This window comes from Blautia sp. SC05B48, assembly GCF_005848555.1.
Classification (GTDB): Bacteria; Bacillota; Clostridia; order Lachnospirales; family Lachnospiraceae; genus Blautia_A.
The window spans coordinates 2,189,117-2,555,000 of record NZ_CP040518.1 but is presented as its reverse complement, the minus strand read 5'-3'; the positions used below and the strand labels follow the sequence as shown (position 1 = coordinate 2,555,000).

Below are 365,884 nucleotides of genomic sequence, written 5' to 3'. Positions count from 1 at the left end.
ATACGCTATGCCAATCTCGTCCCTGTATTCTTCGATACTTATAGTGGTACGTTGGGCCGATCTCGTTTCTGGATTCTTCGGTACTTACAATGGTACGCTGCGCCAATCTGGTTCTGGAGATTCTTCGATATTTGCAGGAATATTCTGTACCAATCTGGCATTTCAGGACAGGACGCCCAGTCCGCTTCCGTCACCTGTTCTGTTTTTTTCCTGTCGGCTGGAAGCGTCAGCCAGAGGAAGGTGGCATCGGGCCGGGCTGCTGCGGAGGAGGGGTGATTACTACTTGGGCTGCGGGAGACGGCGTTATTGCGGCAGGGTCTGCTGTCTGAGCCGAAGGCGAGTTCTGGCCCTGCCGCAATGCTTTTAGCCGTCTCACGGAGCCCTAGTAGTATCCCCCGACGGAGTCCCTGCCCGGACCGATGCCACCTTCTTCTGGCGTCCCTCTATACATCCGCCTCTCAAACTCCCGACAGCATCCACCCACGGACCGGTGCCACTTTCCTCTGGCGTCCCTCTATACATCCGCCTCTCAAACTCCCGACAGCATCCACCCACGGACCGATGCCACCTTCCTCTGGCGTCCCTCTATACATCCGCCTCTCAAACTCCCGACAGCATCCACCCACGGACCGATGCCACCTTCCTCTGGCGTCCCTCTATACATCCGCCCCACAAACTCCCGACAGCATCCACCCTCAGACCGATGCTTCCTTTGTCCCTCTATACATCCACCTCACGAATCCACAAGCCCTTCCCGGACTCGCTCCGTAAGACTGTCTCCACCCTTACGATACCAATCTTCCACAAAAGAGTCAAAAGAGCTCACAGGCATCCTCCCCATAATAATCTGGATAAATGCATTCTTCTCCAGCAAACGCAAAGTCTGAGGAATCTCCCCGTCACCATCCCCCAGAAACTTTTTCTCCGGAGCACGGTAATTCGCATCCACCAGAAGTCCCACCGCCGAGATTCTGGACTTATACGCCGCCCATGCCTCCACCGAAGGCACCTCTGCCTCAAGATATTCCTTACACGCATCAAAATAAGATGCCTCAATGGCACTGAGATCCTCCCTGGTCTTCTCATCGCCCGGACTGTAAAGAACCTCACGGATATGCTTTGTCACTATATAAGTAGCCTCATTATAATCCACATTGATCATTAGCGGACGCGCCGTAGGATCCACATTCAAGGCAAAATAAGTGTTCATCTCATCCGCATCCTCCGCTTCATATCTGGAATAGTCGAACAACACACTCAAAATCTTCATTGCAATCTCCGGATGCTCATACCCTTTACGCACAACTACATATTTATTATCTCGAAACGTAGAGTATACCTCCACAGTCCGCTTTACATCCGCAGTCAGATAATACGGTTCCCAGTCCGCCTCTTTGTTCTTCCTATACTCATCCATAAGAGGATTATTCGGAGTCCACCAGAGTCCGAAAAACGCTCCGCATTTTCCATTCACCACAAGATCACGGATATTATTCTGTGCACGTAAAGCAAAATCCGGATCCAGTATCCCCTGCCTGTAAAGCTCTCTGAGATACCCCAGAGCCTCCTTTGTCTCCTCCGTCAGCAATCCATAGACAATTTCTCCATCTGCATTTTCAATCCATTGCTGCGGATACGCCCCGAACTTTTCAAACACAGGGTCCACCGAATAGCTGGTGCTGACCGTGCCCACAAGTCCCGGATCACAGACAAGTCCCACAGGATCTTCACCATCCTCTGCACCCATTCGGTTTTCCTGAAATGCACGGATCACTGAAAAAGCCTCTTCCAGTGTCTTCGGTTCTTTCAATCCCAGCTGTTCCATCCAGTCACGTCTCAGCCATAAAAGCTGCGACCCATCATCAATGGCAGTCTCCGGAAGTGCATACAGTTTTCCGCCAAAAGTCCCTGAGTCCAAAAGTTCCTCTCCATAACTCTCATACATTTCCTTTATTTTATCGGAAGCGCAGCTTTTGTATACTTCCGTCAGGTCCTCGATAAGATCATTTTCAACCAGCTCTTCCAGAGTTTCCCTGTCCGACACCAGAAAAATGTCCGGAAGATTCCGATCTTTGACCAGGATGTTCAGGGCTTCGTCATACCGCTCCTCACTCTCCATAAAAACATTCTTATTCTGAATATTCAGTGTCTTTTTCAGATACCGGGTATATGCATTGTCCTCATAGGTCTGCCCGTCCGGAAGATTAGAATTATTAGCCCCTTTCATCTGTCCCAGAGTATAAGTTACAAGCTCCGGATATTTTCCCAGAGGCGAGGTTTCTGCCTGTTCCCAGCTCTTGCTGCTCTTTTCGGACAGAACATCTATATCTGTTTTTTCCATTTCTGCAGTTTCTAAAGAACACCCCGTAAAAAGTGTCAGGCTCAGCATCATACTCAGAAATACCACTGTTTTTCCCAGACTAAGTCTCATCTTTTTTTACCTCTTTCGGGATTCTCATATCAACGCTTGTCCCCTCACCTACCTTGCTCAGAATCCGGATGGCATATTTCTCTCCATATAAAATACACATACGGTCATTGACATTTTTAAGGCCATAGCCTTTTGCCTGATATGTGAGCAGCTTTTCTGCCTGCTCCTGCTCCATCCCTATCCCGTTATCTTCAACCCGGATCACTACATCCCCATTCTCTTCAAAGAAATAAAGTTTCAGAAGCTTTTCCCCTTCCTCCTTCACATCCAGGCCATGCTCCAGAGCATTCTCAACGATGGGCTGCAGGGCAAGCTTTGGAACCAACTCCTGCTGCACAGACGGATCGATATTCCACTCCACCTTAAAATCATTGTCATGCATGATAAGCTGGATTTCCAGATAAGCTTCGATATTCCGAATACAGTTTTCCACAGTCACCATATCTGCTCCCTTACTGAGCGCTGTCCGGTAAAATGTAGATAATGCCAACGTCACACGGCTGATCTCCTTCTGACGGCTCTTAATCGCCATCCAGTTTATAATAGAAAGAGAATTATAAAGAAAATGGGGATTGATCTGGGCAGTCAGCGCTTTCAGTTCAAATTCCTTCAGAGCGATCTTATTTTCATACACTTCTTCGATCAGTCGATTAATTTCATCCATCATATGGTGAAAGCTTCTCACCAGCTGTCCTACCTCATCTCCGGAATCACTGTAAACCGTAACTTCACGGCTTCCCTGGTTCACCTGTTCCATATTTCTGGTAAGCTGCTCAATCTTTCTGGTAAACAGCTTGGAAAACGTCATTCCCAGCACAATGATGATCACAACACAGAAGCCGATCAGCGGGATCTCACTGATCAATACTTTTGAAACCGAGCTCTCGATCACAGCCGGAGGTTTATAAAAATAATAGGTCCACCTTGTTTCATGTCCGCTGCTGCTGACATAGGTATATTCTTCCCTCAGACGATCCAGCTTTTTCGCGGTTTCTTTCTGTACGGAAATATCACTGGCCGCCAGATTTTCTCCATGATAGACGATATTTTGCTGATCATCCACCACAAAGCCTCCGGAATTCCGTTCGATAATATTGGCCAGAGGCTGGAATACTTTTCCGTAATCCAACGAAATACAGAGCACAGCCTCCTTGATCTTACCATCATATATTTCCCTGACTGCCGCGATCTGACGATTATCCCGGTCCACGATCCACTGAACCGTCACGGTATTATTTAATTTGTCACTCCACCATTCCCCATCCACCTCTGAAAGCGGAGCCAAGGTATATTCATGGCGCACGGGAATGCTTTCTGCAAAAAGCTGTATCCCCTGAATTGCTTCGTGGTAGGATTGCGGCACTGTCAACAGCGGATCCACAACTTCCGTATACTGTTCATATGCAGTATAACGATCCATATCTTTGTTGAAGATCACCTCCTGGATTTCGGGAGAATAGGTAAGATAATTCAAAAGACTGGCATAAATTTCGATCTGCCCGTCAATGCTTTCCCTGGTCTGCTCCAGAATGGAGTACATATCCTCCATCTCATTTTTCCGGACAAGACTACTCATGCGACTGTGACTGTACAGTGCCAACACGGTCATCGGCACCAGGGATACCAACACAAGAAGATTTGTCAGCTTGTACCGGTATTTCATATCATTATACTTCTTCAGAAGCCTCTTCATCCTCATTGTTTCCTTTCCGATAGGATTCCGGGCTGCTTCCATAATATTCCCGGAAGCTCCGGCAGAAATACGAAGAATTGGCAAATCCTACCTGCTCACTGACCATGGCTACTTTCATGTTGGTGGTGCGTAGAAGTTCCTTGGCCTTTTCCATGCGGAACACACGGATAAAACGATTCAGGTTCATCCCCGTCTCCTTCTTGAAAATAAAACTGAGATAACCAGAAGAAAGATATACTTTTTCTGCCAGTGTTTCCAGATTCAGATCTTCCGCATAGTGATTGTAAATATAATTTTTTACTGCTGCCACCTCATCTCTGGATTCGCTCATGGAACGGTCCAGGAACTCTTCGTACTGACGGATATTTTTTTCTGTAACCTCAATGATCTCCTGAATGGTAGAACAGCCATACAGATGATCCACTTCCAGATCCAGCCTGTGCTCTCCGGCAAAACGATTCTCCTGAAACAGCTCCCTGATCACATTGGAAAAAACAAATTTCACATACATGGCCGAAAACTGGGTATTGGACTGATATTTTGATGCCAGGCTGCGGAAATGGCTCCACAGCTGCTTCACATCCTTTCTGGAAATATCTTCTGAGATTTTTTCCATAAGTCTGGAATCCTGTTCCTCTTCGCCGGTATTTTTCTCCTCCTCTTCCTCACTGGTATAAACATGGATGTCCGGATGATAAAATTTCTCTTCCATCTGCTGCTCCAGCTGTTCCATGATCCCGGGCAGTTCCCGGTATCCGTCAAAACGTCGGCTTACAGCCAGATGAAAACGGACAGGATGCAGTCGTTTCAGAATACTGTAGACATTTTTTGCCACAAGAGTATAGTCGCAGTACACATCTTTAAAAAGAAGCAGGGACTGGCGGCCATTGAGATTCAGATAGAAAAAAGACCGGCGAAGTTCTTCCTGGATCTCAAGCGGGACTTCATCACTGGCAGAATCAAAAAAAGATTCATCGGATTCAATGAGTATCGCACAGTGCCACTGCTCCCAGGCAGCAAAGTCCACGATTCCTTCCGCTTCTTTCAGACGTTCCTGATCACCGGAATAAATGTAACTCAGCAGAAAATACTGCTGAAGAAAGCTTTTTTCTTTTATGGACTGCTGCTCTTTGTTTTTCCGGGACGCAATCTCCTTCTGGATCTTCTGTATGGTGTCATGAAAGCGGTCCGGATCCACCGGTTTCAGCACGTAATCGGTCACTCCATAACGGATCGCCTCCTGGGCAAAAGCAAAATCGCCATAACCGCTGAAAATGATAATTTCCAGATCCGGATATTCCTCTCTTGCTTTTTTTGAAAGCTCCAGACCATCCATATGAGGCATTTTGATATCTGTCAGCATCAGATCCACAGGATGCTTTCTCAGCTCATTTAATGCCAGCTTGCCATTAGCCGCCTCATAAATTTCCCACTCTCCCTCTTCCATAGACAGAAGAAAGCGGATTCCGTCACGTTCCAGTTTTTCATCATCTACCACCAATACTCTGTACATTCCTCACCTCGCCAAATATGGCCTGATCCACGTAAAAACACGCAGATCAGGCCTTTTTTCTTTCATTTTAACATTATTCAACTGATTTGTCAGCCCTTAACAGCTCCTGCAACCACACCTTCAATGATATATTTCTGGCATGCAAGATAGAAGGCAATGATTGGAATGATGGAAAGGACAAGAACGCCCATCATAGCTCCCATATCAATGGTTCCGTAACCCCCCTTCAGATACTGGATGGCAATGGAAATGGTTTTATATTTCTTGATATCAAGTACCAGATATGGAAGAAGATAATCATTCCAGATCCACATGGTTTCCAGGATCGCTACAGTTACACAGGTCGGTTTCATAACCGGAAGAACTACTTTAAAAAATGTCTGGATCGGGGTACAGCCATCGATCATGGCAGCTTCCTCGATCTCGATCGGAATGGATTTTACAAAACCGCTGAACATAAATACCGCAAGTCCTGCTCCATATCCAAGATAAATGATGATCAGTCCCCACGGAGTATTCAACTTCAAAATGTTTGCAATCTTGGAAAGAGTAAACATTACCATCTGGAATGGTACGACCATGGAAAACAGACACAGCATGTACATGGTTTTTGTCAGCGTGTTGGTAACACGGTTGATGTACCAGGCACACATGGAGGTACAGAGCAGAATTACCGCAACAGAAAATACTGTGATAAATAATGTCCATCCAAATGCCTGGAAAAATCCGGTTTTTGTAAGACCATTTACATAGTTTTCCAGACCTACGAACATTTTATCCGTTGGGATTGCAAAAGGATAACGGCTGATGTATGCTTTTTTCTTAAAAGAATTGATCAAAACCAGAAGAATCGGGAAAATATAAGCAACAGATACCACACTCAGGATCGCAGTCCACAGACCGCTGAATTTTACTTTTTTATTCATTACTGCTGTACCTCCTTACTTCTTGTGAGACGATTCTGGATCATGGCAATTGCTCCAACCAGTATAAAGAAGATCACGGCCTTCGCCTGTCCTACACCTTCCCATCCGGTACGTCCATAGAAGGTATTGAAAATATTCAGCGCAAGCATTTCTGACATATTGGAAGGCTCACCATTTGTAAGAGCAAGGTTCTGGTCAAAAAGCTTGAAGGAGTTGGTAAGTGTCAGGAAAGTACAGATGGTGATGGACGGCATGACCATAGGAATGATCACATGCTTCAGAAGCTGTCCTTTGTTCGCACCATCGATCTGTGCAGCCTCGATCAGTTCACCCGGAATATTCTGGATACCTGCGATGTAAATAATCATCATATATCCGATCTGCTGCCAGCACATCAGGATCACAAGGCCCCAGAATCCGTAAACAGATGAATATGTAAGTGTTTTATTGATCTGAAGAAGCAGACCGTTTAACAGAAGCTGCCATACATAACCAAGGATGATACCACCGATCAGGTTTGGCATAAAAAATACGGTACGGAATATATTGGTTCCTTTGATCTTCTTGGTCAGAAGCAACGCAACTGCAAAACCGATCACATTGATCAAAACTACTGATACAACCGTAAATGCGGTGGTGTACCATAATGCATGTCCAAAGGTTCCATCCTCAGTAAAAATCTTCACATAGTTCTGTAATCCCACGAATTTTGCATCCGTTACTGTGGTAAACTTACAGAAGGAAAGATATACACCCATGATAAAGGGAACGATAAATCCAATGGTAAATGCCAGCAGGGTAGGCAGGACAAAAACCGGAAAATACTTTTTCATCATCTTATTTTGCATGTTTTCTCTTCCTTTCTCCTGAGGATGCATCCTTCCCCACTTTACGCATCCTCTCTCCATTAAAAGAGGCAGGCGGAAACCGCCCACCTCTTCGTGATCACGTTTCAGTTATACCTTATCAGCCTTCATTTGCTGCTTTGTACTCTTTTGCCCATCCGTCAACAAATGCAGTTTTCACAGCATCCCACTCACCGGTACCCTGTGCATACTCAAGCATTGCACTGCCGACCTGGTTTTTCCACTCTTCAGAAGGCATGGTTGTGAAGTTCCATGAAACCGGAGTTTTACCAGCTTTTACATATTCGTTAGCTGCTTTTACAAGCGGATTTGTAGACTCATAATTCTCATCAAAGGTCTTGAATGGTGTTGTAAATCCCATTTCCTGGCTTATAGATTCTCTTCCTTCATCACTTGTGATAACCCAACTGAGGAAATCAAGAGTTGCCTGGATATCCTTCTCATCTGCTTTTTTATTTACGCACCAGTAGTTCTCACTGCCTGTGCAAAGTCCCTGGTCCTCTTCACCATCTACACCAATATAGATCGGAAGCATTCCCATATCCTCGTCTGCTACTTCGTTATCTTTGATGCTATCATAAGCCCAGGTTCCATTCTGATAGAACACAGCCTCTCCAAGACCAAATTCAGCATTTGCATCATCGATAGTCTTGCTGGAAAGAAGGCTTGGCTCACAGGTAGAATCTGTGATATAAAGGTCAAACAGGTTCTTGAAGTTATCAAGATAGGTTCCTTTGATCGCATCTGTGGATGTGATTCCGTCTTCTTTGTACTCATAATAGATCGGAAGGTTTGCAAGGTGTGTCTTGAAGCGCCAGTCACTGGAAGAATCAAAGCCTGCGGAAGTAAATGCACCGTCAACTCCAAGGTCATCTTTCTTAGCCTGGATATCATCTGCAACCTTCTTTAATGTCTCAAAATTGTTGATCTCATCTGCAGACTTGACCACAGCGCCATCCATCTCACAGTATTTCTTAAGAAGCGCTTTGTTGTAAATAAGTCCATATGTTTCAATTACATAAGCAATACCGTCAACTGCACCGCTGTCATCCTTCAGTACGAAATCGTCACTCTCCACATTTTTGTAAACATCGCTGTCTTTCAGGTCATAGCAATAATCCTTCCAGGATGCAAGTCCAACCGGTCCGTTAACCTGGAACAGTGTCGGAACCTCATCCTTGGCCATCTCTGATTTCAGAGTAGACTCATAAGTTCCGGAAGCAGCTGTAACAACCGTAACAGGTACACCAGTCTCATCGGTATATTTCTTTGCCAGATCTGTCCACTGATCTGCCTGCTCCGGTTTAAAGTTCAGATAATAAACAGAGCCTTCACTGTCATCCCCTTTTGCCATAGCCGGAACTGCCGGGATCATGGTAGCTGCCATTAAAGCTGCAAGACCAAATGCTGTTGCTTTTTTCATTCTCATAATCGTACCTCTCCTTTACCTTATATGATATTCAATTTGTTTCGCGAATATGCTTAAAACGTCCATTTCGCATATTCCTGACCGATAAGCTTCAAATCAGCTTCTCGATTGACTTGATATTATTGTAAATCGAAGAGGTCATTTTCACTATATAAAAAAATCAAGAAACATGTTGATTTTTTTATATAGTGAAAATATTGATATTTTATCATGAAAAAAGAAGCCAGAACAGGCTTGCTCCCATTCCGGCTTCTTTCATATATTATTTTCGATTCATCATGCTTTATTGACAGATCCGAAAAGCTCCATTTTCTCTTTAACAGTAGCTTTAATCGCTTCTGCTCCAGGTGCAAGAAGCTTACGTGGGTCATATCCTTTACCCTGCTGATCTTTACCCTCTTCAATGTATTTACGTGTAGCTTCAGCAAATGCAAGCTGGCACTCTGTATTTACATTGATCTTGGAAACACCAAGGCTGATCGCTTTCTTGATCATGTCTGCCGGAATACCTGTACCACCGTGAAGAACAAGCGGCATATCTCCTGTCAGTTTCTGAATAGCATCCAGAGTCTCAAAGCTTAAGCCCTGCCAGTTAGCCGGATATTTTCCGTGAATGTTACCGATACCAGCTGCAAGGAAGTTAATTCCGAGATCTGCAACTCTCTTGCACTCCTCAGGATCAGCGCACTCGCCCATACCAACAACACCGTCTTCCTCGCCGCCGATGGAACCAACCTCTGCCTCAAGAGACATGTTGTGCTCAGCAACGATCTTAACCAGCTCTTTAGTCTTAGCTACGTTCTCATCGATCGGATAATGAGATCCGTCGAACATAATGGAAGAGAAACCAGCCTCAACACATTTCAGGCATCCATCATAGCTGCCGTGGTCAAGATGAAGAGCAACCGGAACAGTGATGTTCAGCTCTTCCATCATACCGTTAACCATACCTACAACTGTCTTATAACCTGTCATGTATTTACCGGCACCCTCGGAAACACCAAGGATTACAGGAGAGTTGAGCTCCTGAGCTGTCTGAAGGATAGCTTTTGTCCACTCAAGGTTGTTGATGTTGAACTGACCAACTGCATAATGGCCTGCTTTTGCTTTTTTCAGCATTTCTGTTGCGTTTACTAACATGATAAAATCCTCCTAACCTGTATTAGGATACGGAAAAACCGTGTCCTTTATATCCAACCGTACTCATAATAGCAGATTTCCTTTGGTAAGTCCAGTATTTTACCAAAAATGCTGATGCTGTGGGAATTATTATTTTTTTTGAGAAAAAGCTTGCAATTTTATCAAATGTTATATATAATACATTTGTTGTTCACGGATGGATTCCCGAGTGGCCAAAGGGGGCAGACTGTAAATCTGTTGGCACCGCCTTCGAAGGTTCGAATCCTTCTCCATCCAGCGAATTTAGCTCTTACATCTTTGAGATGTAGGGGCTATTTTTTTGTGAAAAAGGAAACCGCAAAGGGGCACAAGGCCGCGCCCCTCTGCACACCCCTGGGCCTTTTTTAAGGAGTTCTTGGTTGTGGAGGACGGGAGGGTGTTGACTTTTGTCTGTATGCTTCGGTGTTGGACGTGGGACGCTGTGCCGAACTGGTTGCTGTATTCTTCGGTGTTGCATGTGAGGCGTTATGCCGATACAGCCACGTTTTCACAATTCAGGACAGGACGCAAACGTCCGCTTCCGTCCCTTGCGGTTGGAGTTTCAGCCGGGGATGTGGCATCGGTTCGGGCTGCTGTGGAGGAGGTGTGATACTGCTTGGGCTGCGGGAATCGGCGTTATTGTGCCAGGGGCTGCTGTTTGAGCCGAAGGCGAGTTCAGCCCCTGGCACAATGATTTTAGCCGATTCACGGAGCCTTAGCAGTATCCGCCGACGGAGCCCTGCCCGAACCGATGTCACATCCCCGGCGTACGTTCGTTCCACCATCCCAGCGTACGCTCCTTCCACCCTGCGCACACTCCTTCCATGCACAGAAAAAGACGGCCACCCCAAACCGAGACAGCCGCCTTTCCCTCACACATCATACATAGGAAATCGAAACATCGAAAAATACTTATTTATTAACTCTGTTAACTGTATTACCAGCCAGAAAAGCCTTGATATTATCAACCGTAATATCCATAATTCTCTGTCTGGAAGCCTGCGCAGCCCAGGAAATATGCGGAGTGATGATGCAGTTCTTAGCCTTAAGAAGCGGGTTATCCCCTTTGATCGGCTCAGTAGAAACAACATCAAGACCAGCAGCATAAACCTTGCCACTGTTCAGAGCATCCGCAAGATCCTGCTCAACAACCAGCTGACCACGGCTGTTGTTGATAAGGATAACACCATCCTTCATCTTCGCGATATTCTCTTTATTGATCATACCCTCTGTCTCCGGGAAAAGCGGGCAGTGAAGGAAGATCACATCAGACTGTGCAAACAGCTCGTCAAGAGAAACATACTCAGCAAGCTTTGCGCCAGCCTCACTCTGATAAGCATCATAAGCAAGAACCTTCATATCCAGCGCATTCAGAAGCTTGGCAGTAGCCTGTCCAATTCTACCAAGGCCAATGATACCGGCAGTTTTTCCATAAAGCTCGATCATCGGATAATCCCAGTAGCACCAGTCAGCATTATTCTCCCATTTGCCTGCCTTAACCGTCTCATCATGATGACCATAGTGAGAGCAGATCTCAAGAAGAAGACCCAGAGCATACTGACCAACGATCTGTGTACCATAAGTAGGAACATTTACAACCGGAATATTTTTCTCTTTTGCATAGTTGTAATCAACAACATTATAACCGGTAGCCAGAACAGCGATCAGTTTCATGTTCGGGCACTTGTCGATGGTCTCCTTGGAAATCGGAGTTTTATTGATAATAACGATCTCAGCATCGCCGATACGCTCAGCGATCAGCGGAGACTCTTCGTAGGAAGTTCTGTCATAAACAGTAACCTCTCCAAGCTCTTTTAATGCGTCCCAGCTTAAATCTCCAGGGTTCTCTGTGTAGCCATCCAATACAACAATCTTCATATTCGTACTCACCTTTCTTTTAAAATATTTTTGTGATATATATTGATTAAAGTTTTCCATTCAGTCGTTCATCCAGAGCATCCATTTCATTCAACTCACGGATATACAAATCCTGGGCAAGGTCCAGACTGACCTCAACAAAACGTATCTTCTGACCAGGACGTGCCTGGGCGATCTTGGCAAAATCCACAGTGATCACAGTACCGATCTTTGGATAACCGCCTGTACTCTGACGGTCTGCCAGCATAATGATCGGCTGTCCGTTTAAAGGAACCTGAATCGATCCCATGGAAATACCATCTGTATTGATATTACCGTCACCGGCATGCTCTACCGGCTCTCTCTCGATACGACAGCCCATACGATCAAACTCATTGGTGATCGTACCGCTGTACCAGAAAAATTTACGAACACCTTCTTCCGTAAATTCATTCTCCTGTGGTCCCAGAACCACACGGAGAACTACCTCATCAGAAGGATAGATCTCTGCTGGAACATGACGGAGTTCCATATTCGGAAGCTCTGTCTTCGGAGCAGTAAACTCAATGCTGTCGCCCTTTTCCAGTTTTCTTCCGTCCACACCGCCGATGTGGTTACGAAGCAGAGTAGACTTACTTCCCATCACAAGCGGGATATCCAGTCCGCCGGCAAAAGCGATATATCCGCGGCTTCCGTTTCTGGCACCTGCAAACATCAGCTTCTGGCCTTTTTTTACAAGAACAGCTTTATACATCGGGAAAGGCTGTCCATCCAGCATCGGTGTCAGATCTCCACCTGTCACCGCAATAATATTATCACTGGTAAAAGTAAGGGTTGGTCCGATAAAAGTCATCTCCAGAGCACCCTCTGTTTTTTTATTGCCTACCAGAAGATTGGCAATATGGAAAGCACGCGGATCCATGGCACCGGATGTAGAAACACCAAATGCCTGGTTCCCGAATCTTCCCTCATCCTGAACAGTGGTCAGGATCCCGCCGTTTTCAACTGTAATTCCCATATCATGACCTCCGTTCTTAACCGTTATCCTGTGGCGTATAGGTTTTCACTTTATAGGTACCGTTTTCCACGTCTCTTCGGATCTGATCATACTCCGTTTTTGTGACAGGTACATGCTTTACCCAGTCACCGGCACGTACAAGGAACGGATCCTCCTTTGTAAAATTACAGATATCAAGAGGTGTACTTCCGATGATATTCCATCCACACGGCTGCTCAAAAGGAATAAAATCAGACAGAGCCAGCTGGACAACAATGGATCTTGCAGGAATCTTTACCCTCGGAGAGGTTCTTCTCTTAAAGCTGAAGGGCTCCTCAAATCGGGCCATATACGGATGTCCCGGTGCAAACCCAAGCATGTATACATAATATTCGTGCTGAGAATGCTTACGGATAATTTCCTCTGTTGTAGTATTCTCAAGCTCTGCACAGTACTCCAGATCCGGTCCGGTCTCACCGCCATAATAAACCGGAATCTCTTTTACAACCTTCTTCGTTGTTGTGGAAACCTCATGCATGTCTGCAATTCTCTTCTCCAGTTCTTCCACCAGTCTGGAATAACGGATCACCTCCGGGCGGTAATGTACGATCAGTGCACAATAGGTCGGAACTGTTTCCACCATGCCTTCAATTGGAGATTCTTTTAATTTTTCATCCAGTGCACGCACCCTGGCATTGACCTCAAGGCTGATCACACTGCCGAATTCAACGGAAACTGCTCTGTCTCCTGCGATCAGGAACTTCACATCCATTTAAGCTTACCTCCGTTCTTAATTTGACAAAAAGGCCCGTCATACGTGGTGACAGACCTTCCTGTATGTATCTTTTATTCGGTTAGTCTACAAATTCAAATCCGACTTTTTTGAGAGTTTCGTCAACCCATGGACGTGGCCACTCACCGCGTGTCAGGATTCCCTCAAGCTGTTTTTCCTCACCAGCATGGTATTTTCTTGCGATCTCTGCAAGCTCTGCTGTGTGCTCATCCGGTCTGATAGCAAGAAGTCCGTCAGAGTCTCCTACAATGATATCACCAGGATTGATAACGATTCCTGCGAAAGATACCGGGAAGTTCATCTCTCCCGGGCCGTTTTTGTATGGTCCGTTTGGTGTGATACCTTTTGCATATACAGGGAAATCCATCTGACTTAATGTATAGCTGTCACGAACACATCCGTCAATGATGATTCCTGCGATTCCTCTGGATTTCGCATAGTTGCTCATGATCTCGCCGCAAAGTGCTCTGCTCAGGCTTCCTTTGTTTGCAAGAACGATAACATCTCCCGGCTGAGCCATATCCAGTGCTTTATGGAACAAAAGGTTATCTCCTGCCGGTGCATTTACTGTAAATGCAGTTCCCAGAAGTCTTGCCTTCGGGTTCAGAGGGAAAATGCTGGAATCTACAGCAGCGATCCTTCCACAGTTATCATCAATATTTGCAACCGGAATCCCACGGAAGGCTTCTACTAATTCTTTTGACGGTCTTTCAAAGTTTCGTCTGATTCTACATCCTAATGCCATATGAAAACCTCTCTTCTTTTGATTTTCTTTTTGAGTTGTATTTATCATATCATACAAGCTTACTATTGAATAACGAATAATTTCTCTGTATAATATAAATAATTTTTATATTATCAAAGCTTAAACTACCCTATAGATAAAACAAAAGAAAAGGAGCTGTTCATATGAACCTTGCTGAAATCGAAACCTTTCTCACCATTGTAAATACCAAGAGCATCACCCGTACAGCGGATCTTCTTTTTCTTTCCCAGCCTACTGTCAGCCACCGGCTCACATCTCTGGAGAACGAACTGGGTTTCCCCCTTGTGATCCGTCAGAAAGGCCATAAGCAGGTGGAACTGACTGCCAAGGGAACAGATTTTATCATCCTTGCAGAACGCTGGATGTCTCTCTGGAAGGAAACTATGGAGCTGCAGCGCAATCAGGATTCTCTGCTGCTTACCATAGGCTGTACAGACAGCCTGAACGTAGCTGTTTTCGCACCACTGTATGACAGGATCTTAAATGAGCAGACTAAGCTGGACCTGAACATCGAGTCCCATCACTCTTCAGAGCTCTACGGTCTTCTTGGAGAACACAGCATTGATATCGGATTTGTCTACCACAAATTGCATTACAAGAATATCATAACAGAGAAAATCTTCGAAGAAAAGCTTTATCTGGTACAATCGGATCAGCCAGTGATTCCGGCTCCGGCAATACATACCGATGAGCTGGATCCATCCCTGGAGCTGTTTTTAAGCTGGGATGACAATTATCAGATCTGGCATGACCGCTGGCTTTCCTCCGCTTCCAGGCCTCACATTGCGGCAGATACCATCACACTTTTGGACCGTCTCTGGAAAAAGCCGGGAAACTGGATGGTCGCACCACAGTCTGTGATCCTGGAGCTTTCCCATTACCGGCCTCTTTTTATCAGTGAACTGAAAAACACGCCGCCAAATCGTGTTTGCTATAAGATCAAACATAAATATCCAAAATCCACCAGCAAACGTGCCGTGGAATTCTTTGAAAATGCACTGGAAGACTTTCTTGCAGAATCCACTCCGTCCTTCCCGATCGGCCAGGTATGGGAACGGCAGAAATAAAAAAAACGGTAAGCACAAGTCCGTCAGGAACATTTTCTGCTTTACCGTTTCTTCTTATATTAGTTATACCAGGATTTTGATCCACCGCTTTTTACCACAAAAGCGGTGGATATTTTTTATCTGATCATTTGTTTTTCAGCTCTTCCACTGCTTTTTTAATCCTTGCACATGCTTCCTGAAGATCCTCATAGCTGCATGCATAGGAAATTCTTAAGTATCCCTCACCTTCGGAGCCGAATGCGGAGCCAGGTACTAGGGCGATCTTTGCATTGTCAAGAAGATACTCGGCCACCTCCATAGAAGTCATTCCAAGGCTCTTGATATTTACGAAGATATAAAAAGCGCCATGTGGGTTATTGCAGCTGATCCCATCGATCTCGTTCAGAGCCTTTACCACATAATCTTTTCTTCTCTGATATTCCTTTCTCATTGCCTCAACATCTTCTGCACAGTCACTTAATGCGGTAAGTGCTGCTTCCTGTACGAAGGAAGAAGCGCAGGTAACGGTATACTGATGAACACGTACGCATGCCTGGATGATTCCAACCGGTGCACACATATATCCAAGTCTCCAGCCTGTCATTGAGTAAGCTTTTGAAAAGCCTCCTAATGTAATGGTACGCTCTTTCATTCCCGGAAGGGATGCGATGCTTACATGCTCTGTTCCATCGTATACAAGCTGGCTGTAGATCTCATCCGCGATCACAAGAAGGTCATGTCTGATGGCGATCTCACTTAATTTCTCAAGTGTCTCTCTGGAAAACACACCGCCGGTCGGGTTGCTTGGGTTAACAACTACGATCATCTTTGTCTTGTCTGTGATCTTTGACTCCATCTCCTCAAAGTCGATCTGATAATCGTTCTCTTCTCTCAGGCTGTATGTTACAGGTACTGCTCCAAGTGCTGACGGAACATGGATGTAGTTCAGCCATACCGGGTTCGGGACAAGGATCTCATCGCCGGGATCCAGGAAAGCGTCCATGGATGCGAAAGTTGCCTCACCAACACCTACTGTTACAAGAACTTCAGATGCTTCATAATCTGTACCATGGTTCTCGTTCTCCCATTTTGCAATGGCCTCTCTCAGTTTCGGGATACCGTAGTTGGATGTGTAAAACACATGTCCTGCTGCAAGGCTCTCGTTTGCTGCCTTTTTGATCTTCTCAGGTGTATCAAAATCCGGACGTCCGATCTCCAGGTGAATGATCTTTTCTCCTGCCTGCTGCATTTTGTTTGCTTTTTCCATTACTGCACGGATACCGGAAAACGGAAGGCATTCCATTCTTTTCGCTGTCTTGTACTCCATATTCATTTCCTCCTGAACCCTTTTATTTTTCTGCGGCTGTCCCGCTGTTTTACTCTGTAAATTCCGGACTGTGCCTGTGCAGATGAGCAAATCGTCTGCACAGCTGTTCATTCATGTCCATTTAGTATTTAAGCGTATAGCTGATGTCTCAACTATACGCTTAAATGGTATCATCGTAGTAATATTAAGTCAATTTAATAATTTGTATGTATAATATTAAGACTTTTTATATTTACTTACGCGTTATATTTGTTTACGTCAAGCTCATTCTCTTTCTTGTTAACGATAACGTTGACTGTTGCATCACCGATTACGTTAAGCGGAAGAAGTGCCATCTCAACCGGACGGTTGATTGCTACAACAAGTGCATATGCGATCATGCAAAGATCAGATGTCCAGCCCATACCGGAAAGGATGGTTACGATCAGAGTTGTACCTGCGATCGGGATAGCCGGGCAGCCCATTGCTGCACAGATGGAAAGGAATGCAACTGTGATCAGGTTTGCCGGTGTGATGTCGATTCCGGATGCTGTTGCAATAAAGGTTACTGCAAACATATGCATAACTGTTGTTCCGTTCATGTTGATGGTCATACCTGTTGGAAGTACGAAGCTTGTGATCTCCTGAGAGCATCCAAGCTCATCAAGGCATGTTCTGGTGTTCAGCGGAAGGCATGCTGCAGAAGAGTTTGTGGAGAATCCGAATACACCGACCTTAGCGATCTTCTTGAGGAATTTCATCGGGCTTAAGCCTGTTGTAAGACCGATACCGATCGGGTAAATCGTAACTACAAGTACAAACAGTGTCAGCATTGCACCTACAATATAAGCAGCTGCAGGTGCCAGATACTCTGCTCCGTAAATTGCGAATGTACGGGAGATCAGGCAGAAGATTGCAACAGGACCAACCTTGTTGATCAGGAATGTAAGGTACAGGTTGATGATATCGCTGAAATTTTCAAGAACTTTTTTCAGAGGATCCACCTTGTCACCAAGTGCGTTCATGCAAAGTCCGAGAACGATAGCTACTACTACAACTGCAAGGATACTGTTGTTGCTGCTGAATGCGGTTCCGATGTTGGACGGAACTGCTGTTACGATTGTTGCAAGCGGGTTAAACTGATCCAGTGTTGCAGCCTCTGTAACTGCCTCTGCCGGAAGCTTAACATTGAAGAAGCCTGCAGATTTCATTGCAAATGCAACGATACCTGCGATGCATGCGCCTACTACATAGAAACAGAAGAATCCAATCAGTGTACGCCCTGCGATTCTTCCCAGCTTGGAAGAGCTGGAAATACTGCACATTGCAAGGCTTAAGGATACAAGTACCAGCGGTACGATCGCCATCTGTAATCCCCTCATGAACAGCTGTCCGATAATATAGAAGAGACCGATGGAATGAAATCCCTGATCTGCTGTGATATCCTGGAACAGAAGTGCATTGATCACGTTCCATGTTCCCTCAGACATCTGCTGTTTCAGAAGCATGAATCCAAGTCCTACGACCAGACCGCCGACCAGAGCGATCATCATGTTTCTTACTATGTTGTTCTGTTTTTTCTCTTTTGCCATAGTTTCCACCCTTTCCTTTCTTATCCTAAAAAAGTACACATTTTCATATAAAAAGAGCCGGACAAATCATCGCAGTAATCCCTTGTTTTAAATCTCCTTTGATTTATCCGGCATTCTATCTCTCATATGAATGTACTTTATTTAGTTTCTATAAGTGTTTGATCTCAATACCTTCTTCTGTGAATTTCTCACGGATCCTCTGTACAAAAGCAAGTGCCTTCGGTCCGTCTCCGTGTACACAGAGTGTGTCACCCTTGATGTCAAGCTCTTTTCCGTTGATGGATGTGACTTTACCTTCTTTGATCATTTTCACGCATCTTTCGATGGCAACGTTCTCATCTGTGATCATGGATCCCTCCATCTTTCTCGGTACAAGAGAAAGATCATCCATGTATGCACGATCTGCAAAAATCTCAGATGCTGTACGAAGTCCCTTGCTCTCGGCGATATCTCCAAGAACTGCACCTGCACAGTAGTAAACGATCAGATCTTTGTCATACTCACAGATTGCCTCGCAGATTGCTGTGGAAATGTCCTCGTCATACTGGCAGGCATTACCCATTGCTCCATGAGGAGCGACATGCTGAAGCTTCATTCCGTAGCTCTTAGTGAAAGCAGCCAGGGCTCCGATCTGATATCTGACGTAATTCTTAACTTCATCATGAGAGAGAACCATCTTTCTTCGTCCAAAGCCAAGAAGATCCGGATATCCAGGATGGGCTCCAACCATAACGCCACGTTCCTTTGCCATGCGGACTACCTTATCCATTACCATCGGATCGCCTGCATGCCAGCCACATGCTACATTTGCTGTTGTGACATATTTGATGATTTCTTCATCGCCGCCAAGCTTATATGCACCAAAGCTCTCACCCATGTCACTGTTTAAGTCGATACTGTACATGTTGCTACCTTCCTTTCTTTCTTTCTTTACTTGCTGAAAGTATAACATGTTAAATATAAATAATAAAATAGATTATTTTTTCAGAATATATTAATATTTTCTATATTTCTTTTGCAATAAATTTCACTTTTCTTTGATCCGTTTTTTGAAAAGCTGTTGACAAAGATTTTTATATATGATTAAATAGTCATATGAACATTGATTCATATATTCATATAAAAAGACAAACAAATCAGCAAGGAGAGTTCATATGGAAGAAAAATTAAAGAAAGATTCCATGGAGTCCGCAAATTCCTGCGGTTGCGGCTGTGGTCACGATCATGCGCATCACAGCCATGATGAGCATGAAGCACATCATGATCATGAGCACCATCACCACCATGACGAGCACTGCGGCTGTGGCTGCGAAGATCACGACCATGAACACCACGAACACGAGCATGTGCACCTCGATGAACACTGTAGCTGTGGTTGCGAGGAGCACGAGCACAAACACCATGAACATGAGCATGTGCACCACGATGAACACTGTAACTGTGGTTGCGAGGAGCACGAGCACGAACACCATGAGCATGAGCATGTGCACCACGATGAACACTGTAACTGTGGTTGCGAGGAGCACGAGCACAAACACCATGAACATGAGCATGTGCACCACGGTGAACACTGTAGCTGTGGTTGCGAGGAGCATAAGCACGAACACCATGAACATGAGCATGAGCATGTGCACCACGATGAACACTGTAACTGTGGTTGCGAGGAGCACGAGCACGAACATCATGAACATGAGCACCACGATGAACACTGTAGCTGTGGTTGCAAGGAGCACGGACACGAACACCATGAACACGAGCATGTGCACCACGATGAACACTGTAGCTGTGGTTGCGAGGAGCACGAGCACGAACATCACGAGCATGAGCACCATCACCACCATGACGAACACTACGGCTGTGGCTGCGGAGATCATGACCATGAGCACCACGTTCACTCCCACAATGCTCTCACCGCAAAGCGTATCTACATTCTGGAGAACCTCGGCTGCGCTCACTGTGCTTCCAAAATGGAGGAACGGATCCAGGCTCTTGAAGGCGTAGAAAGCGCTACCATTACTTTTGCAACAAAACAGCTTCGCTTAAGGGCTGCAGATCCAGACGCTCTGCTTCCGCATATCCGCAAGATCTGCACATCCATTGAATCTGAAGTTAAAGTTGTTCCGAGAAATCCAGCTCCGGCAGCTTCCACTGACACAACAACTAAGACATATCTTCTGGAAAATCTGGGCTGCGCTCACTGCGCTTCCAAAATGGAGGAACAAATCGCAAACCTTGAAGGCATTTCCGAAGCAACCATCACTTTTGCAACAAAACAGCTTCGCTTAACTGCAAAGAATCCGGATCGATACCTGGATCAGATCCGCAAGATCTGTACATCCATTGAATCCGAAGTTCTTGTAAAAGAAAAGGATCCGAAGCCAAAGGCTCAGTCCACAAAAGCAGTGACTCACCCAACCGCTTCCAAGAAGAAATTTTTCTCCAGGGAAAACGTAGATATCATCTGCATTATCATCGGTGCAGTACTCTTCGTTGCCGGAGAGATCATGGAACACAAAGGCTTAGGCACCAGTGCCACTCTTCCTGTATTTGTGATCGCATACCTGGCACTTGGTGGTGTTATCGTTGTAAAAGCTGCCAAAAACATCTCTCACGGACAGATTTTTGACGAAAACTTTCTCATGAGCATTGCAACTCTTGCCGCTTTTGCCATCAATGATTCCGCTGAGGCCGTAGGCGTTATGCTCTTCTACCGCATTGGCGAGCTTTTTGAGGAAAAAGCCGTTGAACGAAGCCGCGGACAGATCATGGATGCCGTAGACCTTCGTCCGGAAGTAGTAAATCTGGTCACAGGCGATGATATCCAGGTAATTCCCTCTGAAGAGGCTCAGATCGGAGACATTCTTCTGGTCCGTCCCGGAGACCGCATCCCTCTTGATGGTATCGTAATTGAGGGAAACAGCCGCATCGACACTTCTCCGATCACAGGAGAGCCTGTACCGGTTGCTGTAAATGAAGGTGATGAGATCACTTCCGGCTGCGTCAACACCTCCGGACAGCTTAAGATCCGCGTAGAAAAACCTCTGGAAGAATCCATGGTCACTCGTATTCTGGATTCCGTAGAAAACGCAGCAGCAAGCAAACCGAAGATTGACCGCTTTATCACACGCTTTGCCAGGGTTTATACTCCTTGTGTTGTAGGAATCGCAGTGGCAACTGCCATACTCCCATCCCTTGTTACCGGAAACTGGCATTACTGGATCTACACAGCCATTACTTTCCTGGTAATGAGCTGCCCTTGTGCTCTTGTACTTAGTATCCCGCTGGCCTTTTTCTCCGGGATCGGTGCCGGTTCCAAAAAGGGTATCCTTTTCAAGGGTGGCCTTTCCATCGAAGGATTAAGTAAGCTCGGCGCTGTGATCATGGATAAGACCGGCACTATCACAGAAGGCAACTTCCAGCTTCAGAAGGTTGTTGTCACCGGTAAATACACGGAAAACGACCTCCTTTCCATGTGTGCAGGCTGTGAACAAAACTCCACACATCCCATTGCGAACAGCATCGTTGCTGCCGCAATAGAACGTGGAATCCAATTTGAAAAACCGATCTCCCTGGAAGAAATTTCCGGTCATGGGATCGTTGCGGAAATGCCGGAGGGAAAAGTTCTCTGCGGAAATCGCAAGCTGATGGATAAATTCGGAATTACAATCGGAGAATTAAAGGAAGCCGCTTACGGCTCTGAAGTATTTATGGCAGTAAACGGAACCTTCGCAGGATATATGCTGATCTCCGATACCATCAAACCTGACGCAAAGGAAGCCATTGCTTCTCTGAAAAAGCTTGGTCTCCACACTGTTATGCTTACCGGAGACTCCGAAGACAGTGCACAGGCTGTAGGAAAAGATGCCGGAATCGATGAGATCTATGCAAAGCTTCTTCCGGAGGATAAGCTCAATGCCCTGAAAAAGGTCCGCCAGGCACATGGAACTGTTATGTTTGTTGGTGACGGTATCAACGACGCTCCTGTTCTTGCAGGTGCTGATGTAGGTGCTGCCATGGGAAGCGGTGCAGATGCTGCCATTGAAGCCGCAGATGCCGTATTTATGAATTCCAATGTAGATGCGATCCCTCAGTCCATCACCATTGCACGAAGCACAAACCGTATTGCATGGCAGAACGTAATATTTGCCCTGGTGATCAAGATCGCAGTTATGATCCTTGGTCTTGCCGGACATGCCAACATGTGGATGGCCGTATTTGCAGACACTGGCGTTGCCATGATCTGCGTGCTGAATTCCATTCGTATCCTGTATAAAAAATAAGATCCGTTCTGCAGGGCAGATATCCTGCAGTGGATCCATACAACTCCCCAGTGATGCAGAAAAGAATTTGACCGGTGCGTTTTTTTCAGCTACAATAGAAGTTAACAGTTTGGAGGATGCGCAAATGAAGAAAACACATATAGATTACCCGATCAATGATGATACACTGTACCGGCTTGCCGACCTGTTCAAGGTTTTCGGTGATCCTACCAGGATTCGTATCCTGTACGTACTTTCTGTGGAAGAGCTCTGTGTTCAGGATATTGCCGATCGTCTTTCCATGACCCAGAGTGCTATTTCACATCAACTCCGGGTACTGAAGCAGATGTCACTGGTCAAATTTCGAAGAGATGGAAAAACCATTTACTACTCCCTGGCAGACAGCCATGTGGCAACCATCATGAATCAGGGACTTGAACACGTTACAGAAGAATAACCCATAAAACACAATGAAAAAAGCCAATCCGCTTCCTAATGGAAGAACAGATTGGCTTTTTTCTCTGCCTTACTCGTACATCATTTGTATTTATCCCTTGCCCTGTGGTGAAGCACCATCGCTCCGTATGCAGGCATCTTCACCTGAAGAATCCCTGCATCTGCAATATATTCTTCCGGCATTTCCGTATAACCCTCTCCGGAAGAAAGCATCAGGCGCTGAAAAGCCGTTGCTTCTTTCCGGCTTACACCGGTTTTCCAGGCTGTTACCCTTATGTCTCTCTCCTGATCCTGATTATTGAGGATCACTATGATCTGTTCAGAATCAGAAAAACGACCATAGCTCAGGCCCTGATGATCGTTCCACAGAAATTCCAGGGAACCCTTTGCAAGAATCGGATATGCCTTGTGTATGCAGATCATACGTTTATGAAAGTCCAGCATCTCCTGGTCTTCTTTTCCCCAGGGATAAGTTCTGCGGTTATCCGGATCTGTAAAGCCGCAGACGCCGGCCTCATCCCCGTAATATACCGTAGGCGCACCAGGCCACGTCATCTGGATCACAACAGCCTCTCTCATGATAGCAGGATTGATACCTGCAGATGCTGCCTCTGCGCCTGCGTAGGAAAGCCTTCCTACTCTGTGATTGGTCCTTGTCAGAAATCTGGAATGGTCATGGTTTGAAAGCTCATTCATGGCTCCATAAAGCGCTCCCATATGCAAAGACTGCATATGATGCTTCATCGCCCCGATAAAGGCCTCACTGTTGCCATAAAGGTCCTCCCGGTACTCATCACTGTGCTTCTCCATTCCGGTCAGGAACCACGTTACAGGCTCCATAAAAGCATCATAGTTCATAACTGTATCCCACTCATCACCGCGAAGCCAGCTTTCCGGATTTCCGTAGTGTTCTGCAAGGATCACTGCATCAGGATTGGCTTCTTTTACTGTCCTCCGGAACGCTTTCCAGAAGTGATGGTTAAAATCATTGCTGTGGCCCAGATCTGCAGCTACATCCAGTCTCCATCCGTCTACGTTATACGGCGGCGAAACCCATTTTCTGCCCACATCAAGGATCGTCCGGCAAAGCTCCTCAGATTCTTCGTAGTTCAGCTTTGGCAGGGTATCATGGGTCCACCAGCCGTCATAGGTTGGATTATAGGGCCAGCGGTTCTGATCCTGAAAGCAGAAGAAAGAACGATAAGGGCTGTCCGCCGAAACATAGGCCCCCTTTTCGTAGCCTTCCTGATTTTCGTAGATCCGTTCCCTGTCCATCCATTTATTAAAGGATCCGCAATGGTTAAATACCCCATCCAGGATCACTTTCATTCCTCTTCTGTGAATTTCCTCCACAAGCTCCTGAAAAAGCTTATTACTGGCCTCCAAATTCCGTTTATTGGTCACACGGCGGATATACTTAAGGGCATGACTGTTGTCACTGTCTCCGGGACTTAACAGACCATCACAGTCCTCTACGATCCTTCCGATATGCGGATCGATATGATCGTAATCCTGACAGTCATACTTATGGTTGCTGGGAGAGACAAAGATCGGATTCAGATAGATCACATCCACTCCAAGCTCCTGAATATAATCCAGCTTATCCATAACTCCCTGAAGATCGCCGCCATAAAATTCCCGGACACCCATCACAGCCGGAACCTTTTCCCAGTTATCCACTTTTACGGAAGTGTCCCCGATATAGAAATATTCCCCTGTTTCCACATCATTGGAAGGATCTCCGTTACAGAAACGATCTACATAAATCTGATACATCACAGCACCCTTCAGCCACTCAGGCACATGATATCCGGGATAGATCTCAAATTCTGTCCTTTCCTCATGTCTGGTGCTTACACCATTTGTATCATAATAACAGGTAACAAGTCCTGAATGGATCTCAAAGTAATATCGTACAGGATTTTTTTCCATTACGATCTGTGCAGTATAATAATCAAAGCTTCCGGAAGTTTTTTCCCACTTCATTTCCAGATATTCTCCGTCATGCACAAGACAGACGTTGTCCACATTATTTCTCTGGGTACGAAAACGGATCGTAACTGTATCACCTTCCCGTGGCTCCACAGGTGTACGGTAATATTCCGTCCCGTCACTGAACATTGCGTCTTTATTTAATACCGGACTCATATTGAGTATATACCGCATCTTCTTTGCAGTCTCCATGCTTTCATATAACATTCTATTTTCCTCATTCCGTCTTTAGTACCATGTTTTTAAATATATTATCTTAATTTTTTCCATCCCGCAAGCATATATATGTTTTCTCCATAATTCATCTTTTATTTTTGGACAGTAAAAAAGACAGCTGGTTAGGCTGCCTTTTTTGGAGAAGGTATTTCTTCTTATGGGGTGTAGCAAAAACTATATAATGTATTGGGGGGTTTTTACGGTATTTATAGTACCATGTGTCCACCAAAAAGTGTGCACAAAGTTCACAAAATTCAATATGTTTTTTTGTGCATTTTATTCGTTTGTTTTTGCAACCTCTTCTTTTTCTGTTGTAAAAAGTGCTTCGAACTCTTCACGATGTATCTTTTCCTTCTCGAGAAGAAGGGCCGCACAGCTGTGAAGAACGCCGATATTCTCACGGATGATGCTCTCTGCATTCTCATGGCACTCACGGATGATACGGGAAATCTCCCCATCAATCTCTCTTGCCACTTCCTCACTGTAGCCTCTGGTATGTGCCAGATCACGGCCGATAAATACCTCATCGTCATCGTTGCCATAAGCGATCAGACCGATTTTTTCAGACATGCCGTATTTCATTACCATAGAGCGTGCAGTCTCTGTGGCACGTTTGATATCATTGGAAGCACCGGTGGTGATATCTCCGAAGATAATCTCCTCAGCCACACGTCCGCCAAGAAGCGTGGTGATATCCTCCAGCATTTTGTTCTTTGTATTAAACATCTCATCATTATCCGGCAGCGGCATGGTGTAGCCGGCAGCTCCCATTCCCGTAGGAATAATGGAAATGGTGTATACCGGATCCATATGAGGAAGTACATGGAACAGGATCGCATGGCCTGCTTCATGATAAGCTGTGATCTTTTTCTCTTTATCAGAGATGACCTTGCTCTTCTTTTCTGCACCGATCCCAACCTTGATGAATGCTTTTTTGATATCCTTCTGCATGATATAAGGACGACCCTCTTTTGCAGCATCAATGGCAGCTTCGTTAAGAAGGTTCTCCAGATCTGCGCCTGTAAATCCTGCGGTTGTCTGGGCGATCTGGCGAAGATCCACATCATCTCCCAGCGGTTTGTCCTTGGCATGAACCATAAGGATCTCTTCTCTGCCCTTGACATCCGGGCGTCCCACACCGACTTTACGGTCAAATCGTCCCGGACGGAGGATCGCAGGATCCAGAATATCCACACGGTTGGTCGCTGCCATTACGATGATTCCTTCATTTACTCCAAAACCATCCATCTCTACAAGAAGCTGGTTCAGCGTCTGTTCTCTCTCATCGTGGCCGCCGCCCATACCGGTTCCCCTCTGACGGGCTACCGCATCGATCTCATCAATAAAGATGATGCACGGTGCATGACGCTTGCCCTCTTCAAAAAGATCTCGTACACGGGAAGCACCGACACCAACAAACATCTCCACGAAATCGGATCCTGAAATGGAGAAAAACGGAACTCCGGCCTCTCCTGCAACTGCCTTCGCGAGAAGGGTTTTACCTGTTCCAGGAGGGCCCACAAGGATCACTCCCTTCGGGATCCTGGCACCTACCTTCGTATACTTCTGAGGGGATTTCAGGAAGTCAACTACCTCCTCCAGATCCTCCTTCTCCTCCTGAAGACCTGCAACATCTTTGAATGTTACTTTCTTATCATCAGGGGATGACATCCTTGCTCTGCTTTTTCCGAAGTTCATCATCTTCGCATTGCTTCCGCCGCCTCCGGACATCTGCCGGTTCATCATCATAAAGAAAAAGATAAGGATCGCGCCGGTAAGCACTACCGGAAGTACCGTTCCGATCATGGAGCTGTCCTTGGGTACATTGCGGATCGTCGGATCGATACCATGTTCTTCAAGAAGCTCCTCCGCTTCCTTTACATCGGTTACATAGACTGTCTTCTGACCGTCTGAAACAATGTTTGCTGTTACATAACCGGTGGGCACTTCTCTGTTCTGATGGATCACCGCATCCGTCACTTTGTCTTCTTCCAGAGCCTTTTCCAGCTGGCCCATTGTGTAGCTGCCCTGGGTAGATACCTGGTCATTGAGATACAGATATCCTGCGATCAGTGCCACAATAAGCAGAAGGTACAGGCCTATCTTACCTGAATGCTTGCTCACTTGGTTAAATCTCCTTTCAGTCCTGAAGCTCCACTACTCCGATGTAAGGAAGGTTTCTGTATTTCTGGGCATAATCAAGTCCGTATCCTACTACAAACTCGTCCGGAATATTGAAGCAGCAGTAATCTACCTCTACATCTGTCACACGTCTCTCCGGTTTGTCAAGAAGTGTACAGAGTTTGATGCTTGCCGGATGTCTGCCCTTCAGGATACGCAGCAGATAGCTTAAGGTTCTGCCTGAATCAATGATATCCTCTACGATCAGAACATCTTTCCCATCCAGTGGCTGATCCAGATCCTTGACGATCTTTACAACACCGCTGGATTTCGTATCATCACCGTAACTGGACACAGACATGAAATCCAGTGTTACCGGACGTGTGATCCTCTTGGCAAGCTCACACATAAAGAAAACGCCGCCTTTCAGAACGCAGATCATGTGTACATCTTTTCCTTCATAATCCTTGTTGATCATGTCTGCAACTTCCTGGATACGGGCATCTACCTCTTCTTCACTGAGTAAAACCCTGATTTTTTCGCTCATGCTAAAGCTCCTCCTTGGTAATGTAATTCTAACACTCTCCCTGTAGTGGAAGTGATCTTATACTTCTCGTTCATCCGTCCTCCCGGGATCCAGAGTATCTCAGATCCTGCCGCAACAACCGGAAGCCTGTCTCTCATCTCCGCCGGAATCTTCTCATCAATAAAGATCCGGTTCAGCTTCTTTTTTCCGCCTTCACTGTTTACAGTAAGATAATCTCCCTGTCTTCTGGTCCGAACGCATGGACTATTTTTTATTTTATCATAATCAAACCATTTCGTATACTTTTTTTCTTCAATCTTCTGTTTCTTATAAGAAAAAATTTTCGACTCAAAAACTCCGAAAGGACTTTCCAGAATCCCAGGTACCGGAAGCTCCATAGACATTTCTCTGAGACCTGCCAATACTTTTTTTTCAGTGGAAGCAGCGTTCTCTCTGTCTGATGCAGAGTTGTTTTTCAGACATACCCCTCCATACTGTCGTATTACCCGCAGCGATTCCGGAAGGTTGATATAACGACCGTTTTCTTTTTTTTGAAGCGAAAGGACCTGGTCCACATGAAGAGATGTAAAGTCCTTACGTTTTCCTGCCAGTATCTCAAATGCCTCCATCACCGCATATTCCTGAAGGATAGGATCCTGTGCAAAAAATTTTTCATCCAGAAGATAGCCATTTTCTTTCCGGCAGCTTGCCAGAAGCTCCCTTCCCTTTTTCTGAAGATACGAATCTGCTTCTGCCAGAACCCGTGCGGTTTCTGCCATATGCTCCACCGCTTTTGCATTGATCTTCTGTTCCATAGCCGGAAGAATATGGTTACGGATCCGGTTTCTTGTATAGTCATCTGAAAGATTGCTGCTGTCTGTGATATAGGAAATACCTCTCTCCTTCAGATAATTGACGATCTCCTTCCGTTCTAAACACAAAACCGGCCGGATAATCTCACCGTTTACCGCCTGTATCCCGGAAAGTCCCCGGATACCGGTTCCCCTGGCCAGATGATGCAGCATAGTCTCTGCCAGATCGTTGCGGTTGTGTGCCAGTGCAATCCGGAACTGTCCGTTCTTTTCTGACTGTTCCCCGGAAAAACCAAGTCTCTTTTTTTCCTCCTGAAACGCCTGTTTTCGCACGATCCTTCCGGTTTCTTCTTCTCCCAGCTTCCACTTTCCGGAAAGCTCCGGAACCGGATAATGCCTGGACCGGAAAGGGATTCCCCAATCCCGGCAGATTTTTTCCACAAACTGCTCATCCCGGTCCGCCTCCTGGCCCCGGATCCCATGATGGACATGAACCACTTCCATGGAAAAACCGATCTCTTTCTGAAGATTTTTCAGAATATAAAGCATTGCTATGGAATCTGCCCCTCCGGAAATCCCTGCCACAACCATATCCTCTGCTTTCAGCATCTGATGGTCTCTGATATATTTTCTTACACGTGTGATCATTTTTTCTCCTGTAACCAAAAATACTCTATTTTTTCCACAATCCTGCCACAACTACTGTCATATCATCCCTGGCATGATAATCGCTGTATCCCAGGACCCTTTCCAGTATTCCCCGTCCCATCTCCCTGGGCTCTTTTTCCCGGACATCCATAATGATCTCCTTCATAGTTTCTTCTTCCCGTTCTGCAGGAAGTGCATCCAGAACTCCATCTGTCATCATGATCAGGTAATCTCCATGATAAAGCTTTCTTGATGCAGTATCAAAATCCAACTGCTGGACCAAGCCTGCGGCAAGATTTTCCGAAGCAATGGATTCCACCCAGTGATCTCTTTTAATAAATGTGGAAGACGCCCCTGCTTTCAGGAAATCACAGATCCCGGTATAAAGATCCACCGCACAGATATCGACAGTAGAAAACATCCCTTCCCGTCCTTTCAACAGCAGTGCGGAATTCACCATTCTGGCAGCTGTCTCCTGAGAAAAGCCGGATTCCAGAAACTGTTCCAGAAGTTCTACCACGATCTCACTTTCTTTAAACGCTTCTATTCCGGAACCCATCCCATCAGACAGACAGAGAAAAAACCTGCCATCCTCTTCCTGACGACAGATATAATTATCTCCGGAAACTTTTTCCGCTTCTCTTGTAAGCCGCGCTACTCCGTAAAGCATCTGATAACTGACATCCTCCACAAAATGAACCATACGAAAATCTCCATTTACAATACTGCGGCTGCCGGTGTCCGGCGTCATGGAGCTTCCGCAGATTCTGGACAGGATCTGTGCGATTTCCGCCGTGGAGACACACTGTCCGCTCCTGGCTCTCAGATTCAGAAATATCTGCCGTCTTCCTTCGATCTTATCCATGACCCAGACATTTTTTACAAGTACATGCTTTTTACGAAGAGCCTTTTTCAGATCTTCCTGAAACTGCGGATCTGCCGGCATGATATCATACAGCTCTTCTGCCATATGATCCATAATCCTCGAGATCTCCGTCAGCTGCTGTGCAACTGCAAGCCGGCTTTCGATCATCCGGTTGTCCCACACGAGATTCTGCCTTTCTTCACGAAATCCCTCATTCAGGACCTGAAAATACTGGGCGGAACGGCCACATGCTCTCATCCATTCACTGCGGGCTCTCTGGATATTCTCCTCATTGCCTTCCTCCATGGTACGGATCATATTCTCACTGCCCCGCATGGTTTCCCCGGCATGCTCTCCCCAGCAGATCTCTCTCTGATAACATCTGGAACATACAGCCGCACTGGTGTCCGATATGATACGGTTCAACTGTCCTCCGCTCAAAAATTCCTTACGGTAAGGCATTCCGTAGAATGTATCCGCAAGCTTCCGGAAGGATGCTGCATACCGTTCCACTTTTTCCTTCTGGGGATGGCTTTCACAAAGCGGCAGCATTTCTTCTTTTTCCTTCGTTTTTCCCGAAAAGACAGTTTTTGCCATGTCCCGGAGTATCAGCAATATGCTGACTACGAGCATGGCAATGATCCATTCCTGCATATTTTCCCCTCCCCTTATAACCTTCACTGACTGAACATTATAAAGGAAGATCCCTAAAATATCTGTCAAAGCCGCACGAAAATGTCAAAAAAAATTTCGTCGAAACCTTTGATTTTCAGCTATTTTTCTTCCTGAAACACGATCTCGTTGTCTTTCACAAGTCCCAGCTTCTCACGAGCCGCCTCTTCCACATATTCATCGGTCTTCATATATTCTTTCTCTGCTTCGATCTCCTTGGTACGTTCCTTCTCACTTTCAATCGACTTCTCCAGTGCTGTAGCTTTGGAATCATAATAATCCCTGCGCCGTTCCAGAGTCTTACTCTGCAGCATAAGGCTTCCCAGCAACACCAGTGCGATCACCATGATCCCCGCCATGCCAAGATAATTATATCCGATCCGTTTTTTTTCTTTTCCCTTTTTTGGATTTTTCAATCTGCTGCTCCTTTTTTACACGATCTGATCTCTTTACCTTTTACGAGCTTATACATCCAGATTTTACAACTTCTTCAAAAAAATATCAACCGGTTTGCTGTCTTTTTAGCTTTAATGGAACAGTCTTTTTAAAAGGGATCCTTCTTTTTTGTCTTTTTTCCTGCCAAGATAGGTAAGACTGTCGATTTTTCCCTCCAGGCTAAACTGCCCGCTTTTCAGATCAAGATGTTTTACATGAAGTCCTTCGCCTTTTATGGATAACTTTCCTTCCTCTGTATGCAGCAGTATTTCTTTTTCATCGAAAGAGATCACCTCCCGGATTCCCGTTATGGTGCCACCTTTCTGCCGCTCCAGCATCAGACTGTGAAATGCTGCCGTTCTCTTCTCGTCCAATCCATACCTCCCTGGGGATGATTTCTCTTTTATTTTATGAAAAATCCATCCGGAATAGACCATCACGCCCAAACGGCAGCTGTCCCTGCATCAGATATAGCGGAACATGCTTTCCACTTCATCTTTTTTTACCGTTTCCTTAACTTCCAGGACTTCAACCTTTACATTACGGCTTCCAAACTGAATCTCCACAGTGTCACCGGTCTTTACCTGTACAGAAGCCTTAGCCGGCTTGTCATTGACCAGAACTCTTCCTGCATCGCAGGCTTCATTTGCCACCGTACGGCGTTTGATCAGTCTGGATACCTTCAGATATTTATCAAGACGCATAATTTTTCCTCCTAAAAAAGCAGGGGAAACCAAAAACCGGTTTCCCCTGCCGTTATCACTCTGAACCAACAGATTATTTGCCGTTGACAACGTCCTTTAAAGCTTTTCCTGCTTTGAACTTCGGAGACTTGGAAGCCTCGATCGTCATGGTCTCACCAGTCTGAGGATTTCTTCCCTCTCTTGCAGCTCTTGTGCTTACTTCGAAAGTTCCAAATCCAACCAGCTGAATCTTCTCGCCTTTTTTCAGTTCGTCTGTTACAACATCGATAAAAGATTTCAGAACAGCTTCTACATCTTTTCTGGAAAGATTGGTGTCTTTCGCCATTGCTGCCACTAACTCTGTTTTATTCATGGTGTTTCCTCCTATAATTGATGTTCTCTTATTTTTGACTTTGCTTTATATATATACCGCTTTTGGCTTATAATGTCAAGGTTTTTCGCATATTACAGGCGGAATGTGACCCATTTTATTATTTCATGGAATCAACCATTTCAAGAACAGCCTTGCCCATTGCATCGGATTTCTCGTCTGCATCTGCAAGAGATGTTCCCTTAACGCCATAATAAAATTTAACCTTAGGCTCTGTTCCGGACGGTCTTACGCAAACCCATGCATCATCGGTAAGCTCATAGTAGAGAACATTGGAATTCGGAAGTCCTGTCGGCTTCTTCTCACCTGTTGCAAGATCTGTGATCTCGTCCAGCTTGTAGTCACGTACAGCAGTCACCTTATGTCCGGCAAACTCGGCAGGCGGATTCTGACGAAGTGTTGTCATGATCTCCTGGATCTTCTGAAGTCCCTCGATACCTTTCATGGTAACTGCCTGGATGGCATCCTTATAGTAGCCGAACTCCTCATACATATCGATCATTGCATCCCAGAGAGTCTTGCCCTGTGTCTTATAGTAAGCAGCAGCTTCGCAAAGTGCCATGGTAGCAACAATGGCATCCTTGTCTCTTGCATAGGTTCCGATCAGGCAGCCGTAGCTCTCCTCAAATCCGAAAAGATATGTACCCTTGCCACTGTTCTCAAATCCGAGGATCTGCTGTCCGATGTATTTGAATCCGGTAAGCACTTCGATAAGCTTCACGTTGTATCCCTTGGCAATAGCATCTGCCAGGTTTGTTGTAACGATAGTCTTTACAAGAGCTCCGTCCTCCGGAAGGCTTCCGTTTACAGCCTTTCTCTGGCTCAGCTCATAGTTTGCAAGAAGGCATCCGGACATGTTGCCCGTAAGATCATGATACTCTCCGTTTTTGTCCTTTACGCGAACGCCAAGACGGTCTGCATCCGGATCTGTAGCAAGTACGATGTCTGCATCCACTTCCTTCGCAAGCTTCAGGCCAAGCTCAAATGCCTCTGCTGCCTCCGGGTTCGGATAGCTGACTGTCGGGAAATCCCCATTCGGAAGCTCCTGCTCCGGTACTACATATACATTCTCAAATCCAAGCTCCTTAAGGATCCTTCTGGCCGGAATATTGCCGGTTCCGTGAAGAGGTGTGTAAACGATCTTCAGGTTCTTGCCCTCTGCCTGGATCGCATCCATATGGATGATCTGTTTCTTAAGCTCTTCCATGTAAGCGTCATCGACAGCCTGTCCGATCACTTCGAAAAGTCCTGCCTTTACTGCTTCTTCCTTATCCATGGTCTTTACGGTATTCCAGTCGGAGATTGCCTTTACCTCGCCCATGATACCGGAATCATGAGGTGGTGTGATCTGCGCGCCGTCCTCCCAGTAAACCTTGTATCCATTGTATTCCGGAGGATTGTGGCTGGCTGTTACGTTGATACCTGCCACACAGCCCAGATGACGTACTGCAAAGGAAAGCTCCGGTGTCGGACGAAGTGTCTCAAAGATATAAGCCTTGATTCCGTTTGCTGCCAGGCAAAGTGCTGCTTCCTGGGCAAACTCCGGTGACATATGACGGGAATCATATGCGATGGCAACTCCCTGAGATTTCTTGTCAACCTTGGCAATATAGTTGGCAAGCCCCTGGGTCGCTCTTCTTACCACATAAATATTCATACGGTTGGTACCTGCGCCGATGATACCACGCAGGCCTGCCGTACCAAACTCAAGATCCATATAAAAACGCTCTTTGATCTCATTTTCGTCGTCTTTGATCGCTTTCAGTTCTTCCTTTGTCGCCTCATCAAAGTATGGGTTTTCAAGCCACTGATTATAGATTTCTTTATAATCCATGTTCCAAAATACCTCCCTGTTTCTTTATATAAGATACTTAGTATTATATAACAATTTTCAGAAAAAGGGAAGTTTTGTTTTCGTTACATTCAGAATCATTACTGTCTGAAGCACTGTTTTGAAAATTCCTCCCACTGTTTTTTCTGATAAATCAGGGTTCTCAGCTTTTCCACATTTTTTCCGGAGATCACAGCCTTGTTATGTGTATAATAATGGTTTGCCAGTTTCCAGTATTTTTCCGGATAACAGAACCGGACTCTCAGGTTCTGCCACTCAGACTCTGAGAGCGGCCGCACGGAATCATATTCAGAAAGCATCTTCTGCGCGAGGTGCAGATCCCAGCTGTATTTCTCCAGGATTTTCCGCATAAAGCGGTACAGATCTGCCATCTGCACATCAAAGCTCCAGTGGCTGAAATTCGTCACCGCTGTGTTTTTCCCAAGCATCAGCACATTATGCTGATTATATTCGCCATGACAGATACTGCCGCTTTGAAGAGACTGCTGCCGCAGATTTTTATAATCCGTGGTTTCCAGCATAGCTGCCGCTTCTTCTCCTTTTTGCAGAAACCATTCCACGCTTTTCAGATAATCTTTCTCAAAAGAATTGACCGCTCCTTTTTTTCGGATAAAACGGCGTATTTTTTTCATTTCCTGATTATGCCGGATATATTCTTCCTGCAGATTTCTTCCCGCGTAATCCATTTCCACAGGAAGCTGCATGATCTTGTGGATCTGTGCCAGAGTCCGGATGCTTTTTAAAATATCGTTTTCGGATCTCGTGTCACATTCTCGTCCCTCAAACCAGACCTGTGCAGTATATGGAACAGAATCTTTGTCCCTGCTTACCAGTACACCTTCCCTGTTTCTGAGATAGGCGTCCACAAGACAGTTCTGTTCCTTCATTTTTTCAAGAAGCTGCTGCTGCATGGAAAGCTTTTTTTCCGAGCCATGAAATTCCCGGAGTATCACCGGACCTTTTTCTGTCCGGCACAGAAGTGCCCCCCGCACCCTGACGGAGAATGAAGCCGTAAGCTCATACTGCTCCAGCACGCTCAAACCATAATCATACAAAAAAGTTCCCCCCTGCCTTATTTTACGTTCTATCTTATGCAGGGGGGATTTTTGTTATTCTATTCGGTTTTTATGCTGTCTTTTTCTGCTGTTTCAAGAAGTTTTTCTTTTGTATTAAGGGTTGGATCTTTCAGCACACAGTCAAGAAGTCTTTCGAGCAGCGCTCCCAGTGCCGGTCCGGCCGGATGTCCTGCCTTTATAAGATCCTTTCCGGAAACTGCCAGGGTTTTCAGGGATGTACATTCTCCTCTTTCAAGGATCCCCTGATAAGCTTCCGTCACACCGCCTAACCGTGCCAGCTTCTCCTCCCTCTTGTAAGTACTCTGGGATAAAAGATCTGCCTTCTGCACTTTCAGATACAGCGGAAAAAGCTCTTCTCCGATAAGATTCACAGCTCTCCGCACATCCTCGGCGTCCGGAGTGGGACGAAGATCATGATACCGGATCAGACGACAGGTATTTCGGATCGTTACATTATCAAATTTCAGACGGCGCAGGATCTTTCCTGCCAGCTTTTCGCCTGCCGGTCCGTGAGTCTTAAAGTGGTCTCTTCCATTCTCATCTGTCTTTTTTACAACCGGCTTGGCAATGTCATGAAGAAGCATGGTGATACGAAGAAGCCTGTCATTCTCGATCTCCGTAAGGCTTTTCAGGATGTGCTCGCCTACGCTGCAGCAGTGATGGGGGGTATTCTGCGCTGTTTCCATACAGGCATCAAATTCCGGAAGAAATTCCCGGGTAAGGCCTGTCTCCCAGGCTGTCCGGAGGTAATCCGGATGATCGGATACCAGAAGCTTTACAAGCTCTGTCTGGATACGCTCTGCACTGACATGCTCCAGGTTCCCCGACATCCGCGCCAGTGCCGCTTTCGTATTCTCCTCCACAGTAAAACCAAGCTGTGCGGAAAAACGCACTGCACGGAGCATCCGAAGAGCATCCTCTGTAAAACGTTCCACCGGATCCCCGACACAACGGATGATCTTCCTATTGATATCCTCCATTCCGCCAAACAGATCCACCAGTCCATGCCCCGGATGATAAGCCATGGCGTTAATGGTAAAATCTCTTCGTTTCAGATCTTCCTCAAGACTTCTGGTAAAGGTCACAGCATCCGGGTGGCGGCCGTCATGATATTCTCCGTCTACACGGTAGGTTGTCACCTCAAAGCCCTCTTTGCCCATCATTACAGTTACTGTTCCATGCTGAATCCCCGTATCTACAGTTCTGTGAAAAAGCGCCTTCACCTGCTCCGGAAGTGCGGAGGTAGTGATATCCCAGTCCCCAGGCACCCGGTTCAGGATGGAATCCCGGACACAGCCGCCAACAACATATGCCTCATAGCCGGCTTCATTGAGAGTACGCAGGATCTGTTCTGCTTTTTGTGGTATGTTAATCGTCATAATAACTCCTCTTGATGATCGCTGCTGTCCGGTAAAGCGGACATTCGCAATCCGCTTCGCTACTTGCTCATGAACGCAGTCGCTTCGCGATCTGCGTTCAAAACACGTTTACATTTCGCTGTGTTAGCTCCATGTCAGCAGCCGAATAATATTCTGATATGTTTTCCTTAACGCTATTATAACATAGATTCATAAAAACAGCGGAGCATATTTTGCCCCGCCATTGTTTCTACAATATGATCGTCCCACTTTTTTTGAAGTGGCCTGCTATATTTTTTAGTATGCGCGTCCCCAGTAAACCATCTTCTTAGCCGGTTTTCCACAGCATACGCAAACGTCGCTTAACTGCTCCTGCTCAAACGGCATACATCTGGATGTTGCCTGGAAATCTTCCTTGATCTTGTCCTCACATGCACGATCTCCACACCACATAGCTTTGATAAAGCCAGGCTTGCTGTTGATGATCTCGCCAAACTCCTCATAATTCTTTGCTACATAAGTATGCGCCTCTCTGTGTGCACGTGCGCGCTCCAGCATATCATGCTGAATGGTATCCAGAAGCTCTTTTACCTTATCTGCAAGCTCCTCGAAGGATACTGTGTATTTCTCACGGGTATCTCTTCTGCAGAGAACTGCCTGGCCGTTCTCGATATCCTTCGGTCCACATTCCACACGAAGCGGGATACCACGCATCTCCTGCTCAGCAAACTTGAATCCCGGGCTCTTGTCTGTCGCATCAACCTTTGCACGGATACCTGCTGCCTTCAGTGCTGCAAGAAGCTCGTCAGCCTTCTCCATAACGCCCTCTTTACGCTGCTGGATCGGGATGATCACAGTCTGTACCGGAGCGATCCTCGGAGGAAGAACAAGTCCGCTGTTATCACCGTGAACCATGATGATAGCACCGATCATACGGGTTGTCATTCCCCAGGATGTCTGGTGAACATATTTCAGTGTGTTATCTTTATCTGTGTACTGGATTCCGAATGCTTTGGCAAAGCCATCTCCGAAGTTATGGCTTGTACCGGACTGGAGAGCCTTACCGTCGTGCATCAGAGATTCGATGGTGTAAGTAGCCTCAGCACCTGCAAATTTCTCTTTATCTGTCTTCTGGCCTTTGATGACCGGAATCGCAAGAACTTCCTCGCAGAAGTCTGCATAGATGTTCAGCATCTGGATGGTACGCTGCTCCGCTTCCTCAGCTGTTGCGTGAGCAGTATGTCCCTCCTGCCACAGAAACTCTCTGGAACGAAGGAAGGGACGTGTTGTCTTCTCCCAGCGTACAACGGAACACCACTGATTATATACCTTTGGAAGATCTCTGTGGGACTGGATCTCTTTCTGGTAGAAATCGCAGAACAGAGTCTCAGAAGTCGGACGCACGCAAAGTCTCTCCTGCAGCGGATCAAGGCCGCCATGAGTCACCCATGCAACCTCCGGAGCAAAACCTTCTACATGATCTTTCTCTTTATCAAGAAGAGACTCTGGAATAAAGATCGGCATGTAAACATTCTCTACACCGGTCTCTTTGAATCTGCGGTCAAGCTCATGCTGGATATTCTCCCAGATCGCATAACCTGCAGGTTTGATCGCCATACAGCCCTTAACACTTGTATAGCCACAAAGCTCAGCCTTCTTAACAACGTCTGTATACCACTGAGCAAAATCCTCATCCATAGATGTGATGGCCTGTACTAATTTCTTTTCTTTTGCCATGATAAATCTCCTTTTTCTTGTGATCTGTTACATATTGCCGGCTGTCAGGCAGCCACAGCAATCCGGAATCCTTCCGGCTCGCTCTTCTGTCCCATAAACCGTACACTGCATTTACAGTCCCGTTTTACGGACAAAAAAATAAGCCCTCCGGATCCCTCACAAGGGACCGAATGACTTCGGCGGTACCACCCCAGTTAACAGCCAGAAAAGCTGTTCTCTCAACACCCGTTAACGCCGGAAACACACGCCACGCTTCAATCACGCAGAGCTCCGAGGCCGGTTCCACAGTTCACGCACAGGATCCTTCCACCAAAGTAGATCCCTCTCTGAGATAATTCCCTGTGTACTATTCTCATCATCGCCGTATCTCTGATATATTTTAGGTGAAAACCGCCTCAAAGTCAACCCCAAACAAAAAAATATAACAAGTCTTTCTGCTATGAGTTACTGCTCACTCCGTTCTCAGTAACACGCTTCGCGATGCACAGAATTTATGCTAATCGCATAAATTCGCGCGGTATGTCTCGGGTTTTCTGTGATCTTCGCTCACAAAAAACACCTCGCGGGACATTACCTGTGAACAGTAACTGCTATGATCCTATTCCTTCACAGACACAGCCGGCATCTCCAGATATCTGTTCAGATCTTCTGTGAGAATATGAATCTTAGTTCTGGTATCCTGCTCCCGGTAAGTCAGCCGGCCTGCGATCCTGGTGATATAATCCTCTTCTTCGATGATCTCACAGGTCTCAGGAAAATTAATATCATAATACTGAGCAAGATAAGATACCCAGTAATCCACCGGCACATGTCTGTCTGAGGATAACACGGATTCTCTTCTGAGACAGGATTCCCACACTGCCGGTGAGATCAGCCCTTCCCCAGCAGTCTCTTCTGATACACCAAGCATGGCTTCTATTGACGCCTCCAGCTTCACCCGGCAATTATCCAGCTTATCGGCATCACGGATCAATTTTGCATGGAAAAGTGTTCTGGCATCGTGGATTCCTTCCAGTTTGAAATCACTGTGTTTCCGAATTGCTGCATCGATCAGTTCATCAAATTTATCATCCTTCACGAAGCGCCGGATCAGCTTCTCCTCCCCGAAAAGAAGTTCTGCACCGAACACTGCATGATCCATGGTCCCCGGCTCAAAGCTGTGAAATCTACGGATCTGCTCAAAACGGCCAATATCATGAAGCAGACCGATCAGCTCCGCAAGTTCCACATCTTCATCGGAACATTCCATTTTTCTGGCGATCTCTCCTGCGTATTTCACCACTCCATAGGTATGTACGATCTTCAGATAGATCTGTTCATCCTCCCGGTCGTACTCATCCAGATATTTTTCGAATTCCTGTTTTGCATGTGCAATGTCGATCATTCTGCCACATCCCTTCTTTTGTTCATTCTGTAGTTCTGTAAACACTCTGTATTTATTATACCGAAGGTCTCTGACGAATTCTACTGTATTTCCCGGAATTTTAAATCTTCTCTCTGCCTCCTGCTCTGGTCAAAAAAGGCAGCTGCCCACAGCCTATCTTCCGGATAGGCCTGGCAGCCGCCTTTTCTAAAAAATACCTCTCTTTTTTCTTATCTCACAAAATGGATCTCATAATCTCCGGATCCGGTCTCTGCCTGCATAAATCCGTCTGCGGCTGTGAAGTTAAGTCCATCTGCGGCTTTCACTACCTTTGCACCGTCCAGGCAGATAGTTGCAGTTGTATTTGCAGGTATGGAAACATGCAGAACCGTCTCTCCCGGTTTTTCTTCCCAGAAGCTTCTTACCGGTCCGTATACAGAACGATACTCAGCCTTTACATAGTCCAGGTTTCCACCCATTCTCGGATAGATTACTGCATGTTTGTATCCAGGTTCCTTCTCATCCACCTCAAGGCCTGCCATCACACGAACCAGCCACTCTCCGATAGAACCGTAAGCATAGTGATTGAAGGAGTTCATATCTGCACTCCACATGGTTCCGTCCGGCTTCAGGCCATCCCAGTGCTCCCAGACTGTAGTTGCGCCCATTTTTACCTGATACAGCCATGATGGGAAATCATCTTTCAGAAGCAAGTCGTAAGCTTCTTTTACATGTCCGTTCTGGCTTAATGCGTGGCAGAAATACGGAGTTCCCACAAATCCGGTTACAAGATGATCGTTCTCTTTTTTCAGAAGTCTCAAAAGCCCCTGAACGGTTTTCTCTTTATATTTTTCCGGTACCAGTTCGAAGTACAGTGCCACGATATGTGCGGTCTGCGTCTGTGCTGTCATCTCACCGTTTTCATCAAAGAAGGTTCTCTGGAATTTATCTACAACTTTATTGTAAAGATCTGTGTACTCTTTCACGTCCTCAGTGCATCCCAGGGCTTCTGCTGCTTTTACAAACAGACCTGTGGAATATGCAAAGTATGCAGTACAGGTCAGATCATTCGGTGTTGCACCGAAATAGCTGCCTTCCTCAGCATCCAAAGCTACCCAGTCACCGAACTGCAGCTTGTAGTTCCAGATATAATCCACAGAATATTCTCTCATAAAGTTGATCCAGTTCTTCATGCTGTTGTACTGGATCTTCAGAATCTCTTTGTCACCAAACGTCAGATACATGGTCCAGGGATTGATCACAGCCACATCTGCCCAAGCTGCTGCAGAATGACTTCCCTGCTCAAGGAGCCAGTTATCCCCTTCGTTTCCGGAAATGATATCCGGAACAACATGGGCAACACCGCCTTCCTCTGTCTGGTCTGCCTCCACATCACGGAGCCATTTTCGGTAGAAGGAGTAGGTATTTTCAAGGAAGCATGCCGTACGGCAGAAGATCTCTGCATCACCGGTCCATCCAAGACGCTCATCTCTCTGCGGGCAGTCTGTGGGAACATCCACAAAATTGCTCTTCAGTCCCCAGAGAATATTATGTGCAAGCTGATTCAGATCCGGATTCGATGTCTCAAGGAATCCTGTACGCTCCATCTTGGTATGGATGGCATTTGCCGTGAAATTGTCAAGGGATGGCTCGCCTGGAAAGGAAACGATCTTCGCATAGCGGAATCCCATAAATGTGAATGACGGACGGTATGTGATGGTTCCGTCTTCCCCGAATGTATACTGAAGAGATTCCTTTGCCCCTCTCAGGTTATCCAGATATACATTTCCTTTGGAATCCAGCACCTCAAAGCAGTCCAGACGGATTACATCACCTTTTTTACCTGCTGCGGTAACCTGAATAAGAGCACTCATATTCTGGCCGAAATCAATCACCAGATCTCCCTGTGGTGTCTCAAAAATTTTTTTTGGTTTTACTTCATCCATAAGGGAAACCTTTCCGCTTCCCTGTCCGGTAAGAACAGAAAAATCGTAATCCAGTTTACGGACCGGCTTCCACTGTCCGGCTGTACATCCGGCCTCTGCCCATCCTTTGATCTCTTTTGCTCCGTCGTAGATCTCACCATCGTAGATCTCCGCAAACACAACCGGTGCATCTGCACCGCTCCAGCTCTCATCTGTCACAAAAAGCTCTTCGGTCCCATCCGCATAACGGATCACCATCTGCGCCAGAAGTGCCGTATTCTCTCCATAGTGATTTCTGTTCTTTTCAAGGCCTTCAAATCCCATTTTACCTTTATACCAGCCTGCTGCCAGCACGGCACCTGCCGCATTTTTGCCTTCTTTCAGGTAATCCGTTACTTCGTAAGTCTGGAAGCAAAGATGTTTACGGTAGGATGTCCATCCTGGTGTCAGTTCATCATTTCCTACTTTTCTGCCATTGAGATAGAAATGATACAGTCCCAGTGCAGTTGCGGATACATAGGCTTCTTTTACAGGTTTTTTCACTGTAAATTCATTTCTTACATAGGTACCCTTGGAATTATCTTTATCTGCCTCTTCCTCTGCAGATACAAACACCGCTTTCCACTGACTGTTATCCAGAATTCCTGTGACAAACGATGTCTCTGCCCATTCTGTTTCTTCTCCGTTGGCAGTTACTTTTACACGAGCAAAATATTTCTTCTGGGATTCAAGTTTCACATCCTCAGGAATGATCTGCGCAGATGCATCACTGTTCATTCTTCCGCTTTTATAGATTTTTTTCTCAAAATCCTTATCCTCGGCAATTTCCAGTTCCCAGGTATCCTGGCGCACATTTCTCTTATCACTTTCTAATGTCCAGCTGAACTCCGGAATATGTGTGATTCCAATCTGTTCTTTCTCATAATCCATGCGGATCTCATTGATTTTTAACATAGGTTCTACCCCCGATTTTCCATGATATTATCAGTTCTTACAGAGATGGTAACAAAAAAAGCGTCATCCTTCAATAACGCTTTTTCATCAAAATATTAACCATTTATAAGGTGTTTCGATATTCTTTCCGATACTGCGCCGGTGTACACCCCTCTGCCTCACGGAATTTCCGGTAAAAGAAATTCATATTGTTGTAACCACACAGTGGAATCAGCTCTGAAAGCGGCAGTTCCGTTGTTTCCAGAAGCATCCTTGCTTTTTTCAGGCGCTGTTCCTGAACATGTTCCACAAAGCTTCTTCCTGTTTTTTCTTTCAGAAGAGCTGTGAGATAATTTCCATGCATTCCAAATGCCCTTCCCATTTCCGGAAGTGTGCATGTTTCGTAATTTTTTTCGATATAGGAAAGAAGCTCCAGGATCTGTACCTCCTTTGCAACAGATGCCTGTTTCTTTGTCTCGTCACGCCAGGTCCTGAGAAGCTCTGTAAACAGAATGATCACATAGCTTTCCATCACCTCTTCCATACCGATATCCCGGGCATAATACTCAGATATGATCTGCTCCATGATCTCACCCACCCGGTTGTTCCCATGAGTTTTAAAATACAGATAATGCTTTTTCTTCCTGCTTCTGGTCACCGATTCCGCAAGGAACTCCGAAACTATTCCCTGGCGCGGCATCCGGCTCAGAAAGGCAGTGTCAAAGAATTCCCGGCTCATAAGGATATTTACCAGAATATCGTTTTCACCGCCCGCCTCGATCGCGTGCACTGCCTGGGTATCAAAAATACAGACATCTCCCTCGCTGGTAACGATCTTCTTCCCTTCTATGGTCTGACTGCAGCTTCCTGACCAGAGGTAACAAAGCTCTATATAATCATGCTGGTGGGGCAGGACTCTCACATAGCGGTCCTGCCTGCTTACCACGATTTTTTCTCCCGGTGCCATAAACAGGCTTCCCTCAAAAAGATAAGTTCCCTGGCCGGCCTTTGCAAAACGGCAGGTATCCTGCCTTTGCAGTTCCTCCAGGGAAATCCCTTCCAAAATCTCTTTTTCTCTTGGTGTTATCTTTCTCAGATAACGGTCAAGCTCTTCTCTGTCCATCGTATTTCTTTAAACTCCTCGTTTACCGGAAAATGACTGTTTCCGCTCTTTTTTTCCAATATAACACGTTGTCCCTGTCCGGTAAACCGTTTTTTCCGGTTTCTTCTATTCATACTTTACGATTTCTTTCCGCAGCCGCTTCATGATCCGCTTTTCCAGGCGGGAAATGTAGGATTGCGAAATTCCTAAAAGATCCGCTACCTCCTTCTGTGTTTTCTCTCTTCCTTCCCGGTTTCCGATCCCGAATCGCAGACGGATGATCATCTGTTCCCGCTTTGTCAGTTTGCTGATGGCTTTTCCAAGAAGTGCGATCTCCACCTCATCTTCCAGACGTCTGGAGATCACATCGTCATCCGTTCCCAGGATATCCGAAAGCAGCAGCTCATTTCCATCCCAGTCCACATTCAGCGGCTCATCAATGGAAACCTCCATCTTTGTTTTACTGTTTCTCCTCAGATACATCAGAATCTCATTTTCGATACATCGTGATGCATAGGTAGCAAGCTTGATATTTTTTACCGGATCAAAGGTATTGATAGCCTTTATGAGCCCTATGGTTCCGATGGAGATCAGATCCTCCACACCTACCCCTGTATTGTCAAATTTCTTTGCAATATAAACCACCAGCCGTAGATTGTGCTCGATCAGAACCGACTTTCCTTCTTTTTCCTTTTCTGTTCCCAGCATTTCGATCACTTCAGCCTCCCGTTCTGCTGACAACGGCGCCGGAAGGATATCATTTCCACCAATATAAAAAACCTCTCCCGGACGATTGAACATAAATTTCCGGATCACCTGAAACGGATAGGATCTTGCAGCTGCTCTGTTCATAACAAAAGCCCCCTTCTCAATTTAATAGTCTGGAATTCAAAAGTATCTCGTACTCTTCTCCCAAAGCTGAGGGCTCGGATGTTATGGCAAGCACCGGTTTTCCTACATGTATCACCCTTCCGGGAGTCTGGATCAGAAGTTCATCAAGGATCACTGCCAGCAGCAGTCCCTTTTTTCCATCTGCGGTATGACAGCTCAGAAAATGCGGCTGCAGGCTGACAAATCCTGTATTTTCCAGTTCCTCTGGTTTATCTTTTATATCCATCAGTTTTTTCACCTGCTCTTTCGATATCAGGCTTCCCAAAAGTTCCTGTTTGATGATCGATACCGGCTGTTTTTTCACAGGATCCATAAGGAGATTTCCGGTATCATAAAAGCCGTATGTCTGCTTCAGCTTCCCCTGATATTTCAAAGTGACCGGGAAAATATTTCTTCTTCCAAACCGGAAGGTCTCAGTCACACATCCCAGGGTATAAAGTGTGCCATAAATCCCTGACAGAAAAAGCAGAAATATTTTCACTGTCATGGCTCTTTCCGTTTCCAGTGCATGATAGATCCCTCCAAACACAAAAGCTGTGAAATACAGAGCCAGAATGGTTTTTGCAAGAAGGCCGCCTTTTTTCAGTCGAAAAGCAAACGACGCCATAAAAAAAGCGCAGCCGCCATGGATCAGTACAGCGGCAGGAAAAATGATCTTAAAAGGTGCACATACAAGCAGGCAGGATACAAAAGATCCAAAGGCAGCGGATATCACACATCTTCTGCGTTTCCCGTCAAGATGCAGAAATTTTCCCACAAGTCTTAAAAGCATGTAATCCATAAGGAAATTCGTCATAAAAACGATATCTATGTATATCCTCTGATACATAAGCTTCCCCCACTGCTGTTTCGTCTGCCATCGATTCTCAACTTTGGTAAGTGCATTTATTATAGGGCAGGCTCTTTGCATATTTTGTCAAATCCGGATGTCGATTCTCCAAACTTATCGGGTCATTTCTGTCTGTCTCGACATTTATAGTTTTTTTCTATGAATCAACGACAAAAATGTATAAATTTCCGTACAATATTTGTATTTGTTGATTTTCGCACTTTATAGTGCTAAAATATTTTTTATTATATTTCGTAAAGAAATTCTATTTTATGAGATACAGGAGGGAATCGAACAATGATCAATATTACCGGACATACCGGGCTTACCGGCCTTCTGGGAAGCCCCGTCGCACACAGCGTATCACCTTTAATGCACAATGAGGCATTCCGTTATCTTGGACTTGATTATGTGTATCTCTGTTTTGATGTAACAGAGGAGACCCTTCCCCAGGCTGTGGAAGGACTGAAAGCCTGTGGGATCAAGGGCTTTAACCTGACCATGCCAAACAAGAATAAGATCGTGGAGTTTTTGGACGAGCTTTCTCCCACTGCCCAGCTGATCGGAGCGGTAAATACCGTACGCAACGACAATGGAAAATTAAAGGGGTTTAATACCGATGGTTATGGATTTACCCAGTCTGCCAGAGATGCCGGCTGTGATGTAAAAGGACGAACCATCACCGTTATGGGCGTCGGTGGTGCCGGAATGGCGATCTGCGGCCAGTCCGCCCTGGAGGGGGCAAAAAAGATCCATGTTTTTGCACGTCCTACCAGCCGTTACTGGGAGCGCGCCGCTGCCATGGCAGAAAAAATGTCTCATATGACAGAATGTGAGATGATACTTCATGAGATGGATGATCACACTGCGCTGAAGGATGCACTGGAGGAAAGCAATCTCCTCATCAATGCAACTTCTGTGGGAATGGTTCCGGATGTGACAGGCACCGTGATTCCGGATAAGACTCTGTTCCATCCGGAACTTACCGTAGCCGATGTTGTGTATGAACCAAGAGAAACCAGACTCCTTCGGGAAGCCCGGGAAGCCGGATGTCCAACCTTTAACGGAATGTACATGCTGCTCCACCAGGGTGTAAAGGCTTTCCACATCTGGACCGGACTGGACATGCCGGTTGAACTCGTCCGGGAGAAATATTTTAAATAAAAAATATCCGGCAACATTGACCGCCTCCGCATCACAGCGTGGCCTCAATATTGTCGGATCAAGAATAAAGGCGGCCCGCTTATCACACGGGTCGCCTTTTATTTATCTATTGATCATCTATTTTTCTTATTTCTTCTCTTCCTGAACCTCAATCTTACGGATTGTTTTGTTCTTAATCTCTTCCTTGATGAAACTGATGAACTCACCAAGATCTTTCATTCCCTCATCGCCAAGATAACGGCTTCTTACGGAAACCTTACCCTCTTCTTCCTCTTTTGCTCCAACGATAAGCATGTAAGGTACTCTCTCAAGACGTGCCTCACGGATCTTGTATCCCATCTTCTCGGAACGTCCGTCTACAGAGCAGCGGATTCCTGCTTCTCTCATCTGAGCTTCAACCTTCTGTGCATAATCGTTGTACTTCTCGGAGATTGGGATCACACGAACCTGCTCAGGGCAAAGCCATGTCGGGAACATTCCTGCGTATTTCTCAATGAGCCATGCCAGTGTTCTCTCATAGCATCCCATGGATGTACGGTGGATGATGTACGGACGCTGTTTGTCGCCATTCTCATCGATATAGTACATATCAAACTGCTCTGCAAGAAGTGCATCCCACTGGATCGTGATCATGGTGTCTTCTTTTCCGTATACGTTCTTTGCGTTGATATCAACCTTCGGTCCGTAGAAAGCAGCCTCTCCTACATCCTCTGTAAACGGAATATTCAGCTCGTTCAGCATCTGGCGGATATGACCTTCTGTCTCCTCCCATACTTCCGGCTCACCGATGTATTTCTCTTTATTTTTCGGATCCCATTTGGAAAGATGATAGGTTACATCCTCCTCAACACCAAGTACCTGGAGACAGTACTGGGCAAGTGCGATACAATCTTTGAACTCTTTTACCATCTGATCCGGTCTTACGATCAGATGACCCTCAGAGATCGTAAACTGACGAACTCGTGTCAGGCCGTGCATCTCACCGGAATCCTCATTACGGAACAGTGTGGAAGTTTCGCCGAGACGGATCGGCAGATCACGATAGCTGTGCTGCTCTGCTTTGTATACATAGTACTGGAACGGGCATGTCATCGGACGAAGTGCGTAAACCTCTTTGTCCTTCTCCTCATCACCAAGTACGAACATACCGTCCTTGTAATGATCCCAGTGTCCGGAGATCTTGTAAAGATCGCTCTTTGCCATAAGAGGAGTCTTTGTTCTTACATAGCCACGTTTTGTCTCCTCATCCTCGATCCATCTCTGCAGCTCCTGCATCATGATCACACCGTTTGGCATGATAAGCGGAAGTCCCTGTCCGATCACATCTACAGTTGTGAAGATCTTCATCTCACGACCAAGCTTGTTATGGTCACGTCTCTTTGCCTCTTCCATCTGCTCCAGATGCTCTTTCAGCTCATCCTTTGTAGCATAGGCAGTTCCGTAGATACGTGTGAGCATTGCATTCTTCTCGCTGCCTCTCCAGTATGCGCTGGAAGAAGAAAGAAGCTTGAATGCCTTGATACCTTTTACACTCATCAGGTGCGGGCCTGCACAAAGGTCTGTCCAGTCTCCCTGTGAATAAAAGGAAATCTCTTCTCCCTCAGGAAGATCCTCGATCAGTTCAATCTTGTATGGCTCATTTTTCTCTTTGAAGTATGCGATGGCATCTTCACGGGATTTTGTGAAACGCTCGATCTTTGCGCCTTTTTTGATGATCTTTTTCATCTCTTTCTCAATGGCGTCAAGATCCTCACGGGAAAATGGCTCGTGGTCGAAATCATAGTAGAAGCCTGTATCAATGGATGGTCCGATGGCAACCTTTGCCTCCGGGTATAAGTTCTGTACAGCCTGTGCCATTACGTGAGATGCTGTATGGCGGAGAACTGCAAGGCCCTTCTCGTCTTTTGCTGTGAGGATGTTCAGTTCACAGTCACTGTCAAGAACGGTACGAAGATCTACAACCTCTCCGTTTACCTCTCCTGCACATGCTGCACGTGCGAGACCTTCGCTGATGTCATAGGCGATATCGATCACAGATTTTGCTTCTGCGTATTCTTTTTTTGAGCCGTCTTTTAATGTAATGATCATTGTTTTTTTCTCCTTTCATTTTAAATGAAGTTTCTATGATACACAGCATGTGTCTGCTTTTGCAAGAGATTCTGCAATAAAAAAATCCCTCACAGTACATCACATACTGTAAGGGACGAGTTCATTCATTCTCGCGGTTCCACCCTGCTTGCTCTGCTGCCCGGTCATGCCAGGATACAAAGCCTCTCAATTATGATGATAACGGAATCACCGGACCGGATTGGGGCCACTCAGAGGTAGTCTTCGGCTGTTTCCCGATAAGATGTTTCCAGCACTTCACATCTCTCTCTGTAACGTTTCACAGCTTACTCGTCTCGTCAGCGTGTTTTTTATTTCTTTTTCTGTGGTTCATTATAAGCGCAGCATTTTTATTTGTCAACTCATGTTGACAAAATTTTTGAGATTTCTCTTCTCGCACAGATCTACAGATTTCCCATGAGTTTATCTTTGATAATGGCCAGAATCTCACGGGGAATGTAGATAAAAAGACGCCAGCTTCGATACCGGGAAGGTACCATTATCACTTCCCGAAAGCCACATTTTCTCGCAATGGCCGCGCCCCTCCATACATGAAAATTGTTCGTCACCACGCCTACGGAACAGTCTGTGTTTCCAATCTTTCTGCAGCTGAATTCCAAATTCTCTTTCGTACTGGTGGATTCCTCTTCCCGTATCAGTCTGTCCCCGTCTATTCCGTGACCGGTAAGATAGCGATACATAGCCTCTGCCTCGGAAATATTTTCTCCATCACCTTTTCCTCCGGAGAGCACTGCTTTCGTCCCCGGATTTTCTTCAAGATAAAGAAGAGCCCTTCTGGCTCGTTCCAGAAGGGCAAGTGTCATCCGTGTTCCGTCCACATGGGCACCTAACACGATAATGTAATCCAGATTCTTCTTTACGCTCATTATCTTCCGCAGCAGTGTTTGTATTTCTTGCCGCTTCCGCATGGGCACGGATCGTTTCTTCCGACCTTGTGCGGTTTCACAACTGTGCCGGATTTCTTCTGCTCCATGTAGAGAGTTTTCTTTTTCTCTTCTGTGAAGATCTTGTCCCACTGAGGAAGGTTGTAAAGCCAGTCAGCCTTGGCATCTACCATGTTCTTATAGAGTGCCTCTTTATCAAATGCAAGGTTTACCTTGGTATTCTCATCCATGGTCTCGATCGGGTTCGGAACCTTCAGACTGTCATTGATTCCGTCAAGGAAACCAACCATAGTCATAACATCCTGACCGTATTTCTCAGCAAGCTCTTTTACAGTTCCGGAAACAACCTCATCCGGGTTCTCAAGAAGCTGCTCATAAATATTCTTTTCAATGTTAAAATAATTTGCCCAGAAGCGCTGAAGCTTATTCTTATCTGCATTCTGATTATAAGCAATGGAACGCCACTGCTCAAGAATTGTCATATCGCTCATTGTCTGATCCTCTTTTCCAAAATTTTAGATAAATAAGACGGAGATTTATATTCCGCTTCGCAATTTCTACTTATTATATCATCTTTTGGCGAAGAAATCAAATATATCTGTTTCATATCCGAGTTATTTTATCACACTGAGTTACTGTTCACTCCGTTCTCAATAACACGCTTCGCGATGCACAGAATTTATGCTGATCGCATAAATTCGCGCCCCCCCGCAGGGGACTTACCTGCTTCAGTTAAAATATTTTCTGAGAAGATAAGTCGGAGTGCAGCTCCATGCGTGGCAGTAACTGTTGACAATGCTGCTTCCATATGGAGATTCTGCAGGATTTTCAGGATTATAAAGCTCCCAGAATGTATCCGCACCGTGGTTTATCATTCCGCCCCAGTAATATTTCATATATTTCATTGCCTGGTCTTTTTTACCACACAGCAGAAGTGCTTCCACAAAATGATGGTTCATATACGGAGAAACCATTCCCTTTTCCGGCTTCAGTTCCACCAGACGATCCAGTATTTCTGCTCCTTCTTCGCCGCTGACTGCTTCCGCCAGGATCATCCATACCTGACTTGCATAGTTGATCTGTTTTTCGTCGCCACTGACGAACAGCCCGCTCTCTTCATCAAAAAGATATTTTTTTGCAGACGCTGTTTTTGCCTCAGCCTCTTTTTTCAGTTCTTCTGCTTTTTCCATATCTCCGAGAAGTTCTGCGATCTTCTGTACTTTCTTCGCACAGTAGATATAAACACCCTGCATTGCACTCTGTTTGTTCAGACCCTCTGTCCAGTCGATAAAGCCCCAGAAACCATCTCCGTTTTTCATAAGTCCGTTTTCATCGAACTGCTCTTTTGCGATCTCCATCTGACGGTATGCACAGGCACTTAAATCCTTTAAGGCCTCCTTGTCACCGGATGCTTCGTAGTAGTCACAGAGGGCTGCTCCGAAGAACATAGAGTAATCCAGAAGGAAGGTATCATCCACAATAAATTTCGGTTCTGTGAAAAGGCAGGCACTTACCTGTCCATTGTCCTTTGTCTGGCCTGCAAACAGATACAGGCATCTTTTTACCAGCTCCATGTTGTGGAATGTCTCATAATTTGCAAGCGCCTGAAGTCTTAAATCTCCAAGCCACAGACGGCGGTCTCTCTTGGGGCCGTCCTCAAATACGGTCTGCATGCAGTTTTGCAGGGTACGAAGACTGACACGATCCAGTCTGCGGATCACTTCATCCTCACTTTCCACCGGCTTCACATCTTCCATTCTGACAGAAGAAACACTGGTACAGAATACATCTTCCACTACCATCTGCCATTTCATGGAAGTGTCTATAGCTTCGATCTCCATATAACGGAAGGCATATCTTCTCGGAAGCTTCAGTTCTGCCGGAAGAACATCGATATGGATAAATTCTTCCTGTATCCAGCTTCTGCTGATCCATCCGTCATAGTCTGCAGAATCCTCGGTCATCTCCTTGGCGATCTCTCCGAACTTCAATCTAAAAAATGCCGGTGCGTCCTGAGGACTTCCTACAGAGTTCAGCTTCAGGGTCACGTATCCTACCTGATGATCTCCAAAATCCAGACAGATCTTGTCTCCCTTTGCAAGATGATAGCCTGAAAGATTTTTGATCTCATCCTTTTTGTGAACCTCCGGATAGACCTCCTCTGTTTTTACGATGTCTACAATAGAAACCGGATGAACTACCGTTTTCAGTAACTCCGGTGTACATGCTTCTGCTTTTTTTACAAAATCCTCATTGGTCACACGGACCATATTAAGATCAATACTTACCTCTGCCATTATATGGATATTCTCCTTTCATCCAGTTCTTCGATGATTCTTTCTGCATTACTATACACTTTTTCACTTTTTCTTCCAATTGTGATTTTTTTTATAAAACACTGATGTTTTTTTGGGTGATTATGATATACTTTACTCACCTGTTATGAAAAAGTTACATGGAAAGAGGACAGTCATGAAGCTTACCAGAGAAGAATTTCAGAAATATATTTATTCCTACAACGACGATGAGACTTTTTATAAGACACTTTATCTGCAGGAGAAGGAACATCCGGAGACTTTTCATGAATATTGCCTGACACTGGACCGTAAAAAGATTTATGAACACCGGCTTTATGTACCGGAGCTTCAGACCGAAGCCTGGTATCCCTATATGAAAGAAACCGATCTTTTTCATGATATAAATGGCAATATCGTGCTTTCCAAGCATTACCGCTATACCCCTGTTTTTCCCCATGAACATGAATTTTTTGAGATTCTCTGTCTGTATGACGGAACTGCCCACACTACGATACAGGGGATTGAACACACTTTGCATACCGGAGATATCTGTATCATCCCACCGCATACCACTCACAGTGTGGGGATCTTTGATGACAGTGTTGCTTTTAATATTCTGGTACGTAGCTCCACCTTTCAGTCCACATTCTTCCAGTCACTGACGGCAGACAGTGCCCTGACGCAGTTTTTTGCCCATGTGCTGTACCGCAAGACCGTGGGAAATTATCTGATCTTTCACAGTGGAAATGATGCACAGATCCATGACATGCTGGAAAATCTCTATATCGAATATCTCGGCCACGCCAAATACAGCTGCACCTTTCTCAACTCCATGCTGGTCATGTTCTGGGCCATGCTGCTGCGTTTTCACGAAAATGATATTGAATCCATCCTTACAAAGAACAGCACCGGGAAGTCTGTGACGGAAATCCTAAACTACCTGAACTGCAACTATCAAAGCGTCACTTTACGTGACGCTGCGAGGCATTTTGGCTACAGTATTTCTCACTTCAGTACTCTGATCAGAGAGAGTACCGGGCGCACGTTTTTGCAGATCATCCGGGATATCAAGCTGGACCAGGCATGCCGCGCCCTGCGCGAAACATCTCTCAGCAATCTTGCGATCTGCGAACTTGTAGGATATGAAAGTCCGGAACATTTTATGCGTACTTTTAAAAAAGCATATGGAATGACTCCTGGTGAATACCGGAAGAAGAACAGGGAATAAATCTTATATATTTTCTGTATAACAGATGCCGTTCCGGGATATACTTATCATATCCTCCCCTTTAAAATGCAGAGGGCTTCGCGATGGTGCAGGTCCTCTGCGTTTCTCTTTTCACACTGAAGGTCATTTCACACCAAGCTTCTCAAGCGCCTTCGCCGCCTGCTTCAGATTCTCAAACTGAATGGTATGGATACCGGCTTTTCCGGCTCCCTCACAGTTCACGGCACGATCATCCAGAAATACCGATTTCTCCGGTTTCAGGCTGTAACGCTTCAGAAGTGTTTTGTAAATATCCACCTCAGGCTTGATCTGCTGCACATCACAGGAAAATACCACTCCGTCCATATATTTCAGAAAAGACATATCCTGCTTTGTACGATCCAGCATATAAGTTCCGTAGTTGGAAAGGACATAGAGATGATATCCCTGATTTTTGAGATATTTCACCCAGGTTTCCGCATAATCATACAGATGCATACACTCCGGATCACGTCGTACCACCTCACGGATATCTGCTTCATATTCCGGTGCACTTTCCACAAATTTATCTACATACCAGGACTCCTCATGCTGTCCACGGTCCTGTTCCTCCCAGATCGGGTTTCGAAATACTGCATCTGCGATTTTCTGATACTTTTCTTCCGGGAAGTCATAGCTCCGAAGATACTCTTCCCAGTCATAGCCCATCAGCACATTTCCCACATCAAAAATAATATTCTCGATCATACGGTTTTCATCCTCTCTCGGCTTCTTATTTCCCCAGATCCGGTACGCCATCCAGAAAACATACGCTACGATCGGTACCAGAACTGCTGCCGCAAAAGCCCCCCGGAACAAAGCCTGGGCGTTTTCACTGCTTCCCCAGGCAAATGCCATTGGAAGGCAGAATATAAGAAGTAATATGACAACACCTGCAAGTGCTGCGATTCTTTTAAAATTTTTCATTGAGCTTCCTTTCACATGATACATCCGCTATTCTATCTGTTATTTTAACTGAATATCTCTTTGAAACAAAAGGGCGCCGGAGAAATTCTTCCCCGGCGCTTCCTGTTGTCATAATCCTGATTCTGTAAAAATAATTATCTGTAAATGATGTCGTTTCTTCCTGGTCCGTTAGAGATCATTGTGATCGGGAATCCAATATGTTTTTCTACGAACTCTACATATTTTCTGCAGTTCTCCGGAAGATCCTCATATTTTTTGATTCCACGGATATCGCATTTCCATCCCGGAAGCTTCTCAATAACCGGTTTTGCTTTCTCAAGCTGCACAGTTGTCGGGAATTCTGTTGTCACCTCTCCGTCGATCTCATAGCCTGTGCAAACCGGGATCTCATCCAGATATCCCAGAACATCCAGTACTGTAAAAGCAACGTCTGTAGCTCCCTGGAGACGGCATCCGTATTTGGATGCAACACAGTCGAACCATCCCATACGTCTCGGACGGCCTGTAGTAGCACCGAACTCACCACCGTCACCGCCACGTTTTCTCAGCTCATCTGCTTCCTCGCCGAAGATTTCAGAAACGAATGCACCTGCTCCAACTGCACTGGAGTAAGCTTTGCATACGGTTACGACCTTCTTGATCTCATATGGAGGCAGGCCTGCACCGATGGCACCATAAGCAGCCAGTGTGGAAGAGGATGTAACCATCGGATAGATTCCGTGATCCGGGTCTTTCAGAGTTCCGAGCTGTCCCTCAAGAAGAACCTGTTTTCCCTCTTTCAGTGCATTCCAGAGATAGAGAGATACGTCGCATACGTATGGCTCAACCATCTTCTTGTATTCCATCAGCTCATTCATGATATCTTCCGGTTTCAGAAGAGGCTTATGATAGAGATGCTCAAGTGTTACGTTCTTGGTCTCGCAGATACGTACAACCTTCTCTTTCAGTGCTTCCTCATCAAAAAGCTCACTTACCTGGAAGCCGATCTTTGCATATTTGTCAGAATAGAACGGAGCGATTCCGGATTTTGTGGAACCGAAAGCCTTGCCGCCAAGACGCTCCTCTTCATACTGATCGAACAGAATGTGGTAAGACATTACCATCTGTGCTCTGTTGGAGATCAGGATCTTCGGTGCCGGTACTCCACGGCCTACTACTTCGTTGTACTCCTTGAAGAATACCGGAATGTTCAGTGCAACACCGTTTCCGATGACACTTGTTGTATGTCCGTAAAACACACCTGACGGAAGTGTATGAAGTGCGAATTTACCGTAATCATTTACGATGGTGTGGCCCGCATTGGCTCCACCCTGAAATCTTACGATGATATCGGCTTTCTCAGCAAGCATGTCAGTGATCTTGCCTTTACCTTCATCTCCCCAGTTTGCTCCTACTACTGCAGTTACCATAACACAGTTTCCTCCTTGTGTCTTTCTCTATTATTCGGAACGACATGTTCTCTGCCTGTAATACACAGAGACACGTCATTCCTGTCTGTGTTCATTTCTTAATGTTTATAACATCTTGGAATTATACGTTGATCTCAACCTTAACGCCAAGCAGATCCTTATGTGCATCCAGAACCGGCTGTACCACATTGGCGATAAATGCCTCTGTCTGCTCTTTGGCACGTCCTGTATATCTGGACGGATCCATGGATTTCTGAAGATCCTCAAGAGTCAGGTTAAATGCCGGATCCGCAGCGATCAGCTCAAGAAGATTGTTATCTTTACCCTCTACCTTCACGTTCTTGCCTGCTTCCATGGAAAGCTCACGGATACGTTCATGAAGCTCCTGACGGTCTCCGCCTGCCTTAACTGCATCCATCATGATATTCTCAGTTGCCATAAATGGAAGCTCAGACATCAGTCTCTTCTCGATAACCTTCGGATAAACAACCAGTCCGTCTACAACATTGAGGCAGAGATCCAAGATTCCGTCGATCGCAAGGAATCCTTCCGGAACGCTGAGACGTTTGTTTGCAGAGTCGTCCAGAGTTCTCTCAAACCACTGTGTTGCAGATGTGATCGCCGGGTTCAGTGCATCGATCATCACATATCTGGACAGGGAAGCGATTCTCTCACTTCTCATCGGATTTCTCTTATATGCCATAGCGGAAGATCCAATCTGGGATTTCTCAAATGGCTCCTCTACTTCCTTCAGATGCTGAAGAAGACGGATATCGTTGGACATCTTATGTGCACTTGCAGCGATTCCCGCAAGGATATTCAGCACACGGGTATCAACCTTTCTGGAATAGGTCTGTCCGGAAACCGGATAACAGGATCTGAATCCCATCTTCTCTGCGATCATCGGATCGATCTTGTCGATGGTCTCCTGATCCCCGTCAAAAAGTTCCAAGAAGCTAGCCTGTGTACCGGTTGTTCCCTTGGAGCCAAGAAGCTTCATAGTGCTTAATACATACTCAAGGTCCTCAAGATCCATCAGGAATTCCTGAGTCCAGAGAGTTGCTCTCTTACCTACGGTTGTCGGCTGTGCCGGCTGGAAATGAGTAAACGCCAGAGTTGGCTGGTCCTTATACTTCGCTGCAAACTTGGAAAGCTCTGCGACCACGTTCACAAGTTTCTTGCGGACAAGCTTCAGCGCCTCTGTCATAACGATGATATCCGTATTATCTCCTACATAACAAGAGGTTGCTCCCAGATGGATGATGCCTTTTGCCTTCGGGCACTGTACGCCAAACGCATACACGTGAGACATTACATCATGGCGAACCTGACGCTCACGCTCCTTAGCCACATCATAATTGATATCATCCGCATGAGCCTTCATTTCGTCGATCTGCTCCTGGGTAATGTTAAGGCCAAGCTCACGTTCCGTCTCAGCAAGTGCGATCCACAGCTTTCTCCATGTGCGGAACTTCATGTCCGGAGAAAAAATATACTGCATCTCTTTACTTGCATACCGCTCTGACAGCGGGCTAACATATCTGTCTGTATTCATTACTACCTCCTGATCACATACCTCCGGGCCGGAATGGCGAAAGATCCGTTATCTGCCCGGTTCTGGTTAATTCACGCCTCTTGAAATTATATAACATTGCCTCTTTAAAAGCAACCGTTTGTTACTCCATACCCTGATGGAATTTTCCCAAAAATTCCTTCATTCTGCCATTTTCGGAAGAAAATACCTCCTGCGGCGTTCCCTCCACTGCGATCACACCCTTATCCATAAAGATGATACGGTCGGAAATATCTCTTGCAAAATTCATTTCATGAGTAACGATCACCATGGTAATATGCTCCTGAGCAAGATCCTTGATAACCTTCAGGATCTCACCGGTCAGCTCCGGGTCAAGTGCAGATGTAGGTTCATCAAAAAACAGGATCTTCGGATTCATACAGAGCGCACGGGCAATGGAAACTCGCTGCTGCTGTCCTCCGGAAAGCTGAAAAGGATATGCCTTCTCCTTGTCTGCAAGGCCCATTTTCTTAAGAAGGCTTCTTGCCTGGGCGTAAACCTCATCTTTCTTTCTCTTCTGCACCTTCAAAGGTGCATCCACTATATTTTTCAGTACGGAAAAATGCGGAAACAGATTGAACTGCTGGAACACCAGTCCCACATCACCGTTTTTGATGATCTCGCCGCTGTCCGGCGTCTCAAGTCCTGTGGCACAACGCAGGATGGTTGACTTGCCGGAACCGGAAGGACCGATGATACTTAAAACTTCTCCCTCTTCCACGTCAAGAGAGATATCTTTGAGAACTTCCAGTCCGTCAAAGCTTTTTTTGATATGTTTCATTTCAAATAATTTCATATTTTATACTCTCCATTCCGGTTAGCGGTAGTAATTCATACTTTTCTCAACCTTCTGCATCACAACAGCCACGATCAGGTTGAACACATAATAAAATATCGCAGCGATCACAAATGGCATCATTGTTGTCTGTGCACTTGCGATCTGCTTGGCAATGGTAAACATCTCCGCAACTGCCACAACAAACGCAAGGGAAGTATCCTTGACCAGCGTAATGACCTCATTCGTAATAGACGGCAAAATCCTCTTGATCACCTGTGGAAGGATGATGCGGAAAAATGTCTGTACCTTATTGTATCCAAGGATCTTTGCAGCTTCATACTGTCCCACCGGCATGGATTCAATGCCGCCGCGGTAGATTTCTGCAAAGTAGGCTGCATAGTTGATGGCAAATGCGATAAATACAGCGATCAGACTATATCCCATGGAAATACGGATCCCGAAGATAAAATAAGGGCCGAAATATACAACCATCAGCTGCAGCATCAGCGGCGTTCCTCTCATGATGGATATGTACCCGGATACAATGGTACGGATCACTTTGTTTCTGGACATTCTGCCAAAACAGATCAGAAGTCCCAGCGGCAGAGAAAACAGCAAGGTTACAAAAAAGATCTCAATAGAGACCAGCATTCCTCCTGCCAGCTGCTGGAGCATTACACTAAAACTCATTTTTTTCCTCCTGGTTCGGAGTATCAGTCCCATTTATCGGACTGATACCTGTAATTCCTGTAAACAACAGGAAATGAGCGTGTACGGCAGCTCTTTCTGCGCCGAAGCACCCTCATTTCCTTTTTATGCGGAAGCTTCAAAAGCTTCTGCTATGTTTCTTATTTCTACTGCTGTTGGATAGCTTAAAAAAATATCTTCACAGCTTTTACTGTGCCGGATCTGTACCGGATCATTTGGATTCAGAATCGGTTTCTTTCTCTGTGCTGTCTGCACTTTCTTCTGTGTCAGCTTCTGCTGAATCAGAATTCTCTGTCTTATCCTTGTCCGCGCTGATGCAGAGCATGCTCTTATCCAGTTCATACTTATCTGCAAGCTTGTCAACCTCACCGGACTCGTCAAGCTTCTTGACCTCATCCCATACGAGATCCTTCAGCTCATCATTTCCCTTCTTGAATCCGATGCCATACTGCTCGTTCTGGATCGGCTCGTCAAGGATCACATATTTATCCTTGCCTCTCTGGGAAAGCTGATAGTTAGCAACACCGATATCAACAGCAACAGCGTCTGCAGCTCCGGAATCAATATTCATAAATGCAGTGTTGTAGTCCGGATTCTCTGTAAGAGATGCAAAGCTGTCCTTCAGTTCCTTATTGTCATCGTTGTTCAATGCGTCCAGTGCAGCGGATGCAGCCTGTACCACTACGTTCTTGCCCTTAAGATCCGCAAGCTTCTCAATTCCGGAATCCTTGGCAACTACGATCACCTGCTCATTGTTGATGTATGGATCACTCCATGTATAGTCATCCTCACGTCCGTTGATAGTAAATCCATTCCATATACAGTCGATCGTTCCGGAGTTCAGCTCCATATCCTTGGAATCCCAGTTGATAGGCTTCTTAACAAGTTCCCAGCCAAGATTATCACATACTTCCTGGGCAAGGTCAAGGTCAAATCCTACATATTCTCCGCTATCATCCTTATATCCGAACGGAGGATATTCAGCATCAAATCCTACGATCAGGGTCTTATCCTCAACACCTGCCTGTACACTCACTCCTGTTACCATCATTCCTATTGTCATCGCTGCCGCCATTACTACTGCAACTGTTCTTTTCTTCATGGTCATTCTCCTTTTTTCGGTTATCTCTTTATCACATGGTCACTCTACCACGTGAAAGCGTATGGTTATAGTAACATACCCAAAAGGAGCTGTCAAGAGCAAACCTTCTGCTCTGCCAGATAATCTTTGTATTTCTTTCTGGCCGTTTTCAGATATGTTCTGGAAATTGGGATTTCCGTCTGTCCGACCACAAAACTGTTCTTCTTAAGTGAAGTTACCTTCTCCATGTTAATACAAAAGCTCTGATGACATCTCAAAAAGCTGCTGTCTGACAGCTGTCCCGAAAAATCCCCCAGCCTGGCTCTGCAGCTGATCTTTTTTCCATCGGTAAGATGAAATGTCACACTGTGAAGACTACTGGATATATATGCCAGATGATCGTGCTGCAGTGTATAAACCTGTTTCCTGTAGTGAAAATACAGCGCTCTTCCGCCTTCACGCCTGCATACCTCCAGGATATGTACCAGAACATGTTCCAGTTCTCCACTTTCAACCGGTTTGACCAGATAGTTATAGGCAAACACTTCAAATGCTTCTTTATAGAATTTTTCATTCTCTGCCACCAGCACAACCGGGATATAATGTCCTTTCAGGCGCATTGTCCGTACAGTTTCCAGACTCCTGCCCTGATCACCATCCAGCCCCAGAAATATCAGATTGCAGATCTTGTGTCCCTCTGCCAGTCCTTTCAGAAGACTCTCTCTGGTCCGATACAGAAGGAGCTCTGCATCAGGGACCAGTGTGGAAAGCTGCCTGTACAGCTTCTGTGCATCCTTTCGTATTTCATCACATATCGCGATCGTCATCACTGCCATTGCCGTGTTTTCCTCCCTCATGCTCTTTCTGATATTAACATTTTATTTTCAAAGAAAGACCTACGCAATATGTGCTTCTAATTGTGCCTTGTTTTTTTACAAATTATTGCAATTCATGATCTGTTTTCGTATAATAATGTCATATAAGCACCAAAAGGAGTACTACTATGTCTGATTTCAGCAACAAATGCCGGGAATACCTAAAGGATACAGGAGAAAACGTTTATCAGTTATCTGCTTCTTCGGGACTTGACCGTACCTCGCTACAACGTATGATCACAGGGAAACGTCTTCCCGGTATTGATTTTGTGCGCCAGTTCTGCGATTCCCTCCGGATCAATCCTTCCCAGCGCAGGGAACTGATGGAATTATATAAAATAGAAAAAATCGGAAAAGAAATATATTACAACCGCAAATATATACAAGAGCTTCTGGGTGTTATCAGCTCCCAGCAGGTCATTTCCCGGGAGGGTTTTCTCAGGCTTCCATCCTTTCCCTTTTACCGTGGAACTTTTTCTCTTGATGTGGAAAAGAAGGTCCTGAGCCTTTTTGAGGACATCCTGTCTTCCGGTTCTTCTGAAACGATCCGTACCAACCTTCCGGCCAACTGCCGGCTTCTTGTACAGATCTTTTCCCATCTTTATCCCAAATATGAGAAACTGCCACCGGTGATCCAGATCCTGCCGCTTCACCAGAACCCGTCCGCCTCACCGGATTACAACATGAATCTGGAAACCTTTCTCTGCACACTCCTTCCGATCCTGTCAGGTTTTGTGGGCTACCAGCCATATTATTACTATACTCAGACAGGCCGAGAGTTTTCCAGCTATGAACTGTTTCCTTTTTTCTTACTCACAGAAAAAAAGCTGCTACTGTTATCCTCGGATATGATGACCTGTATTTTTACTGAAAATCCGGAAGCGATCCACGCATATCAACAGGAATTCCGACGGGCTCTTGAGAATTCCAGCCAATTCTTCCTGCAGTCGGATTCTCCGGACAGGATCCTTAATATCTTTGGTTCTATCATGCAGACAAAGATCTCAACAAATTTTGCACTGGAATCTCATCCCTGCCTTGCACTGATGTCCTATGGTCCGGGCTTTATTCAGTCATTGTTTGATAACAGGGATATCGATCTTTCCGATCCGGTCTATACCCAGCTGGCAGCGGTTCTGAACCAGACTTCCTTTTCTTTTACAGAAGCTGCCTTTTCCTGCAATTATTTTACACTGAGCGGGATCCGGAAATTTGCCCGTACCGGACTCCTTGACGGACCTTATTCCTACCATCAGACCCCTCTTCCGAAAGAAGAACGAAAAAAAGCCCTCAAGCATCTTCTTGATACAGATATGGGACATGAAAAATGCAGGATCCTGAAGCCTTCCGTACTTTCTGAAACCGGGATCCATCTGGAAGTTCTGTCTGACTATTCCGTTTTTCTCTGCTTTCTTTCCGAAAAAGATACTTTTCTCTGTATCTATCTGAAAGAGACCAGTATCGGACAGGCCCTGAATGATTACCTCTGTTCCCTGTCCGAGGAAGAATCCGTATATACAAAAAAAGAAGCCCGGCAGATCCTGCTGGGACTTCTTGAACAGCTTTAAGAGCCTGTACTTCTGTGATATTCTCTTGTGAGATTCTCCAGGATCCTGTCGGTTTCTCCGGATGCGATATGCTGCTCCGGGAGACCGGCAAAGCTTTTCAAAGCCTGGTCTATTTCCTGCCTTACCATTTCATCTGTCTTCAGATCTTCCTGTCGTTTCCTATATTCTTCTTCACTGTGAACACTGCGGTAGGCCAGAAGATAAACCTTCATCGCTTTCTCTGAATGATTCTCCTTCCATGCTTTCCAAAAGCAATCCAGCGCCTTATCCATCTGGAACAGGTAACTGTATGCGCATCCCTGATTATGCAGGATCCTTTCACGCATCTCTCCGGTGATTTCTTTCCCGCCATGCTCCAGAAGCTTCTGATAAACACGGAGTGCATTCACATACATCCGATTCTCCATCAGCGCATCACCTTTGCGTTTCTCCCGTATTTCTTCAGGTTCACGTTTTCTGGCTTCAATGCGCCCGTTTAAGGTCTTAAGCTCTTCATAAGCCAGATAATTGATCTCTTTAAATATCGGATACAGTACTTCTTCAAGTCCGACCTCTCTTCCAATATAAGGTTTCAGCTTGGCCGCAAGCTTCGGAAGCTCCAGTTCTTCCTCCAGCCAGGTACAGAGCTTACTGCTGATCAATGAGCTGTCCACAAGATAAAGATTGTTATAAAGATAATAGCAGAGTTCTTCTATAGAATAGATATTGGTACTGATATTTTCGATATAAAACGGCTTCTCTGCTTTTTTTACCTGACATAAAATATATCCGCTCATGCCTGCTTCCTTTCTTCCTGCTCATCCCATCGTACCAGTTCCCTCCAGATCTTCCCACTGGAAGGATACATTTCGCCAAAGCCCAGATCCTCTACTGTGATCTCACAGTCTCTCGGCGATACGTATTTCAGCGTGAGGGAAAGCCTTGAAGTCCGATTAGGCCGCTTTGGCAGACCCTCAAGTGCCATGGCCACACGTTTCTTCTCGGTTTCTTCCGGAATACTTACCACAAATACCAGTTCACTGGTATCATCCAGGATCAGCTCGCAGGATGCACTGCATTCATACCAGTTGCTGCCGCTTTCGATCAGCGGATAGTAAGCCGGAGAGCCCATCACCCGCATATCCATTCCTACATCCGCAGCCACCAGCGAATCGCTTAAATAGCGGTAACCTTTGAGTTTTTTATCCTCCAGCTTGTCCTTACCGGCTATGCAGGCTCCCTTTGCAAAAAGATTGTTTCCGTAAAAAACCTTCCGTCCCTGATGACACAGGAGCTTTACAGACTGCTGTGCCCACTGCTGGTCAAATCCTTCTCCCGTGATCTGCACACTGGAGAAGAGCTCTTTGCCGAGAGTCTTACTGATAAAACGGTAAAATTCCACATCACGGATCTCTTCTTCCGGTTCAAGCTTTGTACTGACCGGATCCTCCAGTTTTACAAGCACCGGTCTGGAAGAGCCGTTGATGGTCAGCTTCCGGAAAGTTACCGTATCGCCTGCAAAGGCATACCAGCCTACACTTCGATTCCAGGTTTCCCGTTTCTGTCCCAGCGCATAATAATAAAAGCTCTCGCCATAGTCCATAAGCATATATTTCTCACGGGAAAAACCTGCAAGGCTGCAGGCCTTCTGATAATTCCGTACCTGAAGTGTACTAAGCTCCGGCGATGTGATACAAAGGCACCGGGTATTCTTTACGATATCCTGGATTCCCAGAAATTTCAGGATTCCCCTTAGAAAATGTGCCAGAAGCTCTGCCGGCTCTTTTTCCTCTCCTGCCACCTGGATCTTTTCTTCCTTCTGACAGATATCATAAATATTTCCGATCATGATTCCGCCCTTTTCCCTGGCAAAATACTCTGCTTCCAGGCCTACGCAGTAATCACCGTGATCGGTACGATAGCAGATACAGCCCGGAGCTTCGTACTGACTGGCTCCTACCTTCATGGAAAGAGAACGGGCTTCTTCTGCTTTTCTGTCATAATAACAGATCTGTGTGTATTCTTTTCCAATATCAATTCCTATGATCAAGTCACGAATTTCATTCATCTTTCCGGTTCCTTCTCTATGACAAACATTTCATTAACGTACTGTTCCTGCCGGAGATACTGTGCCAGCTTCTCCTTCACTTCCGTGTCTTTCTCCAGTTTCCTTGCACAGAGTATCTGATTGATCAGCTGATATTTGCTGGATGCCTGGTCATTACTCTGGTTCATGGTCAGTATTTTTTCTTCCGTTTTGTGTACACCAGTTTCATCTTCTGTCTGGAAATAATATCGCAGGGTCTCTCCATAAAACAATGTAAATGCTCTGGCAAAAATTCCCTCATAGATATTTTTGAGCGGTTCACTTTTATAGTCCGGTACAGTTCCAAGACCTGTATCCAGGGAATAATACAGTGTGACCGAAGCCTCCGGTGAAGTATGATACTCTACAAAAGTCTTATCATCCAGCTGATACGGTCGCAGGATACTCTGATCCAGATTCCGGAAAAACTCAAATATCATTCCGTCCTTTACACAGGAAGAGAGGATTTTTTCCTCCATTTCCAGATTTTCTTCATCAGAAGTTTTTTCTTCGGAAAGCAGCTTCAGAAGGGCCAGGTCACAGATCCGGTCTCCGGGCCACTCCTTTTCTCTGCGATTTTTCAGATACTCCTTAAGTCCAGGCATCTCCGGCATTTCTTTTACAAACATTCCGTAAGACATCAGAGTCAGATACGCACCGATCACACTCTCTTTTCCGGAATGACGGATATATTCTTTCAGGATATCCGCACCCTCTGACCGGTAATCCCAGTTAAACATCAGAAGAGAAAGGATCCTCTCCTCCAGATTATAGGTATCCATCTCAAACCCACAGGCACTTTTCCAGATATCCAGAAGTTCCTCCACAGGTCCAAACCGGAATTTCATCAGATACATGAGGATCACTTCATCATAGATTCCCTGCCGGTATACATGAGAGGAAAGTGCAATCAGCTCTTCGTCCTCCGCACAGTCACAGCGGATGATCATACGGCTTACCAGCTTCAGAAGAGCACGCTCCTCTACTCCTTCAAATCCAAATGCTTCCACCACGCTCATAGCCTGCGGAAACAGTCCCCTCTGGATCAGGATCTCCAGAAGGGTTTTCCGGTCGACCATGGCATATTCCCGATAATCCATCATCTCCAGACAGGCATCCAGATCTTCTCCCTGCACGTGATCCCGATAATAATCCAGGATCTTTTTGCGGATCAGCCTCTTATATTCATCGGTAAACGCCGGTGAAAGGACCAGTTTCTGAAAAATTCCCAGATTCTTACGACTGATCTCCTGACCCTGACAGTAATACAAAAGCACAGCCGGTTCATCCGCCCCTTTTTCCAACACTGCCGGAACCATCTCACGATCATCAAAAAGTGGTGTCAGATTATAATCTACCGTAGCAGCATAACGTCTCTGTTTTTCATCCTGAAATACAACGGCCGCATCTTCGCTGCAGATCCTTGGGTAAGCGATCCCATGGATACACGGATAGATTTCTTCCTGTTTCATCTGTCTGTGACGGACGATCACACTGCGGACCTTCGGATCATCCGTATACAGCCGGCAGGTAAACATTCTGGAGGCGATCACCTGCGCTTTTTCGCTGTCCGATGGTTCCCGCATGAATTCCTGATAAACAGCGGCATAATTTTCATTCATCCGGCCTTCCCGTAACTTACGGAAAGCAAATTCCTCCATGCTTTCACGATAACTTTCGTATGTCTGTGGATCACGTTCCTTCCCTGCAATGATGCATGCATACAGATAGGCACGCTTGGAATCACCGAGAGTATTGTTGTTATAGGTAAAATACATCAAAAGCGGTTTCGGCAGGACTCTCCGATAAGAAGTATCCAGTGTTTCCACATAATATTCATACAGCCGTGTGATCCGGATCCCGCGGTCCACGGCAGCGGAAAACCACTGAAAATATTCCGGTTTTCTTGGATTTCCCTTCATAATATATTTACAGATAGCTTCCACGGTATCATCCGACGGAAAGGCTTCACATCCCATGGCCATAGCACGGTACAGACTTTCGTTAAAAGCTTTCTCATAACCGGAAAGATATGCCAGGCGCATGACCAGCTCTTCCGTCAGCATCTGTTCTTTTCCTGCAAAAAGGAATACCTGGGCCCAGAACCCATTGATTCGATGCAGCAGAGACATATCTGCACAAATACTGTTCCATGCTTCCAGATACAGAAAAGGACTTGTACATCCCCGCTCAAAAAGTTCCTCCATCAGAAAGATCTTTTTTGACGGAGAAAGCGTATGATCCATTTCAAATACCAGTTTCAGAAGGATAAAGCTGTCTTCCTTCTGCATCTGGAAATTCTGTACCTTGCGGAGGGCCTGTTCCTTATCCCGGTACAGCCCGGTCTGTGTACACAGATACAGATAAATCCCTGCCAGTTCCAGTTCATTGTGATGAAAGGATTTATTCTGATAACGCTCAAGGATTTCTGAAGCCTGGTCATCTTCTCCTTCCAGATGAAGAAGATAGGCTTCCAGAAGCTGATATTCCGGATATTTCAGTCCGTTTTCGCCCATACGGTCAAGCTTCTCATGAGTAGAGGCTGTCCAGGCCTGAAAATCTGTTCTTTTACAGAGATATCCCAGGTATTCCTTCATCAGAGATATCCGGTACTGTTTTTCCAGAAGATCCAGGTTCACGGCACTCTCAGTTCCTCTGGATACAAGAACGTGATATACCAGTTTCTGGTATGGGGTTTTTACAATGATCTCGCCGTACTGATTTCCTTTTCCCAGTTTTTCCTGGCGGATCACATAGTTTATTTCACAGGTACTTCCGATAAAATCCTCTTCTGTGACCACATGCTTGCCTGCCTCCAGAAAATCCCCGTTTACCTCAATATCTGCCCGCAAGTGTCCCCATCCGCTCCTGTGGATATAAAGGGATTCCTGAACAGATTCACTGACATCATAAAAACTCGCCTCTTCTCTGTTCAGACTCAATGTCACCTTTTCCTTGGCACCGGCTGCGATCAGAAATTCCTCCAGATGCTGATAGGTCACCGGCTGCTGTGACATTCCTGCATAAAGAGAACGGATCTTCTCACTCTGATCACTCAGGATCAGGGAAAAATGTCGTTCTGTAAAGATCCGGTAAGCCTCATGGAAATCTTCCTTTGCAATATGCAGAAATTCTTCCAGAGAAGATACCTTTCTGCCTGCACTCTTCACCTCTTCCGTCTGTACCTGTACAGTGAACGGCAGCTTATATTCTCCGATACTGGTAGTAAAACACAGCCAGCCTTCAAAGCTCTCTCCCGGCTTCATTCCCTCTGCATCTACCCCATAAGGCATGCGCACTGTGGTTCCGGAAAAGCGGTCAAATCCGGGCACCAGTCTCCGGTCAGATGAAGTCACAAAGCCACTGATCCTGCGGTTGTCATCGGTACCGAAATAAATCTCATCCTTTGTAGTCTCTCCTGCCTTCAGCGTAGCGAAAATACGGTCCTGTGAAAACAGAAGCTCAGGCTGTTCATAAATAAATTTTCCGTTAAGAAGCTGTTCTATCCTCTTTTTCAAAATATATACTCCTCATCAATATACACTGATTGTTGTCACTCGTATTTTATGATTATACACCAGATCAGAATGTGGCGCAACAGGTGTTCGCCTCTGTCCTTTTTATAAAGTTTCTGTTGGAAAAGCACGAAAAGCACGTCCGGCTCATAAGCTATAAGGAAATCCCCTTTGAGGTGAACCCTTGAAAACCTTTCTGAAACCGCTTTCTTTTGCGGAAGAGCAGTTCTATCTTCTACAGCTCCAAAGGGGCGATCCGGAAGCAAAAAATATCCTTATCGAACACAATCTCCGCCTCGTAGCACATGTTGCAAAAAAATATCAGGGATGTGACGAGGATCAGGATGATCTGATCTCCATAGGCACCATAGGTCTGATCAAAGCCATTTCCACCTTTGATCCCAGCCGGACTTCCAAGCTTTCTACTTATGCTGCACGGTGCATTGACAATGAACTTCTCATGATGTTCCGTGCCCGCAGGAAACGTTCCAGAGAAGTTTCTCTCTATGAACCCATCGGCACAGACCGGGAAGGCAACGAGATCAGCCTTCTCGATATCATTGAAAGTCCACCCGTTGATGTTGTGGATGATTGTTTCAAAAAGGACAGCATTTCCTATCTTCTCCGTTATATCCGGACAGTACTCTCCCCAAAGGAATACCAGGTGATCTGCTGCCGCTACGGTTTGAATGGCCAGGAGCCACTGACCCAGCGAGAGATTGCTGAAAATCTCTCCATCAGCCGCTCCTATGTATCCCGTATCGAAAAGAACGCTCTTCGAAAACTCCGTACTCTTTTTCCTGAAAATCAGTAAAGGGGAGAACGTTCTTTTCGTTCTCCCCTTTACTCTCTTATCCACCCTTTCGGATCATTCACCTCTTCGGAGAATATCAAATACCTCCGGCATCTCAGTCAGTTTCACATAGATCCTCTGCTGAGCATGTGGTGCACTCTCCATAGCTTCGCCCTCTTCATTATAAATGGCTTCCACTGTGACCGGAATATTCCTTCCGTCCGGTTTCATGATCTCGATGGTCTCTCCTACAGAAAACTTGTTTCTCTGTGTCAGTCTTGCCAGACCTCTCTCATCGATCTCTTCTGCAAATCCAAGATATGTGTATTCTCTTACATATGTGTTGCTGTCATAGATCTGGGTATTCTCATCCGGCTTTCCGTAAAAAAATCCGGTGGTAAACTGACGGTAGGTACAGTTTGAGATCTGCTCCTGATACCACGGCATATTTGCATGATATTTTTCCGGACTTTCCATACAGTCGTCAATGGCTTTGCGGTAGGTTCTTGCCACTGTTGCCACATAAAGAGCTGTTTTCATACGTCCTTCGATCTTCAGGCTGTCAATACCGCTTGTAAGGATATCTTCCATATGTTCTACCATACAGAGATCCTTGGAATTAAAAATAAAAGTTCCTCTCTCATTTTCAAATACCGGCATGTATTCTCCCGGACGCTTCTCCTCCACAACAGAATATTTCCATCTGCAGGGATGGGTACAGGCTCCCTGATTGGCATCTCTTCCTGCCATAAAGTTACTGAGAAGACATCTTCCGGAATAGGAAATGCACATGGCGCCGTGAATAAACGTTTCAATCTCCATATCCTCCGGAATATGTGCCCGGATCTCCCGGATCTCTTCCAGAGAAAGCTCTCTTGCACTTACCACACGTTTGGCACCAAGGTTATACCAGAAACGGTAAGTCTCATAATTGGTATTATTTGCCTGTGTACTGATGTGACGCTCGATCTCCGGGCAGATTTCCTTTGCATACATAAAGATTCCCGGATCTGCGATGATCAGTGCGTCCGGTCCGATCTCCTTCAGTTCCTGAAGATATTCCCTTACACCCTCAAGATCACGGTTATGCGCCAGGATGTTTACTGTCACATAAACCTTTACACCATGGGAATGGGCAAATGCGATTCCCTCACACATATCTTCTTTTGAAAAATTCTTAGCCTTTGCACGAAGTCCAAAAGCTTCTCCGCCGATGTAAACAGCATCTGCACCATATATGACGGCAACCTTTAAAACCTCAAGGCTGCTCGCCGGAACCAATAGTTCTGGTCGTTTCATAAACCTGTTCTCCTGTTTTTACACTTACAGCCGCTCCGTCTCCAAGAGGAAGCACCGATGTACGAAGCACCGGACTGTGAGTCAGCTGCCAGAGATATTCTCTCATTCTTTTATAGATTGTACGGTTACGCCGTTCCACAAGATAATGAGATTCAATAATATCCCCTTCCTGCAGCACGTTGTCAGATACCAGCACGCTTCCCTCTTTCATCAGTCTCAGCACGTCAGGAAGCCAGTGGATATATTGGCCCTTGGCTGCGTCCATGAAGATCATATCAAAGGTTCCGGTAAGATTCTTCAGGATCTCTCCGGCATCTCCCTCCAGAAGCGTGATCTGTGACTCTCTTCCTGCGCGCCTGAAATTATCCTTTGCGACAGGAATTCTTTTTTCATAATTCTCTATGGTAACAATTTCCATATCTTCCGGCCCATACTCACACATAAGAAGTGTGGAGAAGCCTACGGCAGTCCCCACCTCCAAAATGCGCTTCGGTTGTTTCAGTGCCAGAAGCATCCTCATAAAGCTCTGCATATCTCTCCGGATGATCGGCACCCGGTCTGCAAGTGCCTTTGTCTCCAACTCCTGCAGAAATGGAGTATTCCCCATATCCAGTGAATTGATATAGGTCTGCATGCGTTCTTCTACGATCACTGGCTGTTCGATCCTTCCTTGCTCTCTTCTCCTGACAGCACTGCAATGATCCTGGTCGGTGTATAAGCTGTACTGAGAAGGTATGTACCTGCTTTGATCTGTCCGTGATATGCGGACATTCTTTCCTGTATGGTAAATGCAAGCGCATCCTTGATAAGACCCTTCTGCTCCAGTGTCTTGCCTACTTTATATGCAGAGGCACCTTCTTTTATGACTACCGTGACCTGCTGTCCCTCTCCCGGGCTCATAGCCTGCTGGTTAAACACATCGTAGCCAAACTGATATGCTGATTTTCCAACCCAGATCAGAAATACGATAATAAAGATATATACAGCGGTTTTAAATACCCCTCCAGCCAGAAAAACGCCGGCCCTGCCAACCTTGTCTCTTGTGTCTGCCATAGTCTTTCCTCCTATAAGTCAGGAATCTGTATGTCGATCCCGTCCACCAGCGTCCTGCATATCCGCTGCATCAGTCTGCACAGCGCAAGCTCTGCGTCGAGATAGGCATTTACTTTCAGGTTCTGTCTCAGACTTGCAGACTCCTGATTGAGCTGTTCCGCAATATGGAACAGCTCATCCTTGTCTGAATGATTCTGCAGTCTGAAATTATCTCCACGGAATCTCATCACTCTGGCTTTCAGCTCAGGATCCGCTTCAAGCTGGGCTGCCTGTTTCTGATATTCCTGATATTCATCGCTTCTGTGCACAGCATCGAGAAGCTTCTCGATCTCCATGCTGATCTCATCCATGAACCTACGCCTCCATAATGATAGGCAGGATCATAGGATTTCTCTTGGTCCGTTTCCACAGATACTCTCCAAGGGCATCCTTGACCTCGGTTTTGATCTTGCCCCAGTCCGTGATATTGTTCTCCAGGCAGGAATCCAGTGCAGTTTCCACAACCTGTCTGGCATGCTCCATAAGATCCTCAGATTCTCTTACATACACAAAACCTCTGGAAACGATATCCGGACCTGCGAGAACTACATTACTGTGGCGCTCCAGTGTCATAACTACGATCATGATTCCATCTTCAGACAGGTGCTGACGGTCACGGAGTACGATATTTCCCACATCGCCAACGCCAAGTCCGTCTACGAAGATCGCACCTGTATGAACGCTTCCTGTCACCTTGGCATCCTGTCCGTCCAACTCCAGAACATTTCCGGAAGAAAGGATAAAAATATTCTCCTTCGGGATTCCCAGATCTTCCACAATGTGTTTCTGTGCAGTCAGATGACGGTACTCACCATGGATTGGAATGGCATATTTCGGTTTTACGAGGGAGTAGATCAGCTTGATCTCCTCCTGGCAGGCATGTCCGGAAACATGGACATCCTGGAAAATAACCTTGGCTCCCTTCATAGACAGTTCGTTGATGACCTTGGAAACTGCCTTTTCATTTCCGGGGATCGGATTGGAGCTGAAAATGATGGTATCGTTAGGCTTGATCGTGATCTTCTTATGGATATTGGCTGCCATACGGGAAAGTGCCGCCATGGACTCACCCTGGCTTCCGGTTGTGATCAGAACCACCTTGTCGTCCGGATAATTCTTCACCTGATCGATCTCGATCAGTGTGTTCTCCGGGATCTGCAGATAGCCAAGCTCTGACGCTACGGAAATAACATTGACCATACTGCGGCCTTCCACAGCAACCTTTCTTCCGAACCGGTATGCAGTATTAATGATCTGCTGCACACGATCCACGTTGGATGCAAAGGTTGCAATGATGATCCTGGATGTCCGGTACTCATTAAAAAGATTATCAAATACATGTCCCACTGTACGCTCGGACATTGTAAATCCCGGTCTCTCTGCATTGGTACTCTCACACATCAGTGCAAGCACACCCTTCTTGCCGATCTCTGCAAAACGCTGCAGATCTATGGCATCTCCAAATACCGGTGTATAATCAACTTTAAAGTCTCCTGTGTGTATCACGATTCCCACCGGTGAATAAATAGCAAGTGCGGATGCATCCTGGATACTGTGATTCGTTTTGATAAATTCCACAGCGAAATCCCCAAGATTGATCACCTGCCCGTGTTTTACCTCTTTCAATTTGGTAGAACGCATAAGGTTATGCTCTTTCAGTTTGTTGCGGATCAGTCCCAGTGTCAGCTTGGTAGCATAGATCGGAACATTGATCTCTTTCAACACATACGGAAGAGCTCCGATATGATCCTCATGTCCATGAGTGATCACAAATCCCTTCACCTTGGAAATATTTTCCTTAAGGTATGTTACATCCGGAATGACCAGATCGATTCCCAACATATCGTCCTCAGGGAAAGAAAGACCACAGTCTACAACTACAATACTGTCGCCATACTCAAAAGCGGTAATGTTCATTCCGATCTGCTCCAGACCGCCAAGTGGTATGATCTTAAGCTTGGATGTTGTTCTGCGGCCGTTTTTCCGACCGGATGGCCTGCCGCCGGTCTTTGCCGGTTTCTGTGTGTTTCTGCTGTTTTTTACAACGCCACCGGCTACTGTTTTCTTTGCTGTTGGCCGGAAAGGCTTATCCTGACGGTTTTTGCTGCCACCACGATACTGTCTTGTTCTTGATCCGGCATTCTTTTGTCTTGCTGCGGTTCTTCTGGCACCGCCTGCGGAAACTTGTACTCTGCTCTCCGCATTTTTGTTGTCATCGTTGTTCTCGCTTTTCAAAAATCGCTCCTCCATTCAAAATTCACGTCATCCAGCATCTGCTGAAAAACTGCATATACAGCCTGAAGTTCGTCATCATCCTCGACCATCTCATAACAGGCTTCTGTGCTTCCCGGAGCTGAAATATCCTTCAGAATATATGCGTCTGCTTCCTCATCCTGTGAATCGGACACCAAAAGATAAGTCACACCCGCAATATTGGTCTGCTCCTCTACGTAAAACTCAGCAGCTGTGCCGTCGTCTGACTGAAATATTATTTTTTCCATATTTAATTCTTCCTTATCCGTTCTTGTCAAGCGGATATTCACAATCCGCATTTGCTACCTGATCCGCTCAAAATATCTATTTGCGTTTCCGATCATTCTTCCACGCCTTACTGCTGCTCTCTTCTGTATGCGGCAGCATCCAGATATCCCTGCAGGATAAAGACTGCTGCTACCTGATCCAGATACTGTTTACGGTCTTCCTTATGCACACCGGTCTCCTCCAGAGTACGGTCTGCCGCCATGGTAGTCAGTCTCTCATCCCACATAACAACAGGCAGACCCGTACGTTTCTCCAGCATTTCCTTAAACTCCAGAGATTTCTCGGCCCGCTCTCCTACTGTATTGTTCATGTTTTTCGGGTATCCCAGAACGATCTCCGTAACCTGATACTCCGAAATGATCTCTTCAATACGTGCCAGAGTACGACGAAGCTTGTTTTCCTGCTTGCGCCATACGGTTTCCACACCTTGGGCTGTCAGGCCAAGGGGATCGCTCACTGCAACCCCAACGGTCTTCGAGCCATAGTCCAGTCCCAGTACTCTCATATTACCGTTCCCAGGACTTATTCTTGATATACTCGGTGAGAAGCTCCTCTACCAGCTCATCACGCTCCACCTTCATGATCATGCTTCTCGCACCCTTGTGGCTTGTGATGTAGGTCGGGTCTCCGGACATAATATATCCTACGATCTGATTCACCGGATTGTAGCCCTTCTCATCCATTGCATTGTACACCAGATCCAGGACTTCTTTTACCTGAAGCTCCTGATCCGGTTTTGTTCTGAAATACTGTGTATTTCCCAGATTATTCTCTGCCATTGTCTCTCACGTCCTTAAAATATATTCTTTTTTATTTTAATATAAATTTACATAAATTACAATCTTAAATTTAACGAGGATTGCGAATACAAACTGTCAACGTTACTGTTCACTCCGTTCTCAGTAACACGCTTCGCAAAATATCACCAGTGAACAAACAACCTTTCAACATACGATCCCGTTCTTCACTCCACGGCTTCACCGGTCATGATATGCTCTTCAAGAAAGCCTTCTGCCTTTACGATTACGATATCATTTACGCCATAAGCTTCCGATTTCGGTACAGCAGTTTTTATATACTCCCGGCTGTGTCCCAGATACCAGGTCCGTCCATCCTTTGTATACTCTTCCTCGATCAGTACCTCCAGGTTTTTGCCAAGCATGGATTTCTCATAATCCCCTGCATGACGATGATGCAACTCGATCATCTTCTCACTGCGGAAGGATTTCTCCGCCTCTGTCAGCTGTCCGTCCATGGCAGCCGCCTTTGTTCCCTGTCTTCTGGAATATTTGAAGATATGAGTCTCGTAAAAACGGATGCTGTCCACAAAATCATAGGATTTCCGGAATTCTTCCTCCGATTCCTGCGGAAAGCCTACGATCACATCCGTTGTCAGTGCCGGATTTCCATACACTTCTCTTAAAAGCTCACAGCGCTCTCTGTATTCCCCGCTTCTGTATCTGCGGTTCATCCTCTCCAGGGTCTCATCACAGCCACTCTGCAGGGAAAGATGGAAATGCGGGCATACCTTCGGCAGCGCCGCGATCCCTTCCGCAAATTCTCTTGTAACGATTCCCGGTTCCAGCGATCCCAGACGGATACGCCTGATCCCTTCGATCTCATGCACAGCACGGATCAGAGAAAGCAGTGTCTCTTTTTTCTCCTCCGGGAAATCCACTCCATAGGAGCTTAAATGGATTCCTGTAAGGACCACTTCCTTATACCCTTTTTCCGCAAGTGCACGGACCTCCTTCAGCACACTTTCAATATTCCGGCTTCTGACACGACCTCTTGCATAGGGAATGATACAGTACGTACAGAACTGATTGCATCCGTCCTGAACCTTGATATATGCCCTTACATGTTCTGCAGTACGATCAATGGAAAGTTCCTCATACTCTTTTGTCTGATTGATCTTGATCACATGGGAACCATGGCCCGGTTTATTTTCCGCATATTCGGCCAGTGCCTCCACAATATTGATCTTCTGGTTATTTCCTAGAACAAGATCAATGGCTTCGTCTTTTTCCAGTTTCTCGCCACCGGTCTGTACATAACAGCCCGTTGCCACCACGATCGCTTCCGGATTCATTTTTTTTGCTTTGTGGAGCATCTGTCTTGATTTTCTGTCTGCAATATTGGTTACTGTGCAGGTATTGATCACATAAATATCCGCTCCCGGCTCAAAAGGCACGATCTCATATCCCGCCTCCTCCAGAAGCTGCTGCATGGCCTCGATCTCATAGGCATTTACTTTGCAGCCCAGGTTGTGTAATGCAACTTTATTTCCCATTTTTCCTCACTTTTTTTACACTTTAACTAATTATTAAAACAATTTTTATCTCTTTTCACCTTGACTTTTTGGGTACTGACAGGTAAGATGAAAGCTGTAAAACAACAAAAATTTATCAAGGGAGGTTATTATAATGAAAACAGCTAAAATCTCACTGAATTCCATCGATAAGGTGAAAGCATTCGTAAACGAGATCAGCAAATTCGACTGCGATTTTGATTTAGTATCCGGAAGATATGTGATCGATGCAAAATCCATCATGGGTATCTTCAGCCTGGATCTTTCCAAGCCGATCGACCTCAACATCCATGCAGATGGCGCTGCTCTGGATAACGTAATGCAGATTATTTCCAAATATACAATCGACTAATCTATACTGTATATTTGAGAGGAACTGTATCGGATACAGTTCCTCTTTTTTCATGCTTTCAGAATCCTTCTGTTCTCAATGAACTCCCTTTTCCTGATATATCGGTAATTCCAGGGAACCTCTGCAGCGAGGTTCCCTGTTTGTTTTTTCTTATCTAAAAACGGATCACTGAATTTCAATGATCTCTGTGGTATTCAGAGCCGTTTCCATAAGCTCATCGATCTTCTCAGAAAGCTTCTGCTCAGAACGGCGGATCACCTTAAGATTCGGCTTTGTTACAGGATGTTTCGCTACAAAGATGGTACAGCAATCCTCAAACGGCTGAATAGAAGTCTCAAAGGTATCGATCTTTCTGGAAATACGGACGATCTCCTCTTTATCAAAGCCGATCACCGGACGATATACCGGAAGTGTGCAGACCTCATTTGTAGAAGCAAGGCTCTGTAAGGTCTGGCTTGCAACCTGTCCGATGCTCTCACCTGTGATAAGTCCGAGACAACGGTCTTTTTTAGCGAAATGCTCGGCAATACGCATCATATATCTTCTCATGATAATAGTAAGCTCATCATGAGGACACTGATCATAAATATAAAGCTGTATATCTGTAAAGTTAACTACATGGAGACGGATCGGTCCGCTGTATTTGGCTACCAGGCGGGCAAGATCCACTACCTTCTGTTTTGCGCGCTCACTGGTGTAGGGCGGTGCATGGAAATATACCGCATCGATCTTGACACCACGTTTTGCGATCATATAGCCGGCAACCGGACTGTCGATCCCACCGGAAAGAAGAAGCATGGCTTTTCCGTTTGTTCCGATGGGCATTCCGCCTGCGCCCGGAATGGTCTGGGAATATACGTAAATCTTGTCACGGATCTCAACAGAAAGATCCAGCTCCGGATGATGAACATCTACACTTGCCTCCGGGAACGCATCCAGGATACGTCCGCCAAGCTCAGCGCTGACTTCCATGGAGCTGATCGGATAGGATTTCTTTGCGCGGCGCGTCCAGACCTTGAAGCTTCCGTTAAAGTCCGGATGCCACTGCTTCATATAACCCACAACATCTTCGGCAAGCTTCTCAAAGCCCTGTTCTTCATAGATCATAACCGGGCAGATGCCTACAATACCGAATACATGCTGCAGCGCATCTACAGCCTCATCGTAATCATAATTCTCCGGGCAGAATACATAAACTCTTCCCTGCTCTTTTTTTACTTCAAAATCTCCCTCGATCTTGGAGAGTGCGATCTCCATCTGATGTACGAGAGCATCTTCAAAACGATAGCGGTTTTTTCCCTTAAGGGCAATTTCCGCATATTTGATCAGAAATGCATGTACTAACATAAAAATCCCTTTCTTCTGTATTCTCTATCGACGTGCATACCTGCGCAGCATCGGAATTGTTTTTCCCAGTGCTTCCAGGCAGTAATCTACCTCTTCAAAGGTATTTTCCTCACAGAAACTGATGCGGACGGTACTCTCCACATCCGCTCTTGAAAGTCCCATAGCTGTCAGTGTTGCACTCGGTTTTCTCTTATGACTGGAGCATGCACTTCCTGCGGAAATATATACTCCGAATTCTTCCAGTGTATGGAGCAGGACTTCGCTTCGGACTCCATGAAAAGTCACGCTCATGATGTGCGGTGCCCCTTCTCTTAAAGGCATTCCGTTGATGGTGATGTCTCCAAGCTTTGAAAGTCCCTCTGCCATCCGTTCTTTCAGGTCATAAAGGTGCTGTATTTTTTTATCAAAATCCGTATATACCATCTCTGCGGCAACGCCAAGGCCTGCGATTCCCGGTACATTGTCCGTTCCGGAACGCATGCCGTTCTGCTGTCCGCCTCCAAGGATCTGCGGCTGTACTCTTACTTTTTCGTTAATATAGAGAAAGCCTACGCCCTTTGGTCCATGGATCTTGTGGCTGCTCACGGAAAGAAGATCGATCCCCAGCTTTTTCGGATAGATACGATACTTTCCGAATGCCTGAATGGCATCTACATGAAAAAGTGCTTTCGGACTTTTTTCATGGACAAGCTTTCCGATCTCTTCTACCGGCATCACGGCTCCCACCTCATTGTTCACGTACATCACAGACACCAGAATGGTATCCAGACGAAGAGCCGCTTCCAGTGCATCCAGCTTTACAACGCCCTGATGATCCACAGGAAGAATAGTCACCTCATAGCCCTGTTCTTTCAGATAGGCAAAAGGCTGGGCCACTGCCGCGTGCTCCACTGCCGTTGTAATGATATGTTTTCCCATACGCTTGTTGGCTTCCACGCCGCCGATGATAGCAAGGTTATCCGATTCTGTTCCACCGGAGGTAAAAAGAATCTCTTTTTCATTCACTTTCAGTAATTTTGCAATGGTCTGGGCACTTCTGCGGACATAATTCTCCGCTTCCATTCCCTTTTTATGCATGGCAGAAGGATTTCCGAAATCTTCTGTCATGGTTTTGCAGACAATATCCTTTACTTCATCGAAGCATCTCGTTGTCGCGGAATTGTCAAAATATGCTTCCATAGTTTATTCATCCTCCAGTTGAAACATCAGAACAGAAAGTACTGCGAGTCCCGCAGTTTCTGTCCGTAAGATCCGGTGTCCCAGGGTGATGGGTTTCGCACCGGCTTCCATGGCATCTGCCACTTCCTGCTCTTCAAAACCACCCTCAGGGCCGATAAAGACACCGATGCTTTTTCCCGGTTCGATCGACCGGATCAGTTCTTTCGTCTCTTTCATTCCCTTTGCAAGCTCATAAGGGATCAATAGAACGTCCAGTTCTTTTGCATAGACAAGGGCTTCTTTAAAGGTCATCACAGAATGTACCTCCGGCACCAGCATACGCTTGGACTGTTTTGCCGCACTTTCTGCGATCTGCTGCCAGCGGGATACTTTTTTTTCTGCTTTTTTGTTATCCAGTTTTACCACGCAGCGTCTGGTTGAAACCGGAACTACGGAATATGCTCCAAGCTCTACTGCCTTCTGGATGATCAGCTCCATCTTATCAGCCTTCGGCAGTCCCTGAAAAAGATAAATACGGTTCTGCAGCTCATAATCCGGCTCCTGTACATAGAGGATATGAAGCAGGACTTCATCCTCCCCCGCGTTTTCGATCACACAGTGATATTCTTTTTCCTTATCGCTGATCCAGAGCTCCTCGTCTTTTTTCATGCGGAGCACATTGACAATATGATTGACATCATTTCCTGTGATACGGATCTCATGTCTGTCCCTGTCGATCTGATGAGGTTCCACAAAAAATCGCTGCATGAGATCAGTCCTTTCTTGCTGTCACAGATACCCACTCGCCCTGATGAGTCACCTCAACAAGCGTTAGTCCGGCATCTTTTACAGCCTTCACTACGACATCCTCCTTTACATCCAGGATGCCTGATGTAATGTAGTAAGCGCCTTTTTTCATCTGTGCAACGATCACCGGAGTCAGCGGTACCAGAACATCTGCCAGGATATTTGCAGTTACGATATCATATTTCTCATATCCGACCTGATTCTGAACTTCTTTGTCATCGATGATGTTTCCGATCATCATGTCAAAGGATTTCTCCTCGATCTGGTTGGCCTCCTTGTTCTCAGACACTGCCGGAACTGCACAGGGATCAAGATCTGTACCAACCACATGACCTGCACCAAGCTTCAGTGCAACGATTCCCAGGATTCCACTTCCGGTTCCCACATCAAGGATCTCCATTCCCGGCTTCACAAATTTCTTCAGCTGACGGATCACAAGCTGTGTGGTCTCATGCATTCCTGTACCAAAGGCAGTTCCCGGATCAATGTGGAGGATCATCTTGTCCTTATCTTCTGCCTTCACTTCTTCCCAGGACGGTACGATCAGAATGTCGTCTACATAGAACTGATGGAAGTACTGTTTCCAGTTATTGATCCAGTCCTTGTCCTCTGTCTGGGATTCTGTGATGGTTGCCTCTCCGATATCCACAAAGCTTCTCAGATCCTCCAGTGCAGCCTTCACATCTTTCAGGATTGCCTCGGTATCCGCATCCTCTTCCAGATAGAAGTTCAGATATGCGATCCCGTCATCTGCTGGTCCTTCCGGCATAATATCCACAAACATCTGTGCCTTATCCTCATCGGTCAGCGGCTGCTTGTCCTGGATCTCCACACCTTCAATCCCCACCTCGGCAAGTGTACAGATCACAATATCCTCTGCCTCTGTTTTTGTCTTAAGTGTAAAACGGTTCCATTTCATCTTTTATATCTCCTTATGCTGTATACACATTTACGGATTTTCATTCCAGTCTGTCGCCTGTTTTCTATTGTCCCGAAAACGGGCACTTCTTTTAATATACACGAATACAGAAAAAAAAGAAAGAGGCATTTTGTGCCTCTTTCCTGTTTTCACTTTATTTATTCCTCAAACATTTCCTTTACTTTCTCACGGAAACCTTTTTTCTTCTTTTCGGTTTTTTCGGAAGTCTCGGATGTGCTGTCCTCTGACGGACGGTTTCCACATGCCGCATCAAAAGCTTCCAGAGCTTTCTTTGCTTCCTCATTGAGATTTGTCGGAGTCTGGACTACCAGTGTTACATAGTGGTCACCACGAACGTTCTTGTTACGTAATGACGGAACACCTTTGCCCTTCAGGCGGATTCTTGTATCCGTCTGTGTTCCCGGTTTCACCTCATAGGAAACCTCACCGTCAACGGTATTAATACGCATCTCACCGCCAAGTGCAGCCTGTGCAAATGTGATCGGAGCTGTTGAAAAGATATTCATATCCTGTCTCTGGAAGATCGGATGACGGGCTACATTTACCTCAACCAGCAGATCTCCTCTCGGTCCGCCGTTGGTTCCCGGCTCACCTTTTTCACGGATACGGATACACTGACCATTATCAATACCGGCCGGTACAGATACCTGGATCTTCTTTCTGGAAGAGGTATATCCGGTTCCACGGCAGGCACTGCATTTGTCCTTGATCACCTTACCGGTTCCGTTACAATCCGGACAGGTCTGAACATTACGTACCATACCAAACATGGACTGCTGGGTGTAAACGATCTGGCCCTGGCCTTTACATTTCGGACAGGTGATCGGTGATGTTCCCGGTTTCGCTCCGGTTCCGTGACATGTGGTACACTCATCTTTGAGAACGATTTCCAGCTCTTTCTCGCATCCGAAAACCGCTTCCTCAAAAGTAATGTTCACACGTGCACGAAGGTTGGCACCCTTCATCGGTCCATTGTTGGCCCGTCTGGTTCTGCCTCCGCCGCCGAACAGGTCTCCGAAGATATCTCCGAAGATGTCTCCCATATCCGCACCGTTGAAGTCAAATCCACCAAAGCCGCCGGCACCGCCTCCGCCGCCGTTTTCAAATGCCGCATGACCAAACTGATCATACTGTCTTCTCTTGTCGGCATCACTTAAAACGGAGTAAGCCTCTGTCGCCTCTTTGAATTTCGCTTCAGCCTCTTTATCACCCGGATTTACATCCGGGTGATATTTCTTGGCCAGCTTACGATATGCTTTTTTTAATGTTGCGTCGTCGGCGTTTTTATCCACACCTAAGACTTCATAATAATCTCTTTTATCAGCCATTGTAATTATTTCCTACTTGTCTTAGACTTCCTTGTAATCAGCATCTACAACATCATCGCCGTATCCTGCTTCATTTCCGCCCTGAGCACCAGCGTTTCCGCCCATGTTGCCCATATCCGGTCCAGGACCAGCCTGACCCTGAGCTCCCTGAGTCTGCTCATACATCTTGGAGAACAGTTTCTGAGCGCTCTCCATCATCTTCTCCTGTGCAGCTTTGATATCTGCAACCTGAGAATCAGTAAGCTCCTGAGCATTTGCTGTCTGTGCAAGAAGATCTTTCAGTGCATTGAGGTCAGCCTCAACACTTGCTTTATCGTTTGCGTCAAGCTTGTCGCCAGCTTCTTTCAGTGCATTCTCAACCTGGAATACCATGGAGTCTGCATTGTTTCTTGTGTCGATCGCCTCTTTACGTTTCTTATCCTGAGCCTCGAACTCAGCTGCTTCTTTGACAGCTTTGTCGATATCGGAATCGGACATGTTAGAACCAGCTGTGATCGTGATGTGCTGCTCCTTACCTGTTCCAAGATCCTTAGCAGATACATTAACGATACCGTTGGCATCGATGTCAAATGTTACCTCGATCTGCGGAACACCACGACGTGCTGGCGGGATTCCATCCAGACGGAACTGGCCGAGGGATTTATTGTCTTTTGCGAACTGACGCTCACCCTGTACAACGTTGATATCTACAGCTGTCTGGTTGTCTGCTGCTGTGGAGAAGATCTGGCTCTTCTTTGTAGGAATTGTAGTATTTCTCTCGATCAGACGAGTTGCGATACCACCCATTGTCTCAATGGACAGAGACAGCGGAGTAACATCCAGAAGAAGGATATCACCGGCACCTGCATCACCTGCAAGTTTACCACCCTGTACAGAAGCACCAAGTGCAACACACTCATCCGGATTCAGGTTCTTGCTCGGCTCTTTGCCTGTTAACTGTCTTACCTTATCCTGTACTGCCGGGATACGGGAAGAACCACCAACCAGAAGTACCTGGCCAAGCTCGGAAGCTGTGATACCTGCATCAGACAGTGCACGACGAACCGGCTCAGCAGTCATCTCTACAAGGTCATGTGTCAGCTCATCAAATTTAGCTCTTGTAAGGTTCATATCGAAATGCTTCGGTCCCTCAGCAGTTGCTGTGATGAACGGAAGGTTGATGTTTGTTGTTGTTGCGGAAGAAAGCTCTTTCTTAGCTTTCTCAGCTGCCTCTTTCAGTCTCTGAAGAGCCATCTTGTCGTTGCTTAAGTCTACGCCCTCTGTTCTCTTGAACTCAGCAAGCATGTAATCTGTAACTTTCTTATCAAAGTCATCTCCACCAAGACGGTTATTACCAGCTGTGGAAAGAACCTCGATAACACCATCACCGATCTCAATCACGGATACATCGAATGTACCACCACCAAGGTCGTATACCATGATCTTCTGCTCTTTCTCATTGTCAAGGCCATATGCAAGAGCTGCTGCTGTAGGCTCGTTGATGATACGTTTTACATCAAGACCTGCGATCTTACCTGCATCTTTGGTAGCCTGACGCTGAGCATCGTTGAAGTAAGCCGGAACTGTGATAACTGCCTCTGTTACTTTCTCACCAAGATATGCCTCTGCATCCTTTTTCAGTTTCTGAAGGATCATTGCGGAGATCTCCTGTGGAGAATATTTCTTGTCATCGATGGTTACACGGTAATCGGTACCCATCTCTCTTTTGATAGAGGAGATCGTTCTGTCTGCATTTGTAACTGCCTGACGTTTTGCAGGCTCACCTACCAGACGCTCTCCTGTTTTTGTGAATGCTACAACGGATGGTGTTGTTCTTGCGCCTTCTGTATTTGCGATAACTGTCGGCTGTCCACCTTCCATTACGGCTACACAGCTGTTTGTTGTACCTAAGTCAATACCAATAATCTTTCCCATGATTTTTTCCTCCTGTTTTAGTCTGTATCTGTTAAAATAAAGTTTGTTGTCAGTTAGTTCGCAACCTTCACCATACTGTGGCGTACTACGAAATCCTTGTAGGTGTAACCCTTCTGGAATTCTTCCACCACGATGTTCTCTCCAACCTCTTCATCCTCCACATGCATCACTGCATTATGGAAATCCGGGTTGAATTCCTTTCCCACTGCTTCGATCGGCTTCACACCAAGCTCATCCAGTGTTGTGGTAAGCTGCTTGTAGATCATTTTCATTCCATCTGCAAAAGCATCGCCTTCCTGTGCCTGTGCAAGACCTCTTTCGAAGTTATCCACAACCGGCAGGATCTTTTCAACGATTTCTTTTGCTCCGATGATGTACATGCTGGATTTTTCTTTTTCCGTTCTTTTACGGAAATTATCAAATTCAGCCATGGTACGCTTCAGGCGATCGGTAAGTTCCTCCACCTTCTGCTCAGATTTATCTTTTTTCTTCTTTCCGAAGAAGGAAGTTTTTGATTTTTCTTCTTTTTTATCCTCTGAGGCAGCTTCTTCGCCTGGAGTATTATTTTCTTCCTCCGGCAGATCTTCTCCCTCCGGTGTCAGGTTTTCTTCTTCCTGATTTCCGTCAGTTACGGGGATTTCCTTCTCCGCTTCCTGCTCTTCGGATGTTTTCTTTGTTTCCTCCGACACTTTTTTTCTACCGCCTTTCTAAGTTTTCTTCTTTTTCAAAACGTCATCCAGATGATTCTTCAGTTCCTTCAGACTGTCCACTACATTCTCATAATCCATTCGTTTGGGACCGATGATCCCGATGGTTCCGTACATTCCGTCTCCCAGTTCATATCTGGCAGTTACAATGCTGCAGTCCTTCATGGTCTGGATTGGCATCTCATCACCGATGTAAACCTGAATTCCTGTATTCTCTCCATCTGACATCTGTTCTTTTACAAGATCGGCAAGTTCATGCTTCTCCTCAAATGCGGAGATCAGCTCCGTTGCCTTCTCTTTATCGGCAAGCTCCGGATACTTGAAAATGTTAGTTGCACCTGAAGTATAGATCTCCATATCTTCCTCTTCCACATGAATGGTGGCTGCCACTGCATCCAGAACCGTTGCCACCACACCGCTGTGGCTGCCTGCCTGTTCCTTCAGTCTGGCGATCATCCCAAGGTTGATATCCTGGATCGGGATCCCATTGAGATTGGTGTTAAGAAGAAGATTCAGTTTCAGGATCGTCTGGTCGTCCATTTCCTCATCCAGATTGATGATCTGGTTCCGGACTGTGTTGTTGTCACTGACAACCACTGCCACAAGCTGAAGCTCGCTCATCCTCGACAGCTGGATGAACTTGACCTTGTTGCCGCTGTACTGCGGAACGGAAACCATGGTAGCATAGTTGGTATTGGAAGCAAGAACCTTCGCAACCTTCTTAAGCACCTTATCCATCTTATCTGTCTTCTCAATGATCAGATCTCGCAGCTCTGCGACCTCCGCTTCCTTCTCCTTCATCAACTCATTGACGTAAAGTCTGTAGCCCTTATCTGAAGGAATCCTTCCTGCTGAGGTATGAGGCTGGACGATATAGCCCATATCTGTCAGGTCTGACATTTCATTTCGGATCGTTGCGGAACTGACATTGAGATCCGCATACTTGGAAATGGTCCTGGAACCAACCGGTTCTCCGGTTTCCATATAGGTCTTGATGATTGCTTTTAAGATTTTTTGCTTGCGCTCATTCAACACCTCTTCCATGAATCCATCTCCTTTCCTTTTTATTCTTTCCTGACGGATGTTGATTCTTTTTTTACATCTGTTAGCACTCATTTTAGTGGAGTGCTAACATCTACAGTCTTTAAGATATCACCATGTAAAATATTTGTCAATATGTTTTGAAAAAAAGTTCTTATTTTTTCAAAACAAAAAAAGCATCAGTACGATGCTTTTTTGTAATACTGGTCTATGCAGTTCTGTGCCCCGGCAAAAAATTCCGCTTCTGTTTTCTGTCCCAGCATATATTTCTGAAATTCCGTTCCCATGGACGAAACGGCTTCTATGGAATCGGCACACAGTGGTCTTGCTTTCAGCTTATAATCTTTCAGATATTGCCGGATCATTTCAATGCCATCCAGATCAAAATTCTTATCCTCGATCACATCCAGTCTTGCCGGACACATTTTTGTCAGCTGTCCGTAATTTTTACTGGCCTCATATCCGGACACATACTGAAGGAACTTCAGAGCTGCTTCTTTATGATCAGAATTTTTATTCAGTACATACTGCCAGGTTGCGATATTGGTCACCTTCTCGTCAAATTCCGGAAATGGTGCCATATGGATCTTATCTTTTCCATACACGCCTGCATTCTGAAAAGTACTCAACACACCGGTATACATAAACATACATCCATACTGGCCGTTTATAAATTTTTCATTCAGCTGGTCATGCTGGTCGATCAGATTCTCCTCTGATATCATCCCTGTATCCAGCATTCGCTTCATATATTCTGCCGCTTCTCTTGTTTTCGGATCCGTCCAGTCTGTATAATCTCCTCCGAAAAAATCGACATACTCGCTGATACTATTATATATGTAAGAAATCTCCCATGCATCCCCATATGCATATTTTCCCGTATTCTGAAGCTTTTTCTGAAGGATCTCAAGATCACTGAGACAGGAGAGTCTGTCCAGACCAGCCTGATCCAGCAATTCCTGGTTCACCCAGAATGCCATGATATCCATCCTGAACGGTACCGAAAAAATATGTCCGTCTGACATGCATATTTCTTTCAGGTATTCCTGCAGAAAATTCGCCGCTGTCTCCTCTGTCATAACCGTATCTTCCAACGGAAGAAGAAATCCCTTATGTTTAAATTCGGATATCATCTCATCATTTACTGTGATCAGATCAACAGAATCATCTCCTGATGTCAGAAGAGTTGCTATTTTGGCCTGGCGATTGTCCGCATTGGCCGGACATTTTTCAATATGGATCTTTATTCCAAGATCTTTTTCCGCCTGGCTGATAAAAGAATCAAAGCCTTCTGTGCCTGCATCCACATGAAGGATCGTCAGTTCCTGTCTGTTCTCCGGCACAATATCAGATGCAGCCTCCTTCTTCTGGACTCCACATCCTGTCACTGCCAGAGCCAGGGCAAATACCCCGCAAAATACCTGTTTTTTCAATCTCTACCACCCTTTTTATCTGGGCCATCTATCCTCTTTTGACATCAACGGCTGGAACGGTGCATGAGGAAGTGTCTGATACCAGTACGCTACACTTGCCACATCATCCTGTCGTTCAAACAGGCCACGGTATCCGACGCCTATCTGCTGAATCGTAACGCGAAGATCCTCTTCAAAGCAGATCGGATCCTGTAAATGCCATCTGTAAAAGCCTCTCATTGGCGGGCAGTCATCATTATGATAAAAATTGTGGATCAGCTCGTCATGGGCAGAATAATACGGATATCCCAGATACGGCGTGTTATAATTCTGTTCCACGGTTTTTCCATCCACCTGTTTGGCAAAGCTCCAGGAACCACCAAAGTAATCTTCCGTTCCTGTTCCACAGATGGTCGGATACTCCTCATCTCCGTCAATATAAAACTTCATTTCTCCCTCGCCCCACCAGTAACGTTCCAGTGTGGTAAGTGCCATGTAGGTTCCTATATAATGGCCTTTTCCTTTTACTCCATCCAAAATTGTATAATCTTTTGTTTTTTCTGTCAACCGTTCCCTTCTCCACTGCGCATGGAAATAAGCAATATCGTCCGGAAGCTCATCATAGAGACAGTAATCTACCTGATAAAAGAAAGCCGGGATTTTATTTGCATGCTGGTTTTCCAGTGTGATCTTTGCTTTCTTCTTAAACGGCATCGGGAAATAGCAGTTAAAGCCCCTGTTTGGAACAACAGCCACCGGAACAGAATTTACAAAACATTCCCTTCCGAATCCGCAGCAGAAGAAATCACCCAGAGGACTTTCCACGGAAGGAGTTTCCTCGTCATCCCAGTACATACGGATCACAAGATCTCTCAGTACAAAGCAATCTGCCTCTGTAGTCTTGTTATCAACGGTGATCCAGATATGATTGATCTGTCCCGGTCCTTCCATTTCTGCCAGAGTTACCACAGTTCCCGGCTCAATATCCCTGAGACACGGGCTTCCTTTTCTGGACGGTCCCAGATGACTTGCAGCCATACCGCCTCTGCCTTTTTCTCCATGAGGATTTTCTGCGTTGATCGCACGGCTTTTTCCATGCTTTGCAAGTGCGATCCCTCCCAGTCCGCCTGTAAATGCCTGATACATATCTGTTTTCTCCTCTCTTTTGGAAATTAAAAATATTATATTTACGCTTTTACTCCACCTGCCATGATACCATCCATGATCTGTTTCTCAAAAACAGCTACAAAGATAATGATCGGAAGAAGGATGATCCATCCCATGGCGCTGACCAGATCCCACGGAACTCCATACATGTTGTCACGTAACGGAAGCTGTACGATGGAAACAGAAAGTACCTGAATACCATTTGAATAAAACAACGGTGTGAAAAAGTTATTCAGACAGGTAATAAAGTTGATAATGCAAACCGTAGCGATTGCCGGCTTCATCAGCGGCAGAACGATCGTAAACAGTCTCTGTGAAAAAGATGCGCCGTCAATAGCAGCTGCCTCCTCCAGTGAGATCGGGATCTCACCGACAAAGTTTCTGAGGATCAGAACCGTAAACGGTATAACGGTACTGATATAAAGAAGGATAAGTCCCGGATATGTATCATACAGCTTTACCTTCTGCATAAACTCATACAGCGGGCGGGCTGTGACAACCTCAGGGATCAGCATGGTAGCCAGAACAAACGCAAATGCAACAGAAACTCCCTTTGAGTTAAATCTTGAGAAGCCATAGGCAGCCATTGCACACAGCACGGTACTGATCACAAGTGTAATGCCTACGATCAGAACTGTATTTCCGATCTTTGAAAGCAGTCCTACATTCTGTATCAGAAATTTATAGCTTTCCAGTGTGGGATGATCCGGAAGATAATCGATCGGTGTTTTAAACAGTTCTCCTGACGGTGTGATCGAAGAAATAAAGATCCAGTAAACCGGGAACAGGATCAGAAAAGCCACAACTGCAAACAGAACCCATCTTCCAACGGCTACCACTCCATGATAAACATTATATTTTCCTGTATTCTTCACGATAATTCCCCCTAACTGTCAAACTTATTCATAACACGTATATTCAGCCAGCTGAAGATCGCCATTACAACAAACAGCAGCATAGCCAGCGCCGAAGCATATCCTACGTTTAGATTTGTAAATGCTTCTGTTGTGATTCTGTATGCGATCAGCGCAGTATCCTCTCCAGGGCCTCCAGATGTCATGGAATAAACCAGATCGAAGGTTGTCAGTCTCCAGAGTGTGAACGGAATACATAAAGTCAGGACATTTTTTGCGATCAGCGGAAGTGTGATCCGGAAAAAGCTCTGGATCCCGTTTGCACCGTCTACCTTTGCTGCCTCATAGATATCGCCGGAAATAAACTGAAGTCCGGAAAGTACAAGAATTGCAAAGAACGGAAGGTCCTTCCACAGGTCCATTGCAATTACCGCTGCTCTTGCAGTACCTGTATTGATCAGCCAGCTGTTCTGGTAACCCGGTACAAACCAGCGGATAAAATCATTGATCAGACCATAATCATTGTTAAATGCCCATTTTGCAGCCATACCGGCTACTACTGCAGGCATAGCCCACGGGATCAGCACGATGGTCCTCAGAAAACGGCGGCCTTTGAATTTCATATTCAGGATCAGTGCCAGGATAACTCCGAGGATCACATGAAAGATCATGGAAGCAACCACAAATATTGCCGTAAAGCTGATCGATGTGAGCACTTTAGGATCAGAAAATACCTTCAGGTAATTCTTGAAGCCTATAAATTCATTGATACCTGCAAGGATACTGATATTAAAGAAGCTGTTTTTCACAGTCATCAGAATGGGATATACTGTTGTAAAACCTCGAATCAGTACAACCGGCAGGATCAAAAGCCATGGTATCCACTTCATATTTTTTTTGCTTATTGTCATGGAACTTTCCTCCCTGTTCATCAAGCAATGTAAAGCAGACTTTTACCTCTGCTTTACATTGCTGTTTTTTTATATCTTTTACTTATACATATCTACCACATCCTGAGCCTTCTTGCAGAACTCATCAACTGTAATCTCGTCTTTCATACAGGACTGGAAGATTGTTCCCATATCGCTGATAAATTCCATTGTCTGTGCCACCATCGGACGTCCCTGTACATTGCATTCATTTGCATATCTGCTGTACATTTCTTTTGCCGGGTCAGAATCCGGAACTACCTTCTCTGCAACATCCTTTCTTGCAGGATATCTGTCAAATGCTTTATAGGAAGCTTCCATTCCGCCTTCATCAGCCATATACTGGAGGAATTTCACAGCTGCATCTTTATTCTTGGATGCTTTGTTGAGAACATAGCTCCAGGAATCTGTAAAGATCGCACGCTCTCCCTTGCCGCTGAAATCCGGTACCATTTCCATGTGGATCTTATCTGCGCCAAGCATATCTGCCTTTGCATAATCTGTTCCAAGGCCCCACATGAACCAGCATCCGTATTTTCCGTCATTGATCTTCGGATTCATCTGCTCATATTTATCAGCGATCTGCTCGATGGATGTTTCTTTATCAGCAACCAGATCGTGGAGGAACTGAACTGCTTCCTTGTTTTCCTCTTTGGTCCAGTCAAAATAATCGCCGCCGAACATGTTTACAAACTGTGCAAGCTCGTTAAATGCATAAGTTTTCTCCCAGGAACCGCCGTAGCCGAATCTTCCGTCCTTGGAAACAGCCTTCATATACTTCATGAAATCCTCTTTTGTATCAATGGATTTGATTCCGACCTCATCCATGATCTCCTGATTTACCCAGAATGCAAAATATCCTGTATAGCCTGGAACACCGATAATGTTTCCGTCCTTATCTGTGATCATATTCTTTACATATCCCTGGGCAAACTGATCAGCGATATCATCTGTCATTACTGTATCATTCAGTCCTTCCAGCCATCCGGAATTTTTAAATGCCGCACTCATCTCATCGTTGATCTGAATGACATCCACGGAAGCATCTCCTGTGGAAAGCATTGTGGTGATCTTCTGCTGACGGGTATCTGTATCTGTAGGTGCCGCAATTACATTAATGTTCAGGCCCGTGGCATCTTCCACATTTGCAAGCCAGTCCTCAAAATCCGGGTCTGTGGTGTCGATGCTGTATAAGGTAAGATCATATTTCTCCTCTGCGGAAACAGTAACCACGTTACCTGCCATACCCACAACCATCGCTGCTGCCAAAACTGCACTCATTACTTTTTTCTTCATATCTTTCTTCCTTTCTGGACATTTTCGTGTTTGTCCACACCTGTTTTTGATGGTTTAAGGATACCAGAGAGCCCCCTCATTCTAAATACAATATTTTATGATTTCTTTATATTATTTTTCGTTCTCTTGTATTTTTGTTGTTAATTTTTTATAATCCTTTTATATAATCTATATTTGTAACGGCTTTTTTTCACAGCTGGATTCGGTTTCATTAATTTGTTTTCGACATAAAGGAGAGTATGTACTATGAAATTCCACAAATGTATCCCACCCATTTTTTCCTCATTTCGCTATAAGCTCCTGCTCGCATTTCTGATCGCAACTATGGTACCTCTGATTTCCCTGACCTTCATCAGCTATCACATTTCCTATAACATTGCCAGAGATCGTATCATCGATTCTGCCGTAATGACTGACAAGCAGCTGGTCTCTCAGCTGAACGACCGCCTCGGTCAGGTTGAAAATGTAGCAGATACCATACAGTTTCAAATGTACTCCCTAAATCAGCCTTCCTCTAATAAGGTAGATGCACTGAAAAAATTCACCACTGTAAAAAACAATATTTCGCTGTATAAATCCACATTCGATTTCTTCCATGTATATGTTTTTCTGCAGCCCGATCAGCTCGGTTCAAAAGAAAGCCTGTACTTCTTTTCCACAGATGAGCTTTCTGCATATGGTCTGGATAAAAATATTGTTTCCGGTTCAGGCTTTTCCTCTGTCTGGATACCGGTTTCCAATATGCCTCTGCCTAAAATACTGTCCACAAAAAAATCATCTGCCGATGTGATCCTCTGCGTCCGGGCACTGAAAAATCAGGCCACCGGTATTCTGGAATACGCCTACGGCATTGCTCTGGACACCTCAGAGCTTACCACTTATCTGCAGCCTGCTGCTTTGGATTCCCGCATATACAGCTACATTCTCACAGATCACGGAGAGATTGCAGCAAAAAATACATCCTCACTGAATTTATCCGGAATTTCCAAAGCACAGTTTCAGAAACTCAAAGGAAATGCAGATTCTTCTTTTCACAGCGGCGACAAATATTATAACTGCTGCACCTTAAGCAATGGCTGGCTTCATGTTACCGAAATCCCGGAAAGCTATATTCAGGGCAACACGCACATCCTGATCCGTGCCTTACTGATCACTGTCCTTATTTTCTTGCTCCTTACTGTTATCATCGTTATCCTGTTTTCCGAAAATCTTACCCGGAAGATCACTGCACTTTCCTATGCAATGGAAGCCTTTCAGCTGGGATATGACCCGGAACATCTATCTATCGTTACTGTTCCCCACCCGGATGATCCTTCCAGGTATGATGAGATTGACAGACTGGGCATCACCTTTGAAGATATGCAGCACACAATAGCCGGAAACCTGAAGTCCATTGTAAATCTTTCCGTAAACGAAGAACGTCTGAAATACCAGCTGCTCCAGTCACAGATCAATCCGCATTTTCTTTACAATATCCTGGGATCGATCCGTACCTGCCAGTCCCTTGGAAAGCTTGACATTGCTGATCAGATGATTGCAAATCTGACTGCCTTTTACCGTCTTACCCTGCGTAAATCAAAGGAACTTATTCCTATTAAAGATGAATTGGAAATTGCCCGGCTTTATCTGGAAATGGAAAAGCTCTGTCATAAAGATAATCTGGACTGGGAGATCGAAGCAGAAGATGGAATCGAAAATTTCCTGATCTGCAAGTTTACACTTCAGCCATTTCTCGAAAATTCCATTCTGCACGGGATTTCTTCGGGCACACCAGCTGTTTTCATTTCGATCCATGTTCTTTATGGCGATGATACGGTTGTGATCTCCATTGAGGACAACGGTGCCGGCATGGACTCCGAAACCCTTGCACAGCTGCGCCATGCTATTGAGCATAATGTTATTGATTATGAGAAGCATTTTGGAATTTCCAACGTAAGTTCCCGTATTTCCAACCCATTATACGGAAACGGTTCCGTAAGGATCCGCAGCAACCCCGGAAACGGCACATACGTCACCATTGAATTCGAACAGATGGAGGAAGATATCGATGAAAAAAATAATGATCGTAGATGATAATTACTTATCTGCAGAAGGTATCGAAAAAAACATAGACTGGGAAACACTGAATGCAGAGATCATCCATGTCTGCTACAATGGAACCTCTGCTATCGAAGCCATGAAAAAAGAACCGGCAGATCTGATCATTTCTGACATTGAAATGCCTGATCTTGACGGCATTTCCATGAGCCGTCAAGCTCTTGAGATCAATCCTATGGTGAAGATCATCCTGATCAGTGCCTATGATAAATTTGAATATGCAAGACGCGCTCTGCTCCTCGGTGCTCTGGATTATATCGAAAAGCCTCTGGATTATGCCTATCTTATCCAGAAGGTAAAAAACGCTTTTGCACTGATGGAAAAGGAACAGAAAAATCTCCAGCTTCTGAAACAAAGCAGGCCTCTTCTTACGGAAAAATTTTTCCGCGAGATCACACACCTTCCGTCTTCTGAAGCAGCCTACCGACTGAAGCCTTATCTTAAGTATCTGAACCTGGAGCTGAATTATGATTTTTATACAGTTGTTATTCTGGAGCTTGAAAATGCTCCGGATCTAAAAGCTGTTTACGGGATTGAAAAGTTTCAGATGGAGCTTTTCAACCTTCAGGATCTGATAACTGAGGAAACCGCTTCTCTTGATTTTGTGTATCTTCTCCCGGATATGGATGGCTATCTGTGCATTCTGGGACACAGCGGCTGTCAGTCCAACAGCTTCCGCCAGCTTACCAGCGGACTTATTTCCTCAATCGCAGATGCCTGCCAGCCACTGGGACTTTCTCTCAACGCAGGTATTGGAACAATTGTCCAGGATTTTTGGAACCTGAACCATTCTTATAAAAGCGCCGTACATGCACTGGAATACAGATTCTTTTTCCCGCATCAGAATATCTTTGACGGAAGAGAGGCTCTGGGTTCCGATCTGTCTGTTGCAGATTTTTCAGATACAAAGGAGGATGAACTGATCCGGCTTCTCTGCAAAAAGGATACCGCTGCCATAGATCTCTGGTTTCAGAATTTTTCCGACTGGCTCACTCAGAAATTTCGCACAAAGAATTTCGCTTTCATACAGATTTATTCTCTTCTTGGCCGGATCCTGAAATTTTTCTATGAATTAAATCTGGATACGCATGACCTTGAAGCTAAAATTTTGTATGTTTACAACCACATAAATGAGTTTCATAATACGGAAGAGCTATGTCAATGGCTGAAGGATCTGTGCCATCTTTTATGCCGGAAGCTTGATTCCTCCATGAATGATTATCACCAGAAGCTCTGTGAACTGGTGATTTCCTATATCAATGAACACTACACTGACAATACGCTCTGCCTCAATGATATTGCTGCCTCTGCCAATGTAAGCCCTGCTTATTTAAGTGCTCTTTTCAAAAAAAATCAGGGAATCAGTCTCAGTGACTTTATCACATCTCAGCGAATTTCCGCAGCCGCCCGTTACCTGACTACGACTACTATGAGTCTGAAGGAGATCAGTCTGAAATGTGGTTATGCCAATCAATATTATTTCAGCACCAGCTTCAAAAAGAAAATGGGGATCACACCTTCCGCCTATCGGGAACAGCATACATAACTTCTTCTCTTCTTTATAACAAAGTTACTGGCACAAATGCCAGTGCCCTTCTCCGGAATTTTACTTACAATCAATTAATAAAGAGAATCATCATATTTTTTCGAAGGAGGGATCGCTATGAAAAAATGGAAAAAAATCCTGATATCTCTGATGACAGTCTTTGTACTGGCCATACTCCCGGCAGAATCGGCAATTCTGCCTGGCACAGTCTGTGTTACAGAGGCCGCTCCCAGGATCAGTTCTTCCAAGCTTACAGATCCTTATGAGATCCTGACACAAAAAGATGCTTCCGAAATTGCAAATGACACTCTGGATATGGCTGTTCCATATTGGGCTGATCTTCTCAAGGGCTCCGGCATCACCCTGCGCTCCCTGGGCTTTTCAACTACAAAATAAGCTTTTCCTAAAAACAGATCGAGCATACCCGGCAACACCCCTGGCTATTACAGCCAGGGGTGTTGTACTGTCAGCTGCTTTGCAGCCTATTCCGTTAATTCTTCCAGATTCTTTTTTAATTCGAGCATCTTGTCTCTCAGCTCAGCAGCCTGCTCGAAATTCAGGTCTGCTGCCGCAGCACGCATCTGCTTCTCTACCTGAGCGATCACCTTCGTCAGTTCTTTTCGGTTCATGGATTCCGGATCCTTTTTAAGCTTCACTTCTGTCTCTGCCACCTTCTTCGAAACAGCGATCAGATCACGGACCGCCTTCTTGATCGTGGTCGGAGTGATGCCATGCTCCCTGTTGTAAGCCTCCTGTATCGCTCTCCTTCTTTCTGTCTCCGAGATTGCTTTTTCCATGGATTCTGTCATGTTATCCGCATACATGATCACATGGCCTTCGCTGTTCCGGGCAGCACGGCCGATAGTCTGTACCAGGGATGTTTCCGAACGAAGGAAGCCTTCTTTATCTGCGTCCAGGATCGCAACCAGGGTGATCTCGGGAATATCCAGACCTTCTCGCAGAAGGTTGATTCCCACCAGCACATCAAATACATCCAGACGCATGTCACGGATGATCTCCGCACGTTCCAGGGTGTCAATGTCAGAATGAAGATACCGGACACGGATTCCCAGATCTTTCATATAATCGGTAAGGTCTTCTGCCATACGTTTGGTCAGAGTAGTGATCAGAACTTTGTTTTTCTTCTCGATCTCTTTATTTACTTCTGCCACAAGATCATCGATCTGTCCTTCGATCGGACGCACCTCTACCTTCGGATCAAGAAGTCCGGTAGGGCGGATGATCTGCTCTGCGCGGAGAAGCTCATGGTCATATTCATATTCTCCCGGTGTCGCAGATACAAACATTACCTGGTCAAGCTTGTTCTCGAATTCATCAAAGCTCAATGGACGGTTATCCTTAGCAGACGGAAGTCGGAAGCCGTAATCCACCAGTGTCTGTTTACGGCTCTGATCACCGGCATACATACCGCCAACCTGGGGAACTGTCTTATGGGACTCATCTATAATAAGTAAAAAATCATCTCCGAAGTAATCCATCAGTGTATACGGTGGCTGCCCCGGTGCAAGCCCTGTCAGGTGCCTGGAGTAGTTCTCGATCCCGGAGCAGAATCCCGTTTCCTTCATCATTTCCACATCAAAGTTGGTACGCTCCGCAATTCTCTGAGCCTCGATCAGCTTATCCTCACTTTTAAAGTATTCCACCTGCTGCTTCATCTCTTCCAAAATGGCATCTGCTGCACGACGGATCTGCTCCTGAGGCACAACGTAATGAGATGCAGGGAAAATCGCTGCATGGCTTTCCACACTTTTGATCTCTCCGGTAAGCACATCGATATCTGTGATACGCTCGATCTCATCTCCGAAAAACTCCACCCGTACTGCCCGGTCTGTAGAATTCGCCGGAAAAATCTCCAGCACATCACCCCGGACACGAAAGGTTCCACGGTGAAAATCCATCTCATTTCTTGTGTACTGGATATCGATCAGCTGTTTGATAACCTCATCACGGTCCTTCTCCATTCCAGGGCGAAGAGAGATCATCATATCAAAAAACTCCTGAGGTGCACCTAAGCCATAGATACAGGATACCGACGAAACCACGATCACATCCTTGCGCTCACATAAGGCTGCTGTGGCGGAGAGACGGAGCTTATCGATCTCATCGTTAGTGGATGCGTCCTTAGCGATGTAGGTGTCTGTGGACGGAACGTAAGCCTCCGGCTGGTAGTAGTCGTAGTAGGAGACAAAATATTCCACTGCGTTCTCAGGAAAAAATTCTTTCATCTCGCCGTAAAGCTGGGCCGCCAGTGTTTTATTGTGGGCAAGTACCAGAGTTGGTTTATTTAACTGGGCAATGACATTCGCCATTGTGAAAGTCTTACCGGAGCCAGTAACACCAAGCAAAGTCTCGAACTGGTTGCCTTCTTTAAATCCCTCGACCAATTTCTCGATGGCCTGGGGCTGATCGCCGGTTGGCTTGTATGGGGCTTTTAATTTGAACTCATTCATGGTAAATCCCTCCATTTGTGACTTTTACTATGATCATTATCAGCTAAAAATTCGTATCCAGATTCGTAACGAAAAGCTCATTTTTATAGTGAATAGATGTGTTTCTCACCTCGTTACGAATAAAAGTCACAAAACTAATATTTGCGGATAAAACAGCACTCGGAAATACCTGAAAATACTGGCCTCCGGTCCTGTCATATTTTTACTGTTTGTTCTTGTAACAGTCCCTATTATATCAAATAAATTTTTGAAAGTATATAGATTAACGCAAGAAAAAAGTACAAATGTTCGATTCTTATTTGTACTTTTTTTCTATCACTACTATTCTATTTTTTATCATGCTGCGTTGAAATATTCCTCCAGGATTAAGTCTATTTCAATCACTTTCGATACTTCACTCAATATGATAAGTTTGCGTAAACGCAAAGAAACAGCGACTTTGAAAAGTCAAAGCCGCCGTTTTATACGGGCGTGTCAAATGACTGCTGTACGACGGCTTTTTTCTTTTGCCGTCGTACGGCAGATAATTATTTCTTATTTTTAATTGAAAAAGAATTTTTATAATATCGCTTATTTTTATATTTGAAAAGTTATCCCGCTTTTGCTTACCATATTATTTTCTTAAATTAACATTCATGTAACGCCCAATATTACGCAAATTCATCGAGTCCTCTACAAACTGAAGTTCATCCCAATATGCAGACCTTTGATTATACACGCTTATAAATTATTGGTTCATCATATCCAAAAGTTCTCTTTCCATTAACTTCCATGCTTTCCGATACTTCCAGAAAATTGTTGGAAAACTTTTCCCAAAGTTTGAATGTCATTACCGGAGAGAACTGGCTTGTGCTGCCTCCCTCCCAGATTCCGTCCTTTTCATGATAAAGTGCCGGATTAAATTTTTCAGATTTTTCTAGTTTAAAGTAATCAACATTCTTCATAGAATCATATGAAAATGTATTTTTATCTTCTCCTTTTGGAATTTTATAAGAAGAAAGTAAAATTCCCTGTTCTATTTCCGTGATAAGGAAAAGATGTGGAGATGCATGACGTTTTCCATTAATTTCATAATAACTCTCTTCAACAACAAATTTTCCTTTGAAATCTTCAGGAAGGTTATTTATTTTGTCATTACAGATTGTATTTACATGTTCCGCATATGGATATGTTTTCCCTTCTGCCTGCATCTTATTAAATTGATCCTTATTATCAAAATGTCCTGTCATCATTCCTACAAAATTATCAAGTTTCATCATATACTTTACCTCCTGGTATTTGCCTAATCACACTATTCCTCTTTTGCTTTTGCCATACTGGCGATATCTCCCACTCCATTCAATACCATTGTCGGAAGATAAGCATAAGTTTTGAGTGTATCCTTCGTTGAACATCCAGAGAGAACCAATACAGTAGACATACCACTTTCCATTCCTGAAATCACATCTGTATCCATACGATCCCCAACCATTACAGCTTCTGCTGAATGACATCCAAGCATATTCAATCCTGTTCTCATCATCAGTGGATTCGGTTTCCCACAGAAATATGCCTGTGTACCTGTTGCCATTTCTATAGGTGCAATCAATGCACGACAAGCAGGAGCAATGCCGTTCTCAATCGGTCCGGAAACATCTGAGTTTGCTCCGATCAGCTTTGCACCTTTCAGTACTAAATTCGTTGCTTTTGTTAATGTATCCAATGAATAGGAGCGTCCCTCTCCCACAACAACATAATCCGGATTTACATCATTCATTGTGATACCTACATCATAAAGTGCATTTAACAGGCCGGCTTCTCCTATCACAAATGCCGAACAGCCTGCCGCCTGTTCTTTTAAAAATGCGGCTGTTGCCAATGCACTGGTATAAAAATGTTCTTCTGGCACATCAAGTCCCATCCTAGCCAGTTTCTGATTTAATTCTCGTGGTGTATATCCACTATTATTTGTCAAAAACAAATATTCTTTCTTTTCATCATGCAACCACTGGATAAATTCTGGAACACCTGGCAATATCTGATTGCCATGATAGATCACACCATCCATATCACAGATGAATCCTTTTTTTTCATTAAAATCGATTATGGATTTTATCATGTTCATATGCACCCTGCCTTTCTTGTTTCTTTAGAATACACCTTACTCTTTTCATAATAAAATAAAGCGCTATTTTCTACAAATATTTTTATATTATATCATCCACACATGAAATCAAATACATAGCACTGTAAAATCAAAGTAAATATTTCGATCAACAGAACCTTTTATGACAACATCTCTTTCACACAAGTACTTCGATAATCACTTGGTGATATTTTATATCTTTCTTTAAATACTCGGTTAAACGTTCTCTGACTTTCAAATCCACTATCCAGACAAATATTTGTAATAGAATCACTCGTATTTTCCAAACGATGGCATGCATAGTTCAGCCTTGCATCATTAAGATATTGATTAAAGTTTCTATGGAATGTCTTGGAAAAGAGTCTGGATAAAACATATTTGCTCACGCCCAGGTCTTTTGCCATCTCTTCCAACGAAAACTTCTTCTTGAAATTTGCTGATATATAGGAAACTGTCTGGTAAATAAGATCGTTGCTCCCCACACTGCTCTTTTCTACCAAATTTAATTTTCCTATGCAGCGTGCCAACACAATTTGAAGATATGCCTGTGCAACAGTAATATCCGACTGTTCTGTCTCTAAAATTGCATTTATAACCCTATATACCTCCGGTTCAACCTTTTCCGCTTTGATGATTGGGTATTCAGGAGCCATGGATTGCATGATATCTGCAAATTTGACTATCGTAAATGGCGATGCAATCAGATAAGTCGCTTTATTTACACCGGGTGTCAGTACCTGATAGTGATGAATAACATCTGGAAATACAAAGCCTATATCTCCTTTTTCCATATGGTATAGTTCCTGTCCGACACCAAGTTCTAATGCTCCACTTGTTACACAAACGATCTCCAGTGCATTATGAAGATGTGGTTCAATATGTTTTGACTTCCTATTTATTGCTATGATCTCCTCTTTTGTGTCAACATATTTTAACTGCATGAAATACTCCCCTTTGCAACATTTGTCTATATCTTCTTTCGATTTGGCAAGCAATTCTTTTACACCTATCTTATAATCAGCTTGTAAATAAGGAAAGGAGGAATTGCAAATGAGCAACCTAAAAAAATATCTGAATGACCTTTTAGTATTCTACACTGAATATTTTGAGCATCCTTACCATGTATAAATACTAAAAGGACTATTTTGTGAAAACTGAATATTTTCTTAAGGCCATTTCACAAAAATGAAGTGGTCCTTTTTTATTTTCAAAATACAGTTCAATCACTTTATATATAGAAAAAAGCACTGTCTCATCGAGCAATGACCAGACAACGCTTTCTCCTGTCAATTCTAATTTATGTCTGATGCATCTGTTACTTCATCTGCAGCAATTTCTTTTTCTGCTTTCAGTTTTTTATTTGCATCTTCTACATTCATTCTTGAAAGTACAAACATAATCAATACATCAAAGATTAACGGAAGCCAAAGATACATAAACTGCATCATATCAAGTGCAGACTGCGGCTGAGTTGCATTTGTTCCGATATATCCACTCAACTCAAGCAACCATCCAACAACAGCGGTTCCAATACCTCCACCGATTTTTACGCCAAGAGAAGTACAAGAGTACATCGTTCCGTCAATTCTCTTTCCCTGTGTAAGATAAGTGTATTCAGAGCAGGATGCGATAACTGCATTCATATCTCCCTGCCATGGTCCCTGACCTAAAGCTGCAAGAGCTGTAAATGCCATCATCAACGGAACACTGCCCATATATCCTGCAACAACAACAAGTGCTCTACCGATGACTGCTAAGACATAACCTCTTAAGTTCAGTTTATACATACCTTTCCACTTACCAACTAATGTCGGTGTGAAAATCAGAGCAATGATCAGTGGAATATTTACTGCCCATGCAAATTGTCCAAACAAATTCTTATTTTTCAGTACCCATGTCATGTAATAAATGCCAGCTCCAATCATGGCACTATATAACTGCTGTAAAATATATGTTCCACAAATCATCATGTAATATTTGTTTTTAACAAGAAGCTTGAATGCCTGTACCATTCCGTACTTTTCATTATCATCCTTTACTTCTCCTTCGTTAAGTTCTTCCTCAGGAAGTTCCTTAACTGAAAGTGCTGAAATCGTATTTATGACAAGACCAATGATTGCATAGATAATAGCAACCGTTCTCCATGCCGCAGCATCTCCACCACATTTATCTACAAATCCAACTGTAATCGCCTGAATCAGAAGACTTGTTGAAAACGCAAAAATAAAACGGTAAGATCCCATCTGCACACGCTCTTTGCTGTTCTTTGTAATCAGTGACGTAAGTGCTGAGTAAGCAATATTGTTTGCTGTATAAAACACACCATTTAACAGTGTATAAGAGATAAAGAACCATGCGTATTTAGCCGTTGTTCCAAAGCTGACTGGTACTGCAAAGCAGCAGACCAGCGTAATGGCACAACCAATGTATCCGTATAGCATCCAGGGTTTCGCTTTTCCCATTTTACTGTGTGTTTTGTCAATCATTGATCCAAAAAATATATCCGTAAAACCATCAAATAGTTTTGATACGGCAATCAGGGTACCTACGACACCTGCAGCAAGTCCTACTGAGTCCGTCAGATAGACCATCATAAAAGATGTCAGGAACGCATAGACTACATTACCTGCAATATCGCCTGATCCATATCCAATTTTGTTATACCATTTCAAATACTTTTTTTCTTCCATCGAATTTCTTTGCTCCTCATCTTCATCGCACTTAGAATTTCAAGATGTCTAACAGAGTATGATGTCTAATTCTAGTTTTTTCTCTGTTTTTGTCTGATTGCTCTGTATATCCGGACTTTACATAACAATCAGACTCTCTTTCCTTGTTTACGGGTTACATGAAACTTTATTATCCCTTTACATACGGTATCAGTGTAAACTGAAACCGGAATAATACATCATCAAATCGGTACTGATCCAATACAACTGGACCACAACTATTAGAACCAATGCCATTTAATGCGTAGTCAACGCAAAATACTACACTATCTGATTCTGTCAGTTCATAATTATGCGTTTTCTTCTCAAGTTCTTCCTGCGTATAATAAGAAGCATTGAATGAAAATGCCTTTTCTGCGGATGCCACAATTCCATATCGGCTGTTGTTAAGCTCTACATATTCACAATCATAATGGCTTCCATTTTCCTGTGGACGGATATAGTCCTCATGTAAATCCCCTACATCTGCCCGGTACAAACCGTGGCTCGCAGCCTGATGTTTATCACAATAACTTTCCTGTGGTCCCATTCCAAAGTATCTTACAGCTGAAAGTTTTTTATCCAGGAACATCCTCACACCAAATCTCGGAAGATCCGGGAATTCATCGTCTTTTGTTACTGCAATATCTGCATCAATCTTTCCAGCAGCTTCTATTTTCCATGTAATCGTCACATCAAGAATCTTCTGTACTGTCTCTGCCACAACGGAAGCATGGCTTGTAATCTTCACACCATGTTTTCCCTGCACAACCTCTGTCGTATAGGCTCTTGTGTAAGCCTTATCATAGTGGGCTTTCTTCCATTCAGACTTGATGTACATATCGTTATCTGTTGGAGCTCTCCAAATATTTAATTCCATCGGATGGTTCAAGTATTCCCGCCCTGCGAATTTCATCTCTGTAAAGAGTGCAGTACGTTTGTCTATGGTATAAGCAAATTCACGCCCCTTGATATGAATCTGTGTATCATTTTCATTTACCTGTAATTCAGAGTCCACTACTGTTTTTGGTATCCATTTCTCTGCAAGTTTACATTTTGTATCCTCTTTACTTACCTCAATTTCATCAAATCCAAGAATATGGTCTTTATCCAACAGTGGCAATTCTTTTTTCAGATGGTAAATAAGTTTTAAATAACATTTCCCATTCTCTGGAACATTGATCTTCAGGTTTGTTTTTCCTTCCCCATGTGGTGCCACAGAAAACTCCGGAAGTATGCCTTTGCTGATCACAAGACCATCCTGTGTCAGCTCATAACTAATCTTCACATAATCTTTCAAGTCATCAAAATCCATGTAGTTATGAAGCACCAGTTCTCCGCTTTCTTTGTCATAGGAAATAACCCTTGCCGGGCGATAAACATTCTTGTATTCCAAAAGTCCTGTATGTACCGTTCTGTCCGGATATACTAATCCATCCATACAGAAGTTGCCATCATGAATTTCTTCGCCATGGTCGCCCCCATAAGCATATATAGTCTTTCCATTCTCAGCAATTCCATGAGCAATCGCATGGTCACACCATTCCCAGACAAAGCCGCCGCACATTTTATCATTATCCTGAATCATCTGGAAGTAATCTTCAAAATCTCCAGGTCCGTTTCCCATGCTGTGACAGTACTCTACCAAAAGGAAGGGTTTACTTCCATCTTTATCCAGATATTCCTGAATTTCGGAAAGCGCTGGGTACATCCGGCTGTACACATCCAGATTGCTGTAATCATATGTTTCATCATAATTACGGTATCTTGCACTCTCATATTGTGTGATACGGTCTGGATCAAAATTCTTTGTCCATTCCAGTGCTTTTTCAAAGTTGCAGCCATAAGCACTCTCATTTCCCATTGACCACATAACAATACAGAAACGGTTTTTGTCACGTTCCACCATGAGTTTTACGCGATCAACGATTGCCTCTTCCCATACCGGATCATCTGCAATCTTCTCATTCCATCGTTTGAACCGATTGTAATCAGTGTCTTCTTTTCTGTAGATCATAAATGGACCATGAGCTTCAATATCTGCTTCATCTATTACCATGAATCCATACTTGTCACACATTTCATAGAAAAATGGTGCGTTCGGATAGTGGCTGGAACGGATCGCATTAAAATTATGCTGCTTCATTAACGTAAGATCGGTTGTGAGCTGTTCCAGACTGATTGTAAATCCAGTAACCGGATCGGAATCATGTCGATTGACACCACGGAATTTAATCTTCTGTCCATTTAGGTAAATGACCTGGTCTTTAATCTCTATCTTTCTTAATGCAATGTAATCTACAATTACTTCATTCTCTGTTTCAAGAATCAGTTTATATAGATATGGATTTTCTGTATTCCAAAGTTCCGGACTTGCAATTTCTAATACAGCTGTTCCTTCTTCAGCAATACTTCCTAGTGCTACAACTGCTCCGTTTCTATCTTCAATCGAAATTTTTACATTTAACGGAGAGTAGAATTTCATTTCAATTTCTACTTTCGCAAGCATATCCTCAATTCTTGTTTTAATATGATAATCACTGATTGCCTCTTTTGGGCGTTTCAAAATGTACACATCCCGGAAAATACCACTCATACGGAATTTGTCCTGATCTTCCAAATAGGAACCATCACACCACTTCATTACCAACACTGCCACCGTATTCGTTCCATCCTGAAGTACATCGGTAACATCAAACTCACTGGTCATATGCGAAACCTGGCTGTATCCTATGTAAGAGCCATTGATCCATACGTAAAAGCAACTGTCTACTCCTTCAAAGTTCAAAAAAGATTTTGACGCTTTCTCATCTCTACTGTACTCAAAAGTATGTACATAGACTCCACACGGAATGTCCTGTGGCACATATGGTGGATCAAACGGAAATGGATACCGGATGTTTGTATACTGATGTGTATCATATCCAGCCATCTGCCATACACTTGGAACCTGAATCTCATCAAAATTTTCTGTATCATAATTCTTCTCAAAGAAAGAATCCTGAATGTCATAGATGCTGTTAAAATACTGGAATTTCCAAGTTCCATTCAATAACTGCATACGATCTGACTCTTCTCTGTGTTCCACCAAGTTATCCATTCTTTTGGATGACGGAATATAATAGGCTCTGGCTGGCATTGTGTTTTCGTGCAGTACGCTTAGATTTTCATAATAACGTGGTACGATCATAAACAACTCTCCTCCAATACATATACTTTTTTGTTCTTTGTTTTCCTAAAGCAAACCTTATACTTTACTTTTTTGTTTACGTTCCTTAGTTATGCTATATATAGCTTATCCTAATTCGCAAAATATGTCTATGAATTGGATTAGACAAAATATGCACTAAATGATACAATGATAAAAAGTTCGAAAAGAGGTGCTGTCCTATGTATTTGAACACCGGTTATTTGAACCACTCACATATGGATTTCAAAGACAAAAGTCGTCCGCTGATTGTCGGTAGCTGTGGTACTTACCGTCTTTCCAGACATCCCAAACTTCCGACCTACCGTCCAAAGGGTCGTCTGGATTATCAGATTATATATATCACTGCTGGTTGTGGGCATTTTCATTTTGATAATGTAAATAATGAAACGATTGTTCCAGCCGGCAACATTGTACTGTACAGACCGAAAGAACTCCAAAAATATGAATATTACGGAGAAGATAAGACAGAAGTATACTGGATTCACTTCACAGGAAGCAATGTGAAAAATATCTTACGTCAATATGGGTTTCCGGATAAAGAACGTGTCTTTCAAGTGGGTACATCTAATGAATATGAACAAATTTTCAAACGTATCATTATCGAGCTGCAACGCTGTCAAGACAATTATGAGGAAATGCTTGTCCTTTTGCTACGTCATCTTCTGATCAGTTTCCACCGGGAACTGACAAGAGAGCACATATTAAAAAATGAATACCTTGATCATGAGATGGATAATGCTGTTACCTTTTTCAGTGAAAACTACAATCAAAATATCAATATTGATGATTATGCTGCCTCACGAGGCATGAGTGTCAGCTGGTTTATCCGAAATTTCAAAAAATATACCGGTTCTACACCAATGCAATTCATTGTGGGAATCCGCATCAACAATGCTCAGATGTTACTTGAAACAACAACTTATTCCATCCATGAGATTTCTAAGATTGTCGGATATGATAACCAGCTTTATTTCAGTCGGCTTTTTCACAAGTTGAAAGGATATTCGCCTAGAGAATACCGAAAAATAAGAAATAGGTTATGAAATCTATAATGTCATAAAAACTAAATGTCAAAAAAGGATGCCAACGAATCAAAGCAGATTACGTGACATCCTCTTCTTTTTATTAGTGCTATTTTATAAATTCAACCGAATAGTAATACATGTACTCATTATCTGTATCTATATGCTCCCCTGCAATATCCTGTATTGGCAACGAGCTTAACCCTTTTTCTCCATAAATCAGTGCTGCTAATCCTTGCTCTGTTCCATACTCTATCTTGCATTTGTTTTCAATAGTCGTTGCTGATCTTCCATAATATTCCCTGTTTTTAACTCCCTCCAAAATTGGTATTTCTGTCATATATTTTGAATATTTATCTGCTGCGATGAGCTTTGCAGTAAAATTATCAAAATCCGGTGTAATGACAATCAATCCATTTGTGGAAGATTTCACATATTCATAGGAAAGTTCCAAAACTTTTTTATGTGAAACTCGTTGTCCAAGCTGATATTCCGACAAGTAAATAGATAACGTTTTAAATGTATCCCTTGAATTGTATCGAAACATCATTGTCCCATCAATTCCTGATAACAATTCAGCAGTTTTCATTTCTATACTATCTGAGTCTACTGCTTCAATATAGTTTTGTGGTTGTCGCAATTTATTACATACGATGGATCCAAAAGTAACCATAGATATTCCCACTACAATTTGAAATGATCCATACGGTTCTCCTTGTTGTTCTGAAATTTGTGGATATATAAATACTGCCTGTTACTATATGTAAAGAGAGTGCTTTTATCTTTATTATTGTTGCTTTTACAGTATATCATTCAGCGTAAAAAAGTATAGGACAACCGAATATTTGTTCTATACTTTTTACTGTACCACACAAAAAAGGCAGAGCCTGCTCCACTCAGACTCTGCCTCTCACTTTTTTCTTTTTATACTGCCGTCATTCTTCTACTTTTCTCTCATAAACGATCTCACCGCCAAGAACTGTCATATCCACTTTCGTGGTCTTGATCTCATCCGGATCAATCTTATAAATATCTTTCTCCAGAACTACGAAGTCTGCATTTTTTTCCACTTCGATGGTTCCGTTCTCGTCTTCTGTATAGGAAGCGTAAGCTGCGTTTTTTGTAAAAAGCTTCACCGCCTCATCTACAGACATTTTTTCGGATGGGATCCAGCCTTCCTGTGGCTGACCACTGATATTTTTGCGGGTGACTGCAAAATAAATATTCTCCATGGCATCAAAGCTTACCACAGGAGCATCCGAACCGCCGGACGTATGGATTCCCATATCCAGCATGCTCTTCCATGCATACACCTTATCCATACGGTGTGCGCCGATGGCAGGTTCCACTGTGTTCATATCCAGATCGATAAATACCGGCTGGATATATGCCAGAAGATCCTGGTCTTTCATCCCCTGCAAAATACGCGGATTGGTGATCTGGCAATGTACGATACCATGTCTGCCCTTTTTATTATTCTTCCGGTAAGGAGATTTCGCAGTTGCCTCAATGACCATATCCATGGCACGATCGCCGATACAGTGTACCGCTGCCTGCATCTGATGCTGGTCAAAAAAAGCAAACAGATCGTCAAGCTCCTCCTGACTGAATGTGATGATCCCGGTATTTCCCGGCGAATCCTCGTAAGGCTCATTCATGGCCGCTGTTCTTGCCCCAAGGGAACCATCCTGGATCAGCTTCATCGGTCCGACAGTAAAGTGATCTCCCCTCTGCCCGGTACGATATCCTTCCTCAATAAAAGCCTTCGCATCCTCCGCCCGCTCAAAAAGGCACTGCTCATAATGGCGGATACTCAGCTCTCCTCTAGCATCCAGTGCCTTGTAGGAGGCCATGATCCGACGCCAGTTTTTCCCCGGAAGTGAGGCAAGATCATCGGACTGTACACCTGTAAATCCACATTCATTCAGCTTCTTCGCACTGTATTTGATGTAGCCTTCCACTTCTTCCTGGGATGGTGCTTCCAATACGGAAGAATAAAACTGTACTGCATTTTCCTTCAGAAGTCCGGTATCCAGGTCAACCTCCTTCTCAATCTCCGGGAACTCCGGGATTTTTTTCAGAAGCTCCAGACCGCAGCTGTTGCACACAGCCACATGCCCGCAGACACGCACCATAATGATGGGGATTTCCGTTGAGAGCGCATCCAGCTCATCCTTGTGCGGATAGCGTGGCTTATCAAAATGCTCCTCATTCCAGCCTCTGCAGTAGAGCCAGGTCAGCTTCTGACCTTTGCTCTCCTCCAGTCTTTTTTTTGCTGCGGCAAGCATTTCCTCAACACTTGTACAGTCAAACAGTTTTACAGATCTTTCCACAAATGCATAATGCAGCATATGCATATGTGTATCCACAAAACCGGGTAGCATCAGCCTTCCCTTAAGGTCGATCCGCTTTTTGCAGGAAAAAGCTTCCGCTTCTTTATCAGTTCCCACAAAAACGATCCGACCATTTTCGATTCCCACAGCCTCTGCCACTTTTTCACTGTCATCCAGTGTTCTTATACATCCGTTAAAAAAAATTGTATCCACTGTTTATTTTTCCTCTTTTTCTTTTTTATCCTCGTAGAAAAGTGCCATATCCTTGTCTACCTTTCCGATTCCCATGTAACGCGCCTTGTAATCCTTCAGCAGTTTAAAGAAAGTACCACTTAAGATAAATAATGTGGCAACATTTACAAATGTAGGGAATACGGTTGTAAAGTCTGCAATTACCCACAGCTGCGCCGGTGTTCCGTTTCCGTAAAGAGTAAGCACTGTGACCAGAAGACCCCATAATGGTGTTCCAAGGATAAAAACCTTCTCTGCGATCTTCAGAACCTTCTGATTATTTTTCAGCCAGTGCTTCAGGATCACGCTGTAGTAGGTGAACCATCCAGTTGATGTTGTTAATCCAAAAAGAAAAATACTGATCGCGATCAGTGCTCTCGCAATGGAGCCCATTCCAGACTCAAATGCTGTCAGTGTCAGCTCTGATCCCTGAAGTCCTGAATTCCAGTAGCCGGTGATGATAACAACAAGACCTGTCATGGAGCAGACTACGATGGTGTCTGCAAATACCTCAAATGCTCCCATCAGTCCCTGTTTTACAGGATGGTCTGTCTTTGCGGAAGCATGGATCATAGGAGATGTTCCCCAGCCTGCCTCGTTGCTGTATACGGAACGGGCAAAGCCAAGACGCATTGCTGTTGCAACACCGGCTCCCATAAATCCGCCGACTGCCGCCTGTGTTGTAAATGCACCCTTGAAGATCAGTCCAAAGGTTTCCGGCAGCTTGTCAAAATTCACTACCAGTATTGCGAGAGAGCCTACAATGTAAAGCATGCACATGATCGGTGTCATATAGGAAGAGATCACGCCGACTTTCTTTACACCGCCGATGATGATCAGATAAATCGCTGCCACATACAAAAGTGACGGTACGATGTACGGCAGGTGGAAGGTACTTCCGACAGCCTCTGATACTGTATAATTCTGCAAAGTAATGAACCATGTCATGAAAATACAGCCGCCGAACAGTACTGCAAAAAGTTTCCAGAAAGGAAGCTTTTTCTCTCCGCCAAGACCCTTCTGCATGTAGTAGGTCGGGCCTCCCTGGTACTCACCGTTTGGCTGTTTCTCTCTGTAGTATACAGCAAGTGTTACCTCTGCCATCTTGATGACCATGGCAAGAAGCGCTGCGATCCAGAGCCAGAATAATGCCCCAGGTCCTCCTGTTGCAATAGCCGTTGCAACACCGGACATATTGGATACACCAACAGTACCTCCGATCGCAATGGAAATAGCCTGGAACGGTGTCAGGCTCTTTCCGTCATCTCCGCCTTCCTGGCGACGTTCTTTACTGAACATGTTTTTCACAATGTAACCAAAATGGCGGAACTGGAAGAAACCGGAACGTACTGTCAGATATACGCCTGTAGCGAGGATCGTGATCAGCAACGGCAGTCCCCAGAGCCAGTTGGTCAGATTTTCAAATAATTCAAACATCTTTTCCTCTCCTGTCCTTCTTATTGTTTATCTTTTGCATCCATTCGGAAAATCTGTGTATAGAATATAAAAAATCCCCGGAACACGAAGTCAGATACGGATACCCGGTGTTCCCGACATACAGCTCTTCTGCCATATATCTGCGAGCCCCGTTTCTATCCTCTTTATCCTTCATGCTCTGGGGATCTTACATTTCAGCCCACGAATCTTCCAAACAATGACAGTATATCACAGTTCCGGAGGAATTTCTACTTTTTCTGTTTGAATTTTGTATTTTTATTCATTTTTCGTGAATATTACTATTTTACCGTATGGATTCCGGATACTCCACCCCTTCCGGCATGGAATCCCATTCGTTAAGTCCAAGACTCTGCTTGAATTTCGCCTGTTCAAGCGTAAGCTTCGGGAGATCATCCTGCAGATAATCCATCAGCTCACTGATGCCTTCCCTGGTCTTGTTATTTACCATAAAGATCCGTTCACAGCCCATGTTCTCCATCCACTGTCTGACCATGGGAATGTTGGCATGGGGAGAATCCACCTTGGTGATGATCCCGATCAGCGGCCGTAGTAGAAAATTCCTGCTGCCGTCACTAAACAGGTTAAAGGGCTCATTGGCTGCCTGTACAATGGCGATCACATCCGCCTCAAAGGAAAAGCAGGCCAGTCCTACGCTGAAATGCTTGGATTCCGCATATTCTCCCGGTGAATCAATAGTATCTTCATTTGTATTGGTATACTGAGTCTTATGATAATGAAGCTCTTCCCCTTTAAGCGCCTGTGTCAGGGATGTTTTGCCGGCTTCACTTCGACCCATCAGAAAAATTTTTTTCATTTTTTATCCCGTCCTGCCTCAGCTTCTGTGGATCTTACAAACATCGAATTTCAATGTCTCATGGAAAAATCGTACCACTTCCTCCACAGCTGTCATCACTTCCGTAAAACCGCCTGTCAGGATCAGCGTCCCGCAGAAACGATCCATAAATCCTACTTCCACATGAGCTGCCTTCACTGCAACATCTGCCGCAACCACGATCGCCTCCCAGGGTGTGACACGGACCATGCCGATGGCATCTCCACTGTGATCTTCACCTTCATGAACACCGATATGTAACGCAAGATTCTCATATATCGATCTGTCATTTGGTGTAAAAACATGTGCAAAGGAAAGCTCCTTTCCAGGTACTCTCACCCGGGTCAGCCGAAGTCTTCTTCCCTTAAGGTTCTCATAATCATCATGAAACAGCCTCTCCAGCAGTTCTTCCTTTGTTATCCGTTCTTCCATGGTACACTTCCTTATCTCTTGGTGATATTGCATACTACATATCCCAGAGTATCACGGAAATAATCCACGATCTCCTCCATTGCAGTCTGCACATCGGAAATCTCTCCTGTTATGATCAGTGTTCCTGTAAAACGGTCTGCAAATCCAAGATACACATTACCGCTCTTCACAGCAATATCGGATGCGATCACAGCAGACTCGGAAGGTGTCATATTCATGATACCAATTGCAGATGATCCATAGTCCACCTGCGGATTCAGTCCAAGCTTCTGATATATGATAGGTGCTGGACCACCCATGATATGGGCAAATGTGATCTCCTTACCGGCTACGGTTTCCTGTACGATTCTGATCTGATCTCTATGTTCATCCGCCATTAATGATTCCTCGCTTTCAAAATTTTATATTATTCTCGATCTGATAATATTGGATAATTTTATAAGCCGGATTTCATTCATCCGGCTTACAGCTTCCTAAAGTCAAGCAGATCTTTGAAATCCGCTCTGCTACCTGCTCATGGTCAAAAAACCGTCTGGCAGTTCATCTGATTTAATTTTACTATTTACCAATTTTAATGTCAAGACAATTCTTCGAAAACAAGTCAAAAAACAACGTTTTTAAAAATAGAAATCCACAAAAAACAACATTTATTTTCAAATCCTCGCGGAAAACCAGTCAGAAATCTGCTCAGAACTCAAACGCCTTCTTAATACTATCATAATGCAGGAATTTTCCCTTTGCGGCAAACGCCCGGATCTGCTCCAGGGTTGCAAACATATATCCGTCTGTCTCTTCTGTCTGAAGCTTCAGATCCTTATCCTCCACATCCATGACAAAACGGTACACATCCACAAAGTAATTATCTCCTTCCCCCGGGTTCTCTCTTTTATATGTAAAAAGGTATCCGCCCTCTGCCTCACTGGCGTCCAGTCCGGTCTCCTCTTTTACCTCACGGAGTACTGCATCACGGGAAGCCTCTCCTGCCTGGGCTGCACCGCCGGAAACCTCCCACCAGCCCGGAGCCCAGGCCTTTGTCATCACACGTTTGGTAATAAGAAAGGTCTTGTCCGGTCTTGCTACCACGCCCAAAACTGTCAGATGATACTCTCCATCTTTTAAACACCAGTCATTGCGCTTCATAGTCCGTCCTGTCGGTTTCTTATCTGCATCGTAAATATCCCAGAATTCCATTTTATCTATCTCCTGTCTTTTTACAGAACGCGGAAATACAGTCTTACATTTGATCCGTTTCAGCCTGCCCGTTTCTCCGTTTTCTGTATCTTTTTTATTTGTTATGATAACACGTTAAAATCATATATGTAAACCCCTGGATCCGATACCATTTTCCAGTTAGCGTTACCGTTCTACATCTGTTTTTTTCACATTATAAACATGCAAGTACCTGCTGCCTGAAAGATGATATACAAAAATCTATAGATTATTTTTATTATATCGCTCGTATTATGAATTAGTTTTATAGATTATTCTGTTATATAATTAACACAAACAAACGATTCTATTTAAAATAACCAGGGAGGTTTTTTCAGATGAAGAATGATTATCCGCATATTTTTTCCCCATTAACCGTTAAAAATATGACTATCAAGAACCGTATTGTTATGATGCCGATGGGCACCAACTACGGTGAACAGAACGGCGAAATGAGTTTTCTTCATATCAATTATTATGAGCAGCGTGCAAAGGGTGGCACAGGTCTCATCATCGTAGAGAACGCAAGCATCGATTCCCCGCAGGGCTCCAACGGAACCACACAGCTGCGCATCGACCATGACAACTATCTGCCACGTCTTTTCAAATTCTGTGAAAATATTCATAGATACGGAACAAAGATCGCGATCCAAATCAACCATGCCGGAGCTTCCGCTGTTTCTTCCAGGATCAACATGCAACCGGTTTCCGCATCTGACGTTCCATCCAAAGAAGGCGGCGAGATCCCGCGTCCTCTTTCCAAAGACGAGATCCTTCACATCGTAAAAAAATACGGTGAGGCCGCAAAACGTGCACAGACAGCTGGCTTTGACGCGGTAGAGATCCATGCAGGACACTCCTATCTGATCAGTCAGTTCCTCTCCCCGATCACAAACAAGCGTACCGATGAGTTCGGCGGATCTGTTGAGAACCGTACCCGTTTCTGCCGTATGGTCATCGATGAGGTAAGGAAACAGGTAGGACCTTTCTTCCCGATCATGCTCCGTCTCAGTGCGGATGAGCTGATGGAAGGCGGAAATACACTGGAGGATACTCTGGAATACCTGGATTATCTTCAGGAAGAGGTTGATATCTTCGATGTTTCCTGCGGACTTAACGGTTCCATCCAGTACCAGATCGATGCAAATTATCTCCCGGACGGATGGCGTTCCTACATGGCAAAGGCCGTAAGCGAAAAATTCAACAAGCCATGTATCTCCATGGGTAATGTCCGTGACCCGAAGGTTGCTGAGCGTATCCTGGCTGACGGTGATGCAGACCTGATCGGTATGGGCCGTGGTCTGATCGCAGACCCTGCATGGGTAAACAAGGTTGCCACAGGTCATGAGTGTGACCTCCGCAAATGTATCTCCTGTAACGTTGGCTGTGCCGGAAACCGTATCGGTGTAAACCGTCCGATCCGCTGTACTGTAAACCCATCGGTTCTTGAGGGCGATGTATATAAGAAAAAACATGTAAATAAAAACTGCAACGTGGTCGTTATCGGCGGTGGCACTGCCGGACTGGAAGCTGCCTGTACAGCCGCAGAGGTTGGATGCAATACCTTCCTTCTGGAAAAAAGCAATGAGCTTGGCGGACTTGCATCTCTGATCTCAAAGATCCCTGCAAAGAACCGTCTTGCTGATTTCCCGCACTATCTCATGCATCGTGCAGAACAGCTTGATAATCTTTACATCTTCAAAAACACAGAAGGAACACCGGAAAACATCCGCAAGTTCCATCCGAATATCATCGTAAGCTCCACCGGCTCCGCTCCGCTTCTGCCTCCGATCGCAGGACTGAAGGATCGTATTGACAACGAGAACCATAATATTTATTCTATTCTTGGTATGATCAGCCACATTAATGATTTTCCGAAGGATCTGGAAGGCAAAAAGGTTGTAGTTGTAGGCGGCGGTGCTGTAGGTCTTGATGTTGTGGAATTCTTTGCTGACAGAAACGCAGACATCTCTATCGTTGAGATGATGGATCAGATCGGACGTGATCTTGACCCGGTAAGCAAAAATGACACAAAGACCATGATGAAAAAACACAATGTACATCAGCTTACAAAAACTGCTCTCCTTGAGGTTAAGGATTCTTCCTTCCTTGTCAGGGGCGACGGTGAGCCTTATGAGCTTCCATTTGAGTACGGCTTCGTATGTCTCGGAATGAGAGCTCAGGGACAGCTTTACCAGAACCTCACAGAGGAATTTTCTTCTGAGGATGTTGAGATCATGAACATCGGCGACAGCCAGAGAGCAAGACGAATCATTGACGGTACCCAGGAAGGACGCAATATCCTTACCGTTCTTGAGCAGAAGGGATACCTTTAATATTTTTCCGCTATACCCTTTCCGGGAACATTTCAATCCTTCTCCCGGAAAGTGTATATAGATCTGTTACAGTTCACTCGGTGATCCGTAACATAGATTTTCCACGTCTTCCTCCCCCGCAGCCGTCCGGAGAATGTCCGCAACTTCTTCAGATCTATGTGGTGGGAGGTTTAAAAAAGACAAATCTTCATCCAGATTTTACCAATGAGAGGAGTTATTACCATGTCAGAAAGAATCACAGGACATACCGAACTGATTGGTCTTATGGCATATCCGATCCGCCACTCCAGCTCTCCTGCCATGCAGAATGAAGCTTTTGCAAAGCTTGGCTATGATTATGCATATCTTGCATTTGAGGTTGGTGCAGACGAGATCGAGGATGCTGTAAAAGCAATCCGTAATCTGAAAATGAGAGGTTCCAACGTTTCCATGCCGAACAAAACTCTGGTAGGCCAGTACCTTGACGAGCTTTCACCGGCAGCAGAAATGTGCGGCGCTGTAAACACCATCGTTAATGATCATGGTCATCTTACAGGCCATATCACAGACGGTATCGGATTTATGGCAGCACTGAAAGACAATAACATCAACGCCATCGGAAAGAAAATGACCATCGTAGGTGCAGGTGGTGCCGCAACTGCTATCGAGATCCAGGCAGCACTTGACGGTGTAGGCGAGATCGTGATCTTCAACCGCAAAGATGAATTCTGGGACCGTGCAGTATCTACGGTAGAAAAGATCAACACCAGAACTTCAAGCCATGCTGTTCTCTATGATCTGGCTGATCTCGACCAGCTGAAAAAAGAAATGGCTGACAGTTATATTTTCGTAAATGCGACAGGTGTTGGAATGAAACCACTGGAAGGTCAGTCCATTGTTCCGGACAAGTCTTACTTCCGCCCGGAGCTTATCGTTGTTGACGTGCCTTACTCCCCTCTTGAAACTGCTATGCGTTCTATGGCAAAGGAAGTTGGCTGCAAGACAATGAACGGCCTTGGCATGATGCTTTTCCAGGGCTCCGCTGCATTTGAACTGTGGACCGGCGAACCGATGCCGATTGAACATATGAAAGAGATTCTTAACATTAGATACGACGACTAAACTGCTATCTGTTCCTGTCGTATCAGAAAGGACCATTATGAAAACAGTTCAGGTAAGAAATATCACACTCGGAGAGGGAAGGCCGAAGATCTGTGTCCCGATCGTGGGACAGACAAAGGATGATATCCTCCTTGAGGCAGGGACCTTCGCAAGGATCCCCGTAGACGTTGTGGAATGGCGTGTTGACTGGTTTGAGGACGTTTTTGACACAGACAAGGTTCTGGATGTGGCAAAAGATCTCCAGACCGTTTTAAAGGACACTCCGATCCTCTTCACCTTCCGTACTGCAAAGGAAGGCGGAGAAAAAGCGATCTCCAACGAAGCTTACAAAGCACTCAACATGGCTGTCGCAAAAAGCGGCTATGTAGATCTCATTGATGTAGAAGCCTTCACAGGTGAGGAAATCGTAAAAAGCATGATCCAGGAAGCACACAGCTATGGCGTAAAGGTCATCGCTTCCAACCATGATTTTGACGCAACTCCTGAGAAGGATGAGATCGTGCGCCGTCTTCGCATGATGCAGGACTATGGCGCAGATATCCCGAAAATGGCTGTTATGCCAAGAAACAAACAGGACGTGCTTACACTCTTAAGTGCCACGCTGGAAATGTCCGAGCAGTTCGCCGACCGCCCGATCATTACCATGTCCATGGCAGGTACCGGTATTGTCAGCCGTCTCGCTGGCGAAACCTTCGGTTCCGCCCTTACCTTCGGTGCAGCTACCAAAGCTTCCGCACCGGGACAGATCAATGTCAACGAGCTTGCACAGGTTCTTGACATTATCCACAAAAGCCTGTGATCCTGTAACCTCCCATAAAAAGGATCTACGGTAGATTTTTGTAACAGAACGCGAATTGTAAACCAATTTTTAAACCCAATTGATGTAACAATTTTTTGCAATTTTAATCCCATAATAGCAAATCTATTAAAATAATAATTAAAAACAACAAATCTCATGACCAAAAAAAGAAGTGTGCTGACCCATCCAGCACACTTCTTCTTTTTCTGTTTTTTATATCTTTGTTATTCCTCTGATCAATTTTTATCCTCGATGGCATTCTCCTCTTTCTTTCTGGGGTCCCAGTTTGAAAGGAAGATATTCAGACCGAAGCCTACAGCCAGGGCCCATGCGGATGCCCATGCAGTTCCCTGGGTTGCAAGCACAGCTGCCATAACACCTGCGATCATCTTGTCACGGTCTGTTCTGCAGTAATCCATACCGATCCTTGCACAGACAAATGCCTGGAACATCAGAGTAATGGAGGAACCGACTCCGAAGATCGGACGGAAGAAGCTTACAACCGGAATGATCAGCACACTTAAAAACGTTGCAATACGGAAGGATGCCATACCGCCGATCAGAGACTTCATAGCTTTCTTTCCCTCCTTGTAACGGATGGAAACAGATACTGTCATTCCAACCCATAACGGACCGGAAAGCGGCGGGAATGGGGCAATGACGGAAAGGATCAGGTTCCTGATGCCGCTGACCAGGTTGGAACGGCTGGAATTGAAATCAATGTACTCATCATCTCTGGACTGGCGTGCCTCTGTAACCAGTGTCTCTGTGGTAACAAAATCACCAAATGCGATAACATAGCATACAAGTGCCAGAGGAAGCGCTTTGACAAACATGGAGACCGGCGGGATTCCCACACCAAAGATACTTACCTGTGAGATGATCTCTTTGAACTGCGGGATCTTGATAAAGGTTCCCAGCTCCAAACCAGGCGCATCCAGCTCGCCTACAAGAAGACCTACCACCATGGCGATCAGATACGGGAAAAGGTTTCCATACCTGGCAACAAGATCCAGGAATTTGTTGTTCTTTCTCTTCTCCTGATATTTATCTGAAAAGCTGATCAGAATCAGAAGGCCTACACCGGCAACGATCGCCAGCGGATACTTATGCATGTTGCCGCCCTCTCCCAGCTGTCCTGCCATAACCGTCACCGGCGCAGCAAGAAGGATACCACCCTTAACAGAATTTGGTACTGCATGGACAAATTTATCCGCAAGCTTGGTGATGCCCATAAATATGAACACGAGACCAACCAGCATCTGCAGGGCGATCATTGCCTGGATACGTTCTTTTCCCATAGGGAAGCCTTCCAGGAATACGATCGTCAGCGGAAGAGTCGGTGTGATCCATCCCGGTACAACCGGATCACCAAGTAAGCTGTGTAGCATATACAGCATGGTCTCTATGATCACACAGCTCCATGCCAGCTCATAAGGCAATCCCAGATATTGTTCCAGATAAGGAACCGCCGCCAGTGCCGTAACCCCGAGGATCAGGCCCTGGATAAACTCTACGGACTCAATTTTATAGTGAATAAACGGAAAACGAATCTGAAATGGCCCAAACGGAATGTAGGGCAGTTCGTTTTCTCTTCGCTGTCTTGCTGCACGTGCCATAACGATTCTCCTTTATCGTTTTTTTTGATAATACATATATAGTATCTTTTATTTTGTAAGTTTGTTAATTAACAAACATTTTCAGAAACGGTAAAGTCCAATCCGGGAATTGTTCCCGAATTGGAACTTTGTTTTGCACAGATTCAGTCATCTTTATCTGTATCCATACAATGATTCACTTTTTTTACTGTAGTCAAACGGATATTCACCCCAAGGGATTTCCTTGATTCAGTCAAGCCTCTTTTCCACGGTTCATCTTAACGAACAGTGCAAGAAGGATTCCTATGAATGTCACTGCCATATTGAGAAGCAGGATCATTCTCGGAGCACTGGTTCCGGCAGTCTTTGTAATGTAGCCGGCCAGTGTCAGAATGGTGTAGTTCGCAACGCTGGATGCGATCATGACCATGGATGTTGCAGTTCCCTTGTTTTCCGGGAAGAACTCCGCAGTTGTGGAAACAGCCAGCTGAAGCACACCGCCTGCACCTGCAAAACCGATCACAAATCCACCGATAAGACAGATTGTCGGATTCTGGATAAAGTAGCAAAGTCCCAGCATGATGAAAGAGATCAGCGGATAAATGATCAGGATATTGATCTCCTTCAGTCCTTTTTTGATAAATACAGAGGAACACAGGATCGCTGCAAAGGTTCCTACTGCATAGAAGGACTGGATCTTGGAAGGATCACTTAAGTTATAAAGCTTTCCGAGCTCCTGGTTACAGTTCAGCCACAGCATGAATGTAGAAGAGCTTGTAAATCCGATGAGGATTGCTGCAAGAGCTGCAGGAGTGATCTTTAATTTTGCTTTTTCTTTCTTTACTGTACCTGCTGTATTTCTCTCCGGGAATGGCAGGAACAGGATCAGGATTCCATCGATAAAGATCGCAGCACCTGCAACAATAAAGATGGTTCTGTAGGACATATTCGCCGCTGCTACAAATCCGATGAGGAAAGGAAGCAGAAACTGGCTGATACACATGGAGAATTTTGTAAACAGGTTCGCTACAGAAGGATTATTTACGTAAATCTCCATACATGTCGGGCTTACGCAGGTGTCCAGGAAGGAGTTTGCAATACCACCTACAATGGCAAAGGCGTAGGCAACTCCCATAGATGGAGCAAATGCGATTCCCATAAAATATGCTGCATAACAGATCACGCCGATGATTCCGCTTAATCTGCGTCCGAATTTGTCGGACAGGGGACCGGAAAACGGAAGAGAGATCAGTCTTCCAAGTCCAAGTGCGGCAATTACAGATACTACCATGCTGACATCCATAGTTCCATCACTTAAAGCCTTTGCTCCCCAGTGAGCAGCAAGCTCCGGCTTGTACTGACCCATGATGGAAGCTCCGATTCCATGGATGAAATATGTAAAATACAGCGCGATAGAAGTAATCACTAAATTTTTCTTACCTGTCTGGCTCATTTTTCTTATTTCCCTTCGTTCTCAGCCTGAAATTTCTGGTACTCATCTGTCGGCATCTCAAGACCTGTGTAAAGCTTGTAAGATGCTGCACCCTGCCACAGAAGCATTCCTTTTCCGCCTACCGCAAGCTTCACGCCTGCTTCTTTTGCTTCTTTTACCATCTTTGTCTCGGCCGGATTGTATACGCAGTCTGCAACAACAAGATCCTTATGGAACATGGATTTGTCAACCAGTGTGATGTCATCATGTGGTTTCATTCCTGCAAGTGTTCCGTTCGCGAGGATATCTGCGTTTGCGATCTCTTCTCTCAGTTTGTCCTGATCGTCAAGGCAATATACGCTTACTTTGCAGTCCGGTACTTCTTTTGCAAGCTTCTCAGCAGTTCCTTTTGCTCTGTCAAGGAATGGATCGTCAGGGTTGAAGATCGCGATGGATGCTGCTCCGTCAAGGGCACACTGTACAGTTAGAGCTGTAGCTGCTCCGCCTGCTCCGAGGACTACCATCTTTTTGCCCTTTACATCAACACCATGCTCTTTCAGGTTGCGGACAAATCCGATACCGTCTGTGATATGTCCAACAAGTTTTCCATCCTCATTTACGATAGTATTTACAGCGCCGATGATCTTTGCTGCCGGTGAAAGCTCGTCTACACACTGAGCTACTTTGTTCTTGCAAGGCATGGTTACATTACAGCCTCTCATTTTGAACAGACGCATTGCATCAAGAGCTGCCGGAACCTGATCCTCTTTGATATCAAATGCCATGTAAGCATAGTCCAAGTTATGGTACTGGAAGCTGAAGTTGTACATAGCCGGGGATCCGGAATGTCCTACAGGGCTTCCGATCAGTGCAAGTAAACCAGTTGTTCCTTTAATTCTCTGTTCCATTTCTTTTTACCTCCTGCATTTTCCCCTGTCAGACACCGGATATATTTTCTCCGGTGTCTGACAGGTCATCTTTTTAATTTTTGTACTGTCCGGTTTATTGGATAGATTGGCAGATCAGATCCTGGAAGCTACCTCATAAGCCTCTTTTGTTGCATCCAGTGCACGTCTTGCACGGATAGCATCTCCGATCACATGTGTCTCAGGTACAAGGTCTTTGATCTTCTCTTCCAGAGGATTGTAGTTGCGGAATCCCATGGAAAGGATCACAGAATCATATCCTCTTGACTCGTGACGTACTCCGTCAGCGGTCTCATATTCTACACCGTCTTCATAGAATTTGCATACCTTTGCTCCGGTGATCTCCTTGATTCCGTAGTCCTCGAAATCCTTCATCAGATATACTCTGTGCTCGTGGATCACGTCTGCACCTACGGTATCACGGAACTCGATAACTGTTACATCATGCTCCTGCTCGCCGAGGAATGCTGCTGTCTCACATCCTACCATTCCGCCGCCAACAACGAGAACTTTTTTGCCTGCCGGTCTCTTGCCATCCAGAAGGTCGGAACCGTGGATGATGGCCGGGTTGTCGATTCCCTCGATCGGAAGGATCAGTGTCCTGGAACCGGTTGCGATGATCACGCTGTCCGGTTTCTCCTCTTTGATAAGCTCCGGAGTTACCTCACAGTTCATCACGATCTTCACGCCGTCTTTCTGGCAGCGGTGGATGTAGCTGCGGATCATGTTTGTGATATCACCTTTTCCTGGCGGGTAAGCAGCCAATCTCATGTTTCCGCCGAGAACATCTCCTGCCTCATAAAGCGTTACCTCATGTCCTCTCTCTTTTGCGATAAATGCAGCGGAAAGTCCTGCAACACCGCCACCGATAACCATAACCTTCTTCGGCTCTTCCACTTTCTCAAGCGGCTCTGCCTCATGACCCAGGAATGGGTTTGTCAGACAGCATACCGGATTTCCTGCATACATGTTTGCAACACAGCCCTGAAGACAGGCGATACAAGGAGTCATATCCTCAAGACGCTCTTCCTGTGCTTTCTTCGGCATAGCCGGATCTGCAAGGCTCTGACGTCCGAATGCTACAAGGTCTGCTCTTCCTTCTTTTACCATCAGTTCTGCAAACTGTGGCTCTGTATAACGTCCAACTGTGATCACCGGGATATTTACCGCACGTTTGATCTCCTCAACCTCTGCTGCAGAGAATCCACCGTGGATAACAGTCGGTGCCCACATAAACTCATCCTTGATATGAACGGCACGGGATACATGGAGTCCGTCCAGTCCGCAGCTTTCCAGATATGCTGCGATCGCTGCACTGTCGTGGACATCAAGTCCTCCCGGAACCTCATCTGCACAGTTGATTCTTGCAAGAACTGCAATCTTTCCCTGTGTTGCTTTTTTAACTTCCTCGATGATCAGACGGGAGAAACGCATACGGTTCTCAAAGCATCCGCCAAACTCATCCACTCTCTTGTTTGTTCTCGGAGAAAGGAAGGTACTTACCAGATAACCGTGTGCCATATGGATCTCAACAGCATCTGCTCCTGCTTCCATAGCTCTTCTTGCTGCCTCACCGTAGCCTTTGATCAGCTCGTAAACTTCCTCAGTTGTAAGCTGCTTCGGAATATCACGACCGCACACTGACGGGATACTGGTTGCTGCTGTGATCGGTGCTCCTGCGTTCTTTGCATTACCTTCCGGACCTGCGTTCTGAAGCTGGATGGACACCTTTGCTCCTTCTGCATGACATCCGTCGATAACCTTGCGGAAGCTCTCGATCGTAGAGTCGTCATAAAGACATGGTTTACGCGGGCCGCCCTTTGCGCCCTTGTGAACTACAGTAGCCTCGATGGTGATCAGACCAAATCCGCCTTTTGCTCTTTCTCTGTAATATGCAGCGGACTGCTCACTCATTGTTCCGTCTGTGTTTGCAAAGTTATTTCCCATTGGCGGAACAACAAAACGATTCTTTACTGTCATAGGACCGATCTCGATCGGCTGAAACATCGCATTGAATTTCATATGCGTTCTCCTTTCCTTTGAAACAATCTTTTTGTTTCTTTCACGGTAACGCCCTGTCACCGGTATGACGTCGGAAACAGGGGCCCGTCTGAAATATTAGTTTCTTATATTAATTACAGTACTTCCGGCCAAGCCTCTTCCAGTACCTTCTTTGTGTTCTCATATGTATGTTTTGCAGCATACTCGATACCTTTTTCAAGGTTTGCATCGCTGATAACCTCTACGCCGATGGCATTTGGTCTGATGCCTTTTTCTTTGATCATTTTTACGAACGGTACTGTTGTTCCGATTCCTGTTCCAGGAGCAAGACGGTCATGCATGGACTCATCTCTTAAGATCGTTGTTGCATATGGTCTTTCCCATACATCGTTGATCTGGATGGATACGATCTTGTCTGCCGGGATTCCCTCAAGTACGGAAAGCTCGATCGGCTGGTTTGCTCTTACCCAGTGCCATGTATCAAGGATCAGTTTCGCATTCTCGCAGTCAGCAGCTTTTACAACAGCCCAGCCCTTTTTCACATCCGGGATTCCGCTGTATGGCATTGGCTCAACACCGATGATGTATTTGCCTGCTCTGTGGCAAAGCTCACGAAGCTTCTGCGCTGTGTACTCTACGGAATAGTTCTCCATCAGTCCGCAGTTGATCTGTTTTACGTTAAATAATTCACACATATGGAAGCAAAGCTGTTCTTTGTATTTCTGCTCATAGGAACGATGCTCCTCTGCCCACTGCACGATGTACTCAACCTCTGTTACCTTCATGTCATATTTATCCAGGATTGCCAGGATATCCTCGTCGAAAAGTCCCTCATTCAGGGCATCTACGTAGGTTTCTGCTCTCAGACCGATTCCCTCATAGCCAGCCTCTTTGGCAGCTTTTACACGGTCCTCAAATTTACACTGATCTCCAAGTGTCCAGGAACTGATTGTGATTGGAAATTCTTTTGACATGATAATTCCTCCTGAAAATATAAATAATTTTATTTGTTTTTTTTTAATTATTTTGTATCTTTTTTCTATAAGCATTATATAACTTTGTTAAATACAAAACAAATTGATTGTACCAGGAGAATTCATAGATTTTATCAATATATCATGTTATACTATATAAAACATATTCAGCCGTATTGCCGCCGTCACAGCATACGGCCCGGCAAATCTCTTATGTCTGTCCGACTTACCGGGGATCTGTCCGAAGCAAAACATTCAGATAAACTTACGAAAGGAGTATTGAAAAATGAATCTGTATCATCTTCGCTATTTCGTGACACTGGCTCATCTGGAACATTATACAAAAGCTGCGGATGTTCTGGCCATCACACAGCCCAGCCTAAGTCACGCGATCTCTTCTCTGGAGGAAGAGCTTGGAGTGAAATTATTTGAAAAAAACGGACGGAATGTTTCTCTCACCAAATATGGCAAGTCTTTTCTGGAGGATGTGGAACAAACCCTGAACCGGCTGGATTCCTCTGTAAACGGTCTCCAGCTTGCAGGAAAGGGAGAAGGACAGATCGATGTGGCTTTTCTCAGAACTCTGGGTGTTGACTTTATGCCAAAGATCATCCGCAGCTTTCTTAATGCCAATAAGGGAAAACAGATTCATTTCAATCTGTTCTGTGATAAGGTGCTTACCGGCGATATCCTCACCGGACTGAAAGAGAAGAAATACGATATCGGCTTCTGTTCCAAATTTGACGACGAACCACTGATCGAATTTATTCCGGTTGCCAAGCAGGATCTGGTCGTCATCGTTCCGCCGGAACATCCTCTTGCTGAGAAATCCGAGATCCATCTGGAGGAAACGCTTCCATACAAGCAGATCATCTTCAAGAAGAGAAGCGGTCTCCGCCAGATCATTGACCAGTTGTTTAAGAGCATCGGCCAATACCCGGATGTGGCTTTTGAGATCGATGAGGATCAGGTTGCTGCAGGGTTTGTTGCCAATGATTTCGGCATCTGCATTGCACCGGATATCCCTATCCTTCACTCTCTGAACCTTAAGATCCTGCCTCTTGTCTCTCCAAGCTGGCAGCGGAATTTCTACATGGCCATGCTGAAGGATGTGTACCATCCGCCGGTTGTGGAGGCCTTTAAGAAATTTGTGATCGAGGAAACCTCGAGGGAGATTTTCTATAAGACCAATTAAACGATCTGTTCATCTGCAAATATATGGTCCGGATCTTTTATAACCTAAAGGACAGCTGCCCGATCTCCGTTCTGTTTCTGTACGGTTTATCGGACAGCTGTCCTTTTTATATGTAAAACTATTCTGTTTTATGATCAGCAGTTATTTATTTGACTCTGCCTCACGAAGTCTGTGGATCATCTCCTCGCAGATCTCAAGCTCACTCTTTCCGTCTGTCTCAACAACTATATCTGCTGCTGCCTCATATTTCGCGCGACGTTTTTCCAACAGGTCAGCGATAAATGAAACATTTTTGTTGTTCTCAAGTAACGGACGGTCATGATTATCCTTTACACGTTCCAGGATAGTTTCCGGCTTTGCAGTCAGAAGTACAACACGGCCATTTTTTTTCATCTCGACAACATTGCGGTCCCGCATCGGAACACCACCGCCACAGGATACCACAACATTAGATCTGGACTGCATCTCGATCAGAAGATTTGTCTCGAGCTCACGGAAGTACTCTTCACCGTAGGTCTCAAAGATATCGGAAATACTCATTTCCTGTCTCTCCACGATACACTGATCCATCTCCACAACATCCATAGCAAGAACATTCTTGAGATAATCAGAGATCGTAGATTTACCGGCTCCCATAAATCCGATCAGGAAGATATTATAATTGAAAAGATTTCTGGACTGTATTCTCTTACTGTTCTGGATGATACTTGCAAAAACATCATTGACCTCTTTCTTATGACGTCTGCCTTCCATTCTGGCTTCCAGCCATCCCTTCTGCTTCGCCTCCTGTTCCGGCTGAAGTACCGGAAGATCATTTGCTTCCTTGTATACCATGATGTCCTCTACGATCCTGTTTCTCATAAGGAGTGCGTCCAGTATGATCTCATCGCACTGTCCAAGGCTTTCTCTTAATACTTCTAACTGATTCATAATGTCTCCTTTACTTCGTTCATTTTATCACGGATTTCCGTCATCACTTTATCACTTTAAATCAAGCATCTGTTCTTATTATACCAACTGGTCATTTTTATCTCAACCCAAACTTTCATTGAATTTACGCATGTGATCTATAGATTATTTTTATGATTTGACGCACGGCAAAGATATCTGACGCAGGTATTCACGCCAGGATCTGTATCAAAAAAATCTCCGCCCTATTACAGAAGCAGAGATTTTTTACAGAAATTTTATCACCTGGATTCTACTGTATCACTTCATAAATCCGGTAATGCTTGCATATATAATCCCGGAACTGCTCCACAAGCGCACTTGGATACCGGTTTTTCATCATTCCCATATATATATATCGACGGCAGTGAAGATTCTCGATATTTAAGATTTTCACAGGAAGTGTATGGATCACCGGTACATCCGGCACAATGCCAACACCAAATTCCTCCGCCACCATACCTGCCAGTGCACCATCCTCTTCTACCTCAAAGGCCGTCTCCGGTGAAAGTCCTTCTTTTTCGAAAAGCTCCCGGATCACGAAATACAATCCGCTTGCAGGGGTAAAGGTCACCTGCGGATACTGCCCCAGTTCTTTTATGGTCACTGAATTTCTGTCTGCAAGAGCATGGTTCTCAGGCACTACAGCCACCAGCTTTTCTTCTGACACCGGCACAAAGCTGATCTCCTTCTCTCCCTCTGCCCTGGAACAGAAGATCACATCGAATTTCTCTTCCTTCAGACCACGGATCAGACTTCCTGTAGCTGCATTCTGAAAACGGAAATCAATCTTCTTCCCTTCCTGTTCATTAAGGAATCCTCGAACAAGCTCCGGGATAAATCTTCGTCCCTGGGTATGGATATACCCGATGGAAATACTTCCTCCCGGAATCCTTGCCGCTTCCTGTATCCTCTCCACACCAAGATTCAGTATATGTAAGGAGTCCTGCACATACTTCAGAAACATTTCCCCGTATTTGGTCATGGTCACATTTCTTCCATGGCGCTCAAAAAGGGGAACCTGCAGTTCCTTCTCAAGGTTGGAGATCGCATGACTCAGACTCGGCTGCGTAATGTCCAGCCTCTTGGCTGCTCTGGTATAATTTTCGATCTGGGCAAGAGTCACAAAATATGTGAGCTGATTTAAGTTCATATGTAAAAAATCCTTTCTTCCCTCCGCATGAGAGACTTTCAGGCAGGTAAGCTCAGCTAACTCGCTGCCTGGTCTGTTTCACACCCCAAGACTCAGGAGCTCTTTTCCATCCGCAAGTCTCTCATAAAACTGCTCATAAAAATCCCGCTTCTCATCATAAGGCTTCCTGTAAAACTGGTTCACCACATACATGTTCAGATTTCGAATCAGATCACTGTCCTCGCTCTCATAGAGAACCGCCTGGACATCCAGAAGAAAATAATGCCAGTCACAGACAAATTTTTCGTAATTTCGAAAATCCGGAGTATCTACCCATTTCCGGACCTTGATCTTACTGCGGCTGGTCTTTTTGCACTCGTGGATCTGAAGGATGTATTTAAAACCACCGTCCTCATAGTATCTTCCCAGTGGGAACAAACGGCAGAAGCCCGGACGGAAGCTGTGGATGGAGCATCTTCCGCTGCCATTCAGAAATACGCATCGTTCCTCTGCCCCTGTCATCCTAAGATGCGGCAGGATATTTCCGTCTGTGACGCCAAGCTCTATTTTTCCGGCAAGAAGCTGGTCCACACTTAAATGAAGTCCCTGGCTTAACCGCCATACATCCAGCGGATCCAGTACAACAGAATCTCCCATTCCCGTACAGCAGTCAAAACAGCCCTTACAGTCCTGACAGTCTGCCTTTACCATGTCATTTGCCTCATATAAACGGCCGTCGGAAATTTCCTCCAGGGTAACCTCCCGCCGCATCAGACAAGTGCCTCCAGTCCTGTGACTCCCCAGTCCTCAGCCAGGCTTTTCAACCCGTCCAGGATCTCCTCCCTGGAATAATCGTGATCATCCAGGTAATCTACGTCCATATCATTGAGATACAGATAAAAGGTAAGGGCAAGCTCCAGATAATCCGGATCATCGTCCTCCATATTCATAAGCAGCTCATTTTCCGCTCCGTTGATGTCACCCTCATCAGCAAGTCCGATAACCTTCTTAAAAAGCCGGTCTGCCTCTGTATAATCTGCCTCTGCTGCGGGAAGTGTATACTGCGGCATATCTCCCTTAAGAAGAAGTCTTGTGATCAGTCTTGCGATATCCTGAATATTTCCTGACATTCTATCATCCTGTAATCCCATATCGTTTTCCTCTCTTTCTGCTGTCCTGTTCTGCCAGACACATTTCTCCGGCCGACGTATCTGCATCCGGTCTTCCTCTCATCCGAACCCCGGATATTTGGACAGACAATTTATTTAATCCAGTTTAATTCCTGACAAAGCCTGTGCAAATGCATTGTTCACCGGCTCATTGGCCTCTTTCTGCTGTTTTTTAAGGTAACGCTGCACATCACGCTTATTTACTCCTGCACCTTCTTTGGCTCGTCTTGCCTGGAAGGATGAAAGCTTTTCCTTATAGCCACACTGACATACAAAGGTCTCTTCTTTTCCCTTCAGAAGCATCTCCATACGCTTATGGCATTTCGGACAGCGCGCATTGGTGGCTCTGGATACTGTCTCTCTGTATCCGCATTCCCGGTCCTCACACACCAGCATTTTTGCATTCTTTCCATTGACTGCCAGGAGATGTTTGCCGCAGTTAGGGCATTTCTTGTTTGTCATATTGTCGTGGCGGAAGGTTCCCTGTCCGCTTTTGATCTCATCTACGATCTCGCAGGCATATTCACGGATTCCTGTGAGGAACTTATCCTGACGGAGTTTTCCGTTTGCAATATCACTGAGCTTCATCTCCCAGTCTGCGGTAAGCTCCGGCTTTTTCAGTTCTTCCGGAACCAGCTCCAGAAGCTGTTTAGCCTTGGAGGTAATGTAGATCTCATTGCCTCTTTTTTCCATCATAAAGCTGTTGAAAAGCTTTTCAATAATATCGGCTCTTGTGGCCACCGTTCCAAGACCTCCGGTTTCGCCCAGTGTTTTCACTGCTTTTTTGTCATGGCTTTCCATAAAGTGGATCGGATTCTCCATGGCTCCCAGCAGCGTGGCCTCTGTAAATCTTGCAGGAGGTTTTGTTTTGCCTGCTGTAAGAGCAGCGCCTTCCACAGTAAGTATCTGACCTTCCGTAAGCTCCGGAAGCTTCTGGTCTTTCAGCTTATCACCGGATTCCTCTTCTTCATCATCCTGCCAGCCGCCTTCATAAACTTCTCTCCACCCTGCACTTTTTACAATACGTCCGCTTGCAGCGAAAGTTTCTCCTGCTGCAGTTCCTTCCATGTTTACCTGCTCATATACAGCCGGCGGATACAACACACTCAGAAAACGGCGTACTACCATATCGTAAATCTTCCGTTCCTCATTGGTCATATGATCCAGCTGTACAAACTGTTCTGTAGGAATGATGGCATGATGGTCACTGACTTTTTTGTCATCCACAAAGCCTGCACTGGTCTGGATCGGTTTATTGGCCAGCGCACCGGCAAGTTTCCGATAAGGACCTGTCCCGCATGCCTGAAGACGTTCCTTAATGGTAGGAACTACATCTTTTCCTATATATCTGGAATCCGTTCTTGGGTAGGTAAGGACTTTGTGATTCTCATAGAGCCTCTGCATGATATTCAGAGTTTCCTTTGCAGAAAAGCCGTATTTCTGATTGGCTTCTCTCTGAAGAGTAGTCAGGTCATAAAGCCCCGGTGCATAGGTCTTCTTCGGCTTTCTGGAAACCTTTGTTATGGTAAGGCTGCTTTTTCCTGCCTTTGTCTGGATCTCCTGGGCACGCTCCTTCTTAAAGGTACGGAGGCTTCCGCTTTTTCCGTCACGCCAGGTCCAGCGTACATTTCCTGCCTGCAGAGTGATCCCGTAATAATCCTCCGGCTTAAATTCCCTGATCTCCTGCTCTCTTCTTGCGATCATGGCAAGGGTGGGGGTCTGCACACGTCCGCAGGAAAGCTGGGCATTATATTTACAGGTCAGTGCTCTGGTCCCGTTCATTCCCACCAGCCAGTCCGCCTCCGCCCTGGCCTGTGCCGCACGGTAAAGATCATCATAATCATGGCCGTTTTTAAGGTGGGCAAAGCCGTCGCGGATCGCTTTGTCCGTTACTGATGAGATCCACAGACGCTTAATAGGTTTATGGCAGTCTGCCTTTGCAAGGATCCACCTTGCTACCAGTTCTCCCTCACGTCCGGCATCTGTGGCAATGATGATCTCTCCGATATCCTTCCTGTAAAGCTGGGTTTTCACCGCATTGTACTGCTTGGAGGTCTGGCGTATCACCACCAGTTTCATTTTCTCCGGCATCATGGGGAGCGTGGAAAGCTCCCATTTGGTATATTTTTTATCGTATTCTTCCGGATCTGCCAGTGTTACCAGATGTCCCAGGGCCCAGGTCACTACATAGTCTTTTCCTTCCAGGGTCCCGTTCCCCTTCTGACTGCAGTGGAGGACTCTGGCAATGTCTCTGGCAACTGATGGCTTCTCCGCAATTACTAATGATTTCATATTTTTTTCTTTCACCTCTTACTCTTTGGAGCCTGTTTTTCAGAGCTCCGGGGTTCAACTATTATAGCATGAAAAAAGCACTTCGTCCAGAAAAGGGCCGAAGCCTTTTTCCGTCGAAATGCTCTTTAATTTCATATTACTCTCAGCAGCTGTTCATGCACATTTTCCGCTGATCTTATAGCCCACTCCACGAACTGTTTCCACCAGATCTCCTGCCGGGCCAAGCTTCTGACGAAGGGTACGGATATGTACATCTACGGTTCTGCTTTCTCCGTCGAATTCATATCCCCAGATCTGATTTAAAAGCTGTGTCCTGGAAAGAACCGTACCACTGTTTTTCAGAAGGAGACAAAGCATCTCGTATTCTTTCAGTGTCAGATTCACAGGCTCCTGATCAACAGTTACCTCATGTCTTCCCGGACATACATAAAGATTTTCCATACGATACTCCTCTGCGCCATTGTCCTCTGATCTCCGAAGAAGGGCACGTACCCTGGAGATCAGCTCCATCATACGAAATGGCTTCGGAATATAATCATCTGCACCGCTGTCCAGACCTACCACGGTATCAAACTCGCTTCCTTTTGCAGTAAGCATGATCACCGGAAGTTTCCGCACATCCGGACGGATACGGATTTTTTTTAAAATAGACAGTCCGTCTTCCTCCGGAAGCATAATATCCAGAAGCACCAGTGAAGGCAGTTCTTTTTCCAGCGCTTTCCAGAAAAGTGACGGCCTTTCAAAACCCTGTGCCTCCAGTCCCTGACTGTTTAATGTATATACAACAAGTTCACGGATACTTTCATCATCTTCCACAAGATATATCATAATTTTCCTCCAGCTTCATTTTTCATCTGATACGTGCAAGTATAAGGTGCATTCGTAAAATCCAGCATAGAAAAAAGGTTAAGTTTATGTAAAATATAGAAATCCTTAAGAAATTTTAATTTGTAAAAGCCAAACGTCAATGTTATGATAAAGCAGAGAGTTGTTTGGAGGTTTTTTATTATGTATTCTTTTATTGTGAATCCCAATTCAAGATCCGGTGAGGGGCGTAATGTCTGGAACCGGCTTCGCAGCATCATGGAAAGTCAGGGGATCTCATATCAGTATTTTCTCACAGAATATGTGGGACACGCCACAGTACTGGCACAGAGGATCAGTGCCGCCGGAACACCGGAGGATCCGGTAACTCTGGTAACTGTAGGTGGTGACGGCACTATTTACGAAGTACTTACCGGGATCATTGATCTGTCTTCGGTTGTTTTTGGATTTATTCCGGTCGGGTCCGGCAACGATTTCTGCCGCAGTATGGGCCTGCCTTTTGATCCTTTTGAAGCGCTTCGCTCTATCCTTGAAAACAGACGGACCATTTCCATGGATGTTCCTGTGCTACATCTTGGCAGCCATTCCTACCGTTTCGGCATCAGTGCAGGAATAGGCTACGATGCAGCAATCTGTCAGGAAGTTCTGATCACACCTGGCAAAAAATTTCTCAACCGTCTCCATATGGGTAAACTCATTTACCTTATGGTGGCACTGAAACAATTTCTTTTCCTCACCCCGTCCCCGATCACGTTAACGCTTGACGGGAACAAGCCACAAACCTTCAGCAGGACCTGGTTTGCGGCTGTAATGAACCAGAAATATGAAGGCGGAGGCTTTAAATTCTGTCCGAACGCCAGTCCGGAGGATGGTTTACTGGATGTGATCGTTATTGAAGGAATCTCCAAGCTGAAAATGCTGTTCTGCCTGCCGAGCGCTCTCTGGGGAAAACATACCCACATTCGCGGTGTACATATTTTACAGTGCAGGAACGTACATATTACAAGTGCCCATTCCCTTCCTGTGCATAAAGACGGAGAATCCGGCGGAATCCAGCGTGAATTTTCTGTGACCATTGAAAAGAAACCTTTAAAAATCATAATGCCTGTGTTATAGTAGCAGGTAGATACTTAACAAAAAAGAAGCTTAAGGCTGACATCAGCCATACCTCAAGAAAAGGAGCGGCAAAATGTTGAGTAAGATAAAAAAATACAGGCACGGTTTTATCATAGCGATCTATTTCGTTGCCTATCTTATCCTGTTTGGATATCTGGAGCACCGGCCTGTACGAGCCTACCATGTTGTACATACTGTTTTTGATGATATGATCCCGTTCTGCGAGATTTTTATTATTCCGTACCTTTTGTGGTTTCCATATGTGATAATGACGGTTGTGTATTTCCTGTTTCGCAATAAGAATAAAAAGGAATATTTCCAGCTGATCTTCAACCTGATGATGGGAATGACGGTTTTCCTTGTTGTTTCCTACATCTATCCGAACGTTCAGCATCTCCGTCCTGCAGTATTCCCCAGAAGCAACATCTTTACACGACTGGTGGCTGAGATCTATCGGACAGATACTCCCACCAATATCCTGCCAAGTATCCATGTATTTAATTCCTTGGCTGTTTATTTTGCCATTCATCACTGCCAGGCACTAAAAGACAGGAAATGGCTCCGGCGAGGAGCTCTGATCCTTTCAGTTCTGATCATCCTGTCCACCATGTTTATCAAGCAGCATTCTGTGATCGATGTATGCCTTGGTACCACACTGGCACTGTTCGGCCATCTCCTGTTCTATCCACAGAGAGTGGATGACTACGAGGAACAGCGCTCCCTATCCCGTATGCGTAAGAAGAAGCCGGAACAGAATTTATAAAAAAAGCCCCGTTGGGGGCTTTTTTTAATTAAATCCATAAAACTTCTGACAGATCTTATACGCTGCCACAAACATCTTTCTTCCACCTCTTCCGGGAAGATTGGACACTCTTCCGAAGAGACTTCTCCGAAGCTTCCGATACAGTCCCATATTCTGGTCCTTGATGTAATCCTGCAGCTCCTGTTTTTTATCCAGGCATTCCTGCGTTGCAGCTCTTACCAGCATGATCGAAGAAACGGTTGTGATGATATCCAGATAGCTGAACATATAAGCACGAAGTCTGCGGTTGCTCACATTAGCCTTCAGATAAGCGTCCACCATCAGTTTGTTTACACGGATCTGCTGATCGATACGCTTGATCATCACTTTCTCATTGACAGACTGATCATCTCTTCCAATAAAATACCGATAGAAATTCACATCCAGATAATAGAGATTTTTCACATAGGGAAGCGGCTCAAACGCAAACAGGTTATCTACGTAGAACGTATGCTTCGGAAGCTCCATTCCACAGTCATGGAGAAGTTTTGTACGGTATATCATGGAATGCATAAGGAGATACTGGCCTTTTTTCATGTGGCGTACCTCATCCCATCCGAAAATCTGGTTTGTCGGAAAACAGTGTCTGTACTGCATGACCTTTTTGCGGGTAGCTCCCTGCTTCTCATAAACGAAATTACTGATGAGAAGATCCACAGTCTCAGCCCCACGTGTCAGTTCATAAAGTGTTTTCAGGACCTCATAATAGGCGTCCTGATTTACCCAGTCATCACTGTCCACAACCTTGAAATAAAGTCCTGTTGCGTTTTTGATTCCTGTGTTGACTGCCTGTCCATGGCCGCCATTTTCCTGATGTATGACTTTTACAATAGTTGGATATTTCTCGGCATAATCGTCTGCGATCTCGGCAGTACGGTCGCTCGAGCCATCATCTACAATGATGATCTCCACTTCCTCTCCTGCGATCAGCAGGGAATTGATGCATTTTGACATATAAGCCTCTGAATTATAGCATGGTATTGCTACGCTCAAAAGTTTCATGTGTTTTCCTCCTTCATATATCTGGTGTATGCGCGAAACGCAGATGGTATTGCATATTTTTTATCGGATTCACTCTTATCCACAAACAGAAACTCCCCTTGCGGTGCTTCTTCCAGAGAGGATACAGCGATGCGATAAGCACACATCCTCCATTCAATATGGGAAAAAATGTGCTTCGCATCTGGCAGTGCTTCGATCCGCAGTGGTTCCAGCCCCATGGCTTTTACCCGGGCAAGTGCTGCCTTCTCCGTCAGATGGCCTTCCACATTTGGAAGCTCATAAAGGCCTGCCAGAAGTCCTGTATCCGGACGTTTACGGATTGCTGTGCCTGCTCCGTCCTGGATCACAAGGACTGTTCTCTGTTCTGTCGTTCGGGATTTTTTTGGTGCTTTTACGGGAAGTTCTTCTACAGTGCCATGCTTTCTGGCAAGGCAGAAATGCCCCAGCGGACATTCTTCGCACTTTGCTTTTCCGTTTGGAACACAGACTACAGCTCCCAGCTCCATCATAGCCTGGTTGAAATCCCCGGGTCTGTCCTCTGACATCTGCTCTGTAAGGTCATTTTCCACCGATTTCCGTACAGACTGTTTCATGATATCTCCACGGTTTTCGGTAAGTCTTGCGTATACCCGCAGCACATTTCCATCTACTGCAGGGACTTTCTTTCCGTAGGCAATGGACGCAATGGCACCTGCCGTATATCTTCCTATTCCTTTTAACGAGAGAAGTGTCTCAAAATCCTCAGGGATCCTGCCTCCATATTCTTCCATGACATGAACAGCCGCTTTCTGCATGTTGCGGACACGGCTGTAATAGCCAAGGCCTTCCCACAGCTTGATGATCTTCTCTTCCGGCGCCGCCGCAAGGGCTGCTACATCCGGAAGTTCCCGGATAAAGCGCTGAAAATAAGGTTTCACAGCTTCCACCCGGGTCTGCTGGAGCATGATCTCAGATACCCAGGTATAATAGGCATTGTCTTTATCTCTCCAGGGCAGGATCCTTTTGTTTTTATCGTACCATTTCAGAAGGGGTTCTGCAATGTTTTCAGGCATATCGTTTCCTTTCTATAATCTTACCGGTATCGGATCACAGATCTTTATGGAATCTTCCGTTACGGCACAGTCATAGGCCAGGATGTGGACACCGGCATCTGCTGCCGCCTTAAGTGTTTCTCCGAATTCCGGATGTGTCTCCCGGTTTGGTTCAAAATACCTTACATCCTTCATCTGGATCACCAGAAGAAGATACGCCTCATAGCCGTCAGCTGCTGCATGCATAAGCTCCCAGAGATGCTTGATCCCCCGTTCTGTAGGTGCGTCCGGAAAGCGCACGATATTATTTTCTTCCAGGGTGACGCCTTTTACCTCGATAAAAGCCTTTCGCTTCCCGGATTCCACATACAGGTCAAAACGGGAGTTTCCATATGTCTTTTCTCTCCTGACAGTCACTTTCTCCGGAAAAAGATTTCCGGCTGCCACCCACTCTTCTGCTGCTTTATTTGGGGCCTGGGAATCCATATTGATCCAGCGGCCCTCCTTGTTCACACTGATCAAATCGTATTTCGTTTTCCTGGCAGGATTATCACTCTTTTCCAGGATCACTTCTGCTTCCGGAACAAGAAGCTCCCGGCATCTGCCTGTATTCTTCACATGGACCGTTTCCAGCTGATCCCCGATCTGCACATGAGCGATAAAACGGTTAGGTCTGTCTTTGAATATACCTCTGATCGTATTCTTATAATTCATAGTTTTTCCCTCGTAACCTTTACTATAACATAAAATCTTCAAAAGCGCAGTTGCTTTTTTTTCTTTTCTCATATAGAATTGTTTTGATGTTACTGAGAATGGAATGAACAGTAACTTGTTTTTGTACTATGTCCGGTACAAAGGGTTGCATTTTTTACATATCATAGTTTTTGGGGAGGTTTTTCTGATGGACAGTATTATTTTTGATGTTGACGGTACGCTCTGGGATTCCACTGGGATCGTAGCTGAGGCCTGGAGCGATTACCTTATCCATACGGAGCACATGGATACCGATGTAAGCGCCAAACGACTGATGGGGCTTTTTGGCCAGCTGCTGCCGGATATCGCAAGGGCTCTTTTCCCTGAGCTTCCGGAAGCAGAACAGCTTCGTATCATCGACGGCTGCTGCCAGGCAGAGCACGAGGCACTGCTTCGCAAATGTGCTCCGCTGTATCCGGATCTTGAGGAAACACTGAAGATTCTTTCCAGCCGTTTTCCTCTTTTTATCGTCAGTAACTGCCAGGCCGGATATATTGAAGTGTTCCTGAAATCCACAGGCTTCGGACACTATTTCAAGGGCCATCTCTGTCCCGGTGACACCGGCATGGCCAAAGCGGAAAATATCATGAAGATCCGCGAGGACAATAATCTATCCGATCCGGTTTATATCGGTGATACCTTAGGAGACTTTAATGCCTGCCGGAAAGCAGGAGTTCCTTTTATCTTTGCCGAATACGGTTTCGGGCAGGTGGATAAACCGGATTACCGGATCACCAGGCCTTTTGACCTTACGGAGATATGCAGATGAGTATGAAAAGATCAAAATCCATAGACCTTACTTCCGGTCCGATCTTGAAAACGCTTTCAGAGCTTGCTCTGCCAATCATGGCATCTTCCCTTCTTGGAACTGCCTATAATATCACAGATATGGCCTGGATCGGACTTCTGGGCTCCAAGGCAGTTGCCGGTGTCGGTGTGGGCGGCATGTATGTGTGGCTTTCCCAGGGACTGGTAGCCCTTCCGCGAATGGGCGGACAGGTAAACACAGCACAGTCCTGCGGCCGGAAGGATTATAAAGAGGCACGTTCCTACGCGGCCAGTGCCCTGCAGATGACCATTCTGTTCGGTCTTTTATTTGCTGCAGCAAGTATTATATTTCTTGATCCTCTGATCGGATTTTTTAATCTGACAGACCCGGAAGCATATTCTTCTGCCAGATCTTATATGCTGATCACCTGCGGACTGATCATTTTTTCCTTCCTGAACCTGACTCTCACCGGACTTTTTACAGCCCAGGGAGACTCCAGGTCTCCGCTGATGGCCAATTTTCTTGGACTTGTGGGAAATATGTTCCTGGATCCGCTCCTGATCCTTGGCATTGGACCTTTTCCACGGCTTGAAACGGTAGGTGCTGCCATTGCCACAGTAACTGCACAGTTCCTGGTTTTTGCAGTGCTGTTTTTCCGGATCTTTACTTCCGGGCTGGAACCAAATGTACTTCGTGAACTTCATCTTTTTTCACGTTTTCCGGGAAAATTTTATAAAAATATCTTCCGCATTGGTTTTCCAACCGCTATCCAGAGCATGATCTACTGTATGATCTCCATGGTACTGACCAGAATGGTTTCCGCCTTCGGTGCTGCTGCCATTGCTGTCCAGCGTGTGGGCGGACAGATCGAATCCGTTTCCTGGAACACCGCGGACGGCTTTGCCTCTGCCTTAAATGCTTTTACCGCACAGAATTTCGGTGCAAAAAAATACGACCGCATCCGCCATGGCTACCGTATTTCCTTTGGTATCCTGACAATCTGGGGCCTTATCATAACTGCAGCCTTTGTGCTGCTCCCACGCCCGATCTCCGGTTTATTTTTCCATGATCCGGAATCCCTTGGGATTTCTGTAAATTACCTGATCATCATCGGCTTCTGTGAGGCTTTCATGGCCATTGAGCTGATGACCATCGGTGCACTGTCCGGCCTTGGTATGACCAAGCTCTGCAGTATCATCAGTATTATCCTGACAGGGGCCAGAATCCCGCTTGCCATGCTGCTGACTCATGCAGGAATGGGACTTAATGGTATCTGGTGGGCACTTTCCCTTACTTCCATCGTAAAGGGAATCATCTTTACTCTGACATTCCGACAGACCAGCCGAACGAAATTAAAATAAATACAGACAGAAAAACTCCCCGCAAATACCGGAGCCTGATCAGACAGGTTACCGTTTCACGGGGAGTTCTGATATTTTTGATCATTTTTTGATACATTTTGTTCTGAGTACAAACAGAAATACCACAAGTATCACAAACAGAATTACTACATAGGCGATCTTTGCTGCTACACTTGTGGTGAATGCGTCAACTCCTGTAGCCACTCCGATAAGTATCAGACAGATTCCTGAAGCCTTTTCCATTTTTTTCTCATCATACTTCTGGTTTCTGGCCTGTGTGTTTCCGCCTTTCATAAAAATGGAACCGTGTCCGGTAAAAAGCATAAAGCCTACTACCAGTGCTGCGATTGTAAGTATAAAGCTGAATGACTGATCAAACATAATATTTTCCTCCTGCTAAAGAACAGGAGCCACACACCGGATCACCGGCTGGCTCCTGTTTGTTTTTTGATTACAGATCCGATCAATAGAAACAGACGATCGGTACATTATACTGGATAATGTTGTAAAGCTCTCCCGCTTTATCCGGTGGCATATTGATACAGCCGTGGGAACCTCCGGTCAGATACCGGTCGCCTCCAAAATACGGCTGCCAGTCTGCATCATGGAATCCAATGCCTCCGTTAAACGGCATCCAGTAGGTTACCGGCTGTTCATAGGAATAGGTTCCGTCTGCTTTCTTGGTGCCACGGAGCACATCCGGGCTCTTCTTATAGTACAAGGTGAAGATTCCAGGAGGTGTTTTTCTCTCCGGATCACTTGCAAGTCCGGATACGATATCTGATTCAAAGATCACATTTCCATCCTGATAATACCACATATACTGTTCTGTAAGGTCCACTTCAATGTAGGTATTTCCCAGATCATTCACACCATAAGAATTGGCTCTCATGGAATAAACCGGCTCTCTGGTCGTCTGAGCCCCGGACTGGATCTCCTGGGTAAGCTGTGCCACCTCTCCGTCCTGATCGATTTTCCAGCCATATGCAGAACCGGAAACCGAAACAGTTCTTCCGCTTGTTGTCTGGAACTGACGCTCTGTACCTACTGTATCATGATCCGCAGCAAGCTGTGCCACATAATCCACGATATGCTGTTTGAAGGATGCATCATCCTGGATCAGCTGCCCCTTTTCGCCAAACTGCAGCCAGTTTTTGATGGTGCTTCCATCAAGTGTTACTGTCTCATCTCCAAATGTGTAGGTGATGCTTGCCCTCGCAAAGTTATTATATGCATCCACCGTTGCCTGCAGATCTGCATTGTCACTGGTCACATCTGCCTTCACATAAGCATCCGGGTTACTGCCAAGATCTACTTCACCTTCATCGCTGCTGATAGCATCACTGATCATCTGATAGGCTTCTTTTACCTTCAGCTGACTTCCCTCTGTATCCGGCACGATCGTAAATTCGGAATCATTAAAGCTTACGTACGCGTTCTCCGGTGCTACCTGATTCTCTTTCCGGGCACAATTCAGTCCTTTCACTTCTGTCTCCAGCTTTAACTTGTCAAAAGCAGTCTGCTCACTGGCCGTGTAAGTCGTCTTTTCAAAAAATCCTTTCACCCATTCGTAGGGCTTCTGCTCTTTCAGAAGCTTCAGAACTTCACCACTGGATATATAACGATAATCAATATCCGCTCCCTCTATGGTCTGCGTATCCTGATTTCTGGCCTTTACCTGGATGGAATAGCCTTCCATTTTTTTTGCGATTTCCTGCTCCACCTCATATGCAGTCCTGTTGGAGCTGTCAATCCCGTTGATCGTTGTGCCCTCAAAGAAATGACTGGTGTAATAATAGGATAATCCTGCATATGCACAGCCCACCACTACAAAAACCATGGCAGCGATCATTCCGGTCACCTTCAGTGCCTTATGCTTTTTCTTTTCGGGTATAACGATAGGTTCAAATTCAGATTCATCGATAGGTACGTAGGTGATTTTCCTTGGCCTTGCTGATTTCGAAGGTCTTGCCGACTTGTGAGCAGCTGATCTGTCTTTTTTATTTTCAGGATGAGGCTCTCCTACAGTATCACTGACGATCTTTGCCATGGCATCATTGATCCTGTCCTCGATATCCCTCTTTTCATCGTTGCTCATATTTATCCACCTCTATGTTCATGTGCCTTCAAAAAGGCACCTTTCCATTGATACTTTCTGGTCTTACTCACCAGCCTTTTCATTATATCATACTTTCCAGAAATTGCATCTCATTTCATGTTTTTTTTATAACTTATTTGTACCGTACAGCTTCCGCGCCATATCTTTCATAACATAGAAGTACATTACCCAAAGGAGCACCGTCGCAAAGATCCAGGCCACCGGACTTGCAAGACAGGTACCGATATAGCTGCTTTTTCCGGCCGCAATGGTAGCGGTGATCCCTCTTCCTGCAAGCTCAGCCACACCGGCCATCATAGGAAGAAGGCCATAGCCCATTCCCTGGATCCCGTTTCGCAGCACATTGACAAAATACAGAGGAATAAAAAACAATGCCACACATTTTACATAGATTGCTACCATAGGAAGTACTTCTCCAATGTTGTCTGAGATAAACAGATATGCGAAATATTTTCCCGCAAAGAGCAGAAAACCACCAACAACAACAGAATATACAATTCCTATAAAATGCGAAGCTCGAAAACCTTCCCGCACTCTCTCAAGCTTTCCGGCTCCGATATTCTGTGCATTGTAGGTAGCGCTGGCAGTTCCCTGTGCCACAAATGCCTGGGTGAAGATCTGCTCGATCTTACTTCCTGCTGTAAACGCCGCCACCGCATAGGAGCCAAGCATATTTAAGGCGGACTGTACCATCATGGTTCCGATCGCCGTGATAGAATACTGCAGTCCCATTGGGATTCCCACACCGATCTGTTTGGCTGCGAGGTTACGTCTGAAATACCAGTCTTCTTTTTTCATACGGAGCTCCGGCACAAACTTCCAGATATATACCAGACATAAGACTCCAGAAACTCCCTGGGAAATAATGGTAGCCCAGGCTGCTCCAGGTGCTCCCAGTTTAAACACGATGATAAATACAAGGTCAAGCACAATATTCAGCATTGCAGACAAGATCAGAAAATACAGTGGTACCTTACTGTTTCCCAGTGCACGAAGAATACTGGCCAGGATATTATATAATGCCTGGGCAAAAATCCCTCCGCAGATGATCATAACGTAAGCATATGCATCCTTGAAAATATCATCCGGCGTGTGCATAAATTTCAGAAGTGCATGCATACCTGTCATGCTGACTGCTGTCATCACTGCCGAGATCAGCGCTGTCAGGATCAGTGCATTTCCCACGGTCTGACGCATCTCATCCATTTTTCCCGCACCGTACTTCTGTGCAGTCAGTACGGTAAAACCGGCAGTAAGTCCCAGAAGAAAGCCTATGATCAAAAAGATGATAGTTCCTGTTGAGCCAACTGCCGCCAGTGCCTTTGTTCCTACAAATTTTCCTACAACCACCGCATCTACCATATTGTAGAACTGCTGAAATACATTACCGATAAATACCGGGATCGTAAATCCCAGGAGCACTTTTACCGGTTTTCCCTGCGTCATGTCTGTTTTCATGAAATCTTCCTTCCCCCCATTTAATTTGATCGTTCATAAACTTTGTGCTGCTTTTTGTTATTCTTTTTATTATTCTTTCTGTAACTTTACAGTTACTCAAAAGTTACCTGTTTTTATGTATCAGAGGGATTATAGTTGAAATGGAATGATTTTACAAGATGATTTTGAAATTTTTTTTCATGTGTGGAAACAGAAACAATCGGATAAAAAAAAACCGGCAGATCCGTAAAAATCTGCCGGGATTCCGTGATGTTTTTGAAAAAGTTGACTATCCTCGAAAGGACAATTCAAATTATCCTTATTCATTTTTCTCAAATCTGCTCCCTTTGCTGATTTCAGCAATCGGGAAACTAAATAAAATCAATATTTTATTTGAAAATCACCGTGTTTTCGGGGTTTTTACTATGTGGGAAAATTAAAAAACCTTGGGATATGAGTAAAATTCCCATATCTCAAGGTTTAATTTTTTCAGCTGGACGCTAATCATTTTTACCTTTTTCAGGATAATGAAGTTTGCCCTTTACATAGTATAAACCTTGCTATGATATTATAGCTAATTTTTATACAAATTTCAATGTTTTATCGCTTTTAATCATACAGCAAAAATTCCACACAATTAAGCATTATATTAAATGTTCTTATGCATATGTTCTTATTTTTCATTTCTCCAAATACCTTAATTAGTTCACTAAAGCCATCATGACCACCTCCCTGCTCCAGAAGATATCTCATCATACTTCCTTTTGCTTTCGGATTTTGTAATGCTGCCACAACCGTCATCCAAAAATTCATGCCATTTGCTGAACCATTTATAGAACTAGGATAATATTGCTTTTTCATCAGGTTCAAAATATCATTTATATTTCCGTTTAAATCAATGCATTTTTGTACAAGCATCTGATTGCTTTCTAAATTGTCAACTCTGATTTCTTGATTCATTTTTTCTATAAACGCTTTTAATTCATCAATGGATTTTACCTTTTTGATCTCATTCAAGCTGTTCAGTTCATTTCTTTTTTCTACAGAATCAAAACTATATTCTTTAGCCTTGTGTACATCATTTTCCATATCATATTTATTACACAAATCTACATAAATTTCATATTCCGCAGAACCTAGTTCTTTCTCCCATCCTTTCTCCTCTAAATGTTCTAATTCTTCACACACCTTTTTAAAACATTCATTTTTTTCATTTTCCGAATAAAAATCACACGTTGCAAGATAAAGATATATTCTTATTTTGTAGTCATTTCCTTCTTTTCCTAATTTACCAAAATAATTGTCATAAGAATCTACCATATTATAGAGAACATTCTCAATATCTTCTATTTTTCTACCTCTATATGCCAATCCTTCAGCAAATCGAAAATGGATTTCATTATAAATCCCTATCTTTCCTTCTATTTCTCTATAATAATATTCAGCCATTTCAAAATCATATTTTAAGAGCATTTCTATAAGTTGTCCATGAACATCATTATCTATATGATATATATCCATTTTATTTGCAATTAAAACAATTCGATCTAAATACTCTTTCAATTGTTGTTCCGAAAGCCAGTTATTTTTAAGAAGTTCCTCCAATCCTTCTAATAGTTTGTAATCTCCAATAGTATCTTTTCTTTCATTCATACGTAGCATTCCATTGCAAATTCCTTGCAATAATATTTCACAGGAAACTTTCTCATCAATTTCAGAAATAATAAATGCTAACATAAACATTACATCACTTGTGCTTTCGTAGCCTATATCCCGATAGTTTTCAGGATCATTCAACACCTTTAGTACAGAATTAGTTGCTAATTTTTTAAATCTGTTCAGATTATGTAACTTCATCATATGATAAACTATATATAATCCACCGTTTTTCATATTATAATTTAAATAATCCATTGTTCCTTTGATCAGAAGATCATCGTCTGAGCATACAGCTAACGCTTTGCCTAATAAAATCCGTATACAATAAATCGCATTCGATTTTCTATTCAAATAATCTCTTACCGCACTAACAAATCCTGAAATTGTAATCTTATTTTCCAACAGACTCATGTATTTCTTATACGCCTCAATATATTGTCTCATACTCGAATCGATCGGAACAATATCTATTAGATCATCAAATATTGATAAAATAAATCCAGTCGCATCAGAACATTCCTTCCAAAAGACGGAAGTTTCCCTAAAAGGATTTTCTTTTAAATAAGAAGACACTTCCGTTTTTTCAATCTCTGATAATGTACCTCCTAGCATTTTTTTCATGCTTAAACATAATGTTGTTCCTAACCCTGATCCTTCTATAACGCAATTCAATTTTTTAGTAAGAGCTTCTTCAATTTCAGAATTTTCATAAATTATAGGTAAGCACTCTGCTTTCACTGCTGCAAATATGAATAAACTTATTTGATTCATACTCATTCGTGAAATAATCTCCGTACATTTCTTTGGATGAAAAAGCAATAAATTATAATAGAATCCTCTTGCAGCATGTATTTCTGTACCTACATATTCTTTCATGATTGAATCTATTTCCCCATTGACATTCTCAATAAAGAAATCTGCATATTTATCTATACTCTCGCTATAGATAACGGTTTCTATATAAAAAATACTTTCCCACACTAAATTATTTTCTTTATTTGATGTAGTGTTGAAGAGAATTCCTTTTTCCATACAAATTTCTTTAAACTCATCATATTTCGCCAGCATTTTATTCAACCATTCATTCTTTTGGAACTTATGTAGTAATGAAATAAGAAGCACAAAATTCAAATAATATTGGTTGAAATCTGAATTGTATTTTGGTTTATCATTTTCTCTGGCGATAGAGATTAACTTTTCTGGCATCAAAGTAAAGAAATTAGAAATCGGAAGACTACTATCTTCTACTAAATTTTGAAAAATGTGATCTGGTAATGCAGCAATCGCATAAACAATCCAAATCGACCAATAGTAAAAATTCTTTTCTACTCCCCATGCCTTATCATTTCCCATATACACATTAAATAAGCCTGCTTCAAAAGATAAGGGTAAATCTTGATTTTTTATCGCCTTACTGTGCAAATATGGGATCAACATATTATCAAATAAATCCTGATTTATTATAATCTTTTTTTCTCGCAAGTAATTCATATTCTTCTGTATTTTATTTTCAATAGACAAAAGAGTGAAATACTCCAAAAATCGTCTATGACGATATGCATATGTCTGCATGTTATCTGTAATTGACGAATCAAAAAAATTATCTGCCAAATATCCAGCAATTTCATTTACTGATTTATAATCACACCTTGGAAATGTTTCACCTATTACTTTATTCAATTGCTGTTGATTAAAGCTAAATTGATCGTTCTCAAACAAATAAAATGCCAACTTTTTATTTAATTCTATAATTTCTGCTTCTTTTGGATTTGGTAAATTTAATGTATCTAAATTTTTTCTATGATGAATATCATCTAATGTAGCATTCACACTTAATTCCATCAGTTCGGGAAAAACATTCGCATCTGTTATTTGAAAAATATATTTCCAAAGCATCGCAAGCGTCAATATATCGGTTACATTGTCGTACAAATGAGGAATTTTTTTATGTAACTCCTTCAATCTCTCTGTCTTTTTTTCATCGTTCTTATTTTTAAAATATTCCTCAATTTCTTTCTGTTCCAGATTTTCAATTGTATATTCTGACACATCCGAAAATGTCGTTTTTAACACAATCTTATTATTACTCGACAATCTGCTAGATATAATAACCTTTTTGGTTGATTCTTTTTCCAGAAGTTCCTCGATAAATAATATTGTTCCCGTTATGGAACTGTTTGGAACTTCATCTAATCCATCAAGCAAATATATAAATTTATTATATTGATTATTAAGTGAATAGAAATTTTTATATGCATAAATAATATTCTCTAGTGAGTCCAACGACGTTTTGTTAAGGCTAACAAATATACATAATGCACCCGTTTCATTTATTACTTTTTGCTGTTCCTCTTCTTTTTCACATTCAAATCCACCATAAATATTAAATAATTTTCGCATACAAACACTTTTTCCCGATCCTGCTGCCCCAGAAAAAAGGTGCAATTTATATGCTGACTTCATTATTTCATTGCTGTAATCGCTTATTTTTATACTTTTAGTTTGCTTTTGCAATTTTAATTCAACATACTCTTTAGACTGCAACAATGTATTAAGTCTTATATCTTTACTATCAGATAATACTCGTATTGCATCTGTCTCACCAAAATAAAATTCTGCTAAATCTCGATTTTTCACATTATTTAAACTGATTTTAAAATTCTCTGGCAAAAACCATTCCACAGATACACCAGCTTTCAAACATCTTTTTTCTATAGCTTGTGCATTTTTACAGGATGTTTGCGCCTCTTGATTTAAATAAATAATTATATGCTTCAAATCCGAATAGTGTTCCAATGCCTTCCCTATAGATGAAGCAATATTATTATAATTTATTTTTTTATCAAAAAATTTTGATTGAAAGCCCCAGTATTCTCCATTTGAATCTTTCACCGGCTCTGTTTCCAAACCAACTTGATTAAAGTCTGTCCGAATTCCTTCTGTAATATTAAATTTACGGCAAAACAAAAAATAACACAATGTTTCAAATGCTTCTGTTGCTTTTGGATTCTTTATTTCAAACTTTTTCCAGTTAATTTCCCACATATTAGTCACTTCCTTTTAAATACAAAACTCTCGTTTTTAGCATATATTTTATAGTAACATAAATAACTATACCTTTCTACTAAATCCTTGCTATAGCATTCAATATACCTATCCTTTCGCTCCTAACATTAAAAGGGCATACCAACACTGGCACGCCCTCCCTTGTATTATGCTATTTATTTATAATTAGTTCATCTCTCGAATACGAATATGGAATTCACAAGTTCCTTCATAATGTCCTGCTGATCCCTGCGCATCTGGACGTTTTCCCCAGAATATCATGCTGCTTTCCATAGCTCCTTGCATAAACTGTGCAACTATAGGACTTCCGTTATAAGTAAGATCTGTATTAGACGTTACAATTTCCATATCCATCGGTGCTGCTTCCATATTATTTTTATTCGTCATTTGAACTGTTGGATCTGTATACACTTCTACAAGCTCATTTGATTTTATATCCATCATATTTGATGTGAGCTTATTTTCTTGATTCATGTTGATAGTAGCTGGAATAGATACTATATATGTGCTGTCGATATCGTAAGTCATTGTAGAGGTTGCTGTATCGCCAAATCCTCCATCTCCAAAAGAACCTATGTCCTGTGCATATGCTGTAGTCGATCCTACCACTAGCATACCCATACAAAGTATTGCCGTAAAAACTTTTTTCATGCTATTGTTCCTTCACTGTTAATTTAAAACTTACTACTGCGCTATTAAGCTGCGTTCCATCCTCTTTGTAACATTGGTACAGGAGTTTTCCGGCATATTCTCCAATATTCAACGGCTCATTTAGTTCAATATCATAATAACCATCATTTGGTTTAATGTAACCGGACTCCCATATTTGGCTATCATCTGCATAAAGTTTCAGCTTGAATAAGCAATCATTATTCTCTGGATTGTACAAGTTAACTTTTTGAGTTGTTTGATTTGCATAAAATACAAGGGTTTTAAATCCAGGAATTTCAATTTCTTTATTTTCCCCGTTACTCGGTAAGTCTTGATTTCCCTTCCAATTTTCTGCCAATTCATCAATTGGCAATAAAGGATTATCTATTTTTCCTTGCCGACCAAAGAAAAAAATGAATGCAAAAAGCAGTAGTAACAAAAAACAAACTATAATAAGGATAGATTTTTTTCTTTTCACAATGACACCTCCCAGGTTCATATCATATCAATCTGCTATCTCCTTGTCATTGCAGAACGGGTGTGTCCAACGATAGATTGTGCTTTGATCCATAATATAATAATCGCATTTTTCATTTACAACTATGTTTATAGCATTTCTTGAATATCTTTTGCGTGGAATTATGCAATCTGGTAATTCTAAGTGAATACTTTTGCATGTACTACATTAAAATCTCCTCAAACTAAAAATATATTTTTCTCCGCATTCATCTAAAATTATTCTTTTCCTGCTATCTCGCACTTTCATTTTTTCATTACAATCGGGGCAAGCATTACTTTCCTTCGTTTCTATATAATAGTAATTTTTTTTAATATAATTTCGTAATCCTGTCTTACAATCATATCTTCTCCCATAAAAAAAGAGCCTGAACAAACAGACTCTAATCATTTACTTATTCTTTTTCCGCAATGTATCAATCATATTTTCAATTATAGAAATTTCCTGCTTTGTTAATCCGCTTACATCAACCATATTGTCTGGTGACTTTTCCCTACCAAATAAAAAATCTATTGTCACATTAAATTCATCCGCATATTTTATAAACGTATCTGGCGAAGGTGCTCTTGTCGATTTTTCATAGTAATTTATATTCGATTTGGAAAGATGGAATATATCAGCCAACTGCTGCTGTGTGTAGCCTTTTTGCTTTCTTAATAATCTGATGCGCTCCTGAAAGCCACATTGATTAAAAGTCATCCTCTTACCTCCTTTCCGATAAATACTAATATTTATTATTTAGTTCAAAGATCTTGGACTAACATGTTGACTTAAGTTTATCACCAGATTAGAATTAAATAGTACAGACATAAGCACCATTGTTCTAACATACGCACTTTTTAGGCAAGATAGATTACTAAGCTATCAGCACAAATATGTAGGGGAAAACAGGGAAATGTATAATCAATTTCAAAAAGAACTATATTTATCAGAAATATCAAATTTTAATTCTCAAAGGTCAACGCAAAGAATTTTCAATGCTTCTGAATCCTTAGAGAATTATTATCAAAAGGATATCTGTGACTTTAATAAAGAAGAACTCATTGATTTTTTTGCCCAGAAAACAGGTACAAACGATATTGCTTCTGATAAAAGTTTATTAAAGACATATATAAATTGGTGTATTTCCAATGGAAAAACCATTTTTAGCATCAATTATATAGATCGGATTCATTCTTATGACATAGATAAAAGAACTATATTCCGTGAAAAATATTTATTAAATGGAAATGAATTAGATGACATGCTCAATATTGTTTACGAGGGAATTGATAGCTCCGAAAAAACAGTTGCGGCATCCAAAGAGTTAATCATACGTCTGTGTTATTTAGGATTAGAAAATGAAGAAATTGTACAATTAAAAAAAGAAATGGTTGATTATGAAAACCACATTATATTTAGTGCAATATATCCAGGTTTAAAATATTCTGCTAACGACAAAGTATTAGAATTATGTAAATATTGTTCTGAGCAAACAGAATATATTCTTTCCAAAAGTAATGGTCAAGTCTGCCATGAACCACTTTGTGATAATGATTATGTTATTCGTCGAAGAATTGGTACAGTAAAAAATAATATTTATAATGAACCCTTACGTTTTGGACATGTAATACATAAGATAAAAGAATTTTGCAACGAATATGAAAAAAAGAGCGGAAAAAAGAAGACCTTAACTGCTGATAAACTCCGTGATAGTGGTTTATTCCATTTAATTCACTCTGTAAACGATAAAGAATCTTTTTTATATAATGATTTAACTACAAAGCTGTTGCTAAAAGATCCCGATTTATCCCCTCGTAACCTGAGAGACAAAATAAATCGAATCAAAAAATCTTACGAAATATGGGTAAGAGCTTTTGAATATCCTGAATTTCAGTTCCAGCAAAATCGTCATACACTTAAAAAGCCAGACATATTTGAAGAAATATCGCAGATCTACGAGAAAGAACGTGATAAGGCAACAGTTACACAAGAACACTACACAAGAAATCAGCAAATCATTTCACGCCTAAAAAAAGAATATGGTTTTCGCTGCCAGCTCTGTCAAAAAAATAATTACTTTAACATAGAAACCTTAGACGGATATTATGTAGAAGTTCATCACATAATCCCTAATTCCGAAGGTGTGGACGAAGAAGGCTCTTTAGACCGTCCAGGAAACATGATTGTTGTGTGTCCGAATCATCATAGATATTTACATTGGAATAAAGGTGGAAATTATAAGCTGCAAAAAGAAAATGATTGCTTATATCTTGCTAATGATTCAGATAAACTTGCGATTATAACCGATCTGCATTTATCTAAATACAATAATTTATAAAATGTACGCTTTTTTCTTATAACTTAGAAAGTAATCCGTACAAACACGAGTATATACTAATGAGGTAAATAATAACATGCACAAAAAATCTTTTCTTTATTTTTTTATATTTTGTATAATCATTTCTTTGTCTGGATGTGGCACTTCTGATGCAGATTCAACACCAACAGATGTTGCTACTTCTGTAAGCGAAACTTTTTCAGAATCTACAGCCGACACAACTGCCACCGAAAGTAAAAATGAAATGATTGCATCTTCTGAACCTACTGCCGATCCCGAAGTAGAACTCACCATTCCTGATTTACCAGATGATTTTATTGAATGTACGAAATACATTGGTCAAAATATTTCTGAAATCGGACTAGATTTAACCCAATGGGATTCTAAATCATTTATTCAAGGTGTTGGAAAAAGTTCTTTATATAACAATACTGGAACTGTTTCCATTTTCCTCGGATGGGATAATTCAACAATCACTAATATTACTCTTTCTCTTGATGATAACGAATATATTCAGGGCGATGAGTATTCTAATATAAGTAATAAATTAGAAGAGCTATTCGGTGAAGCTATTCCCGTGTCAGACGGTATAACCAATTATCAAGGAAAAAGCGATTATGCCTTCAGATTACTTAGAAACGGAGCCGGTATAGCTTGGAATACAGAGAAACAAGAACAGTTTGACAAATCTAAGCCTAAAAATAATGAATCCAATGAAAAAGCGACTACCACAGAAGAGCCAAAGCGTGATCCCGAAATCGGAATGACCGCTGCCGAAGTAAAAAATTCCACTTGGGGTGATCCTTCCGATATAAATAAAACCACAACCAAATACGGTGTCAGAGAGCAATGGGTATATCGCTCATCCTCTAAAACTAAATACATATATCTGGAAGATGGACTTGTAACTGCAATTCAAGAATAAAAATTGTTCGAGATCAAAATTTTATATAGTAGACTAAGATAGACCTCGTAGCAGATTGTTCACGCCTAGATGCACTGCAAAAATGTAATTATATCCCCCGATATAAGAGATAGAAAAGGCAAGGTTGTTTTATCCTTGCCCTTTCAATTCCCTTTTGTATTTGTAATAGGTATTTCTTGACAACCCCGTCATTACCATGCACTCATTGTCATTAAGTGATCCACCAAAATCCCTACAATGTTTTCTTATGATTTCTTTCTTTTCAATACTTTTCTTGGTTACGAGCTTTCGTCCTTTTTCAATTCCAACTCTCTTTCCTTCTGCAATTGCACGTTGCACACCTTCTGACGTTCGCTTGTGTAAAAAATCCACTTCGTGCTGTGCAGTCTCAAACGCCGATTTGATTTGATTTTCAGCAAGTTTCATCAAATATTTATTAACGCCTTCTAATATCAAATCTACATCGGTATCAGTCATTGCAATCTGCGTTGTTTTTCGGAAATTTTCTGTATTTAATGTTGATTCTTTCAAAAATATTAGGTTTACTCCACGTTCATACAATTCTTTATATACTTTGAATCCTTCTTCTGCGTCTCTTGACATTCGACTTACTTCATCAAATATAATAGTATCATTGCACTTTACTTTTCTATAAAGATTACTCCATTTTGGACGATCCATCTTAGTTCCCGTAAATGCTTCTGCTATAATTACAGCATCAGGATTATATGCTTTAATATTATCTATCTGTCTTTGAACCTTCTGTTTAGCTCGGCTTACCCTGCAATATCCATACACTATACACATCTCTTTCCCTCCCGCTTTTTCAAATCTTTCCTTGCCATGAATGGATATACTTTAAAAGAGGTTGTGGAAAAGATGAATACAAACCACCCAGATACTCCTACTACAGCCCAAAACATAACAAATAAACTTGCCAGAGAAACAATAAAATTTTCAGAGGTAGTCGAAATTGCAGAACTTTTAGGATATTCCGTAGAATTCATTCCTCACAATCGGAAGGTGTACTTTCCTGCCAGTGAAGAACGAAACAATAAATTAGAGCAAATTGCAATAAAAGCTGAAGAGGATGTTATAAAAATCCCCAGTCCGAATTTCGGTGAAACGATTATCTATGGTACTAACGCACAAGCTGCTGCCGACCAGCTAATGAAACAACCCACTTTATCAAAAAGTGCCGAAATTTTACTGCAACACAGATTACAAAAAGAGTTGAATGTTCTTATCTCCGTTACAAACTCACATGTAAGTCAATGATTATACTTCACTTTAATAAGGCTGTAGAACAAAATCTGCAGCCTTATTTTTACCTTTATTAACTTAGTCAAATTCAGCCCTTATCACTTAGACGCTTAAACCACCTAAAAATGTTCTCGCTTTAGATTCTATCAGATATATTTTCTGATTCACTTATGACAATATTTTTTGATTCAGAAATAATTTTTCGATTTATACATTTAACCTCATCCGATGTAGCTTCAAAAAATTTTCCACTTCTATTATTCACACTGGACTTTCCGATAAATCGAATACAATATTTTGGCGATACTGGAAAAACCATTTCAACTTTAAACTTTCCAATCATTTTCATAACTACACACGGTGATGTAGATGTTATAAAAGAAACGCCGTCTTCTGCTTTAAGCAAATCCATAACATAATTTTGTTCTATCGAATCTATATACTTCTGAAGTCGTTGTTTCTCTCCCCTTGCAACATCCAATAATGTTCCATAAAAAAAGGATTCCGACGCTAACAACCCATCTTCTTTCATTTCCTCTAATTCAGGATTCTCAAACCCCATAGAAGAAAATACCTCTTTAAACATGTTTACTACAGGTTCAATATCATCCGTCATAAAATCATTCACTCTAAGATATTGAATAACAAAAAATTCTAGGAAATCCGCTTTATTACTTAAGCAAAAATCATCACCTAATTTTCTTTGTTTTTCTATTTCTTTCTTGATGTTATTCCATTTGGGTTCTAAATTATTTGCAAAATACGTTTCTTCAACAATTATCCCAATTTTTTCAAATAGATAATCATGTAAGTCCCTTGAAAACATATCATTTTCAATAGCTTTACCATCCGTATCTTTAATCATCCATTTATCTATATCTCTCCAACAACGCATAAGGTCATCATAATTTTTTATTTCAATAATTGGGTACTCTGCCTCTGCTTCCTTATCTTCTGCCAGAAAATCCGGGCATTCGATCTTATAATCTCGCTCTTGCAAAAAATCATTGATTTCATCTGATAGTTTATACAATAATCCAGGAACTTTTTTTATATCTAAATAATAGAAATCTTCTTCCATAAAGTAGGCGTGCTCCTGAGTTATGTTATCAACATCTTTGTAACTTTTACTATTTCCTTTTTTATTTACATCAGATTTATAAAAAACATAAAAACTGTGTTTTGTTCCCGGCGTTTTCCATGAAGAAAAATATGTTGCTGGAACTTTATGTGCTTTCATCCAATCCCTCCTATGCCATTTGGCAAAATTCTTTGTCGTGCTGGTAACTATTGTTTTATTATAGCACAGGATAACAGAAGCTATACTATGATTCTCTTCTGTTTTGATACTTTTTAAAATATTTCTCTACCTCGGACTGATTGCGTCAATAACTTCATCACCTAATTTTTCTCTGAAATATTTATCATGAGCTTGAAAATTTGATGCACTTATATGTGTTTTTTTATGTATATGATTCCAAGTCAACGCCTTTCCCTCTTTTTCAATAATAGAAATTGCCCAGAATATTTTTCTCGCCCAAAATCCTTCTTGAGTTTCTTCATACTTTTCAACTATTTTTCTGCATTTTTTCATGTTATATAAATCCCGATTATTCAACCCTGCTGCCCTATTTATTGCTCCTAACGTGATCCGCTTTGGCATCTCTCCATCCTTTTCCCTATATTCAGAAATGATAGTTTCCATTTTGGGATAATACTCATTATCCAATTTTTTAATCCGTTCGATTTTTACCCGACTCTCTTTTGCTTTCGGATAAAATCTCTCCGTCCATTCATAATCATTCCTTCTCAACCAGTGTAACTCTGATTTGTATTCTGACATATTACATATTTGTGTATATGTATATCCTGGATATTGTGCCATTGTCTTGATCCATATTTTTCTTAATTCAGTTACTTTCTGTTCTTTGTTGTTCCGTTTGTTTGTGACATATCTATCATCTTTATAATTCGGAACTCCGTGTTTGCTCCTAATTAAATTGATAAGTGCATTAGACACCCCTAAATCTCTTGATATTTGATATGCGCTTATATCACTACGAAGCATTTCAATAACTCTATCGTCAAAATCCTCTTCCGGCTTTTTAAATGGCAATCTGCATTCCATTAGCTCTTTTACCGGAATGCCCAGAAATACTCCTATTTGAATTATCTCATACGGATTTATTCTCTCTCCATGTAACACCTTTGAAATCTGCCACTTCATAGAAATCCCGTTATCCAGACTTTCATAAAATTCCATCATCTTTTCATATAGAATCGTTATATTTATAACTTGCCCTCTATTCGATAAATACGGCGTATTATTCATTTGCGACACAAGAAATTCGCCCGGCTGCAAATTAGCATATATTTTTACAGGTGTGCGAACCATTGCCTCAATATACTCTGCAAGTTTTGATTCTAATTCTGTTCCTTTCTCTGATTCTAAATTTGTGATTTCAGATTCAGCCGTTACAAAACCAGACACTTTATGCCTATCATATATAACCGTACTATTAAGTAATCTGCATTTATGTTTTGGACATACTTTGATTTCCGGCACTTGATGAATCCGATTCCAGTATGTCTCTCCATATTTTTCTCTATGCTCCTTGACACACATCGGACAATACTTCAAATATTCCGTTCTGTCCCGAATAGGGGTAATCGAAAATAAATTAACATAATTCCCCTTTAGAAGCGTAAGTGCTTGCATTGCTTCCCTTCTTTTTGCAATTTTTAAGTATCGCCCATAATAATTACACAACGTATGATTCCGTAAAAAGGTTTCCCACTTACAATTTTTTGTCAGATAATCAATAATCTCTGTAGACAGATTATTGCAAAATACAAATTCCAGTCTTCTCTCATTCGGATTTTTAGAAATTCTCCCAACGCCTGAATCTGTGATATATAACCGCCTTTTTCATATGCCCTTGAAAGATAACTGAACATTGTTTCGTCTTCATATATTTCCGGCAAATATAAGATCATACGGACACCTCCACAACTGTCAAATTTTTCTTTAGCAGTTCAACTATATCTGCTCCACTCTCTTTTGCTTCTTTAACAAGATCTGCGATTTTGATGTTATTGTTTACGGAGAAATCGCCGTTTGATTGTTGCTTATTCTTTTTCTTTCTGGTTGTTTTCTGAGGCTTCTGTATCGTTGCGAATTCTACATAATCATGCAGTAGCTCCATACGATTGTTATATGCCTTTTCCAATAAATCCAATGTCAACTCTTTCTCACTTGCAAGAATGCCGATTTCCTGTGCATCATGCAAAATCGCTACCACCATAGATACATTGCCGTTTGAATGTTCATACAGCCATTCAATAATCTTATCTGTGATTTCTACATGTCTTTCCATGTACTGATACTGAAAGATTATCTTACAGAATGCAATAAACTCTATTCCATATTCCATAGAGCCATATTGCAGCCCCATTGTTCTTCTAGCAAGATGCATCGCCTTAGAAAAGAACTCTTTACATTCCGGCGTGCCGACAAAACAAATACTAATGCCGGAATTATTGACTAACTGTGTAATACTTCCAACCAAATTTCTTCCATTTTTTGAATTGCATACATTCTGTATTTCATCAAGTATCAATAAACCGATATTATTCAACGCAATCTGGCTCACACAACCAATCAAAGTATCTGTTGTTGATTTCTTTCTATGTGCGTTTTCATAGTATTTCGATCCCAGAATCTCATCAACTCTTCTCAAAATTTCCAGCATTAACCCTTTTGTGGATGCATCAAACGGAGTTTGCACGACCAAAACAGGAATAATCTTTGCATATGGATTTTCCGTTTCTATTACTTCGCTATCTGTCGTTACCTGAATCGCCCGGAAAACAGATGCACTTTTCCCTATCCCGGAACTTCCAATAATCGAAAATGAATCTGAACCGCCGATAATCCCACCGTTATAGGATTTATGCTGCATTGCCTTGAAATTTTCTCTTTGCTGTTGCATAACGGCACTTGTGCATTTTTTCTGCAGTGATCGTATTAAAGCAAGGTACAATTTACTGTATATTTCCTGCGACATCTTTGACGGAACATAGATTCTATATATATCAGATAGTGCCATTAACCGCTCTGCTGCACTTGCATTTACAATCTCTGGATTATACTCTGGCAGAACACTTAAAGCGGATATTAGCTCTTTTCCCGATAACATCGGCGGTAAATTGTCTGTGATATCTTCAATTTTTCTCATCTTATTCACCGTCCTTTACAAAGTTTATATGCGCTCTCTGTGTCTCATATTTTCGTGTTTGGCGAACATCCTTCACTTTTACGTCTGACTTATAGCACACATTATTTGCAATGGTTTCTATATAGCGTGCAAGGTCAATCTGGGCTTGCGTACTCTTTCTATTTTCGCCCGATATAAGCGTTTTCTGACTGCCCCTGAGTATTTGTGCTTCTTCTATATTTTTGCCGTTATATCGCCTTTCTACAAGGTCAAACGTCACATACTGACCGCCAATCAATGCCCACACTGTTGTTACATCATCAGGATTATATGCTACATTGATTTCGCCACCGCTCAAATATTCTTCTGTATATCCTTCACAATGATATCTCATTTTATTGACCTTCAGACCGTACCTGGTAAACTTACCGATTGTTCTAGGCAGCAGAGAATAAATAACCTCGTTCTTTTTAACGGAAATCATATTTGCACCAGGTTGATTTTTCCCCCATTCAAATATACGATTCGCATACGGCAATATATTTTCTTCAATCATCTGATCTGTATATGGGAAATTCTCTATAATACGTTTGGAATTGTAAAAGATGATGCAACGCAATATTACACGCTCAAAATCTTTTATAGTCAAACATGCATCTTTTCTATAATCGTGCGATCCTCTTTCCCTGAAATCCGGGTTTATAACGCCTTTTCCTTTGAGATGCTTTTTATAATATCCTTGCACCAAATCAAAGAATTTCTCCACTGATCCTTTTAATTCTGGTCGGTATGGTGGAAGATTCGTTATTGTAACTCCCAACTCTGCCAATTGTTCAAAGTTCTCTGATTTATATTCCGATCCCATATCCGTAACCAATACACCCGGAAGTTGGCTATTATTCCACTCGTTTTTATCTATGATGATTCCATGTTTTTTGCACCATTCCACCTTGTCTGTGACAACATTTATCATCAGATTTCTTAAACTGTACATGCCACCTTCCCATGTCAATGAATAACCGCAACACAAGCTGCTATAAGCATCTATGCAAGTTGTAAACACTGGTCTTCCTACAAGATTTCCGGCATCATCCACAAGATAAATGTCACAAATGGTTGCATCCAACATACCCACTCCGACATTCGGCGCAAACTGCTGTACACCATCGCCGGTTAATGGGCGGTTGTTCCTTTGATAGCTTTTCAGCCCATCCCTTGAAATATAATAGGTCTGCATACTTTTTGTTTTTCTGTAAAAATATCTGAATTGATTGAAGGTCGGATATTCTGGCAGCAGTTCTCCATTCGCCTCACAATACTTCTGCTTCAGCATTAGGGTATATGCTGTCTGTAAGCTATTTTTATTTCTAGTATAGAAGAATTTGTTAAGTGCCCACCTCATGTTTTTCTCATCTTTGGAAAGCTCTTTTTCTTTTTTCTGTTTGGGTGCTAATACAGATATGTCCTGGTATATTAAATACAGACATAAATAATGACGTATCGTTTGTTTGCTTACATGCATTTCTTCAGAAATATTCTCAATCATCTGATTTCTCTTTGCGTTATCTGCAATGAATGGCAGAATTCCGGCAATCAAAGAAAAATGCGCATGAATGAATTTTCGACTATCCGCATCAAACGATTCCATAGATTTGATATTTTTATTTGTGATACTGAGTAATTCTTGTTCTGTACAAAGCAAAAATGAGCTGATGTTTTCGGTTTTTACCCATTTTGGCATTGTCTGTTTTATGCAGTCAATTATCAGTTTTTTATCTGGCTGCTGATCCAGTATTCTTATGATGTTGTTGTCGTTTCTTAAAAGGCAATTATTCTTCATTGATTACTAACCCCCAATCCTCAATACCCTGTTCTAACCAATAGTCTCTTGATATATCCAGTAATTTCACTGTTAATGGCTTCATTAAGTGTTTTCTTTGCACACACTCTCTTACCATTTTTTCGTTATTGGTTTTTGTACATAGGAAGTCAGACATGTACACTCCGTCTTCTAAATCTTCCAAAATGACATTACATTGAATTTCTACTATGTCGGGATCGTTTTCAAGGATTTCCGCATAGCTAGTTTGGATTGGATCATAAGTACGACATATGCTGCTGCACTTGGAAAGCATACGTTTTTCGCAACGTCCTTTGAATGATTTTTTCCGCATTTTCTCCCACCTTTCCCGATTTTACTTAGTTCCCAAAAATTTTCCCAAAAGTAAGATTTGGAGTCCCAAAAATGAATTTGGGAGTTGTTTTCGGGAAATGGATTTGTAGAAAAGTGCCATTTTTCAAGGATTTTGAGCTTCCCAAAAATGAACTTGGGAAATTTCTCTATGTTTTTGAAAAAGTTGACTATCCTCGAAAGGACAATTCAAATTATCCTTATTCATTTTTCTCAAATCTGCTCCCTTTGCTGATTTCAGCAATCGGGAAACTAAATAAAATCAATATTTTATTTGAAAATCACCGTGTTTTCGGGGTTTTTACTATGTGGGAAAATTAAAAAACCTTGGGATATGAGTAAAATTCCCATATCTCAAGGTTTAATTTTTTCAGCTGGACGCTAATCATTTTTACCTTTTTCAGGATAATGAAGTTTGCCCTTTACACGTGAAACTTATTTATTTCTCAACAAGAAGAGACTCTCCTGTCATTTCCTTCGGCTGCTCCATACCCATAAGCTGGATCAGAGTCGGAACGATATCTGCAAGACATCCGTTCTCACGAAGTGTGTATTTCGAATCTGCGTTTACAAGGATAAACGGTACCGGGTTAGTTGTATGAGCTGTCCATGGCTCACCTGTTTCATAGTTTACAAGCTGCTCTGCGTTACCATGGTCAGCGCAGATAAAGAGCTGTCCGTCAACCTCTTTGATCGCCTCTACAGCCTTACCGACACACGCATCAACAGTCTCAACAGCCTTGATCGCAGCTGCCTCAACACCTGTATGGCCAACCATATCCGGGTTAGCAAAGTTGATGATGATCACATCATACTTGTCAGACTTAATCGCCTCTACAAGCTTTTCACAAACCTCCGGTGCGCTCATCTCCGGCTGCATATCGTAGGTCGGAACCTTCGGGGATTTTACAAGGATTCTGTCCTCTCCTTTGTTTGGCTCCTCAACACCACCGTTGAAGAAGAATGTAACATGTGCATATTTCTCTGTCTCGGCGATACGTGCCTGTGTCATATCGTGAGCTGCAAGGTACTCACCGAAGGTATTGTGAAGAAGAACCTTGTGGAATGCTACCAGCTTATTCTGGATGGTATCATCATACTCTGTGAAGCATACGAATGTGGTATCCAGTCTCTTTGCTCTCTCAAAGCCCTTAAAATCGTCATCACAGAAAGCTCTTGTGATCTCTCTTGCACGGTCCGGACGGAAGTTGAAGAATACAACGGAATCCTTATCGGAAATAGTTGCAACCGGTTTGCCGTCTTTCTCGATAACAGTCGGAAGCACAAATTCATCTGTCTTGTCAGCATCATAGGAAGCCTGAACTGCTGCTGCAGCATCTGTTCCCTTTACGCCTTCGCCCTGTGTAAGAGCTTTATATGCAAGCTCAACACGATTCCAGCGGTTATCACGATCCATTGCATAATAACGTCCGGAGATCACACCGATCTCACCAACGCCGATCTCTTTCATTTTGGCTTCCAGCTGCTCTACAAACTCTTTACCGGATGCAGGCGGTGTGTCACGTCCATCCAGGAAGCAGTGTACGTAAACTTTCTTGAGTCCCTCTCTCTTTGCCATCTCAAGAAGTCCATAGAGATGTGTATTGTGGCTGTGTACGCCACCGTCAGAAAGAAGTCCCATAAAATGGATCGCGGAATCATTGTCTTTTGCGTTCTTCATAGCAGTAAGAAGTGCCTCATTCTTGAAGAAATCGCCGTCCTGGATCTCTTTTGTGATTCTTGTAAGCTCCTGGTATACGATACGGCCTGCGCCCATGTTCATATGACCAACCTCGGAGTTACCCATCTGTCCGTCCGGAAGACCTACCGCAAGACCGCTGGCATTGCCTTTTACAAACGGATAATCTTTCATAAGTCCGTCCATAACCGGTGTTTTTGCCTCATATACAGCATTTCCGTCATGTCTGTCATTGAGTCCGTATCCATCAAGGATCATTAAAACTGTTGGTTTTTTGCTCATAATTTTCCCCTTCTTATCTTTGATCGAAAATCTGTCCGGCACAGCTCTTCAATGATTCTGAAACTCTCTGTACCATTCAGGATTCTTTTGTTTTCCATTTTATATAGTACCAAAATCCAGAAATTTTGCAACGTTTTCTTTGACAAAAATTTGTCTGTTTCCAATTTCCTGACAACTGATGCGGCTGATCTGTAAATTTACGCGAAAGATATTATTTCTGGTATACACGGATCATAGAAGAAATCTTTCTTACAGATGCGCTATTTTCCAGCTCTTCCTTAACCTTAAAGAAAGCGCCCTCACTTACAAGTTTAGTGATCACAACAACCTCTGCAGTATCCGGTCTCTTGCTTTCTTTCTGCATGATCTGTGCCACGCTTGCCTGATATTTTGCAAAATGCTCCAGGATCTCAGCCAGCACACCGCAGCGGTCCTCTACCTGCAGGCGGAGAAAATAGCGGTTATGGGTATCTGCCATATCTTTTACCGGAAGTGTCTTATAGCAGGTGCAGCCTACTCTTCCGCAGCAATCTGCCTTCATATTACGAACTACCTCAAATACATCACCGGCAACCGCACTTGCTGTAGGAAGCTCACCTGCTCCACGTCCATAGAACATGGTATCTCCTACTGCATCTCCGTGTACAAAAACCGCATTATAAGAATCATTGACGGATGCAAGGGGATGCTCTGCCGGAATCAGCATCGGGCAGACATAGGCCTCAACGCCGTCCTCCTGACAGCGTGCAACACCCAGAAGCTTGATCTCACAGCCCATTTCTTTTGCGTAACGGATATCCTTTGCTGTGATCTTTGTGATTCCTTCTATATGAACATTATCAAGGGTAACTCTGGAATTAAAGGCAACTGATGCAAGGATGGCAACCTTTCTTCCTGCATCAATTCCTTCGATATCTGCGGTAGGATCTGCCTCTGCATATCCAAGCTCTGTAGCAAGCGCAAGTGCATCTGAAAATTCCATTCCTTCCTGGGACATCTTGGTAAGGATAAAGTTCGTAGTTCCGTTTACGATCCCCATAACTTCCGTTACATGGTTGGCCTCAAGACTGTTCTTCAACGGGCTGATGATCGGGATTCCTCCGGCAACTGCTGCCTCAAACAGAAAATCCTTCTGTGCTGCCCTGGCAGTTTCCAGGATCTCTTTTCCGTGGACTGCGATCAGATCCTTATTTGCAGTTACAACGTTCTTGCCGGCTTTCAGTGCTGCAAGGATATAAGTACGTGCCGGCTCGATCCCACCGATCAGCTCGATCACAATATCAATGGAAGGATCTCCCTCAATATCTGCCCAGTCCGTTGTAAGAACAGAAGGATCATCTACCTTCCCGGATGCTTTCCCAAGGTTACGCACCAGGATCTTTGTGATCTTTACCTGGCATCCAAGCTTAGCTGTCATTTCCTGCTCCTGGCTTTTGATCACTTTATATACACCGGTCCCTACTGTTCCGAGACCAAGAAGGGCCGCATTTACGACTTTTTCGTTCATTTTCTGATGTCCCCTTTCCGTTTTTTCCAATTTTATCAGAGTAACTCCTATGTTATGGCAGAAAACGCTTTTTGTCAAGTTCCGGCAGAGGAAGCAATTCCAGCCAGCTGCCAAAAAGTCCGGTGATCAGCTCCTGCACCATAGCTTTTGACTGTGGTTCCAGTTTATCCAGCTGGCGCACCATGGCAGCCAGACTTTTCAGACCGCCTTCCTGGATTTGGGAAATGGTATCTGCTCCGGTTGCTTCCAGCACAGAAAAAAGTTCCCCGATGAGATGCTCTCTCTGCTTTTCATCCATATGGTCGATCCATTTGTGAAGACTTCGATCTGACGCCGCAGCTCTTCTTGTCAAACTTTCTTTCTCTATAAAGGATGGCCCCATTACCTCCCAGGTAAAAGCGTCATGCTGCAGGATTCCCTTCTGTGTACTGGCTACGATCAGCGGATCTTTCTGGTGGCTGAGCAGCATCCCGATCACAGATGCCTCGGGAATGATACGAGTGACTTTTGGCAAAACCCTTTCCACTCTTCCGTGACTGAAAAATCCTTCCGGAAAACCCGGACCATCATTATCATAGACAGAAAGAATCTTTTCCTGCAGGATGTCACTGCACTGCATCGCTGTATACATAGCCAGATTTCCTCCTTTGGAATGACCGCCGATCCGAAGCATGGACTGTATATAAGTTCCATGCGTTTCCAGATATTCCAACGCTTTTCTGTGCGAAGGAACAACTCCGTTGCTTAAATTAAAATCCTCCTTCCACCCCACAATGGTATCATCGGTTCCACGAAATGAAATATATGTGGTTCCATCATCCAGTCCTATAGTCACTGCCGCAAACTGCTGAGCCTGACGGGAAAGGATTTCATTGACAAAGCCTCCTACTGTACATTTCCGGAACCTCTCCGCACAGGCCATTTTTTCAAGGAGCACCGGTGTATTCTGCAGAAATGCACTTTCTGCTTTCATATCCTTCTTTATTTCCCGTCTGGAAAAAGCCGCAAAGAGTTCTTCTACAGAAAGAGTATTTCCGTTTTTTACTTCTGCCATCTCATCCAGATCAAGATAGGAAAAACACGCCAGTATCAGATTGTCAACTTCATTAAAGGGTGACTGCTCAAAGGTAATATCTCCTCTCCAGTCAAGATAATCCAGAATATTCCCCATAAAATCCTCCACAAATGATCATATAAGCGTCTTACGCACAGCTGCAGGCTTTCTTTCTATTATAATACGTAACGGCTGCATCACAGCACAGCCATCTGATGCGTTTCTGCCGTTATCAGATAACCGTTTTCTGAAACGACATACCCTGCCAGATATTTATTGTTATCATACCATAAATCCTGATCATTTGCGCCTTTCATCCATTTTTTTTCTGAGATAAAGGATGTAATGAATGCAGCCGCAGGTAAAAGCCGGAAACAGTATCGACAGGCCTGCTGCTGACATCATATAGATCACTGCCCCTTTTCCACCATCCGGTGTTCCTGCCACAAAGCAGTAGAACATGGTAGCTGAAAAATACAGTGTGATCACCACTGAAATTAAGATTTTAAAAAACTTCCTCATTGCTTCTCCTTTCTGTAGTGTCGATATAAGGACACTGTTGTGATTCCAATTTTACCTTCATAATAAGATTAATTCAAGGATGAATCGGACAGGATATATATATGATAAAATATGACAGATTTTGGGTCACGATGAAGGAGCGTGGGATCACTCAGTATGATCTTTATGAACATTACCAGATCACCCGTTCACTTCTGGACAGACTTCGAAAAAATAAAAATGTTGAAATTTATACCATAGACAGGTTGTGTTCCATTCTCCACTGCGAGATCGAGGACATTGTGGAACATGTTCCCGAGCCTGACGAAAGGAACGAACATACAGAAAAAGCTTCAGTGAAAAACAATCCTTACTCTGAAGATAAGAAAAACTCTCTCTGACTGTGATCAGATGCAGCTTTTTGTTGGCTGTGCTATCCGTGTCAGGGAGAGTTTTTCTGGTTTTTTCTATAAGAAGATATAAAAAAAGGGGCCGAAGCCCCTTTTTAAGTGGATCTTATTTGTAGTTTACGATCTTTCCGAAATCTGGTTTCAGGGAAGCACCGCCTACAAGACCGCCGTCGATGTCAGCCTGAGCGAATAAGTCAGGAGCTGTTGCAGCGTTTACAGATCCGCCGTACTGGATACGGATCTCTGCTGCTGTAGCATCATCATAGATCTCAGCGATGCATTTACGGATATCAGCGCAAACCTCCTGAGCCTGCTCTGTTGTAGCTGTCTTACCTGTTCCGATAGCCCAGATCGGCTCGTAAGCGATAACTGCTGTCTTAGCCTGATCAGCTGTAACACCCTGGAATCCAACCTTAACCTGCTGACGGATGAAGTCCATAGTCACGCCCTGCTCTCTCTGAGTAAGTGTCTCACCGCAGCACATGATCGGTGTGATGCCATGCTCGAAAGCTTTGAGCATTTTTTTGTTAACGTCTTCGTTTGTCTCACCGAAATACTCTCTTCTCTCGGAATGTCCAAGTACTACATACTTAACGCCTGCATCTACGAGCATAGCCGGAGCGATCTCACCTGTGTAAGCACCTTTCTCCTCAAAGTACATGTTCTCAGCACCAACCTGGATGTTTGTTCCTTTAGCTGCCTCAACAACAGGGATGATGTCGATAGCCGGTACGCAGAATACTACGTCAACTTCGTCGTTAACAACAAGCGGTTTTAAAGTCTCAACGAGCTTTACAGCCTCGCTTGGTGTCATGTTCATTTTCCAGTTTCCAGCAATGATTTTCTTTCTTGCCATGGTTTTATCTCCTTTTTTGTGTTCTTGGAACACTTTATTTTTTATCAGTCTTTATCGTTAGCTGCTGCTACACCCGGAAGCTCTTTTCCCTCAAGGAACTCAAGAGACGCACCGCCACCTGTGGAGATGTGTGTCATCTTGTCGCCATATCCAAGGATATTTACAGCTGCTGCGGAATCACCGCCACCGATGATCGTTGTTGCGTCTGTCTCTGCAAGAGCTTTGGCAACTGCCTCTGTACCATGTGCGAAGTTCGGCATCTCGAAGCATCCCATCGGTCCGTTCCATACAACTGTCTTAGCATCTTTAACAGCATCTGCAAAAATCTTCTCTGTCTCTGTTCCGATGTCCATTCCTTCCCATCCGTCCGGAATTTCACCACGTTTAACGATCTGGATGTTGCAGTCGTTGGAGAAGTCATCACCGATTCTGTTATCTACAGGAAGAAGAAGCTTAACGCCTTTCTCCTCTGCTTTCTTCATCATGTCAAGTGCATACTGAAGATAGTCATCCTCGCAGAGAGATTTTCCGATATGTCCGCCCATAGCTTTGGAGAATGTATAGGACATACCACCACCGATGATCAGTGTATCTACCTTATCAAGAAGGTTGTTGATTACAGAGATCTTGCTGGAAACCTTAGCACCGCCAAGAATTGCAACGAATGGTCTCTCTGGATTATTTACAGCGTTTCCGAGGAAATCGATCTCTTTCTGCATCAGATATCCTACAACTGCTGTCTTAACATATTTGGTAACACCTACGTTGGAGCAGTGAGCTCTGTGAGCGGTTCCGAATGCATCGTTTACGAATACATCGCAAAGAGAAGCAAGGTCTTCGCTGAACTTATCTTCGTTCTTTGTCTCTTCTGCACGGTAACGTGTATTCTCAAGAAGAATTACATCGCCATCTTTCATCTCAGCAACAGCAGCTTTTGCGTTTGGTCCTACTACCTCAGGATCTGCTGCAAATTTCACTTCCTGTCCAAGAAGCTCAGAAAGACGAACAGCTACAGGTGCAAGAGAAAGCTCCGGTTTCGGCTCTCCCTTCGGTTTTCCGAGGTGGGAGCAGAGGATAACCTTTCCGCCGTCTGCGATCAGTTTCTTGATTGTAGGAAGAGCAGCCACAAGACGATTCTCGTCTGTGATCTTTCCATCCTGAAGCGGAACGTTAAAGTCACATCTTACAAGTACTCTCTGTCCTTTTACATTGATATCATCAACACTTTTTTTGTTCAGCATTTCTATATCTCCTTAACTTTTATTTCTGCCGGAAGCAGATCAATAAGGGCGAGCGGTATTGTTGTCCGCTCTGTCAACAGTCATTTCCTCAGATATTCTTTTGTTTGATCTTTTGGAAAAAAAGGGCCCGGTCCTCTTCAGACCGGACCCTTTCTGAGTCTATTCTTCTACACTCGTTCGCTGAAAATTAAGCGTTCAGAAGGCTTCCGAAGTGCTTGATTGTACGAACCATCTGGCTTGTGTAGGAGTTCTCGTTGTCATACCAGGAAACTACCTGAACCTCTGTTGTGCCATTCTCAAGTGGAAGTACCATTGTCTGAGTAGCATCGAAGAGGGAACCAAATCTCATACCAACGATATCGCTGGATACGATCTCATCCTCGTTGTATCCGAAGGACTCGTTAGAAGCTGCTTTCATAGCTGCGTTGATCTGCTCTTTTGTAACATTTCCTTCAACTACTGCTGTAAGGATTGTTGTAGAACCTGTTGGGGTAGGAACACGCTGTGCAGAACCGATAAGTTTGCCGTTAAGCTCTGGGATAACAAGTCCGATAGCTTTAGCAGCACCTGTGCTGTTCGGAACGATATTAACTGCAGCTGCACGGGATCTTCTCAGATCGCCTTTTCTCTGCGGTCCGTCAAGTGTCATCTGATCGCCTGTGTAAGCGTGGATTGTGCACATGATACCGGATTTGATCGGTGCAAGATCGTTAAGAGCCTTAGCCATTGGTGCAAGGCAGTTTGTTGTACAGGAAGCTGCGGAGATGATCTTGTCCTCGTTTGTAAGACCCTGATGGTTTACGTTGTAAACGATTGTCTTAAGGTCGTTTCCAGCCGGAGCGGAAATAACTACGTGCTTAGCACCTGCATCGATATGAGCCTGAGCTTTATCTTTAGATGTGTAGAAACCTGTGCACTCAAGAACTACGTCTACACCGATCTCTCCCCATGGAAGCTCTGCAGCGTTAGCCTTAGCATAGATTTTGATCTCTTTTCCGTCTACTGTGATGGAATCCTCTCCTGCTTTAACTGTATCAGCAAGAGCATATCTTCCCTGTGTAGAATCATATTTTAATAAGTGAGCAAGCATTTTAGGAGATGTAAGGTCATTGATTGCTACAACCTCGAATCCCTCTGCTCCAAACATCTGACGGAATGCAAGACGACCGATACGTCCAAAACCATTAATTGCAACTTTTACTGCCATGATAAATTCCTCCTATGAATTGAATGGTGATTAAATCGTTCCTTTGTTAAAGAAACATCAACCTGTTTCATATTGTACCTAATTCCAAACAAAAATTCAAGAGCTATTTATAAAAAAGAACATTAAAATAAATATTAAGAAAATTTCTGAAAAATGTGCTATAATTCTTTGATAGAAAGTTCTGTCCTGCTGATTCCCAAAACGGATATCTATATTCCCGCTGGGAGTTTGACTTTCCCGGATTCATAACAGGCAGATACGATCATTGTCACAGAATATAAAGGCTTGAATATGGAGGTACAAAATGGACCAGAAAATTTTATGGGACTGCCATATGCACTCCTCTTTTTCCGCAGATTCCGATACACCGATGGAAGAAATGATCCAGACTGCCGCAGACCAGTGTCTCACGGGAATCTGTTTTACTGAACATTTTGATCCGGATTATCCCGATACTCCGGAAAATCTTGATTTTTCCCTGAACATCCCTGTATACCGCCAGAAACTTGAGAGTCTTGCGGATGCTTTTAAAGACCAGATCCAGGTTAACTTCGGGATCGAGCTTGGACTTCAGCCTCAGCTTGCAGAATCTTTTTCCGATCTTCTGAAAGAAGTTCCCTTTGATTTCGTTATTGGTTCCTCCCATGTGGTGCACGGATACGATCCTTATTATCCTTCTTATTTTGAGGGCCGTAAGGAATCCGCATGCTACATGGAATATTTTGAATCCATCCTAGAAAATATCGCTGCTTTTGACGAGATGGATGTGTACGGACATATCGACTATGTAGTACGTTATGGTCCAAATCAGAACCGTCAGTATTCTTATGGAAGATATAAGGAGATCCTGGACGAGATCCTGCGGACATTGATCCGCAAAAATGTGGGAATCGAGCTGAACACAGGCGGTTATCACTACGGGCTTGGTGAACCGAATCCATGTGTCAATATTATCCGACGTTACCGTGAGCTTGGCGGTGAGATCATCACCATCGGTGCAGATGCCCATACTCCGGATAAGATCGGCTATGCTTTTGACAAGGCGGCTGATGTTCTCCGTGAATGTGGTTTTTCCTATTATACTGTATTTAAAAACCGCCGTCCTGTTTTTCATAAGCTGTAGCTCTGTTTCTCTCTCCGGTGAGAGAGTTTACATTTTTATACCGAAAATATCATTTTATCTAAGGAGGAACTCTATATGTCAACAAAAAGACTCCAGAAAAAGAAAGTTGCCATGCAGGCAAAAAAAGAAAAGCAGCTGAAAAAAAATACCTCTGCTGCCGGCACCAGTTCCAGTGTTGCCAAATCTGTTGAAAATGCTAAAGCCGAAGTGAAAAAACTTGAAACCGTAAAGAAGGAAACGCTTAAAGTCGAAACCTCCAAAACCGAACCGATCAAGGTCGAGACTTCCAAGACCGAGCCGATCAAGGTTGAGACTTCCAAGACCGAACCGATCAAGGTTGAGACTTCCAAAACCGAACCGATCAAGGTCGAGACTTCCAAGACCGAACCGATCAAGGTTGAGACTTCCAAAACCGAACCGATCAAGGTCGAGACTTCCAAGACCGAACCGATCAAGGTCGAGACTTCCAAGACTGAGCCGGCGAAAGTTACTACTTCCAAGACCGAGCCTCTGAAAGTCGAAACTTCCAAGGAGGACACAGCTTACGATGCCCTCTACGAGAAACGTCTGAAACACTACTACAATGATCTGAAATGGCTCTACTGTGAACTGTTCCGCGATCATCCGGAAGTTGCCGGCACATTCTCAAGCCTCACAAAAAAGATGAAAGAGATTTACCGTGAGCGCTCTCTTTCCATGAAGGAAGCTGACCAGACCTGCGTTGCTGATCCTGACTGGTTCCGTAAGACTACTTTCACCGGAATGGCTGTAAATCCTGCTGACTTCGCAGATACTCTTTCCGGTCTATCTGATAAACTGGACTATATCAGCGAATGCAAAGCAGACACTCTGTACCTGACAGATCTTTTCCAGGCAACCTCCAATTGCTCCCTTTACATTATCCCGGAGATCGGAACCTCCGAAAATCTGTACACACTTGCAGCTAACTGTAGGAAAGCAGGTATCCGCCTGGCTCTTGAGATCCCGTTAAGTCTTTCTGTGGATGACCCACAGTCCGGTGCGCCGTGTGTGCTCCAGACTCCGGCTTATTTCAATGCAATGCTTCTTCAGATCCTGGAACTTGCAAATGAGGGTGCTTCTGTATTCAGCCTTGGTGTCCTTCCGATGATGCCGGAAGAAAATCTCTGGAAGCTTCACTCTCTGCTACGTATGACCAGAATGGTGTGTGAGATCGTATGCCCCGGAATTCTTCTCCTTGGCGAAACAGACCGCCCACCTGCAGAGGCTGCTGCATTCGGAGGAACTTCCGATATGCCGGAACTTCACATTGTAAACAGCACCCGGCTGATGTCCGATCTCTGGCATACCGTTGCCACAAAGGACACTGCCCTTCTCCGCCGGGGAATTGACAGAGCTGCAGACCTTCCGCAGGCACCGGTATTCCAGAATTACCTCCGTAACCGCAACACTGTACGTTGGAACCTAGACTATGATTTCCTGAAAGGAAGCTTTATCACAGAAGGACCTCACAGAGATTATCTGAATGAATTCCTGGCAGGTATTTTCCCTGATTCCTTTGCCCGGGGTGAAATTTATGTAAATCCGGAAAACGAGGAATCTGAGCTCTGCGGAACAACCGCATCTCTTGCAGGAATTGAGCGTTTTGATTATGAAGGAAATATGGAGGGTGTCAGCCGGGGAATCCGCTATGACGTAACACTTCATGCATTGCTTCTTTCCCTCCCCGGAATTCCGGTACTTCGAAGCGGTGACGAGGTCGGACAGCTGAATGACTACACCTATAAAGCAGACATTTCCAAAGCATCTGATCCCCGCTGGCTCCACAACGGACGTTTCAACTGGGCACTTGCCAGGAACAGAGCCGATGCCGAAACGATTCAGGGACGCATTTTCAACAGCCTTGAGCAGCTGGAATCCATCCGCGCCAGCCATCCGGTATTTGCACCTGAAGTTCCTGCACATACGGTGGAAACATGGGAAAGGGCTCTCCTTGCCCTGGTAAGAGAAACTTCTGAAGAAAAGCTGATCTGCATCTACAATTTCAGCGATCAGGATAAGGTAGCCTGGATCAACGAACAGGACGGTACTTACACAGATCTTCTCACAGGAGTTCAGAGAGACGCACAGGCTGTAGAGATCCCGGCCTTCGGATTTATCTGGCTTATGCACACGAAATAATAACTTCGTCAGGCGGATATCCACAATCTGCATTCTCTACACAGATCTGCACCGGATAACTTCTCCACAGTTTATTCTCTCCAAAAAAGGACACTGCCATTTTCAACGGGCAGTGTCCTTTTTTATTTCTCATATTATTATTTTCTCAGCTTATCAATAAATGCGGCAAATTTCCCCTGTTCCCCACTATCCAGCGAACGACTGTAAATATTTCTGAGCCAGGCCGTGATCACATCGATCAGGATCGGAGAAAATGTCATCAAAAGGAACACCAGAATGATCATTCCGAATTCCAGAGATCCCAGTGTCAGAAGATTCTGCAGAACCACCGCCGCACCGAAAAAGATCACCTGCATACTGTAAATGATCACCTTTCGATAGGTATTCAAAGGCGCATAAACCGTCTTAAGTGCCGCCATATAATTCCATCCTGTTACAAGCACACAGGCTGTATTCAGCATGGCATTGGAATGGTATACATTCTGGCATACCAGCATCACACTGAACACACAGCCCGTGATGGTCACAGCAGCCGGAAATGCATTCATAAACACATGACGCAAAAATGTATGGTCGATCTTCTCATAATTATTCTCCTGTGCCAGAAGGAACGTAGGAATACCAACAGCACAGGCACTGATCAAAGACATTTGGATCGGCTCAAAGGGATAAGAATCCCCGAAGAAGATCGTGATCAGTGACAACAGCACGGAAAAAATCGTTTTGATCAGAAACATAGATGCCGCAGTACGGATATTATTTACAACCCGGCGTCCCTGATTCACTATTTCCGGCATTGCTGCAAAATTAGAATCCAGCAATACCACATTGGCAATATTCTTGGCAGCATCACTGCCCTCAGCCATGGCAATACTGCAGTCCGCCTCTTTAAGCGCCAGAACATCATTGACACCATCACCGGTCATGGCAACCGTATGCTTCTGAGCCTGTAAAGACTTCACCATTGCCTGCTTCTGCTGAGGTGTTACACGTCCGAACACACTATATTCTGCAACTGCCTCGTCCATCTGTTCCTGGGTTGTGATCGTTGTCGCATCTATATAATGCTCTGCATTTTTAAGGCCTGCACGTCTGGCAATTGCAGAAACCGTCACCGGATCATCACCGGAGATCACTTTCAGATCAACACCCTGACTTTCGAAATATGCCAGTGTATCCGGTGCCTCTGCACGGATCACATCGGTAATAAGCAAAAGTCCGACAGGTTCCAGTCCCTCCGGAAGCTCCGCTCCCTCACTCACATTTACACTATGGGCAAGAACCAGCACACGAAGACCTTCCTCTGCAAATCTGCCACAATACTCCATCAACTCCGGGTTCCCTTCCGGAAAAAGAAACTGCGCTGCCCCCATCAGATAAGTACCTGTATCTGTAAATGCAGCTCCGCTGTACTTCCTGTCAGAAGAAAACGGGATCACATGATCCAGCTCCATATCCTGAGATACTTTAAATCTTGCCCTGAGTGCATCGGCAGTGGCATTCTGATCCTTCAGCACAGAAAGCAGATTTCCCATGATATGCTCGATCTCCCGGATCTTCTTCGGATCTTCCTGACTATGTTTCTCCGGGTCAGCTTCTGACTTTTCCTGTAATACGAGATTCGCGCTTCCATCCTCCTTTGCGATCGCATCTGTTGCTGAAACTGCAGAAGTCGCAGAACTCTCAGTTCCATTGCCGTCACCTTCGCCGGATTCAGGATCTTTCCCGGATATTTTCTCTGAAATCTCATCATACACCGGCGGATAGCTCTCCACCGCCTCCACACACATGGTACCCTCTGTGATAGTTCCTGTCTTATCCAGGCAGAGCGTATCCACGCGTGCAAGAGTTTCTATACAGTACAGCTCCTGCACCAGCGTCTTCTTCTGGGCCAGCTTCAGCGCACCCAGAGTCAGTGCCACACTGGTAAGAAGGACCAGCCCCTCCGGGATCATTCCCAGGACCGCTGCAACCATATTGACAACAGAATCCCGGATATTGTCTCCCACAAAATAATACTGTTTATAAAAAAGCAGCGCACCCATTGGTACGATAATGATACTGATCACCTTCAGAATGGCATTCAGGGAATTTCTAAGCTCTGAACTATGGCGTTTGAATTCCTTGGCCTCGCTGGTGATCCTTGACGCATAGTTGTCACTTCCCACATGGATGATCTGGCAGCAGGCCTGTCCCGCCGTCACAAAACTTCCAGAAAAAAGCTCATCTCCCGGATTCTTCGGAAGATTGTCTGCCTCACCGGTAAGCAGGGATTCATTGACCTCAAGGCTTCCCTCCAGGATCTTCGCATCTGCCGGAACCTGTTCTCCGGCCTTCAGAAATATCAGATCATCGACAACCAGCTTCTCTGTAGAAATTTTCCATTTTTTTCCTTCACGCAGAACAACCGTCTTGGATTCTGTCAGGATGGCCAGCTTGTCAATCGTCTTCTTAGCACGGACCTCCTGAATGATCCCGATCACGGTATTAATAAAAATGATTCCTACAAACATGGAGTTTTTGTAGGAACCAACCAGCAGTACGAGAACCAGCAGCACCAGGTTCAGAAAATTGAAGAATGTCAACGTATTCTCCAGAATGATCTGCTTATATGTCCTGGTGTTGGGGTTTTCGTTATTATTTACCTGGCCCTGCGCAATTCTTTCCTGAACTTCTTCGTTCGTAAGTCCTGTCATGCTTCTTACTTACCTGTCCTTTCAATGGCTTACGGTTCTGTTCAACTGAAGCTTGCTCATGCCCCGGTTATGATCGTAAATAAAAGGGATCAATACTCCTCTTCTGTATCCTCTTCACCCTCGTGGATATCAGACTTCGGTTTGGAAAGCCCCTCGATCTTAATGTGATGTTTCTCTGCATAATCCCAGAGAGCTGCATGAATTGCTTCCTCAGCAAGCAGGGAACAGTGGATCTTTACCGGCGGAAGTCCGTCCAGAGCCTCCATAACGGCCTTGTTGGTTACTTCCATAGCTTCCTCAATGGTCTTGCCCATTACAAGTTCTGTTGCCATGCTGCTTGTTGCAACTGCTGCACCGCATCCAAATGTTTTAAATTTGCAGTCTTTGATAATATGAGTTTCGTCATCGATATCAAGGAATATTCTCATAATATCACCGCATTTTGCATTTCCTACAGTACCCACGCCACTTGCGTTTTCGATCTCACCGACATTACGTGGATGCTGAAAATGATCCATTACTTTTTCACTATACATTATTTTTTCCTCCTGGCAAGTATTTTTATTATTTTTTCTGCTTTTTAATAAAATCTTCATATAATGGAGACATGCTTCTTAAGTTTGCAGTAATATCTTTCAGCTTATCTACTACAAAATCAACATCCTCCATTGTCGTCTCCTCGCTTAAGGTCATACGGAGAGATCCGTGTGCGATCTCATGAGGAAGACCGATAGCTAACAGAACGTGTGACGGATCCAGAGAACCGGATGTACATGCGGAACCGCTGGATGCACAGATTCCGAAATTATCAAGCATCAGAAGAAGTGACTCTCCCTCGATGAACTGGATGCTTACATTTACGTTGTTCGGAAGACGTTTTACTTTATCTCCATTGAGACGTACGTACGGGATCTCTGTGAGGATCCTGCTGATCATATGATCTCTGATCTCGATTTCTTTTGCAGTACGCTCTTTCATGGACTTGTTTGCACGCTCTGCTGCAAGACCGTATCCTACGATACCAGGAACGTTCTCTGTACCTGCACGACGTTTTCTCTCCTGTGCTCCGCCATGTACGAATGAGCGGATCTTAACGCCCTTACGGATATAAAGGAAGCCGATTCCCTTCGGTCCGTTGATCTTATGTCCGCTGGAGCTGAGCATATCAATATTGAACTCATCTACATTGATCGGGATCTGGCCGAATGCCTGAACAGCATCTGTATGGAACAGGATTCCATGCTCATGTGCGATCTGGCCGATCTCTTTCAGCGGCTCAAGAGTACCGATCTCATTGTTTGCAGCCATAACAGAGATCAGGATGGTCTCCGGTGTGATGGCTTTCTGAAGCTCATCCAGGTCAATGAAACCATTCTCATCTACATCCAGGTATGTGACCTTGGCACCACGTTCTTTTTCAAGGTACTCGCAGGTATGAAGGATGGCATGATGCTCGATCTTTGTTGTGATGATATGGTTTCCTTTATTTTTATATGCCTCAAAGGTCGCTTTCAGAGCCCAGTTATCAGACTCGGAACCACCTGCTGTAAAATAGATCTCCTCTTTTTTGGCTCCGATCACATCTGCGATCTGCTGTCTTGCCTTTGCGATGGCAGCCTTGCTGTTTGCCGCAAAATCATAAACGGTTGAAGCATTTCCATAAAACTCTGTAAAATACGGCAGCATAGCCTCCACAACTTCCGGTGCGGTCTTTGTGGTAGCCGCATTGTCCAGATATATCATTTTTCCCATTTTCTTTTCCTCCTGTTCAGGATAATTATTTTTCGTGTATTCTCCGACTTTCTTCGATCAGCTCACTGAGCATCAGGGTATCCACTGCATCTGTGATGCTGTCGTTGATCCTCTTCCACACTAATTTAGCCACGCAGAGATCAGAACCCTGGCAGCCACCGTCACCTTCTGTTCCCGGACATGTTGCAGCCTCCAGGCCACCCTCCAGGACACGAAGGATATCTCCCACTGAAATCTCTTCTGCCGGTCTTCCAAGGAAGTATCCTCCGGCTGCACCGCGGACACTCTTCACAAGGCCCGCTTTCTTCAAAAGTGCCATCAGCTGCTCCAGATAGCTGACTGATATATTCTGACGGCCCGCAATACTCTGAAGCGAGACCGCTTCTTTTTCACTGTAAAGACCAAGGTCTATCAAAGCCTTAAGTCCGTATTTTGCTCTTGTTGACAGTTTCATCCGCTCACCTCTTTTTCAATTCCCAGTGTTTTCCTCGGATTTCATGTTTACTCTATCAGAAACATATGGTTCTGTCAAGACTAACTTCTTCATATACTGACAAAAAAGACTCAAGGTTATCCATGTCAAAAAAAATATTTCTCAAAGGAACCCTGATTCTTGCCTGCACAGGCCTTATCAGCCGTATCGCAGGTTTCTTTTATAGAATATTCCTCTCCCATGCCATTGGTGCGGAAGGTCTTGGTTTGTATCAGCTGGTTCTTCCTCTCCAGGGACTTATGGCCGCTTTATCCTATACAGGGATCCAGTCTGCCCTTTCACGCCTGATCGCATCCAGACTTGCCCTTCAGGAGAAAAAGGAGGCACGTTTTTCGCTGGTCACAGGAACACTTATGGCTGTCTTTTTTTCTGCTGCAGCCGGTTTTCTGCTTTTTCAGCACGCATATTTTTTTGCTTCCACAATTCTGAAAACACCGCAGACTGCCGGTCTTCTTCGCCTAACAGCTGTCAGTATTCCTCTCTGTGCCATTCATTCCTGCATTGACAGCTATTATTATGCCCGGAAAAAAGCCTCTGTTCCGGCAGTCGTGCAGCTTTCGGAGCAGTCTGCACGGATCGGCACTACCTATATCCTGTATCTGATCTTTCTTTCCGAAGGACGTCCGATCACTGCATTGATCGCAGCGGGAGGTTCCCTTGCCGGAGAGACTGCCGCTTCGCTGGTGTCGCTGCTGGTAGTTTCCTTTCATTTCGGAAATCACCCTGTACACGAAAAGACTCCCGTCAGGATCTTTCCGCTGATAAAGGACCTTTTCACACTGTCTTTTCCCATTTCCCTGAACAGGATTCTTCTGACACTTCTCGGCAGCATAGAAGCGGTCCTGATCCCACAGATGCTTCTGCGTTCCGGCATGACAGCCTCAGACTCACTGAAGATCTATGGGATCTTTACAGGAATGGCACTGCCCCTGCTCCTGTTTCCTTCCACACTTACGTCTTCCGCCGCTGTAATGCTGATGCCTTCCATCGCACAGCTTGATGCACTGGGAAAGCAGAAGCAGATCCGCCGTGTCACAGATCAGACCTTTTTTCTGTGCATGTTCCTGGGATTTCTATGCGGAAGCGGATTCTTTCTTTTTGGCCCATTCCTCGGAACATTGCTTTTTCACAGCCAGACTGCCGGAACCTACATACGGTATCTGTCTTTTATCTGTCCTTTTCTTTATACAAACACCATGCTCACCAGCATCCTGCAGGGACTTGGAAAACCGGGGCTCTGTCTGATCCACAGTATTGCCGGCATTCTCATCCGTATTTTCTCCGTTGTTTTTATAATTCCGGCAACGGGGATCCGAGGCTATTTTTACGGAATTTTTCTGGGTGAGCTGCTGCTTACTCTTCTACACGTGAAAGCGCTAAAATTTCCCTATCGACAATCGACCAATAATCGTTTATAATAAATAATCGAAATGTCTATAGTTATGGAGGAATAAAGTACTATGAGTTTTGAATTCATAAAAAAACTGCCAACTCCTGAGGAAATCCGCAATCAGTATCCGCTCGATGCTGAACTTCAGGCGCTCAAGGAGAAACGCGATGCTGAGATTCGCGACGTTTTCACCGGAAAATCCGATAAATTCCTCGCTATCATCGGACCATGTTCTGCAGATAACGAAGATGCCGTATGCGATTATCTTTTAAGACTTCGCAAAGTTCAGGAAAAGATCGAGGATAAAGTCCTTATCATCCCGCGTGTTTACACAAACAAGCCACGTACAACCGGTGAAGGATACAAGGGAATGGTCCATCAGCCGGATCCTGAGAAAAAACCGAACCTTCTTGCCGGACTGATCGCGATCCGCAAGATGCACATGCGTGCTATCCGCGAAAGTGGCTTCACCTGTGCAGATGAGATGCTTTACCCGGAGAACTACCGTTATCTCTCGGATGTGCTTTCCTACGTTGCTGTAGGCGCACGTTCTGTTGAAGATCAGCAGCACAGACTCACTGTCAGCGGCATGGATGTTCCGGCTGGTATGAAGAACCCTACCAGTGGTGACTACAGCGTTATGCTGAACTCCATTGTTGCAGCACAGGGCGCTCATCGTTTTATTTACAGAAGCTGGGAGGTTGAGACCACCGGCAACCCACTCTCTCACGCAATCCTTCGCGGTGCAGTAAACAAGCATGGGGAAGCGATCCCGAACTACCATTACGAGGATCTTCGTCTTCTCTATGACAAATACCATGCAAAGAACCTTGCCAACCCGGCAGTGATCGTGGATACCAACCACTCCAACTCCAACAAGCATTACGAGCAGCAGGTTCGTATCGCAAGTGAGGTTCTTCACAGCCGTCAGGTAGATCCTGAGCTTCACTCCATGGTAAAGGGTCTCATGATCGAGAGCTATATCGAACCAGGCAACCAGAAGATCGGTGGAGATCACATCTACGGAAAATCCATCACAGATGCCTGCCTTGGTTGGGATGAGTCTGAGAAGCTGCTTTACACGATCGCTGAAAATTGCTAAGTTCTGTCTGATCTGCACTTCAGGGAACAGACATTTGTGATCATTCTACAATTTATGTTCAAAAAAAGAACCGACATTCTCCCATTTTGGAAGCTGCCGGTTCTTTTTTGAACGCGTTTTTTATATTATTTCTTACAGATCAATGCCTCGGATGTGCTTTCATATATACGTCTCGCATTTTCGCAGCGCCAAAATTCAGATAGACCTGTGTGGTGGAAATATCCGAATGTCCAAGCATTTCCTGCACACTCTTCACGTCCGCTCCATTCTGCAGCATATGTGCGGCAAAAGAATGTCTCAGTGTATGCGGCGTGATATCATGCTGGATCCCGGCTTCCTCTGCATATCCCTTCAGAACCTTCCAGAATCCCTGTCTGCTCATGGATTTTCCTGAACAGTTGGTAAAAAGACTCTCCGTCTCATTTTCTTTCACAAATTTTCCACGGGCTTCCTTCAGATATTTCTCCATGGCTGTTTTGCATACATTTCCTATCGGGATCACCCGTTCCTTATCCTCATCGTGACAGACTACATAACCAAGCCGCAGATTGAGATCCTCCAGATTCAGCCGCAAAAGTTCACTGACACGCATTCCTGTAGCATACAAAAGCTCCAGCATGGCACTGTCCCGGATTCCCTTCGGTGTATTCAGATCCGGCTGTTTCAAAAGGCGGTCTACCTCATCCACAGTAAGGATCTCCGGCATCCGCTTCTCAACCTTGGGCGGCTTCAGTTCCAGAGACGGATCCCTCTCGATCCTGTTCTCCTGATAAAGATACTGAAACAAGGCACGGATAGATGCTACATTTCTGGAGATCGTTGAGGAAGCGAACTGTCCTCTCTCCATATAGCTGAGATAGCCTTCTAGCTCCAGTTCTCCTACATCTCGGATATCATAGATCCCACGATCTGCAAAATACACTGCCATCTTCTTCAGGTCTCTCTGGTAAGATACTTCTGTATTATGTGACGTCCTTTTTCTATTATGTAAATATGTAATAAATTCCCGTATCTCTATGTCCATTTCTCTGCATCCCGTTTCTCTAAAATCATACTCGTTTATGACTGAATTATACTGTGAATTTTACATAAAATCAAACAGTTTTTCATCGTAAAACCGCACAATTTCAACACTTTCCGGCACAAACTACCAAATATCGCAGATTTTATGGAAACCATCACTAGATATTGTGGAAATTTTCCTCAAAAAAATTTCAGGCCCTTTATAACTTTTTCTACGATCCAGGGATTCAGAAAACTTTCTGCAAGGATTCCTCCTGTATACAGCAGAAAAACTGTGATCCCCTGCCGAAAATAAGCCCCTGTTTTCTGCGGCACAAGTCCATAATTTTTCCAGATCCCATACGATTGTCTGTATACGATACCTGCAAGATAAAAATACGCCGGAATATAGACCAGATACTGCGGCATCAGAAGTCCGGCGCCGGCCACACCGCCATAAATACCAAATTCCAGAACCGATAATGCCAGGATCATTCCTGTCTCCATTCCCAAAAACAGCATATATGCGACCGTCAAAGGCACTCCGAATATTGTAAATCCGCATAAAAACAACAGAAGAAAAAAAACGCCTCTTCGTCGCAGCACTTCCAGGAAATAAGCTCCGCCGGAAATATCTTTTCCTGCAAAGCTGCGGATCAGATAAAAAGAAGCCAGGGTTTTCTGCTTCCACTCCATTTTCCAGATCAGATTCGGCAACACATTTCCCGCAAAAACTCCGGTCATAAAAAGAAGCTCCGCCGGAAAACGTCCGGCATTTTTCCACTTCCGGTTCTCTGTCTTACTCTCCATTTACTCACCCTGTACCAGTTTACGCCTGTTTTTCCGGTAATATGACCGTTTTTCCACATGACAAAAAGGCCGGCCAGCTAAAAAGCTGTCCGGCCTTTGATATTTCCAGAACTTTCTTCCATTGAAAGCTTATTTTGCGTAGTCAACCGCTCTGCTTTCACGGATCACATTAACTTTGATCTGTCCAGGATACTCAAGCTCTGCTTCGATCTGCTTTGCAATATCTCTTGCAAGGAGAACCATATCTGCATCACTTACATGATCCGGCACGACCATAACACGAATTTCTCTTCCTGCCTGAATAGCAAAAGATTTCTCTACACCCTTGAATTCATTGGTGATATCCTCAAGCTGTTTCAGACGATTAGTATAGGTTTCCAGGGTCTCACGTCTTGCTCCAGGTCTTGCTGCGGAAATTGCATCAGCAGCCTGTACAATACACGCGATCAGAGATTCCGGCTCCACATCACCATGATGAGACGCAACCGTGTTGATAACGATCGGGGACTCCTTGTATTTCTTGCAGAGATCCACACCGATCTGAATATGAGAACCTTCTACCTCATGGTCAATGGATTTACCAATGTCATGAAGAAGTCCGGCACGCTTGGCCATACGCACATCCACACCAACTTCTCCTGCAAGAAGTCCGGAAAGCTGTGCAACCTCAATTGAATGTCTCAGAGCATTCTGTCCATAGCTTGAACGGAATTTCATACGTCCAAGAAGCTTCAGAAGTTCCGGATGGATTCCATGTACCCCTACATCCATGGCAGCATTCTCACCGTCTTCCCGGATCTGTGCTTCCACTTCTTTCTGGGCTTTCTCTACCATCTCTTCAATTCTTGCCGGATGGATACGTCCATCCACGATCAGTTTCTCAAGAGCCACTCTGGCAATCTCTCTCCTGATCGGATCAAATGCGGAAAGTACCACTGCCTCCGGTGTATCATCAATGATCAGATCCACACCGGTAAGTGTCTCAAGTGTACGGATGTTACGGCCTTCACGACCGATAATCCTTCCCTTCATTTCATCACTTGGAAGCTGTACCACAGAAATCGTTGTCTCGGAAACATGATCCACTGCACATTTCTGAATAGCATTGACTACATATTCCCTGGCTTTCTTATTGGCATCTTCCTTGGCTCTGTTCTCAAGCTCTTTATAGAGTCTTGCAACATCCACCTTTACGTCATCTTCTACAGATTTCAGTAATTCTTCTTTTGCCTGTTCGGAGGTAAGACCTGAAACTCGTTCCAGTTCCTGTACTCCTTTTTCCTCAAGTTCATTTACTCGTTTTTCTTTTTCTTGTAACTCGTTAAATTTCGCTGTACATTCCAGCTCACGCTTCTCCACCGCATTCGCTTTTTTGTCAACAGATTCCTCTTTTGACAAAACTCGCTTCTCATATCTCTGCAGCTCGTTTCTCCGTTCCTTGGTTTCCCTTTCCAGTTCATTTTTAGTTCGCAGAGATTCTTCCTTTACTTCAAGTAAAGTTTCTCGTTTCTTGGTCTCTGCTGCTTTCAATGCTTCATCAAGAATATTCCTTGCCTTATCCTCTGCTGTACCTATGATTTCCGCATCCTTGCGTACTTTCTTGTCAACAGCAACCTTGCAAGTAACAGGAACTGCAATAAGTAGCGTGACTACCACAGCGACAATAACACCGATAATTGTGCCTGCCACAGGAGCACCTCCTTATTTAGTTTTCATTGTACAAATACAACAATACAAGTTTAGCTGTTTTTCACATTTATGTCAAGTTTTTCTCATGAAAAAGCAGATTTTGGTTAGCATATGTGAACTGGCTCTTTTCTCGTTACTATTCACTGGGAATATTCCGCGAGGTGTTTTCAGAGTTATTCTATATCATGTTTCACCCGGATGTTCATTTCTTCCAGGGTATGGGAAATATCTTCATACCGGAACGCCCTTCTGGCCAGGTATCCATACAGCCTTCTCATCTGTCCTTCATCAAGCTCTGTGTCCGGTGCATATTTCTTCTCGATCGTCCTGCGTAATATCTCCCGCTCGTCCGGTTCCATAAGCTCTTCCATCTCATTCCAGGCATCCAGGGCAATCTGACGGTCCACGCCCTTTAACTGAAGTTCCGAGAGTATCTTCTGACGGCTCCTGGTTTCCATGCGGAAGGAGATATAGGTTCTGGCATAACGGGCATCGTTGATATACCCATAGGACTTCACATAAGCAATGGCATCTTCTACTGCCTCCGGTGAAAATTCAGCCTGACGGAGTTTATCCGTCAGGCCTTTCTCTGTGCGGTCCATATGTTCCAGAAGCCGCATGGCTTTCTTTCTTGCACGGTTTCGTTCTTCCAGATCCAGCATGGACTACTCTTCCTTCTCTGTATCATCTGCCTGTACTGCTGCTTCTGCTGTCTCATCTGCCGGATCCAGATGATAATGTACACGAACCTTCTTCTCAATCTCATCGCGGATCTCCGGATGCTCTCTCAGGAATAATTTGGCATTCTCACGTCCCTGTCCGATCTTATCCCCTTCATATGCATACCAGGCTCCGCTCTTGTTTACGATGGAGCATTCTGCAGCCAGATCCAGGATATCTCCCTCTCTGGAAATACCGGTTCCGAACATGATATCAAACTCTGCCTGCTTAAATGGCGGAGCGACCTTGTTCTTAACTACTTTCACACGGGTGTGGTTTCCGACCATCTCACCACCCTGCTTCAAGGTTTCCACACGACGTACATCCATACGGACAGATGCATAGAATTTCAGCGCACGTCCACCGGTTGTAGTTTCCGGATTGCCAAACATCACTCCAACCTTCTCACGAAGCTGGTTGATAAAGATCACCACGCAATTGGACTTGCTGATAACAGCCGTCAGTTTACGGAGTGCCTGTGACATCAGACGGGCCTGCAGACCTACATGGCTGTCTCCCATATCTCCTTCGATCTCTGCCTTGGGAACCAGAGCTGCAACAGAATCCACAATCACGATATCCACAGCACCGGAACGTACCATAGTCTCTGTGATCTCCAGCGCCTGCTCTCCGTTATCCGGCTGTGAAATATAAAGGTTGTCGATATCAACACCTATACTCTTGGCATAAACAGGATCAAGAGCATGCTCCGCATCGATAAATCCTGCGATTCCGCCTCTCTTCTGCACCTCAGCGACCATATGTAAGGCTACCGTTGTCTTACCACTGGACTCCGGTCCGTAGATCTCCACGATACGTCCCTTGGGAACACCACCTACACCAAGGGCGATATCCAGGCTTAAGCATCCTGTGGGAACTGCCTCCACCTGCATATGGGAGCTGGAATCTCCAAGCTTCATGACAGAGCCTTTACCGAACTGTTTCTCAATATTTCCAAGGGCCGCTTCCAACGCCTTCTGCTTCTCTTCACTGATCATTATGTAATCTCCTATTCTTTATTCTCTTTCTAATCAGGTTTCCTGCAATCCGAACCTTTGTTCGTGTTTTCTGTATTACATAGTATTATAAAACGGAATGATTGTCAATAAGATACTTGAAAATCCCTCTGTTTTTTTGTTGACAGGATCTCTAAAAATCCGACAAAAGGCTTCCCATACATGATTTCTTTTTCCTCTCTGAATACAAAAAAGCAGATAAAAAGATTTCCCTCTTCATCTGCTTTTTATGCAATACATTTCCTGTTACTGATCGTTGGTCAGCTTCAGTTTGTCCAGAATATAGAATACAAGGCTTAACGCCATGGCAACCACACATGCCAGCACCATACCGGTAAGCTCAACATTTCCAAGCTTCAGGGCAATTCCGGAAAGACCTACAACAAAGACAACGCTTGTCAGCGTCAGATTTCTGGACTTGCTGTAATCCACGTGATTGTCAACCAGCATGCGAAGTCCGGATGTTCCGATCATTCCGTAAAGAAGGAAGGAAATCCCACCGATCACCGGACCGGGAATGGTACTGATCAGGGCTGCCAGTTTACCAAGGAAGGAACAGCAGATAGAAAGCACTGCCGCACCACCGATCACCTGTACACTGTAAACCTTTGTCACCGCCATGACACCGATGTTCTCACCGTAAGTAGTTGTCGGCACAGAACCAAGGCATCCGGAAACTGTGGTAGAGAAGAAATCTGCAAACAGGGATCTGTGAAGCCCCGGATCTTTCAGAAGATTTCTTCCAACAATCTTTCCGGTTACGATCTGATGGCCGATATGCTCGGAGGTTACCAGAAGCAGTGCCGGAAAGATCGTCATAATGGCCTCAAAATTAAATTTCGGAGATGTAAAGTTGGGAAGAGCAAAAAATGCCGCTTCCCTTACCTGTGTAAAATCCAGAAGCCCGCATGCACCTGCTGCCACATATCCCGCAATGATCGCAATCAGGATCGGAATAACAGAAAGGAAGCCTCGGAACAGGATCTGCCCGAATACCGCAACTCCAAGTGTGACCAGAAATACGATCACATTCTTCGGATCTACCTTATCGTCCAGAAGTCCTGCCGTACTTGCCGCATTTCCCGCAAGCTCCAGACCGATCAGTGCCACTACCGGTCCCATTGCCGCTGTAGGAAGCACGATATCGATCCAGTCTGTTCCGCACTGGCGGACAATCAATGCCACACACATACCAGCAATACCCAGAACAACGAAACCACCAAGGGCATACTCATATCCATACTTGCTGATCACCAGAAGAGCCGGTGAAAGGAAGGCAAAACTGGAACCTAAATAAGCCGGTGCCTTTCCTTTTGTGATGAAAATAAAAAGGAGTGTTCCCACACCATTCATCAGAAGCACAATAGCCGGACTGATACCAAAAAGGAATGGCACCAGCACGGATGCTCCGAACATGGCGAACATGTGCTGGATACTTAACGGTATCAGCATCTTTGCAGGTACTTTTTCTTCGACCTGTATGATTCTTTTTTCCACTCTCAAATCCTCCTGTTTTTTATTATCTCACAGATTATAGCACAGGTTTTCACATCGTGGGAGATTTTTTACACAAATATGCAGATACTGTGTGTTATACTGTTATTATCTCCGGAAAAACAGACATATTCCATAAATACAGCTGCCGTCTGTTCCGGAAGGAATTTTTCAGAAAGGACTATTTTTCTATGAAAGCATACCAGCGACTTCTATCCTATGTAAAAATATCCACCCCCAGCAATGAAGAAAGTGCTTCTTCCCCCTCTTCCCAGTGCCAGTTTGACCTGGCCCGGCTTCTTGTGGAGGAACTGAAAGATCTTGGGATCTCCGATGTGTCTCTGGATGAACACTGTTACGTTTATGCACATCTTCCTGCTACAAAAGGCCTGGAGCACTGCAAAGCACTGGGCTTTATCGCTCATATGGATACGGTTTCCGATTTCTGTGACCATGTAGTCACACCGGTGGTCACAGAAGATTACGATGGAAAAGAGCTCCCTCTCGGCACAAGCGGCAGAACCCTTTCCCCGGAAATGTTCCCGCATCTTGCTTCACTTGCCGGGCGTACCCTGATCACCTCAGACGGAACCACGATCCTGGGCGCAGACGACAAGGCCGGCATTGCAGAGATCATCACTGCGCTGGAGCATATCCTTACGGAAAAAATACCTCACGGACCTCTCTGCGTCGCTTTTACTCCGGATGAAGAAATCGGCATGGGACCGGCCCACTTTGATGTAAAAAAATTCGGTGCGGATTATGCATATACCCTGGACGGTGATACGGAAGGCGAGATCCAGTACGAAAACTTTAACGCCTGCAGTGCAAAAGTAACCTTCCAAGGAGTTAATGTACATCCCGGTTCTTCCAAAAATACCATGATCAACGCTGCTCTCGTTGCCATGGAGTTTAATTCCATGCTTCCATCTGCGGATACTCCAAGGAACACAGCGGACTATGAAGGATTTTTCCATCTTTGCTCCATGAAAGGAGATGTTTCCCAGGCTGAACTTCAGTATATTGTCCGTGATCACGATGCCGCTTCTTTTGAAGTACGCCAGAAAACGCTCTCACATATCGCAGAAATCCTCAATGAAAAATGGGGCAAAGGCACCGTAACTCTTACCATCACCCAGCAGTACCGCAATATGAAAGAGGTCATCGATACCTGCCCGTGGCTGATCATCCTGGCAGAGGAAGCCTGCCGTAACTGTGATGTCGCACCTCTCATCCTGCCTATCCGCGGCGGCACAGATGGTGCACAGCTAAGCTTCATGGGACTGCCCTGCCCGAATCTCGGAACCGGCGGACATGCCTATCACGGGCCTTATGAGCACATCACAGTGGAAGGAATGGATGCCGCTGTAGAAGTTACCCTGGAGATCATAAAGCTGTTTTCCCAGAGGGAATACTGAAAAGAAACTTTTTTCAAAACCTGCATTACCAGTAATCTGAGATAATGTAAAAAACACCCGCAGATCATCCGGTCCATCATTCGCCGGAATAAATCTGCGGGTATTTTTTTATTATCCTGTAAAACTCTCAAAATCAGATGATCTTCATCATTCTCGCCAGCTTCTTCATATATCTTCCACCAGGCATCATACCCAGCTCTTCTTCACCAGGCTTGCTTACAAACAGATATACAATAAAGTATACAACTGCTGCCAGCATCACGGAAATACCCAGGCAGATCACATTGGAATGGATCAGCGCATACAGACCGTAATACACCACTCCCGCAACAACCCCCATCGGGATAGATGCCAGGAACGGGCTTAAATAAGCACTTCTCCACGGATTCTTATAGCCCATATATTTCTTGATGGAACGGTCATTGAGAAGACACATCACAACCGCATAAACGATCTGGGCGATGACAATGGTATAAACACCAAGATTGGTAAATACCAGAAGCAGTGCCATGGCTATCACATCTGCCACCAGAGCAATGGCTGCATGGATCATCGGGAGCTTCGGCCTGCCGATCCCCTGAAGTACACCGTTGGTGATATTGGAGTTGCCATTCAGGATAATGGTGATTCCTCCCAGGATCAGAAGCTGTCCGCCTACACCGTTGGTTCCCGGGAAGATCAGTCTCGTGATCGGTCCGGAAAGAACTGCAAGACCTACTGCCGCAGGAATAGAGATCAGCATACTGATCCATGTGGCACGGTCCGTCTTCATATTTGCACCTTCAATATCGTGCATTGCATAATGAGCGGAAACCTCAGGGATCATAGATGTTGGTGCTGTACTCGCCAGGGTAAGCGGGATATTGATCAGCGTCATATAATATCCGTACTCGGAATACAAGGTCTGGATCACGTCCTTGGCAGCACCCTTGATATCCATGATACCGGAATACATATAGCTGTTGATATATCCGTTTACATTATAAATAAAAGCACTGAGAATGATCGGCATGATGATGAGCACGATATTGCTCATTACATGACCCATACTCTCATTTACAGAATGGCGGTCATTGACGATCCTTTTCCGGATGATCTTACGATTTATCCCATAAACGATCAGCATAAAGATCAGCGCGGAAGCCACACCTGCTCCGGTACCCATAGTAGCTCCTGCTGCACCCCAGCGATGAACCAGATCCATATCTCCTGTTGCAGAAAAATGCTGGATAAATACATGTGACATCAGAAGCGCAAAGGTTGCCACAAAGATCTGCTCAATGATCTGCGAGATCGATGTAGGCATCATATTGCGGTATGCCTGGAAATATCCACGGAATACACCGCAAAGACCGGACATGAAAATTGTGGGCGCAAGCATCTGCAGTGCCAGACGGGCGTTCGCCATACTGTCAGGAACCAGGATCCCTGCACCAAATACACAGATCAGCGCCACGATACCGCCGGCAACTGCCGCATAGATCAGTGCGCCGTAAAATACCTTCTGTGCATCCTTATATCTGTGAAAAGCAATCTTCTCCGCCATGATCTTGGATACAGCCTGAGGAATACTGAAGGACGCAATCATCAGCAGAATAAAATATACATTCTGTGCAAACTGAAAAAGTGCAAAGCTCTGACTTCCCAGTGTGGTTGAAAGCGGACTCTTATACAGCATTCCGATGATCTTGGAGATCAGCGCCGCAACCATAAGAAAAGATGCGTTTTTCACAAGTGTGTTATCATTTTTTTTACCCATTTTACTTTCCCTAACTTAAATATTCTCAATCTGCCAGTCAATGGGTTCTACCCCATTGGCTTTCAAAAATTCATTAGCCTTGCTGAAATGCCTGCATCCGAAAAATCCCCGGTAGGCAGAAAGGGGACTTGGATGTGGTGCTTCCAGGACCAGATGCTTCGGATTATGAAGCATGGATGCCTTCATCTGAGCAGGCCGCCCCCAGAGAAGAAACACGATCGGGCGATCCTCCTGGTCCAGGATCCGGATGGCCGCATCGGTAAACTGCTCCCAGCCGATCCCTCTGTGGGAATTGGCCTGATGTGCACGTACAGTCAGCACTGTGTTCAAAAGAAGCACGCCCTGCTTTGCCCATTTTTCCAGATTACCGTTATTTGGGATATAACATCCCATATCATCCTCAAGTTCCTTATAAATATTCACCAGAGATGGCGGTGTTTCCACACCTTTTTTTACAGAAAAGCAAAGCCCATGGGCCTGTCCGTCATTGTGATAAGGGTCCTGTCCCAGGATCACAACCTTTACCTGATGCAGAGGCGTAAAATGAAACGCATTAAACATATCTTCCGGCGGCGGAAAAATCTTTCTTGTTCTGTATTCTGTCATCACGGTTTTATAAAGTTTGGCATAGTAGGGCTGATGAAATTCACCTTTCAGTGCCTCCTGCCAGTCTCCTGCTATAGGAGCCATATCTATCACCTCTCATCCAACTTATCTTCTCACGGAAATTCCTTTTTCCGCAAGGTAATCCTTCACTTCCCAGATCTCCAGCTCTTTGTAGTGGAACAGAGATGCTGCCAGTGCCGCATCTGCTCCGCCTTCTGTCAGTGCATCATAAAAATGCTCCAGGGTTCCGGCACCACCGGAGGCGATCACCGGGATGGAAACCGCATCTGCAACGGCTCTTGTAAGTTCAATATCATACCCTGCCTTGGTTCCGTCACAATCCATGCTGGTAAGAAGGATCTCACCTGCGCCAAGTTCTTCCACCTTCTTTGCCCATTCAAGAGCGTCAATACCGGTATCCAGTCTTCCGCCATGTTTGTAGATATTCCAGCCGCCATCCGGTCTTCTCTTGGCATCAATGGCAACTACTACACACTGGCTTCCGAATTTCTGTGCAGCCTCATGGATCAGCTCCGGACGGTCGATAGCTGCGGAATTTACAGAAATCTTATCCGCACCTTCACGGAGAAGTTTCCGGAAATCATCTACGGTACGGATTCCTCCGCCTACGGTAAACGGGATAAATACGTTGGCTGCAACAGCTCTTACCATATCCACCACGGTATCACGCTCCTCACAGGAGGCAGTGATATCAAGAAAAACAAGCTCGTCCGCACCGGCGGCATCATAAGCTTTGGCAATTTCCACCGGATCTCCGGCATCCTTAAGATCAACAAAATTCACGCCTTTTACCACACGTCCCTTATTTACATCAAGACATGGAATGATTCTTTTTGTAAACATGATCATGCCTCCTCCTTTCCGGTACCTGCCTCAAGTGCCGCAAAATTCTCAAGGATCTTCAAGCCCCACCGGCTGCTTTTTTCCGGATGGAACTGACATGCAAATACATTTCCCTTCTCCACCGACGCATGGATGCATGTGCTGTACTGAGTAGTCGCTTTCACGATCTCTTTCTCCTCCGCCTGAAGATAATAGGAATGTACAAAGTAAACGTATGTGTTTTCCGGAATATCCTTAAATAATCTTCCGCTGTTCTGAATATGCAGGGAATTCCATCCCATATGCGGGATCTTCAGTCCCGGACTTGGCGGAATGCGCAGGATTTTTCCCTTCAGGATCCCAAGACCTTTCACTCCCGGTGTCTCATCACTGCTCTCAAAAAGCAGCTGCAGTCCAAGGCAGATTCCAAGAAAGGGCGTTCCCTTTTCCACGATCTCATGTATTACCGGAACAAGTCCGTATTTTTTGAGATTTTCCATAGCATCACCAAAGCTTCCAACTCCCGGAAGGATTACTTTATCTGCTTTCAGAAGCACCTGGGGATCTCTTGAGACGACAGTCTCCTGTCCCAGATACTGAAGTGCTTTTTCCACACTTTTGATGTTTCCCGCATCGTAGTCAATGATTCCTATCATAATAATGCTTCCTCCTGCTCTTTTGTATCTCGATATTCCTCTCTCACCTTCGATTTACATTGCTTTAGTATAACGCAAAAACAGGCGGTTGCAAAGACTTTTCTCTGCTGCCGCCCATTTTTTCACATTATCACGGTAAAGTTTTATTATTTCCGGTCCAGTGTAAACCAGAATTCCACGCCATTATCAAAGTTCTGCACACCATATTCCTGGTTCATACTTTCCATGATGGCCTTTACAATAGATAAACCGATACCGCTTCCGCCGTATTCCCTGGTTCTCGCTTTATCAACTTTATAAAATTTATTCCAAAGATTAGGTACATCTGCCTCAGGGATCGGGGTCCCTGTGTTAAACACACTGATCTTCACATGGTTATCCTCATCCTGCAGCTTGATCTCGATTTCTTTCTCTCCCTCCAGATGGTTCAGGGCATTGCTTACATAGTTTGTCACAACCTCTTCGATCTTAAACTCATCGGCCCATACATAAACCGGCTTCTCCGCCTCAAAGATCACTTTTGCATCCTTCTGTCCGATCATGATATTCATAGTCTGAAGCACGCCGCGAATCAGGGATACGATATCAAAACGCTCCATTACAACTGCATCTTTGCCGGATTCCAGCTGATTCAGTGTGAGAAGATTTTTTACCAGTTTATTCATCCTGGAGGCTTCATCCATGATGACATCGCAATAGAACTCTCTGCTCTCAGAATCATCGGAAATATTTTCTTTCAGGCCTTCTGCATAGCCCTGGATCAGGGCGATCGGAGTTTTCAGCTCATGAGATACGTTATCCAGAAATTCCTTCCGCATCTTGTCGATCTTGATCTTGTCCTCAATGTCGCGCTGCAGTTCATTATTTGCGGATTTCAGTTCACTGATGGTAGTCTCAAGCTGTGAAGACATCCGGTTGAAATTATCTCCCAGAACATCGATCTCATTGCCGACTTTGCTCTCGTATTTTGCTTCAAAATCCAAATCTGACATTTTTCTGGAAAGTTCCGTAAGCTCACTGATGGGACGGGTGATCCTCCTGGTCACGACCATAATGATCAGACCACTTAGGATTATGATCATCAGACCTACCGCAAAGTAAAACTTATTGGAAATATCAGCGCTCTCCCTGATGCTCTCAAGGGGTGTCCTTATGATAAAATAATGTTCATCATCCAGCTGTCCCCAGCATTCCACATAATCCATTCCCGCAAAACGGTCATGCGACTGCTGGATGGTATAATTGTCACCCTGCTTCAAGGTCCGGCTCTTATCCCCGTCCTCATCCAGACCGTAGACATATCCGAACAGCTTGCTCTGAAGCATTTTTTCATTTTCACCCCAGGAAAGCCAGCTGGTATTGCTGCTGTCAATGATAACCCAGGAAAGATTGTTTCTGGAGCAGGCTCTCTGGATCTCATCGGGAATACTCTCAGAACCTTTCGAGCTGTTGCTGTTCATCATCTTGTCAATATCTGTATTTTCCAGAGTTGTTCGGAGATCCAGAAGTACATCGATCTTTTTTGTCACATAGTATTTTTCAAGAAAGGCTCCGTTGATCACGGTAATAGTCAGAATGGATAAAAACAGCAGACCGATAAAGTATGCTGTGATCTGATGGCGGAGACTATGGATCTTTTTTATTTTTTCCTTCGGTTTTTTCATTCTCCTACCTCAAACTTGTAGCCCATCCCCCAGACTGTCTTGATATACTCTCCCTTATCGCCCATTTTACTTCTCAGCTTTTTGACATGAGTATCAATGGTTCTGGCATCTCCGAAATAATCATAATTCCACACAGAATTCAGGATCTTTTCTCTGGAAAGAGCGATTCCCTCATTCTCCAGAAAATAAGTCAGAAGCTCAAATTCCTTGAAGCTCAGATCCATCGGTTTATCATCTACCGTTGCCTGATGCGCTGCCTTGTCAATGACAATCCCACCTGCTGAAAGTATCTCATCCGGGTTGCTCTGTCCCGTTCTTCGAAGAATGGCTTCTACACGTGCTACCAGGATCTTGGGGCTGAAGGGTTTGGAGATATATTCGTCCACCCCGAGTTCAAATCCCAGAAGCTCATCACGCTCATCTCCTCTTGCTGTCAGCATAATGATGGGAACCTTGGAATTTTTGCGGATCTCACGACATACTTCCCAGCCATCCATCTTCGGCATCATCACATCCAGGATCAAAAGCGCAATGTCCTTTTCTTTATAAAAAATATCCATGGCCTCCTCACCGTCACCTGCTTCCAGTACCTGGAAATTCTTTTTGGTGAGAAAATCCTTTACCAGTTTTCTCATCCTGCTCTCATCATCTACTACAAGAATTTTTAATGCATCCATTCTATCTTCCTCCGTTTCTCAGTCGCTGTTCCGGCCAGCTGCTGACAGCCCGAAATGCTCTGTATTATCCCTCTTTACAAAAAGCTGAGCTTTTACTTCCGGTTCATTCTAAAGCGGATATTTCCATTCCACTTTGCTACTGCTCATAATATATCACAGGTTTGTGTTGTGTGTGTGAACGTAATTTCATTTTTTTTATTTTATCCGCCAAAAAAGGAGAACCCTCTAAAAGGATTCTCCGATCTTTTCTCCCATGAGTACTCTTGTTTCAATTCCTTCACGGGAATTGTTCAAAATATCTTCATCCGGCTTTACCGCATTTTTTTCAGTGATCAGCACAATGGTGGAGCCGCCGAAAGCAAAATTTCCTTTTTCGTCTCCCCGTTTCACAGATGCTTTCCTTGGTCGGTTTTCGATCCTTCCAACAAAAAGAGCACCTACCTCCATCATCAGCACGGTACGGAAATTCTCTGTTTTCAAAAGAGAATACTCTCTGCTGTTTTCCTTGTAGATCGGATAGGCATCGTTGGCCACGGGGTTGACTGTATGCAGGATCCCTGGGATCCTGATGCGTCCGGACTCCGCCGCATTGTCCGGATAAATATATCTGTGATAATCCTGAACGCAGAGACGAAGCACCCACACATAGCCACCCTGATATCTTTTTCCAAGAGAAGGATTCCTGAGAAGCTCCTCTATGGTATATTCGGTCTGTTTGATATGAAGACGGGCTTTTTCATCTGCCGGATACACACTCACCCTGCAGTCACAGGGACTGATAAAATGTCCCGGTTCCATATCAATATGGCGGGCACCCTCCCGGATCTTCCGCTTGAAAAAATCATTGTAGGAAGTATATTTACGCTTTTCATAATCACTCATATCCAGATGATTGAACCGTATAAAGGGTTTCACCGCTGCTGCCGAAAGCCTGGAATCCAGAAGCCATCCCATGGCAATGGAAACAACGGGAGTAACCAGCGGCCGGATCATCATACGTCCGGCCACAGAACCGTAAATTTTTTCCAGGAGATTGTTCTGAAAGGAATCCTCCTCTGTAATATGCCCCATTCTGTCCGCTGTCCGGATCATAGATTACCGCCTCTCTCCATAGAAAACTTGTAGAGATAATTGAACTTCCACCATCCTTCGTTGTAGAAAAGTACAAGAAGAACTGCCACCGCAACTACCGCAACAATGATCACCAGTTCCCGGTTGGTCGGCTTACGGAATTTAAAATCCAGGATAAACAGAAGTCCTACCGTCAGCATTGCAATGTGAAGGAGCACCACAAACCATTTATACTCCGGAAAAAGCAGAGATACCACAAACAGAAGCGGCAGGACCACAGACATGGATGTGATGGGAAGGCCCTGATAATATTTTCGGTTTTCGGAGGTTTCATTCTGGCGTTTTTCCTCCATGACGTTGAAATATGCCAGACGGATCAGGCCTGCCAGACCATAAAATAAAAGAATAGCTATTCCGTAAACATGACACATTCCAAGCTTAAATCCCAGCACAATGGGAAGGATTCCAAAACAGACGATATCTGCAAGGGAATCGATCTGGATCCCGAAGCATTTCTCTTCATCCGTTCTGTTTTTCTTGGTCCTTGCGATCTTTCCGTCAAACATATCGCACAGTCCGGAAAATGCAAGACAGCACACCGCTGCTGAAATATGGTCCGTCACAGCACAGAAGATTCCGATCATGGAAGAAACTACGCTTATGTAAGTCATTATTACCGTGTAATCATAAAATCCTATCATTTGCACACCTCTTTTTTCTTTTTCATGTCAGGCTATATTCACAGTCCCGCAGGAGACTTACCTGATCTGGGTCAAGCAGATCTCCGCGATCTGCATTCGATTAAATCTTTTCAGGATTCCTTTTTTCCGATAGTGAGCTGAGCCACCGCAGTAAACACCGCACTGATCAGCAGCTCTCCGTAATATCCCAGTCCTCTGCTAAGTACCATTCCCGGAAGCAGCAGGCCACCGAATACCGAACTGAAAATGGTAAGGAATAAAGTCTCACTGATTCCCATTCCTCCCGGAAGCGGCAGCATATCCACAGATACCGATATCACTGCCTGGAGAAAAAGGATATCCCAGAAACCGGTTCCATGGAGTCCAAAAGCCTGATATACAAACCAGGTTACTGCAAACAGTGCCATACGCTGGATAAAAGTGATCCCTATTACTTTAGCGATCACCAACGGATTATTCTTCAGATACGCCGCAGTATTTCGGTAAGTATCCATGGAAGCTTCCAGTTTTTTCAGCCGTCCCTCTTTTTTCCTCATCAGATGAAACCGTTCCAGAAGCTTCATTCCCTTCACCAGGATCGCTTTTGCAAAAAGCGGATGAAATACCAGAATGGTCATAAAAGTGACACAGAAGATATTCAGCATCAGTCCCAGATAAAACACCGGCAGGATTCCTTCCAGATATCTGTGAAGAAATCCTCTTCCGAAAATCGCGATTCCAATACCGATCACCACAAGCACTAGCTTATAGGTGATCGTCACGATCATCAGTATCACCGTTGACACCGGAATGGAAATCTTCTCTTTTTTCATATAGTAGATCTGCATGGGCTGTCCGCCGCTGGCGGATGGTGTGATACAGCTGAAAAAGAATCCTACAGACGAAAACAGAAAACAGGTCCTTTTTTTCAGATGGATCCCACTGGAACGCATCATATACCAGATAATGATGGATTCTCCCCAGATAAAAAATGCTACCAGTGCAATTCCCGGAAGCAGCCACCGTTTATCTGCCCTGTGTATGGCATCCATCATGAAAGACAGGTCTTCTCCGTGAAAAACACCGTAGATGGTCAGGGCAAAAACTGCTGCCAGGAACACCCCGTTAAATATGATCTTTTTTCTGTTCTTCATCACTTGCCACCTTCTGTATATCTGTTGATCTTCTTTTCAATTTTAGTTCCAAACCGTTCATAAATATGCCAGAGTTCTGTTTTCTGTCCCAGAATAAAGCATACCTGAGCCAGGATCACACCACCTGCTACATCCACAAGTACATGCTGCTTGGTAAAAATGGTAGACAGAAAAACCAGCACAGCCAGTGTAAACGATACCCCCTTATACCATGTCGGAATTCTTTTCTGATCTTTGATCCCCAGAAAACAGAACCAGCTTACCAGACAATGGATAGATGGAAACAGGTTATCTGCCGCATCAATGGAATACAGCCAGCCGGCCAGCAGATCCCAGATTCCGTTTCCTTCGATCATCGGTCTTGTATTGGTAGTGGGATATGCCAGAAATATGATCAGACACACACAACGGGATATAATATCCGCAGTAAAAAAACGGTAAACCTGTTCCCGCTCCTGCCTTGCCGCTAGAATATAATTCACTGCCCAGAATACATAACAGCCAAAATAGATAATCAAAAACTGCGGCACAAATGGGAGCCGCAGATCAAGATTACTTTCTATATTGTGATGGTACCAACCGCCTGCGATCGCCCTTGAACCGGAATATACAAGACAGTTAAATACAAATGAAAAAACAAGGGGAAAAAGCCCGTACGCAGGTACGATCCCTATTACATATTTCCAAAAACGTTTCATAAATTCACGCCTCATTATTTTATTGATATCAGGAATAAAACATATTCTTCTCCTGCTAACATCTGCTAGTCACAGTATAACAGTCGGGGCGTATGGTTTCAACTAAATATGGAAAGTTTAAGAATTGTTAAGATTTGAGTTCAGTTATTTTTTCTTTTTTGTTCATACTTTTTTCAGAATGACGTCACAGAATGACCACAAAATATGAGTATATTATTAGATGTGCAAAGGGTACTACCTTTGATAACACTTTTTTCTTTTTCATACTGCCGGGGCTGCCTCCAAACAAAGCCCCGGCCTCCTTCCTTTTTAATTTCCCATTTTTTTAATTATGCCATGCAAGACGTACACTTGACGGATGTACTTCTTTTGTCATCCAGTCCACATCGTTGGTGATCCAGTCCATGATTCCGAGCTGGCGTGTCTCCCATGCGATGGTTGCCGCTCTTGCTTCCGGTGTTTCTTCCACTTCCATGGTTATGTCGATCTCATCATATCCAAAAATATATCCTCCTGCGCTCCAGATGCTGAAGTTGCTGTCCGGGCCCGGATCTATTGTTTCGCCTCTTTGTGCCACAAGTCCGTCATGACGGGCTTTATATTCTTCCTCACAGCCGTCTTTTAATTTTGTCATGAACATTCTGTGGCGGATCAGTTCTTTGTTTTCTCGCACAACACCAAAATTATGATACATCAGGCGCATGTCTTTTCCGGGAGTAGAGATCCAGGTAAAGGTATTTCCTATCTTTTCAGTCAATGCTGCCTTTACTTTCTCCTCTTCCGGAGAGATCACCGCTCCGTCTGCATTTTCGTAATATCCGAATACAAGGTCTGCCGCATTCCAGATGCTGAAATTATGGATGCCGTTACGGTCAAGATATGCAGTAAGCTCCGGCCAGATCTCGCCTAAGATCTTACGGTAATCATTCATTTTTCCTTCTTTTACTTTCATTGCAAAAGCATGTCGTTCCATTTATGCTATCCTCCTGTTTTGATGTTCCTGTGCTATGTTTTCCACTATGAGCAGATGTAGTTCTTCTGCCCTCATATGATTTGATTCTATCACTTTCATTCTGTTTTTACAATTATGAGGACAGGATTTCCGATCACTGCCACCAGACTGATAAGCAGAATGGGTTTTCCATCCTTTCTCCCCTCCGGACGCGTCAGCTCTGTCCAATCTCTTTCAGGGCTGTCTGAAGCTGCGTGTCTTCTTTATGTGTAAGTTCTGTCCAGTCTGTGATGTCTCCGGAAAGCCCTGCTTCCACATCCGGATTGATTCCTTTTTTGTTGATATCATTGCCCTTTGGCGTAAAATATTTTGCGATAGTGATCTTTACCGCACTGCCATCGGTAAGAGAATGGATGGTCTGCACCACTCCCTTTCCATAGGTAGTTGTTCCTACAATCGTTCCAATCCCGTAGTCCTTCACCGCCCCCGCAAAGATCTCAGATGCACTGGCACTGTTTCCGTTTACCAGAACAGCCAGCGGCATGTCCAGTTCATTTTTTCCGTCGCAGGTTTCCTCTTCCTTCTTTCCATTTTTGTCCTCTGTATAGACGATCAGTCCTTCCGGAAGTATCTGGCGGAGTACGCCGCAGACTGCAGTAAGAAGACCGCCCGGATTATCACGGAGATCCACAACCAGCTTCTTCATTCCCTGATCCTTCAGATCTGCAAATGCTTTTTTATACTGCTCGCTGGTCACCTCAGAAAATTCGGAGATCCGGATATAGCCGGTGTCTTCGGAAAGCATCTCATGGGAAACGGTCTGGATCTCCACATCCCGGATCTCCACTTTGACATCCCGGGTTTTCTCTTCGTTTTCCCGCTGTATGGTCAGCATTACGGAAGCTTTCTCACTGTCACGGACCATGGCAGCAATATCGGAAGTTTCTTTGTCTGTAACATCAGCTCCATCTACTGCCTTGATCGCATCTCCCTTTTTCAGTCCTGCCTGTTCTCCAGGACCACCCTCATAAAGCTGTATGATCTTTGCCCCTCCGGTGTCATCCTTCTGAAGAACGGCACCGATCCCTACGTAGGAGCCTTCATTGGAAGTATTCAGCTCTTTATACTGTTCTGCTGTGTAATAGGTGGAGTACGGATCCTTCAGGCCGGCAAGCAGGCCAGCATAAAGCCCCTCACGCAGGCTGCTTTCGTCTTTTTCATCCAGATATTCTTCATCGATCAGTTCTTCCAGGTAATTCAGCTTCTGAACCGTTTTCACATCGGAAAGCGCATTGCCTTTCGGAAACAGTACTTTCTGATAGCTGGTAAAAACAGCGCCTGTCACAACCAGCGTTGCTGCCACTCCAATGGCTATACCTTTTTTGAATTCTTTATTTTTCATATTTTTCCTTTCTTCTGTCCCCCGCTGTGCGCCGTCCGGTTTTTGTATACCGAAAACGGCTGCCGATTTTCCGACAGCCGCTGTATATCTTATGATCACACATCATGCGGATACATAAGATTCTCTGCTATTTGGTTATACTCTGAGATGTTTTCTTGTTGTGAAAAAGCTTCCCAGAAGACCGATTCCCACACCAAGTCCAAGTCCCATGGGAACCAGACCCTCATAAATCTGCCAGATTGGAATGAAATCCACGATTCCTGTCAATACATTGAATTTTGTCAGAATAAACTCTACAGCGGAATTATACAGGAAAAACAGGCAGATCAGCGGTATCGCCGCACCGATCACACCGAGGATCATACCTTCCAGAAGGAATGGCAGTCGTACAAAAGCATCTGTAGCTCCTATGTATTTCATAATTCCGATTTCTTCCTTGCGGACAGAAATACCCATAGATACTGTATTGCTGATCAGGAATATGGAAATGATCAAAAGGATTGCGATCACGGCAATCGACACATAAGAAACCAGCTTGTTAATGGAACCAAGTGTCCTGGATGCCTGTTCAGACTGATTTACCTTCCGGACATGTTCCAGTCCCTGGATATAATTCACCAGTTCTGTCTGCTTAGTAATATCATTAAGATATACCTGATAATTGGATGAATTGGCAAGAGGGTTATCATCTTTAAATCCATCTGCCGCATCTTCATCTCCAAAATATTTCTGTTTGTATTCTTCCCATGCCTGATCTGCGGACTGATAGTCCATCCTGGCCACTTCCGGCCTGGACTGAATGGCATCGCCGATCGCCTGGATCTCTTCCTCTGAAGTGCCCTCATCAAAGAATACTGTGATCGGTACTTCTTCTTCCACCTTATGGGCAATATTACCGACGTTGTTCACGATGGAATAGAAAATGCCTACCAGAAAAATGCAGGCTGCCATCGTGATGATACATGCCAGGGAAAACATCCAGTTTCTTTTTATATTCTTAAAGCCCTGCTTCAGGGTATACCAGATCGTACTAGGCCTCATGATATCCTCCCTCTTTCTCATCGCTGATGATCTTGCCGTTGTGCATGGTGACTACTCGCTTACGCATGGCATTGACGATGTCCTTATTGTGGGTAACTACCAGAACTGTGGTTCCTCTGTCATTGATCTGCTCCATCAGAGCCATGATCTCTTCAGAGGTTTTCGGATCCAGGTTTCCGGTCGGCTCATCTGCCAGAAGGATGTCAGGGCGGTTTACCAGTGCTCTGGCAAGAGCAACTCTCTGCTGCTCACCACCGGAAAGCTCATCCGGGTATGCCTTATACTTTCCTGCAAGTCCTACCTCCTGGAGAACCTCCGGCACACGTTTGCGTATCACACGGGTAGGTCTTCCTATGACACGCTGCGCAAATGCTACATTCTCATATACATTACGGTCTTTTAAAAGACGGAAATCCTGAAATACTACCCCAAGCTTTCTGCGATACTTGGCAACGCGTCTGTGTTTCATCTTCTCCAGACGTTCCCCGCTGACTGTGATCGTTCCGCTGGTAGAATCCAGTTCTTTCATCAGAAGCTTGATCAGTGTGGATTTACCGGAGCCACTGCTTCCTACTACAAATACGAATTCCCCTTTATCAACATGTAAGTTCGCATGATTCACAGCCGGAAGACCCGGGCCGTAAGATTTGCTCACATCTACAAGATCGATCATATATATCCTCCTCTATATTATAAAAGCATAATTTTCTTAATTTTTTTGTAACATTATTGTAATATATTTTCTGTTTAAATGCAAGAATAAATTTCCCGGGCCCTACAACTGTTACTGTTCACGTTACTGTTCACTCCGTTCTCAGTAATGCGCTTCACGGAATATTACCAGTGAACAGTAATCAACAGCCCTCTCCAAATTATTTATTTTAACGTAAAAATACCAAAATTACAATAGCGTCATGGATGTTATTCTGTGAAGTTCATGTGAATTCGTTACTGTTCACTCCGTTCTCAGTAACACACTTCGTGAATGCTTCCAAACAGGAGGGACATTTACACAATATTCCATGATGAAAAACGCTCATACAAAAACTGCCGCCTATTCCGGGAATGAATAAGCGGCAGTTTAAAAGTTCTATAGCAGTCCTCGTAAATAATGCATTTAAGACAGTTCAGCAGAGTGTGAAATCCTGCATTCTGCATGCTATTAATACTCTAATGTCTCCATATATTTCATATATCGAACAGCCATCAGCGCGATCTTAAATGTAATGGCATCCTCAAACACTCTCAGATCAAGGCCTGTACTCTTCTGGAGTTTATCCAGACGATATACCAGCGTATTTCTGTGGATATACAGCTGACGTGAAGTTTCAGATACGTTCAGACTGTTCTCAAAGAATTTATCGATGGTGACAAGTGTCTCCTCATCGAAATCATCCGGAGATTTGTTATCAAAGATCTCGCGGATAAACATCTTACACATAGGAATAGGCAGCTGATAGATCAGTCGTCCGATTCCAAGTGAGCTGTATGCGATAACTTCCCTGTCTCCGAAGAAGATCTTACCTACATCAAGGGCCATACGCGCTTCCTTGTAGGAACGTGAAACTTCTTTCAACTCATTGACAATGGTACCGTATGCCATGTGGACATCCTCACCATCTTTATTCAGATCCAGAGTATCCATAATAGTATGAGCCAGCTTATCCATCTCCGGATAGCCCTCTCCCTCTTCCAGTTCCTTGACAATAATGATGCTCTTCTCATCAACAGCAGTGATAAAATCTCTGCTCTTTCCGCCAAAAAGGCTCTTCACGCTCTCTACAGAGCTGTGATCTTTCTCCTGGTTCAGTTCCAGGATCATAACTACACGACGGACATCTGCTTCAATATGAAGCTTCTTCGCTCTGTTGTAAATATCCACCAGAAGAAGATTATCAAGAAGAAGATTCTTGATAAAGCTGTCTTTGTCAAAACGCTCCTTGTACGCAACGATCAGATTCTGGATCTGGAAGGCTGCAAGCTTGCCTACCATATAAGTATCCTCATCATCTCCGTGGGCTACCAGGACATATTCCAACTGATAATCATCACAGACCTTAAAGTACTGAAATCCCTTGACAAGCTGGCTGTCTGCCTGGGATTCTACAAAAGCCTGGATATCTGCCGGCTGGATTTCAAAATCAGAAAAGGTAGACGCAAGTACCTTGCCGTCTGTGTCAATGACACAAAATTCCGTCCTTGATATTTCTTTAAGTCCCTCGAGCGTATTCTGTAACACCTGATTCGATATCATTCCGTTCAATCCCTTCTCACTTATGTGTATGCTTATCTTCTGTCTTTCCCTCTCTATCTACGGCTATTTTAATACAAAATCACCAAAAATGAAAGAGGAAAACTGAAAAAATTTACAAATTTTTGTTGAAATCCGCCTAATTTTTCTCTATAAAACCTTCTCCATGAACTTCTCTTGCATCGGAAACGATCACAAAAGCGTTGGGATCGATATCATCTACCATCTCTTTCAGCTTCACAATTTCCTTTTTGTTTACCACACAGAAGATGATCGTCTTCTCCTGACCCGAATACATCCCCTTGCCACAGATCCCTGTCGCTCCGCGATCCAGGTCTTCCATAATGACTCTGGCAACCTCATCCGGCTTCTCCGTGATGATAAATGTTTGTTTGGAAAACTTCAGACCTTCGATCAGACTGTCGGATACTTTTGTTACCAGATAAACCGCAATGATGGCATACAGGGCCCGCTGGATACCGAACACATACATTCCCACGATCACAATAAGCCCATCAATAAACTGCATGATCTGTGCGATGGAATAATGACTTATATACTTCTGGATCAGTGCTGCCATCATATCCGTTCCGCCTGTGGTTCCCTGTCCGAGGAAAACCATTCCGATGCCGATTCCCAGGATTACGCCACCGTATACAGCAGCCAGAAGAAGATCATCTCCCGCAATATTCCACACCGGCTGAATGGCAAGCCAGGTTGAGAGGGAGATCTCACCGACCAGAGCTTTTTTTACAAAGGAAAAGCCTTTGATCCGCCATCCCAGAAAAAACAGCGGGATGTTCAGCGTGATGTTGGTAAGCCACAGCGGAACTCCGCCATCTATGATTCCACCGGTCCAGTGCTTCACCAGGATCGCAATACCGGAAAAGCCGCCTGTTACCAGCCCGGTTGCATCAAAAACGGAATTGATGGCAAGTGCCATCAGCCCGGTTCCTACTATGATCAGAAGATAATCCAGATACCAGTTCTTTTTTTCCACAAGACTCATAAAGTGCTCCTTTCATTTTTTACAGCGATTCTCAAAATTTCTGTCATGAAATGTCCGCAATATTTCCATTCCACTGTAAAAATCCCGGAAATGCTATAGTATCATACGACAACTGCATCAGTTTCCCGTACTGACGTGTCATAAAAAGAACGGGACCGTACACTATTCTGCGTCCGTTCCCGTTCTCCATGCTATTTCTCTGTCTTTTTATTTATAAAATGAACAAATTCATAGCTTTCCATTATCTGAAAGTATTTTACGATTCTCGGATAAAGCGGTTCTGCCTTATCTCCGAAATGTTCTTTCACCAGCAGGGCAAGCTCCTGCACGGTTTTGGCTCCATCGATCTCAGGCCAGATAAAAGTTCCCATTTCATCAAGATGAACCTTGGAAAACCTTGGCTTGCCAAAAACCTTCTGCGCGATGGTATTGAACATACCCTTATTCTCTATCTCAAGAATGATCCGCTGCTTCAGGTCCCGGTGCCACCGGATCGACTGGTTTGTTTCCGGGATCAGATCAAGATAGTTGATATCCTGTTTCTTATCCTTTTTGTTTTTTCTCATCAGGCTTTCTTCTTTCTCCAGATAGAGAATTTAAGCAGTGACAGGATCATGATGATCATCAGCACAACACCGCCGATATTTCCAAGGCTTACAACGCCGGACATATCAAGACTGATACCGACAACTGCAAAGATCGCAAGAAGAATTCCAACAAGACCCTCGCCGGCGATCATACCAGCACAGTACAGGGTACCATCTGTAGCCTGAGCTGTCTTGGTTTTTTCGTCAACGCCTTTTCTGCGGTCAAGTAATCCACGAACGATACCACCGATCATGATAGTTGCGTTCAGGTAGATCGGAAGGTAAAGACCGATTGCGAAAGGCATTACCGGGATACGGAGGATCTCAAGGCAGATTGCAAGGAATACACCTACAAATACAAGTCCCCATGGAAGGTTTCCACCCATGATTCCCTCAACGATCATCTTCATAAGCTGAGCCTGCGGAGCAGGGATCTCTGCTGTACCGTAGCCCCATGCTGCATTCAGAAGATACAGAACACCGCCAATAGCAAGACCTGAAACAACAACACCGAGCATCTCGCCCATCTGCTGCTTCTTAGGTGTAGCACCAAGAAGGTATCCTGTCTTAAGGTCCTGAGAGGTATCACCGGCAATTGCTGCGATGATACAGATAACAGAACCAACAGCGATTGCTGCTGTCATTCCGTCGATACCTGTTTTACCGGAGCTCTTGATCGCAAATGTGGCGATCAGAAGAGTAGCGATAGCCATACCGGAAACCGGGTTGTTGGAGCTTCCTACAAGACCTACCATACGGGAAGATACTGTTGCAAAGAAGAATCCAAAAACTACGATGATAAATGCACCAAGAAGAGTCACCGGGATTGCCGGAACGATCCAGATGATAAATACCATTGCAACAATACCGAGAAGGATGAACTGCATCGGAAGATCCTGTGCTGTTCTCTCTGTGCTTGTGTTCTTGCTTCCCTTCATGCTCTTCATGGAGTCACGGAAGGTTGTAACGATCAGCGGCAGGGATTTGATCAGAGAAATGATACCACCTGTTGCGATGGCACCTGCGCCGATATACTTAACATAAGTAGACCAGATTGCTGCTGCTCCGCCGTTTGCGTAAAGCTGGGCAATTGTTGTTCCCTCTGCTGCCGGGTACATCCATGTGTCAGGTCCGAACAGGCAGATCAGCGGGATGATGACCATCCAGCCAATAAGAGAACCTGTAAACATGTATGATGCGATCTTCGGTCCTACGATATAACCAACACCGAGAAGTGCCGGATAAACCTCCATACCGATCTCACCCTTGAAGGATTTAAATGCTGCTGAAACATCTGCCGGAAGAAGCTTCAGTCCATCAACAACAAATTTGAAGATAGCAGCAAGTCCCATACCGGAGAATACTGTGGAAGCATTGGCTCCTCCTTCCTCACCGGCAAGAAGAACGTCTGCACAGGCAGTTCCTTCCGGATAGAGAAGAGTTGCATGCTCCTTAACGATGAGGGCATTACGAAGGGGCACCATAAAAAGTACACCAAGGATACCACCGCAAAGTGCGATCAGAGTGATCTCAACGATGCCTGGCTTGTCTGAAAGTCCTTCCTCTGCCCAGAGGAACAGTGCAGGCATGGTGAAGATAGCACCTGCTGCAAGAGACTCACCGGCTGAGCCGATGGTCTGGACCATATTGCTCTCCAGAATGGAGTTTCTACGAAGAATCACGCGGATAACACCCATGGAGATAACTGCCGCCGGAATGGAGGCAGATACTGTCATACCAACACGAAGGCCAAGGTAAGCATTGGCTGCACCGAAGATGACAGCAAGGATACATCCCATGATCACAGATGTAACTGTGAGCTCCGGAGTGACTTTCTCCGCAGGAATGTAAGGTTTGAACTCTGTGTTTTTGTTCATATTTCCTCTCCCTTTATCTATTAAATTAGTAACGTAATATAGTATAGCAAATTCCGCATTATTTTGCAAGGAATTATATCTGAGATATTATATATAATTTACAATTTTCTGTATAATTATAAGCAAATAATTGGTCACTATGCAGCTTGTATGCTAACATAGTGACCTTATTCCTTTCAATTGAATATTATATATTTTTAAAAAAATGCTTTTTTTTTTCAGTTGTCCGCCTCCAGCTGTTTTGTCAGATATCGTCCTACGATCTTCGAGAAATTTCCGATATCACGGATATAGGCAAAATCCTTTCCAAAAATCTTCTTTTCCGCCGGAAGATCCTTCTCTTCGCCTGCAAATACCCCCAGAACACTGACGCCCTGGCTCCGAAGACGCCGCACCTCTGATGCAGTATCTGAAATGGCATATTTTCCCTGGTAAGGGGCCGGATTCTTTGCATTGGGACGGTTTATGATCACATCGTAGGGGCGTCCGTCACTTAAGATGATCAGGATCTTTTTTTCCTCTTCTCTCTGCAAAAGACTGTATCCCGCTGCTTTTATGGCAAGCCCGTCCCGATTGTTGGAGGAAGTCACATAATTGAAAATATCCTCATCTGCCGAAACCGGATCATCATATTCCCGGAACCTGTGCAGGATCGTATGATCCCAGAATGTGCAGTAGCTCATAACCCGATGAGGGATGTCCACATTGCTCAGGGCAGAACTGATCATATAAGCCTGCAGTGCCACATCTCCCTGTCGGCTCATCTGTGAACCACTGGCATCGATCAGTATATCCACCACAAAATCCGTATTGTCTCCACGAAGAATCCTCTTGAAAAGATTTGCCTCACAGCTTCTGCCTATACGCCACAGCCTGGAAGGAACGATAGTTCCACGGTCTGATAGGACTTCCTGGTTTTCACTTCGGATCACCAGTGCTTTTTTCAGGAGTTCAGTCAATATGGCAATATTTCGTTTTGCAATTCTGTGCTTGTCATGATAGGTCCATATGTTCTTATTACGCAGACGCTTTGCATACTGGTACTGATAATTATCACGAACCGGATTTTTCAGGATTCCTTCTGTAAAATACAGGCTGCAGTCTCCGTGTATTCCCCGGCACATAAGATGGTTCATTCTTTTTTCTTCTGCAGGTGTGAGATAGGTTTTTCCAAAATTCAGTTCCACATAGGTATGAGCTTTCTGAAGAGCTTCCTCTGAAATCACCGTGATCTTGTTTTTCACCTTACGTTTTTCTTCCATATCCTGTGTCAGCGAGGAATCTTCAATATCTGTCATCCGGTCTGTGAGCTTTTCCACATAATTTTCCAGGGCTTCCTCATACATCTCTTCATTAAGGTAGTCTTCCCAGCCAAATTCCGTCAGTTCTTCCAGGGTCACCGCCATTACCCGTTCAAGGGAACCGTTTTTCTTCTCAAAGTCCGGATCGATGACCGTATTATAGAGGCTGTCGATGATCCGAATCAGTTCCATGGTGTCTCCGCTTTCTGCGCAGGCATAGATCTGATCCCGGAATGCAGACAGTTTTTTCTCCAGAGGCTGTACGCTTCCTGTAAGTACATCACGGAATACTGCAATTTTCAGCCTGTCTAACAGCTTATCGTAGGAAGGCAGGGTTTCATATTCCTGATCCAGAATATCTTCCAGAGCTTTTTTTCTCATGCGGCGAACCCCCGGGCGCTCTTCGCAGATCCGCTCTCCCACTGCCGCTTCAATACAGAGCTGTGTCAGCCCGGTCAGCTCCGTCTCAGATGCATCCAGATAGATTTTTTTTACAAGATAAAGACCAAGAAGATTTTTGTCAAAATATCTGGCAAAAGCACCCTGTTTGATTCCATCGTAAAGAGCAATCTCTTTTGAGCGGAGAAACAGCGATACATCCGGCTTCACATCCAGGGTATAATCGCCGCTTACCGTCCAGAGGAGATTACGGATCCGATTTTCCAGCTCCATCTTGTAATCTTCTATAGAAAGTTCTTCTGTCAGATCTTTATGCATAGACATCGTCCTTTGTCCATTCTTCCGGGATCCTTGTACGGACTACATCGTCCACGATCTCCTTTTCAAAAATATCGAAGGTTTTGTTCACCACACCCATCTGCACTGCTGCCAGGGGAGAAAGTCCTGCACGAACAATCTTCATGGCAGCCAGAAGTCCTCGAAGATCCAGCGCTTTTGTAGAGATCTCGCTGTTTACGGATTTCTTCTGAAGATCCATAAATACACCGATAAACTGTTCCACTGCCTTTTCCTTTGCTTCCGGGAACATTTTGCGGAAAATAAATCCCAGGGTTTCTTCTGTCTGCGCTGGCATATCGATCACCAGGAAACGAGAAACAAGAGCTTCGTTCAGCTCCTTTGTTCCTGCATATCCGTAGTTCATGGTTCCGATAAAACGTGCCGCAGGATGAAGGTCGATCCGGTCATAGCCCGGAACATCAATGGAGCGGCGATAGTCCAGAGTTGCATGAAGGACAGAGACCGCATCGTTCTTTGCCATATTGATCTCATCCAGAATACCGAAGCCACCATACTCGGCACACTGATAGATGCTCCCTTTTCGGAGGCAGACTTCATTGTTTACAAAGGTATCCGTTCCGATCAGGTCTCCGCTGTTTGTATTGACATGGAAAGATACATTGTAAACCGGGCGGCCAAAAGCATATGCCAGATTTTCTGCCAGGATATTTTTTCCCGTGGCCTTTGGGCCTGCAAGAAGAAGATTTTCTCCTTCCAGAAGTCCTGCAATGGACATTTCCAGGATTTCTTTTCCGTAGAACGGTATGGATGGTCTGGAAACTCTGGCTGCAGCCCCCTCATCAACGTTATAATTTTTTCGAAATTCCTCAATGCCGTGGATCAGGTTTTCGGAAACGTTCTGTTCTTTTAAAAATTCTAATTCTATCATATATACTTACTCCTGAATCTGATTGAATGCCGCAGATATCCTCATCCGCAGTTATTATATGATCCTATGACGGACAACAGCTTACAGATTCTTTCTCCGCCAGGTAAAAACGGGACAGATCTTACATCTGTCCCGTCATTTGATATCAAAGATGCCGCTTCACCCAGGGAACATCTCTTATTTCCTGTATTTTATTTAACCGATCATACCTCAAAGATCAGATCACCGTAGGATGGCATCGGCCACATATCTTTATCTACGATCATCTCAAGCTCATCTACAGGTTTTCTTAAAGCCTGCATTGCCGGTACCACGCTCTCTCTGAAGAATACAGCACGGTCACGTCCCTCTTCATGGGATTCCGACTCAGCGATCAGTCCGGAAAGCTTATCCATAGCTGTCTTGGTCTCAGCAAGAAGTGCGGAGGATTTTTCCAGAAGACTTGTCTGTACACTGACATCAAGTGCTGCGCTCACTGCCTTCACAGAATTGATGGACTCTGCAAGAACTGTTGTGTAACGGATCACTGCAGGGATGATCTGCTTGGTAGCAATATCCACCATGGTCTTGGCCTCAATATTGATAGCCTTTGCATAGCCTTCATACTGGATTTCTGCTCTGGACTCAAGCTCTGCTCTTGTAAATACATTAAAGGATTCAAAAAGCTTCACAGCCTTGTCTGTAGTCAGTGCAGGAATGGCATCTACCATGGACGGAAGAATCGGAAGTCCACGTCTCTTTGCCTCTGCCTCCCACTCCGGTGCATATCCGTTTCCGTTGAATACAATACGCTGATGCTGGATCGCATACTCCTTGATCAGGTCATGTACTGCAGTATCAAAATCGTCTGCTGCTTCCAGACGGTCGCATACATCGCGGAATACTTCTGCTGCAATCGTGTTCAGAACTACGTTGCACTCGGAAATGGAATCACGGGAACCAACCATACGGAACTCAAATTTGTTTCCTGTGAACGCAAACGGTGATGTTCTGTTTCGATCTGTAGCATCCTTCATGAAATCCGGAAGTGTCTTAACACCGGTATCCAGGATCTCGCCGGTCTTACTGTGTGTGGCGGTACCTGTGCTGATCAGCTGCTCCAGAACATCCTGAAGCTGCTCACCAAGGAATACGGAGATAACTGCCGGCGGTGCCTCGTTTCCTCCGAGACGTTCATCGTTTCCAACGTCTGCTGCAGACTCTCTCAGAAGATCTGCATGCTCATCAACGGCTTTCAGGATACAGGTGAGAACAAGAAGGAACTGGATATTTTCATGAGGAGTTTTTCCCGGCTCAAGAAGGTTGATCCCGTCATCCGTTGTCAGGGACCAGTTGTTGTGCTTACCGGAACCGTTAACTCCTGCAAACGGTTTCTCATGAAGCAGGCAGCGCATACCATGACGGCTGGCAACTTTTTTGAGGATGCGCATCATGATCTGGTTGTGATCTGCTGCAATATTTACCGGTGCGTAGATCGGTGCCAGCTCATGCTGTGCAGGTGCAACCTCGTTGTGCTGTGTCTTGGCTGTTACACCCAGTTTCCAGCACTCCTCGTTGACTTCTTTCATATATGCGGAGATTCTCTGACGGATAGTTCCGAAATAATGGTCATCCATCTCCTGTCCCTTAGGAGGCATGGCGCCGAAAAGAGTTCTTCCTGTGTAGATCAGGTCTTTTCTCTGGAGCCATTTCTGCTTGTCAACCAGGAAATATTCCTGCTCAGCTCCAACGGAAGGAGTTACTTTTTTGGAAGTTGTATTTCCGAAAAGTCGAAGAAGTCGAAGTGCCTGTGTATTAACCGCTTCCATAGAACGGAGAAGCGGTGTTTTCTGATCAAGCGCCTCTCCTGTGTAGGAGCAGAATGCTGTAGGGATACATAAGATCCCGCCGGCTGCGTCATGACGTACAAAGGCAGGTGATGTGCAATCCCATGTTGTATAGCCTCTTGCCTCGAATGTTGCACGAAGTCCTCCGGATGGGAATGAGGATGCATCCGGCTCACCCTTGATCAGCTCCTTACCTGAAAAGCTTAAGAGTACCTTGCCGTCCTCTCTTGGCGCTGTGACAAATGCGTCATGTTTCTCGGCAGTAACACCTGTCAGCGGCTGAAACCAGTGACAATAATGAGTAGCACCTTTCTCAATAGCCCATTCCTTCATCTCATGTGCAACCACATCAGCGATCTCCATGGACAGCTCCTTACCCTCTTCTATTGTCTTTTTCAGTTCGCGGTATACCTTCTTCGGCAAACGGTCCTGCATAACAGAATCGTTAAATACATCGCAGCCAAAGATTTCCTTTACGTTGATATAATCTCCCATTTCTTCCTCCTTTTCGTTCCTGTATATCCAGTCTTTCTTATGAGGAAAGACATTTTCACCTCTGTATGATCACCTTATCTCCGGATACTCGGATCATTCTTCGCTCTTCTGGGTGATCTCCTTGATCTCCTGCATTTTCTGGTTCAGCCGGCTTTTTTTCTGTTTCTTGCTGCTGGTAAGATAAAGGTTCATGGCCTCATGAAGATTATCGATTTCCACACGGGTCTGGTCTCCTCCGAACTCTCCGTCCAGCGTCCACGGAACAGCCTCCTCTGACTCGATCACAACATGCGCAGACTTAAAAGAATAGATCAGATCTGTATTATCCTCTGCAGTAAGAAGCGCAGTCATGATCTCCTGAAGCTCCAGCGGATTCTTCGGATTGGTGATCAGTGTCACCTCAAACAGTCCGTCATTCATATCCACGTTTTTTCCGGTAAGATTCTTAAATCCACCTACAGATCTGGAATTGCTGATCATACCGTAGATAAAATCATTCTCCACAGTCAGCTCATCGGAAGTTACCTTCAGATGATAGGATTTCACCTCAAAAAGCTGTTTCATTCCTTCCAGCACATAGGCAACATGTCCCAGGATATTTTTCAGATCCTGGTCCGTCTCATAGGAAACATTGGTAAACAGTCCAAACGCAGCCACATAGGCAAATGTCTGGTTATTAAATTTACCGATGTCACAGTGATAGATCTGCTCCTCCATGATCATGGAGGCAGCTACAGTCATACTCTTCGGCATAAACAGACTGTTGGCAAAATCATTGGTGCTTCCTGCAGGGATATACCCGATCGGTGTCTGGCTGCCCACTTCCACGATTCCGGTAACCACCTCATCCAGTGTACCGTCACCTCCGCTGCAGGCGATCAGATCCACCTGATCTGCATATTCCTTCACCTGTTCATAAGCATCCTTCGGTCCCTGCGTGGCACGGATGATCACTTCGTAACCACCTTTATTAAAGATATCCACAATGTCCAGCAGATGCATCTTGATTCTTCCTTTTCCTGCTTTGGGGTTGAAAACAAAAAGCATTCTTTTTTTCATTATACAATCCTCATTTCCCGAAATGATTCGTTATGTCTATTCTTTTACTATGATAAAAAAAACGATGTAAAATGTCAATCTTAACTTTTCACATCTGGTCTTACCACAGGCAACCGGAATTTTATAACAAAAAAAGCCCGAAAACCCAATAAAATTGAATCTTCAGACCTTTTGTTAAGTAGCGAGAGGGGGATTCGAACCCTCGACACCACGGGTATGAACCGTGTGCTCTAGCCAACTGAGCTATCTCGCCATATTCTTTTGTAACATGGGACCTATAGGGCTCGAACCTATGACCCTCTGCTTGTAAGGCAGATGCTCTCCCAGCTGAGCTAAGATCCCATATAAATAGCGAGAGGGGGATTCGAACCCTCGACACCACGGGTATGAACCGTGTGCTCTAGCCAACTGAGCTATCTCGCCATATCTTTTTTGTAACATGGGACCTATAGGGCTCGAACCTATGACCCTCTGCTTGTAAGGCAGATGCTCTCCCAGCTGAGCTAAGATCCCATAACAAACGCTTGTCTTAAGAACTCTTCCGTTCCGCAACTCGCTTTGCTATTATATAATGGTTTATGACTTGTGTCAACAGTTTTTTTCACTTTTTTTAATTTTTTAAAAAATATATGCTTTTTTGTATTTTTACAGTGGCAGGGAGGTCTGAAATCCCCTGCCACTGCATGCTTACGGATATTACTTGAAGTACTCAACACCAGATTCGAAAATCTTGATATCCTGCTCTCCGTAGATATTGACAGCAACGCCTGCGTCACGACGCTCACTGTGTGCCATCTTTCCGAGGACACGTCCATCCGGGCTTGTGATACCCTCGATGTTCATATAAGAGCCGTTTACGTTAAACTCACCCTCATATCCGGTCTCATCTACCGGTACATACTCTGTTGCGATCTGTCCATTTTCCTTGAGTTTCTTCAGCCACTCATCGTTTGCAACAAAACGTCCCTCACCATGAGAAGCCGGATTACAGTATACGCCGCCAAGCTGTGCTTTCTGAAGCCATGGAGACTTGTTGCTGACAACCTTGGTGTAAACCATCCTGGATACGTGACGTCCGATAGTGTTGTAAGTCAGTGTCGGAGAATCCTCTTTCTGTCCGCAGATCTCACCGTACGGTACCAGTCCAAGTTTGATCAGTGCCTGGAATCCGTTGCAGATACCAAGAGCAAGACCGTCACGCTCATTGAGGAGCTTCATAACTGCCTCCTTGATCTTCTCATTCTGGAATGCGGTAGCAAAGAATTTCGCAGATCCGTCCGGCTCATCTCCAGCTGAGAAGCCGCCCGGGAACATGATCATCTGTGCCTGAGCGATGGATTTCTCAAAGAGTTCTACAGAATCATGGATATCTTCTGCTGTAAGGTTCTTGAATACCTTTACGTCTACCTCGGCACCTGCTCTCTCAAATGCACGGGTGCTGTCATACTCGCAGTTTGTTCCAGGGAATACCGGAATAAATACACGTGGTTTTGCAACTTTATGTTTGCATACATAGATGCTGTCTGCTTTGTAAAGGGAACCGTCATCTGCCTTGACATCCTCGGTTCCTGCTGCTGTTTTAAATACATTCTCCAGAGTTCCTTCCCATGTGGAAAGCGCCTCTTTCAGAGTGATCTCTGTATCACCATAGGTGAACTTCGCATTATCCGTAACCTCACCGATCACAGTATAGGTAACTGCAAGCTCACCGACTTTTCCATCCGGAACCTCACAGATGATATCACCGAATGCCGGAGCAAAGAAATCTCTCGGATCAAGGTTATGCTCGATCTTTACGCCCATGCCGTTACCAAAGGCCATCTTGCTGACTGCGGCAGCGATTCCATGACGGTCAAGTGCATATGCGGAGATCACACGGCCTGACTGGATATCCTGGTGTAATTTATCATACTGCTCCATAAGAGCCGGGTAATCCGGAAGATCATAGGAATCCTTCGGTGCACGAAGCCATACCAGCTTGCTTCCTGCTTTTTTGAATTCCGGTGTGATCACATCTTTTACCTTTGCAACATCCACTGCGAAGGACACCAGTGTCGGAGGAACATCAATATCATTGAAGGTTCCGGACATACTGTCCTTACCGCCGATGGAAGGAAGGCCGAATCCGATCTGTGCCGCATAAGCGCCAAGCAGTGCGGAGAACGGCTGGCTCCATCTCTTAGGATCTTCTGTCATACGACGGAAGTATTCCTGGAAGGTGAAACGGATCTTCTTATAGTCACCACCGGTTGCAACGATCTTGGCAACAGACTCAGTTACTGCGTAGGCAGCTCCATGATACGGACTCCATGAGGAAAGGTATGGATCAAAGCCGTAGCTCATCATGGTAACAGTCTCTGTTTTTCCGTTCTGTACCGGAACCTTTGCAACCATGGACTGTGTCTCTGTCAGCTGATATTTGCCGCCGTGAGGCATAAATACACTGCCTGCGCCGATGGAGCCATCAAACATCTCCACAAGGCCCTTCTGTGAGCATACATTCAGGTCAGCAAGAACATCCAGCCATTTTTTCTTTACGTCTGTTACATCCGGACGTTCCTCGAAAAGATTTCCGTCCTTTGACGGGATCTCAACCTCAACGGAGGTCTCCTGATGTGCACCGTTGGTATCCAGGAATGCACGGGAGATATTTACGATCTCTTTTCCTCTCCAGTTAAGGACAAGGCGTGGCTCCTCAGTTACAACTGCAACCGGAACTGCCTCAAGATTCTCTTCATTTGCAAATTTCAGGAAAGTATCCACATCTTTCGGGTCAACTACAACAGCCATACGCTCCTGAGACTCAGAGATGGCGATCTCAGTGCCGTCAAGACCTGCGTATTTTTTCGGAACCTTGTCAAGGTCGATCTGAAGTCCCGGTGCCAGCTCGCCAATGGCAACGGAAACACCGCCTGCGCCGAAGTCGTTACATTTCTTGATGATATGGCTGACTTCCTCTCTGCGGAACATTCTCTGGATCTTACGCTCGGTAGGTGCGTTACCTTTCTGCACCTCAGCGCCGCAAACCTCGATGGAAGCCTCTGTGTGGACCTTGGAGGAACCTGTTGCACCGCCGATACCGTCACGGCCGGTACGTCCGCCAAGAAGGATGATGATATCTCCCGGGTCGGAATTTTCACGGATGACCGCACGTCTCGGAGCCGCACCCATAACCGCACCGATCTCCATACGTTTTGCAACGTAGTCCGGATGATAGATCTCTTTTACAGCACCGGTTGCAAGACCGATCTGATTTCCGTAGGAACTGTAGCCGTGGGCTGCACTGCGGACAAGCTTCTTCTGCGGAAGTTTGCCCTTCAGAGTTTCCTTTACGGATACGGTAGGATCTGCTGCACCTGTCACACGCATCGCCTGGTATACATAGGTACGTCCGGAAAGCGGATCACGGATGGCTCCGCCAAGGCAGGTTGCCGCACCACCAAAAGGCTCAATCTCCGTCGGATGGTTGTGTGTCTCATTCTTGAAGTTGATCAGCCACTCTTCTTCTTTTCCATCCACGTCCACCGGTACCACGATACTGCAGGCATTGATCTCATCAGACTCTTCCTGATCTGCAAGCTTGCCTTCTGCTTTCAGTTTCTTCATTGCCATAAGTGCAAGATCCATCAGGCAGACAAACTTATCGTCACGGCCCTTGTACATGTTCTTATGGGCATCCAGATATTCTTTGTATGTTTTTTCGATAGGAGTCTTATAATCACCTTCATCAAACTTCACGCTGGTAAGCTCTGTGGAGAAAGTAGTATGACGGCAATGATCAGACCAGTAGGTATCCAGAACGCGGATCTCTGTCATGGAAGGATCGCGTTTCTCTTCATTCCTGAAATAATTCTGGATATGCTGGAAGTCCTTGAATGTCATGGCGAGGTTCAGAGAAGCGTACAGCTCCTTCAGATTAGCCTCAGCCATATCCTTGAATCCGTCAAAAATCTTCACATCCTCAGGATCCGGGAATATTGTTACCAGTGTTTCCGGCTTCTCAAGACCTGTCTCACGGGAATCCACAGGGTTGATGCAGTGATGTTTGATCGCCTCAAACTCTGCATCTGTAACGGTTCCTTCAATTACATAAGTAGTTGCTGAACGGATGATCGGTGCTGCATTCTCATCCAGGAACTGTACACACTGCACTGCAGAATCTGCTCTCTGGTCAAACTGTCCGGGAAGGAATTCTACGGAAAATACACGTGCGCCCTCTGCCACATCAAATTTTTCAAGATACAGATCATCTACCGGCGGCTCTGCAAATACGGTCTTGCAGGCTTTCTCAAATACTTCATCGGAGATATTCTCCACGTCATAACGGATCAGCTCGCGGACTGCTGTCACAGTGCTGATACCAAGATAATGTTTGATCTCATGTTTCAGTTCCTTTGCTTTTACTGCAAAGGCAGGTTTCTTTTCTACATACACACGTCTTACGTTGCTCATAGAAGGCTCCTTTCTCTATATCCGATAATAAGGATGGTAAACGTGCAGAAAGCATTTCAGTCTTTCTTTTCTGCTGAAAATATAGTATCATAGGAAATATCATTAGTAAAATTAATATATCTTATATCATTTATAAGCGGAGGATTTTTCACATATGGATATCAATCTTGAACTTTACAAAGTGTTTTATTATGTGGCCACAACACTGAGCTTTTCGGAGGCTTCCAGACAGCTTTTTATCTCACAGTCTGCAGTAAGCCAGGCCGTCAAAAACCTTGAAAAAAAGCTGGGCCATACTCTGTTTGTGCGCAGCACCAAACGGGTCATCCTGACTCCTGAGGGAGAGCTTCTTCTCCAACATGTAAAACCGGCCCTTTCCATGCTAAACGAGGGAGAGGCTGTCCTTTCCGGAGAAGGAAATCTTACCGGTCAGCTGCGGATCGGTGCCAGCGATACTCTGTGCCGCTATTTTCTCATCCCCTATCTCCGCCGTTTCCACAAGGATCATCCGGAGGTACGGATCAAGATCATCAACAGTACTTCTATCGGATGTGCGGAGCTTCTGGAAAACGGCCAGGCTGAGCTGATCGTCACCAACTACCCGAATTCCCGGCTTTCGGCCCACACCAAGCTTCAGACTGTGCTGGAATTCCGGGATATCTTCGTGGCAAATCCGGACTATTTCACCATGGGCAAATCTCCTCTTTCCATGGAAAATCTTCTGGATTATCCCATCCTGATGCTCGCTCCAAAGAGTACCACCAGCGAATATCTTCATCAGGTGTTTGCAGCCCAGGGACTGAAGCTGCTGCCTGAGGTTGAACTGAACAGCAACGATCTGCTGATCGATCTTGCAGAGATCGGACTTGGTATTGCCTGTATCCCGGATTATATGCTCCGCAACCGTCCGGGCCTGGAACCTGTCCATCTGAAAACACCTCTGCCCGCAAGAAGTGCCGTGATCGCTCATCATGAAGCACTGCAGCTTTCTCAGGCTGCCCAGTGTTTTCTGAAATATTTTTCCCAGATCTGATATGATCAAGTCCCTGCCGCTTACTGCTTTTCGCGATTGAAGCAGGAAACTTCCCTGATCCAGTAAAAAAGCCACCGGAATCTGCCATAAGGTTATTACGATCCTTATATACTCAATTCCGGTGGTCTTTTCTGTTATTGATATCGGTCAGATATTATTCTTATTACTTACACTTCAGCCTTCGGCATCACGTCTGCTGCCGCGGTGATATACTCATTCTCGATCTTACTAAACAGACCGCTGTCTGCAAGCTCTGCAAGCTTCACGTCAATCGGCATCTTGCCCAGGACCGGAACCTTCAATTCTGCAGCGATCTCATCGATATGGCTCTCGCCAAAGACCTTGATCTCTTTTCCGCAGTCCGGACATTTCACATAGCTATAGTTCTCCACGATTCCAAGGACCGGAACCTTCATCATATCAGCCATGTTATAGGCTTTCTTGACGATCATGCGGACCAGATCCTGCGGGGAAGTAACGATCACAACACCCTCGATCGGCAGGGACTGGAATACTGTCAGCGGAACATCTCCGGTTCCTGGCGGCATATCTACAAAGAGATAATCCAATTCACCCCAGATCACATCACTCCAAAACTGTTTTACCATATTTGCAAGGACCGGACCTCTCCAGATCACCGGTGTCTCCTCATCCGGAAGAAGAAGGTTTACAGACATAACCTCGATTCCGTTTGCAGTTGGCATCGGATAGATCCCGTTGTCACTGCCCTGTGCATTGCCCTTGATGCCATACATCTTCGGGATGGACGGACCGGTGATATCAGCATCCATAATGCCCACTTTATATCCCTTGGAAGCCATCAGGTTTGCCAGGGAGCCTGTTACGAAGGATTTACCCACGCCTCCCTTTCCGCTGACAACTCCGATCACATGTTTTACGTCAGAAAAAACATTTGGTTCTGCCATGAGGCTCTGGTTTTTTTTCTCTCCGCAGCCTTCACAGCTTGATTTGTTGCAGGATGTATTGCTACACTCTTTTGCCATAATAGATTCCTCTCATTCTTTGTATTTACACTGACCGAACTGACTCTCTGTCCGTGCATTTTTCTCATTCATGATCTCTCATGAACTCCTTACCTTACTTCATAAATCTGTCGATCGCTTTTTCCAGTTCTTTGATAGCATCCCTGTCTCCATGCTCTACTGCATCCACGATGCAGTGTTCTATATGATCCTGCAGTATGATCTTGCCTGTATTATTGATCGCAGATTTTACGGCTGATAGCTGGATCAGCACTTCGCTGCAGTCACGTCCTTCCTCCACCATACGCTTAATGGATTCCATATGACCAATGGCCCTGGAAAGTCTGTTGAGTACGGCCTTGGTCTGTGCGTGGCTGTGATGATGAGGATGTGTGCTATCGTGAGTATGCACATGTTCCTGTTCCCCGTGGGTATGCTCAAGAACGGTTCCATCCTCGAGAACGTGCACATGTGTTTCTTTCATGTGTATTTCCTCCCTCATATCTCCGTGAAAGAACAGCGCTGCCGGATCATAGATGTCTGAATGTCAAAAATGATGGTTCCGTCTTCCAGTACTGTCTTCTCGTAGGAGACATCCTTCCCCTGAAATTTCTGTTTCACATACGCTTCCGGATCTGCAATCTCTACTTCTTCCACAAATACATCACGCATCTGATTTCTCGGGCATTTGTTAAAAATTTCCCAGATTACTTCGTACTCTTTCATCTGTGCCTGTTCCTTTCTTCGTCATCTTATCTATTATAATAATTTTATGTTTTTTTGTCAAAAATAATTGCACTCACGCAAATATTGTCGTATGATACATATTAAAAATATTACTGCTCTGTCCGTGGGCAGTAAACATATATTAATGTGATAAATCAAAGGAGATAAATTTCATGCAGCTTTTAAAAGACAGAATTCTGACAGACGGCGTAGTAAAAGAAGGAAATATTTTAAAAGTGGACAGCTTTCTGAATCATCAGATGGATATTGACCTGATCAACGAGGTCGGCAAAGAATTCAAGAAACGTTTTGACCACTGTCCAATCACCAAGATCCTTACCATCGAAGCTTCCGGTATCGGTATTGCCTGTATTGCGGCACAGTATTTCCATGTACCGGTTGTATTTGCCAAGAAAGCACAGAGTGTGAACCTTGACGGCGAGATGTACACCACCAAGGTAGAGTCTTTCACCCACAAGAAAGTTTACGATGTGATCCTTTCCAAGAAATTTCTCGGACCGGAAGATCACGTACTCCTGATCGATGATTTTCTTGCCAATGGCTGTGCACTTCTCGGTCTGATCGACATCGTTAAGAAATCCGGCGCGACTCTTGAAGGAGCCGGAATCGTTATCGAAAAAGGCTTCCAGTCCGGCGGACAGACCATCCGTGACATGGGTATCCACCTGGAATCTCTTGCTATCATTGATTCCATTGCTGATGGCAAACTTACTTTCCGTGAATAAGATTTATCATAAAAAATACTCCTGAAAACTTATATACATTGTTTCCAGGAGTATTTTTATTTTTATCACAGCCGGATCATGATGTCATTTCTGATTTATGCAGTGGCATCCTTTTCTGGCTTCTCTGAAGGTGTCGGAGTTACTGTTTCCTCCGGTGTCGGTGTTCCGGAAATTTCCGTTTCTTCCTTTTCCGATGAAGCCGATGCAGCTTCCGTTGTATTTTCATCTATATCCGGTTCTTCCGTCACCGTAGCTTCCGGTGTCACTGTCGGCGTTGGTGTGGCAGTTGCCTCCGGCATGATTTCATTCTCTTCATAATATCCGTCATCCACAAGCATCTGATAATTATCTGCATCGATCAGCTGGATATCACTGGTCACAGTTCCCACGATCTTGGTCCCGTTATCATACTGCTCATAATCGGAGATCTCCGGTTTCTCCCCTTTCAGAATAGCATCCACCATCGTTACACAATCATTTGCCAGTACACGGTTATCAAACAGCAGATCATCCTCAATCTTTCCCTGGATCACAGCTGTCACTGCTTCTGCCTCACAGCCGCCTCCTGTGATCATAGGCCAGCCATCCTCTCCAGACACATATCCAGCATCCTCCAGAGCATCCACAGCCCCAAGTGCAAGGTCATCGGCACCTGTGCAGATAATATCCGGCGCATCCTCTGTATAATTCTGAGAAAGGATCTCCGCCATATCATTCTTTGCGGTATTTCTTCCGGAACGCATCACTGCAGTATCATCAAAGGTCAGCTTTCCTGAAGTACATGCCAGTGTTCCATCGTCGAAATATTCCTGAAGCTTCTCCATCACTCCATTATAAAAGAACAGTGCGTCACGATCATCCGGAGAGCCCATAAGGAACTCAATGGTCAGAGTTTTCTTTTCTTCCCGTGCTTTCTCCAGATCCATTTTTTTTATGATGGAATCTCCCACCATTTTTCCGGCTTTTCTTGTATTAAAGGTAACATAATAGTTGACCTTATCTGTATCCATGATCAGCTGATCGTACGAAATCACGGGAATGGATTTCTCGTACACCTGCTCCAGCACATCGTTCAGGCTGTAAGCATCTGCAGGTGCGATGACAAGTGCAGAAAGCTCTTCATCATCCAGAATAGACTGAATCTGGGATACCTGCGTATCACTGTCTTCATCTGCCCAAAATATCTCTGCATCATATCCATCATCTTCCAGTGTATTCTGAAGAGTTTCTCCATCAGCAGACCAACGGGGATCATCTGCTGATGAAGGCAGAAACACACCTACTTTCTTATCTGCTGCCGCAGTTTCCTTTGCTTCTTCTTTTTCTTCTTTCTCTGCATCATCGCTGTTTTTGGCTTTTCCTTCCGGGTCTTCAGACTCCACACTTTCATTGGCTGCCTCTGTCGCCTCTTTGTTTTTTCCACAGCCGGAAAAGGCTGCTGTAAAGACAAAAGCTCCCACAAGCAGGATTGCTGTTTTTTTCTTCATGATCAAATCTCTCCTATAAGCCTTTATAGTCCTTTGCCAGTGATTTCAGATAGTCTCTGTAGGCGGCTGCAGATTTCTTGGGTTTCAGGATACGTACACTGCCGCCCATCCCGGTCAGCCATCCGTAGAATTTTCCATTTTCCGGAAGTTCTGCAGTTACCGTCAGATCTCCGCTATCTTTCATTTTATATTCTGCAGCTGTGCCGAAAAAGTCTCTCACCTCCACCTGTACAGCTCCGGCACAGAGAAGTTTTATTTCTTTTTTTATGGTTCCGGCTGAAGCCTCAAGAAGCTTCCGGTACCCTGTCACAGATGTCTCATGAATATCTTTAGTTTCACGAATATCCTTAGCTTCAGCAGTCAGCCCGGGCTCTTCAGACAGCTGTTCCTCTCCGGCACTCTCACCGGCAAGATAATAACCACCCGGCCGTTCTCTTGTATAACGGATATCCATTCCAAAAGAACGTAATACCTCCACATCATCATAAATGCTCTTTCGCTCTGCACGAATTCCCTGTTTCTCAAGATTCTCAAGGATCTTCTGCATAGATATTACCCGATGCTCCCCTGTTTCCCGCAGCATTTTTTCAAGGTACAGGATCTTCGCCTTCTGATTGTTTGATTTTGCCATACTGCCCTCTTATCCTTCGTTTTTTACAAAGCGGTGGAAAATATAGGAGTTCGCCTCCTGTTCCTCGCTGTCGTCCAGTTTCTCAAGTTCGATCTTTTTACCGTATTTCTTTTCCAGTGCACGGCTGATCAGAAGATCTGCAAGCTGCGGATTTTTGGGAAGAAGTGGTCCGTGAAGATACGTACCGATCACATTTTTGTATACAACCCCTTCCTCTCCGGATTGTCCGTCATTTCCGTATCCTGACAGAACCTTCCCCAGGGATTTGTTGTTTCCGATGGTGGTACGCCCTCCATGATTTTCAAAGCCTACGATGGGCATATCAAAAAGATCGCTCTGCATCACAATGTTTCCAATAAGGCGGCCTTTTCCCTGCTCAGTGCTCATATCTACAAGCTTCAGCCCTTCGATCATTCCCTGATCAGTTTTATAATAATTTCCAAGGAGCTGATACCCTCCACAGATTGCGATCACAACTCCATTATCTTCCACATACGCCTTGAAATCCTTCTGGATTTCCTTCAGCTTTTCACATACCAGCATCTGTTCTCTGTCGGAGCCACCGCCAAGAAGTACGATATCCAGTTTGGAAAAATCTATTCTGTCATCCAGTTCGTAGGCTATGGTTTCTGCCTCGATTCCTCTCCAGAGACAGCGCTTCATCAGACACTGGATATTTCCTCTGTCACCGTAAAGGTTCAGAAGATCCGGATATAAATGTCCTATCGTTATCTTCATTTCTCACCCTCCAGTTTTTTCAGGATATTTCTGGTGCCAAACAGCGCCGTATAATTTACAAGTACATAAAGATTGCCGCATCCATCCCCGATTCGTTTGCGGATGGCTGTCTCCACATCATTTTCCAGCATGGACGGGATATCCACATATTTCAGACGGAGGCGCATATCCTGACACCGGATACCACTGACTGTGATGGAATTGATATTGTCCCCTCCGAAAAGATCAAAATCCACATCCCAGAGCCAGGAGATATCTTTTCCATCCTGTGCATTATCATTGATCACAATGATGATATCCTTTGGTGATCCGTCCTGCATCACAGCTGAAATGTTCTGGTTAAAACCGGCCGGATTCTTAGCAAGATTCAGAACAACACCGGTGCCCTTGATCCGAAACTGTTCATTGCGTCCGTTCTCCGGGTTAAACTTCCGGAGCATCTCATTAAAATGCTCCGCCTTAAAGCCTGCGGTACGAATTCCCGCATAGGCAGCCAGAATATTATACACATTATAGAATCCCTTATAATTGGCCACGATCCGTTTATCTTCCACTGTAAAGGCGATCTGATCATCCACCTTCACATCTGTGGCATCAAAGTCGATCTCCGGACGTTTAAAGCCGCATTTCGGACATCTGTAGTCACCCAGCTGACTGTAATGATAGAAGCTGTAGATCAGTCTTTCTCCACAGCACTTACAGAACCGGCCCTCACGAATCTCGTTTGTTTTGTTCTCGATCACCGGTTTGCTGATCCCGTAGGTTACAAAAGGATTTCCGCAGTCCATGGCAAGATATGCAGACAGTGCATCGTCGCCATTGACAATGACCTTCATATCCGGAACCTTTTTCATCATTTCTTCCAGGATGTTCATAGTGATATCAATCTCGCCATAACGGTCCAGCTGATCACGGAACAGATTAGTCATAACCATATAATCCGGTTTGATTCTTGTGAACACATGTCTTGTGGATGCCTCATCCACCTCTATACATGCATAATCCGCATCCAGTTTTCCGCTGAATTTGGCCCCCAATACAAAGGCTGCCACAACTCCGTTCAGCATATTTGAACCGGTATGATTGCAGATGACCTTTTTTCCCTCTGCCTCAAGGCCTGCGCACAGCATGTTATTGGTTGTGGTCTTTCCGTTGGTTCCGCATACTACAAATATTTTTTCTCTTACCTGAGAAGAAAGCTCTTCCAGGATATCCGGACAGATCTTCATTGCGACCTTACCGGCCCAGGTCACACCCTGCCGGCCCATAAGCTTACAGACATGTCCTGTGATCTTTGCTGCCATCACAGCAATAGTTGTTCTTATTTTCATAATCTTCTGATTCCTTTGTTTTTATTTCTCTTACCACAGATCTTCCGCTGTCAGGAAATCGGTACAGATTCCTTCTGCGCCCTGTGAAATATACCTTCTGGCCTGGTCACGGTCATTGACCGTATAAACATACAGACTGATCCCATTTTTTTCGAAGATCTTCTCCGTTTCTTCTGACCAGTACTCCCAGTATACTGTTGCTGCCGGAATTCCCTTTTCTTTACAGAAGGATGCAATATGCTCCAGCTCTTCCACAGAATACTCCTGCCACAGTGAGTATACATAGGAAGGAAAGGAATAGATCATGGCCGTCCCGGGAAACATTGCTTCATTGTAGATTTCCGGAATGATCTGATCCAGCGTCTCACCGGCACCTGCATTCCTGGCGATTTCCACATAATCACTGTAATCCTCCAGCGTTCTCTGATAATTGCGAAGAGAATACTGTTTGGAATCGATCAGCACATATGCATCCGGATAATCTTTCAGAAGAAGAAAAAAATCCTCCAGTGTCATGGGGGTGTATTTCCCATATATTTTACTTTGTCTGAATTCCTTTTCTGTAAGGACTTTTTTTCCGTTGCCATCCCACTGTCCCATGGAATCGTTCCAGTTATGCCTGCAGACCCATACTCCATCTGATGTCCTGGAAAGATCCAATTCAAAAAGACGTACTCCCTGTTCATACATGAACAGAAATCCCTCTCTGGAATTCAGGTAATCCTTTCCGTCCATACCTCCCAGAGCATGTGCAATGGTCCTGTGGTCCTTCCAGCTAAATCCTCCTGATGTATTCCGGGCAGCTTCTGTTTCCGGAAAATTTCCTCCCAGAAGAAAAAGCGATACAAACAGTATTTCCAATGTCAGTATAAAACGTCGCATCATCTCAGGCAACAAAAAAATGCACAAGACGTAAAGGAAAACAGTTCCTCTCTGCTTTCCTTTTTATCTTCTGCAAATTTATCATATCCGGGAAACTGTCCCAAATCATTCCTATATTGTTTCTGTCCGGTAATACCAAAAGTCCCACCGACCATGTTTATCATCCTTTCGCATACGTGTAGTCGTATTTCGTACATTACCGATTGTACGCTAAAAAAGGATAATAATCAAGTTAATCCTCTTCTTCCTCGTCATATTCCTGCTGAAGTCTCAGATATTCATCATATTTCTCGTGTGCATTCCGGTTATAGGATCGAGAGATCGGTATTACATGCTCGCCAATATGAAAGCTGTCATTTTCAGCTCCTGTGACCCGTTCCATATTTACTATAAAACTCTGATGACACCGCAAAAATGTACTGTCATCAAGCTGTTTTTCAAAATCTTTCAACTTACCTCGGCACTGAAGTATGCTTCCGTCTGTCTTATGGAAATTCACGATATGAAGACTGCTGGTAATATAACTCACCTGACTGTACCGCACCGTATACACACGGGCGCGATACTGAAAATGGATCACCCGATCATCACTTCCGTTGCAAAGTAGCTTCTTCAGTGGTTTCATTACATATTCCAAAGTTTCTTCGGTTACAGGTTTCAGTAAATAGTTATATGCAAACAGGTCAAAAGCCTCTCTGTAATATTCATCGCTTCTGCTCATAAAAAGCACTGCCATTGACATTTCTTTTTCCCGTATCTTCCGTATTGTTTCCAGTCCGTCTACTTTCTTTGAATCAATGTTCACAAAGATTGCATCATAAGGTTTCCTTTTCTTTTCCAATTCTTCCAGTAAAAGCTCGCCGCTTTTAAATATCCGAATTTCTGACCCTGGAACGATCCGCTCAAGCTGTTTGTGAAGTCTTCTTGCATCCACCTGCATGTCGTCACAAATGGCAATGGTCATCATCGTCATATATATGTATCCCCTTTTACTCCATCATTGTTACCTTTTGTTCTATATATTATACCATGATTTGTTATTCAAATTATGGTATCTTCATGTAATTTATGGTCGAAAATCCACCATTTATGCATTTTTTCAAACTTTTTGGAATATAAAAAAAGGACATTTGCATTTCTGCAAATGTCCTTTAAATCGGTCAGAAGTAAATTATACAAGCTCGATAAGAACTTCCATAGCTGCATCGCCCTTACGCTGTCCGATCTTAACGATTCTTGTGTAACCACCGTTACGATCTGCGTATTTCGGAGCGATCTCGCTGAACATCTTGTCAACCATGTCAACTTCTTTTGTGTTTTTCTTTCTGCCAGCGCCCTTAGCAGGAACATCTGTTACAGGATAGAAAACTTTCATCATCTCACGACGTGCATGAAGTCTGGAAGAAGCATCTTTCTTGATCTCTTTCTGAACTTCGTCGTAAACTGTTTTCTTCTTACCGTCTACAACTTCTTTTACACGTTTTCCGTCAGCATCTTTACGAGCAACCTTAGCTGTTACTGTAACTGTTTCGAAATTGTCTTTCTCACGTACAGCCATAGCAATAAGTCCCTCAGCGATCTTACGGATCTCTTTAGCCTTAGCTTCTGTTGTCACGATCTTTCCGTGATAAAGAAGGTTTGTAACCTGATTTCTGAGAAGTGCTTTTCTCTGGTTAGATGTTCTGCTTAATTTTCTATATTTTGCCATTTTATTATCCTCCATCTGTGGGACACCAGGACATGCTTGTTCGGTCTTACTGCCCTGCTGCTGACACCCCACTCATTACTCTGTTTCCGGATTATTCCTCGGTAGGCTGGAGCTGAAGTCCCAGCTCTTTGAGTTTTGCAAGTACTTCCTCTAAGGATTTGCGGCCCAGATTACGAACCTTCATCATATCGTCAGAAGTCTTGTTGCATAATTCTTCAACCGTATTGATACCGGCTCTCTTAAGGCAGTTGTAGGAACGAACAGAGAGCTCAAGCTCATCAATGCTCATCTCCAGAACCTTTTCCTTCTCATTGTCTTCTTTCTCGATCATAACCTCTGCGGTCTTAGCATTCTCGGAAAGATCAATGAACAGACTTAAATGCTCGCTGAGAACCTTCGCTGCAAGGCTGACTGCCTCATCCGGATCAAGTGTTCCATTGGTATATACATCCAGTGTAAGCTTGTCGAAGTCAGTTACCTGACCAACTCGTGTATTCTCTACGATCATGTTGACTCTGTCTACCGGTGTGTAGATCGCATCCACTGCGATCATACCGATCGGCATGTCATCGGTTTTGCCTTTGTCTGCACTGATATAGCCACGTCCCTTGGTAATGGTAAGCTCCATGGCCAGTCTGCAGTCTTTTCCACCGTTCAGGGTTGCGATCACCTGATCCGGGTTCATGATCTCAATATCCTGATCTGCCTGGATATCAGCTGCTGTAACAACACCTTTTCCCTCACACTCAATGTATGCGGTCTTCGGCTCATTGTCACTGCTGTGATTCTTGATGGCAAGAGATTTCAGATTCATGATGATCTCGGTCACATCTTCCTTCACGCCCGGAATAGAGCTGAATTCATGAAGTACACCATCGATCTTCACCTGGCTTACTGCAGCTCCCGGAAGGGAGGACAGCATAATTCTTCTTAAAGAATTGCCAAGGGTAGTACCATAACCTCTTTCCAGAGGCTCTACAACGAATCTTCCAAACTTCTTATCTTCGGATATTTCGGTAATTTCGATTTTTGGTTTATTGAAATCAAACACTATAAGGTTCCCTCCTTCTGGGTTAATCAACATTCGAGGGTATTACCAATTTTTATAACTGTAGACACAGTAAACAGTTATTAATTATTTAGAATACAGCTCGACGATAAGCATCTCGTTTACAGGAACATCGATCTGCTCTCTTGTAGGAAGCTCTTTAACTACACCCTTCAGGTTCTCCTGATCAACGTCGATCCACTCCGGAACAAGTCTTCCGCCAGTGATCTCAAGGATTCCTTTATATCTCTCAGAACCTTTGCTCTTCTCTCTGATCTCAATTGTGTCTCCTGCTTTGCACAGGTAAGACGGAATATTTACAGATTTTCCGTTAACAAGTACGTGCTTGTGATCTACGATCTGACGAGCCTCTCTTCTTGTTCTGGCAAATCCCATACGGAAAACGATGTTGTCAAGTCTGCTCTCAAGCATAACCATAAGGTTCTCACCTGTCTGGCCCTGCATTCTGTCGGCTTTCTTGTAGTAATTACGGAAAGGTTTCTCAAGAACTCCGTAGATAAATTTTGCTTTCTGTTTCTCTTTTAACTGAAGACCATACTCAGACACCTTGCGGTTTGCACGTTTTAACTGTCTTGTGGACTTCTTATCAATTCCTAAGTAAATCGGATCCAGGCCAAGGGATCTGCATCTTTTCAGAACAGGTACTCTATTTACTGCCATTTCAACTACCTCCTAATTAGACTCTTCTGCGTTTTGGTGGACGGCATCCGTTGTGAGGAACCGGAGTTACGTCACGAATGCTGGTTACTTCAAGTCCGCATGCCTGAAGCGCACGGATTGCAGCTTCACGGCCTGAGCCCGGGCCTTTTACCATAACGTCTACTGTTTTTAATCCATGAATTAAAGCAGCCTTTGTTGCAGTCTCTGCTGCCATCTGTGCTGCATAAGGGGTAGATTTCCTTGAACCTTTAAATCCAAGACCACCGGCACTTGCCCATGAAAGAGCGTTTCCTTCGTTATCTGTCAGTGTGACGATTGTATTGTTGAAGGAAGACTGAATGTGTGCCTGTCCGTGTTCAACGTTTTTCTTGACACGACGTTTTGTCGTTTTCTTTGTAACTTTTGCCATTTTAAAACTAACCTACACTTTCCTTTTATTGAAATTAATTAGTTATATCTATAAATTATTTCTTCTTGTTTGCAACAGTTCTCTTCGGTCCCTTGCGAGTTCTCGCATTTGTCTTAGTCTTCTGACCACGAACCGGGAGTCCTTTACGATGACGGATACCTCTGTAGCATCCAATCTCCTGCAGTCTCTTGATGTTAAGGGCGATTTCCCTTCTCAGATCACCTTCTACTGTCATTGTCTCATCAATAACAGCGCTCAGTCTCTTAACCTCATCATCAGTCAGATCTCTGACACGTGTGTCAGGATTAACCTCTGCTTTAGCAAGAATTTTGTCTGCGCTTGGTCTACCAATTCCATAAATGTAGGTAAGACCGATTTCAATACGTTTCTCTCTTGGTAAGTCTACACCAGCTATACGAGCCATGTACTGTTTCCTCCATTTTCTGTTTCTGAAAGTTCCGCATATCGTATGTCACTTGCTCTCGCAAGGTGAAATGGGACATATCGACCTGCCGCTTTCTTTTCTAGTTTCCTAATTGGGGTGCCTCGGTAAAACACCCAGCTGTAATTGGCGAATCACAGCCTTTCCGAAATTGCGGATCTTAACCGCTGTTGCCTCTCGGTATTAGGCAATACATGCTTATTATCTGTTCAGCAGAACAACCCTGCCGGGTGTTTCATACTGCAGCCGCACGTTTCACAAACATTCCAAAGAAGTTCCGATATGGAAATCAACCCTGACGCTGTTTGTGCTTCGGGTTCTCACAGATGATTCTGATGGATCCCTTTCTCTTAATGACCTTGCACTTCTCGCAGATCGGCTTTACAGATGATCTTACTTTCACTGGAAATCCTCCTTCCGTAAATTAGTCTCATATCTGCAGTTTCACAGGCGCACTCATACACAGTATTTGCGCGCTTGAAATATATACTAACACCTGTTTTCCTGAAATGCAAGAAAAAATTTAAAAAATTTTTGATTTTTTTTACAGGCTGTATTATAATGGGTGGCAAAGTCCGGCAGACATATGGAATCTGCCTATTTTAATGAAAGGAATCTTTACATATGCATACGGAAATGAAGTATCGTTTTCTGATACATTACACCTTATCTTTTATCGGTGGATACCTGGGGCTTTATGCCATTGTGTCAAGAGCTGATCTTTTTGGCAATGCCCAGACAGCCAACCTTCTTGGTGTTGTTCGTGATCTCATAGGCAGGGATTTTTCGGATATGCTGCTGCGTATAGGCGCACTTCTTATATATATGACTGCCGTGATCCTTACAGTCTGGATCCCGGAGCATTTTTCCACAGATCTTCGTTTTATCAGTATCGGCATCGATATCTTTGCGATCCTGCTCCTGGGATTCTTTCCTTCCGGAATGTCTCCGGTTGTTGCTCTTTATCCGGTGTTCTTTGCAATGCCTTTCCAGTGGTGTACCTTCAAGGCTCCCGGCGGATATAACAGCTCAACGATCTTTTCCACCAACAATCTCCGTCAGTTCACCACAGCTGTCACACAGTTTCTTATGAAAAAGGACAACGCACAGTGCGATAAAGCAAAATTCTACGGAATGACGCTGCTTTCTTTCCATACAGGTGCAGCTCTGTCTCTGATCCTGTATATGACCTGCGGTCTCTCAGGCGTATGGCTCTGTCTGGTTCCTGCCTTCTATGCTGTATGGCTGGTCAGTGCAGACCGGAATACTGCTGATACACCGGCAGTTACCCGAAGCACTGCTTCTGCCTGCAGCAGCTTCAGGAAGCTTTCTTATAAGAAAAAAGAGGCCTGACTTTATTTTAGTTTTGATAAAAGAAGGGGAAATGTGATCTGTTTTTACACTGTCACATTTCCTTTTTTGTTTACGCGCAGCTTACAGCTTATATGCGTTCGAAATCCAGTATCATGGTTTTGAATAGCCGCAAATTGATTTCATCTATATTTCCCATACTGTCTTCATAACATATCAATATGTTTTGTAACTTGTTTAAACATTTTCCGGTATTTACATTGCGCTTGCCGGGAAAATCTTTTATAATTATTTTAGAAATCATGAACCCCTCTATATATTTTTGACCGAACATGAATGGAGAATTGAAATGCCCAGAAGTATTTACGAAGATATTTATAAAGATCTGAAAATGAAAATAGAGGACAACACCTTTGCCTATCAGGAACTTCTGCCTTCCGAAAACACTCTGATCCAGACTTACGGCTGTTCCCGCAATACCCTGCGCCGTGCAGTCCGTCTTCTTGTCAGTGACGGCTATGTACAGACCATGCAGGGAAAAGGTGTCCGCAATATCTACCGTCCAAACGAGCAGACTGCTTTCACCATCGGAGAGATCGAAACCTTCAAGGAATCTGCTGCAAGGAACGGTCAGAATGCCCATACAGAGGTGGCTCTCTTTACAGAACTTTGTATCAGCAAAAAGCAGTCTGCTTACACAGGATTTCCCGCTGGTGCAAAAGTATATTATATTCAGCGTATCCATTACCTTGAAGATATCCCACTGATCATCAACCATAATTATTTTCTGAAGGAATCCGTTCCCGGCCTTACTGCCGAGATCGCCAGCCATTCTATCTATGAATACCTGGAACAGGAGCTTCATATGACCATTGTCAACAGCAAACGGGCCATGACTGTGGAAAAGGTTACGGAAATTGATGAAAAATATCTTCATCTGAATGTAAAAGATTATAACTGCGTGGCTGTGGTGTCCAGCCAGACTTATAACAGTGATGGCGTGATGTTTGAGTATACTCAGTCACGGCACAGACCGGATCATTTTCGATTTTATGATAATGCCCTGCGCCGATGAGATCAGCTCATAACTGCTTCGCAGCTATACAGTTATAAGCCAGCAACAAATGTGGCTCACAAATATCCGCCTGGATCTGTATAGATACCTGAATCTGTATAGATGCTGCAGTTTCCTATTTCCCGGAATTATGTTATACTGAAACGATCAAATGGAGAGAGGATATTTTATTTATATGAAAAAACGAGAATCTTTTAACAGCCGCTGGGGATTCATTCTGGCCTGCATCGGGTCTGCGGTTGGAATGGGAAATATCTGGATGTTTCCCACCAGAGTTTCCCTGTATGGAGGGGGATCGTTCCTGATCCCGTATTTTATTTTCGTAGCACTGATCAGCTTTACCGGAGTGATCGGTGAGATGAGCTTTGGCCGTGGGACACGTTCCGGGCCCATTGACGCCTTCGGCATGGCCTGTGAAACCCGCGGAAAGCGAAAGCCTGGCGAACTGCTCGGATGGATCCCTGTGATCGGAGCACTGGCTATGGCTATCGGCTATACAGTTGTTATGGGATGGATCTTCCGATATATGATCGGAGCCTTTACAGGATCTACCCTGGCACCTGCGGATATTGAGTCCTTTGGATCTCAATTCGGAGGTATGGCCTCTGCCTGGGGAAATAATCTCTGGCAGCTGGCTGCTCTTGTGATCTGCATGTTTATCCTGATGTACGGCGTTGGAAGTGGTATCGAAAAGGCCAACAAGATCATGATGCCTGTTTTCTTTATCCTGTTTGTGATCCTTGGCATCTATGTTGCGTTTCAGCCGGGCTCAAACGCAGGATACCGCTATATCTTCCGCGTGGAGCCGGAAGTTCTGGCCAAGCCTTCCACCTGGATCTTTGCACTGGGGCAGGCATTTTTCTCCCTGTCTGTGGCCGGAAACGGAACCCTGATCTACGGTTCCTATCTTCCGGACAGTGAGGATATCCCGGCTTCTGCTGCAAGAGTGGCTCTTTTTGATACCATTGCCGCCATGCTGGCAGCTCTTGTGATCATTCCGGCCATGGCGACCACCGGAGCCAAGCTTGACCAGGGCGGTCCCGGACTTTTGTTCATCTACCTGCCGCACCTGATCAAAACCATGCCCGGCGGACGGATCATTGCCATCATCTTTTTCGTAGCTGTATTCCTTGCAGGTATGACCTCGCTTATGAACCTTTATGAAGCACCCATTGCCACAGTCCAGGAAAAAACAGGTCTTGGCCGGACTCCTTCCTGCATGGTGATCGCAATGATCGGCGTTGTAGCTTCTCTGCTGATCCAGGGCATTGTTTCTGACTGGATGGATGTGCTTTCCATCTATATCTGTCCTCTCGGCGCAGGACTTGCAGGGATCATGTTCTTCTGGATCTTCGGCCGGAGCTATGTGGAAAATCAGGTCAGCAAAGGACGTGAGAAACCGTTCACGAAATATTTTTATCCGGTGTGTAAATATATTTATGTTCCTGTTTGTTTTCTGGTTCTGATTCTTGGAATTGTACTTGGCGGAATCGGATGATGCGGCATCTGTTCTTATAATAAAGAATCCTGCCTGATGTTATCGGAACATCACAGAATATTTTCCTGTAGCATAAAAAACGCCGGGAATGATAGTTCTCTATCATTCCCGACGTATATCAGCAAAATCTGTTCCCTTTATGTTTAAAGCGTGAAATAAATGTGAGTAATAAACTCCACTTCAGATTCTTTTTCTGCAGAAAAGGCAAAAAAAGACCCGGCAGCTTAACGCCACCAGGTCATCTTTTACAATATTTCTTATTTATCTCTCCAGATGATTCTTCCCTTGGAAAGATCATACGGAGAAAGTTCGATCGTTACTTTATCTCCCGGGAGAATACGGATAAAATTCATACGGAGCTTGCCACTGATATGTGCAAGTACCACATGTTTGTTTTCCAGTTCTACTTTAAACATCGCGTTAGGCAGTTTCTCCAGAACAGTGCCTTCTACTTCGATCACATCTGCTTTTGACATTTTTTACCTCCTATGTCATAACAACAATTGCTGCTTACAGATTCGTAAGCGTCAGAATCTCTGGTTCCCCATCAGTGATGAGAATCGTGTTTTCATAATGGGCGGAAAGTGAACCATCCATGGTTACTACTGTCCACTCATCGTCCAGCCATGCCACGTCCGCACGACCAAGGTTGATCATGGGCTCGACGGCCAGGGTCATTCCCGGAAGGAGCTTGATGCCCCTGCGCTTCTGCGGGAAGTTTGGAATCTGCGGATCCTCATGAAGATGAGTTCCGATTCCATGTCCTACAAGGTCACGTACAATACCGTAACGGTATTTCGCTGCGTGGGCTCCGATGGCTTTGGAAATATCATTTAAATGATTTCCTGCTTTTGCCATTTTCAGTCCTTCAAAAAAGCACTCTCTTGTAACTTTAATGAGCTGCTGTGCTTCTTTGGATACTTCACCTACCGCATAGGTACGTGCTGCGTCAGAATGGTAGCCCTTATAAATCAGGCCGGCGTCGATCTTAACCAGATCCCCGTCCTGGATGATCTTCTCCTCGGATGGAATTCCATGCACAACCTCATCATTCAGGCTGATGCAGAAAGAAGCCGGAAAACCTCCGTAGTTCAGAAAGTTCGGAATACAGCCCATAGACCGGATCATTTCTTCCCCGATCTTATCAATCTCTTTGGTGCTGACACCCGGTTTGATGTAAGGGATCAAACCGTCATGCACCTTCTCAAGAAGATGGCCTGCTTCTCTCATAAGTTCAATTTCATGCTGTGTCTTAATTGTTACGGACATTCTTATTCTCCTAAGATGTCAACGATCTCCTGGAATACCTCATTCAGATCCCTGGTTCCGTCTACCGTCTTCAAAACACCCTGTGTGGTGTAATAGTCAATCAATGGCTGTGTCTGCTCATGATAAACATTCAGACGCTTCTGGACTGTTTCCGGCTTGTCATCTTCACGGAGTACAAGCTTGTCACCACAGGTATCGCATACACCCTCTGTCTTCGGTGCTGCAAATACAACGTGATAAGTTGCACCACATTTCACACATGCACGGCGTCCGCCCATACGTTTCACGATGTTATCATCCGGCACATCCACATCAATCGCATAGTCAATTTTGCTTCCAAGTTTGTTCAGAGCCTCTGTCAGACATTCTGCCTGCGGAATTGTTCTCGGGAAACCATCCAGAACATACCCTTCCCGTGCGTCATCCTGCTGGATTCTGTCAACAACAAGGTCGCAGGTCAGTTCATCCGGAACAAGAAGTCCCTGATCCATGTAAGTTTTTGCTTTGTTTCCAAGCTCGGTACCGTTTTTGATGTTGGCACGGAAAATATCTCCTGTGGAGATGTGCGGAATCCCATATTTCGCCGCAATTTTCTTAGCCTGAGTACCTTTACCTGCCCCTGGTGCACCCAACATAATAATTCTCATAGCATACCCTCCATTTTCCTGTTTTCTGCCTGATTTTCAGACAGTCCTGTTTACAAATCAAGGCTGCGACACTTTCGCACCGCAACCTTCATTTTCAATTAGTTCAGGAAGCCTTTGTAATTACGCACAAGCAGCTGAGATTCCACCTGCTTAACGGTCTCCAGGATAACACCTACGATGATGATGATAGATGTACCGCCGAAGGAAACATCCGCACCGAACACACCGTTGAAGAAGAACGGTATAACGGCCACGATAACAAGACCTACTGCACCTATAAATATAATATAATTCAGGATTTTAGTCAAATAATCTGAAGTCGGTTTTCCCGGACGGATGCCTGGGATAAAACCGCCCTGCTTTTTGATATTATCGGCTACTTCCAACGGATTAAAGGTAATTGATGTATAGAAGTATGCGAAAAATACGCAAAGTACTACATACACGATCAGACCCCAGCTGTACTGGATCTGACTTGGATTACACCAGTTATTGGAGGAAAGTCCTCTTAATATCTCACTTCCGATGCCCGTTCCGTTTCCTTTGCCAGCGAACTGAGCAATGATCGACGGGAAAGACATGATAGAAGAAGCAAAAATAACCGGGATAACGCCGGCAGTATTTACCTTGAGCGGGATGTTTGTGGACTGACCGCCCATCATTTTACGTCCAACCATCTTTCTGGAATACTGAACCGGAATTCTTCTCTCTGCTCCGTTGAGGATAAGTACGAGCACTACAACAAACAGAATAATCACAGCAATGATGCAGGCTGCAAGCATTCCTTTTGCAATTGTTTTGCCCTTGACGAAGTTCTCATAAAGAAGGGACATATCACTCGGGATCCTGGACACGATATTGATAGTCAGGACGATGGAAATACCATTTCCAATGCCCTTCTCTGTAATACGCTCGCCCAACCACATAAGCATTGCGGAACCCGCTGTTAAACTTGCAACAACTACGACTCCTTTAAGGAAGTTCATGTTCGGGATCATACCCTGACGTCCGAATCCGATTGCCATGGCAACAGACTCAAACAGAGCAAGACCAACCGTTACATAACGTGTGATTGCTGTAAGCTTTTTTCTTCCTTCTTCTCCGTCACGCTGCATCTCTTCCAGTGCCGGAATGGCAATGGTAAGAAGCTGAATGATAATGGAAGAAGTAATGTAAGGTGTGATGTTCAATGCAAAAATTGACATCTGAGTAAAGGAACCGCCGGTGAACGCATCAAAGAAATTGAATGCGTCACCGGTATTAGATTCAAACCACTGCTTAAAGAAGTCACTGTCGACTCCCGGTACAGGAAGCTGGGATCCGATTCTGATCACGAATATCATCCAGATCAGATAGAGAAGCTTTCTTCTCATTTCCTTTACTTTGAAAACACTCTTAAGAGTCTCAAACATTAGATCACCTCTACTGTACCACCAGCAGCTTCAATTTTTGTTTTTGCAGTCTCGCTGACAGCGTTTACTTTAACATTAAGTTTTTTTGTAAGCTCGCCGTTTCCAAGGATCTTAACACCATCACCGATCTTGGAGATTGCACCGCTTGCAAGTAAGCTGTCAACTGTAACCTCTGCGCCATCCTCAAAACGATTGAGAACGTCTACATTGATTGCGATAATTTCTTTAGAGTTTCTGTTAGTGAAGCCTCTCTTAGGAAGACGTCTGTATAAAGGCATCTGACCTCCCTCGAATCCCGGTTTCTTGTGGCCGGAACGAGCAAGCTGTCCTTTATGTCCTTTACCAGCAGTTTTGCCGTTTCCTGAACCATGTCCACGGCCTCTTCTGAAGTTATCGCTATGCTTGGAACCCTCTGCGGGTCTTAAGTTTGATAATTCCATTCTGGCACCTCCTTAATCTTCTACTTTTACCAGGTGCTGCACCTGCTGAATCATTCCTCTGGTTGCAGCGTTGTCTGGCATCTCAACTGTTTTATGCATCTTTGTAAGACCCATAGCTTTTACAGTTTTTTTGTGTTTCGGTACTGCACCGATCGGAGATTTTACCAGTGTAACCTTGATTGTATCTGCCATTTCCATATCCTCCTTAACCCAGAATCTCATCTACAGATTTTCCGCGGAGCTTTGCAACCTCTTCCGGAGTCTTTAACTGGCTCAGGCCTGCGATTGTTGCCAGAACTACGTTCTGTTTATTTCTGGAACCCATACATTTTGTACGGATGTTTTTGATACCTGCAAGCTCGATTACGGCACGTGCCGGGCCACCGGCGATAACTCCAGTACCTTCCGGAGCTCTCTTCAGAAGCATCTCAGCACTTCCGAATTTTCCGATGAAGTCATGTGTAATGGAATTGTTCTCGTCTCTTGCAACAGTAACAAGTTTCTTCATAGCGTCCTCTTTACCTTTGCGGATCGCCTCCGGAATTTCTGCTGCTTTTCCTAAACCTGCACCAACGTGTCCATTGCCGTCACCTACAACAACTAAAGCTGTGAAACGGAAGTTACGACCACCTTTAACAACCTTGGTAACACGCTTGATTGATACTACTTTATCTTCTAACTCTAACTGACTAGCATCAATAAGATTACGTTTCATGTGTTCTTTTCCTCCTCTTAGAATTTCAGTCCAGCTTCTCTTGCTGCATCTGCCAGTGCTTTAACTTTTCCGTGGTAGATATATCCACCTCTGTCGAAAACAACGCTCTCGATACCAGCCTCAACAGCTTTTTTACCGATCACTGCTCCAACTTTTGCTGCAGCCTGTACATCATCAGTGTTCTCAAGCTCTGCTTTTACGTCCTTCTGGAGAGTAGAAGCGGATACTAAAGTTTTACCAACTGTGTCATCAATAATCTGTGCATAGATGTGCTTGTTGGAACGAAATACTGCCAGACGAGGAGTAGTTGCAGTTCCGTTTAAATGATGACGTAATCTTCTATGCTTCTTTTCGCGAATTTCGCTTCTGGATGCTTTGTTAATCATATTCTCACTCTCCTTAATTATTTCTTACCGGTCTTACCGACTTTACGTCTGATAACTTCGTCAACGTACTTGATTCCCTTGCCCTTGTATGGCTCAGGTCTTCTCTTGTCTCTGATCTCAGCTGCGTACTGGCCAACTTTTTCTTTGCTGATACCAGATACGATGATCTTGTTTCCGTCAACTGTGGACTCAAGACCTTCTGGATCTTCCATCTCTACCGGGTGAGAATATCCGAGGTTAAGTACAAGTTTCTTGCCCTGCTTAGCAGCTCTGTAACCAACACCGTTAACCTCAAGCTCTTTTTTGTATCCTTCACTTACACCAACAACCATGTTGTGGATAAGGCTTCTTGTTAAGCCGTGAAGGGCTTTGATTCTCTTTAAGTCGTTCGGTCTTGTTACAACTACATGACCGTCTTCAACTTTGATCTCTAACTCTGTCGGGAGTGCTCTCTCAAGTGTTCCCTTAGGTCCTTTTACTGTTACAACGTTTCCATCTGCGACTGTAACCTCAACGCCAGCTGGAATTGCAACCGGAAGTCTTCCGATTCGTGACATAAATTTGTCCTCCTTACTTAGATTGTCGGAGAGGGCCCCTGCCCTCTCTGTTTTCAGTTTAAAAGCTATATGACTGCTTCGTTAAGCGGCTTTCGGCCTACCAAACGAATGCAAGTACCTCGCCACCAACCTGAAGCTTACGAGCCTCTTTGTCAGTGACAACGCCTTTGTTTGTGGAAAGGATCGCGATACCAAGTCCACCAAGAACCTTCGGAAGCTCATCCTTGCCTGCGTATACACGAAGACCCGGTTTGGAGATTCTCTTAAGTCCTGTGATGATCTTCTGGTTTTTGTCCTCACCATATTTCAGTGTGATGTGAAGAGTTTTAACAACTCCATCCTCAACCATATCATATTTTGCGATGTATCCCTCATCTACAAGGATGTTTGCAATAGCAATTTTCATCTTGGATGCCGGTACGTCTACAGTGTCATGTTTTGCAGTGTTTGCGTTACGGATTCTTGTAAGCATATCTGCGATCGGATCGCTCATTGTCATGTAAGTTTCCTCCTCTTTCTTCAGACTTTACATGTCGTGTGAATATTATTTATATAATTAAAAAGTTGCTTTCGCCTCGGCCTACCAGGAAGCTTTCTTAACACCCGGGATCTGACCTTTGTATGCCAGCTCACGGAAGCAGATTCTGCAAATTCCGTATTTTCTCAGGTATGCATGTGGACGGCCACAGATTCTGCAGCGGGTATACTCTCTTGTGGAGAATTTAGCTTTACGCTGCTGTTTAATTTTCATTGCTGTCTTAGCCATGAATCTTTTCCTCCTATTTAGCAAATGGCATGTTGAATAATGTCAGTAATTCGCGTGCCTCTTCATCTGTTTTAGCAGTTGTAACGAAGATAACGTCCATTCCTCTTACTTTATCAACCTTATCGTACTCAACCTCTGGGAAGATCAGCTGCTCTTTGATACCAAGAGCATAGTTTCCTCTGCCGTCGAATGCGTTCGGGTTAACACCACGGAAGTCACGTACACGTGGAAGAGCAAGGTTGATAAGACGATCAGCGAACTCATACATCTTCTCGCCTCTCAGAGTAACTTTACATCCGATCGGCATACCCTCTCTGATTTTGAAGTTAGCAACAGATTTTTTAGCTTTTGTAGCGATTGCTTTCTGTCCTGTAACAAGTTCCATATCTGCGATTGCAGCGTCAAGAAGTTTAGCGTTCTCTTTTGCCTCGCCAACACCCATGTTAACAACGATTTTCTCGAGTTTTGGCACTTCCATTACGTTTTTGTATCCGAATTTCTTGGTCATGGCATCCATGATCTCGTTCTTGTAAAGATCTTTTAATCTACTCACCTTTATATGCCTCCTCTCTTAATTAATCGATTGTCTTTCCTGTTGCTTTGGCAACACGAACTTTTTTGTCTCCGTCCATCTTGAATCCAACTCTTGTAGCTTTTCCGTCTACAACGAGCATTACGTTGGAAATATGAAGCGGAGCTTCTTTTGTCACGATTCCACCGTTCTGATTAGCTGCGGACGGTTTAGCGTGCTTTGTAACCATGTTTACGTTCTCAACAACTACTGTGTTGTCTTTTACGTTAACTGCAAGAACCTTTCCGTCCTTACCTTTATCTTTTCCAGCGATTACCTTTACAGTATCACCTTTTTTAATTTTCATAGCTGACATTCGGCACCCTCCTATAATACTTCCGGAGCTAAGGAAACGATCTTCATGAATTTCTTCTCACGAAGCTCTCTGGCAACTGGTCCAAAGATACGTGTTCCTCTCGGAGTTAAGTCATCCTTGATAATTACGGCAGCATTTTCATCGAAACGGATGTAAGATCCGTCTTTACGACGAGCGCCTTTTTTAGTTCTAACAACTACAGCTTTAACAACGTCACCTTTTTTAACAACGCCGCCTGGTGTTGCATCTTTAACCGTAGCAACGATTGTGTCACCGATGTTTGCATATCTTCTTGTAGAGCCGCCCATAACACGAATACAAAGGATTTCTTTTGCACCAGTGTTGTCGGCAACTTTCAGTCTACTTTCCTGCTGAATCATACTGGTTTCCTCCTTATTTAGCTTTCTCTACGATCTCAACCAGTCTCCATCTCTTGTCCTTGGACAGCGGTCTGGTCTCCATTACCTTAACGGTATCTCCGATGTTGCACTCATTGTTCTCATCATGAGCTTTTAATTTATATGTTCTCTTCACGATTTTTTTGTAAAGAGGATGTTTTACATGGTCTTCAATTGCAACTACGATGGTCTTATCCATTTTGTCGCTGACAACCTTACCCACGCGGGTTTTTCTCAGATTTCTTTCCACGATTATGTCCTCCTGTCCTATTTGGAAGCGTTTGCCTGCTCAGTGATTACTGTCTGGATTCTGGCAATATTTTTACGAACCTCTTTGATTCGTCCTGTATTGTCTAACTGGTTTGTTGCATTCTGAAATCTCAGATTGAAAAGCTCTTTTTTAGCAGCTACTAATTCTTCATTCAGTTCTGCAACTGACTTTGCTTTTAAATCTTCCACGAACTTATTAATTTTCACTGTTATCACCGCCTTCTAAGTCTGCACGAGAAACGATTTTACATTTACATGGTAACTTGTGCATTGCAAGACGTAATGCTTCACGGGCAACCTCTTCGGACACGCCTGCAATCTCAAACATAACACGACCTGGTTTTACTACTGCTACCCAGTACTCCAGAGCGCCTTTTCCGGAACCCATTCGAGTCTCAGCTGGTTTAGCTGTTACCGGTTTATCCGGGAAAATCTTAATCCAAACTTTACCGCCACGTTTGATGTAACGGGTCATAGCAACACGGGCTGCCTCGATCTGATTAGATCTGATCCAGCATGGCTCAGTAGCAACAAGACCGAAATCACCATAGTTGATAACATTACCTCTAAGGGCTTTTCCTCTCATGGAGCCACGGAATTGTTTACGACGTTTTACTCTTTTTGGCATTAACATTATTTATCGCTCCCTTCCTTAGTTCCTTTTGTCGGAAGAATCTCACCATTGTAGATCCATGCCTTAACACCAACTTTACCGTATGTGGTGTCTGCTTCCGCAAAGCCATAATCGATATCTGCACGAAGTGTCTGAAGCGGGATTGTTCCCTCGCTGTAGAACTCTGTACGAGCCATATCAGCTCCGCCGAGACGTCCAGATACGGAAGTCTTGATTCCCTTAGCGCCAGCCTTCATTGTTCTCTGCATTGTGGACTTCATAGCACGTCTGAAAGAAATACGGTTCTCAAGCTGAAGAGCAATGTTCTCAGCAACCAGCTGTGCATCTTTGTCCGGTCTCTTAACTTCTTTGATGTCAACGATAAGCTTCTTGTCTGTGTATTTCTGAAGCTCAGCTTTAACTTTCTCGATCTCTGCGCCGCCCTTACCGATTACGATACCAGGTTTTGCTGTGTAGATGATGATCTTAACTCTGTCAGATGCTCTCTCGATCTCGATCTTGGAAACACCTGCGCTGTATAATTTCTTTTTAAGGAATGTTCTGATGTTGTAGTCTTCTACCAGGTAGTCAGCAAACTTGTCTTCTGCATACCATCTGGAATCCCAATCCTTGATAACTCCGACTCTAAGGCCATGCGGATTAACTTTCTGTCCCATGCTTTTCCTCCTTACCTTTCATCAAGCACAACTGTGATATGGCTAGTTCTCTTCTCGATTCTGTAAGCTCTACCCTGTGCTCTCGGCTGAATTCTCTTCATTGTAGGTCCCTTATCTGCATAGCATGCTGCAACATAAAGGTTGTCTGCGTTCATTCCGTTGTTGTTCTCAGCGTTTGCTACTGCTGACTCAAGCAGTTTTTTGATCACGCTGGAAGCGTATCTCGGATTGTATGTCAGGATACCAAGTGCTGTCTGTACATCTTTGCCACGGATCGCATCTAATACGTAGCAGGCTTTCTGAACAGAAATTCTTGCATAAGATAACTTTGCAGACGGCCTTGTCTCTCTATTATTCTCATTTCTGGCTCTCTTTATCTGGCTTCTATGTCCTTTTGCCATCTTAAAGTGCCTCCTTTCTTAAATTCGATATCTAAGTTATCTGCCAGCTGTCTTAAATTGACAGCGGGCAGTTATAAATCTGATGACTAGCGTACTCCGGACTTCTTCTCGTCTTTTCCGTGTCCTCTGTAAGTTCTTGTTGCAACGAACTCACCAAGTTTGTGTCCTACCATATCCTCTGTGATATATACCGGCACATGTTTTCTTCCGTCATGAACAGCGATTGTGTGTCCTACGAAAGACGGGAAGATTGTGGAACGGCGAGACCAAGTTTTGATTACGGATTTATCATTTGCAGCATTAAGAGCGTCTACTTTTTTAAGTAAGCTCTGGTCTGCAAAAGGTCCTTTTTTCAGTGAACGAGACATGCTTTCTCCTCCTTATTATTTCGATAATGCTTTTCCATCGCGTCTTCTTACGATGTACTTGTTGGACTGTTTGTTTTTCTTTCTGGTCTTCAGGCCGAGAGCAGGTTTGCCCCACGGTGTACAAGGACCTGGGCGTCCGATACCGGTCTTACCTTCACCACCACCATGTGGATGGTCATTCGGGTTCATTACGGAACCACGAACTGTAGGTCTGATACCCATGTTACGTTTACGTCCGGCTTTACCGATGTTAATAAGGTTGTGATCTCCGTTTCCGATTACACCAACAGTTGCGCGGCATACGATCGGAACCATTCTCATCTCACCGGAAGGAAGACGAAGTGTTGCGTACTTTCCTTCTTTAGCCATGAGCTGTGCGCCGTTTCCTGCAGAACGAACCATCTGTCCGCCTTTTCCAGGATGAAGCTCAATGTTGTGAACCATAGTACCAACCGGGATAAGTTCCAGTGGGAGGCAGTTTCCAACACGAACCTCAGCTTCCGGACCATTGTAAACCTTCTGGCCTACTTTAAGTCCCTCTGGAGCGAGGATGTAAGCTTTCTCGCCATCTGCGTAGCAGATCAGAGCGATGTTAGCTGTTCTGTTCGGATCGTACTCGATTGTTTTAACTGTTGCAGGGATTCCATCTTTTCTTCTCTTGAAGTCGATGATTCTGTATTTTCTTCTGCTTCCGCCACCCTGATGTCTTACAGTGATCTTACCCTGATTGTTACGTCCAGCGTTCTTCTTAAGGGAAGTAACGAGGGATTTCTCTGGTTTTGCAGCTGTAATCTCAGAGAAGTCGGAACCAGTCATATGTCTTCTTGACGGTGTATATGGGTTATAGCTTTTGATTCCCATGATGTTTCTCCTTTCGAATTTGTTCTCGTGCTTTCGTGCACATATTCGCGATAATCAGAGTGACACTGTGTCACTCATACCGCTCTTGGCTTGATCTTCTAATTAAAGTCCTTCGAAGATCTCGATATCTTTGCTCTCTTCTGTAAGAGCTACGATAGCTTTTTTAGTCTTAGCAGTTTTTCCAACTACCATTCCACGGCGTTTTTTCTTCCCATCACTGTTGATGGTGTTTACGCTCTTAACTTTTGTTCCCTCGAACATCTTCTCAACAGCCTCTTTGATCTGAGTCTTGTTAGCTTCCGGATGTACAAGGAATGTATATTTCTTCTCACCCATGTCTGCCATGGATTTCTCTGTGATAACCGGACGGATGATTACGTCATAGTACTGAATACTTGCCATTATGCGTATACCTCCTCGATAGATGCAACGGCATCCTTTGTAACAACTACGGTGTTGTGTTTCATAACATCGTATGTGTTGATTGTAGCCGGTGTTGCAGTTTCCACGTCAGCGATGTTTCTTGCAGAAAGAACTACGTTCTGATCGTTGTCAGCTGTGATTACAAGAGCTTTCTCTGCTTTCAGGTTTGTAAGAACCTTCTGCATCTCTTTTGTCTTAACCTCAGCAAGTGCAAGGCTGTCAACAACAACAAGTTTATTATCCTGAACCTTGGATGTCAGAGCGGATTTAAGAGCTGCTCTTCTTTCCTTTTTGTTCATTTTTACTTCATAATCTCTCGGAACCGGAGCGAATACAACACCGCCGCCTGTCCACTGTGGTGCACGGATGGAACCCTGTCTTGCATGACCTGTTCCTTTCTGTCTCCACGGTTTTCTTCCGCCGCCTCTTACCTCAGAACGAGTTTTCGCTTTCTGAGTTCCCTGACGGTTATTTGCAAGCTGACGAACAACTGCAAGATGAACGAGATGCTCGTTGATCTCAACGCCGAATACTGCGTCATTCAGCTCCATTGTGCCAACTTCATTGCCTTCCATATTATAAACAGTTACATTAGCCATTCTGATGCTCCTCCTTTCCTATTATAAGGACTTTACTGTCTCTTTGATTGTAACCAAAGATTTCTTAGGTCCTGGAACAGCACCCTTAACTAACAGTAAGTTATTTTCTGTATCTACACGTACGATCTCAAGATTCTGAACAGTTACCTGAACATGTCCCATGTGACCTGGCATATGTTTTCCTTTGAAAACCTTGCTCGGATCGGAGCAAGCGCCGTTTGAACCTGCATGACGATGATATTTAGAACCGTGAGCCATAGGTCCTCTGGACTGGCCATGTCTCTTGATAGCGCCCTGGAAGCCTTTACCTTTGGAAACTGCAGTAGCATCGATATGATCTCCTGCTGCAAAGATATCAGCCTTGATCTCCTGTCCAACCTCATACTCGCCGGCATTGTCAAATCTGAACTCTTTTACAAATCTCTTTACAGCTACACCAGCTTTGTCAAAGTGGCCTTTCTCCGGTTTGTTGACCAGTTTCTCTCTGATCTCGCCGAAACCAACCTGAACTGATGTGTATCCATCGTTCTCCTCAGTCTTAACCTGAGTTACAACGCAAGGACCTGCCTGTAAAACAGTTACCGGAATTAACATTCCATCTTCATTGAAGATCTGAGTCATTCCGACTTTAGTAGCTAAAATAGCTTTCTTCATTTCTTTCTTCCTCCTTATAGCGGATTACCATTCGGTAATCATATAGTTAATGTCAAATGACATTATTAGCGGTTTTTCATCTTGATATCGATGTGAACACCAGCCGGCATTTCCAGTCTGGAAAGTGCATCTACTGTTTTCTGAGTTGGTGTCAGGATATCGATAAGTCTCTTATGTGTTCTCTGCTCAAACTGCTCTCTGGAATCTTTGTATTTGTGAACAGCTCTTAAGATTGTAACAACCTCTTTCTTAGTAGGAAGCGGAACCGGTCCACTTACCATTGCTCCGTTCTTCTTTACTGTCTCGATGATCTTTGCTGCAGATGCATCAACGAGCTGATGATCATATGCCTTTAATGTGATTCTCATTACCTGATTTGCCATAAAAAAAGTCTCCTCCTATTCGTACTTATATAGCAGTACGACAAGCGGCGACTGTACACATCTCCGTGTGTGTCATGGTATATTTACACACACGCCCATCCCAAGATGGTTATTGAACTTTGTACAGTGACTTGTCGTCAGTTTCCTAACTTGACATTCGCTCCACGGAAAACCTGCCAGTGTGGCAGCAACCTCGCGCTTCATAGCTATCAATGTCACAGCAAGGATTAGTATATACGATGATTCTTCAGAATGCAAGCCTTTTTTTTAATTTTTTTGATTTTTTTTAAAAAAGAAGAAAATGGCTCATTTCTGAACCATTTTCTTCTTATATAATAGGTACTTATTTTATTCTTCCATATCGTCCACATCGCCACTGATGATATCCGAGTAATCAAACAATGTAACCTTCGTAATGTCATCCTTAACGATATCCGGTGCATCACCGGCCTTCTTTACACGGCTTGCAAGCTGCGCTGCGGAATAAGACGGCATCGCAAGGCTTCCAATGGTAACCGGTTCTTCTTCCTCTTCCGGAACCTCTTCAACCTTTCCGGCCGGGTGCGGCTTTCTGTTTTCTTCAACCGTACGTTCTGCCATTTCCAGTCTGGAAAGCATATCTGCTTCTTCCGAAGTGGCTGCTGCAATCTCTTTCTTAAGTTCCGCATGAGCTTCGCTTGCGGCAGTCTGTGCAGTCTGCTGTATAGCAGCCTTCTTTCCATTCTCCGAATAGTCTGTAACATCCTCTTCATCGATCTCATCTACGAAACCGCCTGTGCGAACCTTACGCTTATCTGCTTTTTTATTTTTGTGTTTTCGTGCCTTTTCTTCCTGAATGATCTCTTTTTCTTCTTCCTTCATTCTTCTGGCACGTGCTTTTTCTTCCTGCTTCAGTTCTTTCCTGGACTTCACATAACCCGGTTCCGGATCATTCACATCTTCCTCAATATCATCCGGCTCTTTCTTCCAGAGCTCTGCGATCACGTACAGGATGATCAGGAACAATACGATCAGACCAAGAATGATCAGACCTTCAATACTTTCTGTAGCCACCATAAGATATCCCACATAGCCAATGGTAACTACAACTTTCGGAACATAATCTCCAACCTTAATGGTAAAAGTCTTTCCTCCGGAAACGGACTGATCTGTTACTGTTCCGGTTCCCTTGGAAGCATCGAGATTGGTGATCGTATATTTATATGTCTCGGAATCTTTCTGTACAAGTATCGGAGTACCTGCGCTGATCGCAGAACTCTTCTCCGGAATCGCATATGTAACAGATCCGACCGGGAGGTTCGTTGCCTTATCGGATTTATCCACGATCACTGTTCTCACCCCGAAGAACGGCGGAAGAACAAGTCCCAGTACACAGATCAGTGTGCATATCACAACAAAATGTACGATAAATTTCAATACTTTTGACATAGGTAATCTTCCTCTTTCATATTTGTAGGTGCTTTGAAGCGGAAAGGGATACAGCGGGAATCGGTCTTCCTTTCCTTCTGTATCCCTTTATATTCCACATCCGCAGAACTCTACCTTTTCTGCGGACTGCTCTGTCCCAACTGATTACTGGTTGCTTAAATACTGTTCAATGCTCTCCATCGCTGCATTCTCATCATCACCATTGGCAGACAGTGTAATCTCTTCTCCAGCGTCAAGTCCCAGGGTCATCATTCCCATAATACTCTTTGCATTGACTCTTTTTTTGCCAATCTCAACATAAATTTCACTGTTAAACTGGCTTGCCACCTGAACAAGCTGTGCTACAGGTCTTGCCTCCAGTCCAGTGGATAAGTTGATAGTGATTGGTTTTTTAATCATAATAGCTCCTCCTTGTTCTCCCGCAGCTCATCTGCGATCTCACTCAGCTTGCGAAGCCGGTGATTCACACCTGATTTGCCCACCTGCGGATTCAACATCATACCTAATTCTTTCAGTGTAGCATCCGGATACTGCAGTCTCAGCCTGGCTATCTGTGCCAGTCCATCGCTCAAGCTCTCAAAGCCAATAGTTCTGCTGATCAGCTGTATATCTTCCACCTGTCTCACTGCCGCATTTACCGTTTTATTGATATTCGCAGCCTCACAGTTCACCTTACGGTTTACCGTGTTACGCATTTCCTTAAGTATCCGGATGTTCTCCAGATCCATCAGTGCTACATTCGCCTCCATGACTGCCAGCATGTCAACGATCTGTGCGCCCTCCTTCACATAGACCACATATGATTTCTTGCGCACCACAATTTTAGCTTCTACGTGAAAGCTGCGGATAATCCCCTGTAATTGTTCTGCTTTCCTGCTGTCCGGACACACGATCTCAAAATGATATCCTTTCTCTGGATCACTGATCGAACCGGACGACAAAAAAGTGCCGCGAATAAATGCCCGCTTGCAACAGTTCATCTGAACCACAAGCGAATTATCCATTTCAAGTAAACCGGTTTCGTTATCCACAGAAAGCTTCGTCCCCTGCAGTACTTCCTCTGTTCTGACAGGATCAGCAACCTCAACAAGATATACCTTACCCCGTTTGAGATGAGACCCTTCCCGGATAACAATCGCTGTCTCTATATTAAAGGTTTTTCGCAATAATGTAAAGCTTTTTCTTGCAACTGCTTCATTTTCTGTCTGGATCCACAGTTTCCTGTTTCCATCCGACATTTTTTCCACACGGCCACAGCCACAGAGCAGTGCCGCCAGTTCTGCCACCTGACAGTGCCTTGCCAGACTAAGCTGTCCTGCAAGTTCCTCTTTGACTTTTCCTGAAAATGACATCCCGAACCCTCTTTTACTGTTTCCCTGCCATACTTTTCATCACGGCAGTTATTTTTTCAGAAGTCTGTCCTTCTCCGCATCCCTGTGCTCCAGGCGGATACCATATTCATCCGATTTGGCAAGCCTGGAAAAAAGTTCTCTGGCAATAGTAACGGAGCGATGTTTTCCCCCTGTACATCCGATACCGATCACAAGGCTTGTTTTCCCTTCTTTAATGTAGTTAGGGATCAGAAAGCGGATCATATCCTCCAGTTTGTCCGCGAAGGCTTTCGCCGTATCACTGGCCATCACATAATTGAACACTTCATCGTCAAGGCCTGTCAGAGGACGCAACTCATCCACATAATAGGGATTGGGAAGAAATCGGACATCAAACACAAGATCTGCATCTGCCGGGATTCCATACTTAAAGCCGAAGGAAAGCACAGAGATCATGATATTGCTGAACTCTCTGTCATCAACAAAGATCTTTTCGATTTCCTGACGAAGCTCCCTGGTAAGCAGATGGCTGGTATCAATGATATAATCCGCACGTTTCCGGAGAAATTTTGTTTTCTCACGTTCCAGGCGGATTCCCTCATCCACTCTCCCTGTTCTTGCCAGCGGGTGGCTTCTTCTGGATTCTTTATAGCGTTTTACAAGGACAGAATCCTCAGCATCCATAAACAGGATCTCGTAGTCATACCCTGTCTGCTTCATACGGTCCAGAACTACTTCCAGTTCATCAAGGGCACTTCCGCTTCTGGCATCGATCCCCAGAGCCACATTTCTGACATTTTCACTCTGCATCTCAGGAAGAAGAGAAGCAAATTTTTCCAGAAGCTGAATTGGAAGATTATCCACGCAGAAATATCCCATATCCTCCAACATTTTAAGTGCAGCTGTTTTTCCTGCTCCTGACACTCCTGTAACGATTACAAAACGCATAGTCTCTCTTCCTTTCCATTTCTTCTTCCGTTATCTGTAAAGCGTATATACGCATTCCTGTTCCCTCTGTTTCGTATCCTACAGCAATCGGATTCACAGACAAGTACGTGGTATAATTATTTTGAAAACGATGTACCAGAAATGGTAATCAGGCTTCAAAATCACCCAGGAACTTCACCTCCGGTTCCAGCGTAACTCCATATTTCTTATAAACGATATCCCTGACATTATCCATCAGCGTGCGGACATCCCTTGCAGTTGCACCGCCTGCATTGATCACAAAGCCACAGTGTTTCTCAGAAACCTGTGCACCGCCTACCTGATATCCAGCAAGACCGCTGTCCATGATCAGCTTACCTGCAAAATATCCTTCCGGTCTCTTAAAGGTACTTCCAGCACTGGGATACTCCAACGGCTGTTTGGTGGTACGACGGATCGTCAGATCTTTCATGGTCTCACGGATCACTTCCGGATTTCCCTTCTTCAGCTGCAGCTTTGCTTCCAGCACGATATAACCTGCGGTTTTAATGATGCTGGTACGATATCCCAGTTCCAGTTTATCTGCCGGAAGGGTAATGATCTCTCCCTCCTCATCCATCACAGTTACCTCTGTGAGAACATCCTTCATCTCGCCGCCATAGGCACCTGCATTCATCACGACCGCACCGCCCATAGTTCCCGGGATCCCGCCTGCAAACTCAAAGCCTGTAAGAGCTGCATTTTTTGCTGCTGCTGCCACCGATGAAAGCAGCGCACCTGCCTGTACGGTGATCTCTGTTCCTTCTACGGTAACGGCAGACATATTTTTGTAGATCTGGATAACCGCGCCACGGTAACCGCCGTCTCCTACCAGAAGATTACTTCCGTTTCCGAGGATAAAATAAGGGATTGCACTTTCTTTACAGATTTTTACGATACGTCCCACATCTGTGCCTTTATCCGGCATCAGAAAATAATCCGCCGGACCTCCGATCTTAAAAGTTGTATGACGGCTCATTGCTTCGCCTGTAAAAACGCGTTCTTCTCCAAGAAGATCGCAGAACTTTTTTATGATTTCTGAATTCACTTTTTGTTTCCTCAGTCTTTCTGTTTTATTTCTGTAAAGCAGACATTACTGTTCCGCCTTGACTCATGCTCATGAACTGGATCTGTCCGTGATCTGCGCTCAATTTCTCATTTGCTGTCAGCTGTGTGAAATGTTTCCGGCTGACAGTATATCCCGCACAACTTCTCCCGCCAGCAGATATCCCGCAGTCCCTGTCACAAAGGAAATATTTCCTTTGGCAGGCTTCTTCACCATAGTTCTGCTCCGTCTGAAAAGCTTTTCTTTTGCCGGTTGTTCTCTGGAATACAGTACTTTGAGTTTACGTATTCCCTGTTTACGCAGTTCTTTTTTTATGATCCTGGCTGCCGGACATGCCGTGGTTCTGCTGATATCCGCAATCTCAAGTCTGGACGGGTCTATCTTATCCCCGATGTCCAGGCAGGAGATCACAGGCACACGTCCTTCCCTTGCTCTGCTGATCAGAAGCAGTTTTGACGACAGTGTTCCCATTGTATCCACAATATAATCAAAGGAACGCAGCTCAAACATTCCCGCAGTCTCCTCATTATAAAAGGTTTCGTAGGTATGCACCAAAATATTCTCATCAATATCCCGGATTCTCTTCTTGGCCGCCTCTACCTTGCTCATCCCCAGAGTAGAATGAAGTGCCAGCACCTGGCTTCCGATATTCGTCAATGTGATCTTTTCATGATCGATCAGTGTCAGACTCCCCACACCACAGCGCGCAAGTGACTCTGCCACCTGTGATCCAGCTCCGCCAAGACCGAATACTGCAATTTTCGCCCTGCTGAGTTTTTTTACACCTGTATTTCCAACGAGCAATTCCATACGTGAAAAAGCATCCTGCATATCCGTCCTCCTGACACTGTTTTTTCTTTTGATTGAGAAAGACAGCGCCTGTCCGCCGCTGTCCATATTCCTTTTTATTATACTATCTCTGTCCGTAAATGTACAGATATTCTTGTTTTTTAAGATTTTCGCATAAAAAATTTATATTTTCTCATACTATTCCCATACAATCCTACAAGGAGGTTCTATCCATGCTTCAACAGCTGATTCTGTGCTTTATCGGTTTCTGTGCCGGGATCATCGTTGCAGGAGGTGTCTCCGGACTGCTGATCGGCCTTTCCATTGTTCCCCGCTATGCAGGTATCACGCATACAGCTGACCAGATTTTTCTTTATGAAGATCTGACACTTCTGGGAACAGTTGCCGGAACCGTCGTCACCCTGTTTCCGATCAGAATTCCGCTGGGACCTTTTTTCCTGGCTGTCTGCGGAGTATTTTTCGGAATTTTCCTGGGCGGCTGGATCCTTGCACTGGCAGAGATCGCAAAAGTCTTTCCCGTCTTTGCCAGACGGCTGAAGCTCTCTCAGGGGCTTTCTCCGGTAATAATTTCCATTGCTGCCGGAAAAATCCTGGGTTCCCTGTTTTATTATGCCATGGGTTGGATGTAATTCTTACTGTCACTCTACCATCTCACGAAAGGATTTTCCATATGCAAAATATCAACGAAAAAAAATATGAACAATATGTCAAGCAGCTTACTCCCACCCACAGTCTGCCGCTGAATATGGCAAAAGCTTTTCTCACAGGCGGACTGATCTGTCTTCTCGGACAGGTTATCGTCAACACAGCGCAGGCTCTCGGTGCAGATGCTTCTGATTCCAGAACCTGGTGTTCTGTCCTTCTCATTCTCTTAAGCGTCATTCTCACAGGCTTTGGTATTTATCCCAGGATCGGCAAATTCGGCGGTGCAGGAAGTCTTGTTCCCATTACCGGGTTTGCCAACTCAGTGGCCGCATCCGCCATTGAGTTTCGGGCAGAAGGACAGGTTTTCGGCATAGGGTGCAAGATCTTTACTATTGCAGGTCCTGTGATCCTCTACGGCATCTTAAGCGCCTGGGGACTGGGTGTGATCTATTATATCCTGAAGATCCTGGAGGTGATATCATGAGCAAAAATCTCAGACTTGGCGCAGCCAGCATTGCCTTTTCACAGCCTCTGTATATCGAAAGCGCCGCATCCATCGTCAGTCAGAAAGAGGCGGACGGTCCTCTTGGAGATCTTTTTGACCTGGTCTGTGAAGATCCCATGTTTGGCTGTGACACCTGGGAATCTGCGGAAAGCACGCTGCAGAAAGAAACTGCCACTCATGCCATAAGCAAAGCCAAACTGAGCTCCGAAGATATCCATCTGATGTTCGCCGGAGATCTTCTCGCTCAGACAGCAGCCACCTGTTTCGGCTCCGCCGGACTTGGAATTCCCTTTTACGGACTTTACGGCGCCTGCTCTACCATAGGGGAAGCGCTGTCTCTCGGCTCCCTTGCTCTGACCGCCGGATTCGGCACACGGGTCTTATGTGCCACCTCCAGCCATTTCGCAAGTGCGGAAAAAGAATTTCGTTTTCCTCTGGGATACGGGAACCAGCGGCCGTTTTCTGCCACCTGGACAGTAACCGGAAGCGGAGCCTGTATCCTAAGTACATCTCCTCCCGGAGAAAAAGCACCTCTGCGCTCCTGCAAAGGCTGTGCTGCTATCACCGGCCTTACTGCCGGCCGTGTGATGGATTACGGTCTCAGAGATTCCATGAACATGGGAGGCTGTATGGCTCCTGCAGCCTGTGATACCATTGCACGGAGCTTTTCGGATTTCGGTCGGACGCCTTCGGATTATGATGCCGTCTTTACTGGTGATCTGGGAATCATCGGGCAGAAAATTCTCCTGGATCTTCTGGAGGAACAAAATATCCGGCTTTCTCCCATTCATAAAGACTGCGGTATCCTGATCTATGACGATCCTTCTCAGGACACTCACGCAGGAGGAAGCGGCTGCGGCTGTTCTGCTGTAGTCCTTGCCTCCTATATCCTTCCGAAGATTGTATCCGGAGAATGGAAGCGGATCCTTTTTGTACCAACAGGAGCGCTTCTTTCCAAAGTAAGCTTTAACGAAGGTGACAGTATTCCGGGTATTGCCCACGGAGTTGTCATCGAGCATATGGAGGTATGAGCATGGACTACTTTAACGCATTCTGGTTCGGCGGCCTTATCTGTGCCCTGATTCAGATCCTTCTGGACAAGACAAAGCTGATGCCTGGCCGTGTGATGGTACTTCTGGTATGCAGCGGCGCCCTGTTAAGTGCCGTTGGCATCTACCGGCCGCTGGTGGATTTTGCAGGTGCCGGGGCCTCCGTCCCGCTGATCGGTTTCGGCCATGTATTATGGGAGGGTATGAAAAAAGCCATTGAAGAAGACGGCATTCTTGGGCTTTTTACAGGAGGCTTCACTGCCTGTGCTGCCGGAGTTTCCTCCGCCCTGATCTTCTCTTATCTGGCCAGTCTCTTCTTCCGTCCAAAAATGAAGAAATAATATTTCGGGAAAGGAGTTTTTCTCATGAATGATACTCTTTATCTGCAGCTGGATCAGAACATTGAAGTCACCACCCCACATGTATATCTTCAGGATATTGCTGCACTTTCCATGAGTGATCCCAAAATCCTCAATCGCCTGCGGGTCATGCCTGTAATTGTTCTGGATGCGGAAAAGCCCGGACGCTATGTGATGTCTGTATCAGATCTTCTGAAAAAGATCCGGAAGCTGGAACCCTCCATTGATATTTCTCCCATCGGTGAAACGGATTTTATCATCACCTACCGCATCAGCACCGCTAAGGGGAAGCTTTTCCGGTATATAAAAATCCTTTTTGTATGCCTGGTTTCCTTTTTCGGTGCCGCTTTTTCCATTATGACCTTTAATAATGACGTAGATATGGGCAGCCTTTTTAACCAGTTTTACACTCTTGTCACGGGAAAAAGCTCCTCCGGCTTTACCATTCTGGAGATTTCCTACTCCATCGGGATCGGCCTTGGCGTACTGATCTTCTTTAATCATTTCGGACAGCTGCGGCTAAGCGACGATCCCACGCCTATGCAGGTGCAGATGCGGACCTACGAGGATGAAGTAAATCAGACACTGATCGAACAGGCTGCACGGACAAAAAATCCGTAAACCGTATCATAAGTATGGCACAATACCATATCCGTACAGATCCACCGTCTGTCGCATCAAAAAAGCTCCCTGCAGATTTCTGCAAAGAGCTTTTTTATATAATATGGGTTTACTGTTTTTCTGAAATGATGTTTACAGAAGTCCTCCGATGGATAAGAACAGAGGAGCAAATACCAGGGATACAATAGTCATGAGCTTGATCAGGATGTTAATGGAAGGTCCTGATGTATCTTTGAACGGATCGCCGACTGTATCGCCGACAACGGCTGCTTTGTGCGCCTCGCTGCCTTTTCCGCCGTGATGACCTGTCTCAATATATTTCTTTGCATTATCCCATGCACCACCTGCGTTGGACATGAAGATTGCCATCAGTACACCTGTTACAAGAGCACCGGAAAGAAGTCCGCCAAGAGCCTCAACGCCAAGAACAACACCTACGATAACCGGAACAACGACCGCCATGATTCCAGGAAGCATCATCTCGTGAAGAGCTGCTGTTGTGGAGATCGCAACGCATGATTTGTAATCCGGTTTCTCAGTACCCTTCATGATACCCGGTTTCTCACGGAACTGGCGTCTTACTTCCTCGATCATCTTATAAGCAGCCTTGGAAACGGATTCCATTGTGAATGCTGAGAAGAGGAATGTAAGCATACCACCGATAAAGATACCGATCGTAACACGAGGAGCAAGGATATTGATCGCATCCAGATTTACTGCATTCGCATAAGATACAAACAATGCAAGTGCTGTAAGGGCTGCGGAACCGATCGCGAAACCTTTACCCATAGCTGCTGTTGTGTTACCTACAGAGTCAAGCTTATCTGTGATCTCACGAACTGACTCATCCAGACCTGACATCTCTGCAATACCACCGGCATTGTCAGCGATAGGTCCATATGCGTCAACGGCAACTGTGATTCCTGTTGTGGAAAGCATACCAACCGCTGCAAGAGCGATTCCGTATAATCCATCCACACCGTATGCTACAAAAATGCCAACACAGATCAGCAGGATCGGGAATGCTGTAGATTTCATACCTACTGCGATACCACTGATGATAGTTGTAGCTGCACCTGTCTCAGACTGCTCGCCGATTCCCTGAACCGGTTTGTAATCTGCAGATGTGTAATACTCCGTAATGTTTCCGATGATGACACCGACAACAAGACCTGCGATCACAGCAATGGCTGCTTTCATGTCTCCGAAGAGAGTCTTGCTGAGGATCAGGGACACGATGATAACAAGTGCTGCAGATACATAGCTTCCTCTTGTGAGGGCTTTCTGCGGATTGGAATTATCATCACCTTTTACAAAGAATGTTGCAATGATGGATGCGATCAGTCCACAGCCTGCAATAGCCAGCGGATAGAGAACACCGGAAACTGCTCCGGCTACCGCACCAAGTGTAAGGGCAGATACCAGAGATCCTACATAGGACTCAAAAAGGTCTGCACCCATACCGGCAACATCACCTACGTTATCACCTACGTTATCCGCGATAACAGCCGGGTTACGAGGGTCATCCTCCGGGATTCCTGCCTCAACCTTACCTACAAGGTCAGCTCCTACGTCAGCTGCCTTTGTATAGATTCCACCGCCAACACGTGCAAACAGTGCGATGGAAGAAGCACCAAGGCTGAATCCGGAAAGTACGTCAACGTTCTTTGTGATGATATACACAACGCTGACACCCAGTGCGCCAAGACCTGCAACACACATACCCATAACAGCACCGCCGGAGAATGCAATGGAAAGAGCCTTGTTCATTCCTCCCTCTTTTGCTGCATTTGCTGTTCTTACATTAGCCTTTGTTGCAACAGTCATACCGCAGTATCCTGCGATTGTTGAAAACAGAGCACCTACTACGAAGCAGATTGCTGTTACCCAGCTTCCAACTCCGATTCCGATCAGTACAAAAAGTACGGCTACAAAAATAACCAGGATCTTGTACTCTGCTGTTAAGAAGGCGCGGGCACCTTCTGCGATCGCGCCTGCGATCTCCTTCATTCTGTCTGTTCCTGCATCCTGTTTGCTGACCTTTGCTGCAAGGTATGCTGCGAACAGAAGTGCCAGTACTGCTGCCACCGGCACCAAATACATGTAATTTTCCACTCTTTTTACCTCCGTTCATGTATTGTTAATACTTTATCACATTATTTTGCATATTTCAAATAGAATTTTCACTTAGTTTTTTGTAAGTATTATGATATAATAAAAATTTATATAAATGAGATAAAAAAATTTTATATTATTACTTGTATTTTTTCAGTTTCAGACAGCTTATATAATAGGTAGTTTTTTTATATCTCTATTTGGACAAAATTTCCATTTTTCTTTCCAGAAGATTTTTTTCCAATAATTGTTTTTCTGCATTTTCAAATCCAATTCGTTCTATAGTCTCAGCAAAACGTTCTCCCTTTAATCCCTGGTCCTTAAAAAGCAGGATTGCCTTCTCAATAACATCCAGTGCCTCTTCCTCTGATGTAAAAATCTTACTCAGGGCTTTTCCATGAGAAATTTTCTTTCCCCAGCGTCCGCCGATATAGATCTTGAATCCGTAGGTACCATCCTCTATGGAATGAAACGGACATTTTCCCACACATCTTCCGCAGTGTCTGCAAAGCTCCTCATCAATGTGGAGTTTCCCGTCAACGACCTTTGCAACTTTATTCGGACATGCTGCTTCAATAGCACATTTCTTACATCCTTTGCAGGCTTCAATATCAAAATGTGGGATCCTCTGTCCGATGATTCCCACATCATTCAGATTTGGTTTCACACAGTTATTCGGGCATCCGCCTACTGCGATCTTAAATTTATGCGGCAGCGCAACCTGACGGTAGCCTTTATAGAATCTTCGGAAAATTTCTTCTGAAATTGCATAGGAATCCAGAAGTCCATACTGGCAGGTGGTTCCCTTGCAGGATACTACAGGCCGGACCTTTGCTCCTGTTCCTCCTGTCTCCAGATCTTCCTTCGCAATAAATTCCTGAAACTCTTCGATCTTTTCATATGGGATTCCCTGGATCTCCACGGAGAGTCTGGTCGTGTAGGTAAGATTTCCGTTGCCGAATTTCTCCGCTGCTTCCGCCATACATCTGTGCTGTGCCGCTGTCACCTTTCCGTTTACGGTGATCACCCGTGCGGAAAATTCATCGGTTCCCCGGTTATTTAAAAATCCCTGACCCTTCAGTCTTTTTTCTTCATCTTTGCTTACAGTTAATGCTGACATATTTCCTCCTCCTGGTCTCACTGGCATTCCGATACTTTCCCACGGTATCTTTGCCCTGTATTTTGCAATGTTGAAGTTACTGTTTACTCCTGAACAGTAACACCTGTTGAAATCGTTTTCACGTACCTCCTACTATACCACTTGAAGATGTATTTGAAAAATGATATTATTTTATAAAAATGATAGTTTTTACCTATATATCAATTTATAATAAAAGGAGATTCCACATGACCATCCGTCATCTCACTGTTTTTGTTGCCGTTGCGGAACAGGGCTCCATGAGTGCTGCTGCCAAACATCTTTATCTTTCCCAGCCAACAGTCAGTCAGGCCATCCGGGAGCTGGAAGCTCATTATAACGGCCTTCTCTTTGAACGTCTTGGAAAAAAGCTTTATCTCACAGAACGGGGAAAGCTTCTTCTTCCCCATGCCCGTGAAATGATCCGCCAGTTTCAGCAGCTGGAAGAGCTGATGCAGAACCAGGGACAGTCTTCCACTCTGAAGCTGGGCTCCACCCTCACTGTGGGAACGTGCCTGACCCCATCCATTATCCTGGATCTGCAGAAAAAAATACCGGACCTTGACGTTTACTCCTTTGTCACCAACACGCAAAATATCGAGCAGAAGCTTCTGCGTTCTGAGCTGGACGCTGCCGTGGTAGAAGGTGAGATCCATTCTCCGGATCTTGTCGTTCTTCCCATCATCGACGACTGTCTGGTTCTTGCCGCCGGAAAAAAGCACCCGTTTTACCGCAGAGGACGCATCCATGTCCAGGAGCTGAACAACCAGAAATTTGCAGTCCGGGAATATGGAAGCGGTACCAGACAGCTTTTTGAGGATTACACCCTTCGCCATGACCTGAAGATCCGAACTGCCTGGGAAGCCAACAGTCCGCAGGCACTGCTGAACGCAGTGCTGTATAACCAGATGCTATCTGTTATGTCCATCCGTCTTATGCCTCATGAGATCCGTCACCGTTCAGTCCGGGTCTTCTGCAACGAAGCAGGGGAATGGAACCGGAAATTCAAGCTGGTCTATCACAAGAATAAGTTTCTTACCCCTGCCATCTTTGAGCTGGAAAAGATCCTTCACACCTATCAGCAGCTGGAACTGCCCTCTGTCATGGGGGTTCTGGAACAGGAATAGGCAGGGGACTTACCTGATTCAGTTAAAAAACGGCCGTACATATCGTTCTTACGATATGTACGGCCGTTTTTCGTTTTTTTTCTCACCCGACAGGGTCGGATCTTTTTCTGAACCGGATATTTAGTTTGATTCGTTGAACACTTTTTTATCCAGCGCACCGTTCTGGTGTGCAACGATGGTTGTGCAGACTGCATCACCGGTAATGTTAACCGCTGTTCTGGTCATATCCAGGATACGGTCAATACCCATGATCAGACCAATTGCCTCAACCGGAAGTCCTACAGAGTTAAATACCATGGTCAGGGTAACAAGACCAACACTTGGTACACCGGCAGTTCCTACGGAAGCAAGGGTTGCAGTTCCGATAACTGTCACATAATCCATCGGACTTAAGTGGATACCGAAGGCCTGTGCCGCAAATACTACGGCAACACCCTGCATGATAGAGGTACCGTCCATATTGATGGTAGCTCCAAGAGGAATGGTAAATGAAGAAATCTTCTTGGAAACACCCACTTTCTTGGACAGAGTATCAATGGACATCGGGATTGTGGCATTGGATGTAGCTGTTGAGAATGCAAATGCCATAACCGGGAAAAATTTCTTGATGAATTTTATTGGATTCAGTCCTGTGAATATCTTCAGCAGAATCTGGTATACGCCGAAGCACTGGATCGCCAGTGCAAGGAGAACACCGATCATATATTTTGCCAGCGGGATAAACGCGCTGAAACCGATGTTTGCAAAGGTTCTGCTGATGAGACAGAATACACCGATCGGTGCAAGTGCCATGATCATCATGGTCATCTCCATCATGATGTCATTGAACTGGCTGAAAAAGTTTGCCACTGTCTCTGCACGCTCTCCCATTTTCGCAAGGATCACACCCACGATCAGGGCAAATACGATAACCTGAAGCATGGTTCCGCTTGCCAGGGAATTGATCGGATTGTCCGGGATGATATTCAGGATAGTATCTGTAAGAGAGGTAGCCTCCATAGTCTCCACCGAGGAAGCGGAGGACTGAATAGAGCTCATATCGAGTCCCACACCCGGATTGATCAGATTACCCACAGTCAGAGCAACAGAAACAGCCAGAGCTGTAGTCGCCAGATAAAATACCAGTGTTCTCACACCTACGGTTCCAAGCTTCTTGGTATCACCGATGGACATACTTCCGCAGACAAGGGAACAGAATACCAGCGGTACAACCAGCATTTTCATCAGACGGATAAATCCCTGTCCGATCACATAAAGGATTCCCTCCACGATCACATCTTTCTTGAAGCTGCTGTCAGGAACCAGGTAACAGAGAATGATTCCCAGTATCGCACCTGCGATCAGCGCCACAAAGATCTTCGTGGTAAGACCCATTTTCTTTTTCTGCTGTGTTTTCTCTTTTATATTTTTTTCTTTCATCCTAGTCCTCCGTTCTTTCATCCATATATTCTTTCAATGATGCTTTCCAGTCCGGCATGTCGTACACTTCAATAATACGGAGGATAAAATTATCAAGGACGGCATAAGGCGGTCTGACAGAAGAAAGATCTGACTGCTCTGTCGGCACGGATCTCAGTTCGATCTCCTTTCCTGCAAGGCGAAGGATCTCTGTTGCAAACTCATAGCGGTTGCATACACCGCTGCAGGTTACGTGATAAGTTCCATATTCGTTGGTATCGATAAGATACAGGATCATTCTTGCCAGATCCTTGGCACTGGTCGGTGATCCGAACTGATCAGAAGCAACGGAAAGTGCCTGGCCTTTTTCTGCTGTCTCCAGCACACGGTTTACAAAATTGTTTCCGCCTTTTCCGTATACCCAGTTGCTTCGGATAATGAAATGTTTGTGTGTAAACTCTTTTACATAGTTCTCTCCGGCTCTCTTGGAACGGCCGTAAACAGTCAGCGGATTGGTATCGTCAAACTCTGTATACGGTTTTTTGCTCTTTCCGTCGAAAACATCATCTGTGGAAAGCTGGACGATCTTTGCCCCGCATTTTCTTGCCACGATGCTTAAGTTTCTTGCTCCCAGTGCGTTGACACGATATGCATGTTCCGGATTCTTCTCACATTCATCGGTATCTGTGATACCGGTGCAGTTGATGATCACATCCGGACGGTTAATGGAACCGAAGTTGATCACTTCATCTGTGTCTGTGATATCCAGCTCATCAAGGTCTGTGTTCAGAGTCTCGATCTGCATTGGATCCAGAACATCATTCAGTGCCCGTCCGATCTGTCCGTTGGCACCTGCGATCCATACTTTTAACATCTTTCTACCTCCCTGGTATAATGTGTGTGATACATAAATAAAGAGACATCGATTTAGATCAAAACCAACGCCCCTTTAACCTATATACTGAAATATATTTTATCAATATCACAAAAAGCTGTCAAGAAAAAAGCCCCTGTTGCCATAAGGTTCCTGCTGATGTTACTGCCCACCGGCAGTATTTCCGCAAGATGTTTTTTGTGACAGAATTTACAGAAATCCTGAGAACCGGTAGTTACATAACTCCCGATTTTGTATTGTAAATTCTGTCCTATGAATTATAATCTAAACAGAAGATCATCTAAAAACACATACAAAGGAGAAACTTATGAAAAAGCTAAAAAAATTAACATCTCTGCTATTTCTGTTCTGCTGTCTTTGCTTCTGTCTGATCCTGTTTCCGCAGACAGCTCGGGCAGGCTCTCTTACGCCAACCGCACAGGACAATCTCAATGTCAGGTTACGCCGTACCTCTGACCTTGTTCCTGTTTCCGGCGGATACATGAGGGTCTTCCACCAGAAAAATTCTATCGGCATTGAATACTATGATAATGATCTGAAGATCAGAAGCAAACGCAAGATCAACATGGAGCTTCCGCTGTGGGGTGGCTTTTATGCCGGATCTGACGGATATTATCTGGTAGAAGGCCAGACAAACAACAAGGAAAACGATTCCGCTGAGGTTATCCGCGTCATCCGCTACGATATAAACTGGAAACGAACCGGTGCGGCAGCAATTACCAGTAACCCTGAGCTTTTTGGCGGTGAGGTCCGCACGCCCTTTGACTATGGCTGTGTGGAAATGACAGAAAGCAACGGCAAGCTCTATGTTGTTACCGGTCACGAAGGATATGTGGATTCCTCTGTCGGTCGGGGACATCAGGGCTTCCTTATGGCCGAGATCGACCAGGCAACCATGAAAGGAAAGATCGTTTCCTGCGATCTGTGGCATTCCTTTGCACAGTATATCAAATCACATGGTTCTTATCTCTACGTACTGGAGCAGAGTGAGGGTTCACGATGTACAAAGCTTTCCAGATATGACAGCAATACACTTGACTGCACCACCATAGAACTTTTGCCATACGGAGGCTCACGTACTTCTGTGTGGGCACTGGCCTGCTACGCAAGCGTTGACGGCATGGCTGTTTCCTCTGACAGTGTATTATGCGTCGGCACTTCCATCGATCAGTCCAAATATGATAAGGTATCTGAAAACACGCCTCATAATCTTTATCTGTCCGTCACACCAATATCTGACTTTTCCGAAAAAGCAACCGCTACCAGGAAGCTTACCAACTTTACAGGCGGAGGAAAAAGCTTTGCGGGCGTAAAGATCACCAAAATAAATGACAACCGTTTTATGATTTCCTGGGAGGAATACGTTTCCGACGATGACAGGAAAAGCTCTTCCGCTAACGATCCGCTCTCTTCCAGCACCCTTCATTATCTTTTCGTGGACGGAAAAGGAAAGAGCCTCAGCAAAGAGTTTACAACAGCTGCTCCGATTTCTGACTGTCAGCCTGTGGTAAAGGATTCCAAGGTCGTTTATTATGCTTCAAACTCCAACACCCTGAACTTTTATTCCATTAATTCCGACAACGGAAAAGCTGACAAAAAAACTTACCATATCGCAGGTGACAACGCAACCTGGAATTTCAAAAATGGTATCCTTACGATCTCCGGCTACGGACCACTTTCTATTTCCACAGAGGAAAACAACAGGTACCCGGTCTCTTCAACAAACGGCTGGTTTTCCTTCTCCAGCGATTCCTCCTGGAAAGCTATCAAAAACCAGATCAGAAAAGTCATAATAAAACCCGGAATCACAAGTATTTCCGAAAGGGCCTTTGTTTATCTTCCTGAGCTGAAAGAGGTGGACATCCAGAAAGGGGTCACAAAGATCGGAAAAGAAGCTTTCGCCTACTGTGACAAGCTATCCAGGATCAACATACCTGATACCGTTAAAAGCATTGGAATGGATGCTGTGTGGTGCGGCTATTACTGGTCTGACAGTTCTCATGCATATTTTTGCAAGATCCATGCTCCGTACGGCTCTTACGCAGTTACATATGCCAAGAAAAACAATATCAGCTACGCATGCAATATTTCCGGTGCAGCTGTAACAGGGATCAAAAAAACATATACTTATACAGGCTCTGACATAAAGCCCGTTCCAACCGTAACTCTTGGAAAAGCAAAGCTCTCTGGCATCAATGATTATCATGTGACATACCAGAACAATAAAAAAGCAGGAACCGCTACTCTGAAGATCATCGGCGATAACCATTTCTACGGAACCATCACCTTAAATTTCCAGATTACTCCTGCTGCCACACCAAAGCCACAGACTGCAAAAACATTCCGGGATGCTTATAATATCTACACAGTCAACGCCACTGGGACTTCCGTAGCACTGAAGGGACCGCGTTCACGCAATACTGTCACTGCAAAGATTCCGGCCACTGTCAAAGCTAACGGAAAAACCTACAAAGTCACAGCCATTGCAGCCAATGCCTTCAAAAACTGTAAAAACCTGAAACAGGTAACGATTTCAGGAAATATCACAAGCATAGGTGCCGGAGCCTTCCAGGGATGCACAAGTCTTCGTACTGTAAAAATCGGTTCCCGAGTTTCTGTGATCGGCACGAAAGCTTTCTGTGACTGTAAGGCCCTTACCTCTGTCACCATACAGACAGGACGCCTTACTTCCAAAAGCTCAGGTAAATATATCTTCACAAGAGCAGGTCAGAATAATTACAAAAAACTGACTGTAAAAGTTCCGGCAAGCAGGCTTTCCTCTTACAAAAAGCTGTTTCAGAGCCAGGGTCTGTCCACACAGGCCAGGGTTATCAAATAGTCAGGATCGTGCCTTGCATTTCCACGCCCCTTATGCTATACTCAATTCCGCTGCAAAAGCCCGCAAAAACCAAGGTCGTACAGGGCTTACACGGCGGTCACCGCCTATAAATGTGCCGAGTGTTCGTGACCTTCCACTCGTAAAACAAAACTAAAGGAGAATAAAAAACATGAAAAACAAAGGTACTCATTTTCTGGTACAGGGAGCTGCCATAGCAGCTGTATATGTTGTCCTGACACTGGTATTCGCGCCACTTAGCTTCGGTGAAGTTCAGATCCGGTTTTCCGAGGCACTGACTGTGCTTCCGTTCTTCACACCGGCTGCCATCCCGGGACTGTTCGTGGGATGTATCATCGCCAATCTTCTTGGCGGTGCGATTCCGGTTGACATCATTTTCGGAAGCATTGCCACACTTATTGGTGCATTCTTTACCTACAAGCTTCGCAATACAGGCAAATGGACAGCCCCGATCCCGCCGATCGTTTCCAACATTGTGATCGTTCCTCTTGTGCTTCGTTACGGATATGGCATTAACCTTCCTATCCCGTTTATGATGCTCACAGTAGGAGCCGGCGAATTTATCTCAGCCGGTGTGATCGGTATGATCCTTCTTGGAGCACTTTCCAAATACAAAAATGTACTTTTTCATAAAAAAGCAGCAGTCTGACTAAATCTGCTGCCCACAAAAAGGAGCCATGAGAAAACAGCAGCATTTCTCATGGCTCCCCTTTATTTTTTCTCTGCGGATTCCTGCAGACTGCGCAGGATCCTCTTTTCCATTCTGGATACCTGTACCTGGGATACGCCAAGCTCATGAGCAATCTCCATCTGGGTCATGTTCTGAAAATACCGCATATAGATCAGCCTCCGTTCCTTTGCCTCCAGAGTTCCCAGTATCTCTTCCAGAAAAATCCTGTCCAGTGCTTTTTCCTGCCGATTTTCTTTTTCCGGGAGCTTGTCCATCAGAGAAATCTCCGTTCCCTCACCCTGATAGATCGTTTTGTGAAGAGATTCCACCTCTGCACCGGATTCCATAGTCATTACCAGTTCTTCTATGGAAATTCCCATTTCCGCTGCCATTTCCTCCATCGTAGGTTCCCGCTCCAGCCGGCGCGTCAGTGCTTCTCTCACCTGATAGATCCTGTAGTGATTTTCCTTCAGAGAACGGCTTACCTTCAGTATCCCGTCGTCCCTGAGATAACGTTTGATCTCTCCGATGATCATGGGAACTGCATAAGTAGAAAATTTCACATCATAGGACATGTCAAACTTATCCACTGCTTTCAGAAGTCCGATGCTGCCGATCTGGAACAGATCCTCCATCTCCACCCCACGTCCCAGAAAACGCTTTGCCACACTGTATATCAGTCCTGTATTTTCCTCAAACAAAAGATCTCTTGCCGCTTTATCCCCCTGGTGTGCACGCCCGATGAGGACAAGAGTACGATCCATAGTTACCTCCTGATGATCTTTTTCATGTGCACTGTAGTTCCACGGCCAACCTCCGATTCCACCTGAAGCTCATCCATAAACGCCTCCATGAATGTAAACCCCATACCGGAGCGGTCTTTATCCGCCTTTGTGGTAAACAGAGGCTCCATGGCTTTTTTGATATCCGGGATCCCGGCTCCGTGATCTGTCACATCTACCTGAAGTTCCTGCCCCCGGAGACGACATTCTACCCGGATCTTATGTATCTCCCCTTCATACCCGTGTATGATACAATTGGTCACTGCCTCCGATACTGCGGTCTTCAGATCCGAAATTTCCTCCAGCGTAGGATTCAGCTGTGTACAGAATGAAGCCACAGCAACTCTTGCCAGTGCTTCATTTACCGGTCTGCTGTCAAAAATGATCGTCATTTCATTTGTGTTTTCCATCATAAACACCCTCCTGTTCACCTGCCGATTTTTCAATTCCACAGATTTCAATATATTTTCCCACTCCGGATAACCGCAGAAGCTTTGCAATATGACTGTTCACATTGATAACCTGCACACATTTCCCCCTCATGCCAAGTGCCCGGTACCTCCCCATCAGCAGACCGATCCCGGAGCTGTCCATAAAAACGGTCTCTGAGAAATCAAAAATCATATTTTTTATATAGTTATGTCCAATAATACGGTCTGAGTCTCTCCGAATCTCATCAGAAGCCGGATGATCCAGTTCCGCCGGAAGATGTACAGTCAGCACGGTTCCGGATTTTTCAAAACCTGATGTCATTCTATCATTCCCCCATTTTTGATTTTTTATTCCATTTTTAATGACCAAAGGGTAAAAAAAGAGGAATGTGCCAACGCACATTCCCCTTATCCGAGGTTTCTCCTCTGTATGAGTTATGATCTTTTTTATTCTGTATAGCCTCCATCGTAAGAGGAATCCCCATATCCTCCGTCACTGTAGCTGCTGTCTTCTCCGGTATCTCCGTCAGAGCTCTGTGTATCTTCTCCATCCGAAGCTGCGGCATCAACTCCAGCTGTTCCATCTGTGCTGCTGTCATCACCGGACGTTCCGTCAGAAGATCCGCTCTCGGTCCCGCTTACACCGGTCTTTCCGCTGATAGTATTATAGATTCCCTTTGCAGAATCTGACAGTGTATCCACATATACCTTCTGGAGTTCCAGCGCCGCTGTATCCAGATCATCCTGCTGCATGGCAGTATATGCATTAAACAAAGCCTCATAGCTCTGACTGCGTTTCTGCTCTTCCTCTGCCTGTCTGGCAACTGCATCTGCCGTATCACTGGACTGGGCAGCTTCTCCCTGAGCTTTGGTAAGCTCCACGCTCTGGCTGGAAAGAGAATCACTGTACTGTATGATCTGCTGATTGGCCTGCCTGTAAATATCCTGTTTCACAGCCGGCAGTACAAGGAGCCAGAATGCTGCCGCTCCTGCCGCAAATCCAAGTACCGTGGTAAAGAAAAGTGATATCTTTGATCTTTCTTTATAAGACGACGGCCTTACAACGATTTCTCCTGAAATATTATCATTCTCATTTTTTTCATTTCCAAACAAGCCCTTACGCCGTTTTTCCATCTTTGTGGTAACACCCGTCTGCTCGTCAACTTCACGCAGGAAACGAAGTGTGGTGGTATTGGTCTTGTCGATCCTGGCTGCTTTTTTCAGGGTTCTTCTTGCCTTATTCCACTCCTGATTCTTCATCTGGATCAGAGCAAGAAGATGATACCCCTTGATCAGCTTGGGATTCTGGGACAGGATCTTTTTCAGGCGGATGGCCGCCATATCCTCATGGCCTTCCCTGCACATGGCGAGGGCATTGTTATATTTCTTGATGCTTTCGTTGATCGTTTCCAGTTTGTTCTGGTTTGCCTGAAGCCTGGCAATATATTCTGAAGCCAGATTTCGGTTCTTCTGGATATTCTTGCTAATGACCCACTCACTCAGTGCGGCAACCACCTCACCGGTCTCAAAATATACAAGACCAAGAAGATTTCTTGCACGGATATTCCGTTTGTCATAGGCAAGACTCTGCTTCAGACAGCTGATCGCCCCGGACAGATCCCGGATGCTGGCTTTTTCCAGCCCCTGGTTATAATAAAGCTTGGAAAGGTAATCCACCTTCTTCTGAATCAGTACATTGGCTCCACAGTGCGGACAATAATCCAGATCTGTATCTGTCAGGAACGCTCCACAGTTTATGCAGTTCATTCACTTCTCCTTATCTTACACGTCTGTTGCTCTTGACCTCACGCAGCATCTCCTGGAGTACATCCATGATATCTGTGATCTCCCGGTCATAAATGGCACCTTCTACATCTGCCACATCCAGACATGGTTCAAATTTCTTCAGTTCCTCTTCGTAATCGATCATAATTTTTTCCTCCTGATCACAGCCTTGATCTCACCGACCAGATAAAGGGATCCTACACAGAACAGCATTCCATCCTCGCCTTTTTCCTTTACTGCCCGTTCAAAAGCTGCTGGAACATCCTCTATTGCTTCCACTTCCGGTACTCCGTCTTCACGGAAGATCTCCGCAAGCTCTTCTACCGGAACTTTACGATATCCGCCTACCTGTGTGACGATCACATGTCGGAAACGGATCCTGGTACAGATCGTGCGGATCATATCCGTATAGTCCTTGTCATCCACTGCGGAAAACAGCAGAGTCAGAGGAAATTCCTTCTGGAAATGTTCTGCTGTCTCTACAAACTTCTCGACACCGTCTTCGTTATGTGCGCCATCCACGATCACACCCGGAAGAACCGTTTCCATCCTTCCCTGCCAGCGTGTTTTTGCCATACCGGCCTTCAGCGCCTCCAGAGATACCGGGATCTGATCTTCCAGTACCTGAATGGTTTTCACCGCAAGAGCTGCATTCATAACCTGATAACGAGCGATAAACGGTATATCAAATACGGTATCGCCATATGTCTCGTCCTTAAGAGAAAACCTGATTCCGTCCTTTGTGATCTTATGGATTTCTGTATCCTCCCGTTTCAGCTCATAATATGGACATCCCAGCTTCTCTGCATGCTCACGCATCACTCCGGCCGCATCCGAATCATTTCCATCGTAGATCACCGGAACACCCGGCACCATGATCCCTGCCTTCTCTCCTGCGATCTCGGAAACTGTATTTCCAAGATACTGCATATGATCGAGGCTGATGGATGTGATCACACAGGCTGCCGGATTCTCCACAGCAGTGGTTGCATCCAGACGTCCGCCAAGACCGGTCTCCAGTGTTACATAATCCACGCCGGCTTCTGCAAAGATCACCATTCCCATCAGAAGGAGTGTCTCGAAATAGGTGGGATGATAGCTTCCCTCCGCAACCAGCTCATCGGAAAGCTTTTTAACTTTTTCAAAAGCACGAAGGAAGGTATCGTCATCGATCACTTCCTCGTTGATCTGAAAACGCTCGTTGATCTCCACCAGATGAGGAGATGTAAAAAGTCCGCAGGAATATCCTGCTTCCCGAAGGACCGATGTGATAAAAGCACAGGTACTTCCCTTTCCGTTGGTTCCTGCCACATGGATCACACGGAATTTCTCCTGCGGATCTCCAAGTCTTCTTAAGCATTCTCTGGTATGGTCCAGGCTGTTCTTAGTAGTAAATCTCGGTATATCTTCAATATACGCAACTGCTTCTTCGTAATTCATAAAAAAAACCATCACTTATCTATAATGTATTCGTAAAGAACTTTTGGGGAGAAAAGCTTCTCCCCTCCTGTTCGTTACGATACCATTATATAATAGTGGTGGAAGATGTCCAGTCCTAATCGTAATATTTTATCCGACATTTTTTGTATCGGAGTATTTTTTCTATGCCATTTACTGGTTGTCTGTACTGTTTTCTTCACCGGAATCTTCTGTGGATCCCGTTTCTAACGCTATATCCGTTTCCTCCGTTAGCCCTGTATCAGAACTGCTCTTTTCACTGTCAAGCTTCCACTTGCTGTCAGCAAGCAGTGCATAAACTGCCCGGTCATGGCTCTTTGTCATGGCCTTTCTGGTGGAACTGTTGCTTCGCTGCACTACCGAGAGCCGGTCAAAATCATCCAGTTCCTTTCCGGTAATGATCAGCTTGGTAGGATTCACGTAAACCGTATCGTACCATTCTCCGTTGATCTTGACCTGGCTGGATGGCGTAAAGTTTGTTCCCTGGATATAATAGGTGTGATCCATCTCAGACACAACCTGAATCGAATCCAGTGTGGTATCATAGATTCCCATACGCATCTTTGTCCGCTCAAAAGGATTCTCTCCGTCATATGTATACTGTTTTCCGTAGAGAAGATCGTACTGCAGGGTCTCCAGATCCACCTGATAATTTTTGGTGTTTCTTCTTGCCTGGTGATACTTGAAAACATTTCCCTCATGGATTCCTACACGATCCATAACCTCTGCTGCCATCTGGTATGCCGCAAGATTTTCTTTCTTTTTCTTAAGTCCGAAATTATCCCACATCACATACTCTGTCTGGAACAGATATTTATTCTCCACATCCTCCACGGTCAGTCCCATGGTTGGAAGGTGATCACCATACATGACAAGCACCACATCCTCCGGATAATCTTCCAGCTTATCAGTAAGCTCCTTGACAAAATTATCCATCTCGTGGATCTGATTTACATAATACTCCCACTTATTGTTCAGCTCGTCAGTAGGTGCCCCGGAAACTGTGATCTCCGGATTTTCCAGTACCGGTTCTGAAGGATAATCTCCATGTCCCTGCACGGAAATAGTATATACATAATCAGGTCCTTCTGTGGAATCCAGACACTTGACGATCTCATCGGTGAGGACACTGTCCTTTGTCCAGCCCAACGGGTTCTTCTGGTTTTCATCCTTCATGTACTCTGCCGAAGTGAAGGTATCAAATCCCAGATTCGGAAAAATGCTTCTTCTTCCGTAGAAATTCGCCTCATTGTTATGTACTGCATGAGCAGTATAGCCCAGATTCTTCAGAACATACGGTGCGCTCTCACAGGTAGTTTCCTTAAGGATACTCTTGTAAGGATACTCTCCTGGTCCAAAATAATGAAGGCTCATTCCGGTAATGGACTCAAACTCGGTATTTGCGGTTCCGGCTCCTACGGAAGGTACCTTATAATATCCGGAGGAATACTCCTTCATCAGCTTTCTGAAATTCGGAATAGGATCTTCTGACAGTTCCAGATAATTTACCAGCGTAGGATCAAAAAAGGACTCCAGCTGCAAAAACAGAATATTCGGATGACTGCCTTCTTTCGTTTCCGGAAGATTTTCTTCCGACTTCTCGATCCTTTTGATCTCACTCTCGGAATAGTCTCTCGGAGCACTGATTCCGGTATTAAAGATCGTCGTTGCCAGACAGTAGGGATATCCGTAATCCTCATAAGCTATGGCAATGTTTCCAAAATAATTGGAAAGAACTCTTTTTTCCAGAGCAAGCTGTGTGATTCCTCCAAATGCAAGAACCCCGACCAGGACCAGCGGAATATTTACCTTATATTTCAGCTTGCCTCTGTACTTCGGCGATCTTATCAGGATGATCAGAAGAATCAGAACTGCAATCCCCAGAAGAACTGCACCTATGGTCATCTGGGTACGGGTCAGATATTTTTTTGCAATACTGAGTCCATCTGTCAGATTCTTCACATCCGGTCCTGTAAACGGTGTGACACGGTTGAGAAGAAGCACACCGTTTACTATTCCCAGAAACAGCCATAAGCTGCCCACAAATATACGCCAGAAAATTCTCTTTCGGAAGAGATAAACAATCAGCATCGTCGTAAAGATAAACGCCGCATTATAAGCAAATACAAGTGGCCTTGTGGTCATGTAGGTCCACGCCTCTGTGAACGAGTGCCTGCATATGGCCTCGATCACAAAGTACAGGACTGCACAGCCCAGAGCCTGAAGTATCAGCGAAATCTTATTGAAAAAGTTACACCACTTCATTAAAACACTCCTTCGTTATTTCACCATCTGTGTTAACTGCAGGTTCACTTTCTCTTTCATCTCTTTGTATTTCTCAAGTTTCTCCTTCTCTGCCTCTACCTTGGATGCTGGTGCCTTGTTCACAAAATTCGGATTGTTCAGCATTCCCTCGCAGCGTGCGATCTCTTTTGTGAGACGCTCCTGCTCTTTTGTGAGACGTTCGATCTCCTTTTCACGGTCGATCAGATCCTCCAGCGGCAGATATACTACACCGTCTGCCACAACGATGGATACCGCATCCTCACCGATTCCGTTCTTATCCTGCTGTACGTGGATCTCTTTTGCAAACGCAAGGTTTGTAAAGGACTTCTTGCAGGACTCAAAATGGGCACAGCACTCTGCATCTTTGCCTACGATGTAGATATTGGTCTTTCTGTTCTGCGGTACGTTCATCTCGTTTCTGGTATTACGGATTCCACGTACAACCTCCTGGAAGCTTGAAACTGCTTTCTCAGCATCTGCAAAATTCATCTCGTCTCTGTATACCGGCCAGTCAGAGATCATGATGGACTCTTCATCCGGAAGCAGTGTGCAGTAGATCTCCTCTGTGATAAATGGCATGAACGGATGAAGAAGCTTCAGTCCCTGTGTCAGCGCAGTGCGAAGTGTCCACAGTGCATCGTTTGCTGCTGCCGGGTTTTCCTCTGCCTTCCACAGTCTTACCTTTGCCATCTCGATATACCAGTCACAGAGCTCATCCCACAGGAAATCATAGACCTTCTGTACGGCAATTCCAAGCTCATATTTATCCATATTCTCAGTAACATCACGGATCACTGTGTTCAGTCTGGAAAGGATCCATTTATCCTCGTTGCACAATGCGTTCAGGTCTCCCGGCTCTGTTACTGTCTTGCCCTCCAGGTTCATCATAATGAAACGGGAAGCATTCCAGATCTTATTTGCAAAGTTACGGCTGGATTCTACACGCTCCCAGTAGAAACGCATATCATTTCCAGGTGCGTTACCTGTCATCAGTGTAAGACGAAGGGCATCTGCGCCGTATTTGTCGATAACTTCCAGCGGATCGATACCGTTTCCAAGAGATTTACTCATCTTACGTCCCTGGGAATCACGTACCAGTCCGTGGATCAGAACATGGTGGAACGGTGTCTCACCGGTCTGCTCCAGTGCGGAGAATACCATACGGATAACCCAGAAGAAGATGATATCATATCCGGTTACCAAAACATCTGTAGGATAGAAGTACTCAAGCTCCGGTGTCTTGTCCGGCCATCCAAGTGTGGAAAACGGCCAAAGTGCGGAACTGAACCAGGTATCCAGAGTGTCCTCATCCTGATGCATATGTGTGCATCCGCATTTCGGGCATTTCTCAGGCATTTCTCTTGCAACAACCATCTCACCGCATTCATCGCAGTAATAAGCCGGAATTCTGTGTCCCCACCAGAGCTGACGGGAAATACACCAGTCACGGATATTCTCCAGCCAGTGCAGGTAAGTCTTGTCAAAACGTGCCGGAACAAACTGAAGGTTTCCTTCGTCCAGAGTCTTGATAGCAGCTTTTGCCATTTCGTCCATTTTTACAAACCACTGTGGTTTGATCATCGGCTCTACCGTTGTACCGCATCGGTCATGAGTACCAACACTGTGGCTGTGCGGAACGACTTTTACAAGAAGTCCCTGCTCCTTCAGGTCTTCTACCATGGCCTTACGTGCCTCGTAGCGGTCCATACCTGCATATTTTCCGCCAAGGCTGTTGATGGTGGCATCATCATTTAAGATGTTGATCTCCTCAAGATCATGACGGCGTCCAACCTCAAAGTCGTTGGGGTCGTGTGCCGGTGTGATCTTAACGCAGCCTGTTCCGAATTCCTTGTCAACATACTCATCGGCAATAACCGGGATCTCTCTGTCTGTAAGAGGAAGCTTCAGCATCTTTCCTACAAGGTCTTTATATCTTTCATCCTCCGGGTTTACAGCAACTGCTGTATCGCCGAGAAGTGTCTCCGGACGAGTGGTCGCGATCTCAACGAAACGGCCCTCCTCACCTACGATGGGATAATTGATGTGCCAGAAAAATCCGTCCTGGTCCTCATGCACAACCTCTGCATCAGAAATAGAGGTCTGGCACACAGGACACCAGTTGATGATTCTGGAGCCTTTGTAGATATATCCTTTCTCATAAAGACGGATAAATACTTCCTGAACAGCCTTGGAACAGCCCTCATCCATGGTAAAGCGCTCACGCTCCCAGTCTGCAGATGCTCCCAGCTTTTTCAGCTGATTGATGATCTTTCCGCCGTACTCCTCTTTCCATGCCCAGGCATGTTTCATAAATTCGTCACGGCCGATCTCGTTCTTATCAATCCCTTCCTTACGAAGCTTCTCTGTTACCTTAACCTCTGTAGCAATGGCTGCATGGTCAGTTCCCGGCTGCCAGAGTGCCTCATAGCCCTGCATTCTTTTGAAACGGATCAGGATATCCTGCATGGTCTCATCCAGTGCATGTCCCATATGCAGCTGTCCGGTTACATTGGGCGGCGGCATTACAATTGTAAAAGGTTTTTTGTCCGGATTAACTTTTGCATGGAAGTATCCGTTATCCATCCATTTTTTGTACAGACGATCCTCAATGCCCTTAGGATCATAAGTCTTTGCAAGTTCTTTGCTCATGTTTTCCTCCTGAATCTTTCTGATTATAGGAACCTTAAAATGCTCCTGTTTTCTGCAAGAAAAAAACACGCCCTCCACACAAAAGCCAATAACTAATGTGCGAAGGGCGATCATTCTCGCGGTACCACCTTCATTATCCGGAAAAAACATCTGTTATTCCCGTCTATCTCTTGTCCCTTAACGCGGGGTACGTGAAAACCTACACAGCAGCATCTGTTCTGCATTTCTGCTTTCAGTTTCCCGGCTCCTAAGCTACCTTCTGCAGTCTTCCATCTGAAAATGCCTTTCAGCCTGCGCTTCTCTTGCGTCTGTGCATTTCTCTCTGTCAGCGTAGATCTGCATACTCCTCTTATTCAACGCCTTTGCCATGTTCCTACTATAATGAAATTTTCTTTTTTTGTCAAGACAGGTATCTATCTTTCTTTTATTGTTTTGTACTCCTTTTCAATGCCTGAGATCAGTGTTTTCATTGTATATTCCAGAATTTCATTTCCGAATGCTTCCGATGATTCTCTGACCGGATGACGTCCTGCAATACCGATCAGATTACTCTCATCTTCTTTTACCTGTCCAAAGTCAACCAGCTCCGGCCGAACAGCCATTACAATAGAGGTCTCATTTGCTCCGGCATGATCATTCTGATATTTCAGTCTCTCATCATCCGCATAGGTCCATGCTGTCATAATGCACAGTCCGTATTTTTCTTCTGCCTCTTCCTTCATTTCCTGAAATACATTTGTCGACGGACCGTGTCCATGTCCCACAACGATACGGACTCCTGCTCTGGAAAGCTGAGCAAAAATACTGCGCAGCAGATCCTGAAACAGTCCCTTTTCCATCCAGTAGGCACTGCCTTTCATCTGTTGGGCATAATAGGTATTCAATGCACCCTCTGTATTGATATCCATTCCATAAAATACAGTTCCACGATCATCAAATAAACGGTCAGGTCCCATGAACAGCATCGGAAGCACAACACCGCCGACCTTTTCTGCCACCCGGACAAACAGTTCTTTTGACTGGATTCCATCAGCTCCAAGAGGCATATGCGGCCCATGCCATTCCAGTGTGCCAAGTGGCAGATAGGCAACCGGCATCTCCTTTATCCTCTGTACACATTCTTCCGGAAGTAATTCCTCGTATAATACTTTTTTCATGCTCGTCTCCTTATCCTTTTACCTCTCCGGTAATTAATTTTTCGCTTTCTTATTTTTTATTATTTTATTCTACGCTTTTCAGTGACTCTACCATATTGATCTTTTTCAGCTTAAAATGCATCACCATATTTACAAACATGGAGAATCCGAAGGTAATGATTCCACTGTAAACAAAGCTTATTGGCTTGATATTTCTTCCGAACATCACCGCATCTACCTCAACGGTTGTGATCACATACCGATGGAGGAAGATTCCGAACACTGCGCCTGCCAGGATTCCTATGAAGGACAGCAGGATATTTTCCCGGAATACATACTGGGAAACCTCGCCATCATAAAATCCCAGGACCTTCAATGTTGCAAGCTCTCTCTGACGCTCTGTGATATTGATGTTGTTCAGATTATACAGTACCACAAATGCCAGCATTCCGGCCGAAATGATCAGGACCCAGATCACCGCTCCGAGGGATCCCAGCATTCGCTCTACCTGACCTGCCGTGCTGCTTGTATAGCTGATACTTAAAGCCGCCGGATATTTCAGGATCGCATTTCCAAGAGTTTCCAGATCACTCTCTGCATCCTCTTTCATAGTATATACTGTACTTGAATACTCCGGTTTCTCTTCGAATGTTTTTTCATAGCAGGATGGGGTCATGTAAACGTAGTGTCCCATATAGTTCTCTGTGACAGCAGTGATCTTTACTTTATACTTTCTGTTATCTTTCTCCAGGGTGATCTCGTCTCCTGTTTTCACACCGATAAGTGAAGCTGTTTTTTCACAGATCACGGCTCCGTCGTCGGTAAGCTCATACTGCTCGTGGGACTTTCTGTCACGTAACGTTACATCCTCTTTAAAATTTTCCGTATTTTCCGGAACATACACATAGATACTGACACTTCCCTTTTCTTTTGGTGCCGTCATCTTGGTGAGTTGCACACGGGTATAGTGATCGATCTCGCTGTTTTTGTCCAGGAATTTTAGAAGATCCTTTTCCTGGCTGTCTGTGGCATCCTCATCATTGATCACCATGGCATCGTAATGCTGGATCTGATCATACTGAAGAATCGCAATATCCATAATGGAGTCATAAAGTCCGAATCCTACAAGCATCAGTCCCATGCTTCCTGCAATTCCGAAAATGGTCATAAAAAGACGTTTTTTATAACGGAAAAGGTTTCGCATGGACGATTTCCAGGAAAAGCTCAGATGCTTCCAGATAAAGCTGATCCGTTCAATAAGGATCCGTTTTCCCTCTTTCGGTGCAGGCGGACGCATCAGAGATGCCGGTGTTTCTGCCAGGGTTCTTGCACAGGAAAACAGTGTAGCGCCCATAGTACAGATCACCGCTGCTCCGGAAGCGATCAGTGCATATTGTAACTCATAATCCAGTTGCATGTGATCGCCAATATTCCAGTACATGATCCCATAGGCCTGGATAATGATATACGGAAGAACCTTTTCTCCGAAAAGTACTCCTGCAACGCTTCCGCCTGCTGTAGCCAGAAATGCGTAGCTGAGATACTTGGATGCAATGGATGCTTTTCCGTAGCCCAGCGCTTTCATGGTTCCGATCTGGGTTCGCTGTTCCTCCACCATTCGTGTCATCGTGGTAAGACTGATCAGAGCCGCTACAAGGAAGAATATCATCGGGAAAACCTTTCCGATGTTTTTCAGCCGCTCTGCGTTATCACCAAAATCCGAATATTCCGGAAGGTCATTACGATCTGTGATGATCCACTCCGGTGTTTCAATATCATCCACCTCTTTCTGGGCATCCTCGATCTTCTGCTGGGCTTCCGCAATTTTTTCATCGGCCTCTTTTTTGCCATCCTGATATTCTTTCTTTCCATCGGAAAGCTTCTTTTTTGCGTCCTCCAGATCTTTTTTTGCATCTTTTAATTTCTGTTCGTTTTCTTGGATTTCCTTTTCTCCGTCCAGGAGTTTCTGTTCATTTGCATCCAGTTCAGCCTGACTGCTGGTAAGCTTTTCTGTGTTGGCCTGGATTTCTGCCTGACCGGCATTTAACTGGGCCTGTTTTTCCTCCAGCTGCTGCCTCCCGGAGCTGAGCTGGACTCTGGCCGAATCCAGCTGATTCTGGCCATCATCCAGAGTTGCCTGGTTTGCCGCAATTTCTTCTTTTGCCGCTGAAAGCTCTGCTTTCTTTGTTTCCAGCTCTTTTTTCCCTTTATCCAGTTCTTCCTGGCCTTTGTTCAGCTGTGCCTCTGTCCCGGAAAGTGTTTCTTCCTGTTCTTTGATCTGGCTGAAGCCCTCATTGATCTGACCTAGGCTGCTCTCCAGTTCAGCTCTTGTCTGGGCCAGCTCTGATTTTTTTGCAGTAAGCTCTGACCGCGCCCCGTCGATCTGTGCCTGACCGGCATTTATCTGTTCTTCCATTGCACTGATCTGACCATTTAATGTCTGAATCTGTGTGAAAAGCTCCGCCAGCTCTTCCTCAGTTTTTCCTGCTTCCGCACCGGCGTCATACTGCGCCTGCAGCTCCGCCGCCTGACTGCTTAATGCCTCTTTCTGACTGGTCAGTTCATCCAGCTGTGCCTGCTGCCCGGAAAGGGCTTCTTCAACGGAACTGATCTGGGATTCGCCCTCGGAAACCTGTACAAGTCCTGCCTCACACTGTTCTTTCTGACTGGTGAGAGCAGCCTTTGTTTCTTTGATCGTATTCTTTCCCGTTTCCAGCTGTTCTCTTCCACTGTCAAGCTCAGCCTGTTTGCTTTCCAGGGTTTTCTCCGCTTCCCGGAGCTGAGCCTCACCGTCACTTACCTGCTGTTTTGCGGCAGTCAGCTGTTCATATCCGGCAGTCAGCTCTGACTGCTTCCCATTTATCTGTGCTTCGGAGTCGGCAAGCTGGGATCTGGCAGCATTTAACTGGGACAGACCGTCTTCCACCTGCTGTTTTGCGCTGTTAAGCTGAGACCATCCATCTTCGATCTGCTTTCTTCCGTCAGCAAGCTGCTGTTTTCCGTCGGTCAGTTCTTTTTTTGCATCGCTGAGCTGCTGTTTTCCATCTTCGTACTCTTTTTTTCCATCATCATACTTCTTCTGCCCATCATCCAGCTTTTTCTTCGCGTCGCTAAGTTTTTCCTCTGATTCCTTCTTTCCGTCCTCAAGCTCTTTTCTGGCATCATCCAGTTTTTCATTGGCTTCTGCGACGATCTCATCATAGCGCAGTCTGCACTGTTCTTTTTCGATGCCTTCCACACGCTTCTGTATTTTCCTGATAAGATTGTCATAGGCATCGGTATAGCTGATCACATCCCCGGATTCATGAACCATAACATAGATCTGGGTAAAAGCTTCCTGTTCAAAATCCTCAGGAAGAATGTATCCGAAGCCGCTGACCTCACCGGATCCAAGAGTCGTATTTCCTCTGTTAAACGAAATATAAAGAGGGCTGCTTCCGATTCCCACAACTGTATAGGTTGTTTTTTTCAGAAGCTCACTGTCTCCATCCTCCCTGACGGATATGGTATCCCCGATTTTATACCCCCGATTCTTTGCAAATGGCTTGTCCAGAAAAATCTCGCCGCTTTTTTTCGGTATCCTTCCTTCATCTGCTGTGAGCAGATTAAAATTGCTGCTGATGGATTCCAGATGAAGAACCTTCCTGGCATCGTCCTCTCCACTCATAACATCCGTAGAGTAACCGCCCTCAGCCAATTCCACACCGTCAATGTCTGATACCGCTTTTACATCACGCTCAGTCAGTCCCAGTGTTCCCTGGATCTTCAGGTCCATCAGCTTTGCTGCTTCATAATAGGCATCTCCGGAATATCTCATATCCGGAGAAGACGCCTGGATCCCGGAAAAAAATGCAACGCCCAGTGCCACGATCAGAAAGATCGAGATAAAACGTGCTTTGCTTTTCCGGATCTCCATCCAGAAATCTTTGTGCAATGCTTTCATTCCGTCACCTACCATTCAATCTCTTCCACTGGTGTGGGATGTGCATTTTCGGTCATCCTGGAAACCTTGCCGTTTTTGATCTTGATCACACGGTCGGCCATAGGTGTCAGTGCAGAGTTGTGAGTAATGACAATAACCGTCATGCCCCGTTCCCTGCTGGTATCCTGAAGGAGCTTCAGGATTGCCTTGCCGGTCTGATAATCCAACGCTCCTGTAGGTTCATCACAGAGCAGAAGCTTTGGATTCTTCGCCAGAGCTCTGGCTATGGAAACTCTCTGCTGCTCACCGCCGGATAACTGTGCCGGAAAATTAGTCAGTCTCTCCTTCAGACCCACTTCCTCCAGAACTGTCCTGGCATCCAGAGGATCCTTACAGATCTGAAGAGCAAGCTCCACATTCTCCAATGCAGTCAGATTTGGCACCAGATTATAAAACTGGAATACAAATCCAATATCCCTCCGCCGGTATCCGGTCAGCTGCCGGTCTGTATATTTTGCGATATTTTTTCCATCGATCCAGACATTGCCGGATGTGGCCTTATCCATTCCGCCCAGGATATTCAGCACCGTCGTCTTTCCGGCACCGCTGGGTCCTACCACAACCACAAATTCTCCTTTTTTTATCCGGAAGCTGATCTCATCCACTGCTATGATCTTCACTTCTTTTGAGCCATATATTTTGGATACATTCTCCAGCTTCACATAATCTTCCGTATGCTCCATTTCCACCCCTCCTCTTTGCTCTCTATATGATTTCAGGGGGCTTTTATCTGCCCCCTTTTAATTCTCTCACTCACGTATCACAGCTATAGAAAAATGTTTTCGGCTGTGATCGAATATTATCAATAACTATATTTATAAGTATATCGGTTCTTAATTCAAAATGCAATTTCTACTTATATTTTACAAAAATTTTTCATTCCTGCGCATTTGTATTTTACATTTCTTTTCTATAATACAGACAGATACAGATAAAGGAAATCAATATTATGGCTGACTGTTGCTGACAACAGCAGAAGTATAATTCCATCAAAACAGGAGGAATGGATTATGTATAAAACACTATGGAATCACTTAGATCAAAATAAAAAAAAGGCCCCTGCGCCAGCTGTTTTTCTTACACTTTTGACATCTGGATGGAGTGTAGCCGGAATTCTTGCCGGATTACTTGTTTGTCTGGGACTTCAGACAGAACTGATGGTGAAGCTGATTGTGATCTTATGTGCCGGTGGATACGCCGGACTGATTCCCGGTTTCTTCGGTGGGATCTTATATCTTTACCGAATGGATCTTCAGAAACCTTCTGCAGATTCTGCCGCTGATCTGGCAGCTGAACCAGAAAAAGCTTCTGCGGATCCTGCTTCATTGATCTATTTTCACAATAATTGACAAAAAAGCAAAACTCTGCCTGGTTGTGCAGGGTTCTGCTTTTTTTATTGAATATGTGTATTAAGTTTGATTATTTTCTTATGGAATCAGCGAGCTTTTTTGCTTCTGCTGTCAGCTCTTTTATTTTGTCAAATAACAATTAATAAGCCCTGGAAATTTATTCTTCCAGGGCTTTCTGAGAGGTGCCACCCGGATTTGAACCGGGGATAGAGGTGTTGCAGACCTTTGCCTTACCACTTGGCTATGGCACCATGCTCCCCCTGTTGGACTCGAACCAACGACACTGCGGTTAACAGCCGCATGCTCTACCGACTGAGCTAAGGAGGAATACTTATTAAGGTTTGTACCTTAAAAACTACATACATGCTTTGTTGATCGTTAATCAAACTTCTTGAATCAATTCTTAACCTGCGTTTCTTGGTCAAGCCCTCACCCGATTAGTAACAGTCAGCTCCATGTGTTACCACACTTCCACCTCTGCCCTATCTACCTCGTCGTCTTCAAGGGGGTTTACTTCACTAAGAATGGGATATCTCATCTTGAGGGGGCTTCACGCTTAGATGCCTTCAGCGTTTATCCCTTCCGGACTTGGCTACCCGGCCATGGCTTTGGCAAGCCAACCGGTCCACCAGCGGTCCGTCCATCCCGGTCCTCTCGTACTAAGGACAGCTCCTCTCAGATATCCTGCGCCCACGCCGGATAGGGACCGAACTGTCTCACGACGTTCTGAACCCAGCTCGCGTACCGCTTTAATGGGCGAACAGCCCAACCCTTGGGACCTACTACAGCCCCAGGATGCGATGAGCCGACATCGAGGTGCCAAACCACTCCGTCGATGTGAACTCTTGGGAGTGATAAGCCTGTTATCCCCAGGGTAGCTTTTATCCGTTGAGCGATGGCATTCCCACTTAATACCACCGGATCACTAAGCCCTACTTTCGTACCTGCTCCACCCGTCGGTGTCGCAGTCAAGCTCCCTTCTGCCTTTGCACTCTTCGAATGGTTTCCGTCCATTCTGAGGGAACCTTTGGGCGCCTCCGATACCCTTTCGGAGGCGACCGCCCCAGTCAAACTCCCCGCCTGGCATTGTCCCACCGCCGGATTACGGCGGCTGGTTAGAAGCCCAATATCACAAGGGTGGTATCCCAACAGCGGCTCCGCGGCAACTGACGTTACCGTTTCTCAGCCTCCCACCTATCCTGTACATGCAACACCGGACCCCAGTGCCAAACTGGAGTAAAGCTCCATGGGGTCTTTCCGTCCTGGCGCGGGTAGCCAGCATCTTCACTGGCACTTCAATTTCACCGGATGTATTGCCGAGACAGCGCTCAAATCATTACGCCTTTCGTGCGGGTCGGAACTTACCCGACAAGGAATTTCGCTACCTTAGGACCGTTATAGTTACGGCCGCCGTTTACTGGGGCTTAAATTCAAAGCTTCGCATTGCTGCTAACCTCTCCTCTTAACCTTCCAGCACCGGGCAGGCGTCAGCCCATATACCTCACCTTTCGGTTTCGCATAGACCTGTGTTTTTGCTAAACAGTTGCTTGAGCCTATTCTCTGCGGCCTGCTCTCGCAGGCACCCCTTCTCCCTAAGTTACGGGGCCATTTTGCCGAGTTCCTTGGCAATACTTCTTCCGCCGGCCTTAGGATTCTCTCCTCATCCACCTGTGTCGGTTTACGGTACGGGTACAGTATAAACAATAGCGGCTTTTCTTGACGCATGGCTCACGGGCTTCGCTACTATATTTCGCTCCACATCACGTCTTCCCATTGCACGGCGGATTTTCCTACCGTACTGGTACCTCGCTTGTACCGGGCTTTCCATTCCCGGCTCCCGCTCTCCTTACGTGTCCCCACAGTTCTGTTATACTGCAGTACAGGAATATCAACCTGTTGTCCATCGGCTACGGCTCTCGCCCTCACCTTAGGTCCCGACTCACCCAGGGCAGATCAGCTTTACCCTGGAAACCTTGGATATTCGGCCTAGAGGATTCCCACCTCTATCTCGCTACTCATTCCGGCATTCTCTCTTCCATATAGTCCACAGCTCCTTACGGTACTGCTTCTTCCCATATGCAATGCTCCTCTACCAATCCTTACGGATTCCTTAGTTTCGGTGGCGCGTTTCAGCCCCGGACATTTTCGGCGCAGGACCTCTCGACCAGTGAGCTATTACGCACTCTTTGAATGTATGGCTGCTTCTGAGCCAACATCCTGGTTGTCTTCGAAATCCCACATCCTTTTCCACTTAACGCGCACTTTGGGACCTTAACTGTAGGTCTGGGCTCTTTCCCTTTTGACCGCCCAACTTATCTCGTGCAGTCTGACTCCCGGTGATATCTACACGGCATTCGGAGTTTGATATTCTTCGGTAGGCTTTGACGCCCCCTAGGAAATTCAGTGCTCTACCTCCGCAAGACTCACACCGAGGCTAGCCCTAAAGCTATTTCGAGGAGAACCAGCTATCTCCGGGTTCGATTGGAATTTCTCCCCTATCCACACCTCATCCCCACCCTTTTCAACGGATGTGGGTTCGGTCCTCCACTACCTCTTACGGCAGCTTCAACCTGGACATGGATAGATCACCCGGTTTCGGGTCTACTCCTACTGACTCTGGCCCTGTTAAGACTTGGTTTCCCTACGGCTCCATCCCTTGAGGACTTAACCTTGCCAGTAAGCGTAACTCGCCGGACCGTTCTACAAAAAGTACGCGGTCGTACATATAAAGTACTCCCACAGCTTGTAGACACAGGGTTTCAGGTTCTCTTTCACTCCCCTCCCGGGGTCCTTTTCACCTTTCCTTCACAGTACTATGCGCTATCGGTCACTAAGTAGTATTTAGCCTTAGGGGGTGGTCCCCCTTACTTCCCACAAGGTTCCTCGTGTCTCGTGGTACTCCGGATCCTGCTCAGTCAGCTCTGCTTTCACGTACGGGGCTTTCACCCTCTGTGGCCGGCTTTCCCAAAACCGTTCTGTTAACTTCGCTGAATCTTAAATGCAGTCCATGACCCCGGCATGCACGCACACCGGTTTAGGCTCCTCCGCGTTCGCTCGCCGCTACTTACGGAATCGATGTTTCTTTCTTTTCCTCCGGGTACTTAGATGTTTCAGTTCCCCGGGTTCCCTTCCATACGTTATGGATTGGCGTATGGATGCATGAGGTCTGCTCATGCGGGTTTCCCCATTCAGAGATCTCCGGATCACGGGATATTTGCTCCTCCCCGAAGCTTTTCGCAGCTTATCACGTCTTTCATCGGCTCTTAGTGCCAAGGCATCCGCCCTGTGCCCTTATTGCTTGACCTTTCGCTTCATCACCCTAGCGTAGGTGATGCGGTCTCTTGATTCTCGTGTCTTCCGATACTCACGTATCTTCCGACATGTGTTTGATTACTCTGTTCATAACAGATAAATCGATGTCTTCCTATCTTTGCGTTTGCATTAATTTCTTAATACTTTGCGTTTAAGGATATTTGATTAACTTAATCAAATTTCATGTATGCAGTTTTCAAGGTACAATGCTGACTGATGTTTTATCAGCCATTTAAAAAGAAAATATCTTTTCTTCTTAAATCACTGGTAAAACCAGCATCTATCTTCATCAGGATCTCTCCTGTTTTTCTTTTTTTGATCTGGCGCCCACCTGCTCTCCCACACCGTCTCCAGTGCAGTACCATCGGCCGATTGGGTCTTAACCGTCGTGTTCGGGATGGGAACGGGTGTGTCCCCCAACCGCATCAGCACCAGAAATATCTTAGCTTGATAGCTAAACAGTAAAACACATCTTCTCTACTTTTTCCTTAGAAAGGAGGTGATCCAGCCGCACCTTCCGATACGGCTACCTTGTTACGACTTCACCCCAGTCATCGGTCCCGCCTTCGGCAGCTCCTTCCTTGCGGTTAGGTCACTGACTTCGGGCGTTACTGACTCCCATGGTGTGACGGGCGGTGTGTACAAGACCCGGGAACGTATTCACCGCGGCATTCTGATCCGCGATTACTAGCGATTCCAGCTTCGTGTAGTCGGGTTGCAGACTACAGTCCGAACTGGGACGTTATTTTTGGGATTTGCCCACCCTCGCGGGTTCGCTTCCCTTTGTTTACGCCATTGTAGCACGTGTGTAGCCCAAATCATAAGGGGCATGATGATTTGACGTCATCCCCGCCTTCCTCCAGGTTATCCCTGGCAGTCTCCCCAGAGTGCCCACCTTAAATGCTGGCTACTGAGGATAGGGGTTGCGCTCGTTGCGGGACTTAACCCAACATCTCACGACACGAGCTGACGACAACCATGCACCACCTGTCTCCCCTGCCCCGAAGGGAAGGAACGGTTAAGTTCCGGTCAGGGGGATGTCAAGACTTGGTAAGGTTCTTCGCGTTGCTTCGAATTAAACCACATGCTCCACCGCTTGTGCGGGTCCCCGTCAATTCCTTTGAGTTTCATTCTTGCGAACGTACTCCCCAGGTGGAATGCTTAATGCGTTTGCGGCGGCACCGAATGACTTTGTCACCCGACACCTAGCATTCATCGTTTACCGCGTGGACTACCAGGGTATCTAATCCTGTTTGCTCCCCACGCTTTCGAGCCTCAACGTCAGTTACCGTCCAGTAAGCCGCCTTCGCCACTGGTGTTCCTCCTAATATCTACGCATTTCACCGCTACACTAGGAATTCCGCTTACCTCTCCGGCACTCAAGACGGGCAGTTTCCAATGCAGTCCCGGGGTTGAGCCCCAGCCTTTCACATCAGACTTGTCCATCCGTCTACGCTCCCTTTACACCCAGTAAATCCGGATAACGCTTGCCCCCTACGTATTACCGCGGCTGCTGGCACGTAGTTAGCCGGGGCTTCTTAGTCAGGTACCGTCATTTTCTTCCCTGCTGATAGAAGTTTACATACCGAGATACTTCTTCCTTCACGCGGCGTCGCTGCATCAGGGTTTCCCCCATTGTGCAATATTCCCCACTGCTGCCTCCCGTAGGAGTCTGGGCCGTGTCTCAGTCCCAATGTGGCCGTTCACCCTCTCAGGCCGGCTATGGATCGTCGCCTTGGTGGGCCGTTACCTCACCAACTAGCTAATCCAACGCGGGTCCATCTTATACCACCGGAGTTTTTCACACTGAGCCATGCAGCTCCGTGCGCTTATGCGGTATTAGCAGTCATTTCTGACTGTTATCCCCCTGTACAAGGCAGGTTACCCACGCGTTACTCACCCGTCCGCCACTAGAAACCAGCTAAATCTGCCGAAGCTTCAATAAAAGGTTTCCCGTTCGACTTGCATGTGTTAAGCACGCCGCCAGCGTTCATCCTGAGCCAGGATCAAACTCTCTGATAAAGTGTTTGAATCTTTTACTCAAGACAACCGTTTGGCTATCTCTCGTTTTTACTGCTTTTGGTTTGTTTAAACCGTTCTTTAAATGTAAAGAAATTTTCGAGAATCGTATGTGTTTCACTGTTTAGTTATCAAGGTTTGTTGTGTCTGTCTCTCAGACAGCTCGTTTATTTTATCTCATCCTCAACTGTTTGTCAAGAACTTTTTTTAATTTTTTTGAAGTATTCAGTCTCCAGAAAAATTAAAGCGGAGAAGGAGGGATTTGAACCCTCGCGCCGCGTTAACGACCTACTCCCTTTCCAGGGGAGCCCCTTCGGCCAGCTTGGGTACTTCTCCAATTTGCCCTACTTACTAAGTAGTTCTGATATTCATCTCTGTCGTTCTCAGCGACAGGTGATATTATATCTCGTATGTTTTATATTGTCAAGTACTTTTTTAACTTTTTTAAAAAGTTTTTATTTTGTACTTAACAAGCGGAGAGAGTGGGATTCGAACCCACGCGCCCTTGCGGACAAACGGTTTTCAAGACCGCCTCGTTATGACCACTTCGATATCTCTCCATATAATGTTTTTCAACATTTTTTGTGCTGTTTTGTCAGCGCATGTTGTATTCTATCATCAAATATCCCCCTGTCAATAACAAATTTGATATTTTTTTCAAAAAATTGGACATATAGCTTCAATTTCTGCTATATGTCCATATTTACTGGGATTTTCACCCGGTTCTACTCTCTGTTTTCCTTCAAAAATGCCTCCGCAACCACCAGATCTTCCGGCGTTGTGATCTTGATATTGCGATAAGAACCTTCTGAAAAGCGGATTTTCACCCCTGTCTCATGTTCTGCTACCATGGCATCATCTGTGATTCCGGTCATTTCCTTCTGCCGAATACTGGTATATGCGCCATAGATCAGCGAGTACTGAAAGATCTGCGGAGTCTGGACGATCCATACACTGCTGCGATCCGGAGTTTCACTGACATTCCCATCCTCATCTGCGATCTTAACTGTATCCTTGGAAGGCATGCCTGTAACACTGGCACCTGTCTGTGCCGCTGCCATAAGTCCTCTTTCAATGATCCCATGATCAATAAACGGTCTGGCACCGTCATGGATCAGTACATACTCTGTGTCTTTACACGCACAAAGTCCTTCATAAACGGAATCGTACCGTTCTTTTCCGCCGGATACTACAGCAGAAACCTTTGTAAAACCATATTTTTTCACGATTTCTTCTCTGCACCAGGAAACATACTCTTCCCCTATTACCAGGATCACATCCCTGATCAACGGACTTTCCTGGAAACAGCGCAGAGAATAACAGAGCACCGGCATCCCGTCAAGCTCTATAAACTGCTTCTGTATTTTACTGTGCATTCTCTTTCCCTGACCTGCTGCCAGAACAATAGCTGTATTTCTGCACTCTCCCATGATCAATTACCCCGGATTCTTTTATCTTTCGCCAAGCTTCAGGTTCGGAACCGCATTCAGATCCCAGCTGTGGCGTGTTCCCCTGATATATTCATAGTAAGCTGCCACTCCGATCATCGCTGCGTTATCCGTACAGAAGATCGGTGACGGACGGTAAAATTTGTATCCATGTTCTGTACACGCTTTTTCCATAGCAGTGCGAAGTGCTCCATTGGAAGCAACACCTCCTGCAATAGCAACCTTTTTCATGCCAAAATCAGCTGCTGCCTGCATGGTATGCTCTACCAGTACATCAACAACCGCCTTCTGGAAGGATGCTGCGATATCTGCACGGTTTACTTCCTCACCTTTCATTTTTGCCCCGTTTAAATAATTAAGAACTGCAGACTTCACGCCGCTGAAGCTGAAATCATATGGATTTTCACCGATTTTTGCACGTGGAAACTCAATAGCATACGGATTTCCTTCCTTTGCCAGCCTGTCGATCTTCGGACCTCCTGGATATCCGAGCCCAATGGCACGTGCAACCTTATCAAATGCCTCTCCTGCCGCATCGTCTCTGGTTCGGCCCAGGATCTCAAACTGACCGTAATCCTTCACAATAACAAGATGGGTGTGTCCACCGGATACAATGGCACAGAGAAACGGCGGTTCCAGATCCGGATGCTCAATATAGTTGGCAGAAACATGTCCTTCTATATGATGCACGCCTACCAGCGGCAAGTTTCTTGCATAGGCAATAGCCTTGGCTTCTGCCACACCTACAAGAAGTGCACCGACAAGCCCCGGTCCATAGGTTACACCGATAGCATCAATATCATCCAGAGTGACGTTTGCCTCGTCCAGTGCTTCCTGGATGACCTGATTGATCCTTTCTATATGATTTCTGGAGGCGATCTCCGGTACAACACCTCCATACAGTTTATGGATCTCGATCTGTGAAGAAATCACATTTGATAAGACAGTCCTTCCGTTTTTTACAACGGAGGCTGCTGTTTCATCACAGGAGCTCTCAATACCAAGAATTAATGTATCTTTCATTTTTTTCAGTCCTCTTCAAAATTCAGTTCCACACTCTTCCCGTCTTTTCCCGGCCATGCCTTCGGAAAGATCTCACGTACTGTATCCATGTAATCATCCGGACGTACCAGAGAAGGGCTGTAATGGGTCAGCCACATTTCCCCCACTTCCGCATCACGGGCAAGAGTAGCCGCTTCACGAAACGTCATGTGTTTGTAGCCTTTTGCCTTTTCGATCTTGTCATCTTCACCGTACATTCCCTCACAGATAAAAAGATCGGAGTCTTTTGCATTACGTAAAATAGACTCTGTCGGTCTGGTATCTGTGGTATAGGTAAGCTTGATCCCTTTTCTCGGCGGACCAAGCACCATATCCGGTGTGTAGATCCTTCCTTCATCCTCAACGGTCTGTCCCTTCTGCAGCGGATTCCAGAATTTCAGCGGGATCTCATGCTCTCTGGCACTGTCAGGAGAAAATTTTCCCTGGCGCAGGATCTCAAGGGTATATCCATAGCATGTAACATTATGGTTCACCCGAAATGCAGTGATCCGGTAACCATTCAGTTCCAGAACTTCCTCCGGTTTCGTGATCTCGATAAATTTAATTTCAAAGGGCAGCTCCGGTGCGATCACACGAAGTGCGCTTACCACACGTTCCAGTCCTCTTGGGCCTACCAGAGTCAGCGGTTCTGTGCGGTCTGCATTTCCCATAGTCAGAAGGAGTCCCGGAAGTCCGCTGATATGATCCCCATGATAATGGGTAAAACAGATCACATCAATAGGCTTGAAGCTCCAGCCCTTTTCTTTAATGGCCACCTGGGTGCCTTCCCCGCAATCGATCATCAGACTGCTGCCGTTATAACGGGTCATCAGCGCGGTAAGCCATCTGCGTGGCAGCGGCATCATTCCTCCGCAGCCAAGTAAACAAACATCTAACATATTTTTCCTCTTTTCCTGTTCTGTGGCAAAGTTTAGCATACTTATCCCGTACAGACAAGTACCTCTCCCGGGTAGGCCTATTCAGAAACTGCAGTGCGTGTCATAAGAACAGCATCCTCTGTGGGATCTGTATAGTATCCCTTTCGCAGGCCATCCCGCACAAATCCCTGACGTTCATAAAGCCGGATCGCAGTCTCATTTCCTGCCCGGACCTCCAGATGGATCATGGTGATCCCACGCTCTTCTGCCAGACGGATCATGCTTTCCATAAGGAAATTTCCGATTCCCTCTCTCTGACGGTCTCTGCGGACAGCCACATTGGTCACATCCCCCTCATCCAGCACCGTAAGAAGACCGCAATATCCCAGGATCCGGTCCTTTTCTTCCACAACAAGAAACATCCCATTCTCTTTCATAAGAAATGTCAGAAATCCCTCTTTTGTCCAGGGGACTGAAAAAAGCTCCTCTTCGATCTCCATAACCTGATCCAGGTCATCCACAAGCATTTCTCTTAAGATCATGCGTTTTCCCCTTCTGATCCTTTTTTCAATTTCTGGGCACGCTCCCGCTCAGCCTGTGAGACGCGGAGATAATCCGGTTTGTGCTCAGCCGCTGTCTCGGTTCTGCCTTCTTTATAATAAAGGATACCTAGTGCACCTACAGCACCTGCTCTCTGTCTGGAAAGATGGGCCGGTGCAAAAGAAAACGGTACAGTAAGCATATCTGCGATGGTATTTTTAAATACCGGGACTCCGTCTCCGAGAAATGTTACGGCTTCTCCCATATCATTCAGCATGGAAAGAAGCTCCTCGATTCCCACTGCCATCTGATCCTTTACCGTCATGAGCCTGTGATCTTCGTAACGGTAGATTCCCGTATAAACCTGCTTTCTTCTAGCATCCATGATCGGACAGATCAGCCCGTTTACATCATAGAGATTATAGGCCAGTGCCTCCACTGTCGGAATCCCGACCAGTGGTTTGTCAAGGGCAAGTCCAAGTCCCTTGGCTGTAGCAGAGCCAATACGGAGTCCGGTGAAAGAGCCCGGTCCCTTGGCTACCGCAATAGCGTCAATAGTCTTCAGATCCAGCTCTGTCATCTTCACGATCTCATCCAGCATGGGAAGAAGAGTCTGGGAATGTGTTTTCTTGTAATTAACTGTATATTCCGCTACCAGTGTATCGTCCTCCACAACGGCTACAGATGCCACGATTCCGGAACTGTCCAGTGCCAAAACTCTCATTCTGTCTTTTCTCCTCTCTCCTCAATGGTGATCTTTCTGTATTCAAAACCCTTCTCAAGATCTTTTTCAATGGTAACTTCGATCCTTTTTTCCGGCAGGATCTCCTCAATGAGCTCCGCCCATTCGATCAGACAGATTCCCTGCCCGAAAAAATAATCATCGTATCCGATCTCTTCCATCTCTTCCAGATCCCCGATACGATATACATCAAAATGATAAAATGGCAGACGTCCGTCTTCATATTCCTGGATAATGGTAAATGTAGGGCTGTTTACAGGTTCTGTAATTCCAAGACCTGCTGCCACTCCCTGTGTAAACACGGTTTTTCCAACTCCGAGATCGCCTGTCAGTGTGTAGATTTGTCCCGGTTTCGCATTCATTCCGATCGTTCTTCCGACCTCGAATGTTTCCTCAGGATCATGCGTTTCTATGACCATATTTTCCACCTTTTTCTTGCACAATTATTCTTTGCATATTATAATAGAGCGAACAGCGAAATACAATACTTTTTGAAAAGGAGTGCGAAAACTATGGCAAATCCTATCGTTACCATCACAATGGATAATGGCGATGTAATGAAAGCGGAATTATATCCGGAAGTTGCCCCAAACACAGTAAATAACTTCATCAGCCTTATTAAAAAAGGCTTTTATGATGGCCTGATCTTCCACCGTGTCATCAACGGCTTTATGATCCAGGGCGGATGCCCGGACGGAACCGGTATGGGTGGCCCGGGATACAGCATCAAGGGTGAGTTCTCTCAGAACCGTTTCAAAAACGACCTGAAGCATACACCAGGTGTTCTCTCCATGGCAAGAGCCATGAATCCGAACTCTGCCGGAAGCCAGTTCTTTATCATGCACAAGGCTGCTCCGCATCTTGACGGAAGCTATGCTGCATTCGGTCAGATCATTGAGGGTATGGATGTTGTAAATGCTATCGCAGAGACAGACACGGACTACAGTGACCGTCCTCTTGACGAGCAGAAGATCAGCTCCGTGACTGTTGATACCTTTGGTGTGGATTATCCGGAACCGGAGAAATGCTGACAGGCATAATTTTCTGAAATAAAAAAGCCCCGCGAAGAGCAGACTGTAACGCAGATCCTCTGACCTCTTCCCGGGGTATTTTTATACCGACATTCTCTTTTTTTTTATTTTTCGAAGGTCTTCACTTCTCCGTTTACTTTTGCAAAATACAGCTCTGCATCTTTCTCAAGTCCGGCTCTTCCGTTTGTTCCCTCTGTGATCGTCTTCTTTACCTCTTCGATCTGGTCATCCGGCACCAAAAGTTTCAGGACAACCTTATCGGTATATTCGGAATCCAGAATCGGCAGACTTCTTTCTCCTGCGATATACTGGATCTTTCCGATTCCTGTATAATCCGTCGTTACCTGAAGGGATATCCCATGATGCTTTTCAATGACAGTACTTGCCGCCAGTCCTGCCTGGACTGCACCGGAATATGCCCGCACAAGCCCTCCTGTCCCAAGAAGGACACCTCCAAAATATCTGGTCACCACAATGGCTGCGTTATAGATCCCAGCTCCCAGCAGCACATCCAGCATAGGCCTTCCGGCTGTTCCGGATGGTTCTCCGTCATCACTGCAGCGGGTGGCTTCCCGGTTCATCCCTACGGAATATACATAGCAGTTATGACGTGCATCCCAGTATTTTTTTTTCATTTCTTCGATAAAGGCAAGGGCCTCTTCTTCAGTTTCCACAGGACGGACGGTTGCGATAAAACGGGATTTTTTTTCCACAAGTTCGCCTTCGCCACCTTCGTATATGGTTTTATAATGTTCCAGCATGGTTTACGCCTCCGTTATCTGTATCCAAACCCTCTGTTTCAGGCAGAGTTTTCTTTATTGTATAATAATTATCTTCATTGCACAATGTATAAGATATCATGAATTGTGAAATTTTTTTTAAGGCTTTATTTGGCTTTCCATATTTGTTATAATAAAACGGATTATAAAGGAGGAATATTATGAACTACGGAAAAAGATCCACTTCCAAGAAGCGGAATGCTCTGATCTCCCGTACTTCCATGCTGGAAAAAAGAGCACATGTTTCGTTTATCCGGGTTTTATTTACAGCTCTGATCGCAGTCTGCGTCATGGTTGTCTGCCTTGGTATCGGCTCCTTCCGGGGCGTGATCGCCGGAGCACCTGACGTCAACGATGTGGATATTTCACCTCTCGGATATGCAACCTTCCTGTATGATGACCAGGGAACACAGATCCGACAGCTTTCAGCCCCTACATCCAACCGTCTTCCGGTCTCCCTGGACCAGATCCCGGTCAGTCTGCAGCATGCAGTGGTAGCCATTGAGGATGAGCGTTTTTATGAACATAACGGTATTGATGTCCGCGGTATCGCACGTGCCGCAATGAAGGCGGTCACCACCGGTAACTTTTCCGAGGGTGCCAGTACCATCACACAGCAGCTTCTGAAGAATAATGTTTTCACTGACTGGACCAACGAATCCACACAGCTGGAACGTTTCACACGTAAGTTCCAGGAGCAGTACCTTGCTGTACAGATTGAAAAAAAATATGACAAAAATGTGATTCTTGAGAATTACCTGAATACCATTAACCTGGGTGCAGGTTCCTACGGTGTACAGGCCGCTTCCAAAAAATACTTTAACAAAGACGTATGGGATCTGAATCTTTCTGAATGTGCCACCCTTGCCGGCATCACGCAGAACCCTACCAAATTCAATCCGATCACCAATCCAAAAGCGAACTCTAAGAGACGTAAGGAAGTCCTGGATCACATGCTGGATCAGAATTACATCTCACAGGATGAATATAATGCAGCACTGAATGATGACGTTTATTCCCGTATCCAGGCCGCACAGCTTGAGAACACCGAAGAAGAAAGTACTGTTTACACGTATTTCGAAGATGAGGTTACCAATCAGGTCATCAGCGACCTGATGAACATTAAAGGATATACCAAGACACAGGCTACCAATCTTCTTTACAGCGGTGGTCTGAAGATCATGACAACCCTGGATTCCAACATGCAGCAGATCCTTGATGAGGAATATGCGAACCCTGACAACTATCCGGCCAATGTTCAGTATGAACTGGATTATGCACTGACTGTACAAGGTCCGGATGGAAAACAGACCAACTACAGCAAAGAAATGCTGCAGCTGTATTTCCGCGATCAGGATCCGGAATTTGATCTTCTCTTTGATTCTCCTGAGGAAGGTCAGCAGTATGTGGATCAGTACAAGGCCAACATCCTAGCAGACGGAAGCACCGTAGTATCTGAGCGTGTAAACTTTGCGCCACAGCCACAGTCTTCCATGACTGTCATTGACCAGCATAGCGGTTACGTAAAAGCCCTGATCGGAGGCCGTGGCGAAAAAACAGCCAGCCTGACCCTGAACCGTGCCACTGATACGACCAGACAGCCTGGTTCTACCTTTAAGATTGTTTCCACCTATGCACCGGCGTTAAACGAAAAAGGCGATACACTTGCTACAACCTTTATGGATGAGCCTTACGAATACCCAGACGGATCTCCTGTCAACAATGCCTCAAGAAGCTATGGCGGTGAGACCACCATCCGTAAAGCGATCCAGAATTCCATCAATGTTGTAGCTGTTAAATGTCTGGAACAGGTTACCCCGGCTCTCGGCCTTAAATATCTGGATGATTTCGGTTTCACCACACTGGCTCACGGAACTGAGGCAGATAAAGATGCCAACGGAAATATCTGGAGTGACGCCAACCTGGCTACTGCTCTTGGCGGTATCACCAAAGGTGTCAAGAACGTGGAGCTTTGTGCTGCATATGCAGCCATTGCCAATGGCGGAAACTATATCAAACCGATCTATTATACACAGATCCTTGATCATGACGGAAATGTTCTGATCGAGAACTCCTCCGTTTCCAGATCTGTGATCAAAGACAGTACTGCTTATCTTCTTACAAGCGCCATGGAAGACGTTGTAAAAAAAGGTACCGGTACCGCCTGCCAGCTGGACAATATGACTGTAGCCGGAAAAACAGGTACTACAGAGGACTACAATGACCTGTGGTTTGTAGGCTACACACCGTACTACACCTGTGCAGTATGGTCCGGCTATGACAACAACGAAAAAATTCCGGAAGATGCCCGTAACTTCCACAAAAACCTCTGGAAAAAGGTTATGACCCGTATCCACGAAGGCCTGGAGGACAGAGATTTCGATATGCCTTCCAGTGTGGAAAAAGCCAGTGTCTGCGCAGAAACCGGTCTTCTTCCCAGATCCGGATGCCCGACTATCACAGAGTATTTTGATATCTCCAGTCTTCCCACCGAATACTGCGATCAGCATTTCTACGGCAGCAGCGATTACGATGAAGAGGACTATTATTATAACGAAGATACGGACGCCGATACCGATGCAGCAGCTGAAGCGATTCCAAGCGCAGCTCCGGACAGTACTGACAATTCCGATGATGGTTCCGATGACGGTTCCGATGACGGTTCCGAGAATACCGGTGATGATACTGACAATTCCGGAACAGACGACAACACCGGTGGCGATGATGGCAGCGATGACACCGGCGAAGATCCGGTAGAATATTATGAATGACCTCCAGCATACGTATCTTTCATAAACACCATATAAAAAAGTGGTTTCCTGAAATTATGGAAACCACTTTTTTTTACTTTTAATAACTTCTTACTGTCTCGCAGTTTATCAGTTCAGGCAAGTCCCACCCCCTGCTTATTGCTTTTCGCAATTGAAGCAGGGGACTTCCCTGGTTCGGTTAAAGTACCATCCTGGCTGCACCGTAGATTCCTGCATCATTGCCAAGTGTCGCGATCACGATAGGAGTATCCTTGCAGGATTCAAAAGCATACTCTCTGTAATATTTCCGGATACAGTCAATAAGCGGCTGTCCGGCCTTGGAAACTCCTCCGCCGACAACAATGGTCTCCGGATCTGTCACACAGCAAATAATGGCAAGAGCACCACCCAGCTGCTCTCCGACCTTTTCCATGGTTGCTACAGCTACCGGATCATTCTCCTTAAATGCGTCCAGAACTGCTTTTGCTGAAATCTCTCCGGCATCTCTGAGAACACTGTTCTCACCGGAAGCTGCAAGCTCTTTTTTTGCCATGCGGACAATTCCGGTCGCAGAAGCATACTGTTCCAGACAGCCCCTGTTTCCGCAGTTGCAGGCTTCTGTTTCATGATGATCCACATTGGCATGTCCGATCTCGCCGCCGGCACCATGATGTCCGGTCACGATCTTTCCGTCAACAATGATACCACCGCCTACACCTGTTCCAAGTGTTACCATGATCACATCGGAGGAGCCTGCTGCAGCACCCTTCCATGCCTCTCCCAATGCCGCTACATTGGCGTCATTTCCGGCTTCAGCATGAAGGCCTGTAAGTTCTTCCATCTCTCCAACAACGTTCTTATATCCCCAGTAGAGATTTACTGCACATGATACTTCTCCTTTGGAGTTTACCGGTCCCGGAACACCGATTCCGACGCCTTCCACATCCTCTTTGGAGATACCCTTTTCTTCCATCTTGGCATTTACTGCTGCTGCCACATCAGGAAGAATCTGATCTCCATTATTTTCTTTACGGGTGGGAATCTCCCATTTCTCAACAAGAGTACCATCCGTGCGGAAAAGTCCGCATTTTACAGTTGTTCCACCTACATCGATTCCAAAACAATATGTTCTCATTTCTTACCCTCTCTTATTCTTCGTCATCCGGATTTTCTCTTTTTTTCGCAAGATTTGCCTGTACACGCTTGTACAGAGCCTCTGCCGCATTGTATCCCATCTTCTTCTGTCTGTGGTTGACAGCCGCTGCCTCAACGATGATCGCCAGGTTACGGCCCGGACGGATCGGAAGAGAATGGCATACCACCTTATTTCCAAGGTACTCTGTATACTCCTCATGCAGTCCAAGACGATCGTATTCCTTGTCTCTGTCCCACTCCTCAAGCTTGATCACAAGATCGATAGACTGGGTATCCTTAACGCTCTCAACACCGAACAGTGTTTTTACATCAATGATACCGATACCACGAAGTTCGATAAAGTGACGTGTGATATCCGGTGCAGATCCCACCAGTGTTACGTCACTGACCTTACGGATCTCAACAACATCATCACTGACAAGACGATGGCCTCTCTTGATCAGCTCCAGGGCTGCCTCACTCTTACCGATACCGCTCTCACCTGTGATCAGGATTCCCTCGCCGTAAACATCAACCAGCACACCATGAATCGAAATACATGGTGCAAGCTGCACGCCCAGCCAGCGGATGATCTCTGCCATAAAGCTGGAAGTTGTTCTTTCTGTCACGAATGTCGGAACATTATATTTAACAGCCAGATCGATCATATCCTGAGACGGACGGGTCATGGTACTGAAAATGACACATGGGATCTTGCTGGAAATGAAACGTTCATATTTAAAACGTCTCTCCTCCTCATTAAGCTGCATCAGATACGTATACTCTACATATCCGATGATCTGAACTCGTTCATTGGCAAAATGCTCCAGATATCCGGTAAGCTGAAGCGCAGGTCTGTTGATCTCCGCAGTCTTGATCACGATGCCTGACAGGTCGATCTCCGGAGTCAGATTATTAAGCTCCAGTTCCTGTACCATTTTTGTCAACTGTACACCCTTCATACTTTTGTCTCCTTTTCGCTGAAAGTTTGCATTCTCACTGCCGTTTTACCGGGGCGTGAGACACCTTATCTTCAATTATACACAATCACTGCTGAAACTGCAATGCAGCATCAGGATTTATGAAAAAATTCATAGACCTGACGGGCGCTTCTGGCATTCATGCTCTCTGTCTGTGCCAGTTCTTCCTCCGATGCATCCCGGATATTTTCCACAGATTTAAATTTACGCAGAAGGGCTTTCCTCCTGGTATCACCGATCCCCGGGATATCATCCAGGATAGAATGGACCTGTTCCCTGCTCCTGAGGGAACGATGGTATTCAATGGCAAACCGGTGGGCTTCATCCTGGATCCTGGTGATCAGGCGGAAGCCTTCGCCGGATGTATCAATAGGGATCTCCACATTGTTGAAATACAGGCCTCTCGTCCGATGATGATCGTCCTTGACCATACCGCAAACCGGGATGCTTATCCCAAGCTCATTCAGCACCTTCATAGCTATATTTACCTGCCCTCTTCCACCATCCATCAGGATCAGATCCGGAAGCCTTGCAAAGCTGTCAAATTCGCCGTTACTCTCATGAGTGAACCTTCGGGTCAGAACTTCTTCCATGCTGGCATAATCGTTGGGGCCCTGTACCCATTTGATCTTGAACTTACGGTAATCACTGCGTTTGGGACGACCTTTTTCATAAACTACCATGGATCCCACAGACTCAAAGCCACTGATATTTGAAATATCATAGGCTTCCATGCGCACCACATTTTTCAGTCCCAGCCATTCTTCCACCTCGTGAACAGCTCCGATGGTTCGTCCTTCCTCCCGCCTGATCCGTTCTCTGTCCTTGGCAAGTACCATACGGGCATTTTCCAGGGCAAGTTCTACCAGCTTTTCCTTTGTTCCCTTCTTCGGGACCCGGATGTGTACCTTCTGCTTTCTTCTTCCTGACAGCCACTCCTCTATGATATTTGCATCTTCGATCTCACACTGCAGCATGATCTCAGATGGGATAAATGGCGTTCCCGCATAAAACTGTTTCAGAAAGCTTGAAAGGACCTGCGCCTTTGTATCGCCTTTTGCCACACGGAGATAAAAATGATCTCTGCCGATCAGCCTGCCATCCCGGATAAAAAACACCTGGACAACCGCATCCTGATCCCTGAGGTCTTCACTGTCATCCATTGCTACTGCAATGATGTCCCTGTCCTCCTGCCCGTAGCCGGTGATTTTCTGCCGTTCCCCGATCTTCCGGATACTGCTGATCAGATCCCGGTATTCCATAGCATCTTCGTAGCGCATTTCCTCCGAAGCTTTCTGCATTTTTTCCATCAGCTCACTAATGGCGTCCTGAAAATCTCCATTCAGAAATTTGATCACCTTATTGATATTCTTTCGATATTCTTCCTGGCTGATATACCCCTGGCAGGGTGCCTTGCACTGTTTCATATGATAGTACAGACAGGGCCGGTCCTTTCCGGTATCTCTCGGAAGACTGCGGTTGCAGGAGCGTACCTGATACAGTTTCCGCACCAGTTCGATCACGTCCTTTACTGCTCCGCCGCTTGTATAGGGGCCAAAATATCTTGCCTTGTCCTTTTTCATTCTCCTGGCAAAAAGCACTCTCGGGTATGGCTCATGAACTGTCACCTTAATAAACGGATAGCTCTTGTCATCTTTGAGCATGGTATTATATTTTGGACGATGCTCCTTGATAAGATTACACTCCAGCACAAGGGCTTCCAGCTCAGAGTCCGTAATAATGTACTCAAATCTGGTAATATGTGTAACCATCCGTTCAATCTTGGCACCTTTATTACGACTGCTCTGGAAATACTGGCGCACACGATTCTTCAGACTGATGGCTTTTCCCACATAGATGATCTCGTCTTTCTCGCCATGCATGATATAAACTCCCGGTTTTGCCGGCAGTTTCTTTAATTCTTCCTCGATTATGAACATAATTTATTCTCCTGTTTTACCATTGCAGTAACAATAAAACCGGGATTTCTCCCGGTTTTATGATGATCTGTTTTATGCCTGTGATCCCGGCTTTTCTTCTGTTTCTGCATGATCGCTATCTGTTTTCTGAACAGATTCTTCTGTTTTCTCCGGTGCCTGCATATTCTCTGTCAGTTCCTGCCCGGATATCTCAGTTCTGCGCGGAACCGATTCTGTATTTTTTGCTGCCTCGTTATTTTCTGCAATCAGTTCAATGCCCCGTTTATCGGATACTTCTTTTTCATCCTCGGAAAGTACCAGATCATCCAGATTCTCCGGGATATCCAGGCCCTGCTGAACTGCACGGAGGATCTTCATGAACTCTTTACCTGTAATGGTTTCCTTGCGGATCAGATATTCCGCGATCTTATCCATCTCTGTTCTGTGACTTCCAAGGATCCTCTTGGCTTCCTCATAGGAATGGTGGAGAAGCTTCATCACCTCATGATCGATCTCTGTTGCGGTATCATCACCACAGTTCAAAACTGCTCTTCCGCTGAGATACTGGTTCTCCTGTGTAGCAAGTCCCATCAGTCCGAACTTCTCAGACATACCATACTGTGTGATCATGGCTCTGGCCACCTTGGTAGCCTGCTCGATATCATTGGCAGCACCTGTAGTGACTGTGTCAAAAACGATCTCCTCTGCAGCACGTCCGCCAAGATAGCCTACCAGCATAGCTTCCAGTTCTTTCTTGGTGTTAAGATATTTTTCTTCCTCAGGTACCTGCATAACGTAACCCAGGGCTCCCATGGTACGGGGTACAATGGTGATCTTCTGTACAGGCTCCGCATCCTTCTGGAGTGCATTTACCAGTGCGTGTCCGACTTCATGGTAGGATACGATCCGACGTTCCTGTTTGCTTAAGATACGGTCCTTCTTCTCTTTTCCCACCAGGACTACCTCTACGGATTCCTCCAGGTCCTTCTGTGATACAGCTTTACGTCCCTTCTTGACTGCAAGGATCGCAGCCTCATTGATCATATTAGCAAGATCAGAACCTACCGCACCGGAAGTTGCAAGTGCAATAGCTTCAAAATCAACGGTGTCATCCAGAAGCACGTTCTTGGCATGTACCTTCAGGATATCCACCCTTCCTTTAAGATCCGGTCTGTCAACGATCACACGTCTGTCAAAACGTCCCGGACGGAGAAGAGCCGGATCAAGAACCTCCGGTCTGTTGGTTGCAGCAAGGATCAGAAGTCCCTTGGATGTATCAAAGCCATCCATCTCCGCAAGCAGCTGGTTTAATGTCTGCTCACGCTCATCATTTCCGCCGCCATAGCGGGAATCACGGCTTTTACCAATGGCATCGATCTCATCGATAAATACGATACACGGAGCATTCTTCTTGGCTTCCTCGAAAAGGTCACGGACACGTGAGGCACCCACGCCCACAAACATCTCCACAAATTCTGATCCGGAAAGAGAGAAGAACGGCACCTGCGCTTCACCTGCAACTGCCTTGGCAAGTAATGTCTTACCGGTTCCCGGAGGGCCTACAAGAAGTGCGCCCTTAGGCAGCTTGGCTCCGATGGCTGTGTATTTTCCGGGGTTGTGAAGAAAATCCACAACTTCCTGGAGTGATTCCTTGGCTTCATCCTGACCTGCCACATCCTTAAAGGAAACTCCCGTTTCCTGCTGCACATAGGCCTTGGCTTTGCTCTTGCCTACGCCCATGCCCATGATCCCGCCGCCTTTGTTCATGCGGCGCATGGAGAACATCAGAAGTCCGAACAGAAGCAGTGTCGGCAGAACCACGCTCAGGATCATCGCAACAAACTCACCAAAAACATCCGGCGGATCGGTCTCAAACTTGATTCCCTTTCCTTCCAGTCTCTTGGTAAGTGCTGTGCTGTCTTCGGTCTTCGTGGTGTAATAGCTCATATCCTCGTACTTGGAATTCTTTTTCTTGGGTACGATCGTCAATGTACTGGACTGGATCGTTACTTCTTTAACCTGGTCCTTATCCACCATATCGATAAATTTATCATAGGATATCTCACTGCTGTTATCCTTCAGCATATTGGTAAACAACGCGAAGCACACCAGTGTGACCAGGAGGCATATCAGAAAAGCCAGGATCGACTGATGATTTTTACCTGATCCCTGCCTGGGATCTTTATTGTCAGGTCGCTTCCCGTCCTGATCATTATTCAATTGATTATTCATTTTTTTCCTCCTCTTGTCATTTCTTTATTATAAAGAGAAAAACCATATAAATCAACTGCGAGATTACAAAAATACCATCAAAAAAACACCGCACTGGATATTGCCAGTGAACGTAAAGTTGTAGTATACTGTTCCCAGTGAATTGGAAAATTAAATAGGAGAGGAAATCAGACAAATGAAAATAGGTTTTGATAATGACAAATATCTGAAAATGCAGTCAGAACACATCCGTGAAAGAATCGGTCAGTTCGGCAACAAGCTTTATCTTGAATTCGGCGGCAAACTGTTTGACGACTACCATGCATCCCGCGTTCTTCCGGGTTTTGAACCGGACAGCAAGCTCCGCATGCTGATGCAGATTTCTGATCAGGCGGAGATCGTTATTGTTATCAGCGCCAATGACATTGACAAGAATAAAGTACGTGGCGATCTTGGAATCACCTATGACGAAGACGTTCTCCGCCTTATGGATGCGTTTACAAGCCGTGGCCTGTATGTGGGAAGCGTATGCATCACACAGTACTCCGGCCAGGAAAGTGCCGATCTCTTCAAAAAACGTCTGGAGAAGCTGGGAATCCGTGTCTACAAGCTTTACCTGATCCCCGGCTATCCAAGCAACACTTCCTTCATTGTAAGTGACGAGGGTTACGGAAAGAATGATTATATTGAAACTACCAGACCTCTGGTCGTGATCACAGCCCCGGGACCAGGAAGTGGAAAGATGGCAACCTGCCTTTCCCAGCTTTACCACGAATACAAACGTGGAGTAAAAGCCGGCTATGCAAAATTCGAGACCTTCCCGATCTGGAACATTCCTCTGAAACATCCGGTAAACCTTGCCTACGAGGCTGCCACTGCAGATCTGAACGATGTCAACATGATCGACCCGTTCCATCTGGAGGCTTACGGCAAAACTACCGTCAACTATAACCGTGACGTAGAAGTTTTCCCTGTTGTACAGGCCATGTTTGAGAAGATCATGGGCAGCTGCCCTTATAAATCTCCGACAGATATGGGTGTCAACATGGCAGGTAACTGCATCGTTGACGATGAAGTATGCCAGGAGGCTTCCCGCCAGGAGATCATCCGCCGTTATTATAAGAGCATGAACGCTCTGGTTTCCGGCTCCGGCACAGAGAATGAGGTACGTAAGATCGAGCTTCTTCTCCAGCAGGCTCATGCAGAGATCACTGACCGTAAGGTTGTTCCGGCTGCCCTCGAAAAGGAAAAAGCAACCAATGGCCCTGCTGCCGCTCTGGAACTTCCCGACGGAAAGATCGTATGCGGAAAAACCTCCGATCTTCTCGGCGCATCCGCGGCTCTTCTTCTCAACGCCCTGAAAGAGCTGGCAGGTGTCGATCACGATCTCCATGTGATCTCCCCTGATGCCATCCATCCGATCCAGCAGCTGAAGACCAAATATCTTGGAAGCAAAAATCCACGTCTTCACATTGATGAGATCCTGATCGCCCTTTCCATGAGTGCTACAACCAGCGATGCCGCACGCCTTGCCCTGGAACAGATCCCGAATCTCCGCGGATGCCAGGTTCATACTTCCGTAATGCTTTCCGATGTGGATGTGATCAGCTTCCGTAAGCTTGGTATTGAGCTTACCTGCGAGGCCAAGAAGGAACAGAAGAAAAACTATCAGAAAGACTGATTCTCTGATAACATACCTGCTGTATAAATAAAAAGCTATATAAGAAGCCCCGGCCGGGACGATACATATATATCATCCCGGCCGGGGCTTTTTTATCTTATCTTTATCTTATTTTTATCTTATTTCTGCGTTACTGTATCCGAATGCTGCTTCCCACACCTTCTCCTCCACATTGCTTGGTAACGATGATCTTATTATCAATTCGTTCCTTCAGTTCGGAGACATGGGAAATAATTCCTACCAGGCGTCTGCCGTCTGCAAGGCTGTTCAGCGCTTTTAATGCCTGCTCCAGAGACTCCTCGTCCAGAGAACCGAATCCTTCATCCACAAACATGGAATCCAGCCGGATTCCCCCGGCTGAAGCCTGGATCTCATCGGAAAGTCCCAACGCCAGGGATAAAGATGCCTGGAAGGATTCCCCACCGGACAATGTCTTTACACTTCGTTCTGTTCCGTTATAGTGATCAATGACATTCAGATCAAGACCTGCTTTTTCTTTCTGATTTTTGCTTTGTTCCTGGCGTTTCAGCTCGTACTGACCGCTGCTCATGGTCATAAGACGGAGATTGGCTCTTCGCAGGATCCGGTCAAAATATGCCATCTGGATATAAGTTTCCAGCTCGATCTTTGCCTTTCCGTTCAGTTTTCCGTTGGCTGTATCCGAAAGATTTTTCATCCAGACATATTCTTTTTCAGCCGCAGTCATTTCCGTCTGACGTACCTGCACTTTCTGATATATTTCCTCATTTCCCTTCTGAACAGAAAAAAGTGCTTTTCGTTTTTCCGAAAGCTGTGTTTTCTCTTCCCTAAAACGGCTGTACTGCTCTCTGAGCGCATCCTCATCTACTTCTCCGATTTCTTTTTTCTGCTCCTCAAAGTTTTTTACAACCGCTGTTATTCTTTCCTTTTCCGCCCGGATCTCCTGTAATTTCTGTTGAGCTCTTCTGCTGCTTTCTTTCAGCTCTTCATACAGCTTCCTCTGTGTTTTTATTTCCTGTTCCAGAGATTCTTTTCCACCTTCTCCGAGCTCATCGTTCAGCTCATCCACTTTCTGTGCTTTGTTCTTCCTCTCTGTTTCCAGACGTACGATGTCCTGTGCAGCTTCATTGATAACTCTTCCCAGTTCTTTCAGAGTCTTTTCTCTTTCTATGATCAGCTTCTCAAGATCCTGTTTCTGTTTTGCTTCTTTTTCCTTTCCCTGAACTTTTTCTGACAGGCAGCTGAGCATATCCTGTATCTGTCTTTCAAATCCTGCAGCTGTGTTGTCCGTCACTTCTCCATTTCCTGTCACCAGACTTTTCTGAATCAGTTTTCGGATCTCTTCTGCTGTTATCTGCTGCTGCTTTTTGTTTTCCACGTCTCTTGTCTGAAGACCGGCCTGTTTTCTGTCACATTGATTTTTCTCTTCCTGTAACTGAACGATCTCTGTTTCCAGCTTTTCGATCCACGTTTCTGTTTCGTTCTTCTTTTTTTTACGTTCTATTGCTATGCGAATCTCTTCCTCGCTGTCTGCCAGCTGCTTTTCACATTGGTCCTGTTTTTCTTTCAGCAAAGGGATCAGCTTTTTCCATTCCGTCTCATGTAAAAGCTCTTGTGCCTCCCTCTGGATCTGATGCCATAATGTTTTCTGGCGTTCTTTTCGTTTTCCTGCTTCCACACTCTGCGTATTTGCGTCATTCTCCAGTCTGTCCAGCTTTTGTTTCTCTCTGTCCAGGATTTCCTGATCCACAACCTGTCCTTTGGGAAGTATTCCCGGACGCGGATGCTCGAAAGAACCACATACCGGGCACGGGCAGCCCTCTTTCAGTTCCTGCGCCAGGAGCCCTGCCTGCGCGTCCAGAAAACTCTGAAACAGTTTCTGGTAAACTTCTCTCTGTTTTTGTACTTTTTCAATGGAAATCTTATATTTTTCCTGCTGCTCTTTCGTGGCATTATAAGCCCCTTGAAACTCCTTGACCAGAGCAATCAGTCCTTCTAATTCTTTCTTTTTCCGAAGCCCTTCTGTCTTTTTCGTCTCTGCTTTCTGAAGTTCCAGCTCCGCGCTGTCCAACAGCGCCTTGTCTTTCTTTTGCTGCTCCAGCTCTTCCTTCTGCTGCGTTTCTTTCCGGATGATTTCTTCCTGCCATCCATCTATCTGTTTCTGTTCTTTTTTGATCTCTTCTTCCGTCAGCAGACAGCTGTCATAGCTTCGTTTTTCACTGTCCAGTTTATTGTACTCAAACTTATATTTTTGTAGTTCTTCTCCTGCATTTGCCAGTATTGAAAGGCGTTTTTTTTCTTCCTCATCTTTTTTCTGCAAAAGCTGCTCTTCGGAAATATCCTTCTCTTTTTTTTCACTGACTGTTTCGAGCTTTCCTTCGATTGTTTCCAGCTCTTTTTTCAGCTTTTCCAGCTCCTGATATTTTTTCAGCTTTTCTTCTTTTTCACGGATCCTGATTCCAAGCTCTTCACATCTGTGATCTGCATCTTTATATTTTTCCGCTTCTTCTACTGCAAGCTGCAGAAGTGGTGTTAATTCTTCCAGATCTTTTTCCGCTTTTTTCTTTTTCAGCTCCAGATTTCGTTTCTGAGCCACGAGATTTTGTGCCTCTTCTGCTTTTCGTATATCCTGATTAAGCGAGTCTTCTTTTTCCCGGAGCTCTTTTTCCTGTGCTTCACCATATTCCAGAAACTGCTTCAGAAGTTCCAGACTCCGCTCCAGTTTTCCCTCGAATTTTATCTTTTTCAGTTCGTCAAATTCCTCTGCCTCCTGCCATGAAGCAGTCTCCGTTTTCACTCCATCCAAATACTGGGCAATACTGCGGCGCATTTCATCATATTCCTTATATCTGGCTATTGACGCATCCTTAAGTTTCATCTGAACCTGCTGATAAAGCCCTGTATGAAAGAGCTGTCGGAAGATTTCTCCTCTCTGTGTAGTTCCTGCCAGAAGTAATTTCTGAAAATCCCCCTGTGCGATCATTGCGATCTGTGTGAACTGATCATAACTCAGTCCCAGAAGCTGTTCCACTGCCGCAGTAACATCTTTTGCCTTTGTCACCGGCTGACGTTCATCCGGATAGATCAGCTGTGCCTCAGCTTTCCTAAGAGTCTGTCCGGTGCCTCTTTTTTTCGGAGCCATATATTCCGGACTCCGGCGCACGTGATAGGTTTTTCCCTGATAGGAAAAAACAAGCTCTACAAAAGTCTCTGTGAAATCTTTTGCATACTTACTCCGGAACATGGCTGATTCCCTTACTTCTCCACTGGCTCTTCCATATAACGCAAAGGTGATCGCATCAAAGATCGTGGTTTTTCCCGCTCCGGTGTCACCGGTGATCAGGTAGAGACCTCCCTCTCCAAGCTTTGAAAAATCAATCTCTGTTTTGTCCGCATAGGGCCCGAAGGCACTGATGGTCAGTTTTTCCGGTCTCATTGTTTCACCTCCTGGATCTTACGGATCAGGTCTTCGGAATATTTCCGCTGTTCTTCATTCATGGGCTGGTTATTCTGCAGTTCAAAAAATTCCTCAAAATATTCCAGCTCGGATTTCCTTTTCACCGTTTCTGTACCTGCGATCTGCTGGTTTTCTCTTGTGCGTCGGTTATCATATTCCAGTCTCATCAGATTCGGATAAATAGTACGGAGCTTCTGCATTCCATCTACGATATCTTCTTCATCTGTCAGCGTGATCTGCACATAATCCTCTGTATTTGTGTCCTGATAACTGGACAGTGATGTGATCTCCATGTATGTGCCTTTCAGTTTTCGCATATCCCGAAGAGGCTTCAGCGGAATCTCCCTGATCTTGAGATTTCCTTTTTCCAGAAGCTCCACAACTGTCACGGATTTCTGCTGTCCTGCCTCGGAAAAAGAATATTTCAAAGGCGTTCCGCAGTAACGGATGTGCTCGCTTCCCACATTCTGAGGACTGTGGATATGTCCAAGTGCCACATAGTCAAAATCCCGGAACGCATCTGCCTCCACCTGGTCGATACCTCCAACGGAAATCTCTTCAGAATCGCAGCGCATGGCACCTACCACAAACTGATGGGCGATCAATACATTTCGATGACGTTTATCAATCTCCATATGTGCAACTGCCGCCTGCACTGCCTCCTGGTAGGTACGGATCTCATCCGCCTCTTCTTCTCCTTCCAGTCCGTGCCTCACAGTTGCCGGACACACAAATGGAAGCAGATGGATCCACACTTCTCCATAGCTGTCCGTTAAACAGTACTTTTCTGTTTTTCCATCGTATACCGGGGACATGCAGATCCCGCTGCTGCTCATGATCTGTGAACCGAAAGCGATTCTTTCCGCACTGTCATGATTTCCGCTGATGGCATACACCGGGATCTTCCTTTCTGCCAACTGCGTAAGAAACCGGTCAAAAAGCTGCACGGCTTCCGCAGACGGAACCGGTCTGTCATAAAGATCCCCCGCAAGAAGAACCCCGTCCGGTGCTTCTTTATCAATGATCCTCAGGATTTCGTTCAAAATATATTTCTGATCTTCGATCATGGAAAACTCATTGACACGTTTTCCCAGGTGAAGGTCTGATAAATGGATCAGTTTCATCGATCACCTCCTGCACTCACCCAGCCTCCGAACAGTTCCGGTGCAAGGTCGATCTCACAGGCATCCAGCACATCTTTTAGCTGTGAAGGATTGCTGACGCCGGTTACAGGTACAGTCTGGAATGGCTGATGGAAAAAGTATGCCAGAGACAGGGACTGCAGGCTGTGGCCGGTTTCTTTCTGCAGCTTTAACAGCTTCAGATATGTGCGAAGGTTTGTCTCGTTCCAGTAGGATTTTTTCATGCTTTCTGAAAGACCTGTGATCTGTGATTCTTTCTCCCGCATCCAGGATTCATCCATCTCTGCTTCTGTAAAGTAAAGCCCCATTTTCTGAAGTTTTGAAAAAAATCCCATTGCAGTGGAAGAAAACGGAACGGCAGCAGCGCCTATCTCACAGTGCCACTGATATTCTTCTCTGGAAAATTCCACAAGTGTAGGATCAGGATTTGTGTTTCCTCCGGGATTGATTTCTGCAAGACTCCACTGATTGGATACTGCTGTGATCCCTGAAAGATTTCGTTCTCTCAGACACCGGGCAATTTCTTTCAGCCTCTCTGTGCGGTAATTGGAAAATCCATAATAACGGATCCTGCCTTCTTTTTTCAATTCTTCCAGAATATCCACGATTTCCTCCGCCGGTTTCTTCGGATCGTCTCTGTGAAGCCAGTAAAAATCTATCTCATCTTTTCCCAGTGTACGGCAGCTCTCATCCAGATCCATGCGGATATCTTCTTTGTTCACTCTGCTGCGGCCCGGATCCTCAAAGGAATAGTGCGCGCCCTTCGTTGCCACAATAACTTTTCCCTGCATGCCACTCTCTTTCAGCCATTTTCCTATGATCTGCTCACTGCAGTTTCCATGTCCTTTTAGCCATTTGCAATAGACATTTGCCGTATCAATAAAATTTCCACCTGCGCGTACAAATGCGTTCAGAATCTCAAAGCTTTTTTCCAGGTCTGATTTATCTCCAAATCCTGCTGTTCCGAGACAGATGGGACTGATATTCAGATCTGTGTTGTTCAGCTGTATATATTTCATCTCCGTAACCTCCCGTGTTCATATATATCTTTTTCTATTATAACTTTTTTCCTTAGATCCGAACAGTATATTTCCCAACTATCCATACGCCATAGCACAAAAAAATCCTCCGGCACATACATGCCGGAGGATTTGATAGTGCGCCCGGCGGCGCACGTTTCTAACGGGTTAAAGTCCCGAATCCGCCCGGTAGTGGGAAGGATATAGCCGAAGGCAAGGGTGTCCATCGTGAGACGGAATCCGAAGGAAGCCGGATGTGGGAACAGACTAACCACGGGCAAATCTCTGGTCTGACGAACAGAAATCTCATATAAGGTTATGCATGAGGGTAAGGCTGCTATCCAAGTCAAAGCCCAATAACTACACGGAATCATGCGTGATAAATAAGGCAGATGGATGGAGAGGAAGAAACGTGTGGTACCCGGGGAGGTCTGTGCGGTATGCTCCGAAAGGAGTAACCACTGTACAAAGCAGTGCTGAACGCACAGAAGTCAGCAGAGGTCATAGTAGCCGAAAGGTGAAGGACCGAATCAGTAGGAGTCTTGAGTATGACTGGGAAAGGAGGAATGACTGATGATGACAGAAAACACAAAAAGTGGCTGTTCGCAAAGAGATAGTGCGGAACATGAAGGGTATGCGAAAGCGTCAAGGTCATTCAATCGGATATGGAAAGAAAGAGACAGTGCACAGCCGAAACTCTTGGAAGCGATACTGTACAAAGATAATCTAAACAGAGCGTATAAAAGAGTGAAGGCGAATAAAGGAGCGGCAGGTATTGATGGAATGAGTATCGAAGAAACCCTGCCATATCTAAAGGAACATCAACAGGAACTGAAAAACCGGATACTCAGAGGAAAATATACTCCATCTCCGGTAAGGCGGGTTGAAATTCCAAAACCAGACGGTGGTGTGCGAAAGCTTGGCATACCAACGGTGATAGACCGTACCATCCAACAGGCAATAACCCAACAGTTAGTGCCAATCTATGAACCGCTGTTTGCAGATGGTAGCTTTGGCTATCGTCCGGGCAGAAGCGCCAAAGACGCAATACTTAAAGTGAAGGAGTATGCAGAAAAAGGATACACTTATGCAGTATCCTTAGATTTATCGAAATACTTTGATACACTTAACCATGAAATCCTTATTAACTTACTGCGCAAGACCGTAAAGGACGAACGGGTGGTACAGTTGATTAAGCGTTATCTGAAAAGTGGGGTAATGGAGAATGGAGTGGTGATGGAAACAGAGGAAGGTTCGCCACAAGGAGGAAACCTATCCCCATTACTGGCGAATATCTACCTTAATGAGTTTGACCAGGAGTTTGTAAAGAGAGGAGTCCCATGTATCCGATATGCAGATGACATTGTGCTCCTTGCGAAGAGCAAACGGGCATCGGAGAGACTTCTGGAAAGCAGTACGAAATATCTGGAAGAGAAGCTGAAACTTACAGTCAACAGAGAGAAAAGCCGTACTGTCAGCGTGTTTGCAATCCGAAATTTTAAGTTTCTTGGCTTTGCATTGGGAAGGAATGGGAACGGTATCTACGTTCGCGTTCATCCAAAGTCATGGAAGAAGTTTAAGTCGAGACTGAAAGAGTTATCTTCCCGTAAGTCTGTACAGTCAATCAAACCAAGCCTTGAGAAAATCAAGGTATATGCAAGAGGATGGCTGAACTATTACGGAATAGCAAGCATGAAAAAACAATATTGAAGACATCAACGGATGGCTCTATCACAGAATACGCATGTGTATATGGAAACAGTGGAAACTTCCAAGAACAAAGAAAAGAAATCTGATAAAGATGGGAGTACACGAATACTATGCGAACATGGCAGCAAACTGCCGGAGAGGACACTGGTATTGTGCGAATCTGACAACAGTTAAGAAAGCCATGACAAAAGAAAGACTGATAAACGGTGGCTTTTATGATTTAGCCACAGCCTATCAGTCTGTGCACATCAACTATTGAAACCGCCGTGTACCGAACGGTACGCACGGTGGTGTGAGAGGACGGGAGCTAATCACTCCCTCCTACTCGATTTCCGTTATCTTAACAATATGATTTATTTGTAAAGTGGTCCATAATTCTTGCAAGCGCGGAAGTCTGCACCCTCTTTTTCCATACCGAATGCGTTCCAAGCTGCCGGACGATAGATATCCTTCTCAGGAACGTTGTGCATGGATACCGGGATTCTCAGCATAGAGCACATTGTGATCAGGTCTGCACCGATGTGTCCGTAGGAGATCGCACCGTGGTTAGCACCCCAGTTGTTCATTACATCATAAGCTGTTTTGAACGGTCCCTCTTTGCCATCACATCTTGGAGCGAACCATGTACATGGCCATGTGTAGTCTGTACGTTTCCAGAGCTTGTCAGATACCTCTTCCGGAAGGGCTACTGTCCATCCCTCTGCGATCTGAAGAACCGGTCCAAGACCTTTTACAAGGTTCAGACGAATCATAGTTGCAGGCATCTGAGCACGAGTCTCATAACGGCTGGAGTATCCGCCTCCACGGAAGTATCCGTTGTCGGCCATACACCACTCTGTGTTGTCCATGATTGCTTTCTGGTCTGCCTCTGTAACATCCCACCACTGTTTCATAACTGGTGTTCCGTCAGCCTCTTTAGCCTGTCCGTTAGCATCCAGGCAAGCAGCACCGGAGTTGATCAGATGAAGGAATCCGCCAGCTTCTTTGGCAACACCCTCAAGGTCATATCCTGTAGCTTTCTTAACTGCCTCCGGGCTCCAGTATGTACGAACATCAGCGAAGATCTGAGCACGTCCTGTAAGGAGTTTCATGAACAGCATTCCAAGTCCGTTAAGAACATCGTTCTCTGTAGCAAGAATATACGGCTCACGAGCGCCATTCCAGTCGAAGGATGTGTTCAGCATAGCCTCTGCGAAGTCACCGTTCGGGTAGAAGTCTGTCCACTGTCTCTGGCCCTGGAATCCAGCTGCAAGAGCATTGTGTCCGATTGCTTCCTCGGAGAATTCCGGAGCAAGATTATCACAGCCGTTCATCAGCTCTTTGATGATAACTGCCATCTTAACAACAAACTCGAACTGCTCCTCTTTCTTCTCTGGTGAGAACTGAAGCTCTTCCGGGTTCTTGTCCCAGCCGATCTTGCAGGTCTCTTTTGCCCATTTGAGAGCTTTCTCAAACTCTTCGTGATCGTAGATACCCTCTGTCATACGACGGATGATCTCTACCTCATCAACAGACTCAACTCTCATTCCGAGATAGGACTCGATGAAATCAGAATCGATAATGGATCCGCCGATACCCATTGTAACAGAACCGATCTGCAGGTAGGATTTACCTCTCATGGATGCAGCTGCAACTGCTGCGCGGCCGAATCTTAACAGTTTCTCTTTAACATCTTCCGGAATGGATGTGTCGTCAGCTTCCTGAACGTCATGTCCGTAGATACCGAATGCCGGAAGACCCTTCTGTGCATGTGTAGCAAGAACGGATGCCAGATATACAGCACCAGGTCTCTCTGTTCCGTTGAATCCCCATACAGCCTTGATGGTCTGTGGATCCATATCCATAGTCTCAGCTCCGTAGCACCAGCATGGTGTAACTGTAAGAGTAATATCTACACCCTCTTTACGGAATTTATCCGCACATGCAGCGCTCTCACCAACTCGTCCGATGGTGGTATCAGCAATAACAACTTTTACAGGCTCACCATTTGAATATTTCAGGTTCTCCTCGAAAAGCTTTGCTGCGGATTTGGCCATGTTCATAGTCTGGTCTTCCAGAGATCCTCTTACATCGAGGGCTCCTCTACGTCCGTCGATGGTTGGTCTGATACCGATAACCGGATAGCTGCCTACTAATCTGCTCTTTGCCATAGTAACAATTACCTCCTAAATTTATATTCACTATTATAACTTACAGGTTTTTCAGGTTCTGACAACATTACTGTTCACTCCGTTCTCAGCAACACGCTTCGCGATGCACCGAATCTATGCTGATCGCATAAATCCGCACGGTATGTCTCAGGTTTTCTGTGGCCTTCGCTCACAAAAAACACCTCGCAGAATATTACCAATGAACAGTAACCCGACACCCCCTGTCCGAACTATGCTTTTATTATACGATTGCATCTTTTAAATTACTTGTGTTATAATAGCAAAAAACAGTACAATATTCACTTTTTCGTATGAGTTCCTAAAAAATCTATAAAATTTAAGAAAGAAGGGTTGTATTTTGCACGATCTTGGAAGAAATGAGGACAGACTTCGAGGTACCTATGAATTTCCTTTTGAATTCCACCACATTGACAGCAGCCATCCACGCTATGTCATGTCCTACCACTGGCATGTGGAATGTGAAATCATGCGTGTATTACAGGGCACTCTCACCGTCACTTTAGACGAAAAAAGTTTTACAGCCAAAGCCGGAGATGTAATTTTTGTCAATAGTGGAGTTCTGCATTCCGGAATTCCTCAGGATTGTATCTATCAGTGCATTGTTTTTGATATGAACATGTTTCTGAAATTTAATTCCGTCTGCACAGAATATATGCAGAAGATCAGCCACCAGGAGCTGCTGATCTATCACCATTTCACTGAAAAGCAGCCTGATATCCGGAGAGCAGTGAACTCTCTTTTTGATTCTTTCTGGCAGAGGAAGCCAGGATATGAGCTGGTTGTATTTGGACAATTTTACCACTTTTTCGGATTGGTTTTTGGTAATCATTACTACCTGGAAAGCCTGCGGAAAACCAGACGAGATTACAAGCGCATTGTCCAGCTGAAGCAGGTCGTAGAATTTATTGAAAAGAACTATGCCAGCCCCATTACCCTGCAGGAGCTTTCCGCTTCGGTTTCCATGTCTCCCAAATATTTCTGCCGGTTCTTTTCCGAGATGACTCATCAGACACCAATGGATTACCTCAACCGCCAGAGGATCGAACAGGCCTGCTGCCAGCTGGCTACCACCGATGATTCCATCACGGAGATCGCCTACCGGAATGGCTTTAATGATCTGAGCTACTTTATCCGTACCTTCAAAAAGTACAAGGGAATCACCCCCGGCAAATATAAAAGACGCTGAAATATTTTTCACGTCCTAATGGTACATACCTGAGCATTACATGACAAAAAGCAGGATCTCGCACATATTGCGGATATCCTGCTTTTTGAGGATGGGCTGTTGTATGTAAATACAGTTTTTTCGGCCTGGCGGAGAACAGTCATGCCGGAACGGATTCCCGTTTTGCAGACGGGCTATGTTCATGTCTTTATGAATACATGCTACTCTTCTGTATAAGAAAAAAAGCCGGCAGGGCAGATTTTCTGCATGAAAAAGCCGACGCAGATCGTGAAGAAGTCTGATCTCTGTTCACTCAGTGACCAGCACCTGATTATGTCTTAATTGAAAGCGGATACGATCACCCACCTCACTGCTTGCTTCTGACCGACGGATATCTCACACAGTCGGTCCATCTACTCGAAGGGATTCCACTGCTGCATAGAACTCTGCTTGCGAAATGCCTGTACGCTGCACCGGAACGTGCAGCAGAAATATGATACAGTTAAAAACGATCCGGCCGCACTATAGCCGCCGGATGTTTCCTGCTTGTCTTATTCTAACAAATGCCTCTTTAAAATGCAAGAAATTTCAGAACATTTCGCTCTTCATTTTCCGACGGCAAAAGTCTCTTTCCTACAGATTTTTCACCGCGTCTATAAACCTTTTTCCGTATTTTTCGTACTTGTGCCTGCCGACTCCTGTCACATTCAGCATTTCCTCCTCGTTTCCAGGCTTCAGAATACACATATGGATAAGGGTTTTGTCGGAAAAGACCATATAAGGGGGAATTTTTTCCTCTCTGGCGATCTCCAGGCGAAGAGCACGGAGCTTCTGAAAAAGGGGCTCATCCTGTTCTCCCAGATCACCGACTGCAGATTTCGGAAGTCTGCTCCGTTTCTCTTTTTTCTTCAGCTCCTGCTCTTTTGGCATTTTCATTGTGAGGATATGCCCATCTTCCAGAAATGACCTGGAAGCGGCGGTCAGCTTCACAATAGTATATCCGTCATCCGTCAGATGAAGATATTCCTTCAGTACCAGATAATTAAAGATCTGCCGCAGCCGGTGTGCCGGGATCTTTGCACAGACTCCATATTCCGGATTTCCATCCATCTCATACTGCCGGATCTTCGCCGTAGATGCACCACGCAGAGTATCCAGGATCACATTCACCCCGTATCTCTGACCACTGCTTTCCACGCACCGGATCATTGCCCTGGCCTCCCGGCTCACATCCTGCTCTTCAAACTCAGTCTGGCAGTTCAGGCAGTTTCCACAGTAGCTTTTTCCGTATTCCCCAAAATATTTCAGGATGTACTCACGCAGACAATCATGGGTAAAGCAGTAAAAGGTCATCTTCTTCAGTCTCTCCTGATCACGTTCCCGGACAAGGCGCCAGGCTGCCGCATCCATTTCCTGGTTATCCTGTCCTCTCTCGATAAGATACTGATTGGTAACCACATCCTTCCCGCTGTAAAGCAGGATACATTCCGCAGGATCGCCGTCACGGCCCGCACGGCCTGCTTCCTGATAATAGCCTTCCATGTTCTTCGGCATATTATAATGAATGACATAGCGCACATCAGACTTGTCAATCCCCATTCCAAATGCATTGGTGGCTACCATCACACGACAGCGGTCATAAATAAAATCATCCTGATTGTTCCGGCGTTCCTCATCAGAAAGTCCTGCATGATATCTGGTGGCCGTAATGCCGTCACGGATCAGCTTTCCGCAGACCTCCTCCACCAGCTTTCTGGTGAGACAGTAGATGATTCCACTGTCGTCCGGATGCTCCAGTATGTAATCGTGTACTTCCTTATATTTATCTTTCGGTGTTTTCACTGCAAAATAAAGGTTTTCCCGGTCAAATCCTGTGGTTGTGCAAAAGGGATCCTGAAGTCCCAGAAGTCTTGCAATATCCTCCCTGACCTCCTTCGTGGCTGTAGCTGTAAATGCACTGATTACCGGTCTTTTTGGAAGCTGTGCCACAAACTCTGCAATCTTCAGATAGCTTGGCCGAAAATCCTGTCCCCACTGTGATACACAATGTGACTCATCCACTGCGATCATGGAAATATCCGCACTCAGCGCAAAATCCAGAAACGCCTCTGTGGTAAGCCTCTCCGGTGCTACATAGATGATCGGATATCGTCCTGCCTTTGCATAGCGTAAGGCTGTGAAATACTGCCCCTGCGTCAGAGAGCTGTTGAGGTATGCTGCTGAGATACCGGCCTGGTTCAGGCTTCTCACCTGATCCTTCATAAGGGATATCAATGGTGATATCACCAGCGTGATCCCCTTCATCATCAGTGCCGGTACCTGATAGCAGATCGATTTTCCTGCGCCGGTTGGCATCACTGCCAGAACATCTTTTCCTTCAAGAAGCGCATCGATCACTGCTTCCTGCCCTTCTCTGAAAGTATCATACCCGAAGTGGGTCTTTAAAAGTTCCTGTTTCGTCATAAATCGACATGATCCTTTCTGTTACGTTCCCACCGGAACTGTAACGCTTCTCTTTTTCATTGTCGAATCGCTGCTGTTTTCCGAATATATTATTTTAACATATTTACAGATAAATTGCCAATTGATACAAAAAAATCACAAAGCACGCTCTCCCTGTTTTTCCTGTTATAATGCTATAAGAGAAAGAATCTGTTTATACTGTCCCACAGCAGAGGACCATAAATTCACGGAGTACCCGGTTCTCTGTTCAGTAACAGCCGGAATGCTCATAAAAAAAGGGGGTTTGTTATGTGTAAAAGAAAAATAAAAACCATCGAAGCAATTTTTTTCCTGATACTTTTTTCCGTTATTGTGCTCCTGCTTCCCCAGGATGCCCACGCCAGAGTCCGGGTCGTGACCTAAGGAACCACTTCCACCATCCGTGATACCGACGGTGTGATCGAAGATGAGTTTTCAGACATTAATTTCCCGATCAACATCAAAAATGCAAAATCCAGCAAGCCTTCTGTACTCGCCATTTCCGAAAACTATCTTGTCCCAAAGAAAAAAGGGGCAGCCACAGTTACCGCAAACTTAAACGGTGTCAATCGTAAGATCACTATTACCGTAACCACACCGGCCGCCAAACCTACCGTCAAAAATCTGACACTGAACCTAAAGCCCGGAAAAACCATGACAAAAACCCATTTCATCCAGAACATGGTCCAGGCACCAGAAAAAAGGGATATCTCCGTTAAATGCCTGAAGCTTAACTGGAAATAATCCGTTTAAAAGGGACGTGCAGCAGTATTGATTCAAAAATCATTACTGTGACACGTCCCTTTTTATTTATGCTCTCTGAGCTGTCTATACGTTTTGTTTTTATCCTGTATCCTACAGTACCTCATTCAGCACCTGCAGTCCATACTCCGCGAGGCTGTTATCCTCTTCGCCGGTGCCGCCGCTGATACCGAGACCGCCGATGATGGTGTCTCCAACCTTCAGGGGCACGCCGCCTCCGAATATCACAATGTTGTCACTCATTTTTCCAAGACCATAAAATGTCTGGCCCGGCTGTGTCAGTCTGGAAAGCTCCATGGTGGACATCTTCACTGCCACAGATGTATAGGCCTTTTTTACGGCCATATCAAAACTTACAAGAAAAGATCCATCCATCACATGAACCGCAACCGGATTTCCATCCGGACTGCATACCGCAATTACAGAAGGCTTGTTTCTTCTCAAAGCTTCCTGCTCGATCCTCTCAATGAGTCGCTTGGCAGAATCCAGTGTGATACGCCCCTGGATACCCATACGCTTCAGCACTTCCTGGATCATCGCCGTGTTTGCTGCCATACTGTCATTCTGTGCCATTGCCGTATTTCCTCCCGCTGTTGTTGTCACAGTCCCATTCTGCGCATTAAAAGCCTGTACAGCACTTTTCTGCACCATCTGTGGCTCCTGTGCTCCTACATCCACCGCCGATGTACCCGCTACAACATCTGCACTATTCCCAACAGTTCCTGCAGCTTCTGTCACAACATTCGCTTCAGTCCCGGTAGTTTCTGATTTCGCAGCTCCCTGAACACCTTCAGAAGCTTCATTCTTCTCTTTGATCTTCGCTGCATCCACATACCTTGCCAGTACATAAAAATAATCTGACAGTCGGTTCATATATTTCTTGGCTCCGGTATCCGATCCAAACTTCACACTGACCAGCGCAAGCTCTCTCTCAGCTCTTCTGGCCACAGCTCTTGTCACATCAACCTCAGCCGCAACCCGGGAATCCCCCGGAAGAATCGGAAGCCTCTCTCCGGAAAAAATCTCTTTCATCCGGCCAATCTCCTCCTCCAGAAGCTCCGTCCGGTCTTCACTGACCTTAAACTCCCGATTATAAGGATCAGAAACCCCATCTATAATCTTCTTCAAAGTCTCCGAGATCTTCTCCAGCATCCGGACAACATCCACATCATCAACCAGAACCCGCACAAGCCCAATATGACTCATCAGCTCCTCAACTGACCCCATCAGACAAATCCGATCATCCGACTTTGAAACATTCTTCGTATGGGAAAGATCCGTCATCCCCTTATCACCATACCCGGTATAAACCTCCATCCCAGCTCAACCTCCCAGCAACTCCTGATAAATAATCCCACCCATATCAGACCAATTTTACAATCCTCAAAATGCTACGCATACCACACATACGTAAACACACACCACAATCATCCCGGCAAACCAGGCGCAGTGTCCACAAACGCGTCCACGTATTCCACGCAAACGTAACACACACCACAACCATCCCAGCAAACCAGGCGCAGTGTCCACAAACGCGTCCACGTATTCCACGCAAACGTAACACACCACAACCATCCCGGCAAACCAAGCGCGGCGTTCACAAACGCGCCAGTCTCCGTCAAAACGTCACACATTCAAGGCGCCCACGGCGCCCCATCGGCACAACGTTCAACCCGGAACAACCGCAGCATACAGGCACAAGTCAATACCCTTCCGCCCGTCATAGTCAAGCACTCTAAAAAAAGCCCGAGGGGTGTGCAGAGGGGCCGCGGCTTTGCGGCCCCTTTGCGGTTTTCATCTTTTATCAAAAAGACCAAAGTTTAGTATAAATCTTAATAATATCCTCTTTCTTAGGTACACGCGGATTTGCCGCTGTGCAGGCATCCGCAAGTGCCATATCCGCCATCTTATCAACCGCCGCAAAATAAGCATCCGGTGTGATTGTCTTCATCTCTTCGATGGTAAGTGGGATATTCATCTCTTTCTGCATAAACTGGATCCAGTTTACAAGAGATCTTACGCTCATAACTTCGTTATAATTACTCAGTCCAAGAAGATGTGCAATATTGGAATATCTCTTTACTGCCGGAAGATATTCCTTCTGGCTTCTGCTGCGTTTGTTGATATTTGCATTATATTCAACAATATGCGGCAACAGCATCGCATTAGCTCTTCCGTGAGGAATATGGAAAATAGCTCCCAGCTGATGAGCCATACTGTGTGTGATACCAAGTCCTGCGGCATTAAAGGAAAGTCCTGCCAGACAGGATGCTACATGCATTTTCTGTCTTGCATGCATATCACTACCATCAACATATGCACGGTAAAGATATACACCACAGATCTCAATGGATTTCTCTGCAAGTGCAGAAGTAAATTCATTGTGATTGATGCTGACATAAGACTCAATTGCATGAGTCAGAACATCCATACCTGTATCTGCTGTGATCGCGGGTGGAACACTGCGTACAAGTTCAGCATCCAGGATCGCCTCATCGGCCGTCAGGCTGTCTGAGATCAACGGATATTTCACATGTGCTTCTGTATCATTTACAACTGCAAAAGAGGTAACCTCGGAACCAGTACCACTTGTTGTAGGAATGGCAACCAGTCCAACCTTTCCGTAATTGTTGATCTTCAGGGCAAACTCACGGATTGCCTTGGAGGAGTCGATGGCAGAACCACCACCTACTGCAACGATTGCTTCCGGCTGATACTGAAGGAATTTTTTGACTCCTTCGGCAATTTTTCCAACCGGTGCATCCGGAACAACATCACAGAAAATATCAAATTCTTTTCCACCTGCCTGAAGCGGTTTTGTGATCATGTCGATCATTCCGCTTTTTACAACAAACGGATCTGTGATAACAAGGACTCTTTTGTATGGAATATCTCTCAGTCTTCCCAGGGCATCAGCTCCAAAATGGATGGCTGTTTTCATTTCAAATGTATTCATAGAAACTGCTCCCTCTCGTCAAACCGAAACACAGTTCTCTTTTGTCTGCCTGTGTTCGGATAAAGTAAAGCGGATCTCCGCATTCCGCATACACTGCATGCTCATGAACATAATCGTTTCACAATATATGTTCCGTCTATTTCGGGTAGATGCATTCGATCTTATGCTCGCTGAAATGCTTCAGCCACTTTTCAGACGGTTTTTTTTTCTGTGATGATCGTCTCGATATCCCGCAGCTGTCCTGCCACGGAAAAAGCAGTCTGATCAAATTTCGTGCTGTCTACCACCAGAATACGCATTTTTCCGGAATTGATCATGGCTTTTTTTGTTGTTCCAAAGGCTTCTTTGGATTCCATGATCCCCATATCCTCGTTTAGTGCCTTACAGGAAAAAATAACCTTGTCCACATAATAAGAGCGGATCACTTCCTCGGTTCTGGCACCAAGAAATGCAAGATATCCCTCCTTCATCACTCCGCCGGTGGAAATAATATTCCAGCCGGATACATCCGAGAGCTCCAGAAGGATCTCCATAGAATTGGTAACAACGGTAAGACGTTCCTTTTCTTTCAGCGCCTTGGCCACAAAAACTGCCGTTGTGCTGGCATCCAGAAAAATGTGATCTCCATCATTCACCATGGAAGCAGCAATCTCCGCCATTTTCTGCTTTCCCTGTACATTCTGGTTTTTACGAATATTAAATGGTAAATCAATACCGACATCTTCATTGATCACCGCACCGCCATAACTCTTTGTGGCAAGTCCCTCTTTTTCCAGCTTGTCCAGATCACGACGGATAGTTTCTTCTGAGACATTGTAAAGCTGGCTTAGTTCACTTACAACAACCCTTTTCTCTTCCTGTAATTTCTCGAGAATCAGATTTCTTCTCTCTAACGCTAGCATAAGATGCCTCCTTTTCAGATGTCATTGCAGGGATATCCTTCAAAAGGATATCCCTCAGATATAAAGACAATATTAAAGGATCGTATCGATCATTCTCTTGTCCGGATGAGCGATCACTGAGGAATCCATATACATTCCTTTTTCAGCTACCAGCTCTTTTGCTCTTTCAATGGAAGCCTCTACTGCAGAAACCTCACCTGTAAGAAGCATGTAGGATTTACCGCACATACCCTTCGCGATACGAAGCTCGATCAGATCAACGATTGCTGTCTTTGCAGCCTGATCTGCTGCTTCGATGATGGATGCCGCATCATAGGTCTCCAGGATTCCCAGGGCACTGATCTCCTCAACCTGTGTGGTTCCGTAGATTGCCGGGAAAATGGACTCATGCGGATTGCCCAGTACAAAACTGTCAATGCATTTATCCTCGTATGTTGTTACTGCTGTGTCTACAGCAGCTTTCACTGCGCTTAAATCTCCGGTGATAATTGCAATATATTTTCCCGGACATACTGTCTGCGCCTCCACGATCTCTACTTCAGATGTCTTAACCATGGCATCTGCTGCAGTGATACCAGCTGGTGTGGTTTTAAACTCAATCATTCCGATTGCTCTACTCATTTTGTGCACGTCCTTTCTAATTTCTTGCAATTACAACATGGCGGTCTGTTACTTCTGTAACTTTTCCGCTGATCGTTGCATGGATTCCGACACTTAATCCCTGTGCAGGCTGTGCGATCATCTGACCTTCTGTTACCATATCGCCTACATTTACGATTGCCTGTGCCGGTGCACCAATATGCTGGCTTAAGAGAACTTTTACCTTGGATACATTTACAAGCTCTTCCTGAAGCGGTGCATCCTTGTCATATCTGGTAAGTCCCAGACGTGCCATCAGGCGCTCCTCAGGAACCTTGCGGTATTCTCTTGACTCCTGTACCGGTTTCGGCTGAACACCCTGAGGTGGTCTGATCCCGGCCTTACGAAGTCCGCCTTTCATATCTGCAAGCAGTGTTCTCGGAGCCAGGCTCTGCGGACACGCATACATCTCGCAGACACCACAGGAGCTGCAGAATGCAGAATTGATATAAGGATTTACATTTCTGAAATCCTGGTTTGATGCTGCCATCATGAACATTGCCGGATCGATCGGATGTCCCAGATTATGTCTCGGGCAAAGATCTGTACATGTGTGGCAGTGGCAGCAGATGGATGCTGCTCTCTTTAAATCTATGGAAGAAGTCCGCTGCTTCTTCATGACAATAACATGGTCCTTTGGAAGAACCAGGATTGCGTTCGTTGTTTTGGTAACCGGATCAGAACCATTTCCGATACGTCCCATCATCGGGCCGCCTACGAAATATACTGGATCTTTCACAGTTGTTCCGCCTGCCTGGGCAACAACCTCTTCCAGTGTACATCCTAACGGAACTTTCACTGTAACAGGGTTCTCAACCTCTGCAACAACGGAAACATATTTGCTTGTGACCGGTTTGTGTTCTTCTACCGCGCGATATACATTGTAAAGTGTCTCTACATTGAATACGGCTACTCCCTGCTCAATAGGCAGTCCTCCTGGCCGTACCACGCGTCCGGTTGCCTCATAAATAAGAACAACCTCATCACCCATCGGATAAACCTCATCCAGAAGATGGATCTTAACCCTTGGGAATTCTTCGATATGCTGATTTAAGGCATTGATTGTCTGTACATAAGATTTTTTGATTCCGATGATGGCCCGGGAAGCTCCTACCGTCTCCGCAACCATATCGAATGTTTTCATGATCTCATATGCGTGCTTTTCCAACAACTGTCTGTGAAGTTTCAGTAATGGTTCGCACTCTGCACAGTTCATAAGAATGGTATCCGCTTTGTCTGTCAGTTTCATGTATGTAGGGAAACCTGCACCACCTGCTCCGACAACACCATTCTCCTGCATAATTTTCTGTAATTCTTTGATATCCATGGCGTTACTCCAATCCTGCACCGTCATCTACGATTCCGACGATTGCGGCATCTACCGGTGCTGTTTCTACGCCGCAGCCTATTCTTGCTGCGCTTCCTTGTGCCACCAATACATACTCGCCGATTCCCGCACCGATGATATCGATGGCAACAATCTGGCTGTGCTCGGCTTTCATATGATGCACCGGCTCTACAATCATGAATTTATTTCCTATCAGTTTTTCACTTTTTCGTGTGGAAACAATGCTTCCAACTACTTTGCCTACGATCATATGAGCCTCCGTTTTTCTCCATATCCTCTGTTAGGGATGCCAGAAAGTGGCATCCCCAAAGGAGGAATATTATTTGATTATGGTAACTGTATTGCCTGTGGCAATTCTTGCTGCATTTGCTTCATCTGTATCAATATGCATTTCCAGTGTAAAGCTGTCATCTACACGGATCTTAACCTGATTAAAGATTGTTCCGCGCTCATTGTCCGCTTTAACAGAAACAATATCACCATCATGTACACCCGCAGCCTGGGCATCCTTCGGAGCCATATGAATGTGACGCATGGCCACAATACATCCCTCTTTCAGATAAATAGCACCTTTCGGTCCGACAATGGCGATCGGCGCGCTTCCGGCAAGGTCACCGGACATACGTACCGGAACCTTCATTCCCAGCTTGATCGCATCTGTTGCGGAAACCTCAACCTGAGATTTGCTGCGGACAGGTCCGAGGATTCTTACATTCTCGATCGCACGGAGCTTCAGTCCTACGATGGTAACTGTTTCATTGGATGCAAACTGTCCGCCCATCAGATCTTTTTTCTTGGTAAGCTGATAGCCTTCTCCGAACAGTGCCTCCACATGCTCCTGTGTCAGGTGAATATGTCTTGCGGAAACTCCGATAGGAACAACGAAACCATTGCCCTTGTCTTCGTTTTTGTTGATCGCATCGATCACCATTTTTGTGATCATTTCAATATTATTCGTTTCCAAGAGTACACCTGCTTTCTTTCGGTTTCATGACTGAACTTAACTCAAAACACACCGGCCGGAAGCCTTAATGGCCCTCAGGCCGGTGCGTTTTGGAACTGATCAGTTAGATTATTTAAGAACCGGAAGGATTTTCTCTACGTCTGTATGAGGTCTCGGAATTACGTGTGTAGCTACAAGCTCTCCAAGTCTGGATGCTGCTGCACTTCCGCTCTCTACTGCAGATTTAACTGCTCCTACATCTCCACGAACCATAACTGTTACAAGACCGGAACCGATCTTCTCTGTTCCTACCAGAGCAACGTTAGCTGCTTTACACATCTGGTCAGCTGCCTCGATAGCTGCTGTAAGTCCTCTTGTCTCAACCATTCCTAATGCTTCCTGTGTCATGATCATATCCTCCTTGTGGATTATAAATGCTTTATTTGTTCTGTTTACTTCTGACTATTTTGGTGCAGCAGCTTATTTTTTGCTGCTGTTTTTGCTTTCCAGTGCTTCTTCCGGATTTTCCTGCTGTTTCTTTTTCCATCGGCTTGCACTCAGCTCAACCAGTTTGACGATTTCCTCGTGGGGATTGGCAATTACCGCATAGCTGGCAGGCTTCTTGATAGCCTGTTCTACTGCTGCATTGACAGCTGCTGTAACTGCTGATACATCGCCTTGTACGATCAGGGTCACCAGTCGTCCGCCCAGCTTACGCTCCCATGACGCCAGCTCAACGTCTGCCGTTTTGCACATGATGTCCAGGGCATTGATTGCCGCAACTACACCAGTGATTTCTATAAATCCATATGATTTTCCCATGAGCGAACTCCTTAACTAATTTCTATTCCTCTCAAAGCCTGAATCAGAGCTTTGGAAGGATTTTCTCTACGTCTGTATGAGGTCTCGGGATCACGTGTGTAGCTACAAGCTCTCCAAGTCTGGATGCTGCTGCGCTTCCGCTCTCTACTGCTGCTTTTACAGCGCCTACGTCTCCACGAACCATAACAGTTACAAGACCGGAACCGATCTTCTCTGTTCCTACCAGAGCAACCTCTGCTGCTTTTGTCATTGCATCTGCTGCCTCGATCGCAGCTGTGAGGCCTCTTGTCTCAACCATTCCTAATGCTTCCTGTGCCATGATTCTATCCTCCTGAATCCTATTCGTTACTTTTTTATCATATATGATTCCGACACTTTTGTAAAGTTAAGTTGCGGAATCCTCTCAATCTTTATCCAGGGCGCTGATCTTCAGCATTTTCTGTGTACCTGGTTCCGGGTTGGGGATTATGTAATGCTGTACCACACCTGTCATGCTCTCTGCGACCTTCATGCCGGCTTCTACCGCTGCTGTGACATCTGACACGCTTCCGCGGTACTTGATGCAGACAAGAAGCGGTACTGGCAGGCTGTCCGCATTCGCCGGTTTATTCTTATCGAATACCTCCAGGTGGACATTTGCAGCCTTGCACCCGGCGTCAGCTGCCACAAAGGCTGTCGCAAGTCCGAAGACCTCCAGAATTCCTACAGCTTCTGCCATGTTGCTTCTCCTTTCCCGTTAAGGTTATTTGTTAACAACCGCGATCTTAAGACCTGTCATTGACAGGTTCTTCTCAAGTGCCTCGTTGATCTCTTCCAGCGGATACTTGTCAGTGATCAGCTCAGACATTGGAAGTCCGATTGCTTTTGCTCTCTTAAGGAAATCAAATGTTGTTGCATAATCTCTGAGGTTGTATACCCAAGAACCAACAAGGTTGATCTCTTTGGAGCAGAGGTCGAAATGCGGGTTGATGGTTGCATCTCCACCGTTGATGAAGAATCCAAGCTCGCAGAGGCCGCCGCCGTTGCGGATGAATTTGTAGATATTGGAATGAGCATGAGGATTTCCAGTACACTGGAAAGCGAAATCTGCAAGATGTCCGCCCTGAGCCTCTTTCACAGCCTCAGTAAGTGCCTCAACACCCTTGAAGTTCATAAAGTTTACAGTTGTAGTTGCGCCCATTCTCTTGGCGAATTCAAGACGCTGCTCGTTTCCGTCTACTGCACAGATGTTGTGAACACCCATTGTATGAAGAACGGCGATACAGATCAGGCCAATCGGTCCGCAGCCCTGAACAACAACTCTGCTGTTGAATTTCAGGATTCCTGTTGTTTTTGCTCTCTCTACTGCATGTACAAGTACTGCACATGGCTCGATGAGGATACGGGAATCAAGATCCAGATCACTTACATTGAAGAATGTGGAACCAAAGCTTCCGCCTCTGATGAAGATGTAATCAGCGAACCATCCGTTGAATTTAACATCATCGTCCGGAAGAAGTCCGTATACGTCAGCGCCGCCTACGTTTTTCTTGTTGAGGTCGAACATTGTGATTTCCGGATCATCTTTGAAGATCATACATGTAACGATCTTATCTCCGACTTTAACCGGTTTGCCAGCTGTATCAACCTTAACGTTTTTACCCATTTTTACGATCTCGCCGGTTCCCTCATGTCCGAGAACTACCGGAATAAGACCAAACGGATCATTTTTGTACTCATGAGCATCTGTTCCGCAGACACCGCATCCCTCAACTTTTACAAGGATGTCGTCGTCACCAACTTCCGGAAGATCATACTCCTGAAGCTCAAAATGTTTCTTCTCTGTCATCATTGCCACTCTTGCTTTTTTAGGAATTGTATTTCCTGCCGGAGCAGCCGGAGCGCTTGCAGCTGCTGCTGCAGGAGCGTTTCCTGTCATGCCGGAGAGAACCTGTTTAACGATTTCTTCGATATTTACATTGTTCATATCCATGATTTATGTTCCTCCTGATCAACGAATGCAAAGGCTGTCTGTCATTACGCAACGTCTTCTCTTTGTGAATGTGCTTGCGCTTGTAAGTCCCTCACCGGTACGGCTTGCAATGGTAAATGTACAGAAGCCTTCTCCACCGAATCCAAGTGCGGAATAGGACGGGCCGTTCTTTACAAGGATTGCTGTGTCGATTGCTTTCGCATATTTTGTAATGTTATCAATATTCTTGGAATGAATATGTGCGGAATGACGGTTGCCATGCTCAAGCCATACAGCCTGCTCTACAGCGTCATCAAAATCCTTTGCTCTTACGATTCCGAGGATCGGCATCATAAGCTCTGTTGTGATAAGCGGATGCTCCTTCGGTCCCTCGAAGATAATGCAGCGGGTGTTTGCCGGTGCCTGAACTCCGATCATGGAAAGAAGTGTCTTCGCATCACGTCCTACACATTTACGGTTCAGCTTGCCGCCTGCAAGTACAGTTTCAACAAGCTTATCCTGCTCTTCCTTGGATGCAAGGTAGCAGTCATTTTCTGTAAGCATGTAGTGCATTAACTCATCAACTACGGAAGATACTGCAACAACTTCCTTCTCTGCGATACATGGAAGGTTGTTATCGAATGTACATCCGTTTACGATATCCTGAGCTGCCTTACGGATATCAGCAGTAGCATCAACCAGTGCCGGCGGGTTTCCTGCTCCTGCACCGATTCCTCTCTTACCAGAGGAAAGAACTGCTGTCACAACACCAGGACCTCCTGTTGCTGCGATCAGATGGATATCTTTATGTTTCATCATAATATTGCTTGTCTCAAGGGTTGGTTTCTCAACTGTGACAGCGATATTATCCGGGCCGCCTGATTCCAGGGAAGCCTCATTTAAAAGATTGATTGCGTAAATAGAAGTTTTAACTGCTGCCGGATGTGGGTTGAATACTACTGTATTTCCGCCTGCCAGCATACCCATTGTGTTGCAGAGAACTGTTTCACTTGGGTTAGTGCATGGTGTGATCGCACCGATAACACCAAACGGTCCCATCTCGATCAGAGTCAGTCCTCTGTCTCCGGACCATGCAGTTGTTGTAATGTCTTCTGTTCCAGGTGTCTTGTCTGCTACCAGGTGATGCTTCAGGATCTTATCTCCCACATTACCCATACCAGTTTCCTCAACACCCATACGTGCCAGTACTTCCGCATTTTCTTTGATCTTCTTGCGGATGCAGGTGATGATCTTTTCTCTCTGGTCCATAGACATTGTCTTAACTACCAGCTGAGCCTTCTTGGCTGCTTCGATAGCATCATTCATATCCTTGAAAACGCCATGTTTTCCGGCCGGAGCATCTGCAATCTGCATCTTTGCCATAACTTCCTGTACAATTTCCTGTACCATATTCTCACTTATTGGCATGAGATTGTCCTCCTTAATTATTCCGTCAAAAGATTATTTCAGGCCAAGCTGAGCCATAACCTGTTTTGTGATCTGAGCAACAAGCTCTGCATCATTCTTTGCTGCATCTGCTGCAGGAGCTGCATCTTTATCACAATCACAGTCTTTTCCAACGAAATCATACTGATATCCCGGGAACTGTTTGTAGTCCTCACTGTGGCATGCACCACCGCAGTTGTGGCAGTTCTTGCCGTCTTTGTTCAGGCAGAGGCTTGCCGGATGTTTACCAGGCATACCAAATTTACGACGGATGGCATAGAGTTTCTCGATGTTCTCTTTGTCGAATTCCTTCGGTCCGCCAAGGAGCTTGGTCTGATACAGAAGCTGTGCGTAGAACTCTACAGACTCCATCTTCATGTATGCAGCGTTAAGGTCTGTGCTCCATGTAAGTGCTCCGTGGTTCTCAAGAAGTACTGCATCAAAGTATGGAAGGTATTTCTCAAGGTTGTCCGGAATCTCCATTGTGGAAGGTGTACCATACTCAGCGATCGGAACGCATCCAAGGGCGATAACTGCCTCCGGCATGATCGGCTGTGTAAGCGGAATACCTGCGATTGCGAAAGATGTTGCATAGATCGGATGAGCATGTACAACAGATCCTACGTCCGGTCTCTTCTCATATACTCTCATGTGCATCTTGATCTCAGATGATGGTTTGAATCCCGGGTTAGCCTGGATTACATTACCCTTGCCATCTACTTTACAGATGAACTCTGGTGTCATGAATCCTTTGGATACACCAGTTGGTGTGCAAAGATATTCATTCTCAGCTACTTTAACAGAAAAGTTTCCGTCGTTAGCTGCAACCATGTTACGGTTGTAAATTCTCTTACCGATGTCACAAAGCTGTTTTTTGATTTCAAACTCGTTTACCATGCTTAATTTCCTCCTTGAGCATTGGATTGCACTATTTTGTTTCTGAGAACATTTTACCCCATACCACAAAATAAGTCAAGGACAATCCGTTGTTTTGTGTTGGTTTCTTGTTGTTTTTTATGTTGTTTTTATTGTTTTTTATATTTTCTGTTTGCAAAGGATCTTTTTTCTGTAATCCCGTATCTTTCAGCCGCCGATCTGGCAGTCCAGGCCGCATACCGCATGCACTGCATTCTTCAGCATCTGCATATGTTCTGCTGTGGGCGGAAGGATTCCTTCCATTAAATAGGGTCTGCCAAGTCCTTCATATTTATCCTGTCCCAGTCTGTGGTACGGAAGAAGATGGATCTTGTTTACGCCCGGAAGGGATGCTGCAAATCTTGCGATTGCCTGGATTTCTTCCACAGAATCATTAAATGTGGGGATCACCGGAACGCGGATCACCAGTCTGGTTTTTCCGTAGAGCGCAACCCTTCTTGCATTCTCCAGCATCAGTCCGTTGGCCCGTCCTGTAAATTCTTTATGTTTTTCCTGATTCATATGCTTGATATCCATCAGATATACATCCAGATAGGGAAGTACCTGTTCGATCTTTTCCCATGGGGCACAGGCCATACTTTCTACCGCTGTGTTGATTCCTCTCTCCTTTGCCGCGCGGAGAAGATCTCTGGAAAAGTCCGCCTGACACATACATTCCCCTCCGGAAAGGGTGATCCCGCCTCCGGAACGGTAATAATAGGCACGGTCCTTTTCCACCTCTTCGATCATTTCACGAACTGTCACGTCGCGGCCGATCACTTTATCTTCTCCCAGAACCTTCATGTTCTGGATCCGGTATTCCTGTGATTCCGGATTACAGCACCAGCGGCAGCGGAGAACGCAGCCCTTCAGGAACACGATGGTACGGATACCCGGTCCATCGTGTACTGAATATTTCTGAATATCAAAGATCCTGCCCTTTGTATCCAAATAGTCCATACGTTACTCCTTTAGAAGCCCTGCTCCGTTCTTCTGATGATATCATCCTGCAGAGATCTGGAAAGTGTAGTGAACAATGCGCTGTAGCCTGCAACACGTACAACCAGATGTTTGTACTTCTCAGGATGTTTCTGTGCATCCAGAAGTGTTTCTCTGTCAACAACGTTAAACTGCATATGCATGCCCTTCTGATCAAAGTATCCGCGGATCAATGCCACGAATTTCTCCAGTCCTTCTCTTCCTGCAAGTGCTGACGGATGGAATTTCTGATTGAACAGTGTTCCGTTGGATACGATAAAATGATCCAGACGTGATACAGAAGTTGCCGCAGCTGTCGGTCCCTTCACATCCTTGCCGGCTGACGGGGAAACACCATCTGCTACCGGAGTATGTGCGTAACGACCATCCGGTGTTGCACCGGTCTGTCCGCCAAGCGGAACATTTGCAGATACAGGATAAAGTCCCGCCTGATAATGTCCGCCTCTTGGGTTCATATATTTCTGAAGCGGTCTTGTGTAAGTATAAGCCACATCTCTTGCAAAGTAGTCCACATCCGGGATATCATTTCCAAATTTCGGAACCTCATCAATCATCTTGTGGATCTCTTCGAATCTTGCCTTCTTCTCCGGAGATGGCTCTGTTCCGAGAGCTGCTGTCATAACAGCTGTTGCGGTCTGCTCATTTACACTGATGCCATTCTCCTGAAGCTTCTGCATAACGATGGTGGTGATATCTGCTGCAGCCTGTGCATCGATACCCTTGCCGTAGTTCCATGCCAGAGCCTCCTTCAACTCCTCCATGGTCACCTTCTTTTCTTCATATACAAGCTTGCGGATCGCATACAGAGAATCTGCCATGTTTGCAATACCAAATCCCTGAGGACCTGTAAAGTTATAAACAGCTCCGCCTTCCTGAACGGATTTGCCTCGTTTCAAACAGTCATCCACCATACAGGAAAGGAATGGAAGCGGACATCTCTCCGCATGTGCTACATCAATGGCATTATCAGCATTTACAAGCAGGGAAATGAAATATTCCATCTGTTTCTTATATGCATCATAGAACTCATCGAAGCTCTTCATCTCTGTGACATCGCCGGTCTGGACACTGATCTGTACCCCTTTGTCCATACCATTGGAGAAAACCATCTCCAGCGGACGGCACATGTTAAAGAATGCAGCGTCATGCCAGCCCTCTGTCTTACCTGCCTTCTGCGGTTCTACACAACCGATGATGTTATATTCTCTGGCATCTGCAAGAGAAAGGCCACGGTTCTGCAGTGCAGGAATGATAACCTCATCATTGTAATAAGCCGGGAGTCCGATTCCTGTTCTTGTAAGCTCTGCAGCCTTGATCAGGAATTCATGCGGAGATCCGTTCCATACTCTTACAGAAAGAGACGGTGCCGGAAGATGCACATGCATAGACGCCTGGATGCACATAAAGGAGAGATCATTGGTCACATCCTCGCCATCCTTGTTCTGACCACCTGCGATCAGGTTCTGGAAAAGGCTGTAGCCTGCAAAGCCCTCTGCAGATGCAGCATCACGACATTTATTCAGGTCGTTTAATTTTACCCATATACAGTCCATCAGTTCCTGGGCAAATTCTCTGGTAAGATTGCCTGCTTCTATATCGCTCTTGTAATACGGATACATATACTGGTCAAAACGTCCCGGTGAAATGGAATGTCCGCTGCTTTCCATCTGGATCAGCTGCTGTACAAACCAGAAGGACTGGCACGCCTCATAGAAGTTACGGGCGCCCTTTGCCGGTACGTGTGTACAATTGGATGCGATCTGAAGGAGTTCCTGTTTTCTGGTCGGATCCTGACACTGATATGCCATCTGTTCTGCGAGCTCGGCATAGCGATGTGCATAGTCAATAACTGCCTGACAGCTCATGATAACTGCTTCCAGGAAACGGGATTTCTTTGCGTAATCACCATCTCCTACATTACACTCATCCAGTTCCTTCTGAGCTTTGGCAATGATCCCTTCATAACCGATTGCCAGAACTTCTTCATATTTAACGGTTACGTGTCCTACACCATTGTAGAAATAGTTTCCGGGTGTAAAAATATTGTGGTCAATGGCAAGAATCGCTTCCGGTGCCATGTAGGAGGTTGCAAGCTCACTGGTAGTCTTGCCTTTCCAGTATTTATGTACCTCACGGAGCTCCGCCTTGGTTTCCTCCGCAATATAAAATGGATCGGCTGTTCTGGTAGCCACTGTATCCAGCTCATCCTCCAGCCACTGGAAAGAATACTCCGGAAACGTCTGACATCCTCTCGGCGCCAAAGTGCTGCTTCCGACGATCAGCTCCTCATCACGGATGATGATTGGAATGTTGTGCAGGATGTGGGCAAATGCCTTGGCCCTGCGGGTGATGATCGGCTCGTCTTCTGTTGCTTTGTAAGACTCTGTGATCAGTTTTGCTCTGGCAGATTCGATCACCGGCATCTTTGCATAAAGATTATCTACAAGATGTGTGATCCTGTCTGTTTTCGGAACATCTGCTATATGAAATTTCTCCATGATTCTCCTTTCTCATAACCGGTTGTTTCTGGTGATCTGTCTGCCTCTGCGCTTCCAGAACCGCTCCTGTCCGGCTATGTGCTCATGTAGTTTTATTATACCTTACCCCTACTTCGATGTCAACGAAATCCAACATGTGTTTCTAGCTGTTTTTGTGGTTTTTATCGGTTGCACCCTGTTGATTTTATTTGTTTTTTGTATTTTTATGTTTTTCTCTATTGACTTTGCTTTTCTGCTCTGCCATACTTGGATTTATATAGAAATTCCTTTGTTTTTCAAAAAAAATTTATACAAAGCGGACATTCACATTCCGCTCTGTCATATGTTCTCAAACAGTAAAAGAGGTGTATTTTTATGTATCTTTCTGATATGCATACCCACTCCATCGCCAGTGGTCACGGCACGGAATGTACCATCACCAACATGGCACGTGCAGCTGCTGAGAAAGGTCTCCGGCTTCTCGGGATCACTGATCACGGTCCCGGCACTCTTGCAGCCGGAACTTCCTCCTATTTCCGCAGCCTTACCTATTCTCCCAAAAAACATTTCGGTGTGGAATTACTCTACGGAATTGAACTGAATATCCTTGACCGCAGCGGAACGGTAGATTTAGATCAGGAATTATTATGTAAACTTGATTACGCCATTGCCAGCATGCATGCCTGGAATTACCGCTGCGGTACCAGAGCCGAAAACACAGAAGCTTTTATCAATGTAATGAAAAACCCCTGTGTGAAGATCCTCGGACATAGTGATAACACTCATTACCCGGTTAATTATGATGCGCTTGCAAGGGCTGCCAGGGAAACCGGCACGATCTTTGAGATCAACGAAGCTTCTCTTGCACCTTATGGCTATCGTGGCGACACAAGAGAAAACTGTTTCGAGATCCTTCGATGCTGCCGCAAATATGATCTGCCGCTGCTTCTTTCCAGTGACAGCCATGGCCCGGAGCATATCGGAGATTTTACCTATGCTGCTGAGTTTGTTCATCAGGCCATGTTTCCGGAACAGCTGATCCTCAACAACCAGCTTCCCAGACTCAAGGTTTTTCTCCAAACCAGAGAATGATCTTCTGTATTTTTCCGACAGATAACAGCTATTGTCCACCCCAAAACAAAACAGGCCAGTTCAAACACAGGAATATGCATTTTCCTGTACCTGAACTGACCTGTTTTTTATTTTTCCCGCTGCTTCCGTACAATTTCCGCAAGCTCGCTATATTTACCTGTAACATATCCGAAGTTCTCTCTTCTGTGAGGAAGCTTGCATTCGGTGCAGTCTTTGATGCCGCTTTCCGTAAAGCGAAAATTACCACCACATTTATCTCCCAGTGCATATAAAGGACAATAGCAGAACAGACAGTTGAAGTTCTCCGGATCTGCTCCTTTATGGCATGGAAAGTACTCACATTTTTTGTGGCTGAAGTAAGAGTATTCTTTGCCTTCCCAGTATGGCTTCTCCATGGCTCTTTTCTCCTCTCCTGACATAACCACGCATAAATTTTCCTATAAAAAAAGAGGTAGCGATGCCACCCCGGGGTAGAAATATAATCCGTTCATGAGTGCGCGGAGGGAACGAATGTATCCGGAGTAGTATCGCCTGCCATTTAATCATGTATAATTCATATGAACAGGCGCATTCCATAAAAAAATGCCTACTCTCGTAAAAAAGTAGACAACGTCCCAGGGGTGCGGAGTCCCTGAAATGGTTGTTACACTTTACACGGAAGTTTAACCTCGCCATAACAAGCAGGTTTCCTGGCTCCGGGATCATGGCTCCTCTCTCCTTCTCATACATACGTACAATGGACTATGAGATTTGCTCCTCCGTTACAGTGACCGGATCGCTCAGGTTTCACACCTGATTCCCTTTTCTGCGGATCTCTGATAATCAATACATAACTGTCAGCCATCCTCAGCACTTGCTATGTTCAATATGGAATTATACTGACATCATAATAACATCCTGTTAATTATATGTCAATACTATTTTCAATATTTATATATTTATGAGCATGTTTTATTGCTGTTCACTCCGTTCCATAGGTTTTCAGTGTTTTTTCCGACGTCAAAAACAGCCCGACAAACTGCTGTCGGGCTGCTGTGTTTTTATTTTCTGTTGTACGTTCTTATTATACAAGACGTCTTACAGATACAATTGTTCTGTATGTAGCATCATTGCTGATCTTGATCCCGTCCTGAGAGTTCGATGCATGAACGATCTGGCCATTACCCATGTAAATAGCCACGTGTCCGCCATAGCAGATCAAATCTCCCGGCTGTGCATCTGCGTAGGATACTTCTGTACCTGCATTCTGCTGCTCATAGGATGTTCTCGGAAGGCTGACTCCGAAGTTCGCATAGACACTCTGTACAAATCCGGAGCAGTCTGCACCATTGGTAAGGCTTGTTCCGCCCCATACGTAAGGATTTCCTACAAACTGTGTGGCATAATTCACAACAGAAGATCCTGAACCGCTGCTGTAAGAAGGACTGTCACTGTCTGAGGATGTGTCCTCTGCACTTTCTTCGGATGCATCTGTGCTGTTATCGTAATCTGCGTCTGCATTATCCTCTGTATTCTCAGTATCCCCGGACGCATCATCCTCGATCACATTGTCTGCATCTTCATCCACATGCTCGGTGTCATCCTCTGCAGTATCCTCATCTGTATTCTCGATCACGTTGCCGTCCTCATCGTACTGTACATCTTCGCTCTCGTCCGCCTCATCCTGCTGTGCTTCCTGCTCTGCCTGGCGTCTTGCTTCCTCTTCTGCCTCAGCCTGTGCTCTCGCTGCTGCTTCAGCCTCGGCCTGACGTCTTGCCTCTTCCTCTGCTGCAATACGCTCAGCCTCTAATCTCTGAAGCTCTGCAGTCTGCTCTGCAAGAAGGTTTGCATAATCTGTAGCCTGCTGCTGTGCGTAGGCGATCTCATTATCATAATCTGCGGATGTGGCACGCTTCTCATCCAGCTGTGCCTGCAGGTTCTGGGACTCTGCTTCATATTCCTGCTTCATCCCCTCCAGCTCTGCCTTCTCCTGTGTGTACTGTGCTTCCAGGTTTGCCACCTGCTGGATCGTATTGGAATATTTTTCAAGGCTCTTACGGTCCTGCTCATAAGTCTTCTGTGTGTACTCTGCTCTTGTAAGAAGGTCAGACAGGTTCTCTGCATTCAGCATCATCTGGAACCATGCATCGTCTCCACCCTTCTCATAGAGATACTGGATACGTTTCTTCATTGCCTCATACTGTTTCTGCTTGGCATTTTTGGCCTTCTCAAGGTTGGTCTGTGTAGATGCAATGTCGGCTTCCTTATTGGAGATATCTCCTTCCAGTGTCTGGATCGAAACCATCACGTTTACAAGATTGGCATCAAGAGTTGAAATCTCGCCTTCAATCTGTGACTTCTGTGAGGAAAGCTCATCCAATCTGGAATAAGTCGCATTCAGCTGTTCGTTGGTCGCATCCATCTCCTGCTGAAGTGCTGCCTCATCTTCTCTTGTTGCGCTTACGCTGACTACCTGTGCTCCGCTGATGATGAGCGCCAGTGTCAGACATAATATCCTTTTCTTCATGACTGTTCACCCTCGCAATCTGATTCTAATTTAATACAGCGGATCTGACCATCCGCTTCGTTGGTTTTTTTGTAATACTTTTGCAATATCTTGTTTCAATCTTTTTATATATTAACACAGTGTTATTTGGATTGCAAGGATTTTCTATTAATTAGTTTAAAACTTTGTAACATTTATTAATGGTTTTGACATCAAAAAGGAGAACCTGTGATATCTCAGGTTCTCCTCGCATGTTTCTTATAGTCATTTATTACATATAAATTTCTTTCCGCATATTTCCGATCAGAAAAGATCTGCAAGGATCTGGTTGGCTGTTTTCTTCAGATATCCGTTGGGATCGGAAAGTGTGCTTCTGTTCCATCTGAAGTATGCACCGTTTCGGATATAATTACCGCTGGATTCATGATAATCATATTTGCTGACTCCAGGATACCTGGACATGTAAGTTTCTGCCAGCTTGATTGCCTGGCTTCCGTAAGTTCCGCTTGGTGTCGGGGTTCCGGAAATCTGTACGCCGGCATTAGGTGTGCAGTGGAGGATCACAACACTCTTATCAGAACACTGTCCGAGAACGATCCAGGTATGTCCGCTGTTGTATCCGATATCTCCCGGATAAAGCTTCCAGTTTGAGCTTGCCAGCTGAGACTGGGAAACGATGGTTCCCATTCCCTTACCGGAATATAAAGATCCAATATCTCCGGAAACAGTAGTATACTGGGGTCCGCCGGATCTGCTCTGCATGATCTGATATACAGACCATCCTACAAAGCCGGAGCAGTCAAGGCCCTTCTGTTCTGTAGCTTCACTGAGATCCATATAATATCTGTAATTATAGGAGCTGGAATTGCTGTCATACCACTGTTTCCATTTTGGACTGATACCCTTTCTGGTCGCATCTGACCAGTTGTGGCCGCCGCCCCATACGTAAAGAGTCTTTCCTACCGGAAGTAATGCATTGGCGAGGAAATTCTTGATGGTCCTGGAGCCTGTAACTGCAGCAGTACCCGGGTTGGTATCCAGGACACCATTGCTGCCGAATGTATACTTCTTGCCATTGATCGTCTTCGTCCCCGTAGCCATGACACCGGTTGACGGATCAAAGTAATATTTATATCCTTTTTTGGAATTTGTGACCCATCCGGTAGCCATCACGCCGCTCTTGCTGTAAAAATAATAGGTATTGCTGCCGATCTTCTTGAAGCCCTTATACATAGCTCCCGTGTTTGGATCAAAATAGCGCTTCTGCTGTTTTTTATTTGTTGCCCAGCCCTTTGCCATAAAGCATTTGCTGGTAAAATATCTGGTCACATTCTTCTTGTCTGTAAGGAATACGCTTCTTGCAGCAACACCACTGCCGCTGTAGAAATAATATTTCTTATTACTGATCGTGGCCCATCTCGTTGTCATATATCCGCTGGTGGGATTAAAATAGCGGGTATTGTTCTCTCTGTCTGTAAGCCAGCCTGTTGCCATATAGCCCTTGACACCGTTAACATTATAAAAATATCGTTTGCCCTTGGAATCCTTAGCCCAGCGCTTCATCTGCACGCCTGTGGATTTATTAAAAAAATATTTCTTCCCGTTCAGTGTAAGCCAGCCTTTTACCTTCTGGCCATTCTGATAATAATAGGATTTTCCTTTTTCGGTCTTAAAGCCGTTCTTGGCCGCAGCTTGTACATCGGTTGCCGTTGTATGTACAGTTGCTCCGGCTGCAAAGAACATCAGAACAAAAAAAAGTCCCCAGAGTTTCCATTTTCTGCTTAATTTTCGCATACATACCTTCCTTTGATAGATAGATCATTGATATTTACTATTTCTTAAGTCCGGCTGATCGTAAACATTACAATTTTGTTACAATTTTACGTCCATATTATATAACATTCTTTACAGTCCGTCAACTCTTTCCTTTTCTTTCAGAAAAAATGTCATTCCGGTATTACCAATGTTGATTTTATGCAGAAAAAATCCCCGAAACATCAGAAATATTCACTGATGCTCCGGGGATATGATCCTTTATGCAGTTTTACTCCTGTCTGTTACAGATCTGTTACAGATCCTTACAGAATTTTTTTGCGAAGCTCTGCTCCGTCAAGGGCACTTAAATATGCAGGTGCAACATCAAATACTGTCTTGCAGCCCTTCTGTCCTTCCTGATTCATACGGTATGCAGCTCTTGCATAGGCAACGATCACAGAAGATGTGAACTCAGGATTGGAATCCAGCTTCAGGCTGTACTCGATCACATGGCTATTCTCATTGTTCCAGCCTGTTTTTCCACTGCGGATCACAAAACCGCCGTGTGGAATACCGCTGTGGTCACGATCCAGCTCTTCCTGAGAAATGAAATGTACCGTTGTATCATACTCGTCAAAGTAATTCGGCATGGTCTTGATCTCTTCCTCGATACGTGCAAGATCAGCACCCTCCTCAGCAACTACGAAGCACTCTCTTGTATGTTTCTGACGTGTGGTAAGCTCCGGATTTTCTCCGTTTCTTACTGCCTCAAGTGCAGCTTCTACCGGAATGGTGTACTGCTTTGCATCCTTTACGCCTTTGATGCGGCGGACTGCATCAGAATGTCCCTGGCTGACACCCTTGCCCCAGAATGTGTAGTCGTTTCCATTTGTAAGGATCGCATTTGCATACATACGGTTCAGAGAAAACATTCCGGGATCCCAGCCTACGGAAATGATTCCTACATGTCCACTCTCTGTTGCTGCCTTGTCAACATTTGCAAAATGCTCCGGGATTTTCTTATGTGTATCAAAGCTGTCCACAACATTGAAATATTTTACATACTCCGGTGTCTGAACAGGAAGATCTGTCGCACTTCCTCCACAGATGATCAGGACATCGATCTCATCTTTCAGCTTCTCTGCGTCTTTTACAGAATAAACCTTTGCGGTCTCTGTAAGGATCTTTACAGTCTCCGGATCACGTCTGGTAAATACTGCAACCAGCTCTGTATCCGGATTATGCTTGATGGCGCACTCCACGCCGCGTCCCAGGTTTCCGTAACCTAAAATACCAATTCTTATACTCATAATGATTTCCTCCTCTTTTTCTCTGCAGTATGTCATTTTCCGGACAGCACTGTGAATTTCTGTCAGAAAAATTCCTCTGCGATCTATATCGCAAAACGGATCTGCCTGATCCGCCTTACAATCATATGGACATGCTGCCTCAGGATATTCCGATTCTCAGTTCCGGGATATCGATGACCGCTTTGTTTCTGCATCAGCAGCAGAAAAAGCCGCCCGGCCAGCACATGAAACAAGCCATGGTCCTACAGCAGGCATCACACATATCTCCTCCTGCGGTCGGCATTCCCCCAAAGGGATCCTGTCGCTGCTGATACCAGCCGCCACCGCCTTCCATTCTCTGGAGCAACATACGGTACTGCATATTATCCGGTTCCTGACGGACTGCCTCACGGATCTGATCCAGAGCTGTTACATTATTTCCCATTCCCATATTTGCCATAGCAGCCAGGTAATACCATTCTCCATTTTTCTGACCAAGAGAATCCAGTACATTCATAGCTTCCTTAAAATGACCGCTCTGCACATAATTGGCGGCCGCCCTTCTGCGCATACTTTCCTCATCCTGATAGGCACTGGAACCGGCATTTCCGTAATTTCCAAAACCACCGTAATTTCCGTAGCCACCATAACCATTCTGGGAACTGCTTCCGTACTCACGCTCTTTCATGATCTGCTCGTAAGCCTGCTGCACTTCTTTGAATTTTTCTTCGGCCTGATCCTTATTCGGGTTATTGATATTGGCATCCGGGTGATACTTTCGGCTCAGCTTCCGGTATGCCTTTTTTATTTCATCATCAGATGCGTTTCTGGGAACTCCCAGCACGCTGTATGGATCTAACATCTTTTCTCTTTCTCCCGTTCTTCCCTGCGCTTCTGTCCGATTGCCGCAAAGCGGCACCAGACGCCGGAATATAAAATATTTCGAAGGATATCTCCGTATCGGATGATCGGCAGCTTTTCAAATTCTCTGCAGCATTCTGCAAGCATCATCATAAGAAGCCGACGTACCTCTTCCTCGAACCCTTCTATCTTATGTTTTTCAAGGAAAGGATTGTAATTTCCGTTTTCTGCATCTTTTTCCACATCATCATAAGCATCCAGGATGTAGATAAATTTTCCGAGATAAAATCCCAGACGGCGCAGGGACGATTCCCAGACATCCTTACGGAAGGCCAGAATCTCTTCCATGATATGTCCGGAACACCCGGCTACACGGTCCACATCGGTTTCCCTCTGTTTTTCCAGGGAAGAAAGCTCCTCCAGTGCGCTTCGGATCCTTTGGATCTTCTCCGGATAATCAGACATATGCATATTTCCGCAATTCTTCAGAATTCTTGCATATGCATAGTGCAGTGGTTTGTGTTCATCCTGCCAGTCATCCATACATTTGTAATAGGTAAGGATCACATTCATATCCGCACAGTACTCAGTTACTGTATTTTTACGTACCGGCTGGGGCTTCAGCGGATGGACCACACACCTGGAAGTTCCCTTCTTCGTTGGCGGTTCATAAAGGGCGCTTAAAAGAAGGACCACAAATGTCATATCATAAGTCAGTGATATCTGCCCCGGTATCCCGTATCTCTCCCGAAGTTCTCTGCAAAGGCCGCAGTAAAAAGAACGGTACACATCAAAATCCTTGAATTTTATTTCCGGTTTATTAACGGTCACATATCCGAACATGTCAGCTCCTTTTTACGAATTTTGTGTGGCATTTCGGACATTCGATCTCGATCTTGCCCTTTCCCTTTGGAATACGTATCTTCTGTCCACAGCCCGGACAGCTGTAGATGTGATGGGTCTTTCTCTGCTTCATCAGATTCTTTTCTTTATTGAAGCGAAAACGGAACTTCGACGTCATCTGAAGGAATTTCTGATTTTCGGCATAACGCTGCTGGATATTTCTGGAAAAAATACGTATATATGCATATACGATCGCTGCGACCCCGAGAATGTCAAGAGTGCTGCCGGCAGTTCTGCTGAATATATTGGCAAACATTGCCAGAATGATCAGAACCAGTGCAGCTCCCATGGTAAACCTGGAAAGATCATCCACTCCATAACGTCCCTGCATAAATTTATTGAATTTGTCTCTCATATGATCTGCTTCTCCTTTTCACTGCCATATGGCACTGCCAAAAAATTTCCGTAAAAAAATCCGGATGGCAGTTCCTAACGGTCATTACATACCTGGAAAATGTAGAATTTCAGATAATAGGATTCGTCAGCTGACCAGAGGATCGGATGATCCGGTGCTTGTGTACGGTACTCTACCTGGCGCAGTCTCTTATGGACATTCTTCGCTGCCTGACCGATGGTCTGTGTAAACAGCTCATATGTCATAAAATGAGAGCAGGAACAGGTTGCCAGAAATCCGCCGTCCTTTACAAGACGCATTGCACGGAGATTGATCTCACGGTATCCCTTGATGGCATTTTTTACAGAGCTTCTGGATTTCGTAAATGCCGGAGGATCCAGTACCACAACATCAAATTTCTCTCCCTTCTCCTCAAGCTCGGGAAGAAGCTCAAAAACATCCTCACAGAGGAATTTCACTGTTCCGTCCAGGCCGTTCAGACTGGCGTTTCGTCTTGCCTGCAGAACTGCAGTTTCCGACGCATCCACACCGAGAACACTCTGTGCCCCTGCAATTCCCGCATTCAGGGCAAAAGAGCCGGTATGTGTAAAGCAGTCCAGAACCTTCGCCCCCTTGCAGAGCTTCTGGATAGCAAGACGGTTATATTTCTGATCCAGGAAAAATCCGGTCTTCTGCCCGTCCCTGATATCTACTTCATATTTCACACCGTTCTCTTCAATCTGAACAAGTGTCGGAAATTCTTCTCCGATAAATCCCTTGGTAAGTTCCATTCCTTCCTGGCGGCGTACCTTTGCATCACTTCGCTCATAGACTCCACGGATCCGGATCCCATCCTCAGCAAGAACTTCCTTCAGTGCATCTATGATCGTTTCTTTAAGACGGTCGATTCCCAGTGCAAGAGACTGTACAACAAGCACATCTGAAAACTTATCCACAACAAGACCCGGAAGAAAGTCTGCTTCTCCGAAGATCACACGGCAGCTTCCGGTATCTACTACCTTCTTACGATACTCCCATGCGTCGCGGACACGTTGTTTCAAAAATTCCGGACTGATCTCTGTACGCTCATCTCTGGTAAGCATACGGACTGTAATCTTGGAATTGGTGTTGATAAATCCTCTTCCCATCGGATATCCGTCAAAGTCCCGGACCAGAACGATATCTCCGTTCACAAAACTTCCCATGATGCTTGCGATCTCATTGTCATATACCCAGAGGCCTCCTGATTTCAGGAATCTGCCTTCGCCTTTTTTTAATGTTACTACTGCCAGGCTCATAAATTCTACCTTTTCCCTTTCTCGTTTCCCTGTCACGGTTTGCGATGTATGAGTCCACAAAACCGATTTACGGTCAATTTTATCACAGAAAAATCCATTTTTCCAGTGCTTACACAAATCCTTGTCGTAAATCACAAAATTTTCATGATATCTTTCCGGCACGACAAAAAATACCGCAGCAGAGGTTGTTTTCTCTGCTGCGGCGTATTCATCTCTTTTTCTGCTGATCTTTTATTCTGCTGCGGATTCCTCGGAAGCGTCCGTGTTCTCGCCGTAAAGACCTGCCAGATATTTCATGGTTTCTTTATAAAGTGTCTGCTTACCTTCCTGGGGAACATCTGCAAGAATAGTAGCTGTCACGTCTGTGGCATCTGTGTCCTCCTGGGAACTGTCAATACCGAACAGCTTCTTCAGCTTCTGATCCATCATATTCAGCTCTGTACTCTGATATTTCTCTGTACCATCTGCCTCATAGGATTCTGTACCATCCTTCAGAATGTCATAATAATCCTTCTCAACAGTTTCTGCCACACTCTTCGCTGTCTGCTCATCCAGTATTACAGTTGCCACTGCCTCTGTATCTTCCGTTGCAGCAAGAAGGGATTCTGCATCGCCCTCATACTCGCCTTTTACAAAGAGGACAAATTTGTCATAATTGTTCTTTGCTTCTTCGCTGAGCACAGAAGTATCGTTTTCTGCACTGTCTGCCTGGTCTGAGCTGTCTGTACTTTCTGAAGATTCTGTATCTTCTGTTGCCTCCGGGATTCCTGTCTCATCGGATGCAGCCTCGTCAGAAGCACTTTCGTCTGTACTGCTCTCGTCGGATGCACTATCATCTGTGCTGTTCTCGTCAGAAGCACTTTCGTCTGTGCTGCTCTCGTCCGATGCACTATCATCTGTACTGCTCTCATCAGAGGTACTTTCGTCTGTGCTGCTCTCGTCCGAGTTTTCCTCATTGCTATAGGTTCCGTCGTCGGTAGCATCCGGAATTCCGGTCTCATTGCTTGTATCCTGAGAATCTGCTCCTGTTTCTTTCTCAAGACCCGGATCCTCTGTGGAGCTCTGGATCACATCGTCCCCAAGAATGCTGTCATTTACATTGTTGACGATATCATCTGAAGAATCTTCATCCACATCTACGGTGTCATCACTGCTCTCTCCATCCAGTGTATCATCAGAGGAAGAGGCCTGGCCTGTGGTATTGGCATCTACCTGCTCCAGTGTTTCCTTCACATCATCATAATTGTAATCCTGCTGTGCAATCTGTCCCAGAAGAGACACGATCCTGTCAATATCGTCCTGGCTTACGGAAATATTGTTCTGCTCAGCCACATTGATGACAATATTCTGGATCTCATCTGCATTCTGTACTCCGTTCTGGATCACATCCATCTTGGACTGGTTTACAACTGTTGTCGCCTCATTTTTACCAACCTTATCTGCAAGTTCACCGGTGGTTACGATCTCCTGGTTGGCAAGCTTCGTCTTGGTCTCATCCAGCTTCTCTCCACTGGCCTTCTCATATGCCATCTGAATACCGGTAAGTGCACCTGTTCCGGATACTTCCATCGGGCAGGCAGCAACTACTTCACAATTCTTCACACCGGATGTGGAAAGTGTGGTTGCGATCATATTACCTGTCACCCAGTTCAGATTTGCTGTGCGGACCTTGATCCCGCCGGACTGTGTAGGCTTCACATAAGCACAGCTCAAAGTTCTGGAACCGATCTGAGACTGTGGCGCGATATTATCCAGGTGTTTATGCTCATCCTCATTTGTAATGGTCATCACCTGCACCTGATCGGAACTTACATTAAAATATTTCATCATTGTCTGCTTCTGAGCATCCGTAAGATCTGCTCCAAGTGTTACTACCTTCGATGCATCTGCAAATACGGGATTTACACTCCCTGCCACAAGGCATGCACTACAGAGCAGAGCTGCGATCATGTTTCTTTTTTTCATTGATCTTCCCTCCATATATTTTTTCGGATTGATTGTATCTGCTTAACTTTTGTGGTGTAAAGCGGACATTCATCTTCGTTACTTACATCTCCACGAATGTGAGCGCTTCACGATCCGTCATTCTTGTTGTATTATAACACAGCTGCAGAAATATTTGTAATTTATATTATATAAAAAAACGCTGCCAGAAATTATATCTCACATTTCTGACAACGTTTTATCGCTTTTCACTTTTTCCCAGCGAACTTATCTGATCCGGTTTAATTTTCCGGTTTCTTTTGCTTTTTTCAGCAATTCCCGATTTTTTTCATTCATGATACCAAAATCCTTCAGCGGACAGTACACTTTTTCACATTTTCCCATGAACTCCAGCGCTTCTTCAAAGGCTGACTCTGAAATGCATTCAAAAGGCTTCTCCGTGATCACTTTTGCAGCCAGTTCTTTTGCCACCTGATAATCTGCATCATTGGTATGGAGAACTCCGGTCACAAAAGGAATCCCCTGGCGCTGCAGTTTCCGGTATACCGGAATCCCACTTCCATTTCCTCCGATCACAAATACCTCCGGTTTTCCGGCCGGAGGTTCCATTTCCACGCAGCCGAATTCTGCATTATAGCTCCCACGGGTGATGCCATAAAGCTTCCGAATATAATCTGAGGTAAAGATTTCCTCCGGTGCACCATATTTCTCAATGTGATCTCCATGAACACAGATCACCTGGTCAGAAATCTTCTGGGCAAGATCCAGCTCATGAAGGGACATGATCACCGTCATCTGTTTTTCCAGTACCATCTTCTTCAAAATGGCAAGAAGCTCCAGCTTATGCCGGATATCCAGGAAGGAGGTCGGCTCATCCAGGATAATGATCTCCGGTTCCTGGCAGATAGCGCGTGCCAGAAGGATACGCTGTCTCTGTCCGTCACTGATGGCTGTAAAATCCCGGTCCTTCAGATCCCAGGCGTGAACCATCTCCATAGCGCTTTTAACTTTTTCCTTGTCCTCTGCGGAAAGTATCCCAAGAGTTCCGGTATAGGGATATCGTCCGGTGGATACCACATCCTCACAGGTCATAAGCTCCGGGCGCATGCGCTCGGTAAGTACTACAGCCAGTTTTTTTGACACTTCCCTGTTGGTCATTCGGCTCATCTGTTCATGTTCCAGATATATCGTTCCGCTGATCAGAGAAAGCTGTCTTGTGATACTCTTCAAAATAGTAGATTTTCCGGCACCGTTGGGACCGATCAGTGTCAGGATCTCTCCTTTATTCAGCTGAATATTGATCTCTTTGATCAGTGGTTTTCCATCATAGCCTACGGTCAGCTGATCTGTATAAAAAAAATATGATTTCATCGTTTATATCCTCTGCTGTCTGCGAATCATGATATAGATAACTACCGGTGCTCCGAAAACTGCCGTCACAGAACTGATGCTCAGCTCCGTCGGTGCAAATACAGTTCTTGCGATCAGATCACAGAACAGGCAGAACACTGCACCGCCCAGAAAACAGGCCGGGATCACAAGCAGCGGTCTGGCAGTCTTCAGGAGACTTTTTGCAATGTGAGGCACAGCGATCCCCACGAAGGAGATTGGCCCTGCAAAAGCAGTCACACAGGCAGAAAGAATACTGGAAAGCAGGATCAGAAGTATCCTGAAAACCTTGATATTAACTCCCATATTCTGCGCGTAAGTCTCCCCCAGCTGATAGGCGCTGATCGGTTTTGACATAAAAAATACGATCACCATAGTAAGAAGTACCACAACGGCCATAGTCTGCACATTTCCCCAGGTCATACCGGAAAAGCTACCCAATGACCAATTGTGAAGATTGACTATGTTGGAATCATCTGCAAAGGTCACCACAAAGTCTGTGATGGCCGAACAGATATAGCCGATCATAACACCACTGATGACCAGCATGGACATGTTGTGGACTTTTTTTGCCACAAGGAGCACAAAGCCCATGGAGATCATTGAGCCCGCAAAAGCAGCCAGGATCATGGCACCGGAATCGATGGACACCGATCTGCTTAAAAAAAAGATCATCAGAAGTGCCACGATCAGCTTGGCACCGGAAGAGATTCCCAGTACAAAGGGTCCCGCGATAGGATTGTTAAAAAAGGTCTGCAGCAAAAATCCGGAAACAGAAAGTGCTCCGCCAAGGATGATAACTGCCAGTATCCTGGGAAGACGGATCTCCCAGACGATATTATAAGAAGTTTCATCTCCCTGATGCCGGAATATGATATTCAGGATCTCCTTCACAGAGAGGTGGATACTTCCGGAATTTACATTCCATATAAATAAAAAGATCAAAAGTACCGCAAGGATCACAAAAGAGATCCCGTATCGGACTGCGCGTTTTCTGTCATTCATTTTTTCTGGTACACTCCTCTTCTGTTTTGTTATCATATCCTTTCGTTTCCTGCTCACAGGTGGAAACCGGCAAAGGAGTTAAAGCGAACACTGGAATTTATTTCAGTTTATGCATATAGGTCAGCTCATCCAGAGAATCATCATCTGTAGTCAGCATGGTGTGGATATCCTCGATCATGGTTCCAAGTCCGGTGGTTTCCTGGAAAAGATTTTTGCCTGTGCACCAGACATTTCCGTTCTTCACTGCCTTGAAATCTGCAAGAAGCTTACTTTTGGAAAGAAGCTCATCAATGGTCTTAAGTTCCCCGTCGATCGTACTGTTGTAGATGACATAGTCTGCATCCTTCGCCTTGGCATAAAACTCTTCCATCTGCATATTCATGGTAGAAAGAGCATTGTCATTTACTCCCGTATCCTCCGGAACATAATTTCCTCCTGCGAGGGAGATCATTTCCGAAACATAGTCGCCGCTTTTTCTTATATTTACCGCACCTACAGAGTTGATATAAAAGAACGCCACGGTCTTGTCTGTTTTATCTGCGGTGAGAACCTTATCCAGCTTGTCCGTCTGCTCTTTGAAAACCTTTTCTGCTACATCTTCTTTTCCCAGAAGAACTGCGTAAAGCTTCATCCACTCGGTCCTTCCAAGAGGATGACTCTCATAGCTGGAACGCTCTACCATTACAGGGATCCCGAACTGCTCCAGCTTCTCCTGTACCTCCGGATTGTGATGGATCATGGTGGATTCAATGGCAAGGTCACAGCCCTCGTTCAGGATCAGCTCGTAATCCGGAGCACTGTACTTGCCGGCATAGATCATCTTTTTCTGTTCCATGGCGTCCTTTGCTTCCTGGATATACCATCCGTCTTCCTTGGTTCCGGAAAGCTTGATGCTGTCAATCCCGTCGATAGCACGGAAAAGATCCATGGCCGAGGTTGCTACCAGATAGATATTGTTTATGGGCTGCTGCAGAACCGCAATGTCAGGATCCAGCCCCTCCGGTGCTTTCTTTCCTTCGGGAACTACAAGAAACTGTCCTTCCTGATCAATGGTGAGCAGCGCATAGCCATCGTTGTAGTAATCCACATTAAATTCCTTTGCGTAGGAAAGATCCATACTGTGGTCAAAGGTAAGGCCTGGAATATCCGCAGGCTTATGTTCTGTCTCTGCTGCCTGCACTGCAAAAGCACACCCCAGGATCAGGGTCAGCGTCAGAAATATGTATGAAATTATTTTTTTCATTTTTCTTCCTTTTTCATACTTGAAGAATCAAAATTCAGAGTATACTCAATCTCGTGAGGCGTACTCATGGCTACAGTATCTGCAGTCACTTCCATTTCTGCATCAAAGACAGTGACCGGGATCTCAAATGTGGAGTTTCCGTCTTTATTCACCGGCTCATATTTTTCGCCGTCCACGATCATATAATCATAATTCGGACTGCTCCAGATGATGGTTGCCGTAGCTTCTTTGTCCTTGATCTCTACTTTGGCCGGAGATTCTACGGATGCTCTTCCTGATCCGCCTGTAAGGGTTACATCAGTCTCATAGGTTCCATCCTCCAGTTTCAGATCCTCCGGCTTTTTCCCTTCGGATTTCTTGTCGTCAGAGGTTTTTCCATCTTTGGACTCATCTGACTTTTCTGCTGTCTTTTTGTCAGAGGCAGCTCCTTTTTTTTCTGTATCGTCCTCTGTTTTTTCAGCAGTATCCTCTGTTTTTACAGGATCCTTTACGCTGACTTTATGGTCGTACCATTTGCCTTTTTCTCCCAGGATCGCCACGTTAAATTCCTCACCAATGGCCGGTACCGGGATATCAAATCCGTAAACCTCCTCTGTATAACCATCGCTGTACTTCACTGTATCTGTGGTCGGCTCAATGATCTCTGCTCCGTCCTTCTGGGCATCCTCGGCAGTTCCCGCAAACAGGTTAACGATCTTCTTGGAAACCAGACTTACGTGGATGGTCATTTTACCATCTTTGACCGTGAGCTCTCCTTTTTTGTCATTGGCCTCATTTACATGAAACATGCTGCTGTCTGTCTCAAACTCTGCTGTATAAACGCCATCTTCCAGGGTATCTGCTTTGGCTGCATCTGTATCCTTTTCTTCGGAAGCTTCTGCTTCCTCACCGGACTCTGTTTTTGTTTCATCTGTTTTTGCCATCGCAGGCACAGAGCCCAGCACCAGGACTGATGCACTTGCCATTGCAAGAATTAAGTTTACATAGCGTTTTTTCATGATAATCTTCTCCCTTCCATAGATACAGCAATCTGCCCGGAAAACAGTCTTCCTGATCTTTCCGGGCAGTTACATTGATTTCTTATAGGTATCTGAACTCACTCAGATATTTTTATATTTATTATTCTGCGGACTCCTCAGCAGAATCAGCCTCTGTATCTGCTGCTGCATCAGAATCTGCGGACTCCTCAGTGCTTCCCAGAGAATCGATGGCTGCCTTTGTATGCTCTACATAAAGCTTCTCAACGGCTTCGATTCTTCCAAGACCCTCGATCTGGCAGTCAACCTTATCGAAGTTTCCGGATGCTACAAACTGGCTCTTCCAGGAATCCTCATCATCACCGGCCATATCGTTATTTGCATGGTCTCCGGCAACAACCATCAGCGGACGAAGAACAACGTTCTTGTATCCTGCTTCTTTTACCTTCTCGATAACCTTGTCGCAGGCTGTATCTTCCGGCTTACCCTCTACAGTACCGATGAATGCGTTCTTCAATCCAAGATTTTCCATCTGTGTCTGCATCTGATCGTATGTAATATTAGCTGTATGGGATGTTCCATGTCCCATGAATACGAATGCTGTGCCAGCCTCAGCTGCTGCATCCATGCTGTCAAATCCGGCCTCTTTGCAAGCCGTATCTGTGATCGCCTGAGCAACGGCTTTCTTGTCATCATTGATCACAGTTGCATCGTCTCCAACCTCACCGAGCATTGGCTCTGCGATAGCTACAGACTCGAATTTATCTTTATAGCCATTGATTGCTTCTGTCATCTCATCGTACTCAGCACCATGCATCAGATGGGTAGGCTGTACAACCAGATTCTTAACACCATTCTCTACTGCACGGTCAAGAGCCTGCTGCATGTTATCGATCACTTCATTATCTCTTGCCTCTACATGGTTGATGATGATCTGTGCTGTAAATGCTCTTCTTACAGACCAGTCCGGATAAGCTTCTGCAAGAGCATCCTCGATTCCCTTGACATCCTCTGCACGGCTGTCATTGAAGGAAGTACCAAAGCTTACAACAAGAAGTTCATTCTCACCGATCTCATCCTGGTTACGCGGATCGTCCTTGGAAGCATCTCCTGTGTCACGTCCGAAATAATCCGGATCTGCATTCTCACCCTCTACCAGCTCTTTCTGAGCATCTGTCAGAGCATCCCATGCTTCTTTGGCTGCCTTGCAGTCCTCATCTGTTGTGTCGTTTCTTTCCTGTACATAGATCTTGTCGATCAGAGCTGCTACATTATCTGCTGCTTCCTGATCTGCATCAGAAGCCTCTGTGGTATCAGCTGCCTCAGCGTTCTCTTCTGTAGCAGAATCCTCTGCTGCCATTGCTGTTGTAGCCGCACCCATAGAGCATGTCATGGAAACTGCGAGCATCAGAGCTAACATTGTTTTTCTTTTCATTTCTCATTGTCCTCTTTTCATGTATTTCCAGAATACTGATATGTACAAAAAAACAGCAGCTCTCTGCGGCCGCCTGCTCACACATGATTCTCTGCGCAATACAAATACATAAAAAGAAGTTCTGTATTGTTATGGAGAATACCGATTCGTAAACCGCGAATCCCTGGATCTCACAATAAGGCAGTTCTCCTGACTTGGTTCCACACTGCTTTCCCTTCCCGGTCTCCCAGTGGTTATAAAAGCAGCTCCCCTTTCACAGTGACGGTATCGTTCCGGATTCTCACCGGATTCTCTTTTGCACATCCGACTGGATGCAACCTTATCATTATAACATTTGCACATATTTTCTTTTACCTGGTTATCTAACTTTTACCACAAACTCATAAATTTGTCAAGATTGATGTCAGACGATTCACGGTTTTCTGTGATCTTCGCTCACAAAAAAACACCTCGCGAAATATTACCAGTGAACAGTAACCGGTTTTCTCCCTGTATCTGTCAGTTATTATCAGAATACTTTCTCCAATCTTCATGCACATCCTGCATAAAAAACAGCCCCTTTCTGTCATCACCCTGATATCAGAAAAGGACTGTCTTACACCAAATATTCGCTACTTGCTCATAACAGATAAACTGCTCTGCAGTTTATCTGTTAAAATACTCCTGCTCCAGGTATCTGGCTACGTAGATTCCGCTGGCAGATGCATGGGAAAGAGAGTGTGTCACGCCGCTGCAGTCTCCGATAACAAAGAGACCCTTGTGGCAAGTTTCCAGATTTTCGTCGATCTCAACCTCCATGTTGTAGAATTTAACCTCCACGCCATAAAGCAAAGTATCGTCATCCGCGGTTCCCGGTGCGATCTTATCCAGGGCATAGATCATCTCGATGATGCCATCCAGGATACGTTTCGGCATAACAAGGCTTAAATCTCCCGGTGTCGCAGAAAGTGTAGGTGTTACGAAGCTTTCCTCAATACGGGCTTTTGTGCTTCGTCTTCCGCGAATCAGATCTCCGAACCGCTGTACCATAACACCACCGCCAAGCATATTGGAAAGTCTTGCAATGCTCTCACCGTATCCGTTGCTGTCATGGAACGGCTCTGAGAAATGCTTGGATACCAGAAGGGCAAAGTTTGTATTGTTGGTATGCTTTGCCGGATCTTCGTAGCTGTGACCGTTTACTGTGATAATACCGTTGGTATTTTCATTCACGACAACACCTCGCGGGTTCATGCAGAAGGTACGAACCATATCCTCAAACTTCTCAGTTCTGTAAACGATCTTGCTCTCATAAAGCTCATCTGTCAGACGGCTGAAAACCTCCGCCGGAAGCTCCACACGGACTCCAATGTCCACACGGTTGGAAAGAGTCGGGATCTTAAGCTCTGTACATACCGTCTCCATCCATTTACTTCCGCTTCGTCCTGCGGAGATGATACAGTAAGTTCCCTCGTAACGCTCATCTCCTACAAAAACTGCATAACCGTCTTCAGTTTTTTCTACTTTGTCAACAGATGCGTCAAAATAGAAGTCCACATGGTCTTTCATTTTTTCATAGAGGTTCTGAAGTACCACATAGTTGATATCTGTTCCCAGATGGCGGACTGATGCATCCAGAAGATGCAGGCCGTTCTGAAGGCAGAGCTTACGAATCTCGCTGTTTGTGGTAGAATAAAGTTTGGTTCCCTCACCGCCATGCATCAGGTTCAGTTTATCTACATATTCCATCAGCTCTGTGGCTGTATCCTTGCCGATATGCTGGTACAGAGTTCCGCCAAACTGATTGGTGATATTATATTTCCCGTCGGAGAAAGCGCCTGCACCGCCAAATCCCTTCATGATCGCACAGGTTTTGCAATGGATACAGGATTTTACTTTCTTTCCGTCGATGGGACATTTTCTTTTTTCCAGAGGATGACCAGCTTCAAAAACCGCAATCTTTTTCTCCGGATCATTATTCATCAGTTCATAGGCCGCAAAGATTCCACCGGGACCTGCTCCTACGATCAGTACGTCATATTTCATAAATAAAAACTCCTTATCTTGTATTGCACATTTTCAGTATTTTGTTTTTGCACAAACCCTGTCTATTTTACAACAAACGTGTTCAAAAGTCATCGTTTTTTTCGATTTTGGAAAAAAAACTCAATCCTTCCGGAACCTTCCGATCTTAAGCTTTTTTCCATCTGTTTCCACGGTAATAGCACCGTTTTTCATGGTGTATTCCACCTGACTTCCGGCCGCTTTAAGCCGCTCTACGGTTTCCGGTGACGGATGTCCGTAGGTGTTGGTAGAAGAACAGGAAATGATCGCCACTTCCGGCTTTATTTTCTCAAGAAATGCTTCTGTGGTAGAATAACGGGAACCGTGATGTCCCACCTTCAGACAGTCAACATCCTCAAGCCCCCCGGCTACCAGAAGCTTTTTCTCTGTATCTGCACCGATATCTCCGGTAAAAAGCATCTGAAAATCTCCAAAAGACAATTCCATCACCATAGCTTCCTCATTCACATCTTTTCCTGTGGCATTTTTCTCCGGCCACAGAACAGAAAAAGATACTTTGCCGCAAGGCAATTCATCCCCTTTTCCTGCTGTCACGACCTTAACTCCGGCTGTTTTTGCTGCCTCTGCAAGCTCCCTCCATGCATCTGGTCTTTCCGCCCAGGCAGGCAGGATCAGATATCCGGCCCGGATGGTTGTAAGACCTTTTCCCATATATTCCAGAAGCTCCTTCACACCGTTGATGTGATCCTGATCTGTATGGGAAATAAAAATCCCATCCAGCCAGGAAATCCCCTGACTTTTCAATGCCGGCAAAAGGCAGTATCTTCCAAGCTCCGACTGGCTGCTGCTTCCTCCGTCGATCAGAAAATGGTGATCCTCCGGGGTCTCCACAAGAATACCGTCACCTTGTCCTACATCCAGGCAGATCACCTTCAGGCTTCCTGCTGGATGATATCCCAGTATCAGGATTCCGACTGCCAGAAAAATACCGGCTGTTATCCGGATAGCATATAGCTTCCGGCAACCTGCTTCCGCCTGCTCCTCTGCTAGCTCCGTTTCCTCACTGACTGCTTTTTTCTTCCGGAGCTGTTCTTTTATATACTGTCCCATAAACAGGACTATGATCAAAAAGCCATAATATACCAGGATCTGCCATATTTCCGGCTCCCCTCCGATCCAGGTACTCCATCCTGATTTTCCTGCCAGACTGCAGAGATATTCATAAAAAAGCAGCAGTACCCTTGCCGGCAGGATTACCAGTTTTGCCGCAGGAATACTGAGAATTCCCAGCAGCAGCGCCGCCATTCCTCCTGTCAGCACTACCCCCACACTTGGAAGCACCAACAGATTCAGGATAAATCCGGCAATAGAGACTTCTCCGAAAAACTTCAGCATCACCGGCAGAGTCACAAGCTGAAGAGCTATAGGACTTACCAGTGCCTTTGTCCATTTTTTCTCCGCTCCTGCAAGGGCACAGATCTTTTCCGCAGCGAGCCCCATTCCCAGAACACAGCCAAAGGACAGAAGAAATCCGCTGTCCAGGAGATAGGCCGGAGATTCCACAAGGATCATCATGGCAGTTACGGAAAGAGCACTCATCATATCATAGATCCGTCCGGTGATTCTGGCTCCCATGGCGATCAAAAACATAGTTACTGCACGCATGGTGGAAACACTCCCTCCGGTCATGATTCCATACTGCAGCATCACTCCCAGAGAAAAAATCCCGGCAGGCCAGATTCCCAGTCCCATCTTCTTTAGAAGGTTGTAAAGCCCCATTCCCAGAATACTGATATGAAGTCCGCTGATGGCAAGGATATGTATGATTCCGGCCAGCTGATAGCGCATCTGTGTTTCCGGATCCAGTTCCTGTTTGTCTCCAAGCGTCATGGCACAAAAAACAGGCGCATCTTTTCCTGCAGCTTCCTTCAGAATCTGTCTGCAGCTTTCTTTTATCTCCAAAAGGAGCTGCCTGTAGCCGGAATACACTGCTGTTTTCTTTTGGAGCACAGCGTTCTTCATAAAATAATAAATATGACGACAGGCATAAAAGTGTTGGCTGTCAAAGCCCCCCGGATTCGCAGGACCTTCCACTCTTTTCAGCGTTCCCTTGACCAGGATCCGCATTCCCGGTTTCAGATCTTCTTCTTTTTTGAGAAATATTCTTACATTTTCAATTGGAAATTTTTTTGACTGATGGATAAGATATGTTTTTTTCAGATAAACAGACTGGGAAAATTCTGTGTTTTCATACTGTTCCACCTCCCCGCAGATCATGGAACCAGGGTGCGCTTTGATCTGGTCCTGCACATTTAACGGAAGGGGATTCCCCCTGATCAGAGGAATCCCCATAAGCTCCAGTGCGCCAAGACTCAGCACCATAAGAAAACACAAAAGACACATCGGCCTTTTCGCCATAAATGTTCTCCCGTTTTCTGATATTTTGAAATGTTTTATTTTTTCTGTTCTTTTTTAGCCTTTGTGTGTGCCAGCAGGCTGTCGTTCCATTCATAGAACTTATAAAGCTGCATATTCTGGCCAAAGGTCACTTCCTTGTTTCCTTCGATGGAAATCTCAACTTTGTCCACATCCGTTGCCGCGATCAGCGTATTTACCACCGAATACACGGCAACCTGTTCCGAAACATCCAGCGCATAATCCTGAAATACGGAATTATAATCCACATAGCAGATTCCGTTTGCTCTCGTCAGGGAAAGTACCTCTGAATTCTCCGGTATTGTAGGATAATGTCCTTTTTCCAGCGGACCTCTTGCAAGCTGCTCCAAAACCACCGTAGCTTTCGGAAGATTTCGTCTGTAGCGGACACTTCTCTGTTCCGCTACCAGTTTATCTCCGTTTTTATTTGTGAAATACAGAGTAAAGGTGTCATAGCTGTACACATCCCCATCGGACCCGGAAAACTCCACAAAGGTGTCGTTGTTCATGGCTCCCACTTCTTCACCCCTGGTATCTGTCAGCGGCTTTTTACCCACATAGATCTCCACAGAATCTACTCCTGGAACCTGTAAAAAGATCTTCACTATACCTGCCCGCACCAGAAGTTCTCTGGTACGTGACATTTTATCATAGGCCTCATTGAATTCTACGTTCAGGACTCCATCCTGTATAGAATAAGAAGAAATCTTTACCCCATCCGGAAAAAGTGAGATTCCGTCTTCCCGGGTCTCACGGTTATTCAGACTCTCGGAAAAATTGCGCAGCATCACTTCTGTTGTTTCCTTCTCCGGAGTATATTTTTCTTCTTTCAGTCTCGTTTCATCGCTGTTGATATAATAAAATCTATACTGCTGTTCTTCGTTTTTATTTCTTCCCGACAAACCTATGAAAGCAACCAGACCAAAAAGGATGCAGGCAGCGGCCACACAGATGATCAAAATCGTTTTTTTCATGCTGTACCTCCTAGGACGGGATATAGGACAGCGGGATCTTCACGGTAAATGTGGTTCCCTCGCCCTCTTTGCTGGATACCTTGATGATCCCATGATGCATGGCTATAGAACTTCTTGTAATAGCAAGTCCAAGACCGGTTCCGCCGATCTCTCTGGAATGGGATTTATCCACACGATAAAAACGCTCAAAGATCCGTTCAATGGAATCTTCCGGTATTCCCAGGCCGGAATCTGCAACCGTCACATAGAAATCCTTATGATCCGCATCCAGTGTTACGCGGACCCATCCCTCATCTACATTGTATTTGATACCATTTTCGACCAGGTTACTGATGGCAAGGGTAAATTTCACCTCATCCACATCTGCGGTTACCGGTCGGAACGAATCCAGAATCAGGTCAATCCTTCTCTGATCTGCAATAGGACGGAGACGCTTCAGGATATTCTCCAGCAGCTCATTGATATTCATATTACGGATATTCATATCTGCTGCTTTTTTGTCCATTTTTACCAGGGAGAGCAGATCGGTGATAATCTTGTTCTCTCTGTCAATCTCTTCTGTGATATCAGAAAGAAATTCCTGATACAGTTCCTCCGGAACCCCCTGCTGTCCTACCAGCGAATCCGCCAGAACCTTCATTGAAGTCATAGGTGTCTTCAGCTCATGAGACACATTGGATACAAACTCCTGTCTGGATTCATCCAACGTCTTCATTCTGGAAAGCATCTTGTTAAATGCATCTGTGATCAAAGCTGTCTCTGTATAATCCGGTACCGAGATCTCCTCATTCTGATATCCGTCTGTAAGGTCCTCGATTGCTTTCGTTACCCTGGCAAATGGCTTCACCAGGATCGTGGAAAGAATATACCCCAGAAAAATGGCCAGCACTACAATGATACCGATAATCAGAATCCCTTTCTGCTCCAGTTCATGGATGGTTGCTGTCACCTCACTGGAAGATGCCATGATCATCATGGCACCCTGCACCTGTTTTACATCCGGACTTTTTACCGGAACTGCCAAGATCAGCTTCTGGCTGTCAGAATCATATTGGTAGGCATCTTCTCCTTTAAAACAGTTCAATACTTTCTGGGAAACCAGAGTCCTGCCCTCATCCACGCCATAGGTATCCTTGATGATCCTGAAATCCCTGTCTACAATGAGAATCCTGCCACCATAGCTGTTGGACAGTAATTCCAGCTTGCTGTTCACCGTCTGAGAGCTGGTGTCATTCAGATAATTCTCCTTGATCAGCAGGTCGCACATGATGTCACAGATGTTCTCCATGCTCTGCACACGGTTGGCAATGGCACGATCTTCATAGTTGGCAATGACCATTTCCGTTACGATGACACTCGGTACGATTCCCAGTATGATCAGGATGATCAGAATACGAAAGCGGAGACTTTTGAAAAATTTGCCGTTCTTTTTGAACTTCACAGGTTATGCCTGGAAATAGTAGCCCACACCCCATTTGGTGTGTACATATTTCGGCTCACTGGGATTGGCCTCGATCTTTTCTCTCAGGCGGCGGATATGTACATCTACGGTACGGACATCTCCCGGATATTCATAGCCCCATACGATATTCAGAAGATTTTCTCTGCTGTATACCTTGTTCGGATTGAATACCAGCAGTTCCAGCACATCAAATTCCTTGGCTGTGAGGTTGATCTCTTTTCCGGAGATAAATACGCGGCGTCCTTCGCAGTCCAGCTTCAGTTCTCCGACTTCCACAGTCTTGGCCTTCTCCTGCTTGTCCTGTTTGCTGCCTGCACGGCGGATGATCGCCTTGATGCGGGCTTTGACTTCCAGGATGTTGAAAGGCTTGGTGACATAATCATCAGCTCCGTATTCCAGACCCAGGATCTTATCCATATCTTCTCCTTTTGCTGTAAGCATGATGATCGGAACATTGGAAAATTCACGGATCTGCTGGCATACCTCAAGACCGTCCATTTTTGGAAGCATCAGGTCAAGAAGGATGATATCGTACTCTCCTGCTTTTGCTTTTTCCAGTGCTTCCTCTCCGTCATAGGCACAGTCCACTTCCATTCCGTCCTGCTCCAGACTGAAGCGAAGTCCCTTGACAATCAGTTTCTCATCATCTACTACCAATACTTTCCTGCTCATTTAGCGCTCCTTACTTTATTGCTATTTTATCCTTTATCTTCTCATAGGTTCCTTCTTTGATACCTGGTACATTCATGATATCCTCTGCTGAAGTAAAGGGACCGTTCTCTTCCCTGTAAGCGATGATCGCCAGGGCCTTGGACTCCCCTACACCTGTGAGAGTAGTAAGCTGGGATACATCAGCGGTGTTCAGATTGATCTTCTGCTCTGTGGAAGATGCAGTCTCGGCTTCACCGGAATCCTCTCCGGCGGATTTCTGTCCGCTCGCCGTTTCGGTACTGTTTTCTGCTGTGACTTCCGATCCATCCTGGGTAGCTGCGATCCGCTGGCTGTCCACCTCCGCCTGGGTAGGCACATAAACCTGCTGTCCATCGGAAAGTCCCTTAGCACGGTTGAGATAGCTTTCCGCAGCTTCCGGAAGATATCCTCCGGCCTGCTCGATAGCCTGAAAAACACGGCTGCCATATGGAAGCTCATAGACTCCCGGGCTGGTCACTGCTCCACATATATCTACATAAATGGTCTGAGGGGTGTCTGAGATCTCCGGCAGCTGTTTTTCAACCTCCGGAGCCGGTTCCTCCGCAGACTCATTCTGTTTCTTCTGTGATATATCTGCCGCAGCCCCTGCGGATGCCTTCCCGGATACTTCACTTTCCGTATCCTTCGGTTCTTCCTGCTCTGCATCCATTCCGGATGCTTCCGTACTTTCTTCCTGCACCAGTTCTTTCTCCAGAAATTCTGTTCCGTCATCCTTACAGCCTGTCAGCCCTGCCAGGATCAGTAACAAAAATATGGAAAAAACAAGCCGAACACTTCTGATATGTGATCTTATTTTCATAGGTAGGCGGTTCACTCCTTTCCGCCGATGTGGCGGCAGGTGCCCCGTTACTCATGCAAAACCATACCTTATTTTAACGAAGTATTACAAATATTACAATACTTTTATTTCTATTTCCATTTGAAAATAACCACACCTGCAATACAGATCAGCATTCCCAACAGCTTTCTCCACTGAAAATCTGCTCTTTCCACACCGAAAATCCCCAGCAATTCTATAAGATAAGCCACCGCAAGCTGAGAAATGACAATAAGCATAACCGCCCGCGCAGGCCCCAGACTTCCCATACTCCGGATCACTGTGATAGTGATAAATGCACCGATCACTCCTCCGAGTAAATTATATTTATCCTCTACCTGCCACAGCATGCCGATACTTTCCCTGCCTGTAAAAAACCATGCTGCCACACAGACCAGAAATGCAGAAAACTGTACCCAGCCGGTTGAAACCCACAGACTGGTCTGTTTTGTTACATTTGTGTTAAATACCCCTTGAATACTCATCAGTGCACCTGAGATCAGTGCTGACAGAAATCCCCACATAAAAATCCCTCCATATATGCTCCATTTCCGATATTACTGCCGGAAAAAGGCGCTGCATATTTCTGCAACGCCTTTACGGTTTCTTATAATTTAGTTTATGTGATTTTCCTGCAATTATACACACTGCTGCCCTGTTTTCTCATCCGCATAATATTTATATACATGATCACGAAACGCTCTTTATTCCGGAAAATATTTTCTGAGATATATCCTTCCGGAAAACGCAATATGCGGCATCTCATAAAAAATGGCTGTTTCCGGACAGATTGGACGATAGAGTGGGTCTGCCACAATAATCCTGGCTGTTTTCAGCTTTTCTTCCATGGCTTCCTCGCCACAGATGGCTTCATCTCCCTTGCGCAAAAGTCCCTCTGTGATCTCCAGCGGACAGAGTAGCTGAACCTTTTTTCCGTATTTCTGCTCTATGACTGCTGCCAGGGAGCCCATGGTAACCGGTTCTCCGATGATGGTAATGTCCGGTACGGAAAAAAATACCTCATCTTTGTCGGGCATTTCCCTGCTTTCTCCTGAAGGGTCAGATACTGCTGACAGACTGTTCCTTCCCTGAAAATAGATTACCTGCTCCGGAGTTACTTTCCACAGTTCCTCCTGTTTCCCTAAGATCTGCCCTCCGCTTTCCTCTGCGGAGTCATCCTTTTTATTTACCCACTCTCCACAGGATCTATCCGCGATCCGCTCAAGTGCATCTGAAATCTGCCCCTCATAGCCTTCCACAGGAGTCCCCACGAGAAATGGCGTACCGAATTTTTCTTTCAGCACATTGGCCGCCGGGATTCCCACAGAGGATACCACAAGGTTTACCGCTGCTTCACCGGCACAGGACAAAGCTTCCAGCGTATCCCCCATAGCCCAGGTGGAAAGTATCTCCCAGCCATAGTTTTTCAGACGTTTTTTCATGGCATCTACTGCAGACTGCGGGCCAAGATCAAGGGGGGTTGCTCCAAGAATATTTAATTTCCGGCTTCTCTTCTCTGTAGATCTTTCAGCAGATCCTGTGGGTGCTTCTGAACACCTTCCGGTTTTCTCTGCAGCTCCTGTAAAATGTCCGGCGATCTCTGCCAGCGCCAGCCCTGCTCCGTATACATAGTCATGCATGCCGCTGGTCGGAACCGAAAATGCCGGGATTCCGATTCTTGCCGTAAGTGCACGGGCCAGTCCCGGAAAATCCGTTCCATTCATAAAAGGGATCGGAGAGCTTGCAAGTGCAATAAATTTCGGTTTCAGCTCCTTTGCCGCCTCTTCGATATCCTGAAGAAATTTCTCATCATTTCCCATAATGGCATCGATATCCGTAAGACCTGAGATAAAGATCAGACTGTCCTGATCGTACCACCGGATCTCATCATGGGTATTATAGGTAGAATTACAGCCGGAGGGATCATGCATCACTGTCATTCCTCCAAGCTCATACAATGCAGAGCAGACGCCGGACACGTCTGCCGTGTAGATCGGTATGATCCGATATGCCTGTCTCATATGCAGCTTTCGCACCCCCATCCCTTTCGAACGATCAGATCCTCCGGAGCTTTTTCCTCATTAAATGCCTCCAGCATCAGCTGTGCAGTACGTCTGATCCCTTCAAAGCCCCAGAGCCCGCCACCCTGTACCATATTGACAAAATTCCGACTTCCGGTAAACCAGGCTGCTTTTTGTCCGACGGCAAGGATTTTTCCGGAATGCTGCCGTGGCCGCACTCTCATCTCCGGGCGAACAGTCGAAATCAGCCTGAGTTCCGGATAATTCTCCTTCAGCCAGAAAAATACTTCTTTTTCTTCCGGGCTGATACTATCCAGAAAAACGGACTGTACCTGAAATCCATGCGTAAGGAGAAGCTTTGCAAGTCCCAGAGGTCTTGGATGAAAAAGATAATCCACAGCTACGGGAGTGTCACCGATGATCTGGTGTGCATGGAAAAGAGCTTCCTCGCATTTTCGGATCTCCGTTTCGATATCCAGGCCATTTTTACCGCCACTTTGCTGATCCAGCAGCTCCAGCAAATACTTTTCCTGCGTCTCTATCTCCTCATAGTCAAAGCTTCCGGGCAGGTATAAAAACGGCCTTCCAAGTCTCTCCGCCTGCTGCTGTACTCCGAATTTTCCTGCCGGATAACAGTTAAGGATCAGGCTTCCCTCTCCCAGGCTCTGATAATCCTCCCAGGTCTTACAGGCCGGTGCTTCCCGGAGACGGATTCCGTTCTTTTTCAGGATCCGGCAGATATCTGCACTCTCATCCAACACAAAATCACTGCCCAGGACTGTAACACATTCCGGATCAGCTTTCCTCTCCGGTACTGCATCATACATGGCACGGCGCAGCTTCTGATCCGGAGTCGGACCTGTTTTCTGCATGACAGGATCCATAAAGCATCGCATAAAAAAGATCTCCGGAAATCTTTCTTCCAGTTCGCCGTAGATGCGGTCCAGATCACTTCCCAGAAAATGATGAAGACACACGGTAAAAAGCAATACTGCCTTTGGCTTCTCATCCAGCCGGTTCAGAATGTCCGTCACTCCTTCAATGGTCACATCCTCCAGATTTCCGCCCAGAAGATCCTTTTCCTCCACGATCACAAAAGAAAAACGGTCTGCCGCATTCATCTCTGCGGCAGTCAGCACAACGCCACGCATGCAGTTATCCGCACAGACGTAGATCTGCCTTGCTTCCGGAACCAGCATTCCCGTATGTACGATATTCCAGTTTCCATGGACTGGTGAATTAAATTCCAGCCCCGGCTGAAAGGGAACCGGAAAAGAGGCTTCCTTTATAAATATTTCTGTTTTTCCCGAAAGCTCTCTGTTACCAACTCTTTTTAACATGAGCCTTCCTCCCTGCATGCATTCAGGATCTGCTCGGCCAGTGTCCGGTACTCCTCTGCCATCTCACAATCCGGATAAGCTTCCAGAAGAGTTTTTCCTCGATTCTCTGCTTCCAGGACCAGCTCACTTCTGGAAAGCGTTCCCACTACCCGCGTATGAAAATCCTCTGCCAGCTCCCGGACTTTTTCTTCCTCTCCCGGCACGTTCCGCCGGTTCAGAATCACGCCGCCAAGAGATGCATATCCTCTGTTTCTGAAATTATCCACTGCCATGGCAATATTTGCCCCTGCATGGATGGCCATGTTTTCTCCGGAGGTGATGATAAATACCTTATCTGCATACCCCTTTCGCATAGGCATGGAAAATCCACCGCAGACAACATCTCCCAGTACGTCATAAAAAACAATGTCCGGTTTATAGGTCTCATAGGCTCCGTTTTCCTTAAGCTTCTCAAGAGCGGTAATGATACCTCTTCCCGCACATCCAAGCCCAGGTGCAGGACCGCCGGCTTCCACACAGACTACACCCCCATATCCGATCTGCACCATATCCGTAAGCTTCAGCTCCTGGCGTTTTTCGTTATACAGCTCCAGCACAGTGGGAACTTTTTTTCCATGCCTGAGAAGGATCGTGGAATCTGCCTTGGGATCACAGCCGATCTGCATCACTTTCATTCCCTTTTCCGCAAGGGCAGCTGCCACATTGGAAACCGTAGTAGATTTTCCGATGCCGCCCTTTCCGTATACCGCAACTTTTATCATTTTCTGTCCTCCGCTTTTGTGATCACATTGGAATATGCCGTTTTGGCGGAAACTCCACTGAGGTGGCCGATCTTTCCGGATAAGGAGCTGATCACATCCTGTGGTGCATCAATGGCAATACTGATGATATTGATGCCTTTTTCCCGGTAAGGGATCCCCATTCTCCCGATAATATATTTTCCCGCTTCATGAAGAAAACGGTTGATATCATCGATCACGTCATTGTTTTCCACAATGATCGAGATCAATGCCACTCTTGTCTCCATAAGATCTGACTCTCCTTTCCGATATTATCAGCAGATCCTCGGCAGAAGCTCTCCTCCCGGCTGCGGAAGAAGTGCCTGCGTTCCGATCTCCGTAGTCATGACAACCTTTCCTGGCTGGTCTTCCGTAACTTCACCGATAATGGCTGCGTCCCTGGAATAAGGACATTTACGCAGTGCTTCCACGATCCTTCCTGCCTCTTCCTTTGGCGCCATGATCACCATTCGTCCCTCACAGGCCAGATAAAGCGGCTCCAGGCCAAGCATGCCGCAGACACCCTTTACCTCCGGAGCTACCGGAACAGCTGCTGCATCCAGGCGGATCCCTACGTTACTCTGTCCTGCGATCTCGTAAAGAACCGTTCCGACACCACCTCTTGTGGCATCACGGATCACATGAATGTTATGGGTAGCATCCAGTACATCTTTTACAGCTCCCCACAGCGGTGCGCAGTCACTTGTCACATCTGCGTCAATGCCGAAATCCTCTCTTGCCAGAAGGATGGTGCATCCATGTCTTCCCACATCACCGGTTACAATAATGGCATCTCCCGGTTTTGCCAGCTCACCGCCTACCTGAACGCCCTCCTGGATCTCACCCATTCCGGTTGTTGTGATAAACACACCGTCAACCTGACCTTTTCCTGCCACCTTAGTATCTCCGGAAACAATACGCACTCCGGCTTCTTTTGCTGTTTTTTCCATGGCTGCGGCAATCTCCTCCAGCTTCTCCATGGGAAAACCCTCCTCAATGACAAAAGCGCAGGTAAGATACATCGGTTTTGCTCCCATACAGGCAAGGTCATTAACGGTTCCGCAGATGGAAAGCTTGCCGATATTTCCCCCCGGAAAAAATGCCGGGGAAACAATAAATCCATCGGTGGATACTGCCATTTTTCCTGCAGGCGGAACCAGCACGGCCGCATCATCGGCTGTGAGATCCGGGTTTGCAAAATGCGCTTTGAATACTTCATCGATCAGTTCTGAGGTCTGACGGCCTCCGGCACCGTGTGCCATGGTCACTGTTTTATTTTCCATAATATTATCTTCTTTCTATGCTGGGTCAAAGGAATTTCATATCGGTTTCATCCTGTCAGATCTTCCAGATACGATCCTTCGTTTGTACTATATGTAATGTATCATATTTCGCAGTCCATTAAAGCGGACATCAGTTTCCGTACATAAAATATGCGGAACATGCTCCTTCATTGGATACCATACAGGCACCTACCGGATGCTGCGGGGTACAGACCTTTCCGAATACCTTACAATCTGATGGCCTGCATTTTCCCTGAAGCACATCCCCACAGCGACAGGCCGGATTTGGCCTGCCCTGGATCGGCGGCACTGCATATTTTTTTCTGGCATCAAAGGCTTCCCACTCCTTCCGGAGCACCAGCCCGGACCCCGGGATCACACCCAGACCGCGCCATTCAGAATCGCAGGGCTCCATCAGTTCATCGATCAGCTTCTGTGCCTCCGGGCTTCCCTCACTTTTTACCACACGGGGATAGCAATTCACAAAGAACGGTTTTCCTTCCTGAAAACGTACCAGTGCAACAGCCAGTGCCGTAAGCAGCTCCTTCGCTGTAAAGCCTGCCACCACACCACTGATGCCTTCCTCTGCCAGCTGCTCGCAGAGCGCAGTTCCTGTGATCGCATTGACATGTCCAGGATAAAGGAACACATCCGCACTGCCCTTTAATGCCTGATAAGCCTGGGGCATGGTCTTGTTTGCCACAAGGAGCGAATAATTGGAAAGTCCGTCCTCTCCGGCCTTTTTCACGGAAAGACAGCCGGCAGGCGTGGTGGTCTCAAAGCCAACGGAAAGAAATACCACCTGCTCTTTTGGATGCTCTTTCGCATATTTTTCTGCATCTGCCGGTGAATAGACGATCCGTATCCTGGCGCCTTCTGCCCTGGCATCTGCAAGGCTTTTCTTTGTCCCCGGTACGCGGACAAGATCACCGAAGGTGCAGATCGTCACCTGTTTTTCCAGAGCAAGATAAACGGCCTCGTCAATAAACCCTACCGGTGTTACACAGACCGGACATCCCGGTCCTGAGATCAGCTCCACCTGCGGCGGCAGAAGCTTGCGGATCCCCAGACGGAAGATCTCGTGGGTGTGTGTTCCGCAGACCTCCATGATCCGCACCGGCGGTCCCTGATATCCTTCTATGATCTCTCTTGCTGTTTTTTTCCTCTCTTCCATCACAGCAGTTCCTCCATCAGCTGGTCTGTCTCTTCCTCGTCATCATCGGTGATCTTTGCAATGGCAACACCTGCATGCACCATCACATAATCCCCCGGCTCCAGGTCTCCCAGGAGCTGAGCGGAAACCTCTCTCTTTGCGCCGCCTGCATCCACCACTGCTGTTCCGTCACTGATCTTTACTACTTTTGCTGATAATCCTACACACATATCTGTGCCTCCCATCCTGCATTTCTGCTGTATGCTCCATGCGTTATCATAAAACATTTATGATCCGTATCTGCATGATCTCGTCTATATTTATCTGTGCCGCTGCACATAAGCCATCCCATACACCGCCTGTCCCAGTGCGATCCCTCCGTCATTCGGCGGGATCAGGCTGTGCTTCAGAACTTTAAACCCCATTTCCGTAAGGCCGTCATCTACCAGCTCCAGAAGCAGCCGGTTCTGAAAGACACCGCCGCTTAATGCCACTTTCCGGATTCCGGTCTGTCTCTCTGCTTCCTCACAGGCGGCAAGGATCTCATCTGCCAGTGCCCGGTGAAATCCATAAGCCAGCTTCCCGGGGTCCTCTCCTGCAAGCCTTGCCCGGATCAGATATGCAACGATCTCACCTGTATTTAAAATAAATTTTCGTTCATCTTCAGACGCTTCTGAGATGCCTGTGCTTTCCGGAATGTCTTCCTTTTCTGACATCCGTATCTTCAGATTTTCTTCCGGATTTTTCTTCTGCATCTCCCGCTGCTTTCTCCAGGCCTCCGCCGCAAATTCCAGTGCTGTGGACGCTTCTCCCTCAAAGGTAGACGCTCTCCGGATCCCCAGGATCGCACTGACTCCGTCAAAAAGTCTTCCTGCACTGGTGGAAGTCACGGCATTGATCTTCCGCTGTGCCATAGTCACC

At 45.1% G+C, this 365,884-nt stretch carries 320 protein-coding genes, 9 tRNA genes, 3 rRNA genes, 3 pseudogenes and 2 riboswitches (1 of these 337 only partly in view); of the genes and pseudogenes, 52 read left to right on the top strand and 283 right to left on the bottom strand.

Annotated features, from left to right (window positions below):
* Positions 1-733: 733 nt before the first annotated feature.
* The 7 genes from EYS05_RS11720 to fba all read right to left on the bottom strand — a co-directional run bounded on the left by EYS05_RS11720 (position 734) and on the right by fba (position 9,998).
* The gene (locus EYS05_RS11720) at positions 734-2,431 is read right to left on the bottom strand and encodes an extracellular solute-binding protein (protein WP_138277227.1); all 1,698 of its coding nucleotides are present in this window, start codon (positions 2,429-2,431) and stop codon (positions 734-736) included.
* Complete coding sequence (locus EYS05_RS11715) at positions 2,421-4,208, bottom strand: cache domain-containing sensor histidine kinase (protein WP_243119093.1); 1,788 nt, start codon at positions 4,206-4,208, stop codon at positions 2,421-2,423. Before EYS05_RS11715 ends, EYS05_RS11720 begins: the two co-directional genes overlap by 11 nt.
* Positions 4,099-5,637, bottom strand: a complete 1,539-nt coding sequence (locus EYS05_RS11710) for a response regulator transcription factor (RefSeq protein ID WP_138277226.1) — start codon at positions 5,635-5,637, stop codon at positions 4,099-4,101. Before EYS05_RS11710 ends, EYS05_RS11715 begins: the two co-directional genes overlap by 110 nt.
* A gap of 89 nt (positions 5,638-5,726) precedes the next feature.
* Entirely contained in the window at positions 5,727-6,563 is an 837-nt protein-coding gene (locus EYS05_RS11705) for a carbohydrate ABC transporter permease (protein WP_021650827.1), read from the bottom strand.
* Positions 6,563-7,411, bottom strand: a complete 849-nt coding sequence (locus EYS05_RS11700) for a carbohydrate ABC transporter permease (RefSeq protein WP_227752378.1) — start codon at positions 7,409-7,411, stop codon at positions 6,563-6,565. Before EYS05_RS11700 ends, EYS05_RS11705 begins: the two co-directional genes overlap by 1 nt.
* A 118-nt stretch (positions 7,412-7,529) precedes the next feature.
* Positions 7,530-8,858 (bottom strand): ABC transporter substrate-binding protein, encoded by a 1,329-nt coding sequence (locus EYS05_RS11695; RefSeq protein WP_138277225.1) that lies wholly within the window; start codon positions 8,856-8,858, stop codon positions 7,530-7,532.
* 276 nt (positions 8,859-9,134) lie between these two features.
* Positions 9,135-9,998, bottom strand: coding sequence for a class II fructose-1,6-bisphosphate aldolase (fba, locus tag EYS05_RS11690; RefSeq protein ID WP_015527136.1), 864 nt, complete (start codon positions 9,996-9,998; stop codon positions 9,135-9,137).
* A 194-nt stretch (positions 9,999-10,192) separates the two neighbouring features.
* Here fba and EYS05_RS11685 point away from each other — a divergent pair.
* Positions 10,193-10,274: transfer RNA gene (locus tag EYS05_RS11685), tRNA-Tyr, on the top strand.
* Between the two features lie 654 nt (positions 10,275-10,928).
* Here the strand turns inward: EYS05_RS11685 and EYS05_RS11680 are convergent.
* From EYS05_RS11680 to EYS05_RS11665, 4 genes are all read right to left on the bottom strand, one after another.
* The gene (locus EYS05_RS11680; RefSeq protein ID WP_138277224.1) at positions 10,929-11,894 is read right to left on the bottom strand and encodes a D-2-hydroxyacid dehydrogenase; all 966 of its coding nucleotides are present in this window, start codon (positions 11,892-11,894) and stop codon (positions 10,929-10,931) included.
* A gap of 46 nt (positions 11,895-11,940) precedes the next feature.
* Positions 11,941-12,891: a biotin-dependent carboxyltransferase family protein gene (locus tag EYS05_RS11675; protein WP_138277223.1), complete on the bottom strand. Its 951-nt coding sequence runs from the start codon at positions 12,889-12,891 to the stop codon at positions 11,941-11,943.
* Positions 12,892-12,907: 16 nt separating this feature from the next.
* Positions 12,908-13,642: a 5-oxoprolinase subunit PxpB gene (pxpB, locus tag EYS05_RS11670; protein ID WP_138277222.1), complete on the bottom strand. Its 735-nt coding sequence runs from the start codon at positions 13,640-13,642 to the stop codon at positions 12,908-12,910.
* A gap of 82 nt (positions 13,643-13,724) precedes the next feature.
* Entirely contained in the window at positions 13,725-14,408 is a 684-nt protein-coding gene (locus tag EYS05_RS11665; protein ID WP_118516192.1) for an RraA family protein, read from the bottom strand.
* Positions 14,409-14,572: 164 nt separating this feature from the next.
* On the opposite strand from EYS05_RS11665, the gene EYS05_RS11660 reads away from it, so the two are divergent.
* A complete protein-coding gene (locus EYS05_RS11660; RefSeq protein ID WP_118624019.1) occupies positions 14,573-15,496 on the top strand; it encodes a LysR family transcriptional regulator in 924 nt (307 codons plus the stop codon).
* 124 nt (positions 15,497-15,620) lie between these two features.
* Here the strand turns inward: EYS05_RS11660 and EYS05_RS11655 are convergent, their stop codons facing one another.
* From EYS05_RS11655 to EYS05_RS17375, 4 genes are all read right to left on the bottom strand, one after another.
* Entirely contained in the window at positions 15,621-16,802 is a 1,182-nt protein-coding gene (locus EYS05_RS11655) for a pyridoxal phosphate-dependent aminotransferase (protein ID WP_118516201.1), read from the bottom strand.
* A 236-nt stretch (positions 16,803-17,038) separates the two neighbouring features.
* Entirely contained in the window at positions 17,039-18,373 is a 1,335-nt protein-coding gene (locus EYS05_RS11650) for a dicarboxylate/amino acid:cation symporter (protein ID WP_118624021.1), read from the bottom strand.
* A gap of 148 nt (positions 18,374-18,521) precedes the next feature.
* Positions 18,522-19,277, bottom strand: coding sequence for a LamB/YcsF family protein (locus tag EYS05_RS11645; RefSeq protein ID WP_118516190.1), 756 nt, complete (start codon positions 19,275-19,277; stop codon positions 18,522-18,524).
* 262 nt (positions 19,278-19,539) lie between these two features.
* Positions 19,540-20,328: a hypothetical protein gene (locus EYS05_RS17375; protein WP_174235818.1), complete on the bottom strand. Its 789-nt coding sequence runs from the start codon at positions 20,326-20,328 to the stop codon at positions 19,540-19,542.
* A gap of 12 nt (positions 20,329-20,340) precedes the next feature.
* Here EYS05_RS17375 and EYS05_RS11635 point away from each other — a divergent pair, with 12 nt between their 5' ends.
* Together EYS05_RS11635 and EYS05_RS11630 are read left to right on the top strand one after the other, a co-directional pair.
* Positions 20,341-22,653, top strand: a complete 2,313-nt coding sequence (locus tag EYS05_RS11635) for a heavy metal translocating P-type ATPase (protein ID WP_243119091.1) — start codon at positions 20,341-20,343, stop codon at positions 22,651-22,653.
* A gap of 124 nt (positions 22,654-22,777) precedes the next feature.
* Positions 22,778-23,089 carry an ArsR/SmtB family transcription factor gene (locus tag EYS05_RS11630; RefSeq protein WP_022427364.1) on the top strand — a complete coding sequence of 104 codons (312 nt, stop codon included), beginning with the start codon at positions 22,778-22,780 and terminating at the stop codon, positions 23,087-23,089.
* An 80-nt stretch (positions 23,090-23,169) separates the two neighbouring features.
* On the opposite strand, the gene EYS05_RS11625 is transcribed toward EYS05_RS11630, so the two are convergent.
* The 18 genes from EYS05_RS11625 to EYS05_RS11540 all read right to left on the bottom strand — a co-directional run bounded on the left by EYS05_RS11625 (position 23,170) and on the right by EYS05_RS11540 (position 45,515).
* Positions 23,170-25,287: a glycoside hydrolase family 13 protein gene (locus EYS05_RS11625; protein WP_138277221.1), complete on the bottom strand. Its 2,118-nt coding sequence runs from the start codon at positions 25,285-25,287 to the stop codon at positions 23,170-23,172.
* A gap of 285 nt (positions 25,288-25,572) precedes the next feature.
* Positions 25,573-27,420, bottom strand: coding sequence for an ATP-dependent zinc metalloprotease FtsH (gene ftsH, locus EYS05_RS11620; RefSeq protein WP_118624037.1), 1,848 nt, complete (start codon positions 27,418-27,420; stop codon positions 25,573-25,575).
* Positions 27,421-27,436: 16 nt separating this feature from the next.
* The gene (hpt, locus tag EYS05_RS11615; RefSeq protein WP_138277220.1) at positions 27,437-27,964 is read right to left on the bottom strand and encodes a hypoxanthine phosphoribosyltransferase; all 528 of its coding nucleotides are present in this window, start codon (positions 27,962-27,964) and stop codon (positions 27,437-27,439) included.
* Positions 27,961-29,403, bottom strand: coding sequence for a tRNA lysidine(34) synthetase TilS (gene tilS / locus EYS05_RS11610; protein WP_138277219.1), 1,443 nt, complete (start codon positions 29,401-29,403; stop codon positions 27,961-27,963). Before tilS ends, hpt begins: the two co-directional genes overlap by 4 nt.
* A gap of 25 nt (positions 29,404-29,428) precedes the next feature.
* The gene (locus EYS05_RS11605; protein ID WP_138277218.1) at positions 29,429-30,922 is read right to left on the bottom strand and encodes a SpoIIE family protein phosphatase; all 1,494 of its coding nucleotides are present in this window, start codon (positions 30,920-30,922) and stop codon (positions 29,429-29,431) included.
* A gap of 119 nt (positions 30,923-31,041) precedes the next feature.
* Complete coding sequence (locus tag EYS05_RS11600) at positions 31,042-31,356, bottom strand: FtsB family cell division protein (protein ID WP_227752318.1); 315 nt, start codon at positions 31,354-31,356, stop codon at positions 31,042-31,044.
* A 111-nt stretch (positions 31,357-31,467) separates the two neighbouring features.
* On the bottom strand, positions 31,468-31,749 hold the full coding sequence (gene yabP, locus EYS05_RS11595; protein ID WP_174235847.1) for a sporulation protein YabP: 282 nt from the start codon (positions 31,747-31,749) through the stop codon (positions 31,468-31,470).
* 90 nt (positions 31,750-31,839) lie between these two features.
* The gene (locus EYS05_RS11590; protein WP_015527118.1) at positions 31,840-32,079 is read right to left on the bottom strand and encodes an RNA-binding S4 domain-containing protein; all 240 of its coding nucleotides are present in this window, start codon (positions 32,077-32,079) and stop codon (positions 31,840-31,842) included.
* A 73-nt stretch (positions 32,080-32,152) separates the two neighbouring features.
* Positions 32,153-32,431 carry an HU family DNA-binding protein gene (locus EYS05_RS11585; protein ID WP_118513117.1) on the bottom strand — a complete coding sequence of 93 codons (279 nt, stop codon included), beginning with the start codon at positions 32,429-32,431 and terminating at the stop codon, positions 32,153-32,155.
* A gap of 118 nt (positions 32,432-32,549) precedes the next feature.
* Complete coding sequence (locus EYS05_RS11580; protein WP_138277217.1) at positions 32,550-34,283, bottom strand: phospho-sugar mutase; 1,734 nt, start codon at positions 34,281-34,283, stop codon at positions 32,550-32,552.
* Between the two features lie 98 nt (positions 34,284-34,381).
* A complete protein-coding gene (locus EYS05_RS11575; protein WP_138277216.1) occupies positions 34,382-35,356 on the bottom strand; it encodes a hypothetical protein in 975 nt (324 codons plus the stop codon).
* 59 nt (positions 35,357-35,415) lie between these two features.
* A complete protein-coding gene (locus tag EYS05_RS11570) occupies positions 35,416-36,756 on the bottom strand; it encodes a CCA tRNA nucleotidyltransferase (protein WP_138277215.1) in 1,341 nt (446 codons plus the stop codon).
* 276 nt (positions 36,757-37,032) lie between these two features.
* Entirely contained in the window at positions 37,033-38,472 is a 1,440-nt protein-coding gene (gene proS, locus EYS05_RS11565) for a proline--tRNA ligase (protein WP_015527114.1), read from the bottom strand.
* A 598-nt stretch (positions 38,473-39,070) separates the two neighbouring features.
* A complete protein-coding gene (locus EYS05_RS11560) occupies positions 39,071-39,856 on the bottom strand; it encodes an HD domain-containing protein (protein ID WP_138277214.1) in 786 nt (261 codons plus the stop codon).
* A 209-nt stretch (positions 39,857-40,065) separates the two neighbouring features.
* On the bottom strand, positions 40,066-42,714 hold the full coding sequence (locus EYS05_RS11555) for an alpha-L-rhamnosidase (protein ID WP_138277213.1): 2,649 nt from the start codon (positions 42,712-42,714) through the stop codon (positions 40,066-40,068).
* A 103-nt stretch (positions 42,715-42,817) separates the two neighbouring features.
* Positions 42,818-43,816: an AraC family transcriptional regulator gene (locus EYS05_RS11550; RefSeq protein WP_138277212.1), complete on the bottom strand. Its 999-nt coding sequence runs from the start codon at positions 43,814-43,816 to the stop codon at positions 42,818-42,820.
* 105 nt (positions 43,817-43,921) lie between these two features.
* Positions 43,922-44,596, bottom strand: a complete 675-nt coding sequence (sigE, locus tag EYS05_RS11545) for an RNA polymerase sporulation sigma factor SigE (protein WP_330673376.1) — start codon at positions 44,594-44,596, stop codon at positions 43,922-43,924.
* Positions 44,597-44,663: 67 nt separating this feature from the next.
* Positions 44,664-45,515, bottom strand: a complete 852-nt coding sequence (locus EYS05_RS11540) for a sigma-E processing peptidase SpoIIGA (protein ID WP_158293332.1) — start codon at positions 45,513-45,515, stop codon at positions 44,664-44,666.
* Between the two features lie 297 nt (positions 45,516-45,812).
* Between EYS05_RS11540 and EYS05_RS11535 the strand changes: the two genes are divergently transcribed.
* Complete coding sequence (locus EYS05_RS11535) at positions 45,813-46,679, top strand: shikimate dehydrogenase (protein WP_138277210.1); 867 nt, start codon at positions 45,813-45,815, stop codon at positions 46,677-46,679.
* A gap of 126 nt (positions 46,680-46,805) precedes the next feature.
* Here the strand turns inward: EYS05_RS11535 and thrS are convergent, their stop codons facing one another.
* The 4 genes from thrS to EYS05_RS11515 form a co-directional block, all read right to left on the bottom strand.
* On the bottom strand, positions 46,806-48,767 hold the full coding sequence (gene thrS / locus EYS05_RS11530; RefSeq protein WP_118513107.1) for a threonine--tRNA ligase: 1,962 nt from the start codon (positions 48,765-48,767) through the stop codon (positions 46,806-46,808).
* Between the two features lie 422 nt (positions 48,768-49,189).
* Positions 49,190-49,672, bottom strand: a complete 483-nt coding sequence (locus EYS05_RS11525; RefSeq protein WP_118513106.1) for a YdcF family protein — start codon at positions 49,670-49,672, stop codon at positions 49,190-49,192.
* Positions 49,672-50,181, bottom strand: coding sequence for an SEC-C metal-binding domain-containing protein (locus EYS05_RS11520; protein ID WP_110102484.1), 510 nt, complete (start codon positions 50,179-50,181; stop codon positions 49,672-49,674). The genes EYS05_RS11525 and EYS05_RS11520 overlap by 1 nt, the downstream gene beginning before the upstream one ends.
* A 237-nt stretch (positions 50,182-50,418) precedes the next feature.
* Positions 50,419-51,987: an alpha-L-rhamnosidase-related protein gene (locus EYS05_RS11515; RefSeq protein WP_138277209.1), complete on the bottom strand. Its 1,569-nt coding sequence runs from the start codon at positions 51,985-51,987 to the stop codon at positions 50,419-50,421.
* A 175-nt stretch (positions 51,988-52,162) separates the two neighbouring features.
* On the opposite strand from EYS05_RS11515, the gene EYS05_RS11510 reads away from it, so the two are divergent.
* Positions 52,163-53,215: a helix-turn-helix transcriptional regulator gene (locus EYS05_RS11510; RefSeq protein WP_158293331.1), complete on the top strand. Its 1,053-nt coding sequence runs from the start codon at positions 52,163-52,165 to the stop codon at positions 53,213-53,215.
* A gap of 123 nt (positions 53,216-53,338) precedes the next feature.
* Here the strand turns inward: EYS05_RS11510 and EYS05_RS11505 are convergent, their stop codons facing one another.
* The 7 genes from EYS05_RS11505 to EYS05_RS11475 all read right to left on the bottom strand — a co-directional run bounded on the left by EYS05_RS11505 (position 53,339) and on the right by EYS05_RS11475 (position 60,545).
* Complete coding sequence (locus EYS05_RS11505) at positions 53,339-54,160, bottom strand: HAD-IA family hydrolase (protein WP_015527102.1); 822 nt, start codon at positions 54,158-54,160, stop codon at positions 53,339-53,341.
* Positions 54,161-54,294: 134 nt separating this feature from the next.
* Positions 54,295-55,569 (bottom strand): adenylosuccinate synthase, encoded by a 1,275-nt coding sequence (locus EYS05_RS11500; RefSeq protein ID WP_022426147.1) that lies wholly within the window; start codon positions 55,567-55,569, stop codon positions 54,295-54,297.
* Between the two features lie 121 nt (positions 55,570-55,690).
* Positions 55,691-57,124, bottom strand: a complete 1,434-nt coding sequence (gene purB / locus EYS05_RS11495) for an adenylosuccinate lyase (RefSeq protein WP_138277207.1) — start codon at positions 57,122-57,124, stop codon at positions 55,691-55,693.
* A gap of 121 nt (positions 57,125-57,245) precedes the next feature.
* Positions 57,246-57,938, bottom strand: a complete 693-nt coding sequence (locus tag EYS05_RS11490; protein WP_021652351.1) for an amino acid ABC transporter ATP-binding protein — start codon at positions 57,936-57,938, stop codon at positions 57,246-57,248.
* A 21-nt stretch (positions 57,939-57,959) separates the two neighbouring features.
* Positions 57,960-58,610 carry an amino acid ABC transporter permease gene (locus EYS05_RS11485; RefSeq protein WP_022426149.1) on the bottom strand — a complete coding sequence of 217 codons (651 nt, stop codon included), beginning with the start codon at positions 58,608-58,610 and terminating at the stop codon, positions 57,960-57,962.
* Between the two features lie 229 nt (positions 58,611-58,839).
* Positions 58,840-59,730, bottom strand: coding sequence for an amino acid ABC transporter substrate-binding protein (locus tag EYS05_RS11480; protein ID WP_138277206.1), 891 nt, complete (start codon positions 59,728-59,730; stop codon positions 58,840-58,842).
* A 92-nt stretch (positions 59,731-59,822) separates the two neighbouring features.
* Positions 59,823-60,545, bottom strand: coding sequence for a LytR/AlgR family response regulator transcription factor (locus EYS05_RS11475; protein WP_158293330.1), 723 nt, complete (start codon positions 60,543-60,545; stop codon positions 59,823-59,825).
* Between the two features lie 167 nt (positions 60,546-60,712).
* On the opposite strand from EYS05_RS11475, the gene EYS05_RS11470 reads away from it, so the two are divergent.
* The gene (locus EYS05_RS11470; RefSeq protein ID WP_138277204.1) at positions 60,713-62,152 is read left to right on the top strand and encodes a helix-turn-helix domain-containing protein; all 1,440 of its coding nucleotides are present in this window, start codon (positions 60,713-60,715) and stop codon (positions 62,150-62,152) included.
* On the opposite strand, the gene EYS05_RS11465 is transcribed toward EYS05_RS11470, so the two are convergent.
* Genes EYS05_RS11465 through EYS05_RS17695 form a run of 3 tightly spaced genes read right to left on the bottom strand, consistent with a single transcriptional unit; the run spans position 62,149 to position 67,735 of the window.
* Entirely contained in the window at positions 62,149-62,928 is a 780-nt protein-coding gene (locus EYS05_RS11465) for a hypothetical protein (protein ID WP_138277203.1), read from the bottom strand. The two genes, EYS05_RS11470 and EYS05_RS11465, sit on opposite strands and share 4 nt — an antisense overlap.
* Positions 62,925-64,199: a DUF5716 family protein gene (locus EYS05_RS11460; protein ID WP_110102495.1), complete on the bottom strand. Its 1,275-nt coding sequence runs from the start codon at positions 64,197-64,199 to the stop codon at positions 62,925-62,927. The genes EYS05_RS11465 and EYS05_RS11460 overlap by 4 nt, the downstream gene beginning before the upstream one ends.
* Entirely contained in the window at positions 64,196-67,735 is a 3,540-nt protein-coding gene (locus EYS05_RS17695) for a DUF5717 family protein (protein ID WP_242872597.1), read from the bottom strand. Before EYS05_RS17695 ends, EYS05_RS11460 begins: the two co-directional genes overlap by 4 nt.
* A 181-nt stretch (positions 67,736-67,916) precedes the next feature.
* Between EYS05_RS17695 and sigK the strand changes: the two genes are divergently transcribed.
* A complete protein-coding gene (gene sigK, locus EYS05_RS11450) occupies positions 67,917-68,546 on the top strand; it encodes an RNA polymerase sporulation sigma factor SigK (RefSeq protein WP_092071291.1) in 630 nt (209 codons plus the stop codon).
* 54 nt (positions 68,547-68,600) lie between these two features.
* Here sigK and EYS05_RS11445 read toward each other — a convergent pair whose 3' ends face one another.
* From EYS05_RS11445 to mtaB, 9 genes are all read right to left on the bottom strand, one after another.
* Positions 68,601-69,824, bottom strand: a complete 1,224-nt coding sequence (locus EYS05_RS11445; protein WP_015527092.1) for a peptidase U32 family protein — start codon at positions 69,822-69,824, stop codon at positions 68,601-68,603.
* Entirely contained in the window at positions 69,784-70,476 is a 693-nt protein-coding gene (locus tag EYS05_RS11440) for an O-methyltransferase (protein WP_021652340.1), read from the bottom strand. The genes EYS05_RS11445 and EYS05_RS11440 overlap by 41 nt, the downstream gene beginning before the upstream one ends.
* Positions 70,473-70,877: an endolytic transglycosylase MltG gene (locus EYS05_RS11435; protein ID WP_015527091.1), complete on the bottom strand. Its 405-nt coding sequence runs from the start codon at positions 70,875-70,877 to the stop codon at positions 70,473-70,475. The genes EYS05_RS11440 and EYS05_RS11435 overlap by 4 nt, the downstream gene beginning before the upstream one ends.
* An 11-nt stretch (positions 70,878-70,888) precedes the next feature.
* Entirely contained in the window at positions 70,889-71,227 is a 339-nt protein-coding gene (locus EYS05_RS11430) for a YlbF family regulator (protein WP_015527090.1), read from the bottom strand.
* A gap of 4 nt (positions 71,228-71,231) precedes the next feature.
* The gene (locus EYS05_RS11425; RefSeq protein WP_044962008.1) at positions 71,232-72,866 is read right to left on the bottom strand and encodes a ribonuclease J; all 1,635 of its coding nucleotides are present in this window, start codon (positions 72,864-72,866) and stop codon (positions 71,232-71,234) included.
* A 281-nt stretch (positions 72,867-73,147) separates the two neighbouring features.
* Positions 73,148-73,417 carry a DUF1292 domain-containing protein gene (locus EYS05_RS11420; protein ID WP_059086846.1) on the bottom strand — a complete coding sequence of 90 codons (270 nt, stop codon included), beginning with the start codon at positions 73,415-73,417 and terminating at the stop codon, positions 73,148-73,150.
* A 107-nt stretch (positions 73,418-73,524) separates the two neighbouring features.
* Positions 73,525-73,962 carry a Holliday junction resolvase RuvX gene (gene ruvX / locus EYS05_RS11415; protein WP_110102498.1) on the bottom strand — a complete coding sequence of 146 codons (438 nt, stop codon included), beginning with the start codon at positions 73,960-73,962 and terminating at the stop codon, positions 73,525-73,527.
* 1 nt (position 73,963) lies between these two features.
* The gene (locus EYS05_RS11410) at positions 73,964-74,236 is read right to left on the bottom strand and encodes an IreB family regulatory phosphoprotein (RefSeq protein ID WP_015527087.1); all 273 of its coding nucleotides are present in this window, start codon (positions 74,234-74,236) and stop codon (positions 73,964-73,966) included.
* A gap of 185 nt (positions 74,237-74,421) precedes the next feature.
* A complete protein-coding gene (gene mtaB / locus EYS05_RS11405) occupies positions 74,422-75,750 on the bottom strand; it encodes a tRNA (N(6)-L-threonylcarbamoyladenosine(37)-C(2))-methylthiotransferase MtaB (protein ID WP_110102499.1) in 1,329 nt (442 codons plus the stop codon).
* A 133-nt stretch (positions 75,751-75,883) separates the two neighbouring features.
* Here mtaB and EYS05_RS11400 point away from each other — a divergent pair, with 133 nt between their 5' ends.
* Positions 75,884-76,120: an HPr family phosphocarrier protein gene (locus tag EYS05_RS11400; RefSeq protein ID WP_015527084.1), complete on the top strand. Its 237-nt coding sequence runs from the start codon at positions 75,884-75,886 to the stop codon at positions 76,118-76,120.
* Between the two features lie 165 nt (positions 76,121-76,285).
* On the opposite strand, the gene thiI is transcribed toward EYS05_RS11400, so the two are convergent.
* The 13 genes from thiI to EYS05_RS11335 all read right to left on the bottom strand — a co-directional run bounded on the left by thiI (position 76,286) and on the right by EYS05_RS11335 (position 91,020).
* Entirely contained in the window at positions 76,286-77,467 is a 1,182-nt protein-coding gene (thiI, locus tag EYS05_RS11395) for a tRNA uracil 4-sulfurtransferase ThiI (protein WP_015527083.1), read from the bottom strand.
* A 24-nt stretch (positions 77,468-77,491) separates the two neighbouring features.
* A complete protein-coding gene (locus tag EYS05_RS11390; protein WP_110102500.1) occupies positions 77,492-78,646 on the bottom strand; it encodes a cysteine desulfurase family protein in 1,155 nt (384 codons plus the stop codon).
* Between the two features lie 3 nt (positions 78,647-78,649).
* A complete protein-coding gene (locus EYS05_RS11385; protein WP_092071274.1) occupies positions 78,650-79,393 on the bottom strand; it encodes a 16S rRNA (uracil(1498)-N(3))-methyltransferase in 744 nt (247 codons plus the stop codon).
* Between the two features lie 4 nt (positions 79,394-79,397).
* Positions 79,398-80,351: a 50S ribosomal protein L11 methyltransferase gene (gene prmA, locus EYS05_RS11380; protein WP_021652332.1), complete on the bottom strand. Its 954-nt coding sequence runs from the start codon at positions 80,349-80,351 to the stop codon at positions 79,398-79,400.
* A 158-nt stretch (positions 80,352-80,509) separates the two neighbouring features.
* Positions 80,510-81,700 carry a molecular chaperone DnaJ gene (gene dnaJ / locus EYS05_RS11375; protein WP_110102501.1) on the bottom strand — a complete coding sequence of 397 codons (1,191 nt, stop codon included), beginning with the start codon at positions 81,698-81,700 and terminating at the stop codon, positions 80,510-80,512.
* A gap of 21 nt (positions 81,701-81,721) precedes the next feature.
* Positions 81,722-83,614, bottom strand: a complete 1,893-nt coding sequence (gene dnaK / locus EYS05_RS11370; RefSeq protein ID WP_110102502.1) for a molecular chaperone DnaK — start codon at positions 83,612-83,614, stop codon at positions 81,722-81,724.
* Positions 83,615-83,667: 53 nt separating this feature from the next.
* Positions 83,668-84,303 carry a nucleotide exchange factor GrpE gene (grpE, locus tag EYS05_RS11365; protein WP_138277201.1) on the bottom strand — a complete coding sequence of 212 codons (636 nt, stop codon included), beginning with the start codon at positions 84,301-84,303 and terminating at the stop codon, positions 83,668-83,670.
* 18 nt (positions 84,304-84,321) lie between these two features.
* Entirely contained in the window at positions 84,322-85,365 is a 1,044-nt protein-coding gene (gene hrcA / locus EYS05_RS11360) for a heat-inducible transcriptional repressor HrcA (protein ID WP_059085387.1), read from the bottom strand.
* Positions 85,366-85,541: 176 nt separating this feature from the next.
* The gene (locus tag EYS05_RS11355) at positions 85,542-86,795 is read right to left on the bottom strand and encodes an ABC transporter substrate-binding protein (protein ID WP_237971358.1); all 1,254 of its coding nucleotides are present in this window, start codon (positions 86,793-86,795) and stop codon (positions 85,542-85,544) included.
* Positions 86,796-86,810: 15 nt separating this feature from the next.
* Positions 86,811-87,920 (bottom strand): glycoside hydrolase family 172 protein, encoded by a 1,110-nt coding sequence (locus EYS05_RS11350; protein ID WP_021652327.1) that lies wholly within the window; start codon positions 87,918-87,920, stop codon positions 86,811-86,813.
* Positions 87,921-87,961: 41 nt separating this feature from the next.
* On the bottom strand, positions 87,962-88,816 hold the full coding sequence (locus EYS05_RS11345) for a carbohydrate ABC transporter permease (protein WP_021652326.1): 855 nt from the start codon (positions 88,814-88,816) through the stop codon (positions 87,962-87,964).
* 11 nt (positions 88,817-88,827) lie between these two features.
* Complete coding sequence (locus EYS05_RS11340; RefSeq protein WP_044961978.1) at positions 88,828-89,706, bottom strand: carbohydrate ABC transporter permease; 879 nt, start codon at positions 89,704-89,706, stop codon at positions 88,828-88,830.
* 78 nt (positions 89,707-89,784) lie between these two features.
* The gene (locus tag EYS05_RS11335; protein WP_015527072.1) at positions 89,785-91,020 is read right to left on the bottom strand and encodes an ABC transporter substrate-binding protein; all 1,236 of its coding nucleotides are present in this window, start codon (positions 91,018-91,020) and stop codon (positions 89,785-89,787) included.
* 246 nt (positions 91,021-91,266) lie between these two features.
* Between EYS05_RS11335 and EYS05_RS11330 the strand changes: the two genes are divergently transcribed.
* The 3 genes from EYS05_RS11330 to EYS05_RS11320 all read left to right on the top strand — a co-directional run bounded on the left by EYS05_RS11330 (position 91,267) and on the right by EYS05_RS11320 (position 95,059).
* A complete protein-coding gene (locus EYS05_RS11330) occupies positions 91,267-93,093 on the top strand; it encodes a sensor histidine kinase (RefSeq protein WP_138277200.1) in 1,827 nt (608 codons plus the stop codon).
* Complete coding sequence (locus EYS05_RS11325; protein ID WP_021652321.1) at positions 93,068-94,663, top strand: response regulator; 1,596 nt, start codon at positions 93,068-93,070, stop codon at positions 94,661-94,663. The genes EYS05_RS11330 and EYS05_RS11325 overlap by 26 nt, the downstream gene beginning before the upstream one ends.
* Positions 94,664-94,780: 117 nt before the next feature.
* Positions 94,781-95,059: a hypothetical protein gene (locus EYS05_RS11320; protein WP_092071262.1), complete on the top strand. Its 279-nt coding sequence runs from the start codon at positions 94,781-94,783 to the stop codon at positions 95,057-95,059.
* 86 nt (positions 95,060-95,145) lie between these two features.
* On the opposite strand, the gene uvrB is transcribed toward EYS05_RS11320, so the two are convergent.
* The 6 genes from uvrB to EYS05_RS11285 form a co-directional block, all read right to left on the bottom strand.
* Positions 95,146-97,134, bottom strand: coding sequence for an excinuclease ABC subunit UvrB (gene uvrB, locus EYS05_RS11315; protein WP_138277199.1), 1,989 nt, complete (start codon positions 97,132-97,134; stop codon positions 95,146-95,148).
* A 710-nt stretch (positions 97,135-97,844) separates the two neighbouring features.
* Positions 97,845-98,393, bottom strand: a complete 549-nt coding sequence (locus EYS05_RS11305; protein ID WP_138277198.1) for a hypothetical protein — start codon at positions 98,391-98,393, stop codon at positions 97,845-97,847.
* 32 nt (positions 98,394-98,425) lie between these two features.
* Complete coding sequence (locus EYS05_RS11300) at positions 98,426-99,238, bottom strand: HAD-IIA family hydrolase (RefSeq protein ID WP_021652318.1); 813 nt, start codon at positions 99,236-99,238, stop codon at positions 98,426-98,428.
* A 161-nt stretch (positions 99,239-99,399) separates the two neighbouring features.
* Positions 99,400-100,200 carry a helix-turn-helix transcriptional regulator gene (locus EYS05_RS11295; RefSeq protein WP_092069620.1) on the bottom strand — a complete coding sequence of 267 codons (801 nt, stop codon included), beginning with the start codon at positions 100,198-100,200 and terminating at the stop codon, positions 99,400-99,402.
* A gap of 351 nt (positions 100,201-100,551) precedes the next feature.
* Entirely contained in the window at positions 100,552-101,949 is a 1,398-nt protein-coding gene (locus EYS05_RS11290; protein ID WP_138277197.1) for an MFS transporter, read from the bottom strand.
* Between the two features lie 169 nt (positions 101,950-102,118).
* Positions 102,119-105,157, bottom strand: coding sequence for a glycoside hydrolase family 2 TIM barrel-domain containing protein (locus EYS05_RS11285; protein WP_138277196.1), 3,039 nt, complete (start codon positions 105,155-105,157; stop codon positions 102,119-102,121).
* Positions 105,158-105,357: 200 nt separating this feature from the next.
* On the opposite strand from EYS05_RS11285, the gene EYS05_RS11280 reads away from it, so the two are divergent.
* Positions 105,358-106,221 carry an AraC family transcriptional regulator gene (locus tag EYS05_RS11280; protein WP_044961974.1) on the top strand — a complete coding sequence of 288 codons (864 nt, stop codon included), beginning with the start codon at positions 105,358-105,360 and terminating at the stop codon, positions 106,219-106,221.
* A gap of 88 nt (positions 106,222-106,309) precedes the next feature.
* Here EYS05_RS11280 and EYS05_RS11275 read toward each other — a convergent pair whose 3' ends face one another.
* The 7 genes from EYS05_RS11275 to EYS05_RS11240 form a co-directional block, all read right to left on the bottom strand.
* On the bottom strand, positions 106,310-106,873 hold the full coding sequence (locus tag EYS05_RS11275; RefSeq protein WP_243119089.1) for a hypothetical protein: 564 nt from the start codon (positions 106,871-106,873) through the stop codon (positions 106,310-106,312).
* 262 nt (positions 106,874-107,135) lie between these two features.
* Complete coding sequence (locus tag EYS05_RS11270; RefSeq protein WP_138277195.1) at positions 107,136-108,746, bottom strand: amidohydrolase; 1,611 nt, start codon at positions 108,744-108,746, stop codon at positions 107,136-107,138.
* Positions 108,747-108,749: 3 nt separating this feature from the next.
* The gene (locus EYS05_RS11265) at positions 108,750-110,201 is read right to left on the bottom strand and encodes an alanine/glycine:cation symporter family protein (RefSeq protein ID WP_021652308.1); all 1,452 of its coding nucleotides are present in this window, start codon (positions 110,199-110,201) and stop codon (positions 108,750-108,752) included.
* 304 nt (positions 110,202-110,505) lie between these two features.
* Positions 110,506-111,036, bottom strand: a complete 531-nt coding sequence (locus EYS05_RS11255) for a EutP/PduV family microcompartment system protein (RefSeq protein ID WP_021652307.1) — start codon at positions 111,034-111,036, stop codon at positions 110,506-110,508.
* A gap of 18 nt (positions 111,037-111,054) precedes the next feature.
* A complete protein-coding gene (locus tag EYS05_RS11250; RefSeq protein ID WP_138277193.1) occupies positions 111,055-111,486 on the bottom strand; it encodes a BMC domain-containing protein in 432 nt (143 codons plus the stop codon).
* 11 nt (positions 111,487-111,497) lie between these two features.
* On the bottom strand, positions 111,498-111,863 hold the full coding sequence (locus tag EYS05_RS11245) for a BMC domain-containing protein (RefSeq protein WP_015527035.1): 366 nt from the start codon (positions 111,861-111,863) through the stop codon (positions 111,498-111,500).
* A 310-nt stretch (positions 111,864-112,173) separates the two neighbouring features.
* Positions 112,174-112,677: an NUDIX hydrolase gene (locus tag EYS05_RS11240; protein WP_138277192.1), complete on the bottom strand. Its 504-nt coding sequence runs from the start codon at positions 112,675-112,677 to the stop codon at positions 112,174-112,176.
* Positions 112,678-113,033: 356 nt separating this feature from the next.
* Between EYS05_RS11240 and EYS05_RS11235 the strand changes: the two genes are divergently transcribed.
* The 3 genes from EYS05_RS11235 (at position 113,034) to aroD (ending at position 116,931) form a co-directional block, all read left to right on the top strand.
* Positions 113,034-115,031 carry an oxidoreductase gene (locus EYS05_RS11235; protein WP_138277191.1) on the top strand — a complete coding sequence of 666 codons (1,998 nt, stop codon included), beginning with the start codon at positions 113,034-113,036 and terminating at the stop codon, positions 115,029-115,031.
* A gap of 222 nt (positions 115,032-115,253) precedes the next feature.
* A complete protein-coding gene (locus tag EYS05_RS11230; RefSeq protein ID WP_138277190.1) occupies positions 115,254-116,132 on the top strand; it encodes a shikimate dehydrogenase in 879 nt (292 codons plus the stop codon).
* 37 nt (positions 116,133-116,169) lie between these two features.
* Positions 116,170-116,931, top strand: coding sequence for a type I 3-dehydroquinate dehydratase (gene aroD, locus EYS05_RS11225; protein WP_138277189.1), 762 nt, complete (start codon positions 116,170-116,172; stop codon positions 116,929-116,931).
* A gap of 236 nt (positions 116,932-117,167) precedes the next feature.
* On the opposite strand, the gene EYS05_RS11220 is transcribed toward aroD, so the two are convergent.
* From EYS05_RS11220 to EYS05_RS11200, 5 genes are all read right to left on the bottom strand, one after another.
* Positions 117,168-118,550 (bottom strand): hypothetical protein, encoded by a 1,383-nt coding sequence (locus tag EYS05_RS11220; protein WP_015527029.1) that lies wholly within the window; start codon positions 118,548-118,550, stop codon positions 117,168-117,170.
* Positions 118,551-118,782: 232 nt separating this feature from the next.
* Positions 118,783-119,982 (bottom strand): MFS transporter, encoded by a 1,200-nt coding sequence (locus tag EYS05_RS11215; protein WP_021652301.1) that lies wholly within the window; start codon positions 119,980-119,982, stop codon positions 118,783-118,785.
* A gap of 5 nt (positions 119,983-119,987) precedes the next feature.
* Positions 119,988-120,869, bottom strand: a complete 882-nt coding sequence (aroE, locus tag EYS05_RS11210) for a shikimate dehydrogenase (protein WP_015527027.1) — start codon at positions 120,867-120,869, stop codon at positions 119,988-119,990.
* A gap of 114 nt (positions 120,870-120,983) precedes the next feature.
* The gene (locus EYS05_RS11205; RefSeq protein ID WP_138277188.1) at positions 120,984-122,909 is read right to left on the bottom strand and encodes an FAD-dependent oxidoreductase; all 1,926 of its coding nucleotides are present in this window, start codon (positions 122,907-122,909) and stop codon (positions 120,984-120,986) included.
* Positions 122,910-123,022: 113 nt separating this feature from the next.
* Positions 123,023-123,862: a sugar phosphate isomerase/epimerase family protein gene (locus tag EYS05_RS11200; RefSeq protein WP_022426446.1), complete on the bottom strand. Its 840-nt coding sequence runs from the start codon at positions 123,860-123,862 to the stop codon at positions 123,023-123,025.
* A gap of 286 nt (positions 123,863-124,148) precedes the next feature.
* Between EYS05_RS11200 and EYS05_RS11195 the strand changes: the two genes are divergently transcribed.
* Positions 124,149-125,057: a LysR family transcriptional regulator gene (locus tag EYS05_RS11195; RefSeq protein WP_021652297.1), complete on the top strand. Its 909-nt coding sequence runs from the start codon at positions 124,149-124,151 to the stop codon at positions 125,055-125,057.
* 141 nt (positions 125,058-125,198) lie between these two features.
* Here EYS05_RS11195 and EYS05_RS11190 read toward each other — a convergent pair whose 3' ends face one another.
* The 6 genes from EYS05_RS11190 to EYS05_RS11165 form a co-directional block, all read right to left on the bottom strand.
* Complete coding sequence (locus tag EYS05_RS11190; protein ID WP_118608574.1) at positions 125,199-125,987, bottom strand: shikimate kinase; 789 nt, start codon at positions 125,985-125,987, stop codon at positions 125,199-125,201.
* Positions 125,988-126,258: 271 nt separating this feature from the next.
* A complete protein-coding gene (locus EYS05_RS11185) occupies positions 126,259-127,158 on the bottom strand; it encodes a LysR family transcriptional regulator (protein WP_138277187.1) in 900 nt (299 codons plus the stop codon).
* A 78-nt stretch (positions 127,159-127,236) separates the two neighbouring features.
* On the bottom strand, positions 127,237-127,908 hold the full coding sequence (locus tag EYS05_RS11180) for a YkgJ family cysteine cluster protein (RefSeq protein WP_118513064.1): 672 nt from the start codon (positions 127,906-127,908) through the stop codon (positions 127,237-127,239).
* Positions 127,908-128,354, bottom strand: coding sequence for a DUF6483 family protein (locus EYS05_RS11175; protein ID WP_243119088.1), 447 nt, complete (start codon positions 128,352-128,354; stop codon positions 127,908-127,910). The genes EYS05_RS11180 and EYS05_RS11175 overlap by 1 nt, the downstream gene beginning before the upstream one ends.
* 48 nt (positions 128,355-128,402) lie before the next feature.
* A complete protein-coding gene (locus EYS05_RS11170; RefSeq protein WP_138277186.1) occupies positions 128,403-130,598 on the bottom strand; it encodes a DNA topoisomerase III in 2,196 nt (731 codons plus the stop codon).
* A 153-nt stretch (positions 130,599-130,751) separates the two neighbouring features.
* Positions 130,752-131,426, bottom strand: coding sequence for a response regulator transcription factor (locus EYS05_RS11165; protein ID WP_021652293.1), 675 nt, complete (start codon positions 131,424-131,426; stop codon positions 130,752-130,754).
* 180 nt (positions 131,427-131,606) lie between these two features.
* Between EYS05_RS11165 and EYS05_RS11160 the strand changes: the two genes are divergently transcribed.
* Together EYS05_RS11160 and EYS05_RS11155 are read left to right on the top strand one after the other, a co-directional pair.
* On the top strand, positions 131,607-132,539 hold the full coding sequence (locus EYS05_RS11160; protein WP_138277185.1) for a diacylglycerol/lipid kinase family protein: 933 nt from the start codon (positions 131,607-131,609) through the stop codon (positions 132,537-132,539).
* Positions 132,540-132,612: 73 nt separating this feature from the next.
* Positions 132,613-133,302 carry a phosphatase PAP2 family protein gene (locus tag EYS05_RS11155; RefSeq protein WP_118513062.1) on the top strand — a complete coding sequence of 230 codons (690 nt, stop codon included), beginning with the start codon at positions 132,613-132,615 and terminating at the stop codon, positions 133,300-133,302.
* 24 nt (positions 133,303-133,326) lie between these two features.
* Here the strand turns inward: EYS05_RS11155 and EYS05_RS11150 are convergent, their stop codons facing one another.
* From EYS05_RS11150 to sfsA, 3 genes are read right to left on the bottom strand one after another with little or no spacing between them, the layout of a single operon-like run.
* Positions 133,327-134,343 carry a glycosyltransferase family 2 protein gene (locus EYS05_RS11150; protein ID WP_118608576.1) on the bottom strand — a complete coding sequence of 339 codons (1,017 nt, stop codon included), beginning with the start codon at positions 134,341-134,343 and terminating at the stop codon, positions 133,327-133,329.
* Positions 134,340-135,395 (bottom strand): A/G-specific adenine glycosylase, encoded by a 1,056-nt coding sequence (mutY, locus tag EYS05_RS11145; protein WP_138277184.1) that lies wholly within the window; start codon positions 135,393-135,395, stop codon positions 134,340-134,342. Before mutY ends, EYS05_RS11150 begins: the two co-directional genes overlap by 4 nt.
* A 12-nt stretch (positions 135,396-135,407) precedes the next feature.
* Entirely contained in the window at positions 135,408-136,088 is a 681-nt protein-coding gene (sfsA, locus tag EYS05_RS11140) for a DNA/RNA nuclease SfsA (RefSeq protein ID WP_138277183.1), read from the bottom strand.
* A 187-nt stretch (positions 136,089-136,275) separates the two neighbouring features.
* On the opposite strand from sfsA, the gene EYS05_RS11135 reads away from it, so the two are divergent.
* Both EYS05_RS11135 and EYS05_RS11130 read left to right on the top strand, forming a co-directional pair.
* Positions 136,276-136,896: an HAD family hydrolase gene (locus tag EYS05_RS11135; protein ID WP_118513058.1), complete on the top strand. Its 621-nt coding sequence runs from the start codon at positions 136,276-136,278 to the stop codon at positions 136,894-136,896.
* A gap of 2 nt (positions 136,897-136,898) precedes the next feature.
* Positions 136,899-138,257: an MATE family efflux transporter gene (locus tag EYS05_RS11130; RefSeq protein ID WP_174235861.1), complete on the top strand. Its 1,359-nt coding sequence runs from the start codon at positions 136,899-136,901 to the stop codon at positions 138,255-138,257.
* Between the two features lie 81 nt (positions 138,258-138,338).
* Here the strand turns inward: EYS05_RS11130 and EYS05_RS11125 are convergent, their stop codons facing one another.
* The 8 genes and pseudogenes from EYS05_RS11125 to EYS05_RS11095 form a co-directional block, all read right to left on the bottom strand.
* A complete protein-coding gene (locus EYS05_RS11125; RefSeq protein ID WP_118608580.1) occupies positions 138,339-138,638 on the bottom strand; it encodes a DUF3784 domain-containing protein in 300 nt (99 codons plus the stop codon).
* An 82-nt stretch (positions 138,639-138,720) separates the two neighbouring features.
* A complete protein-coding gene (locus EYS05_RS11120) occupies positions 138,721-140,355 on the bottom strand; it encodes a L,D-transpeptidase family protein (protein WP_243119085.1) in 1,635 nt (544 codons plus the stop codon).
* Between the two features lie 126 nt (positions 140,356-140,481).
* On the bottom strand, positions 140,482-141,834 hold the full coding sequence (locus EYS05_RS11115) for an MATE family efflux transporter (RefSeq protein ID WP_138277182.1): 1,353 nt from the start codon (positions 141,832-141,834) through the stop codon (positions 140,482-140,484).
* A gap of 588 nt (positions 141,835-142,422) precedes the next feature.
* Entirely contained in the window at positions 142,423-146,517 is a 4,095-nt protein-coding gene (locus EYS05_RS11110) for an NACHT domain-containing protein (RefSeq protein ID WP_138277181.1), read from the bottom strand.
* 186 nt (positions 146,518-146,703) lie between these two features.
* Positions 146,704-147,189 (bottom strand): hypothetical protein, encoded by a 486-nt coding sequence (locus EYS05_RS11105; RefSeq protein WP_138277180.1) that lies wholly within the window; start codon positions 147,187-147,189, stop codon positions 146,704-146,706.
* Position 147,190: 1 nt separating this feature from the next.
* The gene (locus tag EYS05_RS11100) at positions 147,191-147,667 is read right to left on the bottom strand and encodes a tRNA (uracil-5-)-methyltransferase (protein ID WP_138277179.1); all 477 of its coding nucleotides are present in this window, start codon (positions 147,665-147,667) and stop codon (positions 147,191-147,193) included.
* A 27-nt stretch (positions 147,668-147,694) separates the two neighbouring features.
* Positions 147,695-147,955 (bottom strand): annotated as a pseudogene (locus tag EYS05_RS18210) (DUF6431 domain-containing protein).
* A 141-nt stretch (positions 147,956-148,096) separates the two neighbouring features.
* On the bottom strand, positions 148,097-148,405 hold the full coding sequence (locus tag EYS05_RS11095) for a helix-turn-helix domain-containing protein (RefSeq protein ID WP_138277178.1): 309 nt from the start codon (positions 148,403-148,405) through the stop codon (positions 148,097-148,099).
* A gap of 196 nt (positions 148,406-148,601) precedes the next feature.
* Between EYS05_RS11095 and EYS05_RS11090 the strand changes: the two genes are divergently transcribed.
* Positions 148,602-150,026: an HNH endonuclease gene (locus EYS05_RS11090; RefSeq protein ID WP_138277177.1), complete on the top strand. Its 1,425-nt coding sequence runs from the start codon at positions 148,602-148,604 to the stop codon at positions 150,024-150,026.
* Positions 150,027-150,102: 76 nt separating this feature from the next.
* Positions 150,103-150,951: a hypothetical protein gene (locus EYS05_RS11085; protein WP_138277176.1), complete on the top strand. Its 849-nt coding sequence runs from the start codon at positions 150,103-150,105 to the stop codon at positions 150,949-150,951.
* 129 nt (positions 150,952-151,080) lie between these two features.
* On the opposite strand, the gene EYS05_RS11080 is transcribed toward EYS05_RS11085, so the two are convergent.
* A complete protein-coding gene (locus EYS05_RS11080; RefSeq protein WP_174235846.1) occupies positions 151,081-151,758 on the bottom strand; it encodes a recombinase family protein in 678 nt (225 codons plus the stop codon).
* 72 nt (positions 151,759-151,830) lie between these two features.
* Between EYS05_RS11080 and EYS05_RS11075 the strand changes: the two genes are divergently transcribed.
* Positions 151,831-152,229, top strand: a complete 399-nt coding sequence (locus EYS05_RS11075) for a hypothetical protein (RefSeq protein WP_158293329.1) — start codon at positions 151,831-151,833, stop codon at positions 152,227-152,229.
* A gap of 121 nt (positions 152,230-152,350) precedes the next feature.
* Here EYS05_RS11075 and EYS05_RS11070 read toward each other — a convergent pair whose 3' ends face one another.
* From EYS05_RS11070 to EYS05_RS11050, 5 genes are all read right to left on the bottom strand, one after another.
* A complete protein-coding gene (locus tag EYS05_RS11070; protein WP_138277174.1) occupies positions 152,351-153,454 on the bottom strand; it encodes a DUF4238 domain-containing protein in 1,104 nt (367 codons plus the stop codon).
* A gap of 126 nt (positions 153,455-153,580) precedes the next feature.
* Positions 153,581-154,984, bottom strand: a complete 1,404-nt coding sequence (locus tag EYS05_RS11065) for a TnsD family Tn7-like transposition protein (protein ID WP_334295808.1) — start codon at positions 154,982-154,984, stop codon at positions 153,581-153,583.
* 223 nt (positions 154,985-155,207) lie between these two features.
* Positions 155,208-156,452, bottom strand: coding sequence for a TniB family NTP-binding protein (locus tag EYS05_RS11060; protein WP_138277172.1), 1,245 nt, complete (start codon positions 156,450-156,452; stop codon positions 155,208-155,210).
* A gap of 1 nt (position 156,453) precedes the next feature.
* Entirely contained in the window at positions 156,454-158,271 is a 1,818-nt protein-coding gene (locus EYS05_RS11055) for a Mu transposase C-terminal domain-containing protein (RefSeq protein WP_138277171.1), read from the bottom strand.
* The gene (locus tag EYS05_RS11050; RefSeq protein ID WP_138277170.1) at positions 158,261-158,605 is read right to left on the bottom strand and encodes a TnsA endonuclease N-terminal domain-containing protein; all 345 of its coding nucleotides are present in this window, start codon (positions 158,603-158,605) and stop codon (positions 158,261-158,263) included. The genes EYS05_RS11055 and EYS05_RS11050 overlap by 11 nt, the downstream gene beginning before the upstream one ends.
* Positions 158,606-158,676: 71 nt before the next feature.
* On the opposite strand from EYS05_RS11050, the gene EYS05_RS11045 reads away from it, so the two are divergent.
* A complete protein-coding gene (locus tag EYS05_RS11045; protein ID WP_138277169.1) occupies positions 158,677-158,943 on the top strand; it encodes a hypothetical protein in 267 nt (88 codons plus the stop codon).
* Positions 158,944-159,061: 118 nt separating this feature from the next.
* Here the strand turns inward: EYS05_RS11045 and gpmI are convergent, their stop codons facing one another.
* The 4 genes from gpmI to EYS05_RS11025 all read right to left on the bottom strand — a co-directional run bounded on the left by gpmI (position 159,062) and on the right by EYS05_RS11025 (position 163,686).
* A complete protein-coding gene (gene gpmI, locus EYS05_RS11040) occupies positions 159,062-160,603 on the bottom strand; it encodes a 2,3-bisphosphoglycerate-independent phosphoglycerate mutase (protein ID WP_138277168.1) in 1,542 nt (513 codons plus the stop codon).
* Positions 160,604-160,814: 211 nt separating this feature from the next.
* Positions 160,815-162,110, bottom strand: a complete 1,296-nt coding sequence (locus EYS05_RS11035; protein WP_138277167.1) for a homoserine dehydrogenase — start codon at positions 162,108-162,110, stop codon at positions 160,815-160,817.
* Positions 162,111-162,162: 52 nt separating this feature from the next.
* Positions 162,163-163,281 carry an Mbeg1-like protein gene (locus EYS05_RS11030; RefSeq protein WP_138277166.1) on the bottom strand — a complete coding sequence of 373 codons (1,119 nt, stop codon included), beginning with the start codon at positions 163,279-163,281 and terminating at the stop codon, positions 162,163-162,165.
* A 183-nt stretch (positions 163,282-163,464) separates the two neighbouring features.
* Positions 163,465-163,686 carry a hypothetical protein gene (locus tag EYS05_RS11025; protein WP_118608582.1) on the bottom strand — a complete coding sequence of 74 codons (222 nt, stop codon included), beginning with the start codon at positions 163,684-163,686 and terminating at the stop codon, positions 163,465-163,467.
* Positions 163,687-163,787: 101 nt separating this feature from the next.
* On the opposite strand from EYS05_RS11025, the gene EYS05_RS11020 reads away from it, so the two are divergent.
* Positions 163,788-164,066, top strand: coding sequence for a helix-turn-helix domain-containing protein (locus EYS05_RS11020; RefSeq protein ID WP_118608583.1), 279 nt, complete (start codon positions 163,788-163,790; stop codon positions 164,064-164,066).
* 115 nt (positions 164,067-164,181) lie between these two features.
* Here EYS05_RS11020 and tpiA read toward each other — a convergent pair whose 3' ends face one another.
* From tpiA to gap, 3 genes are all read right to left on the bottom strand, one after another.
* Positions 164,182-164,931: a triose-phosphate isomerase gene (gene tpiA, locus EYS05_RS11015; protein ID WP_015527001.1), complete on the bottom strand. Its 750-nt coding sequence runs from the start codon at positions 164,929-164,931 to the stop codon at positions 164,182-164,184.
* Positions 164,932-164,975: 44 nt separating this feature from the next.
* Complete coding sequence (locus EYS05_RS11010; RefSeq protein ID WP_118513052.1) at positions 164,976-166,172, bottom strand: phosphoglycerate kinase; 1,197 nt, start codon at positions 166,170-166,172, stop codon at positions 164,976-164,978.
* 187 nt (positions 166,173-166,359) lie between these two features.
* The gene (gap, locus tag EYS05_RS11005; protein WP_118513051.1) at positions 166,360-167,379 is read right to left on the bottom strand and encodes a type I glyceraldehyde-3-phosphate dehydrogenase; all 1,020 of its coding nucleotides are present in this window, start codon (positions 167,377-167,379) and stop codon (positions 166,360-166,362) included.
* A gap of 304 nt (positions 167,380-167,683) precedes the next feature.
* On the opposite strand from gap, the gene EYS05_RS11000 reads away from it, so the two are divergent.
* Both EYS05_RS11000 and EYS05_RS10995 read left to right on the top strand, forming a co-directional pair.
* On the top strand, positions 167,684-168,502 hold the full coding sequence (locus EYS05_RS11000) for a histidinol-phosphatase HisJ family protein (protein WP_138277165.1): 819 nt from the start codon (positions 167,684-167,686) through the stop codon (positions 168,500-168,502).
* Positions 168,503-168,577: 75 nt separating this feature from the next.
* On the top strand, positions 168,578-170,662 hold the full coding sequence (locus tag EYS05_RS10995) for a hypothetical protein (RefSeq protein ID WP_138277164.1): 2,085 nt from the start codon (positions 168,578-168,580) through the stop codon (positions 170,660-170,662).
* A 137-nt stretch (positions 170,663-170,799) separates the two neighbouring features.
* Here EYS05_RS10995 and EYS05_RS10990 read toward each other — a convergent pair whose 3' ends face one another.
* From EYS05_RS10990 to EYS05_RS10975, 4 genes are all read right to left on the bottom strand, one after another.
* Complete coding sequence (locus tag EYS05_RS10990; RefSeq protein ID WP_138277163.1) at positions 170,800-173,358, bottom strand: HAD-IC family P-type ATPase; 2,559 nt, start codon at positions 173,356-173,358, stop codon at positions 170,800-170,802.
* A gap of 89 nt (positions 173,359-173,447) precedes the next feature.
* Entirely contained in the window at positions 173,448-173,894 is a 447-nt protein-coding gene (gene nifU, locus EYS05_RS10985; RefSeq protein ID WP_015526995.1) for a Fe-S cluster assembly scaffold protein NifU, read from the bottom strand.
* Positions 173,895-173,922: 28 nt separating this feature from the next.
* Positions 173,923-175,110, bottom strand: a complete 1,188-nt coding sequence (gene nifS, locus EYS05_RS10980) for a cysteine desulfurase NifS (protein WP_021650819.1) — start codon at positions 175,108-175,110, stop codon at positions 173,923-173,925.
* Positions 175,111-175,135: 25 nt separating this feature from the next.
* Entirely contained in the window at positions 175,136-175,564 is a 429-nt protein-coding gene (locus tag EYS05_RS10975; protein ID WP_015526993.1) for an RrF2 family transcriptional regulator, read from the bottom strand.
* Positions 175,565-175,686: 122 nt separating this feature from the next.
* On the opposite strand from EYS05_RS10975, the gene EYS05_RS10970 reads away from it, so the two are divergent.
* Positions 175,687-177,021, top strand: coding sequence for a polysaccharide biosynthesis protein (locus EYS05_RS10970; protein ID WP_138277162.1), 1,335 nt, complete (start codon positions 175,687-175,689; stop codon positions 177,019-177,021).
* A gap of 42 nt (positions 177,022-177,063) precedes the next feature.
* Positions 177,064-178,095 (top strand): 3-deoxy-7-phosphoheptulonate synthase, encoded by a 1,032-nt coding sequence (locus EYS05_RS10965; protein ID WP_118513045.1) that lies wholly within the window; start codon positions 177,064-177,066, stop codon positions 178,093-178,095.
* Positions 178,096-178,234: 139 nt separating this feature from the next.
* Here EYS05_RS10965 and xerD read toward each other — a convergent pair whose 3' ends face one another.
* The 6 genes from xerD to uraA all read right to left on the bottom strand — a co-directional run bounded on the left by xerD (position 178,235) and on the right by uraA (position 184,784).
* Positions 178,235-179,119, bottom strand: coding sequence for a site-specific tyrosine recombinase XerD (xerD, locus tag EYS05_RS10960; RefSeq protein WP_138277161.1), 885 nt, complete (start codon positions 179,117-179,119; stop codon positions 178,235-178,237).
* Between the two features lie 179 nt (positions 179,120-179,298).
* A complete protein-coding gene (locus tag EYS05_RS10955; RefSeq protein WP_138277160.1) occupies positions 179,299-179,907 on the bottom strand; it encodes a stage II sporulation protein M in 609 nt (202 codons plus the stop codon).
* 129 nt (positions 179,908-180,036) lie between these two features.
* Positions 180,037-181,596, bottom strand: a complete 1,560-nt coding sequence (rny, locus tag EYS05_RS10950) for a ribonuclease Y (RefSeq protein ID WP_021650814.1) — start codon at positions 181,594-181,596, stop codon at positions 180,037-180,039.
* 173 nt (positions 181,597-181,769) lie between these two features.
* Positions 181,770-182,258, bottom strand: a complete 489-nt coding sequence (locus EYS05_RS10945) for a regulatory protein RecX (RefSeq protein ID WP_118513042.1) — start codon at positions 182,256-182,258, stop codon at positions 181,770-181,772.
* Between the two features lie 3 nt (positions 182,259-182,261).
* Positions 182,262-183,314 carry a recombinase RecA gene (gene recA, locus EYS05_RS10940; protein ID WP_118513041.1) on the bottom strand — a complete coding sequence of 351 codons (1,053 nt, stop codon included), beginning with the start codon at positions 183,312-183,314 and terminating at the stop codon, positions 182,262-182,264.
* Between the two features lie 264 nt (positions 183,315-183,578).
* A complete protein-coding gene (gene uraA / locus EYS05_RS10935) occupies positions 183,579-184,784 on the bottom strand; it encodes a uracil permease (protein ID WP_180214278.1) in 1,206 nt (401 codons plus the stop codon).
* Between the two features lie 233 nt (positions 184,785-185,017).
* Between uraA and pepT the strand changes: the two genes are divergently transcribed.
* A complete protein-coding gene (gene pepT, locus EYS05_RS10930) occupies positions 185,018-186,244 on the top strand; it encodes a peptidase T (RefSeq protein WP_118513127.1) in 1,227 nt (408 codons plus the stop codon).
* A gap of 133 nt (positions 186,245-186,377) precedes the next feature.
* Here the strand turns inward: pepT and EYS05_RS10925 are convergent, their stop codons facing one another.
* From EYS05_RS10925 to EYS05_RS10795, 27 genes are all read right to left on the bottom strand, one after another.
* Positions 186,378-188,003, bottom strand: coding sequence for a putative polysaccharide biosynthesis protein (locus tag EYS05_RS10925; protein ID WP_138277159.1), 1,626 nt, complete (start codon positions 188,001-188,003; stop codon positions 186,378-186,380).
* A gap of 15 nt (positions 188,004-188,018) precedes the next feature.
* The gene (gene ung, locus EYS05_RS10920) at positions 188,019-188,693 is read right to left on the bottom strand and encodes a uracil-DNA glycosylase (protein WP_138277158.1); all 675 of its coding nucleotides are present in this window, start codon (positions 188,691-188,693) and stop codon (positions 188,019-188,021) included.
* A 21-nt stretch (positions 188,694-188,714) separates the two neighbouring features.
* Complete coding sequence (gene hisF, locus EYS05_RS10915; RefSeq protein WP_138277157.1) at positions 188,715-189,473, bottom strand: imidazole glycerol phosphate synthase subunit HisF; 759 nt, start codon at positions 189,471-189,473, stop codon at positions 188,715-188,717.
* A 2-nt stretch (positions 189,474-189,475) separates the two neighbouring features.
* Entirely contained in the window at positions 189,476-190,108 is a 633-nt protein-coding gene (gene hisH, locus EYS05_RS10910; protein WP_118513036.1) for an imidazole glycerol phosphate synthase subunit HisH, read from the bottom strand.
* Between the two features lie 146 nt (positions 190,109-190,254).
* Positions 190,255-191,772 (bottom strand): sensor histidine kinase, encoded by a 1,518-nt coding sequence (locus EYS05_RS10905; protein ID WP_118624155.1) that lies wholly within the window; start codon positions 191,770-191,772, stop codon positions 190,255-190,257.
* Positions 191,769-192,449, bottom strand: coding sequence for a response regulator transcription factor (locus tag EYS05_RS10900; protein WP_015526981.1), 681 nt, complete (start codon positions 192,447-192,449; stop codon positions 191,769-191,771). The genes EYS05_RS10905 and EYS05_RS10900 overlap by 4 nt, the downstream gene beginning before the upstream one ends.
* 225 nt (positions 192,450-192,674) lie before the next feature.
* Positions 192,675-193,541 carry a phosphatidylserine decarboxylase gene (locus EYS05_RS10895; RefSeq protein WP_174235845.1) on the bottom strand — a complete coding sequence of 289 codons (867 nt, stop codon included), beginning with the start codon at positions 193,539-193,541 and terminating at the stop codon, positions 192,675-192,677.
* On the bottom strand, positions 193,538-194,221 hold the full coding sequence (locus EYS05_RS10890; protein ID WP_138277156.1) for a CDP-alcohol phosphatidyltransferase family protein: 684 nt from the start codon (positions 194,219-194,221) through the stop codon (positions 193,538-193,540). Before EYS05_RS10890 ends, EYS05_RS10895 begins: the two co-directional genes overlap by 4 nt.
* A gap of 110 nt (positions 194,222-194,331) precedes the next feature.
* Entirely contained in the window at positions 194,332-195,354 is a 1,023-nt protein-coding gene (locus tag EYS05_RS10885; RefSeq protein WP_138277155.1) for a lysylphosphatidylglycerol synthase transmembrane domain-containing protein, read from the bottom strand.
* On the bottom strand, positions 195,354-196,052 hold the full coding sequence (locus tag EYS05_RS10880) for a phosphatase PAP2 family protein (RefSeq protein ID WP_118513125.1): 699 nt from the start codon (positions 196,050-196,052) through the stop codon (positions 195,354-195,356). Before EYS05_RS10880 ends, EYS05_RS10885 begins: the two co-directional genes overlap by 1 nt.
* Positions 196,053-196,377: 325 nt before the next feature.
* Positions 196,378-197,025 carry an L-rhamnose mutarotase gene (locus tag EYS05_RS10875; protein WP_138277154.1) on the bottom strand — a complete coding sequence of 216 codons (648 nt, stop codon included), beginning with the start codon at positions 197,023-197,025 and terminating at the stop codon, positions 196,378-196,380.
* A gap of 193 nt (positions 197,026-197,218) precedes the next feature.
* On the bottom strand, positions 197,219-198,406 hold the full coding sequence (locus EYS05_RS10870) for a S41 family peptidase (RefSeq protein ID WP_138277153.1): 1,188 nt from the start codon (positions 198,404-198,406) through the stop codon (positions 197,219-197,221).
* Between the two features lie 135 nt (positions 198,407-198,541).
* On the bottom strand, positions 198,542-199,447 hold the full coding sequence (gene ftsX / locus EYS05_RS10865) for a permease-like cell division protein FtsX (RefSeq protein WP_015526973.1): 906 nt from the start codon (positions 199,445-199,447) through the stop codon (positions 198,542-198,544).
* Positions 199,437-200,120 carry a cell division ATP-binding protein FtsE gene (gene ftsE / locus EYS05_RS10860; protein WP_015526972.1) on the bottom strand — a complete coding sequence of 228 codons (684 nt, stop codon included), beginning with the start codon at positions 200,118-200,120 and terminating at the stop codon, positions 199,437-199,439. The genes ftsX and ftsE overlap by 11 nt, the downstream gene beginning before the upstream one ends.
* Before the next feature lie 489 nt (positions 200,121-200,609).
* On the bottom strand, positions 200,610-201,701 hold the full coding sequence (locus tag EYS05_RS10855) for a PucR family transcriptional regulator (RefSeq protein ID WP_138277152.1): 1,092 nt from the start codon (positions 201,699-201,701) through the stop codon (positions 200,610-200,612).
* Positions 201,702-201,837: 136 nt separating this feature from the next.
* Positions 201,838-202,707: a YitT family protein gene (locus EYS05_RS10850; protein WP_118513030.1), complete on the bottom strand. Its 870-nt coding sequence runs from the start codon at positions 202,705-202,707 to the stop codon at positions 201,838-201,840.
* 191 nt (positions 202,708-202,898) lie between these two features.
* Entirely contained in the window at positions 202,899-203,273 is a 375-nt protein-coding gene (locus EYS05_RS10845; protein WP_021650789.1) for a PqqD family protein, read from the bottom strand.
* The gene (locus EYS05_RS10840; RefSeq protein ID WP_118513029.1) at positions 203,273-205,171 is read right to left on the bottom strand and encodes an OPT family oligopeptide transporter; all 1,899 of its coding nucleotides are present in this window, start codon (positions 205,169-205,171) and stop codon (positions 203,273-203,275) included. The genes EYS05_RS10845 and EYS05_RS10840 overlap by 1 nt, the downstream gene beginning before the upstream one ends.
* Positions 205,172-205,389: 218 nt before the next feature.
* Entirely contained in the window at positions 205,390-207,189 is a 1,800-nt protein-coding gene (locus EYS05_RS10835) for a nitric oxide reductase activation protein (protein ID WP_173753849.1), read from the bottom strand.
* On the bottom strand, positions 207,182-208,099 hold the full coding sequence (locus EYS05_RS10830; protein ID WP_138277151.1) for an AAA family ATPase: 918 nt from the start codon (positions 208,097-208,099) through the stop codon (positions 207,182-207,184). The genes EYS05_RS10835 and EYS05_RS10830 overlap by 8 nt, the downstream gene beginning before the upstream one ends.
* 203 nt (positions 208,100-208,302) lie before the next feature.
* The gene (locus EYS05_RS10825; protein WP_138277150.1) at positions 208,303-210,420 is read right to left on the bottom strand and encodes a glutamine synthetase III family protein; all 2,118 of its coding nucleotides are present in this window, start codon (positions 210,418-210,420) and stop codon (positions 208,303-208,305) included.
* Between the two features lie 93 nt (positions 210,421-210,513).
* Positions 210,514-211,479: a diacylglycerol/lipid kinase family protein gene (locus EYS05_RS10820; protein WP_138277149.1), complete on the bottom strand. Its 966-nt coding sequence runs from the start codon at positions 211,477-211,479 to the stop codon at positions 210,514-210,516.
* A gap of 179 nt (positions 211,480-211,658) precedes the next feature.
* A tRNA-Met gene (locus EYS05_RS10815) sits at positions 211,659-211,732 on the bottom strand.
* Between the two features lie 16 nt (positions 211,733-211,748).
* Positions 211,749-211,821 (bottom strand) — tRNA-Val (locus EYS05_RS10810).
* A 7-nt stretch (positions 211,822-211,828) separates the two neighbouring features.
* Positions 211,829-211,902, bottom strand: a tRNA-Met gene (locus EYS05_RS10805).
* 17 nt (positions 211,903-211,919) lie between these two features.
* Positions 211,920-211,992 (bottom strand) — tRNA-Val (locus EYS05_RS10800).
* 183 nt (positions 211,993-212,175) lie between these two features.
* A complete protein-coding gene (locus EYS05_RS10795; RefSeq protein ID WP_138277148.1) occupies positions 212,176-215,931 on the bottom strand; it encodes a phosphoribosylformylglycinamidine synthase in 3,756 nt (1,251 codons plus the stop codon).
* Positions 215,932-216,085: 154 nt separating this feature from the next.
* Between EYS05_RS10795 and EYS05_RS10790 the strand changes: the two genes are divergently transcribed.
* Entirely contained in the window at positions 216,086-216,964 is an 879-nt protein-coding gene (locus EYS05_RS10790) for a LysR family transcriptional regulator (RefSeq protein ID WP_021650784.1), read from the top strand.
* Between the two features lie 167 nt (positions 216,965-217,131).
* Here the strand turns inward: EYS05_RS10790 and EYS05_RS10785 are convergent, their stop codons facing one another.
* The 3 genes from EYS05_RS10785 to EYS05_RS10775 all read right to left on the bottom strand — a co-directional run bounded on the left by EYS05_RS10785 (position 217,132) and on the right by EYS05_RS10775 (position 218,673).
* The gene (locus tag EYS05_RS10785; RefSeq protein ID WP_138277147.1) at positions 217,132-217,968 is read right to left on the bottom strand and encodes an Mrp/NBP35 family ATP-binding protein; all 837 of its coding nucleotides are present in this window, start codon (positions 217,966-217,968) and stop codon (positions 217,132-217,134) included.
* Between the two features lie 94 nt (positions 217,969-218,062).
* Positions 218,063-218,449: a metal-sensing transcriptional repressor gene (locus EYS05_RS10780; RefSeq protein WP_138277146.1), complete on the bottom strand. Its 387-nt coding sequence runs from the start codon at positions 218,447-218,449 to the stop codon at positions 218,063-218,065.
* Positions 218,446-218,673, bottom strand: coding sequence for a hypothetical protein (locus EYS05_RS10775; RefSeq protein WP_015526956.1), 228 nt, complete (start codon positions 218,671-218,673; stop codon positions 218,446-218,448). The genes EYS05_RS10780 and EYS05_RS10775 overlap by 4 nt, the downstream gene beginning before the upstream one ends.
* A gap of 173 nt (positions 218,674-218,846) precedes the next feature.
* On the opposite strand from EYS05_RS10775, the gene EYS05_RS10770 reads away from it, so the two are divergent.
* A complete protein-coding gene (locus EYS05_RS10770; RefSeq protein WP_015526955.1) occupies positions 218,847-219,419 on the top strand; it encodes a xanthine phosphoribosyltransferase in 573 nt (190 codons plus the stop codon).
* Between the two features lie 95 nt (positions 219,420-219,514).
* Here EYS05_RS10770 and EYS05_RS10765 read toward each other — a convergent pair whose 3' ends face one another.
* The 12 genes from EYS05_RS10765 to rpmJ all read right to left on the bottom strand — a co-directional run bounded on the left by EYS05_RS10765 (position 219,515) and on the right by rpmJ (position 229,179).
* Positions 219,515-220,906, bottom strand: a complete 1,392-nt coding sequence (locus tag EYS05_RS10765; protein WP_138277145.1) for a substrate-binding domain-containing protein — start codon at positions 220,904-220,906, stop codon at positions 219,515-219,517.
* Positions 220,907-220,919: 13 nt separating this feature from the next.
* Complete coding sequence (locus EYS05_RS10760; RefSeq protein ID WP_118513022.1) at positions 220,920-221,537, bottom strand: WYL domain-containing protein; 618 nt, start codon at positions 221,535-221,537, stop codon at positions 220,920-220,922.
* Positions 221,538-221,546: 9 nt separating this feature from the next.
* Positions 221,547-222,275: a type 1 glutamine amidotransferase gene (locus tag EYS05_RS10755; protein ID WP_118624177.1), complete on the bottom strand. Its 729-nt coding sequence runs from the start codon at positions 222,273-222,275 to the stop codon at positions 221,547-221,549.
* Positions 222,272-223,606 carry a MurT ligase domain-containing protein gene (locus tag EYS05_RS10750; protein WP_118513021.1) on the bottom strand — a complete coding sequence of 445 codons (1,335 nt, stop codon included), beginning with the start codon at positions 223,604-223,606 and terminating at the stop codon, positions 222,272-222,274. The genes EYS05_RS10755 and EYS05_RS10750 overlap by 4 nt, the downstream gene beginning before the upstream one ends.
* Before the next feature lie 30 nt (positions 223,607-223,636).
* Complete coding sequence (locus EYS05_RS10745; RefSeq protein WP_227752270.1) at positions 223,637-224,341, bottom strand: phosphatidylinositol-specific phospholipase C/glycerophosphodiester phosphodiesterase family protein; 705 nt, start codon at positions 224,339-224,341, stop codon at positions 223,637-223,639.
* Positions 224,342-224,720: 379 nt separating this feature from the next.
* Complete coding sequence (locus tag EYS05_RS10740; RefSeq protein ID WP_138277143.1) at positions 224,721-225,461, bottom strand: LytR/AlgR family response regulator transcription factor; 741 nt, start codon at positions 225,459-225,461, stop codon at positions 224,721-224,723.
* Positions 225,462-225,659: 198 nt separating this feature from the next.
* Positions 225,660-226,196 carry a 50S ribosomal protein L17 gene (gene rplQ, locus EYS05_RS10735; protein ID WP_118513018.1) on the bottom strand — a complete coding sequence of 179 codons (537 nt, stop codon included), beginning with the start codon at positions 226,194-226,196 and terminating at the stop codon, positions 225,660-225,662.
* Positions 226,197-226,287: 91 nt separating this feature from the next.
* Positions 226,288-227,247, bottom strand: a complete 960-nt coding sequence (locus EYS05_RS10730; protein ID WP_118513017.1) for a DNA-directed RNA polymerase subunit alpha — start codon at positions 227,245-227,247, stop codon at positions 226,288-226,290.
* An 84-nt stretch (positions 227,248-227,331) separates the two neighbouring features.
* Positions 227,332-227,925, bottom strand: coding sequence for a 30S ribosomal protein S4 (gene rpsD / locus EYS05_RS10725; protein WP_118513016.1), 594 nt, complete (start codon positions 227,923-227,925; stop codon positions 227,332-227,334).
* A gap of 16 nt (positions 227,926-227,941) precedes the next feature.
* Positions 227,942-228,334, bottom strand: a complete 393-nt coding sequence (gene rpsK, locus EYS05_RS10720; protein ID WP_015526942.1) for a 30S ribosomal protein S11 — start codon at positions 228,332-228,334, stop codon at positions 227,942-227,944.
* Between the two features lie 55 nt (positions 228,335-228,389).
* Complete coding sequence (rpsM, locus tag EYS05_RS10715) at positions 228,390-228,758, bottom strand: 30S ribosomal protein S13 (protein WP_008707282.1); 369 nt, start codon at positions 228,756-228,758, stop codon at positions 228,390-228,392.
* A 307-nt stretch (positions 228,759-229,065) separates the two neighbouring features.
* Positions 229,066-229,179: a 50S ribosomal protein L36 gene (gene rpmJ / locus EYS05_RS10710; protein WP_003022746.1), complete on the bottom strand. Its 114-nt coding sequence runs from the start codon at positions 229,177-229,179 to the stop codon at positions 229,066-229,068.
* Between the two features lie 221 nt (positions 229,180-229,400).
* Between rpmJ and EYS05_RS10705 the strand changes: the two genes are divergently transcribed.
* The 3 genes from EYS05_RS10705 (at position 229,401) to EYS05_RS10695 (ending at position 232,660) form a co-directional block, all read left to right on the top strand.
* Positions 229,401-230,129, top strand: a complete 729-nt coding sequence (locus EYS05_RS10705; RefSeq protein WP_138277142.1) for a YoaK family protein — start codon at positions 229,401-229,403, stop codon at positions 230,127-230,129.
* A gap of 307 nt (positions 230,130-230,436) precedes the next feature.
* Positions 230,437-231,162 carry a UTRA domain-containing protein gene (locus EYS05_RS10700; protein WP_138277141.1) on the top strand — a complete coding sequence of 242 codons (726 nt, stop codon included), beginning with the start codon at positions 230,437-230,439 and terminating at the stop codon, positions 231,160-231,162.
* Positions 231,163-231,337: 175 nt separating this feature from the next.
* The gene (locus EYS05_RS10695) at positions 231,338-232,660 is read left to right on the top strand and encodes a sodium-dependent transporter (protein ID WP_118513013.1); all 1,323 of its coding nucleotides are present in this window, start codon (positions 231,338-231,340) and stop codon (positions 232,658-232,660) included.
* 257 nt (positions 232,661-232,917) lie between these two features.
* Here the strand turns inward: EYS05_RS10695 and infA are convergent, their stop codons facing one another.
* From infA to EYS05_RS10540, 31 genes are all read right to left on the bottom strand, one after another.
* On the bottom strand, positions 232,918-233,136 hold the full coding sequence (gene infA, locus EYS05_RS10690; protein WP_005428560.1) for a translation initiation factor IF-1: 219 nt from the start codon (positions 233,134-233,136) through the stop codon (positions 232,918-232,920).
* A 34-nt stretch (positions 233,137-233,170) separates the two neighbouring features.
* Complete coding sequence (gene map, locus EYS05_RS10685) at positions 233,171-233,929, bottom strand: type I methionyl aminopeptidase (protein ID WP_015526936.1); 759 nt, start codon at positions 233,927-233,929, stop codon at positions 233,171-233,173.
* Positions 233,930-233,931: 2 nt separating this feature from the next.
* A complete protein-coding gene (locus EYS05_RS10680) occupies positions 233,932-234,576 on the bottom strand; it encodes an adenylate kinase (RefSeq protein WP_118624187.1) in 645 nt (214 codons plus the stop codon).
* 98 nt (positions 234,577-234,674) lie between these two features.
* Complete coding sequence (secY, locus tag EYS05_RS10675; protein ID WP_118513011.1) at positions 234,675-235,988, bottom strand: preprotein translocase subunit SecY; 1,314 nt, start codon at positions 235,986-235,988, stop codon at positions 234,675-234,677.
* Positions 235,988-236,428, bottom strand: a complete 441-nt coding sequence (rplO, locus tag EYS05_RS10670; RefSeq protein WP_015526933.1) for a 50S ribosomal protein L15 — start codon at positions 236,426-236,428, stop codon at positions 235,988-235,990. Before rplO ends, secY begins: the two co-directional genes overlap by 1 nt.
* Positions 236,429-236,440: 12 nt before the next feature.
* On the bottom strand, positions 236,441-236,620 hold the full coding sequence (gene rpmD, locus EYS05_RS10665; RefSeq protein WP_015526932.1) for a 50S ribosomal protein L30: 180 nt from the start codon (positions 236,618-236,620) through the stop codon (positions 236,441-236,443).
* A gap of 13 nt (positions 236,621-236,633) precedes the next feature.
* Positions 236,634-237,143 (bottom strand): 30S ribosomal protein S5, encoded by a 510-nt coding sequence (gene rpsE, locus EYS05_RS10660; RefSeq protein WP_015526931.1) that lies wholly within the window; start codon positions 237,141-237,143, stop codon positions 236,634-236,636.
* 17 nt (positions 237,144-237,160) lie between these two features.
* On the bottom strand, positions 237,161-237,529 hold the full coding sequence (rplR, locus tag EYS05_RS10655) for a 50S ribosomal protein L18 (RefSeq protein ID WP_118513010.1): 369 nt from the start codon (positions 237,527-237,529) through the stop codon (positions 237,161-237,163).
* A gap of 17 nt (positions 237,530-237,546) precedes the next feature.
* On the bottom strand, positions 237,547-238,086 hold the full coding sequence (rplF, locus tag EYS05_RS10650; RefSeq protein WP_015526929.1) for a 50S ribosomal protein L6: 540 nt from the start codon (positions 238,084-238,086) through the stop codon (positions 237,547-237,549).
* A gap of 97 nt (positions 238,087-238,183) precedes the next feature.
* Complete coding sequence (gene rpsH / locus EYS05_RS10645; RefSeq protein WP_118513009.1) at positions 238,184-238,585, bottom strand: 30S ribosomal protein S8; 402 nt, start codon at positions 238,583-238,585, stop codon at positions 238,184-238,186.
* A gap of 81 nt (positions 238,586-238,666) precedes the next feature.
* On the bottom strand, positions 238,667-238,852 hold the full coding sequence (locus EYS05_RS10640) for a type Z 30S ribosomal protein S14 (protein WP_015526927.1): 186 nt from the start codon (positions 238,850-238,852) through the stop codon (positions 238,667-238,669).
* Between the two features lie 13 nt (positions 238,853-238,865).
* On the bottom strand, positions 238,866-239,405 hold the full coding sequence (gene rplE / locus EYS05_RS10635; protein ID WP_021650765.1) for a 50S ribosomal protein L5: 540 nt from the start codon (positions 239,403-239,405) through the stop codon (positions 238,866-238,868).
* Between the two features lie 22 nt (positions 239,406-239,427).
* Complete coding sequence (rplX, locus tag EYS05_RS10630; RefSeq protein WP_021650764.1) at positions 239,428-239,739, bottom strand: 50S ribosomal protein L24; 312 nt, start codon at positions 239,737-239,739, stop codon at positions 239,428-239,430.
* Positions 239,740-239,750: 11 nt separating this feature from the next.
* Positions 239,751-240,119, bottom strand: coding sequence for a 50S ribosomal protein L14 (gene rplN / locus EYS05_RS10625; RefSeq protein WP_118513008.1), 369 nt, complete (start codon positions 240,117-240,119; stop codon positions 239,751-239,753).
* A gap of 13 nt (positions 240,120-240,132) precedes the next feature.
* A complete protein-coding gene (rpsQ, locus tag EYS05_RS10620; protein ID WP_118513007.1) occupies positions 240,133-240,387 on the bottom strand; it encodes a 30S ribosomal protein S17 in 255 nt (84 codons plus the stop codon).
* Positions 240,388-240,404: 17 nt separating this feature from the next.
* Entirely contained in the window at positions 240,405-240,614 is a 210-nt protein-coding gene (rpmC, locus tag EYS05_RS10615) for a 50S ribosomal protein L29 (RefSeq protein WP_021650762.1), read from the bottom strand.
* Entirely contained in the window at positions 240,604-241,041 is a 438-nt protein-coding gene (gene rplP / locus EYS05_RS10610; protein WP_015526924.1) for a 50S ribosomal protein L16, read from the bottom strand. The genes rpmC and rplP overlap by 11 nt, the downstream gene beginning before the upstream one ends.
* The gene (gene rpsC, locus EYS05_RS10605; protein WP_015526923.1) at positions 241,041-241,697 is read right to left on the bottom strand and encodes a 30S ribosomal protein S3; all 657 of its coding nucleotides are present in this window, start codon (positions 241,695-241,697) and stop codon (positions 241,041-241,043) included. Before rpsC ends, rplP begins: the two co-directional genes overlap by 1 nt.
* An 11-nt stretch (positions 241,698-241,708) precedes the next feature.
* Complete coding sequence (gene rplV / locus EYS05_RS10600; RefSeq protein ID WP_015526922.1) at positions 241,709-242,098, bottom strand: 50S ribosomal protein L22; 390 nt, start codon at positions 242,096-242,098, stop codon at positions 241,709-241,711.
* A gap of 86 nt (positions 242,099-242,184) precedes the next feature.
* Positions 242,185-242,466, bottom strand: a complete 282-nt coding sequence (rpsS, locus tag EYS05_RS10595) for a 30S ribosomal protein S19 (protein ID WP_015526921.1) — start codon at positions 242,464-242,466, stop codon at positions 242,185-242,187.
* Positions 242,467-242,481: 15 nt separating this feature from the next.
* Positions 242,482-243,327: a 50S ribosomal protein L2 gene (gene rplB, locus EYS05_RS10590; RefSeq protein WP_015526920.1), complete on the bottom strand. Its 846-nt coding sequence runs from the start codon at positions 243,325-243,327 to the stop codon at positions 242,482-242,484.
* A 102-nt stretch (positions 243,328-243,429) separates the two neighbouring features.
* Positions 243,430-243,729 carry a 50S ribosomal protein L23 gene (gene rplW, locus EYS05_RS10585; RefSeq protein ID WP_015526919.1) on the bottom strand — a complete coding sequence of 100 codons (300 nt, stop codon included), beginning with the start codon at positions 243,727-243,729 and terminating at the stop codon, positions 243,430-243,432.
* On the bottom strand, positions 243,729-244,349 hold the full coding sequence (rplD, locus tag EYS05_RS10580) for a 50S ribosomal protein L4 (RefSeq protein ID WP_015526918.1): 621 nt from the start codon (positions 244,347-244,349) through the stop codon (positions 243,729-243,731). Before rplD ends, rplW begins: the two co-directional genes overlap by 1 nt.
* A gap of 21 nt (positions 244,350-244,370) precedes the next feature.
* Positions 244,371-245,003: a 50S ribosomal protein L3 gene (gene rplC, locus EYS05_RS10575; protein ID WP_015526917.1), complete on the bottom strand. Its 633-nt coding sequence runs from the start codon at positions 245,001-245,003 to the stop codon at positions 244,371-244,373.
* 65 nt (positions 245,004-245,068) lie between these two features.
* Positions 245,069-245,386 carry a 30S ribosomal protein S10 gene (gene rpsJ / locus EYS05_RS10570; RefSeq protein ID WP_015526916.1) on the bottom strand — a complete coding sequence of 106 codons (318 nt, stop codon included), beginning with the start codon at positions 245,384-245,386 and terminating at the stop codon, positions 245,069-245,071.
* Between the two features lie 348 nt (positions 245,387-245,734).
* Positions 245,735-246,814: a hypothetical protein gene (locus EYS05_RS10565; protein ID WP_138277140.1), complete on the bottom strand. Its 1,080-nt coding sequence runs from the start codon at positions 246,812-246,814 to the stop codon at positions 245,735-245,737.
* A 144-nt stretch (positions 246,815-246,958) separates the two neighbouring features.
* Positions 246,959-247,213 (bottom strand): HPr family phosphocarrier protein, encoded by a 255-nt coding sequence (locus EYS05_RS10560; RefSeq protein WP_015526913.1) that lies wholly within the window; start codon positions 247,211-247,213, stop codon positions 246,959-246,961.
* Complete coding sequence (gene whiA, locus EYS05_RS10555) at positions 247,210-248,166, bottom strand: DNA-binding protein WhiA (RefSeq protein ID WP_138277139.1); 957 nt, start codon at positions 248,164-248,166, stop codon at positions 247,210-247,212. The genes EYS05_RS10560 and whiA overlap by 4 nt, the downstream gene beginning before the upstream one ends.
* A 48-nt stretch (positions 248,167-248,214) precedes the next feature.
* Positions 248,215-249,093, bottom strand: a complete 879-nt coding sequence (gene rapZ, locus EYS05_RS10550; RefSeq protein ID WP_118513004.1) for an RNase adapter RapZ — start codon at positions 249,091-249,093, stop codon at positions 248,215-248,217.
* Positions 249,094-249,241: 148 nt separating this feature from the next.
* On the bottom strand, positions 249,242-250,159 hold the full coding sequence (murB, locus tag EYS05_RS10545) for a UDP-N-acetylmuramate dehydrogenase (RefSeq protein ID WP_118624193.1): 918 nt from the start codon (positions 250,157-250,159) through the stop codon (positions 249,242-249,244).
* A gap of 117 nt (positions 250,160-250,276) precedes the next feature.
* The gene (locus tag EYS05_RS10540) at positions 250,277-251,008 is read right to left on the bottom strand and encodes a tRNA threonylcarbamoyladenosine dehydratase (RefSeq protein ID WP_138277138.1); all 732 of its coding nucleotides are present in this window, start codon (positions 251,006-251,008) and stop codon (positions 250,277-250,279) included.
* 191 nt (positions 251,009-251,199) lie between these two features.
* Between EYS05_RS10540 and EYS05_RS10535 the strand changes: the two genes are divergently transcribed.
* Genes EYS05_RS10535 through EYS05_RS10515 form a run of 5 tightly spaced genes read left to right on the top strand, consistent with a single transcriptional unit; the run spans position 251,200 to position 254,166 of the window.
* Positions 251,200-251,616 (top strand): stage V sporulation protein AB, encoded by a 417-nt coding sequence (locus EYS05_RS10535; RefSeq protein WP_118513001.1) that lies wholly within the window; start codon positions 251,200-251,202, stop codon positions 251,614-251,616.
* Between the two features lie 41 nt (positions 251,617-251,657).
* Positions 251,658-252,116 (top strand): SpoVA/SpoVAEb family sporulation membrane protein, encoded by a 459-nt coding sequence (locus EYS05_RS10530; protein ID WP_158293328.1) that lies wholly within the window; start codon positions 251,658-251,660, stop codon positions 252,114-252,116.
* A complete protein-coding gene (locus EYS05_RS10525; RefSeq protein ID WP_138277137.1) occupies positions 252,113-253,168 on the top strand; it encodes a stage V sporulation protein AD in 1,056 nt (351 codons plus the stop codon). The genes EYS05_RS10530 and EYS05_RS10525 overlap by 4 nt, the downstream gene beginning before the upstream one ends.
* 2 nt (positions 253,169-253,170) lie before the next feature.
* Positions 253,171-253,527 (top strand): SpoVA/SpoVAEb family sporulation membrane protein, encoded by a 357-nt coding sequence (locus EYS05_RS10520; RefSeq protein ID WP_138277136.1) that lies wholly within the window; start codon positions 253,171-253,173, stop codon positions 253,525-253,527.
* A 24-nt stretch (positions 253,528-253,551) separates the two neighbouring features.
* Positions 253,552-254,166: a stage V sporulation protein AA gene (locus EYS05_RS10515; RefSeq protein WP_138277135.1), complete on the top strand. Its 615-nt coding sequence runs from the start codon at positions 253,552-253,554 to the stop codon at positions 254,164-254,166.
* A gap of 132 nt (positions 254,167-254,298) precedes the next feature.
* On the opposite strand, the gene EYS05_RS10510 is transcribed toward EYS05_RS10515, so the two are convergent.
* Together EYS05_RS10510 and EYS05_RS10505 are read right to left on the bottom strand one after the other, a co-directional pair.
* On the bottom strand, positions 254,299-256,281 hold the full coding sequence (locus EYS05_RS10510; protein WP_044961021.1) for a sodium-translocating pyrophosphatase: 1,983 nt from the start codon (positions 256,279-256,281) through the stop codon (positions 254,299-254,301).
* A 196-nt stretch (positions 256,282-256,477) separates the two neighbouring features.
* Positions 256,478-257,401, bottom strand: a complete 924-nt coding sequence (locus EYS05_RS10505; RefSeq protein ID WP_138277134.1) for a 4Fe-4S binding protein — start codon at positions 257,399-257,401, stop codon at positions 256,478-256,480.
* 227 nt (positions 257,402-257,628) lie between these two features.
* Here EYS05_RS10505 and EYS05_RS10500 point away from each other — a divergent pair, with 227 nt between their 5' ends.
* On the top strand, positions 257,629-258,546 hold the full coding sequence (locus EYS05_RS10500; protein WP_118512997.1) for a LysR family transcriptional regulator: 918 nt from the start codon (positions 257,629-257,631) through the stop codon (positions 258,544-258,546).
* Positions 258,547-258,666: 120 nt separating this feature from the next.
* Here EYS05_RS10500 and EYS05_RS10495 read toward each other — a convergent pair whose 3' ends face one another.
* Together EYS05_RS10495 and rfbD are read right to left on the bottom strand one after the other, a co-directional pair.
* Complete coding sequence (locus EYS05_RS10495; protein ID WP_118512996.1) at positions 258,667-259,965, bottom strand: dicarboxylate/amino acid:cation symporter; 1,299 nt, start codon at positions 259,963-259,965, stop codon at positions 258,667-258,669.
* A gap of 1 nt (position 259,966) precedes the next feature.
* Complete coding sequence (rfbD, locus tag EYS05_RS10490; RefSeq protein ID WP_118071093.1) at positions 259,967-260,818, bottom strand: dTDP-4-dehydrorhamnose reductase; 852 nt, start codon at positions 260,816-260,818, stop codon at positions 259,967-259,969.
* A gap of 328 nt (positions 260,819-261,146) precedes the next feature.
* Between rfbD and EYS05_RS10485 the strand changes: the two genes are divergently transcribed.
* Both EYS05_RS10485 and EYS05_RS10480 read left to right on the top strand, forming a co-directional pair.
* The gene (locus EYS05_RS10485; RefSeq protein WP_138277133.1) at positions 261,147-263,678 is read left to right on the top strand and encodes a leucine-rich repeat domain-containing protein; all 2,532 of its coding nucleotides are present in this window, start codon (positions 261,147-261,149) and stop codon (positions 263,676-263,678) included.
* Positions 263,679-263,847: 169 nt separating this feature from the next.
* Positions 263,848-264,345, top strand: coding sequence for a QueT transporter family protein (locus EYS05_RS10480; RefSeq protein ID WP_015526895.1), 498 nt, complete (start codon positions 263,848-263,850; stop codon positions 264,343-264,345).
* A gap of 62 nt (positions 264,346-264,407) precedes the next feature.
* Here EYS05_RS10480 and EYS05_RS10475 read toward each other — a convergent pair whose 3' ends face one another.
* The 11 genes from EYS05_RS10475 to EYS05_RS10430 form a co-directional block, all read right to left on the bottom strand.
* Positions 264,408-265,130, bottom strand: a complete 723-nt coding sequence (locus EYS05_RS10475) for a SigF/SigG family RNA polymerase sporulation sigma factor (protein WP_118512994.1) — start codon at positions 265,128-265,130, stop codon at positions 264,408-264,410.
* A 2-nt stretch (positions 265,131-265,132) separates the two neighbouring features.
* Positions 265,133-265,558 carry an anti-sigma F factor gene (spoIIAB, locus tag EYS05_RS10470; RefSeq protein WP_015526893.1) on the bottom strand — a complete coding sequence of 142 codons (426 nt, stop codon included), beginning with the start codon at positions 265,556-265,558 and terminating at the stop codon, positions 265,133-265,135.
* On the bottom strand, positions 265,542-265,901 hold the full coding sequence (locus EYS05_RS10465) for an STAS domain-containing protein (protein WP_118512993.1): 360 nt from the start codon (positions 265,899-265,901) through the stop codon (positions 265,542-265,544). Before EYS05_RS10465 ends, spoIIAB begins: the two co-directional genes overlap by 17 nt.
* A 125-nt stretch (positions 265,902-266,026) precedes the next feature.
* Complete coding sequence (locus EYS05_RS10460; protein ID WP_118512992.1) at positions 266,027-267,346, bottom strand: hypothetical protein; 1,320 nt, start codon at positions 267,344-267,346, stop codon at positions 266,027-266,029.
* Positions 267,347-267,356: 10 nt separating this feature from the next.
* Positions 267,357-267,509, bottom strand: a complete 153-nt coding sequence (locus EYS05_RS17475) for a hypothetical protein (protein WP_021977044.1) — start codon at positions 267,507-267,509, stop codon at positions 267,357-267,359.
* Positions 267,506-268,804, bottom strand: coding sequence for a bifunctional folylpolyglutamate synthase/dihydrofolate synthase (locus EYS05_RS10455; protein WP_138277132.1), 1,299 nt, complete (start codon positions 268,802-268,804; stop codon positions 267,506-267,508). The genes EYS05_RS17475 and EYS05_RS10455 overlap by 4 nt, the downstream gene beginning before the upstream one ends.
* 171 nt (positions 268,805-268,975) lie before the next feature.
* Positions 268,976-271,087 (bottom strand): LTA synthase family protein, encoded by a 2,112-nt coding sequence (locus EYS05_RS10450; protein WP_118624211.1) that lies wholly within the window; start codon positions 271,085-271,087, stop codon positions 268,976-268,978.
* A 15-nt stretch (positions 271,088-271,102) separates the two neighbouring features.
* On the bottom strand, positions 271,103-273,757 hold the full coding sequence (locus EYS05_RS10445) for a valine--tRNA ligase (RefSeq protein WP_118513122.1): 2,655 nt from the start codon (positions 273,755-273,757) through the stop codon (positions 271,103-271,105).
* A 413-nt stretch (positions 273,758-274,170) separates the two neighbouring features.
* On the bottom strand, positions 274,171-274,914 hold the full coding sequence (locus EYS05_RS10440; RefSeq protein ID WP_118512989.1) for a creatininase family protein: 744 nt from the start codon (positions 274,912-274,914) through the stop codon (positions 274,171-274,173).
* Between the two features lie 64 nt (positions 274,915-274,978).
* Positions 274,979-278,851, bottom strand: a complete 3,873-nt coding sequence (locus EYS05_RS10435; RefSeq protein ID WP_138277131.1) for an FtsX-like permease family protein — start codon at positions 278,849-278,851, stop codon at positions 274,979-274,981.
* Positions 278,845-279,558 (bottom strand): ABC transporter ATP-binding protein, encoded by a 714-nt coding sequence (locus tag EYS05_RS10430; RefSeq protein ID WP_138277130.1) that lies wholly within the window; start codon positions 279,556-279,558, stop codon positions 278,845-278,847. Before EYS05_RS10430 ends, EYS05_RS10435 begins: the two co-directional genes overlap by 7 nt.
* Positions 279,559-279,885: 327 nt before the next feature.
* Between EYS05_RS10430 and EYS05_RS10425 the strand changes: the two genes are divergently transcribed.
* Positions 279,886-280,224, top strand: a complete 339-nt coding sequence (locus tag EYS05_RS10425; RefSeq protein WP_138277129.1) for a hypothetical protein — start codon at positions 279,886-279,888, stop codon at positions 280,222-280,224.
* A 180-nt stretch (positions 280,225-280,404) separates the two neighbouring features.
* On the opposite strand, the gene EYS05_RS10420 is transcribed toward EYS05_RS10425, so the two are convergent.
* From EYS05_RS10420 to tsaE, 13 genes are all read right to left on the bottom strand, one after another.
* Positions 280,405-280,475 (bottom strand) — tRNA-Cys (locus tag EYS05_RS10420).
* A 3-nt stretch (positions 280,476-280,478) separates the two neighbouring features.
* A tRNA-Asn gene (locus EYS05_RS10415) sits at positions 280,479-280,551 on the bottom strand.
* 90 nt (positions 280,552-280,641) lie between these two features.
* Positions 280,642-283,528, bottom strand: a 23S ribosomal RNA gene (locus EYS05_RS10410).
* Between the two features lie 326 nt (positions 283,529-283,854).
* Positions 283,855-283,972, bottom strand: a 5S ribosomal RNA gene (gene rrf / locus EYS05_RS10405).
* 56 nt (positions 283,973-284,028) lie between these two features.
* Positions 284,029-285,558 (bottom strand): 16S ribosomal RNA (locus EYS05_RS10400).
* Together the 16S, 23S and 5S rRNA genes with 4 tRNA genes alongside form the textbook arrangement of a ribosomal RNA operon.
* Positions 285,559-285,802: 244 nt before the next feature.
* A tRNA-Ser gene (locus tag EYS05_RS10395) sits at positions 285,803-285,891 on the bottom strand.
* Between the two features lie 138 nt (positions 285,892-286,029).
* Positions 286,030-286,115: transfer RNA gene (locus EYS05_RS10390), tRNA-Ser, on the bottom strand.
* A gap of 165 nt (positions 286,116-286,280) precedes the next feature.
* Entirely contained in the window at positions 286,281-286,985 is a 705-nt protein-coding gene (gene ispD / locus EYS05_RS10385; RefSeq protein WP_138277128.1) for a 2-C-methyl-D-erythritol 4-phosphate cytidylyltransferase, read from the bottom strand.
* A gap of 21 nt (positions 286,986-287,006) precedes the next feature.
* Complete coding sequence (gene tsaD / locus EYS05_RS10380; protein WP_138277127.1) at positions 287,007-288,026, bottom strand: tRNA (adenosine(37)-N6)-threonylcarbamoyltransferase complex transferase subunit TsaD; 1,020 nt, start codon at positions 288,024-288,026, stop codon at positions 287,007-287,009.
* Between the two features lie 5 nt (positions 288,027-288,031).
* Positions 288,032-288,943 (bottom strand): ribonuclease Z, encoded by a 912-nt coding sequence (locus EYS05_RS10375; protein WP_118513248.1) that lies wholly within the window; start codon positions 288,941-288,943, stop codon positions 288,032-288,034.
* 77 nt (positions 288,944-289,020) lie between these two features.
* Positions 289,021-289,464, bottom strand: a complete 444-nt coding sequence (gene rimI, locus EYS05_RS10370) for a ribosomal protein S18-alanine N-acetyltransferase (RefSeq protein WP_138277126.1) — start codon at positions 289,462-289,464, stop codon at positions 289,021-289,023.
* Complete coding sequence (gene tsaB / locus EYS05_RS10365) at positions 289,461-290,186, bottom strand: tRNA (adenosine(37)-N6)-threonylcarbamoyltransferase complex dimerization subunit type 1 TsaB (RefSeq protein ID WP_138277125.1); 726 nt, start codon at positions 290,184-290,186, stop codon at positions 289,461-289,463. Before tsaB ends, rimI begins: the two co-directional genes overlap by 4 nt.
* Positions 290,183-290,623: a tRNA (adenosine(37)-N6)-threonylcarbamoyltransferase complex ATPase subunit type 1 TsaE gene (gene tsaE / locus EYS05_RS10360; RefSeq protein ID WP_015525922.1), complete on the bottom strand. Its 441-nt coding sequence runs from the start codon at positions 290,621-290,623 to the stop codon at positions 290,183-290,185. The genes tsaB and tsaE overlap by 4 nt, the downstream gene beginning before the upstream one ends.
* 93 nt (positions 290,624-290,716) lie before the next feature.
* Here tsaE and EYS05_RS10355 point away from each other — a divergent pair, with 93 nt between their 5' ends.
* Entirely contained in the window at positions 290,717-291,235 is a 519-nt protein-coding gene (locus EYS05_RS10355) for a peptidylprolyl isomerase (protein ID WP_118623612.1), read from the top strand.
* Between the two features lie 104 nt (positions 291,236-291,339).
* Here EYS05_RS10355 and EYS05_RS10350 read toward each other — a convergent pair whose 3' ends face one another.
* On the bottom strand, positions 291,340-291,996 hold the full coding sequence (locus tag EYS05_RS10350) for a YigZ family protein (RefSeq protein WP_138277124.1): 657 nt from the start codon (positions 291,994-291,996) through the stop codon (positions 291,340-291,342).
* Positions 291,997-292,175: 179 nt separating this feature from the next.
* Between EYS05_RS10350 and EYS05_RS10345 the strand changes: the two genes are divergently transcribed.
* Complete coding sequence (locus EYS05_RS10345; protein ID WP_138277123.1) at positions 292,176-294,785, top strand: transglycosylase domain-containing protein; 2,610 nt, start codon at positions 292,176-292,178, stop codon at positions 294,783-294,785.
* Between the two features lie 178 nt (positions 294,786-294,963).
* On the opposite strand, the gene EYS05_RS10340 is transcribed toward EYS05_RS10345, so the two are convergent.
* The 4 genes from EYS05_RS10340 to ftsH (EYS05_RS10325) all read right to left on the bottom strand — a co-directional run bounded on the left by EYS05_RS10340 (position 294,964) and on the right by ftsH (EYS05_RS10325) (position 301,029).
* Positions 294,964-295,899: an ROK family glucokinase gene (locus EYS05_RS10340; protein ID WP_138277122.1), complete on the bottom strand. Its 936-nt coding sequence runs from the start codon at positions 295,897-295,899 to the stop codon at positions 294,964-294,966.
* Positions 295,900-295,912: 13 nt separating this feature from the next.
* Positions 295,913-296,860: an HPr(Ser) kinase/phosphatase gene (gene hprK, locus EYS05_RS10335; RefSeq protein WP_021651515.1), complete on the bottom strand. Its 948-nt coding sequence runs from the start codon at positions 296,858-296,860 to the stop codon at positions 295,913-295,915.
* A gap of 110 nt (positions 296,861-296,970) precedes the next feature.
* A complete protein-coding gene (gene uvrC, locus EYS05_RS10330; RefSeq protein WP_118513146.1) occupies positions 296,971-298,818 on the bottom strand; it encodes an excinuclease ABC subunit UvrC in 1,848 nt (615 codons plus the stop codon).
* A gap of 72 nt (positions 298,819-298,890) precedes the next feature.
* The gene (gene ftsH, locus EYS05_RS10325; RefSeq protein WP_118513147.1) at positions 298,891-301,029 is read right to left on the bottom strand and encodes an ATP-dependent zinc metalloprotease FtsH; all 2,139 of its coding nucleotides are present in this window, start codon (positions 301,027-301,029) and stop codon (positions 298,891-298,893) included.
* Positions 301,030-301,204: 175 nt separating this feature from the next.
* Between ftsH (EYS05_RS10325) and EYS05_RS10320 the strand changes: the two genes are divergently transcribed.
* A complete protein-coding gene (locus tag EYS05_RS10320; protein WP_138277121.1) occupies positions 301,205-302,689 on the top strand; it encodes a DUF1846 domain-containing protein in 1,485 nt (494 codons plus the stop codon).
* A 130-nt stretch (positions 302,690-302,819) separates the two neighbouring features.
* On the opposite strand, the gene EYS05_RS10315 is transcribed toward EYS05_RS10320, so the two are convergent.
* Genes EYS05_RS10315 through EYS05_RS10305 form a run of 3 tightly spaced genes read right to left on the bottom strand, consistent with a single transcriptional unit; the run spans position 302,820 to position 308,286 of the window.
* Positions 302,820-306,104: an AAA family ATPase gene (locus EYS05_RS10315; RefSeq protein ID WP_138277120.1), complete on the bottom strand. Its 3,285-nt coding sequence runs from the start codon at positions 306,102-306,104 to the stop codon at positions 302,820-302,822.
* Complete coding sequence (locus EYS05_RS10310; RefSeq protein ID WP_138277119.1) at positions 306,101-307,249, bottom strand: exonuclease SbcCD subunit D; 1,149 nt, start codon at positions 307,247-307,249, stop codon at positions 306,101-306,103. The genes EYS05_RS10315 and EYS05_RS10310 overlap by 4 nt, the downstream gene beginning before the upstream one ends.
* The gene (locus EYS05_RS10305; RefSeq protein ID WP_138277118.1) at positions 307,246-308,286 is read right to left on the bottom strand and encodes an aldo/keto reductase; all 1,041 of its coding nucleotides are present in this window, start codon (positions 308,284-308,286) and stop codon (positions 307,246-307,248) included. Before EYS05_RS10305 ends, EYS05_RS10310 begins: the two co-directional genes overlap by 4 nt.
* Positions 308,287-308,859: 573 nt before the next feature.
* On the opposite strand from EYS05_RS10305, the pseudogene ltrA reads away from it, so the two are divergent.
* Positions 308,860-310,255 (top strand): annotated as a pseudogene (ltrA, locus tag EYS05_RS10290) (group II intron reverse transcriptase/maturase).
* 94 nt (positions 310,256-310,349) lie between these two features.
* On the opposite strand, the gene EYS05_RS10285 reads toward ltrA, so the two are convergent.
* Positions 310,350-312,146, bottom strand: coding sequence for an L-fucose isomerase (locus EYS05_RS10285; RefSeq protein WP_015525941.1), 1,797 nt, complete (start codon positions 312,144-312,146; stop codon positions 310,350-310,352).
* Positions 312,147-312,504: 358 nt separating this feature from the next.
* On the opposite strand from EYS05_RS10285, the gene EYS05_RS10280 reads away from it, so the two are divergent.
* Positions 312,505-313,353 carry an AraC family transcriptional regulator gene (locus tag EYS05_RS10280; RefSeq protein WP_118513156.1) on the top strand — a complete coding sequence of 283 codons (849 nt, stop codon included), beginning with the start codon at positions 312,505-312,507 and terminating at the stop codon, positions 313,351-313,353.
* A 612-nt stretch (positions 313,354-313,965) separates the two neighbouring features.
* Here the strand turns inward: EYS05_RS10280 and recQ are convergent.
* On the bottom strand, positions 313,966-315,795 hold the full coding sequence (recQ, locus tag EYS05_RS10275; protein WP_138277117.1) for a DNA helicase RecQ: 1,830 nt from the start codon (positions 315,793-315,795) through the stop codon (positions 313,966-313,968).
* 435 nt (positions 315,796-316,230) lie between these two features.
* Between recQ and EYS05_RS10270 the strand changes: the two genes are divergently transcribed.
* Positions 316,231-316,557: a hypothetical protein gene (locus tag EYS05_RS10270; protein ID WP_118623596.1), complete on the top strand. Its 327-nt coding sequence runs from the start codon at positions 316,231-316,233 to the stop codon at positions 316,555-316,557.
* Between the two features lie 111 nt (positions 316,558-316,668).
* On the opposite strand, the gene EYS05_RS10265 is transcribed toward EYS05_RS10270, so the two are convergent.
* The 16 genes and pseudogenes from EYS05_RS10265 to EYS05_RS10190 form a co-directional block, all read right to left on the bottom strand.
* Positions 316,669-317,892: a cob(I)yrinic acid a,c-diamide adenosyltransferase gene (locus EYS05_RS10265; RefSeq protein WP_118623594.1), complete on the bottom strand. Its 1,224-nt coding sequence runs from the start codon at positions 317,890-317,892 to the stop codon at positions 316,669-316,671.
* A gap of 487 nt (positions 317,893-318,379) precedes the next feature.
* Positions 318,380-319,531 (bottom strand): 1-propanol dehydrogenase PduQ, encoded by a 1,152-nt coding sequence (locus EYS05_RS10260; protein ID WP_118623592.1) that lies wholly within the window; start codon positions 319,529-319,531, stop codon positions 318,380-318,382.
* Positions 319,532-319,667: 136 nt separating this feature from the next.
* A pseudogene (locus EYS05_RS10255) lies at positions 319,668-320,433 on the bottom strand (DeoR/GlpR family DNA-binding transcription regulator).
* A gap of 72 nt (positions 320,434-320,505) precedes the next feature.
* On the bottom strand, positions 320,506-321,054 hold the full coding sequence (locus EYS05_RS10250; RefSeq protein WP_015525948.1) for a BMC domain-containing protein: 549 nt from the start codon (positions 321,052-321,054) through the stop codon (positions 320,506-320,508).
* A 16-nt stretch (positions 321,055-321,070) separates the two neighbouring features.
* On the bottom strand, positions 321,071-322,399 hold the full coding sequence (locus tag EYS05_RS10245) for a 4Fe-4S dicluster domain-containing protein (RefSeq protein WP_138277116.1): 1,329 nt from the start codon (positions 322,397-322,399) through the stop codon (positions 321,071-321,073).
* Positions 322,400-322,403: 4 nt separating this feature from the next.
* Positions 322,404-322,670 carry a EutN/CcmL family microcompartment protein gene (locus EYS05_RS10240; protein ID WP_015525950.1) on the bottom strand — a complete coding sequence of 89 codons (267 nt, stop codon included), beginning with the start codon at positions 322,668-322,670 and terminating at the stop codon, positions 322,404-322,406.
* A 69-nt stretch (positions 322,671-322,739) separates the two neighbouring features.
* Entirely contained in the window at positions 322,740-323,351 is a 612-nt protein-coding gene (locus tag EYS05_RS10235; RefSeq protein WP_370816971.1) for a phosphate propanoyltransferase, read from the bottom strand.
* A 141-nt stretch (positions 323,352-323,492) separates the two neighbouring features.
* Positions 323,493-323,771, bottom strand: coding sequence for a BMC domain-containing protein (locus EYS05_RS10230; protein ID WP_005427721.1), 279 nt, complete (start codon positions 323,769-323,771; stop codon positions 323,493-323,495).
* Between the two features lie 72 nt (positions 323,772-323,843).
* Positions 323,844-324,185, bottom strand: a complete 342-nt coding sequence (locus EYS05_RS10225; protein WP_021651544.1) for a BMC domain-containing protein — start codon at positions 324,183-324,185, stop codon at positions 323,844-323,846.
* A 43-nt stretch (positions 324,186-324,228) separates the two neighbouring features.
* Positions 324,229-324,504, bottom strand: a complete 276-nt coding sequence (gene pduA, locus EYS05_RS10220; protein ID WP_015525952.1) for a propanediol utilization microcompartment protein PduA — start codon at positions 324,502-324,504, stop codon at positions 324,229-324,231.
* Between the two features lie 84 nt (positions 324,505-324,588).
* On the bottom strand, positions 324,589-324,903 hold the full coding sequence (locus tag EYS05_RS10215; RefSeq protein ID WP_015525953.1) for a BMC domain-containing protein: 315 nt from the start codon (positions 324,901-324,903) through the stop codon (positions 324,589-324,591).
* Between the two features lie 24 nt (positions 324,904-324,927).
* Positions 324,928-326,157: a zinc-binding dehydrogenase gene (locus EYS05_RS10210; protein WP_118513162.1), complete on the bottom strand. Its 1,230-nt coding sequence runs from the start codon at positions 326,155-326,157 to the stop codon at positions 324,928-324,930.
* An 18-nt stretch (positions 326,158-326,175) separates the two neighbouring features.
* Positions 326,176-327,564, bottom strand: a complete 1,389-nt coding sequence (locus EYS05_RS10205; RefSeq protein WP_021651547.1) for an aldehyde dehydrogenase family protein — start codon at positions 327,562-327,564, stop codon at positions 326,176-326,178.
* A 33-nt stretch (positions 327,565-327,597) separates the two neighbouring features.
* Complete coding sequence (locus tag EYS05_RS10200) at positions 327,598-328,479, bottom strand: class II aldolase/adducin family protein (RefSeq protein ID WP_118368607.1); 882 nt, start codon at positions 328,477-328,479, stop codon at positions 327,598-327,600.
* A 186-nt stretch (positions 328,480-328,665) separates the two neighbouring features.
* A complete protein-coding gene (locus tag EYS05_RS10195; protein WP_118513164.1) occupies positions 328,666-329,457 on the bottom strand; it encodes a glycyl-radical enzyme activating protein in 792 nt (263 codons plus the stop codon).
* An 11-nt stretch (positions 329,458-329,468) separates the two neighbouring features.
* The gene (locus EYS05_RS10190; RefSeq protein ID WP_118513165.1) at positions 329,469-331,994 is read right to left on the bottom strand and encodes a glycyl radical protein; all 2,526 of its coding nucleotides are present in this window, start codon (positions 331,992-331,994) and stop codon (positions 329,469-329,471) included.
* 354 nt (positions 331,995-332,348) lie between these two features.
* On the opposite strand from EYS05_RS10190, the gene EYS05_RS10185 reads away from it, so the two are divergent.
* Entirely contained in the window at positions 332,349-333,065 is a 717-nt protein-coding gene (locus EYS05_RS10185) for a phosphatase (RefSeq protein WP_118623586.1), read from the top strand.
* A gap of 107 nt (positions 333,066-333,172) precedes the next feature.
* On the opposite strand, the gene EYS05_RS10180 is transcribed toward EYS05_RS10185, so the two are convergent.
* From EYS05_RS10180 to hypF, 29 genes are all read right to left on the bottom strand, one after another.
* Positions 333,173-333,460 carry a cysteine-rich small domain-containing protein gene (locus EYS05_RS10180; RefSeq protein ID WP_173752691.1) on the bottom strand — a complete coding sequence of 96 codons (288 nt, stop codon included), beginning with the start codon at positions 333,458-333,460 and terminating at the stop codon, positions 333,173-333,175.
* Between the two features lie 277 nt (positions 333,461-333,737).
* Positions 333,738-333,926, bottom strand: a riboswitch (cobalamin riboswitch).
* 202 nt (positions 333,927-334,128) lie between these two features.
* Complete coding sequence (locus EYS05_RS10175; protein WP_138277115.1) at positions 334,129-335,571, bottom strand: C40 family peptidase; 1,443 nt, start codon at positions 335,569-335,571, stop codon at positions 334,129-334,131.
* Positions 335,572-335,853: 282 nt separating this feature from the next.
* A complete protein-coding gene (locus EYS05_RS10170; protein WP_138277114.1) occupies positions 335,854-337,344 on the bottom strand; it encodes an N-acetylmuramoyl-L-alanine amidase family protein in 1,491 nt (496 codons plus the stop codon).
* Between the two features lie 284 nt (positions 337,345-337,628).
* On the bottom strand, positions 337,629-338,615 hold the full coding sequence (locus EYS05_RS10165; RefSeq protein ID WP_138277113.1) for a diaminopimelate dehydrogenase: 987 nt from the start codon (positions 338,613-338,615) through the stop codon (positions 337,629-337,631).
* A 193-nt stretch (positions 338,616-338,808) separates the two neighbouring features.
* Positions 338,809-339,456 carry a J domain-containing protein gene (locus tag EYS05_RS10160; protein WP_110104066.1) on the bottom strand — a complete coding sequence of 216 codons (648 nt, stop codon included), beginning with the start codon at positions 339,454-339,456 and terminating at the stop codon, positions 338,809-338,811.
* Positions 339,450-340,298, bottom strand: a complete 849-nt coding sequence (locus EYS05_RS10155; protein ID WP_138277112.1) for a DUF5685 family protein — start codon at positions 340,296-340,298, stop codon at positions 339,450-339,452. The genes EYS05_RS10160 and EYS05_RS10155 overlap by 7 nt, the downstream gene beginning before the upstream one ends.
* A 1-nt stretch (position 340,299) precedes the next feature.
* Positions 340,300-340,713 carry a hypothetical protein gene (locus EYS05_RS10150; protein WP_118623580.1) on the bottom strand — a complete coding sequence of 138 codons (414 nt, stop codon included), beginning with the start codon at positions 340,711-340,713 and terminating at the stop codon, positions 340,300-340,302.
* A gap of 74 nt (positions 340,714-340,787) precedes the next feature.
* The gene (locus tag EYS05_RS10145) at positions 340,788-341,990 is read right to left on the bottom strand and encodes a class I SAM-dependent rRNA methyltransferase (RefSeq protein ID WP_015525970.1); all 1,203 of its coding nucleotides are present in this window, start codon (positions 341,988-341,990) and stop codon (positions 340,788-340,790) included.
* 231 nt (positions 341,991-342,221) lie between these two features.
* Positions 342,222-343,955, bottom strand: coding sequence for a DUF1002 domain-containing protein (locus EYS05_RS10140; RefSeq protein ID WP_138277111.1), 1,734 nt, complete (start codon positions 343,953-343,955; stop codon positions 342,222-342,224).
* 246 nt (positions 343,956-344,201) lie between these two features.
* Positions 344,202-345,305 (bottom strand): ABC transporter ATP-binding protein, encoded by a 1,104-nt coding sequence (locus tag EYS05_RS10135; protein WP_118623576.1) that lies wholly within the window; start codon positions 345,303-345,305, stop codon positions 344,202-344,204.
* Between the two features lie 3 nt (positions 345,306-345,308).
* Complete coding sequence (locus EYS05_RS10130) at positions 345,309-346,328, bottom strand: FecCD family ABC transporter permease (protein WP_138277110.1); 1,020 nt, start codon at positions 346,326-346,328, stop codon at positions 345,309-345,311.
* 97 nt (positions 346,329-346,425) lie between these two features.
* Complete coding sequence (locus EYS05_RS10125) at positions 346,426-347,571, bottom strand: ABC transporter substrate-binding protein (protein ID WP_138277109.1); 1,146 nt, start codon at positions 347,569-347,571, stop codon at positions 346,426-346,428.
* Positions 347,568-348,569: a hypothetical protein gene (locus tag EYS05_RS10120; protein WP_138277108.1), complete on the bottom strand. Its 1,002-nt coding sequence runs from the start codon at positions 348,567-348,569 to the stop codon at positions 347,568-347,570. Before EYS05_RS10120 ends, EYS05_RS10125 begins: the two co-directional genes overlap by 4 nt.
* A 121-nt stretch (positions 348,570-348,690) precedes the next feature.
* Complete coding sequence (locus EYS05_RS10115; RefSeq protein ID WP_138277107.1) at positions 348,691-349,983, bottom strand: sirohydrochlorin cobaltochelatase; 1,293 nt, start codon at positions 349,981-349,983, stop codon at positions 348,691-348,693.
* A gap of 162 nt (positions 349,984-350,145) precedes the next feature.
* Positions 350,146-350,320: riboswitch (cobalamin riboswitch) on the bottom strand.
* 308 nt (positions 350,321-350,628) lie between these two features.
* On the bottom strand, positions 350,629-352,008 hold the full coding sequence (locus EYS05_RS10110; protein ID WP_110103334.1) for an NAD(P)/FAD-dependent oxidoreductase: 1,380 nt from the start codon (positions 352,006-352,008) through the stop codon (positions 350,629-350,631).
* 120 nt (positions 352,009-352,128) lie between these two features.
* A complete protein-coding gene (locus EYS05_RS10105) occupies positions 352,129-354,405 on the bottom strand; it encodes a DNA internalization-related competence protein ComEC/Rec2 (RefSeq protein WP_138277106.1) in 2,277 nt (758 codons plus the stop codon).
* A 35-nt stretch (positions 354,406-354,440) separates the two neighbouring features.
* Positions 354,441-355,397, bottom strand: a complete 957-nt coding sequence (locus tag EYS05_RS10100; protein WP_118752785.1) for a GerMN domain-containing protein — start codon at positions 355,395-355,397, stop codon at positions 354,441-354,443.
* A 10-nt stretch (positions 355,398-355,407) separates the two neighbouring features.
* Positions 355,408-356,838: a sensor histidine kinase gene (locus EYS05_RS10095; RefSeq protein WP_021651567.1), complete on the bottom strand. Its 1,431-nt coding sequence runs from the start codon at positions 356,836-356,838 to the stop codon at positions 355,408-355,410.
* Between the two features lie 3 nt (positions 356,839-356,841).
* Positions 356,842-357,531 carry a response regulator transcription factor gene (locus EYS05_RS10090; protein ID WP_015525979.1) on the bottom strand — a complete coding sequence of 230 codons (690 nt, stop codon included), beginning with the start codon at positions 357,529-357,531 and terminating at the stop codon, positions 356,842-356,844.
* A 10-nt stretch (positions 357,532-357,541) separates the two neighbouring features.
* Positions 357,542-358,369: a ComEA family DNA-binding protein gene (locus tag EYS05_RS10085; protein ID WP_138277105.1), complete on the bottom strand. Its 828-nt coding sequence runs from the start codon at positions 358,367-358,369 to the stop codon at positions 357,542-357,544.
* Positions 358,370-358,479: 110 nt separating this feature from the next.
* Entirely contained in the window at positions 358,480-358,911 is a 432-nt protein-coding gene (locus EYS05_RS10080; protein WP_118513181.1) for a DMT family transporter, read from the bottom strand.
* Between the two features lie 180 nt (positions 358,912-359,091).
* Positions 359,092-360,408, bottom strand: a complete 1,317-nt coding sequence (locus EYS05_RS10075) for a nitrogenase component 1 (protein ID WP_138277104.1) — start codon at positions 360,406-360,408, stop codon at positions 359,092-359,094.
* Positions 360,405-361,748, bottom strand: a complete 1,344-nt coding sequence (locus tag EYS05_RS10070; RefSeq protein WP_138277103.1) for a nitrogenase component 1 — start codon at positions 361,746-361,748, stop codon at positions 360,405-360,407. Before EYS05_RS10070 ends, EYS05_RS10075 begins: the two co-directional genes overlap by 4 nt.
* Entirely contained in the window at positions 361,742-362,509 is a 768-nt protein-coding gene (locus EYS05_RS10065) for a nitrogenase iron protein NifH (RefSeq protein ID WP_138277102.1), read from the bottom strand. The genes EYS05_RS10070 and EYS05_RS10065 overlap by 7 nt, the downstream gene beginning before the upstream one ends.
* Positions 362,506-362,775: a TM1266 family iron-only hydrogenase system putative regulator gene (locus EYS05_RS10060; RefSeq protein WP_021651574.1), complete on the bottom strand. Its 270-nt coding sequence runs from the start codon at positions 362,773-362,775 to the stop codon at positions 362,506-362,508. Before EYS05_RS10060 ends, EYS05_RS10065 begins: the two co-directional genes overlap by 4 nt.
* Before the next feature lie 27 nt (positions 362,776-362,802).
* A complete protein-coding gene (hypE, locus tag EYS05_RS10055) occupies positions 362,803-363,810 on the bottom strand; it encodes a hydrogenase expression/formation protein HypE (protein ID WP_021651575.1) in 1,008 nt (335 codons plus the stop codon).
* A 130-nt stretch (positions 363,811-363,940) separates the two neighbouring features.
* A complete protein-coding gene (gene hypD, locus EYS05_RS10050) occupies positions 363,941-364,984 on the bottom strand; it encodes a hydrogenase formation protein HypD (RefSeq protein ID WP_138277101.1) in 1,044 nt (347 codons plus the stop codon).
* The gene (locus EYS05_RS10045) at positions 364,984-365,193 is read right to left on the bottom strand and encodes a HypC/HybG/HupF family hydrogenase formation chaperone (protein WP_022426401.1); all 210 of its coding nucleotides are present in this window, start codon (positions 365,191-365,193) and stop codon (positions 364,984-364,986) included. Before EYS05_RS10045 ends, hypD begins: the two co-directional genes overlap by 1 nt.
* A gap of 90 nt (positions 365,194-365,283) precedes the next feature.
* On the bottom strand, positions 365,284-365,884 hold the 3' portion of the coding sequence (gene hypF / locus EYS05_RS10040; RefSeq protein ID WP_138277100.1) for a carbamoyltransferase HypF. Its footprint extends 1,772 nt past the window's final position; the window shows 601 of its 2,373 coding nt (coding positions 1,773-2,373); the start codon falls outside the window, past its right edge — the gene reads right to left on this strand; its stop codon occupies positions 365,284-365,286.

Coding starts and splice junctions, on each gene's coding strand:
- EYS05_RS11720 (WP_138277227.1), bottom strand. CDS start 2,431: ATGAGACTTAGTCTGGGAAAAACAGTGGTATTTCTGAGTATGATGCTG.
- EYS05_RS11710 (WP_138277226.1), bottom strand. CDS start 5,637: ATGTACAGAGTATTGGTGGTAGATGATGAAAAACTGGAACGTGACGGA.
- EYS05_RS11705 (WP_021650827.1), bottom strand. CDS start 6,563: ATGAATAAAAAAGTAAAATTCAGCGGTCTGTGGACTGCGATCCTGAGT.
- EYS05_RS11700 (WP_227752378.1), bottom strand. CDS start 7,411: ATGCAAAATAAGATGATGAAAAAGTATTTTCCGGTTTTTGTCCTGCCT.
- EYS05_RS11695 (WP_138277225.1), bottom strand. CDS start 8,858: ATGAGAATGAAAAAAGCAACAGCATTTGGTCTTGCAGCTTTAATGGCA.
- fba (WP_015527136.1), bottom strand. CDS start 9,998: ATGTTAGTAAACGCAACAGAAATGCTGAAAAAAGCAAAAGCAGGCCAT.
- EYS05_RS11680 (WP_138277224.1), bottom strand. CDS start 11,894: ATGAAGATTGTTGTATTGGATGGCTACACAGAGAACCCTGGAGATTTA.
- EYS05_RS11675 (WP_138277223.1), bottom strand. CDS start 12,891: ATGGGAATTACAGTTGAAAACGGCGGGATCCTGACCACTGTTCAGGAT.
- pxpB (WP_138277222.1), bottom strand. CDS start 13,642: ATGGATGTGAAGTTCCTGATCGCAGGAGACAGAGCAGTTTCCGTTGAA.
- EYS05_RS11665 (WP_118516192.1), bottom strand. CDS start 14,408: ATGGCATTAGGATGTAGAATCAGACGAAACTTTGAAAGACCGTCAAAA.
- EYS05_RS11660 (WP_118624019.1), top strand. CDS start 14,573: ATGAACCTTGCTGAAATCGAAACCTTTCTCACCATTGTAAATACCAAG.
- EYS05_RS11655 (WP_118516201.1), bottom strand. CDS start 16,802: ATGGAGTACAAGACAGCGAAAAGAATGGAATGCCTTCCGTTTTCCGGT.
- EYS05_RS11650 (WP_118624021.1), bottom strand. CDS start 18,373: ATGGCAAAAGAGAAAAAACAGAACAACATAGTAAGAAACATGATGATC.
- EYS05_RS11645 (WP_118516190.1), bottom strand. CDS start 19,277: ATGTACAGTATCGACTTAAACAGTGACATGGGTGAGAGCTTTGGTGCA.
- EYS05_RS11635 (WP_243119091.1), top strand. CDS start 20,341: ATGGAGGAACGGATCCAGGCTCTTGAAGGCGTAGAAAGCGCTACCATT.
- EYS05_RS11630 (WP_022427364.1), top strand. CDS start 22,778: ATGAAGAAAACACATATAGATTACCCGATCAATGATGATACACTGTAC.
- EYS05_RS11625 (WP_138277221.1), bottom strand. CDS start 25,287: ATGTTATATGAAAGCATGGAGACTGCAAAGAAGATGCGGTATATACTC.
- hpt (WP_138277220.1), bottom strand. CDS start 27,964: ATGAGCGAAAAAATCAGGGTTTTACTCAGTGAAGAAGAGGTAGATGCC.
- tilS (WP_138277219.1), bottom strand. CDS start 29,403: ATGATCACACGTGTAAGAAAATATATCAGAGACCATCAGATGCTGAAA.
- EYS05_RS11605 (WP_138277218.1), bottom strand. CDS start 30,922: ATGCAGGAATGGATCATTGCCATGCTCGTAGTCAGCATATTGCTGATA.
- EYS05_RS11590 (WP_015527118.1), bottom strand. CDS start 32,079: ATGCGTCTTGATAAATATCTGAAGGTATCCAGACTGATCAAACGCCGT.
- EYS05_RS11585 (WP_118513117.1), bottom strand. CDS start 32,431: ATGAATAAAACAGAGTTAGTGGCAGCAATGGCGAAAGACACCAATCTT.
- EYS05_RS11580 (WP_138277217.1), bottom strand. CDS start 34,283: ATGGATTATAAAGAAATCTATAATCAGTGGCTTGAAAACCCATACTTT.
- EYS05_RS11570 (WP_138277215.1), bottom strand. CDS start 36,756: ATGACGATTAACATACCACAAAAAGCAGAACAGATCCTGCGTACTCTC.
- proS (WP_015527114.1), bottom strand. CDS start 38,472: ATGGCAAAAGAAAAGAAATTAGTACAGGCCATCACATCTATGGATGAG.
- EYS05_RS11560 (WP_138277214.1), bottom strand. CDS start 39,856: ATGATCGACATTGCACATGCAAAACAGGAATTCGAAAAATATCTGGAT.
- EYS05_RS11555 (WP_138277213.1), bottom strand. CDS start 42,714: ATGTTAAAAATCAATGAGATCCGCATGGATTATGAGAAAGAACAGATT.
- EYS05_RS11550 (WP_138277212.1), bottom strand. CDS start 43,816: ATGGACAGAGAAGAGCTTGACCGTTATCTGAGAAAGATAACACCAAGA.
- sigE (WP_330673376.1), bottom strand. CDS start 44,596: ATGTTCAATCGTCCGGGAGAGGTTTTTTATATTGGTGGAAATGATATC.
- EYS05_RS11540 (WP_158293332.1), bottom strand. CDS start 45,515: ATGTATCAGAGGATATACATAGATATCGTTTTTATGACGAATTTCCTT.
- EYS05_RS11535 (WP_138277210.1), top strand. CDS start 45,813: ATGATCAATATTACCGGACATACCGGGCTTACCGGCCTTCTGGGAAGC.
- thrS (WP_118513107.1), bottom strand. CDS start 48,767: ATGATCATTACATTAAAAGACGGCTCAAAAAAAGAATACGCAGAAGCA.
- EYS05_RS11525 (WP_118513106.1), bottom strand. CDS start 49,672: ATGAGCGTAAAGAAGAATCTGGATTACATTATCGTGTTAGGTGCCCAT.
- EYS05_RS11520 (WP_110102484.1), bottom strand. CDS start 50,181: ATGAGCGATATGACAATTCTTGAGCAGTGGCGTTCCATTGCTTATAAT.
- EYS05_RS11515 (WP_138277209.1), bottom strand. CDS start 51,987: ATGGCAGAGGTAAGTATTGATCTTAATATGGTCCGTGTGACCAATGAG.
- EYS05_RS11510 (WP_158293331.1), top strand. CDS start 52,163: ATGAAGCTTACCAGAGAAGAATTTCAGAAATATATTTATTCCTACAAC.
- EYS05_RS11505 (WP_015527102.1), bottom strand. CDS start 54,160: ATGAAAAATTTTAAAAGAATCGCAGCACTTGCAGGTGTTGTCATATTA.
- EYS05_RS11500 (WP_022426147.1), bottom strand. CDS start 55,569: ATGGTAACTGCAGTAGTAGGAGCAAACTGGGGAGATGAAGGTAAAGGC.
- purB (WP_138277207.1), bottom strand. CDS start 57,124: ATGAATACAGACAGATATGTTAGCCCGCTGTCAGAGCGGTATGCAAGT.
- EYS05_RS11490 (WP_021652351.1), bottom strand. CDS start 57,938: ATGAAATTATTTGAAATGAAACATATCAAAAAAAGCTTTGACGGACTG.
- EYS05_RS11485 (WP_022426149.1), bottom strand. CDS start 58,610: ATGAGTTTTAGTGTAATGCTCCAGCAGCTGGCAGGAGGAATGCTGGTC.
- EYS05_RS11480 (WP_138277206.1), bottom strand. CDS start 59,730: ATGAAGAAAAGAACAGTTGCAGTAGTAATGGCGGCAGCGATGACAATA.
- EYS05_RS11475 (WP_158293330.1), bottom strand. CDS start 60,545: ATGGCAGTGATGACGATCGCGATATGTGATGAAATACGAAAGGATGCA.
- EYS05_RS11470 (WP_138277204.1), top strand. CDS start 60,713: ATGTCTGATTTCAGCAACAAATGCCGGGAATACCTAAAGGATACAGGA.
- EYS05_RS11465 (WP_138277203.1), bottom strand. CDS start 62,928: ATGAGCGGATATATTTTATGTCAGGTAAAAAAAGCAGAGAAGCCGTTT.
- EYS05_RS11460 (WP_110102495.1), bottom strand. CDS start 64,199: ATGAATGAAATTCGTGACTTGATCATAGGAATTGATATTGGAAAAGAA.
- EYS05_RS11445 (WP_015527092.1), bottom strand. CDS start 69,824: ATGAAACGACCAGAACTATTGGTTCCGGCGAGCAGCCTTGAGGTTTTA.
- EYS05_RS11435 (WP_015527091.1), bottom strand. CDS start 70,877: ATGGCAGACACAAGAGACAAGGTTGGCAGGGCCGGCGTTTTTCTGGCT.
- EYS05_RS11430 (WP_015527090.1), bottom strand. CDS start 71,227: ATGGATGAGATCAGCATGGAGATCGAGAAGCTTCTCGATGCTGTGCAC.
- EYS05_RS11420 (WP_059086846.1), bottom strand. CDS start 73,417: ATGGAAAAAATAATATTTCAGTCAGACGACGGCACAGCTGCTGAGTTT.
- ruvX (WP_110102498.1), bottom strand. CDS start 73,962: ATGAGAGTACTGGGACTGGACTATGGCTCGAAGACCGTTGGGGTTGCA.
- EYS05_RS11410 (WP_015527087.1), bottom strand. CDS start 74,236: ATGGCAGAGAATAATCTGGGAAATACACAGTATTTCAGAACAAAACCG.
- mtaB (WP_110102499.1), bottom strand. CDS start 75,750: ATGGGAAATAAAGTTGCATTACACAACCTGGGCTGCAAAGTAAATGCC.
- EYS05_RS11400 (WP_015527084.1), top strand. CDS start 75,884: ATGAAAACAGCTAAAATCTCACTGAATTCCATCGATAAGGTGAAAGCA.
- thiI (WP_015527083.1), bottom strand. CDS start 77,467: ATGTTAGTACATGCATTTCTGATCAAATATGCGGAAATTGCCCTTAAG.
- EYS05_RS11390 (WP_110102500.1), bottom strand. CDS start 78,646: ATGGAAGCATATTTTGACAATTCCGCGACAACGAGATGCTTCGATGAA.
- EYS05_RS11385 (WP_092071274.1), bottom strand. CDS start 79,393: ATGCAGCGATTTTTTGTGGAACCTCATCAGATCGACAGGGACAGACAT.
- prmA (WP_021652332.1), bottom strand. CDS start 80,351: ATGAAATGGAACCGTTTTACACTTAAGACAAAAACAGAGGCAGAGGAT.
- dnaJ (WP_110102501.1), bottom strand. CDS start 81,700: ATGGCTGATAAAAGAGATTATTATGAAGTCTTAGGTGTGGATAAAAAC.
- dnaK (WP_110102502.1), bottom strand. CDS start 83,614: ATGGGAAAGATTATTGGTATTGACTTAGGTACAACAAACAGCTGTGTA.
- hrcA (WP_059085387.1), bottom strand. CDS start 85,365: ATGGAAGAGGTGTTGAATGAGCGCAAGCAAAAAATCTTAAAAGCAATC.
- EYS05_RS11350 (WP_021652327.1), bottom strand. CDS start 87,920: ATGTATCAGGCATTTACAGGCGGACTGGGAGGGATCGCACTTGCAAAG.
- EYS05_RS11340 (WP_044961978.1), bottom strand. CDS start 89,706: ATGACAATAAGCAAAAAAAATATGAAGTGGATACCATGGCTTTTGATC.
- EYS05_RS11335 (WP_015527072.1), bottom strand. CDS start 91,020: ATGAAGAAAAAAGTAATGAGTGCAGTTTTGGCAGCAGCGATGGTTGTG.
- EYS05_RS11330 (WP_138277200.1), top strand. CDS start 91,267: ATGAAATTCCACAAATGTATCCCACCCATTTTTTCCTCATTTCGCTAT.
- EYS05_RS11325 (WP_021652321.1), top strand. CDS start 93,068: ATGAAAAAAATAATGATCGTAGATGATAATTACTTATCTGCAGAAGGT.
- EYS05_RS11320 (WP_092071262.1), top strand. CDS start 94,781: ATGAAAAAATGGAAAAAAATCCTGATATCTCTGATGACAGTCTTTGTA.
- uvrB (WP_138277199.1), bottom strand. CDS start 97,134: ATGAATGAGTTCAAATTAAAAGCCCCATACAAGCCAACCGGCGATCAG.
- EYS05_RS11305 (WP_138277198.1), bottom strand. CDS start 98,393: ATGATGAAACTTGATAATTTTGTAGGAATGATGACAGGACATTTTGAT.
- EYS05_RS11300 (WP_021652318.1), bottom strand. CDS start 99,238: ATGAACATGATAAAATCCATAATCGATTTTAATGAAAAAAAAGGATTC.
- EYS05_RS11295 (WP_092069620.1), bottom strand. CDS start 100,200: ATGCAGTTAAAATATGTTGACACAAAAGAGGAGATCATAGCAATAAAT.
- EYS05_RS11290 (WP_138277197.1), bottom strand. CDS start 101,949: ATGGAAGAAAAAAAGTATTTGAAATGGTATAACAAAATTGGATATGGA.
- EYS05_RS11285 (WP_138277196.1), bottom strand. CDS start 105,157: ATGATCGTACCACGTTATTATGAAAATCTAAGCGTACTGCACGAAAAC.
- EYS05_RS11280 (WP_044961974.1), top strand. CDS start 105,358: ATGTATTTGAACACCGGTTATTTGAACCACTCACATATGGATTTCAAA.
- EYS05_RS11275 (WP_243119089.1), bottom strand. CDS start 106,873: ATGGTTACTTTTGGATCCATCGTATGTAATAAATTGCGACAACCACAA.
- EYS05_RS11265 (WP_021652308.1), bottom strand. CDS start 110,201: ATGTTTGAATTATTTGAAAATCTGACCAACTGGCTCTGGGGACTGCCG.
- EYS05_RS11255 (WP_021652307.1), bottom strand. CDS start 111,036: ATGAAAAAAATTTTTCTGATGGGTCGAAGTGAAGCCGGCAAAACATCC.
- EYS05_RS11250 (WP_138277193.1), bottom strand. CDS start 111,486: ATGGAAGAACGGATAACAAAGGAAGAACTGCTGGAGAGGCTGTTTCAT.
- EYS05_RS11245 (WP_015527035.1), bottom strand. CDS start 111,863: ATGGCGGATGAACATAGAGATCAGATCAGAATCGTACAGGAAACCGTA.
- EYS05_RS11240 (WP_138277192.1), bottom strand. CDS start 112,677: ATGGAATTCTGGGATATTTACGATGCAGATAAGAAACCGACAGGACGG.
- EYS05_RS11235 (WP_138277191.1), top strand. CDS start 113,034: ATGAAGAATGATTATCCGCATATTTTTTCCCCATTAACCGTTAAAAAT.
- EYS05_RS11230 (WP_138277190.1), top strand. CDS start 115,254: ATGTCAGAAAGAATCACAGGACATACCGAACTGATTGGTCTTATGGCA.
- aroD (WP_138277189.1), top strand. CDS start 116,170: ATGAAAACAGTTCAGGTAAGAAATATCACACTCGGAGAGGGAAGGCCG.
- EYS05_RS11220 (WP_015527029.1), bottom strand. CDS start 118,550: ATGGCACGTGCAGCAAGACAGCGAAGAGAAAACGAACTGCCCTACATT.
- EYS05_RS11215 (WP_021652301.1), bottom strand. CDS start 119,982: ATGAGCCAGACAGGTAAGAAAAATTTAGTGATTACTTCTATCGCGCTG.
- aroE (WP_015527027.1), bottom strand. CDS start 120,869: ATGGAACAGAGAATTAAAGGAACAACTGGTTTACTTGCACTGATCGGA.
- EYS05_RS11205 (WP_138277188.1), bottom strand. CDS start 122,909: ATGAAATTCAATGCGATGTTTCAGCCGATCGAGATCGGTCCTATGACA.
- EYS05_RS11200 (WP_022426446.1), bottom strand. CDS start 123,862: ATGTCAAAAGAATTTCCAATCACAATCAGTTCCTGGACACTTGGAGAT.
- EYS05_RS11195 (WP_021652297.1), top strand. CDS start 124,149: ATGAATCTGTATCATCTTCGCTATTTCGTGACACTGGCTCATCTGGAA.
- EYS05_RS11190 (WP_118608574.1), bottom strand. CDS start 125,987: ATGAATCAGTTAGAAGTATTAAGAGAAAGCCTTGGACAGTGCGATGAG.
- EYS05_RS11185 (WP_138277187.1), bottom strand. CDS start 127,158: ATGAACTTAAATCAGCTCACATATTTTGTGACTCTTGCCCAGATCGAA.
- EYS05_RS11180 (WP_118513064.1), bottom strand. CDS start 127,908: ATGCGGCGGGAGGTTACCCTGGAGGAAATTTCCGACGGCCGTTTATAT.
- EYS05_RS11175 (WP_243119088.1), bottom strand. CDS start 128,354: ATGCAGATACGTCGGCCGGAGAAATGTGTCTGGCAGAACAGGACAGCA.
- EYS05_RS11170 (WP_138277186.1), bottom strand. CDS start 130,598: ATGAAATCATTAGTAATTGCGGAGAAGCCATCAGTTGCCAGAGACATT.
- EYS05_RS11165 (WP_021652293.1), bottom strand. CDS start 131,426: ATGATATATCTTGTGGAAGATGATGAAAGTATCCGTGAACTTGTTGTA.
- EYS05_RS11160 (WP_138277185.1), top strand. CDS start 131,607: ATGTATTCTTTTATTGTGAATCCCAATTCAAGATCCGGTGAGGGGCGT.
- EYS05_RS11155 (WP_118513062.1), top strand. CDS start 132,613: ATGTTGAGTAAGATAAAAAAATACAGGCACGGTTTTATCATAGCGATC.
- EYS05_RS11150 (WP_118608576.1), bottom strand. CDS start 134,343: ATGAAACTTTTGAGCGTAGCAATACCATGCTATAATTCAGAGGCTTAT.
- mutY (WP_138277184.1), bottom strand. CDS start 135,395: ATGCCTGAAAACATTGCAGAACCCCTTCTGAAATGGTACGATAAAAAC.
- sfsA (WP_138277183.1), bottom strand. CDS start 136,088: ATGAATTATAAGAATACGATCAGAGGTATATTCAAAGACAGACCTAAC.
- EYS05_RS11135 (WP_118513058.1), top strand. CDS start 136,276: ATGGACAGTATTATTTTTGATGTTGACGGTACGCTCTGGGATTCCACT.
- EYS05_RS11130 (WP_174235861.1), top strand. CDS start 136,899: ATGAAAAGATCAAAATCCATAGACCTTACTTCCGGTCCGATCTTGAAA.
- EYS05_RS11125 (WP_118608580.1), bottom strand. CDS start 138,638: ATGTTTGATCAGTCATTCAGCTTTATACTTACAATCGCAGCACTGGTA.
- EYS05_RS11120 (WP_243119085.1), bottom strand. CDS start 140,355: ATGAGCAACGATGAAAAGAGGGATATCGAGGACAGGATCAATGATGCC.
- EYS05_RS11115 (WP_138277182.1), bottom strand. CDS start 141,834: ATGAAAACAGACATGACGCAGGGAAAACCGGTAAAAGTGCTCCTGGGA.
- EYS05_RS11110 (WP_138277181.1), bottom strand. CDS start 146,517: ATGTGGGAAATTAACTGGAAAAAGTTTGAAATAAAGAATCCAAAAGCA.
- EYS05_RS11105 (WP_138277180.1), bottom strand. CDS start 147,189: ATGAAAAAAGTTTTTACGGCAATACTTTGTATGGGTATGCTAGTGGTA.
- EYS05_RS11095 (WP_138277178.1), bottom strand. CDS start 148,405: ATGACTTTTAATCAATGTGGCTTTCAGGAGCGCATCAGATTATTAAGA.
- EYS05_RS11090 (WP_138277177.1), top strand. CDS start 148,602: ATGTATAATCAATTTCAAAAAGAACTATATTTATCAGAAATATCAAAT.
- EYS05_RS11085 (WP_138277176.1), top strand. CDS start 150,103: ATGCACAAAAAATCTTTTCTTTATTTTTTTATATTTTGTATAATCATT.
- EYS05_RS11080 (WP_174235846.1), bottom strand. CDS start 151,758: ATGTGTATAGTGTATGGATATTGCAGGGTAAGCCGAGCTAAACAGAAG.
- EYS05_RS11075 (WP_158293329.1), top strand. CDS start 151,831: ATGAATACAAACCACCCAGATACTCCTACTACAGCCCAAAACATAACA.
- EYS05_RS11070 (WP_138277174.1), bottom strand. CDS start 153,454: ATGAAAGCACATAAAGTTCCAGCAACATATTTTTCTTCATGGAAAACG.
- EYS05_RS11060 (WP_138277172.1), bottom strand. CDS start 156,452: ATGAGAAAAATTGAAGATATCACAGACAATTTACCGCCGATGTTATCG.
- EYS05_RS11055 (WP_138277171.1), bottom strand. CDS start 158,271: ATGAAGAATAATTGCCTTTTAAGAAACGACAACAACATCATAAGAATA.
- EYS05_RS11050 (WP_138277170.1), bottom strand. CDS start 158,605: ATGCGGAAAAAATCATTCAAAGGACGTTGCGAAAAACGTATGCTTTCC.
- EYS05_RS11045 (WP_138277169.1), top strand. CDS start 158,677: ATGAATTTGGGAGTTGTTTTCGGGAAATGGATTTGTAGAAAAGTGCCA.
- gpmI (WP_138277168.1), bottom strand. CDS start 160,603: ATGAGCAAAAAACCAACAGTTTTAATGATCCTTGATGGATACGGACTC.
- EYS05_RS11035 (WP_138277167.1), bottom strand. CDS start 162,110: ATGAACGAAAAAGTCGTAAATGCGGCCCTTCTTGGTCTCGGAACAGTA.
- EYS05_RS11030 (WP_138277166.1), bottom strand. CDS start 163,281: ATGGGGAATATTCTGGATTATCTTGACTGGAGAGGAGATATTACCTTT.
- EYS05_RS11025 (WP_118608582.1), bottom strand. CDS start 163,686: ATGAGGAAGTTTTTTAAAATCTTAATTTCAGTGGTGATCACACTGTAT.
- EYS05_RS11020 (WP_118608583.1), top strand. CDS start 163,788: ATGATAAAATATGACAGATTTTGGGTCACGATGAAGGAGCGTGGGATC.
- tpiA (WP_015527001.1), bottom strand. CDS start 164,931: ATGGCAAGAAAGAAAATCATTGCTGGAAACTGGAAAATGAACATGACA.
- EYS05_RS11010 (WP_118513052.1), bottom strand. CDS start 166,172: ATGCTGAACAAAAAAAGTGTTGATGATATCAATGTAAAAGGACAGAGA.
- gap (WP_118513051.1), bottom strand. CDS start 167,379: ATGGCAGTAAAAGTTGCAATTAATGGTTTTGGACGTATCGGTCGTCTT.
- EYS05_RS11000 (WP_138277165.1), top strand. CDS start 167,684: ATGGACCAGAAAATTTTATGGGACTGCCATATGCACTCCTCTTTTTCC.
- EYS05_RS10995 (WP_138277164.1), top strand. CDS start 168,578: ATGTCAACAAAAAGACTCCAGAAAAAGAAAGTTGCCATGCAGGCAAAA.
- EYS05_RS10990 (WP_138277163.1), bottom strand. CDS start 173,358: ATGACAGGACTTACGAACGAAGAAGTTCAGGAAAGAATTGCGCAGGGC.
- nifU (WP_015526995.1), bottom strand. CDS start 173,894: ATGTATAGTGAAAAAGTAATGGATCATTTTCAGCATCCACGTAATGTC.
- nifS (WP_021650819.1), bottom strand. CDS start 175,110: ATGGGAAAAATGATATATCTGGACAATGCGGCTACCACAAAGACCGCA.
- EYS05_RS10975 (WP_015526993.1), bottom strand. CDS start 175,564: ATGAAACTGTCAACAAGAGCAAAATACGGACTTAAGGCTTTGATAGAC.
- EYS05_RS10970 (WP_138277162.1), top strand. CDS start 175,687: ATGTCAAAAAAAATATTTCTCAAAGGAACCCTGATTCTTGCCTGCACA.
- EYS05_RS10965 (WP_118513045.1), top strand. CDS start 177,064: ATGAGTTTTGAATTCATAAAAAAACTGCCAACTCCTGAGGAAATCCGC.
- xerD (WP_138277161.1), bottom strand. CDS start 179,119: ATGGACATAGAGATACGGGAATTTATTACATATTTACATAATAGAAAA.
- EYS05_RS10955 (WP_138277160.1), bottom strand. CDS start 179,907: ATGGAGAGTAAGACAGAGAACCGGAAGTGGAAAAATGCCGGACGTTTT.
- EYS05_RS10945 (WP_118513042.1), bottom strand. CDS start 182,258: ATGCTGGATCTGGAAGAACGAAACCGTGCAAGAAAGAAAGCCATGCGG.
- recA (WP_118513041.1), bottom strand. CDS start 183,314: ATGATCAGTGAAGAGAAGCAGAAGGCGTTGGAAGCGGCCCTTGGAAAT.
- uraA (WP_180214278.1), bottom strand. CDS start 184,784: ATGCTGATACCGTTAAGTATCCAGCACATGTTCGCCATGTTCGGAGCA.
- pepT (WP_118513127.1), top strand. CDS start 185,018: ATGAAAGCATACCAGCGACTTCTATCCTATGTAAAAATATCCACCCCC.
- EYS05_RS10925 (WP_138277159.1), bottom strand. CDS start 188,003: ATGGGTAAAAAAAATGATAACACACTTGTGAAAAACGCATCTTTTCTT.
- ung (WP_138277158.1), bottom strand. CDS start 188,693: ATGGCTCCTATAGCAGGAGACTGGCAGGAGGCACTGAAAGGTGAATTT.
- hisF (WP_138277157.1), bottom strand. CDS start 189,473: ATGTTTACAAAAAGAATCATTCCATGTCTTGATGTAAATAAGGGACGT.
- hisH (WP_118513036.1), bottom strand. CDS start 190,108: ATGATAGGAATCATTGACTACGATGCGGGAAACATCAAAAGTGTGGAA.
- EYS05_RS10905 (WP_118624155.1), bottom strand. CDS start 191,772: ATGAAAAAACCGAAGGAAAAAATAAAAAAGATCCATAGTCTCCGCCAT.
- EYS05_RS10900 (WP_015526981.1), bottom strand. CDS start 192,449: ATGGATGCATTAAAAATTCTTGTAGTAGATGATGAGAGCAGGATGAGA.
- EYS05_RS10895 (WP_174235845.1), bottom strand. CDS start 193,541: ATGATCCGGACAGCGGACAGAATGGGGCATATTACAGAGGAGGATTCC.
- EYS05_RS10890 (WP_138277156.1), bottom strand. CDS start 194,221: ATGATAGGATTTTATGATTACACGGTAATAATGACTTACATAAGCGTA.
- EYS05_RS10885 (WP_138277155.1), bottom strand. CDS start 195,354: ATGAAGAACAGAAAAAAGATCATATTTAACGGGGTGTTCCTGGCAGCA.
- EYS05_RS10880 (WP_118513125.1), bottom strand. CDS start 196,052: ATGAAACGTTTTTGGAAATATGTAATAGGGATCGTACCTGCGTACGGG.
- EYS05_RS10875 (WP_138277154.1), bottom strand. CDS start 197,025: ATGGAACGACATGCTTTTGCAATGAAAGTAAAAGAAGGAAAAATGAAT.
- EYS05_RS10870 (WP_138277153.1), bottom strand. CDS start 198,406: ATGAAAAATAAAGAATTCAAAAAAGGTATAGCCATTGGAGTGGCAGCA.
- ftsX (WP_015526973.1), bottom strand. CDS start 199,447: ATGAGGCCTAGTACGATCTGGTATACCCTGAAGCAGGGCTTTAAGAAT.
- ftsE (WP_015526972.1), bottom strand. CDS start 200,120: ATGATCGATCTTGTAGATGTGAGCAAATCTTACGGCCCGGGTCTTCCG.
- EYS05_RS10855 (WP_138277152.1), bottom strand. CDS start 201,701: ATGATATCGAATCAGGTGTTACAGAATACGCTCGAGGGACTTAAAGAA.
- EYS05_RS10850 (WP_118513030.1), bottom strand. CDS start 202,707: ATGAGTCTTGTGGAAAAAAAGAACTGGTATCTGGATTATCTTCTGATC.
- EYS05_RS10845 (WP_021650789.1), bottom strand. CDS start 203,273: ATGAGAAAAAACAAAAAGGATAAGAAACAGGATATCAACTATCTTGAT.
- EYS05_RS10840 (WP_118513029.1), bottom strand. CDS start 205,171: ATGAACAAAAACACAGAGTTCAAACCTTACATTCCTGCGGAGAAAGTC.
- EYS05_RS10835 (WP_173753849.1), bottom strand. CDS start 207,189: ATGCATAAAGATCTGACAGAAGAACTTTCTATAGAAGATTACAAGATG.
- EYS05_RS10830 (WP_138277151.1), bottom strand. CDS start 208,099: ATGATAGAATTAGAATTTTTAAAAGAACAGAACGTTTCCGAAAACCTG.
- EYS05_RS10825 (WP_138277150.1), bottom strand. CDS start 210,420: ATGGGAGATTATATCAACGTAAAGGAAATCTTTGGCTGCGATGTATTT.
- EYS05_RS10820 (WP_138277149.1), bottom strand. CDS start 211,479: ATGAAAAAAAGAATGCTTTTTGTTTTCAACCCCAAAGCAGGAAAAGGA.
- EYS05_RS10795 (WP_138277148.1), bottom strand. CDS start 215,931: ATGAGCAACGTAAGACGTGTGTATGTAGAAAAGAAACCTGCCTTTGCA.
- EYS05_RS10790 (WP_021650784.1), top strand. CDS start 216,086: ATGGATATCAATCTTGAACTTTACAAAGTGTTTTATTATGTGGCCACA.
- EYS05_RS10785 (WP_138277147.1), bottom strand. CDS start 217,968: ATGGCAAAAGAGTGTAGCAATACATCCTGCAACAAATCAAGCTGTGAA.
- EYS05_RS10780 (WP_138277146.1), bottom strand. CDS start 218,449: ATGAGGGAGGAAATACACATGAAAGAAACACATGTGCACGTTCTCGAG.
- EYS05_RS10775 (WP_015526956.1), bottom strand. CDS start 218,673: ATGAAAGAGTACGAAGTAATCTGGGAAATTTTTAACAAATGCCCGAGA.
- EYS05_RS10770 (WP_015526955.1), top strand. CDS start 218,847: ATGCAGCTTTTAAAAGACAGAATTCTGACAGACGGCGTAGTAAAAGAA.
- EYS05_RS10765 (WP_138277145.1), bottom strand. CDS start 220,906: ATGAAGAAAAAAACAGCAATCCTGCTTGTGGGAGCTTTTGTCTTTACA.
- EYS05_RS10760 (WP_118513022.1), bottom strand. CDS start 221,537: ATGGCAAAATCAAACAATCAGAAGGCGAAGATCCTGTACCTTGAAAAA.
- EYS05_RS10755 (WP_118624177.1), bottom strand. CDS start 222,275: ATGAAGATAACGATAGGACATTTATATCCGGATCTTCTGAACCTTTAC.
- EYS05_RS10750 (WP_118513021.1), bottom strand. CDS start 223,606: ATGAAAATAAGAACAACTATTGCTGTGATGGCAGCAAAGATCACAGGA.
- EYS05_RS10745 (WP_227752270.1), bottom strand. CDS start 224,341: ATGGACGGAAAGGATTACCTGAATTCCAGAGAGGGATTTCTGTTCATG.
- EYS05_RS10740 (WP_138277143.1), bottom strand. CDS start 225,461: ATGACGATGATGACCATTGCCATTTGTGACGACATGCAGGTGGATGCA.
- rplQ (WP_118513018.1), bottom strand. CDS start 226,196: ATGGCAAAATATAGAAAATTAAGCAGAACATCTAACCAGAGAAAAGCA.
- rpsD (WP_118513016.1), bottom strand. CDS start 227,925: ATGGCAGTAAATAGAGTACCTGTTCTGAAAAGATGCAGATCCCTTGGC.
- rpsK (WP_015526942.1), bottom strand. CDS start 228,334: ATGGCAAAAGTTACAAAGAAAACGACAAAACGTCGTGTCAAGAAAAAC.
- rpsM (WP_008707282.1), bottom strand. CDS start 228,758: ATGGCTCGTATAGCTGGTGTAGACTTACCAAGAGAGAAACGTATTGAA.
- EYS05_RS10705 (WP_138277142.1), top strand. CDS start 229,401: ATGCATACGGAAATGAAGTATCGTTTTCTGATACATTACACCTTATCT.
- EYS05_RS10700 (WP_138277141.1), top strand. CDS start 230,437: ATGCCCAGAAGTATTTACGAAGATATTTATAAAGATCTGAAAATGAAA.
- EYS05_RS10695 (WP_118513013.1), top strand. CDS start 231,338: ATGAAAAAACGAGAATCTTTTAACAGCCGCTGGGGATTCATTCTGGCC.
- infA (WP_005428560.1), bottom strand. CDS start 233,136: ATGTCAAAAGCAGATGTGATCGAAGTAGAAGGCACTGTTCTGGAGAAA.
- map (WP_015526936.1), bottom strand. CDS start 233,929: ATGTCCGTAACAATTAAGACACAGCATGAAATTGAACTTATGAGAGAA.
- EYS05_RS10680 (WP_118624187.1), bottom strand. CDS start 234,576: ATGAGAATTATTATGTTGGGTGCACCAGGGGCAGGTAAAGGTACTCAG.
- secY (WP_118513011.1), bottom strand. CDS start 235,988: ATGTTTGAGACTCTTAAGAGTGTTTTCAAAGTAAAGGAAATGAGAAGA.
- rplO (WP_015526933.1), bottom strand. CDS start 236,428: ATGGAATTATCAAACTTAAGACCCGCAGAGGGTTCCAAGCATAGCGAT.
- rpmD (WP_015526932.1), bottom strand. CDS start 236,620: ATGGCAGATACAATCAAGGTTACACTGGTAAAATCTCCGATCGGTGCA.
- rpsE (WP_015526931.1), bottom strand. CDS start 237,143: ATGAAACGTAATCTTATTGATGCTAGTCAGTTAGAGTTAGAAGATAAA.
- rplR (WP_118513010.1), bottom strand. CDS start 237,529: ATGATTAACAAAGCATCCAGAAGCGAAATTCGCGAAAAGAAGCATAGA.
- rplF (WP_015526929.1), bottom strand. CDS start 238,086: ATGTCACGAATCGGAAGACTTCCGGTTGCAATTCCAGCTGGCGTTGAG.
- rpsH (WP_118513009.1), bottom strand. CDS start 238,585: ATGACAATGAGCGATCCGATCGCAGATATGCTTACAAGAATCCGTAAC.
- EYS05_RS10640 (WP_015526927.1), bottom strand. CDS start 238,852: ATGGCTAAGACAGCAATGAAAATTAAACAGCAGCGTAAAGCTAAATTC.
- rplX (WP_021650764.1), bottom strand. CDS start 239,739: ATGTCAGCTATGAAAATTAAAAAAGGTGATACTGTAAAGGTAATCGCT.
- rplN (WP_118513008.1), bottom strand. CDS start 240,119: ATGATTCAGCAGGAAAGTAGACTGAAAGTTGCCGACAACACTGGTGCA.
- rplP (WP_015526924.1), bottom strand. CDS start 241,041: ATGTTAATGCCAAAAAGAGTAAAACGTCGTAAACAATTCCGTGGCTCC.
- rpsC (WP_015526923.1), bottom strand. CDS start 241,697: ATGGGACAGAAAGTTAATCCGCATGGCCTTAGAGTCGGAGTTATCAAG.
- rplV (WP_015526922.1), bottom strand. CDS start 242,098: ATGGCAAAAGGACATAGAAGCCAGATAAAGAGAGCCAGAAATGAGAAT.
- rpsS (WP_015526921.1), bottom strand. CDS start 242,466: ATGTCTCGTTCACTGAAAAAAGGACCTTTTGCAGACCAGAGCTTACTT.
- rplB (WP_015526920.1), bottom strand. CDS start 243,327: ATGGGAATCAAAAGCTATAACCCATATACACCGTCAAGAAGACATATG.
- rplW (WP_015526919.1), bottom strand. CDS start 243,729: ATGGCAAGTATTCAGTACTATGACGTAATCATCCGTCCGGTTATCACA.
- rplD (WP_015526918.1), bottom strand. CDS start 244,349: ATGGCTAATGTAACTGTTTATAATATGGAAGGCAATGAAGTTGGCACA.
- rplC (WP_015526917.1), bottom strand. CDS start 245,003: ATGAAGAAAGCTATTTTAGCTACTAAAGTCGGAATGACTCAGATCTTC.
- rpsJ (WP_015526916.1), bottom strand. CDS start 245,386: ATGGCAAATCAGGTAATGAGAATCACATTAAAGGCATATGATCATCAG.
- EYS05_RS10565 (WP_138277140.1), bottom strand. CDS start 246,814: ATGTCAAAAGTATTGAAATTTATCGTACATTTTGTTGTGATATGCACA.
- EYS05_RS10560 (WP_015526913.1), bottom strand. CDS start 247,213: ATGATTAAAAAACCAATCACTATCAACTTATCCACTGGACTGGAGGCA.
- whiA (WP_138277139.1), bottom strand. CDS start 248,166: ATGTCATTTTCAGGAAAAGTCAAAGAGGAACTTGCAGGACAGCTTAGT.
- rapZ (WP_118513004.1), bottom strand. CDS start 249,093: ATGCGTTTTGTAATCGTTACAGGAGTGTCAGGAGCAGGAAAAACAGCT.
- EYS05_RS10540 (WP_138277138.1), bottom strand. CDS start 251,008: ATGCAGGATGCTTTTTCACGTATGGAATTGCTCGTTGGAAATACAGGT.
- EYS05_RS10535 (WP_118513001.1), top strand. CDS start 251,200: ATGCTTCAACAGCTGATTCTGTGCTTTATCGGTTTCTGTGCCGGGATC.
- EYS05_RS10530 (WP_158293328.1), top strand. CDS start 251,658: ATGCAAAATATCAACGAAAAAAAATATGAACAATATGTCAAGCAGCTT.
- EYS05_RS10525 (WP_138277137.1), top strand. CDS start 252,113: ATGAGCAAAAATCTCAGACTTGGCGCAGCCAGCATTGCCTTTTCACAG.
- EYS05_RS10520 (WP_138277136.1), top strand. CDS start 253,171: ATGGACTACTTTAACGCATTCTGGTTCGGCGGCCTTATCTGTGCCCTG.
- EYS05_RS10515 (WP_138277135.1), top strand. CDS start 253,552: ATGAATGATACTCTTTATCTGCAGCTGGATCAGAACATTGAAGTCACC.
- EYS05_RS10505 (WP_138277134.1), bottom strand. CDS start 257,401: ATGTCAGCATTAACTGTAAGCAAAGATGAAGAAAAAAGACTGAAGGGT.
- EYS05_RS10500 (WP_118512997.1), top strand. CDS start 257,629: ATGACCATCCGTCATCTCACTGTTTTTGTTGCCGTTGCGGAACAGGGC.
- EYS05_RS10495 (WP_118512996.1), bottom strand. CDS start 259,965: ATGAAAGAAAAAAATATAAAAGAGAAAACACAGCAGAAAAAGAAAATG.
- rfbD (WP_118071093.1), bottom strand. CDS start 260,818: ATGTTAAAAGTATGGATCGCAGGTGCCAACGGACAGATCGGACGGGCA.
- EYS05_RS10485 (WP_138277133.1), top strand. CDS start 261,147: ATGAAAAAGCTAAAAAAATTAACATCTCTGCTATTTCTGTTCTGCTGT.
- EYS05_RS10480 (WP_015526895.1), top strand. CDS start 263,848: ATGAAAAACAAAGGTACTCATTTTCTGGTACAGGGAGCTGCCATAGCA.
- EYS05_RS10475 (WP_118512994.1), bottom strand. CDS start 265,130: ATGGATCGTACTCTTGTCCTCATCGGGCGTGCACACCAGGGGGATAAA.
- spoIIAB (WP_015526893.1), bottom strand. CDS start 265,558: ATGGAAAACACAAATGAAATGACGATCATTTTTGACAGCAGACCGGTA.
- EYS05_RS10465 (WP_118512993.1), bottom strand. CDS start 265,901: ATGACATCAGGTTTTGAAAAATCCGGAACCGTGCTGACTGTACATCTT.
- EYS05_RS10460 (WP_118512992.1), bottom strand. CDS start 267,346: ATGAACTGCATAAACTGTGGAGCGTTCCTGACAGATACAGATCTGGAT.
- EYS05_RS17475 (WP_021977044.1), bottom strand. CDS start 267,509: ATGATCGATTACGAAGAGGAACTGAAGAAATTTGAACCATGTCTGGAT.
- EYS05_RS10455 (WP_138277132.1), bottom strand. CDS start 268,804: ATGAATTACGAAGAAGCAGTTGCGTATATTGAAGATATACCGAGATTT.
- EYS05_RS10450 (WP_118624211.1), bottom strand. CDS start 271,087: ATGAAGTGGTGTAACTTTTTCAATAAGATTTCGCTGATACTTCAGGCT.
- EYS05_RS10445 (WP_118513122.1), bottom strand. CDS start 273,757: ATGAGCAAAGAACTTGCAAAGACTTATGATCCTAAGGGCATTGAGGAT.
- EYS05_RS10440 (WP_118512989.1), bottom strand. CDS start 274,914: ATGAAAAAAGTATTATACGAGGAATTACTTCCGGAAGAATGTGTACAG.
- EYS05_RS10435 (WP_138277131.1), bottom strand. CDS start 278,851: ATGGTAGGTGACGGAATGAAAGCATTGCACAAAGATTTCTGGATGGAG.
- EYS05_RS10430 (WP_138277130.1), bottom strand. CDS start 279,558: ATGGAGCATACGGAAGATTATGTGAAGCTGGAGAATGTATCCAAAATA.
- EYS05_RS10425 (WP_138277129.1), top strand. CDS start 279,886: ATGTATAAAACACTATGGAATCACTTAGATCAAAATAAAAAAAAGGCC.
- ispD (WP_138277128.1), bottom strand. CDS start 286,985: ATGGGAGAGTGCAGAAATACAGCTATTGTTCTGGCAGCAGGTCAGGGA.
- tsaD (WP_138277127.1), bottom strand. CDS start 288,026: ATGAAAGATACATTAATTCTTGGTATTGAGAGCTCCTGTGATGAAACA.
- EYS05_RS10375 (WP_118513248.1), bottom strand. CDS start 288,943: ATGTTAGATGTTTGTTTACTTGGCTGCGGAGGAATGATGCCGCTGCCA.
- rimI (WP_138277126.1), bottom strand. CDS start 289,464: ATGATCTTAAGAGAAATGCTTGTGGATGACCTGGATCAGGTTATGGAG.
- tsaB (WP_138277125.1), bottom strand. CDS start 290,186: ATGAGAGTTTTGGCACTGGACAGTTCCGGAATCGTGGCATCTGTAGCC.
- tsaE (WP_015525922.1), bottom strand. CDS start 290,623: ATGGTCATAGAAACGCATGATCCTGAGGAAACATTCGAGGTCGGAAGA.
- EYS05_RS10355 (WP_118623612.1), top strand. CDS start 290,717: ATGGCAAATCCTATCGTTACCATCACAATGGATAATGGCGATGTAATG.
- EYS05_RS10350 (WP_138277124.1), bottom strand. CDS start 291,996: ATGCTGGAACATTATAAAACCATATACGAAGGTGGCGAAGGCGAACTT.
- EYS05_RS10345 (WP_138277123.1), top strand. CDS start 292,176: ATGAACTACGGAAAAAGATCCACTTCCAAGAAGCGGAATGCTCTGATC.
- EYS05_RS10340 (WP_138277122.1), bottom strand. CDS start 295,899: ATGAGAACATATTGTTTTGGAATCGATGTAGGTGGAACAACTGTAAAA.
- hprK (WP_021651515.1), bottom strand. CDS start 296,860: ATGAAGGGTGTACAGTTGACAAAAATGGTACAGGAACTGGAGCTTAAT.
- uvrC (WP_118513146.1), bottom strand. CDS start 298,818: ATGTTCATAATCGAGGAAGAATTAAAGAAACTGCCGGCAAAACCGGGA.
- ftsH (WP_118513147.1), bottom strand. CDS start 301,029: ATGAATAATCAATTGAATAATGATCAGGACGGGAAGCGACCTGACAAT.
- EYS05_RS10320 (WP_138277121.1), top strand. CDS start 301,205: ATGAAAATAGGTTTTGATAATGACAAATATCTGAAAATGCAGTCAGAA.
- EYS05_RS10315 (WP_138277120.1), bottom strand. CDS start 306,104: ATGAGACCGGAAAAACTGACCATCAGTGCCTTCGGGCCCTATGCGGAC.
- EYS05_RS10310 (WP_138277119.1), bottom strand. CDS start 307,249: ATGAAACTGATCCATTTATCAGACCTTCACCTGGGAAAACGTGTCAAT.
- EYS05_RS10305 (WP_138277118.1), bottom strand. CDS start 308,286: ATGAAATATATACAGCTGAACAACACAGATCTGAATATCAGTCCCATC.
- EYS05_RS10285 (WP_015525941.1), bottom strand. CDS start 312,146: ATGGCAAAGAGCAGATTAGTAGGCAGCTATCCGGTTATCGGTATCAGA.
- recQ (WP_138277117.1), bottom strand. CDS start 315,795: ATGACGAAACAGGAACTTTTAAAGACCCACTTCGGGTATGATACTTTC.
- EYS05_RS10265 (WP_118623594.1), bottom strand. CDS start 317,892: ATGGAGGTTTATACCGGGTATGGTGATAAGGGGATGACGGATCTTTCC.
- EYS05_RS10260 (WP_118623592.1), bottom strand. CDS start 319,531: ATGAATACATTTGAAATGAAAACAGCCATCCATTTTGGAGCTGATGCC.
- EYS05_RS10250 (WP_015525948.1), bottom strand. CDS start 321,054: ATGAGTAGAGCAATCGGAATGATTGAGTTTAAAACCACACCAGCTGGT.
- EYS05_RS10245 (WP_138277116.1), bottom strand. CDS start 322,399: ATGGATATCAAAGAATTACAGAAAATTATGCAGGAGAATGGTGTTGTC.
- EYS05_RS10240 (WP_015525950.1), bottom strand. CDS start 322,670: ATGATCGTAGGCAAAGTAGTTGGAAGCATTGTTTCCACACGAAAAAGT.
- EYS05_RS10235 (WP_370816971.1), bottom strand. CDS start 323,351: ATGGTGATCGATGCGATCAACAAAAACGAAGACAAGGGCAATGGTTTC.
- EYS05_RS10230 (WP_005427721.1), bottom strand. CDS start 323,771: ATGACACAGGAAGCATTAGGAATGGTTGAGACAAGAGGACTTACAGCA.
- EYS05_RS10225 (WP_021651544.1), bottom strand. CDS start 324,185: ATGGGAAAATCATATGGATTTATAGAAATCACTGGTGTAGTTGCGGCA.
- pduA (WP_015525952.1), bottom strand. CDS start 324,504: ATGGCACAGGAAGCATTAGGAATGGTTGAGACAAGAGGCCTCACAGCT.
- EYS05_RS10215 (WP_015525953.1), bottom strand. CDS start 324,903: ATGGCAGAAGCTGTAGGAATTCTGGAGGTCTTCGGACTTGCGACAGCC.
- EYS05_RS10210 (WP_118513162.1), bottom strand. CDS start 326,157: ATGGATATGAACAATGTAAATATCGAAGAAATCGTTAAACAGGTTCTC.
- EYS05_RS10205 (WP_021651547.1), bottom strand. CDS start 327,564: ATGCCAATAAGTGAGAATATGGTACAGGAAATTGTACAGGAAGTTATG.
- EYS05_RS10200 (WP_118368607.1), bottom strand. CDS start 328,479: ATGGTAAACGAGTTTGAAATCAAAAAACAGCTTTGTGACATCGGTAAG.
- EYS05_RS10195 (WP_118513164.1), bottom strand. CDS start 329,457: ATGGACTATTTGGATACAAAGGGCAGGATCTTTGATATTCAGAAATAT.
- EYS05_RS10190 (WP_118513165.1), bottom strand. CDS start 331,994: ATGGAGAAATTTCATATAGCAGATGTTCCGAAAACAGACAGGATCACA.
- EYS05_RS10185 (WP_118623586.1), top strand. CDS start 332,349: ATGTATCTTTCTGATATGCATACCCACTCCATCGCCAGTGGTCACGGC.
- EYS05_RS10180 (WP_173752691.1), bottom strand. CDS start 333,460: ATGGAGAAGCCATACTGGGAAGGCAAAGAATACTCTTACTTCAGCCAC.
- EYS05_RS10175 (WP_138277115.1), bottom strand. CDS start 335,571: ATGAAGAAAAGGATATTATGTCTGACACTGGCGCTCATCATCAGCGGA.
- EYS05_RS10170 (WP_138277114.1), bottom strand. CDS start 337,344: ATGCGAAAATTAAGCAGAAAATGGAAACTCTGGGGACTTTTTTTTGTT.
- EYS05_RS10165 (WP_138277113.1), bottom strand. CDS start 338,615: ATGAGTATAAGAATTGGTATTTTAGGTTACGGAAACCTGGGACGCGGC.
- EYS05_RS10160 (WP_110104066.1), bottom strand. CDS start 339,456: ATGTTAGATCCATACAGCGTGCTGGGAGTTCCCAGAAACGCATCTGAT.
- EYS05_RS10155 (WP_138277112.1), bottom strand. CDS start 340,298: ATGTTCGGATATGTGACCGTTAATAAACCGGAAATAAAATTCAAGGAT.
- EYS05_RS10150 (WP_118623580.1), bottom strand. CDS start 340,713: ATGAGAGACAAATTCAATAAATTTATGCAGGGACGTTATGGAGTGGAT.
- EYS05_RS10145 (WP_015525970.1), bottom strand. CDS start 341,990: ATGAGCCTGGCAGTAGTAACATTAAAAAAAGGCGAAGGCAGATTCCTG.
- EYS05_RS10140 (WP_138277111.1), bottom strand. CDS start 343,955: ATGAAAAAAAGAAACATGATCGCAGCTCTGCTCTGTAGTGCATGCCTT.
- EYS05_RS10135 (WP_118623576.1), bottom strand. CDS start 345,305: ATGAAATCATATTTTTTTTATACAGATCAGCTGACCGTAGGCTATGAT.
- EYS05_RS10130 (WP_138277110.1), bottom strand. CDS start 346,328: ATGAATGACAGAAAACGCGCAGTCCGATACGGGATCTCTTTTGTGATC.
- EYS05_RS10125 (WP_138277109.1), bottom strand. CDS start 347,571: ATGAAAAAAATAATTTCATACATATTTCTGACGCTGACCCTGATCCTG.
- EYS05_RS10120 (WP_138277108.1), bottom strand. CDS start 348,569: ATGAAAAAACGCTATGTAAACTTAATTCTTGCAATGGCAAGTGCATCA.
- EYS05_RS10115 (WP_138277107.1), bottom strand. CDS start 349,983: ATGAAAAGAAAAACAATGTTAGCTCTGATGCTCGCAGTTTCCATGACA.
- EYS05_RS10110 (WP_110103334.1), bottom strand. CDS start 352,008: ATGAAATATGACGTACTGATCGTAGGAGCAGGTCCCGGTGGAATCTTT.
- EYS05_RS10105 (WP_138277106.1), bottom strand. CDS start 354,405: ATGGCGAAAAGGCCGATGTGTCTTTTGTGTTTTCTTATGGTGCTGAGT.
- EYS05_RS10100 (WP_118752785.1), bottom strand. CDS start 355,397: ATGAAAAAAACGATTTTGATCATCTGTGTGGCCGCTGCCTGCATCCTT.
- EYS05_RS10090 (WP_015525979.1), bottom strand. CDS start 357,531: ATGAGCAGGAAAGTATTGGTAGTAGATGATGAGAAACTGATTGTCAAG.
- EYS05_RS10085 (WP_138277105.1), bottom strand. CDS start 358,369: ATGAAAATAAGATCACATATCAGAAGTGTTCGGCTTGTTTTTTCCATA.
- EYS05_RS10080 (WP_118513181.1), bottom strand. CDS start 358,911: ATGTGGGGATTTCTGTCAGCACTGATCTCAGGTGCACTGATGAGTATT.
- EYS05_RS10075 (WP_138277104.1), bottom strand. CDS start 360,408: ATGAGACAGGCATATCGGATCATACCGATCTACACGGCAGACGTGTCC.
- EYS05_RS10070 (WP_138277103.1), bottom strand. CDS start 361,748: ATGTTAAAAAGAGTTGGTAACAGAGAGCTTTCGGGAAAAACAGAAATA.
- EYS05_RS10065 (WP_138277102.1), bottom strand. CDS start 362,509: ATGATAAAAGTTGCGGTATACGGAAAGGGCGGCATCGGAAAATCTACT.
- EYS05_RS10060 (WP_021651574.1), bottom strand. CDS start 362,775: ATGGAGACAAGAGTGGCATTGATCTCGATCATTGTGGAAAACAATGAC.
- hypE (WP_021651575.1), bottom strand. CDS start 363,810: ATGGAAAATAAAACAGTGACCATGGCACACGGTGCCGGAGGCCGTCAG.
- hypD (WP_138277101.1), bottom strand. CDS start 364,984: ATGGAAGAGAGGAAAAAAACAGCAAGAGAGATCATAGAAGGATATCAG.
- EYS05_RS10045 (WP_022426401.1), bottom strand. CDS start 365,193: ATGTGTGTAGGATTATCAGCAAAAGTAGTAAAGATCAGTGACGGAACA.